The sequence below is a fragment of the Bacillus cereus group sp. MG1 genome, from assembly GCF_040460035.1.
GTDB classification, from domain to species: Bacteria; Bacillota; Bacilli; order Bacillales; family Bacillaceae_G; genus Bacillus_A; species Bacillus_A cereus.
In genome coordinates this window covers 1440432-1785000 of record NZ_JARVGY010000001.1, presented here as the reverse complement: position 1 = coordinate 1785000, position 344569 = coordinate 1440432, and the positions used below count along the sequence as shown (strand labels likewise).

The following is a 344569-nucleotide window of genomic DNA, read 5'->3' as shown; positions in this document are numbered from 1 at the left end:
TCCGCTTATCGCGTATGCTGAGCTGTGATGGGGAAGCTCCTTATGGAGCGAAGTCTTTGATTCCCCGCTGCCAAGAAAAGCTTCTAGCGAGATAAAAGGTGCCTGTACCGCAAACCGACACAGGTAGGCGAGGAGAGAATCCTAAGGTGTGCGAGAGAACTCTGGTTAAGGAACTCGGCAAAATGACCCCGTAACTTCGGGAGAAGGGGTGCTTTCTTAACGGAAAGCCGCAGTGAATAGGCCCAAGCGACTGTTTAGCAAAAACACAGCTCTCTGCGAAGCCGTAAGGCGAAGTATAGGGGGTGACACCTGCCCGGTGCTGGAAGGTTAAGGAGAGGGGTTAGCGTAAGCGAAGCTCTGAACTGAAGCCCCAGTAAACGGCGGCCGTAACTATAACGGTCCTAAGGTAGCGAAATTCCTTGTCGGGTAAGTTCCGACCCGCACGAAAGGTGTAACGATTTGGGCACTGTCTCAACCAGAGACTCGGTGAAATTATAGTACCTGTGAAGATGCAGGTTACCCGCGACAGGACGGAAAGACCCCGTGGAGCTTTACTGTAGCCTGATATTGAATTTTGGTACAGTTTGTACAGGATAGGCGGGAGCCATTGAAACCGGAGCGCTAGCTTCGGTGGAGGCGCTGGTGGGATACCGCCCTGACTGTATTGAAATTCTAACCTACGGGTCTTATCGACCCGGGAGACAGTGTCAGGTGGGCAGTTTGACTGGGGCGGTCGCCTCCTAAAGTGTAACGGAGGCGCCCAAAGGTTCCCTCAGAATGGTTGGAAATCATTCGTAGAGTGCAAAGGCATAAGGGAGCTTGACTGCGAGACCTACAAGTCGAGCAGGGACGAAAGTCGGGCTTAGTGATCCGGTGGTTCCGCATGGAAGGGCCATCGCTCAACGGATAAAAGCTACCCCGGGGATAACAGGCTTATCTCCCCCAAGAGTCCACATCGACGGGGAGGTTTGGCACCTCGATGTCGGCTCATCGCATCCTGGGGCTGTAGTCGGTCCCAAGGGTTGGGCTGTTCGCCCATTAAAGCGGTACGCGAGCTGGGTTCAGAACGTCGTGAGACAGTTCGGTCCCTATCCGTCGTGGGCGTAGGAAATTTGAGAGGAGCTGTCCTTAGTACGAGAGGACCGGGATGGACGCACCGCTGGTGTACCAGTTGTTCTGCCAAGGGCATAGCTGGGTAGCTATGTGCGGAAGGGATAAGTGCTGAAAGCATCTAAGCATGAAGCCCCCCTCAAGATGAGATTTCCCATAGCGTAAGCTAGTAAGATCCCTGAAAGATGATCAGGTTGATAGGTTCGAGGTGGAAGCATGGTGACATGTGGAGCTGACGAATACTAATAGATCGAGGACTTAACCATATAATATGTAGCAATGTTATCTAGTTTTGAGAGAATATAAAAAACTTGTTGACTTTAAAATTTAAATAAGTTAAAATGATTCTTGTCTTAAATGAATACAGTCTGGTAATGATGGCAGAGAGGTCACACCCGTTCCCATACCGAACACGGAAGTTAAGCTCTCTAGCGCCGATGGTAGTTGGGACCTTGTCCCTGTGAGAGTAGGACGTTGCCAGGCAAAATGGAGGATTAGCTCAGCTGGGAGAGCACCTGCCTTACAAGCAGGGGGTCGGCGGTTCGATCCCGTCATCCTCCACCATATATGTCGGAGGGGTAGCGAAGTGGCTAAACGCGGCGGACTGTAAATCCGCTCCTTCGGGTTCGGCAGTTCGAATCTGCCCCCCTCCACCATTCTTAATTAATGGGCTATAGCCAAGCGGTAAGGCAACGGACTTTGACTCCGTCATGCGCTGGTTCGAATCCAGCTAGCCCAGCCATTAAGAGCCATTAGCTCAGTTGGTAGAGCATCTGACTTTTAATCAGAGGGTCGAAGGTTCGAGTCCTTCATGGCTCACCATTTTAATGAAATATGCGGGTGTGGCGGAATTGGCAGACGCACTAGACTTAGGATCTAGCGCCTTTGGCGTGGGGGTTCGACTCCCTTCACCCGCACTTTTAATAAAATAACTCATACATGTCTTGCGGAAGTAGTTCAGTGGTAGAATACAACCTTGCCAAGGTTGGGGTCGCGGGTTCGAATCCCGTCTTCCGCTCCAATTTTCAATATGACATGCCGGGGTGGCGGAACAGGCAGACGCACAGGAATTAAAATCCTGCGGTGGGTGACCACCGTGCGGGTTCGACCCCCGCCCTCGGCACCATATGCGCCCGTAGCTCAATTGGATAGAGCGTTTGACTACGGATCAAGAGGTTAGGGGTTCGACTCCTCTCGGGCGCGCTTTTATTAACGGGAAGTGGCTCAGCTTGGTAGAGCACCTGGTTTGGGACCAGGGGGTCGCAGGTTCAAATCCTGTCTTCCCGATATTCCCAAAAAACATGGGGCCTTAGCTCAGCTGGGAGAGCGCCTGCCTTGCACGCAGGAGGTCAGCGGTTCGATCCCGCTAGGCTCCACTTTATTTAATATATGTCTCGGAGGTATACCCAAGTTCGGCTGAAGGGATCGGTCTTGAAAACCGACAGGCGGTGAGAATCGCGCGGGGGTTCGAATCCCTCTACCTCCTCCATTTTTTCTCTAATGGTTTAGACATATAATAATAAAATATTTATTTTTTCCTTCATGGAGGTATACCCAAGTTCGGCTGAAGGGATCGGTCTTGAAAACCGACAGGCGGCGAGAGTCGCGCGGGGGTTCGAATCCCTCTACCTCCTCCATTTTTTAAAACTTTATATTGTCGCGGGGTGGAGCAGCACGGTAGCTCGTCGGGCTCATAACCCGAAGGTCGCAGGTTCAAATCCTGTCCCCGCAACCAAATGGTCCCGTGGTGTAGTGGTTAACATGCCTGCCTGTCACGCAGGAGATCGCCGGTTCGACCCCGGTCGGGACCGCCATTTATGTTGGCTCGGTAGCTCAGTCGGTAGAGCAGAGGACTGAAAATCCTCGTGTCGGCGGTTCGATTCCGTCCCGAGCCACCATTTTTTTTATGCCGGCTTAGCTCAATTGGTAGAGCAACTGACTTGTAATCAGTAGGTTGGGGGTTCAAGTCCTCTAGCCGGCATCATTTAGGGGCATAGTTTAAAGGTAGAACTGAGGTCTCCAAAACCTCCAGTGTGGGTTCGATTCCTACTGCCCCTGTAAAGTATATGGGCCTATAGCTCAGCTGGTTAGAGCGCACGCCTGATAAGCGTGAGGTCGATGGTTCGAGTCCATTTAGGCCCACCATATATTATTCCGCAGTAGCTCAGTGGTAGAGCTATCGGCTGTTAACCGATCGGTCGTAGGTTCGAGTCCTACCTGCGGAGCCATGGCCCGTTGGTCAAGTGGTTAAGACACCGCCCTTTCACGGCGGTAACACGGGTTCGAATCCCGTACGGGTCATACAAAAAAGAGTCAGCATTATGCTGGCTCTTTTTTATTTTGTTAATCCTTTTTATTACGTTACTTTCCAGAAATAAATAAAGGAATTTTGGAAAAGCTATGGTATGTATAAAAAGGAGGAAATAAATAATGACACGAGTTAGAGACTTAATGAGTACCCATATTGTACATTGTACACCGCTAGACAATGTATATGAGGCAGCTGTTAAAATGAAGGAAGAATCAGTTGGATTAATTCCTGTTGTTGAAAATGAGCAAGTTGTTGGGCTTGTTACTGATCGTGATTTAGTCGTTCGAGGGATTGCTGAAAAACATCCTGGATCTAATAAAATTACAAATGTAATGACAACAAATATTATCTCAGTTTCTCCAAATGATTCTATTGAAAAAGCTACAGAGCTAATGGCACAGCATCAAATTAGACGATTACCAGTAGTTGATAGTGGTCAACTTATTGGCATGTTAGCACTAGGAGATTTAGCTATAAGGGAATCAGCAGATGATCAAGCTGGATTTGCCTTGAGTGAAATCTCAGAGCGTACAGAGTAAATTGAAACTTTAATTAACCGAGAGTTTAATGGTCACTCATAAAGAGCTAAATTATATATAAATTTCAGATACATTATTCTAGCATATATGGATTAAACTAATATGTTAGCGTGATGTATCTGAGACATTATATAATAAGGATACGGTTAATAATTTCGACATTTTTTTAAAATTTGTTATTCTTAATTTTTAATAAGAGAAAAGATGATATACTGATAGATATAAGTATTATGATAGATTTTGAATATAACAATATTAATTTTTAGTGGTGCGATAATAAATTAATATTTCCTACATAGATGAAAAGGGAAGGGGAATTATATGAAGGCTGTACAGGGCGATCCAAATTGGAATTTGGTTACAGATACATATATAGAACCAAATAATTTCGCTGAATTATTTTCTTTGCTTGTACCTTGTCACCCAAAAGGTGAGGGGAAAGAACGAACTATATTAGTATGGAAAGAGAAAGAATTTTATAAAGAAGAAAATTTAGCGGCATTTATCGTATATGGCATGAATAAAGCAAAGAAATTACCGCAGTTTCATAAAGATGAAATTCCAACTTTAGTGCGTATTCTTCGCTTATGCCAAGAGATTGGTTGGTATGAAGAGGCAAATGATTTTATGATAGCGCAAGGATTAGCTGAGTTTGTTCATACTTCATTGGAATATGAAACATGGGATCTTTTGACGCAATCAGTTGCTTTAAATTATTTAATTATTAAATATCGTATAGGTGAATTGACAGATAGGGATATTGAAATTTGGGATAGAGTTAAATTTAATGAGAAGTGTATAACCGATTGTAAACATTTATTATCTCATAAAGAAGTATTGGAATTTACATTCTTTTATATGTGCAAGAGAGCGAAATCATTATCAAAAGAGCAATTAAATAGTGATATGATGAGTTTAGCAATGTATTGTAATACTTTTGTATATGATTTGTATACACATGATTTATTACGGAAATATCGTAAGTGTACAGATTTCCTATCATATTATGGACCTAGTCAGGCAGTTTTAGCATGTCAAAGAGCTGTATTATCTCAAATTTCCGATCGTTTAGACCCATTAAAGACAACGCATGTAGATGATTATTTATATGTGATGAAAGAAATGATGGAGCATATGACGATAGGAGTAATGGATCGATACGGTCATTTTATTGGAAAGCTACTATCTTATGTGCCATTTTTCGAAATGATACAAGTTCCACAGCATGCATATTATTGTGAAGAATTACTGTATATTTGTAAGGGCATTGAATATAAAGAAGAAACACTACGCAATTATATATTTATACAATTACATGATTGTTTACCATCATTCTTTAGGCTATTTCTTAAAAATAAGCGTTACGCAACGATTCATGATATTCTTTTCTATTGGTGCGATGACGAACAACGAATGAGCTTAGAGAAAAAATATAATCTGAGCTTTATTTATGAAAAATATGCTTGTGGATAAACAATATTTTCGATATGAAAAATTAATATAAATTAAAAAGGATCTCCAGTTTATGTGAGATCCTTTTTTGTTAGTAAAACAAAGAGAAAGTGATTAAGACAAGAAAAAACATTCCATATAGGAGAAGTTGTTCAGTATAACTTCCTTGTATATCAAAAAAAGTATTGGCTTTCTTATACAAATTCAATATGTATTTTATTGGAGTATCTTTGAAAGATTGGTACACAGTGTCTCCTCTTTCTAAGCTTCTTGTTCTTGTTTTTGTTTTTGGTTATAAGGGACATTAATATATCTAGCTACAAATAATAAAACAGCCATAAAGAATACTGGAAATACAGTAGATAAATAAAAGCCATTACTAATTATATTTGTTATGAGAGCACTCAAAAGAAAAATAGCATTATAAATATGGGCAATTTTTTGTTTTAGTTGCACTTGAAATGATTCCATCATAATTTCTAATGCAACAAAAGCAATAATAATAGATAAAAATACAATGTTTGTATTGTAAATGATTAAACAACAGATTAAACCTAAAAAGGCTACGTATTCAATTATAAGAGGTATATTGCGTGGCATACAATTTACCTAACTAAATATGGCAGTGGATTTACTGCATTTGTTTTTTCAAAATTCCATTCTCCATTATGTAATTCAAAATGAAGATGCTGCCCGTATGAATGACCTGTGTTTCCCATATGACCTATTAATTGTCCAGTTTGTACTTGATCACCAGCTTGTACAGTGCGATCCTTCATATGAGCATAAACAGTTGTATATAATTTCCCATTGATTTGATGCGCAATGAAAACAACATTGCCATAGCTAGCTGAATAATAAGATTTCACAACTTTACCTGCAGCAGCAGCTTGGATAGAGACGTTTCCTGGAGCGGCAATATCTATACCATAATGCATTTGTTCCCAGCGTATATCAAAGGTTGAGCTAATTCTTCCTTGAGCAGGGAATTTGAAAGCAGCTGGAATTGATGAAGGTTGATCAGTTTTAGCTTGTGGTTGATTTTGTACTACATAGTGTTTTGCTACATATCCGTATCCTGTGCCAAAACGAATTTTATACCAAGTTCCTACAGTTTCTACTACTTGTACTTGTGTACCGTTTTGTAATGAACCGAGTAGAGCGCTACTTGTACTAGCGTTGCTACGTACATTTAGATTAGGTGTTGCAACAGTATATTTTGTATTATTTTGAACGGTGATTCCTTTTACTAAGGGTTGTGAACCATTAGAGATGAATGCTTTTTGTACGTAACCTGTTTGGCCATTATGCGATATTTTATACCATTCGCCTTGATCTTCTTGAACGGTAATAAACTTGCCATTTGGTAATACATCTAAAATGGAAGATTCTAAATTAGGTTCAGAGCGAACGTTTAATGCATTAGCATTAACGATGTATTGATCATTAGAATGAAGTTTGTTTTTTAGTAAAATAGCATCTTTTTGTACATAACCTACTTTATTATGAACAGATACTTTATACCACTCATTAGTTGTTTCAAGGATGTTCACTTTTGTATTAAAGCGAATTGTATCAATTGATGTGCTTTTTACGTTATCTTCTGTATGTAATGCTACTTGATCGACTTTGACATACCCAGTTTTAATATTAGATAATTGTTCAGCGTTTGCTTTTTGTACATTTGTTTCACCCATAGAAGGAAGTAAAGAAGCAATCGCTACAGTAGTTGCTGTTAAAGCAGTAGCTTTCATATTCATGGAATAGAGACCTCCTCTAGTTGTATAGTTGTAATTTTATTATAGTATAAAGATATAATATAGTGGGTGTATTCACATAAATGTAATATGAAATCAATATAAAAATAAATTTTTTGAGGATAATGATTCCTTCTTATGCAATTAATTGGGGTTTTATTTTCTAAAATAGAATGTATGTATTGTATAAATTTGATATTCTGTTAATAATTAAGAAAATTAAAAAAGTTGATGATGTCTTATTAGGGTGTTATACTGACAGTGATAATTTTATAGTTTGCTAGGAGAGCTGGTGTTGCCAGCTGAGAGTAGGCCGTAAGCCTTTGATCCTTTTTATTACCTGATCTAGATTATGCTAGCGTAGGGAAGCAATTCGGACACTAACAATGAGTCCCCGTTTCTTTGCGTATAGAAACGGGGCTTTTTTATTTGAAAATTTCATATTGAAACCACTAGGGGTGCTTGATTTGCTGAGAGAGGAATAATCCTTAACCCTTACAACACCTGATCTAGGTAATACTAGCGAAGGGAAGTGGAACATCGAATAAATGTATAACTTTATTTGCTGTAACCACTTCTTATATATAGAAGTGGTTTTTTATTTAGATACATATATTGAAAGGGGATAGAGAAATGAAATTTTGCGATAGATTATTAGAAACTGTGCAACCGGTTTGGGAGATGAGTCATAATCATCCGTTTGTAGTAGGTATGGGAGATGGCACGTTAGAAAAAGATAAATTCCAGTATTATATTATTCAAGATTATTTATATCTGCTAGATTATGCAAAGTTATATGCGATTGGTGTTGTAAAAGCAACGAATCCACAAGTAATGGGAAAGTTCGCTGAACAAATTGATGGAATATTAAATGGCGAAATGACAATCCATAAACAATATGCAAAAAGACTTGGAATTTCTATAGAGGAGATAGAGTCTGCGAAACCATCTGCTAAAAATTTAGCTTATACAAATTACATGATGTCTGTATCTCAAAATGGCACACTTGCGGAATTAATAGCAGCGCTTCTTCCATGTATGTGGAGCTATTGGGAAATTGGAAAGCGTTTAAATGATATTCCTGGAGCAAGAGATCATGAGTTTTTTGGTGAGTGGATTCAAGGATATAGTTCGGAAGAATACGGTAATCTGTGTATTTGGTTAATAGATTTATTAAATGAAATGGCAGTGGGAAAGTCTGAGACAGAACTAGAAAGATTAGAGGAGATTTTCTTATATTCCAGTCGATTTGAATATTTATTCTGGGATATGTCCTATCGTAAGGAGATGTGGGGATTTGAGGAGCAAGAACATACTACAGTTTCATAATGTTTCTTTTCATTACGATGAGAAACCAATCATCCATGAATTAAATGCTTCTATACATGAGAAAGAGTTTGTCAGTATTATCGGACCGAGTGGATGTGGGAAAAGTACTTTATTTCGCCTTATTACAGGTCTAGAAAAGGTAAGTACTGGACAGATAGAACTGACAGAAACAAAGCACCATCCTGTAGGATATATGCCGCAAAAAGATATGCTTTTGCCGTGGAGAACAATTATTGAGAATGCTGCCCTGCCGCTAGAGTGCCAAGGTGTACAGAAGAAAGAAGCACAAGTAAAGGCAAAGGAACTGTTACATAAATTTGGTTTGCAAGGGTATGAGAAAAAATATCCGAAAGATTTATCTGGTGGTATGAGACAACGTGTATCTTTTATTCGAACTTTATTAACAGGCGGGGAAATATTGCTGTTAGATGAACCATTTAGTGCGTTGGATGCTTTAACGAAGACCTCTTTGCAAGAATGGTTGTTTGAACAATGGCAAGAGTGGGAAAAAACAATTTTATTCATTACTCATGATGTTGAAGAAGCGTTATTTCTTTCAAACCGAGTTTTAGTAGTGGAACAGCAGCCGATAACGACTTTGACTGAGCGGACTGTACCGCTTGATCATAACAGAACACGAAAAGATTTATATAAACCGGAAGTATTAGCGCTGAAAGATGAGCTTCTTAGTATGTTACAAAGGCAGGTACTTGTGTGATGAACCGATTGAAAGAATTAGTTCCTGCTATTACACTTTCTAGTATTTTACTAGCTGTGTGGGAAATAGGAGCAAGAATTGTAGATGAGATGTACATTTTACCGTCACCTTCTGCGATTGTAATGAAGATATGGAAACTAAAAGACATATTATTTACAGTTCATTTACCTGCAACGTTATACGTCGTTTTAATAGGTGTTGTTATCTCTATCGTATTAGGTGTTGGGCTAGCGATGTTAATGAATGCGAGTACATGGATGGAGAGAGCATTTTATCCATTATTAGTTGCTTCACAAACGATTCCGATTACTGCGCTTGCTCCGCTATTTGTTTTATGGTTTGGATACACAATTTGGAGTAAGGTTGTTGTCACAGTTTTAATTACGTGTTTCCCAATTGCGGTCAATACGTATGATGGACTGCGTAGTACGAAAAAAGAATGGGAGGAGCTCTTAGTTACATATGGAGCAACAAAAAGAGATATTTTTCTTAAATTAAAGTTGCCGTCTGCTCTTCCTTATTTTTTCTCAGCTTTAAAAATTGCAGTTCCGCTTAGTGTTATCGGAGCAGCAATTGGAGAATGGCTCGGTGCACAAGCTGGGCTTGGATATTTCAGTAAGAGAATGATGACGCAGTTAGATGGAGCTGGCGTATTTGCACCTATTGTATTGTTATCATTATTAGCTATTTTCTTCGTCGTAATTATTTCCATATTAGAAAAGAAATTCATTAGTTGGAGGAAGTATTCATGAAATTTTTAAAGCGCATCTTTGTGTTTACATTATTAATTGCAATAATTGCAGGATGTTCGAGTAATTCAGCATCAGACAAAAGTAAAAAAGAGAAAGAAATAACAGTCATGTTAGATTGGTATCCAAATGCGGTACATAGCTTTATCTATGCAGCAATTGAAAAAGGATACTTTAAAGAAGAAGGTGTAAAGGTAAATATTAAATTCCCTTCTAATCCGACTGATCCATTAACGCTGGCAGCAGCAGGGAAGGTAACAGTTGGCTTGTATTATCAGCCAGATGTTGTTATGGCGAGAGCGAATGAGCAAATTCCAGTGAAATCAATTGGAGCTGTCGTACGTTCACCATTAAATCATGTTGTATCACTGAAATCAGCGGGCATTCAATCACCGAAAGATTTAGAAGGAAAAACAGTAGGATACTCTGGAATACCTTTAAGTGAGATGTATTTAAAAACGATGGTAAAAGAAGCTGGTGGTAATCCTGATACAGTGAAAGTAGTTGATGTTGGCTTTGATTTAGTACCAGCATTAATTACGAAGAAAGTAGATGCGGTAACAGGGGCATACATTAACCATGAAGTACCTGTTATGCGTCATGAAGGCCATGAACCAGCGTACTTTAATCCAGCTGATTACGGAGTACCAAACTATCATGAGCTTGTGTTTGTAACAGGTGATAAAACGTTGAAAAAAGATAAAGAAGCGTTGCAAGCTTTCTTACGCGGTACGAAAAAAGGCTATGATTTCATGAAGAAAAACCCAGATGAAGCATTGAATATTTTATTAAATCATCAAGAAAAAGAAAACTTCCCACTTGTGCCAGAAGTTGAAAAGGAAAGTATGAAAATTTTATTAGAGAAGATGGAAACGAAAGATGAGCCATTTTTATCAGATTCAAAAGAATCTTGGGAGAAACAAAATAAGTGGCTGAAGGACAAAGGAATGACGAAAGAAACCGTCCCAGCCGATGAACTATTCGAAAATATTTTAAAGTAGGCGAATGAATATGAAAAATGAGCTCCACGTAATCTCAAATGGCCATATGCCATTCGAAGAGTTAGTGAATGTAGCGATGCAAATTGAGAGTGAGATTGATTATTTGCATATTCGTGAGCGTGAGAAGAGTACGAAGGAATTATATGAAGGTGTGGAAAGTCTATTAATGGAGGGCTTTCCGGCTTCTAAAATTGTCATAAACGATCGAATTGATATTGCAATTTTATTAAATATTCCTCGTGTTCAACTAGGATATCGAAGTACAGATGTAAAGTCAGTGAAAGAAAAGTTTTCGTATTTGCATGTCGGTTATTCTGTGCATTCGCTAGATGAAGCAATAGTAGCTTTTAAAAATGGAGCGGATTCACTCGTTTATGGCCATGTATTTCCGACAGATTGTAAAAAAGGTGTGCCAGCGAGAGGGCTTGAAGAAATTTCAGACATTGCAAGGTGTTTATCTATACCGATTACAGCAATTGGAGGAATTACCCCACAAAACACAGTGGATGTTCTTACTAACGGTGTAAGTGGTATAGCAGTTATGTCTGGAATTGTAAGTAGTAGTAACCCGTATAGCAAAGCGAAATCTTATAAGGAATCAATAAGAAAGTGGGCGGAAAAACATGTGTGAGAAGTATGATGTAGCGATTATTGGTGGTGGTGTAATTGGCAGTTCAGTTGCACATTTTCTAGCAGAAAGAGGACATAAAGTAGCGATTGTGGAGAAGCAAAGTATTGCATCGGAAGCTTCCAAAGCAGCTGCTGGTTTACTTGGTGTTCAGGCAGAATGGGATGCGTATGATCCGCTATTTGAACTTGCTAGAGAAAGCCGAGCTATATTTCCACAACTTGCAGCAGTTTTACGTGAAAAGACGGGTATTGATATTGGATATGAAGAAAAAGGAATTTATCGTATTGCTCAAAATGAAGATGAGAAGGAAAGAATACTTCACATTATGGATTGGCAGCAGAAAACAGGTGAAGATTCTTATTTTCTAACGGGAGACCATGTGCGGGAAAAAGAGCCATATCTATCCGAATCTATTATAGGAGCAGTATATTATCCGAAAGACGGTCATGTTATTGCACCAGAGCTTACGAAAGCATTCGCACATTCTGCGGCAATTTCCGGTGCTGATATATATGAACAGACAGAAGTATTTGATATCCGTATTGAAAATAATAAAGTGACTGGAGTTATTACAAGTGAAGGTATTGTCACATGTGAGAAAGTCGTTATTGCAGGAGGTTCATGGAGCACGAAGTTACTAGGTTATTTTCACCGTGATTGGGGTACATATCCAGTTAAAGGAGAAGTGGTTGCGGTAAGAAGTAGAAAAAAACTTTTAAAAGCACCTATTTTTCAAGAAAGATTTTACATTACTCCAAAGCGCGGTGGACGTTACGTAATTGGGGCAACAATGAAGCCACATACGTTCAATAAAACTGTGCAGCCAGAAAGTATAACTTCTATATTAGAGCGTGCTTATACAATATTGCCAGCTTTAAAAGAAGCAGAATGGGAAAGCACGTGGGCAGGATTACGACCACAATCGAATCATGAAGCTCCTTATATGGGAGAGCATGAAGAAATAAAAGGTTTATATGCTTGCACGGGCCATTATCGAAACGGTATTTTATTAAGTCCTATTTCTGGTCAATATATGGCTGATTTAATAGAAGGAAAGCAAGAGAATCATTTGCTAGATTCATTGCTTTCTAGAAGCGTTTAGAAAGGGGATGGAAGTTTGAATTTAAAAATTAATGGTAACCAAATTGAAGTGCCAGCGAGTGTAAAAACAGTAGCTGAGCTACTTACACATTTAAAGTTAGATAACAGAATTGTTGTAGTAGAGCGTAATAAAGATATTTTACAAAAAGATGATCATACAGATACATCTGTTTTTGATGGAGACCAAATTGAGATTGTAACTTTCGTAGGAGGCGGTTGATTATGTTAAACATTGGACCATTTTCATTTCATTCTAGACTTTTATTAGGAACAGGTAAATTCCCTGATTTTGACGTACAGCAAAAGGCAATTGACGTTTCTGAAGCTGAAATTTTAACGTTTGCAGTACGTCGTATGGATATCTTTGATGCAAAGCAACCTAATTTATTAGAGAAACTTGATGTGAAAAAATATACGTTATTACCAAATACAGCAGGGGCAAAAAACGCTGAAGAGGCTGTTCGTATTGCAAAATTAGCAAAAGCCTCTGGGCTTTGTGACATGATAAAGGTAGAAGTTATTGGTGATGATAGAACGTTATTACCTGATCCGGTAGAAACGTTAAAGGCATCTGAAATGTTACTGGAAGAAGGATTTATCGTACTTCCGTATACATCTGATGATGTTGTATTAGCACGTAAATTACAAGAGCTTGGCGTGCATGCGATTATGCCAGGAGCATCTCCAATCGGATCAGGACTTGGTATTGTAAATCCATTAAATTTGAGCTTCATTATTGAACAAGCGACAGTACCAGTTATCGTTGATGCCGGTATTGGTAGCCCAGCTGATGCGGCATTTGCAATGGAATTAGGAGCAGATGGCGTGTTATTAAATACAGCTGTATCAGGTGCAAAAGATCCTATTAAAATGGCACAAGCAATGAAATTAAGTATTGAAGCAGGCCGTTTAGGATTTGAAGCAGGTCGTATTGCACGTAAGCGTTGTGCAACTGCAAGTAGTCCTTTAGAAGGAATGAGCGTAGTTGAATAATCGATATTCTCGCCAAGAACTATTTTCTCCAATTGGAGAAGAAGGACAGCAAAAGATAAGAGAAAAGCATGTGCTTATTATCGGTGCAGGTGCATTAGGTAGTGCAAATGCAGAGATGTTTGTAAGAGCAGGTGTTGGCAAGATAACAATTGTTGACCGTGATTATGTAGATTGGAGTAATTTACAAAGACAACAATTGTATGCAGAGAGCGACGTAAAGAATAATCTTCCAAAAGCTATAGCGGCTAAAAAACGTTTAGATGAGATTAATAGCGATGTAACAATAGAAGCTCTCGTTCAAGATGTAACAGCTGAAGAGCTAGAAGAACTTGTTATAAATGTTGATGTAATTATTGATGCGACTGATAATTTTGAAACACGCTTTATTGTAAATGATATAGCACAAAAATATTCTATTCCATGGATTTACGGTGCATGTGTAGGTAGTTACGGTCTTTCTTACACAATCCTTCCTAGTAAAACACCATGTTTATCATGTTTATTACAGTCGATTCCGCTTGGCGGGGCAACATGTGATACAGCGGGTATTATATCACCTGCTGTATCTCTTGTCGTTTCTCATCAAGTAACAGAAGCTCTTAAACTGTTAGTAGAAGATTACGAATCACTTCGAGATGGGCTTGTATCGTTTGATATGTGGAAGAATGAGTATTCATGTATGAATGTGCAAAAGCTTCGCCAGCATAATTGTCCTTCATGCGGAGAGAATGCATTATATCCGTATTTAAATAAAGAGAACACATCAAAAACAGCAGTTTTATGCGGGCGAAATACAGTTCAAATTAGACCACCTCATAAAGATGAAATAAATTTTGAACAATATAAAGAGTTGTTGGAAGGTCGTGTGAATGATTTAAATATAAATCCATATTTACTATCATTTTCTATTGAAGACAAGAGGTTAGTCGCCTTTAAAGATGGCCGTGTGCTCGTACATGGAACGAAAGATATAAGCGAAGCAAAAACGATTTATCATCGCTATTTTGGATAGAAAAGGATGAGTGGGATGAAAGTGAATAAAGCTTTAACAATTGCAGGGTCTGATAGCGGCGGCGGTGCTGGAATTCAGGCAGATTTAAAAACATTCCAAGAGCTTGGTGTATACGGAATGACGGCTATTACGGCGATTACTGCTCAAAACACGCTTGGCGTTCAAGGGGTATATCCTGTTCCGTTAGAAGGTATTACAGAACAGTTGAATTCAATTGGTACGGATTTAACACCAGATGCAGTGAAGCTAGGAATGTTATTTAGTAGTGAAATAATTCAAATTGTTGCAGAACAAATTAAAAAGTTTGGCTGGAATAATATTGTGCTAGATCCCGTTATGATTGCAAAAGGCGGTGCATCATTATTACAGCAAGAAGCAGTTCAAGCATTAAAAGAATATTTATTACCAGTAGCAACTGTTATAACACCGAATGTCCCAGAAGCAGAAGTGTTAACTGGGATGGAGATTCATAATGTTGAAGATAGTAAGGAAGCTGCAAAAGTATTGTATGAATTAGGTGCTAAATATGTGCTTATGAAGGGCGGACATGCAGAATATCAAGGGAATGAAGTAATTGATTTCCTCTTTGATGGAGAAAAATTTATTGAGTTTAGAAGCGAGCGAATTCCTTCAAAGCAAACGCATGGAAGTGGGTGTACATTTGCTTCAGCGGTTACAGCAGGACTTGCGAAAGGATACTCGATTGAAGATGCTGTTCAAGAAGCAAAACGATTTATTAGTATAGCAATTGAAGAGCCATTGAATATTGGTAGTGGCCATGGGCCGACGAATCATTTTGCATATAAAGTGAATAGAATGCGTGCATAGGTAAGTGAAAAGCCAGTTTTATAACTGGCTTTTTTTCTGTTTACTTTTTCAAAATACAGGAGTAATATATCAGCCAGAATACATTTTTTTGTAAACGCTGAGTCCAATTATATGGAGCGGAGGAACCAATTTGTGCGTAGGCACTAGGGGTGAATCTTTCAAGTTTGAAAGTAGGGCTACTCTCAAAGTCCGAATCCGACAGCTAACTTCGTAAGCGTCTTGAGAGAGGACGGTGCCATGATGGATACATCACTTCATCGATCTGATTAGTATAGGAGAATATCAATCTATGTTTGATTTCTTTTATACTAAGGAGGATGAGGTACATGGAACTAACACTTATTTGTGTTGGAGAAGAAAGTAAGGTAGATAGTTTAAGAGATCTAGTATCATTTCAACATGAGTTAATTATTTTTACAGCAAATGAAGAGATAGCGGCTGAAGTTAGGAATTGTGGGTTTGATTGGACTTATAGCTGCAGTAAGGAGCAGGACTTTACTAGTATTTGTGAGTGTATTAAGAAGGTGATTTTACTAGGGGATGAGCTTTCAATCGTTAGTTTTTTCACAGAACACATTCGCTTTTCTTTTCAAGCACCTATTACTATTGTTACAAGGAATAAACGATATCCAGCGAGGCTCTATGAAACAATTGGAGCTAAGTTTGTCGTGTTTACAAATTGTGATAATATTTCTTTTTTATTTTTTGAATAGGGCGGGGGAAGAAATGATGAAGGTACTATTACTTGGAGATATAGCAAATCGTTGGGCAGTATCGGTAGAGCGAGTTCAAGAATTGGTTCAGATCGATCCCCTTTTTCCAGGGCCGTATATTATATTACCATCAAAAGATGCTTTGTATTTAGAGGTGGATATTACCGAGTATGAGCAGCTACATGCAGAATTGACACAAGTTTATATTCGCGGGAGAAATTTACGTGCATTTTTACGAGGAGAATAAAGGTTGAATAAAAAGAGCGAATGCTGAGTGCAACAAGCTATGCACTTCATCTCATTCGCTCTTTTTATTTCATATTTAAAAGGTCATTTTTAAGAAAAGAGAAGAGAAATAAAGAAAATAGATGAAATAATAGTAATAACCTTTAATGTAAGCGTTTAAATGGATGTAAATATTATTATTTTCAGTAATTTACCCCTTTACAAGTGAAATATAGAGGAGTATATTTACTCTCATAAATCATTCATAAAATTTCCAAAAAAACCTAAAATCGCTGAGTTCCAGAAATGGAGCGGGGGAACCAATTTTGTGCATCGTCACTTGGGGTGAATCTTTCAGTTTTGAAAGTAGGGCTACTCTTTAGGCCCGAATCCGACAGCTAACCTCGTAAGCGTTTAGAGAGGAGGTTTACTTTTTGTTGTTCATTTTTTGAACACTGAGTAGAGCTCAGTGTTCTTTTTTAACATTTAAATGGTAAATTTTAACAAAAACAAAGCGAGGGATAGCTATGTTAGATGTTGTAATGGTCGGGATTTTTATTTTATTAGTTGCATCAATGGCAAGTCTTGCAAGTTGGTCAGATAAAGTTGTGAAAGAAGGAAAGCAATCATGATGATTGTCTTATCGGTTATTGTCGCAGCAATTACAGTGTATTTAGTGTATGCATTATTAAATCCAGAGAAGTTTTAATTAGGGGGAATCATTCATTATGATTTGGGTTGCAGTCATTATTACAATGCTCTTGTTTATTTTAGTAGCAAAGCCAACGGGGATTTATTTAGAAAAAGCTTTTCAAGGTAGCAAAAAGCTAGATAAAGTATTCGGGCCTTTTGAAAAAATTATTTTTAAAATTACGGGTGTAAAAGAATACAATCAAACGTGGAAACAGTACGCATTATCATTAGTTTTACTCAACGGATTTATGATTGTTATTGTATATTTCATTTTCAGATTACAAGGTGTATTGCCGCTAAATCCAGCGCATATTGAAGGAATGGAGCCTACGCTCGCTTTTAATACAGCAATTAGTTTTATGGCTGATACAAACTTACAGCATTATAGCGGTGAAAATGGCTTATCTTATTTATCACAATTAATCAGGATTACATTTTTAATGTTCGCAGCACCAGCAACAACATTAGCGCTCGTTATGGCATTTATAAGAGGGCTCGCTGGAAAAGAACTCGGTAACTTTTTCGTTGATTTTACGAGAGCGTTAACGAGAGTATTTCTTCCTATCGCTTTTATTACGGCGTTAATCTTTGTCGCTCTTGGTGTACCGCAAACGTTAGATGGGGCTGTTACAGCACATACGATTGAAGGTGCAAAGCAAAGTATATTACGCGGACCAGTTGCATCATTCGTGTCCATTAAGGAACTTGGAAATAACGGTGGTGGATTTTTCGGAGCAAACTCTACGCATCCTTTTGAAAATCCAGGGCAAATGAGTAATATTTTGCAAATGATGCTTATGATGTTATTACCAACTGCACTTCCGTTTACGTACGGACGAATGGTAGGAAATAAAAAGCAAGGTCGTATCCTTTTCGTATCACTATTCATGATGTTTTTACTAGGATTTATCACAATTACGACATCTGAATTACATGGAAATCCAGTATTAAATGAAATGGGTATCCAGCATGTACAAGGAAGTGCAGAAGGAAAAGAAGTGAGGTTCGGAACAGTATTTTCTTCCCTTTATGCGACAGTAACGACTGCTGCGGAAACAGGTGCTGTTAATACGATGCATGATACGTTAACACCAATTGGTGGTTTAGTACCACTCGTAAATATGATGTTAAATACAGTATATGGCGGCGTTGGAGCAGGCTTTGTGAACATTATTATGTATGCAATTATCGCGGTGTTTATATCTGGGTTAATGGTTGGACGGACACCAGAGTTTTTAGGTAAAAAGATTGAAGGTAAGGAAATGAAATTAATCGCGGTCACGATTTTATTTCATCCATTGCTCATTTTAGGCTTTTCGGCATTAGCTCTTTCAACAAATTTAGGGACGGATGCTATTTCTCATTCCGGTTTCCACGGTTTAACGCAAGTTGTATATGAGTATACATCGTCAGCTGCGAATAACGGATCTGGATTTGAAGGATTAGGAGATAATACACCGTTTTGGAATATTACGACTGGTTTAGTTATGTTTTTAGGACGTTACTTCAGTTTAATTACGATGCTAGCTGTGGCAGCTTCGTTGAAAGAAAAAACGGTAGTGCCAGAAACAGTCGGAACGTTCCGTACAGATAATAGTTTATTTGGTGGCATCTTCATCGGAACAATTGTAATTGTTGGTGCATTAACATTCTTCCCGATGTTAGTACTCGGACCAATTGCAGAATTTCTTACATTGAAGTAATGGAGGGTAAATGATGAGACCGGTAGTAGTAAAAGAAAAACAATTAAATGAGTCACAAATACATGCTGTAGAAGATGAAGTTAGACAAGCGAAAACGATGGATCGTGATATCGTAACACATGCGATGAAGCAATCCATTGCGAAATTGAATCCGAAAGTCATGATAAAGAATCCGATTATGTTCGTTGTGGAAATTGGATTTATCATTACGTTCATTTTATCTTTTCTTCCAAGTAGTTCTAGTAGTATACCAGGTTGGTTTAATATAACAGTTTCTCTCATTCTATTATTTACAGTTTTATTTGCGAATTTTGCAGAAGCATTAGCAGAAGGTCGTGGTAAAGCGCAAGCCGATTCTTTAAAGCAGTCGAAGAAAGATGTGTTTGCAAATGTTGTAAAAGAAAATGGAGACATTGTCCAAGTTTCAGCAACTGATCTTACAAAAGGTGACGTTGTTATCGTAAAACAAGGAGAAATGATTCCGAATGATGGCGAAGTAATCAAAGGATTAGCATCTGTAGATGAATCTGCAATTACAGGGGAATCAGCTCCTGTTATAAAAGAAGCAGGCGGTGATTTTTGTTCCGTAACAGGTGGAACGATGGTCGTAAGTGATGAAATTACAATTGTCATTACGAGTAATCCTGGTGAATCATTTATAGACAAAATGATTTCTTTAGTAGAAGGAGCTGCTCGTCAAAAAACGCCGAATGAGATTGCTTTAAATACAGTATTAACGAGCTTAACTCTTATTTTCTTGATCGTCGTTGTGACGTTGCCGATTTTTACAAATTATTTAGGGTTTCAAATTGATACTGCTGTGCTAGTTGCATTATTAGTTTGTTTAATTCCAACGACAATTGGTGGTTTGCTATCAGCGATTGGTATTGCTGGGATGGACCGGGTGACAAAATTTAACGTGTTAGCGATGTCAGGGAAAGCAGTAGAAGCTGCGGGCGATATTAATACAATTATTTTAGATAAAACAGGTACGATTACTTTTGGGAACCGAATGGCTCATACATTATTACCTGTAGGAAATGAAACGATTGAGCAAGTTGGAAAGTGGGCCGCTATTAGTTCTGTTTTAGATGAAACACCAGAAGGTCGATCTGTTATCGAGTATGTGCAGGGAAAATCTATATCATACAATAGAGAACTTGCAGAACAAGGTGAGTTTGTTCCGTTTAAAGCAGAAACGAGAATGAGTGGTGTTGATTTACAAGACGGAACGAAAGTGAGAAAAGGTGCTGTAGGTGCCGTTATTGAATGGGTTGAGTCACAAGGCGGAATAATTCCGAAAGATGTAAATCAAAAAGCAGGCTTAATTTCAAAAGAGGGTGGAACACCACTTGTAGTTGCAGTAGATAATCGTATTTATGGTTTAATTTATTTAAAGGATACAGTAAAACCGGGTATGCGTGAGCGTTTTGAACAGTTACGCCAAATGGGGATTAAAACGGTTATGTGTACAGGTGATAATCCGTTAACGGCAGCAACGATTGCAAAAGAAGCTGGAGTAGATGAATTCGTTGCCGAGTGTAAACCGGAAGATAAAATTGCTGTTATTAAAGCAGAGCAAGATAAAGGGAAACTTGTAGCAATGACAGGTGATGGTACAAATGATGCTCCAGCATTAGCACAGGCGGACGTTGGATTAGCGATGAACAGTGGTACGACAGCAGCGAAAGAAGCGGCGAACATGATTGATCTAGACTCGAATCCAACGAAAATTATTGAGGTTGTAGGAATCGGTAAGCAATTGTTAATGACGCGAGGTGCTTTAACGACGTTTAGTATTGCGAATGATATAGCGAAATATTTTGCAATCATTCCAGCAATGTTTACACTTGCGATTCCGCAAATGGAGGCATTGAACATTATGAAATTAACATCACCACTGTCAGCGATTTTATCAGCATTAATATTTAACGCTGTTATTATTCCATTACTCATTCCGTTAGCGATGAAAGGTATTGCATATAAACCGATGAGTTCTAATGCATTGCTTAGCCGAAACTTACTTATTTATGGGCTTGGCGGAGTTATCGTTCCGTTCATTGGAATTAAGGTAATTGATATGATTGTCGGCTTGTTTATATAAGGAAGAGGGGAAAAAGATGGAGAAGAAACAAAGTATACTATCACCAATTATCCGTATTACTTTTACATTTCTAGTGTTGTGTGGACTTGTATACCCACTTATTGTTACTGGTATTGCACAAGCAGTGATGAAGGATAATGCGGATGGAAGTCTAATATATAATGATAAAAATGAAGTGATTGGTTCTAAATTAATTGGTCAAAACTTCACGGATCCACGTTATTTTCAAGGGCGTGTTTCTAGTATTGAATATAAGGCTGAAGCATCTGGTTCAAATAACTATGCACCATCTAATCCAGATTTAGCAAAGCGAGTAGAGAAAAGTATTGCGGACTGGAAGGAAAAAAATCCAGCTGTTCCAGTTACAGAAGTACCGATAGATTTAGTGACAAATTCAGGTTCAGGGCTTGATCCTGATATTAGTCCAAAGGCGGCCTCGGTGCAGGTGGATCGCATCTCGAAATTAACGAATATTCCGAAAGAAAAACTTAATCAATTGATTAAGGATCAAACGGAAGGCGCTGCACTCGGCTTGTTTGGAGAAGATCGTGTGAACGTCTTAAAATTAAATTTAGAGTTACAGAAATTAATAAAATAGCAACAGTGCTACCTCAATCTAAAGGATTGAGGTAGCGTTGTTTCGAATGAAAGGTAGTGTTTATTTTGTATGCAGATGATTATGAACCGAAGTTTCAAAGGCGAACGCCAGAGGAATATTTAGAATATATTCGTCAGCAAAATCGCGGAAAGTTAAAGCTATATGTAGGAGCAGCTCCAGGCGTAGGAAAAAGTTATAAAATGCTCTTTGATGCAAGGGAAATGAAAAAAGATGGAATTGATATTGTAATTGGTTTAATTGAAACGCATGGAAGAAAAGAGACGGAAGAAGCAATTGCTAATTTAGAAAAAGTTCCTTTGAAAGAAATACAGTATAAAGGAAAGGTATTTTATGAGCTTGATGTGGAAGGAATAAAAAAACGCGCGCCGCAAGTAGTCGTAGTGGATGAACTTGCGCATAGTAATGTTCCTGGTTCTAAACATAAGAAACGTTATATGGATGTGCAGGAATTGTTAGAGGCTGGTATATCGGTATTATCAGCTTTTAATATTCAACATTTAGAAAGTGTTCATGATATTGTAGCTCAAATTACGAATGTAAAAGTAAGAGAACGAATTCCAGATTTTATTTTACAAAAAGCAAATGAAATTCAGCTCGTTGATGCAACGCCTGAGGTATTAAGGAAGAGACTAATAGACGGAAAGATATATAAAGAAGAAAAAATTCAGCAAAGCTTACAAAACTTCTTTACACTTAATAATTTAGGAGCACTTAGGGAATTATCACTTCGAGAAGTTGCCGATGATATGGACGAGAAAATTAGCCAAACAGTAATAGAACCAATTGGCGTAAAAGAAAAAATTCTCGTTTGTGTACAATACAGTTCAACAGCGGAGAAATTAATAAGACGGGGATGGCGCATGGCTGATCGGTTAAATGCTGAATTGTACGTATTAAACGTTGAGAGGGAAAATATAGATTCTATTTCAGCTGGAAAAAAGCAGACGATTGAAGAGTGGAAATCGTTAACCAATCAATTTGATGCGAGTTTTGTATTAGAAGAGGCGAAAGGGAGAAAACCAGCGGATGTTATTATTGAAGTCGCAAGAAGATTACAAGTGACGCAAATTTTACTTGGACAATCTGCAAGAACAAGGTGGGAAGAAATACGAAAAGGCTCTATTGTAAATGAAATTATGAGACAAACAAAGTATATTGATATTCATATTGTTGCGGATCAAAGAGGGTAAAATAGAGCCGACATTTTGGGGGCTCTATTTTAATTTTTGTACAGCATGAAAACTTAGCATTTTCATTGCATATAAGATTACAAGTAAAAACATAATTGCGCCTAGGAAGAAAATCCAAAAGTAATTTTGGTTAAATAAAAGAAATCCACCTATAAGTGGCCCTGTACCCATACCAAGATAGCGGATGAAGTTGTATATACCGATAGCTGTTGCACGTTCTTGTACGAATTCTTCTGTTAATAAAGTAGTGTGAGTTGGCATAGAAAGTCCCATACTAAAACCGTACAAAGATGTAACGATAATGATGAATGGGATATTGATGCTATATGTGAAAGAGAATAAAACGACACATATAATATTGAAGAAACTCGTAATAAATAAAGCTTGCTTTGTTGTGAGGCGTTTTTGCAAAAACTTGTAGCAAAAACTTCCTAGCATGATAGAAAGAGACATTGGTACAAACATAAGACCAATTTTATTTACAGTTAAATGAAATGAATTTGTTAAAATACTCGGTAAAAAAACGAGAAAGCAAAAGTAAATACAAAATTGAATGAAGCCAATAAGAGTAATAGAAAATCCAGTTTTATTTTTTAAGATAAGAGAGTAATTCTTTTGTGCTTTAGACTGCTTAATTACATTTGGCTTTGTTTCTGGAAGTAGTGAAATGTTTATCATTAATAAGATAATGCCAAGTGTAGATAAAAAGAGAAATACAGATAAGTGACCATTTATACCGCCAAGATAACCACCTATGAGAGGAGCCATTGCAGGTGCGAGGGCAAGTAACATTTGGTATAGGCTCATCGCTTCTCCGCGTTCTTTTCCTTCAAATAAATCGCCGATAATCGTTGCTGAAACTACAGGTATAGCCGCTATTCCTATAGCTTGAACAGCTCTAAAAAAGAGAAATAAATAAATGTTTGCCGAAAAAGCACATCCGATTGAAGCAATCGTACTAATAATTAAACTAGGAATAAGGACAGATTTTCTCCCTTTTGTATCAATTAAAGGGCCATATATGAGCTGCATAATCGCAAGAACGAATGTAAAAAGTGAAACTGTTACATTTACAAGATAAAGAGAAGTATGAAAAGAATTTTGAATCATCGGTAAGATAGGTGTGTAAATATTTTGAGCGAAGGAACCGAATAAGGCACTAATACAGACAACATATAAAATAAAAGTTAGTTTAGATTTTTTCATCATGTTAACCTCCTTATTATTTAGTTTCCTAGGAAACTAAATTTATTTTAACATGATTTTCTCACTTGTAAAGATGAAAAAATGGTTTTAAAATGGTATATAGTTAAATTGTTTCTTTGGAAACTTAGGAGGCGAACGGATTGAAGCATGCAACGAAGCAAATGGAAATACTTTCGGACATTCGTACACTTTTGCATAAAAAAGAAGAACATTTAAAACGACAAAATGAGAAGTTTCTTCGTGAGACAGGTGTAAGTAGTATGTCTTTATCTGAGTTACATGTAATCGAATGTATCGGAAAAAATGGTTTGATAAATGTAACGGCAATTACGACAGAAATGGGCATGACGAAGGGAGCAATCTCTAAAATTTGTACAAAGTTGTTTCAAAAGCAATTCGTTGAGAAGATGCAAATGTTAGATAATCAAAAAGAAATCTTCTTCCGCTTAACGGAAAGTGGGAATAAAATATATAAAGCTCATGAAAAATTGCATAAGCAAGCTGAAGAAAAGTGGTTGTTACTTTTAGATGGATATACGAAAGAAGAGCAAGACTTTATTCAAAGGTTTATAAAGGATGTCTCCGATCATTTGGAAATATAATTGGAAGAAAAAACTCCTTTTTCTCAAGTCTTTTAAATATAATTTCTGAAAGAACTCATATATAATAGAAAAAGATACTTAACATGGTGAATAATTAAAGAGTCAATATATATAGAGGAGAGAGTAACATGCTTGAAAATACGGGGTTAGTATTAGAAGGCGGCGGTATGCGTGGTGTGTACACGGGCGGGATATTAGAATACTTTATGGAACAAGATTTATATTTTCCATATGTAATCGGTGTATCAGCTGGTGCTTGTCATGCAGCGTCGTATCTTTCCAGACAAAGAAATAGAAATAAAACGGTCAATATTGATTATGCATCACATCCGAAATATTTATCGTATAAAAACTTATGGAGAAAACGTCAGCTATTTGATATGGATTTCATTTTTCATGAAATTCCAGAAAAGTATGTGCCGTTTGATTTTGAAACATACTTTAATAGCCCGGAACGTTTCCTTGTAGGAACGACGGATTGTGAAACAGGGCAATCTGTTTATTTTGAAAAAGAAGGAACGAATGATGATGCGCTAAATTTATTACAAGCGTCTAGTTCATTGCCTTTCATTGCACCGGTAGTAAATTACCGCGGTAAACAACTGTTAGATGGCGGGATTTCTGATCCAATTCCAGTTCGTAAAGCGCAAGAGGATGGATTTAAAAAATCAGTCGTTATTTTAACGAGAAATCATGGCTACGCGAAGAAAAAATCAAGGTTTGGATGGGTTGCTGCGAAAGCTTATAAAAAATATCCGAATCTTGTTAACACGATGCTCAATCGTTATGAAGTGTATAATGAAACACTTCACTATATTGAAAAAGAAGAGCAAGCTGGTAATTTATTTGTTATTCGCCCAGAAGTGCCGCTTCAAGTAGATCGTATGGAAAAAGATAAAGCAAAACTACAAAATTTATACGAGCAAGGCTATGAAGATGCAAAGAGACAGTTTGCAGATTTAAAGGCGTTCTTGCAAAAATAAGTATTAGGCTGCGGAGAAGAGTTTCTCCGCAGCTTTTTTATATTGCTACTTATACGTTACTTTTTAAAAATGTATGAATGTTTAAGTGTTTAAAGAGTTTGTAAAACATTGGGATTTTTTGTTGAGGAGAATTTATTTAAAGGATATTATGATGATGTAGCGCTACTAAACTATTAAATTTATGAGGTGATTGTTAATGAAAGGAAAAGTTTTTTCAATTACGACTTTAGTATTATTAGCAACATCAACCTCAACAAGTGCATTCTATCCAACTCTAAGCGGTCACAAAAGCGGTAACCTACTATCTTACAGAGCTCAAACTACTACGAATCAAAATGCATCTCGTTGTTCAGTAGCAATTTCTTTTATTAAATCAAATGGAAATAATTCATATATTGAAAGCGCTTCAGACAAATTAGGATCCCATGAATCTGGAAGAGCATTAAACGCAACTGTGAGTAATGGTGCATATAACGCCTTTGGTGCAAAAGGACTATACTCGGAGCATTATGCAAATGAGAATAATGACTATCAAGAAGATACACACAAAGGTACTTTTGATAGTAATGGTAACTTATGATTACAGTGGTAAAAAGCATTAAACCGCTGTCTTTATAAATATTTAGATAAGGAGAAGGGGATGTTCATCATCTCCTTCTTATTTAAAAGGAGCACAGACATGTACCTAGCTTTTAAAAATATAAAAAGCAATAAACTGTTTTTCTTAATTCTCCTTATGTCATTTTTTATTTCTTTTCTTTCTATATCAATAGCCGCACTTTTAACAGAGTCTAAACGAAACTTTATATCTGCTTTTCAAATTGGTTTTCCAGAGAAGAACCAAGTTTTAACTGTTCCGATAGCGAATGCAACTGAATTGGAAGAGATAATTCCTTTCATACAAGATACTTTTGTTAAAAGTGATATTTATGTAGAGCATTTAAAAGTATTAAATAGTTCAGGGGCAACAAAGATCATAGCTGTGAATTTAAAAGATGATTATTATTGGAAGCCATATATTTCTGAAGGACAATATTTTCATCGTGAAAATGTAAACGATATGGTTGTTGGCGATCAAACGAATGTAGAGGAGTTATATGAATTTGATGATACATATAAAAAAATAGGAACTATATCAAGAAAAGACAGTGACGTAGGTGTAGCAGGCATATACGTTCCACTTCAAAACTTACCTACTATATCTAAAAAAGGTATTATCGAGAGTAAACAATTACAATTAACAGTTGTTAATCCTACATCATCTATTCATAACGAAATAAAAAAGTTTATGGGTAGGAGTAAAGAAGTGCTTTCGGGAGATGTTCAAATGCTGAATGAACGAGATCTTCAAGAACTACATGTGACACATATAGATCCAGCAAATAAGTATTATTATAAATTTATTCTTGTTGCAATTGTTTCTGGCATTTCTGCGGTTTTATTTTGGATTTATAAAAAAGAAAGAGAGATTTCATTAAAAAAAGCAGTAGGTGCTTCTAATATATCTATCTACTGCGAACTATATATTCAAATTTTGTTTATTTCTCTAGCAGCGATGTTCTTAGTTTTTATTACGTTAGAAATATTTTCGGGAACAATTCATACTTATTTTCAGACATACTTAGTAAAACCGTTAACACTATATGTATTGATATGCAATGTTATTTTTATAATTTTTCTTACAATTTTTGTTACTGTAATTCCAATCAAGCACATTATAAATATATATCCCGGAAAACATTTAAGAACGTAGGAGGTCGTCATGTTTTTTATATTTGATTCTATACGGTCTGTGAAAAAACGGTTGTTACCAAGTTTGATTATAGTAATTTCTTTAATTATTGCATTTTCTTCAGCAATAGAATTTGTTAGTAATCTTTCGGGATATCGAAAAATGATGACGGTAGCAAATAATTTATCGACTCATAAAAATTTCTATGAACTTTATGCGACGCAAGATATAACCTTGTTTAGCGAAGAAAAAGCGAAAAATGATTATCAACATTTCATGCAAGGGTTATCTAATATGATACCAATAACAAATAAAACTAATTATCTGTTCCGTAACTATTCACTTAGTTTAAAAAAAGAAAATGGAACGATAAAGACTCTTATTGTTGATAAAGATATTAATAAGTACTTTCGTATACGAATTTCACAAGGAAGATATTTTGAGGAATCGGAATTTCATAAATCAGTATTTGATATTAGACCTGTTATATTAGGGGCTAATTATATAGAAAAGGTATCTATTGGTGATGTTATACCATCTTTAAAAATGAAGCTAAAAGTAATTGGTTTTTTAGAAAAAAATTCACCATTTACATATCCTCGAAGTGGTGAAATATCGGATAATCGTATTACATTATTAGATGACATGGCGATTTTACCAATTGGAACAGAAGAAATAGAGTTCTATAGTGTAGAACTTTTATACAATGGGTTAATTATAGAAACAAATGATAAGATAAATATAAATGAACTTCAAAAGAAAGTATTAAAGGTAACAGAAGGTAAGGGTTATTCGTATTATGTTACAAATCCGAATAAATTGTTAGAAAACGAAAAACAAGGTATTGATAATATGTCATACCCCTTATTATTAAGCGGTACAGTCTTATTTTTTTCATTTCTATCTATTGTATTAACATCAATGGCAGCACTTTATATGGAGCGTAAAAATATTTCTATTAGATCAGCGTTAGGTGCAAGCACTTTTCAAATATGTCTTCCATTTATTATTGAGTATATGTTGCTATTCGTTTTAGCGATATGTATAGGCATAATGTATTTTCAATGGGAGAATAGCGGAGTAATTGAAATTCAGAAAGGGCTAGAAAATAGTATAGTATCTTTCTTTGGAACGTTAAAAGTCTCTATAGAATCATTGGTTGTTATAGGTGCTTTATCAATTGTAATGATCCTCGTTATATATGCAATCATTTATTTCAATGTACTAAAAATAAAAAATACATATATGAAAGAGGTGTTATAGATGATTCAGCTCGCAAATGTGGCTAAGGGATACGGAAAGAGTAATTTTAGTGCTTTACAAGATATTAATCTTACAATAGAAAAAGGCGAAATGATAGCCATTATGGGACCATCTGGTTCTGGGAAATCAACCTTGCTTAACATTATTGGCTTAATTGATAGCCCCTCTACTGGAAAGTATTTTTTAGATGGAATGGATACGAGTACATTCAAGTCAAATTATCATAAGTATAGAAACACGGAAGTTGGATTTGTGTTTCAGAACTTTTCGCTATTAGATGATTATACAGTTGTTGAAAATGTAATGCTTCCGCTTATATATAGAAGAATTTCTCATAAGAAACGTATGCAAATATCAAAAGAAATGCTGAAAATGGTAGGGCTTGAGAGGCATATTAACAAATATCCTTACGAGTTATCAGGAGGAGAACAGCAAAGAACAGCAATAGCAAGGGCTTTAGCACAAGATACAAAAATTATACTTGCTGATGAACCGACTGGTGCTCTTGATCAAGAAAATGGGGAGAAAATTATGAGTATTTTACAAGAGATTAATAAAGAAGGAAAAACAGTGTTAGTTGTTACACATGATCAAAAGGTAGCTGCATATTGTCAGAGGACGATACGGTTACTTGATGGTTGTATGGTATAATATGGATAATGCTATGTGAAGAGGTGATACATATGGAAAATGTCTATAAAGGACTTAGGCATACTGGGTTTATTATGATGTTTATTTTTGGTAGCGTATTTTTACTTCGCTGGTTTATTCATGATGAAATGTTAATAGATCAACTTATTGGTTTTAGTGTGGGCATAGTAATGGTTATTTCATCAGTTTTCATTCAAAAGTATAGTAAAGAATTAAAGGTAGAAGAGAAGTATTAAAAGGTTATAACCTTCTTCATATTTTGGAGGTGCCTTTATAGTTTGAATGATTGTTGTAAAAGAAAAGTAGAGCATCGGATTTCGATGCTCTACTTTTTTAATGTGGTAAGAATATCAATTGATAAGCAAACAAAATTCCAAATACATATACAAGTGGGTGAACAGCACGGAATTTACCTTTTGCCACTTTCATAAGTGGATATGAAATAAATCCAAGTGCGATACCTGTTGCGATACTTGATGTAAGAGGCATGCTTAAGATTACTAAAAATGCTGGGAATGCTTCATCAAATGTGTCCCAATCGATGTGGCGAACTGAACCCATCATAAGACTACCAACGATAATTAATGATGGAGCAGTAATAGCTGATACACCAGAGACAGCACTTACTAATGGTCCGAAGAATGCTGCTAGTGCGAATAGAACAGCTACTGTAACAGTTGTTAAACCAGTACGACCACCAGCTGCAACACCAGCAGATGATTCAATGTAAGCTGTTGATGGTGTCGTTCCGAACATAGAACCAATAGTTGCTGAGAATGAGTCAGATAGAAGAGCTCGTCCAGCTTTTGGGAGTTTTCCGTCTTTCATAAATCCACCTTGTTGAGCTACCCCAAGTAATGTACCTGTTGTATCAAATAATGTAACAAGGAAGAATGAAAATACAACGCCGTATAATCCGTAGTTAATTACGTCAGATACAGCAGTAATTGGATTTGAAACGATAATTCCTTCTGGTAATCCAGGCATTGATGTAACACCGTTTGAGAATGTTAATTGTCCTGTGAAGAAAGCGATAATACCAGTTAATAGCATACCGATAAATAGTGCGCCATTTACATTTAAAGACATAAGGATAATAGTAATTCCAAGTCCAGCTAATGCTAGTAGAACTGGAGCAGAGTGAAGATCACCAAGTCCAACTAAGTTTGCATCATTTTTTGTAACGATACCAGTTAATCGTAAACCGATAAAGGCGATAAATAACCCGATACCAGCAGTAATTGCATGTTTTAAGTTTTCAGGAATTGCTTCCATTAATTTTGTACGGAAAGATGTAAATGATAGCAAAATTAAAATCATACCTGCTACGAATACAGCAGAGAATGCAATTGCGAAAGTCATGCCTTCATGCGCTTTTACAACAGAGTAAGAGAAGTAAGCATTTAATCCCATACCTGGCGCGATTGCGATTGGTAAGTTTGTAAAGATTGCCATAAATAATGTTCCGACAACAGCAGCAATAATTGTTGCTGTAAATGCTTGTTCAAATGGAACACCTGCATCTCCAAGGATAACAGGGTTTACGACAATGATATATGCCATTGTTAAGAAGGTAATAATACCTGCCATAATTTCAGTTTTAATAGAAGTTTTATGTTTTGAAAGGTTAAACATATAAACATCCTTTCTGTTTACGAATAATTTTCACAACAGTTATATATAATATTCGTTTTTTATCTATTTTGCAATAGTTTTGCATAAAAAGTTTATAACAATTCATATTTTGTGTCTTAAATTCGAATATTAATCGTAAACCGATGTGTGAATTTCAGCTTTTTATTGTGCACATGCTAAGGAAAAGGAGTTGAAAGCAGCTATGCCACAGCAAAAAAACTTTATAACAATGCCTGCGCAACATCAAAATAAGCAGCCTGGTATTGAATCATTAATGAATCCTCTACCACAGTTTGAAGATCCCAATTATAAAGGTAGCGAAAAGTTAAAAGGAAAGAATGTATTAATTACAGGGGGAGATAGCGGAATTGGACGAGCAGTTTCCATCGCTTTTGCAAAAGAAGGAGCAAATGTTGCGATTGCTTATTTAGATGAGGAAGAAGATGCTAATGAGACGAAGCAATATGTTGAGAAAGAAGGTGTAAAGTGTGTATTGTTGCCGGGTGATTTAAGTGATGAACAGCATTGTAAAGATGTTGTTCAAGAGACCGTCCAGCAGCTAGGTAGTTTACAGGTTTTGGTAAATAATGTCGCGCAGCAATATCCGCAGCAAGGACTAGAGTATATTACAGCAGAACAGCTAGAAAAGACTTTTCGTATTAATATTTTTTCTTATTTTCACGTTGCGAAAGCAGCCCTTTCTCATTTGAAGAAAGGGGATGTCATTATAAATACGGCATCTATCGTTGCATATGAAGGAAATGAAACGTTAATTGATTATTCCGCGACGAAAGGAGCAATCGTAGCTTTTACAAGATCACTTTCTCAATCGTTAGTGCAAAAAGGGATTCGGGTAAATGGTGTTGCACCAGGACCGATTTGGACACCGCTTATTCCATCGAGCTTTGATGAGAAGAAAGTCTCTCAGTTTGGGAGCAATGTCCCAATGCAAAGGCCTGGTCAACCATATGAGTTAGCGCCGGCATACGTATATTTAGCGTCTGGTGATTCTTCTTATGTTACTGGACAAATGATACATGTAAATGGGGGCGTTATTGTAAATGGATAGTTTTCATTTATAAGAGCAAAGTAATGTTAATTCCACTTATTATAGTGAGCGCTAGGGGGGATATAGCTGAAAAAGTTATGTTTCGTCATACTATTATTTTTCATCCTACCGGTTAGTGCTTTTGCTAATACAGATCATTTAATATTAGTGAATCTTACGACAAATCAGTTGTCTTTTTTTGAGAATGGAAATTATACAAAAACATTTCCAGTAACGACTGGAAGAGATCGTACACCTACGCCTGAAGGTAACTTTTGTATTATAACTAAATTTAAAAATAAAGAATACCATCGAAAAAAAATACCTGGGGGTGCACCGAATAATCCTCTCGGTACGAGGTGGCTTGGACTAGATAAGAATGAATATGCGATTCACGGGACAAATCGGGAATGGACGATTGGAAGTAGGGAATCAAATGGTTGTATTCGCATGCATGACAGGGATATACAATGGTTGTATGACAGAGTACAATTACAAACAAAAGTAATCATTTCTCGTTTTCATACGAGCCCCGAATATGAAGCGAATAAGCTTGGTTATCGCGTTGTGAGCTGGAATAGTCGGAAAATAGAAGAAGAACAAATTGGAGTACTTACGTTAGTAGACCGCGCGGATATATATTGGCAAGAACCAAATGGACAGTTAACGAAAGTGAAAACGGTATTGCCAAATGAAAGATATCCAGTGTACTCAAAACGAAAAGATGGAATATATTATATAGGAAACAATTCGTATATTATAGATGAAACAGGAGAGAAAATTCGTTACGAGCAAATTCCTTCTTCGATTTTAAGTAATATATATAAACGGAAATACAATGTTCCGTAATGGCTACCGTTTTATAGACGGTAGCTTATTTATACTTGGAGTTTAACTGCAACTATTATATTTTGCTGAATATAATACAGTACAGATAGGGGGCGGTTATATTATGAAAAGTGAATTTGCGTTTAAAGTTTTTTTAGTAACGACCTGTTTATTTATCGTGTATTTATATGCGTTTCTCGTCTTTTCTTTTTATGTTCCATATGTTGATTTAATATTGTTCTTCGGATTTATTTGGGCGTTTGTGAAAGCGAGGGAAGGAGAGAAGAGTATATATCGGCGCATTACCTTATGCGGGACGGCCGTTCTCGTTATTTTGTACTTTTTTATTATGCATGATTTTTGGAGGGGAATGTAAAAAGCATACGATTAATCGCATGCTTTTTTTGTTTAATATTTAGGCTTAAATGTATGACAACAAGTTTCTACACTCGTTGCTACAGAACTTTCTAGCGTCTCGTTTGTTAAAACAGCAGCTGTATATGAATCATTTTCAGTTTGACCAGTTTCATCTGCATCAGGCTGAACGATGATCGCACTTGCTTGACAAAAGTTACCTTGTCCCCAAAAAGAACAGTTGGAAACAGAACATCTTACTTCTGGCATAAAACCCCCTCCTTATACATTAGTGTGGGATTTTACACCCATTTCATGTGTAGAAGGAGTTTCCTTTTCTAGTTACTTTTTCGTTTGCTCAAGCCATTCTTTTAATTTATCTTTCGGCTGTTCACCGCTAATACGGCTCACTTCTTTGCCATCTTTAAAATGAATGATTGTTGGTGTTCCTTGAATTTTATATTCATCCCAAGGAGCATCTAATTTTTCAATATCCATAACTTTCATATCAACGTTTAAGTCTTTAGCCATTGGCACGAGGACAGGAGATAATTTTTGGCAATGAACGCAAGATGTTTGATAAAAGTATACTGTTTCTTCTTTTTTCTCTTTTAAGTTCTTTTGAAGATCTGAAAGAGAGATTTTATTTGTGTAGTAGTCAGGACCGTTTGTCTTACTTTCAGTAGGATTATCAATCTTTTGGCTAGTAGCATTTTTTTCTTCCATTTGTGTGACAGCGAAAATTGCTACGAACAAGGCGATAATAATACCACCAAATATAAGCATTTTTTTCATTCTTTCATCTCCTTATTTGTTTTTGATGACAATAAAGCTACAAACAGCGATTGTAATAAAGCCGATAAGTGCTAAAAACGGGATTGTAATAAAACCAAACCAGTTTATAAATTCTCCGGTGCAGGGTACACGACCGCAAGCTGCTCCAGCAGCTGAAAACGCTGGGACTTTTTGAATTGCATAGTGATATAAAGAAATACAAGCACCAATACTTGCAATTGGTAAAGAATAACTTGCGATGCGATAATCTTTTTTTGCTACAGCGATACCGAGCCATAAAACGAATGGATACATAAAAATACGTTGATACCAACAAAGTACACAAGGCTCAAATTTCATGATTTCGGAAAAATAAAGACTTCCCAGTGTAGCGATAAAAGAAGCTCCCCATGCGGTAAGTAAAGCATATTCTTGCTTTTTTTCTCGTCCCATATTTTATACCTCTCTTATAATAGTTACATACTAAATTATAGTATGAAGTGGTATGGAAAAGAAAGAAAAAATATGTTTATCAATAAAAGTTTTATGAGGAGAAACTTTTATTGATATAAAAATTTAAAAAAAGCGCCATTCTCCGGAAGAGAATAGCGCTATAGTTTACATTTGAATTTGTTCTACTTCTTCTACATGCGACTTTTGGGATGCGTGGTCAATATATTGAAATAGGAGCTGCAATTGTTTATCAACTTCTGGCAGTTCCTTGCTGTATTGATAAGCGTGTAAAAAATGCTCAATACGCTTAGAAAATAATTGATCGTTCGTTTGAACCATGAGAACGAGTAATTTATCCCAATTACAGCAATACGTGTAATAGAGAGCTTTATCATAGTCGTTATATGTTTGCACTGTGTACCCTCCTTACCGAGAGTTATATATAGTGTGTGATAACTAAGGAGAAATACACTTGAAAGAATTTGTTAAGAAAAAATGAGAATGAAAAGAAAAAACGAGGAATTCCCTCGTTTTTTAAGCTTTTGGCATTGGCGTAGGTGTTGGTTTGCCATAGCCTTCTTTGTATTTATTATCGATATAGTTACGAATTTCAAGCGTTGATTTTCCTTTTTGTTTCATGGAAGCAGATTCAACTGCAATTTCTAGGCAATTGACGCAAGTCGTTGCATGGGAGTCCCAAACAACTTCACCATTCTTTTTAATTTCACGAATAAAGCAGTTTTTATTATTTTTATGTCCTACACTTTCACCACAACCACAATAGCATGGAATCCAATCTAATAGCTCTGCATTTTGTCCAGCGACGGTGTAGATATCTTTCATTTGTGGATCAAGCTTATCTAGGAAGGTTGGAAGTGTGTCGACTCCTTTTGTTTTCTCTTGAATGTCAGCTTGCTGAGTGTGCGATGCGTGGTCATGTTCTTCTTGTTTTGATTCAGAAGATTTTTGGTCATTTGTACCAGTACTTCCGCATCCAGCAAGAATTAAGCTTAGTACTGCAAGTAAAGAAAATACATACTTTTTCATTCGCTTGTCCCCTTTACAAATGTATTAATCAAATTGTATCAGAGATTACGGTGTATCGGTTGAAGATTTTTTTGACTGATTTTTGAAGCGCCATCTTAGCGAATGGAATAGAAATAAAATTGGGATATAAGCGTATACAATATATAAACCCGCTTGAGATAGTACGGTATTTAATGTGTTGATACTTTCACGGTTTGTGAAAAGTAGAGAAGCTGAAAATATGATGAAAATAAAAAACGGTAATGTAAATTTAAATGAAATATGAAAGGAACGCTTCATCGTTTGACATGATGACCAAATGGTTAAGCAAAGGTTTGGTAAAATAATTAAAAACCAAACGAAAATAATAATATATTCAAAGCGCTGAATAAAAGGAACTTTAATTATTTTTAACATCGTTAAAGTAGGCCAAATAGTACGGTTTAATTGTCCCTCGCTGTAATACATAAAAGATACGATAGCTAAAACTACATAAATTAAGGTGCTAAAAGCAATTCCAGCATGGGCCCATCTTTTTAAAGATTTTCCTTTTTCAATAAAGGGATAAAAGATAAGAATTGTTTCAAACCCTAGAAATTCCAATGCAGAGTGTTTTGCAGATATAAGCATGTCAAAAGGTGAATGTGTAAAAATAGGTAAAATATTACGAAAATGTGCATACTTCATCGGATAGACTAAAAAGAATACAACGAACATAGGAAGAACAATACCCCAAAAACATATCCCTGTCACAGAACGGAAGCCACCTTTTATAATGTAGTAAGTGACTAATAAAAACATAAGCGTAAGTTTCCATAACTTAATGGTAGGGAAAATCCAAACTTGTATCACTTCCATATATGTACGAAGAACAGTAAGGCAAAATAATAAGCAATAAAGAGTGAAAATTACAGAAAATATAGAGCCAACCCATTTTCCAAAGGTTGTTGTATGAATACTAATTAAATCTCCGTCTTTTTCAAGCATTTTTAACATACAAAACAGTACAATATGAGTTGCAATACCTGCAATAATAAGAGAAATCCAAGCATCATAACCTGCATTTTTCAAAATTACACGTTGATATCCGAGAATTCCTATACCAATCTGGAGAGAATGCAATAAAATAAATGCAAAATATGGAGATACTGTCTTTGTTTTATTCATTGTATTCATTGCTTATTTCACCTCACTATTCTTCGATTCCAGATTGTACAATATTAAGATCTAAATTTATATCTACCGCTACATTTTTATACATATTTCGAATTTGTTTTATATTCCATTTTCTCGTATGGCTTCTAATTTCATCTCGTATTCCTAACGGATCAATTTCCTTTTCTTGAAATTGTTTTATTAAATCTTCACAGTCCTTTTCGACATTTCGTTCAATTTGTTTTTTTATATAGTTGATATTTGTTTCTTTTCTTAAATCAATCCAATTAGGAGAGTTTTTAATTAATCCATTTAATTTTAAATGGATTTTTACTTTTGGTATGTCGCCAGTTTGATCTATATCATATTTGTTTTTCCCAGCTAAGTTTTGTATCACAACCATACCTTTATGTTTATCCTTTTTTATTGCTGCTTCGTAACGTCCATTTTTCGTAGGATTAATAAGTAATTTTGCTAAAACAGAATGTCTTTTATCCGTATACATGACGACTTTATCGCCTTTTAAAAAGGCAAGTCCTTTGACAGCGACAGAATGATTATCGTCCATTTTAATATAAGGAACATAGGCATCACATACAGAAGAGTAATAATTATATAAAAAAATGTTTAATTCAGTTTGTGGAATGTTCTCATTTCTTATATTTTGCTCGAGTAAATCAGCAATATATAAAGACCCATTTTTTTTCCCGTAATTTAAAAGCTCTTCAGCCGATCCATCTACAATTGCTAGTTGTACATCACGCCCGATATTTGGGTCACGTTGTAAGTTAGTAATAATCTCTCCCATTCCGCGTTCCCCTAGAGCCTTTCCAAATAGGACGACACGCATTTGACCTACAACAACATTGTGAGGAGATTTCGCATTTAATCGTGAAGCAATTGTTTCAAGTGAACGGGCAGATGTTGTTTGCGTCTCTGGTTTAGACTTTACACCATGTGTGTACTCTGGGAATAGAATAGTTCCTTGGAATTTTTTGTTTTTTGTGATGTCAAATCCAGCAATATGAATAATACGCTGTGCATCCACTATATACGTTTGTGTACAGCCAGTTTGTAAAACGAAGAAGATAATGATAAGGTGCAATAAAATTTTTTTCATTCATTCTCACCATCACGTTTTTGCTTCGATTTGTTTGGATTGTAGCGCCATTTTGATTTTGGTCTAAGAAAAGAAGGTCTTTGTGCCGTTTGACTAAATGGTAATCGAAGAAAACCTTCTGCTGTACCTAAACCACGAAATGGATATAAAGGTAACAAATAAGGTGATCCAAGCGATTTTAATTTAATTAAATGAGCTAAAATAAATACAAATCCGACAGCGAGGCCTAATCCTCCGAATGCACCGGCTAAGAGAATAAGCGGAAAGCGTAACAACCGGATAGTAGAAGACATCTTTACAGTCGGTGTTGTGAAAGATGCAAGGGCGGATAAAGCAACTGCAATTAATAAAATTGTACTTGTTAAAGCTGCTTCAACAGATGCTTGGCCAATTACAATCCCCCCAACAATCCCGATCGTTTGTCCGACTTTTGTTGGTAAACGCGCCCCTGCTTCACGAAGCAATTCGATTGTAATTTCTAAAAAGAGTGCTTCTAGAATAGGAGGAAAAGGTACGTTAGCTCTCGAGAAAATAATAGGACCTAGTAGATCGGCAGGGATCATTTGATAATGATATGTTAAAGCCGCTGTATAAATAGCGGAGGAAAAAAGAGAAAATATAGCTCCGAAAAAACGAATAATACGAAAGAACGATCCAATCATCCACGGTAAATAATAATCTTCTGGTGAAATGAAAAAATCCAGTAACGTTGTTGGTCCTGATAAAGCATATGGAGAGCCATCTGTTAAAATTAAAACTTCCCCGTTAATTAATGCAAATACAGCTCGATCTAATCGTTCTGTAGGTAATAGAACAGGAAAAGGTGAATTGCTATTATCACTAATAAATTGCTCAATCATAGTTGAATCAAATGGGACATCAAAGTCAATGTCTTCTAGCCGTTGAATTGCGGTGTTGACAAATTGTTCATTTGTAATTCCTTCTATATAAGCAACTGCTACTTTTGTTTTTGATATAGATCCGACGGTAACTTCTTTAAAAATGAGTTGCTCCGTTACGATATTTCGGCGTAATAAGTGGATATTTGTATCAAGGTTTTCAACGAAACCGATTTTAGGCCCGATTACGCTATACTCATTTTCTGTATCGTTATATAATCGTTTTCCTAAAACAGTACTTTCGGCACGAATTAAAGCATATTGATCAGGATTCGAATCGTTTTTTAAGCGTATTAAAATATATCCACCTAATAATTTTTCACGAATATCATCAATAGAAGGGGAGGTAATAATGTCTTCAATAGAGATAATATTACATAAATCAGAGATGTTTTGGATTTGTTCCGATTCCTTTTTTATAGGAGTTAAAATGAATTGTTTAATAATAAGTGCTTCCACGACAGATTTATAATAAAACAAGCACAACGTTTCATCTTTAAGTATGTTATAAGAGACAAAATCGCTTGATTCTTTCATGGTTTGTATAAATTCTGGGATAGAACAAAGTGTTTTTGTATTAGTCTTTTTTGATTTCTTAGATGATAAACCGAACATTTTCTCACCCCTAACTTACATCATTTACTTGTGTTAGTTTTTGGGAAAGACGGGAATTTATACTTAAAAATTGAAAGTTCATAAAGAAAAGGAAGAGTAGTGAAAGCCTCTTCCTTTTTAGCATTTTAATTTGTTTTTTGTTCTTTAATAGACTTCACTAATTTCATCATTTCCGCTCGTATATCTTCTCTTTTTACATTTAATTTTTCGGCAATTTGTTTAATGTCCATTCCATCTTTTTTCATTTTTAATACATCATCAAGAGGGGTATTGCTTTTTTGAGAGATGATTGTTAACACAGTAAGATGACGCAATTTGATGTTATATTCTTTCATTTTTTGCTTTAGCTGATCAGGTGTGGATTTTTGCATAGTTGCTAACTGTTGTAGCAGTGCTTGCTTTGTTTCTTTATTCATATGATGCTTTTTCAGCTTACTTGGATCTACACCGAAATGCTCGGCTGTTTTCTCCCAAGATTTATTTTGCTTATAGTAAGCTAAAACATCTTTTATTTCTTTATTACTAATTCTTGCAATATGAGCAGCTTTCCAAATTTCATGTTTGTTATAGCCGAGTTTTTCTAGCGATTGCATTTCTTCTTCTGGAATTGGTTTATGGTGATGCATTGTTACTTCTTTTGGTGTGGCAGCGGATGTAGGGAAGGTGGATATCCCGCATAATAATGCTGCCATAGTCATACAAACAGCGATTTTTTTGTACATGTAAACTCCTCCTAGATGGATAATGTAGAAAACTGTACATATATCATTTCCATAAAATGTGAAATACTTGTGAACAAATCAAGTTTTTTTATTCACAGTATGAAATGACGTTTTTAGAAGTTTTCCAACATAAAACATTGATTAATAGTAAAAAACTAAGGTATAATCGAAATTGAAAATCAATATCAATGATGACGATAAACTTATACATATAGATAAAAATAAGGGAGAGATAAATATGACTACATATACTTCCATCGCTAATGTGATTAAAGAAAGACGCTCTGTTCGTACATTTACAGACAAAGCAGTAGAAAAAGATTTATTAATTGAACTATTAAACGATGCAACATGGGCACCAAATCATAAGCACCGTGAACCATGGAATTGTAAACTATACATCGGAGAAGGCCGCAAGAAATTAGTAGATGCAGTATTAAACTCTTTTACGGAAGAAGAAAGAGCGAAACGCGGTAAAATTTTATCAGATCGTTTTTTAAGCACGCCTGCACAAATCGTTGTATATATAAATGAAGATCCGCGTCAAATTCAACGTGATGAAGATTATGCTGCAACATGTGCATTCATGCAAAACTTCCAACTTCTTGCTTGGGAACGCGGATTAGGTTGCGTTTGGAAATCAGGCGGATTAAACTACAATCCATTATTTATAGAAGGAATCGGTTTAACAAGAGGCCAACGTATCGTTGGAATTCTTCATATCGGCTATTTCGATAAAGCGCCAGAAGGAAAAGCACGTACTCCGATTACGGAGAAGATGGAGATTATTGAAGGTTAATAGATGAGACATTCTCGTTTTTGCGGGGGTGTCTTTTTATTATGCAATCAATCCTCATGAAAGCTTGTTCTTCATCATACACTTTCTTAAGGGAAAGTGTAAGGAGGGAAAATAATGAGAGCAAGTGACGATAAAGCACTGCAATATGCGATTGCGGAAATTACGGAAATTGCGACTGGATTTGGGCTTGATTTTTATCCGATGCGTTATGAAATATGTCCAGCGGAAATTATTTATACATTTGGTGCATATGGGATGCCGACAAGGTTTTCACATTGGAGTTTTGGAAAACAATTTTTCAGAATGAAATTACAATACGATTTAGGACTTAGTAAAATATACGAACTCGTTATTAACTCTGATCCATGTTACGCCTTTTTATTAGATACGAACTCTTTAATTCAAAACAAATTAATTGTAGCGCACGTTTTAGCACACTGTGACTTCTTCAAAAATAATATTCGTTTTTCAAATACGAAGCGAGATATGGTAGAGAGTATGGCCGCAACAGCGGACCGTGTGAAAGCTTATGAGCATAAGTATGGAAAAGCAGAGGTAGAAACATTTTTAGATGCCGTACTTGCCATTCAAGAGCATATTGATCCGTCGCTTATGCGTCCGAAGCTCGCATGGAGTATTGATGATTTAGAAGAGGAAGAAGTAGAAAAGAAAAAGGTATCGCAATACGATGATTTATGGAATTTAGATAACCGAAATAAAAAACAAGAGCGCTCTAATATACGTAAAAAGAAGAAAATCCCACCGCAACCAGAGAAGGATTTACTTCTCTTTATTGAAGAATATAGCCGTGAGTTAGAAGATTGGCAGCGTGATATATTAACGATGATGCGCGAAGAAATGTTATATTTTTGGCCGCAGCTTGAAACGAAAATCATGAACGAAGGCTGGGCATCCTACTGGCATCAACGCATACTTCGTGAAATGGACTTAACCTCTGATGAAGCAATTGAATTTGCGAAACTAAATGCAGGTGTCGTTCAGCCATCAAAAACAAGTATTAATCCATACTACCTCGGTATTAAAATCTTTGAAGATATTGAAGAACGGTACAACAATCCGACTGAAGAAATGAAACGACGAGGCGTAAAACCAGGATCTGGCCGTGACAAAATCTTTGAAGTACGCGAAATCGAATGGGATGTATCGTTTTTAAGAAACTACTTAAACAAAGATCTCGTAATGAGAGAAGATATGTACTTATTCCAGCGCCAGGGAAAAGAATATAAAGTAATAGATAAAGAGTGGGAACATGTACGTGATCAGCTCGTAAATATGCGTACAAATGGTGGATTCCCGTATTTAGTAGTAGAAGATGGAGACTACTTAAAGAACGGAGAATTGTACATTAAACATAGTTACGAAGGAATTGAGCTCGATTTAAAATATTTAGAAAAAGTATTACCATATCTTCATCAGCTGTGGGGAAGAACGGTGCATATGGAGTCGATTGTGGAGAGTAAGGGTGTTGTGTTTTCTTATGATGGGAAGATGGTGCATCGGAAGTATGTGTGAGGGGAAGAACGGACATAGGATACTGTGTCCGTTCTTTTTATTTGGAACCAAGTTAAATATGCTATTCTTGAAAAAAGGGAGTTATATAGAGAAATGGAGTGATTTAAATGAGCAAAATAGGGGTATGTAAGGTTGATATTACGCCGCCTGTAGGTATTGATTTTGTCGGATATCATAGAGAGACAGGAATAAATAATATTGAAGAGCGTATTTATGGGACAGTTTTTGTATTTGAAAAAGATGAAATGAAAACTGTGTTTATAAGTATCGATAATATTGGGATGTTAGTAGAAGATACGAATATGATTCGTGAGCGAGTAGCAAGTAGCCTTCATGTGCCATTTGAGCGAATAACGGTTGTTTATACTCATACGCATTCCGGTCCAGAGACAGTCGGTGATGATCCGCTAGTGCAGTCGTATAAAATGATTTTAGTAAATAATGTAGTACATGGTGCTGTTACTGCAAATAACAATTTAAAGCGATGCGAAGTTGGATGGGGTGTTACGACAGGTGATATCGGTGTAAACCGACGAGAGAGAACATCTGATGGAAAAGCAAAGATGGGAACAAATATAGATGGTGTTGTCGATAAACGAATTGGCATGTTAGCAATAAGAGATGCTGAAACGAAGGAGTTATCTGGGGTTTTAGTGTTTTGTACTGCGCATCCGAATGTTTTAAAAGGTGATAGTGATGAATTATCAACGGATTATCCTGGAATGACGAGAGAGATTCTAGAGAAGTTAGTGAACTGTCCTATTATTATCGTTCAAGGTGCCGCTGGAAATGTGAATGCGAAATATCGCGGTTCAAGGGAAGCGTTAAAACAAATGGCTTACATACTTAGTGGACATGTATTAACGATGTTACCAACAGTTACATATAGTCCAATTGTAAAATTAAGGACAGTTTCAAGTATGATGCAAATGAAGTTGAAGGATATTCCTGAAATTGATGAGATACGAAGCATGGCTCGATTAGCCGAGAAGCAGTGGGGCGTGAATACGGATGAATGGCTTGCTATCGTATTAGAGAAATATAGGCAAGGTATTCGGAAGTTACGTATAGATTTAGAAGTTCAACTGTTTCAAGTTAATGATGGTATGTTTTCAGGTATACCGATGGAACCTTTTTCAGAAACTGCCTTAGCAATGAAAGAGAGCCTTCAAAATGAATTGGCTTTCTTTGGTGGATATATGAACGGATATCTTGGTTATTTACCGACAAAAGACGAATATGCATATGGCGGATATGAAGTAGAATTAAGTCCTATTGTGTATGGAACAGTTACAAATTTGTTAATGCCACCGGGAGAGAATACTGCGGAGTTGATTGTGAAAAAGGTTATGGATTTATGTAATAGGGTGAAACTTTAATGAGACAGATTTTTGAACGCAGAGTAAAGAATATGACTCATTGTTTGATTTTGTTAAGTCAATGTAATTAATAATGATAATCATTATTAATTACATTGACTTCTAAAAAAAGAAAAACTAGAATTTATAAAGGGATCTTCAATTGTTCGCTATCATTTGTATAGGAGGTAAGTTATGTTGGATAGCTTTATTTCTATAAGATGTAGGTTGGCTCTTTATAGTTTTGGTGTTCTTTTTATCTTTTTTTGTACAGTATTTTTGGTGAATCAGAAGGTGTATGCAGAAGATGTACCGTGGACATCAGTTTCAAATGAGGGAGAACGTGTACTTTTTCAAGAACAATCTTTGTATAGTAATGATCGAAGGGGAGAAGATCTTGTTTCACCTTCATTTGAAGGGCGTAAACATGGTGGGGAAGATTGGGGATACTTATTAAGAGACAGTAATTTTAATTATCCATCTAATATCCTTACACATTCTGTAATAGGAAGAGATGATCGAATTAGAGTTACTAATACAACTTTGTATCCTTATAGGGCTATAGTACACTTAGTAATTCAATTTAATGGACAAGAGGTTTATGGGTGTACAGGAGCGCTAATTAGTAAAGATACAGTATTTACAGCTGGGCACTGTGTTTACAATAAAAAGCTTGGTGGATGGGCAAAAAATGTTATTGTGACTCCTGGTAGAAATGGAGACCAAGCACCGTATTTGCCTTATAGTTGGACAAAGCTTTATTCAGTAAGTGGATGGACTGATGATGGAGATTCGGAATTTGATTATGGAGCCATTAAATTAAATGGATCTCCTGGAGATTATACAGGTTGGTTAGGATATAGAACTACTAATGTAGAGTCTCCAAAGGGATTACTCGCAGTAGTTCCAGGGTATCCATGTGATAAAGTAGGAAATGAAAAATATACTATGTGGACAGATTATGGACCAATTGAAGGCACTAGTCCTAGAATTTTAACATATAGGATGGACACTTATGGATGTCAAAGTGGAGCACCTGTATATCATGACTATTCTCGTACGGGTGTAACAATAATAGCTACCCATACAGTAGGAAGTAATTCTTGGAATTCTGGAAACCGGGTGACAGACGATGTTTTTAATAATCTTAAAAAATGGTCTGAATAAATATAATAAGCTTTTATGGATTTTATTTTGTGTATTGGTCATAATCGTAATGACTAGTTATATAGTAAATAATGAAAAGAAGTTTAGTAAGGTTGTTAATTCTGTAACTTTTCACGTGAAAAATAAAGAAAAACAGCCAATAAAAGATTTTGAAATTATACTTATGAAAGACGAATCACCTGAACCCAGTAAAGAAATTGGGATCTCAATAGGGAAAACAGACGAAGAAGGAAAAGTTATTTGGAGGAATGTGAGAAAGGGAAAATATATCGTATTTTTGCCAAATAACGAGACGCAGATGGTTATGATTAATGATAGAGATGCAACGAAAAAAATAAATATATCATTGTAGAAAAAGAGTCCATTGGGATTCGTTTTCTCAGGTTGTGGCATTAAAGAATTTTACGTGGAATGGATTTAACCTTATGTGAAGAAGCTATTGATTTTGAAAATTTAAATACAGGTGTATTTAAATTTTCAAAACACGTATTTATACATTGGTTTAATCGTGCAGAAAGTTATAGAACTATACGCAAAAGAACTTGGAGGTATCTAAGTTCTTTTTTATTTGTTTCAAATTTGTGAAAGAAAGACATACTGATTGAAATTAAATTTTTTATACTCTATCATATACCCATACAGGTATAGGTTTTTGTTTAATGCATGAGGAAATTAAATAATAAATAACATGGAGGTTTGAAATATGTCTAGAAAAATTGTTGTAGTAGGCGGAGTTGCTGGCGGGGCATCAGTAGCTGCAAGGCTTCGTCGTTTAAGTGAGGAAGATGAAATTATTATGGTTGAACGCGGTGAATACATTTCGTTCGCAAACTGTGGATTGCCATATTATATTGGCGGTGTCATTACAGAAAGACAAAAGTTATTAGTACAAACTGTTGAAAGGATGTCAAAACGTTTTAATTTAGAGATACGTGTATTGAGTGAAGTTGTAAAGATTAATAAAGAAGAGAAAACAATTACGATAAAGAATGTAACTACAGATGAAACATATAACGAGGAATATGATGTTTTGATTCTTTCACCAGGGGCGAAACCAATTGTTCCACCTATTCCGGGCATTGAAGAAGCGAAGGCGTTGTTTACGTTACGAAATGTACCTGATACAGATCGTATAAAAGCGTATATTGATGAGAAGAAACCACGTCATGCGACGGTTATTGGTGGAGGATTTATTGGAGTGGAAATGGTTGAGAATTTAAGAGAACGCGGGATTGATGTTACTCTTGTAGAGATGGCGAATCAAGTAATGCCACCAATCGATTATGAAATGGCAGCATACGTACATGAACATATGAGAAATCACAATGTTGAGCTTGTTTTAGAAGATGGTGTAGATGCGTTAGAAGAAGACGGGGCTATTGTACGTTTAAAAAGTGGCTCAGTTATAAAAACAGATATGATTATTTTAGCAATTGGTGTACAACCAGAGAGTAGTTTAGCGAAAGAGGCAGGATTAGCATTGGGAGTTAGAGGAACGATAAAGGTAAATGAGAAATTTCAAACATCTGACCCATATGTATATGCAATTGGTGATGCGATTGAAGTGAAAGATTTTGTTACAGAAATAGAAACGATGATTCCTTTAGCGTGGCCAGCTAATCGTCAAGGTCGCATGTTAGCAGATATTATTCATGGTCATACGGATTCTTTATATAAAGGTACGATGGGAACTTCTGTGGCTAAAGTTTTTGATTTAACAGTTGCTTCGACTGGAGTGAATGAGAAAATATTAAAACGACTAAATATACCCTATGAGGTAGTACATGTACAGGCAAATTCTCATGCGGGATATTATCCGAATGCTACGCCTGTGCTAATAAAATTAATTTTTAATAAAGAAAGCGGAAAAATTTATGGAGCGCAGGCGTTAGGGCGTGATGGTGTAGATAAGCGTATTGATGTTATTGCAACGGCAATGAAGGCAAACTTAACTGTAATCGATTTGCCGGATTTAGAATTATCATATGCCCCGCCCTATTCTTCTGCAAAAGACCCAGTAAACATGGTGGGGTATGCGGCAAGTAATATAGTAGATGGTTTTGTGGACACAGTGCAATGGCATGAAATAGATCACATTGTTAAAAATGGTGGATATCTTATTGATGTTCGAGAGCCTAATGAACTAAAACAGGGAATGATTAAAGACTCTATTAATATTCCGTTAGATGAATTACGTGATCGATTGGATGAAGTGCCAATGGACAAAGAAATATATATCACTTGCCAACTTGGTATGAGAGGGTATGTTGCAGCGCGCATGTTAATGGAAAAAGGATATAAGGTAAAGAACTTAGATGGTGGCTTTAAATTATACGGAACAGTAGTACCAGAACGTGTTGTATATTAATATTTTTTCATCTTCCACTTCAAAATTTGGTGGAAGATGAAAGCCTATATAGTAAGGTTTCACTTCTTGTTTTGTGAACATATAAGATAAATATTAAAAATAGGGGTTTACAAAATACCCTATAGGGTATAATATATTGTCATAGGTTATAAATAGTGACATAATGGTAATGAGGTGATTATAGAATGGAATATAATCAAGATATGAAAAATAGATTGAAACGTATTGAAGGTCAAGTTCGTGGTGTACTTCGTATGATGGAAGAAGGAAAAGATTGCCGAGAGGTTATTACACAGTTAACGGCATCTCGTTCTGCACTTGATCGTACAATTGGACTTGTTGTTGGGACAAATTTAGAGCAATGTTTGCGTGAGCAGTTTGAAAGCGGTAATGCTTCAAATGAAGAGTTAATTAAAGAAGCTGTTCAATTACTTGTAAAAAGCCGATAATCTGTCAGACATAATTGTTGACAGATTTTCAAAAACATTTTAATATACCCATACAGGTATATGTATATAAGTTGTGGAGGAATCAATTATGAGTATAAAAGTGGATATGAGTTTAGATTGTAAAGGGTTGGCTTGTCCGATGCCGATTGTGAAAACGAAGAAGGAGATAGAAGGATTAGCACCAGGGCAAGTAATTGAAGTTCAGGCAACAGATAAAGGATCTACGGTAGATATAAAAAGTTGGGCGGGTAAAGTAGGACATCAATATATCGGGACGAAACACGAGGATAATGTATTGGTGCATTATGTTAGGAAAGCAAACGAGCATGAAGTGAATGAAATTGTGAAATATCCACATACAATTACGAATGCAGAATTACAGTCTATATTGTCTCATGGAGAAGAGAGCATTGTATTAGATGTTCGCGAAGCAGCGGAATTTGCTTTTGGTCATATTCCATCCGCCATTTCAGTACCATTAGGTGAATTAGACAGCGCAGTATTAGATAAGACGAAGCAAATTTATGTTATTTGCCGAACTGGTAATCGCAGTGATATAGCTTGCCAAATGTTGAAAGAGAAAGGTTATTCAAATGTGAAAAATGTCATTCCAGGTATGTTAGAGTGGCAAGGGAATATAGAGAAATAAATTTTTTTGAATAAAAATATACCTATGGGGGTAATAGAGTGAGTGTTAAACCGTTACAAGCAAAAGATGTGGCAGAGAAAGTGTTATTCGGAGAGTTATTCATTTTAGATGTTCGTAATGAGGCGGATTATGAAGATTGGAAAATTGAAGGGAAACAAGTTTCTTCTATTAATAGACCTTACTTTGACTTGTTAGATGGTGTAGATCATATTGTAAGTGAATTACCTAAAGATAAAGATGTTTTAGTAGTATGTGCAAAAGAAGGGTCTTCTATATTTGTGGCAGAGCAATTAACAGAGGCTGGATTAGAAAATATTTATTATTTAGCTGGTGGCATGAAGGCTTGGAGTGAATATGTAAAGCCTATAAAAGTTGGAGATTTAAAAAATGGTGGAAGTATGTATCAGTTTAACCGCCTTGGAAAAGGCTGTTTATCTTATATGGTCGTTTCAAATGGTGAAGCAGCAGTTATTGATGCAGTAAGAACAGTTGAAGCATATGAAGAATTTGCGAAAGAGCATGGCGTTACGATTACGAATGTAATGGATACACATTTACATGCAGACCATATTTCCGGAGGACGTAAGTTAGCGGAAAAGGTAGGTGGTACGTATTGGTTACCACCAAAAGATGCAGAGGAAGTTGTTTTCTCATACGAACCGCTTGTTGAAGGATCTGTTATTACGGTGGGGGGTACTAAAATTGTAATTGACGCATTATACTCACCAGGGCATACGATTGGAAGTACGTCATTCATTGTAGATGATTCTTATTTATTATCAGGCGATATTTTATTTGTAGATTCAATTGGGCGTCCTGATCTTGCTGGTAAGGCTGAAGATTGGGTGAGTGATTTACGTAATACTTTGTATAGCCGATATAAAGAGCTATCTCAAAATTTAGTTGTGTTACCGGCTCATTATTCAAAAATAAGTGAAATGAACGAAAGTGGTATCGTTAGTGCAAAATTAAAAGATTTATTTGAGCATAATGCAGGATTAAATATTGAGGATGAGGGAGAGTTCCGTAAAGTTGTAACAGAAAACTTACCACCTCAGCCAAATGCATATGAAGAAATTCGTCAAACGAATATGGGGAAAATTCATCCGAGTGTGGAAGAAGAGCGTGAAATGGAGATTGGCCCAAATCGTTGTGCAGTGCATGAGTCATTATAAAAATAACAAATTGGAGGAATTGATGATGAATATAAAACAAGTATTAGATGCGAAAGGTTTAGCATGTCCAATGCCGATTGTAAGAACGAAGAAAGCGATGGATACTTTGCAAACTGGAGAAGTGTTAGAAGTGCATGTAACGGATAAAGGATCAGTTAAGGATATTCCAGCGTGGGCAAATAAAGGTGGTCATGAAATCGTAAAGCATGTAGAAGAAGCTGATGTGCTGAAATTTTGGATTAAGAAGGCGTAGTAAAGAAATAATTTTATAAATGTAGAGGGGGAGTTATATGAACACAATATTAAGTACGCTTTTCATGGTACTTGCTACATGGTTTGTTATTTCGCGCTTTTTACCAGTGAAAGGTGTGCAAAATATCAGCGGAAAAGAATTAAAGAATATAGTGGAAAAAAAGGGGAAACAACTTATCGATGTTCGTACAGTAGGTGAATATAGAGGAAATCATATGAAAGGATTTCAGAATATCCCGTTAAATGAGTTAGCTAGTAGAGCAGGTCAGTTAGATAAAAATATGGAAGTAATCGTTATTTGCCAAAGTGGAATGAGAAGTAAGCAAGCTGCAAAGATGTTGAAAAAACTAGGGTTTCAGCAAGTAATAAACGTTTCAGGTGGTATGAATGCTTTGTGAGGAGGGACTTTAAAATGAAAGAAATGACAGCAAAAGAATTAGAAGAAAAATTGTTACGTAAAGAAGCAGTAAATATCGTGGACGTACGTGAAGTAGAAGAAGTAGCCGAAGGGAAAATTCCAGAAGCGTGTAATATTCCACTAGGACTATTAGAGTTTCGTATGCATGAGTTGGATAAAAAGAAGGAATATATTATCGTTTGTCGTTCTGGCGGAAGAAGTGCACGAGCAGTTCAGTTTTTAGAGAGCTACGGTTTTCAAGCAATTAATATGGTAGGTGGTATGTTAGCATGGGAAGGTAAAGTCGTATAGTACAGGGATACATGATTTGAGCCTTTTTATAAATGATAAAATACCCCTATAGGTAATCGGAGGGAGAACAACATGGAACAACAGAAGAAAACAACAATCGTTTTATTTAGCGGAGATTATGATAAAGCAATGGCTGCTTATATTATTGCAAATGGTGCAGCGGCGTATGATCAAGAGGTAACTATTTTTCATACTTTTTGGGGATTAAATGCTTTAAGGAAAGATGAGCATGTGAAGGTAAAGAAAACTTTTATAGAAAAAGTGTTTGGAAAAATGATGCCACGCGGTGCGGATAAGATGGGATTATCAAAAATGAATTTTGCAGGTATGGGACCAAAGATGATTAAAGGTATTATGAAAAAACATAATGCGATGCCTTTACCAGATTTAATCGATTTGGCGAAAGAACAGGGGATTAAACTTGTCGCTTGTCAAATGACAGTAGATTTATTAGGGTTAAAAGAGGAAGAGATTATGGAAGGGGTAGAGTTTGCAGGAGTAGGAGCTTATTTAGCAGATGCTTCGGATGGGAATGTAAACTTATTCATTTAATTCATCTTCTTTCTAGAAGGGAGGGGATGTAAGATGAGCTTAGTCGTATTACTTTTTATAATTGGATTTATAGGATCGTTTATATCAGGAATGGTTGGAATTGGCGGTGCGATTATTAATTATCCGATGATCTTATACATTCCGGTATTGCTAGGATTTTCTGGCTATACATCACATGAAGTGAGCGGTATTACAGCGGTACAAGTATTCTTTGCAACTTTTGCAGGCGCTTGGGCATACCGGAAAAGTAATGACATGAATAAAACGTTAGTTATGTATATGGGAGCTAGTATATTAATAGGAAGCTTCATAGGGAGTTTCGGTGCTAACATATTAGAGGAACATACAGTCAATGTTGTTTATGCAGCATTAGCTACAATTGCAGCTATTATGATGTTTGTACCGAAACAAAATAATAGTGGAGATGTGAAGTATAATAAATGGTTAGCAAGCTTGTTAGCGTTCGTTGTAGGGGGAGCTTCAGGCATTATAGGAGCTGGAGGTTCGTTCCTTTTAGTTCCCATTATGCTAGTTATTTTAAAATTACCACTGCGCATGACGATCGCAACATCTATCGCTATTACGTTTATTTCCTCAATAGGGATTACTACAGGAAAAATGGTTACTGGGCAAGTAGTTATCATTCCAGCTCTAATTATTGCGGTTGCCAGTATATTTGCTGCGCCACTTGGAGCACGAGTCGGGAAGAGGCTAAATCAAAAAGTACTGCAATATGTATTGTCCACTTTAATTGTAGGCACTGCTGTTAAAATGTGGATCGATATGATATCAAAATAAAAGGATGGTGCTGCTTACAGCCCATCCTTTTATTTATTGCCCGTAAACCTAACGGATTATAGTTTTACTTTATGCCCAAATAACTTTCATTAAGTTTTTATATTCGTCATTTGCTAATTTATATAGCATTCTCGTATGTTCAAAGACAAGTGCTGGATTAAAGTTTGGTTCTGAGAATGCAAGAGATGTTGAAATATCAATTGCATTTTGCTTATTTAATGTGAATTTTGCAAAGCGATAAGATGTATTTAATTCATTGATGACATGTAAAATATCATTTGTTGATGTTGCATCAGGCACGTGAGCAACATTGAAGCAGTATATATCCACCGTAGGATGTTCGTTTTGGAAAGCAGCGATAAGTTGAATCTTTGCGCCAGCTTCAGTCTCTAATCCTACTGAAAAATGAACAGAGCCATCATTTTCATCTATATTTTCTTCCATGTATATATCGTTAGATTTTAAGTAGTCTTTAAAATCTGAGATGTTATGTTTTACTGCAGCTTTCATATGTATGAGCCCCCTGATAATTGGAATAGATTGCTACTATTTATTATAATTTAAAAATATTAAAAAAGATAGTTAGAAAGTTCTGATTTTTATATTTGGAAGAATAAAAAGAAGCGGTTCTCTACCTCCATAGAGAACCGCTTCTATATTATTCATTGTCATTAGACGATGTTTCTGTATCTTCACTGCTATTTTTGTTCTTATTTTTCACTTCATTGTTATTTGATTCGCGTTCACTTGAATTTTCAGACTTAGATTCTTTTGTCTTTTTCGAATCAGAGTTTGAGTCAGACTTTGTATATGCAGGTAGCCCAAGATGAGTACGAAGTTCATTTGTAACATTAGCTAATTCTTTTTTATCTGGATTGTAGTAGTAAGTTCGACCACCACCAGCAGATTTGCTACAAGTATCGTCACCTTTTGCCATATAGCAATCATCACCTTGGATTTGTAATTTCTCAATTTCCGAATCCGATCCATATTTATAGAATGAAAGCATATCATCAAATGTTAAGTTTGTAACGAATTGTCCGTTAATATCATCAATGATGTTGCCAACTTTTGTTACAGAACCAACACTTGTTAGTTTCTTTAAAATAGCTTCGATAACGAGTTGTTGACGTTGTCCACGCATTGCATCACTATCGATGTGTCTTGTTCTAGCAAGAGCAAGAGCTTCTTCGCCATTTAACTTTTGAACACCTTTTTCTAGGTGAATTGCCTCTGCATTATCATTGCTATCTTGCTCAGTAAATTCAACTGGTACATCAACTTCAACACCGCCCAAGTCATCGACGATTTTTATAAATGATTTAAAGTTGAATTTTACAAAATAATCGACAGGAACATTCATTAATTTTTCAACTGCATCAATGCTTGCTTGTGGTCCACCATTTTTTCCGTTTTTAGCAGAACCGAATGCATGAGCGTGTGTAATTTTATCTTTTTTCTTTTCTATTGGAATATAAGTATATGTGTCACGTGGGATACTTAATAGTTTAACAGTTTTGCTATCTTTATTAAAAGTTGCAAGTAAAAGCGCATCTGTTCTTATAGCGTCACCATATTCTTTTCCTCGGACATCGCTTTCATCAACACCCATTATTAAAACAGAGACATTGTTCGTAATAGGTTTAACAGCTTTATCACGTAAATCAGATTTATCACCGCGTGCTAAATCGTGTGCGGCATTTCGAACAGCAGAAGATGCTTTATTTACTAAAAACCAAGTATAACCGCCGCCTATTAATAAAACGAATAGTATAGCGCTTATAATAACTTTTATTTTTTTCTTATTTTTTTTCGGGTTACTGCGTGTATTTTCTTGCAAAGATGGGTTTTGCTCCATTTCCTGTACTCCTTCATTTGGATTGAAATACGACACTCATATCCACTTATTATAATGAAATTTAGCGAAAAAAAACATTACAAATCATTTACATTTCGTAAAAATTCAATTTATTTATAAAAAGTCAGATTTTCTATATATTATTTGTCAGATGTAGAATAAGTATAAGGGCTTTTAGTAGAAATGAAAATATATATTATGAGAAAGTGATAGGGAAGTAAGATTTGTTGAAATATAGCCAAGAAGAAATGAGTAAGCTTACTTATTTTTTCTATATAATAAGGAAGAATTTGACGGATAAAGGAGAGAGCATAATGAATCATACATTATTCCGAGCAATCGTTGTGAATGAAACGGAAAATCATCAGTTTGTAAGTAAAGTTGTTGAGAGAGAAGTAAGTAGTTTACCTGAGGGAGACGTAATCATACAAGTTCATTATTCTTCATTAAATTATAAAGATGCTCTTTCAGCTACTGGTAATAAAGGTGTTACGAGAACATATCCTCATACGCCGGGAATTGATGCTGCAGGAGAAGTTGTGAGTAGTGAAGATAACTCTTTTAAGGTAGGAGATCAAGTTATTGTAACGGGATATGACTTAGGTATGAATACCTCTGGTGGTTTCGGAGAATATATTCGCGTGCCATCATCTTGGGTCGTGCCTTTACCAGAAGGAATGTCATTAAAGGAAAGTATGATGTATGGGACAGCAGGTTTTACTGCGGCTTTGTCGGTATATAAGCTTATTGGAGCAGGAATCAAGCCTAATATGGGAGATGTTTTAGTAACGGGTGCTACAGGCGGCGTAGGGAGTGTAGCTGTTAGTATATTAAGTAAGTTAGGGTTTAACGTAGTAGGAGCGACAGGAAAAATGGAAGAGAAAGATATGCTACTACGTCTAGGAGCGAAAAAAGTGATTCATCGCGCGGAATTGAATGATGAATCAAGAAGACCGATGTTAAAAGGGATATACGCCGGAGTTATTGATACTGTAGGTGGACGTATGTTAGAAACAGCTTTAAAAACAGTAAAGTATGGTGGTTGTGTAACGACATGCGGTAATGTGGCAGGTCAGGAACTACAAACAACGGTATATCCGTTTATTTTACGGGGCATAAGCCTTTTAGGGGTAGATTCCGTGCAATGTCCAGTAGATGTGAGAAGAGATGTTTGGACGCTTTTAGCGAATGAATGGGGAAATAAAGAGTTACTGTCTTATATAGAAGAATGTACATTAGAAGAATTAGAGAAGAAGTTTACACTTATATTGCAAGGAAAGTTAAAAGGAAGAACAGTTGTTAAAATATAATGAAAAAAGAGACGCTTACGTTAGCGTCTCTTTCTTATTATAATGATTGTTTTAAATTGATTTTTCCTTGTTCACCTAAAACACCGTCAGCGATATTTACAGCGTGATCGCCAATGCGCTCTAAGTTACTTACCATATCGACGAAGATGATACTTGCATCACCTGAACAGCTGCGTTCGTTTAGACGTAATACGTGACGTTTACGAAGAACACGTTCCATTTGGTCGATTTTGCGTTCTTTTGCAATAACAGTTTGAGCTAGTTCAGTATCGAAGTTTGTTAAAGCTTCAACTGAGTCTTGCAGTGTTGAAATTGTTAACTCAAGCATTTCGTTTAATTCAGCTAATGCTTCATCTGATAGTGAAACACGGTTTGAAATTTGGAAATCTACAAGTTCTACAAGGTTTTCTACATGATCACCGACACGTTCAATATCTCCAACAACACCTGCTAAAACAGAATGTTTTTCAGAATCCGTAGGTGAAAGTGGCTTTTCTGATAGTAAAACTAAATACTCGGTAATTTTTTTATCTAAATTGTTAATAGCTCCTTCTAATTGAGTAGCCATGTTTGCGTGTTTTTTGTCTTGTGTATTTAAAAATTGATTTGCTTCTTTTAATCCATGTAATGAGAACTCAGCCATACGGATAATCTCTTTTTGAGCTTCAGTTAAAGCGATGGCTGGAGATTGTTCAATAAAGATTGGATTTAAATGTTGTGGTTTGAAGTCAATCGCTGCATCTTCACCACGAATAATTTTTGTTACGATCCATGCTAACACTGCAATGAACGGGAATTGAATGATTGTATTTGTTACGTTAAATGTTCCGTGTGCAAATGCAATAGTCATTTCTGGATTCAAGTTTAATGATGTTTGGAAATATTGAATTAAACTTGTAAATGGTACTAATAAAATTGTAAAGATAATTGTACCGATAATATTAAAGATAACGTGAACTAATGCTGCACGTCTTGCGGCAATAGAAGTACCGATTGCTGCTAATACAGCTGTAATTGTTGTACCGATGTTATCACCGAATAATACAGGAAGAGCTGCTTGTAAATCGATTGCCCCTTGACCGAATAGTTCTTGTAAAATACCAATAGTTGCACTTGAACTTTGTACAATTAAAGTAAAGACTGTACCAACAACAATTCCTAAAATTGGATTATCACTCATGCTAACTGTTAATTCTTGGAATGATTCTAAAGAACGAAGAGGTTTCATACCTGCGCTCATTAATTCTAAACCGAAGAATAACATACCAAAACCGAATACAACTTGACCTACAGAATGTACTTTTTTATTTTTAAAGAAGAATAGTAAGATTGCTCCAATTGCCATAACTGGGAGAGCATATTCTCCGATTTTAATTCCGATAATAAATGCAGTAACTGTCGTACCGATGTTTGCACCCATAATAACACCGATTGCTTGTCTTAATGTCATAAATCCGGCACTTACAAGTCCGACTGTTAAAGCAGTTGTTCCTGAACTGGATTGGATTAATACAGTAACTAACATACCTGCTAGTACACCCATAAGTGGATTTGTTGTAAAACGATCTAGAATATCGCGAAGACGATCTCCAGCTGCTTGTTGCAGTCCATCGCCCATGTATTTAATCCCGAATAAGAAAATACCTAATCCACCAATGAACTGGAAGATCATATCTTGAACATTATATTCCACGCATTCCACTCCTTAAATTTCATGTACGATGTAATTATTAACTGAACCTTGAGGCACTGTAAACGGTTTGCTAGTAAAATTTACACTAAATTTACAAAGAGAAGAAAAGTTTACAATCCCTTAAAGAAACAGCTGTGTTTTATTGGTTTTTATCTTGTATAAATCTTAATTTTGTAAAGAAATCACACTTTTTAGAATAATATTGTTCAGTCGAATATTAAGGAAAGCGTCTGCGAGTTCATCGTATATTTTTTGATGAATGTTAAAAAAATATGTAGGAAAATGCATGTAGTTTTATAACAGCAAAACGAGGGGAAATAATTCTTTTAACACGATAAAAAAGCCACTGAATTATCCAGCAGCTTTTTCCGTGTTTTTATCGCCATGCTTTTGTTTTCTTATGCTTGTAATGTAAATGAAGAGAAAAGCAATAAGTAATAGAGAGGAGTAACGATATACAGTTGCATAGTTTGTAAAATGAGCAATAAATCCAAATATAATCGCTCCAGCGCCGATTCCAAGGTCAAATGCGGAGAAGAATGTAGCCGTTGCTACGCCGCGTCGATGCGGTGCTACGCGGTCAATCATCCATGCTTGTAGTGCAGGTTGGATCGCTCCAAAACCACTTCCGTAACATGCTGCAGCAATAATTAAGCTCGGAATTGTCGTCGTATACGACAATAAAATAATGCCTGTAAAAGTTATAATAACTCCCGGAATGATGACGAATGTATGGCCTTTCGCATCATATAGCTTTCCAGAGAATGGACGAGTTACAGCGATTGCTAGTGCGTTACATAAAAAGAAGAGACTAATATCAGCTATGCCGACTTCTGTAGCAAATAGAGTGATAAAACTTCCGATTCCTCCGTACATTAATGTAATACATAATATTAATAATGAAGGAAGTAAAGCTTTACGCTCAATAAATCCATCGAGAAAAGTACTAGATGATTGTTGTGGAGGCTGTTTCGATTTTTGGATTTGAAGTAGTTTCGTTAATATTAATGAAACAATTGTGCACGATAATGCACATAAAAAAAGAATTGTGAAGTTATATGTTTGCATAAGCCATAGTCCGATAAGTGGACCGAGGGCCATTGCAATTGTTCCAGAAAGGCCAAAATATCCCATGCCTTCTCCGCGGCGAGCTGAGGGAATTAAATCAGAAACGACAGTTCCATATGTAGTCGTTGTAATACCGAAACCAGCTCCGTGTAAAATACGAACAGCAAGCAAGAGAAAGATAGTTGAGGCGAAAAGGTAACTGCCCATAGCGAGTAAACAGATAGCAGTGCCGATCATTAAAATGATTTTTTTATTGAATTTTTGCAAGGCGTTCCCAGTTAGCGGTCTAACAAAAAGTGCCGCAACGGTAAACATGCCGACAACAAATCCGATATTGGAACTTGTGCCACCAATTTCTTTCACATAAACAGGTAAGGTTGGAATTAACATTTGAAACCCTAAAAACATACATAAGTTTGCAAAAATTAAAGCAACAAACTCTTTCGTCCATAACGGTTCTCGTTTTACGAGTATTGCTTCTCCCATATATTCATCCCCTATATAAAGTTTTCTCTTTTCTTTCGAGTATATGTATTGGCCAATGCAACAGTCAAGGAAGGTGTCTTGAAAACGGATAACAATTTTTAAGATGAAAAACTGACAAATTTGTGTAAAAGCTACACAACTATGAAAAAAAGATGTAAAGTATAGATGTATAGACTTGTAGGTGTTAAGAATGATAGAAATTGTTTTTTCTTTAAAGAAAGCGGATTCAAAAGAGTAGTGAACAAGAAGGGGATATATACTTTTTCACTACATATATTTGAAAAGGTTTACAATATGATGAAGAAAGAGGCGTGTACATATGAGACGATTAGGTATTTCTATTTATCCAGAACATTCAACAGTAGAGAAAGATAAGGAGTATTTAACATTAGCAAGTAAATATGGATTTACACGTGTGTTCACATGTTTATTATCTGTGGATGGAGAAAAAGAGAAAATTATAGAAGAATTTAAAGAAACGATCTCTCATGCGAATGCATTAGGGTTCCAAGTATTAGTTGATATTAGTCCATCTGTTTTTGAACAATTAGGTATTTCGTATAATGATTTATCATTCTTCCATGAATTAGGTGCGTACGGTATTCGTTTAGATGTTGGTTTCTCAGGATTAGAAGAATCAATTATGACTTATAATCCGTATGGTTTGAAAATTGAGATTAATATGAGCAATGGTACGAAGTATGTAGATAACATTATGAGTCATAGACCAAATCGTGAAAATTTAATTGGTTGTCATAATTTTTATCCGCATCGTTATTCAGGATTATCATACGATCATTTCATTAAATGCTCGAAACAATTTAAAGATTACGGTATGAGAACGGCAGCTTTTATTTCATCATTTGATGCAACATACGGACCTTGGCCAGTAACAGAAGGGTTATGTACATTAGAGCAGCATCGTGAATTACCGATGACAACACAGGCGAAGCATTTATTCGCGACTGAATTAATTGATGATGTTATTATTGCAAACGCATATGCGTCAGAAGAAGAATTACAAGCACTAGGTGCATTAAATAAAGAGAAACAAACATTTGATATAGAAATATATGATACAACGACAGAACTAGAAAGAATTATCGTATTAGACGAACCACATTTTTATCGCGGAGATGTATCTGAATATATGATTCGTTCTACACAAAGTCGTGTGAAATATAAAAAAGAAGAATTTAAACCTCATAATACGCGCGAAATTAAGCGTGGAGATTTATTAATTGATAATGAACAATATGGCCAGTATAAAGGCGAATTACAAATTGCATTAAAAGATATGGTGAATACAGGAAAAACAAATGTAGTTGGTCGAATTGTAGAAGAAGAGATTTTCTTACTAGACTATTTACAAGCATGGGATAAATTCGGATTTACATTAAAGAAATAGAGAGAATATAAAGGGGAAAAACTACTGATTTCAGCAGCTTTTCCCCCTTTATATATAAAGAGCGAGAGGAAGAGCTATGACAAAGGTGCATCAGCGATTAATTTCTATTTTAGAGGAATTTTTAGAAGAGAAATCGATGTTAAATCGAGCTTTTTTAGCAGGCCGTTTACATGTATCAACGAAGACGATTCAAAAGGATATAAAATTATTAAATGATATATTGGAAGAAAATGGAGCGAAAATCGAATCGCAAAGAGGGAATGGGTACGAATTAGAAATTATACAAAAGAAGAAATTTGAAAACTTTTGTGTGAGTCTATTTCAAAAACAGACGGAAAAGATCCCAACTTCTTATGAAGAAAGAATAGCGTACATTCTGCAGCGTGTTTTAATGACAGAGGGATATGTGAAGCTTTCAGAATTAGCGGAAGAGATGTATGTGAGCAAATCAACGGTCAATTTAATTATGAAAGATGTTACAGATATATGTGGTTGCTATGAATTACAAATTGAGAAGAGACCGTATTATGGTATACGTATTGTTGGAGAGGAATTTAATATTCGTTCTTGTTTATCACAATATGGTTTACCGCGTTATGATCATACTCCGTTTCATGAGCAATTTGAGCAGACGGAGACATATTTATCGCTACCTCATATATCACTCATTCGTTCAATTATATTAAAGTATATTGAAGGCGGAACAATATATTTATCTGATATAGAAATTGATAATTTAGTCATTCATATTGCAATCGCATTAAAGCGTTGTCAAAGTCAACATTATATAAAAGGAATGCATGCGGAGCAATCAGAACTTATACTAAAGAAAGAATATACAATTGCGAAGCAGATTTTAGGAGATTTAGAGAAAGAGTTGAAATTTTCATTTCCAGAAGAAGAAGTATTATATGTGACGATGCATTTATTAAGTACTGCTGTTACAACGAGAGATCGCTATGAAAATGTAGAAGAGCTATTAGGGAAAGATATATATGCATTTATGCAACATATTCTTTTTAAAGTAGCGGAAGAACGGAATCTTATTTTTTATTATGATGAAGAATTATTATTTGGATTTGGTATTCATTTAAAAACGTTATTAAATCGTTTGAAGTATAAGCTAAATACGAGAAATCCTCTTTTGGCAGAAGTGAAAAAGAATTATCCGTATGCTTTTGAAATTGCGGTTCTCGTTGGAGATATCATTGGTGAATATACGGGTGAATCGATCCCTGAAAGTGAAATTGGTTATATTGCAATTCACTTCGGCGGAGCGATGAGCCGTTTGCAGGAGCAAAATCAAAAGAAAAGATGCTTATTAGTTTGTGCGACTGGTCAAGGAAGTGCACAACTATTAAAATATAAAATTTTATCACAGTTCCGAGATAAATTAGAGATTGTAGGTATTACAGGCTATTATCAATTGAAAGTAGAAGATCTTTATAAAGAAAAAATAGATTGTATTATTAGTACGATTCATATACCGAGTGGTTTGCCTGTTCCAGTTATAAAAGTGAATTCAATATTTGATGAAAAAGAGATTAAATCGATTGGTCAGCGGTTGTTTACGCATGTGAATACTAGTGTGCAGCCTTATATTAAGGAAGATTTAATCTTTTTAAATCATAATGCTTCTACGAAAGAGGATGTTATTCAGTTTTTATGTGAGAAAGCTGCTGAGAAACGCTATGTACCAGAAAACTTTTATGCTTCTGTTATGGAAAGAGAAAATACGTCTCCGACAGCGGTTGGGAATTCAGTTGCAATCCCGCATCCGATGCAGTTATTAAGTGAGGAAACTTTTCTGATGTTTTGCACACTTGAAAAGGCTGTTGATTGGGGAGATAAAAAAGTACAAGTAATTATTTTATTTAGTGTAAAGCGCAATAATAATGAAGATTTGCAAAGGCTTTATGATTTTTTATATGATATTATGTCTAGTCAAACTACGATAGAGAAACTTACTCAGACCGAGGTAATTGAAGATTTTCAAGAAATTTTATTATCATTTTGAAAAAGTATATAAAAACTTCCGTTACATAACGGAAGTTTTTTATGTTTAATTGTATGCGTTTTCATAATAAGATAAAAATATAGAAAACATATAGCTTGGGGGAATTTAAAATGGCTGATATGCAAACTCCATTTGCGTTAATTTTACATGGTGGCAATGCGAGAAGCGCGGCGCTTGAAGCAATTGCTTTTGCAAGACAAGGAGATTTCGGGAATGCCGGTGAAAAGATGAAACTTGCTAGTGAGGAAATTTCAGCAGCACACCGTATTCAAACGGATTTAATTCAAGAAGAGGCAAGAGGAAATCATGCAGAAATTAGTTTACTGTTAGTGCACGCACAAGATCATTTAATGAATGCAATTACAGTGAAAGAACTGGCTGAAGAATTTATTGCTCTTCATAAACGAGTAGAAGAGAAAGTGACCGTATAAGATGTACATTTTATTATGTTGTGCAGCAGGTATGTCAACGAGTATGGTCGTAAGAAAAATGCAAGAAGAGGCAAAGAAACAGGGGAAGAATTATAAAATTAAGGCGGTTGATTCAGAACTTGTGAAACTTGAAATAAAGGAAGCAGATGTCGTTTTAATCGGTCCACAAGTGAAATATTTATTTCCAGCTGTAGAGTTTCTTGCAAATTCATACAATATACCAGTTGCGATTATAGACCAACGAGATTATGGTATGTGTGATGGTTTGAAAGTGCTTAAGCAAGCAGAACAATTAGTTTTAGCATAATTATATCTTTTTAAATATAAACATTATAATGTTATAAAGTTTATTTCATTCTTTTATAGTAGAGAGAAAGAGGAGGGCTATTGATGAATGGGTTTATGAGTTTTATGGAACAAAAGATTATGCCAACAACGCAAAAGATTGCAGGACAACGACATTTATTAGCAATTCGAAACGGGGTTATTTCTACATTACCGTTAACGATCGTCGGATCATTTTTCGTTATCTTTTTAAATTTACCAATTGATGCATATATGGAATGGATTGCACCGTTTCGCCATATTTTAGATATTCCATTCCGATTTACAGTAGGACTAATGGCATTATACGCAGCGTTTGGTGTAGGGGCTTCGCTCGCGAACTTTTATCAGCTCAATCAGTTAAGTGCAGGGTTATTATCTGTACTCGCCTTTTTACTAGCATCAGTTGAACCAATTCAAATTACGAAAGCTGTACCAGGTGTTATTGATGCAGGGAGATATATTTCAGTAGGAACATTAAGTGCAACGTCTTTATTCGGCGCAATTGTTACAGCATTAATTGCAGTAGAAATTTATCATTTTATGATTAAGCATAATATCTCGATTAAATTACCAGATAGTGTACCACCAGCAGTTTCAAATTCGTTTGCAGCATTAATTCCAACGTTAGCAGTTATTCTTTTATTCTGGGGCATTCGCTACGGTTTGAAATTCGATGTAAATACAACAATTACATATTTAATCGCACCATTAAAATCAGTATTAGTAGGAAATAATTTATTCGGTGGTTTATTAACAGTATTCTTAATCGTGTTTTTCTGGTCATTCGGTATACATGGACCAGCGATTTTAGGACCAATTATTCGTCCGATGTGGGATTCAGCAATTCTTGAAAATATGGAAGTGTTCACGGCTACAGGAAATGCACATCAGTTACCAAACTTATTTACAGAGCAATTCATTCAATGGTTCGTATGGATTGGCGGATCAGGCTCAACGTTAGCTTTAGTAATTATGTTTATGTTCTCTAAATCTAAGTTCCTAAAAGAGTTAGGTAGATTATCATTCGTACCAGGTTTATTCAATATTAACGAACCAATTATTTTCGGTGCACCAATTGTAATGAACCCAATCTTAATTATTCCGTTCGTTATTACACCGTTAGTGACAACGACAGTATCATATTTCGCAGTTGTTTCAGGTATGATTCCACTCATGATGGCGAAACTGCCATTTACGATGTTAGCACCAATTGCAGCGGTGATTAGTACGGACTGGACAATTATGGCTGGTGTACTTGTACTTGTTAACTTTGTTATCTCGTTCGTTATTTACTATCCATTCTTCAAAATGTATGAGAAACAACAATTAGCAGGAGAGGAGAAAACAGAATGCTCGGAGCAATTATCATCTTAATTACATTCGTGGTCGGACAGTGTATTGCCCATTATTCGAAATGGGTACAAAGTAAATCTTTATTAGTGTTACTACTAGTATCAGTTTTATTTATCGGTTGTTCAATGGGTGCATATGTAATGTTAGGATTGCAATCACCGTACGTAATTATTGTACCGACAATTTTATGTGCAACGTGTTTATCTGCAAAATATAGATTTACGAGCATGGCATTAATACAACGTATGAAGGAGATGCAAAAGCATGGAGCGTAAATTAGGAATTTCACTTTACCCAGAACATTCAACGAAAGAAAAAGATATGGCTTATATTTCCGCAGCGGCACGACACGGTTTTTCAAGAATATTTACTTGTTTGTTATCTGTGAATCGTCCGAAAGAAGAAATTGTAGCTGAATTTAAAGAGATTATCAATCACGCAAAAGATAACAATATGGAAGTTATTTTAGATGTAGCTCCGGCTGTGTTTGATCAGCTTGGTATTAGTTATAGCGATTTATCATTCTTCGCGGAGTTAGGCGCAGACGGTATTCGTTTAGATGTAGGCTTCGACGGGTTAACTGAAGCGAAAATGACGAATAATCCGTACGGTTTAAAAATTGAGTTAAATGTAAGTAACGATATTGCGTACTTAGAAAATATTCTTTCGCATCAAGCGAATAAATCAGCTTTAATTGGTTGCCATAATTTTTATCCGCAAAAATTCACTGGTCTTCCGTATGATTATTTCATTCGCTGTAGTGAACGCTTTAAAAAACACGGTATTCGTACGGCAGCCTTTATTACATCACATGCTGCAAACATCGGTCCATGGGATATTAACGACGGATTATGTACGTTAGAAGAGCATCGTAATTTACCAATTGAAGTACAAGCGAAGCATTTATGGGCAACAGGGCTAATCGATGATGTCATTATCGGAAATGCTTATGCGAGTGAGGAAGAGTTAGAAAAACTAGGAAACTTAAATCGCTACATGTTACAGCTAAAAGTGCACTTTGTAGGCGAAGTGACTGAAGTAGAAAAGAGAGCCACGCTGCAAGAATTACACGTAAGACGCGGCGACATAACAGAGTATATGATACGTTCTACAGAAGTACGTAAAAAGTACAAAGATTATGACTTCCCAGTGCGTGAAAGTGTGCTGCAGGAAAGAGGGCAAGTTGTAATTGGAAACAATTCATTTGGTAAGTATAAAGGTGAACTGCAAATCATTCTGAAAGAAATGCCGATAGATGAACGGAAAAATATCGTCGGTACAATTGCGGAAGAGGAGTTATTCTTACTAGATTATGTAGGAGCTTGGACGCAGTTTACTTGTGTGGAATAGAGAAGAGAAGGAGAGGATGCTGTGGCATCCTCTTTTTTATGTTGAAATAGTAGTCTATCGTATATAGAATGCAAAGAGATAGATTTGATTTTGACGGGAGCGAAGGAGATGGAAGAGTATATAGATGGTTTATTAAGGGGGATGGCTCATGAAGATACAGAGGTTAGGCATCGTGCTTATGATGAAGCAAAAGAGCTAGATGACCTATTAACGTTTCCTTATTTACAGCAGAAGGTAACCAAAGCAAAAAAAATAGCAATGAAGAAAGATATGTATTATGTAATGACGAAACTTGCTATTAATACGAAAGAGATCAGTATTGCTGATTATCTTATAGATTGTTTGGAATGTGAACAAAACCCGACTTTGTTAAGTGAACTGCTTAGTAATATTTATACATTGCCAGAAGTAAGTGATACAAATAAAATTATTCCGTATATTTACCATAAAAACGATAGTGTTCGTTTTTGGGCAGTTTCTTCCTTAAAGTTATGTAAATCATTAGAAGCGGAGAGTGCTTTACTAAAGTTGCTGGATACTCAAGAAAATAAAGATGAGATTACAAATATTTGTTATACCTTGCTTGAGATTGGAACAAATCAATCGATTCTGCCGTTAACAAAGCTTTTATATAGTAATAGTGCCTATGTTCGTTCAACTGTTATTGAGGTGTTAGCAAAAATAGGGGGATCGGACTTACAAATAGTTTATATTGAAGCTTTACAGGATAGAAATGTGATGGTGAAATATGAAGCTGTTCGAGCTATTTATACGTATGGCGACGAAATGGCAATGAGACCAATTTGCGAACGTGTGAATAAAATTGTTGCTAGAAGACGTAAAAATGAAGTAGAGCCTACGGATGAAGCAGAGATTATCATTGCTCTTCGTTTCTTACATAAGTTTGCTAATCATGAAGAAGTTTTAAAGATATTTGATAAAGTGTACAAAAAACGTGGAAACTTGTTTATGTCGGAGAGGAAGTGGCTTCGAGATAACATTACTTACTTTCAAGAGAAAGAAAGAATGTAAGAATCATAAAAAAGAGCCAGCCTCAAGGATGAGACTGACTCTTTTTTACTAACTAGTTTAATACTTTAACTGTAACTGTTTTACGTCCCCAGCTACTTGATGTACCTTTATCTGGCATTAAAACGTCGATTTTATTACCTTTAATAGCTCCACCAGTATCACCAGCGATTGCTACTCCGTAACCTTCAACCCATACTTTTGAACCTAATGGAATTACACTTGGATCAACTGCAATAAGTTTCATGTTTGGATTAGCTGTTAAGTTATGACCTAAAGCTGATTTTACTTGGTCGCCTGCTTTATAACCATTTTCAAGTGGATCTGCTGTGTAAGCTGTTGCTACAACTTGGAACTCACGAGAAGAAGATTGTGTGTTTTTCTCAGTTTCTTTTGCAACAGGTTGTTGTGTAGCTGGTTTTTGAACTTTATTAGCCGCTTCACGATCAGCTGCCTCTTGAGCCTTAGCTGCTTTACGAGCTTCAGCTGCTGCCTCTTGAGCTTTAGCTGCTTCACGAGCTTCAGCATCTGCCTGAGCTTTAGCTTCTGCTTGAGCCTTAGCTGCTTCTTGAGCTTTAGCCGCTGCTTGAGCTTCAGCTGCTTCCTGAGCTTTAGCTGCTTCACGAGCTTTAGCCGCTTCTTGAGCTTTAGTTTCTGCTTGAGCTTCAGCGTCTGCCTGAGCTTTAGCTTCTGCTTGAGCCTTAGCTGCTTCACGAGCTTTAGCTGCTTCCTGAGCTTTAACTTCTGCTTGAGCTTCTGCCGCTTCACGAGCTTTAGTTGCTTCTTGAGCTTTAGCTTTTGCTTGAGTTTCAGCTACTTCCTGAGCTTTAACTGCTTCACGAACTTTAGCTGTATCTTGAACATTAGTCGTTTTTTCAACTTTAACTACTGGTTGAACTTTAACTGGTGCTTTACCTGTTAAGTAAGGAACATGAACATAAGCTGTTTTTCCGTTATATTCAAATTGAATCCAATCATTCTGTACTTGGTGTGTTGTTTCAATTACATCATCTTTTTTCAACTTACCAAGAATCTCTGAGTCTGTGTTTGCTCCAGCACGTACGTTTAATACGTTTGCTGTTACGTAGTAAGTGTCTTTTGTATAGTCAGCGCTTATGAAAGCTTCTTTACCGCTATTCAATTGAACTTTTGACCAACCATTTTCTGTATGTAAAACATTTACTTTATATCCATCTAATAATTTTCCTACAACTTTTGATTCAGTAGTTGGGTTTTCTCGTACGTTTAGTACGTCAGTCGTTACGATTGTTTCTGCTTTAGCAGATGTTGTGAAAATCCCAAGACCAAAAACCGCTGCTGTTGCTATACCCATAAATTTTTTCATAATAGCCTCCATTGCATTTGTTTTCGTTGACCTCATTATAGCAACCATTATTTTCTTATTTGCGAAAAACATAAAATTACAAAGCTTTCGTAACGGGGCATTAATATTCTGTAACAATTCCATAAATATCCTGATAGCGCTTCCTTGTTGTTTTTTGGCGTATCAGGGCATATGAAACACAAAATGAGTAGTATTTCAATTACTGTAACGTTAATAATATTACAGTAATATTTCTAGGTGATATCTATAGCGTTACGAAAGTAGCATATTTTACTGTTTGAATGGAAAATTAGTTATAAAACGATAATCTTTTTAGGCGTGAAAATATATAAATGAGGTGAAATTTAATAAAATATCGGTATAATTGTTACAAAATCAGTCGAAGTATGGAAAAAATTACGCCTTGATTTTCGTCTGTTACATAGTATTTTTGCAATAATAGAATTAGATAATAGCCTTAGTACCTATAAATAATGAAGAGTATTAGGATGATAGTTGTAACGTGAAACATATATAATAGAAGAAACTCAATTCAGTAGATAAATAAAAAACGTAGGAGTGTAAACTCCTACGTTTTTGTTTATTCATATCGTAAACATTCAATTGGATCCAGTTTGGCAGCTTTGTTAGCTGGTAGTAAACCGAATATAATACCGATTAACATGGAGATACCTACTGCAAGAAGTCCAAGTTCTTTTGAGACAACGAGTGGCCATCCAGCAAAGATTGAGACGATCCAAGCGAAGAAAATACCGAGCATGAATCCGATGAAACCACCAAGTCCTGTTAAAATACAAGATTCGATTAAGAATTGTGTTAATACTTTACCACGTGTTGCACCAAGTGCTTTACGAATACCAATCTCACGTGTACGTTCTGTTACAGATACGAGCATGATGTTCATTACACCGATACCACCAACAAGTAAGGAGATAGCAGCAATACCACCAAATACCATTTTCATCATACCGATTGATTCGTCTAGTTGTTTCGTAAATTCACCTAAGTCTTGTGCTTCGAATTTGTGCTCAAATTTAGGAGCTTTCATTTCGTTTAAGACAGAAACGGCTTGTTTTTCTACACTTTTACGTTCTGTCGGAGAGGTCATTGTTAATCTTACAGAGTCATACTCATTTACTCCTGAAATGACAGGCGCATTTTCAAGTGATGTATAACCTTCAGGCATAGGCATTCCAAAGTCGTTTTTCGTTTCGTATACACCAACTATTTTATACGGCTTTCCTTTTATATCTGTGTATTGATTTGATTCCCAACCACTACTAAATAATTTGTTGAAAGCTTCTTCATTTAATATAACAGCAGGGATTGCTTGGTTTAATTCACTGTCATTTAATTCACGACCGTGAACTAATTTTATTTTCGAATCTGTCATAAAGGCGCCTGTTCCACCTTTTAAATCAAGATTTACATCTTTTGAACCAGCAGATGCTTTTACTTTCATACTTACGTCTGGATACACATCTTTAACGCCTGGTACAGTTTGCAGACGGTTTAGCATATCAGGTGTGATTTTGGCACTATCTGTTCCGTAATCAGGATTGTTGTAGTAAATCGTTACTTCGTTATCTTTTCCTTGGCCTAATTCTTTTTTAAACTTTGCGTTTGTACCATCACCCATTGAAATGATAGTAATAATGGCACTAATACCGATAATAATACCTAACATCGTTAAAATAGAACGCATTTTATGAGCAAAGATAGAGGAAAGGGCCATGCGTATATTTTCACTCGTATTCAAAATTAACCTCTCCAATCTTGGACGATATTTCCGTCACGAATTACAATTTGACGTGCTGCAGCTTCCCCGATTTCACGGTCATGGGTAATCATAATGATTGTTGAGCCTTGTTTATTTAATTCGTAAAAGAGGTCCATAATTTGTGTGCTTGTTTTCGTATCAAGTGCTCCCGTCGGTTCATCGGCTAAAATGAATTTTGGGTTATTTACGATTGCACGTGCAACAGCGACACGCTGCTTTTGTCCACCTGATAATTCGTTCGGTAAGTGAGTAGCGCGATCAGCTAAACCGACTTTTGTTAAAGCAGCTAATGAGCGCTCGCGTCTTTCTTTTTTATCGACTCCAGCGTAAATAAGAGGTAGTTCTACATTTTGAAGCGCTGTAAGTCTCGGTAATAACATGAAGTTTTGGAATACGAATCCGATCTCTTTATTACGTACGTGTGCAAGTTCTGTTTCAGTCATGTTTGAAATATTTTGACCGGCTAGTTCGTACGTACCTGTCGTCGGTTTATCTAAGCAACCGATAATGTTCATTAATGTTGATTTACCAGAACCAGAAGGTCCCATAATAGAAGTGAATTCTCCTTGGTTCAGTGTTACGTCAATTCCGTGTAATATTTGAACGGACTCTGCACCATTTTGGAAGGATTTCGTGATGCCTTTTAAGTTAATCACTGGGCGACAACCTCCATACCATCTTTTAAGTCTTTTTCAGGTTTAGAGATAATTTCCTCTCCTTTTTTCACTCCAGAAACTTTTGCTTCGCTATCAGTCTCGAATTCAACAGTAACTGCTTGTTCTTTCGCCTTACCGTCTTTTACAACGAAGACAACATTTTTGTCACCTTTTTTCACGATACTGCTTTTCGGAACAATTGTACCAGTTGCTTCGCCAGATTTACTTGTTACGTAAACGTGGAAGCCGTTTTGTAATTCGTCACTATTATCTAATGTGACAGTGAATTGATAGTTAGAAACAGTTTTATTTTCATCCATGCTCTTTAATGGTGTAGAACCGATTTCTGTTACTTTTCCTGTCCAAGTCTTACCAGCGACAGTTTTTGATGAAACAGTTACTTCTTGCCCAACTTTCATACTAGCAAGCTCATATTCAGAAAGTTGACCTTTTACCTTAAATTGACCAGCGTGACGAAGAGTAACCCCGCTCATACCTGTTTTTTCGTCAGCAGTTTTCACAATATCATCAATTACGCCATCAGCAGGACTTGTTACAGAAAGAGTGTTTACTTTCTCTTTTGCTGCTTTAATCATTTCATCAGCTTTTTCAACTTCAAACTTTTTCATTTCAAGTTGTGATTCTAATTGCCCAACTTCAGCTTCTGATGCTTTTAATGCTTCAGCGGGAAGGCCTGCATTTTTATCTTTTTGTAATTTTTGTTTCGCCGCATCAATTTGTTTTTGGAACAACGTTACTTCTTTTTGTGCGATTTTCTTTTGCATTTCTGCTTCTGTTACACCTTGTTTCGCAGTCGGATCATTGTATTTAAATAGAAGCTGACCCTTTTTCACTTCATCGCCTTTTTTAACAGCTAATTCATATGTTCCTTTTGTTGGATCGAATGAAATAGTTTCAATTCCATTTGGAATAACTTCGCCACCAAATTTTTGCGCGTTTTGGATTTGTTTTTCAGTTACTTTATATCCGCTATATGCCATTGCTACTTCTGAACCGCCACCAGCAAATGCAAAGTATGATCCAGCTGCAATTCCGATTGCTACTACACTAGTAATTAACACCTTATTTTTCTTTTTCATCTATTTATCACCTTTTCGTTCGTTTTAGTATCTACATTAAGTATAGAAGAGGTGAAGAATCTGACAAATCGTTTTAGCTTACAATAACCTTACAGTTTTGTAAGGTATGAATATGTAAATGTAAGGTAGAGGTTGTCCTATTGTAAGCAAATGAATTGACTCGTTGTTTCTTTCTTACAATAATATTGTATGAAGGAGAGGAGGAAGGAAGATGGAAGCTTATTTTAGTACGCATCCATTAAAACCGTTTATTCCATACTCAAGGCAACATGCCATTATATTATTTATTATGTTGGTGGGGATATTTTTTCTGTATCAATACCAAGATTTATTACGTCAAAATGAGTGGAATATAACGGTTCGATATGCGATTGCATTTTTATTTATAGGTAGTGAAATTGGGCTTCATATGTGGGAGTGGAAAGCGGGGATTTTTGAGCTAGCTACTTCATTACCGTTTGAGTTATGTACAATTAGTTTGTTGTTAGCGTCGATTATGATTGTAACGAAAAGTTACCGTATATATGAGATTGTATTTTTTACGGGAATTATTGGTGCATCACAAGCCATTTTAACACCAAATTTGCAATATGCTTTTCCGCATTTTCGTTTCATTGAATATTTTATCGCGCATGTATTGCTTATTTGGGCACCACTCTTTATGACTTGGGTGGAAGGCTATAGACCGACCTTGCAATCTATTAAGCGTACGATGATATTTTTAAACATATTGATTCCGCTTGTTTCGTTTGTGAATTACAAAACAGGTGGTAATTATATGTTTTTAGCTCATAAGCCAGAAACAGCTTCATTACTCGATATGTTAGGACCGCATCCTTACTATATTATTTCATTAGAACTCGCAGCGCTTATTGGGTGTTTTATTTTATATATGCCGTTTGCGAAAAGAGAAAGGCATGCGCATAAAGAATCACTAGGATCATAGCTTAGTGATTTTTTGTCTTTAAAATATTTACAATTCAGAAAATTAAGAATAAAATTAGGGGGTAAATTATAGAGAGAGAAGGGTGAAAATGGTCAAAAAGGTATTTTTGAATGGGATGGAAGTGACGATTCAATTTCTTATTTCGATTTTGGGGATTATTATTTTAGGGGCTCTGCCGAAATTGTTTTATGGATTTAAGCTGGATGTATCAAAGTACATACAGAGTTTAAAAGAAGTGTTTGTGAACTTAATGGATATTTCCAATTTGCAATATGTGAGAGGTAAATTTTTATTTCCGCAGCTGTTCGTCCATTATAAAGAAACGATTATTATTTTTTTAGCTGCTTTTTTTATTTCATTATTTGTAGCATTTTGTATTGTTTATGTAATTATGAGTAGTTCACCGCGTATACAACATCGAATTAAATCATTTCTCATCTTCCTAGAATCCATTCCAGATATCCTTCTTATTTTAGTATCACAAATTTTAGTTGTATGGTTTTTTAAACAAACAGGTTTTTTACCTTTTCAAATTGCTTCAATTGGAGGCGAGTCGATTAGAGGGTTGCCAATATTGTGTTTGAGCATCCCGACTACGATTATGTTTGTAAAAATGGTCGTGCTTCGTTTTGAAAATGAACTAGAAAAAGATTATGTACTATTTGCTAAGGCGAAAGGGCTGGGGCGTTTTCATATTTTAAATCGTCATATTTTACGAAATGTGTTGCTTAGTACATTATTCTTTGCGAAAACGAATATCTTTTTTATGTTATCTAATTTATATATTATAGAATGGATTTTTAATACGGGTGGTATTTTTATGTTTTTGAAATCGTATTTCGGTATTAGAGTTGAGGTTTTCATCGTTAGTGTGCTTCTTATATATATTCCGATTTTTATTTTATTTAAATTGTTTCATTATCTCATTCCGGCTGCGATGAAGGAGAGATTATAATATGTGGACGTATATAAAACGTGATAAAAGATTTTGGATAAGCATTGGGTTTCTTCTCCTATTAGTTCTTTTGAGCATCGGAAATACGTTATGGAATGATGGACATATTAGACAAGTTACATTGCAATATGATGTGGATGAAAATCCACAAGTGCCACCGTTTCCACCTTCATTACAATTTTTACTCGGGACAGACCGGAAAGGGTATGACCTGTTACATTTAGTCATTGAAGGCGCGAAGTGGACGATTGGTATATCTATTTTAATTGCGGCACTTAGAATGGTAATAGGTGTGTTTTTCGGTGTCGTACTCGGAACGTATATAAAAAGAGGATTTTCAAAAATTGAGGCTTTCTTTGATAGTTTTACAGTTATTCCAACAGTTATGATTGCGTATTTTTTTCTTCAATCTGCAAATGCATTTGGAAGCGGAGAGGAGACCACAACCTTTTTTGAAAGGGCTTCGTTTCAAGTGGTATTACTTGTACTGCTTGTAATGCCAGTTATTGCACTGTATGTTGCGAAGGAAGTTCGTAAATTGCGAACGGAAGAATTTGTTGATGCCGCGCGCATATTAGGCGGATCGAGAAGACGTATTGTTATAAAACATCTTTTTCCGCATCTCTATATGACTTTTATACTCGTATTTCTTCAACAGTTTACGCAGAGTCTTACTATTTTACTGCACTTAGGATTACTTGAAGTGTTCTTTGGTGGGACTGTTACGTTTGGTGGACCTATAAAAGAGGTGGAATCTTATACGCATGAATGGTCAGGTTTAATTGGAGTATACTTTAGATCATTAACAGTGCATCCATGGATTCCTCTAGTCCCAATTACATTTTTCGGACTAACTATTTTTTCAGGAAATATGATTGTGAAAAGTATAGAAGAGGCAATGTTGAAAGTAAGGTTAGGAGGGGAGAGAAAGAGGAAAGATGTAGAAGAGGAACAATCTGCTTTGCAGTCAAAAGAAGAGTTATTTACTTTTAAACATACGATGTGAAGAGAAAGAAGAAGCAAGCATGGATTTCATGCTTGCTTCTTTTCTTTATTTTGTAGAAACTTCACCTGCAGCTTCTGTTTGCGGAATAAAGTATCCAATTATACCACCGATTATTGCTGGAATGATCCAGCCAATTCCTAAGTTATAAAAAGGAATGGTGTGTACGATATTAGCGATAAAATCTGGTATCATTTCCACATTATCAAGTGCATGAATACAGCTAATAATGAATGCTGCGATCATCGCTCCGATGTAGACAGAAGGTTTACGTTTCGTATATTTATCGATAAATGATACGAAAATTAAAATGATTGTAATTGGGTACAAAATAATTAATACAGGTAGTGTGATTTTAATTAATAAGCTTAATCCTAAGTTTGAAATAACGAAACTAAAGATACAAACGTATAGCACAAGCTTTTTGTATGAAATATTTGTTAGCACTGTTGTGAAGTAATTTGCAAATGCACTTACAACACCAATTGCCGTTGTTAAACAAGCGAAGATAATGGCGATACTTAATAAAACATTACCGCTTGTCCCAAAGAATTGATACATAACAGTAGCTAATAGTTGACCACCGTTTTCGAATTGCCCTAAGTTTCCGTTTGAAGCTCCGATATAACCGAGTAAGAAATAAACAATTGTTAAGAATAGAGCAGCGATACTTCCGCAAATGATTGTATATTTTGCGATAGATTTCTTCTCTTGTATACCGTTTTGACGAATTGCATTTACAACAATTGTTGATAGTACGAGAGCGCCAATTGCATCTAACGTTAAAAATCCTTCAAGAAATCCTTTGAAAAACGGGATGTCTTTATAGTCACCGATAGGTTCTGCAAACGTTCCTGGTGAAAGAATCGCTTTTGTTGCCATAATTGCAATAATTACAAGTAAAATTGGCGTTAATATTTTACCTATATGATCTACTAGCTTGGATGGATTTAATGATAAGAAGTAAACGACTGTAAAGAAAATCGCACTAAAAACTAACATAGAATACCATTGATCTGGGAAAAGTGGTGCAATCCCAATTTCATAAGATACAGATCCAGTTCGTGGAATAACAAATAGTGGGCCGATTGAAAGATAAATAATGATAGCGAATACTGCTGCGAATTTTGGATGAACACGGCTCGCTAAAGTGTTAAAACTACCACCAGCAAGGGCAACAGCAACGATAGCAAGTAAAGATAAACCGACGTCTGTAATAATAAACCCTGTAATGGAAACCCACATATTTTCTCCGGAAGAAAGACCGAGAAGGGGCGGGAAAATCATATTACCAGCACCGAAGAAAACTGCGAATAGTAATAAACTAATCGAAAGTATTTGCGCTGGTTTTAAAGTTGTATGCATATAAAGAAAATCCTCCTAATGAGTGTTTTTGTCGAAAATTCAAATAATTTGTCGAGTAACTGTTATTATTTTAAAGGTCTGATGACTAGAAAGCAATAGGGAATTTTGAAAATATTAAAAAATAATGCATTAAATCGAATAAATATACTATTTATATGTTTAATAGGAAGGATTTAACTTTTAACGTAAAAAAACACATATCGCTAGGATACGTGTATTAAAAATATATTTTTCTATCGCGTTCTTCTTTTAAAATTTCAACCGCTTCTCGGAAACGTTGTGAATGAACGATTTCACGTTCACGTAAGAAGCGTAGACTATCATTTATATCTGGATCATCGGATAAGTTAATGAGCCATTGATATGTTGCTCGTGCTTTTTCTTCAGCTGCAATATCCTCGTATAGATCGGCAATTGGATCACCTTTAGCCTGTATATAGGTTGCAGTAAATGGAACACCAGCAGCGTTATGGTAATGAAGAGCACTGTCATGATCAGCGTAATGAGGGTCAAGACCAGCAGCTTTCATTTGTTCAGGGGTCGCATCTTTCGTCAGCTTATAAACCATCGTAGCAATCATTTCAAGGTGAGCAAATTCTTCTGTACCAATATCAGTAAGTAGGCCAATGACTTTATCAGGAATTGTATAACGTTGATTTAAGTAACGTAGTGCAGCAGCTAATTCTCCATCTGCACCACCGTATTGCTCGATTAATAATTTTGCAAGTGCGGGATTGCAAGTTCCCACTTTAACTGGGTATTGTAATTTCTTTTCATAAATCCACATAGTTTCTCTCCTTTATATTTGCCATGGCCAAGGACCTTTGCTCCATTCCCAAGGGGCATTAGAATAGCTGTTTCCAAACTGTTGGAGTGGTCCGTATTTTTCTTCCATCTTTTGTTTTAATACTCTCCGTTTATAGGAAAAGTCATTAAATTGATTAATCGCAGCGGTGTCATCTGGATGTGTATCTAAATAAAGAGTGAGTTCAACTAGTACAAAGTCCAGTTCTTGAAGCTCCAGTAAAAGTTTATAGTATTCTTCTGGTAGCGATTGATTCACGACAGTAGTCACCGCCCTTTTTTATAAGGATTTTCATAATAGTCATAAAAAACAGGCCATAAAGTCCCTTTTTGTAGTGCTTCTTTTGGTGTGAATTGTGGTAAGTTTGGCGGTTGAAAGCCTAAAAATAAATTAGGAGGAGTAGAATAATATTTTTTTCCAATAGGAGGACAGGGATCGAGAGGACTATGATAGGGCACGAATGATCTCATATATTTATTCACGAATAAACCTCCTTAAGTGTTCATTACTACGTATTGTATTCAGACATAATAGGCATTTATGACACATATAAAAAAGTAATAGGTACGGGGGGAATGAATGTGGAGAATGTGAAACAATTCATTGTATTGGAAGTGAAAAACTTAAAGGAAACTTTGTATTTTTACGAAGGGATTTTAGGAATTAAACCTAGTTTAGAAAGACCTCAATTAGATGTAACAGGGGTTTGGTATGATGCTGACTCAACGAGAATTAGTTTTATTATGAAGCGCAGTTTGGGCGGGCGTGAGAAGAGTGTTACGGACTCAGTTGATGTTCTAACGTTTTCAATTTCTAACATAGAGAATGTAAAGAAGAGGTTAGTATTTTATAAAATCGCATACACAGAAAACAAAAGTGAGAAGAGTATTGTGGTACAAGACCCGGATGGATATAAACTTCAAGTGATAGAGAAGGATGAATAGACGGAGGGGATTTAGTGGAGAGAAATTATGAAGAAAGTGCGTTGTTTGAGCATCAATTTTGGTTAAAAGTACTTACTGATCATGCACAATTTTTACTGGATGCATTAGCTCCGAAGGAAAAAGAGGATATAAAAAAAGCTACTTACTTTGTTGAAACATTTACGAATTTGTTAAATAAAGTTCGGAATGTGAATCTGATGGCATTTTCAAAAGAGGCAGAACAAGCCGCTAAGGAGATTCGGGCGTTTAAATTAAATATTATACAGAAGCAGTTGGAAGGGAAAATTACGATTCATTTTACGCCAACTTTTATTAATCATATGGTAAACGAAGTGGAAGAGTATATAGCAGTTTTAGAGTTTTTGAAGAAAGGGGAAGTTCCGCCTGTTTTTCATGAATTACATTATCATCTCGTTTGGTTAACGGATGCGGCTGGTCACGCAGGCTCTATTTCTGGTGGATTAGATCTTGTTGAAAAAAGATTAAAAGAGAAAAGCGAAGAATTTACGAAGCATTTTGAACAATTTTACTTAAAGGCAGTTGAAATGACAGGGTATTTACGAACGGAGCTTCATCATTTTCCAGCATTAAAGAAGTTTACGAAAGATGTTTCACTTGAATTGAAATTATTTTCGCATTTTTTACATGAAGTGGAAGAGCTCGAGTTATCGAATGAAGTATTAAGTGTATTATCGGCTAGAATGGCAGATCATATGGCAAGAGAGGAATGTTACTACTTATTAAAACTAGCTCAATCGTCTGGACTTGAAATGCCGAAATGTAATCCGCTTTAAAGAAAAAGAGGTCAATTTTATTTGGCCTCTTTTTCTGTTTTATTGTCTCTTTTTATTTTTGCTTGTTCAATGCTTGCCTGTAATGTCTCCATAATATTAATGATGTTCGGAGTTGGAGAGATTGTTTCAGTTTTTTCCTGTTGTTCAATTTTATTCTCGATTAATTCGGTAAGGGCTTCTTTATATTCATCTGTATACATTTCTTGTTCAAAAGGATTTGTAAGGTGGTGGATTAAATTAATTGCTGCGGTGAGTTCTTGTTTTTGTATAGGATAATTTTCGTTACTTGGTAAGTTAGGTGTATTTGTTATAGCGCGAATTTCATTAGGGTAGTGGATGGTTTGTAACATTAGTCCATCTTCAAAGTTACGGATAATAGCTAAATGTTGTTTTTTTCTAATAGAAATATGAATAAGCCCAAGTTTATTTGTACGTTCAAGAGCTTCTTTTAATAATAAATAGGATTTTTCATGTCCTGGGGTAGGTCCTATAAAATAAGAGCGATCATAAAGAACAGAATCAATTTCGTTATTTTGGACAAAAGATATAATACGAATGGATCGTGGTTCATGAGCTTGTTGTAATTGAGCTAATTCTTTTTCATCCATAATAATATATTTATGAGGTGCGTATTCATAGGCTTTTACAATATCGTTATCATCAATTTCTTCATCCGTACAATCGGGAGCGAACTTTTTATATTTAATAGGTGTTAAGCATTCTTTATGGAGACTTAAAAATTTTATGTCGTTTTCTTCTACGGCACTGTATAGTTTAATTCCTATATTTAATAGTCCAAGTGAAAGTGCGCCTTTCCAGACGGTATGCAAATGAAACATCTCCCTTCGTTCAAAAATGGTTATGTATATTATGAGATAGTAAGAAATTTCCTATACGTTTTTTGTTTTTACGGAAGGGATTGGAATATAAAATATATTGACAAGCCCTCTGAAATATTTTAATGTGAGTGTATAAAATTGTGTATAAAGGGGAGTAACTTATTACAATAAAGTCGTCATTACAGGGAGAAACCCTCGGCTTTATTGGCAACGTTTCGTTGTTAGTGAGACCTTTACCAGCAATGGTAAAGGCCCCTTTCTGTCTTTTTGAGGACCCTTACCATATTTGGTAGGGTCCTTTTCGTATACAAAGAGAGGAGATATAAAAATGAAAAAACTTATTAGTAGATTAAGAGTTGTATTTCATGTTCGCCGATTTGTTCCATTCCTATTTGACTTTTTTACTTCAAAAGAGGTTTCAATAAAGAAGAAAATTTTATCTGTTGCTTTTTTAGTTGGGTATGTAGCGATGCCGCTCGATTTAATTCCAGACTTCCTACCGTTTATCGGTATTTTAGATGATATTGGAGTTGTGTTATTTATTTTGAACCGAATTGTAAAAATGGCGCCAGTTCAATTACAAGAAAAGCATAACGTAAACGTAGGATAGGAGTTAAAAATATGGAGCAAATTATTTTAGATATAATCGAGTTTTTAAAGCAGTTTTCTTATTTTGGAGTTGTGTTAGCATTAACGTTTGAATTTATTCCGGCAGAAGTAGTGTTGCCTATGGTTGGGTATTGGGTATACGAGGGAGATATGAATTTTTGGTTGGCTGTATTAGCAGGGACACTTGGTGGAACGACAGGACCTTTAACGTTATATGCACTCGGTTATTACGGTGGTCGTCCGCTATTAATAAAATACGGAAAATACTTCTTTATTAAAGAAGAACAAATTCAAAAAGCAGATGATTTCTTTGAGAAATATGGACCAGTTGTAGCATTTGTTGGACGCTTTGTACCTGGAGTGCGAACGCTTATTTCTGTTCCATGTGGTATGGCAAAAATGAACATATGGAAATTTAGTATTTATACATTTGTAGCAATGTTCCCGTTAACGACTTTGTATGTTTATTTTGGAATGAAATTAGGTCCACATTGGGAAAAAGCAGCGGATGTTGTTGGACAATATATGCTACCGATATTAGGAGGCGTTATTCTTATTGTTGCTAGTATCTTTGTCTATAAATATATGAAAAAAAGAAACAAAACGGAATCTATCTAGTCATTTGAATATTTTTTGAAAATAGATGAATAGTACAGGCAAAAGACTCTGGGGGACATACACATATAGGGAATATAAAAGAGAGAGGGGAAACAACTATGTCTTGTGAGTGCTCAGGGTCAGCATTAACTTGTTGTCCAGATAAAAATTATGTGCAAGATAAAGTGTGTAGTCCGTGGTCAGGAACTGTAGTGGCGACTGCTATTACGAATGTACTGTACAACAATAATATTAATCAAAATATGATTGGAACAGGGTTTGTTCGATATGACGTCGGACCGGCTCCGATCACACTTACAGTTTTAGATGCAGCAGGCGCTACAATTGATACACAAACATTAAACCCAGGAACAAGTATAGCTTTTACGTACCGTCGTTTCGTAACAATTGAAGTAACTTTACCTGCTGCAACAGCTGGAACATATCAAGGGGAGTTTTGTATAACTACACGTTATCCACTTTCATAATAGAAAAGGAGAGGGCTAAGATGTACAATTCTAACTTATCATGCTGTTCCAGTAAAACACTTGTTCAAGATCAGGTATGTATAGATTGGGCTGCTACTGGTGCGGTAACTGAAACAGTGTATACGAATAATATTACGCAAGATTTATATGCATCAGGTTATGTGAAATATGATGTAGGTACAGCTCCAATTACGGTGAATTTTTTAGTAGGAGCGACAGTGGTGAATACAATTACTGTACAACCACAAAGCAGTGGATCATTTACAGTAAGATACTTTACTACAATTCAAATTGTAACAACAGGAACGGGAGTAAGCCAAGGACAATTATGTCTGACAGTACGTTATCCAATTTCATAAGCAAAAGCATACCAAGTGGTATGCTTTTTTATATAGTTTGTAAGTTAAGGTGGTGAAGAAATTTATAAGCAAAATGAGAATTGACAACAATATTTTCCTTCCATATATCGGGTTGGGTTATTTGGAATATCAATGATAGCCACAGATTGTAAGGATTGACCTGTATATGACATTGTGTTGCCAGGATAGACTGTAAAAGTATTTGTCACCTTTCCGATAATTTGAACGGTAATTCCTGCAGTACTACTAGTACTATTATACACAGAAATGGTACCAGATATTTTAACTACACCATCTCCTTCCCATAAGATTAATGTAGGATTTTCAGAAGGTGGTGGAATTTCTTTTGTTATAAGAAAATTACCGGCAAATTCATTTGTAATTAATTCACAGCCTGGTGGTTCTGGTGGATTAGGTGGATCATAGGGAGGGCAGATGATAGATAAAGGGGCATAACAGCCGATATTTTTTTTACAAGCCATTAGTAGCTCCTCCCTTCATACTTTCTTTTTATTACTATTAAATGTTGGAAAACGATAGTTGTGTTAATAAAGGGGCGAAAAATTTCAGGAAAGTTTGTTTAATAGGCTTCCAAATCATAATAATGAATAAGAGTCTGTTAGACACAAGGTACTTGTATAAGATAATACAAGTAATGTTGGATGTTACAGAAAAATGACTGTATATTTACAAAAGTTAAATAAATTTCATTTTCACTTTAAACGAAGTTAATATGTGTTCGATACAATAACCATTGTAATTAATTCATTATATGAGGAGGATTTACGTGGACAGAACTGATTTACGAAAAGTAAAAGGCCTTATTGGATTATTGATGGTTTTTGTATTAGCATTCGTATCATTTCCATGGAGCACATCAGTTAAAGCAGAAGAGAAAAAGCAAGAAAAGGCATCAAGTGAGAAGAAGATAGTTTTTCCAGTTGTAAGTGATGTGCATATTAAAAATAGTGGAACGGATGATACGTTTCGCTGGAAAAGAGCGATTGAACAGTTTAATACATTAGCACCAAAGCAAGATGCGTTTGTTATTGTAGGTGATTTCACAGATACAGGATCAGTGCAGCAATATGATCGTTTCATGCAAGTGTATAATGAAAATGCAAATAAAGATGCAGTGCGAATGAATTCTCTCGGTAACCATGATTATTGGAACGGTTTATCCGTAGAGGGTGCACAGAAGCGTTTCTTAGAAAAAACAGGTATGGAATCAATTTATTATCATAAAGTGGTAAAAGGTTATCACTTCCTTGTTATGTCTCCAGAGAATGGAACAACACATGGTTATTATTCGGACAAGCAAATTAATTGGTTAAAAGAAGAAATGGCAAAAGCACAAAAAGATGATCCAGAAAAACCGATTTTTGTATTTTTACATCAATATATTAAAGATACAGTGTACGGTAGTCAGGAATGGGGAACACAAGATAGCGCAAAAATTAATGCAGTGTTAAAAGAATATCCACAAGTTATTACGTTTTCAGGTCATTCACATTATCCGTTAGATGATCCGAGATCGATACATCAAAAAGACTTTACATCAGTTGGTACATCTTCAGTAAGTTATATGGAAGTTGAAGGTGGTAAAGTACAAGGGAATATCCCGCCAGGAGCTAGTACGTTAAGCCAAGGTTTATTAGTAGAAGTAGATGAAGAAGAAGTGACGATTAATCGCCGTGATTTCCATACGAATTCTTGGACAGGCGAGCCTTGGAAAATTAAATTACCAGCAAAGAAAGAAACATTTACACATGTAGAAGATCGTGATAAAGAAAAGCCTTACTTTGCTAAAGATGCAAAGCTTGCTGTATCAAATGTAACAGAAAATGCGGCAACAGTAACATTCCCGCAAGCATTGGACAACCTTCTTGTTCACTCTTACCGTGTGCAGGCTAGAGATAAGCAAACGGGTGAAATAAAAAATAAATTGTTAGCATTCTCAGAGTTTTATCGTGATCCAGTGCCGAAAGATCTTACGTTTACGCTTGCAGGGTTAGATGGCGGGAAAGCATATACACTTGAAGTAGTTGCGATTGATTCATTTGGCAATGAAACCGCACAGCCGTTAACTGCGGAAATTACTACGAAAAAAGATAATATTGACCCGAATGTGAAAGTACCAAAAGCTGATGTTTTCGATGTAAACTTTGCAGATGGTACATTTAAAGACAATTCACCATTTGGTACAAAAGGTGATGTGAAGGGCAATGTGACTATTGAATATGATAAAGCATTGAAGAAGAATGTTATGAAGTTAAACGGAAAAGCAAATACATTTGGATACCTTCCATTTTCAGCAGCACAAAAAGAAAAAGTAGCAAATACGTTTACGTTAGAAACTGTATTTTCAATGAATGAAATTCGCGGACAAGGCATCTTGCAAAATACAGAGAGCGGCGGAATTGGATTTGAGTCTACAGGAAGTGGATATGTTGAATTATGGGCTCACATTGGAGGTAGCTATAAACGTGTTGGAGTTCAATTAGAAGCGAACAAAACGTATCATTTAACAGGAACGTATAACGGAAGCGAAGTGGCTATTTACGTAGATGGTAAAAAAGTAAATAGTCAGCCAGCTACTGGGAAAGTGTATCATCCGAACGTACCATTTGCATTTGGAGCGGATCCTGATAGTAACGGAAATGGTGGTATTCCGTTAAATGGACAAATCGCGCTTGCGAAATTATATAGTAAAGCTTTAAGTTCTTCAGAAGTATTAGCATCATACAATGAGTTTTCTAACCGTACGAAGTTAGAGCAAGTAAATGCGTTATTTGAAGAGCTTGGAAAAGTAAAAGAAGTGTTAGTTAGTACGTATGAATTTGGTGATAAGCCAGGTCAATATTCAAAGGAAGCATTTCAAGAATTAGAGAAAAGCTATAACATTGCAAAGCAAGCATTTGAAAATGTAGGAAGTACTGGGGAACAAATTATTCAAACATATAACGAATTAAAATCAGCTAATGTAACATTTGTACAATCAAAAGTGGCAGAAGAACAACCAAAAACAACGAAAGAAAAATTACAAATCAATATTGAATCTGCAAAAGCAGTAGTGAAGAAAGCGCAAGCTGTAAATGTAACAGATGGTTCAGTGAAATCATTGCAACAAAAAATTACAGTTGCAGAAGCTGTATTACAAGATGTGCAAGTAAAAGATGCACAGGTAGAAACGATGAATCGTACATTAGAGTATGCGATTTCACTTGTTGAAAAAAGTATGAACAAATAAGAGAGAAGAAAAGAAGCTTATCATGATAGGCTTCTTTTTTGTTATACTAAAAGTAGCATAGAAAGAGGGAGCGAATAAGTTGGAACAGAAAAAGCTAAAAAGAATTCTTGAATATGTATGGATCGCGGTTGTGCTCCTTGTAGGATATTATTTATTAAAAGATAAAAGTATTTGGGTTTTATTCTTAATGACGTTTTTATTAGCAGGATTAGGAACGTTATTTATTAACTTCTTCTTTGATAGTTTGAATGCCTGGAAGAAGAAAAAGAAGGGGACGAAGTAAAGGAGGGAATATATGCAAAAGTGGAAGCTCATATATCAGGTGATTATTTTCTTAGTGCTTGTGGGTATTGGAATGATCACATACTCGACACCAATAGGAAATTGGGCATGGTTTACAGCTTGCATCGGCATATTTTTCATTTTACAATCGTTAACGAAAAAATATGATAGTATAGAAAGATAGCTCGCCATTTTATCGGCGAGCTATTTTGTTATGCCTTTTTCTGTTCATCATTTGTTTTTTCAATAGCTAAATGACTATGCTTTCTAGAGTAGAAGAAATAGAAGCATAAGCCGACTATAAGCCAAACTGCAAAGCTAATCCATGTTGTTTTAGACAAATTAATCATTAAATATAAGCAGCAAAGAATCGCGACAACTGGTAGTACAGGTACGAAAGGTGTGCGGAATCCGCGTTTTAAGTCAGGGTGTGTTTTTCGTAAAATAAGTACTGCGCAGCAAACGAATGTAAAGGCTGTTAACGTGCCGATGTTTACTAAATTCGCTAGCAAATGTAAGTCTAAAAGGCCTGCTAATAAAGCAGCAACAACGCCAGTAATCCACGTATTTAATAAAGGGATTTTTACTTTTTTATTTACACGTGCTAACGCTTTTGGAAGTAGACCGTCACGGCTCATTGCATATGAAACGCGAACTTGTCCATACATAACGACTAAGAGGACGGTTGTCATTCCAGTCATCGCTCCAACAGCGAGTAGTCCTGCAATTGCATCTTCACCAACGAAGTGCAATGCAAATGCAACTGGATCAGAAACGTCTAATTGTGTATAAGGAACCATACCTGTTAAAACGAAAGATACAATCATATATAAAATAGTACAAATAAGAAGAGAACCGATAATACCAATTGGTAAATCACGCTGTGGTTTTTTCGTTTCTTCTGCAGCGGTTGCGATTGCATCAAAACCTAAAAAGGCGAAAAACACAGTGGCAGCCCCAGTAATAATACCGTCGTATCCGAATGGAATGAACGGTGTCCAATTTTCAGGTTTTACATATTTTGCACCTGCTACGATAAAGGCGATAATAACGGCTAACTTGATAAGAACCATAATATTATTAATGCGTGCGCTTTCGCGTATACCAAAACTTAAAAGGCCAGTAATAAGAAGTAAAATACAGACAGCAGGTAAATCGATGAGACCACCTTTTCCTACGCCGGGGGCCGAGGCGATTATGGCGGGCAGGTGTATATTGAAACCTTGTAGTAATGATTGTAAATAACCAGACCAACCGACAGCTACTGCTGCAACGGCAAGTAAATATTCGAGCATTAAACACCATCCGACGATGAAGGCGACGACTTCTCCGACTGTCATATATGCGTAAGTATACACACTTCCTGAGACAGGAATAGAAGAAGCAAATTCAGCATAACAAAAGGCTACACAAGCACAAGTAAATGCAGCAATAAGGAATGATAGCATAATACCAGGACCAGAATGTTTTGCTGCAACAATACCTGTTAATACAAAGATCCCTGTCCCAATTACGGCGCCGATTCCTAAAAACGTTAAATCGAGTGCAGTTAATGTTCTATCTAGTTGCTTTGGTGACTCAGTACTAAGCGCTTTTTTTCGTAATAATGACTTCACTTTGGACTCTCTCCCCCGTTTTTTCATTTCCATAACTGCGACTATAGTATGAGCCCATTAAAAAAGAGTAAGTAAGTGGAGGTGCAGTTATGGTATGTAGTTTTTTAAAATTGCTGGATTAATCTTAATATAATTCAGAATATTTTGTCAAATAAAAATATGACAAATAAAATGCGGATCAATAGGGGAAACTACTTGCAGAAATGGACGTGGGTTAACGACCCACTGATTAAAGTTAAAGTAGGAGCAGATGCTATGTTATTTTATTTTGAACTTGTCGTCATTTTACTTTGTACGAAATTAGCTGGTGACATTAGTGTGAGACTTGGTCAGCCTTCTGTACTTGGTAAGTTAATTGTCGGTATTATTATCGGTCCGGCTGTACTCGGTATTATTAATAGTTCTGAACTGATTGATGAATTGAGTGAGATTGGTGTTTTGTTACTTATGTTTATAGCGGGACTTGAAACGGATTTAGAAGAGTTAAATCGGAATTTGAAATCGTCATTTGCAGTAGCGGCTGGTGGAATTATTTTTCCTTTCATCGGTGGTTATGTAACAGGATTGCTGTTTGGATTAATACAATCCCATGCCATTTTTTTAGGTTTATTACTTTGCGCGACATCGGTTAGTATTACGGTGCAGACGCTACGTGATTTAGGAAAAATGAATACGAGAGAAAGTACAACAATTTTAGGTGCTGCCGTATTTGATGATGTCATTGTCGTTATTTTATTAGCATTTGTAATGAGTTTTTTAGGAACACAAGATGTGAATATAACACTTGTCATTGTAAAGAAAATTATTTTCTTTGTAAGTATTGTTTTTATTGCATGGAAAGTCGTTCCTTGGATTATGAAAATGCTTGTCCCGCTTCGTGTAACAGAAGCGTTAATTAGCGCGGCTCTTATTATTTGCTTCTCTTTTTCTTATTACAGTGAAATGATGGGAATTGCAGGTATTATTGGAGCGTTTGCAGCGGGAATTGCTATTTCTCAAACAGAGTATAAGCATGAAGTGGAACATAAAATTGAACCGATTGCTTATGCAATATTTGTTCCAGTATTCTTCGTAAGTATCGGAATGGAAATTACATTTCAAGGTATTGGAAGCCAGCTTTGGTTCATTATTATTATGACTCTCATTGCAATTTTCACAAAGTTAATCGGATCAGGTTTAGGAGCGAGACTGACAGGATTTAATCTCCAATCTTCTATTAGTATTGGCGCGGGGATGGTATCACGTGGTGAAGTAGCGCTTATCATCGCAGCAAATGGACTTACGGCGAATTTATTAGCGAAAGAAAATTTCACAGCGATTGTTATTGTTGTTATATTGACGACGATTATTACACCACCACTTTTGAAGAAATATTTTGCATAGAGAGGAAGGGCTTATCTGATGTAGGTAAGCTCTTTTTTTATTCCTAAAAGCAACGATCATATAGCATGAAGCGTTTGTAATTATGGTAAAATCTATGTATGTGATATGACAAGGAGAGGGAAGTGTGAAGATTACGAAGGAGAAGGTTATTGGTGTAATCGTACTTATTGCAGTATGTATACCATTTACTGCATGGAAAGAATCAAAAGTGAAAGATTTTCCGGTTTCTATTTTTTCGGAAGAAGCAGATGGTGAGTACGGTCAGAAGCTGAAATATACTGCTTTTTTACCTGATGTTGCGATTTGGATGAACGGTTGGGAAAAGAAGTGGACAGAAGGGGAAAGAACTGTTTATCAAAAAGGGAATCGCATTGTAAATGTGTTTCATCCTCCTGGCGATGATGGTTATTACCTTCTTGAAGCAAGAGAAAATAAGTGAACGCAACCGTAAGAAGTGGAGGTTAAATAGTGAAAGCTTCAACATTACTATTTAAAATTGAAAGTAATATGGATCAATTTTCACCAGCTGAGAAGAAGGTTGCCATGTACATAATGGAGAATGCAGAGATTGTACCGAATTTAACGACGAAAGAAGTGTCAACGAATGCAGGCGCAAGTGAAGCGAGTGTCGTTCGCTTTTGTAAATCGATTGGAATCGGAAGTTTTAAAGCATTTAAGATAGCACTCGTTCGTGAATTAACTATTGCTGATTATAATATTAACGATTTTTCAGTGATGAATACAGAAGATGGACCGTATGATTTATTTAATAAAGTTACTTATGTGAATAAAGCTGCAATTGAGGCGAGTGTTACTGCAATAGATAAGAGAGAACTTGAGAAAGCTGCAGATCGTATTGTAAATGCCGATAAAATTATCTTTTATGGAGTAGGCGGATCAGCTACGCCAGCAATGGACGGGGCTTATAAATTTACGCGGCTTGGATTTACAGCGATGATGCTATCTGATTTTCATATGATGTTGCCACTTGTGACGAATTTAAAAGAAGGCGATATATTTGTTGCGATTTCAACATCTGGTCGAACGAAAGATGTGCTTGAAATGGCGCAGTATGCAAAGAGACAAGGTGCAACTGTTATTGGAATTACGAAACTAGATCAATCATCCCCCCTATATAAAGAAGCGGATATTCGCCTTTGTATGCCAGATGTAGAACAAGATCATCGTATTGCGAGTATTGCTTCGAGAATGACGCAACTGAATATGATTGATGCTTTATATGTGATTACTTTCAATCGGATTGGTAATAAAGTATTGGATCAATTTATGGAGACGCGAGAAGAAGCGTTGCGGTTACGGAAGTTAAAGTAGAAGAAAAGATGAGGAGACTCATCTTTTTTTATCCCCCTATTTGCCGGGCAGTAAGACCCTCACTTCAAAATTCAGCGGAAGCAAAGAAAGTTAGGTGGGGATCAACTGCCCGTAAATGCCCGATTGGTGCGGGCTAATAATCAGTGGGGATGAACAAAACCCACACTGATTAAAGTTTCACTTTATGATCTTTGACAAAAATATGTCATGTCGTGAAATTTTATTTCATAAAATAAGAAAGAGTAATTGATTTTTAGTTTCTTAAAGTTATAATAAAAGTGTGAAATATAATTTCAAAGAGGGTGGCAATATGTTAGAAAATTTATCGACAGAACATCGTAATGAGAAAACAATGAATTTGGATGAGATGAGCATAAAAGGAGTGTTGCAAAGTATGAATGAAGAAGATCGAACTGTTGCGTTAGCAGTTGAAAAAGAGATAGAACAAATTGAAAAGGTTGTACAGACTGTTATTAAATCTTTTGAAGAAGAGGGACGTTTAATTTACATTGGTGCTGGTACGAGTGGTCGTTTAGGTATTCTAGATGCAGTGGAATGTCCGCCGACATTTGGCACGGATGATAAAATGGTGCAAGGATTTATAGCAGGTGGATTGAAAGCGTTTACTAAAGCGGTGGAAGGTGCCGAAGATCGCGAAGAGTTAGCAGAAGAAGATTTAAAAAGTATTGGATTAAATGAGAAAGATACAGTGATTGGAATTGCTGCAAGTGGCAGAACTCCTTACGTAATTGGCGGCTTGAAATACGCACAGAGTGTAGGAGCGAGTACAGCGAGTATTTCTTGTAATAAAAATGCTGAAATAAGTAAATATGCAAAGTTAAATGTGGAAGTAGAGACAGGTGCAGAAATATTAACAGGATCAACGCGTTTAAAAGCTGGTACAGCACAAAAATTAGTGTTGAATATGATTTCAACAGCTTCGATGATTGGTGTAGGAAAAGTATATAAAAACTTAATGGTAGATGTTCAATCCACAAATGAAAAGTTAGTAGAACGATCAAAACGAATTATTGTGGAAGCAACAGGCGCTAGTTATGAAGTAGCGGCAGAGTATTATGAAAAGGCAGAACGTAACGTAAAAGCTGCCATTGTTATGGTGTTGTTGCAGTGCGAATATGGGGAAGCACTGGAGAAACTAAAATGCGCAAAAGGGTTTGTGAAGAAAGCACTATAAAATAATAGGGAGGGGGATTCTATTATGAAGAAAGAAGAGAGAATGGCCAAGGAAATTTCGGAGCAACTTGGAGGAATAAAAAATATTCGTAGTATTGCTCATTGTATGACGAGACTACGATTAACGCTTCATGATGAAAGTAAAGTAAATATGGACCTTTTAAAAAAAGTTGAAGGCGTTATGGGTGTTATAGAAGATGAGACGCTTCAAGTTGTCGTTGGTCCAGGAACAGTAAATAAAGTAGCAGCTGAAATGGAAGGCTTGACAGGACTACGAATTGGTGAGATAGCAGATCATCACCTTGAAGATATTGGGCAAGAGATGAAATCAGAGATTAAGAAGAAAAATAATACACCGGTGAAAAACTTTTTACGAAAAATAGGAAGTATTTTCATTCCGTTAATTCCAGGACTTGTTGCGTCAGGAATTATAAACGGGGTTGCTAACTTTGCGAAAAACGCTGGTGCTGATCCAAATGCAACGTGGTTACAAATGTTACTACTCATTGGCGGCGGTATCTTTACATTCTTAGGAATTTTAGTTGGTTGGAATACAGCGAAAGAGTTCGGCGGGACACCGGTTCTTGGGGCAATTGCTGGCATTTTAATTTTCAACCCGGCGATGGCAAACGTAAAATTGTTTGGTGAAGCATTAGTGCCCGGACGGGGCGGATTATTCGCAGTTATTTTTGCAGCATGGCTTATGGTTGTAGTGGAAAGACAAGTTCGAAAAGCAGTGCCGAATGCAGTTGATATTATCGTGACACCACTCATTACTGTATTAGTTGTAAGTATTGTAACAATGTTAGCCATTCAGCCATTAGCAGGTTTCTTATCAGATGGTATTACGAGCGGAATTAATGCGATTTTAAATATTGGCGGAGCATTTGCTGGCGCAGTACTTGCGGGAACATTTTTACCTCTTGTTATGGTCGGATTGCATCACGGTTTAACACCAATTCATATGGAATTTATTAATCAAACACACGTAACACCTTTATTACCAGTACTAGCAATGGCTGGTGCTGGCCAAGTGGGCGCAGCAATTGCGATTTATGTGAAAACAAAAAACAAACGACTTCGAAATGTAATTAAAGGTGGATTGCCAGTTGGCTTTTTAGGAATTGGTGAGCCGCTATTATACGGGGTTACATTACCACTTGGGAAACCGTTTATTACTGCTTGTTTAGGAGCGGCTGTCGGTGGTGCATTCCAAGCAGTTATGCAAACAGCTTCTCTTGGAATTGGCGTATCAGGGCTATCTTTAATTCCGTTAATTGCTGACAATAAATATTTACTATATTTCTTAGGTTTAGTAATTGCATATGCTTTCGGATTTATCTTTACGTACTTCTTCGGATTTAAAGAAGAAATGGCAGAAAACATATAGAGAAAGGGATTCCTTTCTCTTTTTCTATTAATAGAGAGGGAGATTTATATGATCGGAGTTTCCATTTATCTTTCAAAAGAACGAGTAGAGAAACAAAAAGAGTGGCTAAAAGTAGCGAAGGAACATGGGTTTACATCTATTTTTACATCACTGCACATTCCAGAAGATGATCCAAATACGTATAAAGAGTTAATTCAAATATTAGGGAAACAAGCTTTTGCACATGAAATGGAGCTAATGGTTGATGTTTCTCCAAAATCGTTACACCATTTAGGGCTAACATATGAAAATGTGGAAGAGCTATTGGACTGGGGTATTACCGGTTTAAGAATGGATTACGGCATTGCGCCAAAAGAAATTGCAAGCGTATCTCATAAGATGAAAGTAGCTTTAAATGCGAGTACGATTACAAAGTCATTTTGGAAAGAATTACTTACAGAACATATAAGAGTAGAGAATGTAGAAGCATGGCATAATTTTTACCCGCGCCCAGAGACAGGACTAGCAAAGTCCTTCTTACAAAAACAAAATCAATATTTACAGAAGTGCGGAATAAAGACAATGGCATTTATTCCAGGAGATGCGGAAAAACGTGGTCCGTTATATGAAGGGTTACCAACGTTAGAAAAACATCGCAATATGCGCCCGCTTGAAGCGTACTTAGAACTTGTACAAGATTGTGGTGTTGATAAAGTATTGATTGGAGATATAAGCGCAAGTTTAGAAAGTATGCAAGAAGTAGCTAGTGCAAGTAGAGGGATTATTCCATTGCGTTACAAATCATTTATAACTGATAAAGAAGTATTAAAAGTGGTAGAGCAAGTGCATACAAATAGACTAGATCCGTCTCGTGATGTTATTCGATCTGTAGAATCAAGGGAAGGAAATAGAGTGGTGATAAAGCCGATGCATACAATTGTAAGAAAGAAAGGGAGCATTACAATTGATAATGAATTGTACGGTAGATATGCAGGGGAGATGCAAGTTGCCACATATGATTTACCTGTAGATGAGAAAGTGAATGTTGTTGGAATGGTTGTGGAAGAGGACGTTTCTTTGCTGCCTTATATTGGCGCTGGAAAAATGTTTCAAATTTTTCTATGCGATAGAATAAAAGCTTGAATTAGCGCTATTTTGTAAGAAAACATTATCCGTAAAACGGATAATGTTTTTTGTTTTATTTAAAAAAGTATTTGACGAATGAAATAAAATACCGTATTGTTTTGACTTGTAAATAAAAGTTCACCATAACAAAACAAAAAGGAGAGTTCAAAATGAATCAATATATTGGGAATTTAATTATTCGTATCGTGTTAGGAGTTACGTTCTTTGCACATGGTTTAGCAAAGTTTCAATCAGGTATCGATAATGTAGCAGGGTGGTTTACAAGCATCGGTTTACCAGGTGGCCTTGCATACGGCGTAGCAACAGTTGAATTAGTTGGTGGTATATTATTAATTATCGGTTTAGGTGTACGATATGTAGGATTGTTATTCGCTCTTATTTTAGCTGGAGCTATCGTAAAGGTAAATGGAGCAGCAGGTTTATTAGGAGATGGAAAGAATCCAGGATATGAATTAGATCTTGCATTATTATCAATGGGTGCGTATTTATTCGTAGTAAAAGCAGAAGGATATGTAGATCGTTTCTTAAAAGAGAAAGTAATGAAAACGAAGTAAATTTTATTTATAAATGTTGACTTGAAGAATCATTGTAACTATAATGATTACAGCTAATAGATTAAGAGTAAAACAATTTAAATGTTTTTTTACACAAGATGTAACTGTGATGGTTACGTCTCGTGTAAAAATAAATAAACGGGAGGAAGTAATATGCCTAAATCAAATTTAGAAATTATTAAAAGCACGTATGAAGGATCAGCTTCTTCGAATGCAAAGCATTTAGCAGAAGCCCTCTCTGAAAAAGTGGAATGGACAGAGGCAGAAGGTTTTCCGTACGGCGGAACATATAAAGGCGTAGAAGCTATAATGGAAAATGTATTTAGCCGTTTAGGATCAGAATGGGATGATTATAAAGCAAGTGTAAATACATATCATGAAGTAAACGGAAAAGATGTAATTATTGCTGAAGGTATGTATTCTGGAGTTTATAAAGAAACAGGAAAATCATTTGAAGCAGAATTTGTTCATGTATGGCAACTTGAGAACGGAAAAATCGTGAAGTTTAAGCAATATGTAGATAGTCATATTGTTAGGGAAGCGATGAAGAGATAATGCTTTTTAAATGGATCGTAGGTATATGCATTACAATTATAGTAATTTTCTCGTCTATAGTTGGCGGAAAGAAATTGCTTGCATATGTGGAAAAAGAAAATAAAAATATTCAAACCGAGCGAGCGGCAAACGAAAAAGAGAAAAAAGCTGCAGAAGAAGCTCCGCAAATTAGTGAAGGTGAAATTATTTCTACTATGCATAAAATGGTGCACCAAAAGGTAAAATCCTCTGAAAAATGGGGATTTGTAGAGATGACAAAAAAGGAAATTTCTAATGTAAAAAGAGATATTGAAAATAGTACAGGTTTTCAATATAAAATGAAGTTATTTTCTATTATAAATAGGTGGGAAAAAGGAGATTTTTCTCAAACTGTTGAGGAGCATAACTTTTTATGGAGCCTTCAAGGTGGAGATACTGGCAAGGCGACGGAACGTTTATCGCCAAAAGAGGAAAAGCAGTATATAAGAGAAATGAAGAGTAAATAAAAACATCGCCAACCTAGATGACGATGTTTTTTCATTAAGAATGTTTTCGTATTAAAGGTCTAGTTGGCTGAACGGCAACAGTTTTGAAATGAGAAAATAAATAACATCCTGTTACAACGACAATTGTCCCTAAAATTTGTATCCACGTTAATTCTTCTCCGAGAAATATGAATGCTAAAATGGCTGTGAAAATTGGATTGAAGTTTAGAAAAATACCTGATGTAGTTGCGCCTAATTTTTGTACGCCAATATTCCAAAATACCATACAAAGAACTGTCGAAATAAGCCCAGTATATAAAAGTGATGTGATGAAAGAAGTATTTATATTTGAAACAGTGAAGCTACCTATGTTAAACGGTAGTAATAAAATAACGCCGAAAATACCAGAGTACAACGTTGCCATAAGTGGTGTAGTTGTTTTTGTTGCCCATTTACTACAAACAGAATAGATTCCCCAAATACAAACCGCTGCAATCATCCATAAATCACCGCTATTAAAATGTAGTGAAAATAAAAGCGAGAAATCACCTTTTAATAGGACGAGGATGACCCCGAAGAATGAAAGAATCATGGATAGGATTTGAAGTGTATTTACTTTTTCTTTTAGAAATAATACTGAAAATAATGCGATTGAAATTGTATTCAATGTAGAAATAAGACCTACATTCGTAGCGGATGTTTTTTCTAATGCTAAAAATTGAAAGATGTTAAAAAGAGCGACTCCTGAAATTCCCATTAATATTAACGGAAGTATCGCGGTACGTGGTGGAAGGATTTTCTTTTCTTTAAACCATACCATTGGTAATAAACAAACAATCGCAATCAGCCACCTTAAACTTGTCAGTGTCATCGGTGATGCATGATCGACGAGTGATTTTCCAACGACGAAATTTCCTCCCCATAATAAGCTCGTTAGTAATAGTAAAAAGACGTAAAAATAAGGCATGATAAAATCCCCTTTTTTGTAATCAATACTTATTGTAAATAATTTTAGCATTTTTCTTTATTGTGTAATATATTCTTTTGTATAATGGTGAAAACTCGATAAAATATTTAGTTTAAAATGATATTTACAGAAAAATATTCAGTTTTATATAAATTATAAGTTGTTTTCTCGAATAATCATCGGTAAGAAAAAAGGAGGAATTGTAATGGAGTCGTCTGTTATTAAAGTGTTGGATGATTTGGATGTACGAATTTTAGATATATTGCAGAAGGATTCACAAGTAAGTAATGCAGAGCTGGCACGTCGCGTTAATTTATCACCGGCTGCGATGCATGCAAGAATAAAAAGGTTAGATGGGGAAGGTTTCATCGATAAGCAAGTTGCGATTTTAAATCAAGAAAAGCTTGGGTTTGATTTATTATGCTTTATTTTTATGAGTACGAATATTCATCAATTTGACAAGTTAGAAGTGTTGGAGAAAGAATTAGAATCGATGCCGGAAGTGTTAGAATGTCACTGTTTAACAGGAGAGTACGATTATTTATTAAAGGTTGCAAATCGTGATCGTAAAGAACTAGAGCAGTTTATTAGAAAGCTGAATAAGCTTGGTATTACACGTATACAGACGAGTTTGGCACTTCGTGAAATTAAATATTCAACAGTATTACCGATACGAGATGAGGAACCGAGCATCGATTAGATTGCTTGGTTTTTTGTTTGTATAAAGTGATTGACGAGGAGAAAAGAGAGCTGTATTATTATATAAAATTATGAATTAAAATTCATTTAAAGTTATAAATATTAATATTGAGGGGCAAGGGGATGTAATATGAAAATCTGTAATGCGGTGACCAGTGATGTGAAAGAAATTTATAGTCTTATTGAGGTTTATGCAAAAGAGGGAGTTGTTTTACCACGTTCTCTTTTGTCTCTTTATCAATATTTGCAATGTTTATATGTTATGAAAGAAGACGAGAGAATTGTTGGAGTTGCTGGATTGCATGTGTTAGGAGAAGATCTTGCAGAAATACGATCGTTAGTAGTTTCGCATACATATGCAGGGAAAGGGATAGGACGTATGCTCGTAAATCATGTAATGGAGGAAGCTACGAAAATAAATGTAAGAAGAGTAATTTCCTTAACATATGAAACAGTATTTTTTCAAAAGTGTGGATTTGATTTTATAAATAAAGAAGCGTTGCCAGAGAAAGTATGGATTGATTGTAGACATTGTCCAAAGATGGATTATTGTGATGAAGTGGCGATGGTTCGGTATGTTGGATAAAAAAATTTATAGAGAAAAAGTTCCCACTATTATTTACAGATATAGTGGGAACATGTATTTCCATAAGAAATGGACAGGTTATTAAGAATTTGAATTCGTTTGTCTTACGGCAAAATTATAAAGTGGATCTTTAAGTTCATAGTTATACGTTAAACCGTCGACAATTCCTACAACTTTATCATTATCATAAAGGTCGAGCATAAATTTTGCCATTTGTTTTGCAGTGTGGAATTTCGGTACAACATTATCGTATTCGAACTCATCAATACCAAATGAACGTTTTGCAAATTCTGTTTCAGTTGCCCCAGGTGCTAAAACCTTTGCTTGCAGTTTTGCGCCTTGTTCTTTCAGTTCGTGAGACAGCCCTTCTGTAAAGGCACTTACATAAAATTTTGTAGCGCAATACGTAACAGCATCAGCAACAATCGTGTATCCGCCGCCCGATGAAACGTTAATAAGCTGTGTTCCGTCAACCATTGAATAATCTCGAACGAAAAGAGAAGAGAGTATTGTTAGTGCTTCTATATTGACATGCAACATCGTCTCGATTTTATTTAAATTTTGTTCGGCAATTGAGGCGAAATTACCAAAACCTGCGTTATTAATCCACGTTTCAATTTGAAAAGCTTGTAGGCTTTCATAAAGTTTATAAACATCTTCAGTAACAGATAAATCAGTTCGTCGAATGACAACATCTAACTCTGGATGCATTTCGTTAATTTTCAATTTTAATCCATCTAATTCTTCTTGTCTTCGAGCTACAAGTACTAAATTTTTCCCGCGAGATGCAAATGCTAAAGCTGCTTCATAACCAATTCCGGAACTTGCACCAGTAATAACAGTGTATTTCATATAAAATCCCCCTAAATTCAAATTTATTTATGGTTAGATTGTATTTGTTAGAGTATACTCTAAGTCAAATGTTTTTTATAAATTTGATACGTTCATAAAATATATAAGGATAAGCATGTGGAGGGAGTTTAGTATGTATACAATTAGTGAGGTAGCAAAATTATTAGGATTGAGCACACATACACTACGTTATTATGAAAAGGAAAATATATTGATTGCAAATCGTGATACAAATGGAAATCGACTTTACGAAGAGTCACATATAAAGTGGTTGCAGTTTGTAATGAAATTAAAACAAACGCAAATGCCAATAGCAAAAATAAGAGAATACGCTAGATTATATACAGAAGGGGAGCATACAACAGAAGCTCGTTTACAGCTCCTAGAAGATCATAGGAAATCTATTCAGATTCAAAGAGAAAACTTAGAGGTTACAGAGAAGATGCTTGAGAATAAAATTCGTACATACAAAAGCTCATTGGAAAATAAATAGATGTTGTTATGTGATGAAAAATGGATTTGATCTATGAGTATTTCATCATAGTGTGCGGATAAATAAAAAAGAGCAGCTAGCAAAAGCTAACTGCTCCATTCAAGGGATCTCTCCAAGGGGGAGTGGAGAAAATATTATGTTACTAGCATTATTGACAGATTATTAGGAAATATACAAATCGGATGAAAGAAATTTTAAATAAAATTTCGGTATTGACAGTTTTTAAAATGTTCATGTACAATACATATGAATGACATTCAGTCATTTTTTATGGCAGGATGCAGTTAGCTTAGAAATGGAACAAATACAATGATAAATGAGGATGATAGTTATTTTTATATAGTATTGATGAAAGAGTATATTTTTTTAAAACAAAATGACTGATAGTCAGTCATAAGAGGTGAGAGGTATGAAAAATAGAGCTTGGTTATATGTCATATTAACATGTATCTTTGAAATTTTTTGGGTGTTTGGTTTTAATACGGCTAATACTTGGTGGCATTGGATTATTATTTTAGGAGTTATCGCTGTTGATTTTCACTTCCTTTCTAAAGCGTGTGAACATCTTGCAACAGGAACTGTATATGCTATTTTCGCTGGAGCTGGTACGGTAGGTACTTTCTTAATGGATGTATTTCTTTTCGGTGGAAGTTTCAGCGCAGGCAAACTATTCTTCATTCTTATGGTAGTAGCCGGCGTTATCGGTTTAAAGTTAGCTGACAATAAAGAAGAAACTGTGGAAGGAGCTGCTTAAAAAATGGGTTGGTTTTTCGTATGTTGTGCTGCAATTAGTGAAATAGTCGGTGTGATAGGACTTAAAATGTATAGTAAAGATAAGACATTAGCCAATGGTGCGATTTATATAGGTGGGTTTGCTACATCCTTCGCATTTTTGTATACTTCCTTCTTATTTTTACAAGTAAGTGTCGCCTATGCGGTTTGGATTGGTATCGGAACAGCAGGTGCAGTTTTGTTAAACATGTTCTTGTTTGGTGAGTCGAAAAGTAAAGCGCGTATCATTAGTGTGTTTCTTATTGTATGTGGAGTGACAGGATTAAAGGCACTTTCTTAAAGATATATTGTATTTTTATCTCCTAATTGTTTATTAGGAGATTTTATTATAAAAAAATGATTTCCTCTTAGAGTTCACTATCATTGACAGTACAATCGATTATCTTATAAAATGAGTGACAGTCATTCAATATGCGTGTGAAAGGGTTTAGATGATGAATAAAAAAGAGAAAATTGTCTATGCAGCTATTGAAGTGTTTCAGGAAAAGGGCGTCGAAAAAACGAAGATTTCTGATATCGTGAAATTAGCTGGCATTGCGCAAGGAACTTTCTATTTATATTTTCCTTCTAAGTTATCTGTTATGCCTGCAATAGCAGAAGTGATGGTTGAAAAGATGATACTTGCAGTGAAAGAAAAAGTGCAAAACGATGCGCCTTTCTCAAGTAAAGTAACGCAAGTAATAGATGCGGTGTTTCACTTTATAGCTGAATATCGTGAAATACAGGCTTTAATGTATGCTGGTCTTGCATCTACAGAACATATAAAAGAATGGGAAGCTGTGTATGAGCCCCTTTATATGTGGCTAAGTGAATTTTTAAATGAGGCAAAAGAAGCTGGTGAAATTCGTGATTCAGTTCACGCAGAGCGAACAGCGAAGTTATTTATCGCTCTAGTTGAATCAGCAGCGGAACAAGTGTATTTATATGATCATAAAGATGATGAGCAAGTCGATTTGCAAAAGGCAGAAGTACTAGATTTTTTAACACATGCACTACATATAAAGAAATAGTGAGATGAACCTGTCTGAAAAGGTAGGTTCATTTTTGAGGAAAACTGAATGATAGTCATTCATCTAATGCGTATGTATGTGTGGAAGGATAGTGTGAAATTCTAACGAGTAGGGGGGCATCTCTACTCATGAATAGCCCACAAATAGAAGGATAAAGAAAAAGCTTCTTGGGCATTATTTTTTGAGAGGAACTTACGGGAAGAGGTGTTAAAAAGTGAAGAAACCGATAAAAGAACAAAAGATGGTATTGGTCATTCTTTTGAGTAATATATTTATCGCTTTTTTAGGGATTGGATTAATCATTCCGGTTATGCCGTCCTTTATGAATGATATGCATTTAACAGGGAAGACGATGGGATATCTCGTTGCAGTGTTTGCAATGGCACAGCTCATTACTTCACCTATTACAGGCCGGTGGGTTGATCTTTACGGTAGAAAGAAAATGATAATCATTGGATTATTTATTTTTGGTGTTTCAGAGCTTCTTTTTGGATTAGGAAAAGATGTATGGATGCTTTATGTAGCAAGGGTATTAGGCGGAATTAGTGCTGCGTTTATTATGCCTGGTGTTACGGCATATGTTGCGGATATTACATCTATTCAGGAACGTCCAAAGGCGATGGGATACTTATCTGCGGCTATTAGTACTGGATTCATTATAGGGCCTGGAATCGGCGGATTTATTGCAGAATACGGTATACGTGTGCCGTTTTTCGTTGCAGCAGTAATTGCTTTTATAGCATGTGTGATTTCGATCTTTATTTTAAAAGAACCGTTAACGAAAGAAGAACTTGCAGAGATTTCTTCTAATACGAAGGAATCAAGTTTTATTGGTGATTTAAAGAAATCATTACATCCAATGTATGCAATTGCATTTATTATCGTATTTGTACTCGCATTCGGATTATCAGCGTATGAAACAGTGTTTAGCTTGTTCTCTGATCATAAATTTGGCTTCTCGCCGAAAGATATCGCAGCAATTATTACAATTAGTTCAATCTTTGGGGTAGTTGTGCAAGTATTTATGTTTGGCAAATTGGTAGAAATGTTCGGTGAGAAAGTGTTAATTCAAATATGTTTAATTGTAGGTGCAGTATTAGCATTCGTCTCAACTGTAGTCTTTAATTATTGGATTGTACTTCTCGTTACTTGCTTCATTTTCTTAGCATTTGATTTACTTCGTCCAGCTTTAACGACATTTTTATCAAAAGCAGCCGGAAAAGAGCAAGGATTCGTCGCTGGTATGAACTCGACTTATACGAGTTTAGGAAATATCGCAGGACCAGCGATGGGCGGAATATTATTTGATATGAATATTCATTATCCATATGCATTTTCAGGCGTTGTTTTAATAGTTGGTCTCGGCATTACATTTATGTGGAGAGAGAAACAGTTGGCTGAAAGTTTTGCGAAGTAATAAAACCCCTTACGACGGTAAGGGGTTTTTGTTTTATTCTGATTAAAGTTTCATTTTATAAACTTAACCCAAACCGTTTTAATTCAATAAAAATCCCCTCTAATTGCTTTCCTTTATCCGTTAATGTGTACTCTACACGAGGCGGAACTTCTGGATATACTTTTCTCGTTATAATGCCTTGAGACTCTAATTCTTTTAGTCGAAGCGATAATGTTTTTGGACTAATACCATCCATTGATTTTTGTAAATCACTAAAGCGTAATGTTCCTTCGATAAGAAGATCACGAATGATTAAAAACGTCCATTTTGTACTAATTACATCAAGCGTTTTAGCGATAGGACAAGGTATGCCCGGTAAACCTTTCGTTAATTCAACTGGATTTATATCGTTCATGGAACTAGCCTCCATAAAATTTTTTTGGATGAATTTGCTTTATAGTATCACAAAACTATACTTTTGGTAACTATATGAAAAAAATATCACTACTTCCATAAAGGAAGTTAGTGCATATACAATAGCAATACGAAACAAAAAGGATTTATATAAGGAGGTGGTGATTTCCATGGGGATAAAAAAGTTATTTGGATTTCTTAGTTTGTTTGTTATTTGTATTGTGCTTGTAGCATGTGGTGTGGAACAAAAAACTGAAGTTCAGTTATTAAAAGAAATGCCAAAGCCAAAAGCAATGACAATTGATCCCTCACTAAGTAAAAAAGAAGCGACAGAAATGGTTCATGCGGCGCAGCGTTTTTATGCATTTTGGGATACAGGTAAGGAGGAACTTATTCCGCAGACTGTTACTAAAGATTTCTTCGATAATACATTGCCGAAAGGGCGAACACAAGGCATTGAAGGATTAAAGTTTGCAGCGCAAAATTTTCGTAAAGTTGTGCCTGATATACATTGTGAGATTGAAGACTTATTAGTTGTTGGTGATAAAGTAACAGCCCGTCTTTCTTTTACAGGAACGCATAATGGTAAGAAAATTAATTTTTTTGCAATTGATATTTTACATGTGAAAGACGGAAAGATAACAGAAGATTGGCATTTAGAAGATAATCTTACACTACAGCAGCAACTCGGCTTAATAGCTGAAGAGTAGATCATATAGGGGAGAGAAAAACGATGAAAAATATATTTATTATAAATGGACATGAAAAATACGGTACAAAGGAAGGACGATTAAATAAAACGTTAGTAGATTATATGGTTACTGTATTAGACGAGAATCATCATGTGAAAACAACAACGATTCAAGATGGTTACAATATTAAAGAAGAACAAGATAAGTTTTTATGGGCTGATGTTGTGATTTATCAAACACCAATTTACTGGTTTAGTGTTCCAGGCTTATTTAAAACGTATATGGATGAAGTATATGAATACGGTTTGTTCTTTAAAGGTGCAGATGAATATGGAACAGGTGGTTTATTAAAAGAGAAAGAGTATATGTTCTCTACAACTTGGAATGCACCTGAAAAAGCATTTGGAGATAAGACAAAGTTCTTTGAAGGAGAAAGTTTAGAATCAGCGCTTAGTCATTTACATCGCGTGCAAAAGTTTCTCGGTATGAGTCCGTTAAAGAGTTTTGCTTGTTATGATGTGGTGAAGAATCCGGATATAGAGAAGTTTTTAGTGAACTTGAAAGATCACTTAGATGGAGTAATTAAATAATAGTATGTGAAGAAGGTACTGTTAAGGATGTAGTACCTTCTCCTTTTATAATGACTCACATTTTAAGACATGGATGGCTGTATCCATAACTTCGCAAAATTTGCCCAACCGAATGAATCAATTGTTACGTTTTTTAAAGAAGAGGGGTATGTTTTTCTTTTTAGAACGTGATAGTTAAATAAAATGATGTGTTCTGCTTGTAAAAACTCTTCAATCTCATACATGAGTTCATAGCGCTTTTCTTTATTTTCTTCTAGTAAAAATGTATCTAGTAAACAGTTAATTTGTTTTTCGTAGTGCGGGTCCATGAACCGATTTACGAAGCAACTTTTATTTTTAAATACATTTAAGAATGCAATTTCATGATTGGCAGCAAATACTTCTCCCATGAAAATAATATCAGCATGTTTATCAATAGAGCGATTCATATAATCTGAAACGGGAAATGGGTGAAGCTCTACTTGTATACCTAAACTTTCACATCGTTCTTTTAAGAAATATGCGTCATTTGCACTATCTTTAAATGCGAAGAAGTAAATATGTATCGTTTCTCCATTATATGTACTCTTTTTCAAATACTCTTTTGCCTTTTCTAAAGAGTAGGATCTTCTTGTTGCAAGGCGGCTTCTATCAGGGAAAAAGCTTGATGCAGCAATTGTCCGTCTACCCTCTATGTTACGAAGTATCATTTCAACATCATATAGTTCTCTCCAAGCTTTTCGAAAGTAAATGTCGTGATGAGGACCAGGTTTTTTAAAGTTGAAGCTAGCATAAATACAACCTATTTCTTCTATTTGTATATCATGCCTTTCATTTTCCTCTTCGTTTGGTAGTTCATAATCAGCATCTATTTGCACATGGTCAGGAATACCCCAAAATTCAATACGGTCTAATAACGCGCGCTCTTTAAAATAATGGGTGAACGCTTCGAGTATGATATTATCTTCAGAGTAATGAGCAAGTTTGAAAGGTCCAGTACCTATATAATGATGATTTTGAATACTCGTATCACGCGGTAAAATTGCGAGCTGCATTGAACTTACATAGTGTAAGAAAAATAAATTTGGTTTCGCTAAATGGAATCGAATTTGTAGTGGTGATGGCGTTTCAATTTGAACGATTTCTTCTGTTAACCATTCGAAAGGAGAGTAAACTTCTTTTAGTCTTTCAAATGAAAATTGTACATCTTTAGAAGTTAAAACTGTTTCGTTATGAAAATATACATCCTTTCGTAAATAAAAAGTCCACGTAAGCCCGTCTTCACTTAATTCCCACGTATGCGCAATGTGAGGCTCCATTTTTTCAGTAACATCGTTATAGACGACTAATGTATCAAAAATTTGACTCGTAAGATGGCTCTCTGTAGTTACAGCCACAAAAGCCGGATCTAATGGGAATATCTTTCTCGATATAGGAATCTTTAATACGTCGTACATATCATTTGAAGGTTCGTATCCAAAATGATGATGTAGTTTATTTTCTATCTTTTTTTGAAGTGCGAGGGGGAGGGGTTCTTTTAAAAGAAGAAAGATATCTTTTAATTTTTCTTGCGCTAACAGTTCATCTGTATAGGACTCAATCGCTTCTACGAAATTATGTATAAATAGAATTTCCGTTTTATTTCCGCGGCCTCGCCCTGGAGTCCAGCTAATTAATTGCTCCTCGCTCATTTTCTTTAATAAAATCTTTACGTTTTTCGTACTGCAATATAAAACATCCGCTAATTCTTGTAAGCTATTTCGCATATGTTGTTGATCTTGTGCATGTAGTCTTAGTCTAATGTAATAGTCCATAATTTTCATATATACACTTCCTTCTATCATAAAAGGGGAAACTCTTTAGAATATTCTAACCTTTTTCTTCCTTTTTTTCAAAGTAAAATAAGTAAGCATAAGGAGGGGAAACAATGGGATTTTGGAGTATGCATCGAAATATAAAAATTAGAATTATAACATCGTTTTTAACACGTACTGTGTCCACGATGATTTTTCCATTTATGGCGATTTATTTTTCCATAAAGTTAGGTAGTGCGATTGCTGGTGCGTTACTACTTATTAATGTCATAGCTTCATTAGTAATTGGTTTATACGGTGGATATGTTGGAGACCGGCTTGGGCGTAAAAAGGTTATGATTATCGGTCAAAGTATACAAGTCATTTCCATTGCTTGTATGGGAGTTGCGAATTCGGATTACGTTGACTCACCGTGGTTAACATTTATCTTTATGCTAGTGAATAGTTTAGGGTCTGGACTTATGAATCCTGCGACAGAGGCGATGTTAATTGATGTGAGTACACCTGAAAATCGAAAAGTGATGTACAGCATTAATTACTGGGCTATTAACTTATCCATTGCAATTGGAGCGATATTTGGTGGATTACTATTTGAAAACTATAGATTACAATTGTTTATCGTATTAACTCTTGTTGCGATTATTACTCTATATGTAATGGCAGTATATATGGAAGAGGTGTATGTGGCTAGAAAAACAGTAGAGAAGAAAAATGTATTAAAAGATATGGCGGATAGTTATAAAGTTGTAATGAAAGATAGAGCTTTTTTAATTTTTTGTGCAGCAAGTATATGTACATTGTCTTTAGAGTTTCAAATTAATAATTATTTAGGTGTTCGCTTGCAGAAGGAATTTGAAACGGTGCACTTTTTATTCGGGAATGGTTTTACGTTTGATTTAACAGGGATTCGCATGTTGAGCTGGATTTCTGCAGAGAATACAATTTTAGTTGTGTTATGTTCAGCACTTCTTATTAAAATGCTGAAAAGCTTCAACGATTTGAAAATCTTATATGTAGGCTTATTTATTTACACGATTGGATTTGCAATACTCGGAACGAGCAATAGCTTATGGATTTTATTAATTGCAGGGCTTTTCCAAACGGTAGGCGAGATGATGTATGTGCCAGTGCGTCAATCTATTATGGCAGATATGGTGCCAAATGAGGCGAGAGGTTCATATATGGCGATTAACGGAATGGTCTTTCAAGTTGCAAAAATGAACGGGGCATTAGGTGTTATGCTAGGTTCATTTATTGCATCTTGGGGCATGAGTGCTCTGTACTTTATCGTTGGTATGAGCAGTATTTTACTATTTATGAAGGCGATAGGGAGAGAGAAGTATGAGGGGGAGGTTTCTCAGATTGGATAAAACGATATGAAAAGCGATGCTAGAAATCGCTTTTCATATGGCTTTTAAAACGGATCAACTTCAGCTAAATCAGGATTGCTATTTGGGTTTGTTAATAAGACTTTCAGCTCACCTACTTCAGAGAGCGCAACGAGGATATAACCACTAATAAGGACGACGAGTCCGATGACCCTTAATGTTTGCAGTGTAATATCACGGCTATTGTTTTCGGAGTTGTCTTGGGGCGTTGAAGGTGGATTGTTATTCATAAATAGGGCTCCCATCTTTTGTATTTATATATGTGCGAAATCATTATTTAACTTATGGATAGGAATTATATAGTCATTTTCACTATATGAGAAATGCCTATGAAAAGTGATAAGGAATTTTTGGGCGAGAAAAGGGGGGAATCCAAAAGATTATTAAAACTGAACTTTTGGATTCCCCTCTTTTTATTTATCTTGCTATTTGTGGTGGTCGGATTTCCTGTAAACGACCAGTTGATGAGGGCTAATGAATCAGTGGGGGATGAATAAAACCCCACTGATTCATTATTTTCATGTAAATACAAGGTTAGTTAACCAAATTAGTTATCCTAATATACGCAACGATTCTTCAATAAACGCTGGGATGTCCTCTGGCTGTCTACTTGTTACTAGCTGATTTTGACATACGACAACCTCTTTGTCATGAAAGTTCCCGCCGGCATTTTTCAAATCGACTTCAATAGATTTATATCCAGTTACATCGCGTCCTTCAAGTGTTTGTGCAGTAATGAGTAGCTGAGGTCCGTGACAAATAGCAAAAACAGGTTTTTCCGCATCCATAAATGCTTTACTAAAGCGAACAAAACGTTCATCGGCACGAAGTATATCTGGAGAAAATCCACCCGGTATGAAGAGGGCATCAAAGTTCTCTGGAGAAACATCATCAATACTTTTATCAATCACGACTTCACTTTTTCCTTGCTTACCGTGTACCGTTTTCCCTTTTTCCATTTCAATAGTTGTGAATTCATATCCCTTTTGTTTAAAAGCTTCTACTGGCTCTGTGTATTCTGTATCCTCGAAATAATCCGTTATTAAAATAGCAATTTTTTTACTCATTCTAATCCGCTCCTTATATTATATTATCGGCTCCAGAATCTTCCTTGGGCAATGCCTTCTATAAATGATTCAATTGAAGTATTTGTTAAGTTGTAAACTCCTGCTCCATCCAGTTTAATCTTACTATGGTCCAAAGCATGAGGATTACTAAGGACATGAGCTATCGGTTTAAAATGTTTAAAAGTAGTTTCTGCAAATTCTAAAACAGGGGGTTGAATGACAGACTCACTACTAAACACTAATACTGCATCAAAAAGGGAGGAGTCTGTTGTTGTATAAGTGTCAGTTACTTTAATGGAATCATTGAACTGATAAATTTTATTATCTATGATACTATAGTTAATTTGGTGTTGTACAAAAGCTTGAATCCATTCGGACAGAAGTGAGACGCTTGGGTCACCATTTAATAGAATTGCAACATTTTTGGAATCAGATTTAAAAATAGTATTGGACATACTTAGTGCAGGTGATTTTGCATCTGAATTTACTTCGTGATTTTCCTTAGGTAAAGGAGCTCCAATAATGTTAGCGACTTCTTGTGCTAATTGACGATCGACGTGGTTTAAGAGAGCAATTACATTTGCCTTCACCATGTCTGATTTACACTTCCCAACTTCAAAGCAAAAAGCTTCTTTTATGTGCTGCTTTTCAATAGGGCTCATACTATTGTAGAAAAGTTTAGCCTGAGAATAAAAGTTAAGAAAGCTTTTACTGCGACCTCTAATTTTATGCCCATCAATCTTTTCTTGATAATGTTCATATCCTCCTTGTTCGGCTTGGACGGTTGCAGGTTGATTGTTATTTAATCCATTAGGATGATAGCTTGTTTGACCGCGATGAATCTGCATTTGATGCATACCATCACGTTGATTATTATGAAAAGGACATACAGGCTGATTAATAGGAATTTGATGGAAATTAGGGCCCCCTAAACGAGATAATTGTGTATCTGTATAGGAGAATAATCTTCCTTGCAGAAGAGGGTCATTTGAAAAATCAATACCTGGTACGACATGACCAGGGTGAAAAGCTACCTGCTCTGTTTCAGCAAAGAAGTTATCAACATTTTTGTTCAGTGTCATTTTACCAACTAATTTTACGGGAACTTCTTCTTCTGGCCATAATTTCGTTGGATCTAAAATATCAAAATCAAATTTATGTTCATCTTCTTCTGGAATTAGCTGTAATCCAAGCTCCCATTCAGGATAATCCCCTTTTTCAATTGCTTCGTATAAATCTTGACGATGAAAATCAGGATTTTTCCCGGCAATCTTTTGAGCTTCATCCCATACTAATGAATGAACCCCGAGGGTAGGTTTCCAGTGAAACTTTACGAAATGGGCTTTTCCTTCTGCGTTAATGAGTCGAAATGTGTGAACTCCAAAACCTTCCATCATTCGTAAACTACGCGGAATAGCTCGGTCGCTCATTTGCCACATGACCATATGAGTGGACTCAGGATTATGCGCAACAAAGTCCCAAAAGGTATCATGAGCGCTAGCTCCTTGAGGAATATCATTATGTGGTTCTGGTTTAACTGCATGGACAAAATCAGGAAATTTAATAGCATCTTGGATAAAGAATACTGGCATATTATTACCCACTAAATCATAGTTTCCTTCATCTGTATAAAATTTTGTGGCGAATCCGCGTACATCTCTTACTGTGTCGTTGGATCCTTTAGAACCTTGAACGGTTGAGAACCGTACAAATACAGGTGTTTTCTTTGAAGGATTAGTAAGAAAATCTGCTTTCGTATATGTTTCTAAAGATTCATAAAGCTGAAAATAACCATGAGCGCCAACCCCGCGTGCATGAACAATCCTTTCGGGAATTCGTTCGTGATCAAAATGGGTCATTTTCTCACGAAAGTGAAAATCCTCCATTAAGGTTGGGCCTCTTAAGCCCATCTTTAAAGAAAATTCATCTTCAGCTATTTTTACCCCTTGATTTGTTGTTAAAGCATGTTTGCATTGATTGTCAGTAACGTGATGCTTCAATTGTTCCGTTTTTTTATTCACAATATAGGACCCTCCTTTACTCTGTTAATTAATAGATACCCTTTTTATTAGGTCGTAAACATGTATTATCGTCTTTGTATGTAAAAATCATAAAATACCGGTTGTTTAAATGGTTCTTGTTTGAGGAGGAAAAATAAAAAGCCAAGGAGAAAATTTATTTTCTCCTTGGCTTTTAAGATAATTCTTTTCGTTAAAATGCGGAAATTCTTTGCTTCGTTTTTGGTACAATAATAAATTTGATCCAGAGTAACCCGACAATCATAATGATAAGGCTATGTAAAAATTGACCTGTAGCAATGAGTATAACACTCGAAAATACAATGAGTTGAATACTTAGCAATATAAAGATTAAGCTAAGAAATTGCTTCATTCTTTCTGCAGTACCAATCGGATATAATGCTACAATAATATTTCCCGAAAAATATTTCCATAGTGAACGAAGCTGCATAGAGATCATATATAAAACGATGTAAGCGATAGCGCCTTTTACGTATATATTTGGTATGAAATATAAGGCGAAAGCACCGATCAATCCTAAGCGAATATATATACCGAAATAATCATTTCCACGTAAAAATGCTAGTGTATGTAAGTAGAAGAAAGTTGCTCGTTTTTTATGTAATAAAGGTTCAATCCAATTTGTAAGCCATTTTCTTTTATTTACTTGTTTATTCAGTTGCGGAACATCGGTGAAAATGCTAGCAAATTGATAAAAACGAACGTTCATTTTTTCTTCTTGCTCGATTATGTAATCCCACGGTATTCGTTTTGTAGGCTGTTTTTTCGTATATAGAAGTAGGAAAGCAAGTAGTAAGAGTAGTCCGCCCAATATGAGAACATTTGCGGAATAAAACAGCATGTAAATGATTAGGGCGTTACAAGTAATACGAATGATCAGCCATATATTTTTTTCGTGACTATCACGCCACATCCAATGTATGTACATGTTCCAGGCTTTCATAATCATTAACACGATAAAGATTGTACATAAGAAAGGTACCGTTAATTGCAATGATTGCATAGCAAGTGGAACGAGAATAAGGAACGTAAATAACAATGGGAAAAGCTGAATGATGTAATTGTATAGAAGAGATTTTTTGAAATAAGATGTTAATTTCTCTTCTAGTGCTAGTAAATAGACAGCATCAGGTTTTTGAATAAATGTACGTATAGGGCATCTCGTTATAATGAATGTAAGTACAATCGTTATAATTATTAAAGATATTCCTTTAGAAGGAGATGCTTTTAGAAACTGAGCATAATAATATGCACCAACGCATGAAATAAAGATAAAGCTATATAGTAAACCGTTAATCATACGTGCAAAGTATGTAATGATATTTTGAATATGTTGTTGGAAGCGACTGCTCCATAGCGATTCGATTGACATGTTTTTCACCTCTTTGTTCTATTATATATGTTTTACAAAAGAAAAAACGAGCAAATTGCGTTATGCAACTTGCCCGTTTTTCTTTTCGTTATTTTTTTTCTGATCACGATTCATTAATGGATAGAAAGCAAATCCAATTACGAATAAACCAATTCCGAGAAGGAACGTTTTTATATCGGATGCGCCAGTTTTAATAACCCATAGTGCGTAGCAAAGTGCGATAACTGCGACTATGCCATCTGTAATTCTTGCCCGCATTTCATTTTTATATGTTTCACCAGTTGCGACTAGTTTTAACTGGAAGATTGGTGAAACGAGATATGGAATGAGGTAGGCCAGTGTTGATACGGTAATAACGAATGTATAAGCTTCCGCAATGGTTCCTGATAATGTTGAGAATAGGAATACTTGCGACATAATGTTTGTTAATCGTAATGAGTAAATTGGACTTCCTTTTTTATTTGTTTTCGTGAAGAAGGAAGGGAAGAAACCTTCTTTTGCTGCTTGATAAGGTACTTCTGAGCTTAATAAAATCCAGCCTAAGATAGAACCAAACAGGGAAGTAAGAGCAAGTAATGCCATCAATTTCCCGCCGCCGTGACCCATTGCAGCGTTTAGTGCATCTGCTAATGGACGTTCAGAAGCTTGTAATTTATCAACGTGAAGTACACCCATTGTTAAAATTGTAATTCCTAAGTAAATCGCAACTGTAATAAGTAATCCCGCAACTGTTGCACGTTTTACCGTTTTTGGAGAAACAGCACGGTTTGATAAAAGAACGGCTGATTCAATTCCGATAAACGCCCAAAGCGTTGTAAGAGCAGCTAAATTTACTTGTGAAAGAAGACCATGTGATGCACCTGATTTATCAATCATCGGTGTGTACCATTGTCCAAACTTAGAAGCTTCGAATGCAAATAACGTAACGACGATGAATAAAAGGAATCCAGTTACTTTCGTTGTTGTTGCTAAGAAGTTTAGTTTTCCAGCTCCGCTTACACCGTTTGTTAATATAATATGAGTTCCCCAAAGTAAGATGGAACAAATCGTAAATGTAATTAGTTTTCCGACTTCTACGTTAAACGAGCCGATTGAAAATAGTAGTCGCGTATCTTTCATAATTGGGAAGAAGAGTGATAAATATCCCGCAAATGATGTAATGATGGCAACGTTACTTGCCCAGTTTGCAACCCAATATCCCCATACCATACTGAAGCCAGCCATTTTTTTCTTTTTTGGTGTTGAGAATAAAGCATATGCATGACTTTGTGGCCCTGTCGTTAAATCAGGACGACGAATTGCTAAATTACCGAAAACAAGAGCTAGCATTAAAACACCAAACCCTGTAGTTAACCAAGCTAAAGTGACACCGAGTGGGCTTGCTGTTTGTGCCAACGTACTTGGTACCATGAAAATACCAGCGCCAACCATGTTACCGACAACGAAAGCTGTTAGTACCCAAAAGCCCCATTTTTTTTGTTGCATAGAAAAATACCTCCAAAGTTAGTATAACCAAGTCAAGCGAGGAGATATGTATGTCTTCCTGAGTCAGGAAGAGAAGTCCCAAACAAAACAAAAAAAGCACGTAATCTGCCGCTACATGCTTTCTATCTTATAAGAAACCCACGACATACCTCTCGATAGCTCTCCACAAACGAAACGTTTGTGACAGTTCTGCACTTATTAAATGCAGACCCAGCAAGCGTGCATGGTGGACACGACTTACTTCGGCAACCATTCCTTTCTCATTCCTTCATCAATGCCACTACATCTCCTGAAATGATACTCTTAATGATTGCAACCTCTACCTCACCGAGATACGAATGAGGATTTAAATATTAAATTAACGTCTTTAAGAGTAACAAATGAATTTTTATCCGTCAATGGATATAGTAATAATCAGATTATAGAGAAGAGTTTGTGATTAAAAGTGAGTTAGGAGAGGCTGTAACGATTATTAGTTCTGCAGAAGAAACAGCGATAGAGTTAAGTACTATTTTACAGCACAAAGGAATTTTGTCTGACAATCTGAATCCGAAGCATCGCTTTTTTACAACGGGATCTGTTTTATCATTTGAACATATCGCTGAGCGATGGCTAGGGTATCAAATTTCTGTAGAATGTGTACATTTGCCTATGAAAAATGCGTGTATACATAATTAAGATTTAGTAAATTACTTTTTTTAATAAATGAGGTTCGTTTCATAAGAAGGAAAGAATAAGCTTTTAATTGAAGTGTTTAAAGGCATTTCAATTAAAGGGGAGATTTGATTATGGAATTATCAAGGTCTCAATTATTTGCTTTAGAGTATATTTCAAAATATGCAGAGAACGAAAAACGTGGGGCTAAAGCAACAATTAATCATATACTTAAAATGTCAAATATTACAGATGAAATATTTGAAGAAGCTGTCGCTAATTTAAAATCTCATGCAAGGATTGCTTTACACTTTCATCCAGACAGACTAGATTCGAATATGAAAAGTGTTGCTGAAGCACTGTTTGAGCAAGGAGTATATAAAAGTCAGTTTGAAACATTGCTATCTAATGGAAGCGTATCTGCTTACCCTGGTGGTGAACGTGACCTTTGGGAAAAGAGAATATTTGGAGGGGCATATCAATTAGAAGGCGTAACGAATGATCAACGGCCAAAATACGGAGCGCTAAATTTAATGTTACATCCAGATGGGCCGGCTCCGCGTTTTGGTTCATGTTATTTTCTCTTATCTCCAAAAGTTTCTTCGCGCTCTACATATACATATTTAGATTCGCATCAAGATCCGAAAGAAAAGGGGACTTATGAGGAGTTTGATATGATTTTAGCTGCTCTTTTGGAAGAGACATTCGTAAGAGATTTTGCAATTGGTGAAGGGAATTTGACGCCAACAATATTAATTAATCATTTACTAGCTAACCTGAAAAGGCCGTTTATAGATTTAGTAAGCAAAGAGCCAGCCCGTAATCTTAATCATTATATTGAAGCGCAGATTCATGGAGAGATTTCTCTTAAAGAAGACGTGGAGGCGCTTGTTGCAGATCCTTCATTTAAGGGTACGGATGTAGGGAAAGTTTTAGAAGAAATTTGCCTGAAGTATGCGATTGATTTGTATTGGCACATCGGTTTTGTACTTATGGTAGACGAAGTTCCAATGGATTTTAGAGGTTCAAAAATGCCATCTTTAGCAAGACGCATTGCACGGAATCATTGTATCGATGCAAATATAATTGGCTCTGCTGTAGTAGATTTGAAATGCAATCCATTATCTTGGAGTGATCGTGGAACTTATGAAGAAGTGCTTCAGGAATTAAAATTATTATGGCATGTTTTAGTTCGATTTGGAAAACCAAATCGGAAGTAGAACGAAATACGCTGTTTTTTGGAAGTATTTATATAGAAAAGAAGCTGATCTATTTATAGATCAGCTTCTTTTTATAAGATTAAACTAAGTTTAATACAGTTACTTTTTCACGTGTCATAGACTCAAGGCTCTTACGAATACCTTGTGCGCCCATACCTGAACCTTTTACACCGATGAATGGGAAGTGGTCAGGGCCGCGCTCTGTGCGTCCGTTAATTTGTACAGAACCAGTTTCGATTTTGTTAGCAATTGCAAATGCTTTGTTAATGTCTTTTGTGAAGACACTTGCTTGTAAGCCGAACTCTGATTTGTTAGCAATTTCAATTGCCTGTTCATCTGAAGAAACACGGATGATTGGAAGGATTGGACCGAATGGCTCTTCCCAAGCAACTTTCATCTCTTCTGTTACGTGATCGATTAATGTTGGGTAAATTAAGTTACGCTCACGTTTGTTACCGATAACGATCGTAGCACCTTTTTCAACAGCGTCGTCAACTAAACCTTGAACGAAGTCAGCAGACTTGTCATCGATTAATGGAACGATTGTGCTATCTTGCTCTGGAGATCCAACTGATAGTTCCGCTACTTGCGCTTTTAATAAGTCAACAAGCTCGTCTGCTACGTTTTCGTGTACAAGTACACGTTTAATAGCTGTACAACGTTGACCAGAGTAAGAGAACGCACCGCTTACGATATGGTTTGCAGCATCTTGTAAGTCAGCATCTTCACGAACGATACCAGGGTCTTTCCCACCAAGTTCTAATACAAGTGGAATCATTGAAGCTTTTTTCGCTAAATGTTTACCTGTGTTTGTACCACCTGTGAACGATACCATATTGATGCCTTCGTGTTCTACTAAGTAGTCACCAATTACAGAACCGCGTCCTGTCGCTACGTTTACAAGACCTTTTGGAAGGCCAGCTTTATGTAGTGCTTCAACCATTTTGATACCGCTAATTGCACCTTGAGTTGCTGGTTTGAAAATAACAGCGTTACCCATAATTAATGCTGGTGCAAGTTTTGCAGCAGATAAGTTTACTGGGTAGTTAAACGGTGCGATTGCTAATACAACACCAAGTGGTGCGCGTTGGATAATCGCAAGTTTAGATTTTGTACCGCCCGGGAAGCTATCGCCCATCATGCTTTCTCCGTGCATATGTAAAGCTTCTTCGATCGTGTAACGAATGAAGTCAGCTGTACGAACAACTTCTTTCTTCGCATCTTTATATCCTTTACCGACTTCTTTCATAATGATATCGGCAATTTCATCCTGCATATTTACGAGCTCATCAGCCCATTTATATAAATATTTTGCGCGATCTTGTAGAGAAGCTTCTGCCCATGATTTTTGAGCTTCTTTTGCAGATGCAATTGCTTCATCTACTTCTCCGCGAGTAATTGCTTGTACTTGTCCAATTACTTCGTGTAAGTATGGAGATGGAATTTCGATTGTTTCTCCTGAAGAGCTTTCTCTCCATTCTCCATTTAAATAAAATTTGTACGTATTGCTAGTTGTCATGATTAGTCCTCCTAAAATAGCAACTTGTAAGAGTGAGTATAAGGTGATTGTAGGGGGTTTGATAACATTTTTCAAATGAAATGTTTGTGAAAACGATTTCTTATTCTTTTTTTATTTTGTATGCCCTTTCTTACAGAACATTCCCTTATTTCAAAATGGTGTATCATATATTTTTATTTGAAGTGTGAAAAAATAATTGACAGAATACTCAATAAAGTTGTAAGATTATAAATGGAAAATAAATGAAGGGGGTGTGCGTAATGATTGTAATCGTAAATGTAATGGGCTTAGCTCTGTTAAATGGCAGAAAACATTCATATCATTACGCAACCCGTACGGATATATAGGGCATCTTTGTCTTATAAAAAGCGTACGTTGCGTATATCGTAACGTACGCTTTTTATGCATTCCTGTGCATATCGTCAAGCGGCGGTATGCTTTTTTTTGTTTATTTTCCCTTGTTTGGTTCCGATAAAAAACTTTGGAAGGTGGAAAAATGTGATGAGATTGTATGGGTTACGAAATGTAAATGTGATGGGTCTGGATAGTGGATAAAGAAATGAGAGGTAAACGAGAACGAGAAGGGAGAGGTTACATTGTTATCAGTATTACTAAAGTTAAAATGGTTTTTTAGGGAGCACTGGAAGAGATATAGTATTGCCATTGGAGCTCTTTTAATTGTGAATATAGTTGAAGTTATTCCCCCGAAAGTGTTAGGGGTTACGATAGATAATATAAAAACAGGAACGTTATCGAACGAAGCAATTATGCAATCTATTCTTATTTTAATAGGGGTTACAATCGTTGGGTATGGTCTTACTTTCGTATGGCAACATCAATTGTTTGGAGGTGCATTTGTACTTGAGAAAACGATGCGCTCTAAATTTATGGGGCATTTACTTAAGATGACGCCGACTTTTTATCAAAAAAATCGTACTGGCGACTTAATGGCGAGGGCAACGAATGATTTAAAAGCAATCGCTATGACAGCTGGTTTTGGTATATTAACGCTTGTGGATTCTAGTTTATACATGCTTACAATCGTTTTTATGATGGGATTTACAATTAGTTGGGAGCTTACATTTGCGGCACTTATACCGCTTCCGATTATGGCGTATGCGATGAATATATATGGAAAGAAATTGCATGAAAGATTTACTGTTGCGCAAGATGCATTCGGTGATATGAACGATAAAGTACTTGAGTCAATCGCTGGTGTGCGCGTTATTCGTGCGTATGTACAAGAGAACGCAGATCAAGAAAGATTTCATCATTTAGGAGATGACGTCTACGAAAAAAATATGAAGGTAGCTAGAATTGATGCACTATTTCAGCCAACTGTGAAAATGCTTGTTGGCCTTAGTTATTTAATTGGTTTAGTGTACGGCGCATATCTTGTATTTCAATCAAAGGTGACACTTGGTGAACTCGTTTCATTTAACGTGTATTTAGGGATGATGATTTGGCCGATGTTTGCAATTGGCGAATTAATTAATGTTATGCAAAGAGGAAACGCTTCGTTAGACCGTGTAAATGAAACGTTAGCGTATGAACCAGATGTAAAGGATCCGAAACATCCAAAGCTTGTGCAAGAGCCGGATTATATTCAGTTTGATGATGTTACCTTTTCATATCCTTCATCAACTGAAACAAATTTAAAAAAGGTTTCGTTTACATTAAAACAAGGGGAAACGCTTGGGGTTGTCGGGAAAACAGGAAGCGGAAAGACGACGCTTGTCCGTCAGCTTCTTCGTCAATATCCGCTTGGAGATGGGGATATTGCAGTCTCTGATGTGACGCTGGATAAAATGACGAATGAAAATGTACTCGGCTGGATTGGTTATGTACCGCAGGAGCATATTTTGTTCTCAAAAACAGCGCGAGAAAATATTTTATTCGGAAATAGGGAAGCGACTGAAGAAGAACTAGAGAAAGCGATTGAAATTGCTGCGTTTAAAAAGGATTTAGAGTTTTTACCAGAAGGGTTAGAAACGCTAGTTGGAGAGAAAGGTGTTTCTTTATCAGGAGGGCAAAAACAAAGGATCTCGATTGCAAGAGCTGTTATTCAAAATCCAGAAATTTTAATTTTGGACGATTCTTTATCAGCTGTAGATGCTCGTACGGAAGCAGCGATCATTGAAAATATAAGAACGGAAAGAAGCGGAAAGACGACGATTATTACGACGCATCGTTTATCTGCAGTGCAACATGCGGATTGGATTCTCGTTATGGATGAAGGCGCAGTTATAGAAGAAGGTACGCATGCTCAGCTTATCCAAAAGGGAGGCTGGTATGCTGAACAGTTTGAAAGACAACAAGGTGAAAGTGAAAGTGCGGATAGTGGGGTGAAAATATGAGCGTTTCAAAACGATTGTTTCAATACGCGATGAAAGTGAAAGGGACGATTTTTGCTGCGATGTTAATGTTATTTATTTTCGTCATCGCAGAGCTTGCTGGTCCTTTCGTCGCTAAAACGATGATTGACGATCATATCGTCGGGATAGAGAAACCTTGGTATGAAACAGAACAGAGTGAAGATGCTGTTTCGTATAATGGGGCTTTTTATAAGCGAAGTGATCGCTTTGAACAAGGCGAGAAAAAAGGGAAAGAAGTACGCGTGATGCAAGTCGGTTTTCAATATTATTTTGTACCGAATAAAGTAAATGCGGAAGGATCACGTACTGTAAAAGGGGATATGATTACCGTTCAAAATGGTAAGGCGGTGCAAGTGTATAAAGCGAAAGTATTGACGAAAGAAGAAGTGTTTGCGTTTTATAAACCAGAAATAAACCGTTTACTCCTACTTGGTGGTGGCTATTTTGCTTTATTAGTAGTCGTATCATTATTTGCATACGGAAAGCAGTTCTTCTTGCAAAAGGCAGCGAACAAAATTATTCAAATTATGAGGGAAGATGTTTTTTCTCATATTCAAACGTTGCCAATTCGTTATTTCGATCATTTACCAGCAGGGAAAATTGTGTCGCGTGTGACGAATGATACGGAAGCCATTCGTGATCTATACGTAACGGTACTTGCGACATTCGTTTCAAGTATCATCTATATTATTGGGATATTCGCTGCGCTATTTTTACTTGATGTAAAATTGGCGACGTTATGTTTACTCATTATCCCGATTTTAATCGTTTGGGCAATTCTTTATAGAAAATACGCGTCTGTATACAATCATAAAATGCGCTCTCGTTTATCTGATATTAACGGAACAGTAAATGAATCCATTCAAGGGATGCCAATTATTCAAGCGTTCCGTCAAGAGCGTGAAACGAAAAAAGAGTTTGAAGAATTAAATGGCGATTATTTTAAGTATCAAAATAAAATTTTGAATTTAAATGCAGCAACTTCTCATAATTTAGTATCCGTATTAAGAAATATCGCTTTCACAGGTGTGATTTGGTATTTCGGTGGCGCTTCATTAAGTGCTACAGGCGTCATTTCTCTAGGGATACTGTATGCGTTCGTTGATTATTTAACACGATTGTTCTCACCGATTACGAATATGGTGAACCAGCTTGCTAACTTAGAACAATCGCGTGTTGCATCAGAGCGTGTTTTTGAATTGTTAGAGGAAAAAGGAGAAGCAGTAGAAGAAGAGCGTATGCCTCGCTTACAAGGAAATGTGAAGTTTGATAATGTATCGTTTTCTTATAATGGGAAAGATGAAGTGTTAAAAAATATTTCTTTTGAAGCGAAACAAGGGGAGACCGTGGCACTTGTCGGTCATACTGGATCAGGAAAAAGTTCTATTATGAACGTACTCTTTCAGTTTTACGAGTTTGAAAAAGGAAAGCTTACGATTGATGGTCATGATGTAAAAGAGATGCCGAAACAAGCAACTCGTGAACATATGGGAATTGTACTGCAAGATCCGTTTTTATTTAGCGGAACAGTAGCATCTAATGTAAGTTTAGAAAATGAAAAAATTTCAAAAGAGCGCATCGTAAAAGCATTGCGTGATGTTGGTGCTGAAAGATTTGCGAACAATATAAATGAAGAAATTACGGAGAAAGGAAGTACTCTTTCAACCGGAGAACGTCAGCTTATATCGTTTGCTAGGGCGCTCGCTTTTGACCCAGCCATTTTAATTTTAGATGAAGCGACATCTAGTATCGATACAGAAACAGAGGCGATGATTCAACAAGCGCTAGAAGTTGTGAAAAAAGGAAGAACGACATTTATTATCGCTCACCGACTTTCAACAATTAAAAGCGCAGATCAAATTATTGTGCTTGATAGAGGAACCATTTTAGAAAAAGGGTCTCATGATGAGCTAATGAAAAAGCGCGGGCGTTATTATGATATGTACAAAACGCAAATGGAAGGGAACCAGAGCGCTTAATAGGTATGGGAGAGAACTTGTGATTTTCACAAGTTCTTTTTTTAGTGAATCAGGGCAGTTAAATAAGAAGTATTATTTTACCTTTCGTACAATAAATGCTATATTAAAAAATGTTACTTATTTTTTGTATGTAGCATTATTTTTCCCTTTTGTTTGATTATGAAGAAAAAGGATAAACTAAATAAGAACATTTTCATTGAAAAATTGTTCAAGATTGCATACAATCAATATAGTTTTTAAATTCCTATCAGAATACTTGGAGGATTACTATCATGAAGAAATTATTTTCAGTGCTTGCAGTAACTACATTAGCGATCGGGATTGTAGCCGGCTGCGGTAAAGAAGAGAAAAAAGATACAGCTAGTCAAGACGCGTTACAAAAGATAAAACAAAGCGGTGAACTTGTAATTGGAACAGAAGGTACATACGCACCGTTCACATTCCATGATTCAAGCAATAAATTAACTGGATTTGACGTTGAACTATCAGAAGAAGTTGCAAAACGTTTAGGTGTAAAACCTGTATTTAAAGAAACACAATGGGATAGCTTACTTGCTGGTTTAGATGCAAAACGTTTCGATATGGTTGCAAACGAAGTTGGTATTCGTGAAGACCGTCAAAAGAAATATGATTTCTCTAAACCGTACGTTTCATCTTCAGCGGCATTAGTTATTGCAAAAGATAAAGATAAGCCTGCTACATTTGCTGATGTAAAAGGTTTAAAAGGAGCACAATCTTTAACGAGTAACTATGCAGATATTGCTAAGAAAAACGGTGCGGAAATTATTGGTGTAGAAGGATTTAGCCAAGCGGCAGAATTATTAGCTTCAGGACGCGTTGATTTTACAATTAATGATAAGTTATCAGTATTAAATTATTTAGAAACGAAAAAAGATGCAAAAATTAAAATTGTAGATACTGAAAAAGAAGCTTCAGAAAGTGGATTCTTATTCCGTAAAGGTAGCACTAAGCTTGTACAAGAAGTAGATAAAGCGTTAGAAGATATGAAAAAAGACGGTACGTATGACAAAATAACGAAAAAATGGTTCGGTGAAAATGTATCTAAGTAGTGCATTAGTTTCAGATCGATTGTCTACTTGGATAGATATTATGCAGACTTCCTTCATGCCTATGCTGAAGGAAGCTGTTTTTACAACAATTCCATTAACGCTTATTACATTTATTATCGGGATTATACTTGCAACGTTAACAGCGCTCGCACGTATTTCTGGTAGTCGTATTTTACAATGGATTGCTCGTATCTATGTATCTATCATTCGCGGAACGCCACTTCTTGTACAGCTATTTATTATTTTCTATGGTCTTCCAACTCTTAATATTGAAGTTGAGCCATATACAGCAGCAGTTGTTGGATTTTCATTAAATGTCGGTGCATATGCATCTGAAATTATTCGTGCTTCTATCCTTTCCATTCCGAAAGGGCAGTGGGAAGCTGCTTATACAATTGGGATGACATACCCACAAGCGTTAAAACGTGTTATTTTACCGCAAGCAACGCGCGTATCAATCCCGCCGCTTTCGAATACATTTATTAGCTTAGTGAAAGATACTTCATTAGCATCGTTAATTTTAGTAACAGAAATGTTCCGAAAAGCGCAGGAAATTGCGGCAATGAACTACGAATTTTTAATTGTTTATTTCGAAGCAGGTCTTATTTATTGGGTTATTTGTTTCTTATTATCAATCGTACAACAGATGTTAGAAAAGCGTTCAGAACGCTATACATTAAAATAATCCTTTTACAAAAGGAGTTTTTGTTTTTATGATTTCAATTCAGCATTTACAAAAAAGTTTCGGAGATAATACCGTACTAAAGCATATAGATTTATCAGTTGAGAAGGGGGAAGTGGTTGTTATTATCGGTCCATCTGGATCTGGTAAAACGACATTCTTACGTTGTCTCAATGTATTAGAAACACCAAACGCTGGTAATATTCGAATCGGTAATAAAGAACTCGACTTCTCTCAAAAAGTAACGAAGAAAGATATTGTCAATCTTCGTACGCAAACAGGTATGGTATTCCAGCACCATAATTTATTCCCGCATTTAACAGCACTTCAAAATGTAATGGAAGGGCTCGTTACAGTGAAAAAGATGGGGAAAGAAGAAGCGAAGAAAAAAGCAAACTATTTCCTTGAAAAGGTTGGTCTTGCGGATAAAGTAGACTTATATCCGTTCCAATTATCAGGCGGACAACAACAGCGCGTTGGAATTGCGCGCGCGCTTGCGATGGAGCCGGAAGTGTTACTATTTGATGAGCCGACGTCAGCGCTTGATCCTGAACTCGTTCAAGAAGTTCTGAAAGTAATGAAAGAACTTGCTAAAGAAGGCATGACGATGGTTATTGTAACGCACGAAATGCGTTTTGCACATCAAATTGCAAACCGCGTTATTTTCATGGATGGCGGTGTCGTTGTCGAACAAGGTACACCAGAAGAAGTATTTACAAATCCAAAAGAAGAACGTACGAAGAAGTTTTTACAAATGTTGCAATAAATTAAGGAAGGTCTCAAGGCATATGCCTTGAGACCTTTTTGCCATATATATTTATTTGTGGAATCCGCCAAGGCTTTGCTCAGCCATTGCAACTAGACGTTTTGTGATTTCTCCACCAACTGAACCGTTAGCGCGAGCCGTAGAATCTGCTCCTAATTGTACACCAAATTCTTGAGCGATTTCGTACTTCATTTGATCGATTGCAGCTGTTGCACCTGGTACTACTAATTGATTTGAAGAATTTTGGTTTGCCATAGGAATATATCCTCCTTAGAGTTATAAAAGTTTTTTTGGTTGGACTAGCTGGAGTTGAACCAGATTATCGCCCCGATTGGCGCTAATCCATCGGTAATTAAGTTTGTACTCATAGTATGGATGTTACCTAGAAAGATATACAAAATAATAATTTGTAAATTTTGTCAAAAAAACTTATTGATTTCGTAAATTATGAAATAAGAGTAATCGTTGTATTTTTAAGAAAACAGGCCAAACTAAGGAGGATATTAAATATAATTTTCTCATTGTAGCCTGCTACTTGTAGGCTAATTATTAGCTTCTTATTTATGATTTATTGAAATAAAAATGAAATCGGTAGCAACTTTATAGTTCTATTTTTAAGTAGGGATGGAGTGGGCGCTCCTATGTTTGGATAGGTTGCTCTCTTCACTCTAAAAAAGAGAGGCTTTAAACGATAACGTATGGAGGAATCATGATGGGGATTTGCCCGCTTTGCAATGCATTAGAATCACAAACATATTCTTGTCAAAATTGCCAAAGTATACTCCAAGATTATGGGAAGTCTGTAGATTATATAGACGATTATAGTGCCTATATGGATCAAGAATTATTAAGTGCAGTAGATGGTTTAACGCATAATAATTCAAATGAATATTGCAATCATATTTTTTATTGCGGAGTATGTAACGTGGAAACTGAGGTTGTAGTAAAACTTGTGTAAATAGAAAACTTCCACCTTATTATCTAGGTGGAAGTTTTTGTTTTTGTATTTGTGAGTGAATCATAGGAGAAGGGATATGTTCGGTGTTTGATGAAGTCCCGGATTTTATCTGGGACATTTTTTCCTTTGCATCACGTAAGGAATGTTCAGTTAAGTAGATGGCATATTCGTAAAATAATTGGCGTGTCAGTTCACTTTGTTCTTTTAATTTGGCATCTTGGAATACAGTTCGCCCAGGTTTAGAGTTGGCTTCAAATAACCACGGATTTTCCTTTGTGTCTAAACCGATATCGAAACCAATCTCACCGATGTTTCCAGTTACTTGCTCGTCGAGTGCATAACTTATTTGCAGAGCTGTTTGTTTTAATTTATTTTCAATTTGAACTTGCTTCGTTGAATCTGGAAAAAGCTCTTGTAGCAACTTTGTATCACCGCCGCTATTTACATGAGTTGTTAAACTGCCTTTGCCGGCGATTTTGGCGACGATTGCACTAACTATCCAATTACCGAAATGATTTTTATTTGTATGAATGCGGAAATCAACAGGTTGACCATCAAAGCGAAGTAACGAAATACCTTGCTGTACGATAAACTTTTTTAAATCATGTCCTTTTAATACGTGGTTTAGAAGAGTTTCTAATGATTGATACTTTCTTAGTTTATTTTCTTCATTTTCGCGATAACGACAGTAGTAGCAATTTTCTGTTTGAGAATAAAATATTTGATGAATATTTCTACCAAAGCTCCCGTGTATTGGTTTCATGTACACTGATTTATATGTGCCAAGAAACCGTTCTACTTGTTCGAAATGCTGAAATGCTTCTGTATTTGGTAATAAGGGTTTAATTGATTCGTCTTTCATAAGAAGTTGATGAACTTCCCATTTATTGAAAAACCCTGGGTTAAACCATGGAATGGAGTAGTCTTGTTCTAACTTTCTTTTTGCTCTGACAATTGGTTTGTAATTTTCCGCTTGTCGATTCGGTAGTCGATCGTAAATGACGTTTGGTAAAGGAACCTTTTTCTTTATCCATTGTTTCTCTCGAAAGAAATATCCGTTAATTGTTTCTTCTTCCCAGTTTATATGTTGAACGCCAAAGACGAATACGAACGGTCGTAATGAGAATGGTGGTGTTAACAACTCACTGAGAGCAATTGAACGATTTCCTAAAGGGGTAGAAGAATCATCGTTAAAGCCAGTTGTAAAAATGCCGATTAATGGTCCGAAAATAATTGTTTGGTTTTGTGTGAATGCATGAATAGTAGTTGATTGAGGCAGTAAAAGTTTTTCGGCAATATGCTTTCCGATAATAATTTCGCGAGTAAAGGAATAATGAATTTTTACTTCTTCACTTGCTATATGACGTATGCCGAAGGAGAGGGATGTAATAGGTGGTGTAATAGAAAAAACGTAAGGTAAAGTAATGCTATTTGGATGTTCATCTGAAATATTTAATGTATATATATGTTCTTTCAAAATAGGTTTACCTCCTTTCATTATGGTGTAAAGCGACTGAATTTAAGTGGTCCGTGAAATATCTTTTCAGCTAATGAATCACTATGACGAATGTATTGTTCGTAAGGAGGGATCGTGTTGACATACATAAGCCAGATTGCACCTTTTTGATCCATAATTGTGGAAAGTTCTAGTTCAAATAACGAAGAATAAGACTGATCTAGTGTTTGGAATACTTCATTTATAATGTCGTGTAAAGCGTCGTGCAATAGTTGCACACCTGTACTAGATAGTACGTATTTAATTTTTGAAAATGAATGCAATGAATCATCGTCCGTTGCTGAGGGTAAAAGCTGATTAGGAAATGAGCTTTTTTGTATAAATTGACCGATAACATTCCAAGTTTGTTCTTTGTTTTTTTGCAAAATGGTTCGAATGTGCAGTGGATATGTTAATTGATTTGGTGGTTGTAGCATAGTGTGCGCTATGTAACGTGATGAACGTATGTTAGATTTACACCAAGATATAAATTCGTCTGTGCGTTTGATTGAAATAGAAGTATGGTATTTTTCATTTACTGTATCGATCTGAAACGTTTTATTTTTGTAAGCGACTCGATATAAGTTATCTTTAGAATGTATATTAGTGGGGCGTATAATAATATCTTTAGTTTTTAACAACAGTTTGAAAATGTTTTGTATCGTCGCAATTTCAAATTTTGGTATATAAGGAGACAGTTTTTTATTAGTGAGAAATAAATCATGTAGTTCACTTGAATTAATAAGTGTGTTATTTAAAAAGGTAGTGGAAGGACGATTGTGCAAAGAGTGAATAATTGATTTTACTTTTTCAAAGTCTGTTTCCTCTTGAAAAGAATAACGATCATATATATAAGAAGGAATAGGGAATGTTTGCTTTTTCCATTTTCCTGTATCTGTATCGTAAATAAGACCAGAAACAAGGTCTGTTTTAGGATCAATACAAAATGGCGTAAACTGGGCAACGACATTATGATAAAGCCGAGCGCGTTTAGCGATTTCGGTGTAATACGTTTGCTCATAATGAAGTTTAGAAGTTAAAAGGCCGAGAACCAACGAAATCACTCCTTTACTACTATTTGCATAATAGGCGAAGCTATATATTGCAAATACGTTTTTATACCATTATACTTTTGTCCGTATGATGATATGCTATAGTTTTGGAGAAGTGAAAGGTTGATTGTAATGAATATATGGTTAAATATGTTAACGACGACAGGACTCGGAGCAATTATTGGAGGATATACGAATCATTTAGCGATAAAAATGTTATTTCGTCCTCATCGTCCTATTTATATCGGAAAGTTTCAAGTTCCATTTACACCAGGGTTAATTCCGAAGCGGCGTGATGAACTTGCTGTTCAATTAGGAAAAATGGTTGTAGAACATTTGTTAACACCAGAAGGAATCGGAAAAAAGCTAACAAATGAAGAGTTTCAAAAAGGTTTAATTCACTGGGCGCAAGTGGAAGTGGATAAAGTAATTACGAATGAACAATCACTGCGATATATGTTAGAAAAATGGAATGTAGCACATGTAGAAGAAGAAGCGACTCGAAAAATCGAACATGTGATTACAGAAAAAATTCATGCATTTTTAGCAGAGTATTATACATATACATGGGAACAGGCTTTACCTCATTCTGTACATGAAAAGATAGAGAATGCGATTCCGAATGCCTCGGCGTTTATTTTAGAGCGAGGAATTAGCTTTTTTGAAAGTGAAGAAGGGAAAGCGCGTCTTTCAAAAATGATTGATGATTTCTTTGCTTCTCGTGGAACGCTACTTAACTTAGTTGGGATGTTTTTAGGAAATGTAAGTGTTGTGGATCGTGTGCAGCCAGAAGTTATTAAGTTTTTAGGGCAAGATGCTACAAAGCAGCTTTTAACTGACGTACTGCAAAAAGAGTGGGAAAAGTTAAAAGGAAGAGATGTAAAAGAATTAGAAGCATTTGTAGAGAAAGAAATGATTGTAAGCTCCGTGCTGTCAGCAGTTAAAGTAGAGGAAACAGTGAGTAAGTTTTTAAATCAATCTGTTCAGCAAGTATGTGAACCAGTTCGAGAAACAATTATTGAAAAAGTGGTTCCAAGTGCAGTAACGAAAGGCTTAAAGTGGGGAACAGAAAACGTAGAGAGTATACTAAACAATCTACACCTTGCGGAAATTGTCCAGCAAGAAGTGTCTACATTCTCAACAGAAAGATTAGAAGACTTAGTTCTGTCTATTACGAAAAACGAATTGAAAATGATTACGTATTTAGGAGCGTTATTAGGCGGAATGATCGGGCTCGTACAAGGATTGTTACTATTGTTTCTTAGATAATAAGGTGAGTACATAGAAATAAAAGTGAAATTTCTTCACATCTCTTGCATAGTTTGATATGGTAAGAAGAGGTGCGTATGTAAATGCACTGAAAAGGCAGTGCGTATGAAAAGCGCTAGCCTTCTAAAGGAGGAAAAATAAAATGACAAAGAACATTCATGATGTTGCATATGAATTACAAAAAGCAATCGCTGAAAACGAGGACTTCAAAACTTTAAAAGAGAGCTACGCAGCAGTTCAAGCTGACACAGCTTCAAAGAACTTATTCGATGAGTTCCGTACAATGCAACTTAGCCTACAACAAAAAATGATGCAAGGCCAAGAAATCACTGAAGAAGACAACCAACAAGCACAAGAAGTTGTAGCTCGCATTCAACAAGATGCTAAAATTACAAAATTAATGGAAACTGAGCAACGCCTAAACGTTGTAATCGGTGACGTTAACAAAATTATCATGAAGCCACTTGAAGAATTATATAGCGCGCAACAACAAGCGTAATAGTGGAAGACGCTCCTAGTTTAGGAGCGTCTTTTTTGTTTAGGGAATTTAATAGTTATATCACAAAAACTCCCTTTCAAAATAGCCATTTCTTATTGATTATTTTGAAAGGGATATGTAACACATCGGTTAATTTTTTTTATTGCTGTTAATTGAAGTTTTAATATTTTTTTCGTTCAAAAACTTTTCAATCTCTTTTTGTTTCCTCCCATTTATTTTCTCAAGGCGTTTCGTAAAAGAAAAATTGGCCTTGAATAAGTTACCATCTTGGGCGAGTTTGTCTAATTCTTGATCTAGCTCTACGAAAATATCCGTAGATGATGACATAAATTCATAGATTTCTTTTGAAGGTTTTTTATAATCAGTAGGTAAATTATTATTACTAATAAACTCATGGAAATTCATATCGTTTTGTTTCGCTAAATCAATTAGTTTTTGTAATTTTTCTCGGTCAGATTCCGTGAAATTCTTATCAAAATTTGTTGAAGCGAGAGGGATAATATTTTCAGATAACTTCCAACTATAATCTATATAATTTTTTATATTTTGTTTCATTTCGTCTTCATTAATAGTTTCATTTTTCTTTGAGGAACTAAATATATTTTCTGGAACTTTAATAGCAACATCTTTAATAGATTGTACATCGTTTTCTTCCTTAGGTTGTGCACTGTTTGAACAAGCTGATAGAAATAAAATTGTAAGTAACATGAGTGGATATAAAATATAATTTTTCATCTTAATCTCCTTTTGCATTAGTGTCGTTGCAAAATAGCTACATTCCATTTCAAATATTTAACTAAAGCTACGTATAGATGTTTTATTATTTGATAACATATGACGGATATTAGTAAGCCGATGCAAAAGGCTATGAATACATTGTAAACATCGGAATAACTGATTTGATGAAACCCTTTAAAGAATCCTAATCCTATTAATAAGATAGGTGAAATAATTAATAACGGAGTGGCAATTATAAGTGTTAGAAGAAGCGGTAATAGAAAGAGTAATACGAAAAAGGCGATAATGATAAATATAAAGTTTAAAAGACTTAAGCTCATAACAGAAAACAGTGCTGTCATAACGTTTTTTAGGCTGCGTTTCTTGTCAGCTTTACTGATTACATATGAAATATTAAGTTCTTTAGCGATAGTTTTAGGGTTTCCTAGCTTTTTAGAAATTTCCTCTTCAGATATTCCATCTTGTTTACCACTAATAAAATGAGTTTCGTACTCCGAGATAATATCCTCCTTTTCTAAATTAGGCATATTCTGCAGAGAGGAACTAAGTTGTTCCAAAAATTCATTTTTGTTCATAACAATCACTTTCCTTTATAGAATGATGAATTACAGTTGAGAATCTTATCTTCTTTCTAAACAGCACAATCTATATCTACCTTTTGAAGGGTATATATAAATTATAAAAAAAGATTCCAAATAATGGTTATTCCATTATTTACAAATATATCATTTGCTATTGTTCTTTGCAAGGTACTATAAATTTGTTAATAATGTGAATAAGTGGAAGTATTTTTGTACATTTTTAGAAGAGATATAAAAATGTTATTTTAAGATAAACAAAAGGTTGTAAGCGCATTCTTTAAATCTTGTCAAAATAATATCGAATTCATATTGTTGGAAAAATAATGCATTTGTAATATAATGATAAATGATACTTCACCACATTAATTAACTAGGTGAAATTAAAAATCTTTATTACACAAATTATGAAACAAAGGAATGATTAGTTTGAGTACAGGTGTAAAAGTAAACGACGTGAAGACAAAAACAAAAGGAGCAGATCTTGTTGTTGATTGTTTAATTAAACAAGGTGTTACACATGTTTTCGGTATTCCAGGAGCAAAGATTGACTCTGTATTTGATGTATTGCAAGAAAGAGGACCAGAGTTAATCGTTTGTCGTCATGAACAAAATGCAGCATTTATGGCAGCTGCTATTGGTAGATTAACAGGGAAACCGGGCGTATGTCTTGTAACTTCAGGACCAGGGACATCAAATTTAGCGACAGGTCTTGTTACTGCGAATGCGGAGAGTGATCCCGTTGTTGCTTTAGCTGGTGCAGTACCGCGTACGGATCGATTAAAACGTACGCATCAATCTATGGATAATGCTGCACTATTCGAACCAATCACAAAATATAGCGTAGAAGTAGAGCATCCTGATAATGTGCCAGAAGCACTTAGTAATGCATTTCGAAGTGCGACTTCCACAAATCCGGGAGCTACTTTAGTAAGTCTTCCGCAAGACGTTATGACTGCGGAAACAACTGTAGAGTCTATCGGTGCGCTTTCTAAGCCACAGCTTGGAATCGCTCCCACAAATGATATTACATATGTAGTAGAAAAAATAAAATCAGCGAAATTACCAGTTATTTTACTCGGTATGAGAGCGAGCACAAATGAAGTGACGAAAGCTGTTCGTAAATTAATTGCGGATACAGAACTTCCTGTCGTTGAAACATATCAAGCAGCTGGTGCGATTTCACGTGAGTTAGAAGATCATTTCTTCGGCCGCGTTGGATTATTCCGTAACCAACCAGGTGATATTTTACTAGAAGAAGCAGACCTTGTTATTTCTATCGGTTATGATCCAATCGAGTATGATCCAAAGTTCTGGAATAAACTTGGCGACAGAACGATTATTCATCTTGACGACCATCAAGCAGATATCGATCATGATTACCAACCAGAGCGTGAATTAATTGGTGATATTGCCTTAACGGTAAATAGCATCGCAGAAAAGTTACCGAAACTTGTGTTAAGTACGAAATCAGAAGCGGTATTAGAACGATTACGCGCAAAATTATCAGAACAAGCAGAAGTTCCAAATCGTCCTGCAGAAGGTGTTACGCATCCACTTCAAGTGATTCGTACGCTTCGTTCTTTAATTAGTGACGATACAACCGTTACATGTGACATCGGTTCCCATTCTATTTGGATGGCGAGATGTTTCCGTTCTTATGAACCACGTAGATTATTATTTAGTAACGGTATGCAAACGTTAGGTGTTGCACTTCCTTGGGCAATCGCAGCTACTTTAGTAGAACCAGGTAAAAAAGTAGTTTCCGTATCAGGTGACGGTGGTTTCTTATTCTCAGCGATGGAGTTAGAAACGGCGGTACGTTTAAATTCTCCAATCGTCCATCTTGTTTGGAGAGACGGCACATATGATATGGTTGCATTCCAACAAATGATGAAATACGGCAGAACATCCGCTACAGAGTTTGGCGATGTTGATCTTGTGAAATATGCGGAAAGTTTCGGGGCGTTAGGTCTTCGTGTTAACACGCCTGATGAATTAGAAGGCGTATTAAAAGAAGGATTAGCAGCAGACGGCCCTGTCATTATTGATATTCCAATTGACTATCGTGACAACATTAAATTAAGCGAAAAATTATTACCAAACCAATTAAACTAATGGAGGCAGATTTGAGATGACTGTTGCGCAATTAATTGATATTGATGCAAAAAAAACGAAAATGAGTAATGAAGTATATCAAACATCTACAATGCTTGCGCTATTAGATGGTATATATGATGGTGTGATTAGCTTTGAAGATTTGAAAAAACATGGTGATTTTGGCATCGGCACATTTGATCAATTAGACGGTGAAATGATTGCATTTGATAATGAATTTTATCATTTACGTTCAGACGGTTCAGCGGAAAAAGTAGAGCCAGAAGAAACAACGCCATTTGCAACTGTAACGTTTTTTGAAAAAGAAATGAGTTATACGGTAGAGCGTCCGATGAATCGTGAAGAAGTTGAAGCGTTATTACATGAATTGATGCCAAGTAAAAACTTATTTTACGCTATTCGAATGGACGGTACGTTCCGTGAAGTAAGGACGAGAACTGTTCCAAGACAAGAAAAACCGTATACACCGCTCGTTGAAGTGACGAAATCACAGCCAATCTTTTCATTTGAAAATACAGAAGGTACGCTTGCTGGATTTTGGACACCAGATTACGCACAAGGTATTGGGGTAGCTGGATTCCACTTACATTACATTGATGATGAAAGAAGCGGGGGCGGACATGTTTTCGACTATGTTGTAGAAAACTGTACGATCCAAATTTGTCAAAAAGCTCATATGCATTTAGCACTTCCAGAAACAGCAGATTTTATGGCGGCTGAATTATCAAGAGAAAACTTAGAGGATAATATTGCAACTGCGGAAGGTGCAGAGTAAAAGGGAAGCCGATTCGGCTTCTCTTTTATTTTGAGTTACTCCCGATATGCGGAACAATGCTCATCAGAAATAGAATAGTTCTCTTTACCAGTTAAGGCTGATACTTCTACTAATTGATGTCCAAGCCCATCCCATCCCATCCCATACTGTAACAGTATATAAGGATGACCATTTAATATTCCCACGAGCGAGTCGGAAAGAATAATAGTCGTTATCTGTTGTTACTAAAACTTTGTTATAAATAATATTTTTCGTTTTTTTATTTTGTAAAATAAGGACAAAGTCTAGTTTATCTTCTTCTTTCGGAATTTGTAGTATTCTTGCTACAAACATTCCATTTGGGTTTTTCTTCCTTTTATGTACTTTTTCTGATTCTATTTTTAGTTCAGGTTTGCCTCTCATAATCTCTCCCTTTAACATATGCTTACTTCTTTGAAACAAACGGATGTCCCTCATAATAAAAACGCCACGGATAATGTACAGCTTCTTCTGCATAGTCGATATTAATACGAGGTCCTGCTGTTATTTTATATTGTGATGATATGTGTTCTTCTTTTGGAACTAATTCAATATGTAACGTATCACTTTGTAACGATACACCGCGTTCTTCTAAAGTAATTCCGAGGGCACGGCATAGTTTGCCAGGACCGTTCGTTAAATTTTTGTACTGCGCTTTTGTAATTTCGGTCTTATTGTAGCGCGCTAGTTTTATTTCTTCTATTCCATCTACCGGCTCAAGGGCTCGAATGAGAACACCTTGCGGGGTGCCCGCTGGTGCTGTAATAACGTTAAAGCAATGATACATACCGTAAATTAAATATACGTAAGCATGCCCTGGTGCACCAAACATAACTTCTGTGCGGTCCGTTCGTCTGCCTCCGTAACTATGTGCGGCCTTATCATCGGGGCCTTTATATGCTTCTACTTCTACAATGATTCCGCTTCGCTTTATTCCGTCTACAATATGAACAAGTTTTTGTCCGAGTAATTTTTTTGCGACTTCTAACGTATCGCCTTCATAAAAAGAAGGAGGTGCCTGCATTGTACTATCTCCTTTACTAAGTGTATATGTATATAGTAAACCAAATTTTCAGTAGTAATTCTAACTCGTTCTATTTATCGGGTTTATTTCATAAATTATGGATAGAGTACAACAGCGAAGAGGGGGAGTGCGACATGATTTATCGCTTACTAGCTCTTAATATAGATGGGACACTACTATACAACAATGGAAAAATTGCAAAAGGATTAAGAGAAACAATTGAATTTGTAAAAAGAAAAGATGTATATGTTACGTTATTTACGAGTCGTAATTTTCAATCCGCTCATAAAGTAGCAAAGGCGTTAAAATTAGATTCTATATTAGTGACACATGGTGGTGCTTTCGTTTCAGCAACGTTAGATAAGCCGTACGTTCAAAGAAGATTATCTGAAGAGAAGACTTTTAACATTGTGCAAGTGTTAGAGCACTTTGATTGTAACGTACGTATTTCTCATGAACGGTTTTCAATCGGAAATCGTGAGAGAAATACACCAAACTTAATTGCGCGCACTGTATTATCAAGTGCAGACCCGTTATTTTATCCAGTTCAATTTGTAGATTCGTTAGGTGATGCGCTTCGTGACCATCCGGTAGCGGCGCCAAAAATTGATGTTCTTTTCCAAACTAAAGGTGAAAAAGAACGCGGGCTAAATACATTAAGAAAAGCATTCCAAGATGTAGAGTATGTTGAATGTGATTCAAAACGAATAGAAATTTTACCGCAAAATGTATCAAAGTTACGTGGATTACAATTGCTTGGAGAGCATTTAAATATTTCGCTAAATGAAATGGTTGCGATTGGAGATAGTATGGAAGATTTAGAGGTTATTGAAAACGTGGGACTTGGGGTAGCGATGGGGAACGCGCCTGTAGAATTAAAGCAAGCAGCAGATTGGATCACACGTTCAAATAGTGAAAACGGTGTAGAGTATATGATTAAAGAGCATTTCCGTAAGCAATTCCCGCTTCCGTTTTTGAAGAATCATAAAAATACACCGAAACGATGACAGAAAAACGTAGCTTTTTGGCTACGTTTTTTTGTTTATCTTATTAAAAACAGTGAAAGCGTTTTAAAATATGAATTGTGTATGAAATCTATACAATTCACTTGAATCCTTTAGAAAACTAATGTAAAGTGGATGATGTTGCCAAAACAGTTACACCACATGAAATATTCTTCAGATTAATTTTATTGGGCTCCCATACGTAAAAGTATTTCCGCATGACAGTTTAGTTCACGTATTATTTCAAAAATGAATTGTAGCAATCTTATTAAGTAGTTGTAGTGTTTCTTTGTTTTATTTAAATGGATTATTTTAAGTTAATGTGAGTAAGGTTTGGTACATATGATATGTACTTCTTTTTGTGGTTTTAGGAAGTTTAAAAGGGGGAATGAATTTCTTGAGGAAATCATTTAATCAAAAAATTAAAAAGTTAAGTAGTAGTTTAATAGTTGTATTACTAATATGTATGAATTTTTTAATCCATTTACCATTTAAAGCAGAGGCAGCTACAACAGAATTAAAAGGTTTAGGTGATGTATCTTATTACAACGCCATCATTTTTGGAGATCATAGTGCAACGAGTGCGGATATTGAAGGTGCGATGGCTGTTCAGAAAAATATGAACGCATCAAGTTATACAGTCGTAGCGGCTGCAACTGGAGCAAATAACTTAGCTGGAGCAACTTGGGTAGATGAAGGATATCCATCATTATTACTAGGCGGTCAATTTACGAAAGCGGGAGCAGGACAAGTAATTATTCAAGATGGAACAGTGGCGATGACAAAAGACGGTGACCCAGATGGCGCAATGAAAACATCATATGACCGTATCTCTTATAAAGAGCAAGCGGAGATTGATGCTAAGTTTAAAGAATTTAGAAAAGACGTTGATAGCGTAATTGAGGATGCGGGCCAATTACATACTGATAAACCAAAATCGGGTATGACCTTTGGAATCGGTGAAGATGTAAAGAATCCTAATATTTATGTCTCTTCAGGATTAGAAGGGCAAGAACCATTCAATGTAAAGGATGTTTATCTTCCAAATGTAAGTAACAAAGATTTTATTGTTATTCATTCAGATGCAGAAGAAGTTAATTTTGGTGGCGGTGCAATCCTGTATGATACGACAGATAAGGGCGGGTTCACATTAGCTAATACCTCTCAAGCATATGACCCTAATTCCTTCTTCACTGAGTTAGCTAGTAAAGTCATTTGGGTGTTCCCTAATGCTAAAAAGATAACAACTAAAGGATATGGTGTAGTAGGTAGTGTGTTTGCACCTAATGCAGTTGTAGAAACAAAAGGTGGTTCTATTAATGGACAAGCCTATGTTGGAGGATTACACCAAAGAGATGGTTTTGAGGTTCATAACTTTAAATTTAACTGGCCAAAGTGGAATAAGCCAGCAGCTGAAAAAGGACATTTACAAATTAAAAAAGTTGATGAAAACGATGAAAATATTGTTTTAAAAGACGCAAAATTTGATGTTATAGACAAAGATAATAACGTTGTGGCTACTGTTACAACAAACGAAAAGGGGATTGCGGAAGTTAAAGATTTACCATTTGGTGACTATTTTGTAAAAGAAATAAATGCACCAGAAGGATATATAAAAGTTGATACACCAGTCAAAGTAACAATTGATAATACAAACGTAATTGAACTTGTTATGAAGAATACGAGAAAAGTAGAGAATGGCCAATTTAAATTATTGAAAAAAGATAGTGAATCTGGTCAACTTCTACCAGGTGCAAAATTTGATGTTATCGATAAAGATGGGAAAGTTGTGGAAACAATTGTTACAGATGATAAAGGTGAAGCCTTATCGAAACAACTTCCAGTTGGAAGCTATACATTAAAAGAAGTAGAAGCACCGAAAGGATATGAATTATCATCTAGTTCAGTTTCTGTTGATGTAGAGGCTAATAAAGTAGTGACTGTAGATGTGGTGAATAAAAAGATCCCCGAAAAAGTAACAGGTCAATTTGAAATCGTGAAAGTAGATGCGGAAGATAAAACGAAAGTATTATCAGATGCAGAATTCGAAGTGTATAAAGATGGTAAAAAAGTAGATACGTTACGAACAGATAAAACTGGTAAAGTAGTTTCACAGAAATTAGAACCAGGAAAGTATACATTAAAAGAAACGAAAGCACCACAAGGATATAAGTTGTTAAAAGAAGAAATTGAAGTCGTTGTGGAAGCAAACAAAGTAGTAGAAGTACAAGTAGAAAACGCAAAAGAACTAGGAAGCTTACAAGTAATCAAAAAGGATGCAGAGAGTGGAAAAGTTCTAGCAGGTGCAGAATTTAAATTAAAGAACGAAGCTGGTCAAGTAGTTGGAGAAGCGAAAACAACGAATAAAGACGGTGTTGTGAAATTCGAAAGCTTAGTGCCAGGAAAGTATACGTTAGAAGAAACGAAAGCACCAGAAGGTTATAAAGCGTTAGAAGTAACAGTAGAAGTAAATGTTGTAGCAAATGAAGTAGTAAAACAAGAAGTTATGAATGAAAAAGTGAAAGAAGAAATTACAGGTCAATTAGAAATTACAAAGGTAGACGCTAATAATACAAATAAAATATTAGCAGGCGCAGTGTTTGAAATTTGGAAAGACGGAACAAAAATCGACACATTAACAACAAACAAGAGCGGTAAAGCGACTTCTAAGAAGTTAGAACCAGGAGATTACACTTTAAAAGAAATCCAAGCGCCAGAAGGATATACTTTATCCGATAAGGAAATGAAATTTACGATTTCTAATGAAAAAATTGAAGTTGTAAAGCTTCAAATTACAAATGAAAAAGATACAGAAAAAGGTCCGGAAAAACCAGGTGAAGGAACAGAGAAGCCGGGTGAAGGAACAGAGAAGCCGGGTGAAGGAACAGAGAAGCCGGGTGAAGGAACAGAAAAGCCAGGTGAAGGAACAGAAAAACCAGGTGAAGGAACAGAAAAACCAGGTGAAGGAACAGAAAAACCAGGTGAAGGAACAGAAAAGCCAGGTGAAGGAACAGAAAAACCAGGTGAAGGAACAGAAAAGCCGGATGAAGGAACAGAGAAGCCAGGTGAAGGAACAGAGAAGCCAGGTGAAGGAACAGAAAAGCCGGGTGAAGGAACAGAAAAACCAGGTGAGGGAGTAGAAAAACCTAATTTACCAGAAAAAGGACAAGGTTCTTCTAATAATCAACAACTTCCAGCTACAGGACACAATACGAATTACGTTCCATTCATCGGTTTTATGCTTCTGCTATTAGGAATACGTTTAAGATTCATGGCTAAAAATAGCTAAAAGATGTATAAAAGGCATCAGAGATATATAATCTCTGATGCCTTTTAAGTGAATACAGATAAAATGAAAATATCTATATGGAATGATAAATATGTTAAGCTTCAATTACGCTAAGCATTCTGTTTATAAATGCAGCTGCGTGTGCACGTTGTGATGGTCCTTTTGGTACGAATTGATTAAATTCATTACCTTTTACAATTCCGTATCCATACACTCTTTGTACTTCTTCTTTAGCGTAAATTAAGTTTTGGTCTACGAATGGTAGTTCAACTTGTTTTGCAAAAATACCAGCGTGTTTTAGAGAACGATCGATCATAATAACAGCTTCTTCGCGTGTAATTGTAGTATTTGGATCAAATGTATTATCACCACGTCCGCGGATTATACCTGCGCTTGCTGCACGATTAATACCGTCTCTTAACGATGGGTGTACTTGTTCTAAGTCTGTGAAATTAGCATTTCCACTTGGTAATTGTAAAGCACGAGTAATTAGTGTAGCAAATTCAGCACGCGTTACAAGACGTTCTGGGAAGTACTTGCCGTTCCCTTCTCCTTGCATAATGCCTCTAGCTGCTAATTGACGAATGTCTTGTTCATACCATCCACCTGTAATGTCATCAGTTACGGGATTTTTTTGATTTTCCTTATAGTATGTTTCAGTTCCTTTTAAGAAAGCATCCCATTGTCCGCGTTGAATCATAAACGCAGGGCAGTTTTTTCCTGACCAAAATTGGTGTTTTTGGACCTTATCTAGAGAAATATTTAAGTCGTTCATTAAATAAGCTGCCAATTTACGGGCATTTTCTACCGCTTTTTCATAGTTTCCATCTTGATTAACGGCAATTTCAATTCCGATAGATTCATAGTTTCCAGTTTTATTTCCAGCATGCCATCCAACTTCATTTACTGGAAGATGTTGGTAAATCTCTTTATCATCTACTGTGAAATGCCAAGATGCGGCGCGATCAGCTGTTCCGCGTGCTTGATTATCTAAGAATTTTGCATGATTTAGAGCATTGGCACCCTTCGCTGTATTAGCTGTTTCGTGAATCGTAATATATTTAGGTACCATCGGGTAGCCAGGGCGAATATCGTCATTTCCTTTTGGGACAATCATTTCTTTAAATGTAACGCCATAAATATTGTTTGTTTGTAGAGCTTCTGGCGATCTCAATAAACTATTTTTAGCAGTACGACTGTTTTTTAATAATGAAGCTTTTGTACCTTCAAATGTAGCAGAAGGTGCATAAATCCATTTTGCTGTTTCATTTATTTGGACTTTAAACCAATTTCCAGCTTGTTCAGTAGGAGTTATGACTTGTGGCTGTAGTTTCCCTTCTTCTTTAAATGATTGGAACGGAAGGGCATGTATGGAAGCTTCTTCTTTTACGATTAATTTTTGATTAGATAGTTTATGAATCTCTTGAACTTCTAAGCTATTATCATTGTTATCTATCCATCCAGCGCCAGTTGGCGTCGTTATGTAATAAGCATTTCCTTTTTTCTTTGTCGCCGTTACGACTTGTTCTGTAATCTCGATATTCGATTTGTTTTTTAAATCATTCGCGGTATATAATGAATGTTTTTTTGAAGTGTATAGTAGGAATTGGCTAGTAACCTCGATATCTTCTTCATGAGTACTATGCTCATTAACATGCTCTTTAATACTTTTAAAAACTTGATCTTCCGTATATACTTCAGCGGATTTTTCAGCACTCTCTGCAAATGAATAAGTAGGTGCAAGAACAGTTTGTAATGCAAGAGAGAGAGTTAAAACACTATAAAATTTCTTTTTCATATTTTTTTTAACACATTAGATTATGGAATCTAGTGTTAACATTCCTCCTTTTTATATTGTATTTTCACTATGTGTCGATTTTAGTACTAATAAATTTTAACAAGAGAAAATCATGATGTCTATATACATGAGCGATATTCATAAAAAGAATTATTTGAAAAAATGTAAGAGAAACAGGTAAAACCTTCTGTATTGACCTGTAAACGCCCTTCAAGTAAACTAAAGAGAGTTTGCAAATGAAAAGGTGATAATGTTGTTAATTTCAATTAAAACGTTACAAGATGATCGTTTTTTACGTCCGCTACAAAATATTGGCGGCTTATTTTTTGAAGATAGTACGATTGGATTTGAACAAGAGGAAGCAAATCTTATCGTTGATATACACATTGAGGATAATGTGAAAGCATCCGCTCGATTAACGGATGTTAGCACAGGAAATGTGTATGAAGAAACATTCTCGAAAGATTTATCTGCTTTCACAGATGAAAAAGAGCGTATGAAGCAAGTGAAGCATGTTGTTTCTTATGTATATCTTTCTGTTCTTCAGCAGTTAACTGGTATTGAACAAAGCTGGGGTATTTTAACGGGAGTACGTCCGACGAAACTTCTTCATAAAATGCTTCAAAATGGTATGTCAAAAGAAGAAGCGCATCAAGAGCTTCGTGAAAGTTATTTAATTCATGAAGAGAAAATTGAACTTCTTCAGCGCATTGTTGATTGCCAATTAGCAGTTGTTCCGGATTTATACCGTTTGAAAGAAGAAGTAAGTATTTATATCGGTATTCCGTTCTGCCCAACGAAATGTGCATATTGTACATTCCCGGCTTATGCGATTAATGGACGCCAAGGCTCTGTTGATTCGTTCTTGGGTGGTTTACATTATGAAGTTCGTGAAATTGGTAAGTTTTTAAAAGAAAAAGGTGTAAAAGTTACGACGATTTATTACGGCGGCGGTACACCTACAAGTATTACAGCAGAAGAGATGGATATGCTGTATGAAGAAATGTATGAAGCGTTCCCAGATGTGAAAAATGTGCGTGAAGTAACAGTTGAGGCAGGTCGCCCAGATACGATTACGCCAGCAAAGCTAGAAGTTTTAAATAAATGGAATATTGACCGTATTAGTATTAATCCGCAGTCATACCATCAAGAGACACTAAAAGCAATTGGACGTCATCATACTGTAGAAGAAACAATTGAGAAATACCATTTAGCTCGTGAAATGGGAATGAACAATATTAATATGGACTTAATTATTGGTCTTCCTGGTGAAGGGTTAGATATCTTCAAACATACGTTAGATGAAACAGAAAAGTTAATGCCAGAATCATTAACAGTTCATACGTTATCATTCAAACGTGCTTCTGAAATGACGCAAAACAAACGTAAATATAAAGTAGCAGGTCGCGAAGAAATTACAGCGATGATGCACGAAGCAGAAGAGTGGACGCAAAAGCATAATTACGTACCATATTACCTATATCGTCAAAAGAATATTTTAGGTAACTTAGAGAACGTTGGTTATGCAATGCCGACGCAAGAAAGTATTTACAACATTGTCATTATGGAAGAAGTACAATCAATTATCGGACTTGGTTGTGGTGCATCAAGTAAATTTGTTCATCCGAAGACAGGAGCAATTACGCACTTCGCAAATCCGAAAGATCCAAAATCATATAACGATGGCTTTGTGAAATATACAGAAGATAAACTGAAAATTTTAGAAGAGCTATTTGCATAAGAAGAAAGAGGTTGTTCCGAGTCGGAACAACCTCTTTTTTATCCTGCAGTAACGGGCGGTCCGATTATATCTTGTCAGTTTTTGTCGGTAAGTCGATATATTCGAAAAATCGCTGATATAATTCGAGTTGCGCTGATATATTTTGAAAATCGCCGATATATTTCAAGTTACGGTCGATATATCTGGAAAATCGCTGATATAATTTCATTTACCGTCTAGTGGTACCGTATGTAAAACTATGTCGATAATAATCAGAAAAATTAGTCAAATCATTAAAGGACAATGTCTACTTATGGACGAAATGATAGATTTATGAAAGAGAAAAGGGGGAAATTGTTGGCATGTACATGACGATAGGGAGAATTTTTGATTTATCAGTTGGTAAGTATCCGAATAAAGAGGCGTTAGTGGAACCTGAAAAGAATATTCGCTGGACGTATAAACAGTGGGATGAACAAATAAATAAAACAGCGCACGCTCTATTAGAAGACGGAGTAAGAAAGGGAGATACGGTATCTGTTTACTTATATAATTGCCGTGAATTTGTAAACGTTTACTTAGCCTGTGCGAAAATCGGAGCGATCTTTAACCCGATTAATTTCCGCTTAAAGGCGAAAGAAGTATCTTATATTCTTCAGGACGCATCCTCGAAAGTCGTTGTCTTTGAAAAAGCAGTTGAGTCAACTGTTGCTATAATTGAAAGAGATTTTCCAAATACATCTTTTTGGTCTATAGAAAACGATAAACCTTCCTATGCAAGTTCCTACCATGAAAAAGTGAATGCAGCATCTTCTGAGAAAGTAAATATCGAAATTGATGAAATGGATTATTGTTCAATGCTTTATACGAGCGGTACGACAGGTCATCCGAAAGGCGTATTACATCGTCATCGCGAAATGACTGAGCATAGTATGATTTGTACGTATTTCCTTAAATATAATAGAGATAGTGTAGGGCTTGTCGTTGCGCCTTTATATCACTGTGGTGAATTAAACGCTGGAATCATACCACGCATTCAAGTTGGCGGAAAGAATGTTATTTTGCATCATTTTGATACAGAAACAGTATTACATACGATTCAAGAAGAAAAGATTACGACGTTCTTTGCAGCGCCGACAATGTGGAATATGTTGTTGCAAAAAGATTTAGCTCAGTATGATTTAACTTCGATGAAGATTGGTATATACGGCGGAGCAGCAATGGCACCGGCGTTAGTAAAAGAATGTAAAGAACGTCTTTATATTGATCTTGTTCAAATATACGGAATGACAGAAATGGGGCCAGTTGTTGCGTTTCTCGTAGAGGAGGATCAAATTACGAAAGCTGGTTCAGCAGGCACGCCATGCTTTAGCCATGAAGTTCGTATTGTGAAACCGAACGAGGATGCACCGGCAGAACCAGAGGATGTATTACCTCCTTATGAAGTGGGAGAAATTATTTTGCGCGGCCCAACTATGATGGCTGGCTATCATAATCGTGAAGAAGCGAATAAAAAATCGATGTATAAAGGATGGTATCATTCGGGTGATCTAGGCTATTTTGATAAAGACGGTTATTTATTCGTTGCTGATCGCGTTGATGATATGGTAATTAGCGGTGGCGTAAATATTTATCCTCGTGAAATTGAAGATTTCCTTCATAGTCATCCTGGTATATTAGATGTGGCGGTACTTGGTGAGCCAGACGAATTATGGGGAGAGCGTGTTGTGGCAGTTATTGTGAAGAAAGATGAAACAATAACAGAAGCTGATTTAGAAACGTATTGCAAAGAAAGTGATGAACTAGCAGATTATAAACGTCCGCGTCATTATTTATTTGTAGATGAACTCCCTCGTAATGCGAGCGGGAAGTTGCAGAAATTTGTGCTGAGGGAGTCATTGAAAGGTGCGAAAAAATAAAAAATGAAGGATACCCCATATCTATGGGGTACCCTTCATTTTTCTATATTAAACAGAAGAAACAATATCTTTGTTAATTCTCATTTCTTCTTGTTGAAGGTTAATTAGCGCATTTGAAATAAGGTGGAAAAACAAAATGGATGTAATGTCCAAAAAGAAAAGACACCTTAAGGTGCCTCTCTCCGACTTGAACCATTTCATTTCATACGAATCTATCCGTATTACCATTACCCCTTTGTTATGAGTGTAAACACATACTATAAAGCAGAATCGTCTATATACACTAGATTGTTAGTTCACAAAAGACAAGAGATTTGAGATCAATATTGAAGTGACGCCACATCCCCTATAATAATTGATATGTTACGCCTTTTAAAAGAATCTGCTTTATAGAACGTGCCCACAAGTTATATTTTACTACATGTAATATTCATTTAGTGTATTTTTTGATGAATATGTATAATTACATAAACTGTATGAAAAAAAGAGAGTATACTCTGATGTTGTGTAATAAAGATAAAGCCCGCCTACGGAATAGGGGGCTTTTCTTACTTTTTATAAATATTTATTCCAATTATATTATCAGATGAGTCTAAACGAATATAAACGTCATCTGATAAAAGGTGTGCATTATATATTCTTTGTTTATATGTTGATATCTCGAAGCGTTTTCCATTTAATTCACATTCTAGAATAATCATATCGCCATGTTCTTTCCAATTTATTAATTTAGCAGTCGTATTCATATAAACCTCCTCTGAATCATTTTATGAAAATTAGTAGAGATAGTGTGAGAAAGGAGTTTATATAACAAAAAAAGACACCTTAAGTGTCTTCTTTGATTACTATAAAAGTCGTTGAATGAAATAGGTTTCTATTTTTATTTGCGTGAAAAGCCTTCTTCATCAAGGTATTCCGCAGCTTCTGGATAAGAGTTGAATGTACCGTCTAAGTTTACACCAGCGTACACGTTCCACATGTCATCCTCTGAAATAAGAGTAAGAATATGACCATCTTCGTTCTGCCATTCTTCTTCTTTCGCAGGTTCTACAGGTGCTACTACCTCTTCTTGTGATAGAAGGTCAATTGATTTCTCAATTACTGAATGTAACTCCTCTGCTGAAAACTCACGGATGTTAACCATGCCTTTATCATCTGTTTTATAACCTTTAATACCACTTGCATATACAAATCCATTTCCATTTGGGTGTAAATGAAATACAACGTTCTTTTTATCTAAACGACTTTCTTCAAAGTGGAAGTTTACACGTTTTAATGATACGTTCTTTCTTTCTAGTTCTGGGAAAGATTCAATAATCGATAATTTTTCTTCAAAAGTTAGCATAGTGCCTCCAAGTATATAGTAAAAGATTTAATTTGTTCATTATAGCATAGTTGCAATTGTTTCCAAAGATAAGGGGAAAACTTTTCGTTGAATACGTTTACGTCACGAGAATGTAAAAAGTGAGCTAACGAATGTATCTTTTTAGGTGTACAATGGAACATGGACTTTATACAAAGGTGGTTTTTTTATGTTTCAAAAAATAGCAAAGGAATGTTTAGCAGGATTTACTGTTGCGATTGTTGCGTTACCACTTGCGATTGCATTTGGTATTGCCGCGACAGGAACGTCTGAGGGTGCGCTTGTTGGATTGTATGGTGCGATTTTTGCAGGTTTATTCGCAGCGTTATTTGGCGGGACACCTGGGCAAGTAACAGGGCCAACTGGACCAATTACCGTTATTGCAACAGGAGTTATTGCGACGCACGGGTTAGAGGCAAGTTTTATTGCCTTTATGATGGCAGGGTTATTTCAAATTTTATTCGGTGTATGTAAGCTCGGTTCTTACGTTCGATATATTCCGTATCCTGTCGTTTCAGGATTTATGAATGGTATTGCATTAATCATTATTTTAGGCGAAATAAAGCACGTACAAAATAGTTTTTTACTTGTTGTGTTAACGATTATTGTAATGATTGTTTCTGGCAAATGGATTAAGGCGATTCCGTCTAGTTTAGTAGCACTAGTCGGTGTGACAGCTTTGCTTCCTTTATTTTCTTCTCTACTCGAAGGACTTACAGTAAAGTTACCGATTATCGGAAATCTTTCACTAAATAAAGTAATTGAAAAGATTGGAACCATTCCAGAAGCGATACCTACGCTTCATATTCCATCTTTAAGTGGAACAGGAATAGCAGCACTTATTTTACCAGCGCTTAGTATTGCTTTATTAGGATCGATTGACTCGTTGTTAACATCGGTCGTAATGGATAATGTGACAGGTACACGTCATAAAAGTAATAAAGAGCTCGTTGGACAAGGTATCGGTAATATGATGAGCGGATTGTTTGGCGGATTAGCAGGTGCAGGTGCGACTGTAAGGTCTATCGTGAATATAAGAAGTGGCGGTAAAACGGCACTTTCGGCATGTATGCATAGTGTTATCTTATTTATTTTTATTATGGGTCTTGGTTCGGTCGTACAATATATTCCACTTGCTGTATTATCAGGTATTTTAATTTTAACTGGTATTGGAATGTTCGATTGGGGAAGCATGAAAAAGATGCATGTCGCTCCTAAAGGTGATGTCGTTGTTATGCTCGTAACGATGATTGTAACGGTGAAGTTCGATTTAATGATTGCTGTTGCCTTCGGTATTATTCTTTCGTTCATCATATATATGGTGAAATGTAAAGAACGTAAAACTTCTATCGTAAAAGAAAAAGAAGAAACGTACACAATTCAAGGGCCGCTCTCTTTCCTATCAGTAGATCGTATTTTCTCTACTTTACAAGATGTGAAGTCACCGGTTGTTTTACGTATGAAAGATGTGCGTTATATGGATGTATCAGGAGCTATGGCATTATTAAATTTTGTTGAGCAATCAAATAAAGTAGGAGCAAGTGTAAAGCTTGAGCAAGTACATCCGAGTATTGAAAAAACAATCGCAGTAATGGCAAGCGATGAACAGAAAGAGCAATTGAAAATCTTAAGTGTTTAGATAGTAATTAGAATATCTCACAATTTTACATAAATTATAATGTAGAGTTGTGGGATGTTTTTATAATGTTTTTAGTAATATGTATCGCAGTGACAGAGAGGAAGGGCTCTTTTGGCGTAACAGAAACGCTTATAGTGTGTACATATATAATGGAAGGAATTAGAAAAATATTGTGAAGAGACAGGCTTAAATGGGTTCGCTTTTCTATTTTGAAAAAAAACCAAGTATTCAACCTATAATAAATTTGTTATGATAACCAATGGGATAAAATGAATCCCTATCGCTTAAAACAATATGTTTGAGAGTATATGTATAAAAGAAAAGAGAAAAAATATGAATAAAACATTTGTAAAAGGAGCAGCAATTTTAACCATTACAACTTTTTTGTCAAAATTGCTTGGTAGTTTTTTTCAAATTCCATTACAAAATATTGCAGGAGATGAAGTGCTCGGTATTTTTCGCCTTGTTTTTCCTGTATATATGATTGCTCTTACATTATCGGTAGCCGGAGTTCCACTTGCAATTTCGAAACTAATTGCAGAGTTGAACGAAAAAAATAAGCAAAAGGAAATTGCGAAATTATTTAAATCAGCGTCAATTATTGGGATAGCATTTGGCGTTTTCGGCTGTTTAGTCATTGTATTATTTTCTATTGAAATTGCGAATATGCTCGGTGGACAAGAAACTAGAATGCCGTTGCTTATTACTTCATTAGCATTACTCATTGCGCCATACATGGCGGTGTATAGAGGGTATTTTCAAGGTTTCGGTGATATGAAACCAACAGGGGTATCACAGGTCATTGAGCAATTTGTACGTGTGTTTTTTATGTTAATAATTGCTTACATACTAGTATCATGGGATAAGAGTAATACTGTTATTACTAGTGGGGCGATGGTTGGCTCTTTTCTTGGAGTCATTAGTTCGCTTATATATTTGCGTATAAAATATAATAGAAGTCCATACTACAATAAAAGCAATTCCTATTCGCTCCGAGATTTAAGAGAAAACGGCAAAAAGATATTGCGGGTATCGATCCCAATCGCTATCGGAGCTTTATCAATGCCACTTTTAAATTTAGTAGACTCGCTTACAATACCGCATGTATTACAAGGATCATCAACAGAAATTCAAGAACAATTTGGAATATACAGTCGCGGTTTTGCATTCACACAAATAATTGTTATTTTTGCAAGTGCAATTGTATTTCCGTTAATACCACTCTTAACTTCCGCATTGGCCAAAAGAGATATAAATTTGGCGAAAATAACAATTCAAAATACAAATCGACTAGCGCATGTTTTGACAGCACCGTTAACAATATGGTTGATGGCATTAACCGTACCGTTAAATGTCGGATTGTTCACAGACGTAAAAGGCAGTAGTATGTTAACAGTTATGATTGGCAGTTCGTATTTTACTGCGGTTATGGTATTATCAATAGGTGTTTTACAGGGCATTAACCGTTCTGCACAAGCTGCATGGATTGTTATTGGTGCGAGTTGTGTGAAAGTCATGCTAAACATGATGTTCGTGCAGAAGTTTGGCATAGATGGAGCGGCGTATAGTACATTAATTACTTACGTATTGATTTGTATTGTAAATCATTTGTATATTCGAAGCTATATTGCCTATTCTATTCATTTAAAAAGCTTTTTCGGTGTGCTAGCAATAGCATGTATTTTGGGACTAGGATTGTATGAATTATGTAATGTGATAGATGTTACAACTTCAAGAATTATGACGTTATTATTCAGTGGTATAGCATTAAGTATTACAACCATTTTGTATGGTGTATGTGCTTTGAAATTAAAATGGATATCAATAAACAAAATACCATTTTTGAAAAGATAAATATAGAAATTTAATTTTTTATTATAATTCATATGAACTGATAAAGAGGAAACTATGTAGGGTATCAAGTGTTTAGGTAAGGAATGGGTACTAGTTTATGTTAGATGAAATAAACGGTTACCTAGTTTTGGAGGAGATTTAGGGTGCGTTTAGTCTTATCAGGATATTATGGTTTTTATAATGTTGGAGACGAGGCGATTCTACAATCAATTATTGAATCGTTAAGTAAAGAGAACCCGGATATAGAACTAGTAGTACTATCAAATGATTCTAAATATACAAAGGAAATGTATGGTGTAGAATCGGTAGATCGCTGGGATATAAAAGCTGTTTATCATGCGATAAAAAACAGTGATGGAGTTATTAGCGGTGGCGGGAGCCTTCTTCAAGATCAGACAAGTACGAAGAGTATTCTATATTATACGGGTATTATGGGACTCGCTCGATTATTAAAAAAGCCGTATTATATTTATTCACAAGGAATAGGTCCAATTACAAAAGGATATAATCGTCTATTAGTAAAATGGAACTTGTCAAAAGCTTCCTATGTATCAGTTCGAGATGAGGATTCGTTTTTATATTTAAAAGAACTTGGCATAAAAAACGATATTGAAATTGTTCCAGACCCTGTTTTAACATGGAAACGGACAAAACAATCGGATTGGTTGCAAAAGCATTCGATACATGGAAAAGTAATTGCGGTTAGTGTGCGTTATTGGAATGCAAAAGAAGATTATATAAAAAAATTAGCTGCGGCATTAAAAAAATTAAAGCAAGAAGGATACCAAATTCTATTTGTTCCAATGCATGAGCCATTTGATCAAAAAGCTTCACGTGAAGTAGTAGACTTAATGGGAGAAGAGACGTATATGCTTCCATATAAAATGGATATCGACGAGAAAATATTCATTTTATCACAATGTTCATTACTAATTGGTATGCGTCTTCATGCACTAGTTTTTTCTGCTGTAGCCAAAACTCCAATGGTCGGGATTTCATACGATCCGAAAATTGATTCGTTTTTAAGTCAAGTGAATCAGCCAGTTATAGGAAGTGTGGATGGCGAATGGAGTGCTGAGTATTTATATGAAATTGCGAAAAAGCAATTAATGCAACAAGGAACTGTGCAGCAAGAGTTACAATTGACAATAGATGAGCTTCGGTTGCAAGGCAAACAGGCAACAAAGAAACTCATTGATCATATGGAAAAAGGCACTTTATTAAAAAAGTAAAGTGTCTTTTGTTTTGTTTTGAATTTAATGAAAATTCTAATTAAAAAACGTTTTATTTTAATTCCTATTTATTATGCTAAAATGATTGTGATTATTATATAATCAAATTTGTGATAATAAATTCGTAGATTACGAGGAGGATAACCTTGAAGACTTTTTCAAAAGGTATAACAGCAGTGGCATTAACGGGATCATTACTTTTAACTCCTATTTCAAGTTATGCGGCAAATGATGATATTACAGGACATATGTTTGAGACGAATATGCGCTCACTTATTACTAAAGGAGTTTTAATGGGGTATGGAGACAATGTATATGCGCCTGATAAATTAGTAACAAGAGCAGAGTTTGCTACATTCATAGCAAGGGCTTTAAATTTACCGAAAGCTGATTCGAATTTCGAGGATGTGCCGAAGACTTACGGTTTATATGATGGTGTAAGTAGAGCATATGGAGCGAAAATTATTAATGGTCGTACGAACGAGACATTCTCACCAAATGATGTGATTACACGTGAAGAAATGTCGATAATGGTAAAGCGAGCGTTAGACTATAAAAATATTAAAGTAGCTGTAAGTCCGCTTACCTTTACTGATAAAGATAGTATTAACTATAAAGAGCATGTACAAGTTATGGTGGCTACTCAAATTATTAAAGGGTATCCAGAAGATAATACATTTAGACCACATTTATCAGCTACAAGAGGGATGGCTTCAGCTATGTTGGATCGCATGCTTCAGACGATTGAAAAAAACGGAAATAGCAATCCTGTAGAAACTAAGAAATATGTTGTGACAAATGTAAGAGAAAACGGAACAGAGCAAGAAGTAGAGCGCTATAATACGTATAAAGAAGCGGTTACGGCTGCTCAAAATAAAGGTATGAATGCGGTAAAATACGAGAACGAATTTTTATGGATTAAAGATGGTTTTGCAAGTGCGAAAAGAATAACTGGGCAAAACATCATTAATATTTATGATGAGAATTTATCAACAGTATATACGTATATTCAGTATGGAACAGAATTGAAAGTATTAGAAGTTGGCGAAGATCGTGTGAAAGTTCAACTTTCTGGTTTGACAGGTTATGTGAAGAAGAATGAAATCACTTTAATTCCTACAAATGAAATGAAACAGTCGTCTTATTATGTGAAATCAGATGGATATTTATACCATAAATATTATACATATAATACAAGTTCACCTGGATATACAGAATTTAGATATGGTGTGGCACCTTCTTTCATGAAGCAAGGACAGCAAATGTATAGTGTAGATGGAAAGACATTTGGAGACGAAACTTTCTATCAATATTTCAATTATTTATCATTACGTTCGAAAACAGATTATACAGCTGAACAACTAGATAGTTATGTGAAATCGATTAAACCAGACTCTCCATTAATTGGTTTAGGAAAGAAATTTAAAGAAGTAGAAAGCAAGTATAATGTAAATGCATTATTCTTATATTCATTAGCAATTCATGAAAGTTATTATGGAACAAGCGCTCTTGCAAAAGACAAAAATAATTTATTTGGTTTAAAAGCAACAGACGATAGTCCGTATGGTAACGGAGAAGCATTCAATTCAAAAGAAGATTGTATTGAACATGCAGCAAAATTATACATGAATGAAGGATATTTAAATCCAGGACATTGGCGTTATACAGCAACATATACAGGTGATAAAGCTGCTGGTTTAAATGCGAAATATGCATCTGATGCGAACTGGGGGAAAAAAGTAGCGGGGCATATGAACCGTTTTGATTCTTATTTAGGTAAAAAAGAATACAACAAGTACAAACTTGCACGTGTGATGAATAACGTGGAAGTGAAAAAGAATCCTAGTATATCAAATGAGCGACTGTATCGTTTAAATACAAATGTAGTTGTCACAGTTACTGGTGAAGAGATAATAAATGGAAAAGCGTGGGTTAAAGTTATTTCAGATAATCCTACTGTAACAGAAGCGTATATTGCAAAAGAAAGCTTAGAATACGTAAAACATTAATTAAATAAAAAAGAAGGTGCTACTAATATTTCGTAGCACCTTCTTTTTATTCAATTTCAAAATCAACAATGATATAAGCGAGTATAACAACGAAGAAAATACTAACGGCTGGTGCTGTTAATACGTGGCCAGACATAAAGCCAATGCCAAGTGATAGAACGAGTGTGCTCGCTAATAGCATATACTTTACTTTCATGATTTTCTTAAAGTTTGTGATCATGCGGATAAATAATTTAATACCAAAGTATAGAAGAGGTATTAAGTAAATAAGGAAACCGACAATTCCAAAGGCGAAAAATAGGTCATGGAAGTCCATTTCAATTAATTTAATTTTATCTGTGTAGTTACCAGCGTAACCCATTCCGAATAGTTTTTGTGAAAGCGGTGCGTCTTTATAGTATTGTTTGTATGTTTTTAAGAATTTGTCGCGATCACTGTAAATTAAACTTTTTACTTCAGAATCTGTAAGTTCACCTTTTGCATGTTTTTTTGCATCTTCTGGATCTGCTTTAATTACTTTTCCTTCTTTTCGATCTTTCTCTTCTTGTACTGATTTTTTGTATTCGTATATTTGCATGTGAATGCCCATATTTTTTGCGATAGGAGTATGCGGTGTAAGAGCAATTAAACCTCCTAGTATAACTGCGACAACAACGGTATTTACAATATGTGTGAATCCTTTTCCTTCTTTTTTACGATTTATCATATATTCAATGAATGAGAAGAAAAGTGCTACGCCTAATGTAATAACAATTGCGCCATATCCGACTTTCGTTCCGACCATAATACTTGCATACATCGCAAGTATTGTTGGAATCCAGTAATATATTTTCGAGAAAGAAGTTGTTTTATGAATCGAATATAAGACAATGATTGGGAACATAATGGCGAAAAGAGAACTTAAATCATTTCCAGCGAAGAACCAACCTCTTGAACCGATTTTTGAGTGAGGATAGCTTGGGAAATCCGTTCCAGTTTGCATTGCGACAATCATTGTAATGCTTAAAATTAAAGTTGCATATAAGAAATATGTAATGATTTTATGGAATACATACTCTTTATTTTTTAGCTCTTTAAAGGCGATAATATATCCAAACAGTAGCACAATTGGATATACGCTCTTTAAGATGAATTTAACTTCTTCTCCAAATGAAACTGGAGATTTAACCATCATATTATTTACAAGACCGATTGCGAGTGCGATCCCGAGTAAGCACAAATAGAGGATGTACTTTTTCGCATCTTGTTGTTTGTGATGAAGAAGTAGGTACCCTAATGCAAGAAGCATAAAGGCGAAACGGACTACAACTCCAACTGTTGCGCTCATGTGTAGTATATAGATTGAAAAAGATGTTAATAAATCTAAAATTGGTTGAAACACAATGAATAGCAATAGGAAATGTGGGAAGTAGTTATCCGTTTGTTTCAACTTATTAACCATATGTTCCTCCAGTTCTTCATTCCTTTATTACAACACCTAAAATAGGGGTATAAAGCCTTTTTTACATAGTAAGGCGAATGAATTTCAATATTTGTTTTTTTATCAAACTTAAGAATACACCATTTCATTGTAATGGTAAATAGATGAAAAGCATGGATAAACCGACTTTAATTTCTATATTTTTCAACGGAATTGTATGTTTTATACGGTAAATGTACAAATTGCGAGATTATTAGACAGAAAATTGAGAAAAAAGAAGGGTTTTTCAGTGGTTTTCTATAATTATATAAGTATAATCTTTATGGAGAAAAGAGGGGTATGTAATGGAAGTAACGAGTAAAACAGAATCTGTTATTGTGAAATATGAAGGTAACGTTGCAACGGTTATGGTCAATCGCCCAGAGGTGTTAAATGCGTTAGATGAGCCGACATTAAAAGAGTTATTACAAAAGTTGAAAGAAGTAGCGGAAAGTTCTGCGCATATCGTTGTGTTATGCGGGAACGGCCGTGGTTTTTCTGCGGGTGGGGATATTAAATCGATGCTTTCAAGTAATGATGAAAGTAAGTTTGATGGCATTATGAATACCATTTCTGAAGTTGTCGTGACATTATATACGATGCCAAAGCTTGTTATTAGTGCAATTCATGGACCGACTGCAGGTCTTGGGTTAAGTATTGCGTTAACAGCTGATTATGTAATGGCGGATATATCATCTGTTATTGCAATGAACTTTATTGGAATCGCTTTAATTCCAGATGGAGGCGGTCATTTCTTCCTTCAAAAGCGTGTCGGTGAAAATATGACGAAGCAAATTATTTGGGAAGGTAAGAAGTTATCAGCGACAGAAGCGCTTGATATCGGCTTAATTGATGAAGTAATCGGCGAAGATTTCCAAACGGCTGTGAAACAAAAAATTAATGAATGGTCACAAAAACCGATTAAAGCAATGATTCAAACGAAGCAAATTTTATGTGAAGTAAATCGCTCTAATTTAGAGCAAACATTGCAATTAGAAAAGCGTGGTCAATATGCAATGAGACAAACAGCGGATCATAAAGAAGGAATTGCTGCGTTTTTAGAGAAACGTTTACCAGTATTTAAAGGGGAATAAAGTGAAGTGAGGATTTTGTCCATTCCTCACTGATTATTAGCTCGTTAATTCGGGATAAAGGGGAGAAAGTGCTAACACATTTTAGTATAATTGTGTTAGCACTTTTTTTAAGGAGTAATACATGAAGAAAATGATCGGTGTTATTACTATTATTTTGCTTACATATTCTGCTTTGCATAGTACACCATCTTTGGCAGTTCGGACTGCGTTGTTTTTTGAGGGACATCCAAGTGTTGCATTTTCTGACGGGGTGACGAAAGAAAAAGATGTGAAAAAAGAAGCGATTCCAGATGAGTATCAAACTCTATATGGTAAGGACGAAGACTTAGAGCACTATTTCTTTCCACATGTAAGAGCACATGGATCAGGAATTGATATGTTAAGTGCGTGCGTGAAGAAAAAATGGTTTTTCTATAAAGCAGAGCTCGGATGTTATTAAATATAGGAGGATGAATGATGTCAGCATATAACAAGTTAGTAAGAGATCGTGTTCCAGAGAAGATTTTAATGTCTGGAAAAACATATACAGCACAAAAATTAACAGGGCAAGCATACATACAGGCTTTAGCGAAAATTGGAACGGAAGAAATTCGTGAATTTGCTTCTATGAAAGAACGCGAACATGCGCTAGATTCTCTTGCAGATGCACTAGAAGTTATCATCTCATTAGCACGTGCAGAAGGTGCATCGATTGAAGATGTAGAACGCCTTCGTAAGCAAAAAGAGATAGAGCGCGGTGGATTTGAAAAAGGGATTTATTTATTAGACGTTTCAGAAGAATAGTTTTATAGGAAAAGCATAGCGTTACTGAGTAACGCTATGCTTTTTTGTTGCAATGAAGCTAATAATGAAGAAGATAGCTGTTAATATCCAGCCGATTGTAATAGAAGTAGTAGTGTGAATGGCATAAGAGATTTGTAAACAAAATAATGATGCTAAAAACCAAATGAGTGCAATGTGTATATATTTTTTTGATATATTCATATTTTATAACTCCTTTTATATACTAAAAAGAATTTTACTACAATTTAGAAAATTAAGCTATATAAGTAGAGGTTTTCTGGTGAATTTTGTATACTGAATAGTAGAGAAAAAGAGGAGGAAACGACAATGGCACATCATGCGAAAGAAACGATGGAACTGATTAAGGAGCTTGTCTCTATTCCAAGTCCATCTGGAAATACAGCAAAAATTATTAATTTCATTGAAAACTATGTCAGTGAGTGGAACGTAGAAACGAAACGTAATAATAAGGGAGCTCTTATTTTAACGGTAAAAGGGAAAAATGATGCACAGCACCGCTTATTAACGGCACACGTTGATACGTTAGGTGCGATGGTAAAAGAAATTAAGCCTGACGGTCGCCTGAGTCTTTCTATGATTGGTGGATTTCGCTGGAACTCCGTAGAAGGGGAATATTGCGAAATTGAAACATCAAGTGGCAAGACGTATACAGGAACAATTTTAATGCATCAAACATCTGTACATGTATATAAAGATGCAGGTGAAGCAAAACGCGATGAGAAAAATATTGAAGTTCGTATTGATGAGCGCGTATTTTCAGCTGATGAAGTACGCGAATTAGGAATTGAAGTAGGAGACTTCGTTTCATTTGATCCGCGCGTTCAAATTACAGAGAGTGGATACATAAAATCACGTCATTTAGATGACAAAGTAAGTGTTGCAATTTTATTAAAATTAATTAAAAGATTACAAGATGAAAACATAACATTACCATATACGACGCATTTCTTAATTTCTAATAATGAAGAGATTGGATACGGTGGTAACTCTAACATTCCAGAAGAAACTGTTGAATACTTAGCAGTTGATATGGGAGCGTTAGGTGATGGACAAGCATCTGATGAATATACAGTATCTATTTGTGCAAAAGACTCTAGCGGCCCGTATCATTATGCACTGCGCAAACATTTAGTAGAGCTTGCGAAAACGAATCATATTGAATATAAAGTAGATATTTATCCGTACTACGCATCTGATGCATCAGCTGCGATTCGCGCGGGATTTGATGTGAAACATGCGTTAATTGGAGCGGGTATTGATTCTTCCCACGCATTTGAACGTACGCATGAAAGTTCTATTGCGCATACAGAAGCATTAGTGTATGCATATGTAATGTCTAATTTAATTGAAGAATAATTTCATAGATAATAGAGAGCTGATTAAAGATATTATTTTTAATCAGCTTTTTATTTGGCAAAGCGATTAGGAGACATGTCCTAATCGCTTTTTTATCCCGCTATTTGCCGGGCAGTAAGACTCCTACCTCAAAATTCAGCGAAAGCAAAAAAGTTAGATGGGGGCGGGCTGCCCGTAAAAGCCCGATTGGTGAGGGCTGATTAAAGTTTTTATATACATTCATTATAAGTTATATATATGCGATTTTTGTTATACGGCCGGAAACGTATTTACTATAGATATATAATGTTATACACTATGAAAGGGATTAATTAATAGTTAATATTTTTTAGTTAGCTTGATTAAAAAAATTGTATGAATATGAAGTTTTGAGAGGAGATTTATTTTTCATGAAGTACAAAGCAATAGCCGCAGGTTTATTAGCAGCAAATTTACTAGCACATCCAATTAGTAGTTTAGCAGAAACGAAGAAATTTCCTGATGTTTCAGATAGTGCGTGGTCAAAAGACGCAATTTATTATTTAGTAGAGAGAAATGTAATTAACGGTATGCCAGATGGTAACTTTATGCCATACGGAAATTTAACACGTGCTCAGGCAGCAAAGATTATCGCAACAGCAATTGGTGCTAAAATAGATCCAAATGCAAAGCCGTCTTATAATGATGCAAAAAATAGTTGGGCAGCTTCATTTATTGCAGCCATGGAAAAAGAGAATATTATTAAAGGGCGAGAACCAGGAGTATTTGATCCTGAAGGAAAAGTAACTCGTGCTGAAATGGCAGCTATGCTTGTAAGAGCATATAATCTGAAAAGCAAAGTAACAGGACCAGTTCCTACAAAATTTGCTGATTTAGAGAATCATTGGGGTAAAGAAGAAGTTAATATTTTAGTAGAATTAAAACTTTCATTAGGTACAGAGGATGGCTGGAAACCGAATGATTCTATTACGCGTGAACAAGCAGCTCAACTTACTGCGCAAACAGATAAATTTAGCAAGAATAGTGATCGTCCAGTAGAAACAAAGAAAATGTACATAGATAGAAAATTCATTACATATCACGCACCATCATTAAGTTCTGGGATTAGTGCAAATCAGCATAATCCACAAATGGTTGAAATTAAAGAAGAACGAGATGGATGGATCAAAATTGCAACAAGTAAAGGTGATAAATGGACACCTTTAGTAGAGAAAACAGAAGTTATTAATGAAGGATTCACTACTTATGCAGAAGCTTCTTCTTCTTCAAAAGTAATGGGAACACATAACGCACAACAAGTAACTGTTATTGAAGAGAACGGCAGCTGGATTCGTATCCGCATGGGCGCTGGTTTCCAATGGGTTAATAAAAATCAATTAAATCCAGTGAAGCAAGGTCACTTCTTAGAAGGAAAAGCGATTATCATTGATCCAGGTCATGGTGGAGCGGATTCAGGTAATCCAGGTTATTATGAGAAAGAAAGTGAAACTGTATTAGATGTATCACTACGATTACAGAAAATATTTGAGAAAAAGACACCATTTACTGTGTTATTCACTCGTACAGATGATACACGTCCAGGAACAAGTGCTTCTGATTCTTTAAAGAAACGTGTAGAATTTGCACAAAAAAATAATGGGGATATTTTTGTAAGTATTCATGGTAATGGCACGGAAGAGAAAAATGGACAAGGTACAGAAACGTTCTACTATGAATCAGCGACAGCAAGAGGAACAAATCCTAACGTATCAGAAAGTCGTTTACTAGCAGAAAAAATTCAAGAGCGTCTTGTAGATGCACTGGGAACAAAAGATCGTGGTGTGAAAAAAGGCGATTTATACGTAATTAGAGAAAATACAATGCCAGCTGTATTAGCAGAATTAGCATTTGTAGATAATAAAAGTGATGCAGATAAAATAGCTACACCAGCGCAGAGACAAAGTGCAGCGGAAGCTATTTATCAAGGTATTTTAGATTACTATGAAGAAATGGGTAACAACGTGTCTTCTTTCCGTTAATAAATAATAAGAGATTGCCATTGGCAGTCTCTTTTATTTATTAACGTTTCTCTTTATTTCCGGCATATGATATCATTTAATTTTATATACAAAAGAAAAGTATTTGAGTAATTGTAATCATAACAATTTTAAACGATAGAGGATGATAATAGATTGAATAATCACAGTAAAACACCTGCCTGTATATATACGTATGCATTTCGTGAGGAGGAGCGTGCTTTATGTTACTTGGAAATGCGCTCGTTCTTTGGAATGGAGTCCCACGTTAATATTTTAAAAAGTGATGTCAAAATTGACCCGAGTAGAAGTGCGTTTATTAAAGAGCGAATTGAAGTTATGTATGAAGGGGACGACTTAGAAAGCATTTTAAAACAAGTGGAACAAATTGATTTGGCGGGAGCGACGTTCAAAGTCATCTTCGTTAAAATTAATGACCTTGTTGGAGAGAATAAAATTGAATATGGAGAAAGACGTCTTATTGAAAGAGACCTCGGCATGCATATTGAAGGAGAAGCGGATGTTCGTAATCCAGAGCGTGTATTCGGGATTGTTCCTCTTGGAGGACGCTGGTACTTCGGGCACTATGTAGAAAGCGAACCAGTTTGGTATCATCACATAAAAAAACCGCATAGTTATTCGACATCTCTTAGCACACGTGTTGCGAGATCAGTTGCAAATATCGCTGTACCAAATCCAGAGGGAGTACGAGCAATTGACCCGTGCTGCGGTATTGGAACAGTAGTAGTAGAAGCACTTTCTATGGGGATTAACATCGTTGGTAGAGATATAAATCCACTTGTAGTTCTTGGAACGAGAAAAAACATCGCACATTTCGGATTTGAAGGAACAGTAACAAAAGGGCCGATCGAGGAAATTACTGAGAACTACGACGTTGCCATTATCGATATGCCATACGACTTATTTACGCATGCCACACCAGAAGATCAACTATCAATTCTCTCAAGTGCACGCCGCATCGCGAAAAAAGTAGTCGTTGTCACGATGGAAACAATGGACGACATGATCCATGAAGCAGGATTCGAAATTACAGATCGCTGTATTACAAGAAAAGGATCATTTACTAGACAGATTCTTGTTTGTGAATAAGAAAGAAAGGTCACCCGTTTGGGTGACCTTTTTTGTTTGTATTGATGTGTAATCGGTTGGTGGTTTAGGTAGATGAATTAGCGAAATTTGTCGGTAAGTCGATATTACATGTCGAATCGCCGATATATTGTGTTGAATCGCTGATATATTCCGAGAATCGCCGATATCGTTACATTAGAATGTTACTGTTCTTTTAATTTCTCTTGTTGTGCAAGTAGTAAATTGCGCAAGATGTGCCCGCGGTAACTTTCTAGTTTTCGTCCTTCATGATAGCGTACGCCTAATTTTTTTAGTTCAGCTACGTACCAGCCCTTTGTTCCGTAATACATTGGATCACTTCCTTTTTGCTTTTGAACAGTATATGTTGGGGGTGGAAGTAACTTTCCAGTGAAAATAATAAGACTGGTTGTATCAAGGGGCTCCATAACATAGCCTCTGGACAGTGTATAAAAAAATAGACAGTAATGTATGCTTTTTTAAACAATGTATACAAATTTATATCCTATGCGTTGGCATGATATTTGCAATAAAAAGAGTATCAACATATAGGGGAGAGATAGAAATGAAGGTTAGTAAAGTGTACACAACAATTGATGCTCACGTAGCTGGGGAACCGCTTCGAATTATTACGGGCGGCGTGCCGGAAATAAAAGGAGACACGCAGCTAGAAAGACGTGCGTACTGCATGGAACATTTGGATCATCTTCGCGAAGTTCTTATGTATGAACCGAGAGGACATCACGGCATGTACGGTTGTATCATTACTCCGCCTGCGAGTGCTCACGCTGATTTTGGCGTATTATTTATGCACAACGAAGGATGGAGTACGATGTGTGGTCATGGCATTATTGCTGTTATTACAGTCGGAATTGAAACAGGCATGTTTGAAGTGACAGGTGAGAAACAACAGTTCATTATTGATAGCCCTGCTGGGGAAGTCATTGCGTATGCAACATATAACGGGAGCGAAGTAGAGTCCGTATCATTTGAAAATGTTCCTTCCTTTGTATACAAAAAAGACGTTCCTATTAAAATAGATAACTATGAATTTCAAGTAGATATCGCGTTTGGCGGAGCTTTTTATGCGGTAGTAGACTGTAAAGAATTTGGCTTGAAAGTCGATTTCAAAGACTTATCTGCTATTCAAGCGTGGGGCGGTAAAATTAAGCACTACATCGAGAGCAAAATGGAAGTGAAGCATCCACTTGAAGAAGGATTAAAAGGGATATACGGCGTTATTTTCTCAGATGAACCGAAAGGAGAAGACGCAACTTTACGAAATGTAACAATCTTTGCTGATGGGCAAGTAGATCGTTCTCCTTGCGGTACAGGAACTTCCGCAAGAATCGCAACTCTTTTTGAAAAAGATGCTTTACAAAAGGGAGAAATTTTCGTCCATGAATGCATTACTGACGGGAAATTCGAGGGGGAAGTATTGTCGGTAACCGCAGTAGATACATATGAAGCTGTCGTTCCAAAAGTAACGGGGCATGCCTTTATTACAGGATTTCATCAGTTCGTTGTAGACCCGAGAGATGATTTGAACCGTGGATTTTTGTTAGGATAGAAGGAGGGGGTGGAAAGATATGTTAGTCATAAGCGCGAACGAACAAAGAAACTTAGTAAATATGAATGAAGTTATTGAATACGCGGCGCTTGCTTTAAAAGAATTTTCCGCAGAAAGAACGATTACACCAATAAGGGGCTCATTACCATTTGCGAACGAGCGAAATACGGCATTAATTATGCCTTCAGTAGCGGAAGGGCTTGAGGCACTTGGCTTAAAAGTAGTAACGGTAGTCCCGCAAAATAAACAGATAGGAAAGAAAACGATCAACGGGATTGTGATGCTATCAGACTTTCAAACGGGAGAACCGCTCGCACTTTTAGAAGGATCGTACTTAACGATGATTCGAACAGGCGCCTTATCAGGAGTAGCGACAAAATATTTAGCTCGTCATAACGCAAAAACTTTATGCATTATCGGCACGGGTGAACAAGCGAAAGGTATTGCTGAAGCAATATTTGCGGTTAGAGATATCGAAAAAGTCATCTTATACAATCGCACAGAAGAAAAGGCGTATGCATTTGCGGAATATATACAAGAGAGATTCAACAAACCTGCATATGTTCACACAAATGCAAATGAAGCAATAAGCGAAGCAGACATCATCGTCACAACTACGAACGCATCCACACCAGTCTTCTCAGAAAAACTACAAAAAGGCGTGCACATAAACGCCGTCGGCTCATTCAAACCGAACATGCAAGAACTACCATCCCATGCCATCGCGGGAGCAAACAAAGTAGTAGTCGAATCAAAAGAAGCAGCACTAGACGAAACAGGAGACCTTCAAGTTCCGATAAAAGAAGGTCTATTCAAAGCAAACGCCATTCACGCTGAACTTGGTCAAATTATAAGTGGAGAAAAAGCTGGACGCGAAAATAATGAAGAGATTACTATTTTCAAATCAGTTGGTTTGGCAGTAGTAGATATTATTGTTGCAAAGTATTTGTATGAGAAAGCGGTGGAGTGCGGGATTGGGAATAGGATTGAGTTTTGAGGGACTGCCTTTTGGTGGTCTTTTTTGTTGATGTGGATGTGCTAGTATTTATAATTGAATCCTTTTAATATTATGTTGCAATGTATGAATTCTGTGCGGACATCAAATCATTCATTCAATTGGTATATGAAAAAAGTTGCCCCTCTAATTATTAGAGGGGCAACTTTTTACCATTCTCGCCATTCTTCTGTTATATCTTCCTCGGATTCTAAGCCAGCTATTCGTGCTGCTGTATCGATAAATTCATAGAGATCTTCTCTTTCCATTGTTTCAATAAAATAGTCATGTTCGTCATTTAATTCATTTATGTTAAGAACAACCTCTTTAACAACATGCATTATTTCAATTTCAGTTGGATTTTTTCCCAATTTCTCTAAATTATTTATGTAAGTATCAAGAACTTTATTTGTTGCACTTATATTTTCTTCAGTGAAAAATTCCCCATCTTCATCATTCTCAATCCATTGGGTTGTTGGTTTGTTTTTTTTCAGTTCATCAAATGTCATGATAACCTCCTAAATGTGTTTTTTGTCTTTAATCCCATTCTACATTTTCGGTCATATATAACAATCATTTTAGAGTTTTTTTGTAAGCTACTAGTTTTTTAACTCATTTTACGAGGTAACCTATTCGTGGTCTTCTTTTTTAATCCTCCTTATAAATATATTTTATGGCAAGAATGTATTAGTAGATTTCAAACTTTCCACATTTACAAAAAAGTTTAACTTTACATACAGGTAGTGGTAATTTAAAACTTATAAGAAAACTCGGGATTGATTCCGAGTTTTCTTATGGGTATAACTAGTTTGAGGGGGCCGAAAGATGAAACGGAAATTATTTGCATTACCATTTGTTCTAATACTACTTATTGCATTAGCGGCTTGTTCTGGGGAAAAAGATTCTTCGAAGCAAGCGGGCACTAGTAAATCAGGGACTCCGAAAGATGGAGGAGGGTTAACGATTGGTGTTAGCGATAATCCAGATACGATGAATCCGCTTTATGCGAATGATCGTGTGTCATTAACTGTGCAGCAGGCTTTATATGCGCCGCTATATCATATGGAAGACGGTAAGAAAAAGTTTGTTCTTGCTGAGAGCTTTACGCCTTCAGAAGATCAATTAACGTGGACATTGAAATTAAAAGATAATTTGAAATGGCATGATGGTAAGAAAATTACATCAGACGATATAGCATTTACATTCCAATCTATTTTGGATGAGAAGCAAAATAGCTCAAGTCGTGAAAACTTTATTTTTAAAGGAAAGCCGCTTGAGGTGAAAAAGGTAGATGAGTTAACAACTCAATTCGTTTTACCACAAGTAAGCGCATCTTTCGAAGGTGTAATGAATGATTTCTTCCCAATTCCGAAACATGTATTTGAAGGGGAAGCAGATTTAGCGAAGAGTAAGAAAAACTTACAGCCTGTAGGATCAGGGCCGTTTAAGTTTAAAGAGTATAAATCAGATGAGTATGTTGCATTAGATCGATTTGATGATTATGTAGGTGGGAAAGCTAAATTAGACTCTATCGTATACCGCGTTGTAAAAGACCGTAATACAGCAAATGTTTCACTGCAAAATGGTCAAATCAACATGAAAATGATTGAGCCGCAAGACTTTAAAAAACTAGATAGTACTGGGAACTTCTCAATGGTGACATTCCCTGAAGGTAGATTATTCTACTTATCTTATAACATGAATACAGATTTGATGAAGAAAAAAGAAGTGCGCCAAGCAATTGCGCATGCGTTAGATAAAAAAGAAATGATTAACTCAGCATTCGTTTCGGGTGAATTTGCAGAACCAGCAAATTCAATCTTAACGCCAGACGCTATGTATTATGCGAAAGATATTAAAGGCTATAAGTATGATAAAAAAGAAGCGAAAGATTTATTAGCAAAAGCTGGTGTGAAAGATAAAGAAAAAGTACGTGTGATGTATGTAACGAATAATAAAATTATGGAAAGCTTAGCGCTTTATACACAACAAAAATTAAAAGAAGTTGGCTTAGAAGTTGAACTAAATGCATTAGATGCTAGTGCGGCAAGTGAAAAAGGCTTAGATAAAGAGAATAAAGAATATGACATTACATTTGGTGGTTACATAATGGGACCTGAGCCAGATTCATATAAAAGCCTATTCTTAAGTAATGCTGAATACAACTATGCACGATATAAAAACGCTGATTTCGATAAGTTATGGGAAGAAGCTGCAGTTGAAACGGATAAAACAAAACGTGCAGAGCTATACCATAAAATTCAAGAAACAGCTAGAGAAGATGTACCTTATCTACCAATTGCGTATCCGAAAGCAGTTATTGCAGTAGATAAAAAGTTTGATGGATTAAAAGAAGCGAAAGCAATTCCTGTCACAATGTTTGAAGATCTATCTAAGATTTATGAAGTGAAATAAGAAACAATAAAGAAGCTGGTGGAAATCAGCTTCTTTAGCTTGAGGGGGGAAGTTTGTGTATAAAGTAATTGCGAAGAGGCTTTTAAATGCAATTCCGCTTTTATTTGTTATTTCTATTATTTCTTTTCTATTAATAAAGCTAGCGCCGGGGGATCCTGTTCGAAACTTTGTAACGCCAAATATGAGTCCAATTGATGTGGAGCGTATTCGTAAAAGTTTAGGACTAGATCAACCAATTTACGTGCAGTATTTTTTATGGTTAAAAAACATTTTAACAGGGAACTTTGGTTATTCACTTCAAAATCATCGTCCTGTTTTAGATCTTATCGCAGAAAGATTACCCGCAACAATTGGGTTAATGGGATCATCTTTACTCGTCTCATTCGTAATCGCAATACCACTTGGACTATTTACAGGTGTGAAAAAGAATTCGTTCTTTGACCGCATTGTAAACTTTATTTCATATGTTGGTATTTCTATGCCGGTTTTCTGGTTTGCACTACTATTAGTCTACTTATTCTCTTTAAAATTGAACCTACTTCCGAGTATGGGTATGCGCACCGTAGGTAAAGATTCTGTTTGGGATATTGTGCAACACGGCATTTTACCTTGTATGGTGCTAGCGTTCCAAAACGTATCTGTTTATATGAGATATATTCGTTCAAGTACGATTCAGCAATTAGAAGAAGAATATGTACAAATTCAATATGCGTACGGTGCTTCAAAGAAAACGGTGTTATTTAATCACGTACTTCGAAATGTATTAATACCGATCATTACAATTTTCGGATTATCGATTCCAAGTTTAGTAGGCGGAGCATTTATTACGGAAACAGTATTTTCATGGCCGGGTCTTGGTTCACTTGGGGTAAATGCTATTTTTAGATTTGATTATCCGATTATCATGGCAATTACATTACTATCATCATTCATGTTAATTCTCGGTAACTTAATTGCTGATATTTTATATGGCGTAGTAGATCCGCGCATTCGAATGAGGGGGTGATTTGGAATGAATAATAGGAGATTTCAAACGATAAAACATAGCTTTACGAAAAATAAGTTTGTTGCAATGGGAGTTATTATACTTGCGATTTTAACGGTCGCATCAATTTTCGCATTCGTATCGCCGTACGATCCTAGCAAAATGTCGATTCCAGATCGCTTACAAGAACCGAGTATGAGTCATCCTTTCGGAACGGATGATTACGGAAGAGATTACTTAACGAGAGCGTTATATGGCGGACGAGTTTCACTTGCGGTCGGTTTTCTTGCGATGGTTGTTTCTATTACAATCGGTACCGCAGTTGGAACAATTAGCGGATATTTTGGCGGAAAGTTAGACAACTTCTTAATGAGGGTTGTTGAAGTACTTATGTCAATTCCATCATTCTTTTTAATGCTACTATTAAATGCGTATTTAAAACCAGGAATTACGACGTTAGTTCTTATTATCGGATTACTAACATGGATGGACACCGCCCGTATTGTAAGGGCAGAAACGTTATCTGTAAAAGAGCGTGAGTACGTTTTATACGCAAAAGTATCAGGACAAAAATCACTTATGATTATTGTAAGACATATCATTCCTAACATTTTATCAACCATTATTATCGCTGCGACATTAACAATTGCGACATCGATTTTAATGGAATCATCACTTAGTTTCTTAGGTTTAGGTATTAGAGAACCAGATTCTTCTTGGGGCAGCATGCTAAACAATGCGCAAGGATATATTGGTGAAGCTTGGTATTTAACACTCTTCCCAGGATTCCTTATCCTTTTAACGGTACTTAGTTTTAACGTAATTGGTGAAGCATTGAAGAAAGCTTTCGCACCAAAAGGAGCCGGACATGAAAACTAAAGTGTTAAGTGAAGGGAGTGAGAAGCGTGTCTGAAAAACTACTAGAAGTGAAAAATTTAAAGACTTCTTTTTTCATAGAAAGTGGCGAAGTTGAAGCGGTTCGCGGCGTTACATTTCGCTTAAATAAAGGAGAAGTAGTCGGTATCGTTGGGGAATCTGGAAGCGGAAAGAGTGTAATGGCGAAGTCCGTTATGTCTCTCGTTACGTCACCAGGAAAAGTGAAAGAAGGGGAAATCCTTTTTCATAATGAAAACATACTTTCTAAATCTGAAAAAGAATTGCGTTCTATTAGAGGAAATCAAATTTCACTTATCTCTCAAGACCCAATGTCAGCGTTAAATCCGGTCGTGAAAATTGGGAAACAAATGATGGAAGTAATTATACGTCATCAAAAAGTGAAAAAGAAAGAAGCAGAGCAAATCGCGGTCAACTTGTTAAAACAAGTCGGTCTTTCTTCACCAGAAGAAAGGGTGAAACAATATCCGCATGAACTAAGCGGAGGTATGAAGCAGCGAGTTATGATCGCAATGGCGATGTCTTGTAACCCTGACCTTCTCATTGCGGACGAACCGACGACAGCACTTGATGTAACGATACAAGCACAAATACTAGATTTAATGAAAAACTTAAAAAACGAAACGAACATGGCGTTACTTCTTATTACGCATGACTTAGGAATAGTCGCACAAAACTGTACACGCGTTATCGTTATGTATGGCGGACTTATTATGGAAGAAGGACCTGTACTTGATATTTTCCAATCGCCGAATCATCCATATACGAAAGGGTTATTAAACTCTCTGCCGAAAATATCGAACGGCGTAAAAGAGAGACTCGCGCCAATTCAAGGTGTAACGCCAAACTTATTAAACCCGCCACAAGGTTGCCCATTCGCAGAGCGTTGCCCGCATGCGATGGACATTTGTGAAAAAGAACGTCCACCATATTTTGAAATCGGAAACGAAAGACGTTCCATGTGCTGGCTAAACGATAGGGCGGTAGGTGATTTTCATGCATGAAGAAAACTTAATTGAAGTTCGGAACTTAAAAAAATACTTTCCTATTAAAAAAGGACTATTCGGCAGAAAAACGGAGCAATTAAAAGCAGTCGATGACTTAAGTTTCACAATTAAAAAGGGTGAAACATTCGGATTAGTAGGAGAATCTGGCTGCGGAAAATCAACGACAGGAAGAAGCATCATTCGTTTACAAGATGTCACTTCAGGTAACGTTTTATTCGACGGAAAAGACATCGCAAGTTTAAAGGAAAGTGAACTAAAAGAATATCGAAAACGAATGCAAATCATTTTCCAAGATCCATACGCATCATTAAACCCAGCAATGAACGTATTCCAAATTATTAGCGAGCCAATGAACATTCACGGCTCTTACGAAAAAGAAGAACAAAAAGAAATCATATTAGACCTGCTCAAAAAGGTAGGCTTAAAAGAAGAACATTTATATCGCTACCCGCACGAATTTAGCGGGGGCCAGCGCCAGCGCATTAGCATCGCGCGCGCACTATCTGTAAAACCAGACTTTATCCTATGTGACGAACCAATCTCAGCACTCGATGTCTCAGTCCAAGCACAAGTCGTAAACATGCTGCAAGACATCCAAGAAGAAACTGGAGTCACATACTTATTCATCGCACATGACCTATCGATGGTAAGGCACATATCAGACCGCATCGGAGTCATGTACTTAGGAAACATAGTAGAAATTGCCGACAGTGAAGACCTATACACAAAACCGGCACATCCATACACACAAGCACTACTCTCATCCATGCCAGAACCAGATCCAACAAACATTGGCAAAGAACGGATTATCCTAGAGGGAGAAGTACCGAGCCCACTAAACACACCATCCGGCTGCAAATTCAGAACGCGCTGCAAATTCGCCACTGAAAAATGCGCACAGGAAGTACCGAAGATGGTTGAGATTGCGAAGGGGCATGAGGTGGCTTGTCATTTGTTTTAGAGGGAGAGCACTAGGGGGGACCTGGTGCTTTTTTCTTTTGTGTTGGGGTGTGGGATTGGTTGTAGATTAATGGTCAGCGACTGTCTATATTTGTATCTCCTATCATATAATTCCCTTTATTCTTTAACTATAATGCTGGGAAAGCACGTAAAGTAAGACAAAGTATTAAAAATCATCGTGATGAAGTGTATCGTATTGATGTATGTATTGTAGAAGATCCGATGGAAAGAGAAATTTACGAAACATATATGATTAACGAATTTCAAGCAAAGTATAATGTGGATAAAGTATTTTATAAATAACATCAACGTAAAACATGATCTTGGTACTACATCAAGATCATGTTTTTTATATGTAATAAAAACAATTGATTATTCTTAATCATTCGACAAGATGCAACAATTTAAGATCATATTTTTTGCTATGATAAGTAAGGAATTTACATATCGTGTTATTGGGGGATAAAAAGAGATGTTGAAAAAATTTACTACATGTATTTTAGGTGGCGCTTTAGTATTCAATTTATCTGGTTGCGGCAATACATCCGACAAAACTTCTTCAGAATCTAAAGAAACCAATTCTAAACAAGAAGAAAAGAAAGTGCAAACAACCGATGAGGCGAAAACGAAAGAAAATACAAAGCAGAAAAATACAGAACAAGCAAAAGAGAAATCAAAAATAAAAGAAAAAGAGTATGCTGTAAACAAGGATTTTCATACACCTAAATTTGATGTAACTGTAAAAAGAGTTGTAGAAAGAGATAAGGTTGGTAAAGAGAGTATAGGATTCCAAAAACCTGAAGATGGACATGTCTTTATTGTTGTAGAAGCAGAAGGGAAAAATATCACAAACGAACCGATGAAATTAGCCGTTTTACCATCAGTGGATTTAGTGGATGAAAATGATAATGCTTACCAAAGTGATGTGTTGGCAGCTAGTAGTTATGCGGTTGAAAAAGGCGAGACCTCTAGTATTACTAAGGGATTAAAACCAGGGGAGGTAATGAGAGAAAGTAAAGTTTACGTGATTAATAAAGAAAAATTTGATACAGGAAAGTGGTATGTAGTTGTTAACCATGAGTATAAGGAACAAATTAAATAGTGTTTATTTATGAAGAGGAGATGGCTCCTCTTTTTTTTACAAGTTAACACAGAATTTCTTTATAATGTAGAAATTTAATGTTTTCGAAAAAAAGAATTGACTTCTACATTAGTTGTAACTAAAATGGTTGCATAAAGATGTAATTAATTTAGTTACAACTAATATCTGCTAAAAATATGATTTATATATTTAATTAAGGATGGTGGTCCATACGTTGCCACCCGGTGTAGAAAGTTACTAACACATTCAAATCAATGCATATTCCAAGCTTTAGTATTTTCTGTTACGGGGCAATAAGGTGCAATGTTATCTTTTGTTAAAAACCTTGGTGGATCTTTCTTTGGAAATATTAGTTTTGGGGAAATATAGTAAGGTATCTAAAAAAGAACAAGGTATAAAAATATGTACTTATATAAACCAAAAATTTAGTTGAGCTGGATAATAAAAAAGGTAGGAGATTTAAATGGAGACGAAACAAGATAATCTTATTTACGTATGGGATGCATATTGTGGATGGTGCTATGGTTTTTCAGAAAGTATTAAAGGATTTTACAAAAACCACACTGAATTACCATTAACGGTTTTATGTGGAGGGTTATTTTTAGATAATTTACCAATGAAAAACTTCTCATATATAGAAGAAGGAAATAAAAGAATTAATCAACTTACAGGTGCTGAATTTGGTCCTTCATATCAAAAATTGGTGGAGGAAGGGACTTTTAAAATGAATTCGAAAGATGCTGCAATTGGCTTTTCAGCTTTACGCTCATTAGCGCCAGACCGTTTATTAGAATTCACTTCGGCTATGCAAAAAGCGTTTTATTATGAGGGCCAAAGTCTGAGTGATCCTGAAACATATCGCAAGATTGCAATCGAGCATGGTTTGGACCCTGAACAAGTGTTAGAACGTTTAAACGCTCAAGAAACAATAATAGATGTCCAAAATGATTTCAATAAAGTTCGACAGCTTGGTGTTAATAGCTATCCTTCATTACTTTTACAAAAGGATAATCAAATTATTCCTATTGGTGGTGGCGTAATGACGCCGGATAAAATTGAAGCGCGTTTTAAAAATTTATATTAAGAAAATTTAGGATATAGTAGCAAACATGTTATCTTAGGCCACCTGACATTGATCTCCGGAATATTCGCTAGTACTATTACACTTTCAGATAAATGGGAGTGGGAGATTTTATCGGAACAAGATAAAAATATGATAATTAGTTAATAACTTTAACAAAAGGAGAATAACATACTATGTTTAAAACAATCGATACAAATCAAAAAGATGTGAAATTAACGGTGTTTAGTTCGGACGAAAAAAGCTTTATGGTCACAGCAACATTAGTTGAGAAAGCAGGACATGCATTTTTAATAAACTCAAAATTTACTCAATCTGATTCGAAAGAAATTGTTGAGTATCTGAAAAAAAACAACTTATCTTTAGATAAAATCTTTATTATTCATGGGGATCCAGACTACTACTTTGGATTAGAGAGCATTAAAGCCGTTTACCCAGAAGCTATAGCGTATGCAACAGAGTCTACTGTTGAACATATCGTTCATTCTGTCTTAGGGAAATTAAAAGTTTGGAAAGACGCCCTTGGAGAAAATGCACCAAGTAACGTGGTATTACCTCAAGTATTTAAAGAAAAAGCGATTGATTTTCAGGGGTTAACATTTGAACTAGTAGGCTTAGATCATTACAGAACTAGCCTATTTAATAAAGAACTAAAAGTATTAATTGGTGGTATCGATGTATTTAACGAAATACATGTATTCTTAGCGGATACTAGCTCAAAAGCGGCTATGGAGGCATGGATTGAGAACTTGAAAGTATTACAAGCATTACATGCTGACATAATTGTGCCTAGCCATGGATCAATCGAAAAATCCCTAAATAATCAAGCACTTACTGCGACAATGGATTATCTAAGAACGGCGGTTCAAGCTTCTGAGGAAAGTGGAACTTCAAAAGATTTTGTGGCAAAACTTGAAGCAGCATATCCAGGCTATGCAAATAAAGGTGTATTAGAATTAAGTGCAAAAGTTGTAACAAAAGAAATGCCTTGGGGTTAATGATATGAATAAATATCAAAAACTATTACATGAAACGTATGTGTTAACTGGCGAAGGGAAATTGGATGCGTTCAAAACGTATTTAAGTGAAAATGTATCTTGGACAGAAGCTGCTGGGTTTCCATATGCAGGTACTTATATAGGTCCAGATGAAGTAGTGAAAAACGTACATGAACGTCTTGGCACAGAATGGGATGACTATAGCGCTAAAGATGAAATTTATGCTTTTAATAACAATACTGTTATCGTTTATGGAAAATATAGTGGAACATATAAAACTACAGGGAAGTCATTTGTAGCAGATTTTTGTCACCTTTATAAGTTTGATGAGAACGATAAGGTTAAGAAGTTTATTCAAATTGTGGACAGTGCAACTGTTAATGAGGTATTAAGTTAGAGTTAATCGTTTCTAATATGCCTTGTATAGGGGGAGGTTAGGATAAATGAAATTCCTAACATTATCCCTGACATTACATTTTGGGGAAGGTTTCTCCTTCTTCAAGCTTTTTATAGAAGAAAACTTATTTAAGTAGAAGAGGTAGGTATATATGAAATTAGAGAAAAATTTAATCATAACAATTATTTCTGTATTTATTTTAGGAGTAGTTTCGACTTTGGTATATCAAGCTTCCACCGGTAATAACAAAGGGAACTCAATAAAGAGCGAAAATGTCGCTTCTGTATCAAAAGAAGTAAAAGAAAATGAAAAGAATAAAAAGATGGTAGTTGATTTCTATAATGAAGTTTTTAACAAACATAATATCGATATTATCCCTAAATATGTTAGCGAAGATTATAAGCAACATAATCCTTTTGTTGCTGATGGACGAAAAGCCTTCATGGATTTCTTTAAGGAGGATTTTGTTAAAAATCCTAATTCCTCTGCAGAGATTAAACGTGTAGTAGCTGAAGGGGATACAGTTGCTCTTCATGTACACTCTCGTACTAATTCTCAAGATAAGGGAGTTGCTATAGTGGATATATTTCGTATCAAGGATGGAAAGATTGTCGAACACTGGGATGTAATTCAAGAGATTCCAAGTGAAGCAGCTAATGATAATACGATGTTTTAGATAGAAGATATATTTAATAATTGTTTAATTGATAGTGCTGTATAGAGTTTAGAAATTTAGATAATTAGTCATCAAATTTGGAAATCATTTAAAAATAGCATATTAAATGATGGCACAAATTAATACGAAATAGCTCTTTAATAAAAAATCCTACTCATTAAAAAATGAGTAGGATTTTTTATTAAAGAATAGTGCTAATTTTGTGGTTCGGCACCATCTAAATTTGGAAACCATGAAAGTATAGGTACTCTATATCCACGTAAAGTAAAATCGTAATTTTTTCCTTCTTTTATGTTTGCTTGCAGATCCACTGAATGAAACTTCATCATAAGAAGGCTATCCTCATTAGAAATAACTTTTTCGGTTCCATTTTTTTGCTCAACCTAGTACAATCTTACCAATTTAAAAAAGACCACCATTACTGGCAGTCCTTTTTTGGTAGTTTTAGAAATTAAATTATAACATATTAATATATGAATTATAAATATACTTTTACAAAAGATACTATAAGTTTTTTATAATTCTTGATTTCTCAATTTCCATTGCATACTGAATTTTCCTGTAAGTATTAATAACTACCATTAAAATTATCAATCCACTAGATTATTAGAAAAAACTGGTTATCTACATAATTGTTTGGTAAAATATAGATATAATTTAAGAGGGTAAAGTTAATATAGATCAACTAAGTAATGCTAAGAAAATGTTTTATTGCATAAAAAAGGCTCCATTGCTGGAGCACTCAAAATAAACAAACGAATTAAAACAAGAAACAGACAATTTAACTATATAGATAAAACATAAATAAATCTATATATATGTAAAAATGCATATAAAAACTCTATTTATTGATGCTATAATAGGTTTACTCGATGATTGTTATATTTTTTTATGGTTTTTAAGCAATAAATACCTTCTTAACACCAAGTGTACAAGAAAAGAAGACATCTTAAGTGATGTCTTCTTTTCTCAGGCTGTGGAGAAAGTCTTCTCCACAGCCTGTTTTTGTGTCTGAACCTCTTTTTATGTGTCAACACTGATAAAAAGAGGTAAAGGAGAGATTTTTTATGATGGGTGCTTTAAAAAATCATCGTGATAAACGTGTATCTGTTTCTGTAGAAGAGTTGGTTCCACAAGATCATTTCCTTCGTGCGATCGAAGCGACAATTAGTTTTGATTTTATTGAAGAGAAGTTACGCCCTTATTACTGTGAAAACAATGGACGTCCGTCAATCCATCCTATCGTTTTATTTAAAATGATGTTTATTGGATATTTTTACGGTATTCGTTCGGAGCGTCAATTGGAAAAAGAGATTAAAACGAATATCGCCTACCGTTGGTTTTTAGGGTTTTCTCTATCAGATACTATTCCAGATCATTCTACAATCAGTTGGAATCGTCGTACTCGCTTTATTCATACAAATATTTTCGAAGAAATTTTTGATGAGATCGTGAGGCAAGCGACAGAGCACCGGATGGTGGGAGGACGTGCGCTGATGACAGATTCTACGCACATTAAGGCCAATGCTAATAAAAATAAGTTTGTACATAAATATAAAAAAGAAAAGGCAAAGTTTTATATAGATGAACTAGAAGCTGCGGTAATTGAAGATCGTGAGGTACACGAAAAAAAGAATTAAAACCCAGAAAGGAAAGTGATACTCCCACTAAAAAAACTCGTATAAGTACTACGGATCCAGATAGTGGATTTTTAATGAGAGATGGAAAACCGAACGGTTTTCATTTCTTAGACCATCGTACGACTGATGCGAAGTACAATATTATTACAGATACTTATGTAACGGCTGGAAATATGGCAGATTCCGAGCCATATTTAGCGCGTCTACAAGCTCAAATTGATAAATTCGGATTTAAAGTGGAAGCTGTAGCTCTTGATGCAGGCTATTTTACAGGGTATATCTGTAAGAAATTATCGGAGAGAAATATATTTATGGTGATGGGGTATCGCCGATTTGGAAAACGAAATAAAGAAGTACCAAAAAGCCAATTTAAATATGTAGAAGAAATGAATGCATTTGCTTGTCCGGTGGGGTGTATTTTAGAGTATGCGACAACGGATCGTGAAGGATATCGTCACTATAAATCCAACCCAGAAGACTGCGCTGTTTGTCCGCTACGTGAGGTATGTTTTTCAAAGAAACAAAAACAAAAAGTTATCACTCATCATATATGGGAGAAATATAAGGATATCGCTAGAAAAAACAAACTAACAGTTACAGGGAAAAAGTTGTACAAAGTACGCTGTTCAACTATAGAGCGAAGCTTTGCGGACGCCAAAGAACTACATGGCTATCGATATGCTCGATTTCGGGGGCTGAAGTCTGTCCAAATGCAGGCTTATCTCACCGCAACTTGTCAAAACATGAAAAAAATAGCCCTCCATCTGACCAAAAAAGGTCTGGTGGAGGGCTATTTTTTTGAAACTCTATTATTTTATGTTGTTTTTATTCGCTAAAATCAAAATGATTCCAGAGTGTGGGGAACCCTAAAGGGTTTCCCAACACTCTGAGAAAAGAAGACATCTTAAGTGATGTCTTCTTTTCTTATATAATAACAACACAATAAAATTAAGATGGTTCAAGTGGGAGGAAGGCACCTTTGGGTATCTTTTCTTTGTCGAATTTGCCTAATAGGTGCAGCACCACATTGCTATCAAGTTAAAAATTTTTTCACCCAAAACAAAAAAACGAGCTGAATTCACATAAATAACTATGGAAGAAAACAAAAACTTAGGATTAAAGAACTTGTGATGTATGGCTATATTGGCTGTTTTTATTCAGAAGGATATATTAATCCTGAGTATACATTTGTATTTAATCATGAGGATATCGAAGAAATTATATTTGTAGGTTTTATAGATGAGGAGAAGAGGCATTTGTAGGATTGCTTAATTGAATATGATCTAGAAACAGATGATCTTCAAATTCCGATAAAACTAGCAATCTCCACGCCAAACTTGGACAAATCCTAAGCGGGGGAAAAACGGACGCGAAAATGATGAAGAGATTACTATTTTCAAATCAGTTGGTTTGGCTGTAGTAGATATTATCGTTGCGAATTATTTGTATGAGAAAGTAGTGGAGCGCGGGATGGGATTGAGTTTTGAGGGACTGCCTTTTGGTGGTCTTTTTTGCATAAAATCTTGTAAAGTAAGAAAAAGTTGAATATTAATATTCTAATATTCAATAGAAAGATAAAATGTTTTAAAGTTCAAAATAATACATTATAATATATTTAGTAAAATTAACCAATTTATATTTTGCTCATTATGTATTAAAGGGGAAATGAAAATGGCTGGACAAATTCGTATGTCACCAGAGGAGCTTAAATCGAAAGCAGCTCAATATGGACAAGGTGCAAATCAAATTGAGGACATTTTAAGTCAACTACAAAATTTACAAAATGAATTAAGAGGAGAATGGGAAGGTCGTGCTTTCGAAGGTTTTGATCAACAGTTCAATCAATTAAAGCCAAAAGTACAAAACTTCGCACAGCTATTACAAGAAATTAATATGCAGCTTAATAAAACTGCAGAAGCTGTTGCTTCTCATGATGAAGAATTATCACGTAATTTCGGTTTGAAATAAAAATTGTTTTACTCTATATAACAAGTATTTCAAATGAGCCATACAGCTTATATTGTATGGCTCATTTGATTGCATGCCTAGCGAGTGATATTGATAGGGATATATATTTAATGAGATTTCTTTGGTGCGTCTGGAAAACTTATAGAAAGGGTTTGAAAGAATGGGACAATTTCAAAGTAATTTACAAACAGCAACGCAAATTGCTACGAAAATGGGATCAGCCTCTGATAGGATTCAAAGTGCAACAAGTCGTTCTATAACAAAAGCGACGCGTACAACATTATCTGTTAACTTCAAAGCACAAGAAGCGAATCAGCAAGTTTTAGACTTGACGAAACAATTTTCCGCTGCCTTTCAACAAGCGGTTGATAATATTCATTCGGTATCTAATGAATTTGAGAGAATGGATAACGCACTTCACAACACTTTTCGCTAATGTGACAACCTACGTAAAGTAAAATAGTAGGAGGAAAAAGATGAGCCAAGATATTGAAAAACAAATTAATCAAGTAAATCAAAAGTTACGAAATGTATTTGAAGAACAGGACCGAAATCAATTCGCGATTCACATTCAGGAGCAAGCGGAAGCAGATTTTTATGAATGGAGAGGTCGAAACCATCGTTTGTTTGATCGAATTTTAGGAACTTGGCATGGTGATAGAGAAATGTCTCAGTTTTTTATGAATACATATCAAGAGGCACAACATATTGAACGAAAAGTCACATTTGAATTAGAAAACCAAAAAGAAACGTTGCTTAAAGAAAGACGAAACCTTAGTGATTTAGAAAACGACCTTTCCTATCAACAACAACAATTAGCGAGGGAGGTCAATGCATGAGCTTAAATATGTATTTAGGAGAAGTACAAGGCCAAACTCAAAGTATGAATGCTGTATGTAACGCTACTATTCAAGGTATGGAACAAGTCATTCAGTCAATTGATGCCTTTGCAATTGATACTGTTCTACAAGGACAAACTTATAGCAGTGCAAAATCATTTTTTGTACAAACCTTTCGTCCTTTAGCGCAAGGAATCATTTATCTGTGTGAAGAGTTAATTCGCCAGAACGATGCTTTTCCAAGTCAATTTCAATCACAAGTCGCTTCCACAGATGTAATTGAACAAGAAATATTAGAACAAATTCGAGAAATTGACCGAATGAAAGCAAGTATGGAAGCCATCAGTCAAGCTATGCCAATCCCAGGTATGGAAGCTATGGTAAATCTTTTTACTGTGATGAGGCAAAAACTGCAAGAAAAACTAGAACATCTATATGAATTTAATTATACTTCTAGTAGTAATTATGATACTGCTCTCCAACTAGCTGTTAGCATTGCGACAGGTTTGGCGGAAGTTCAAAGTGGGAAAGGGTTTAGTCCTGCAAGTGGTACATTTAGTACGCAAGGGTTGAATATGGAATGGACAACTTCAATTCAAGGGATTACAGAAGAGAGGGCACGACAAGCTACCAATTCAATTGAAGAAGGTGAAATGTGTGGTAAGCTACCTGAAAAATCTACTGGTGAAAAAATTTGGGACGGTATTGTAGATGGTACGGGACAAGCAGTTAGCGATACAATAGACGGAATAAAAGCTTTAGGAGATTGGGAAACGTGGGAAAACATGGGGAACGCTGCTTTGCACCCTATTGATACCCTCAGTACGATGTATAATGTATTGTCAGATTCATTTATTAATGATGTAATAAATGGAGATGCTGAAAGTCGTGCTAAATGGGGAAGTTATGCTTTAACACAAGTTGGATTAGGATTTATTGGTGATAAAGGATTAAGTAAAGCAAGTAAATTAGGTCAAGCAGGTAAAGTGACCAAACTAGCAAAAAATAAGATTCCGCAAGCTGTTTCACATATTACAAGTAATTTACAAATGGGAGATCGCTTTGCTTTTGCTGGTGGAAATAGTTTGCGATTTAGATTTGATACGCCTGATTTTAAAAAAGCTGAAGAAAAGCTGTCGACCTATCAGTTTGCTAGAGGTGAAAGTAATTCTGGTGGGAGTAATTTTGTTAATGAAAATCATAGATCTTCACTTTCTAATAGGGAAATTATATCTAATTTACAACATACAGAAAAATTTAGACCAAATACACTCAAACATATCCTAGAGGGTGAAATAAATTGGCGTGGTGACGCAATGGGTTATCATACTGAAGTATTGGAGAATACACCTGGAAAAATAATTAGCGGAACAGAAGAGATATTAAATGATCAAGGCATTTATAAAGCTAGGGTAGAAGTGAATGGAACCCCTAAAACTGGAAATAGAGGATTTTCTACATTTTTCCCTAAAGATTGGAGCCCGCAAAAGATTGTAGATAATATAAATGAAGCATATAATAATAGAACGTATGAATTTGGTAACACATATTCTGGAATAGGTTCAGAGGGTATAAGGATTAGCATGTATATAGATGGGAATGGGAAAATTATCTCTGCTTTCCCAGCGGAATAAATTTTATCTTTAGTATAAAGGAGTACAATAGTAATGAAATATCCATATAGCTTTGAAGTACTTACCAATGGAAAACTAGTTATGAGGCTTCCTCAAGAAATTAAACTTATGGAGACTTTTTTAGGCGTTGAAGTTTCTGCGTTTGGAGATTGGATTTTAGAAGAAATACATAGTGTTTTAAATGGGAAAGAAAATTACGTAGTAGTAAATGGAAACATTTGTGGTTTAGAAATTCGGAAAGATACAACTACTGTCCTAGACAATTTGGCTGAAGATGGTAAGGGAGATTTTTGTGAGATAGAAACGATTGAATTAGTAGATTTAATTCATATTTGGCAAGATAAACAAAAAGAATTTAAAAAAGGAAAAAATAAAGAATTGAAATAATAGATAGAGCTGACTTCTTATAGAGGTCAGCTCTATCTATTATTTCATATTTCTCCATTATCTCAGGTTTTAAAGTCTTTTTTCCTAAATAATTATCAGCAATAGTCATTGCAAAAGAATCTAAAGGTATTTAGATATGATGATGGGTGGAGAGATAGTTCGCATGAATTTTGGTGTAATCCATTTAGTGGATTAAGAATTCGTTTACAGGAAGAGATTGCTATTGTATCTGATTTTATAGAAAATTTATATGAAGTGGATGAATATATAAAGATTTTAGACGATGCTGTAGAAGGGAAATATCTCGATTTTGAATTAGAATATAATGCTGCAGTAGTAAATTCTAATAGTCCGTGGAAATGGAGGTAGATTAGTGGTGGAGAAAAATTAACAGCTCCCCAAAAAGCTATTATTAGGCAGGTTGCTATTGAGAAAGGTTTAATACCTGATGTTCCTATGAAATTAGGTACACAATATCCTGATTTTAAGAAAGCTGGTTTAATTATTAAATCGGATGAGTTACCAGAGGAAATGTGGTTGGCAAGTGACAAACAACAATTTAAATGGTTAGATGCCAGGTAAAATGGAATTAGTACCATTTGGAATACATAATAGCATATTTCATAAAGGTGGGCGGAGTGAAGGACATTGGTCTTATAGATCTAAAGGTAGGTAAAGAAATGGAGGAATTAAAATGAAGATTAAAAATGGTAGTGAACTTCAATCACCAAATGATGAATTAATTGAATCATTTGAGGAATATTGTGAGATAAAATTACCAAATGATTTTATAGATTTTTTGAAAAAATATAATGGCTCTATTCCAATTACTAATGTTTTTTCACATGAAAAAAACGAACTTTTAATTGAACGTTTCTTATGTTTGTTGGAGGACCCAGAAGATGATGATGAAAATGGTTGGTATGATATAGAGGTTGTATTATCTGATATCGATACTCGTTTAACGGATGATGAAGATTTAACAGGGATAAATGTTATTCCATTTGCTGTTTTATTCGCAGGTGATTTTCTTTGTTTAGATTTTAGAGAAAAGGAAATACCATCTGTTGTGGTATGGTATCATGAAGAATCAGAAGAATTGAATCCGGTAACTAGTGAAGTTGCAGATAATTTTAGTGAGTTTTTAAGTATGTTAAAAGAATAATGTAAGAAAAATAATTAAATTTTATTTATGGGTTTGAATTTTTATTAAAGTTTTTTTGCTTTTAATATTTTAATTAAAAAAGAAGACTAATATTTGCTTTTTAATAGGTTGATATATATTTTAAAGAAATTAAAGGAGAAATGTATCAAGGATATTATCCTTTTCTTCTTTATTGATACCAATGTATTTAAGTGTAAATTGTGGGCGATATAGATTGTTATAAATCCTAGGAAACAGCAATTACAATACACTCTATTTCGTGGGGTATTTGGTATCGTATGTTCAGTAGGATTATTAGTTATAACCCAAAAGTTTGCATATGGAATGTTAGGATTACAAACTCCTATCTATTTTATTTTTTCGGTTGGTTTGTATATTTTTGCTTTGCATTATTATTATAAAAATCATATTAAAAAACTTCAGGAATCAATCAAAAAATCAAAATCATCGAAAAAAAACTCTAGTTTTGGAGTAGTGGCTTTTGTAGGATTGGGTCAACTCATTGCTAATATCAGTCTTGGTTTTGCAACACAAAAGATGGTAGCAATTGTATTAATGTGTGTATACTCCATGCTTTCGTTTATGTTGTTTCATTTCATTATGGAACTCCATAGGTACTATTATTTAAGGAAGCATATAGAAGATGGGGGTAGAACACATGAAACCATTTAAAGAGTCTGTATTGAATTTTAAGTATATAATCGTGGTTCTCCTATAGTCAGTAAAGAATGCGGAAAAGAAAAGGGAGAAGCAACATCATGAATATAGAATTACATTTAGATAAAGCAAGGATAGGGAATTATGCAATTTTTTAAAGAAAAGTTTTTACCAAATGGCTCTATTGTTCTCTTAAAAGGAGGGACAAAAAAGGTTGTAATTTACGGAAGAAAACAACTACTTATGGTTGAAGAACCTGTATAACTACATAGGCTGTTTTTATTCAGAAGGATTATAAAACTAATCCACTTAACGAGGGTAGAACAGCTCCTAAGATTGTTGACAAGGGTACTTTTGATAAAAATGAATTTGAAGGTATTGCATACGAATTACCTGACCCCACTAGTCGGTGGTTAGTAGAATATGGACGAAATGCTAAACTTATTAAGTAAGAGAGGAGAACGAGTTAAATGATTAAGCCTTTATACGCCGAAAATATTATAGTGGGTGTAAAATATAAAAATAAGCTCAATTGGTATATAACTGAATCAGATTTATGGTGTTTAGATTATAATCAAGCTGGTTATCCTCCTAGTGAATATCCAGAAGAAAGAAAAGGCATTAGTATTTTAAATGAGACTACAATAGCTAACTTTTTAGAAAGAATAGAAAAATATAAAAGATTTACAGAAGATATTAGGTTAGAATTTTTAAGAGAACTAAGAACTAATAGAGAAGAAGCCTATTATGATTATAATCCATGTTTCCTAATAGATTTTGAGCGTTTAACTTTTTATTCTAATTATCCGGAATCAATATCTTTTGAAGAATATATTCCGAATAACTGGAGAGGTTATTTACAGCGATTTGATGAACAAGTACCCTATGAATATAGATACTGGGAAGATAAGAATAAAAGCTATTTAGTTAGAGAGGATTAGGTCATTGAAGAAAATAAATTAATTATGATAAAAGAAACATTTAAGAATGAAGAAATTGGTGGTGTAAAAGTAGCAGCTATTGCAGCTGGATCGGGGCAGTTAATTGCTAATATAATTCTTAGCATTGCAACACAACAGATGGGTGCGATTGTATTTATGTGTGCATGCACAGTGTTTTCGTTTGGTTTGTTTTATATGATTATAGAACTCCATAAGTATTATTATTTACGGAAGCATATAGAAGATGGAGGGAAAATACGTATAGGCTTTTAAAGAGAATTTGTTGCATTTCAAGTATATAATCGCATTCTTCTTATGGAAGCCATTCACGAGGCTTATAGCAATAAAAGATGTATAAGTGGAAGATTATATTGTGGTAAAACATCTGAAGGAATGGAAATTAGGTTTGTTCTTATTAATGATAAGATTATAGCTGTTTATCCCGTGTATTAAAGAATGTGAGGTACTCAAAAATGAAAGTAACTAATCAGCCCATAGTTAAAAATGTAAGAAAATATAGAGGTAATTGCTAAGAAGCACTCCCCCTAAGTTTCAGATGAAATTAAATGATTGAATATTTACATTTAAATAATCGACTATTTATGCTTTAATATTTATATGTACATAATTGGGATAATTAGGGATTTAAATTTAATATGTTTTAAGAAAGGGGAATGTTTTTTATATGGAAACTCCAGAAAATCAATTTAAACGTGCGCTTAATCCTTGGTTCTCCATTTGGACAAAACCACGTGATACAATGAAAGAAATTTTTATATCCAAACCAAAGAATGTGTTTTTACTCATTTTACTAGGCTCATTCGTACAGACTTTAGATCGAGCATCTTCTAAAAATATGGCGGATTCAATAAGTAGTCCAGTTTCATTAATCTCAATGGTTATATTCGGTACCTTCGTTGCCTTCTTAATTTATTATTTTTTGTTACCAGCGTTATTTAATTGGGTGGCAAAAAAACTTGGTGGACAAGGTACCTTTGAGAAAACACGTTACTCAGTTGCCTATTCTTATATCCCTTACGTTTACTCTCTTATATTAGTTTGGGTGCCTTCATTTTTCTTGTTTGGGATAGAAAACTTTACGAGTGAGACACCGAAAATGGAGAGTAGCATAACTTTAACGATTTTGTTTCTTATTTTTGCCATAATTGATATAGTTATTGGAATTTGGACAATCATTATTTCCTTAAAATGTTTAGGAGAAGCACACCAATTTTCAGCATGGAAAGCATTATTAACAATAATAATATCCTTTATGATTATCATTCTTCCTTTGGTAATAATAGTATTTCTTATAGTAGGGGTTACAATCCTTTAATAATTTATTTGCTTCTTATGAACTTAGAGATTTAATTGAGGTTTGGGGACAAGCACAAAAAATGTATAAAAATAATAACTAAAAAATTAACTTTTATAAAAACATTTAAACTAAAATGCTTCTTAAGCGTGGGTCCAATAGCTCACGCTTTTTATTTTGGGTGACTATAATATTTATTTTTTAAATATATAATCATGCTATTTGTTACGGACAAACCTTCAAAGAATCTATTGGTGCTACAGCTAATTGAAGGCGTATTAACAATTTGAGAGTAGTTATTGATAAGAATGGAAATGTAATAGCTGTGTTCCTAAAGAATAAGAAAAGTTTAACATGAGTTTATTTTTTTTATTCGGGGAATATGGGCGTAATTGGTTATCGAGAAAAAATTCAGGAGAATAAAATTATGAAAAAAATAAACCATGAATTATTTGGTGAAATTGTTCACGATTTATATTGGAGCGGACAACAAAAGATAACTATTTTTGGGCAGGAAAAAATAGTTTCTTTAACTATTGATGGAGAAGAAGATGATTTAATTCCTAAAGTTCAAGAAGAAGCATATAGGAAGTTCATTACTGATATAAACAAACTTACAAAAGAAGCTGAACAAGCAATATTCGAGTATTATAAAGAAGAATATATGGAATATAGAGATATGGTAGGTGATGAATCTGCTGATAAAATAGCGCCGATTATAACAACCATTCAAGAACTAGGAAAATTGGTGGAACCTGTTGGGTTAATTATATTACCAGATTTTGAAGATGGAATTAGAAGAGTTGGATTAATATTCAATTGTACCTGGGAAGAGGACGGTGTCGGGGTGAAATTTGAAAATGAGCAAGTTGTAGAAGTTGGTTATCAAGACATCGTTATTTGAACTTCAAATTATGTGCTGTCACTATATCGAACAGAAGCTGGGTTTGTAAAATAACAATGGAACTACGTGTTTTTTCGTCATACAAAAACCTCTACATATAAGTAGAGGTTTTTAAATTATATCTTAATGAATTATGCTTTTTTAGATAAAGCAAATCGAGTTCAGATTAAAGAAAAACATAGAATACATCATTTTAACTAGATTTATTATTAACTAAATTGTCCCCACCACCAAGCTCTGCCTCAATCTGCGAAGTTTTCGATGACTCATCCATACGCCAATACGTAATAAAGCTTATCGCGATACATCCAGCTACGTAGAAGTAGAATAGTGATTCCATACCAATACTTTTTAGCCATAATGCGATGAACTCAGCTGTTCCGCCAAATATCGCAACTGTTAGTGCATATGGTAAACCTACGCCAAGTGCGCGAATTTCAGTTGGGAAGAGTTCTGCTTTTACAATTGCGTTAATCGAAGTGTAACCAGTAACGATAATGAGACCGACCATCATGAGTAAAAATGCTACGATTGGTTCTGTCGTTTTTTCCATGAAGAAGAAGATTGGTGCTGTTAGTAATGTTCCGAGAATACCGAATGCCATTAATAGTGGGCGACGTCCGATTTTATCGGATAGTAGCCCAGCAATTGGTTGAAGTACGACGAAAATAAGTAGTGCGGCAAAGTTAATCCAGCTTACAACTTCTTTAGGCAGACCGACTGTGTTTACCATGAACTTTTGTAAATATGTTGTGTACGTATAAAATGCGACAGTGCCTCCGAGTGTTAGGCCAACTACTGTTAATACTGCTTTCGGGTGTTTCATAAGAGCGCGAACGGTTCCTGCGCTTTCGCGTTTTTGCGATTTTATGTTTGAAAACTGCTCTGATTCATCCATCGTGCGGCGAAGCCATAATACAGCTACTGCGCCCATCGCTCCAATAATGAATGGAATACGCCAGCCCCAAGCTTTCATATCGGGTTCGCTTAGTAATTGCTGAAGAACAATTTGAACGCCTAACGCAACCATTTGTCCGGCAACGAGCGTGACATACTGGAAGCTTGAATAAAAGCCGCGGCGTCCACTACTAGCCATTTCAGATAAATATGTTGCGGAAGTTCCGTACTCTCCGCCGAGTGATAATCCTTGTAGTAAACGGGCAAGAACTAAAATAATTGGTGCCATAATACCGATGCTTTCGTCACTAGGTGTACAGGCGATAATGAAAGAACCACCGGCCATAACCGTAATCGAAAGCGTTAATGCTGCCCGGCGTCCGTGCCGATCTGCATAGCGTCCCATTAATAAACTTCCGATAGGGCGCATTAAAAACCCAACTGCGAAAATAGCTGCTGTGTTGAGTAACTGACTCGTTGGATCTCCTTTAGGAAAGAACTCTGCTGAGAAGTAAACAGCGAAAGCAGAGTAAACGTACCAATCGTACCATTCAATTAAATTGCCGACAGAACCTTTGAAAATATTGCCGGCGACTCGATTAGATTTTGCTTGAGCCATACTAATTCCTCCTCTTGCTTAGTAATAAAAGGTATATATGAAAGCGTGTTCATTGTATTTGAATTGTACTGTTCTTTATTAGAAATCTCAATATTATGACAATTTTATTCTTTTTGTACTTTATGTACATGGAGAGTTTTAATAGTTGCTTCATTTTCAGTTTTGTCATAATAATAGAAAAAGGAGATTGATAGTTTTGAATATTTTATCAAAGGATATGAAGCATGAAAAAATCACGCAAAGTGTCATTACAAACGAAAATAGTAAGCTTAATTATCGCGTTAATTGTATTTGTCGTTCTCCTACTAACAGGAATATTTGTTTACATTCAGTCCGTTGATACGAAGCACCAAGTGGAACAGTTAGCACTGCAAACGGCTAAATCTCTTTCTTTCATGCCAGCTATAAAAGATGCTTTTCAAAATAAAGAACATAAAAGTACGATCCAATCCATTGCGGAACAAGTTCGTGAGCAAGCTGATGCAGATTATATCATTATAGAAGATCGCTTTGGGGTGATGTATTCCCATTCAAATTCGGAATTAATTGGCACAAAGAGTAACAACCCGTATAACTATGAGGCACTTACTTTTGGTGGCTATTATACACTCGAAGGAAATGGTACAAGTGGTCCTGCTTTAATGGCGAAAGCACCCATTATTGTTCGTAATGGAGATTACGAACAAGTAGTAGGCGTTGTGACAGTAGAGTTTTTAATAAAAGGTATTGAATCTAACATACTGAGCAGAACGAAAGAAATTATACTCTTTTCCTTAGCTGTATTAGTAGTCGGAATTATTGGCGGCATTCTTTTAGCACGTAGCATTCGTAAAGACACACTCGGTTTAGAGCCAAATGAAATTGCAGCGTTATACCGTGAAAGAAGTGCGATATTACTATCTATAAAAGAAGGAATTATAGCTATTGATCAAAACGGTTTTATTACGATGATGAACACCTCGGCAGAAGAAATGCTACATGTAAATTGTGATTATATGCAGCAACACATTTCAAAAGTTTTACCAGAATTTAATATGGAAAGAGTGCTAGAAAACGATCAAGAAATCGCGTTTCAAGATAAAGTGTTTATTTTAAATATGACACCGATACTTGAAAATAACAGTACGGTAGGAATGGTATGTAGTTTTAGAGATAAAACAGAACTGCAAAACCTTGTGAACACAATATCTGAGGTAAGAAAGTATTCTGAGGACTTACGCGCTCAAACACATGAATTTACAAATAAGCTTTTCGTTTTATCAGGATTACTTCAGTTAGGACATTACAAAGAGGCGATTGAATTTATCCAGCAAGAATCTAATATTCATCAAAGCCAAAATCATATTTTATTCCATCAAATTCATGATGCAAAAGTACAAGCAATTTTATTAGGGAAAATCGGAACAGCATCTGAGAAGAAAATTGATTTTCATATTGAAGGAGATAGTGCGCTTCATCCGTTACCAGACCATATAAAGGTGTCGCACCTCATTACGATCCTTGGAAACATAATCGATAATGCGTTTGATGTGGTGAGTGGGCAAGAGGAGAAGAGAGTTTCCTTCTTCGTTACGGATATAGGACACGATATTGTATTTGAAGTGATAGATAGTGGGATAGGAATACCGGTAGAAAAAATTACGACCATTTTTCAAAAAGGATTTTCAACGAAAGGAAATGATCGTGGTTACGGATTAGCGAATGTGAAAGAAATGGTAGATCTACTAGAGGGAACAATTGAAATTCAAAACGAGAAAAATGGGGGAGCGATTTTTACAATTTACCTTCCGAAAACATTGAGAGAAAGTACATGACAAACAGGGGGATGGGCATATGTTGAAGGTTGCAATTGCAGAAGATGATTTCCGCGTCGCGCAAATTCAAGAGGAGTTTTTATTAAAAATAAAGGACGTAAAAGTAATCGGAAAAGCATTAAATGCAAAAGAAACGATAGAACTACTACAAAAGGAAGAAATCGATTTACTTCTATTAGATAATTACTTACCAGATGGAATTGGAACTGACTTATTACCACAAATTCATGCTGACTTTCCAAGCGTTGACGTCATTATGGTAACGGCGGCAAATGAAAACCATATGTTAGAAAAAGCAATTCGAAACGGCGTAAGTAACTACCTTATAAAACCGGTCACGTTAGAAAAATTCGTTCGTACAATTGAAGACTATAAAAGAAAGAAGCAACTATTACATAGTAACAATGAAGTAAATCAAGCACTCATCGATAACTTCTTCGGGACTTCGCAAACACAAGACATAAAAAACTTACCGACTGGTGTTGATCCGTTAACATTGCAAAAAGTGAAAGGAATTATAAAAGGATTCGACGAGGGCATTACAATAGAAGAAATGGGAGAACAAATGGGGGCCTCCAGAACAACCGCAAGAAGATATTTAGAATACTTAGTAGCGACAAACGAATGCACAGTAGAATACACATACGGCATTATCGGACGACCAGAACGAAAGTATCGAATAGGACGAGGACTATGAAAAAACGATTATTACTATGTATATGGATCATGACAGGAGTAATAGCGGGATGTTCCTCGGAGAGATCCCATACGAATAAAATGAGCATCGACAAAGTAGAAATCGTTGCGCCGAACGTTCAAGGAGCAGGCTGGGACTTAACAGCGCGGGCGATGCAAAAAACGCTCACAGAAGAAAAAATCTTCACAAAACCAATCACAGTTACAAACAAAGTAGGTGGCAGTGGTGATGTCGGATGGAAATATACGAAACAAAAAGGCGGTCACGTACTGGCGATTAACTCAAGCTTACTCATAACGAACAACCTACTAGGCCACAGTAAACTAACATATAAAGACTTCACGCCACTCGCAACATTAGCATCGGACTGGGAAGTTGTTGTCGTATCAAAAGACTCAAACATAGAAAACGCAAACGAACTAATGAAACAACTAAAACAAAACAAGAAAAACTTCAAAATCGGAGTTGCCCCCGGCCTAGGAAACGACGATCACCTATCATTCGTACAAGTAAGCAAAGCATTCGGCATAAACCCTGCCAAACTACAATTCTTCGTCTACGAAAACAAAGAAAAAATCATAAATGCCCTAACGAACAAACAAATCAGCGCCGCAACCATGACCCTATCCGAAGCCGAAAAACAATACAAAGCCGGAAAAATAAAAATACTAGCCGTATCCGCACCAAAACGACTAGACCGACTACCAGAAATCCCAACATGGAAAGAACAAGGAATCAACGTCATCTTCCAGCACTGGAAAGGAATTATGGGCCCAAAAGATATGACGGAGGAAGAGGTTGCTTATTGGGATGGTGTTATTAAGAGGATGGTTGAGAGTGATAGTTGGAAGGGGATTTTGAGGGAGCGGGGTTGGGAGAGTTTTTATAAGGGGAGTGGGGAGAGTAGGGGGTTTTTGGAGGAATGTGATTTTAGGTATGAGGAAATGTTGAAAAAAGAGGTTTAAGAGGGAAGGAGTCAATCGGGCTTTATTTTTGTAGTTACTTCTATATAATATAAAAGAGATGAGAGTCTTAGGCTAATTACATTAAAAGGGCTACATAGGGATAGATAAAATCTAGCTTACTGATTAAAAATATATTAGTCGTTAAAAGATATAAAAGGCATTTTTCAGTCTATAAAGTGTGGAAACATAAAGTATAGAGTTTCTGTGAGATTTAAGGAGGACATAATGAAGAAAAATATTTATGTTGTTGGAGCAGTAATTGTTCAAGATGAGAAAATTTTATGTGCACAAAGAGGACCATCTAAATCGCTACCTCTTATGTGGGAATTTCCAGGTGGGAAAATAGAAGAGGGAGAAACACCTCAAGAGGCGTTAAAGCGTGAAATTGATGAAGAAATGCATTGTAGCGTGCAGATTGGTGAGCAAATTGATTATACAGCCTATGAGTATGATTTTGGTATTGTTCATTTGAAAACTTTCTATTGTAAACTTGTTGAAGGAAGTCCGGTTCTAACTGAGCACGTAGCAATTAAATGGTTATATCCGAATGAACTAGCAGCTTTAGAGTGGGCACCTGCGGATATCCCGACTATTGAGAAATTATCAAAAGAATCGATTGTAAAGTAATTTGAAAAAAACTATTCGTTTTATGCGGATAGTTTTTTTATTGTAATAAATTTGCACTTTAAATCAGTGAGTAATACAATTAATATAAAAAATTGTCATAAATGGTGATCATATGGAGAATTTCATTCAAAAGTTAGAGGGGTCTTTATATAAAGGGTTTATTGATCAAAAACATAATCATCCTGGAATATATAAGCCTAAATTATTAGTAAACAATACGAAGAAAAATGAAAATGTTTTAAGCTCATTGCTGGAAGAGCTTGAAAATAGTACAGCCTTTATTTTCTCGGTGGCTTTTATTACGGAAAGTGGGCTAGCGACTTTAAAGTCACATTTCCTTGATCTTAAACAAAAAGGAGTTAAAGGACGTATATTAACATCTACATTCTTAAATTTTAATACACCAAAAGTGTTTAGAGAATTAATGAAACTTGAAAATGTAGAAGTAAGATTAACAAACTTATCTGGTTTTCATTCAAAGGGATACATATTTGATAACAAAACACATTGTTCATTAATAGTTGGTAGTTCAAATCTGACTGCACATGCTTTGAAGGTAAACTATGAATGGAACGTCAAGTTAACATCGCATGAAGATGGAGAGATTGTTCAACATTTTAAAAATCAATTTGAAGAAGTTTGGGAGCATTCTCAAGTATTAACTGAAGAGTTAATTGGAAATTACGAAACAATATATGAACAAGTTGCAGAAAATAAGTTACTAGATCGAGTTATAGAATTACCTGGTCAATATCATAATTCAATTGAAGAAGCTTTGAAAATTACCCCAAATAAAATGCAACAAGCTGCGTTAAAAGAAATACAAACTATTCGAGACGCTGGAAAAGAAAAAGGATTAGTTATCTCTGCAACAGGAACGGGGAAGACATATCTTTCAGCATTTGATGTCAGAAGTTTTGCACCTAAACGGATGCTATTTATTGTTCACCGAGAGCAAATATTAAATAAAGCAAAATCAGATTCTCAAAAGGTTCTTGGTGGAGTAGATGAGGATTTTGGAATTTTATCAGGATCAAATAGGCAAATAAATGCTAAATATTTATTTGCGACAATCCAGACTATTTCAAAGGAAGAAAATTTACATCAATTTGATCCTGGGTTATTTGATTATATTTTAATAGATGAAGTTCATAAAGCTGGTGCTAGTTCTTATCATAGAGTCATTGATTATTTTAAACCGAAATTTTTAATGGGAATGACCGCTACACCTGAACGTACAGACAATTTTAATATTTATGAGCTATTTGATTACAACATTGCTTATGAAATTCGATTGCAAGAAGCACTTGAAGAAGATATGCTTTGTCCTTTTCATTATTTTGGAGTTATTGATTTTGAATATAATGGTGAAAAGATAGATGACACTACTGTTTTATCTAAGCTTGTTACGGAAGAACGAGTGGATCATATAGTTGAAAAAGTAAAATATTACGGTTTTTCTGGTAAGAAAGTAACAGGACTAATGTTTTGCAGCCGAAAAGATGAGGCAGAACAATTATCACATGCCTTAAATAATAGAGGTTTTCGCACATTTGCATTAACCGGCGATCATTCCCAAGAGGAAAGAGAACTGCGGGTGAATCAATTAGAAAATGGCATACTGGATTATATTTTAACAGTAGATATTTTTAATGAAGGTATTGATATTCCGAGTGTGAACCAAGTTGTTATGTTGAGACAAACTCAATCAAGCATTATCTTTATACAGCAGTTAGGGCGTGGACTTCGAAAACACGATTCGAAAGATTTTGTTACGATTATTGATTTTATTGGAAACTATAAAAATAACTATTTAATTCCGATTGCCCTTTCAGGAGATAGATCACAAAATAAAGATAATATACGTAGATATACAAATGACACGAGTTATATTAAAGGTATTTCAACAGTTAACTTTGAAGAGATAGCGAAAAAGCAGATCTTTAAAGCGATTAACAATAGTAATTTAACAGCAATGAAAGTATTGAAGGAAGCTTTTGCTGAGTTGAAAAATAGAATAGGAAGAACTCCATATCTATATGACTTTATAGTAAACCATTCTATTGATCCAGTTGTACTTGCAGAAGGATATTCGAACTATTATCAGTTCTTATTGAAAATGAAAGAAGATGTCCCTGTATTAACAGAGTACGAAAATAAAGTTTTAACGATGTTTTCATTGGAAGTATTGAATGGAAAACGTAAAAACGAAATCGTTTTGTTAGACTTATTATTAAAGCAAGAAAAAGTTGATAAGGATGAGTATATAAAACAACTTGAAGAATCTAATTGCTTAACAGATGATGAAACGATTACTTCAGTACAACGAATTTTTGAATTAGAGTTTTTCTCACAAAACAGTCAAAAGAAATATGGAGAAAAGCCAATTCTCTCTTTACAGGACGATAAGATGTATATGTTTAATGATTCTATCCGAAAAAGCTTAGAACAAAATCAATACTTTAAGCGTATGGTTATGGACATTATTAAAAGTGCAAGGAAAAAGAGCAAAAACTATGAGTGTGATAGTAACCTTACTGTATATAAAAAATACTCAAGAAAAGATGTGTGTAAACTTTTAAATTGGCATAATGACGAGAGCTCAACTATGTATGGTTATAAGACAAAGTACTATACTTGTCCAATATTTATCACATACCATAAAAATGATGAGGTAGAATCCAGTGTGGACTACGGTGATGAATTCCTTAATCAAGATGTTCTTAAATGGTATACAAGAAGTAATAGAACATTAAAATCAAAGGAAGTTCAAACAATTATTGATGCTAAAGAAAATAATATTGACGTCCATATTTTTGTGAAAAAAGATGATGACGAGGGAAGCGACTTTTACTATTTAGGAAAAGCGACACCTGATAAAGCAAGTGTAGAACAAACTGAAATGAAAGATAAAAATGGAAAAGAACTACCTGTTGTTACGATGAATATGATTATGGAGAAATCAATTGATAATAAGATCTATGATTATATAAAGGACGGTAATGTTTTGTAGGTATATTAAATTTTTAATATCTTTATGTTTCTAAAATTATTAAGCGAATATAGATGGGGCTGTATCAAAATGACATCGGAGTATGCTTTTGATATGGTCTTTTTTATTGGAATTTAATATGTTTTTTATTAGATTTGTGGATTCATTTAATTGGTTTAAGCAGAATGTGGAGATGAGTCTTTCTAATCGAAGTAACCGATAACTAGCCCCTCCTAAGCCCCTTACAAGCCCCTTACAAGCCCCTTACAAGCCCCTACCAAGTAATAAATCACTAAGAAAAAACATAACAAAAACAACTACAACAACAAACACCGTAGTAGTAGTCAAAAAAAATTTGAAATAACACGCCAAAAACCCTGCCATCCTCCCATATATATTATGAAGGGGCTTTTACTTTTGAACGGAGACGGGAGGAACTTTGATGGCGGTGTATCGTACTGTGCAGGTGAATTTTTGGCAAGATGATTTTGTTTTGGATTTGACGCCGGAGGAGCGGTATTTTTATGTTTATTTGTTAACTTGTTCGAAGACGACGCAGTGTGGGATTTTTCCTTTTCCGAAGCGGTTAGCTGAGATGGAGACGGGTTATAACAGGGAGACTGTTGATAAGCTTGTGCAGCGTTTTGTTGATTATGGGAAGATTCTTTATGATGCGGATACGCGGGAGTTATTCGTTTTGAATTGGCTTCGTTATAATCCTGTGACGAATACGAATGTGGAGAAGTGTGTGCTTCGTGAGCTGAAGGGTGTGAAGAATAAGGAGTTTGTACATATGTTTCTTCAGAAGTGCATAGAGGAGGAGCTGAATGTTCCGATGCTTTTAGCGCATTTCGGCATGCCTGGTGATGTGGCTGTGGATGATGTTGAGCCGGTTTGTGAGGAGATAGAGGAAGAAACGGGAAGTCGCGTGTTTTCTTTTTATGAGCAACATTTCGGTAGTTTGTCTCCTTTTGCGGTGGAGGAACTGAGTGCGTGGATGGAAGATTTGTCAGAGGAGCTTGTGCTGAAGGCGCTTCAAATTGCGTTTGAGAATAATAAGCGGACGATTGCTTATGTGAAGGGCATTTTGAGAGGGTGGCACGGGAAAGGGTTTACGAAATTGTGTGAGGTTGAGGCAGATACGGCTAAGTTTCGGAAGAAGGAGTTGTCTGTTAGTACGGGGGAGACGGAGGAGTTTTTGGCGAGGTGTGAGGAGTGGGAGAAGAATGCGCCATCTGAGGAAGAGTTGCAGCGCTTTTTAGCGGAGCGCGGGTGGCGGCCATGAGTATTCAAAATGTGGAGGCGGAAAAGACGGTGTTAGGTTCTCTATTGCTTGCTGGAGAGCTTATTAAGGAGTGCCGTTTGACGGAGCAGTATTTTTCGATGCCGGTGCATAAGTCTATATTTCAGTTAATGCGAAAGATGGAAGGAGAGGGGCAACCGATTGATCTTGTGACGTTCATTTCTAGGGTAAATCCGAAGTTTTTAGAGGGGATCGGGGGAATGGAGTATTTTATAGGGTTAATGGATGGTGTGCCTACAACTGCCAACTTCTCTTATTATGAGGGGCTTGTTCGAGGTGCCTGGAAAATGTATCAGGCGGGTGTTCTTGGGCACAAGATGGGAGAGCGTCTTATTGCGGAGAAGAGTGAGAAAGTTATCGGTGAGACGATTACGGCACTTTGTGAATTAGAGGAGAAAGACTCTGTATGTGAGTTTGATTTGAAGGATGCGTTAGTTGATTTGTATGAGGAGCTTCATCAAGATGTGAAAGAGATTACTGGTATTGAGACTGGTTATACATCGTTAAATAAAATGACGTGCGGATTGCAGGAAGGTGATTTTGTCGTCCTTGGTGCGCGTCCTTCTATGGGGAAGACTGCGTTTGCGCTAAATGTTGGACTACATGCGGCGAAGTCTGGATCGGCGGTTGGATTGTTTTCATTAGAGATGAGTAGTAAGCAATTGTTAAAAAGGATGGCGTCTTGCGTAGGTGAAGTGTCAGGAGGTAGGCTGAAAAATCCGAAGCATCGTTTTGCAATGGAGGACTGGGAAAAGGTGAGTAAGGCGTTTGCGGAGATTGGTGAGTTACCGCTTGAAATTTACGATCATGCAGGTGTTACGGTGCAAGATATTTGGATGCAAACTCGTAAGTTAAAGAGGAAGCACGGTGATAAGAAGGTTTTAGTTATTGTAGATTACTTGCAGCTTATTACGGGTGATCCGAAGCATAAAGGTAATCGATTTCAAGAGATTAGTGAAATTTCTCGTAAGCTTAAGGTATTAGCACGTGAATTAAATGTTTGTGTAGTAGCGTTGTCGCAATTGTCTCGTTCCGTAGAAGCACGTCAAGATAAGCGTCCTCTTTTATCTGATTTAAGAGAGACAGGACAAATTGAGCAAGATGCGGATGTCATTATGCTTATGTATCGAGAGGATTATTATGATAAGGAAACGGTGCAGAAAGAGATGACGGAGATTCATGTGGCGAAGCATCGGAATGGGCCTGTGGGGAGTTTTAAGCTGAGGTTTATGAAGGAGTTTGGGCGGTTTGTGGAGGGGATGAATTCTTGAGCACTTTATATGATTGTTGGTGGTATGATATCCCTGATTACGGCCCGGATTGTTGAACAAGAATTACAAGGGTGATACATGCCAAAGATGTATCACCTTTTATTTTTTATGACGTTTTAGATATTGATAATTTGTAATAAAGTTTGAGCAAATGTCCTATATTGATAGGCAGGATTTTTATTTTTTCAGCAAGCGGGTTATTTGTTGAATAGTTCAATACCTATTATTTTGTTGCGGTGAATATACTGGAGGGTATGTTAAGACTTTCATTAGGATAGGAGTGAATAAGTAATTATGAAAAAAGCGATACGCGTCCTTATTTCTGGTGCGAGCATTACCGGTCCGGCACTCGCTTACTGGCTTCATCGTTATGGCTTCGACGTGACTGTAGTAGAACGCGCACCTGCATTGCGCTCTGGTGGATATGGGGTTGATATTCGTGGTGTAGCTGTTACGGTGCTTGGACAGATGGGTATACTCGATCAAGTCCGTGCAGCTGATACAAACATGACCGGTGTGTACTTCGTGAACAGCAAAGGTGATGTTGAAGGTCAATTAAGTGAAGCGAGTTTCGCGAACCAGCATGGTGTGGACATCGAAATCATGCGTGATGATTTGAGTAATATTTTGTACGATTTAACTAAGGATACAATTAAGTACATTTGGAGTGAGTCAATTACTGCTATACATGAAACTGAAGATGGTGTAGAAGTCCAATTTATTCATGAAAAGCCACAGACGTTTGATCTGGTCATCGGTGCGGACGGGCTGCATTCTAATGTGAGGTCCCTGACTTTTGGTGATGAAGCACAGTTTAAACGTACACTTGGTTGTTATATTTCGATTTTCACCCTCGAGAATTACCTCAATCTTGACCACCGCGTAATGCTGTATACAATGCCAGGTAAAACTGTGGGTATGTATAGCGCTCGTGGTAATACAGAGGCAAAAGGTATGCTCCTGTTCCAATCAGAGGCACTGGAGTACGACCGCTATGATGAAGAATCTCAAAGAAAACTTGTAGAAAATGCCTTTGTAGGCCATACAGAAGACTGGGAAACTTCACACATACTTAAAACTATGAAAGAGGCGGATGACTTTTACTTTGATGAGATTTGTCAAATTCACATGCCAACATGGTCAAAAGGTCGAATTACATTGGTAGGTGATGCGGCGTATGGTCCATCACCTCTATCAGGGCAAGGTACTAGTCTAGCGCTTGTCGGAGCTTATGTATTAGCAGGCGAACTTAAAAACGCGCATGGTGATCATTCCCGTGCCTATGTTGCTTATGAGCAAGAGATGAGGGGATTTGTTGAGAAGAATCAAAAAATAGGAAAACTAGCTGCTGGGAGCATGGTTGAAAAATCGAGCTTTAAAATCTTTCTGCGCAATTTCATGTTACGAGTACCAATCCTTATGGTCTTCCAGTTTAAGGTAATCTCGAAAATGGTAGCGAAAGCCGCTAACGGGATCGAGCTAAAAGACTATTAATATGAATATGTAAGAAAAGAGTATTGTCTCCATGATTTATATTACCGAACAAGATTGATTGTAATAACTGTTTCTGGTTAAAAGAATGAAAAATTAATAAATATAAATGAAAAAATTATTGGATAGGGGAAGTTTATGGGAAATCACTCGAATAAGTCAGATGAAGAACTGGAACGGTTATATTATGAAGGGAATACACGTGCAAGTCGAGATGCAGAAAATAAATTATACGACAGAGGATATACACTAGATTCTAATAGTGATACATGGGATTTAGCATCAAATCAAAATGATACTCATTCAGTAGGGATTCCAATACCTACTGGACAAGGAACATTCCTTCTGTTTTTAGCTATTTTAATAGGCGGTTTAATCGCTTTTTTCATCGGTGGATTTCTCGTTATTGCGTATGCGGTTGAATATGCTACATATATTTATGTGGGCTTTGTTATATCATTTGTACTCATGTATGTAACGAAAGGTAATTCTAGATTTATGAGTTTTTTATTTTATTTAGGGTGTTTAGCTCTAGCCACTAGGTTATTTACAAATGTTATTGAACTGTTTGAAAATGTAGATTACGTCACTTTTATAATGCGAGATACGGATGGATTAGGCGTTATTATTAAATATGGAATTATATATATTATATACGCAGCTGTTATTCCCTTATTGTTAATGAAGGTAATAACAGCAATTGTAAGAAAAACAAATTTAAAATCTAATAATAAAAATTCTACATTAAATATTTAAAAAAGAGGTGTCACATTGGTATTATCCCCTATAGGTAGACAGTAAAAAAAGAGTCCATCTGATATGATGGACTCAATACTGTTTTATCTGGAGGGGATTTTTTTATGGCAAGAAAAGGACAATCATTTCAAAAATATACAGAAGAACTAAAGCGAGAAGCAGTTCGTCTTCGATTAGAAGAGAGAAAATCATTGCGAGAAATTCGTGAACAACTCGGTGTGAAGAGCGATGCCCAGATTATTGAGTGGGTAAAACGTGCGCAACAAGGGGAGTCCTTTGATGATCAACGTGGTGTCTGGAATCGAAAGAATTTTAATAGTCTAGAAGAAGAAAATGCTTATTTGAAGGCACAGGTTGAGTATTTAAAAAAGCGCAATCCAAATCTACACGGGAAGGAATGGTCCTAAAGAAAGAACGATTTTCTCTTATCGATTCATTACGCCAAGCCTATCCACTCCGATGGTTGCTTCAAATCGCGGAAGTTTCTAAGGCTGGCTACTATAAATGGCGGAAATATCATAACGTGCAGCGTTTACGTCAGAAAAGGGATATGTGGCATAAAGAACATATTTTATCTATTCATCGTCAGCACCCTTACTATGGGTATAAACGTATGACTCGTGCTTTGGCTCGAGAAGGAATGGTAATGAATCATAAACGTGTTCGTCGTCTTATGAGAGAGCTGGGTATTCAATCTATCATTCGAAAAAAACGTCCGTTTTATGGAAGAAAAACATCTGTGGTATTTAAAAATCATTTGAATCGAGAGTTTCAAGCTGAAAAGCAAAATCAAAAATTCGTAACAGATATTACTTATGTACGAATCGGAGAACAATTTGCCTATTTGTCGGCTGTGTTAGATTTATACAACAATGAAATTGTTGCCTGGAAGCTATCTTCAAGAAATGATTTAGATTTGGTTTTAACTACATTACGTCAATTAGAAGGGAAGTCATTAACTACTAAGCCCCTTTTCCATTCAGATCAAGGGTTTCAATATACATCTAAATCCTACGCAAAACAGTTAGAGAAATTAGGATTTGTCGGTAGTCATTCTAGACGTGGAAACTGTTTTGATAATGCGTGTATCGAATCATTCTTCTCACATTTAAAAACAGAGAAGTTGTATTTAGTGTGCCCAAAAACATATGAAATGGCCTACCGAGCAATTCAAGAATATATTCAATTTTATAATACAGAAAGATTCCAAGAAAAACTTCACGGCCTTTCCCCGATAGAATATCGGGAAAAGGCCGTGGCATAATACTCTTTTTATTTCTGTCTACTTGACAGGGAGATGACCACATAGTTATAAGGTGACACCTCTTTTATTTGATCTAAGAGAGACGGGACAAATTGAGCAAGATGCGGATGTCATTATGCTTATGTATCGCGAGGATTATTACGATAAGGAAACGAAGCAGAAAGAGATGACGGAGATTCATGTGGCGAAGCATCGGAATGGGCCTGTGGGGAGTTTTAAGCTGAGGTTTATGAAGGAGTTTGGACGGTTTGTGGAGGGGAAATAGTGAAAAGACTGGAGTATCACTTTGCAAATAAAATAAAGCATAAGTGTTCTATTTCATTCGCTTATGCTTTATTTTTTGAATATGTTCCTCATTTCCCCATAAAGAAAGACTTTCTCTCTGCAGTAATCCATTGCTGCAAGTCATCTTGGCTACGTCGGACAAGTCGATTTACTAAAACATCATGCCATACATAATCCTCTAATAAGTATATATGAACGGGGTCATCTGTATAAAAAGCAATATTACGCTCTTCAAGTGATGGTCCATAAATCATCTCTTTAGAATCTATCGATACAATAAACCAATGTTCTGTAGACAAGGTTTCTGTATAAGGTGTTATGCGATGGGCTTCTAGATTTTTAATGGGATCTTCAACATGTAGGGTAATACCTTGTATTGTAACTTTATCAGCTACTTCAGATAGATCTTCTTTTAACGCTTCATACATCTCATCCCACATTGAAATGACAATACGTCGTTCTGCTTTTTTTATTAATGTCTGACAGTAGCTAATGATTGTTTGATTGTCTTTTAAAGTAATTACTCGATTATCCGTTTTTTCCTCGGAAGTTTCTAGTTTTTTTAATGAATCACTTATTCCTTCGTAAGTAGATTGCCATTCTGTTTGCGCCTTCTGTAAAAAGATTTCAACAGGTAGAGGTGAATAGCGGGTGGTGTCATTTATTTCTTCTTTCATGACAATTCCTTTTTCTACAAGGTTACCTAAAATCTCATAAATTCGCGCTCTTGGGACACCCGAATCTTTACTCACTTGATAGGCTGTGACAGGCCCCTGTTTAACAAGAGATACATAAGATTTAGCTTCATATTCATTGAAACCAATTTTTTTAAGCTGTTGCACTATGTAGTCCACTTTTTTCGTCCTCCGATGTTTGCTTTTATATTTTAACGTTACAATAACTATTTACATTTAGCAAATTATTAGTTACTATTCGAATAGTGACTAAAGGGGAGGTTAATAGTATGGATTTTTATTTAGACCCATCCGTATTAATGATTTTGATTGTTTTTGGGTTTGTGGCTGCATTTATTGATTCAGTTGTAGGCGGTGGTGGATTGATTGCCTTACCAGCTTTATTGTTTACAGGGCTGAATCCAGCAAGTGCAGTAGCTACGAATAAACTAGCATCGACAATGGGAAGTGCAACTAGTAATATTGTGTTTTATCGTTCTGGTAATCTTGATTTGAAATCGGCGTTTAAATTAGTTCCGCTCACTTTCATAGGTTCCATAATAGGGGCATGGACTGTTCATTTAATGAATCCAGAAGTATTGAAGCCATTAATGCTGATCATGCTTGGTGCGGTCGCTATTTATACGATATTCAAAAAGGATTGGGGTAGTATTTCCACTCATAAAAAATTGTCTGGTCGACACGTCATTATTTTTACTTTTTTTGTTTTTGCTATTGGTTTTTATGATGGATTTCTAGGTCCTGGAACAGGTTCATTTTTAATGTTTTCTCTTTTATTTATTGGGTATGATTTTTTAAAAGCAGCAGGTAATGCGAAGCTTCTTAATTTAGGAAGTAATGTTGGTGCATTGTTGATGTTTATGTATGTAGGGCAAGTCAACTATGCGTATGGTTTTATAATGGGAATTGCTCAAATTGCTGGAGGGATTGTTGGCTCCAAATTCGCTATAAAAAAAGGGAGCGGGTATGTTCGTGCCCTTTTCATTACAGTAACTTGTTTATTGTTAGCGAAAAATCTGTATGACTATATTCAATAAGTAATTAAAGAACGTAGAAAAGGTCAAGTATGCAAACTACATCGAGTATAAGAAGATACTAAGGAGAGATTCCTTTTAACATTTTTTAGATGCTACCTTGTTTGAAGATAGCATCTAAAAAGAAAATCTAAGTGAAGAGAATGAAAATAATATAAACTCATATTTTTCTGGGGTATGTTTATTGATTCTATTGAAATGTTTACTCTATATTCTTCTTATAATTAGGCCTCAACAAACTCTTAAAATCCAACTCAGCAATTAACACACTCAATAATATAAGCGTAGCCCCTAAGTATCCTTTTCCTGTCAGCGTTTCACCTGTGAAAACGAAAGCAAAGCCTGCGGAAAAGACAGGTTCTAATGAAAAAATAAGACCTGTATGGGTAGGTGTAGTGTATTGCTGGGCGATAACTTGCACGATGAATGCGACTGCGGTGCAAAATATACTTAAGGCTAGGATGATTAGCCATGAGTTGGTTGTGCTAGGCAGTTTTGGCGTTTCGATAATGAATGAAAAAATAAGACTAAATAGGCCGACGAAGCCGAGTTGTATGACTCCAAGTGCAATGGAGTTTACATGTTTTGTTACACTTCCAGTAATGATGACGTGGATCGCATAAAACAGTGCAGACAGTATGCAAAATATATCGCCGTTACCGATTTTGAATTCGCTCGTTAATGTTAATAAGCCGATTCCTATTATCGTTAAAATGATCCCTACTATCACTTTCTTTTCCGGAATGTGTTTTAAAAATATAGCTGATAATATTGGAATGAAAATGACTGTGAGACATAGTAGGAAACCAGCATTAGAAACACTCGTATACTTTGTACCGAAAGTCGCGAAAATGTAAACGATAAATAAGACAGAAGCGAGTATAAATGCATATTTTACAGTTTTAAAATCGATCTTAAATAAATGTTTGTAAAATATTAAACCTGATAAAAGAAAAGCGATAATAAATCGTAATGCGATTAAATTATATTCTTCTATGCCATCAAGTCCAAGTTTTGTAAGTAGGATGGATGCACCCCAAAAAAATGTAACTAGTAGTAACATTAAATCCGCTTTTAATTGTAGTTTCATTTCTATTCCCTCGTTATGTATAAATTTTATAGCCCATACCCCTATCCCCATTATTCATTTTAATATTAATTCTGAATATTTGTAACTTAAATTTATCGACGTTTTATTCCATAAAAAAAGAGGCTGTTTATAAAACAGCCTCTATGTATCTGAAAATCCGAACCTTGACTAAAGACTACGTACAATCTCCAACCCTTTTCTTGTTAAATGAATCCCTGCTCTACCTTTTTTTATTTCCACATAACCTTTCATCTTCAGGAAGTTCAATCGGTGTCTAACCTGTGCCTCAGTTAATTTCATTTCGACTTCTTGGCTCTTTTCAGAAATAATTCTTCTTCCGATTGCTTTTCCTTTTTCTTCATAATTCATGATAAGGGTAAGGATGAAAAGTGATTCTTGATCAAGAGCGTTTGAATTTGAAGAAAAGGGTTTAATATTTTCTGCCTGATCGCTATTTGTTTTCTTATGTGGAGGCTTTTGAAAATAATGTTGATTAGGCAAATCATTTTTTGTTATTTGGTTTCCGGTACGGACAGCAAGCATGTAATCTATCGTATTTTTAAGTTCTCTTACATTTCCGTACCATGGATATCCTTGCAGTTCTTCAATTAGTTCTTGTTCAATTTTGACTTTAGGGTCCGATAGTGTGACAAAATGTTTAGCTAATAATTCAATGTCATTTCGGCGTGTCCTTAATTCGGGGAGGTGTATAAAGAGTACTTTAAGCCTATGGTATAAATCTTCTCTAAACATATTTTCTTGAATCATTTTCAGTAGATCCTTATTGGTTGCTGCAATAATCCGGACGTCTATTGGGATAATTTGGCTTCCGCCAACGCGCATAATCTCTTTTTCCTGCAATACTCGAAGGAGTCGTGCTTGAAGTTTCAGGCTAATATCTCCAATCTCATCTAAAAAAATAGTGCCACCATTTGCTTGTTCAAATAGTCCCATTTTCCCGCCCTTTTTTGCTCCGGTAAACGCTCCGTCTTCATAACCAAATAATTCACTCTCGACTAAATCATCCGATAAAGCACTGAAGTTAACAGCAAGAAAAGGGCCGCTATTTCGCTGGGAAGCATTATGAATAGCACTTGCAAATAACTCTTTTCCGGTACCACTCTCACCCTCAATTAATACAGTTAAATCAGTCTTAGCTAACCTTTTGGCAATTTGTTTCGTGTCTTGGATCGTAGAGCTAATCCCAACGATGTTATGAAAATTGTATTTTGCTACATAACCTTTTTTGACAAATTCTTTTCTTAATTTACGTTCAAACCCGATGGTCTTAAGGGCATTTCTAAAAGTAACAATAATCGATTGATCATTTATATGTAGGCGTTCTACTATTACATCCGAGCCGTTTACAACAAATATTCCGCTTTCTTGTTGCTTATTCAAAAGGATGAAGTTTACTAAATCGATATTATCAATAATGGCATCAATCGGATGACCAATAGCATTTTTACTTTTTATTTTCAGCATGCTTTCCAGAAATTCATTAAAGACAACAATTCTTCCTTCATAATCAATAGCTAGTATGCCATCACCAACACCATCAATAACTTGATGAAGTTGTCGATGAGCTTTAGCTAAATTCTTTGTTAAATCTACTATTTTTCGATAGTATCTCTCAGAAACGTGGTTACCTGATTCCTCCATTAAATGAAATCGATCTAGAATGGACATGATTGTAGTAATATCTATTAATCTGTGACCAATATTAATTACTTTTTCTACAAAATCAGGGATAATTTCAAGTTCGCCAGGTGTGATTGCGAGCTTGATCATTTGTATATTCGTTTTTCCAGGATAGTATGGAAAATATTCAATGTGGTTTAGCCCCAATTGACGCATCGTTTCAATTGATTCGTATACTGTTTCATGATTATCATTCACATATAGGGCTTGTGTTCCTTCTGGTAAAAATAAAAGCTGGTCCACGTTTTCATAATTTAATGTTCGTTTTGCTATTATTACTTCGCAGTTTTCCCCAATAAAGTCTTTCACCGTTTCTATCGTAAATGTATTAGGTAACACAATTAATGTAGAATGAAATACTTTTGGAATACTTTCTTCTACAGAAAAACTTTCGATATCTATGAGATCATCTACCATCTCCGTTAGTTGTTGATGTAGGGCTTTTCGTGTTTCTTTTAAAACGGTGATCAATACAATGTGGTTGGTTTCAAATTTGTTCATAGAGCACCTCTTTAGTTGAATGGAATTGGTCTAAAGTTGGTTATTAATTGGTCATTATGTAACCAATTAATAACCAATTATAATACATTTCAGCATAGTAAACACCGATAAAACGACAAAATATTTAAAAATATGTAAATAATCACTTTAATTTCGATGTTGGCACGATATTTGCTTATATCAATGGTGTGTAAAGAAATAATGAAATGAGTAGAGTCATAATTTACATATTTAATTCTTTACCACTTGCTAGAAAAGGGAGGTTAAGAGTATACAATTTCAGCAGAGAAAGACAACGAAACCATTTAAATTATGAGGTGAGAGAAAATGAAACCACTAATTGGTGTTACGGGGTATTATGTTGATCATAGTGAAATAGGGAAGGAGGGCTTACGAGGGCTGCCAGGTCAAGATATGGCTATCTTTTCTTACGACTACATCCGTTCACTTCAACGAGCAGGTGCAACGGTTGTTCTACTTCCAATTGAGGAAGTTGATCAAATTGAGTCCACACTTAATCAATTAGATGGATTGTTATTGGCTGGTGGCGCGGACATCAATCCAGTTTATTACGGTGATATTCCAAAATCATATATAGGTACTGTAGAGGAAGAACGAGATAATTTTGAATTAAATTTGGCAAAGCAGGCTTTAGAAAAAGATATTCCTATTCTAGGAATTTGCCGAGGATTACAGGTATTAAATGTTGCAGCTGGTGGATCTCTTTATCAAGACTTAGAGCACGAGATGGGGCCAGAATATTTCCATGTCCGAGAACAGTTCCGTAAATGGCAAGGCTCTCATTCAGTAGATCTTCTGGAAGAGGGAAAAATTTATGAGGCTATTGGCCAAAAATCTTTAATGGTTAATTCTTTTCACCATCAAGCAGTGAAAACATTAGGGAAAGATTTTGAGGCGAGTGCATGGTCCTTTGATGGTGTAATAGAGGCTATTGAATCGAAGGCTCATCGTTATGTAGCAGCGGTTCAATGGCATCCAGAAATGATGTCGGAAAGGGATGTCTTGCAGCAACGTTTATTTAACCAATTTGTAAATGAAATTAGTAAAAAGGTAGTTAAATCATAGCGTGTTATAAATAAGAGAATTGGTGGATAGCTTGGTACGTCATGGTAGTGGGGAAACCAGACTGCTGGCTGTCTGTAAAAGTAATAATCAGTGGGGGATGAACGAACCCCCCACTGATTAAAGTTTCATTCTATCTCGCTTTAACGGGCAGTAAGACCCCCCTCAAAATTCAGCGAAAGCAAAGAGAAGTTAGATGGGGGATCAACTGCCCGTAAAAGCCCCATTGGTTCAACTAATAATCATTGGGGGAAGAACATCCCCTACTGATTAAAGTTTCATTCTATTGCAAAGGGGATTGGTATATGAGTCAAGTATCACAAAAGGCAGTTTCATTCGAGCCGGAAGAAAAAAAGGAAAAAAAAGAATGGAAAATAAACGTATTTGCAATGTTACTTGTCTTGTTAGGTATTGCGGCTGTGATTACACATATATTGCCGGCCGGAAAATATGAACAGATTGAAAAAAATGGGTATACAACAGTAGATCCAAATTCATTTAAATGGATTGAATCAACGCCACTTGGATTTTTTGATACGGTAAAATCTATTCCTACAGGGATGGTAGAAGCTGCTAATATTATCTTTTTTATTCTTATTATCGGAGGTTTTTTTGGTGTATTAAAGGCATCCGGTACAGTTGAGGCTCTTGTTTCAACGATGGCAAAAAAACTCGCTAACCGTGAAAAGTTAATGATTCCTATTATCATGCTGTTCTTTGCACTTGGCGGGTCATTAATGGGGATGGCTGAGGAAGCTTTGGTGTATGTACCTCTATTTATTCCGCTAGCTCTTGCGGTTGGATTTGATACGATAACAGGAACTGCGATGGTACTAGTAGGAGCGTCCGTCGGATTTACAACGGCAATTATGAATCCGTTTACAGTTGGGCTGGCTCAAGGGATAGCGGGTCTTCCTATGTATTCGGGGATGGGGTTCCGCCTCGTTTTATTCGTAGTCATATATGTAATTGCTGTTACATTCGTTTATCGTCATGCGATGAAAGTAAAGAGAGATCCTGCAAGCGGAATTTACGGAAAATTCGATACAAACAAGCAAGACAGCCTACTAACAGCGAAAGTAGAGTTAACAAAAAGACATAAATGGATATTAACGGCCTTTTTAATCAATTATATTATTCTTGTATTTGGTGTTATTAAGTACGAGTGGTATATAAAAGAAATTGCAGCCTTATTTATTATTTTAACTATAATCATTGCAATTCTTGGCAAGATATCTCTTGATGATACAGTAGAATCTTTTACACAAGGATCGGCATCTTTAATCGGGGGAGCTTTAATTATTGGTGTATCACGCGCTATTTTAGTTGTCTTGAATCAAGGGCATATTATAGACCCACTACTGTATCAAGTGTCGGAAGGAATGGAACATATTTCTCCTTTTTTAAGTGTTGTTGGAATGTACAACTTCCAAGTAGCGATTCATTTTATTTTAGCATCAGGTAGTGGTCATGCAATGTTGACAATGCCTATCATGGCGCCACTTGCAGATTTATTGGACATTACACGCCAAACAGCTGTATTATCCTTTTCATTCGCGGATGGTATTGGAAACATTATTTTTCCGACAGGTGGTACGCTAATGGCTGGATTAGCAATTGCAGGAATTTCATGGACAAGGTGGGCAAGGTGGATTCTTCCTTTAATTCTAATTGAATACTCGATCGGTTTAATAGCAGTTATAATTGCTCATCTTATTGGTTATGGTCCGTCTTAATAAAGACTATACATAAATATAAAACTGAAGAGACTCGGAAGCAGAATTACTTCAGCACGATTAGGAAGAGCGATGGTGCGAGTTGGGAAAGATGGATATTCGCATTCAATTATTGAGAGTTCGGATTTGAAGAAGATTGGGAAGTGATTTACGAAAGGGAATAGAAAGAATGAAAAAGAACCTAATTTCTCTATTTTATATGGAGAAGTTAGGTTTTTTCGTTTTGAAATCATTATGAGAAATTTCTTATATATTTCTCATATATTCATCATGCTTCCTTCATTTTCTTCTCACGTCTACGTTTTACAATCGTATGTATCAAAGGTAAAGGGAGGTCATACATTTTTTACTTATTTCAAAACGAAGGATAGATGGTGGTGAACAGATGAAAAAGAATAAACGTAAAAAATTGCGTTGGTTAAAATGGATTTTGATCCTTCCGTTACTTCTGGGATTACTATTGTTTGGATTACATAGTATGAAGTTTGAAAGGTGGGGTCATGAGAAACATAAGCAAGCAGCATATACAGTTTCTCACGATAAAGAAAGAGAAGCTTTCGTTACGCAAAAAGAAAAATTTAATAACTTTGAGCGAGATCAGCATCATGAAAAACACCACGAAAAAGAGTTTGAAGGTTTATTCTTTATACCATTCTTGTTAGCGTTTGGATTTGTTCTTTTCGGCTGGTACATGCTTCGTAAGTCTGAAGGAAATATGGTTAAAAAGTGGACAGGCATATTGCTCCTAGTTATTGGTGTATTACCAGTTCTTCCGGTGCTCGCATTTGTTGCGATAATTGTTTGGACATATAAAAAATTAAAGGAAAAAAGATTGGCAACTCATATAGATGTATACAGCGATTTTCAAGTGCACCAACAAGTGGATATTTTAGATCAATGGGAAAGAAGTATTCGTAAGGAGGAGAAGTAATAATGGGTATTTTAAAACGTATTAAAAATATTGTAGTGGCGGATGTGCATCAAACGCTAGATAAAATAGAAAATCCGATTAGTATGTTAAAGCAATATCTTCGCGAGACAGAACAGCAAATTACGAAGGCGGAAAAAGCACTTTCGCATCAATATTATTTAGAAAAGAAATATGAAGCATTAATTTCAGAAACGAATGCTCTTATTGCGAAGAGAACGCGCCAAGCGGAACTTGCCGTATCACGTGAAGAAGATCATATGGCGCAGTTAGCTTTGCAAGAAAAAATTGTGAATGAGAAAAAAGCGGAGTTATACCGCCAGCAGTACGAAATAACAAAAGAGCAAACAGCGACGCTTTATGAACAAATTGACAAACTGCAAAAGAAATATGGAGAATTGCAATATAAAGAACTTGTTCTTGTTTCAAGGTTAAATGCGGCGCAAGCGATAAAAGAAAGCAACAGAGCGATTGATTCGTTCCATACAGAAAGTACAGCGAAAGGTTTTGCACGTATTGAATCGTACGTACAGAAATTAGAAGCAGAAACAGCTGCTAGCAACTACTTTTACAATATGAAGTCTCCGAATCAACAAGAAGTGTTAGATAAAAATTTACAAGAAGAAGTGCAGCGGGAGTTAGAGAAGTTGAAAGAGAATAAATAGTATGCAAAAAGCCCATTTCATATGGGCTTTTTTTATCGATAAAATTATCTATTCTTTTCCAAACTGAAAAATATCCCGATTAATAAGTTGGTGGAGATACCTATCCATTTCAGCAGCAGAAACTTTTCTTTCATTTTTAAACCACCATGCGCTTAATGAGGTGATTGCCCCTGAATAAAATTCAATGATTAGATCATTTGGCATCGTATGATTTTTGCGCAGTTGATGTAACGCTTCTATTTCTTGTTTTCTCGTTTCGTGACTTAAATACTGTGTCCGGTTAATAAATTGTTCATCAGACATTTGTGTTTCTAATATTTTACCGATTTCTTCATGGTGTAGAAATTGTTCCATTACTTGAAATGGTTTACTTAATCGATCTGAAACCGGTATTCCCGCAATCATCTTGCTGTATCGTTTAAATCCAAATGCTAATAAAGCATCTTTATCTTCGAAGTGTTTATAAAAGGTTGTTCGGTGTACCATCGCACGGTCACATATTTGGTTAATCGTGATCGTACTATATTTCTGTTTTGATTGTGTCATTAATTCAAATAAGGAATCCCATAGTAATTTATGTGTACGTCTAATACGTAAATCAATTTGTTTTTCATTATCGTTCATCTACAATTCTCCTTTTTTGTAGATTAAATATACAGTGGCTGAAAATTGATTCTCCCTTTTTAATCTACATATGTATATTATATTACATGTGTTCTGGTGTATTTAAAGTTTTTTAGTAAGAAACAGGAGGAGAATTTGCAAATGAATATGACAACTAAGAGCCCAGCAAGTGGCAAAGTTGATACTTCTAATATGAAACATACCCCTATTTTAATTGCATTACTTTTAGGGGCAATGGTTGCATTATTAAATGAAACATTACTTGGTAATGCGTTAACAGTATTAATGAAAGAATTTGGCGTAACAGCTTCAACGATTCAATGGCTTTCTACAGCGTACATGTTAGTAGTTGGGGTTTTAGTTCCAATTACAGCGTTACTTCAGCAATGGCTCACAACGAGACAAATGTTTTTGATCGCTATGGTAACGTTTTTAGCTGGTACATTAATTGCGGGATCCGCACCGACATTTTCTGTTTTATTAGTCGGCCGTATCGTCCAAGCTGTAGCGACGGGATTAATTACACCGTTATTAATGAATACGATTTTAATCATTTGTCCACCTGAAAAACGTGGTGCCACAATGGGATTAATCGCACTTGTGATGATGGCAGCTCCGGCAATTGGTCCTACATTATCTGGAGTAATCGTAGACTCACTAAATTGGCGCTGGTTATTCTATATTGTTATTCCTGTCGTGATCATTTCCATTATGATTGGAATGAAGTACATTCAAAATGTTTCAGAGTTAACAAGGCCAAAAGTAGATTATCCATCTATCCTTTTATCGACACTCGGATTTGGCGGACTTGTGTATAGCTTTAGTGCATCGGGTGATTTAGGATGGTCCGATGCGAAAGTGTATGGCACTTTACTTGTTGGGCTTATCTCATTATGTATTTTTGTCGTCCGACAATTAAAAATTGAGAATCCAATTTTAGAATTACGCGCATTTAAAGTCCCGATGTTTACATTATCAATTGGATTAATCGTCATTGTGATGATGTCGTTATTTTCAACGATGACTTTATTACCGATGTTCCTGCAAACAGTTTTACTCGTTACAGCTTTTAAATCAGGAATCATCATGCTTCCGGGAAGTGTTATTAGCGCCATAATGGGACCAATCGCAGGTAAACTATTTGATAAATTTAGTCCGAAAGTTATTATCGTTCCCGGTATTGTGTTAGTGGGGATAGCAATGTTCTTATTTAAAGGCATTACTCCTGATACATCAATGGTACAAATTATTGTTATGCATAGCGTATTAATGGTTGGACTCATGTTTGTTATGACAGCACAAACATACGGTTTAAATCAATTAACACCAGATTTATATCCGCACGGAACAGCACTGTTTAGTACACTGCAACAAGTAGCTGGCGCAATTGGTACAGCTATATTCATATCGAAAATGTCTTCAGGAACAACTAGCTATATGGAAAGCTCCGCAAATCCACTGGATCCAGTAGAGAAGTTAAACGGTTTAACGTCTGGATTCCAAGGTGCATTTGCACTAGGGTTAGTCTTTATCATTGTTGCTTTTATCGTATCGTTGTTTTTAAAAGAGGAGAAAGAGGGAGTAAAGGCAGCGAGGGTTTTACAGAACGAACATTAAGGTTTATATAAAAAAGACATCTTTCCCTAAAAAAGATGTCTTTTTTATATTTTTTTCGTAACACTTGTTTTTGATGTCTTAATACATAAGAATTGGTATGTAAAATATTTGTATTTTTTGAACATGAATAATTATTGAGAATAACGATGCAAAGCTGTGCTAATAACTAAAAGTCCAATAATGAGAGAAAGAGTTCTTATAATAAGTTCTGCCACTAATAGTTCACCAAATGATTTAGTGACATCGTATATAGATCCTGTTATGAGAATAGGTGCAATCATAATTATAATTCCAATTATTATTTGAAGAAGTAGATTGATGTTTTTATTCAAGACAATCACCTCCAAAAAAATAGGGAATGAGAATATGGGTTTTTTTGTATTATAAAATGATTATATCGTATTACATTAAACGATGAGAATATTTTTAAATAGTAGAAATTAGAGACTCTTCAATAAAAAGGAATTAAATATGGTATTCTTTAGTTAAGATATGTAAACGAAGACGGGGGAATGAAGATGGATAAGAAGCTAAAGTATTGGCTAGCATCTATTATAGGGGGAGTAGTACTTGCAACTGGTATGACTTATGGAATATTACAGTTTGCTGAAGTCCCGCTTAAGGGTGAGGACCATGTTTTTGCAGAGGTTAATAAAGAAGACATACTATCGAATGAAGCAGAAGTGAAAGGTTCAAATGCACAACTTCACATTACAGTAACTTCTACTGAAGAAGAAGTTATTTCAGCTATGCATAGCATGACTCATCAAAAAGTAAAAGCGTGTGAAGGAAAGGGAGCAACCCCTATGTCCAAAAAGAATGCAGAGAAAGTAAGAAATATTCTAAACGGAAACAATTTCAAGAACAAAGAAGAGCTATTAGCAATTACTGAAAGATGGGCAAATAGAGATTTTAGTAAAATTGTAGAAGAACATAACTATTTTATTAAACTTCAAGGTGGCAAGATAGGTGAAGCTACAGTGATGGATAAGGTAGACGAGCAAGTATTCTGTCTCAATACTTTCGGTGATGATGTAACGGCCGCATTAATTAAATCAGGAGATCTTCAAGCGCTGTAAGGTGTTTTTTCTCTGATATAAAGAAAGCCTCAAGTATTCATATACTTGAGGCTTTTCCAATGGAAAGATAGGAATGGTCCGAATTCTTTACATTAAGAACAAAGTGGAATTACTCCTAAACCAATTAATAAAGCTGCAGCAACTGCTGGAATTGGTACAGGAATTTGAATACCTTCTACAAATAAGAAATATTGACCACTTACTATTTTAAAACAAACTAATTGCATGGCTATTCCTCCCTTCTTTTAGGATTAATACATTATATTAATTTATCTATCTATTGATATAGTTAAATTATTTATTTTTAAAAATATAGTTAATATGTGAATAGTCTTCGAAAGGACCTGCTCAATCAATGCGGAAAAACATAAGATGAAACGAATCCATTAAAATACATGAGTGAACCTTAGTTTTCCCCTCTTATCTAAAGGAGGAACTATTATGGGTTATGGTGGTAGTTGTGTTATTCATTTTATTAATCATCGTTGGAGCTTCTTGCTTCTGCTAAAAACTATTGGAAAAGACACTCATATAGAGTGTCTTTTCTTTCGTGCAAAATGATTCCTGACAATAGCCAACTGTATAAAGTATACGGTATACTTTTGCCTCATTAGACATATAAAAATGTTGGAGGGATGTTATGAAACTAGTAGGGAAGCACATTTATATTCGGCTTTATAAAACTGCTGATGCTAACGAGTTAGCTAACTTACATATTAGAAATCGCGAATTTTTTCAACGAGTTTGCCCGTTGCTCCCAGAAGTTTTTTATACAGAAGAACATCAAAAAATACGTCTTGAACAAGCTCTAAAAAAGACAGCTGAAGGACAAGTATACTCTTTTGGAATCTTTTTAAGAGAAAATGATAAACTTATCGGAGACATTTCATTAACTCAAATTGTTAGGGGAGACCTCCAAAGCTGTTATACGGGATTCACTTTAGATAAGGAGCATAATGCAAAGGGCTATGCAACAGAGGCTCTTCAACTTGTTGTAGATTTTGCTTTTAGGGAATTAAAGCTACATAGAATTGAAGCAGGAGCGATGCTTGATAATATAGCATCTATTCGTGTATTAGAAAAAGTGGGGTTTAAAAAAGAAGGTATAGCGAAAGAAAATATAAGGATTAATGGCAAATGGACAGATCATCAAATATTAGCTATTATCAATAGTTTGGATGTGTAAGCTTATTTTGATTCCAATAACGATAATTATGTAAATACGAAACCCCTTCAGCAAGTAAACTGAAGGGGTTTTTTCTAGATACATTGAATCCCGATAAGTGATGTTATGGTAACTAAGTCTTTGTAAGTATTGTCACTATGGTATAATATGGTTAATTATGTTTGTAAAAAGGAGAAATGTTTAATGGGAGTTTTTACAGCATTGTTAGCAACTAGCTCAATTTTATTAGTAGCTTGGGTTGTAGGTGAAAGAGAAAAACAAAATCAATAATAATATTTTATATTTATGGATGAATTAATTATAAAATTAAGAGGGGTTTGGGTATGGGAGACGCATATGGGGGACTAAAATATTTTGGTTTTTTACTTGTATTAGTATTTAGTGCGGGATTTATTATACGTTGGATTTTTCGTGATGTAATTTCGTTAGATCAATTACTTGGTTTAGGTATAGGAATTATTACGTTAATAATGGCGTTTTTTATAAAGAAATACAGTAAAGAGCTAAATACTAATAGTTAATTTATGTTTTCTTTGGATGAGTATCTCGATAGTGAGGAGATACTCATCTTTTCTTATGAGGGATTCAACTTCTTTGTTTATAATACTTCGAATGTATACTTTTATTTTATATTTTGAGAGTATCAGAAGATTTGGTGTGAACTCAATGTTTAAGGTAATTTAAAAGTTTACTTTCAGGAATAACAAAAAAAGAGTCCTATATTAAAATGTACCCTATAGAATAGACACTTGAAAAAAGTCTATTCTATAGGGTATTTCTTGTATAATAAAAGGAAAATTGGGATCGGAGAATGTTGAAAATGACAAAAAAACTATTTACAGAAAGAGAAATTCAAATTCTATCAAATAACCTATACGTAAAATCTGTAAGTCAGAAAGGTATCACTTATACAGAGGAATTTAAGCATATTTTTATTGAGGAAAATGAAAAAGGAAAGCTACCTCGAAATATTTTTGAAGAATGTGGTTTTGATATAGATATGATTGGAATGAAACGAGTTATGTCATCGGGAAGTAGATGGCGTGCTGCTTATAGAAAAAATGGTGTATTGGGTTTAAGGGATACACGTATCGAAAACGCTGGAAGAACTCTTGAGAGAGAGCTTACGTTAGAAGAAAAGTATGCCCGTTTAGAAGCCGAACGAAACTTACTAAAGGCGGAAAACGAATTGCTAAAAAAAATCAAACTTATGGAAGGGAGGATGAGAAGGAAATAACACTACCACCTAGTCAGAAATTCATCTTGATTCGTTCTGTCATCATGAAATACAACTTAAGGAATATGGTCAGTCATTTGTGTAAAGTAGCTGGTGTATCCCGTTCGGGATACTATAATTACTTTTCAGTTTCATCTCAAGAACAACGGAAACAAAAGAGTGATCGAGATGAAATCTTGAAGGAAACCATATTAAAAGCACTTCGATTTAGAAATAGAAACAAAGGGGCTCGTCAGATAAAGATGACATTGGCGGGTCAGTTTCAAGTTGTCTACAATTTAAAGCGTATCCGTAGAATTATGAAGAAATACGAGATTATCTGTCCGGTTCGCAAAGCGAATCCTTATAAAAGAATGCTTAAAGCTACAAAAGAACATCGAATAGTACCAAATCAATTAAATCGGGAATTTAAACAAAATACCCCAGGGAAAACACTTCTTACAGATATCACCTATTTAGTTTACGGTAAGAATCAAAGGGCCTATTTATCTACAATTTTAGACGGCTCAACTAATGAAATTTTAGCTTACCATGTTTCAGAACAGATGACATTAGAGCTCGTAACGACAACTCTCCATAAACTAAAAAGGAATCCGCGGATTCGATTGACTGAAGGTGCTTATATTCATTCAGATCAAGGATCCCACTACACAAGCCCTACCTATCAAAAGCTAGTTAAAAAGCTAAACCTAGGACAATCCATGTCAAGAAGAGGAAACTGTTGGGATAACGCCCCACAAGAATCATTTTTTGGTCATCTGAAAGATGAAGCTCATATAAAACCTTGCGTGTCCTTTAATGAATTGAAACAAGAGATTAAGAAATATATGACGTATTATAATCATTATAGATATCAATGGAATTTAAAAAAGATGACTCCTGTTGGATACAGAAACCATCTTCTTGATGTTGCCTAACTTTTTTCAAAATGTCCTTTACAAAGGGTACAGATTATATTAAGAGGACTTTTTTTCTATTTCCCTTATTTTTTTCCGCAACTGTTTGCCAAGTGAACATGCTCATTAAAAATGTTGTTGTTAATTTGTTTTTCATATTTCTTTAATTCTTCATTGATTTTACTGCCAGTTTTACTTTCAAAACTTTTCTCTAATTTAGCTGCTATATCTCTTAGACTTGTTTGTAATTCATGAAATGCCCCTATGTTTTTTTGAAGAGCATATGTATCTTCTTTTATAATATCTATTGATTTAAACCCTACTTCTGTTTTTAACATCATACGCTGCATTTCTCTTTCAATCTGTTTTTTAGCAGCTTGTAACTCCTCAACAACCTGACTCGCTAAATCTCCTGTCACATTTTCGATTTGCTTTTCTATCTTTTTAATTTCCCCCATAAAATCCATCATATAATTATCTCCTTATCTAAACTGAAAATTCCCCGCTAAATGATTATCTTTATCCCTAAGTGAATTTGCTGCATCACTAATTTCATCCCCAAATCTACTTAAACTTTTTTGTTCTTTTCTTAAAAGATGAATTAATTCTTCTGCTATGTGTACATCGTGAAAATAGTCATTTCCACCTTCTTTCGTTTTGGCAATTCGTGAGATGGCTTCATCTATTTCGTATGCTTCTAATAGATGATATTTCCCACCTGGTCCTGTTTCATATTTTAATTGACTTTTCAACTTTTGAACCGCTTCAGCTTCTCTTCTTTGAAACTCTTCTATATTTTTTGCTATATCTAATAATCGATTACTGAGCATTTGAATTTTTTGTGCTTGTCTTATAATATCCTCAGGTTCTAATTTTAATAGGGGGCTTCCATTTGAATGAAATGCTCCTCTAAATGTATCTCTGCCGTGTCCGTCCATAGTTAAACGTGTAAAAAAATCTTCTTTTGTATCATTCTGTCTCACTGTAAATTGCTTACCAATTAGAGGTGCACCGAATTGAGTATGGTTACCAATTGGGTCATTCTCATGTGTATAATCCGTAGCTTTGTTTTCCATTTCCCCTCTATCTACTCGTTTTTTCGCTTCAGGACTTAGCAAACGATAAGGATTTGGTGCAGCCCATGTAGTTGCATAACAATCTAATTCTGCAGCGATAAGGTCCGCTTCTGCACCACCTTTACTATGTCCAGTAGTATGAAGAGAAGAAGGGTTATATTTTGCTACGATGTCATTTTTTGCCCATTTTAATCCAGTATCAAATGATGTTTCAGAATTAGGTTTTATAGTTTGACTATTACTTGGAGTAATTACTTTAGAATGTGTTTTAATTCCAAACGAAATCTGATCGATATCTGTTTCGAAATCTGCTAATTGCGTAGGCTCTGTACCGCGAAATGCTAGGATTATCTCATCATAATGTGTTGCATTTTCTTTGTAATCTTTTTTCGGTACTACTGCAATAGCTTCTAATCCATTTTTTACTTTTTGACAATCTGCATCAATTGATTCTATAACTACCCATATCTTACCATCTACCCCTTTTATTTCTTTACCTTTTTTTAAAACTTCGTCATCATAAACATGATCTGCTAATTTGAAATAATCTTCATCCGTTGCAATAGGATTCTTTTTAAATTCACTCATATCTTTCAACTCATTTCATGGTATATTTTAACTATATTCAAATACAAGGGGATTTTTTATGAAGAAAAAATTAGTAATTATTTTATCCATTATTTGTATTATAGCAGGAGGATATTTTACTATGGAATACTTAAAACAAAAAGAAAAAGAAGAAAAGTTTTGGAAGGCACAAGAGGCACGAGTAGAAAAGTATATTCATTACAATATTCAAGATGTAAAATCGATTACATTTAAAGAACACAGTGTAAGTCCAATGGGTGTTCCCAGATTAAAAGGTTATATAAATAATAATGAAGAATTGGATTTTATAGCTTATATTAGTACTACAGAAAATTTCGAAGATGATTTTACACGTTCTGGAGAACTTGGAAAACTTATAAAAGACCCTGAAAAGTCGGTATCTGAAATTGAAAAAGAAGAGAAGGAAAAGAAACAAGAGTAGTCTTTGTGATTACTCTTGTTTTTTATTATAGAAAAATAAAATATTTGAAAGTTTTTAACAATGCATTATAATATATTTAGTAAAATTAACCAATTTATATTTTGCTCATTATGTATTAAAGGGGAAATGAAAATGGCTGGACAAATTCGTATGTCACCAGAGGAGCTTAAATCGAAAGCGACTCGATATGGACAAAGTGCAAATCAAATTGAGGACATTTTACGTCAACTACAAAACTTACAAAATGAATTAAGAGGAGAATGGGAAGGCCGTGCATTTGAAGGTTTTGACCAACAGTTCAATGAATTAAAGCCAAAAGTACAAAACTTTGCACAGCTATTACAAGAAATTAATATGCAGCTTAATAAAACTGCAGAGGCTGTTGCTTCTCATGATGAAGAATTATCACGTAATTTCGGTTTGAAATAAGAAATGTTGTAATTTCTACATGAAATTCTTGGAAAATGATAGAAAGTAGACTAGTATTCATAAGTTTACATTCGAAGATACATAATAAAAAACAGTAGTGATTTTATACACTACTGTTTTTTTATTGTTTCTTGCAAGTGAATTATTTATATTCCTGTCTATATAATTTAAACGAATAAATAGCTCCAATAAAAAATACAAAAGCTTCAAATAATATAAAGATTTGACGGAAATTCTCAATATCTTTACCAACTAAAGAAATAAATATAGCATTCATTAGAATTTGAGTAGTAAACATACGAGAAGTAATTTTTAAATAAATAGCATTTGTTCTTTCATCTGGTTTACCAATTTTTTTGTAAATAATAATAAGTGCAATTACTGAACCCAAATTAGAAGTGCTGTAAGTCCTACAACGATATTAAAATTAGCTGTACTTTCTAACATCCATTTATTTAATAGATCAATCATTATTATCTTCCTTTCCTACATAAGAGAATATTTCGTTCTTCTTTTTCACTATAATAAAAAAAGAAAAAGGAAAACATCGAACTTTCTTACAAACATTCGTGTATTCTTACAGTTTTGTCATTTTGTAAATGTATTCATCGCCTTGCCTTTCACTATTTTCTTTGGAAAACATAGTGAATTACGAGAAAGAGCGCTACAAGATCAACTTCCAAGAAGTAGTGCACTAAAACTCTTAATTAATGCAATTAGTTTGTTTTAAAGTAGTAAGTGGACAATACTTCTTAGTTGTAGAAAGTATCGAGATCCCTGTGCCAATTCCAGCGTTTGCTGCAGCTCTATTAATTGGTTTAGGAATAATCCCGCTTTGTTCTTAATTTAAGGAATTACAAACAGTTCTACCTTTCAATTGATAAGCCCTCAAGTGTATGAATGCTTGGAGGTTGCTTATAAAAAAAAAGACGCCATAAGGCGCCCCCACAATTGGGTAGATAAGACTTTAGTTTTCCAATCTAAAGAAGTTTTGTATCAGCTCTTTGAGAGTATATCATAATATTCGGTTCATTTATTATGCATTTTTACATACCTATTAAAATACCTCTATTTTCCATTTGATAAAGTATATTGCCAATATTACCAAAATTTAAATAAACATTTCTGAAAATTCAAAATATTTACAAAAATCACAAAAGTGATACATTTAAGGTGCAAGTTATAAAAAACTATTAAAGGGGGATTTATTATGTTCAAGAAATTAGTAGTTGGAGCATTAGCAGCTGGTATCGCATTAACAGGGGGGATCGGGGCTGCGTCGGCAAGTACAGAAGATACAACAAATTCAAAAAGCCTAACGATGGCGTATTCCTGTCCTGATTATATTGGTAATGGTAAATATGCACAAACTATTTATAACCCAGGTGGAACAAATGCTGTTTATGCAAACACATATACTGAAATGACTTGTCACGGAAAAATAAAGTGGTATTTTAAATGAAAAAAAGCAGACGGTGGCGGTTACTACGAAGGAGAGGTAATAAAATAAGTTTTTATGAAAAGCCTCAATATCTGAGGCTTTTTTCTTTGTATAGGATTATCCCTCATAAAAAAAGACACCCAAAGGTGCCTTCCGACTTGAACCGCTTTAATTTTAATAATATGTATTGGACTCTCATCCAAATATTATTTTACTATGTTAAGTATTATTGGTCATTGAGAAAAAATAAAATTACTCATAAGAGTGCTTATTCTTCAATCTAATGTTTTTTACTAGATTTTTTATGTCCTTTATTTCGTTCACAAGCCACGCCATCTCCATCACGATCTAAATGCGAAGCATAAGCTGGGCTATCTGGAGTTATATCATAGTAACCGGCATTATTTGCATCTGTACAGTTTGCAAAGTGTACTTTCTCTTGCTGAGGTGCTGTATTAGCTGCAGCTTTTTGTTGCTCCTGTTCTTTTGCTTCACCTGCTTCTTGTTGTTTCTTTTGTTCTTCCTGTTGTCTTTGAGCCTCTTCTTGTTTGCGTTGTTCATCTAATCGCTTTTGCTCTTCAGCCTGTTTTTGTTCCTCAGCTTGCTTTTGTTCTTCTAACTTCTTTTGTTCCTCAGCTTGTTTTTGTTCTTCGGCTTTTTTCTGTTCTTCTATTTTCTTTTGTTCCTCTTCCTGTTTTTGCTCATCTATCTTCTTTTGTTTATCTTCTTTTTTAGTTTCTTGTTTTGGTTCTTCTGATGTATTTGCTTTATCATTTGAACCACAAGCAGCCAATCCCATAAGTAACACGCTGCATGCTAAAGCCATTAATAATTTTTTGCGCATAATTTAATTCCTCCAAGATATATATAATGTAATATTTCTGGACAATCTTATCAAAATAAACATCTGTATATTGTCATATCGTGTCGAATGAGAATAAAAAAGATAGCCATAACTCTCAATGGAAAAATGATAAGAATTTACCGATGGATATTAGAGCAATATCCTCTATTTTTTACTAATATTAAATAATAGTTTTTATCAAATCTATCGGGAGATGTGGTTTTAATGTGGGGTAGGGGTGTGTATCAAAAGGTGTACCTTTTGGGAATGTTAAATTTTATATTTTTATAAACTTAATACCATATTAAGGTGATAGTAGATTGTAAGAGTGATAATAGGTGTAGATTTAAAATAAAATTCGATTATTTATAATAAAGATAGATAATTTGTAATAAAGATTGATAAAAGAACCTGTGTTGATATGATCTTAGGGTCATCCAAATTACGTGACCTCATTGATAAAAATAAATAGGTTAATCATTCGACACTTTTATTGAAAGGAGAGAGAATTATGTTTTTTATAGCATATTTGCCTATTTTTTTGTACTTATTATTAGAATTTTATAGAAGTTCACCTGTTAAAGAAGAAAAACAAAATAGTGGTTCTAGTTTTTTTATCGGAGCAGTTTTAGCCTTGATGATAACCATTCCAGAGATTATGTATTTCTTTACAATAAATAAGGTTAATTCATTTCTGTTTTTTGGTGTTATTGTTGGGCTAATTGGTGTATGGATTAGATTTTCTTCAATGAATACATTAGGGCGATTTTACAGTAGGAACGTCGGAATGCAGGGAGAACATAAGTTAATTCAAAGCGGTCTGTATAAATATATTCGCCATCCTGGTTATTTAGGTTCTTTTCTGACCTTTTTAGGGTTTGCTATATCTTCATCTTCGTTCATTGCCATTATCATAAATATCTTTTTATTTTTTCTTGCGTATTCGTATCGTATAAAAGTTGAAGAGAGAACCCTTGTTACACTATTTGGTGAACAATATAAACAATATCAGTCCAAGACTTGGCGAATTATTCCGTTTCTATACTAGAAATTATAGGAGAAAGTTCAAAATAAGTTACTAAAGTCATTTTTCCTTATTCAGCTAACGGGTGCGTTAGTTCCAAAAAATAAGATGATTCCCTTGTATTTTTACACTCCTTTAAATAATCTAAACCTATGTTATTTAACATCTATTATATTAGAAAATTGCAGTTTTATCTTGTTATAAAAAGCATCGGTACATAAAACAGCGCTATTTGGTGGATCAATATTAACAACAGTCATATAGCTAGAGAGTAAATAGCCATCTTCATAATATGTAATTAGTATTTCTTCTTCAGATAATAAGGAACATAACAACATGTTCTCAATCAGTTCTTTTTCTTCAGCGGTTGAGATTGGACGGGGTACCCTATACGTTTCTTAATTATTTTAATTGTACTAGAAATTGTGAATAAAAAAAGAGAGCCGAAGCCCTCTATAATAACTACTAATAACCATGGTCACTACTCTCATGGTAATATGAATTTGATTCACCACAACAAATACATGTTGTTTGTTGGATAAATAATGGACTAAGTTCAGCGTTAGCTGTAGTGGCATTTGAGAAAGTAATACTTTGAACATCCTCAAATAAGAAAGTTTTTCTATCTCCTGGTGTTAATGTAATTGTTTGTGGGGTTGTGGAATTAAATGTTCTAATAGTCAATGTAACAAACGAAGCAAATACAGGGCTAAAACTAAAACGAATTAGAGTTTTATTGTGATTAGTTGTAAAATTTTCAAATAGGGTAATTGTAGAACCGGGTGGGATTTCAAGACTTGTGGGGGTAGTTTCAGATCCAAAAATTGTAAATGTCTCTATGAAACAGTTACTGGAGTTTGAAGAGTTACATGATTTATCTTTTTTCTTGTAATATTTCTTTCCATCTTTACAGAAATAATCTGCCATATCTAATCATTCCTCTCAAAAAAGAGTTTAAGGTTGTCCCATATTATATTATGAAGGTTGTATAAAAAGGTTCTAGTTTAAAAAGAGTAAAAAAAAAGAGAGCCGAAGCCCTCATTGGATAAATTGGTAATTTTTTTGAAAAACGGCCTTGCTGCCGTCCGTCTAGCCCCTCATAAGCTCGTTGGATGTCGTTGCAAAATTTGAAACTTATTGCTAATCATAAAAAAGACACCCAAAGGTGCCTTCCTCCGACTTGAACCGCTTTAATTTTAATAATATGTATTGGAATCTCATCAAAATAGTATTTTACTACGTTAATTAATATTGATCATTGAGAAAAAATAAAAGCACTCTTTCGAGTGCCTATTTTATTTAGATACAGTAGCTTTATCTTTACGGAAGATACCCATTAATCTTCCGATATCAGTAACAGTCATTATTAATGAAGTTTTATTAATGAATTTAACCAGCATTTTTATGTGAATCAGCACATGTGAGTGGATTTGATTTTGGAAAGAAGAAAGGGACACTCTATATTCAGTTAGCTATGGAAGAACTCATGAATCAATTGTCCCCTGTTCAAACAATGGAGATTTCAGAGGCACACATTGGACAGTATCAAAAATTACCAGCTCGTGTTATTATTCATCGATTAACAAAAGAACAAACAGAGAAAAGGTTGAAGGAACAAGCAAAAAAAGAAAAGAAGAAAGGTATTGCCTACAAAGAACGAAGTAAACGGTTGAGTGGGATCAACGTGTATATTACGAGTCTTTCTACAGAAAATGTTCCAACGGAACATATCCATGACTTGTATTCATTACGCTGGCAAATTGAAATTTTGTTCAAAATATGGAAATCTTTTTTTAAAATTGACAGGTGCAAAGAAATTAAGAAAGAACGCTTAGAATGCCATTTATATGGGCAACTCATTAGTATTTTACTCTGTTTATCGACGATGTTCAAAATGCGTCAGTTACTCTTGGATAAGAAAAAGAAAGAGTTAAGTGAATACAAATCCATCTATATGATAAAGAATTATTATCAATTGTTTTATGAGGGACTACAAAAGAGCATCCATGAATTATTAAAAGTTTTGCTGCGTTTGTTTTACCTTTTAGAGAAAAACGGGAGAAAATCTCATCGGTATGAAAAGAAAACCGTTTTTGATATTTTAGGTGTTGTGTATGATTATATGTTGTCAAAAAGTTTCAAGGTTGCATAATATTTTTTAAAATGCCCAGTTAATAGGTTTATTTGTTATGCCTATCTTTAGAACAGTCGTAGAAATTTAAAGGAATAATCCTCACATATAACCTCTTAGCGCCCTAAGGTTGATGGCGATGTGGCGGCATCCCATTGCTATCAACCTAACAGAACAGGTTGATAGCAAAAGTTTTTTATACAAAATAACATCAAAAAATACGTCTTGAACAAGTGTTAAAAAAGAAAGCTGAAGGGCAAGTATATCCTTTTGGAGTCTTTTTAAGAGAAAATGATACAATGAAGATAATATTAGGAAATTATGGGGATGATTACGTTGCTTACTTTAATAAAATTTGTAGTTAGTTATGCTGCAAGTCTATTTGCTTTTATTTTTGGATGGTTCTTAATTTCATATATTTTTAATCCTAGCTTTATTCACCCGGACGTTTTACAGGGATTCATAAAAACTATCGTCACTTATGGTAGTATACCAGCTCTTATAGCTTGTTTACTTGGGGAAGTCTTATATAGGAAAATTAAACGATGTAGAGAGTTTCAATTTGGAATTCCTTTATTTATAGGACTAGCATTGATCTATACACTTATACTATATCTTTTTCTTTTTACTTTTACTTTTTCACATTTCTTTGACTTCGTTGCACCTGTTATTATGGGTTCCTTAGCATTTTATTTAGTACGTAGAAAAATATAATTTTCGTTTTGATGCATTATAATAGCTATCTCTGAATCACCAGTTTCAAAAAGCCTTCATGCAATGATGATTGCATGAAGGCTTTTGATGTTTTCTTATTTTTTTGTATCGTTAACCCATGTAATAATGTCCTGGATGACGTATTCGGGAACGTTAGCAGGGATTTCGTATTCACTAGGAAGACTTAATTCTCCGTCACCCTCCGTGAAGAAATGATTCAATTTCGGATATTTTTTGAACTGAACATTCCCGCGGTTTGAAAGTCCTTTCTGCCATTTTGTATATTCATCTTTTACTGTTACTTGATAATCACGTGCTCCTTGCAGAATGAGTAAAGGCTCTTTTCGTGATTTTGCCTCTTCAACTGGACGCAACCTAGAAACATCATACATAAAATGAGGTGACCCAAAATTGTAGCCAGCTGGAGGATGGTCAGGATTGAAAGTAGGATCCTGAATAAAAGCAGCCTGTCTTTTTAGTTCATCGATTTCTTCCTTTGGTTTCCTAAGGTATTGATACTGATCAATGGCAATGTCAGTCAAAGGGCGTGCAGGTGGTGCGAGTAAGATGCTTCCTCGGACAAGTGAGGAAGGTGCTTTGCTTAGTATACGTGGCATTGTGCCAGCTCCTAGGCTATGTCCAAGAATGAAAATATTATTTGGATCAATGCCTTCCTGCTGCACTGCTGACTTTGCTGCATATATGGCATCATCTGTAGTATCACGGTCTAACGTAACAGGTTCTGCACTCATCTTTAATGCATGTTCTAAGGTGCGTTTTTCATAGCGCAACACTGCAATTCCGTTGGATGAAAGGCCCACCGCAAGGTCTCGTAAGATTTTTGTTCCCATATATGTGCTATCGCGATCATGGATGCCAGCACCATGAACAAGAACAACTACGGGCAGCTTTTCACCACGCTTATGTTTCGGAACTGTTAATGTGGATGGTAACGGATAGGTAGAATTTCCAATGACGATTTCACGTTCTTGATAGAAATCAGGTTGATCATAGCTAGGATGGGGGATGGTAAAATATTCCTCGGGTGACCTTTCTCCAACTTCATCTACTTTCCCGCCAGGTGTGAATTTAAGGAGTAGCGGTATGGTAGTTCCTTCGGTAGCTGCTGGAATTTCTACCGTCTGATGGACCAAGTTTCGTTCTTTTATCACGGGGGTTCCCATGCTTTTTATCCTGCTCCAGCCACTTTGTGTCCACCAGTTTTGTAATGTGGTTGCTGTAAACTTGGATTGAAAAGCAGCAGACGTCAACTGTATTGCCTCTGCATACTTACCTTGCTGGAGATATTCAAAAAATAATGATGTACGCTCCATTAAAGAGACTAGTTTCTTTTCAGCAGATTGTTCCTCATGTGTATCTGCGTGAATAGTTGTTGTAAGCGGGAAAGATGAAACGCCTAAAGAAAAGAGTAGGGTAAAGGTAAGGACTGATTTTTGTATTTTCTTTTTTTTATTCATGTTTCAACCTCCAATATGTGATGGTACAAAACAGGTATGGTAATTAGAATTCTGGTGCGAAAACTTCAAAATATTTGCAAGCAATCTCCAAAACTTGGACATACTAATATTATTATTCTAAAAAAATGTAAATTTCTTCTCTTGTTACATGCATATTAATCCCAGAAATAATCTTTCTTCCTTCACTTTATATTTTGATTATACGAAGCAAAGCTCTCGTTTTTCTTACTTGATACTTACAAATTCCTTAAGTAGAGGATATTTTAAAATTTTGGCTGTATGAATATGTAGCGGTACTCCTATGTTAAGAGATAGCTTAAGGACCGAGGATTATATTGTTTTTATAAAGAGTTGATGTTATGTTTGTTTTGTAACATATGGTGTTTTATGCATGTAGGAGGATTTATTGAAGAAATTATTAATATTGTTTTTATTAGCTACATTTTGTCTACAGATTACAGGATGTTCTAATAATATGGGTACACTAAGGGAGAAGTCTAAAACTTTAACAACTGTGAAGTCTAAACGCATCAATAAAGGGTGGTACAAACATATGTAATAGTTTGTATCACCCTTTGTTGATGTTAGAAGTCATAAGGAAAAGGTTGATAGTTAGATATTTTTCATAAAGAAAAGACACCCATATATGATATGATCCCCTTATAGTAGACAGTAAAAAGAAAGCACATTAATCTGTTTACTATGGAGGGGATTTTTCTATGGGCAAAATTAGAGTAACTTATGATATAGAATTTAAGAAAAAAGCAGTAAATTTATACTTGAAAGAAGGAATGGGATACAAAACGGTTGCTAAAGAATTAGGAATTGATCACTCGGTAGTAAGACGTTGGGTGAAACACTTTGAAGCTGAAGGTATCAAAGGACTAGAAGAAAAACGTGGTAAAACGAAAGGTCCAGGTATAGGTAGACCAAAAAACAATCCAGAAGATCCAGAAGCTAAAATGAAACGATTAGAAGCGGAGAATGCAATGTTAAAAAAGCTCTTAGGGATGTAAAAGGAGGAGTGGAATCTGTACCAAAAACGAGGAAGTTTGAAGCCATCAAAGGGCTATCAGAAAAAGGTTATGCAGTTACCATTCTATGTGATATCGCTGGAGTAACTAGAGGTGGGTACTACAAATGGATTAAGCGACAGTTGACGCCTTCTGAAAAACAATTGGAAGATACCGAAATAAAAAAGAAGATATTGGAGTGTCATAAAAAACTTAAAGGGATTTATGGATACAGGAGAGTACAAGTTTGGCTGAAAGCCACTTATAACCTTCATTTTAATCACAAACGTATACAAAGGTTGATGGGTGAACTAGGTATCAAAGCTATTATTAGGAGAAAACGACCTTATTACGGGAAGAAAGAAGCTTATGTGATTTCAGATAACCATCTGAACAGGGATTTTCAAGCTTCCAAACCAAACGAAAAATGGGTAACAGATATTACCTATTTGATTTTCAATGGACAGAGATTGTACTTATCCGCTATTAAAGACCTATACAACAATGAAATTGTTGCCTATGAAATTAGCCGTAGAAATGACCTAAAACTAGTACTAGACACACTTAAAAAAGCAAGAAAAAAACGAAACGTGAAAGGGATTCTCCTGCATAGTGATCAGGGGTTCCAGTACACATCTCGTCAATATAATCAACTACTCAAAAAATATCAGATGAAGGCTAGTATGTCCAGAAAGGGAAACTGTTGGGACAATGCTTGTATAGAAAGCTTCTTCAGTCACTTTAAGTCAGAGTGTTTTCATTTATACTCTTTCCGCACAGCTGATGAGGTTAAGTTTGCTGTGCGCAAATATATACACTTTTATAATCACCAAAGGTTCCAAAAGAAACTAAATAACCTGAGTCCATATAAATATAGAACTCAGGTTGCTTAGTTGTGTTTTTTGAATACTGTCTACTTGACAGGGGTCACTTCATATAAGAGTGTCCTTTCTAATAGTTTTTTAGCAGAAGCAACTGCATCCGATAATGATTAATAGTATAAAGAGTACAACAAGCAAAGCAAATCCTCCAGCAAAACCACAGCCTTCTCCGCAACTACCACCATAGCCCATAATAGTTCCTCCTTTAGGTAAGAGGATTAAAACTAAGGTTCATTCATGTATTTTAACGGGTTCAATTTACTTTATGTTTTTAAGAATGAATGGAGCAGGTCCTTTTAAAAATAAAGAAAAGACCCCCCTAAAGTGCCTTCCTTCAACTTGAACCATCTTAATTTTAATAATATATTGGACTCCTATCCGAATACTATTTTACTATGCTAATTTTTTTGTTCATTGAGGGGTAGCACCACATCGCTATCAAGTTAAGCTTATGCAAAGTCAATTTTAGGCGAGATTGTTTCTTTTTTCTAAGGAGCAAGTATAGGTGATTGAAAGATTTGCATACGAAATAAACCCTACCGGGTTTCACTTTTTTGAATTAAGCGGCTTGATTATCAGACATAGAATTGTAAACGACACCTAATATATCAAAGACCGTTTTTTTCTCATATCGATGAGATTTCCGCCCGTTTTGCTGTAGAAGATTGAACAGACGAAGTAACACCTTTGATAGCTCTTGGGTGTTTTTCTGTATAGTTTGGAATAGAAGAAGAAAATAGTCTTTAATCATATATATGGCTTTATACTCACTAAGCTCTCGTTTTTTCTTCATGAGGAGCAATTGGCGCATTTGAAACATGATAGAAGAACAGAGTAGAATGGCAATCAATTGACCATATAAATGGCACTCTAATCGTTCTGCTTTTATCTTTTTACAATGATGAATTTGAAAGAATGACTTCCACGTTTTAAATAAAATTTCGATTTGCCAACGCAAAGAATACCAGTCATGTACCTGTCCCATAGGGACAATATCTGTAGGGGTGTTTGTCATATATACATTGATACCGCTGAGTCGTTTACTACGAGGAGAATACTTCATTCCTTTCTTTTTTTCTCTTACAGCTTGATCTTGTAATCGTTTTTGTTGCTGTTGTTTTGTTAATCGATGAACAATTACACGAGCTGGCACTTTATCATTCATTCCTACATAAGCATCAGCTACTTCACACGTTTGTCCTGGTTGAAGGGAGTTCATTAACGTCTCTATATCTATCTGTATATACTCTGTACCTTTCTTAATTCTTCCATCTTGAAAATAATCAGGGTTAGGATTTTTTTGATACATACGTGTGTTCGACTTGATACGAGAGATATAGTAGGCCTCTTTATCTTGTATATATTGAAGGTCTTTTAAATGAAAATAACCTAAATCTCGGATACATAAATCATTTGCTGTCACAGTTGGGGCACACAAAGAGCCGTAAGTGCGATCATGTTGTTTACCTGGACCTGTATGAATATGAAGGAACTGTCCACTTAACAAATCATACTCAAGTTGAATTTTTATCCCAGCTGTATGGCTACATCCTCCTGCACCTGGATAAACCGATGAAAATACATCAGGGAGTTGAAATGCAGTTGAATCTAAAATACGAATACGCTTAAAAACAGAAGTATATGGAGAAGAAATCGGTATAGATGAGGTCAATTTTCGGCTTAGTAGTTCAGCTAGTATGTGTTGTAGAAATTGGACGGCTGCTTTATTAAATCGTTGGTTCAGTCCCTCGGGACTGATGAGCACTTCTGTCGAGGCTTCTAAACAGCTAGATAACTGAGTTAAAGACGTCGTAGCGATATTTTGGTTCATCCATACACATAAAGCGACTAAATCTTTTGCTTGGTACTTACTGGTTCGTTGTACGAAACCAACATCTCGAGCAAGATTCCGTAAGGTATTTGGAGATAAAAAACGTTGAATCTCTTGAGCAAATAGTTGTAATTCATCAGAAACAGACATAAAAAACGCCATCCTTTCCTATGATTCTACAGAAAGAATAGCGTTTTTTTCTCTTTATGGATACATTTTTTTAGCTCGATAGCGATGTGGTGTTACCTCAAATATAATTATTTTATTTGAAGGTCCCTTTTAAATTTTTATTAAATCTTTTCATAGGTTGATATACAAGGACGTGTAATGATAAACCTATCACTGCAGTAATGTTCAAAATAATACTTATAATCATTAAAGACCATTCTATAACTGGAGAAAAGTATCCGTTCGTGCTTAATGTAGAAGAACTGATACCTAGTAGTAAAATCACTATTAGTAAAGGTAAGTTTTTAACCAATTTGAATCCCCCTTTTAAATATAATATCTTTATATTATTATATCACACTGGATTATGTAATTAATATAAGATAGTTATCTATGAGAATTTAACATATTTTCTCTTTTTGGGGGTGACCTACTTCTTTAGCTTGATAGCGATGGGGTAGCACCACACATCCATCAACTTAAGGTATATTTTTAAACAAAATGCGGCCTTTCCATATAGTTTTTTATTATCTTTTGTAGATTTTATAAAAGCGGGCATATCAAATAAACCCTGACGGGTTTCAATTTTTTACTATGCTACCTGATGAGTAGAAGTGGTATACTCATAGATAACACCCAAAATATCAAAGACTGTCTTTTTCTCGTATCGATGAGATTTTCGTCCGTTGTGCTGTAGGAGGTTAAACAGACGAAGGAGAACCTTTGATAATTCTTGGGTGTTTTTGTGTAATGCTTGGTAAAAAAGTGAAAAATAATCCTTAATTATGTACATCGCTTTATATTCACTTAGCTCTTTCTGTTTCTTACGTAATAGGAGTTCTCGCATTTTAAACATAGTAGAAGAACATAATAGAATACTAATGAGTTGCCCATAAAGATGACATTCTAATCGCTCTTGTTTAATAGATTTACAACGATGAATTTGAAACCAAGATTTCCATATTTTAAATAACAGCTCAATTTGCCAACGTAATGAATATAAATCATAGATTTTCTCTTTTGGTACCCATTCCGTAGGAATGTTTGTCATATATACCGTAATACCTTGTAAAAGCTTTGTACGCTCTGTATATGTAATTCCTTTTTTCTTTTCACGAATAGCTCGGTCACGTAGGCGTTTCTGTTTTTGCTCCTCGGTACACCTATAAACTACAATACGAGTAGGCAATTTGTCCTTACTCCCTACATATACATCGTGTAATTCATACACTTGGCCAGGTTGTAGTTGTTTCATAATGTCTTCCAAATGAATTTGTATATATACTGGTTTCAATTGAGAGGGTTTTGTTTTAAATACCACTGTTTCGAACTCTTTTCTATATATTTTAGTTGGTAACTTAAGACGAGATAAATAATACCCCTGCTTGTCTTGAATAGACTTAAAGTCTTGTAGACGAAAATATCCTAAGTCACGAATATACAGCTCATTCTTTTGTATCATGCCTGTTCGAGTCGCACCATACACCTGATCACTTCGTTTTCCTGGTTCAATTTTCACATCAGAAAATTCCCCACTCAACAAGTCATACTCTAGTTGAATTTTCACACCAGCTTTATGACTACATCCTCCGGCACCAGGATAGGTAGATGCGAATCGATCTGGAACCTGAAAGGTTGTAGAATCAAGGATGCGAATGCGCTCAAAGTAGGAAGAAAGAGAATGAGAAATCTTAGATACGCCTCCAATTTTAGCTTGTAGAAGTGTAGTAAATACAGTTCGAAAGAAGGCTACAGAAGCAGAGTTAAATCGCCGATTAAGTCCTTCCGGACTTAATAAAACTCCTGTTGAAGTTTCTAATTGACTACATAGTTGAGTAAGAGAGGTAGTAGCGACTTGTTGATTTAGCCATACACACAAAGATAAGAAATGGTGCCCGTGGCACTTACGTTTTCGTTTCATTCCGCCTGCTTCTATGGCTAATTGATTAAGTGTAGCGGGAGACATATATCGATATAACTCTTCAGCGAATAAAGATAATTCTTGTTTTTGATTCATATTCATAAAAAACACGTCACCCTTTCTTATTAACATAAGAAAATAGTAACGTGCTTTTAACTTCAAAAATAGTCTAAATCCTTAAGTTGATGGATGTGGGGTACAGACACATGCCCATCAACCTAAAGTTTTATTACACCCCCAGAACGAAATTTTTAGGATTTCTTGTAACGAAAAAGCTTATTTATCGTTTTGGGGGTGAACTGTTTTCTTAGGTTGGTAGCGATGTGGCGAGACCCCTACCAATAAATAGATAGCTAATCAGTAATGTGGAAACTGAATAAGCAAAAACTCTCATACATGTTGCAACTCCAATTAAAATAAGACAAGCTAGAATTGCCTTTTTTGCTCCATACTTCTTATTCACCTTAACTGTAAATAATGCAAACACGCCCATACATAATACGGGAATAGATGTTTGGTGGTGTAATTATTTATTTAATCGTTTCAGTAATAACTCTCGTAAGCTGTCCGATAGTGCATCCACCTCAATTATCTGTTCTATTGCTTCTATATTGTATTTGTCGTGGAACTTAACATGATTGACTTGTGAAATTGATACTTTTTTAGGATGCGATGCAACGAGTTGTAAAAAAAAACGACCTTTAATCAATCCTTTTTTTTACATTTCCTTTTTCTAAAACCACAGAAAAGATAAGTACTATAGTTAACACCATAATAAACCTTACTTCACTTCCATCACTTAGAAAAAATGAATACAAAGTATAAATTAAAATTAATATTCCATAAATAATTTTGTACAATGAACTTCCACCTTCTCCTATATATATTTTAGTATAAAAGTTTAATTCAAGTCCTAGATCAAAATAAAAATAAAAAGGACCTGTGATGTACACAAAGTGCTTTTCTCTTGTCAATTTATCTATTTTCACTATACTTATCTATTTTCTTTTTATAACTCAAACTTCTTAGAACCGTACTTTTAGCTTTTTGCAATTCATTTTATTTATATGGAATATGTTTTTATCTGTCTGTACATCTTCAACATTTTCTCCATCTACTAATGGCGTGCCCTGTTAATACTGTTGTAACCCCCTCCTTTTGTTTGATTACTTGTATCATAAAACAAGTATCTGAAGTTTATATGTAGTCTATCTAGAATCTATGTAAATTAAAAAAATTTCTAACAAACTGTTTGTATTGTAACGTTACCACCAAAACTATTGCTCTAAACACCATAATTTGAAGAAACAGTACCCCATGTTCTAACCCTCAATTCCTCCTACACCTCTATGTTGAGTAAAACTAGTTAATCTCTATAATATAAAAAGAGCACCCCTTTTGGGATGCTCTTCGTTATAACTATATATTATTTAATTTTCTTCATTTGTTGGTACCATTTTTCCTTGTTGAGAATCCGTACCTGTACCTTCTGATTTTTCAACAGTTTTTGCATGTTTTCCAGGTTGTGATTCTGTACCTCCATTTGTTTCTACCATTTTTCCTTGTTGAGAATCTGTACCTGTACCTTCTGTTCTTTCAACAGTTTTTGCATGTTTTCCAGGTTGTGATTCTGTACCTTCTTTTGTTTCTACCATTTTTCCTTGTTGAGAATCTGTACCTGTACCTTCTGATTTTTCAACAGTTTTTACATCTCCTTTAGATGCTGGCACTGCATCTTTAGGTAAATCAAAGTTTTGTGAGGAAGACGTTGTTCCATCTGCACTCTGTGTAATTACTTGATTTGAATTTTCATTTGACTTTAAATTGTCCGTTTTCGCATCATCTGCACCAATTGCACCACCCGCTAATAATCCTGTACTTAAAAATGCTCCTGCTAATAATGTTTTAATCATTTTTCATTACCTCCTGTTTATTTGTAATATTCATCAAAAAAGTATCTAGAGTTAATGTTTTAGTCATTATCTTTATCTACTTGCTTTTTGATTACATTTAGCATAAGGCAAGAATCTATAGTTGATATGGACTGTATCTGGAGATTATGTAAAGAAAAATAGATGATCAATTGTATATCCTAATGAATGCTTAGACAAGATTAACATTTTATATGAGTTTGATAGTTGAATTATCCTTTGTTTTTGATTGTAAGGTTTATGGCTGGGGTAAAGCAAATTAAGGACCTAATCTTTTCTAATTTGGAAGTAAACTTTTGGCTAAAAGTTTACTTTGGAGATGCCTTGTTATTATGATTAGAATTTTACATCTGGAATGAATTTCCGAATACAAAAGTGAAAAATATGGAATAATAATTTCCTAAATTCGGAATAAATATTATATTCTAAATATAAGGGGTGCGGCAACCATTCCTCCTTTTTGGATCCACTGACAAATGATTAAGTCAACAGTGGCAAGAGAATTTGGAACAAACACAGATTAGTCTTGGTATATTTTTCAACATACTGAAGGTGCAGACTCAATCATATTTAGTGACTGAGTCTGCACCTTCAATTTTTAGATTATCTTTTTTATAAATATATTTTTGTACATATGCGTTTTATATAGTGACTTCTAATAATAAGGAAGTAAATAATTTGCATACAAGTAAAGCTTACTAATACAACAATTGAACTTTGAATAACGGACATTTCCTTACTTACTCTTTGTCCTAATTGGTGAAAAGTTAGAAATGCAAAACTGCTGTGAACCATAGCCACTACAATCGGTAAGAAAAATAGTATCATCATTTGTCTTGTCACAATTTGCTTTAACTCTTTTTGGTTTAAACCTAATTTTGAAATCATTTGATATTGCTCTTTATCACGTTCTAAATCAGTAAATAGACGGAAATATAAAAAACTTAGCGTAAATACGAAAAATAAAATTCCCACCAATACACTTGTAATAGAAAGTAATCCGTTTTGTTGTTTCAGTTCAAGCCATTTTAAATTTAAAGATGAAAAGGCATAATAATCATCTTGACTCGTACCAATGAACTTCATAAGTTTTGTAGAAACTTCAGTTGTTTCAGGCCAATTTTTTATGATAAAACCGTATATAGTGTAATCTCGGAGTATACTTTCTTGTTGAATATTTAGGACTTTACTGTAAATAGCATCAGAGACAATAACAGGTGTATAAAACGTGGAGAATTCTGGGATATAAACTGTTTTTTGAACAGAAAGTGGTACTTCTAGTTCACCATGTTTTAATTCAAATGTTTTTTGATCCTCTGCACTTTTGTGGTTTTTCTTTGGTAGTATAGCGATACTTTCATTTTCATTTGTTAATTTCTCTATTTCATACCCTAATTTTTTAGCGTATTCATTATACGTAGAAAGATTAATTAATACCAATCCGTTTTGTGTCACTTTAAATTTTGTTGCTACAAGTTTATAAGAAAATCCAGATTCTTTTAATTGCTTTTTTATCTCTTCAATATGGGATTTTTCTAGTGTATTCCCCTTATCCGATTGATAGGTAAATGCATATGGGGTCTCATGTTTTGCCAATTCAGGATTTGCGATAGCCGTACAAACTCCAATTGCTGTAAATGATACTGCGGATATAATTGTAACTATAAAGAACGTTCTCGCATTATCTTTCATTCGATACATTAATTCTGAGATAACAAGAAGATTGGTTCTTTTAAAGAATGTAGTTTCTCTATTTTTTAAAGTGTATATCACATATACACACAATTGATTGAAGAAAAAATAGGTTCCAAATACGATACATATGACACCTACTCCTACGAGTAGTAATAATTGTTTCAAACTCATGTAATCCACTGCGACGATACTGTGGTGAACGGAGGAGTAACCTACTCCAATTAAAATAATTGCCAACAACGATATCCAAACAGATACTTTAGGCTCAGGTTTTGGTTTCTCCTCTGATTTTATGAGTTCTACAAGCTCATTCATTTTCACCATTTTTGATGTAAACAATGAAATGAGTAGAAATAAAACAAAAAAGGAAATACATGTTACTCCCATAGACTTTAATGGAAAATAAAATGCTAACGCATGCTCTATTGCCAATAAAGACCCACTAATTAGTAAAACTAATTTAGAAAAAACCATCCCAAGCGCAATGCCTGCTAGTATAGAAGGGATTCCAATCAACATGTTTTCGAAAAAAATTAATCGATGAAGCTGTTGATGAGACATTCCATGTAACATTAATAATCCAAACTCTTTTGTTCTATTTTTTAAAAGTGCGCTAACAGAATAGAAAATAAATAAGAAAGAGAAAACAAAAATTAAGTAATACGATAGTTGAAATCCTATTTTCCCAAATGTGCTCATTATAGTACTTACATGAGTCAGTTCGCCTTGTAGGTTCGGATGAAAGACAAGTAGCCCATAAGTAAAAAAAATCATTACCGCAAATGTGCTACTAAAAAAATGGCCAAGATATATTCGTTTATTCCGTGTAACATTATTAAATGCGAGTTGTCGAAAAGTCATTTTTATTCTCTCCTAGCATAGAAAGACTGTCCATAATATTTTGATAAAATAATGGACGATTGTCATTGTAGCAAATTTCATGATATAACTGTCCATCTTTAATAAAAATAACGCGGTCACAGTAACTTGCAGCAACTGGATCGTACGTTACTAACATCATTGCTGTCTTTTCTTCTTTATTTAATTGTATTAATATCTCCATTACATCTTGAGAAGCTTTAGAATCTAAGTTTCCTGTTGGTTCATCAGCAAGAACCAGTTTAGGAGAATGAATGAGTGCATGGGCAATCCCTGTTCACTGTGCTTGTCCTCCTGATATTTCATATGTTCGTTTATTCAAAATTTTACTGATTCCTAATTTCTTCGAAATAGATTCTACTCGTTTATTTATTCTTTTCACATTTATGCCATCTAATACGAGCGGAAGAACCATATTCTCTTTTGCTGTTAATGTATGCAACAAGTTAAAGGATTGAAAGACGAATCCTAATTCCTGTCTGCGAAATAAGGCTAAATCATTGGGTAAAAGTTGATACGGATTTTTACTATTAATGAATACACTACCTGATATTGGTGAGTCAATAGTAGAAATCATATTCAATAACGTTGTTTTACCACTACCCGAAAGACCCATAATTCCAATAAATTCTCCTTCTGTAATTGTTAAATTTTATATTTGAAAGTGCTGTATGTGAAACCTTTCTTGTGTATTCTTTACTAAGATCTTTTACTATTTTCATATGAGAAATCCCCTCCAAATTTATACAATAAGAATGAGAGTTAATTGATGATGGCCCTTATCCCCTGAATCGTTTCCGTACCCTTGCATGCACTATACAAACAAAGGCGAAGTCTTCAAACGGACTCCGCCTTTTCGATGTATCATGAATTACAGCCAGTACTAGTAGCCTCCTCATAATATTTCCTCATACATTCATATCTCTGTTTATTTCTTAAAAAACTTTGCAACAGAACCAAATTTACGTTATTTCTTTGCGGAAATAGGTTGAGACCAAATATTTTTATCATTTAATTGTACTTCAAAAACATATATAGGCTGAGAGAAACCTTTTGTATCAGTATAGTAATCTATATTATATTTTGTAATGAATAATGTATCACCTGCTTTGAAAGATCCTATAGGATCGAAGTCTCCTTGTTTCAGTTTTTGAAATGCTTCCTTCGGAGAAAGAATTTCAACATCTCGAACATGTGATTTTTTTGTAACGAAATCTTTGTAAACAGGCATTTTTTTCCCTTCGTCTTTTAACTCTATTGATGTTTTTATAGTAACATGAGACATATCAGTTTTTGTAATGGGATCAATAGGCATATTCCCAAATTCTTTCATTTGATACGAAATCATTATTCCGAGTGCAACGAAATTTACTGTAATGGGAAGGTATAAATATTTGATTATTTTTGTATCTGTTTCTTTTTTTTTCAAAAATATAAGAACTATGTTTAACACAGAATACCCTAGCATCATGCCTAAAGTATTATGAAGTAAATCGGCTAGTTCCATACTTCCGCGTTGCAGTATAAATTCAAGAATTTCAATCAATAAACTTGCTATAATTGAGATGATTAACATCCATTTTGTTTTTTGAAAAACCTTACTAAATAGAGGGAATAAAATTCCTAACGGAAAAAGCATAACTATATTTAAAATAATATGGAAAAAAGAAGAAAATGAAAAGGTATTCCATGCTTTTTTATAAACACTAAGTACATCGAAGTCAATTGTTCTTGCAAAAACCATATCATCTGAACGACCAAATGAAGTAGCTGATAATGCAAAGGAATAGTATCCTATTATTAATATAAACAATATAATTTGTTGTACAGTAAGTTTTTTTTCTCCTTTATATATCTTTTTGTATACTACAAAATAGCTAAAAACAAATATAAGTAGTAACAAGAATGCGAGTAGTATCGTAGGAATCGCATAACTAGCAATTAGATTGAAAATAAAGTTCATTTTACACCTCTGTTTTTATGAATTAAATATTTAATAGTTTTTATATACTATTCTAGATAGATTGCTACTCCTAATAATAATTAACATAGGATTATATACTGGTATCCATGTTCTATTGACTGCGTATGCACTTTTCTGTTTAGAGTTATCTTTTTTATGAATTTAATTTTGTACATATGCGTTTTATATAGTGATTTCTAATAATAAGGAAGTAAATAATTTGCATGTAAATATAGCTTACTAATACAACAATTGAGCTTTGAATAACGGACATTTCCCTATTTGCTCTTTGTCCTAATTGGTGCAAAGTTAGAAATGCAAAACTGCTGTGAATCATAGCCACTACAATCGGTAAAAAAATAGGATCCTCATTTGTCTTGTCACAATTGATGGTCTAGTTTCGTATTTCCTTATTTAAACTGTAATACTTGGTCGAATGTTTTAAGCACTAAAATAACTTGATATCGCACCACAGATTTTTCATGAATGTATCTGTTATTCATTGTAGTAGTGAGATTATTTTTCTCATATTGAATTGCCTTACATTTTGCTTACATACTTGTAATGTTTCTGAAAATACAGTTTATAAGTCTCTCAGCAATAATTTTTTTGGGGGATATAGCAAAGAGGGATTTTTTATATGCACATTACTATACCGAACTAGATTTTGGTATAGTATTTTTTTGCAACTGATTGTGTTTTTTTACCAAACACGTATAAAAATCAATAGTATGAAAGTAAACTACTGGATAAAAGTTTACATTGGAGTTTTGAATCATTTATAGTTAATTTTGTAATAAATTTCTCAATATTGATATACTTGTTAATTATGGTTTTAATATTCAAAATTAATAAAAAGTATTGTAGTTCTTGTGCGAAAAGATTCAGTTCATTTGAGATGATTGGGTTCATCAAAAACGCCATCCTTTCTGTATATTTCTACAAAAAGAATAGCGCTTTTTTGTTTTATGGATACAGATTTATCTTAGCTTAATAGCAATTAGTGTAACATCCATGTGTATACATGGTCTTTTTCATACTGTCTACCTAAAGGGGATAATATCAATCAAAAGCGGGCTTTTGATATTCTGGTTTAGGTTAACTGCACCACTTTAAAACGAATAGGACTCCCCATCAGATGGCACTAAAATAGTGTTAGATAATCCTTTCTTATCAATAAAGTCATTCAATTCCTTTCTGGTTAATAGGCAATGGTTAAGTGATTCCATATGAGAAACGATAATTTTGGCCTGTGGTGCTGCCTGTTTTGTGTCATAAATATCCTCTTTTGTCATTGTAATAGGGCCACCTTCTAGAAACTGAGCAGCACCTCCATTGATCACAATAACTTCAGGGTCGTGCGTGTCAATTGCTTGTTGAACATCGTTACACCATATTGTATCACCTGCCACATACAATCTCGGCTCGTCTGGATGATTAAATACGATACCTGATACTTCACCGGTAAACTTTGTGATTTCGCCAGTTCCATGTTGTCCATTTGTTTTAAATAGCTTAATTTCTTCTATGTTGGTAACATGCTGTAAAGATTCTATATTGTGAAAGCCTTCTTTATTAATAGCCTCAATATCATGTTCATTTTGTGCATAGATTTTTATATCCTTAGGTAAAACTTTTTTAGCAACTTCGTCAAAGTGATCAGGATGTAAATGCGTGATGATAACCGCATCAACCTGAATAATTTCTTCTATAGAAATTGGTAAACTAACTAACGGATTTCTCATATCTTGATTTGGTGTATTTGGAAACGGTGGAATGGATCCTTTGTCAGCTAAAAAAGGATCGATCAAAAACTTCTTGTCTGCATAATGTACAACAAGTGTTGCATTACGTATAAGTCTAATATCCATGCGGTATTCCTCCCTTTTATATGATTCAACAATAGTATAAAATATGAGAGAAATCATGTTACATAGATAAAATCAAAAATTTATAAGGTTTGACTTGAAATGTGAAAGGATGTGTCACGGTGTTAGATGATACAGATAAAAAAATACTAGAAGCGTTATTGAAAAATGGCCGTACGTCAATGAAGGAATTAGGAGAAAAAGTCCATCTGACAGGGCAAGCAACCTCATCTAGAGTAATAAGGCTGGAAGAGAAAGGCATCATAGAAGGTTATACGATTAAACTGAATGAAAGAAAACTAGGTTACTATGTTCACGCATTTATAAATATTTATACAAGGAGCATTCAACACAGTTCCTATTTATCATTTGTAAAAACACAACACGAATATATCATAAAGAACTTCAAAATTAGCGGTGAAGGTTGTTATCTTCTAGAGTGTAAGTTTCCATCTAATGAAGCCCTTGATCAATTCTTAACTCAACTAAACGAACATGCTAATTACAAATTATCTATCGTAATTAAATAGAAGAACCATCGATATAAAAAAACGCTATTCTTGCTGGAGAAATATATATAAAGAATAGCATTTTTTTCATTTTAGGGAAATGTTGTTTTATAATATCCCAAAACAAGATTTTATGCTAATTTGTAATAAAAAAGCTCATTTTTTCGTTTTGGGGCTGGTTTGTATTCTTAAGTTGATGGGCATGGGGTACCGTCTGCATTTTGGAAAAACCCCATGCTAAGCAAAAAATACGATGAGCCGTCCATACGGACGGCTCATTTACATAATTTTCGTTAGCGGAAGTTATTTTAAAAGTTCTATTAAACAACAAAAACAGTCTTGATTAATCAAGACTGTTTTTGTTTGTGAAAAATTTATCTATCAGTTTAGAATCTTTGTTGTTTAGTAAAATACCTTGTGTATGTTTTTTGTCTGTATCTTTAGCAATTGTAATTTCGTTTTTATCATTGATCAAAACGAAATATTGTTCTTTGGAATCATCTTTTAATGTAACTGTCATGTTAGTGTGGATTGAATCTTTTGTTTGTTTATCTAGTGAGATTTCTTTAGGTGTTCCTGTTTCGATAGCTGTTTTGATAGCTTTTGTTATTTCTTCATTGTCTGTTGTTGATTTAGAGTGGCTATCTTTTCCAGCGGAATCTAATCTGATTTCCTGTATATCTTTCTCTTTTAATTGGATAGTTGCACTTTCTTTTGTATCAGTAGGTTTTGATGAAGAAAGATTAGAACATCCCATAGGAATTAAGAATAATATGCTAAGAGAACATAACTGTAGAATCTTTTTCGTTTTTTTTCATTGTTTTCACCCCTTCCTTTTAATTGTAATAACATTCTGACAAATTCGATAGACTTTTTATTTGAATACCTTTATGTATGATTAAAAATTGGATGTATACCATATGCATATGAAGTTAACATAACGTCTCATTATCAGTAGCAAAGAGAAAGACGTTCCCTTACTCTCACAAGGGATTTTTCTTTTTCTATGACTCTATGCATCTTTATATACATTCTTATTCTGGGGCGCCTTTTGGCTTCCTTATAGTTCCCGATGTCTCCCTATTTTTTGCATAAGTTCTTGCATACTCTTAGCGTGTTTTTTTTCCGAAATGCTGGCAGGACACCTAATAACAACACTATAAAAAGACTTAAATTCCTCATAAGGATTAAGTCTTTTTTCATCTCACCTTTATATAAATATAAAACAAAATATAAAAACACTTAGCTTATTTTTTGTTTTTGGAATACCTAATTTCTTAAGTTGATGGATGTGGTGCTACCTCTCATATATCATTACCCAATATTTTTCTTCTAGCTCACCTTCTTCAATAACTTTTTTCCAGCCCATATTCTCATAAAACTTTAATGCTTTTTGATTTTTAGAAACACACTTTAATCTTAATGGTATATTCATCTTTTCTATGGAAGCATGAAGTAACTGTCTTCCAACCCCCTTACCAAAGAACTCAGGATGTACAAATAAATTGTGTATAAAGTTTTCAGGTAAATATAAAGAAGCAAATCCGAGGATATGATTATCTTCCTCTGCTAGTAGTATATGTTCTCCTTCAGTATGTTTATCAAAATCTTCTACAGTCATTTCATTTCTATCTAGCTAATGAAAACTTTCACGCCGTGATTCTAAATATATCCTTCTTAAATTAGGGTAGTCTAATGCAGTTGCTACTCTAATATTCATTTTCTCACTCTCTCTTCCTTTTTTTAATTAAATAAATCTAACCGTTTCTAGAGTAAACGGTTAAATTTACGAGAGAAATTTATTCACTCGTATCTCTTTAAAACAATGGCTGCATTATGACCTCCGAAACCAAATGAGTTAGATAGACCTATATTTATTTTCACTTGGCGAGCAACAGATGGTACATAATCCAGATCACATAATGGATCAAGATTTTCTAAGTTAATTGTTGGAGGAACTGTCCCTTCCTTTAAGCTCATTGCTAGAGCAATTGCTTCAACTCCACCAGCTGCCCCTAACATATGACCAAGCATAGATTTATTAGCTGTTACCGGAATCTGATAAGCTTGTTTTCCAAACAGTTGCTTAATAGCCATCGTTTCAGAGATGTCCCCCACTTTTGTACTTGTTGCATGGGCACTAATAACATCAACTTCTTCAGGCGATATATTGGCATTTTTTAAAGCTGATCTCATTGCAAGATAAGCACCTTTACCTTCCGGATGTGTAGCTACGATATGGTATGCGTCTGAACTTGCACCATATCCAATGACTTCTGCATAAATCTTTGCCTCTCTATGTAAAGCATGAGATAAAGATTCTAAGATTAGAATTCCAGCTCCTTCTGACATGACAAATCCATCTCGATTTTCATCAAATGGACGACTAGCTTTAGTGGGATTATCGTTTCTTGTTGATAATGCTGTAGCGTTACCAAAACTGGCTATTGATAAGTCTGTTATAGCTGACTCTGTTCCACCCGCAAATATAACGTCAGCTTCCCCAGAACGAATTAGTCTAAAGGCTTCCCCGATAGATGTATTTCCAATTGCACAGGCAGAAACAGGTGACATAGAAGGTCCCATCGCATTCCACTTGATACTAATTTGTGCTGCAGCAGCATTAGACATTATGGCAGGTACTAGAGTTGGGCTGACTCTTCTTGGTCCCTTCTGCCTAAGTGCATCAACATTTTCAATCAAGGTTTCAATCCCTCCGATACCTGAACCTACGTATACGCCTAACCTTTCTACATCTATACGATCGAGGTCTAACTTAGAATCTGACCAAGCTTGTTCAGCTGCAGCCAAAGCAAATTGAGAAAAACGATCTAAACGTCTTGCTTCTTTCTTTCCTAAAACTTCATCTGCATCAAAATCTTGGACGATACCTGCAATTTTTGTTTTATGATTGGTAACATCAAAAGTATCGATATTGACTATACCAGATTCCCCTTTAATTAGATTGTTCCAAAATGTTTTGATGTCGTTTCCTATAGGAGAAACTACGCCCATACCAGTAATCACAACTCTTTCCACTTTGCAATCCCTCCAATCAATAATATACTTGTATTTTACAGTCAATTTATCCTATTACAAGGGGGGATTTATCCTAGTATAACTACTACTAGGATAAATTGATAAGATAAGGAGTTTTAAAAATGAATAATAAAACAAGGCTTAAAGCTCTGTCGGCATTCTTAAAAGCTAAGCGCGCCCAAATTAGTCCAGAGTCTATTGGTTTGTCTGCCGGAAACCGGAGAAGAACACCTGGGTTACGAAGAGAAGAGGTTGCGCAGTTAGCAGGTGTAAGCACCACTTGGTATACATGGCTAGAGCAAGGAAGAGATATAAAGGTTTCTACAATCGTACTTGATTGTATTTCTAAAGCTTTGCAATTAAATAATGATGAAACAGACTACTTATATGACCTGGCATTCGAAACAAATTCAGAAAGTACAAGTCCAAAAAAGGATCAATCAAAGCTTAGCCCTTCTTTAATACGAATACTAGATGAATTAACATATTGTCCAACTATCATTACGGATCGACATTGCCATATTATGGGCTGGAATCCTGCAGCTGCTCATGTTTTTTTAGATTTTGAACAAATACCAAATAATCAAAGAAATTTGATTCGTTTAGTATTCACTAGAAAAGAGTTAAAAGCATTGGCCGTCAATTGGGAACATTTCGTGAAAGGTTTTCTTGCTATTTTCCGTACCTATTATGGACGCTATTTAGACGATGAATGGTACAGCCAGTTTATTGAAGAAATGAGTCGTTCTCATCCAGAATTCCAGAATTTATGGCAAGAAAGTCAAGTGAGTAAGGCTCCAGACATGATAATTGAATTCAGACATGCTAAAGCAGGCAAAATGTTGTTTAATTTAACTTCTTTTCAAGTTCAAGGTGATATGGATTTACGGTGTAGTATCTATACGCCAGTAGGGGAAACGGATACAGAAAATAAATTAAAGCGATTAATGAAGAGGGTATCCGTTGAAAATTAATAAAGTAAGTTCATTACATTAGCAAAATGATAATGATTACTGAACAAAGTCATTATTCCTTATGGGAAAAAGAGTTAACTTTACTTTTTCCTTTTTGTTCAATGGGTGGATGGCGTTAGTTGAAGGATCATAGAAATGAACAGACTTTTTTATAAAAGAATGAATCAATTAAATAAAGTAAGAGCGTGTTTCGAACAATTTCAGAACACATAGGTCATTTATCTCTTTGTTCTGTACCCATTAAAGATTTCCACAGTACTAGGTCAATCTATCTTGTTTCTCGTACAGAAAAGATAGGACGAGCTCTTTTTTAAACATTTATGACTTAGCCCCCATATCTATCACCCTAACAAAAAAGGTTACCCAAAAACTATAAAAATGAACTTCGGTGCTGTAAAAAACACAAAATTATCGTTTAGGGGCTTCTTTAAAGTCTTAGCTTGATAGCGATGGTGTACCGCCACATTGCTATCAAGCTAAGGCTAAGAAAGGGCAGTTTCAGAAGGGATTTTTTCTTATTCTAAAAACCAGTGCAAATCATTGGGGATTCTGCATATCAAATAAATCCTAACGGGTTTCATTTTTAAAATTAAGCGGCTTAATTATCAGACATGGTCCAATTGTAAACGACACCTAATATATTAAAGACTGTTTTCTCCCTGTATCGATGGGGATTTTCGTCCGTTTCGCTGTAAGAGTTTCAGCAGGCGAAGAAGAATGTTTGAAAATCTAATATTTTTTAGAATCGTAACCTTTATAGGTGGAGTTGTATTAGTAAATTCATGATAGCTATAATAAAAATTTTTAAACAATACCAATTAATTTTGTATTTTAAAATTAATACTTGCAAATCCAATACAATCTGTATACAGATTGTATACAAAATGTAACGAGAGGTGAAAATGATGGCAGAAACATATCGTAAAGCTAAGGTATTAAAATTTCTAGACAAATTACGTGAAATGAAAGAGATGAATATAAAATATTCACAGATGTATTTGATAAACTTAAAAGAATTAATTCCTCATATGGAGAATGATATATTTTTTCTGGAAAATGTAGAAGAAATAGAAGATATTTTAGAAAATCTACAGTTTAAGAAAGAGGAAGAAAATATTGTTTTATCAAGAGAGCAACTCATGTTTTTTAAGGAAGCAACTAATGCTATAACAACAATCAAAGATATCAATATTATTTTGGAAGAAGCTGGAGAGTTTTTTGACTTAGATATTCCTGAAAGAAAAGTGAAATCTGGAATGGTAAATTACAAAATTCAATCCATTGATCCAATGGATATGACTGGTATTAAAAAGCAATATTATATTATGTTAGGGGAAATTGGTGTATCATACCCTGATGGAACAGGCGATGAAGAATTTGTAGCGGCTGCAAATAAAGTATTTCTGGAGTATGTTACACATAATGATATTACAAAAGTAGATGATGGTTTTATTGTTTCGCTACCGGTATTTGCTTCTCATCAAGTGATAAAAGATTTAACGAATGCAGATTTAACAGTTCTTGCAATGATTCCTATAAAAGAAAAAGAATAAGAAGTCATAGAAAATAAGTAAATGGCTGAATTGAAAAATCAAGTATTAGAGATTTTAGAGGAAATATGTGAAACCGATATAATAAAAGAAAGTCCATAAAAAGCTTTGAATTTCTTGAGCAAATAGTTATAATTCATCAAATACAGAAATAGACATACAAAAATACCACCCTTTCCTATGATTCTACAGAAAGAATAGCGTATTTTTTATTTTAGGGGGATTTTTGAAGAAGGAATTAATACAATATGTAAAAATACTCTGCTATCTAGTGAACAGTTTTATACTTTCCGAATAATAGTCAAATAAATGGATGATACTATACTTATATAATCATTATCAGGAGAATCTGCAGATTTGCAGGTCCTTTTTTATTTTATCGAAAGTAAACTTTTAGCCAGCAGTTTATTTTCCTACTATTGATTTTTATACGTATTTGGTGAAAAATCAAGGAGCTGCAAAAAAATACTATACCGAAAGTTCGGTATAGTAACGTGCATATAAAAGATTCCATCTTGGTATATCTCCGAAAGAGTCATAAAAATCTATGTTTTTTTAATTCAGTTGTAAACTACAAAACTTCTTTTTAAAGAAATGTATGTACATACAAATTATATTTTATTCCATAACTCTCTAACTTTTGTTCACGATAGTCTGATATTGAAAAAATATAATATTTGGTACGACATCACTTTGTTTTTTTATAAAGTTTTGTAATTAAACTATAATATTGTATTTTTTTTGTATTATTGAAATTAGTAATAATAAAATGTATTATTGAAAAGCACAATTTATAATTCAAGTAATCAGGACTATGCGCCCATTATAATTTGAACATTCAGAAATTATAATATTGTCTAAAAATGAGGTGAGATTCATAGAAACAGTACATATTAAATGGTATGGAATGTATAGTATAAATGATTTTTATAATAGGGAAGAAGCTTCTAAGAAGGGGATATTTGCAATCTCTAGAGTATGTGCTAAGAGTGTAACATTGCTATATATAGGACAAACCAAAAGAAGCTTTATACAAAAGATAAGGGAACTTAATAAGGAGTGGCCTTTCGATGAGAGCGAATTAAAGATTACATTAGGAATAATAGAATTTCCTAGTGGTGAAATTTACTCTGAAAAGAAGGTAAAAGAGATAAAATCCCTTTTGATTTTACGACATACCCCATTAGAAAACGAAACATCTTTATTATACTATAGAGGGAAATTTAATTTAAAAATTATAAATAAGGGAAGAAGAGGTTTAATTGTTAAAAAGCTTTCTACAGGAGATCTAATATGGACATAATTGGAATCACCTTTGAATAAAATTGAAAGTTTCTTAAGTGCAGAAGCTTATCTATTTTTAATGTATTAAACTATTTTGAATAACATATGTCAGATACTTGAAAAAACACAAATTTTATTATGATATGAAATCCTGTATGGAAAGTGTAGTTTATTTCTATTGTTTAATAAAAATATTAAGAATTTTAGGGATAATACATAAAGAGTAGAGGAGAAAGTAAACACGGAGGTTTGAAGAATGGGACAAGTAAGCAGATTTCAAGAAAAACAACAGAATCGTCGTCAAAAGGCAATTTTTAATATTGCATTTACTTTGGTATTAGTGACAGTTGGTATAGTGACATACCAATTGTTTACCCCTTCTAATACATCAACGAAAGCAATTGCTCAAGAAAAGAAAGTAACAAAGATAGAAGAGAAGAAAACTGAAGATAAAGAAACAGCAAAGATAGAAGAGAAGAAAACTGAAGATAAAGAAACAGCAAAGATAGAAGAGAAGAAAACTGAAGATAAAGAAACAGCAAAGATAGAAGAGAAGAAAACTGAAGATAAAGAAACAGCAAAGATAGAAGAGAAGAAAACTGAAGATAAAGAGGCAGCACAGCTAGAAGAGAAATCAAAAACAGAAAAATCGGTAAAAACGAACGGAACTGAAAATAATGAGGAAGAAAAAACGGCATCTCAAGAAAAGGGTTCTCAAACTAATCCTTCTTGGAAGCCAATTGGTACCGAGCAAGGAGCAAAACCTGAAATGAAATTTAAAGAAGGAACAGTAGATTGGAGTGAGATGAAAAAAGCAATTTCTTATGCTGTTGATGTTCCAGAGAGCCAATTGATTTTCGATTTTATTGGGAATAATGGTAATAATAAAGCCTACGGTAATGTACGAGATAAGCAAAATAATAAAAAATATAAGGTTAATATTGATTGGGTAGAAAATCAGGGGTGGAAACCAGTATCTGTACAAGTGGTAAGATAAATAATAGAAATGTAATGATGTAAATCAGCTGTCCATATGGACAGCTGATTATTTTTTTTGCTTAGCGTATTTTTTTGAAAATGCTGGTGGTACCTCGTTGAGAAACATGAATTAAATCTATATTTTGTTTTATTTACCTCACTACTTTATCCATAACTTCTTTATATTTATAATAGTAATTAGTTTCAAATAAATAGTTGTAGGGAAGAAAATGTTCCTTGTAAGTAGTAAGCATCCTTTGCAATTTTACTTTATAATTATTTATAAAAAAGAAAAGACACCCTAAGGTGCCTTCCTTCGACTTGAACCATCTTAATTTTAATAATATATTGGACTCCCATCCAAATATTATTTTACCATGTTAAATTGTTTTATTCATTGAGAAATATAGTTTCATTTTATATTTAAAAGAATTCTATAGGCTAGAACCACCTATTAATTAGGGGGAACTGACATGTTAAGCTAATATTATAGTACTTCTAGAACGGAAATTTTTTTAAATATGTATACGAGCCACATACCAAAAAAAAGACACTCTCAAGAGTGCCTCTCCTTAGCAGCCGAATCCGCCGCCCCAACAGCTAGCGCCAACGATGATTAATAAGATGAAGAGCACAACAAGTAAGGCAAATCCGCCGCCGAAACCACAGCCTCCACCACAACTACCGCCATAGCCCATATTAACTCCTCCTTCCATAAAGACCATTTATTAATGGATTTAATTTAATTTATGTTTTTAAGGATGAATGGAGCAGGTCCTTAAAAAAATAAAAGGATTTTAGAAGTTAAAAAGAGTTGACGACCTTATTTTTGTCACCGGTATCCCCCCTTCTACATATTGTATTTTATTCTGTGTATTGGGGGAAGGAGGATCTTATGGCTAATTCTGAGATGATTTTACGTTTACTTACGGATTTAAAGATTGAACAACAATTGTTGAAAGAACAGTTAGAGAAAATGCAAACAGCTGTGACTATTCTTGAAGAAAAATCAGTGACGCTTAAAGAAAAACCAGCGACGCTTAAAGAAAAAACAATGACTCCTGAAGAAAAACCATCTGTTACAAAGCAAAGAGCTTTTTCTGGACGCCCAACATCCTTTCGTGATTGGAGAGCATCTAGTCAAAAAAATTAGGGAATGTTATGTGAAATGATAAATGAAAAAGTACAGTCTGCTGTAGAAAAGACTGTACTTTTTTATGTTAGTAGAGAATGTTAAGGGAGACGTATTTATTTTGCCTATTCCAATTCCACTTTTAATTGGAGCTCTTTATCTAACTTATCATTATTAAATTTTAAAGTTAATCCTCGCGTGTTTTTCGGTACATCGAATACAATGTTTCCGTCCGAATGTTCATCAGGGTTAACAATACCAAATTTAAATGTAGACGTATTTGCAGCTTTAAGTACGGATTGATATTCATTAGAAATGTGATATTCTCTTCCAAATCCATCAATTAATTTAAAGTTGTTAATATCTAGTGTAATGGGTTCTTCTTTACGATTATAAACTGCGATGTCTAATACTTTAAAGACACCTTGTGCTTTAACTTCTCCAGTCCCTATAACATCTAATGACTCGGCAGATCCCATTGACATGTATACATCAGAGGAATCTACATTGGTAGGAAGTTCTTTTTGCGAATCCTTGCTGCTAAGTTTGTCATTCTCTGTTTTTTTAGAAGTCGCCTGCTCATTTTTCGCAGGCGTATCATGTGAACCGCAAGCTGATACTCCAAACAAGAATGTGCTACATAATAATGAGGCTAATAACTTTTTGTTCATCGTTTCTTCCTTCCAAAATAGAAGCACTTTAATGAGTGCTATATATTTGTCTTTATATGTATTACATTTTATATCTTATTATATTAATTTTGGAAGGAAAAGGGGAAATATTGTGCATTTCTCTGATTCGAGTTATTTATCCGTCTAAAAGTTGAAATTAAAATGAGCCCCATAAATGATAAACCATTCCACTAACAAAAAACACTAATCCTAAAAATAAAACAATTAAAGCAAGTATTCCATTTTTATTATGTTCCATAAAATTAGCTCCTTTTTCATTTACTTACATACAAAAAGCCTTTAGTCGTAATTATGGCTAAAGGCTTTGGTCATTATACTTTTGTGGTCAATATTACTTTATTTAGCTGTATCTGAGTAATATTCCTCAGCACGAAACTCTTTAATAAGTGATATTTCATTTGTATCTGGATTAAACTTAAATATTTTAATTTGATTTGATTCGTCTTTGTATGCAAATGTATTCTCACCAACTTGGGTCATATTGCTGGTGTTTAAGATAGGATCGCTACCGTGATCAGTAATTTCTACAGTTTTCTCCCGGTCCCAAAACGCAATGACAATAATCAAAATGATAAGACATACCCGTATAAAACGTAATTCTCTTGCAACAGGATGTTCCATCTGTTAGTCTCCTTTACTGTTTGATAGAGTCTGTTTATAAAAGAGATAATTCCTAGGAATATAAATAAAAAAGACACCGTAAAGTGTCTTTTTTATTTTAGTTATGCGCATTACTTAATAAGACGCTAGTTCCTCAGTCTGGCTATGAGTAACTATGTAGGGTAATTCCATTATAACATTTTAACCAGTAATGGGTCTATATGGAATTTTGTTGATTTTCTTTTTGATTATTCAGAATGACTTGCCAAGTATTTGGATGAGGAAAGCAGTGAGACAGAAGCGACTAAACATGTTTTAGAAGAGTGTCTTCTTTTTTGTATCATTGTGAGTAAAGTGTAGAGTTATATTTCCCTTTACACAAACATAACGGTATAATATAGTTAAGTAAACTTAACTATTAAGCAAAACGAAATAAAAGCATGGAGGATGCTATGACTAGAACGTATAAAGAAGTAATTAATGAAATGAATCGAGCCTATACGGAACTCTATATTTTACTATTTCAAGATTTAAAGGATGAGTTCGGTCTTACTGGGCAGCAAGAGAGCATGTTATTTCATATTCATTTAAATGAAAACACGACAGCAAATAACATTGCGAGTACGTTTAATATAACGAAAAGTGCTGTGAGCCAAGTTTTATCGAAATTGGAAAAGCAACAGATGATTTCGAAACAAGTGAATCCTAACAATAAAAGGGAGTATTTCCTTACGATCGGTCCAAACGGTAGTAAATATATCGAAAGATTGTCTGAGTTAGATGATGTATTGATCGAGAAATATTTCTCGAAAATTGATATTGGAGCGTTGCAGCAAATGACTGATACGTTAACGAAAATAAATAAAGTGATATTGGAAGAAAAGCAGAAGGATCTTGAGTCTAATGAGTAAGAATGAAGATGAAGCAATTAGTAGAAAGGAGGAGAAGCGTGTGATGAGTTACATACCAAATATGATTACGATAGCAAATTTTGTGTGTGGGCTTTTGGCTATTCACGCTGTTTTCGTTCACGATATGCATGGTGCAGTTATGTTCATTATTACAGGTATGGTATTTGATCTGTTTGATGGTATGGTCGCTCGGAAACTAGATGCTGCTTCGGAAATAGGCGGAGAGTTAGACTCATTTGCGGATTTAGTGACCTTCGGTGTGGCACCATCTATTCTTGCCTATAGTGTCGCTTTAAAAGATTTGCAGTTTATCGGGATGATATGTGCGCTCGCTTATAGTATTTGCGGAATGCTGCGGCTTGCTAGATTTAACACGCAACAAAGCAAACTCCCAACATTCATCGGAATGCCCATTCCATTTGCGGCAATGTGTCTCCTCATTTTATGCCTCCTAAATAACCCAGTTTCCGTGGCATTTGGCACATGCGTACTCGCTTATTTAATGGTGAGTAAAATCAAATTCCCTCATTTTAAAAAAGATATATCGGAAAGCTTGAAGTCCGAAAGATGGGATTAATAGGAAAGATAAGGAGCATAATATGATTCGTATGGCATTAAGATCATTCAACATACAAATATATTGTTTATTAGGCGTGATGTTATTGGGATGGTTGCTGACACCTTTTCCAGCCCAGTTTGTAGGGATAAGCATCGGCCTTTTAGTGAGTATGTACTGCGCCTGGATTTTAGGAAGGCGTATCGAAAAGTTCGGAAATAGCATCGTAAAAAAAGAAAAAGCACCAATGCTCGGCATGATGAATCGGTTTGCAGCCGCCATACTCGGTGCGATTATTATGTATGAAATTGAACACCGTGAGTACATGTGGACATTTGCAGCTGGAATTATGGGTGGGTATTTCCTGATTATTATTAATTTGGGCTATTACAGTATGAGGGATGAGAAGAAATAAAGTGCTGTGTAAATAACTAATTTGGATGATTTGAATGTAAAAGCCTCAAAACTTTCTTTTCTAGAGAGCTTTTTATTACAAAGAAAAGACACCCATATAAGAGTGTCTTTTCCAATAGTTTTTTAGCAGAAGCAAGAAGCTCCAACAATGATTAATAAAATAAACAATACAACTAGTAAAGCAAAGCCGCCGCCACAACCACTACTACAACTACCACCAAATCCCATAATAGTTCCTCCTTTAATAAGAGGGGAAAACAAGGGGTCACTCATGTATTTTAATGGATTCAACTTACTTTATGTTTTTTACACAATAATTGAGCAGGTCCATTTGCAAATAAAGAAAAGACACCCTAAGGTGCCTTCCTCCGACTTGAACCATCTTAATTTTAATAATATTGGACTCCTGTCCGAATATTATTTTACCATGTTAAGTTGTTTTGTAAAATGTTCCATATCGATAATTGCAATAAACGTTTTAGTTTTGGAGTTATGTATCTGTCTAAACGTTGAAATTAATAAAAGTCCGATTGGTGAGGGCTGATTAAAGTTTCACTTTATCGAATTTGGAACTGAAAATGTACTAGCTTGATAATGAAGCCTGGCTATTAGAATTGAAAAATTTTAGTTTTATTATAATTAATAGAAATGAGAGTAGTGTGAATATAAAGCCGCTCCAAATAAGCTGGTGAATACCTAAGTTTGAAATGAACCAGCCTCCAATAGTGGTTCCTAAAGTAATTCCGAGATTTGAGAACGAAACGAATAGACTGTTACCAAATTCAGGTGCTTCTTTAGCTTCACTTATTAACCATGTTTGACCAACAATTAATCCACCAGCATGTACGATTCCCCAAATGAATACTATAAAAATCATTGGAACAGGGTAGGAACCTAAATAATAAACCAATATGTAAACAATAGAATATAGAATAGGGAATGATATTACAGTGTTTATTATGCTTTTTTGCAGGAGACCACCAAATAAATGATTACCTAAAATCATAACTATACCAAATATGAATAGCATGATACTGATGAGAGATCCATTCATGGAAGTTACTTTTGCAAGGTACTCGGCGAAGTAGCTGTATACGGAAAACATGGCTGCAAAAAGGAATGTGACGGTTAAAATATTTAACCATAATCCTGGTTTGCCGAGTATACGAATTTGTTTGCCGAAAGACATTTTTTCTTTAACAGGCATAGAAGGAAGTAGGAGTAGTATTCCAATGAATGCAAGAGTGTTAACGAATGCTCCGAATAAGAAAGCCATTTCGAGTGAAAATTGGTCTGCAAGGTAAGAGGTTAGTGGTATACCTAAAGCGAAACCAACAGTAATTCCCATGAAAACTTTTGTAACTGCTTGACCGCTCTTTTCTGGAGGGACAAGTTTAGCAGCTGTTACAAGAGCGATTGAAAAGAAGAGTGGATGAAGCGCTGCCGGTAAAATACGAAAAACAAGCATGACTTCAAATTGTGTTGTATAAGCGTAGATTAAATTTGAAATAACAAATGTGAAAATTGCTGTTAATAAAATTATTTTGCGATTAATACTAGAGACGAGCAGAATTAAAAACGGACCAGAAATAGCAACAACTAGTGCAAATATACTTACTAAAAATCCAGCTTGTGTAGTTGAAATTCCGAACTTTTCAGTGATTTGTGGTAATACGCCGACAATACCCATCTCGGTAGTAATAATTCCGAACACACCTATTGCGAGTGTCAGAATAAGTAAAGGATTTACTTTTTTCATTTATAAAACTCTCCATTCGTATCAGTATTTTGAAAGTAAATTCATTAACAAAGAAGCATTATTATAAGCATGATTGGATGCCAATATTATCAGGAGTATGTAATCTGAAATACAATAACAGATATCTAAATAACTAGATATGATATATTAAAAAAAATTCTCCTTTCGATGTTTCTTGCTTTTACAGGCAGTGCAATTTATAAGAAGTCATTGGATACCTGTAAAAAAGCAGAATGTGTGAAAGCTAATAATCAATTAGTATGCTGATTGATTATTAGCTTTCATTTTATAATTCGTTTTGGACGTATTCAGAAAACTCTCGTATTGTTTTTTCATTTCGACGATAGTAGGTCCATTTTCCAATTCGGTCAGACTCTAGTAAGCCTGCTTTTTTCATAGTTAATAAATAACTAGAAATAACCGATTGAGCTAAGCCAGTTTTAAGCTGGATATCTCCTACACATACTCCAACTTGAAAGTTAAGGTCTTGTTCTAGGTAAGGTTTTTCGTCGAAATGGTTTTCTGGATTTTTTAACCATGATAAAATTTGACATCTTGTTTCATTTGACAATGCTTTATAAATTAATAAAGGTTCCATAAGGATATTATATCTACTTTTATAGATTTGTAAATGGGTTTTAGTGATTTTAAGGGAGGAAGGTATAGTTGATCCCCTTGAATAGGAATAAGATGCTCTTGATTTGTACCCTTTGTAAAGGACATTATAAAAAAAATCGGTAACCTAAAAAAGATGATTTCTGTATGCAAACAGGAGTCATCTTCTGTACATTCTATTGATAGCAAGAGTGATTATAGTACGTCATATATTTCTTAATTTCATGTTTTAACTGAACAAACGATTCACATGATTTTATATATGCTTCATCGGTTAAAGTATTACGAGGATTACGTGCAAAAATGATAATATTGTTAAGTGTAAGCATACTGTTGCCTAGCTATCAATGGTGGATTCCTAAGAAGAGTAATAATAAAACCCAACTGAAGATTTAAGAAAAATTTTATGTTTACCCCACTTTTTATTTTAAAAGTTTCTCCTATCCTATAAACAACAAAGTCATAGATGAAATTGTAAAGTTAGGGGATTCTACATGGATACAGGAGTTTTGATGAGTTATTTGTATACTTATTTTTTTACTATTATGTTTTGTATTGTGTTTCAAATTGGATTTTATTTTAAAGCGAAAAGAACTATATCTATTCTGCATTTTTTGTGGGTATATGTTTTTCTATTCTACCTTTCGCTAGTGTATAGGGTGACGCAGATCGCGACTGTATGGGATATAAGTAGATATGAAACGTGGATTCGTGTAAGTCAAATCAACTTGACTCTATTTGATACGGCAGGTAGTACGACGTATCTTTTGAACATTGTACTGTTTATGCCATTAGGTTTTTTATTACCGACTATTTGGTCGCAGTTTAGAAAAATGAAAAACACCGTATGTGCGGGATTCTTTTTTTCATTGGCAATTGAGTTAAACCAATTATTAAATAATAGAATTACAGATATTGATGATGTATTTACGAATACCCTTGGGGCAATTGTGGGGTATGTAATATATAGAGTTTTATTTAAAATGTTTAAAATGATATGTAAAAGAGAGGAAAAAAGGCTTGATACGAACTCTTCTTTAGTTATAAAATACGAGGCTGTTTTTTGTTTAGTTTTTTCATTTGTAGGTGCGATGTTCATTTATTATCCTGGAGACATGTAAGCCGGCGATCTATTCTAGTTCTTCTCGCTTATACACGGTAAAATATGAATTGTTCATCCTTTTTTCTAACTTAATAGATACAGTTTATGTATGACATGATAGGCAGGTGTAAATGTGTTAAATGTTCAATTATCTCAATACTTACTAAAAGAGTCTAAACCAGCTCTTCATACAGATGAAAAACGAGTGTATATGTTAAAAGATGAAGGGCAATCACCGTATCCTATTTATTTAAATCACCCTATTATGATAGGAATGGGAACGAATTTGAATCTGCATACAGGATTTGAAGAAATCATTAAAGGATTTATAGGCGCACATAACAAATTTCCTATGTATATGTTATTTGAAACTTATTTATGTAGAGACTTTATTGAAGGGTTTTTAGAAGAGAATAAACTTCATTTTGAGCTAGTTTTTACTAATAAGAAAAAGGATACGAACTTTTTTAAAGTGTGCATTACCAATAGTGATGATATAACCACACTTATGAAGTATTTCTTCCAATCAGCACAAGATTCTCTCTATACGCTATTAAGCTATTCAGCAGACTGTAAGATTATCAGTAATCGTACTGGTGGGATTGAAATAAAAGCGGACAGTTTCTATCCAAGCTTTTCATTTATGTATGATGCGCAAGAATTATTTATTATTGGTGGAGAAGAAAAATGGTCTGATATCCATTATATAAAAAGATTTTTCCATCTTGAGCAGATTACAGATGAGCTAATTATTGATTTAAGAAAATGAGAGACGAGAGAGAATAAATGAAAAAACCCTCAAGTATAGAACGACATACTTGAGGGTTTTTATGTATGAAGAAGGGCCTTGTATCATATATTTTATTCGTCGTTGCATGTAAGTCATTCGGTTTATAAAAACAATGTGCTAAAGAGAGTAAAGAAGGCTTTTCTATTTTTCCCGAGAATGAAAAGAAATATATAATCTAATTTTCGTGAATGTAATAAGGAGGCAGTAAAATTTGAACAGGAAAATTTGGTTTGTAGTTACTTGTTTTGCATTTTTAGTAGCTAGTTATATTGTTGTCCAATATTTTATTATGGATGGATTTCAAACAGGGCTTGTAAAAGTGAAGCTTATGTTTGGATCTAAATTAAGTGCGTTCTGGTATATGATGCTATTTATACATATTACAACTAGTATAGTAGCATTAGTAATTGGTCCTTTTACATTATCCACTAGATTTAGAGAAAGGAATATCAACCGTCATCGAATAATTGGGAGAATCTATATGGTTGGTATATTATTAGGAGGCGTTTCTGGACTATACCTATCTTTTTATGCTACGGGAGGATTGGTAGCGAAGCTAGGTTTCGGTTTGTTATCTGTATTTTGGCTAACATCAGCATATCAAGCGTTACATGGAGTTAAGAATAAAAAAATTAAAGAGCATCGGAATTGGATGATTAGAAATTATTCTTTAACCTTTGGAGCAGTTACATTAAGAATTTGGCTACCGTTGTTTATCGTTCTATTTGGAATAGAGCGTTTTGAACTTAGTTACGCTATTATTGCTTGGTTAGCGTGGGTACCCAATTTAATTGTTGCAGAATTATTCATAAGAAAAAGACTTAATAAAGGAAAATACAAAGGAAATGAGGATTTACATTTTTAATGTAAATTTGCTGTAATATTGAGGGCAGAATTCTTCAGTAATTGAATTTTTAAATAGCTGGATTTCGTTTGTAGATTCAAAAATCCGCTAATTTTATTGAATAAATAGAAAATACTTTCTTTTTTCGTTTATTTAATTTAATATCAATAAGGGCACCAAAAAAATAGATAGAGGTGCTAAAATGTACGGTATTATTAATTATGAAGTGTTTTTACTAACAGGAATTTTATTGAATTTAATTCCTGGTGCAGACACCATGTACATTGTGGGGAGAAGTATTTCACAAGGTAGAAAAGCAGGTATGTATTCTGTGTTTGGTATTATTACTGGTTCTTTAGTTCATACGTTGTTGGTTGCTTTTGGTTTATCTATTATACTTACAAAATCCATTGTGCTATTTAACACTATTAAGGTTATAGGTGTTATCTATCTTGTATATTTAGGGATTAAAATGATACTTGATAAGACGAATGTAGCTTTCCAGGCCTCGTCCAATAAATTGAACATTAGAAAAATATATATACAAGGGCTTTTAACAAGTCTTACGAATCCAAAAGTCTCTTTATTCTTTATTGCGTTTCTTCCGCAATTTATAGATACAAAGGCTTCAGGTCCTATGCCTTTTATCATTTTAGGACTTACTTTTACAGTAACTGGACTATTATGGTGTTTATTTGTTGCTTATTTCTCTTCATATGTTACAAAAAAATTAAGAGGAAACCAAAAGGTAGGAATGATTCTAAATAAGATAACAGGACTGATTTTTATTGGTATGGGGTTAAAGTTGCTTCAAACAAAAGCTCCTCAATAAACCTGAATAACATAAAAATGCCCCCTTTCAAGAGATGTAATCTTAGGTTTAGGCTAATTTCTACATACTAAAAAGTCCCTTTAACTTTGAAGGGACTTTTTGCTTGTTATTTTGAGTTATCTAAAAGTTTATTTCAAGGTGAGGATCGGTCTGCCCGTAAAAGCCCGATTGGTGAGGGCTGATTAAAGTTTCACTTTATTTGTATTACCAACTAGCAGTTTCCGTACTTTCCTTCAACCACTTCACCCAATCCAAATCTTCTACCTTAAGCAAACTGAGCGAAACACCTTTCATATCTAAAGAAGTTAGCAATGTACCAACTTTTACGAATGTAATCTGTAATCCTTCCAGCTCACATAAACGGCGAATGTCATTTGCGAAAATGTATTGCTCCATTAATGGCGTTGCGCCGAGTCCGTTAATAAGGATGGCAAAGTTGTCTCCTTTTCTCCAGCGATAAATGCTTTTAAGTTTGTTCATTAGTTCGATTGCTAATATTTCAGAAGAGGATAGTGCTTCTTTACGATATCCTTTTTCTCCGTGAATGCCGACGCCGTAAAACACTTCATCGTCATTTAATGTGAATGAAGCTTTTCCTTGCACTGGATCGTTTGCAGGTGAAAGAGCAACTCCTAATGTGTGTAAGTTTTCTGTAACAGAACGGCCAATTGTTGTTAGCTCTTCTAAAGAATGACCTTCAAGAGCAGACGCACCAAGTATTTTTTGAATGAAAACAGTACCAGCAACGCCGCGTCTTCTTTTATTAAAAGAAGCATCATCTTCAATTGAAACGTCGTCATTTACGATGATATGGTCAATTTTTCTTCCTTCTTCTTTAGCGATCTGCTCAGCCGCTAGAAAGTTCTCAACGTCATCTTTAAAGTTTTTAATGATGAATAAAATACTTTTATCTTTTGGCATGAGGCGAGTAGCCGCTACAATTTGTTCCACTGTAGGCGGAGTGAAAATGCTGCCGTTTACTGCCGCTGTAAGCATACCTTTTCCTACATAGCCAATATCAGCGGGTTCATGTCCGCTACCACCGCCGCTTATAATCGCGACGTTTTGCTTTAGTTTTTCGATATCCTTTACATAAATGATGTTATTTGTTTCGTCGTAATTTACTTTGTCGTTATGTTCAAAATAAAAGCCATGCAGCATATCTTGAACGATATGTTGTACATCATTCATAATCTTTTTCATTGCTTTTGCCACCCTTTAATTACTTTGCTGATTGCTCAAGTAATAGTAGTAATTGATTGTTTATCATATTTTTCATAAGAGAAGACATAATGGAAGGATCTACTTCGCACTTGCTTTCAATCCAATCTTTTATTGTTCCAACGAAGCCGTGACTATAAAAGGAGGCAATCGTATTTTTTGTCTCATCAGAAAGGCTGAATCCACAGCTTACAGATAGTTCATCAATAATCTTCATATATAAGTTTTTCGTATGCTCAAATAAATAGTGATTAAACGAGTTTTGCTCAATAACTTTAAAAGCATTTCGGTAAAATTTTTGATTTTCATAAAAGTAATCAAATAATAAATCAAAAATGTTTTCCCATTTTTCATAATCGAGAAAGTCTATAATATTTTCTTTCGTTTCTTCTCTATAAATCCAGCTTAATAGTTCAAATTTATCTTTAAAATGATAATAAAAAGTTTGCCTACGCATTTGACAGTGTAACATAATATCGCTCACTGATATTTTATGAAACGACTCTGTTTCCATTAAATATTTCAATGAGTTCGCGATTATCTTTTTAGAAATTATAGAAGAGGTCATCTGAATCATCCCTAGAATGTTAGTAATATAAAAATCCTATCTATAAATGAGAGCGGTGTCTTTAGACAGATTGTCCATTTTGTCCGTTTACTATAAAACGCTTTCATTTTAACATGAGTAGTAAGAAGAAGATTTCAAATATATCACAATATATTAAAGGAATTGAGGGATAATCACAATGAAAAAGATTATAAACAAACCAGAAACATTAGTAATGGAAATGTGTAACGGAATGGTTATGGCTCACCCAGAGCTTGAACTTTTGAAAAAATATAAAGTGATTAAGAAGAAAGAAATGAACGAAAACAAAGTAACGTTAATTAGTGGCGGCGGTAGTGGCCATGAGCCGGCACATGCAGGATTAGTCGGAAAAGGAATGTTAGATGCGGCGGTGTGCGGAGATGTTTTTGCTTCTCCTTCACAAATTCAGGTATATCAAGCAATTAAAGAAACAGCTAGTAAAAAAGGTACGTTATTAATTATTAAAAATTATAGCGGCGATATTATGAATTTCAAAAACGGTGCGCATTTAGCGACGGAAGATGGAATTGAAGTCGACTACGTCAAAGTGGACGATGATATTGCGGTAGAAGATAGTCTGTATACAGTAGGACGCCGCGGCGTTGCAGGAGTTATTTTAGTTCATAAAATTGCCGGTGCAGCAGCGGAAGCAGGTATGGATTTAGGAGCGGTGAAAACTGTCGCAGAAAAAGCAGCGGTTAACGTGCGCACAATTGGTTTAGCGTTAACGTCTTGTACAGTTCCAGCGAGCGGATCACCTACTTTCACACTTGCGGAAGATGAAATGGAATACGGCGTAGGTATTCACGGCGAGCCAGGAATTAAGCGTGAAAAAATGTTGTCAGCAGATGAACTAGCGAACCGTATGACAAATGACCTTATAAAAGATTTAGGAGTAAAAGATGGCGAGGAAATCGCACTTCTAGTTAACGGTTTTGGCGGAACACCACTGCAGGAACTTTACTTATTTAACAATGCAGTGACGCGAGAATTAGCTGCTAGAAACATTAAAATTAATAGAGTATTCGTCGGCAACTATATGACGAGTATCGATATGGCTGGTATGTCTTTAACTGTAATGAAATTAGATGATGAGTTAAAAACATTACTATCAAAAGAATGTAATACACCAGCGTTTAAAGTAGATGGACCAGTTGAAAGTTTAGAGTATGTAAATGTACTTGAAGAAACAGAAGAGAAGGAAGTTTCATTTGAACTAGAAACAGCAGAAGAACACGCTGTTATTAAAGATAATGTCATTACATTAAACAACATGATTTATCTCGTTGATAAAATGAGCGATATTATCATTAAAAATGAAGTACCATTCTGTGAGTTAGACACGCACGCTGGTGACGGCGATTTCGGAATGAGTGTAGCAAAAGGATTTAAGCAATTAAAACGTGAGTGGCATTCTATTGTAGATCAAGAGAACGTAACAATCGGATCATTCCTTGATGGTTGCTCCATGATTATTATGGAACATTGCGGCGGCGCTTCTGGTCCAATTTGGGGCGGTGCATTCCGCGCAGCTAGTAAAGCAGCAGGCGAGAAGCGTGAGTTAACAGTGAAAGAATTCGCTGAAATACTGCAAGCAGCACTGCAAGGCATCCAATCGATCGGTGAGAGATCATTCGGCAGAGGAGCAGTAGTTGGTGACAAAACGCTTGTTGACGCACTTGCTCCATGTGTAGACTCTTGGTTAGATAGCGCCTCAAACGAAGTAGACGTAAAAACTGCCTTTGAAAAAGGTGCAGAAGCAGCGGTTAAAGGAGCAGAGTACACGAAAGAAATCGTAGCTCGCATGGGCCGCGCTGGTACAGTTGGCGAAAGAAGTTTAGGATACCCTGATGCAGGTGCACATGCGCTTGGAGTTATCTTTACGGAGATTGCAGGTAGTTTGAAATAGGAATGAGAAAGTCCCTCTGTCTTAAGACGGAGGGATTTTTCTGTAGTTTTCGAGAATAATAGTATGTGTCTTTTTGTATCACCAAAAACGACCGATTTTGGTGATACAGAAGGACATAAATCTTGTTTTTTGTTATGTCTTCATTTACAACGGTTTTCAAAGGAGATATTCTTAGTAAGAAATTATATTGAAAAGAGGTTTTGATTGTATATGATGAAGCTTATTAATCGCTAATTAAAATTCAAACGAATTTTATACTGTAAAAGGTCAAATTAAGGACAATTCCTTGATTTTATTTGTTATACCCTTTTACTAGTAGCGGTTAGAAGACATTATATCTTATCAAAAAATTTCATGTTATTTCACGATATCTATTCTTTCGGGATAGGTGTATTTATAATAGACAGAAATTTGACCATGAGAAGATGTTTCTTCTTGTGGTCTTTTTTTTGTCGTTTTTTGATTCCGGAAGCATGTTTTTATGCCGTTACACCTATTATAAGGCGGTGATTAACGAAAACTTAGTAGTAGATTGTTGTAAGAAATATACACTCTTTTTAGGAAAATATAATAAAAAATGGAGGATTTATCATGAATGAATATCAATTAATTAGCGACTAAATTAATGAATCATATCATTAAAAAATACGAGAAGAATTATAATTTTATATACTTATTCGCGAATGATACGGTGTTAGAATTTTATCCTAAATTTGGTTTTGAAAAGGTGCAAGAAAGTAGCTTCAGCTTGAAGGTTTCAAATATGATACGTCAAATAGATAAAAAGTAAGATTTACGAAAGTTAGATGTTAATAATCAGGCTGATTTTGAGCTGATGAAGGAATATGAAGCCGAAAGAATTCCGGTGTCTTCTAGATTAGGTTTGAAAAATAGTAACATTATTCACTTTAATATATTAATTATTTTTTGTTGTCTTGTTAGTTAAAGGGGTACTTAGTACAAAAAATAACCGTAGATAGTAGCACGAACACTGTTCTTGTTATAATTAATTTTTTTCAGAACGTCTATAATCCTCTTTTAAAAAATATATGTAAATATAATAAAAAACGAATGATTAATAGAAATATTCTACACCACTCGTTTTTTATCGGACTTCTTTTTATTGTACTTTTATTTTCTTTATGAGTTATTGGAAAAATAATTATCTATATAAGTCTTTATTTTTTCAAAATTCTTTTCCATAAATAAGATTGCTGGTACTTCAATTATTGGAAGATTATTTTCATTATCAAAAGCTGGACACGGTTTGGGAACTACCAAATAGTCAACTGAGTTTTTATCCCTAATATAATTAATTGAGACATCATAATACTTAGAGAAATATTCCTTCAAATCATCCTGATTCCTTAAAAATGGTAGAGAAAATATTGAACCATAATTTATACCAGCGTCGACAATTAATACAAAGCATATTTTTTTCATGATACACCCTCCTCATATAATAAGTTTTAAGTTAATAACTGTTCCTTGAAAATTAAATAGTTTTTATCTTCAAGAGCTACATCAAAAAATGATGTATGGGTAAAATTTAGTCTTGGATACTGGGGGATTTCCCTAGATAATGGAGGTATAGAAATGGATCCATCGGGAATATGCTTACTCCCCCTGTAGTTCGACCACGTTAAAAGACTGTGACCCAGACCAAAATGCACTGCATACGCACAAGCTGTATCGGTTTCCTTCATTTACCTCTCATAGTGGTGGGAGGGCAGCTAAAAAGAAGTCCTGGTGGAAGTTTTGGAAATTAGTATCATTTTTTAATTAATACAAGTAAAAGAGACCTTATAGGGTATTTTACTGTTTTCGCTCACATGGATTGTCTTATACATCTAAGTTGTTTCTACATAAATATCTGTAATCTCACCTATTACTATATCTTTAAAAAATTTCCAACAGAACCAATAAACCGTTATAAAAAGTATTTAAAATAATAACAAATAGGTATAATAATTCCCACTATAGAAAATACAATACTTCCTAAATTAAATGCAGAAAGTTTCGCACGATGAACTTGAATTTCACCTAAATCTACCCCTCCACTAAAATGCTTATCCATAACTTTAGCGACGTTTTGTTGTTGATTAACAAAATAAGGTATTAGCCATATACAGCAGAATAAAATAATACTACCAAAAAAGAGTGTGTCAATAATTGAAGCTCTCCAATTTAATGAAGTAATGACTATGAGAACAAATTCTCCTACCATAACAATTACCATAGTTACTACATATCTGGATTTTTCAGAAACGTTTTTAAATACAGTCTCGTCCAGAATTTTTTCTATTTTAGTCCATATTAAACTGATTAACACGATTAGGCTAATTAAGAAAATAGTAAATAAAGCTTTAACTAAAAGATACTCAAACACTACCGACACCACCTAATAATTTCTAAATTAGAATGTAAAGTTGATTTTTTTAACTCTATTAAAAGATTAAATTCAATAATCTATTAACTAGCTTATCGAAAAATTTATTGATTTAAAGATACAACGCTATATGTATTAGTTATATAGGATAAGCTCTCCCAAAATTCCTTTTCTAATATATATATCTTCTAATCGTTGTTGGACTTCAATTGTCTAAATATTTTATTTAGCACTTTATATTACTTAAGGGTTCGAATTTTCTGAATTAAAATTCCGTGATATTGTTAAGAAAATAATTATTATTATGATATCTGGATGTAATTGCTGCTAATGCTTTATCTTCAAGGGAAAATATAAGGTTTTCGTTACCATAATACTAATAACAACCTAACAAACTGAATATTTACCAGAAAATACTAAAATGTATCCCTCAGCAATTTACAGTATAATACACTTTTAGAAAAAAATCGAATATTTAAGTATTTCCTTATTAATAATATGAATTAATAGAATGTTTATATTATTATACGGATTAAAGATAGCTCAGCTGTGGTGATCTTTATTCATTTTTTCTAGAGTTTATATTAACTTAGCAAACTTTGTAACAGAACCATATATAAGAGCAAATATGATAAAAGCAATATCACAAGTTTTTTATTTTTATACAGTAACCATTTGTTAGCCAATCCCTTCTCTTGATTCGGAATATTCTGTTGTTTTTTATCGATTTACAATTAGAGGTTGAACTATTATATAATTTACAGAATTATGATAATTTTTAGGTAAATAGAAGTAGTTGAGGAGGACGTAGTGATATGAGCACAAATATTTTAATGTATGAAGCAGTTATGCAACAACTTAATGATTTTTATCAAATGATGTTGTCGCAGCAAATTGAATAAGCATGAAAAAGTTAGTGATTATTTCGATGTATGTTACGAAGCGAAACAAAAACTACTAAGCAAAGGGGCGTTAAAATAATGAAGAAGCTTATATTAGCGACGTTAGGATTAGTGATAGTATTATCATTTAGTAACAATACAGGTGATACACAACATGCTCTAAAAAAGGAAGAAATTATACAATATTCACATGCTGATCATTTTTAATATCTCATTAACAAAGGGACTCCAATTATGGAGTCCCTTTGTTAATGAGATATTGCTTTAGTTTATCTAATTGTAATAATGTTTGTAAAAAGTGTAGATATTTTCTAAATTTGCAGAGGTAATTATTTGTTAATCTTTTAAAACATTGGCTTAGTAATACCGAGGGTTATTATAGATATATTAATCATATAATTTGTCCATATCAAAATGAACGTTTTTTGCATCTAATATATTGTAAATATATTTTATTTTGGAAGGATCTGATTATATGGCTCATAAATCTACTGGAGTGTTTCGAGTTCCAGTTTCTGAAAATGGGATTATTCCAACTGCTCTCAACATTATGTTAAACAATGATTCACGCTGCCATACTAGTAATGTAACGGTAACTGTTAAGAGAAGTCGAAACACCTTTTTCCCAACTCAAAATGAATTAGTTGAAATCTCTCGTACTTTTGTTTCTTTAGAACCAAACAGAACAACTAAGATTGTGTTGTTTACTCCAGAATTTCAAGTAGAAGATTTCCTTGATGTCATCATTAGTGGAAATAAAGAGGATGTTAAGGATGTTCTTGTATATTCTTTCTTAGCAGATTCAGTAGGTCACAATCTGCCATCTACTGTTTTCAGAAATGCAGAATACACTTTTGCTTGCTGACACTGTGATGATGTATTCTTTCCTGTCGTATATCTGAATTGAAATGTTACAAGTAGCACTTCACGGCATACAATCTATCGGTGAAAGATCATTCGGCAGAGGAGCGGTAGTTGGTGAAAAAAGTTTAGGATATCCAGATGCAGGTGCACATACGCTTTGGGTTATCTTTACGGAAATTTTAGGTAGTTTGAAATAGAAATTAGAAGATCCCTTCTACCTTAAGGTGGAGGGGTTTTCTTAATATTGTTTTTTGATATATATTGCTAAGTATGTTCCCATAATTCATTCTATTGTATTGAGAATAATGTCATCTACATCAAAAAAACGGCTTATAAAAGGAACTAGTATTTGAAGGAGTTCCACCTCAAACATACTCCAATGCATATAAATATGTTTGAGGTGGATTTATTAACGAATTTTATATAGCATGAATGAAAATGGGATAAATAAAACAATGTTTCTTAGTATGTTTTTAAGAATTAATTGAGCAGGTCCTTTTGAAAATAAAAAAAGACACCCTAAGGTGCCTTCCTCTGAATTAAAACAATAATATGGTTCTAAGTTTAAAAACTATTGGGATTTTTCCTGTGAGTTTTATAAGTAGTTTTTAAGAAATTATGAGTGGTTATTTTTGTTTTCGAAATATTCTTCTTTAATTATTTGTAATTTTTTTTCGTTTTTTGTTAATTCAAATATAAATAATGATTTTCTCATGTTATTAGCAACATCTTCTTCATTATATTGTTTAAGCTTTAATAAATTTGAACCTTTTCCATAGTATAGTTCACCCAATAAGTAAAAAGTATTTAGATTAATAGCTAATTGGATACCCTTATCAATGTATTTTATTGCTTCTTCGTATTGATATGTGTAACTTAAATTTTTTGCTAAATTATAAATGATTTTCAATTTAATTTCTTTATCTCTAGGAAAATCTAATTTGTTAAAATTATTTAAACATCTTTTAAGGATAGTAATACTTTTTTTGTATTCTTTATTTTCTGCATGAAGTATAGCCATTGTATGTAGAATATCTATTTCTCTCTCTGATAAAAAATCAATATTGGTTACAGTTAGTTTTAGTGCATTATTTAAAAGAGTTAAAGCCACTTTTGTTGAGTTATTCACACAATATATAGCAATTGCTTCATGCCATATTAGAAATTGTTTATCTTCTTTTGTTTGAAAATTATTTGTGTATTTTTCTCTTGTTACTATTTCATAAAGCTCTTTATATTGATGTTGCCTTATGCAATCCCTCATTACGTATTTTACGTTTTCTGTATATTTTAATTTCTTGTTTTGAGTTAGTGCAAATATACTATTTGGATCAACACCGAGTCTTTCTGATAATTGATATAACAATATGCTAGATGGATAAATCACACCTTTTTCGATCTTACTAATTTGACTTTGTGAACATATTCCGTGACATAAGTCGGATTGTGATATATTTTTTTTAATTCTAAGTTCTTTAATGGTAATACCCAAATCGTTAAATTCCATTTTTTCACCTACTATTTAGCACTTTATTAATATAAGAACATTCTCTAACCTTAATGTAATGTAAAGTTAATATAGTTGCAATTATTGTTTTAAAGGGCTTATCGTTTCTATAAGATGGTAAGATTTTTTTATGTACAAAAAAGACACTCTAAGGTGCCTTCTTGCGATTTGCTCCATTGTAATATGGTATTGGATGCCAGTCCAATTATTATTTTACCATGTTAAATAGTTTCGGTTATTGAGAAAAAAGACAACTCATTATTTGAATGCAAAAAGTCCTAGGGGGACTAGGACTTTTTACTAGAATGAATATGATTAAAAAAAGGACTTATATAACGTAACATATGAATGTTTCGTAAATGTATCAAAAAAGTGAACAAAAGCGTTAATTTAAATAAAAAAAGCTCCGCGATAAAAGCTGCGGAGCTTCATAAGGTCGAGTTATGTCGTACTCACAAGGGATTTTAACATGAATGTTGTGGTGAAAATACTGGTAAATTTATCCCGTAAAACCCCCACTGATTAGAGTTTCACTTCATTCGAAGGAATTCATGTTTTATAAATTAGATTATGAGAGTTGATATTCTCCATATTGACCAGAAAAGAACTAAAAATTCTAGTGAAATTCCAAGTGTTCGTTTCCTAGTTTTTTGAAATTCTTTTATTAAATAGCCAACAGCACTAATTGCTATAAGAATGAAAAGAATAAGTTCGAGTGTAACTGGCATTTTATCTACTCCTAATACTGTAGTTTATTATATAAAGATTATAAGATGTTTTTGTGGCTAGTGGTGAAAAATTCAATAGAATTATTTCTAAATGGAGTAAATCTTTCAACGGACCAATCAAAGGTCAATACAAAAAGTGTTATACAATATACGCATGGAGAGTCGTGGGGCTAAAGAAATATTGGAGTATAAAGAGTTGTTAGATCAAAGGATTATTACCGAAGAAGAGTTCGAAGTGTAGAAAAAAGTAATTATTAGGTATATAGATGAAACGCTCAGATGAGCGTTTTTTTATTTATATATTCGCAAGTAAAATAACATAATATCACCATGAATCCTTATAACAATATGAATTTTTGCATATTTTAAAATTTAATATATCCCTTAAAAAGTTTTAATTGTATAATATATTTTGTCATATTTTTAGATTTTTCGACATAAACCAACAAAAATAGAGAGCGTATTGGGAGAAGACATTATGTATACAAAACTATTAAAATCAATTACATCATTATCACTTATTGGTGGTGCGTTGTTATATACAAATGGCAGCGATGTAAAAGCTGCTGAAGTGGGTGTTTTTTCTGATGTGCCGACATCACATTGGTCATATCCTGCGATTAAAGATTTAGCGAGTAAAAATATTATTTCCGGTTATGGAAATGGGATATTTGGTTTTGGAGATGTTGCGACAAGGGAGCAAGTTGCGGCTTTAATTTATCGAGTGTTAGTACCAAATAAACAAGGCGGCTCGTTTAGTAATGATGGAACTCGTTACGTATTAAAGGATGGGTCTACGTTTAAAAATCCTTACGGTGATATTAATCAAAGTTCTACAATGTTCCCAGAAGAGGTATTAACTTTAACAAATTTAGGAGTTTTTAAAGGTGATGAAAATGGCCAATTTAGACCGAAAGCTTCTGTGAATCGTGCAGAAATGGCACAAATTCTTACGAATGCTTTCCATCTTGCGGCAAAACAAAAACATACCTTTAAGGATGTTCCAAATCCATTTTGGGCAGAAAATGCAATTAGTGCGGTGCAGTCAAATGGAATCGCAGATGGCACAGGGAACGGGAATTTTGAACCGTATGGCACAGTAACACGTGAACAGTATGCGCAGTTTTTATATAAAACTTTGAAGTATAAAAATGCTGATGTGAAAGATACAGGAGATGCGGCATTATTAACAGCGTTTAAAGAGGAAGTACAAAAGCGTATTAATACATACGAGACAAATATTACACTGCCATATAAAACGAAAAATAATAATACAGACGAAGTGATGAATACACTTTTTAACGCATATAAAGAAGTGGCAAGTAAGAATGAGTATACAAATAATAATAGATCGAATGTTTCATATGGACTTTCTGGATCACCTGGAAATTATACGTTTACGCTTAAGATTACATATCGTGAAACGAAAGAACAGACGGAATATGTCATGAAACAAGCGAAAGCAATCGTTTCTTCTATCACTCAAGTTGGAATGGATGATCACGAAAAAGTGAAGGCGATTCATGATTACGTAGTAAAGCATGTTTCTTATGATACGTCTTATAAAGCTTACACAGCATATGAAGCACTTGTAAATCGTTCTGCGGTTTGCCAAGGTTACGCACTATTAACTTATCAATTATTAAAAGAAGCAGGAATTGAAAATCATTTCGTGACAGGAACTGGGGACGGACAACCTCATGCTTGGAATTTAGTGAAAATCGAAAACAATTGGTATCACCTTGATACAACATTCGATGATCCGGTGCCAGATGAGCAGGGCCGCGTAACGTATTCGTATTTCAATTTATCAGATGAACAAATCGCAAGAAATCATGAGTGGAACCGTGGAGACTATCCGCAAGCTACAACAAATTATTATAGTACACTGACAAATAAAATTGCGGCAGGTAGTACGAAAACGTCTGCATATCAGCAAATATTAAAAGATACAAAGTTAAACTATTTAGGAAATGAATATATTGCAAATAACTATACTGAATTAAAAAATAAAATGCAGCAGCGTTATAGTGCAAAGCCAGAAAAGATAGAAGTACTTTATAAGCAATCAATGAACGGTGCGCTGCAAGATGTGAAAAATGCAATTGGGGAAATCGGTTATCCGCAAGGGTTCAACCGTGTTTCTTATAAAGCGGAGCCTTACAATGCGAAAGAAGGGTATTCTTTAGTGACGATTACGTTTACGTATTAAGAATGAGAAAAAGCATCTGTTTCAGATGCTTTTTTTTATTATATTGATTCGACAAAATGTGACAGGTGAAAGCGAATTGGTCTGTTATGATAATTTTTGAAATTTTACATTTTGGAGGATTAATCATGAATAAAAAGAAGATTTTCGTTGCGTTAATAGGAATTGTAGCCTTATTTGTAATTATTAATGTAGTTGTTACGAAAGAAAAAACGACATCAACCAGTGAAAAAATGTACTCTGAGAAAGAATATAATAAATTAGTAGATGAACATTTTGAAGAAACGCAAAAGTTGAAAAGTGATATGAGTGTGTTAGAAACTGAAAAAAAATCTCTTGAAGAGCAAATGAAGGCGAAGAATAAGCAAGGGTAAAACAAAAACGCTATCTTTTAAAAAGGTAGCGTTTTTGTTTTGGGTTATAAAGTTATTCCTACATTTGACATATACAGTCTGACTGTATAAAATTAAACTATACAGTTTAACTATATAGTTTAGCTATATAGTTATCGTTACATTGGAGGTCTTTATGAATAGAGATAAAAATTTACCATTAACGGAAACAACGTATTACGTTCTTTTAGCTTTATTAGAGCCAGCTCATGGATATTTAATTATGCAAAAGGTGGAGGAACTGAGTAATCATCAAGTGAAAATCGCAGCGGGTACATTGTATGGTGCGGTGGAAAATTTATTAAAACAAGGGTTAATAGAATCGGTAAAAAGTGAAGATAAAAGAAGAAAAGTGTATGTCATTACGGAACGCGGGAAAGAAGTATTGCATTTAGATTTTATGAGAATGCAGCACATTATTGCGGTTACAAAAAGTTTATTACACGTATAGTTAGGAGGAAACGATGATGTGGAGATTAAAGTGCGCCCATAAGGGCCTTGTAAACTCTGATTTAGTAAATCAGCGGGTGAAGTGAAACAAGATAACAACCCGACACCGGTAGCCTTATCCGTAATCGAAAGTGAGCGGGGAGTGTAGCATGGCTGCAACGGGATAAGTCACTCTAATGTCATGAGTGCGACTGAATTTCTAGGTGTACCGTGGTAAACAAGGTTGAATGCTAAACTGCGTGAAGGATAAATCAAGGGGTCTTATCGACGACCATATCGAAATAGACATTGAAACGATATGTCTCTAGTTCAGCTCATCTATTTTTTGTGGAGAGAGGTGTGTTTCACACTAGAGAACCAACTAAAGTACATTAGTAAAGATTGAAAGTCCCAACCGACATTACTACAAACTATTTACAAGGTACTAAATGGGGATTACCTAAGTGGAAGCGCCATTTATGGCTATAGAGGATGATTTCAAGGTAAAAACCAAGAAATGTGGCTCTTGAATATTCCATATGGTAACGGAGCCTTCGTAGTAGTCAGAGATAGGGAAAGCCTATCACACTAACGTATGACAAATTACGTTAGGTCATGGTTGTGAAATCAGGATGGCGAAGGAAGGTAGTCAATTAGTTCATGATGATAATAAACAGGAAGGAAGCGAGATGCTGATGAGAAATCCAGTTTATGTATTGAACACCTTGTCGAAGAATACTATTAAAGAAAACTATAAGTTCAAAAGATTATATAGAAATCTTTATAATCCAGAATTCTACTATAAAGGTTATCAAGAAATATATGCCAATCCAGGTAATATGACCAGAGGAACCATAAGTAAAACTGTTGATGGCTTCTCAAAAAATAGAGTATCTAAAATCATCAACAACATTAAAAATGGTAACTATAAACCTACTCCTGTTAAGCGAGTATATATTGATAAAAAAGGGAGTAAGAAAAAACGTCCTCTTGGGGTACCGACATTTGACGATAAACTTGTCCAATTAGTAATAAAGTATATCTTAGAAGCAATTTATGAACCAAACTTCTCTGAGAACTCACATGGATTCAGGAAAAATAGGGGTTGTCATACAGCTTTGAAACAAATTAAAAAGAGTGGTAATGGAACTAAATGGTTTATTGAAGGTGATATTCAAGGTTTCTTTGACAATATCGACCACCATATCCTAATTAACCTACTAAGAAAACGTATCAATGACGAAACACTCATCGGATTAATATGGAAGTTCCTAAGAGCTGGGTACATGGAGGATTGGCAATTCCACAAAACATTCAGTGGAACACCACAAGGAGGGATTCTCAGTCCTCTTCTTGCCAACATATATCTAAACGAACTAGATATATACATGGAAAAATACGCTGAAAAGTTCGGAAAAGGTCAACCAAAAGACAGAGAAGTTGATAAAAGATATCAATACTTACACCTCAAAATAAAAAGAGGGCGTAAGAAAGCAGACTTACTAAGAGAACAAGGTAAACACAATGAAGCTCAGGAATTAATCGAGCAAGTCAACGAATGGGTTAAGGAAAGGGGACAACGTCCCTACTACAATCCAATGTCGGATAAATTTAAGTCACTAAAATATGTTAGATATGCTGATGACTTTATTGTAATGATAATCGGCAGTAAAGATGATGCCAAAGCCATTAAATCTGATATAGCTCAATTTCTCAATGAAGAATTAAAATTAACTTTATCAGAAGAAAAAACACTTATCACCCACTCTAGCAAGAAAGCAACATTTCTTGGGTACAACGTCAATATCACTAGAAACGAGTTATTTACCAAATACTCGGTGAAAGGTGCAAAAAGAAGACATCACAATCTAAAAGTAAGACTTGAAATCCCCCATGAAACATGGCGAAATAAATTACTTGCCCTGAATGTTTTAGAAATGAAGTATGTGAATGGGAAAGAAACTTGGAAACCAAAGCATAGACCGGAAATGGCACACCTAGATGATTTGGAAATACTACATAATTATGTATTACAGATCAGAGGGATGTACAACTACTACAAATATGCAGTTAATTCAACGGTACTCCAAAAATTCAGTTACGTTCTAGAATACAGCATGTATAAAACATTCGCCAATAAATATAAAAGCTCAATCGGAAAAATTAAGGGGAAATATTGCAAAAACGGTGTATTCATAGTCAATTACAAAGATAAAAAAGGCAAACAACACTCTCATTCTTTCTACAGGGAAGGATTTAGAACGGTTGATATAACTAAGATGAAAACACAAGAAAATAACATCGACAACTTGTTAGCCTCAAGAGTTCATATGTCAACAACTAGTCTTATGGATAGGTTGTCAGCCAACAAATGTGAACATTGTGGTAAAACCGATTCTAACTTAGTAATGCACCATGTCCGAAAAATGAAAGATGTTGAGAAAGGCAAAGCCAAATGGCAAAAATTAATGATTGCCCGTAGACGCAAAACATTAGCCGTATGTGAGGATTGCCATAATGAAATTCACTATGATATGAGAGTAGAACTTATAGCGAAAAACAGAAAAAAATAACTTTGACAAGCAATTGATGGAGAGCCGTATACTCTGAGAGGAGTACGTACGGTTCGGTGAGGGGTTTTGAGAAACCTATCATAGCAATATGACAAGGCGCTCGCTTCCTACTCTACATTCTTTTTAGACTTTGAGAAAGAGGAAAAATGGTTAGAAGAGATGGCTTGGAAAGGCTATCAACTAGAAAGCAATACATTTGGTTATACATTTAGATATACAGAACCGGAAGATGCGACGATTAAAATAGACCATAGAGTATTTAGTAGAAAAAGTGATTTTATTAATTACTGCACATTATTTGAAGATAGTGGTTGGGAGCATATAGCTGGTAATCGGTGGTCAGGTACGCAATATTTTAAAAAGGTAGATGAAGAAAGTGAAGATGACATTTTTTCAGATCCAATGTCACGAGCAGGGAAGTATAAGCGTCTATCTAAAACATTTTTAGAATTAGCGATCTGTTATTTGCCGATATTATTTTTATTTATGTATAGTAATACAATGAATTTAGGAGCCTTTGTAAATCCGAAAGAACTATACTTGACGCCAGGATTATGGGATAAGCAAGGTGTATCATTTCTATGGTCATTCTTATTTGAAACGCCATTTGCATTAATGAGAGGACTTTTTTTGACATTTATCCCCGTTGCGACATGTATGTTTTTCGTTTGCTCGTATAAAGCAAATAGATTGTATGAAGAGAGAAGATGATAGGAGAAATCCCCTTAAAGTAGATGCTTTGAGGGTTTTTTTGAATTTGTAAATGACTCTTCTTAAAATAGATATGAGCTTAGAGAAGGACAATGATGTATTGGAGGTCACCATATCAAAAAAAGAAAATTGTACGTTTAGACGCATTTTAAATACAAAATAACCGATTCCTTATACGTTAAGAAACCGGTTATTTATTCCCCCACTTTTTTAGAGGGCTTTTTCTTATAATGGTCTTAAATGATTGATTTAAGGTTATAAACTTAAATCATAAATAAAATATAGAGTAAAAACTATATACGAAATAAATGTAACGAAAACAAGGAAACATATAAACTGAGAATTAGATACATATTGTTCTATTCTTTTTTTCATGTTAATTCGTATTATTTTTCAAATGTGAAGTATCAATTGGAATTTGAGCTTTCCAAGAACCAATTACTTTTCCAATTCTAGTTATATTTACGTCTAAAGTAAGAGGCTGTTTAAAAACGTCTTTTTCTTCAGTAGTTATAACAAATGTAGCAACACCTTCAGGTCTATCATTATCACGAATGCCTATTTTATCTAACTTTTTACCTGCTGCCATAAGTTCAAAAGGAAGATAATCATCTGAATCATGGATAAATGATAGTCTCCCGTCATTTTTAATCTCAGGGTTTTCCTCTTGTTGCCCATCAATTTTACCATCACTCTCAAGATTTAATCCTGATGTATCAAATTCAAATGGTACTAAACTTCCGTCCGCTTTTTCCATTCTATAATGAACTGATATACGTGAATCTGCGATAAATACTTCTTTGAGATGTACAGTAATACCTTGATCTGTAATTTTTTCATCAATAGGAATATATTTACCATTCTTCATCATATCTTGTGTGATACCATTTTCATCTTTTATTCCTTCATTTACAACTTTATCATTTGTAATTGCATTAGAAAAATAGGAAGCAACATTTGTAGCCGCCACTTGTACTTGTGGAATCATTGCTGTTGTGAAAAGTGCTGCTGCAGCTACTGCTGTATAAATAAAACGTTTTGATTTTTTACTCATGTTTGTAAAGAGTCCCTTCTTTTGTTGTTTTTTGTGATTTATATTAGAAACATTGTCTAACTTGGAACGACTTTCAAATGTTTTCCATGCTTGTTCTATATCAATTTTGATTTCTTGTGGTGAATTTGCAGATTCTTCATCTAGCATTACGTTTTCCCATTGATTTAATTTACTAATTTCTATTAATAAATCTTGGCATGCTTCACATGTATCTAGGTGTTTTGTGAATTCCTTTCTTATATCATGAGAAAGTTCTCCATCAATATATGTTTGAATAAACCCGATATCATAACATTTCATCTGTTATGCCTCCTCCATTTGTTTATAAATCTTGCGAAATTTCATTTTGGCTCGGACCAATAATGTTCCAATAGAAGATATTTCAATTTGAAGTACTTCTGCAATTTCTTTATATTGAAAACCAGAGAATTTCATTAGTAAAAGGGTTCGTTCTCGATCATTCATTTTATTTAGTATCGTTTGGACCTTTGTAATTTCTTCTTTTCTTATCCAATCATCGTCTAATGATGAAACATTTTGTACTTCATGGTATTGTATTTCTTTATCAATCTTCGCTTGCTGCCTTTTTTCAGATCGAAAATGGTTATAGGCTACATAAGTAGAAGATTTAATCAACCATCCAGGTATGTTTTCAATCTCTTTCCAATCACTACGATATAATTGTAAAAATACTTCTTGTGCTAACTCTTCAGCGATAGATTGATCTTTAACAATCCAGATGATTTGTTTCACAGCGTAAGCATAGTACTGCTTAAATAAATCTTCAAAGGTCATATCAGAAGCATGACTTTCTTCATTTTCTATGGTTAACATGTTCGTTTAAACCTCACTTTCAATTTGATACCTGTATTATAGAGAAACCAGAAAAACGGATTTTGTGACAGTTTTTCTGGATATTTTTTATTATGTACTAAAAAAAGCATTCGTCTAATTAAAAGAGAAATGCAAAAAGGAAATGAAAACATAAAAACTATAACTCTTGCAGTAGTTGTCTATTAATGCACAAGAAAACAGTTAGTTTGTTGCCAAACTGTATCTAAACGTACAATTTCACTTCTTCTATTTTCATGAATATGTATAATTACATAAAATTTCAAAGAAAAAGAGAGTATACTTTCATATTGTGTAATAAAGATAAAGCCCGCCTACGGAAATAGGCGGGCTTTTTTTACTTATAAAGAAAAGACAACCTTTAAGGTGTCTTCCTTTTGAAATCTAGGTTGTCCAGTTTGTTTTACTTTGGTGCAATAGCAATATTGTTTGGAATAAAGTTTCACCATATTGCTATTAAACTAAAATATTAAGATTGCACTTAAACGAAATTTATAGCATCGAAGTTCATTTTGGAGGGGGAATGTAATACTACATTTTTAAAGTATTCGTTACACTTGAACCTCTGCACATTGCGTAGAGCTTTTTTCATGAAGAAAGGACACTCACGTGAGTGTCCTTTCGATAGTTTTTAGCAGAAGCAAGCAGCTCCAACGATGATTAATAAAATAAACAATACAACTAATAAAGCAAATCCTCCAGCGAAGCCACAGCCGCCACAACTACCACCAAAGCCCATAACAGTTCCTCCTTTAAATAGGAGGAGAAAAACAAAGGTTCACTCATGTGTTTTAACGGATTCCATTTACTTTATGCTTTTTACGAATAAATGGAGCAGGTCCTTTTCAAAATAGATTTATTCTTAGCAGGAGTTCAAAGGAAAAACAGGAGAATCCATATTATTCTTTAAGAGCGAATAGATAGAAATCCGCTTTTATACCTTTCATTAAAATAATACTAGCATTATATATTATAAGGAATACTTGTCCTTAATTGTAAATGAAAGGGGGGAATTGATATGAGCTATGGCTATGGTCATCCTCCTGGAAGATGTCATAAACATCACAATGAAACTTTGTCAACGGGTGTATTACGTAGACATTCCGCTACGTTATTTCTTACTGTTGAAGCTATGAATGTTGATCCAGATGATACTCGTAGAGTAACAGTTGAAATGTTTGATTGGTCATCTGGTTCTCCGGTATTGTTACCATTAATAGACCCTTCAACACAAACATTGCCACCTAATCGATATGTTACTTTTCGTTCAGCAGCTCTTCCTCCAGCACTTTTTGCTTATGAAGTAAGAATCATTCGTCCGAAAGATAGAGATGTTGTTACGAATGTTTTTGGTCTTAGTGCAATCGTATTTAACCCACAAGAAGGAAACAATGTTTTACAACATGATTTAGAAAAATTAGACCTTAAATAGATTTTATAAAGGTCTATTTATTGAGCATGATTAAAAAAAGAGTAGGATGTAATCCTACTTTTTTTAACGTTAATTAGAATTTTAAAAGAAATCCTTCATTATTTTAGCATCTTTAATATTCACTATCACACCTTCTACCTTATCTTTCTTCTCATCTTTAGCAATCGTAATTTGCTCCTTATTATCAGCCCACACAAGAAATTCTTCTTTTGAGTCATCTTTATATGTAACAGTAATAGTAGAATGTGCAGATTCTCTCTTTTTTTGATCTAGTGTGATTTGTTTAGGAGTGCCTTTTTGGACTGCTGAAACGATAGATTGTATCATTTTTTCGTTGTCTGTTTGAGATTTGGAAGTAGTATGATTTGTTGTTTTCAGTATTTCAATGTCTGTAATATTAGCAGAATTTAATTGAAAGGTATTTTGTTTATGTTCTTGCTTAACTTGTGAAGCTTTATCTGTAGCCGAGGTACTTGTACAACCTATTAAAGTGAAAGATAAAGCGGTTAGAGCGCATATAGATATGATTTTTTTCATAGTATCCCTCCTCAAGCTTAATTATAACAATTTTCTGTTAATTTAGGTGGTTATTGTAAGGAGAAGATGTTTTAAAGTGGTAAATGATGATGTTCATTCTCTATTAAAATTAAAATTCACATAACTTTTTTCATATTTTATGTTTAACATTTCGAAAATGGGTGTACTACATATAATATAACAAATAATTCATTTTAAAGGAGGAAGTTAAAGATGGAAACGAAGTATAGTAAACCTTTTGTATATGAATTTATTACGGAGAAAGAGGTCATGAATGCGGCGAATGATCTCGTGAAAAAAGGAATAGACCAAAAAGATATTTACGTATTAACGCATGAGAAAGATAGGACAGATAGAATTGCGGACAATGCAGACGTGAATACAATTGGGATAAAAGAGGAGGGACTTGGGACAAGCATTATTAACGTCTTTCAAAAAACAGGAGATCAGTTAAGAAATAAAATGCAAGAGTTAGGGCTTAATGAGGAAGAAGCGAACTTTTATGAAGAAAAACTGGATGAAGGGAAAATCTTGTTATTCGTTAAGGATTTAGAAAGAGTCGGTGAATGGTTACAAGAAAGAAGATGCATGTATTCTATTTAAATTTGTATCCTTTAAATCTATAAATCTATTACGAAAAGGAGATTGTAAATATGAGTGAGAACGGACTAAAAGAACAAGTTAAAGGTAAAGTTGAAAAGAAAAAAGGACAAGTAAAAGAAGGAATTGGTGAAGTTACAGAAGATAGAGAGTTGAAAAATGAAGGTAAGTGGGAAAAAACGAAGGGAACGATAAAAGAAAAAGTCGGAAAAGTGAAACAAAAGATAAGTGATGAATTGGATAATAAAGAATAATATATGTTCATCAAGCTTTAGTTACATACTAAAGCTTGATGAATTCAATATAAAACGAATATAGGAGGTTTAATTGTGGGACTTATTATTACGTGTATTGTAGGTGGACTTATTGGTGCGTTAGCTGGAATGATTACAGGAAAAGACTTTCCGTTAGGTATAGTTGGTAACGTGATTGCCGGATTAATCGGATCTTGGGTAGGTAGTGCGTTATTTGGTCATTGGGGTCCTGAATGGGGAGGCATTTTTGTTCTTCCAGCGTTATTAGGTGCAATCGTCTTTATTTTAATCGTTACATTCTTCTCTAGAATGCTGCGGAAAGCGTAAGTATGATAATAAATAGTAATCTTAAGTTTATTATATATAGTTATAAAGTTAATGAACTGATAAAAATACATAAAAAAGCATCCAATTAAACTAATTTGGATGCTTTTTTATGTATTTTACATAGGAATGAGTGGAGGATGAAGAACCCCCCACTCATTAACATTACACTTTCTATTATGTATTAAGCCATCGTTACCTTTTTACAATTATTTATTCTTACGACTTGCCTTGGTTCTATATGAGATAAGTCCTCGCTATTACTTATATCAACTACAATTGTATTCGTTAGTATGTTAATAATGGAACCAACTAATTTTGTAGCATGATCGTGTCGATAAGAAAATTGAACGAAATCTCCCTTTTTAAAGTTGTGCTCTTCCATAGATAGATCCCCCTAAAAATAATGTTTATACATTATACATACACAAAATTATAAGTTTTAAACATTTATTAGTACGATTTAAGTGTTAAGCCGAGAAAGGTGTAGAAAATTTATTTATAATGAAAATAAAAAAATATGTTTAAAACTAATTTTTATGGGTAATTAAATAGTAAAAGTTCGAGATAAGGGGGCGGAAATGATGAATTTGGCAATAAATATTTTGCAAAATGATGTAGGTTATACGGTACAACTTAATGGTGAGATTGATGCGTATACGGCATCAGATTTAAAAAATAAGGTAATGCCTATTACAAGCGAAAAAGAGGTTCATATTGTAGTAGATTTTCATAACGTAGATTATATGGATAGTACAGGCTTAGGAGTTTTTATAGCTTTATTAAAAGCAGTTAAGAAAAATGATGGGAAGCTAGAGTTTACTGGTGTGTCTAAAAGGCTAAAAAGATTATTTGATATTACAGGGCTAACAGAAATATTAAATTTGAATTCCGATTTTGAAAAAGTAGAAAGAAGGTGACTAGGGATGATGGAGAGATTTGAAAAGATAGAAATGAAAATTCCTGCAAAAGCAGAATATGTGGCTATTATTCGTTTAACAATGGCTGGTGTTGCGAATCGAATGGGCTTTGCTTATGACGATATAGAAGATATGAAAATTGCTATTAGTGAAGCTTGTACAAACATTGTACAACATGCATACAAAGAAGACGTTGGAGAAATTACAATTGTCTTCGGGCTATATGAAGATCGATTAGAAATTATGGCTGCGGATAATGGGGTTAGCTTTGATTTTAATAGCTTAAAAAGGAAAGTTGGTCCGTATGATATTAGTAAACCAGTAGAACATTTGCCGGAAAATGGTTTAGGTTTATATTTAATCAATACGTTAATGGATGATATACAAATTATGCATGATGAGGGCATGACAGTTTTAATGACAAAATATATACAAAGAGAGCAGGTGGAGAATGATGGAAATCCAATCTCAACCTACAAATCTTACTAAAGAAGACGTTATTAAACTAATTGCAGACTTCCAACAAAACCAATGTGATGAAGCACAGGAAAGATTGGTTAATCACTATAAAAATCTTGTATACTCCATTGCATATCGCTATTCAAAAGGCGGGCCTATGCATGAGGATATTATACAAGTAGGGATGTTAGGGCTCTTAGGCGCAATAAGAAGGTATGATTATTCGATAGGGAATGCTTTTGAGCCGTTTGCAATACCTACAATAGTAGGCGAAATAAAGAAATATTTACGTGATAAAACTTGGGGTATTCACGTTCCAAGGCGAATTAAAGATTTAGGCGGGAAGATTAAACTTGCTATAGAGGAGCTAACAGATCGTTTCCAGCGTTCACCGAAGATTAAAGAGATTGCAGATCATTTAGGACTATCCGAAGAGGAAGTGCTAGAAATTATGGATGCGAAAAATAATTATCGCGTATCTTCCTTAGATGATGTAGTTGAAAATTCATCTGATGGCAGTTCGGTAGCGAGGATTGAATCTGTAGGTGAAGTAGAGCAAGGATATGAAGAGGCAGAAAGGCGTCTCGTTTTAAAGGATATTTTCAACGTATTAAATGACACAGAAAAGAGTGTTATTCATTATATATTTGGAGAAAATTTAAATCAAAAAGATACAGGGGAACGGTTAGGTATTTCACAAATGCACGTTTCTCGTATTAAAAGACAAGCGATAAGTAAATTGAAGCAAGCAGCATTTTTAGATACATAAAAATTTAAAATCATTATGTTTAAAACATGAGAAAAGGGGTACTTATTAAATATAGGAGGAGATATAAAAATGTCACACGATGTGAAAGAACTAATCGAAGGATTGAATGAAGATTTAGCAGGAGAATACTCAGCAATTATTATGTATAACCATAATGCAGCTACAGTTTCTGGTATATATAGACAAGTGTTAAAACCTTTCTTTGAATCTGAAATTAGTGATGAACAAGGACATGCCCTATATTTAGCGGAGAAAATTAAGACGTTAGGTGGTACACCTACTACAATCCCTTTACGAGTGAAACAAGCAGAAGATGTTAGAGAAATGTTAGAATACGCTAGACAATCAGAATATGAGACAATTAAGCGTTATGAAACGAGAAAAGAACAGGCAGCGAAATTAAATATGACAGAGTTAGTTGTAAAGTTAGAAGATATGATTGCAGATGAAACAAATCATATGGAAGAATTAGATCGTCTTTTAAATGACAAAGCAATGGTATTAAATTAATAGTGGAAATTTATAGAATGAAAGAACAAACTCTCATTTCTGGGGGTTTGTTCTTTTGCTGTATAAAAATTATGTTAGAGTAGGAAATTTTCATTTTGTAACTGAGTATGCAATACTAGAAAATGATAATAGATTTACATTTTAAATAAGAAAAGGGGAAATAACTTGTGTCCATTTTAATTGTCGATGATAATCCGGTTAACATCTTTGTAATTGAAAAAATTTTAAAGCAAGCCGGATATCAGGATCTTGTATCGCTGAATTCTGCACAAGAGCTTTTCGAATACATTCAATTTGGAGAAGATTCTTCCAGGTATAATGAAATTGATTTAATACTGTTAGATATTATGATGCCTGAAATTGATGGACTTGAAGTTTGTAGGCGATTACAAAAAGAGGAGAAGTTTAAAGATATTCCTATTATTTTTGTTACAGCTTTAGAGGATGCCAATAAGTTGGCCGAAGCTCTTGATATGGGGGCAATGGATTATATTACGAAACCTATAAATAAAGTTGAACTATTAGCACGTATGCGTGTAGCGTTACGCTTGAAATCGGAATTAAATTGGCATAAAGAACAAGAAGAAAATCTTCGGAATGAACTAGATTTAGCTACGCAAGTACAAAGAAACTTATTAAGTAGCCCATTAAGAGAAGATTATATAAAAATTGAAGCAAGTTACTTACCTTCATTTAAATTAGCTGGAGATATGTATTATTGGTATAAAATCGATGAAAACCGCTACGGTATTATATTATTAGACGTGATGGGACATGGTATATCTGCTTCATTAGTTTGTATGTTTATTTCGTCTGTATTACGTGAAACGATTAAATCTTTAATCGATCCAGAACTTGTCATTAAAGATTTAAATAAATATATGACTCTTTTACATAATGAGAATGACGATATTCCATATTATTTTACAGCGATATATTTAGTAGTAGATACAGAAAAGAGAACGATTGAATATGTAAATGCAGGGCATCCTTCTGGATACGTTTTAGTCGATGAAACAAATATGTTTGAACTAAATCACGGGAGTTGTGCGGTAGGATTTTTTGATGAAATAAAAGTTAAAAAGACAGTTATACCTTTTGAGAAGAACGCTCAAATCGTATTGTTTACAGATGGTGTTCTTGAAGCAATTGCAAATGATGAATTTGAGGCTGAAGAGAAATTACGTACTTTTACAGAAAGAAAATGGGGAGATTTAGAAGGCGAGATAGAAGGGTTTTACAAGGAAGAACAAAAGAAAGCGCAATCAGATGATATGTGTCTAATTATGATACAAACGAATGCGAAATAAAAAGCGTATGAAATCCAAACAGAGGATTTCATACGCTTTTTATTGTATTTTTTGATAAATTTGTTCGCTAGGATTAAATTGGGTATAATGCGGCATTATATTTGAAAAACGAAGAGTTTCTTTATTTCCTAAACATAGAAAACCATTGTGACCTAAGCTTTCATAAAATAGTTGCTGCACTTGATTTTGAAGTTTACTTGTAAAGTAAATTAAAACGTTACGACAAAGTATAATATGAAACTCGTTAAAAGATTGATCGGTTACTAAATTATGCTGTGCAAAAATAATGTTTTGTAAAAGTGATGGATTAAAATAAGCAAAACGATTATCTGTTGAATAATAGTTAGAAAATGCTTGTGTACCGCCAGCTTGTAAATAATTTTTCGTATAAGTTTGCATTTTATTTAACGGGAGGATAGCTTGTTTTGCTTTTTCTAACACATTTGTATTCATATCTGTTGCGTAAATAACCGACTTTTCACTTAATCCTTCTTCGTGAAGTAAGATGGACATTGATAATACTTCTTCACCAGTTGCGCATCCAGCATGCCAAATTCTAATTTCAGGTTGCTTTTTTAATTCAGGAATAACATGCTCTCTAAGCGCTTTAAAAAAGGCAGGGTTACGGAACATCTCAGTTACATTAATCGAGAAATCATTTAATAACTGTTCTAAAACCCCTTCCTCGTGAATTACTTTTTCAATTAATTTTGAAATGGTAGGGATATTAGAGAGCTGCATTCTATTACAAATTCTTCTATAAATAGATGTGCGAGCATATTGGCGAAAATCAAATCCTGATAGTTTAAATACCGCTTCCAATAGTAATTCAATTTCTAAGTTCGTGCGCTCATCCGTATCTACTGATGGATCAAAATTATAATACTTATTTTCCACTCCAACTAAACCTCACTTATTTTATTAACCATACACTCATTACCGAATAGAGTTGATGTAGATTTAATGGTTTACTTATATAATCTGAAGCGCCAGCAGATAAACATTTTTCCTTATCATTTGGCATTGCTTTAGCAGTTAATGCGATAATAGGTATTTCATTTAACCCTAAGTTCATTCGGATATTTTCCATCGTTTCATAACCGTCCATATTAGGCATCATAATATCCATTAAAATAAGGTCAATATTTGTATTACTTTTTAGTATTTCTAAACACTCTAAGCCGTTTTGGGCAGTAATAATGTTGGCATTTTGTTTTTTTAATGCGTTTTGTAACGCAAATATATTTCGATGATCATCATCGACAATTAAAATGGTTTTCTCTTGGAAGACGTTATTTGTTTCGGGAGTAACGATAGTTTCTTCAACAACTTCAGCAGGAATAACATCTTCTATCGTTGCTGCGACTTCTAAATTGGATAACTGTATATCTGGTAATCCATTTGGAAGGTTAGGAATATATACCGTGAAAGTACTACCTTCTCCTACATTACTCTCTAACGTAATCCAACCACCTAACAATCTAGCAAACTCTTTACAAATAGATAAACCTAATCCTGTACCACCATACTTCCGAATCGTTGCGCCATCTGCCTGTTGAAAGGCTTCGAAAATAAGTTGATGCTGTTCTTTAGCGATACCAATACCAGTATCTTTTACTGAAATTGTAATCCAATCTTTACTTATAGACTGCATATCATGACTTAAATTACTTGTTTCTATCGAATCGAAATGTAAAGAAACGGATCCTTTTTCTGTAAATTTAAATGCATTGGATAATAAGTTTTTAATAATTTGCTCAATCCGTTTTGCATCTGTATAAAACAGATCAGGAATCGTATCACTGTCTTCAATAGTAAATTCGACATTTTTTTGTGCAGCTATATGTAAAAAGTTTTGATGCATATTGGCTGCCATGTCACTTATGTTCGTTGCTTCAAAAATGATGTCTAGTTTGCCTGCTTCTACTTTAGATAAATCGAGTATGTCATTAATTAAAGTAAGTAAGTCTTTCCCTGATGAATGAATGACAGTTGCTAATTCAATCTCATCGTCGGATAAATTGTTATTATGATTTTCTCTTAACATTTCAGATAATAGTAAAATACTATTTAACGGTGTGCGTAATTCATGTGACATATTTGCTAGGAACTCAGATTTGTATTTTGAGCTGCGTAACAACTCGCTTGCTTTTTCTTCTAATTCTGATTTAGTAATTTGTAAGTCAGCTGTTTTCTGCTCAGCCTCTTCAGTTCTAGACTCTAATTGTTCATTCGTTGTTCGTAATTCTTCTGCTTGCATTTGTAGTTCTTCCGCTTGCGTTTGCAATTCTTCTGATTGAACTTGTAACTCTTCTGTCATTGCTTGTGATTCATGTAAAAGAGTTTGAATTCGCATACGTCCCATAATGCTATGGATTGTTAAACCTAGATTATCAACGGTTTGTTGAATTAAATCTTGATGTAAATCTGAAATCTCAGTTACACTTACTAACTCCATTACTGCGATCACTTTATCCTCAAATAAGATAGGGATGATTAATAGATTTTTAGGACGTATTTCTAATACTCCGCTAGTGACATAACGAAACTCTTCGGGTATATCCCTGAGAATAAAACTTTTCTTTTCTAAGGCAGACTGTCCAATAAAACCTTCACCCATTTGAATGGATTGTTTCCCAATATCAGCACCTTGATCGGCGAAAGAAGCTTTCTTCACATAGTAGACAGTGTCTTCAATTTCTTCACGTACATAAAATGCTCCGCAAGAAGTTTGCGTTTTTTGTATAATTCCACTAAGAATTTTTTTACCTAACATCTCAATAGAAGATACACCTTGATACATTAAAATTAATTCTGCAAGCTCAGTTTGTAACCATTCTCTTTTCGATATTTCGTCTAGTAAGTGATTCGTTGTATGAGCAAGATCTTTTATTTCATCACGTGTGTTTACATGAATTCTTTCCGTGATTTTTTCTTTAGAAGAAATGGATTTAATAGCTTGAATTACATTTTTAATCGTTTTTGTAATGGAATTCGAAATATAGAGTGAAATGATAATAGAAATACAAGAAAGTAAGAACAATAAACTGTATAACCAAATTTCTAATTTATTATTTTCAGTATCTAATTGTGCTGCTCTTTTTTTCGTTAATTGCTCCTCAGTGCTACGGAAGTTAGTTACCTGTGACTGTAATGACTGAATTTGAGTCGTGTCGATTGTTTGTACATTATTACTATTATGATTTGCAATTAACGGGTGAATCTCTTTATTTATCCAACTAATAATATTTTCGTTAATCTGTTTTAATTTTTCTTGCTGAGATGGGTTATCCTCTAATAATGAGAAAAGATCTTGATAATGCTTTTCGTAATCCTTTTCCGCAGAATTAAGAGATTGTACGTAATTTGGATTATTAGAAATGATAAACCCTTTCGCTTTATTTTCAATTGTTAGTAAATCTTTCTCCACTTGATTTGTTAAATTGAGAACTTTAAAATCGTGATCAATAATAAAATTACGAGATTTTTGTAAATTAGAAATCTCATTGTTCAACATAATGAAAGAAACAAGTAAGAACAAAATGATAACTAAATAACCAGCCATAATTTTGTAGCGAATACTAAATTTTGCTTTCGAGTTCATTAAAAATTCCTACCTTCAAGGTTATTAAAACTTTTCTATTTTAAAGAATGAAAAACGTAATATATATTATATCAGTTTTCATAAGGCTAAACTAGAAATCCCCCTATTGTATTAGGGGGTTCTTTTTTAATAGGGGAAATCATTTTGAAATATAAAAACATATATGAAAGGTAGTAAACGAGGGAATAGAGGATAACAAATATTCTAAGAAGGGAAGAGTGTTCTTAAAGCTCTTTTTGCATCTATTCCTTCAAAAATAAATAATACAAGATCTCTCTTTTTTACAGTAAGGAAAAAGGATACTAGAGTGCTTAAGTTTTTAATAGAAGTAAGTGCTCCGTGTTTACCTATAAATACATTCGTTTGAAATGTTGTCATTAAAGCATAAAAATGATGAATCTGCGTTATTGTAGGTATTTCATTATAAGAAATAGTAGTAGAGTGAATGGCGTTCATCGTAATATTCCTTTCCATATAGTAAGCATAACAATATAAACATACCCGTTTTAAAAAATGTTAAACACATAAATAAGAAAAAATATAATTATAGTTTTTACGTTTAGAAAAGGTTAGGAAGGGTATACATATACTACAAAGAGATTGACTGAAGATGAATTGTAAGATGTCTATGTTTAGTAGATTAGTCTATCAAAATATACTTTTACTTTAAATAAAAAGGAGCCTGGTATACATGAATGAAATGATGATTAATATTACATTTGATTTAATTTACTTGTTAAGTAGTTCACTTGTAGTGCTTTTACTATTCGCTTTTTTCATAAATGGTTATGTTAATAGGAAAATTAGTGTATACAGAAATGAAGAAAAATAAAAATACATTATATAAAACTTTAGGAGGTTAATAGTTATGAATGTAGATAGAAAAATAGTAGGTGTTTTTAGAACAATTGATGATGCAGCACTCGTTATTAATGAATTAAATGATAAAGGATATTCAGCAGATAACATTTCAGCTATTGCGAAAGATCAAAAGGAAATTGAACATCTAGAAGAAAAATCGGGTGAAAAAGTGAATAGCGAAACTGCACATAAAGCAGATATCTTTTCAGCGACAGGGCTTGTAGCTGGAGGAGTAGCAGGCGGGCTCGGTGGTTTATTAACAGGTCTTGGTATACTTGCCGTATCTGGAATGGGTCCAATTGTAGCAGCAGGACCAATCGCAGCAGCTATTGGAGGAGCCGGTATTGGCGGAGGAGCTGGAAGTTTAATAGGAGCATTTATCGGCTTAGGAATCCCTGAAGACCATGCTAAAAAGTATGAAGAATATATTTACGATGGAAATATATTAATTTTAGTAGATGCAAAATTAGATGATAAGTTAGAAATCTATAAAATATTTGATAAGCATAATGCCTATAACTCTGATTTCTTTAAATAAAATGTAAACAAAGTGAATATCGTTTTTGATCTTACAACTTTGGCGCGGCCGAGGAGTCGTATGACTATAAGAGAGGAAGGGCTTATAGTAAAAGATCAAGTCCTATTATGATATTGAGAAGGGAAGAGGTGTCTATTCGTGATTGTAAAAATATTAAAGGATAGTAGTAATAGTTTCCTTTGCACAGTTCAAAATAAAAATGGAGATCAGTATGTGAAAAAATGGTTTAGTAAACATGAAAATAATAAAGAATTAGGGCGACCAACTTTTAAAGAAGTAGAAAAGGATTGGAAAGAAAATAGAGACTCGTTTATGTATCCAAATATTAAAGCGCTTTATTAAAATGAAACATAAAGCGCATTTTATTATTACAAAATTGTCACACTCCTGTAAGGTAATTCAATAGATTAGTTACTTTTTCCATGTCATAATAAAGACATAAGAAAGCTAATTAAAACTACAACTTATTAGGAGAGTGTCAGTCATGATTGTAACAACAACTTCTGGAATTCAAGGTAAAGAAATTATTGAGTATATTGATATTGTAAATGGTGAAGCGATTATGGGTGCAAACATTGTCCGAGATTTATTCGCTTCCGTTCGTGATGTTGTCGGTGGTCGTGCTGGTGCTTACGAAAGTAAATTAAAAGACGCACGTGATATTGCAATGGATGAAATGAAAGAACTTGCACGACAAAAAGGTGCGAACGCTATCGTTGGTATTGACGTAGATTATGAAGTTGTTCGTGATGGAATGTTAATGGTTGCTGTAAGTGGTACAGCTGTACGTATATAAGTAAATAAAAAACAGGCTCACCCCTTGAAGTTTATGCTTTGAGGGTTTTTTTTGTTTTTAAGTTGTAGAAGTAAACTCCAGTTGCAAGGGTAAAATGAAAAAGAGACAGTGATGCTACATATATGTAGTGTGAGTGCAAACTTTATAATAAATAATAAAGTTGTTATTTGAGATAATGGAAGAATTAGTGGTATAAATAACTTTATAGATAATAATCACAATAGAGAAGACAGAATGTTCATGGATGGAATGGTTAAGGGGATTTTCCAATCTGTAATAAAAAACGGAGGTACCGAGAACGTTTTACAGATGTCTACTACATAAAATTTATAATGGATTGGGGGCAATTTTTATGTTTTGGTTAGGATGTTTTTTAGGATACATTGTAGGTTCTGTTATTACATGTGCGCTACTTTACTTTGGATATAGATCCAATGAAAATAAAAAAGCGGATATGCAAAAAGGGGAGGAGAGAAAAATCAATAAAAGAGGTGTATAGTAGGCGAAAGGTAAGGTGATAACATTGATGCAAAAATAAAGGACAGTTACATATTTCATATGATTACTATGTACTGTCCCGCTTATTCCTTTTGGATTAGGAAAAATTGTTTCCTGTCTTGCTATAAAATTCATAGGCAAAAAAACCAAATAAATAGCCTATTCCGGATCCTAAACTAATTGAAAGTAGTAAAGAATCAGGAGAAAATATGCCGACAATAATACCGATCAAACACCCTAAAAGCATTGCCATTGGTATTAAACTGTCTAATAAAATTTGAGTGTTTTTTGATTTTTTCTTACCTAATTTGCCGTGCTTATATTTATGTTCCAATCTTTTTATTACAAATACTACAATTCCCCCGACTAGTATAATAGGCCAAATTGCCGAAATGAACCACATGTTAGAAGCTCCATTCGTTTTTTAATTAAATTATACCATATATTAACATTTTAAATTTAAGCGGAGAAAAGGTCTTCTGCATTTCTTCTCCTTTTATTCATGACTAAAGTTAATAGGAGTAAAATTAAGCTTAAAAGTGCCATTATAATAAAAACTTGCGTATAACTATCAAAATAGTCACGAGCTATCCCAGCTAGGACAGGAATGAATCCGCCCATAATATATCCTCCTGATTGCATCATAGCAGTCCATGCACTTGCATCTTCTGAGGTTTTTGTTTCATATAGCGGCAGCATAAGAGCGAGTGGAAATACGCCGCCGAGCCCGATACCTAGTAAAATAGAAGGGATCCATGGTGTAGTTAGTGGGTAAATCATAAGCGATAAACCTACGATTACAAAGCATATACTCCCTAATAACCAAAGTGCTCTGTTTTTATAAATATCCGCTAATGTCGGAATTAAAAAGCTACATATCATTTGGATCACGGTAAAAACAGTTATAAGAGTACCTGCTTGCTTACTACTCACACCCATACTTTGATTTGCCGGCGCAAGCCAAGTCGTAATGGAATAAAAGATTCCTGATTGTAGCCCGAAAAGGATTGTAAATAACCATGCTTTTTTATTTCTTAAAGGCAATTTATTATTCTTTTTATTTTGTGTGTTCGTCTTCTTTTTTCGTTTCATAACAGGATACCAAAACATAATAGCGATAATAGTTAGTGCACCCCAAAAAGCGAGTGCCATATTCCAAGATCTTTTTAATACATGTTGTAAAGGGATTGTTAAACCTGCACTTAAAGAAGCGCCAGTTCCCATACCTACTGAATATATGCCAATCATTAAGCCAATTTTTGTAGGGAATTTTTCTTTAATAAAACCTGATAGTAAAGGACCTGCAAGTGCAATTCCAATACCGATAAATAAAGAACTCGCGAATAATGTGGAAATGGAAAAGGTAAAAGCTCTCATACATGTTGCCAAGCCGATTAAAATAAGACAAGTCATAATTGATTTTTCTGCCCCGTATTTTTTAATTACCTTCCCAGTCAGTAAGGCGAATGTCCCCATACAAAAAACAGGAATAGCTGTTAAAAAACTAACGGAAAAATTGCTTATATTTAAGTCTTGTCGGATTGTTTCTAATAAAGGTGAAACAGATGTAATTCCGATACGTAAATTAATGGAAACAAAAAATAGTGCTAGTATATACAAATAAGTTCGTTCTTGCTGTTTCAATTTCATTTTCTCCTTTCTTAAACATCAGATGTTATTGAGTATATCATCTGACGTTTTTGTGTAATAGATAAGGAGCTTATTTCAGCTCCAAATTTTGAACAGCGTATGTTCGCGCCTCTTCGGTATTTTGCTTTAAAATAGCTTGGAATAACTTTTCATGAATGCCAGAGTTGTCTTCATAGTTCGCTGTATGTAATATTAATTGACTTAAAATATGGCGAAGGGCAGGTACGAAAGATTGATACAAATCAAATAGAACTTCGTTTTTGCTCGCCTTTGCAATGGCTAGATGAAACTGAATGTCTGCATCTATGTATGCTACATAATTTCCTTCTTGAAGGGCATTTTTTCTTTTATTCAAATGTCCTTTTAAATATAAAAGATCCTCTTCGCTTCGGCGTTGTGCCGCTAACATTGCTACTTCTTTATCTAACATATTTCGTGCTTCATACACATGATTTATATTAGCTGCTTGCAGTCTTTTTTCAAATGAATCTTGCGTTGTATTTAATGAGACAATACGAGTGCCTTGTCCTTGTCGAACTTCTAATACGCCAGCATGTACTAATATCTTTATACTCTCTCGCAGCGTTGAACGTCCTACCCCTAGCTCTTCCATTAATTGCGGCTCTGTAGGGAGGCGATCACCAACTTCATACTCGCCAGAAAAGATTTTCTCTTGTAGACGTTCCAATACTTCATCGACTAATTTTCGCCGAGATACTAAAAGAGATTCTTTTATGGCATTCAATAACTCGTCAAAAACACTTTCCCTTTCGTTTTCTCAGCAGACTGTACAACATCAACTGCCGCTTTCACATCCGCTAATTCATACGTAGAATGGACTTTCATAAAACGTAATTGCTCATTTTCTACTAAACGAATTAAGTGACGAAACGTTTCTTGCCATTTATATGGTGACACTTCATCATTCCAATGTCGTAAATGAAATATGTTTGCGTGCACTTTTGCTTTTGTGACAATCTCGGCCCAGTTCACTTGTATTCCTGATAGAAGACCGATCGTTAAAAAATGCCCGTTTGGACGTAAGGAAAAAGCTAATTCATTTCCATCCGGTCCTCCGATAGAATCAATCGCAGCATCCGCACCAATCCCGTTTGTTAATTCCATAACAGTTTCATAAAGCGGGGCAGTGGAAGTATCAATTACATATGCAGCACCAAGGCGCAGTAATTCTTCTGTATGCTTATTATTTCTTGTAACGGCAATTAATCGGAAATTTAAAATTTGGGATAACTGCGCAAATAGATGTCCAATAGCGGACCCACAAGCATTCACTAATAAAACGTCATTACGCTGTAAGTTTAACGTTTCTGTACAAGTAACCCACGCCGTAAGGGGATTAATATACATTTGTGCCGCTGTGAAATCATCAATGGAATCAGGAATAGGGACTACAAAATCAGCTGATGTCTTCACATATTCTTGCCAAGTACCTTCCCCGCGTAAAGGTAACACTCGTTTACCGATAAGCTCTCGAGAAACAAAAGCGCCAACATTTTCTACAATACCAACACCTTCATAGCCAGGTATGTTAGGTAAAGGAATTCTATGAGCGTACGCTCCTGTGATGGGAATTAAGTCAGATGGATTAATCGGTCTAACTAGCATACGGACGAAAACTTCATTATCTTTCAGTGGTTCTATATTTTTATATTCAACTTGTAATACGTCTTTTGGATTGCCAAACTTATGAAATTGAATGCATGTTCCAAGCAAAGTAATTTGCCCCCTTAGTTTGATTGGGTTTATTATAGCATTTTTAGTTTGGATGGTTACTTTGTTAGTGATAAATAGGGTTTTTAATTTACGTATTTATCAGAATTTTATAAAATGTGTATATAACTATAAAATGGGGGGATTTCTTCATGTGTACTAGTTTGACGTTACAAACTAAAAATTTCCAACATCTTTTTGCGAGAACAATGGATTTCACATTAGATATGAATCAGGAAGTAATAATCATTCCTCGGCGTTATCAGTGGAACAATATAACTGGTGAAACTATCCGAGCGAAAAAGGCTGTTGTCGGAATGGGAATTAATCATGAAGGAAGGGTCATTATGGCGGACGGAGTAAATGAAGCTGGTATGACGTGTGCCACTCTCTATTTCCCGGGATTCGCTACTTATAGTAACAGTATAGATAACCATAAAACGAATTTAGCGCCATTTGATTTTGTAGCTTGGAGCCTCACGCAATTTAATTCTGTTGAAGAGTTAAAAAAATCTGTTGATAACATTTCCCTTATAGATATACCATTACCAGTTTTAGGAATTACTCCGCCGCTACATTGGATTTTAGCAGATAAATGGGGAGAGTGTATTGTACTTGAGCCGACAACTGATGGACTAAAAATGTATGACAATCCATTAGGAGTGATGACTAATAGTCCGGAGTTTAATTGGCATTTACAAAATTTAAGACAATATATTGGACTTAAATCGCAGCCATTTGCGCCAACGGAGTGGGGAGATGTACCATTAAGTGCTTTTGGCCAAGGTTCAGGAACGATGGGACTTCCTGGAGATTTTACCCCGCCATCAAGATTTGTGCGGGCAGCATATGGAAAACAAAACATTCAAGGTATAGAGAACGAAGAAGAGGGGATATCTGCTATTTTTCATATCTTATCAAATTGTGAGGTTCCTAAAGGGTCAGTAATAACAGAAGACGGAACATTAGATAATACCATCTATACGAGTGCAATGTGTATGGAATCTGGAACATATTATTACCATACTTACGATTGTAGACAAATTATAGCTATTCATTTATTCCATGAAAATTTAGATACAGCTGAGATTAAAACTTATCCGTTTCAGCGGAAACAAAAAATATTTTATGAAAACTGAAGCGCCCCTGAAAAAGTGAAACTAATAAAAACACCTCCATTTAATTTGCATACTTAGTATGCGAATTTAGGAGGTGTTTTTTATCATTTACCAATATTCAGGTTTACTTCTTGCTATTCTATTAAGCCGAAGCCTTCTTCATTCTCTCAAGTAAACTAGACAACACATGCGTACGATAAGATTCTAGTTTTTTACCTTCATAAGTACGGATACCTAATTTTTTAAGTTCTTTTACATACCAACCTTTGCTTCCGAAATACATGTGATCGCTCCCCTTCAACTTTGTTTTTATTTATCCTGATTGAATATGGAGGTACAGGAATTATAATGAAGGAAATGAATTTCGCGCGAAAATGGTTAACTTTGTTGCAAAAGACATATATACTAAAGATAGTATACAACGAGGTGGACAAGACGTGATTATAGAGAAGCACGAAATTCAAATTGACCAAATTACGAGCGGTAAAGTGAATATCTTTACTTTCTATCGAAATAGAAAGCAAATTGATGATCATTTTTTACGATTGCAAGAACCATCGCTTACAGCAAACTACTTCTTCCATTTTCATTTTGATGCAGAGAGCTTGCATTTACTGCAGGAAGAGTTTCCAGGCGTATATCCGTACGACGGTAGTGAAACGATTCACGACTGGACGGAAAAGATGAAAGCAGAATTGCAACATCAGATCCAAACAGGTAAATGGGATAAACGCGTACGTATCGGTAATCGCATTCTAGATGTGGTGTTTACGTGGTGTGACGAAGATATAGTAGAGTGAAAAAGAAGCGGATGACGCTTCTTTTTTTAGCGCTGGAATAAAACGAGCTTACCTGCAGTAGATGTACAGCGATGTGTTTTTTCATACAATCCTTTTTCTTGTAAGATAGATTCACCTTTTGCTTTCGCTTCTTTTTCAGTTGCCGCCTCGAATGATTCGTCTAATGCTTTTGAACCATCTTTTTCAAAGACTGTTAGAACGTATACTCCCATGAAAATTCCCTCCAATATTTAAAATCAGAATCTTATAATTATTTTGACATAAAACGCTACAATATGCAAAGAAATATATGACATTGCGTGGTAAAATAGAATGAAACTTTAATCATCGAGAATATTTTTATTCTCGGTGATTATTAGTTTTCAGCGATTTTAATTTTGATAAGATGAAACTTTTGAAAGATAGAAAGGATCGTTATTTGTGAAACAAGTAAAGTTTATACATGCGGCTGATTTGCATTTGGATAGTCCGTTTAAAGGGATGGAGATGAATGTTGCCCAGTCTGTTTGGGAGAGAATGAAGCAAAGTACGTTTGAATCATTTGAGCGTATTGTTGATAAAGCGATTCAAGAGCGCGTTGATTTCGTATTACTAGCTGGGGATTTGTATGATGCGGAGACGAGAAGTTTGAGGGCGCAAGTGTTTGTGCGTGAGCAAATGAAGAGACTTTCGCAATACGATATCCCTGTTTTTATTATTCACGGTAACCATGATCATTTAGGGGGAAGCTGGGCAGCAATTGAGTTTCCAGAAAATGTTCATGTATTTACGGAGCCTTATGTAGAAGAGAAATCATTTTATAAAAATGGTGAATTGTTAGCTTCTATTTACGGGTTTAGTTATTTGCAGCAAGCGGTAACGGATAATATGACAGCGCAGTATACGAAAATGAGTGATGCGCCTTTTCATATTGGTATGCTTCACGGTAGTGTGGAAGGAGATGCAGAGCATAATCGCTATGCACCGTTTCAAATTCGTGAGTTGAAAGAAAAACAGTTTGATTATTGGGCTCTTGGCCATATACATAAACGTGAAATTTTATCAGAAGAACCATACATTATTTATCCAGGGAACATACAAGGTCGTCATCGTAAGGAAACAGGCGAGAAGGGTGCATACCTTATTGAACTTACGAAAAAAGGATCGCAGTGTTCATTTTTCCATACGGCAGATGTTGTATGGGACGAAATCGAGGTTGGTATTGATGGACTTGACACTGTTGATGAACTTATGACAAGCATATCTACTGCGATGAATGAATGCCGAAGAGAAGAGGAAGGTACGCTATTAACTGTCGTATTTACAGGACAAGGCCCACTTTCACCTTATTTGCGCGACGAAAAGCGTGTGGAAGAGATTTTTCACATTTTAGCATCTGGAGAAGAGCGAAAAGATTTCGTATATGCAATGAAGTGGAAAAATGAGACGGTTTCTTTTGCGGAAATCGAACGTTTGAAAGCGGAAAATCATTTCGTCGGTAGTGTGCTAAAGGAGTTAGAAGCTTTCACTAATATGGACGGAGTATTGCGCACTATTTGGACATCTCCTGTAGCGCGTAATAGTATTGAATCTTTTACAGAAGAAGAGAAGAAAGAGATTCAAAAGGAAGCAGAAAATATTATTTTAGAACAATTATTCCAGCAAGAGAGGGATAAAAAATGAGAATTGAAAAACTCCATATTTATGGGTACGGAAAATTAGAAAATGTGGAAATGGATCTTTCCTTGCTGACAGTGTTATACGGTGAAAATGAAGCGGGGAAATCGACAATTCGCTCATTTATGAAAAGTATTTTATTCGGTTTTCCGACGAGAGGACAGCGCCGTTATGAGCCGAAAGAAGGCGGGAAGTATGGCGGTGCGATCACTGTGCAAACAGAGCAGTACGGTCGTTTGAAAATTGAGCGATTGCCAAAGACGGCAGCTGGCGAGGTGACCGTTTATTTTGAAGACGGGAAAACGGGCGGAGAAGAAATTTTAAACGATATATTAAGCGGGATGAATGAAAATTTATTTGAATCTGTCTTTTCATTTGATATGCATGGCCTTCAAAACATTCATCAGCTTGGCGAAGCAGATATTGGCAATTATTTATTTTCGGCAAGTGCAGTCGGAAGTGATGCGCTATTGCAGTTAGATAAAAAGCTAGAAAAAGAAATGGACCAGCGCTTCAAGCCGAGTGGTCGTAAACCAGAAATTAACGTGTCATTGCAAGAGATGAAGAAACTTGAAGAGAAGATGAAAGAGTGGCAAGGGAAAATTGGCACGTATGAAAAGCAAGTGGAGCAGTTAAAAGAAAGTGAAGAGAAACTTGCTTCTGTTCGCGTGGAAAAAGAGAATGCAGAAAAGCGGAAGCAAGATTATGAAATATTAGCAGCGCTTGAGCCTCTCGTTATTGAAAAGCGTGCGCACGAGAAAGTGTTAGAGAACGAGAGCGGGCAGTTTCCTGTAAACGGAATGGCGCGTTATGAAGCAATTAAGGCGAAGATGGAGCCGCTTCAATTACAAGTTGATTCGCTCCACAAGAAAATTGAGACAGTGCAATCGGAAATTGCCTCGATTCAAATAGATGAAGAGTTTTTACAAAAAGAAAGTTATGTAGAAGAACTTCGTATGCAGCATATGTCTTACGAAAATGCACGCCAAGAAATGCGTGATATGACAGGAAGTATTACGAATATAAAAGAAGAAATCGCAGAACTAGAACAACAAATTGGTGCTACTTTTGAAAAGGAAACAGTTCTTTCATTTGATATGAGTTTGGCAACGAAAGAGTTAATTACGCAAACAGTGCAAAAGGCGCGCGAATTAGAAACGCAAAAAGCACAGCTCGATGATCGTTTTAAAGTAGCGCAAGAGCAATTAGAAGAACAAGAAGAAAATATAAGGCAGATTAAGAAACAAATGTTAGCGGATGAAGAGAGAAATGTGTTAGTTGAGAAAGAGAAATCGTTCCAAGATGCGGCGTTTATCGGTATGGGCGCAGAGAGAATGAAGCGCAAGTATGAAGAGAAAGCAGGAGCAGCTAAGCAAAAGAAAAAGCAGTGGCAAAGAGTTTGTCTTCTTTTACTTCTTATTAACACAGGCGTTTTATTCACAAGCTTATTTATAGATAACCGAGCGCTCTTATTTATTAGTGTCATTGTTTTTGTAGGGATTGTTCTCGCCCTTGTTTTATATAAAGATCCATCAAGTGGATTACAAGAAGAGCTCCTTACACTTCAGCAAAGTGCTGGCGGGAGACAAAGTGAAGAAGCGATGTCTGTTCGCTATCAGTTAGAAAAAGATGAAGAGATTCGGAAGTTATTTGAGCGCGAGTCTTATAAGTTACAGCAATTGGAACGAGCGTATGATAAAGTCGTTTCATCGTATGAGGAATGGGAGAGAGAAACGTTCCAGGCGGGAGAACAAGTCGATGCATATAAAACGCGCTATATGTTTCCTGAATTTTATACGTATGCACACATCTTGCCGGCGTTTGAGCGTATTGAAAAAATGCAGCAATTATATCGGGAGTTAGAGAAGCAAGGTACGCGAAAATCTTCATTATATGAAATGATTTCGCAATTTGAACATAAACTAGAAACTGTTATCGGTAGTGCGGAGTATAGTAAGCTACACGAGGCACAAAGCCGTATGCAAAATGAGAAAGAGAAGCGCCAAACTTGTAAGCAGTTAAAAGAAAAACTGGCGGAATGGCAAGAAGAATATGAGTTTATGCAAGAACAATTAAAGCAATTACTAATAGAACGAGATGGTTTATGGCATATTGCAGAGTCTATAGATGAAGAGGTGTTTTTAGAAGCAGGTAAATTAGCGGAAAAACGTGAGGATGCAGAGAAGCAAGTGGGGCGTTTATTGCCGCAAATTGATCTGTTAGAACAACGTTTAACGAGTTTATCATTAGCTGAACATTATGAAGCTGACGGTTATGAAGGAAAATTAAAGCAAGAAATTACAACTGTCCAAAACTGTCTTACGAAAGAGAAAGAACTGACAGAGCGTATTGCGAAACATCGTATGGAAATTGCGAATTTAGAAGAAGGTAGTACGTACGGCGATTTAATGCATGAATGGGAAATGAAAAAAGCGCAAGTGCGTGAACAAGTGAAGAAGTGGGCTGCTTATGCGGCCGCAAAGACAGTGTTAACGAAAACGAAGCACTATTATCATGAAGTTCATCTTCCTCGTATTTTACAAAAATCAGAAGAGTATTTCGTCTATTTAACAGGCGGACGCTATAGTAAAATCTTTTCACCGTCAGAGGCAGAACCGTTTATCGTTGAACGTAACGATGGTATGCGTTTTTACAGTCATGAACTAAGCCAAGCGACAGCGGAGCAGTTATATTTATCGCTGAGATTTGCGCTCGCGAAAACATTCGAACATGATTATCCATTTATTATTGATGATAGTTTCGTGCATTTTGATGCGGTAAGGACGAATCGAACGATTGAACTTATAAAGGAAATTGCAAAGGATAGACAAGTCATATTCTTTACATGTCATGCGCATTTACTTGCGTATTTTCCAGAAAAACAGATTATAAAATTAACACATATGCGTAAAGAAAATGAGTTGTAGTGTGCTATACTAAAAGTAACTGATTTGGTGGAGGAATTCGAATGAAAAAGAAAATTGCAGAGTATGAAGTTGGTGAACAAGTCGATATTTTCTTGTTAATTAAAACAGCGACAAAAGGTATCGCAAGCAATGGAAAGCCATTTTTAACAGTAATCTTACAAGATCCAAGTGGAGACATTGAAGCGAAGCTATGGGACGTATCACCAGAAGTTGAGAAACAATATGTAGCGGAAACAATCGTGAAAGTAGCTGGTGATATTTTAAACTACAAAGGACGTATTCAATTACGTGTGAAACAAATTCGTGTTGCGAATGAAAATGAAGTAACAGATATCTCAGACTTCGTAGAAAAAGCACCAGTGAAAAAAGAAGATATGGTTGAGAAAATTACGCAATACATATTTGAAATGAGAAACCCGAACATTCAGCGTCTAACAAGACATTTATTAAATAAGCATCAAAACGAATTTTTAGACTATCCAGCAGCGACAAAGAACCATCACGAGTTCGTATCTGGACTAGCTTATCACGTCGTATCAATGCTTGATTTAGCGAAAGCTATCTCAAATCTATACCCATCGTTAGATAAAGACTTACTATATGCAGGCGTTATTTTACATGACCTTGGTAAAGTAATCGAACTATCTGGCCCAATTTCTACAACGTATACGTTAGAAGGAAATTTACTAGGCCACATTTCTATTATGGTGAACGAAATTGGTAAAGCAGCAGACGAATTGCAAATCGATGCAGAAGAAGTATTAATTCTTCAACACATCGTCCTTTCTCACCACGGAAAAGCGGAATGGGGTAGCCCAAAACCACCATTAGTAAAAGAAGCAGAAATTCTGCATTACATCGATAACTTAGATGCAAAAATGAACATGATGGACCGCGCATTAGGACGCACAAAACCAGGCGAATACACAGAGCGTGTCTTTGCACTTGATAATCGTTCGTTCTATAAACCGACGTTCCATAATTAATAGTGTGAATAAAGTGGCCTCATTAAGTGTTAATACGCTTAGTGGGGCTGTTGTATAATGATAATAAAGTTATTGAATTTTGATTATTAAAAAGCTAAGAGCCTTACTACATTCTACGTAGCAAGGCTCTTTAAAGTTGTTTCAAATTACATCCATCTGTTCGTTCAAGTGTAACTATTCGCAATTATTTGATATTATATAGGTGAATAGAAAGATACATTAAAAATTAGTTTCGTAGTTGTAAAAGGAGGTTATTTATATTATTCTCTTATAATTTTCCAAAAGGGAGAGTTTATGAAAAAGATTATTGTTTTTGTATTAACGATATTTATATTATTCTCAGGATTCGCAACACAAAGTTATGCGTTGTCAGATTCGCAATCTGCGGCAATACAAGCGTTGCTAGATGATGCCTGTCGTATATCAGGTGTGCCGGGAATGTCAATCTCAATACTTGCTGATGATGAAGTGTTCTACTTTTCTTCAGGGTATGCAGACCGTGAAAAGGGGGTGTCTGCAAGTGAAAATACACTCTATGAGTTAGCCTCGGTCAGTAAAGCTTTTACCGGTATGGGTATTATGCTATTGGAAGAGCAAGGGCTGCTCTCAATGACTGACCCTGTCCAAAAATATTTACCTTGGTTTACATTAAAGTATCAAGGGAAACCTGTTGATATGCAAAGTCTTACACTAAATAACTTTCTTCACCATACCAGTGGTCTAACAAATATTAGGCATCTTCAAAATATTCCACAAGGCAATACACCGGATATGTTGCAAAAGACTGTGGAAATGCTCGTTGATGCTGAATTGGCGTTCCCTCCCGGTGAACAGTATAACTATGGAACCGTTAATTATGACGTATTGGGTTTGGTTATTGAGATTGTGTCGCGACAAAGCTATGAAGACTTTATGAAGGAACAGGTATTTCAGCCGCTAGGTCTTCACCAGACGTATGTTTATAAAGAAGATGCTCAAGCTACTGGACAGTTGGCACAGGGCTACCGTTCTTCCTTTTTTATGACAACTCCATTTAAAGCTCCGGATTATGCTGGGAATAAACCCGCAGGCTACATCATTTCTAATACAAAAGATATGGCTCGTTGGATGGGCATACAGATGGGTATCGTGCAGGACATACCCGAAATATTTCACACGGTTATCGAAAAATCACATAGGGGTGATATGTCTGTTTCGGCTGTCAACGGTATGTATTATGCGGCAGGTTGGTCCGTAAATGCCGAACAAACGATTATAGAACACACTGGGGGCAATCCAAATTTCAGAACCGAAGTAGTCATACTGCCAAATGAACGAACAGCCGTCTCCTTGCTGAGCAACGGCACAAATACCAATACAAACATGGTACTAAAAGTTAAAGATATATTAGAAGGCAATCTAACTCAGTCATATGAAATAAGCGGCACACAGCTTTTGGATATCATTTTGTCGTCTATCACAATTATTTTTTGCCTATTGGCCGTTTTGCTATTTCTCTTAGGATTACGCAGAAGGAGAACGAATGAGCGACAGCCAATGACAAAAAAGAGAATAACCGTAACAGTTATTTTCCTGATCGCTACGATTGCTCTGGGTATACTGTGCTGCGCTTTCGATTGGTCAACAATACTTATGTGGCAAACATATAGTGTTCTTACAGCTTTGATTTCGTCAGCATTATTAACAGCAAGCATTACATGGTTTGTATACACTCACCGATAAAATACCTTGCTCCTAAGATAAGCATAATGTTAAGTCATTAAAGTCCGATTGGTGAGGGCTGATAATCAGTGGGGGGTGAAGAAAACCCCCACTGATTAAAGTTTCACTTTATTAAAAATGAAATAAAATAGTTAAGAAGTACGCATGGGTGTAACGAAGAACTAATAAAACATATCTTGCCACTAGAATGGGGGCATATCAACTTTTAAATTGAGTACCGCCAGCATTTCAGAAAAAATATGTTAAGCAAAAAATACAATAAGCTGTCCATATGGGCAGCTTATTTACATAATTCTCGATATTGGAAGTTGATTAATATCAGTTCATTTGTTTTTCGAAAGGAGTTATTTTGTTCGTTCAAAGATAATATCAAAGTAATTCGCGTACCCCATAGTTGGTGGCGCAAATAGTTGATTTTATAGGGGGAAAACCTCTAACTAAAGCCTAACATAGGTGTTTTTGTTTAAATTTTGCTTAATTCTCACTAGTAATTAACTAAAAATTTAGAAATCGTTATATAATGAATTTAATTTAAAATTAGGAGTGATTAAATTGCCAGATATGATAAACCTCGTTCTTTTCATCATTATAGCGAGGTGTTAAAACTTCTAATAGAAAGCATATTCGATTAAGAAAGAAGGGGTAGTTATGAAAACTAGTGAAGAAACGCATTGGCAAAGGTTTAAACGTAAGAGTAAATCCCCGAAAGAGTGGTTAAAGAAAGTATACGAATTTTTTATTAATGAACACGTATGGGATGCTATCTTTAAAGTGTTCCTTAAACTAGTATGGGCAGTAAAAGGTATGGGGAAAAGCTTGAAACGGGTAATAGAAAACATATTCAATTAAATTCTATTCTTTCATAATTTCCTCATACGATCGATAATTTCCAATAAATTTGTTTTATATAATGGAGTGTGAATACGACAGTTGATACAGCAATGGCTATAATACCTATATGTGCGTAAAAATTGAAGTAATCATATTTCTGGAAGAAAAATTCAAGGACAGGAAATAAAAGAGTAAGACTAGCAATTAATATTAATTGTTCTTTTTTCATTATCATGCCTCCTTCTTTGTATAATTCAGCATTGATAGAAACAATTCCTATATGAATATCCTATACATGATCAGTTAACATAACGTCCTATTATCGGTAGCAAGGAAAAAGGAGGAACCCTACTCTCACAAGGGAACCTCCTTTTTTTGTTCTATCAATCTATGCAATTTTTTATACATTCCTATTCTGGTGCGGTTTTAGGGTTCTTGTCTGTTATTGGATTAACGAAAAAACTGTATAAAATCTCGCATACTCTTAGCGTGTTTTTTTCAAAAATGCTGGCGATATCTCACATCCATCAACTTATGAATTTTATAATGTCCTCAAACCAAGAATTTCTCGTGTTTTTAGTCCAAAATGTTATTTAATAAAAAAATATCTCGAATTTGAGATAAATTACTTGCTTTTTAATCACTTGAGTTGTAAAGTGATAGTAACGAAAGCGATTGAGTCATATGAAAAACATACACTCAGTTGTTTTCGAGTTAAAAACGAAAGTAACTTATGCAGTAAAAACCAAGATGAATTTACAAAAACATAATGAGAATAAATTGAACAGCTAAAAAACATATTATTTTTTTATCATCACTTGACTAGTAAAACGAAGTGGAGGAATTACAAATGTATAAAATTAAAGGGCATCATCACATTTCAATGGTTACGAAAAATGCAAATGAAAATAATCACTTTTATAAAAATGTGCTTGGCTTACGTCGTGTGAAAATGACAGTAAATCAAGATGATCCGTCAATGTACCACTTATTTTATGGAGATAAAACAGGAAGTCCAGGTACGGAATTATCATTTTTTGAAATTCCTTTAGTAGGAAGAACATATCGCGGTACAAATGCAATTACTCGAATTGGATTGCTCGTTCCTTCAGAGGATAGCTTACATTACTGGAAAGAACGATTTGAGAAATTTGATGTGAAACATAGTGAAATAACAACATATGCAAATCGTCCTGCTTTGCAATTTGAGGATGCTGAAGGTCTTCGCTTAGTATTACTCGTTTCAAACGGAGAAAAAGTAGAGCACTGGGAAACTTGGGAGAAATCAGAAGTTCCTACAAAGCATCAAATTCAAGGAATGGGTTCTGTAGAAATGACAGTTCGTAGACTTGATAAAATGGCGAGTACACTTACAGAGATGTTCGGTTATACAGAGGTTAGCCGAAATGATCAAGAAGCAATTTTCCAGTCCATTAAAGGAGAGGCTTTTGGAGAAATCGTTGTGAAATATTTAGATGGTCCTACTGAAAAACCGGGCCGCGGTAGCATTCACCATTTAGCAATTCGCGTGAAAAACGATGCAGAGCTTGCTTATTGGGAAGAACAGGTGAAACAAAGAGGCTTCCATTCTTCAGGAATCATCGACCGTTTCTACTTTAAAAGCTTATATTTCCGTGAATCAAACGGAATCCTTTTTGAAATTGCGACAGATGGACCAGGATTTACAGTTGATGGAGATGTGGAACATTTAGGAGAAAAACTTGATTTACCACCGTTCTTAGAAGATCAGCGTGCAGAGATTGAAGCGAATTTAGCACCTATTGAAGAGAAGTAATAGGAGAGAAAATATAAATTAAAAAACATTGGAGGAATATAAAATGAACCAATTAAAAGGAATTCACCACGTTACAGCGATTACAAGTAGTGCAGAAAAGAACTATGAGTTTTTCACTCACGTTTTAGGAATGCGTTTAGTTAAGAAAACAGTAAACCAAGATGATATTCAAACGTATCATTTATTCTTTGCAGATGATAAAGGTAGTGCAGGAACAGATATGACATTCTTTGATTTCCCAGGTGTTCCGAAAGGTGTACACGGTACGAATGAAATTTCAAAAACTTCATTCCGTGTTCCGACTGATGCAGCACTAGCGTATTGGGTGAAACGCTTTGACCGTTTGGAAGTAGAACATACAGGAATTAAAGAGCAATTTGGTAAGAAAACTCTTTCTTTCGTTGACTTTGATGACCAACAATATCAATTAATTTCAGATGAGCTTGATAACGGTATAGAATCAGGTACACCATGGCAAAACGGACCAGTTCCATTAGAATATGCAATTACTGGTTTAGGCCCTGTATTCATCCGTATTGCAAACTTTAGTTTCTTCAAAGAAGTGCTAGAAAAAGTTTTATTATTTAAAGAGGTTGCGCAAGAAGGAGAATTCTATTTATTTGAAGTGAATAAAGGTGGAAACGGTGCTTCTGTCATTGTAGAACATAATACAGTTCTTCCTGAAGCACAACAAGGTTTTGGTACAGTGCACCATGCGGCATTCCGCGTAGAAGATCGCGCTGTATTAGAAGAATGGATTGAGAGAATCAGTAGCGTTGGACTTCCTTCATCTGGCTATGTAAACCGTCACTTCTTCGAATCATTATACACAAGAGTTGCACCACAAATCTTATTTGAATTTGCAACAGACGGCCCAGGATTTATGGGAGATGAGCCATACGAAACACTTGGCGAAAAATTATCTTTACCTCCATTCCTAGAGCCAAAACGTGAAGAAATTGAAAAATTAGTTCGTCCAATTGATACAGTGAGAAGTACGAAGGAATTTATTAAAGAGTAAAAATAGAGATAGTAAGTAGGAGAGCAAGTAGTTTTAGCGGAGTGCTGGAACTACTTGCTTTTTTATTTATCCTAGTAAGTTTTCTGACAATTATTTCTCAAGTTATTAAAAAGGAAAACTTTGGTATAATTAATTAAAATATTAAATTTTCTGATAATTATTTTTCAATGCATAGAAAAGGAGTGGTAATATACAATTTTAATAATTGTATAAAAATCCTAATTTTGTAATTTTGGAGAAAAGGGGATGCGAGTGTATGGGAGCAGATGTAGTAACGCGGGAGCAAATGAAACATTCTTTAGATGATTGGTATCGTGTAATGTTGCAGCAAAATATAGAGAAGGCCACGGAAATGAAAGAGGAGATTGAAAGTAAGATTAGTGGGTTGGACGTGGATCAGGATGTATTGCTTTATCATGCGTTGTTGAATTTTAGATATGGTGCATTAGTTGATTGGATTGGGGTTAGAGAAGATAGTTTTGATAAAGTAGAATCTTTTGAAATCCCGGCAGAAGGTGTTCTAGCTTATTACTATCACTTTTTTAAAGGGTTTCATTGCACATTAATTTCAAATTATAATGAAGCGAAAGAACAGTATGAGCAAGCTGAGAAGTTATTGAAATATATTGCCGATCCGATAGAACATGCGGAGTTTCATTATCGTTATGGATATCTTTATAACCAATCATATCAACAAATGTTAGCGATTGATCAAATAAAAACAGCAAAAGAGTTTTTTTTAAAACAACCAGGTTATGAGATTAATCTTGCGTTGTGCGAGAATATGTTAGGGTTGTGTTATATTGATTTACAACAATTCGAGTTCGCTGAAGAAACATTTAATACAGCATTGAATGTTTTCCAACAAGTTAATCATGAAAAATATATATTAATGGTTAGAAATAATTTAGGTTTATTGTACGCGAATCAAAATTTATCTGAGTTAGCTATCCGTCACTTATCAGAAGTAACAAAGAAATCTCCTAATCATTTTCGAGCACTATACTTGGAATCAGACGAATACCTAAAACTAAATGAATTAGAAAAAGCAGAGTCGTTAATGAATAAAGGGTTACGTATTTGTAATCAGTTAAAAAATCAAGAGTATCAATACCGATTCATGATTTTAAATAAAATGAATGCGACTACTGGTGAATTTGAAAATGTTATTTTAGATGCGATTTCTTATTTTGAAAAAGAAGAATTATTTGATTGTATTCAAGAGTATACGGAACGCTTAGCAGATAAATTTTATTATGAAAACAATCATGAAAAATCTAGCGAATATTATCATATGAGTAAAGAAGCAAGAAAAAAACAAATGATAAAAGGAGCGTTAAAATAATGAGAAAAATTGTATTAACGGTAATAGGGTTCGCATTTACTTTATCTCTAGGATTTCATGATTTTAATTCAGTTGCACTTAATAAAGGAGATGGTGGCGGAGCACCAGCAAGACCAGACTACGTTAACATTGGTGACACAGGCGGAGCACCAGCAGATAATAAAGGCGACGGCGGAGTAAGCCAACTATAATAACAAAGAAAGGGACTTCAACATGAAGTCCCTTTTTCTATTTTCAGGCCATGTAGAGAAAAGAATTGACTTACTTTAAATATGTAACTATAATAGTTACAGAATAACCATTAGTAATAGAAGTGAGTTATATTTTTTTAGTATAATTGTAACTGTTTTAGTTACAATTAAAAAGAGAACATAAAATAACCAAAAAATGTAAAAACTTTAAATAGCAACTCAAGAAAGGAGACGGGAACTTTGAAACGGTTTAAGTTTTATTTGATTAGCGGTATTGTGCTTGTTTTGCTTATCGTATGTAACTTCGTTGATAAGCCGATTGCGAAGGTTGAAGAAGTGAAAGATACTGTTATGATGAAGCTGAATACGAAAGAGAGTATGGCGCAAATTGATGGGCAGACGATTTATTTTAAGCAAATTGGTGAGGGGAAACCTCCGTTACTCATGTTGCATGGGTTTGGTGGTTCTTCTGATGGGTTTAGTGATATTTATCCGGAACTTGTACGAGATCACACGATTATAGCGGTTGATATTTTAGGGTTTGGACGTTCTTCTAAGCCAGTTGATTTTCAGTATTCGTTTCCTGCGCAAGTTAATTTATATTATAAGTTAATGAAGAAGCTCGGGTATGATCAATTCGCAGTACTTGGTCATTCGATGGGCGGAGAGATGTCTCTCAATTTAGCGTATTTATATCCAGATGCAGTGACGCATCTCATCTTGGCGGATGCTACAGGGATAGAGTCTTTCCAGCAAAAAGAAAGTTATGAAGTACCACCGCTATCGACGGACTTACAAACTGTAACTGAGATTACGAAGTATAATAAAAATGAAGTAAAAAATAGTCGTGATGATAAAGAGCATTATGATCAGCTTACGAAAATGCGAGAGCGCCGCATTGCGATGGAAGCTGATAAAATTAAGGCACCGACTTTAATTATATGGGGACGACATGATAAGAGTGTTTCGTGGAAAAATGGTGAACTGTATCATGGGCTATTTGCAAATAGTACGTTTCATATTATTGAAAAAGGATACCACGCACCGTTTCGTCAGGAACCAATTGAGTTTATGGAATATGTACAAGCATTTTTCGCGAAGCATCCACAATAAAAATTTTAAGCATAAATCCACTTCTTTCCTCATAGAGTGAAACTAATAAGGCTTGTCTAAGGAAAGGAATGAAGTAGAGTGGAAACTTTACCATGGTGGGTTTATCTTGTAATTGTTGGGATTGTATTAAGTGGCTACATGGTTTTATATACTTCGAAAAAAGAGCAAGATATGGATAATGAGTTTATCGAAAAAGAAGGCGAAGTATATATGAAGCGTTTAGAAGAAGAGCGTGAGAAACGTAATCAGGATAGTGATAAAGATTCGGTATTGCTTTAATAGAAATTTTGAAAGGTTACCACTTAGTAGAAATTATTGCCTAGGTGGTAGCTTTTTTCTTTTGAGGGAGCGGTATATGGTTCATCCACAATCTAGATAGTAGAAGATAAGGAAAGATACTATTTTTTCCTTAAGCTGAGAAGTTAACAATTTATTGTTAGCTTCTTTTCTTTGTGATTAAAATTTTCTTTTCGTTTAGTAAATTTCCTTTTAAAAACTACATAAATCCCTTTGACCAAATATGTAATTCTTTGTAAAATCTTATATATGGAAAGATTATGAATATACAGGAAATCTATGGATAGTAGATTTTAATAAATTATTCGGGGGGAATTTATTAGTTAAGTATATTAACTTGTTTGCACTACATTTTACAAATAAAGGGGTATTAGTAATCATGAAAGCAAAGAAATTAGTAAGTTTAGCGTTACCAGTTATGTTATTGAGTGGTTGTATTACAATTGAAACTGATGGTAAGAAAGCTGAACCAAAGAAAGAAGAAACGCAAAAGGTAGAGAAAGAGAATAAGACTTCTGAAAAAGAGAGTAAGTCAACTGATGGCAAGAAAGAGGATAGCTTATCTGTAGCGAAAGGTGAAGGTACAAACAGTAGTTCATCAAGTAGTCAACCAAGTTCTTCTTCAAATAATTCAACTTCTTCTAGTTCTTCAACTGGTAAGGTAACTGGTTCAGATGTTGAAAGGTACAAGGCAGATATCATAAATAGTGCTACTCAAATTGAAAATACAATGAAATTAATTGAAGGAATAGCAGATTCAGACGTAAAATCATACAAACAAAAGAAAAGTGAAGTACAACTGAGTTTAGGTGGAGCAAAGGCAACTGCTACAAAGCTGAAGAATCTACAAGCGCCTCCAGAGTTACAGGGAGAACAGGCGAAGATAAAGCAGTCGATGGAACTATATGCGGATTGTTTTCAACTTCTCTTTGATGCATTAGATCAGGAAGACGAAAGTAAAATGCATCAATCAGTAAGTAAAGCACAAGAAGGTTCGAAACTGTTTGAAGAGGCAGCGAAGAGTATCGGTAGTAAAACCAACTAAAAATAAAGTATTTAAAGGGGTATTTGTAAGTGCAGTTGGTGTAAGTGAAGAGTTAGGAATTAGTTATGGAAACACATTACAAATTTATCAAATGGACGATAATGTTCGTATTCGATATGTAAAACAATAAATAATTGGTGAAAAACTCTGTAATAAATTTTACAGGGTTTTTTGTTAGTTCTAGTTTATTTTTTTGTCTTCCTAAGCGCTAAGCATACTAGTATAAGTTGAGAAATGAACAAAACGATAATGATAGGCAGATGATGTAACTCCATAGTAACTGTAACCATCCAAAGCCCAATTCATACACTATGATGGAGGCTTTTTACTTACTAATTGGATGAAAAAGGAGTGTAATCATGAAGAAACGTACTGTTAATGAAGCGGGAGGGAATGTGCCACAACCAATCCGCAGCGACGGAGCAGGTACGATTGATTCTGGACCTCGTAATGTTATGCGGGATATTCAAAATCCGAATATGCTTGTTCCGCCTATAACGGATGCAGGATTAGTTCCTAACTTGAAGTTTTCATTCTCGGACACTTCTATGATTTTGAAACAAGGCGGGTGGTCTCGGGAGATTACTGTTCGAGAACTACCGGTTTCGACGACGATTGCGGGAGTAAATATGAGTTTAACGGCCGGTGGAGTACGAGAACTACATTGGCATAAAGAAGCGGAATGGGCGTATATGCTTTTAGGACGGGCACGCATAACGGCTGTTGATCAAAATGGACGGAATTTTATTGCTGATGTTGGACCAGGTGATCTTTGGTATTTTCCGCCTGGTATTCCACATTCCATTCAAGGATTGGAACATTGTGAATTTCTACTCGTTTTCGATGATGGGCATTTTTCTGATTTATCTACTTTAGCTATTTCTGATTGGTTTGCGCATACGCCAAAAGAAGTGTTGTCGGCTAATTTCGGAGTACCTGAGAGTGCTTTTCGTTCTATCCCTTCAGATCAAGTTTATATTTATCAAGGAGAGGTGCCAGGTTCGCTTGAAAGTCAGGAAATTCAATCACCGAAAGGAGAAGTTCCTTTAACATTTAAACATGAATTGTTAAAACAAAAGCCGATTAAGACGCCTGGTGGTAGCGTTCGAATTGTAGATTCTACAAATTTCCCTATTTCCAAAACAATCGCAGCAGCGCTCGTTGAGGTTGAGCCTGGCGGAATGAGAGAACTTCATTGGCACCCGAATAATGATGAATGGCAATATTATTTGACAGGGGAAGCGAGAATGACTGTGTTTCTTGGAAATGGTACCGCTCGTACATTTGATTATAGAGCTGGCGATGTCGGATATGTACCGTTTGCGACGGGGCATTATATTCAAAATACAGGTACCGAAACATTATGGTTTTTAGAGATGTTCAGAAGTAATCGTTTTGAAGATGTATCGTTAAATCAATGGATGGCACTGACTCCTAAAGAAATAGTGGAGAGTAATATACATGTTGGCCCGCAAGTAATGGATTCCCTGCGTAAGGAGAAGAGGCCTGTTGTGAAATATCCGGGGTTTTCATATAGTCCGAAAAATGATGAGTAAAAATGAAAATTTGCGTTATTCTTTCTGGAGACTGATAAGAAGGGATGGCGTATTTTTTATGCCTAATCTAGTCTTTATCCCGCTATTTGCCGGGCAGTAAGACCCCACCTCAAAATTCAGCGGAAGCAAAGAAGTTAGGTGGGGGGGCGGGCTGTCCGTAAAAGCCCGATTGGTGAGGGTTGATTAAAGTTTCACTTTATTAGTATCCGTTCCTTGTATTATTGTTCGGGAAATTATTATTGGAGCATAGTATAGGGAAGATACATATAAAAGAGCGCCATTATAAGCTGTAACGCATAAGTTGCGCAGGAAATGCAACGATAACTAGCTTTACTCTTCATCATTTATTTGAACATAATGGGCATAGAGAGGTGATAAACACAGTATGATTTTTAGTGAGCGTTTAAAAGAAGAAAGGGAAAAAAGAAATTGGTCGCAAAATGATTTGGCTGAAAAAATTCATGTGAGCAGGCAATCTGTTTCGAAATGGGAGACGGGAAAGAACTATCTGAGCATTGAAATTATTATTCATTTAAGTGATCTGTTCGGTATTACAATTGATGAACTGCTAAGGGGTGATGAAGAATTGACGCAGAAAGTAATTGAAGATAGTAAGCAATTGGCGTATCCAAAATGGAAGGTGTTTTTTGATAGTCTATTTATGATAGGAGTATTTTTGTTTATTGCAAAAATCGTTGTATGGATGCTAAATAAGTTTGCTGGAGCAAGTATTACAATTGTAGCAGATGCACCATATGTAATGAATCTTTTACCCCTTGCATTCATGATTATAGGTGGTATGGGATCGGATAAGTTGAAGAAAATATATAGATAGAGGAAAGATTTGAAAGAAATCCCCTACACTAGCTGTTCTTTTCACTTAAATTGTGTACTATAAAGGATAGGATGACATAAAGAAGGGGATATAGAGAATGGAATTTCATGAACAGAAGATTTTGCCGGCAGTGAGGCAAATTAAAGATTTGGAAAAGCTATTACATAGTTCGTATGAATATATTGTTATTTTAGATATTCATGTCGGCCAATTGAAGAGTGTTATATCGCTTGCGAAGCAATATTGTAAAAAGGTGTTTTTACATGTGGATTTAATTCATGGTTTGCAGAGTGATGGGCATGCGACGGAATATTTATGTCAGGAGTTTAGACCGTACGGGTTACTTTCAACAAAGGCGAGCGTTATTATGAAGGCGAAGCAAAAAGGTGTTGTGGCAATACAACGCATCTTTTTAATCGATTCGAGTGCGATGGAGAAGAGCTGCAATCTTTTAGATAAGACGAAACCGGATTATATTGAGGTACTTCCTGGAGCATTAACGGACGTTATCGCTGAAGTGAAAGAGCGTACTGGTGTACCGATTTTAGCAGGTGGTTTTATTCGTACTGTAGAAGATGTGGAAAGAGCTTTAAACGCTGGTGCGACAGCAATTACGACATCAAAACGCGAACTATGGAAACATTACCAAAAAAAGTGACGAAAATGTGAATTTTTTCGTTGACACCGCTTTCATTTACGGTTAACATTATAGACAAGTTAATAAACGTGACGGAGAAAAGTAGAGATCCACATTTCATTGTTTCTATATAAATTTATATAGAAGCGTGCAAGCTGTGGGTCTTTTTCTTTTGACAAAAACGAATGGCCATTCATTTTACCTCTATCACATTTGGAAGCGTTTAAATTGATTGTGGAGGGATACTATGTCAGCATTTTTAGGAGAGTTAATAGGGACTGCGTTGTTAATCGTACTTGGTGGCGGCGTTTGTGCTGGTGTAAGTTTAAAGAAGTCGTTTGCGAAAGATTCTGGTTGGATTGTAATTACAATGGGCTGGGGCTTAGCGGTAGCGGTTGCAGCATATGCGGTTGGATCAATTAGTGGGGCACATTTGAATCCAGCTTTAACAATAGGATTAGCATTTAAGGGAGCGTTCCCATGGAGTGACGTACCTGGTTATATCGCAGCACAAATGATTGGGGCAATTATCGGGGCAGTTATCGTATATTTACATTACTTACCACACTGGAAAGAAACAGAAGATCCAGGAACAAAGTTAGGTGTATTTGCAACAGGTCCAGCAATTCCGAACACATTTGCAAACCTTTTAAGTGAAATGATTGGATCATTCGTTTTAGTATTTGGTATATTAGCAATTGGTGCAAATAAATTTGCAGATGGATTAAATCCATTTATCGTAGGTTTCTTAATTGTAAGTATTGGTTTATCATTAGGCGGGACAACAGGATACGCAATTAACCCAGCGCGTGATTTGGGTCCGCGTATCGCACACTTCTTCCTTCCGATTGCAGGAAAAGGCGGTTCAAACTGGAAGTATGCATGGATTCCAGTAGTTGGTCCAATTTTAGGTGGATCACTTGCAGGTTTATTCCATCAAGTTGTATTTGAAGGAAAACAAAATTCAGCACTTATTTATGTGATTATCGCAACTGTGATTGTACTAGCAATCTCTTATATGACAAGTAAAAAAAGCGGAAGCAATACAAATAGTAGAAAAGTAGCATAAGGGGGAAACCGATATGAAAAAATATATTCTTTCATTAGACCAAGGAACAACAAGCTCACGCGCAATTTTATTCAATAAAAAAGGTGAAATTGTTCATTCAGCTCAAAAAGAGTTTACACAACATTTTCCAAAGCCGGGCTGGGTAGAGCATAATGCGCAAGAAATTTGGGGATCTATTTTAGCAGTTATCGCAACTTGCTTAAGCGAAGCAGATGTAAAACCAGAACAAATCGCTGGTATCGGTATTACGAACCAACGTGAAACAACGGTTGTCTGGGATAAAACAACTAGTAAACCAATTTACAACGCAATTGTATGGCAATCTCGCCAAACAGCTGAAATTTGTGATGAGTTAAAAGAAAAAGGTTATAGCGAAATGGTTCGCGAAAAAACAGGTCTTTTAATTGATGCATACTTCTCTGGTACGAAAGTAAAATGGATTTTAGATAACGTTGAAGGTGCAAGAGAGAAAGCAGAAAACGGCGATCTATTATTCGGAACAATTGATTCGTGGCTTGTATGGAAACTATCTGGTGGTAAAGCACACGTAACAGATTATTCAAACGCATCACGTACGTTAATGTTTAATATTCACGACTTACAGTGGGATGATGAGCTTCTAGAAATGTTAACAGTACCAAAGAGCATGCTTCCAGAAGTACGTCCATCATCTGAAATTTACGGAGAAACAATTGATTACCACTTCTTCGGTCAAAATGTACCGATTGCAGGTGTAGCTGGTGACCAACAAGCAGCATTATTTGGACAAGCTTGTTTCGGTGAAGGTATGGCGAAAAATACTTACGGAACTGGTTGCTTCATGTTAATGAACACAGGTGAAAAAGCAGTAGCTTCTGAGCACGGTCTATTAACAACAATTGCATGGGGAATAGATGGTAAAGTAAACTACGCATTAGAAGGAAGTATTTTCGTAGCGGGTTCTGCAATTCAGTGGTTACGTGACGGAATGCGCATGTTTAAAGATGCAAGTGAGAGTGAAGTGTATGCGAGTCGCGTTGAATCAACTGATGGTGTATACGTTGTACCAGCATTCGTTGGACTAGGAACACCTTATTGGGATAGTGAAGTACGCGGCGCTATGTTTGGTGTAACACGCGGTACGACGAAAGAGCACTTCATTCGCGCAACGCTAGAATCTTTAGCTTACCAAACGAAAGATGTATTATGCGCAATGGAAGCAGATTCAGGTATTGAACTGAAAACATTACGCGTTGATGGCGGAGCAGTTAAAAATAACTTCTTAATGAAGTTCCAAAGTGATATTTTAGATGTTCCTGTAGAGCGTCCAGTGATCAACGAAACAACGGCTCTAGGTGCAGCATACTTAGCTGGTCTTGCGGTTGGATATTGGAAAAACCAAGATGAAATTAAAGAACAGTGGCATATGGACAAACGCTTTGAACCAACGATGGAAGCGAAAACAAGCGAAGAGCTATATGCTGGATGGAAAAAAGCAATTGAAGCAACAAAAGCTTTCAAATAATCATAAACAGTGTTATAATGGTGACAAGTTAATAATTCGGTAGGAGATTTGGAGAGACCACAACGCGCTATAGAGGCGAAATCTATAGCGGAGTTTGTGGTCTCTTTTTTCGTTATCAAAGGGAGGAATTACCATGAAATTTTCAAGTAAACAACGTAAAGACGTATTAAACGGAGTAAATAAACAAGAGTTAGATGTGATCGTAATTGGTGGAGGTATTACTGGTTCTGGTATTGCATTAGATGGAGCAACACGCGGGTTATCAACAATTGTGTTTGAAATGCAGGACTTTGCAGCAGGTACATCAAGTCGTTCAACGAAACTTGTACACGGTGGTCTACGTTATTTAAAACAACTTGAAGTGAAAATGGTAGCAGAAGTAGGTAAAGAGCGTGCGATCGTATATGAGAACGGTCCCCATGTAACAACACCAGAGTGGATGTTACTTCCATTCCATACAGGCGGTACGTTTGGATCATTTAGTACATCAATTGGTCTTCGTGTATACGACTTCTTAGCAGGTGTAAAACGAAGCGAGCGCAGAAAAATGTTTAACCGTGAAGAAACGCTGAAGAAAGAGCCTCTTGTAAAAAAAGAAGGATTAAAAGGCGGCGGTTACTACGTAGAATATCGTACAGACGATGCGCGTCTTACAATTGAAGTAATGAAAGAAGCAATTGAACGCGGTGCAAAAGCTGTTAACTACGCAAAAGTAGATGGTTTCTTATATAAAGATGGAAAAGTATGTGGTGTACGTGTAATCGATTTACTAGACGGTGAAGTATATGAAGTTTACGGTAAGAAAATTGTAAACGCAGCAGGTCCTTGGGTAGATACACTTCGTGAAAAAGATAACTCGAAAAAAGGAAAAGTACTTCAGTTATCAAAAGGTGTTCACTTAGTAATTGATCAAAAACGTTTCCCATTAGGCCAAGCGATTTACTTCGATACGCCAGATAAACGTATGGTATTCGCGATTCCTCGCGGCGGAAAAACTTATGTAGGTACAACAGATACGTTCTACGATAAAGACGCAGCTGTACCACAAATGACAACAGAAGATCGCACATACATCATTAATGCGATTAACTACATGTTCCCAAGCGTAAAAATTACGGAAAAAGACATCGAGTCAAGCTGGGCTGGTGTACGTCCGTTAATTTACGAAGAAGGTAAGAGTGCATCTGAAATTTCTCGTAAAGACGAAATTTGGACTTCTGAATCTGGTTTAATTACAATCGCAGGTGGTAAATTAACAGGATACCGCAAAATGGCTGAAATGGTAGTAGACTACGTAACGAACTTACTACAAAAAGAAGGTCATAGCGCATATCCGAAGAGCGACACGAAACATATGCCAATCTCTGGTGGACATGTAGATGGTTCACACGGATTCCCAGCATTTGTTGCGAAAAAAGCTGGCGAAGGTACGAAATATGGTTTAACAACAGCACAAGCAGAAGAATTCGCGAAATTCTACGGCTCTAACGTTGACGTACTATTTGACTTAGCGAAAAAACATAAAGACGAAGCGAAAGAATACAACATGCCGCTTGACGTTCTAATCCCTCTTGTATACGCAATGGATTACGAAATGACAGCAAAACCAGTTGACTTCTTCGTACGCCGCAGAGGCGCTGTATTCTTCAATATCCACTGGGTATACGAGTGGAAAGAAGCAGTAATCAACTACATGGCTGCGAAACTAGGCTGGAGCAAAGAAGAGCAAATGAAATACACAGCAGAATTAGAAAAAGCATTAACAGATGCTGTAATTCCTGTAGATCAACAAGAGCAAGCAGCTGCGTTAGCGTAAAATAGAGAACTACCTGAAGGGGAGCCTTGAGGTGGTTCTTTTTTTATGGAATATTCTTCTAACTATAAGAAAGCTCGTAAGTGGTATGTTATGACCTTTCTTGTTTGGGAGATATTACATTTACTAACTTTGTCTGATGTTTTTGATGTGTGGCGGATTGCTATAAATATGCTCGGTGCGTCGGTAGGATATCTTTTATTTATAAGCATGATACAAATAGATAATAAATTTAGGATAATGCGCAAGAAGATATTTGAAAATTAGCTTGCTATTCTGTAGTTTAAATTATACAAATTTAGTTTGATGGTAATAGAGTATTGCTGAAAACATAGGTGCTATATAGTGAGAGGATTTTTTATATTCGTAATAGGTGTTGTTCCTTGTTTACTCATACTGTTATGAAGCGGGTACATAATCCGTCTTTATTGGTGCTATAAATGATGAGAGCGGCACAGCTGAACTTGAAAAAGTCTAGCTGCGTTAGCGTAAAATAGAGAACCACCTGAAGGGGAGCCCTTTAGGTGGTTTTTCTCTTGACTAAAAATAAATAAAATGTGTTACAATGATGATAGAGTATGTAGTGTGAATTTTGCATAAAATAAAAAAGACAGAAGCCTGAGAAACTTCTGCCTTGTGTAACCTAACTTGCTATTGTGGTGGTAGTAGGTGCGGTTATAAGACAATTACATTAACGTTTTAGCCGAGAACCGCCCTTACCTTTTCCACGAAGCAGGGTGGTTCTCGCTTTTTTGTATACAGAAATTAGCCACGGACCGACGTATCTTCTACCGATGACAACGCCAGCTCCGGTTAGGATACCATACACTAATTTAATTATAAACATCGCGATTATATTATCACCTCCCCCCTTTTTCAAAATGGAAGAGATGATTGCCACACCTACTAGTTATAGCTTGTTAAGTTACATTTTAATTGTATTATGTTTTAAAATAGGGAACAAGATATATGGATGAAAATTCCTGTTTTTAAGCAGAGCATTAGTGTCAGGGGAAAAGAAGTAAATAAATATTCATAAAAAAACGGTATGGACATTACCATCCGTATTTTTTTATGTATTTATAAAACTTTTTCATACAGTGCGTCGTCTAATATATGGGAAGGAGGAAATGATGTGGATGAATTAACGGTAGAAGCGTTTGAAATAGAAGGTAAGGAACTCCTTATCGATGAAATTATGAACAAGTATGGACAAGAAGTCCTGCAGCTTGTGTATTCATATGTAAACAATAAAGAGATTGCTGAGGATGTAACGCAAGATATATTTGTGAAATGCTATAAATTTCTGCATACATATAAAGGGAAGTCGAATGTGAAAACGTGGTTATGGAGAATTGCGATTAATCAATGTAAGGACTATATAAAAAGTTGGTATAACAACAAGGTGATCGTGACAGAGGATGAAGCTGCTTATATGGGGGGTCAAAATGGTAGTGTCGAACAAACTGTCATTCAAAATGCGGAGGACCGTGAACTGGCTTCTGCAGTAATGAATTTACCGATAAAATATCGAGAAGTCATTTATCTATTTTATTATGAAGAGTTATCAATTAAAGAGATTGCTATAGTAATAGACGTAAAGGAAAATACGATAAAAACGAGACTGAAAAAAGCGAAGGAGCTTTTGAAGAAAGGATTGGAGGAATAATCAAATGGAAGATCAATTAAAAGGCCTGCGAAAATCAATGGAGAATACAACGTTTAAACATTTGAGTTTTTCTGATCAACATCGAAAGCAGGTGCGCGAAAAAATCAATGCTTCAAACGAGAAGGAAGAGGACATCTCTTTAGCGATTTTACAACTCCTCAGTAATGAAAAAACAGGGTACGAATTGTCACAGCTACTACGAGGGAGAGGGATTCGGAAATTCGAAGGAAATGAAGGGTTTTTATATACCGTATTACATCGTCTGGAACAGAACCGTTTGATCCAATCTAGCTGGGATCATGCAGGAGCGAAATATTATCAATTAAACGATAAAGGGAGAAAGATGCTGCGAAAGGCAGAAAAAAATGCTACGAAGGTACAATTTATATTAAAAGGCTTAGTACAGGAGTGAGGAGAAATTGAATAAAAAAGGGGAGCGTTTTGTAAGCGAAGTTACGAATTATATTAAATCAAAAGAAGCGAAAGATTTTGTAGCAACGGAACTAGATTTTCACCTAAAACAGGCGAAGAACACATGGATAGAAAAAGGTTTGAGCGAGGAAGTCGCTGAAAATAAAGCGGTGGAACAAATGGGAAGTCCGATTAAACTAGGGCAAGAACTTAATAAACTTCATAAGCCAAAGGTGGATTGGTTTTTACTTATTTTATTAGTAGCTGCTATGGGATTAGGTTTTTTACCAATAATCGCTTTTGGGCATACGGATGATTTACTAATGAACAAAGTAATTTTTGTAATTCTTGGGATTGCAACAGCCATTGGGATGATGTTGCTTGATTACCGGAAGCTAGAGAGGTTTGGATGGCTGTTTTATACAATTGGAATACTTATCTTGTTAGCTATAAAATGTTTTCCGACTATTTCTATAAATGGGGAAGCGTTAATGAAAATTGGTCCCATCAAAATTGACTGTTTAATGACGATACCATTCTTTTTTCTAGCCTGGGCTTCTTTTTTTAATAACAGTAGATTAAAGTTTATACATCTTTTCATGTTGTATTTATTTTCTTTATATCTATTTTTAACGACATCGATTATGGTGCCAATTTTCATCTATATGACGATGGTATTCGTTATGCTTTGGTGGAGTAAGATAGGAAAGAAAACAGCATGGCTCATTACAATGTTACCAATTTTTCTTCTTATTATTAGAGATCTATTTTCCTGGTCTGCTGTAAAAGAATACCGGATAGCTAGAATTTTAGGGTTTTTAAACCCAGAGCATGATCAATGGTATTTACGTTTAAAAGAGGCAATGGCATCGGCAGGTTGGTTTGGTACATATGGAAATATAAAGTCTATCCCTGCTACTCATACTGATTTTGTATTTGCAAGTTTGACTTACTATTATGGATATGTGCTTGCGCTAGTTCTTGTCTTGATTTTGTCTCTTTTTGCAGTAAGAATAATGAATATAGCTTATAAAATAAATGATGGTTATGGTAAATTACTCCTCGTTGGTGGAGTAACTCTTTTTGTATTCCATTTCGTTTATAACGTTGGCATGATTCTTGGGATATTACCACGTGTTTCTATATCATTACCCTTTATTAGTTACGGCTTGATACCAACTCTGTTTCATGCATTTATAATGGGGATTGTGCTGAGTGTATATCGACGTAAAGATATTCCTTTTAGAATGAGAAAAACACCTTGATGATTATCAAGGTGTTTTCATTATAAGCTCAAAACTCTCCGAATCAGCTCCAAGTATAAAAGGACTAACCTCGCCAACGCTATAAAGTTGCAATTCATGCATTGCGCGTGTGCAAGCAGTGTAGAACAATCTACGAACGCTCTCATCGCTGTACACATCTTTAGAAGCATTGTAAATAATAACAGCATCAAATTCAATACCTTTCGCTAAGTAAGCAGGGATTACGACAATCCCTTGCTCATACTCGGCTGAGTTACTCTTCACGAGTTTAATATTATCGATATGATTAAGTGCTTCGTATGCAGCTGCGCTTTCAGCTGCAGATTTACATATAATTGCGATCGTATTGTGCTGCTCTTTTTGTAGTTCAGCAACTTTGGCAGTAATACGTTCGTGCAGTTCGTTGACATTCGATACTTTCGTCACTGTAGGTTTCTCGCCGTCACGTTCAAAGGCGTGAATGTTCTTGCCTTCCGGTACGAGAGCACGTGTAAATTCAATAATCGGTTTTGTTGAGCGGTAGCTACGAGTTAAGTTAATGCCGTTTGTTTCGTCTGGACCGTATAAATTTGTAAGTGTATCGAAATTAACCGTTTCACTCGCATGAGCAAATATCGCTTGGTTAAAGTCTCCGAGTACAGTCATTCTTGCAGCAGGGAAGAGACGTTTTAAAAACTCGAACTGAAACGGCGAATAATCTTGCGCTTCGTCTACGAGTACGTGTTTAATCGATCTGTTCGTTTGGAAGCCTTCAATTAATTCTTTTAAAAGTAAGAATGGAGTCGCATCCTCGTAATATAGTTTTCCTTCATCAAGCATGTTTACTGTTAAGGAGCAAATGTCATCCCACTCTTTCGGTTTTTTCTCAGTAACCCATGATGCATCTGTGAAAAGTTGTTTATATATGCCTGTGAAATTGATAAAGCGTAATGTTTGAACGCCTTTACGCAGTGGCTTCAATTTTTTACGGACAATCATACGTCCAAGTACTCTCGTTTCTTTTTCAAAATCATTAAAGGAGTTGTCGTCAAACTCGCCTTTTTTCTGTAAATATTTATAAGCTTTTTGGTATTCATCTTTACTAAGTAATTCAATTTCTTCTTCTACCCAAGGCTTTTTCAGTTCTGCTTTTTCAAGTGCATCTATTTGCTTGTTTAGCCAATCCGTTAACTTCTCAATTCGACTATGGAAGCGGAGGGAGGAGTCGGTATTGTAAAATTGTTCTGTAATTTCTTTCGCAGAAACAATCAGTTTCCCTCTAAATTTCATTCCTCTAAATAGCATGCCTGAAGATTCAAGAGATTGTCTGTACGCTCTAATCATCTCGAAAAATTGAGTAGATGCCTTAAATCGAATGCTCGCATTTCTCGTTTTATAGGTAGGATTATTCGTTTCAGTTAACATATATTCTAATTGTTCATAAGGATCTTCAACGTCAAATGACTTACTTAGTCTATGGTTTAAATATTCTTGGAAAGTCACTTGCTGCATATTTTCTTCGCCGAGTTCAGGTAGTACGTTAGAAACATAGCTGTTGAACATAGAGTTAGGGGAGAAGAGAATAATTTGATCTGCTTTTAACCATTCGCGATATTTATATAGTAAGTAGGCGATTCGTTGCAGGGCAGCTGACGTTTTACCACTACCAGCAGCTCCTTGCACGATAAGGAGTCGGCCTTCATCGTGACGAATAATTTCATTTTGCTCGCGCTGAATTGTAGCAACGATGCTCTGCATATGTTTATTCGTCCCTTTTCCGAGCGCTTGCTGCAAGATTTCATCACCAATTGTAAGGCTCGTATCGAACATAGAATCAATCTCGCCATTTTGAATAATGTATTGTAATTTTTTCTCCACATTACCGTGGATTACGCCGCCTGGTGTACTGTATTCAGCCGGTCCTGGTGGATAATCGTAGTACACACTCGAAATAGGTGCGCGCCAGTCATATATAAGGAAGTTTTCTCCGCTTGCATCAGTAAGTGTAGCGACGCCGATATAAATTTGATCCGCGGCAGATTCTCCTTCTTCTTTGAAATCAATTCGTCCGAAATAAGGTGCTTTATGCATGCGTCTTAATGCGGCAAGTCGATTAAAGGTGTGCTTATGGGTAATTTGTGTGACAGCTAGTGACTGAGCTTGTTGTCTTAAGTTGATAACTGTTTCAAGATAATCATCGAAAGTATCAGTATTCACTTTCACATCATCCCAAAAGTGTTTACGAATATTGATTACTTCTGCTCGGCGTCTGCCAGTTTCGTTTTCCAGTTTATCAATTTGCTCCGTAATTGTTTCAATTACGGTATCCAATCTTTTTTGCTCTAGATCAAGTTTTTTGTTCATACGGTAAGCACTCCTTTAAAAGTGAAAAATAGAGGTTGACTGAAGATGTGTTTTGGTGTACAATTAAGATACGGATAAATTCGTTCCTTTTGTTTTGTAAAACGTGTTTCTGTTCTAATTTAACATAGTTTTTTCATTTAATCAATGATAATAAGATAAACCTTGGTTCTACGTGGCGTGGATCAAGGTTTTTTTGTGTTTGAAGAGGGAGTCACGCTTGTTGTCGTTTTTTGTCGGTAAGTCGATATATTTCGAAAATCGCTGATATAATTGGAGTTGCGCTGATATATTTTGAAAATCGCCGATATAATTGGAGTTGCGGTCGATATATTTGAAAAATCGCCGATATAATTTCATTTACCGAATCTAGATTAACTACTGAGAGAAGAGGAGATAAAAAAAGCTCGGGCCTAAGCCCAAGCTTTTTACTTCATTATTTCTTTTCGTCTTTTTTATCGTCAGCTTTTTGCTCTTTGAAAAGATCTTTTAAATCTTTATCGTCAACTTTTACGTCAGCTTTTTTGATTTCTTTCATCATAAGATCGTTCATAAATTGAGCATCTTGTGTTTTTTCTTGAACTAGTGCTTTTTTAATATCAGCTTTTGCTTTATCGAAAGTTGCATCTGCGTGATTATCAGTTACTTTAATAATATGGTAACCAAATTGTGTTTTTACAGGTTCGCTTACTTCACCTTTTTTCAACTTTTGAGCTGCTTCTTCAAATTCTTTTACCATTTTTCCTGGTCCGAAGAATCCTAAGTCGCCACCTTTTTCTTTTGAGCCTGTATCTTCAGAGTATTGTTTTGCTAATTCTTCGAAAGATTTACCTTGAGCAAGTTCATCTTTCACCTTTTTAGCAGTTTCTTCATCTTTTACAAGGATATGACTTGCTTTAATTTCTTTTTTATAATCCTCGAATTTTGCTTTTAAATCTTTATCAGTAATCGATTGTTCAACCGCTTTTTCTTGAGCTAATTGAGCGCGCACACTATTTTTAATAGTTTCTTCTTTAATACCTTGTTGTTTCATTAGTGTATCGAATTGATCACCGTATTGTTTTTTCATTTCATCGAACTTTTTGTCTACATCTTTGTCTTCAACTTTGTAGTTTTTAATAAGTACTTTTTCCATAACCATGTTATTTAGTGTTTGTTTACCAGTTTGTGAATTTTTCATTTGTTCGTAGAATTCTTCTTTTGTAATGTCACCAGCTTTAGATGTAACAATTTTGTCTGATGATGATGTTCCACATGCTGATAATGCGATTACACTTGTTGCGGCTAAGGCAAGCATAGCTTTCTTCATTCGATAAACACTCCTACTATTATGTATTTTTAATTTATCCTACACCGATGAATTTTCATTCATAAGAGCCCGATTAAGTCTCACTGATACTTTTGCTTTTTTATATTGGTAAAGCGCGCTTAACAGGGCTTACCGTGGCTGAGGATAAAGTTTTGATGAATGTTTTGTTCTATAGTATAAGCAATATGTACAAAATTTAATATATCATATTTCGACGCATTTTCATATTGATAAAGAAAAATTAACCAGTACGTGTCAGATTTTGAAAGTGTGCCATATTGGGCGTATGCCGCATATACAGAATAGAGGAGGGGATGGGGATGAATTCTCAACTTATTTTATTACTTGTACTGTTTATTTTATTGGTTATTGTAGGTATAATTTGCTTATAGAGGAAAAAAGTGAGGAAGGGGCTTTCCTTCCTCACTTTCCATGAAATATAATTTCTATATAACTAGAAATTAATAAAATTGTTATACATACATTAATAACCCGAAAGACACCGGGCTGGCGGCTCGCAGCTATTTGTTTTCGTTCACACAGTGTATGTGTCATGAAATTCGTGTAAAATATAACAAGAAGTGCGAATGCGACAAAAACAACTGTTATAAGTGTCATGAGGCGAGACCTCCTTTTGGCTAAAATACATATACATATATTGTATCACACGATATTTTGTTCGTGTTACAAAATTCAGAAATAGAAGACTTTGTGTTAGAAAGTGAGGGAGAAAATGGACGTTGTTAGAAGATTAGAACAAGCTGAATACTATGTAGACTTATTATTTAAAATGATTGATGAAGAGAAGTGTCCATTTTATTCTTTGATCATAAAGAAAAAAGCTCGTAAAAAAGATATTGAACGTATACTAAATCTTTGTGAAAAACTGAACGATCAATATGTAGTGGAGAAAGCAGAAGGGCTTCTTTTGTTCGATGCGCTGTTAGATCAATTTGAAAAAGCGCTTCCACATCAGCTCGAAGTACACGAAACTGCGGAAGCGCTAGCAAAACAAGGTTTATTTAAGCCGCTTATGAATGAATTCTTAAGCATGATTGCGAAAAAATAAATAGATTATTTCTTAACTAACTTTTGATCGGATTCTGTAAAGTTCTCTTCAATATCTTCTAATGATTTCTCAAAAATATCGATAAAGTCTTGTCCGTAAATGTTACGCAGGATTGCAATCAGTTCGATATTTTCTGGGAACTTCCCATAAAAATTACGAAGTGCAAGAGCCCCATTAAACACTGAATTATTTTCAGGATCATACTCTTCCATTAAGCGAAGTAGTAATTCTTCCCCTTTGTCTGTAATTTCAATGTACGTATTTCGTTTATCATCTTCCTTTTTCGAGAATACAAGATAGCCGCGTTCTTCCAGCTTTTTCGAGAAGTTAAACGCTGTTGATACGTGCATAACTCCAAACTTAGCAATCTCAGAAATAGAAGCCCCTTTTAAATGATAAGCGATTGTTAAAATATGATGTTCATTAATATTTAAATCGTAAGGTTTAATCCACTGCTGCCAATCTTTCTCTACACATTTCCATAACGCTTTCGATAATTGAGCAATGCGTTGGCTGAAAATCATCGCTTCTTTTACCGAGTAATCTTTTTCTCCACTTTTCATTTACTCACCCACTTTAACATTCTTTTTTCATTACTATCTATTATGCCAGTAAAATAAAAATTAATAAAGTCTTTTTGTGAGAATTGTGAAAATTTTTCGGAAAAATGACATTCTATACAAATCATGCATAACTATGGAAGCGTTTTATGAGTCGTGAATACATACGTTGTCCTTACATGTTAAGTGATAACATATATTGTAAATGCATAAAAACACGGCATATCTATATGATATGCCGTGTCAAGGTCAATTTATATAAAAAATATTTGTTATATGCAAAAAACTAAGCAGGAATTTGTTTACGCTTTTTCTGGAACAGCTTCTTGTAGTTTCTCAATTGACTTTTGGATGTCCAAAATTTCTTTCTCAATATGGCGCTTGTTTTGAGAAATATCTTGCTTCCAGTTAGAAAGCGTGTCTTGCATGTCATCTTTTAATTCTTGAAACACTTCTTTACCTTCTGAAGCAGTTTCAATAATTTGACGCTTTAATAATTTCGTATCAGCTGTAATATCAGCTAAAGTCTTTTTAATATCATTTCCTTTTTCTTTTAACTTGCCGCGCATGTCTTTACCAGAAGAAGGAGTTGAGAAAAGAACAGCTAGTCCAGCAACTGCTCCGCCGCAAATAACACCTGTAATAAAGGATTTAGCTTTTGACATAAAAGGAGACCTCCTTATTTTTTGTTCGTATTCATGATGGGAAAAATATGCATATCTTTCTTATATGTGCTATGCACAAACAATCATCCCTGAGCATTTTAAGTAAAGAAACAAGCCATGCGGAATTTGATGACTTCAGGGAACTGGCTTGTTATGTATTACGCCTTCTTATAGTGTCATTATTTCACACTATTTGCAATTGTACTTGCGATGTTTTGTAAATTTTCCATAGTGTATTCATTTTGGTGTGATTTCCAAACAGCACCGAAACCATCTTTTTCACCGTAGCGTGGAATTAAATGAAGGTGGAAGTGGAACACAGTTTGTCCAGCTTTTTCACCGTTATTGTTAAGTAGGTTAAAGCCAATTGGATTAAACTCTGCTTTAATCGCATTTGCGATTTTTGGAACGACAGAAAAAATGTGTGATGCGATTTCTGGCGTTAACGCAAAAATGTCTTGTTTGTGAACTTTTGGAATAACAAGAGTATGTCCTTTTGTTACTTGACTAATATCTAAAAATGCAAGCACATGTTCATCTTCGTATACTTTTGAGCAAGGGATTTGCCCGTCAATGATTTTACAAAAAATACAATTGTCTGCTGTATGATTCATTGATCTCATCCTTTCAAATATCCTTAGCCGTATTTTACCATAATTATATAAGAGAACAAACACGAAAAACAGGAAGCTGACTCAGCTTCCTGTTTTCTGAAGAGGGATTGAAAAAGCATTATCGTAATTTACGTTTCGCAGACACCTCATTTATTTAAGAAATGCACGGTAAATCGGCTAAAGTTTCTGCCGTAGACACCCCATTTTCAAGTGAAATGAATTGCAATCTTTTTTAAAATGAAATTGTTTATTTTTTAAAACAGTATATGCTCTTTCAGAGACACCCCGTTTCGAAAATGAAACAAATGATCTGGTTATGTGTAAATTTCATTGTCCAACTTGGACACCCCATTTCATGATGACTTCACTATGTTGTTGTACTCATCAATTGGTGGTTGCTTTTTCAATGTGTTCCTTCTTCAATAATTATGATGTCCGCTTTCGGAAAAATATATGCTAATAAATTTAAAAAATTTTTTTGAGTACATGGATACTATGTAGTACAGCATAATTTTTGGTAAGATGAATATAGAATGAATACTAATGAAGAAAGTGGTGTCGTATGAGCGAGTTATTGCGTGTAGAAAATGTTACAGGAGGATATACGAAACGACCTGTATTAAAAGACGTTTCGTTCTCTGTTAATAAAGGCGAACTTGTCGGCTTAATCGGTTTAAATGGAGCTGGTAAAAGTACGACGATTAAACATATTATCGGTTTAATGGAACCGAAAAAAGGAACTGTCACAATTAATGGGAAAACAATTCGTGATGATATGACAGCGTACCGTTCTAGCTTTTCATTCATTCCGGAAACGCCAGTATTATATGATGAATTAACGTTAGAAGAGCATTTGAAATTAACAGCTATGGCGTATGGCATTGATGAAAAACAATATGAAGAACGTGTAGGACAACTACTACAAGAGTTTCGTATGAAAAATCGTTTAAAATGGTTTCCATCTCATTTCTCAAAAGGAATGAAACAAAAAGTAATGATTATGAGCGCATTTTTAGTGGAGCCATCTCTTTACATAGTAGATGAACCTTTCGTTGGATTAGATCCGTTAGCGATTCAATCCCTTCTTCAAATGATGGACCAAATGAAAAAGAGTGGTGCCGGTATTTTAATGAGCACACATATTTTAGCGACGGCAGAGCGTTATTGTGATTCGTTCATTATTTTGCATCAAGGTGAAGTAAGAGCGAAGGGAACGCTATCTGAACTGCAATCACAGTTTAATATGCCAGGTGCAACGTTAGATGATATTTACATCGCGCTAACAAAGGAAGAAGATTATGAATAGCACAGCGTTATGGAAAGAACGATTTCGTCACTTTCTAAAAGAAGTTCGTACATATAGTAAATACGTATTTAATGATCATTTGAAATTTATTTTCGTGTTCATCATTGGTGCGGGAGCGTATTATTACCAGCAATGGTTACAAACGTTAACACCTTCGTTTCCGGCGGCGCTCGTAATGGCAGTATTAATTGGACTCGTGTTAACGGCTGGATCCATTCAAACGTTATTAAAAGAAGCGGATCTCGTTTACTTGCTGCCAGTTGAACAAAAATTAAAACCATACTTTACAAAGGCGTTTCTTTTTACGTTTATGATTCAGTTGTACATAATCGCAATTGTAGCGGCAGCGCTTGCTCCGTTATACTTCCAGCAAATGAAACAAACAGGAGCGGCTTACATATGGATTGTACTCGCGTTTGTCATCGTAAAAGCGTGGAACTTATTCGTAGCATGGGAAAAGTCATTTTTAACAGATCAAAATATACAAAGAGCTGATTGGTTCATTCGTTTTATTTTAAACGGCTTATTTGTTTATTTCCTTTTAGAGCGTACTTCCGTTATGTTTATTGGTGGAATCGTCCTTCTCATGGTGTTATACCTCGTAGTACTGCATCAAATGGTGAAGGGAAAGCCGCTAAACTGGGAGTATTTAATTTCTGAAGAAGGTAAGAAGATGATGCTGCTGTACCGCATCGCGAACATGTTCGTTGATGTACCAGCATTAAAAGAAAGAGTAGCACGCAGAAAATGGCTCGATTTCATTCTTTCGATGATTGGTGAAAAGCGTACATATTTATACTTATATACGAGAACGTTTTTAAGATCAGGTAACTATTTTGGATTATATGTGCGTTTGCTCGCTCTTGGAGGAGTTATTTTGTACTTCATTCCGTTTTTATATGGACGATTTATCGTAAGCCTTATTTTCCTATACTTAATCGGTTATCAGCTCTTAACTTTATGGAAACATCACCGCATGAAGATTTGGCTTGATTTGTATCCGGTAGGGGGAGAAGAGAAGAAGAAAGATTTTCTTACTTTATTAAACGCGATTCTAATCATCGGGAGCGTAATCTTTACAGTTATATTTGCACTAGCAACGAAAGATTTCATGATGACAGGAATTTTACTTATCGTAAGCATATTATTTAGTATCGGTTTCGTTTACCAATACGGGGCGAAGCGCATTGAGCGTTTAAATTGAAGGGAATGAACCTATGATTACATATGAAGAAAAGGTTATAAAAGAACTGGAGCAGTGGAAAGCTACATTTATGAAAGATTCTTTTATGATGACACGGTTCTCAAAGAAAGTGCAGACGAAGGTGCAACAGCTCATTCCGGCGAAAGTACAAAAGGTATTAACAGAGACGATTCGTATGATGGTGCAAACAATCAGCGCCGGGTCAAACTTTATAAAGCCGAAGCTAAAAGAGACGACATGGTCACTGCAAAGACGTGACGATGAAGTTCGTAAAAAAATGGATGAGTATAAAAAAATAGCAGCGGCAGAAGGGGCAGGGACGGGGGCTGGCGGTATTCTCCTCGGTCTTGCTGACTTTCCGCTTTTACTCGGCATTAAAATTAAATTTTTATTCGATGCAGCGACATTGTACGGATTTGATACGAGCAACAAAGAAGAGCGCCTTTTTATCCTTCATGTTTTTCAGCTTGCCTTTTCAAGTGACGATCACCGAAAAGAAATATGGAAAGCAATCGAAACGTGGGATACAGAAGAAGAAAATCATATGGACTGGGAAAAGTTCCAAACAGAGTACCGAGACTATATCGATTTAGCCAAAATGCTGCAGCTCGTACCAATAATCGGTGCCCCGGTAGGCGCATATGCGAACTATCAACTACTGCAAAGACTCGGAGAAGTGACGATGAATTGTTATCGTATGCGATTGCTGAATAGGGATTAAAAAGAAGGCGTCCTACATGTGTAACGTAGGACGCCTTTTCTTAGAAGCCAAGTCCGATATAGCTAACTCCAACTATAATCAATACGATAAAAAGTACAATGATTAATGAAAATCCGCTCTTACCAGTTTGTCCTGCTTCACCGCCGCCATTACCACCACTACCGCCATTACCACCAAGCCCCATATGATATCCTCCTTATTGTTATATGTTGCTTTTACTTTATAACTTTCTGTATTTTCTGATAAACACCTTCTGTAGTGCTAACTAAATTGAAAATCATTTCGTTTTGTTTTATAATTTACTTACCGACCGGTAAGTAAAAATAAGTGAGGTACAGTATGACGAAGAATTTACAAACATCGCAAAACATTGTAGAGGCTTCATTTAAACTTATGGCAGAACACGGCATTGAGAAGATGAGTCTTTCCATGATTGCGAAAGAGGTAGGTATTTCAAAACCGGCTATTTATTATCATTTTTCTTCTAAAGAAGCGTTAATCGATTTTTTATTTGAAGAAATTTTCTCTGGATATCATTTCGTGAGTTATTTCGATAAAGAGCAATATACGAAAGAAAACTTTGCAGAAAAGTTAATTGCTGATGGTTTACATATGCTCTCTGAATATGAAGGGCAAGAAGGGATATTACGCGTTATCAATGAATTTCTCGTAACTGCATCGCGAAATGAAAAGTATCAGAAACGCTTATTTGAAATACAAGAAGATTTCTTAAATGGTTTCCACGATTTATTGAAGAAAGGCGTAGAACTTGACGTAGTGTCACAACATGAAACGGAAGAAAATGCTCATACGCTAGCACTCGTGATTGATAATATGAGCAACTATATGCTCATGGGATTCCAGTTAAAGTATAAAGAAATTTGGATTCGAAATGTGAAAAACGTAATGAAGGAGGAGTAAAGATGAAAATGCAAAAAAACTGGTGGCTCGGTTTTCTTGGATTTATTGGGGTTTATAAAATACCAGGTATGATTGAAGCTTTTCAAGCGGATGGAAATTGGATGAAGTTAATCGGTTTCATTTGGCTACTTTGGTTCGGATATTTTATTCCTGAGAAGAAAGAAGATTGAATTTCAATTTTCTGTAAAGTTACGTAAAATATAGATTGAGAGTATTCATATATTAGATTACTAGATTTGGAGTGGTTACATGGATCCATTGAAAAATGAAATTCACCCTGACATGGTCAAGGTGTGGAAAGCGCGTTCTTTAATTGAGCTAGGAATCAGTATTATAGTCATTTTGGCATATCTTTTCTTTATGATTAAGTTTAATTGGTGGGCTTGGATTTTCTATGTGCTCATCGGATTAACAATTGTATATACACCGTTTGATTACTTTACGTTTCCGAAACTACGTCAACGTTATTACAGCTACCAACTAAATGAAGAAGAACTTGAAATTCAGCATGGTCTTTTCGTCGTAAAGCGCGTATTAGTACCGATGATTCGTGTGCAGCACGTTACGATTGAACAAGGGCCAATTATGAGAAAATACGGATTAGCAGAATTACACATTTCAACAGCAGCAACTTCTCATAGCATCCCAGGTTTAACGATGTATGAAGCTGAAATGTTGAAAACGAAAATCGCAGAATTAGCGAAAGTGAGTGATGAGGATGTATAAGAGGCAGCATCCAATCACGATGTTATTAGAATTAAAAATAACAGATTTTATACCACTCATTATTTTTCTTTTTAGCTTAAGGGGAAAGTTTCCATTTTGGTATTTAGTTCCTATTGGTTTTGCGTTGATCACAATTATTTCAGCTATCGTAGGCTGGTATTACAAAGTATACTGGGTCGAAAATAACGTATTACATGTGAAACAAGGTCTCTTTGTGAAAAAGGAGAGCTACTTAAATAAAGAACGTGTTCAAACAATTAATACAAGTTCTAACGTACTATACCAAATGCTCGGTTTGAAAAAAATTCAGATTGAAACAGCTGGCGGGGGCGATGAAGCAGAAGTTAGCTTAGCTGGAATTACGGTAGAAGAGGCGACGGAGCTTATTACTTTGCTAAATGAGCCAACTCCAGAAGTGAAAGCAGAAAAAACGTTAGACGAAGCAGCAGAAAATACAGTAGAAAAAGCAATTGTTACAGAGGAAAAACAAACGACAGAGTACAAGTTAACGTGGAAAGAGATTTTAATAGCGTCTGTTACATCTGGTCAATTTGGAGTATTGTTCTCTTTAATCTTTTTCGTTTATCACCAAGTAGATGAGTATATTCCGAAATGGATAAAAAATAGTGTGACGTCATATGTAATGGACCACGATATATATGGCTGGATTTACATGGTAGCTATTTTACTTGTCGTTTCTTGGATGATATCTACAATTGGCTACGCGTTAAAACACGGTAACTTCACAGTGAATCGAAAAAATGATGAAGTCCGTATTTCGCAAGGGTTACTGGAGAGAAAAGAACTCGTACTAAAATTGCACCGCATTCAAGGGATTACGATAAAAGAAGGCATTTTACGCCAACCGTTCGGTTATTGTGCTGTGCAAGTAGAAGTCATTCAAAGTGAAGGGAAAGAAGAAAAAGTTACACTGCATCCTATCATTCGAAAAGATCGAGTGCAACAATTACTCGCGCATTTACAATTACCATACGAACTGAATGCAAGTATTACTTCGTTACCAAAAGCAGCATTGCGCCGCTATCTCATTGATAGTTTTATCTTTTTCGCTATGCTCGCAATCCCGCTTACTGGAATAAGCATATACTTTGAAAAGTATTACATCATGTGGGCATTACTACCGCTCGCAATCCTTATCTTTACACTTGGATACGCAACATTTAAAACAAATGGCTACAGTGTTAACGGAGAACAAATTACACTTGTCTATCGTAGCGTCGGAAAATATACAGGACTTATTAGAAGAAGACACGTCCAATCAATGGAGAAGACACAATCATATTTCCAGCGCCGTGCGGATTTATGTACGTATAAGTTTTCGAGTGCATCATCTAGTTATAAAATAGAGCATACGAGAGTAGAAGATGCGGAGAGAATGCAGGATTGGTATAAGAAGAAAATAAATGAGATGTAACTTGAGAAAGCTTGCCTATTATGAAAGGCAGGCTTTTTTGTTATAGGGAAAAGAGTCGTTTAATCCATATATTAGTACAACTACAGCACACATGTATCAATACGTATGAAAAAAGGTAATATGCTTCTGTTTTAGGAAAATATGTGGGATTTTTGATATAAATGGTATAATAAAATGGAAATAGTATTAGGAGGTTATATATGATAAGTCAGTTGAAAAGAGAAGCACTTGATGCATTAAAAGGAAGATGGGGACTAGCGGTAGGGGCAACCTTATTAATTGGAATCCTTATTGGAGCTGTTGAAATGCTAACAACAGGTATTTTCTCGATATTTTGGGGTTGGGAAGAAGCAAGTGATTCACTTACAGTAAGTATTATAGTAATGCTTGTTATTGGTCCATTAACAATAGGTGCCTATTATCTTGTTTTAAATGCAATTCGTGGGACTGATGCTCGCATTGGTCATATATTTAGATGGTTTAGCGATGGAAGTAAGTTGATGAAGTCGTTTTTAACATATTTACTAATGTATGTATACTTGACTCTATGGACATTACTTCTTATTATTCCAGGTATTATTAAATCATTTTCTTATTCTATGACATATTTTATTTTGAATGATCATCCAGAATATACAGCGAATCAAGCGATTACTGAGAGTCGTCATATGATGAATGGACATAAAATGGATTACTTTTTACTATGCTTAAGTTTCTTAGGTTGGTTCATTTTAAGTATTCTTACTGTAGGAATCGGTTTCTTATGGTTAGCACCTTATTTCTACGCGACATCAGCCGCATTTTATGAAGAGATTTCAAAAGAATATTATAAAAAAGAAGGCACTACTTTCTAATAAAACATATAAACTATCTACCCTAAAGAATGTAGGGAGCAGATAGCAGATGGTTTAGGTGTTTTGATATTTGTCCTATTTTCGGGATTCACTTCAGGATAAGGTATAGATTTTTATATAGAAATGCTACCCTCTATGTTTTATCATAGAGGGTTATTTTTTTATGTAAAAATGATAGGAAATAATGAATAATATATGTAAAGAAAAAAGCGAGGTGAATGAGAGTGAGCAAATTTTTAATACCGTATTCATTTTCTATATTAAGTTTCTTTATTTCAGCAACAGCACTTGATTTATATGATAGGATGGGAAACGATAGTGAGCTGGTTTCGCCGAACATAATTGGAAAGATAATTCAATCTACTGCGCAAATGGGAGTCCTTACATTGTATTTCGGAGTACCTATTATTTTAGGTGGCTGTCTACTTGGTGAGCTATTGTTTAGAGGTATCATTTTACGATTTAAACTAAGCTATATTATATCTTTATTATTATATCTATTTTTAGCTTTTAGTATTGTTTTCGTAACGGTAGGCATTCCAACTACATATGAAGATTCTAATACATTTTTCATGGGGATAACTATGATTTGTGCTGTTACATTCTTTGTGAGTCGGAATATATGGGAAAACAAGTTAATAATGGAGTGACAAAATGAAATACACCTGTCCATGTTGCGGATATAAAGTTTCACTTTATTGGATCAGTTAGAAAACCGACTAGTGAAGATGTGAAGGATGCTAGTTGGCAGCGAATTTGTTAAGTAGAATGTTATTACTCAATTTAATGGGAGTAATAACATTTTTTATTTAGTACTGAAAGAATTACTGCTGTCTTAAAGTAATAAGAAGGACTAAATCGGTAAATTTTATTAATGGATATATTTTCAATAAATACAAAAGTATAGATGTATAGTCAGCTTTGTGTATTTAATGTTATCATATTGAATGATATGGAAATTTTTAATAGAATAAGTAACTAAAAATTCAAAGGTAATGAAGCTTTTGTTGTATAAAGAAAATACTTAGTAGTAATCAACAATATTAAAAATAAGATTCGTATTTATATAAATTTAGTAGAAATGGGGTTTTAAAAAGGAATGAGTATAAGCATAACGCGGCAAAAGATTTTGGCGGCCGCTTCTCAAATTGTACAATGTAAAGGGGTTGCTAAATTAACTTTAGAAGCAGTGGCAAAAGAGGCGGGTTTAAGCAAAGGTGGATTATTGTATCACTTTTCAAATAAAGAAGCTTTAATAGAAGGTATGATAGTCCGAGGGGTAGAGGATTATGAAGGGGCCATTTACAATAAAGTAGCGGAAGACTCAGAGAGGAAAGGGAGATGGGTTCGCTCTTTTGTAGAGGAAAGATTAAGTAATGAGAGAAGAACAGAAGAGTTGTCTAGCAGTATGATGGCAGCACTCATGTTAAAACCTGAATTACTTGAGCCATTACAACAATCATTTCAGCAACTGCAAAAAAATATAGAAAATGATGAGATAGATTCAGTTTGTGCAACAATTATTAGATTAGCAGCAGATGGATTATGGTATTCGGAATATTTAGGGGTTGGAAGGCTAAGCCCCGAGTTAAGAGAAAAAGTGATTCAAGCTCTTATTAGTAATTCATATAAATAGAATATACGAACTATATAATGAGAAAATAATTCACCATTGCTTCTTTAATGTAGTGGTGAATTATTTTTTTTATTAGAAAAATAGAACAATTTTATAGAGTATTGAATTATAACCGTCCAGACGGTATAGTAATATTTGGTTTAAGAGGAAAATGAAACAAAAAAAGAATAAAAGATATTTTTAGCACACTATTCGAAAGGATAGGCCGCAAAGCTTAGAGTCTACGGTAATACATATTGGTTACTAAGATCGTCTGGTTGCACATTTTTGATGCAACCGGACGATCTTTTTTTGTTATATAAATATAAAAATTTAGGAGGGAACTATGCAAATGAAAAGTACTAAAAGACATATTTCAATGGTTTCATTAGTTTTTCTAGTATTATTTTCAGTGCTGAATGTGTGGGCTCCAGTTATTCAAGCTGCTGTGATGAAAAGTCCAGTGGACGAAATTAATATTTCCCGTACTGATGGCACGACATCTGAACCATATCAAGCCTCAGATGGTATGAAAGTAGAAGTGAAGTGGTCAGCTAAAGAAAAAATAAAAAGTGGAGATCAATTCACAATTGATATGCCAAAAGAGTTTCGAAAAGACCTTATGAATATGAGTTTTCCTTTAAAAGATGCTGAAGGAAAAACAGTTGGTACATGTGAGATGAAAAAGGGTCTATTAACGTGTACTATGGGTGATTACGTAGAAGGAAAGAACAACATTAAAGGTTCTTTATTCGTAGAATTCTACTTTGGTCTAGAAGCATATGATGGTGTTAAAGAAATTCCATTAGAATTTAACGTTGATGGTCAAATCGTAAATAAAGAAGTAAATGTAAGTAATACGACAGAGAGACCGAAGCCACAACCCAATACGGAAAATCTATTGAAATGGGGTTCTTATAATCAAGAAGATCCGTCTATTGCTGATTGGCTTGTATATGTAAATGCAACTGGAACAGAAATGCAAGATCTTAAATTAACAGATACATTAGGACCTGGGCATGAGTTAATTACAGACAGCGTAGTATTAGAAGAGGCTGTATTTGAAGATGGTTATGCACCAACAAATATTAAGCCAGCAAATTTATCTAACATTAAAATAAATGCAACAAAGACTGGATTTACAATTGAATTTCCAGACAGTTCAAAAGGCTATATTTTAAGATATAAAACAAAGGTTACAAATCCTGCTGCAAAACCTCATAAAAATACTGTGAAATTAGAAGGTAAAAATATTAAAACTGAAGAAAAAGTAGGACAAGTATTTGTGAGTGGTGGGGGAGGATCCGGTTCAGGTGACAATAATCCACCTAGCATTGAAAAAAATATAGTTGATGAGAATGACAAGCTTGTAGAGAATGAGCAGCTAACACAAATGGATCAAGTTATTCAATACCAAGTTGGTACACATATACCGAACGATCCTCCTAAATACACATCTATGGTAATTAGTGATGATTTAGAAGATGTTTTAGAAGTATTAGAGGCAAAAGTGTATGATAAAAATGGCCAAGATATTACTTCTAAAGGGACGTTAAATATAGATAAACAAAGAAGTGAAGTAACATTTACGTTTGGTGAGAATTTTGATTATAAGTCATATGAAGACCAGATAATTAATCTTAGTATCAAGGCGAAAATTAAAAATAATGCAGACTTATCTTCTTACGTAGATAAGAAGATTCCTAATAAAGCGGAATTACATTTTGATGATAAAACATTAACATCAAAAGAAGTAACTATTACACCGCCTGAAGCTCCAAAAGATGGTACAGTATCGCTTCATAAAATAGATTCTGAGAATCCGAACAAAGGGTTGAAAGGTGCCGAATTTGAAGTTCGAAATAGTGCAAATGAAGTTGTTGCAAAACTGACAACGGACGAAAAAGGTTTTTCAGTACCTCAAACTTTAGCTCCTGGGACGTATAAAGTTTATGAAACAGTAGCACCAGAAGGATATCAAAAATTAACAAGCCCAGTAGAGGTTACACTTCAAGCTGGAGAAACAAAAACAATTGAAATTAAAAATACTGTGCAAAAGGGTCAAATTGAAATAAAGAAAATTGATTCGGAAAATGGTGAAAAACCATTAGCAAATGCAGAGTTTGATATAGTAAAAGACGGTGTAGTAGTCGAACATATTGTTACAGATAAAGATGGTAAGGCAATCTCTAAACCGTTAGCACTAGGAAAATATATTTTAAAAGAAACGAAAGCGCCTGAAGGCTACCAATTAAAAGAAACAGAGTTCGAAGTAAGTGTAACAGGGGACGGCATATTCCCAATACAAGTGGAAAATGCAATGGTAGACAAAGGTAATATAGAAATTACAAAAGTGGACAAAGAAAACGGAGCAGTATTAGCGGGTGTCGAATTTGAAGTCCAAGATGAGAAAGATGAAGTAGTAAGAAAAGTAGTAACAGATAAAGATGGAAAAGCAAATGTTTCAGATCTATCAGTAGGAAAGTACAAATTAGTAGAGACGAAAAGCTTACCAGGTTATAAAAAGCTAACAGAACCAGTACCATTTGAAATAAAAAAAGGTATGACAAAAGCTTTAGCAATAAAAGTAGAAAACGAGCAGTTAGACAAAGGCTCAGTAGAAATTACAAAAATAGATAAAGATAGTCAAAAAGTATTAGAAGGCGTAGTCTTCGAAGTGCAAGATGAGCAAGAAAAAGTAGTAACAGAAGTAAAAACAGATAAAGATGGTAAAGCAAAAATCTCTGATTTATCAGTAGGGAAGTACAAATTAGTAGAGACGAAAAGTTTACCAGGCTACAAAAAGCTAACAGATTCAGTATCATTCGAAATTAAAAAAGGTATGACAACAGTCCTATCGTTGAAAGTAGAAAATGAACAGTTAGATAAAGGTTCAGTAGAAATTACAAAAATAGATAAAGACAGCAAAAAAGCATTAAAAGGCGTAGTTTTTGAAGTGCAAGATGAAGCTGGAACAGTAGTAAAGGAAGTAAAAACAGATAAAGATGGTAAAGCAAAAATCTCAGATCTATTAGTAGGAAAGTACAAATTAGTAGAGAAAGAAAGTTTACCAGGCTATAAGAAACTAACAGATCCAGTATCATTTGAAATCAAAAAAGGCATGACCGAAGTTCTATCATTAAAAATAGAAAATGAAATGGTAGATACGGGAAATATAGAGATAACAAAGATAGATAAAGATAATAAAGCACCGTTAGCGGGAGTAACATTCATCGTCCAAGATGAAAAGGGTAATGAAGTTACAAAAGTAACGACAGATAAAGATGGAAAAGCAAATGTTTCAGATTTACTTGTAGGAAAGTATGAATTAGTAGAGGTAGAAAGTTTACCTGGTTATAAAAAATTAGAAAAACCAATATCATTTGAAATCAAAAAAGGCATGACCGAGGTTCTATCATTGAAAGTAGAAAATGAAATGGTGGATACAGGGAATGTAGAGATAACAAAAATAGATAAAGATAGTAAAGCTCCATTAGAAAATGTTGTATTTGAAGTACGTGATTTAAAAGGAAAAGTAGTTGCAAAAGTAACGACGGATAAAGAAGGAAAAGCAAACGTTTCAGATTTATCTATTGGAAAGTATGAGTTAGTAGAAGTAGAAACACCGGCAGGATACAAACCACTAGAAAAGCCAATTTCATTCGAAATTGAAAAGGGTAGAGTAACAGCATTACAATTGACTGTAGAAAATGAATTAGTGGATACAGGAAATGTAGAAATTACAAAAGTAGATAAAGAAAATAAAGATGCTTTAGCTGATGCAGTCTTTGAAATTCAAGATGAAGCAGGACAAGTAGTCGCTAAAATAACGACAGATAAAAAAGGACAAGCACAAGTTACTAATTTATCAGTCGGCACATACAAGTTAGTAGAAGTAAAAGCACCAAAAGGATATAAACAATTAGTAGATCCGATTACTTTCCAAATTGAAAAAGGCATGACAAAATCTCTTGCTTTAACAGTAGAAAACGAAATGTTAGACAAGGGAAATGTGGAAGTAACAAAAGTAGATAAAGATAGTCAAAAAGCATTAGCAAGTGTAGTCTTCGAAGTACAAGACGAACAAGGCAAAGTAGTAACAGAAGTAACGACAGATAAAGAAGGGAAAGCAAAAATCTCAGACTTATCTGTAGGAAAGTACAAATTAGTAGAGAAAAAAAGCTTACCAGGTTACAAAAAACTAACAGAGCCAGTATCATTCGAAATTAAAAAGGGTATGACAGAAGTCTTATCATTAAAAGTAGAGAATGAACAGTTAGACAAAGGTTTAGTAGAAATCACAAAAGTAGATAAAGATAGTCAAAAAGTATTAGAAGGCGTAGTCTTCGAAGTACAAGATGAAAAAGGCAAAGTAGTAACAAAAGTAACGACAGATAAAGAAGGAAAAGCAAAGATTGCTGATTTATCAGTAGGAAAATATAAGCTAGTAGAGGTAGAGAGCTTACCAGGATATAAAAAACTAGCGAAACCAGTATCATTTGAAATCAAAAAAGGTATGACAGAAGTCTTATCACTAAAAGTAGAGAATGAACTAGTAGACAAAGGCTCAGTAGAAATCACAAAAGTGGATAAAGATAGTCAAAAAGTATTAGAAGACGTAGTCTTCGAAGTGCAAGACGAACAAGGAAAAGTAGTAACGGAAGTAAAAACAGATAAAAATGGTAAAGCAAAAATCTCAGACTTATCTGTAGGAAAGTACAAATTAGTAGAGAAAGAGAGCTTACCAGGCTACAAAAAACTAACAGAGCCAGTATCATTCGAAATTAAAAAGGGTATGACAGAAGTCTTATCATTAAAAGTAGAGAATGAACAGTTAGACAAAGGTTCAGTAGAAATCACAAAAGTAGATAAAGATAGTCAAAAAGTATTAGAAGGCGTAGTCTTCGAAGTACAAGACGACAAAGGCAAAGTAGTAACAGAAGTAAAAACAGATAAAAATGGTAAAGTAAAAATCTCAGACTTATCTGTAGGAAAGTACAAATTAGTAGAGAAAGAAAGTTTACCAGGTTACAAACAATTAACAGAACCAGTATCGTTTGAAATTACAAAAGGTATGACAGAAGTTCTATCATTAAACATAGAAAATGAAATGGTAGATACGGGAAATGTAGAAATTACAAAAATAGATAAAGATAATAAGGCACCGTTAGCAGGTGTAGTCTTTGAAGTACAAGACGACAAAGGCAAGGTAGTAACGAAAGTAACGACAGATAAAGCTGGAAAAGCAACAGTTTCAGATTTATCAGTAGGAAAGTACAAGCTAGTAGAAGTAGAGAGTTTACCAGGCTACAAAAAATTAGAAAAGCCTGTACCATTTGAAATTACAAAAGGTATGACAAAATCTTTAGCGTTCACTGTAGAAAATGAAATGGTAGATACGGGGAATGTAGAAATCACAAAAATAGATAAAGACAGTAAAGCACCATTAGAAAATGTTGTATTTGAAGTACGTGACTCAAAAGGAAAAGTAGTTGCGAAAGTAACGACGGATAAAGAAGGAAAAGCAAACGTTTCAGATCTATCAGTAGGAAAATACAAATTAGTAGAGACGAAGAGCTTACCAGGTTACAAAAAGTTAACGGAACCAGTATCATTCGAAATTACAAAAGGTATGACAAAAGTCTTATCATTGAAAGTAGAGAATGAACAGTTAGACAAAGGTTCAGTGGAGATTATAAAAATGGCCGCTGAAAGCAAGGAAGTCTTATCAGGAGCTGTGTTTGAGGTTCATGATGAAAAGGGAAAAGTAGTAGTGAAAGTAACAACAGATAAAGATGGAAAGGCAAAAATCACAGATCTATCTGTAGGTAACTACACACTAGTAGAAGTAGAAGCACCAAAAGGATATGAAAAATTAACTAATCCAATTCCATTTGAAATTACAAATGGAATGATAAATGCAGTTCAATTAGAAGTATTAAACAAATTGAATCATTTAGCGCCACCAGGCCCAGAAACACCAGATCCAGAAAAACCTGGAACACCAGATCCAGAAAAACCTGGAACACCAGATCCAGAAAAACCTGGAACACCAGATCCAGAAAAACCTGGAACACCAGATCCAGAAAAACCTGGAACACCGAATCCGGAGAAACCTGGAACACCGAATCCGGAGAAACCTGGAACACCGAATCCGGAGAAACCTGGAACACCGAATCCGGAGAAACCTGGAACACCGAATCCAGAAAAGCCTGGAACACCGAATCCAGAAAAACCTGGGACACCAGATCCAGAAAAGCCTGGGACACCGAATCCAGAGAAACCTGAAAAAGAATTACCGAAGACAGGGCAGAAAATGCCTGTGGAACCATATATGGGAGCACTTCTTGTAATGATGAGTTTTGGATTACTCATATTAGGTAGAAAACAGCAGAGATAATAAAGGTGAAAAGGTATCCTCAAAGTATTTGAGGATACCTTTTTTAGCATAAAAAAAGCATCTAGCAAAAGTACTAGATGCAAATAAAAACACAAGGGAAGACAAAGTTCTTCCCTTTTCCCGTATGTAATTATATCAAAAAATTTATAAAAAACTAGCTATATTTAAAATATAATTTTAAAAAAAGTTATATACATAAATAATTGCAATACGCGCAGTTTTATCTTTCTGAAAAATCTATTTCTTTATTTTTGAATATTAAGACTAATGTTGATAAATCTTCAGATAATTAGAAAAAATACCCGAAAGGATATATAATATTGCTTAATAAATAATTTTAATGAATTACGTATATTTCATTTGGTGTATTAATTGAATATCATAATTTTTAATTTTATTAAGCAAGAATCTCGGTTACTTATTGCATTTCTAACATAGGGTGAGATAGAAAAATACAATAGTGTGGAGGTTTTTATAATGACGTTTGTTCTTAGTAAAATGAGTGGCTTTAGCATAGAAGAAAAGGTACATGAATTTGAATCTAAAGGATTCCTTGAAATTTCAAATGAAATCTTTTTACAAGAGGAAGAGAATCATCGTCTATTAACACAAGCACAGTTAGATTATTATAATTTGGAAGATGATGCATACGGTGAATGTCGTGCTAGATCTTATTCAAGGTATATAAAGTATGTTGATTCACCAGATTATATTTTAGATAATAGTAATGATTACTTCCAATCTAAAGAATATAACTATGACGATGGCGGGAAAGTTAGACAGTTCAATAGCATAAATGATAGCTTTTTATGTAATCCTTTAATTCAAAATATCGTGCGCTTCGATACTGAATTTGCATTTAAAACAAATATAATAGATACAAGTAAAGACTTAATTATAGGTTTACATCAAGTAAGATATAAAGCTACTAAAGAAAGACCATCTTTTAGTTCACCTATTTGGTTACATAAAGATGATGAACCAGTAGTGTTTTTACACCTTATGAATTTAAGTAATACAGCTATTGGTGGAGATAATTTAATAGCTAATTCTCCTCGGGAAATTAATCAGTTTATAAGTTTGAAGGAGCCTTTAGAAACTTTAGTATTTGGACAAAAGGTCTTCCATGCCGTAACGCCACTTGGAACAGAATGTAGTACGGAGGCTTTTCGTGATATTTTATTAGTAACATTTTCTTATAAGGAGACAAAATGAGAGAGAATAAAATAATTATGATTTCTGGAGCCAATAGCGGTATAGGTCATGCTTGTATAAAATACTTTTTAGAAAAATCATTTCATGTAATAGCGCTTGATATTAATAATAATAACTTAATAGATTATATGAAAACAGATATGCCTTTGAAAGTAGTGCAAATTGATTTAAGTAATAGCGAAGCGATTCATAATCTGTTTACTCAATTAGATTTAGAAAAGCTTTCTCCTGATATATTAATAAATGCAGCTGGTATTCGAGAGATAACACCTGTTTTACATTTATCCGATGATATGTTTAAAAAAGTAATTGATGTAAATTTAGTAGCCCCATTTATCCTTTCTAGGGAAGTAGCTAAGCGATGGTGTGAATCGAAAATAAAAGGTTGTATTGTGAATATAGCATCGGTTTCTGGATTAATGGCTGAACCAGAGCGAGCTGCTTATGTTGCATCAAAGCATGCTTTAATCGGATTGACTAAACAGATGGCTATGGAATTTGGAAAGCAAAATATAAGGGTGAATAGCATTTCTCCCGGTGTTATTAGAACTGAACTTACAGAAGAATACTTTAGTAATACAGCCTTGATGTCTATGATAAAAAGTAATCAATCTTTAGATACTTGGGGGTTGCCGCAGGATATTGTTTCATGTATTGAGTACTTGATTTCTGATCAGGCCCGCTTTATTACTGGTTCTAATTTTGTAATTGATGGTGGTTGGACTGCTGGGAAAAATTTATAATTGAGTGTTTTTGAGGAAAAGCACCTGTCCTTTTTTAGGCTGGTGTTTTTCTCACTATAAACCGAGTTTTTATTGGAGGGGGATTAATTTGCTTCAAAAAAGTTTTAAGCAAGAGAAAACGGTACCGGCTTTAAAGATGATAGCATCAATGGTTATCTTTGGATCAGTTGGATTTTTTTCAGTTCAAACAAACTTACCTTCGTTTGAATTAGTGTTTGTAAGGTGTATTTTTGCGACAATATTTTTAAGTGTATGCTGGTTGCTTACAGGGCAATATAAACAAGATAAATGGGAACGAAAAGAAGTTATTCAAGTTTTAATATGTGGCTTTTTCTTAGTATTTAATTGGGTTTTCTTATTTAAAGCCTTTGAAAATATGTCAGTTACAATTGCTATCTCGGTTTATCATCTTGCACCAGTAATTGTACTGTTAATTGGAAGTATCGTCTTTAAAGAAAAATTAACATTAATATCTATCATTTCAATAGTTGTGTGTTTTGCAGGAGCTTTATTAATTGCTGGTATCGATGGAAGTTTCTCTGTCGGTTCATTAATGTCTTCAGGTATGATATGGGGATTTCTTGCAGCTCTCTTTTATGCATTTACAACTTTATTTGGTAAAGGGATTAACAAAATGAGTGCGTATGCAATGACATTTTTACAAACATTCTTGGGGATATTTCTTTTAATACCATTTATAGATTTAGATGCTTTTAGTGGCCTCACTCAAAGTAATTGGACATATATTATAGCTACTGGTTTTATTCACACAGGGATAGTATATTATCTGTTTTTTGATAGTTTACGCTATTTATCTACAAAAACAATCTCAATATTAGTTTTTTTGGATCCGGCAGTGGCAATATTATTAGATACTGTACTTACTGGATTCCGTCCAACTTTAATGCAAATAACAGGAATTCTTTTTATTTTTATTGGTATGACTTTAACATTAAAAAAATCTAAAGATAAAAAACTGAGCCAAAAAGAAAAGCGAATTGAAAGCGATGCTAGTATATCTCAACAATAATGAAATATATTGTGTATAAAACGATAAACCTTACATGAATCATGTAAGGTTTATTTTAGTTCAATATAATTCATATTTATAATATATAATTTTCAAAACTGAGGTATGTTTTTCTTTAATCTGCTTTTGATTCATATATTTTTATTTGACTATAAATTTACAAAAATGTATATGAAATCTTATTTTTTGATAATATATAAGTAATAAATTCATAGAATTGGAGTGATGAGATGCAGCCGTTAGAAAGGGAGATTCATTCTAATATGCTGAAAGTGTGGCGAATTCACGCTTTAATTGGGACGGCAGTTATACTAACAGTCGTAATTGCGTATTTCTTTTTTATGATTAACTTTAACTGGTGGGGCTGGTTGTTTGGACTATTAGTAACAGGAGCTATTACATTTATTCCACTTGATTATTTTGTGTTTCCAAATTTACGTCAGCGCTATTATAGTTACAGATTAAATGAAGAAGAGATTGAGATTCAAAAGGGAATGTTCGTTGTAAAACGCGTACTTATTCCGATGATCCGTGTGCAGCACGTAACGATTGAGCAAGGGCCGATCATGAGAAAGTATAATTTAGCAGAATTACACATTTCAACAGCCGCAACTTCTCATAGTATTCCAGGTTTAACGAAAGAAGAAGCAGAACAGCTAAAAAGACAAATTGGAGAACTTGCGAAAGTGAGTGATAAGGATGTATAAGAGGCAACATCCGATTACGATATTGTTAGGTATTAGAGTTGCGAGTTTGTTGCCACTTATTATTCTTGTTTTATTTAAACCTGATGAACAAGTGGAACCTTGGTATTTATTTTATCTTTTCCTTCTGGTTGTTTTATTCATCATGGCTA

Annotated in this window: 347 protein-coding genes, 20 tRNA genes, 2 rRNA genes, 24 pseudogenes and 6 riboswitches (2 of these 399 only partly in view); of the genes and pseudogenes, 274 read left to right on the top strand and 119 right to left on the bottom strand. The window is 35.0% G+C overall.

Annotation, left to right across the window (positions count from 1 at the left end; all coding sequences use genetic code 11):
- The 24 genes from QCI79_RS09385 to QCI79_RS09270 all read left to right on the top strand — a co-directional run.
- Nucleotides 1-1376 (top strand): 23S ribosomal RNA (locus QCI79_RS09385) (it extends 1546 nt beyond the left edge of the window).
- Between the two features lie 101 nt (nt 1377-1477).
- Nucleotides 1478-1593, top strand: a 5S ribosomal RNA gene (gene rrf / locus QCI79_RS09380).
- 5 nt (nt 1594-1598) lie between these two features.
- A tRNA-Val gene (locus QCI79_RS09375) sits at nt 1599-1674 on the top strand.
- An 8-nt stretch (nt 1675-1682) separates the two neighbouring features.
- Nucleotides 1683-1766 (top strand) — tRNA-Tyr (locus QCI79_RS09370).
- 11 nt (nt 1767-1777) lie between these two features.
- Nucleotides 1778-1852 (top strand) — tRNA-Gln (locus QCI79_RS09365).
- Nucleotides 1853-1856: 4 nt separating this feature from the next.
- Nucleotides 1857-1932: transfer RNA gene (locus QCI79_RS09360), tRNA-Lys, on the top strand.
- Between the two features lie 14 nt (nt 1933-1946).
- A tRNA-Leu gene (locus QCI79_RS09355) sits at nt 1947-2027 on the top strand.
- A gap of 29 nt (nt 2028-2056) precedes the next feature.
- Nucleotides 2057-2131: transfer RNA gene (locus QCI79_RS09350), tRNA-Gly, on the top strand.
- A gap of 16 nt (nt 2132-2147) precedes the next feature.
- Nucleotides 2148-2236, top strand: a tRNA-Leu gene (locus QCI79_RS09345).
- Between the two features lie 3 nt (nt 2237-2239).
- Nucleotides 2240-2313, top strand: a tRNA-Arg gene (locus tag QCI79_RS09340).
- Nucleotides 2314-2323: 10 nt separating this feature from the next.
- Nucleotides 2324-2397 (top strand) — tRNA-Pro (locus QCI79_RS09335).
- A gap of 16 nt (nt 2398-2413) precedes the next feature.
- Nucleotides 2414-2486 (top strand) — tRNA-Ala (locus QCI79_RS09330).
- A gap of 20 nt (nt 2487-2506) precedes the next feature.
- A tRNA-Ser gene (locus QCI79_RS09325) sits at nt 2507-2599 on the top strand.
- Between the two features lie 55 nt (nt 2600-2654).
- Nucleotides 2655-2747, top strand: a tRNA-Ser gene (locus QCI79_RS09320).
- A 21-nt stretch (nt 2748-2768) separates the two neighbouring features.
- A tRNA-Met gene (locus tag QCI79_RS09315) sits at nt 2769-2845 on the top strand.
- 3 nt (nt 2846-2848) lie between these two features.
- A tRNA-Asp gene (locus tag QCI79_RS09310) sits at nt 2849-2924 on the top strand.
- A gap of 8 nt (nt 2925-2932) precedes the next feature.
- Nucleotides 2933-3008, top strand: a tRNA-Phe gene (locus QCI79_RS09305).
- 10 nt (nt 3009-3018) lie between these two features.
- A tRNA-Thr gene (locus tag QCI79_RS09300) sits at nt 3019-3091 on the top strand.
- Nucleotides 3092-3097: 6 nt separating this feature from the next.
- Nucleotides 3098-3168: transfer RNA gene (locus QCI79_RS09295), tRNA-Trp, on the top strand.
- A 10-nt stretch (nt 3169-3178) separates the two neighbouring features.
- Nucleotides 3179-3255: transfer RNA gene (locus QCI79_RS09290), tRNA-Ile, on the top strand.
- Between the two features lie 8 nt (nt 3256-3263).
- Nucleotides 3264-3338, top strand: a tRNA-Asn gene (locus tag QCI79_RS09285).
- A gap of 1 nt (nt 3339) precedes the next feature.
- Nucleotides 3340-3411 (top strand) — tRNA-Glu (locus tag QCI79_RS09280).
- A gap of 129 nt (nt 3412-3540) precedes the next feature.
- Entirely contained in the window at nt 3541-3960 is a 420-nt protein-coding gene (locus QCI79_RS09275) for a CBS domain-containing protein (protein ID WP_000199011.1), read from the top strand.
- Between the two features lie 321 nt (nt 3961-4281).
- Complete coding sequence (locus QCI79_RS09270; RefSeq protein WP_000648912.1) at nt 4282-5433, top strand: DUF3965 domain-containing protein; 1152 nt, start codon at nt 4282-4284, stop codon at nt 5431-5433.
- A 240-nt stretch (nt 5434-5673) separates the two neighbouring features.
- Here the strand turns inward: QCI79_RS09270 and QCI79_RS09265 are convergent, their stop codons facing one another.
- Together QCI79_RS09265 and QCI79_RS09260 are read right to left on the bottom strand one after the other, a co-directional pair.
- Entirely contained in the window at nt 5674-6012 is a 339-nt protein-coding gene (locus QCI79_RS09265) for a hypothetical protein (protein ID WP_001137824.1), read from the bottom strand.
- Between the two features lie 5 nt (nt 6013-6017).
- On the bottom strand, nt 6018-7172 hold the full coding sequence (locus tag QCI79_RS09260) for an SH3 domain-containing protein (RefSeq protein ID WP_001056031.1): 1155 nt from the start codon (nt 7170-7172) through the stop codon (nt 6018-6020).
- Between the two features lie 269 nt (nt 7173-7441).
- A riboswitch (TPP riboswitch) is annotated at nt 7442-7553 on the top strand.
- 60 nt (nt 7554-7613) lie between these two features.
- Nucleotides 7614-7717: riboswitch (TPP riboswitch) on the top strand.
- A gap of 85 nt (nt 7718-7802) precedes the next feature.
- Between QCI79_RS09260 and tenA the strand changes: the two genes are divergently transcribed.
- The 18 genes from tenA to kdpDN all read left to right on the top strand — a co-directional run bounded on the left by tenA (nt 7803) and on the right by kdpDN (nt 22778).
- The gene (gene tenA, locus QCI79_RS09255) at nt 7803-8498 is read left to right on the top strand and encodes a thiaminase II (protein ID WP_000666828.1); all 696 of its coding nucleotides are present in this window, start codon (nt 7803-7805) and stop codon (nt 8496-8498) included.
- Nucleotides 8467-9216, top strand: coding sequence for an ABC transporter ATP-binding protein (locus QCI79_RS09250; protein WP_001256793.1), 750 nt, complete (start codon nt 8467-8469; stop codon nt 9214-9216). The genes tenA and QCI79_RS09250 overlap by 32 nt, the downstream gene beginning before the upstream one ends.
- Nucleotides 9216-9968, top strand: coding sequence for an ABC transporter permease (locus QCI79_RS09245; RefSeq protein ID WP_001080854.1), 753 nt, complete (start codon nt 9216-9218; stop codon nt 9966-9968). Before QCI79_RS09250 ends, QCI79_RS09245 begins: the two co-directional genes overlap by 1 nt.
- Complete coding sequence (locus QCI79_RS09240) at nt 9965-10966, top strand: ABC transporter substrate-binding protein (RefSeq protein WP_021727561.1); 1002 nt, start codon at nt 9965-9967, stop codon at nt 10964-10966. Before QCI79_RS09245 ends, QCI79_RS09240 begins: the two co-directional genes overlap by 4 nt.
- A 10-nt stretch (nt 10967-10976) precedes the next feature.
- A complete protein-coding gene (gene tenI / locus QCI79_RS09235; protein WP_000787171.1) occupies nt 10977-11597 on the top strand; it encodes a thiazole tautomerase TenI in 621 nt (206 codons plus the stop codon).
- Entirely contained in the window at nt 11590-12699 is a 1110-nt protein-coding gene (gene thiO / locus QCI79_RS09230; protein ID WP_000333308.1) for a glycine oxidase ThiO, read from the top strand. Before tenI ends, thiO begins: the two co-directional genes overlap by 8 nt.
- 15 nt (nt 12700-12714) lie before the next feature.
- A complete protein-coding gene (gene thiS, locus QCI79_RS09225) occupies nt 12715-12918 on the top strand; it encodes a sulfur carrier protein ThiS (protein ID WP_021727560.1) in 204 nt (67 codons plus the stop codon).
- 2 nt (nt 12919-12920) lie between these two features.
- Nucleotides 12921-13691, top strand: coding sequence for a thiazole synthase (gene thiG, locus QCI79_RS09220; protein ID WP_000931981.1), 771 nt, complete (start codon nt 12921-12923; stop codon nt 13689-13691).
- Complete coding sequence (gene thiF, locus QCI79_RS09215; protein ID WP_001065413.1) at nt 13684-14703, top strand: thiazole biosynthesis adenylyltransferase ThiF; 1020 nt, start codon at nt 13684-13686, stop codon at nt 14701-14703. Before thiG ends, thiF begins: the two co-directional genes overlap by 8 nt.
- A 15-nt stretch (nt 14704-14718) precedes the next feature.
- Nucleotides 14719-15531 carry a bifunctional hydroxymethylpyrimidine kinase/phosphomethylpyrimidine kinase gene (gene thiD / locus QCI79_RS09210; RefSeq protein WP_000867381.1) on the top strand — a complete coding sequence of 271 codons (813 nt, stop codon included), beginning with the start codon at nt 14719-14721 and terminating at the stop codon, nt 15529-15531.
- 85 nt (nt 15532-15616) lie between these two features.
- Nucleotides 15617-15764: riboswitch (cyclic di-AMP (ydaO/yuaA leader) on the top strand.
- 93 nt (nt 15765-15857) lie between these two features.
- A complete protein-coding gene (locus QCI79_RS09205) occupies nt 15858-16244 on the top strand; it encodes a hypothetical protein (RefSeq protein WP_000424069.1) in 387 nt (128 codons plus the stop codon).
- 13 nt (nt 16245-16257) lie between these two features.
- Complete coding sequence (locus QCI79_RS09200; RefSeq protein ID WP_001985933.1) at nt 16258-16491, top strand: hypothetical protein; 234 nt, start codon at nt 16258-16260, stop codon at nt 16489-16491.
- A 259-nt stretch (nt 16492-16750) separates the two neighbouring features.
- Nucleotides 16751-16896, top strand: a riboswitch (cyclic di-AMP (ydaO/yuaA leader).
- A gap of 100 nt (nt 16897-16996) precedes the next feature.
- On the top strand, nt 16997-17101 hold the full coding sequence (locus QCI79_RS09195) for a SipW-dependent-type signal peptide-containing protein (protein ID WP_000887894.1): 105 nt from the start codon (nt 16997-16999) through the stop codon (nt 17099-17101).
- A complete protein-coding gene (kdpF, locus tag QCI79_RS09190; RefSeq protein WP_000973728.1) occupies nt 17098-17178 on the top strand; it encodes a K(+)-transporting ATPase subunit F in 81 nt (26 codons plus the stop codon). The genes QCI79_RS09195 and kdpF overlap by 4 nt, the downstream gene beginning before the upstream one ends.
- A 19-nt stretch (nt 17179-17197) precedes the next feature.
- On the top strand, nt 17198-18865 hold the full coding sequence (gene kdpA, locus QCI79_RS09185) for a potassium-transporting ATPase subunit KdpA (RefSeq protein ID WP_021727559.1): 1668 nt from the start codon (nt 17198-17200) through the stop codon (nt 18863-18865).
- A 13-nt stretch (nt 18866-18878) separates the two neighbouring features.
- The gene (kdpB, locus tag QCI79_RS09180) at nt 18879-20969 is read left to right on the top strand and encodes a potassium-transporting ATPase subunit KdpB (RefSeq protein ID WP_001247993.1); all 2091 of its coding nucleotides are present in this window, start codon (nt 18879-18881) and stop codon (nt 20967-20969) included.
- Nucleotides 20970-20985: 16 nt separating this feature from the next.
- Nucleotides 20986-21567: a K(+)-transporting ATPase subunit C gene (gene kdpC / locus QCI79_RS09175; protein ID WP_000412595.1), complete on the top strand. Its 582-nt coding sequence runs from the start codon at nt 20986-20988 to the stop codon at nt 21565-21567.
- A 56-nt stretch (nt 21568-21623) separates the two neighbouring features.
- Nucleotides 21624-22778 (top strand): KdpD-like non-kinase potassium sensor, encoded by a 1155-nt coding sequence (gene kdpDN / locus QCI79_RS09170; protein WP_003283246.1) that lies wholly within the window; start codon nt 21624-21626, stop codon nt 22776-22778.
- A gap of 24 nt (nt 22779-22802) precedes the next feature.
- Here the strand turns inward: kdpDN and QCI79_RS09165 are convergent, their stop codons facing one another.
- Nucleotides 22803-23984 carry an MFS transporter gene (locus tag QCI79_RS09165; protein ID WP_000748716.1) on the bottom strand — a complete coding sequence of 394 codons (1182 nt, stop codon included), beginning with the start codon at nt 23982-23984 and terminating at the stop codon, nt 22803-22805.
- Between the two features lie 140 nt (nt 23985-24124).
- Between QCI79_RS09165 and QCI79_RS09160 the strand changes: the two genes are divergently transcribed.
- From QCI79_RS09160 to QCI79_RS09130, 7 genes are all read left to right on the top strand, one after another.
- Entirely contained in the window at nt 24125-24586 is a 462-nt protein-coding gene (locus QCI79_RS09160; protein WP_000679675.1) for a MarR family transcriptional regulator, read from the top strand.
- Between the two features lie 128 nt (nt 24587-24714).
- A complete protein-coding gene (locus tag QCI79_RS09155; protein WP_000892690.1) occupies nt 24715-25569 on the top strand; it encodes a patatin-like phospholipase family protein in 855 nt (284 codons plus the stop codon).
- 196 nt (nt 25570-25765) lie between these two features.
- Complete coding sequence (locus QCI79_RS09150) at nt 25766-26149, top strand: hypothetical protein (RefSeq protein ID WP_000676991.1); 384 nt, start codon at nt 25766-25768, stop codon at nt 26147-26149.
- A 99-nt stretch (nt 26150-26248) separates the two neighbouring features.
- Nucleotides 26249-27322, top strand: a complete 1074-nt coding sequence (locus QCI79_RS09145) for an ABC transporter permease (protein ID WP_000280230.1) — start codon at nt 26249-26251, stop codon at nt 27320-27322.
- Between the two features lie 9 nt (nt 27323-27331).
- Nucleotides 27332-28564, top strand: coding sequence for an ABC transporter permease (locus tag QCI79_RS09140; protein ID WP_000465075.1), 1233 nt, complete (start codon nt 27332-27334; stop codon nt 28562-28564).
- Entirely contained in the window at nt 28565-29215 is a 651-nt protein-coding gene (locus QCI79_RS09135) for an ABC transporter ATP-binding protein (RefSeq protein ID WP_000615295.1), read from the top strand. It begins immediately after the preceding gene.
- A gap of 32 nt (nt 29216-29247) precedes the next feature.
- On the top strand, nt 29248-29451 hold the full coding sequence (locus QCI79_RS09130) for a hypothetical protein (RefSeq protein ID WP_000432806.1): 204 nt from the start codon (nt 29248-29250) through the stop codon (nt 29449-29451).
- A gap of 97 nt (nt 29452-29548) precedes the next feature.
- Here QCI79_RS09130 and QCI79_RS09125 read toward each other — a convergent pair whose 3' ends face one another.
- Nucleotides 29549-30850 carry an NCS2 family permease gene (locus tag QCI79_RS09125; protein WP_000482711.1) on the bottom strand — a complete coding sequence of 434 codons (1302 nt, stop codon included), beginning with the start codon at nt 30848-30850 and terminating at the stop codon, nt 29549-29551.
- A gap of 202 nt (nt 30851-31052) precedes the next feature.
- Here QCI79_RS09125 and QCI79_RS09120 point away from each other — a divergent pair, with 202 nt between their 5' ends.
- From QCI79_RS09120 to QCI79_RS09110, 3 genes are all read left to right on the top strand, one after another.
- A complete protein-coding gene (locus QCI79_RS09120; RefSeq protein WP_001136259.1) occupies nt 31053-31919 on the top strand; it encodes an SDR family oxidoreductase in 867 nt (288 codons plus the stop codon).
- A 66-nt stretch (nt 31920-31985) separates the two neighbouring features.
- A complete protein-coding gene (locus tag QCI79_RS09115; protein WP_023901200.1) occupies nt 31986-32747 on the top strand; it encodes a L,D-transpeptidase in 762 nt (253 codons plus the stop codon).
- 103 nt (nt 32748-32850) lie between these two features.
- Nucleotides 32851-33102, top strand: a complete 252-nt coding sequence (locus QCI79_RS09110) for a hypothetical protein (protein WP_000834195.1) — start codon at nt 32851-32853, stop codon at nt 33100-33102.
- Between the two features lie 32 nt (nt 33103-33134).
- Here the strand turns inward: QCI79_RS09110 and QCI79_RS09105 are convergent, their stop codons facing one another.
- The 9 genes from QCI79_RS09105 to QCI79_RS09065 all read right to left on the bottom strand — a co-directional run bounded on the left by QCI79_RS09105 (nt 33135) and on the right by QCI79_RS09065 (nt 39844).
- The gene (locus QCI79_RS09105) at nt 33135-33350 is read right to left on the bottom strand and encodes a DUF1540 domain-containing protein (protein WP_001115481.1); all 216 of its coding nucleotides are present in this window, start codon (nt 33348-33350) and stop codon (nt 33135-33137) included.
- Nucleotides 33351-33422: 72 nt separating this feature from the next.
- Nucleotides 33423-33875, bottom strand: coding sequence for a thioredoxin family protein (locus QCI79_RS09100; protein ID WP_000738450.1), 453 nt, complete (start codon nt 33873-33875; stop codon nt 33423-33425).
- Between the two features lie 12 nt (nt 33876-33887).
- Nucleotides 33888-34307: a disulfide formation protein C gene (locus QCI79_RS09095; protein ID WP_000532264.1), complete on the bottom strand. Its 420-nt coding sequence runs from the start codon at nt 34305-34307 to the stop codon at nt 33888-33890.
- Between the two features lie 165 nt (nt 34308-34472).
- Nucleotides 34473-34721, bottom strand: a complete 249-nt coding sequence (locus tag QCI79_RS09090; RefSeq protein ID WP_001195459.1) for a YhdB family protein — start codon at nt 34719-34721, stop codon at nt 34473-34475.
- A 120-nt stretch (nt 34722-34841) separates the two neighbouring features.
- Nucleotides 34842-35354 carry a PCYCGC domain-containing protein gene (locus QCI79_RS09085; RefSeq protein WP_000761029.1) on the bottom strand — a complete coding sequence of 171 codons (513 nt, stop codon included), beginning with the start codon at nt 35352-35354 and terminating at the stop codon, nt 34842-34844.
- Nucleotides 35355-35399: 45 nt separating this feature from the next.
- Entirely contained in the window at nt 35400-36509 is a 1110-nt protein-coding gene (locus QCI79_RS09080) for a GerAB/ArcD/ProY family transporter (RefSeq protein WP_001095041.1), read from the bottom strand.
- 16 nt (nt 36510-36525) lie between these two features.
- A complete protein-coding gene (locus QCI79_RS09075) occupies nt 36526-37608 on the bottom strand; it encodes a Ger(x)C family spore germination protein (protein WP_021727558.1) in 1083 nt (360 codons plus the stop codon).
- Nucleotides 37605-39122, bottom strand: coding sequence for a spore germination protein (locus QCI79_RS09070; protein ID WP_000467486.1), 1518 nt, complete (start codon nt 39120-39122; stop codon nt 37605-37607). The genes QCI79_RS09075 and QCI79_RS09070 overlap by 4 nt, the downstream gene beginning before the upstream one ends.
- Nucleotides 39123-39247: 125 nt before the next feature.
- Entirely contained in the window at nt 39248-39844 is a 597-nt protein-coding gene (locus QCI79_RS09065; protein ID WP_000276967.1) for a hypothetical protein, read from the bottom strand.
- Nucleotides 39845-40082: 238 nt separating this feature from the next.
- Between QCI79_RS09065 and QCI79_RS09060 the strand changes: the two genes are divergently transcribed.
- The 14 genes from QCI79_RS09060 (at nt 40083) to QCI79_RS08995 (ending at nt 51653) form a co-directional block, all read left to right on the top strand.
- Nucleotides 40083-40643: a nitroreductase family protein gene (locus QCI79_RS09060; RefSeq protein WP_000214819.1), complete on the top strand. Its 561-nt coding sequence runs from the start codon at nt 40083-40085 to the stop codon at nt 40641-40643.
- Nucleotides 40644-40757: 114 nt separating this feature from the next.
- Nucleotides 40758-42176, top strand: coding sequence for a stage V sporulation protein SpoVR (spoVR, locus tag QCI79_RS09055; protein WP_001202700.1), 1419 nt, complete (start codon nt 40758-40760; stop codon nt 42174-42176).
- A 107-nt stretch (nt 42177-42283) separates the two neighbouring features.
- The gene (locus QCI79_RS09050) at nt 42284-43555 is read left to right on the top strand and encodes a neutral/alkaline non-lysosomal ceramidase N-terminal domain-containing protein (RefSeq protein WP_000034549.1); all 1272 of its coding nucleotides are present in this window, start codon (nt 42284-42286) and stop codon (nt 43553-43555) included.
- A gap of 174 nt (nt 43556-43729) precedes the next feature.
- The gene (locus QCI79_RS09045; protein WP_000887282.1) at nt 43730-44701 is read left to right on the top strand and encodes a trypsin-like serine peptidase; all 972 of its coding nucleotides are present in this window, start codon (nt 43730-43732) and stop codon (nt 44699-44701) included.
- The gene (locus QCI79_RS09040) at nt 44667-45053 is read left to right on the top strand and encodes a DUF2606 family protein (protein ID WP_000478587.1); all 387 of its coding nucleotides are present in this window, start codon (nt 44667-44669) and stop codon (nt 45051-45053) included. Before QCI79_RS09045 ends, QCI79_RS09040 begins: the two co-directional genes overlap by 35 nt.
- A gap of 351 nt (nt 45054-45404) precedes the next feature.
- Nucleotides 45405-47069 (top strand): CoA-disulfide reductase, encoded by a 1665-nt coding sequence (cdr, locus tag QCI79_RS09035; protein WP_000087605.1) that lies wholly within the window; start codon nt 45405-45407, stop codon nt 47067-47069.
- 185 nt (nt 47070-47254) lie between these two features.
- Nucleotides 47255-47518, top strand: a complete 264-nt coding sequence (locus tag QCI79_RS09030) for a metal-sensitive transcriptional regulator (RefSeq protein ID WP_000456205.1) — start codon at nt 47255-47257, stop codon at nt 47516-47518.
- An 88-nt stretch (nt 47519-47606) separates the two neighbouring features.
- Nucleotides 47607-48167 (top strand): sulfurtransferase TusA family protein, encoded by a 561-nt coding sequence (locus tag QCI79_RS09025; RefSeq protein ID WP_000023994.1) that lies wholly within the window; start codon nt 47607-47609, stop codon nt 48165-48167.
- Nucleotides 48168-48205: 38 nt separating this feature from the next.
- The gene (locus tag QCI79_RS09020; protein ID WP_000114057.1) at nt 48206-49342 is read left to right on the top strand and encodes an MBL fold metallo-hydrolase; all 1137 of its coding nucleotides are present in this window, start codon (nt 48206-48208) and stop codon (nt 49340-49342) included.
- A gap of 22 nt (nt 49343-49364) precedes the next feature.
- The gene (locus QCI79_RS09015) at nt 49365-49595 is read left to right on the top strand and encodes a sulfurtransferase TusA family protein (protein ID WP_002100774.1); all 231 of its coding nucleotides are present in this window, start codon (nt 49365-49367) and stop codon (nt 49593-49595) included.
- A gap of 37 nt (nt 49596-49632) precedes the next feature.
- Nucleotides 49633-49992, top strand: coding sequence for a rhodanese-like domain-containing protein (locus QCI79_RS09010; RefSeq protein ID WP_001092326.1), 360 nt, complete (start codon nt 49633-49635; stop codon nt 49990-49992).
- Between the two features lie 14 nt (nt 49993-50006).
- The gene (locus tag QCI79_RS09005) at nt 50007-50303 is read left to right on the top strand and encodes a rhodanese-like domain-containing protein (RefSeq protein ID WP_000661796.1); all 297 of its coding nucleotides are present in this window, start codon (nt 50007-50009) and stop codon (nt 50301-50303) included.
- Between the two features lie 72 nt (nt 50304-50375).
- Nucleotides 50376-50855 carry a DsrE/DsrF/DrsH-like family protein gene (locus QCI79_RS09000; RefSeq protein WP_000437728.1) on the top strand — a complete coding sequence of 160 codons (480 nt, stop codon included), beginning with the start codon at nt 50376-50378 and terminating at the stop codon, nt 50853-50855.
- A 33-nt stretch (nt 50856-50888) separates the two neighbouring features.
- Nucleotides 50889-51653 carry a sulfite exporter TauE/SafE family protein gene (locus QCI79_RS08995; RefSeq protein WP_000060715.1) on the top strand — a complete coding sequence of 255 codons (765 nt, stop codon included), beginning with the start codon at nt 50889-50891 and terminating at the stop codon, nt 51651-51653.
- Nucleotides 51654-51722: 69 nt separating this feature from the next.
- Here QCI79_RS08995 and QCI79_RS08990 read toward each other — a convergent pair whose 3' ends face one another.
- On the bottom strand, nt 51723-52163 hold the full coding sequence (locus QCI79_RS08990; RefSeq protein WP_000642362.1) for a hypothetical protein: 441 nt from the start codon (nt 52161-52163) through the stop codon (nt 51723-51725).
- 148 nt (nt 52164-52311) lie between these two features.
- On the bottom strand, nt 52312-53511 hold the full coding sequence (locus QCI79_RS08985; protein ID WP_000437430.1) for an LCP family protein: 1200 nt from the start codon (nt 53509-53511) through the stop codon (nt 52312-52314).
- 314 nt (nt 53512-53825) lie between these two features.
- Between QCI79_RS08985 and QCI79_RS08980 the strand changes: the two genes are divergently transcribed.
- On the top strand, nt 53826-54821 hold the full coding sequence (locus tag QCI79_RS08980; protein ID WP_001016931.1) for a YhdH/YhfP family quinone oxidoreductase: 996 nt from the start codon (nt 53826-53828) through the stop codon (nt 54819-54821).
- A 37-nt stretch (nt 54822-54858) separates the two neighbouring features.
- Here QCI79_RS08980 and QCI79_RS08975 read toward each other — a convergent pair whose 3' ends face one another.
- A complete protein-coding gene (locus QCI79_RS08975; RefSeq protein ID WP_000456270.1) occupies nt 54859-56514 on the bottom strand; it encodes a Na/Pi cotransporter family protein in 1656 nt (551 codons plus the stop codon).
- A gap of 351 nt (nt 56515-56865) precedes the next feature.
- A complete protein-coding gene (locus QCI79_RS08970; RefSeq protein WP_000503237.1) occupies nt 56866-58068 on the bottom strand; it encodes an MFS transporter in 1203 nt (400 codons plus the stop codon).
- 319 nt (nt 58069-58387) lie between these two features.
- Here QCI79_RS08970 and QCI79_RS08965 point away from each other — a divergent pair, with 319 nt between their 5' ends.
- The 8 genes from QCI79_RS08965 to QCI79_RS08930 all read left to right on the top strand — a co-directional run bounded on the left by QCI79_RS08965 (nt 58388) and on the right by QCI79_RS08930 (nt 65986).
- Nucleotides 58388-59476, top strand: a complete 1089-nt coding sequence (locus tag QCI79_RS08965) for a DUF871 domain-containing protein (protein WP_001253348.1) — start codon at nt 58388-58390, stop codon at nt 59474-59476.
- A gap of 76 nt (nt 59477-59552) precedes the next feature.
- A complete protein-coding gene (locus tag QCI79_RS08960; RefSeq protein ID WP_000169792.1) occupies nt 59553-61493 on the top strand; it encodes a BglG family transcription antiterminator in 1941 nt (646 codons plus the stop codon).
- 110 nt (nt 61494-61603) lie between these two features.
- Nucleotides 61604-61924 (top strand): PTS lactose/cellobiose transporter subunit IIA, encoded by a 321-nt coding sequence (locus tag QCI79_RS08955; RefSeq protein WP_000774631.1) that lies wholly within the window; start codon nt 61604-61606, stop codon nt 61922-61924.
- Between the two features lies 1 nt (nt 61925).
- A complete protein-coding gene (locus QCI79_RS08950) occupies nt 61926-62231 on the top strand; it encodes a PTS sugar transporter subunit IIB (RefSeq protein WP_000275642.1) in 306 nt (101 codons plus the stop codon).
- Nucleotides 62232-62314: 83 nt separating this feature from the next.
- The gene (locus tag QCI79_RS08945) at nt 62315-63625 is read left to right on the top strand and encodes a PTS sugar transporter subunit IIC (protein WP_001013053.1); all 1311 of its coding nucleotides are present in this window, start codon (nt 62315-62317) and stop codon (nt 63623-63625) included.
- Nucleotides 63601-63879, top strand: a complete 279-nt coding sequence (locus QCI79_RS08940) for a hypothetical protein (RefSeq protein WP_000900047.1) — start codon at nt 63601-63603, stop codon at nt 63877-63879. Before QCI79_RS08945 ends, QCI79_RS08940 begins: the two co-directional genes overlap by 25 nt.
- Complete coding sequence (locus tag QCI79_RS08935; RefSeq protein WP_000440057.1) at nt 63869-64954, top strand: DUF871 domain-containing protein; 1086 nt, start codon at nt 63869-63871, stop codon at nt 64952-64954. The genes QCI79_RS08940 and QCI79_RS08935 overlap by 11 nt, the downstream gene beginning before the upstream one ends.
- Before the next feature lie 108 nt (nt 64955-65062).
- The gene (locus tag QCI79_RS08930) at nt 65063-65986 is read left to right on the top strand and encodes a HEAT repeat domain-containing protein (RefSeq protein ID WP_000393384.1); all 924 of its coding nucleotides are present in this window, start codon (nt 65063-65065) and stop codon (nt 65984-65986) included.
- Between the two features lie 52 nt (nt 65987-66038).
- Here QCI79_RS08930 and entC read toward each other — a convergent pair whose 3' ends face one another.
- The 4 genes from entC to QCI79_RS08910 form a co-directional block, all read right to left on the bottom strand.
- The gene (entC, locus tag QCI79_RS08925) at nt 66039-67451 is read right to left on the bottom strand and encodes a cell wall-binding protein EntC (RefSeq protein ID WP_000421970.1); all 1413 of its coding nucleotides are present in this window, start codon (nt 67449-67451) and stop codon (nt 66039-66041) included.
- 457 nt (nt 67452-67908) lie between these two features.
- Nucleotides 67909-69063 carry an ABC transporter permease gene (locus tag QCI79_RS08920; protein ID WP_001986269.1) on the bottom strand — a complete coding sequence of 385 codons (1155 nt, stop codon included), beginning with the start codon at nt 69061-69063 and terminating at the stop codon, nt 67909-67911.
- A 26-nt stretch (nt 69064-69089) separates the two neighbouring features.
- Complete coding sequence (locus tag QCI79_RS08915) at nt 69090-69764, bottom strand: ABC transporter ATP-binding protein (protein WP_000609104.1); 675 nt, start codon at nt 69762-69764, stop codon at nt 69090-69092.
- Nucleotides 69761-70864: an efflux RND transporter periplasmic adaptor subunit gene (locus QCI79_RS08910; RefSeq protein ID WP_000728830.1), complete on the bottom strand. Its 1104-nt coding sequence runs from the start codon at nt 70862-70864 to the stop codon at nt 69761-69763. Before QCI79_RS08910 ends, QCI79_RS08915 begins: the two co-directional genes overlap by 4 nt.
- 211 nt (nt 70865-71075) lie before the next feature.
- Between QCI79_RS08910 and QCI79_RS08905 the strand changes: the two genes are divergently transcribed.
- The 3 genes from QCI79_RS08905 (at nt 71076) to QCI79_RS08895 (ending at nt 73771) form a co-directional block, all read left to right on the top strand.
- Complete coding sequence (locus tag QCI79_RS08905; protein ID WP_000388720.1) at nt 71076-71810, top strand: YwaF family protein; 735 nt, start codon at nt 71076-71078, stop codon at nt 71808-71810.
- Between the two features lie 88 nt (nt 71811-71898).
- Complete coding sequence (locus QCI79_RS08900; RefSeq protein ID WP_000239682.1) at nt 71899-72765, top strand: ABC transporter permease subunit; 867 nt, start codon at nt 71899-71901, stop codon at nt 72763-72765.
- Between the two features lies 1 nt (nt 72766).
- Entirely contained in the window at nt 72767-73771 is a 1005-nt protein-coding gene (locus tag QCI79_RS08895; RefSeq protein ID WP_000269984.1) for an ABC transporter permease, read from the top strand.
- A gap of 45 nt (nt 73772-73816) precedes the next feature.
- Here QCI79_RS08895 and brnQ2 read toward each other — a convergent pair whose 3' ends face one another.
- The 4 genes from brnQ2 to QCI79_RS08875 form a co-directional block, all read right to left on the bottom strand.
- Nucleotides 73817-75133 (bottom strand): branched-chain amino acid transport system II carrier protein BrnQ2, encoded by a 1317-nt coding sequence (brnQ2, locus tag QCI79_RS08890; protein WP_000557556.1) that lies wholly within the window; start codon nt 75131-75133, stop codon nt 73817-73819.
- 217 nt (nt 75134-75350) lie between these two features.
- The gene (gene cotJC / locus QCI79_RS08885; RefSeq protein WP_000265274.1) at nt 75351-75920 is read right to left on the bottom strand and encodes a spore coat protein CotJC; all 570 of its coding nucleotides are present in this window, start codon (nt 75918-75920) and stop codon (nt 75351-75353) included.
- Between the two features lie 12 nt (nt 75921-75932).
- The gene (locus QCI79_RS08880; RefSeq protein WP_001076509.1) at nt 75933-76196 is read right to left on the bottom strand and encodes a spore coat protein CotJB; all 264 of its coding nucleotides are present in this window, start codon (nt 76194-76196) and stop codon (nt 75933-75935) included.
- An 8-nt stretch (nt 76197-76204) separates the two neighbouring features.
- Nucleotides 76205-76420, bottom strand: coding sequence for a spore coat associated protein CotJA (locus tag QCI79_RS08875; RefSeq protein ID WP_001046257.1), 216 nt, complete (start codon nt 76418-76420; stop codon nt 76205-76207).
- 93 nt (nt 76421-76513) lie between these two features.
- On the opposite strand from QCI79_RS08875, the gene QCI79_RS08870 reads away from it, so the two are divergent.
- Together QCI79_RS08870 and QCI79_RS08865 are read left to right on the top strand one after the other, a co-directional pair.
- Nucleotides 76514-76882: a VOC family protein gene (locus QCI79_RS08870; RefSeq protein WP_044129442.1), complete on the top strand. Its 369-nt coding sequence runs from the start codon at nt 76514-76516 to the stop codon at nt 76880-76882.
- A gap of 14 nt (nt 76883-76896) precedes the next feature.
- Complete coding sequence (locus tag QCI79_RS08865; protein WP_000440974.1) at nt 76897-77676, top strand: DUF2935 domain-containing protein; 780 nt, start codon at nt 76897-76899, stop codon at nt 77674-77676.
- A gap of 17 nt (nt 77677-77693) precedes the next feature.
- On the opposite strand, the gene ku is transcribed toward QCI79_RS08865, so the two are convergent.
- A complete protein-coding gene (gene ku, locus QCI79_RS08860; protein ID WP_000557748.1) occupies nt 77694-78506 on the bottom strand; it encodes a non-homologous end joining protein Ku in 813 nt (270 codons plus the stop codon).
- Nucleotides 78507-78843: 337 nt separating this feature from the next.
- Here ku and QCI79_RS08855 point away from each other — a divergent pair, with 337 nt between their 5' ends.
- The 4 genes from QCI79_RS08855 to QCI79_RS08840 all read left to right on the top strand — a co-directional run bounded on the left by QCI79_RS08855 (nt 78844) and on the right by QCI79_RS08840 (nt 80568).
- Entirely contained in the window at nt 78844-79125 is a 282-nt protein-coding gene (locus QCI79_RS08855) for a YkvA family protein (protein WP_000733854.1), read from the top strand.
- Nucleotides 79126-79136: 11 nt separating this feature from the next.
- Nucleotides 79137-79742 (top strand): DedA family protein, encoded by a 606-nt coding sequence (locus QCI79_RS08850; protein WP_000435017.1) that lies wholly within the window; start codon nt 79137-79139, stop codon nt 79740-79742.
- 98 nt (nt 79743-79840) lie between these two features.
- The gene (locus QCI79_RS08845) at nt 79841-80209 is read left to right on the top strand and encodes a DUF3992 domain-containing protein (protein ID WP_001277547.1); all 369 of its coding nucleotides are present in this window, start codon (nt 79841-79843) and stop codon (nt 80207-80209) included.
- Between the two features lie 20 nt (nt 80210-80229).
- Nucleotides 80230-80568, top strand: coding sequence for a DUF3992 domain-containing protein (locus QCI79_RS08840; protein ID WP_000282809.1), 339 nt, complete (start codon nt 80230-80232; stop codon nt 80566-80568).
- Nucleotides 80569-80630: 62 nt separating this feature from the next.
- Here QCI79_RS08840 and QCI79_RS08835 read toward each other — a convergent pair whose 3' ends face one another.
- A complete protein-coding gene (locus QCI79_RS08835; RefSeq protein WP_000752308.1) occupies nt 80631-81050 on the bottom strand; it encodes an S-Ena type endospore appendage in 420 nt (139 codons plus the stop codon).
- A 305-nt stretch (nt 81051-81355) separates the two neighbouring features.
- On the opposite strand from QCI79_RS08835, the gene QCI79_RS08830 reads away from it, so the two are divergent.
- The 3 genes from QCI79_RS08830 (at nt 81356) to QCI79_RS08820 (ending at nt 84284) form a co-directional block, all read left to right on the top strand.
- On the top strand, nt 81356-83818 hold the full coding sequence (locus QCI79_RS08830) for a LamG-like jellyroll fold domain-containing protein (protein WP_021727557.1): 2463 nt from the start codon (nt 81356-81358) through the stop codon (nt 83816-83818).
- A gap of 79 nt (nt 83819-83897) precedes the next feature.
- A complete protein-coding gene (locus QCI79_RS08825) occupies nt 83898-84101 on the top strand; it encodes a hypothetical protein (RefSeq protein ID WP_000435800.1) in 204 nt (67 codons plus the stop codon).
- A gap of 12 nt (nt 84102-84113) precedes the next feature.
- On the top strand, nt 84114-84284 hold the full coding sequence (locus QCI79_RS08820) for a hypothetical protein (protein WP_001174852.1): 171 nt from the start codon (nt 84114-84116) through the stop codon (nt 84282-84284).
- 28 nt (nt 84285-84312) lie between these two features.
- Here the strand turns inward: QCI79_RS08820 and bcaP are convergent, their stop codons facing one another.
- Entirely contained in the window at nt 84313-85716 is a 1404-nt protein-coding gene (bcaP, locus tag QCI79_RS08815) for a branched-chain amino acid transporter BcaP (RefSeq protein ID WP_000838712.1), read from the bottom strand.
- Nucleotides 85717-85875: 159 nt separating this feature from the next.
- Here bcaP and QCI79_RS08810 point away from each other — a divergent pair, with 159 nt between their 5' ends.
- From QCI79_RS08810 to QCI79_RS08770, 9 genes are all read left to right on the top strand, one after another.
- Nucleotides 85876-87099: a cation:proton antiporter gene (locus tag QCI79_RS08810; RefSeq protein WP_003283315.1), complete on the top strand. Its 1224-nt coding sequence runs from the start codon at nt 85876-85878 to the stop codon at nt 87097-87099.
- Between the two features lie 124 nt (nt 87100-87223).
- Nucleotides 87224-87538 carry a hypothetical protein gene (locus QCI79_RS08805; RefSeq protein WP_000704958.1) on the top strand — a complete coding sequence of 105 codons (315 nt, stop codon included), beginning with the start codon at nt 87224-87226 and terminating at the stop codon, nt 87536-87538.
- Nucleotides 87539-87567: 29 nt separating this feature from the next.
- Nucleotides 87568-88431 (top strand): MurR/RpiR family transcriptional regulator, encoded by an 864-nt coding sequence (locus QCI79_RS08800; RefSeq protein WP_000648172.1) that lies wholly within the window; start codon nt 87568-87570, stop codon nt 88429-88431.
- 310 nt (nt 88432-88741) lie between these two features.
- On the top strand, nt 88742-89626 hold the full coding sequence (murQ, locus tag QCI79_RS08795) for an N-acetylmuramic acid 6-phosphate etherase (protein WP_000892371.1): 885 nt from the start codon (nt 88742-88744) through the stop codon (nt 89624-89626).
- Between the two features lie 24 nt (nt 89627-89650).
- Nucleotides 89651-91015, top strand: coding sequence for a PTS transporter subunit EIIC (locus QCI79_RS08790; RefSeq protein WP_000711291.1), 1365 nt, complete (start codon nt 89651-89653; stop codon nt 91013-91015).
- Nucleotides 91016-91063: 48 nt separating this feature from the next.
- On the top strand, nt 91064-92137 hold the full coding sequence (locus QCI79_RS08785) for a DUF871 domain-containing protein (RefSeq protein WP_021727556.1): 1074 nt from the start codon (nt 91064-91066) through the stop codon (nt 92135-92137).
- A 152-nt stretch (nt 92138-92289) separates the two neighbouring features.
- Nucleotides 92290-92694: a DoxX family protein gene (locus tag QCI79_RS08780; RefSeq protein WP_001077751.1), complete on the top strand. Its 405-nt coding sequence runs from the start codon at nt 92290-92292 to the stop codon at nt 92692-92694.
- Nucleotides 92695-92847: 153 nt separating this feature from the next.
- Nucleotides 92848-93249: a nuclear transport factor 2 family protein gene (locus tag QCI79_RS08775; RefSeq protein WP_001126689.1), complete on the top strand. Its 402-nt coding sequence runs from the start codon at nt 92848-92850 to the stop codon at nt 93247-93249.
- The gene (locus QCI79_RS08770; RefSeq protein ID WP_000897981.1) at nt 93249-93734 is read left to right on the top strand and encodes a PRK06770 family protein; all 486 of its coding nucleotides are present in this window, start codon (nt 93249-93251) and stop codon (nt 93732-93734) included. Before QCI79_RS08775 ends, QCI79_RS08770 begins: the two co-directional genes overlap by 1 nt.
- A 34-nt stretch (nt 93735-93768) precedes the next feature.
- On the opposite strand, the gene QCI79_RS08765 is transcribed toward QCI79_RS08770, so the two are convergent.
- Nucleotides 93769-94680, bottom strand: coding sequence for a DMT family transporter (locus tag QCI79_RS08765; protein WP_021727555.1), 912 nt, complete (start codon nt 94678-94680; stop codon nt 93769-93771).
- A gap of 205 nt (nt 94681-94885) precedes the next feature.
- Between QCI79_RS08765 and QCI79_RS08760 the strand changes: the two genes are divergently transcribed.
- The gene (locus QCI79_RS08760) at nt 94886-95380 is read left to right on the top strand and encodes an Lrp/AsnC family transcriptional regulator (protein ID WP_000446114.1); all 495 of its coding nucleotides are present in this window, start codon (nt 94886-94888) and stop codon (nt 95378-95380) included.
- 129 nt (nt 95381-95509) lie between these two features.
- Entirely contained in the window at nt 95510-95965 is a 456-nt protein-coding gene (locus tag QCI79_RS08755; RefSeq protein WP_000686662.1) for an N-acetyltransferase, read from the top strand.
- Between the two features lie 81 nt (nt 95966-96046).
- On the opposite strand, the gene QCI79_RS08750 is transcribed toward QCI79_RS08755, so the two are convergent.
- The gene (locus QCI79_RS08750; RefSeq protein ID WP_000878072.1) at nt 96047-96817 is read right to left on the bottom strand and encodes an SDR family NAD(P)-dependent oxidoreductase; all 771 of its coding nucleotides are present in this window, start codon (nt 96815-96817) and stop codon (nt 96047-96049) included.
- A 133-nt stretch (nt 96818-96950) separates the two neighbouring features.
- On the opposite strand from QCI79_RS08750, the gene QCI79_RS08745 reads away from it, so the two are divergent.
- From QCI79_RS08745 to QCI79_RS08725, 5 genes are all read left to right on the top strand, one after another.
- Complete coding sequence (locus QCI79_RS08745; RefSeq protein ID WP_000288060.1) at nt 96951-97310, top strand: MerR family transcriptional regulator; 360 nt, start codon at nt 96951-96953, stop codon at nt 97308-97310.
- 409 nt (nt 97311-97719) lie between these two features.
- Complete coding sequence (locus QCI79_RS08740) at nt 97720-98064, top strand: DMT family transporter (RefSeq protein WP_000796018.1); 345 nt, start codon at nt 97720-97722, stop codon at nt 98062-98064.
- Nucleotides 98065-98067: 3 nt separating this feature from the next.
- A complete protein-coding gene (locus QCI79_RS08735) occupies nt 98068-98382 on the top strand; it encodes a DMT family transporter (protein WP_000539667.1) in 315 nt (104 codons plus the stop codon).
- A gap of 151 nt (nt 98383-98533) precedes the next feature.
- Nucleotides 98534-99112, top strand: a complete 579-nt coding sequence (locus QCI79_RS08730; RefSeq protein WP_001999151.1) for a TetR/AcrR family transcriptional regulator — start codon at nt 98534-98536, stop codon at nt 99110-99112.
- A 214-nt stretch (nt 99113-99326) separates the two neighbouring features.
- On the top strand, nt 99327-100529 hold the full coding sequence (locus tag QCI79_RS08725; protein WP_000742959.1) for an MFS transporter: 1203 nt from the start codon (nt 99327-99329) through the stop codon (nt 100527-100529).
- Nucleotides 100530-100584: 55 nt separating this feature from the next.
- Here the strand turns inward: QCI79_RS08725 and QCI79_RS08720 are convergent, their stop codons facing one another.
- Complete coding sequence (locus tag QCI79_RS08720) at nt 100585-100923, bottom strand: winged helix-turn-helix transcriptional regulator (RefSeq protein ID WP_000997917.1); 339 nt, start codon at nt 100921-100923, stop codon at nt 100585-100587.
- Nucleotides 100924-101092: 169 nt separating this feature from the next.
- Between QCI79_RS08720 and QCI79_RS08715 the strand changes: the two genes are divergently transcribed.
- Entirely contained in the window at nt 101093-101632 is a 540-nt protein-coding gene (locus tag QCI79_RS08715) for an ester cyclase (RefSeq protein ID WP_000511561.1), read from the top strand.
- Between the two features lie 23 nt (nt 101633-101655).
- Nucleotides 101656-102204 carry an NAD(P)H-dependent oxidoreductase gene (locus QCI79_RS08710; protein ID WP_000789176.1) on the top strand — a complete coding sequence of 183 codons (549 nt, stop codon included), beginning with the start codon at nt 101656-101658 and terminating at the stop codon, nt 102202-102204.
- A 62-nt stretch (nt 102205-102266) separates the two neighbouring features.
- Here QCI79_RS08710 and QCI79_RS08705 read toward each other — a convergent pair whose 3' ends face one another.
- A complete protein-coding gene (locus QCI79_RS08705) occupies nt 102267-104027 on the bottom strand; it encodes an SgrR family transcriptional regulator (RefSeq protein ID WP_000569522.1) in 1761 nt (586 codons plus the stop codon).
- Between the two features lie 83 nt (nt 104028-104110).
- Here QCI79_RS08705 and QCI79_RS08700 point away from each other — a divergent pair, with 83 nt between their 5' ends.
- Entirely contained in the window at nt 104111-105367 is a 1257-nt protein-coding gene (locus tag QCI79_RS08700; protein ID WP_000508205.1) for an MDR family MFS transporter, read from the top strand.
- A 44-nt stretch (nt 105368-105411) separates the two neighbouring features.
- Here QCI79_RS08700 and QCI79_RS08695 read toward each other — a convergent pair whose 3' ends face one another.
- Nucleotides 105412-105615 (bottom strand): hypothetical protein, encoded by a 204-nt coding sequence (locus QCI79_RS08695; RefSeq protein ID WP_001063872.1) that lies wholly within the window; start codon nt 105613-105615, stop codon nt 105412-105414.
- 99 nt (nt 105616-105714) lie between these two features.
- Between QCI79_RS08695 and QCI79_RS08690 the strand changes: the two genes are divergently transcribed.
- The gene (locus tag QCI79_RS08690; RefSeq protein WP_015382203.1) at nt 105715-105882 is read left to right on the top strand and encodes a hypothetical protein; all 168 of its coding nucleotides are present in this window, start codon (nt 105715-105717) and stop codon (nt 105880-105882) included.
- A gap of 54 nt (nt 105883-105936) precedes the next feature.
- On the opposite strand, the gene QCI79_RS08685 is transcribed toward QCI79_RS08690, so the two are convergent.
- The 4 genes from QCI79_RS08685 to QCI79_RS08670 all read right to left on the bottom strand — a co-directional run bounded on the left by QCI79_RS08685 (nt 105937) and on the right by QCI79_RS08670 (nt 111348).
- Complete coding sequence (locus QCI79_RS08685; RefSeq protein ID WP_000037532.1) at nt 105937-106452, bottom strand: type 1 glutamine amidotransferase domain-containing protein; 516 nt, start codon at nt 106450-106452, stop codon at nt 105937-105939.
- Nucleotides 106453-106475: 23 nt separating this feature from the next.
- Complete coding sequence (locus QCI79_RS08680; protein WP_001036535.1) at nt 106476-108473, bottom strand: catalase; 1998 nt, start codon at nt 108471-108473, stop codon at nt 106476-106478.
- 190 nt (nt 108474-108663) lie between these two features.
- Entirely contained in the window at nt 108664-109863 is a 1200-nt protein-coding gene (locus QCI79_RS08675; protein WP_000021358.1) for an ABC transporter permease, read from the bottom strand.
- A 60-nt stretch (nt 109864-109923) separates the two neighbouring features.
- Complete coding sequence (locus tag QCI79_RS08670) at nt 109924-111348, bottom strand: amino acid permease (protein ID WP_001186301.1); 1425 nt, start codon at nt 111346-111348, stop codon at nt 109924-109926.
- A gap of 148 nt (nt 111349-111496) precedes the next feature.
- A riboswitch (Lysine riboswitch) is annotated at nt 111497-111678 on the bottom strand.
- A gap of 99 nt (nt 111679-111777) precedes the next feature.
- On the opposite strand from QCI79_RS08670, the pseudogene QCI79_RS08665 reads away from it, so the two are divergent.
- Nucleotides 111778-112026: pseudogene (locus QCI79_RS08665) on the top strand (glutamate racemase); the annotation flags it as partial.
- 110 nt (nt 112027-112136) lie between these two features.
- A complete protein-coding gene (locus tag QCI79_RS08660; protein ID WP_000423704.1) occupies nt 112137-113222 on the top strand; it encodes a DUF3626 domain-containing protein in 1086 nt (361 codons plus the stop codon).
- 79 nt (nt 113223-113301) lie between these two features.
- Here the strand turns inward: QCI79_RS08660 and gapN are convergent, their stop codons facing one another.
- Complete coding sequence (gene gapN / locus QCI79_RS08655; RefSeq protein ID WP_000213627.1) at nt 113302-114741, bottom strand: NADP-dependent glyceraldehyde-3-phosphate dehydrogenase; 1440 nt, start codon at nt 114739-114741, stop codon at nt 113302-113304.
- A 596-nt stretch (nt 114742-115337) separates the two neighbouring features.
- On the opposite strand from gapN, the gene QCI79_RS08650 reads away from it, so the two are divergent.
- The 5 genes from QCI79_RS08650 to QCI79_RS08630 all read left to right on the top strand — a co-directional run bounded on the left by QCI79_RS08650 (nt 115338) and on the right by QCI79_RS08630 (nt 121613).
- Entirely contained in the window at nt 115338-117098 is a 1761-nt protein-coding gene (locus QCI79_RS08650) for an ABC transporter ATP-binding protein (protein ID WP_000953787.1), read from the top strand.
- Nucleotides 117095-119095, top strand: coding sequence for an ABC transporter ATP-binding protein (locus tag QCI79_RS08645; protein WP_021727554.1), 2001 nt, complete (start codon nt 117095-117097; stop codon nt 119093-119095). Before QCI79_RS08650 ends, QCI79_RS08645 begins: the two co-directional genes overlap by 4 nt.
- A gap of 272 nt (nt 119096-119367) precedes the next feature.
- Nucleotides 119368-120165 carry an amino acid ABC transporter substrate-binding protein gene (locus QCI79_RS08640; protein WP_000732836.1) on the top strand — a complete coding sequence of 266 codons (798 nt, stop codon included), beginning with the start codon at nt 119368-119370 and terminating at the stop codon, nt 120163-120165.
- Nucleotides 120152-120850, top strand: a complete 699-nt coding sequence (locus QCI79_RS08635; RefSeq protein ID WP_000281499.1) for an amino acid ABC transporter permease — start codon at nt 120152-120154, stop codon at nt 120848-120850. Before QCI79_RS08640 ends, QCI79_RS08635 begins: the two co-directional genes overlap by 14 nt.
- A gap of 28 nt (nt 120851-120878) precedes the next feature.
- Nucleotides 120879-121613 (top strand): amino acid ABC transporter ATP-binding protein, encoded by a 735-nt coding sequence (locus QCI79_RS08630; RefSeq protein ID WP_000623594.1) that lies wholly within the window; start codon nt 120879-120881, stop codon nt 121611-121613.
- A 51-nt stretch (nt 121614-121664) separates the two neighbouring features.
- Here the strand turns inward: QCI79_RS08630 and sasP are convergent, their stop codons facing one another.
- A complete protein-coding gene (sasP, locus tag QCI79_RS08625; protein ID WP_000013338.1) occupies nt 121665-121868 on the bottom strand; it encodes a small acid-soluble spore protein, SasP family in 204 nt (67 codons plus the stop codon).
- A 457-nt stretch (nt 121869-122325) separates the two neighbouring features.
- Between sasP and QCI79_RS08620 the strand changes: the two genes are divergently transcribed.
- Complete coding sequence (locus QCI79_RS08620; RefSeq protein WP_000510474.1) at nt 122326-122571, top strand: hypothetical protein; 246 nt, start codon at nt 122326-122328, stop codon at nt 122569-122571.
- Nucleotides 122572-122590: 19 nt separating this feature from the next.
- Here QCI79_RS08620 and QCI79_RS08615 read toward each other — a convergent pair whose 3' ends face one another.
- Together QCI79_RS08615 and QCI79_RS08610 are read right to left on the bottom strand one after the other, a co-directional pair.
- Nucleotides 122591-124048 (bottom strand): YheC/YheD family endospore coat-associated protein, encoded by a 1458-nt coding sequence (locus QCI79_RS08615; protein WP_000658106.1) that lies wholly within the window; start codon nt 124046-124048, stop codon nt 122591-122593.
- Between the two features lie 20 nt (nt 124049-124068).
- Entirely contained in the window at nt 124069-125121 is a 1053-nt protein-coding gene (locus QCI79_RS08610) for a YheC/YheD family endospore coat-associated protein (protein WP_000242815.1), read from the bottom strand.
- 129 nt (nt 125122-125250) lie between these two features.
- Here QCI79_RS08610 and QCI79_RS08605 point away from each other — a divergent pair, with 129 nt between their 5' ends.
- Together QCI79_RS08605 and QCI79_RS08600 are read left to right on the top strand one after the other, a co-directional pair.
- Nucleotides 125251-126387 (top strand): DUF445 domain-containing protein, encoded by a 1137-nt coding sequence (locus QCI79_RS08605; RefSeq protein WP_001985918.1) that lies wholly within the window; start codon nt 125251-125253, stop codon nt 126385-126387.
- A gap of 142 nt (nt 126388-126529) precedes the next feature.
- The gene (locus QCI79_RS08600) at nt 126530-126886 is read left to right on the top strand and encodes a YlbF/YmcA family competence regulator (RefSeq protein WP_000164614.1); all 357 of its coding nucleotides are present in this window, start codon (nt 126530-126532) and stop codon (nt 126884-126886) included.
- Nucleotides 126887-127015: 129 nt separating this feature from the next.
- Here the strand turns inward: QCI79_RS08600 and QCI79_RS08595 are convergent, their stop codons facing one another.
- Nucleotides 127016-127621 (bottom strand): NDxxF motif lipoprotein, encoded by a 606-nt coding sequence (locus tag QCI79_RS08595; RefSeq protein WP_000800758.1) that lies wholly within the window; start codon nt 127619-127621, stop codon nt 127016-127018.
- A 17-nt stretch (nt 127622-127638) separates the two neighbouring features.
- A complete protein-coding gene (locus QCI79_RS08590) occupies nt 127639-128199 on the bottom strand; it encodes an HAAS signaling domain-containing protein (protein ID WP_021727553.1) in 561 nt (186 codons plus the stop codon).
- Nucleotides 128200-128631: 432 nt separating this feature from the next.
- Between QCI79_RS08590 and alsS the strand changes: the two genes are divergently transcribed.
- Complete coding sequence (gene alsS, locus QCI79_RS08585) at nt 128632-130320, top strand: acetolactate synthase AlsS (RefSeq protein WP_000103547.1); 1689 nt, start codon at nt 128632-128634, stop codon at nt 130318-130320.
- Nucleotides 130321-130336: 16 nt separating this feature from the next.
- Nucleotides 130337-131095: an alpha-acetolactate decarboxylase gene (gene alsD, locus QCI79_RS08580; RefSeq protein ID WP_000215005.1), complete on the top strand. Its 759-nt coding sequence runs from the start codon at nt 130337-130339 to the stop codon at nt 131093-131095.
- Nucleotides 131096-131130: 35 nt separating this feature from the next.
- Here the strand turns inward: alsD and QCI79_RS08575 are convergent.
- A pseudogene (locus QCI79_RS08575) lies at nt 131131-131497 on the bottom strand (hypothetical protein).
- Nucleotides 131498-131519: 22 nt separating this feature from the next.
- Nucleotides 131520-132137, bottom strand: coding sequence for a DNA-3-methyladenine glycosylase (locus QCI79_RS08570; RefSeq protein WP_001148778.1), 618 nt, complete (start codon nt 132135-132137; stop codon nt 131520-131522).
- Nucleotides 132138-132271: 134 nt separating this feature from the next.
- Between QCI79_RS08570 and QCI79_RS08565 the strand changes: the two genes are divergently transcribed.
- Nucleotides 132272-133144, top strand: a complete 873-nt coding sequence (locus tag QCI79_RS08565; protein ID WP_000640430.1) for a Cof-type HAD-IIB family hydrolase — start codon at nt 132272-132274, stop codon at nt 133142-133144.
- A gap of 394 nt (nt 133145-133538) precedes the next feature.
- The gene (locus QCI79_RS08560) at nt 133539-136430 is read left to right on the top strand and encodes a SpaA isopeptide-forming pilin-related protein (RefSeq protein ID WP_001232052.1); all 2892 of its coding nucleotides are present in this window, start codon (nt 133539-133541) and stop codon (nt 136428-136430) included.
- Between the two features lie 94 nt (nt 136431-136524).
- Here QCI79_RS08560 and QCI79_RS08555 read toward each other — a convergent pair whose 3' ends face one another.
- Nucleotides 136525-138228 (bottom strand): S-layer homology domain-containing protein, encoded by a 1704-nt coding sequence (locus tag QCI79_RS08555; protein ID WP_000726535.1) that lies wholly within the window; start codon nt 138226-138228, stop codon nt 136525-136527.
- 250 nt (nt 138229-138478) lie between these two features.
- Here QCI79_RS08555 and QCI79_RS08550 point away from each other — a divergent pair, with 250 nt between their 5' ends.
- Together QCI79_RS08550 and QCI79_RS08545 are read left to right on the top strand one after the other, a co-directional pair.
- Nucleotides 138479-139969 (top strand): coproporphyrinogen III oxidase, encoded by a 1491-nt coding sequence (locus QCI79_RS08550; protein WP_001999181.1) that lies wholly within the window; start codon nt 138479-138481, stop codon nt 139967-139969.
- Between the two features lie 341 nt (nt 139970-140310).
- A complete protein-coding gene (locus QCI79_RS08545; protein WP_000281980.1) occupies nt 140311-141867 on the top strand; it encodes a fatty acid--CoA ligase in 1557 nt (518 codons plus the stop codon).
- 548 nt (nt 141868-142415) lie between these two features.
- Here QCI79_RS08545 and QCI79_RS08540 read toward each other — a convergent pair.
- Together QCI79_RS08540 and QCI79_RS08535 are read right to left on the bottom strand one after the other, a co-directional pair.
- Nucleotides 142416-142613 carry a hypothetical protein gene (locus QCI79_RS08540; RefSeq protein ID WP_001098260.1) on the bottom strand — a complete coding sequence of 66 codons (198 nt, stop codon included), beginning with the start codon at nt 142611-142613 and terminating at the stop codon, nt 142416-142418.
- A 134-nt stretch (nt 142614-142747) separates the two neighbouring features.
- On the bottom strand, nt 142748-143212 hold the full coding sequence (locus tag QCI79_RS08535) for a Rossmann-fold NAD(P)-binding domain-containing protein (RefSeq protein WP_021727552.1): 465 nt from the start codon (nt 143210-143212) through the stop codon (nt 142748-142750).
- 187 nt (nt 143213-143399) lie between these two features.
- On the opposite strand from QCI79_RS08535, the gene QCI79_RS08530 reads away from it, so the two are divergent.
- The 4 genes from QCI79_RS08530 to QCI79_RS08515 all read left to right on the top strand — a co-directional run bounded on the left by QCI79_RS08530 (nt 143400) and on the right by QCI79_RS08515 (nt 149964).
- Nucleotides 143400-144869, top strand: a complete 1470-nt coding sequence (locus tag QCI79_RS08530; protein WP_000486650.1) for a SulP family inorganic anion transporter — start codon at nt 143400-143402, stop codon at nt 144867-144869.
- A gap of 333 nt (nt 144870-145202) precedes the next feature.
- On the top strand, nt 145203-146723 hold the full coding sequence (locus QCI79_RS08525; RefSeq protein ID WP_001043998.1) for a putative polysaccharide biosynthesis protein: 1521 nt from the start codon (nt 145203-145205) through the stop codon (nt 146721-146723).
- A 143-nt stretch (nt 146724-146866) separates the two neighbouring features.
- Entirely contained in the window at nt 146867-147955 is a 1089-nt protein-coding gene (csaB, locus tag QCI79_RS08520; RefSeq protein WP_001241591.1) for a polysaccharide pyruvyl transferase CsaB, read from the top strand.
- 146 nt (nt 147956-148101) lie between these two features.
- Nucleotides 148102-149964: an S-layer homology domain-containing protein gene (locus tag QCI79_RS08515; protein WP_000847506.1), complete on the top strand. Its 1863-nt coding sequence runs from the start codon at nt 148102-148104 to the stop codon at nt 149962-149964.
- Between the two features lie 46 nt (nt 149965-150010).
- Here the strand turns inward: QCI79_RS08515 and QCI79_RS08510 are convergent, their stop codons facing one another.
- Nucleotides 150011-151405, bottom strand: a complete 1395-nt coding sequence (locus tag QCI79_RS08510) for an O-antigen ligase family protein (protein WP_000247535.1) — start codon at nt 151403-151405, stop codon at nt 150011-150013.
- Nucleotides 151406-151728: 323 nt separating this feature from the next.
- Between QCI79_RS08510 and QCI79_RS08505 the strand changes: the two genes are divergently transcribed.
- From QCI79_RS08505 to QCI79_RS08495, 3 genes are all read left to right on the top strand, one after another.
- A complete protein-coding gene (locus tag QCI79_RS08505; RefSeq protein WP_000454180.1) occupies nt 151729-152517 on the top strand; it encodes an enoyl-CoA hydratase in 789 nt (262 codons plus the stop codon).
- 121 nt (nt 152518-152638) lie between these two features.
- Complete coding sequence (locus QCI79_RS08500) at nt 152639-152956, top strand: hypothetical protein (RefSeq protein ID WP_000738198.1); 318 nt, start codon at nt 152639-152641, stop codon at nt 152954-152956.
- A 17-nt stretch (nt 152957-152973) separates the two neighbouring features.
- Nucleotides 152974-153300: a nucleoside triphosphate pyrophosphohydrolase gene (locus QCI79_RS08495; protein WP_001277349.1), complete on the top strand. Its 327-nt coding sequence runs from the start codon at nt 152974-152976 to the stop codon at nt 153298-153300.
- A 21-nt stretch (nt 153301-153321) separates the two neighbouring features.
- Here QCI79_RS08495 and QCI79_RS08490 read toward each other — a convergent pair whose 3' ends face one another.
- Nucleotides 153322-153501 carry a hypothetical protein gene (locus QCI79_RS08490; protein ID WP_001027084.1) on the bottom strand — a complete coding sequence of 60 codons (180 nt, stop codon included), beginning with the start codon at nt 153499-153501 and terminating at the stop codon, nt 153322-153324.
- Nucleotides 153502-153627: 126 nt separating this feature from the next.
- On the opposite strand from QCI79_RS08490, the gene QCI79_RS08485 reads away from it, so the two are divergent.
- The 3 genes from QCI79_RS08485 to QCI79_RS08475 all read left to right on the top strand — a co-directional run bounded on the left by QCI79_RS08485 (nt 153628) and on the right by QCI79_RS08475 (nt 157781).
- Nucleotides 153628-154677: a M42 family metallopeptidase gene (locus QCI79_RS08485; RefSeq protein ID WP_000930026.1), complete on the top strand. Its 1050-nt coding sequence runs from the start codon at nt 153628-153630 to the stop codon at nt 154675-154677.
- A 389-nt stretch (nt 154678-155066) separates the two neighbouring features.
- Entirely contained in the window at nt 155067-156674 is a 1608-nt protein-coding gene (locus QCI79_RS08480; RefSeq protein WP_021727551.1) for an N-acetylmuramoyl-L-alanine amidase, read from the top strand.
- Nucleotides 156675-156827: 153 nt separating this feature from the next.
- The gene (locus QCI79_RS08475; protein ID WP_001059308.1) at nt 156828-157781 is read left to right on the top strand and encodes a TRM11 family SAM-dependent methyltransferase; all 954 of its coding nucleotides are present in this window, start codon (nt 156828-156830) and stop codon (nt 157779-157781) included.
- Nucleotides 157782-157963: 182 nt separating this feature from the next.
- Here the strand turns inward: QCI79_RS08475 and QCI79_RS08470 are convergent, their stop codons facing one another.
- Entirely contained in the window at nt 157964-158206 is a 243-nt protein-coding gene (locus QCI79_RS08470; protein WP_000433499.1) for a YflJ family protein, read from the bottom strand.
- A gap of 89 nt (nt 158207-158295) precedes the next feature.
- Here QCI79_RS08470 and QCI79_RS08465 point away from each other — a divergent pair, with 89 nt between their 5' ends.
- Nucleotides 158296-159348, top strand: a complete 1053-nt coding sequence (locus QCI79_RS08465) for a proline racemase family protein (RefSeq protein WP_003283354.1) — start codon at nt 158296-158298, stop codon at nt 159346-159348.
- Nucleotides 159349-159367: 19 nt separating this feature from the next.
- Nucleotides 159368-160345, top strand: a complete 978-nt coding sequence (locus tag QCI79_RS08460) for an ornithine cyclodeaminase family protein (RefSeq protein WP_000960330.1) — start codon at nt 159368-159370, stop codon at nt 160343-160345.
- Nucleotides 160346-160512: 167 nt separating this feature from the next.
- On the opposite strand, the gene QCI79_RS08455 is transcribed toward QCI79_RS08460, so the two are convergent.
- Nucleotides 160513-160851 carry a hypothetical protein gene (locus tag QCI79_RS08455; RefSeq protein ID WP_000141765.1) on the bottom strand — a complete coding sequence of 113 codons (339 nt, stop codon included), beginning with the start codon at nt 160849-160851 and terminating at the stop codon, nt 160513-160515.
- Between the two features lie 316 nt (nt 160852-161167).
- Here QCI79_RS08455 and QCI79_RS08450 point away from each other — a divergent pair, with 316 nt between their 5' ends.
- The 11 genes and pseudogenes from QCI79_RS08450 to QCI79_RS08400 all read left to right on the top strand — a co-directional run bounded on the left by QCI79_RS08450 (nt 161168) and on the right by QCI79_RS08400 (nt 170857).
- On the top strand, nt 161168-162757 hold the full coding sequence (locus QCI79_RS08450; RefSeq protein ID WP_000823578.1) for an ABC transporter substrate-binding protein: 1590 nt from the start codon (nt 161168-161170) through the stop codon (nt 162755-162757).
- A 55-nt stretch (nt 162758-162812) separates the two neighbouring features.
- Nucleotides 162813-163763, top strand: coding sequence for an ABC transporter permease (locus tag QCI79_RS08445; protein ID WP_000278771.1), 951 nt, complete (start codon nt 162813-162815; stop codon nt 163761-163763).
- A gap of 6 nt (nt 163764-163769) precedes the next feature.
- On the top strand, nt 163770-164621 hold the full coding sequence (locus QCI79_RS08440; RefSeq protein WP_001065278.1) for an ABC transporter permease: 852 nt from the start codon (nt 163770-163772) through the stop codon (nt 164619-164621).
- 26 nt (nt 164622-164647) lie between these two features.
- The gene (locus QCI79_RS08435; RefSeq protein WP_001291152.1) at nt 164648-165640 is read left to right on the top strand and encodes an ABC transporter ATP-binding protein; all 993 of its coding nucleotides are present in this window, start codon (nt 164648-164650) and stop codon (nt 165638-165640) included.
- On the top strand, nt 165633-166604 hold the full coding sequence (locus tag QCI79_RS08430; protein WP_000544155.1) for an ABC transporter ATP-binding protein: 972 nt from the start codon (nt 165633-165635) through the stop codon (nt 166602-166604). Before QCI79_RS08435 ends, QCI79_RS08430 begins: the two co-directional genes overlap by 8 nt.
- A 116-nt stretch (nt 166605-166720) precedes the next feature.
- A pseudogene (locus QCI79_RS08425) lies at nt 166721-166906 on the top strand (GIY-YIG nuclease family protein); the annotation flags it as partial.
- Between the two features lie 169 nt (nt 166907-167075).
- Nucleotides 167076-167705 carry a hypothetical protein gene (locus QCI79_RS08420; RefSeq protein ID WP_000913401.1) on the top strand — a complete coding sequence of 210 codons (630 nt, stop codon included), beginning with the start codon at nt 167076-167078 and terminating at the stop codon, nt 167703-167705.
- Nucleotides 167706-168168: 463 nt separating this feature from the next.
- Entirely contained in the window at nt 168169-168789 is a 621-nt protein-coding gene (locus QCI79_RS08415) for a DsbA family protein (protein WP_000448607.1), read from the top strand.
- 173 nt (nt 168790-168962) lie between these two features.
- Nucleotides 168963-169784: an MBL fold metallo-hydrolase gene (locus QCI79_RS08410; protein WP_000477273.1), complete on the top strand. Its 822-nt coding sequence runs from the start codon at nt 168963-168965 to the stop codon at nt 169782-169784.
- Between the two features lie 4 nt (nt 169785-169788).
- Nucleotides 169789-170181: a nuclear transport factor 2 family protein gene (locus tag QCI79_RS08405; RefSeq protein ID WP_001046363.1), complete on the top strand. Its 393-nt coding sequence runs from the start codon at nt 169789-169791 to the stop codon at nt 170179-170181.
- A 151-nt stretch (nt 170182-170332) separates the two neighbouring features.
- On the top strand, nt 170333-170857 hold the full coding sequence (locus QCI79_RS08400; RefSeq protein WP_000764192.1) for a nuclear transport factor 2 family protein: 525 nt from the start codon (nt 170333-170335) through the stop codon (nt 170855-170857).
- A 194-nt stretch (nt 170858-171051) separates the two neighbouring features.
- Here QCI79_RS08400 and QCI79_RS08395 read toward each other — a convergent pair whose 3' ends face one another.
- The gene (locus QCI79_RS08395; RefSeq protein ID WP_000975273.1) at nt 171052-171186 is read right to left on the bottom strand and encodes a hypothetical protein; all 135 of its coding nucleotides are present in this window, start codon (nt 171184-171186) and stop codon (nt 171052-171054) included.
- A gap of 738 nt (nt 171187-171924) precedes the next feature.
- Here QCI79_RS08395 and QCI79_RS08390 point away from each other — a divergent pair.
- From QCI79_RS08390 to QCI79_RS08340, 11 genes and pseudogenes are all read left to right on the top strand, one after another.
- Nucleotides 171925-173333 (top strand): IS1182 family transposase gene (locus QCI79_RS08390; protein WP_209291804.1). Its coding sequence is split into 2 segments (ribosomal slippage): nt 171925-172483 and nt 172483-173333, totalling 1410 coding nucleotides; the frame shifts between segments, so codons are not numbered across the junction.
- Between the two features lie 255 nt (nt 173334-173588).
- A pseudogene (locus QCI79_RS08385) lies at nt 173589-173773 on the top strand (DUF4176 domain-containing protein); the annotation flags it as partial.
- 116 nt (nt 173774-173889) lie between these two features.
- Complete coding sequence (locus QCI79_RS08380; protein WP_229163620.1) at nt 173890-174042, top strand: ornithine cyclodeaminase; 153 nt, start codon at nt 173890-173892, stop codon at nt 174040-174042.
- A gap of 126 nt (nt 174043-174168) precedes the next feature.
- Nucleotides 174169-174465, top strand: a complete 297-nt coding sequence (locus QCI79_RS08375) for a WXG100 family type VII secretion target (protein ID WP_000918587.1) — start codon at nt 174169-174171, stop codon at nt 174463-174465.
- 160 nt (nt 174466-174625) lie between these two features.
- Nucleotides 174626-174901 (top strand): TIGR04197 family type VII secretion effector, encoded by a 276-nt coding sequence (locus QCI79_RS08370; RefSeq protein ID WP_000529666.1) that lies wholly within the window; start codon nt 174626-174628, stop codon nt 174899-174901.
- A gap of 40 nt (nt 174902-174941) precedes the next feature.
- Nucleotides 174942-175304, top strand: coding sequence for a DUF3958 family protein (locus QCI79_RS08365; protein ID WP_000076114.1), 363 nt, complete (start codon nt 174942-174944; stop codon nt 175302-175304).
- Nucleotides 175301-176938, top strand: a complete 1638-nt coding sequence (locus QCI79_RS08360; RefSeq protein ID WP_000056056.1) for a ribonuclease — start codon at nt 175301-175303, stop codon at nt 176936-176938. The genes QCI79_RS08365 and QCI79_RS08360 overlap by 4 nt, the downstream gene beginning before the upstream one ends.
- Nucleotides 176939-176971: 33 nt before the next feature.
- The gene (locus QCI79_RS08355) at nt 176972-177325 is read left to right on the top strand and encodes a type II toxin-antitoxin system toxin (RefSeq protein WP_000877046.1); all 354 of its coding nucleotides are present in this window, start codon (nt 176972-176974) and stop codon (nt 177323-177325) included.
- A 108-nt stretch (nt 177326-177433) separates the two neighbouring features.
- Nucleotides 177434-177664, top strand: a pseudogene (locus tag QCI79_RS08350) (hypothetical protein); the annotation flags it as partial.
- A gap of 232 nt (nt 177665-177896) precedes the next feature.
- Nucleotides 177897-178001: an HNH endonuclease gene (locus QCI79_RS08345; protein ID WP_098343272.1), complete on the top strand. Its 105-nt coding sequence runs from the start codon at nt 177897-177899 to the stop codon at nt 177999-178001.
- A gap of 18 nt (nt 178002-178019) precedes the next feature.
- Nucleotides 178020-178490: an SMI1/KNR4 family protein gene (locus QCI79_RS08340; protein WP_000694781.1), complete on the top strand. Its 471-nt coding sequence runs from the start codon at nt 178020-178022 to the stop codon at nt 178488-178490.
- Between the two features lie 129 nt (nt 178491-178619).
- Here the strand turns inward: QCI79_RS08340 and QCI79_RS08335 are convergent.
- A pseudogene (locus tag QCI79_RS08335) lies at nt 178620-178694 on the bottom strand (integrase); the annotation flags it as partial.
- Here QCI79_RS08335 and QCI79_RS08330 point away from each other — a divergent pair.
- From QCI79_RS08330 to QCI79_RS08305, 6 genes and pseudogenes are all read left to right on the top strand, one after another.
- Nucleotides 178686-179162 (top strand): annotated as a pseudogene (locus tag QCI79_RS08330) (hypothetical protein); the annotation flags it as partial. The pseudogenes QCI79_RS08335 and QCI79_RS08330 sit on opposite strands and share 9 nt — an antisense overlap.
- A 129-nt stretch (nt 179163-179291) precedes the next feature.
- Nucleotides 179292-179439: pseudogene (locus QCI79_RS08325) on the top strand (DUF4176 domain-containing protein); the annotation flags it as partial.
- Between the two features lie 178 nt (nt 179440-179617).
- Entirely contained in the window at nt 179618-180088 is a 471-nt protein-coding gene (locus QCI79_RS08320; RefSeq protein WP_000595043.1) for a hypothetical protein, read from the top strand.
- 54 nt (nt 180089-180142) lie between these two features.
- Nucleotides 180143-180361 (top strand): annotated as a pseudogene (locus QCI79_RS08315) (hypothetical protein); the annotation flags it as partial.
- A gap of 412 nt (nt 180362-180773) precedes the next feature.
- The gene (locus QCI79_RS08310; RefSeq protein ID WP_000449721.1) at nt 180774-181424 is read left to right on the top strand and encodes a Yip1 family protein; all 651 of its coding nucleotides are present in this window, start codon (nt 180774-180776) and stop codon (nt 181422-181424) included.
- Nucleotides 181425-181830: 406 nt separating this feature from the next.
- Complete coding sequence (locus QCI79_RS08305; protein ID WP_000723511.1) at nt 181831-182307, top strand: DUF6985 domain-containing protein; 477 nt, start codon at nt 181831-181833, stop codon at nt 182305-182307.
- Nucleotides 182308-182500: 193 nt separating this feature from the next.
- Here QCI79_RS08305 and QCI79_RS08300 read toward each other — a convergent pair whose 3' ends face one another.
- The gene (locus tag QCI79_RS08300) at nt 182501-183823 is read right to left on the bottom strand and encodes an MFS transporter (protein WP_021727882.1); all 1323 of its coding nucleotides are present in this window, start codon (nt 183821-183823) and stop codon (nt 182501-182503) included.
- Nucleotides 183824-184047: 224 nt separating this feature from the next.
- Here QCI79_RS08300 and QCI79_RS08295 point away from each other — a divergent pair, with 224 nt between their 5' ends.
- The 11 genes and pseudogenes from QCI79_RS08295 to QCI79_RS08245 all read left to right on the top strand — a co-directional run.
- Entirely contained in the window at nt 184048-185637 is a 1590-nt protein-coding gene (locus QCI79_RS08295; protein WP_000749651.1) for an ATP-binding protein, read from the top strand.
- 19 nt (nt 185638-185656) lie between these two features.
- Nucleotides 185657-186334 (top strand): response regulator, encoded by a 678-nt coding sequence (locus tag QCI79_RS08290; RefSeq protein WP_000921509.1) that lies wholly within the window; start codon nt 185657-185659, stop codon nt 186332-186334.
- Nucleotides 186331-187299: a tripartite tricarboxylate transporter substrate binding protein gene (locus QCI79_RS08285; protein ID WP_000746656.1), complete on the top strand. Its 969-nt coding sequence runs from the start codon at nt 186331-186333 to the stop codon at nt 187297-187299. The genes QCI79_RS08290 and QCI79_RS08285 overlap by 4 nt, the downstream gene beginning before the upstream one ends.
- Nucleotides 187300-187524: 225 nt before the next feature.
- On the top strand, nt 187525-187926 hold the full coding sequence (locus QCI79_RS08280) for a (deoxy)nucleoside triphosphate pyrophosphohydrolase (protein ID WP_000739608.1): 402 nt from the start codon (nt 187525-187527) through the stop codon (nt 187924-187926).
- 112 nt (nt 187927-188038) lie between these two features.
- Entirely contained in the window at nt 188039-190939 is a 2901-nt protein-coding gene (locus tag QCI79_RS08275; protein WP_000427022.1) for a DEAD/DEAH box helicase, read from the top strand.
- Nucleotides 190940-191360: 421 nt separating this feature from the next.
- The gene (locus QCI79_RS08270; protein WP_000312198.1) at nt 191361-192203 is read left to right on the top strand and encodes a DnaD domain-containing protein; all 843 of its coding nucleotides are present in this window, start codon (nt 191361-191363) and stop codon (nt 192201-192203) included.
- Nucleotides 192200-193492 carry a replicative DNA helicase gene (dnaB, locus tag QCI79_RS08265; protein WP_000027313.1) on the top strand — a complete coding sequence of 431 codons (1293 nt, stop codon included), beginning with the start codon at nt 192200-192202 and terminating at the stop codon, nt 193490-193492. Before QCI79_RS08270 ends, dnaB begins: the two co-directional genes overlap by 4 nt.
- A 294-nt stretch (nt 193493-193786) precedes the next feature.
- Nucleotides 193787-194986 (top strand): FAD-dependent monooxygenase, encoded by a 1200-nt coding sequence (locus QCI79_RS08260; protein WP_000709303.1) that lies wholly within the window; start codon nt 193787-193789, stop codon nt 194984-194986.
- Nucleotides 194987-195121: 135 nt separating this feature from the next.
- Nucleotides 195122-195739, top strand: coding sequence for a hypothetical protein (locus QCI79_RS08255; protein ID WP_000526717.1), 618 nt, complete (start codon nt 195122-195124; stop codon nt 195737-195739).
- A 104-nt stretch (nt 195740-195843) separates the two neighbouring features.
- A protein-coding gene (locus QCI79_RS08250) for an IS3-like element ISBth8 family transposase (RefSeq protein WP_087874946.1) occupies nt 195844-197003 on the top strand; the annotation gives its coding sequence in 2 pieces (ribosomal slippage) (nt 195844-196102 and nt 196102-197003; 1161 coding nt in all).
- A 58-nt stretch (nt 197004-197061) separates the two neighbouring features.
- Nucleotides 197062-197268 (top strand): annotated as a pseudogene (locus QCI79_RS08245) (DnaB-like helicase C-terminal domain-containing protein); the annotation flags it as partial.
- An 88-nt stretch (nt 197269-197356) separates the two neighbouring features.
- Here QCI79_RS08245 and QCI79_RS08240 read toward each other — a convergent pair.
- Nucleotides 197357-198142, bottom strand: coding sequence for a TrmB family transcriptional regulator (locus tag QCI79_RS08240; protein ID WP_000384621.1), 786 nt, complete (start codon nt 198140-198142; stop codon nt 197357-197359).
- 110 nt (nt 198143-198252) lie between these two features.
- Between QCI79_RS08240 and QCI79_RS08235 the strand changes: the two genes are divergently transcribed.
- The gene (locus QCI79_RS08235) at nt 198253-199020 is read left to right on the top strand and encodes a TSUP family transporter (RefSeq protein WP_000348458.1); all 768 of its coding nucleotides are present in this window, start codon (nt 198253-198255) and stop codon (nt 199018-199020) included.
- 199 nt (nt 199021-199219) lie between these two features.
- Here the strand turns inward: QCI79_RS08235 and QCI79_RS08230 are convergent, their stop codons facing one another.
- Together QCI79_RS08230 and QCI79_RS08225 are read right to left on the bottom strand one after the other, a co-directional pair.
- The gene (locus QCI79_RS08230; protein WP_000776057.1) at nt 199220-200107 is read right to left on the bottom strand and encodes a DMT family transporter; all 888 of its coding nucleotides are present in this window, start codon (nt 200105-200107) and stop codon (nt 199220-199222) included.
- A 168-nt stretch (nt 200108-200275) separates the two neighbouring features.
- A complete protein-coding gene (locus tag QCI79_RS08225) occupies nt 200276-202309 on the bottom strand; it encodes a sigma 54-interacting transcriptional regulator (protein WP_001031767.1) in 2034 nt (677 codons plus the stop codon).
- 327 nt (nt 202310-202636) lie between these two features.
- Here QCI79_RS08225 and QCI79_RS08220 point away from each other — a divergent pair, with 327 nt between their 5' ends.
- From QCI79_RS08220 to QCI79_RS08205, 4 genes are all read left to right on the top strand, one after another.
- Nucleotides 202637-203395, top strand: a complete 759-nt coding sequence (locus tag QCI79_RS08220) for a gamma-glutamyl-gamma-aminobutyrate hydrolase family protein (protein ID WP_000803241.1) — start codon at nt 202637-202639, stop codon at nt 203393-203395.
- 302 nt (nt 203396-203697) lie between these two features.
- Nucleotides 203698-205128 (top strand): YfcC family protein, encoded by a 1431-nt coding sequence (locus tag QCI79_RS08215; RefSeq protein ID WP_000084624.1) that lies wholly within the window; start codon nt 203698-203700, stop codon nt 205126-205128.
- A 385-nt stretch (nt 205129-205513) separates the two neighbouring features.
- A complete protein-coding gene (locus QCI79_RS08210) occupies nt 205514-206059 on the top strand; it encodes a hypothetical protein (RefSeq protein ID WP_000739725.1) in 546 nt (181 codons plus the stop codon).
- A 2-nt stretch (nt 206060-206061) separates the two neighbouring features.
- The gene (locus QCI79_RS08205; protein ID WP_000511932.1) at nt 206062-206721 is read left to right on the top strand and encodes a PspA/IM30 family protein; all 660 of its coding nucleotides are present in this window, start codon (nt 206062-206064) and stop codon (nt 206719-206721) included.
- 48 nt (nt 206722-206769) lie between these two features.
- Here the strand turns inward: QCI79_RS08205 and QCI79_RS08200 are convergent, their stop codons facing one another.
- Complete coding sequence (locus tag QCI79_RS08200) at nt 206770-207345, bottom strand: TetR/AcrR family transcriptional regulator (RefSeq protein WP_000999283.1); 576 nt, start codon at nt 207343-207345, stop codon at nt 206770-206772.
- A 141-nt stretch (nt 207346-207486) separates the two neighbouring features.
- Between QCI79_RS08200 and QCI79_RS08195 the strand changes: the two genes are divergently transcribed.
- Nucleotides 207487-208962 (top strand): MDR family MFS transporter, encoded by a 1476-nt coding sequence (locus QCI79_RS08195; protein WP_001057545.1) that lies wholly within the window; start codon nt 207487-207489, stop codon nt 208960-208962.
- A 131-nt stretch (nt 208963-209093) separates the two neighbouring features.
- Here the strand turns inward: QCI79_RS08195 and QCI79_RS08190 are convergent, their stop codons facing one another.
- On the bottom strand, nt 209094-209294 hold the full coding sequence (locus tag QCI79_RS08190; protein WP_001038824.1) for a hypothetical protein: 201 nt from the start codon (nt 209292-209294) through the stop codon (nt 209094-209096).
- 186 nt (nt 209295-209480) lie between these two features.
- On the opposite strand from QCI79_RS08190, the gene QCI79_RS08185 reads away from it, so the two are divergent.
- The gene (locus tag QCI79_RS08185; RefSeq protein ID WP_000358637.1) at nt 209481-210041 is read left to right on the top strand and encodes a PRK06770 family protein; all 561 of its coding nucleotides are present in this window, start codon (nt 209481-209483) and stop codon (nt 210039-210041) included.
- A gap of 92 nt (nt 210042-210133) precedes the next feature.
- On the opposite strand, the gene QCI79_RS08180 is transcribed toward QCI79_RS08185, so the two are convergent.
- Entirely contained in the window at nt 210134-210268 is a 135-nt protein-coding gene (locus QCI79_RS08180; protein ID WP_001177693.1) for a hypothetical protein, read from the bottom strand.
- A gap of 221 nt (nt 210269-210489) precedes the next feature.
- Here QCI79_RS08180 and QCI79_RS08175 point away from each other — a divergent pair, with 221 nt between their 5' ends.
- The 4 genes from QCI79_RS08175 to QCI79_RS08160 all read left to right on the top strand — a co-directional run bounded on the left by QCI79_RS08175 (nt 210490) and on the right by QCI79_RS08160 (nt 213381).
- Complete coding sequence (locus QCI79_RS08175) at nt 210490-210549, top strand: YjcZ family sporulation protein (protein ID WP_074628568.1); 60 nt, start codon at nt 210490-210492, stop codon at nt 210547-210549.
- 132 nt (nt 210550-210681) lie between these two features.
- A complete protein-coding gene (locus QCI79_RS08170; RefSeq protein WP_021728256.1) occupies nt 210682-211227 on the top strand; it encodes a GNAT family N-acetyltransferase in 546 nt (181 codons plus the stop codon).
- A gap of 323 nt (nt 211228-211550) precedes the next feature.
- On the top strand, nt 211551-211748 hold the full coding sequence (locus QCI79_RS08165; RefSeq protein WP_000502022.1) for a hypothetical protein: 198 nt from the start codon (nt 211551-211553) through the stop codon (nt 211746-211748).
- A gap of 290 nt (nt 211749-212038) precedes the next feature.
- Nucleotides 212039-213381 (top strand): IS3 family transposase gene (locus tag QCI79_RS08160; RefSeq protein ID WP_087942833.1). Its coding sequence is split into 2 segments (ribosomal slippage): nt 212039-212420 and nt 212420-213381, totalling 1344 coding nucleotides; the frame shifts between segments, so codons are not numbered across the junction.
- Between the two features lie 65 nt (nt 213382-213446).
- Here the strand turns inward: QCI79_RS08160 and QCI79_RS08155 are convergent.
- The gene (locus QCI79_RS08155) at nt 213447-213830 is read right to left on the bottom strand and encodes a hypothetical protein (RefSeq protein WP_000968636.1); all 384 of its coding nucleotides are present in this window, start codon (nt 213828-213830) and stop codon (nt 213447-213449) included.
- Nucleotides 213831-213842: 12 nt separating this feature from the next.
- A complete protein-coding gene (locus QCI79_RS08150; protein WP_001288647.1) occupies nt 213843-215024 on the bottom strand; it encodes an alpha/beta hydrolase family protein in 1182 nt (393 codons plus the stop codon).
- A 58-nt stretch (nt 215025-215082) separates the two neighbouring features.
- On the opposite strand from QCI79_RS08150, the gene QCI79_RS08145 reads away from it, so the two are divergent.
- A complete protein-coding gene (locus tag QCI79_RS08145; protein ID WP_000728334.1) occupies nt 215083-215466 on the top strand; it encodes a DUF1433 domain-containing protein in 384 nt (127 codons plus the stop codon).
- A 132-nt stretch (nt 215467-215598) separates the two neighbouring features.
- Nucleotides 215599-215895 carry a WXG100 family type VII secretion target gene (locus tag QCI79_RS08140; protein ID WP_000918604.1) on the top strand — a complete coding sequence of 99 codons (297 nt, stop codon included), beginning with the start codon at nt 215599-215601 and terminating at the stop codon, nt 215893-215895.
- A gap of 142 nt (nt 215896-216037) precedes the next feature.
- On the opposite strand, the pseudogene QCI79_RS08135 reads toward QCI79_RS08140, so the two are convergent.
- Nucleotides 216038-216366 (bottom strand): annotated as a pseudogene (locus tag QCI79_RS08135) (6-aminohexanoate hydrolase).
- A 139-nt stretch (nt 216367-216505) separates the two neighbouring features.
- Between QCI79_RS08135 and QCI79_RS34975 the strand changes: the two are divergent.
- Both QCI79_RS34975 and QCI79_RS08130 read left to right on the top strand, forming a co-directional pair.
- Nucleotides 216506-216622: pseudogene (locus QCI79_RS34975) on the top strand (transposase); the annotation flags it as partial.
- Nucleotides 216623-217105: 483 nt separating this feature from the next.
- Nucleotides 217106-217357 (top strand): hypothetical protein, encoded by a 252-nt coding sequence (locus QCI79_RS08130; RefSeq protein ID WP_021727880.1) that lies wholly within the window; start codon nt 217106-217108, stop codon nt 217355-217357.
- A gap of 259 nt (nt 217358-217616) precedes the next feature.
- Here the strand turns inward: QCI79_RS08130 and QCI79_RS08125 are convergent, their stop codons facing one another.
- Nucleotides 217617-218180: an excalibur calcium-binding domain-containing protein gene (locus tag QCI79_RS08125; protein ID WP_021727881.1), complete on the bottom strand. Its 564-nt coding sequence runs from the start codon at nt 218178-218180 to the stop codon at nt 217617-217619.
- Between the two features lie 511 nt (nt 218181-218691).
- Here QCI79_RS08125 and QCI79_RS08120 point away from each other — a divergent pair.
- Nucleotides 218692-219228, top strand: a complete 537-nt coding sequence (locus QCI79_RS08120; protein WP_000465023.1) for a methyltransferase family protein — start codon at nt 218692-218694, stop codon at nt 219226-219228.
- A gap of 131 nt (nt 219229-219359) precedes the next feature.
- On the opposite strand, the pseudogene QCI79_RS08115 reads toward QCI79_RS08120, so the two are convergent.
- Nucleotides 219360-219602, bottom strand: a pseudogene (locus QCI79_RS08115) (YolD-like family protein); the annotation flags it as partial.
- A gap of 67 nt (nt 219603-219669) precedes the next feature.
- On the bottom strand, nt 219670-220131 hold the full coding sequence (locus tag QCI79_RS08110; RefSeq protein WP_000796354.1) for a hypothetical protein: 462 nt from the start codon (nt 220129-220131) through the stop codon (nt 219670-219672).
- 517 nt (nt 220132-220648) lie between these two features.
- Here QCI79_RS08110 and QCI79_RS08105 point away from each other — a divergent pair.
- From QCI79_RS08105 to QCI79_RS08095, 3 genes and pseudogenes are all read left to right on the top strand, one after another.
- Nucleotides 220649-221356 (top strand): annotated as a pseudogene (locus QCI79_RS08105) (transposase); the annotation flags it as partial.
- A gap of 158 nt (nt 221357-221514) precedes the next feature.
- Nucleotides 221515-221637, top strand: a pseudogene (locus tag QCI79_RS08100) (GNAT family N-acetyltransferase); the annotation flags it as partial.
- A gap of 25 nt (nt 221638-221662) precedes the next feature.
- On the top strand, nt 221663-222049 hold the full coding sequence (locus tag QCI79_RS08095; RefSeq protein WP_000631593.1) for a hypothetical protein: 387 nt from the start codon (nt 221663-221665) through the stop codon (nt 222047-222049).
- A 95-nt stretch (nt 222050-222144) separates the two neighbouring features.
- Here QCI79_RS08095 and QCI79_RS08090 read toward each other — a convergent pair whose 3' ends face one another.
- Nucleotides 222145-223527 carry an alpha/beta hydrolase gene (locus QCI79_RS08090; protein ID WP_001035256.1) on the bottom strand — a complete coding sequence of 461 codons (1383 nt, stop codon included), beginning with the start codon at nt 223525-223527 and terminating at the stop codon, nt 222145-222147.
- 719 nt (nt 223528-224246) lie between these two features.
- On the opposite strand from QCI79_RS08090, the gene QCI79_RS08085 reads away from it, so the two are divergent.
- Nucleotides 224247-224543 (top strand): transposase, encoded by a 297-nt coding sequence (locus QCI79_RS08085; protein ID WP_000516529.1) that lies wholly within the window; start codon nt 224247-224249, stop codon nt 224541-224543.
- 8 nt (nt 224544-224551) lie between these two features.
- The gene (locus QCI79_RS08080) at nt 224552-225433 is read left to right on the top strand and encodes an IS3 family transposase (RefSeq protein ID WP_000446736.1); all 882 of its coding nucleotides are present in this window, start codon (nt 224552-224554) and stop codon (nt 225431-225433) included.
- 69 nt (nt 225434-225502) lie between these two features.
- Here QCI79_RS08080 and QCI79_RS08075 read toward each other — a convergent pair whose 3' ends face one another.
- The 10 genes and pseudogenes from QCI79_RS08075 to QCI79_RS08030 form a co-directional block, all read right to left on the bottom strand.
- Entirely contained in the window at nt 225503-225613 is a 111-nt protein-coding gene (locus QCI79_RS08075; RefSeq protein WP_000540371.1) for a YjcZ family sporulation protein, read from the bottom strand.
- A gap of 367 nt (nt 225614-225980) precedes the next feature.
- On the bottom strand, nt 225981-227402 hold the full coding sequence (locus QCI79_RS08070) for an IS4-like element ISBth4 family transposase (protein ID WP_000116413.1): 1422 nt from the start codon (nt 227400-227402) through the stop codon (nt 225981-225983).
- Nucleotides 227403-227514: 112 nt separating this feature from the next.
- Complete coding sequence (locus QCI79_RS08065) at nt 227515-227733, bottom strand: hypothetical protein (protein ID WP_000240401.1); 219 nt, start codon at nt 227731-227733, stop codon at nt 227515-227517.
- 279 nt (nt 227734-228012) lie between these two features.
- The gene (locus QCI79_RS08060; protein WP_021729018.1) at nt 228013-229443 is read right to left on the bottom strand and encodes an IS4 family transposase; all 1431 of its coding nucleotides are present in this window, start codon (nt 229441-229443) and stop codon (nt 228013-228015) included.
- A gap of 211 nt (nt 229444-229654) precedes the next feature.
- Nucleotides 229655-229855, bottom strand: a pseudogene (locus QCI79_RS08055) (MFS transporter); the annotation flags it as partial.
- 12 nt (nt 229856-229867) lie between these two features.
- A complete protein-coding gene (locus QCI79_RS08050; RefSeq protein WP_000589741.1) occupies nt 229868-230050 on the bottom strand; it encodes a 3-alpha domain-containing protein in 183 nt (60 codons plus the stop codon).
- The gene (locus tag QCI79_RS08045) at nt 230043-230330 is read right to left on the bottom strand and encodes a hypothetical protein (RefSeq protein ID WP_124728865.1); all 288 of its coding nucleotides are present in this window, start codon (nt 230328-230330) and stop codon (nt 230043-230045) included. Before QCI79_RS08045 ends, QCI79_RS08050 begins: the two co-directional genes overlap by 8 nt.
- A 441-nt stretch (nt 230331-230771) precedes the next feature.
- Nucleotides 230772-231254, bottom strand: a complete 483-nt coding sequence (locus QCI79_RS08040) for a hypothetical protein (RefSeq protein ID WP_000598086.1) — start codon at nt 231252-231254, stop codon at nt 230772-230774.
- A 630-nt stretch (nt 231255-231884) separates the two neighbouring features.
- Complete coding sequence (locus QCI79_RS08035; RefSeq protein ID WP_000144210.1) at nt 231885-233828, bottom strand: FtsX-like permease family protein; 1944 nt, start codon at nt 233826-233828, stop codon at nt 231885-231887.
- Nucleotides 233803-234568, bottom strand: a pseudogene (locus QCI79_RS08030) (ABC transporter ATP-binding protein). Before QCI79_RS08030 ends, QCI79_RS08035 begins: the two are co-directional and overlap by 26 nt.
- 83 nt (nt 234569-234651) lie before the next feature.
- Between QCI79_RS08030 and QCI79_RS08025 the strand changes: the two are divergent.
- Nucleotides 234652-234747: pseudogene (locus QCI79_RS08025) on the top strand (IS6 family transposase); the annotation flags it as partial.
- 66 nt (nt 234748-234813) lie between these two features.
- On the opposite strand, the gene QCI79_RS08020 reads toward QCI79_RS08025, so the two are convergent.
- The 3 genes and pseudogenes from QCI79_RS08020 to QCI79_RS08010 form a co-directional block, all read right to left on the bottom strand.
- Nucleotides 234814-235809: a VanZ family protein gene (locus QCI79_RS08020; RefSeq protein WP_016109363.1), complete on the bottom strand. Its 996-nt coding sequence runs from the start codon at nt 235807-235809 to the stop codon at nt 234814-234816.
- Nucleotides 235810-235963: 154 nt separating this feature from the next.
- Nucleotides 235964-236196: pseudogene (locus QCI79_RS08015) on the bottom strand (ABC transporter permease); the annotation flags it as partial.
- A gap of 725 nt (nt 236197-236921) precedes the next feature.
- Entirely contained in the window at nt 236922-237680 is a 759-nt protein-coding gene (locus QCI79_RS08010; protein ID WP_000354667.1) for an MBL fold metallo-hydrolase, read from the bottom strand.
- Nucleotides 237681-237799: 119 nt separating this feature from the next.
- Here QCI79_RS08010 and QCI79_RS08005 point away from each other — a divergent pair, with 119 nt between their 5' ends.
- Nucleotides 237800-238207, top strand: coding sequence for an Lrp/AsnC family transcriptional regulator (locus QCI79_RS08005; protein ID WP_000883327.1), 408 nt, complete (start codon nt 237800-237802; stop codon nt 238205-238207).
- A 322-nt stretch (nt 238208-238529) separates the two neighbouring features.
- Here QCI79_RS08005 and QCI79_RS08000 read toward each other — a convergent pair whose 3' ends face one another.
- From QCI79_RS08000 to fabF, 3 genes and pseudogenes are all read right to left on the bottom strand, one after another.
- Nucleotides 238530-238943, bottom strand: a complete 414-nt coding sequence (locus tag QCI79_RS08000) for a hypothetical protein (RefSeq protein ID WP_000501912.1) — start codon at nt 238941-238943, stop codon at nt 238530-238532.
- Between the two features lie 540 nt (nt 238944-239483).
- Nucleotides 239484-239906: pseudogene (locus QCI79_RS07995) on the bottom strand (GNAT family N-acetyltransferase).
- An 83-nt stretch (nt 239907-239989) separates the two neighbouring features.
- Nucleotides 239990-241225, bottom strand: coding sequence for a beta-ketoacyl-ACP synthase II (fabF, locus tag QCI79_RS07990; protein ID WP_000442906.1), 1236 nt, complete (start codon nt 241223-241225; stop codon nt 239990-239992).
- Between the two features lie 122 nt (nt 241226-241347).
- Between fabF and QCI79_RS07985 the strand changes: the two genes are divergently transcribed.
- The 4 genes from QCI79_RS07985 (at nt 241348) to QCI79_RS07970 (ending at nt 246030) form a co-directional block, all read left to right on the top strand.
- Nucleotides 241348-242199: a helix-turn-helix transcriptional regulator gene (locus tag QCI79_RS07985; protein ID WP_001060884.1), complete on the top strand. Its 852-nt coding sequence runs from the start codon at nt 241348-241350 to the stop codon at nt 242197-242199.
- A 902-nt stretch (nt 242200-243101) separates the two neighbouring features.
- Entirely contained in the window at nt 243102-243752 is a 651-nt protein-coding gene (locus tag QCI79_RS07980) for a glycoside hydrolase family 18 protein (RefSeq protein ID WP_002100801.1), read from the top strand.
- 865 nt (nt 243753-244617) lie between these two features.
- On the top strand, nt 244618-245052 hold the full coding sequence (locus QCI79_RS07975) for a hypothetical protein (RefSeq protein WP_002100802.1): 435 nt from the start codon (nt 244618-244620) through the stop codon (nt 245050-245052).
- Between the two features lie 237 nt (nt 245053-245289).
- Nucleotides 245290-246030 (top strand): YrrS family protein, encoded by a 741-nt coding sequence (locus QCI79_RS07970; RefSeq protein WP_000532036.1) that lies wholly within the window; start codon nt 245290-245292, stop codon nt 246028-246030.
- A 553-nt stretch (nt 246031-246583) separates the two neighbouring features.
- On the opposite strand, the gene QCI79_RS07965 is transcribed toward QCI79_RS07970, so the two are convergent.
- Nucleotides 246584-246709: a YjcZ family sporulation protein gene (locus tag QCI79_RS07965; RefSeq protein ID WP_000540377.1), complete on the bottom strand. Its 126-nt coding sequence runs from the start codon at nt 246707-246709 to the stop codon at nt 246584-246586.
- A 197-nt stretch (nt 246710-246906) separates the two neighbouring features.
- Here QCI79_RS07965 and QCI79_RS07960 point away from each other — a divergent pair, with 197 nt between their 5' ends.
- Entirely contained in the window at nt 246907-247164 is a 258-nt protein-coding gene (locus QCI79_RS07960; RefSeq protein WP_000013694.1) for a hypothetical protein, read from the top strand.
- A 104-nt stretch (nt 247165-247268) separates the two neighbouring features.
- On the opposite strand, the gene QCI79_RS07955 is transcribed toward QCI79_RS07960, so the two are convergent.
- A complete protein-coding gene (locus QCI79_RS07955) occupies nt 247269-247814 on the bottom strand; it encodes a DUF4352 domain-containing protein (protein WP_021728576.1) in 546 nt (181 codons plus the stop codon).
- Nucleotides 247815-248171: 357 nt separating this feature from the next.
- Complete coding sequence (locus tag QCI79_RS07950) at nt 248172-248456, bottom strand: YmzC family protein (RefSeq protein ID WP_000400966.1); 285 nt, start codon at nt 248454-248456, stop codon at nt 248172-248174.
- A 431-nt stretch (nt 248457-248887) separates the two neighbouring features.
- Here QCI79_RS07950 and QCI79_RS07945 point away from each other — a divergent pair, with 431 nt between their 5' ends.
- From QCI79_RS07945 to QCI79_RS07935, 3 genes are read left to right on the top strand one after another with little or no spacing between them, the layout of a single operon-like run.
- Nucleotides 248888-249346, top strand: a complete 459-nt coding sequence (locus QCI79_RS07945) for a MarR family winged helix-turn-helix transcriptional regulator (RefSeq protein ID WP_000198950.1) — start codon at nt 248888-248890, stop codon at nt 249344-249346.
- Nucleotides 249339-249923 (top strand): CDP-diacylglycerol--serine O-phosphatidyltransferase, encoded by a 585-nt coding sequence (gene pssA / locus QCI79_RS07940; RefSeq protein ID WP_000041621.1) that lies wholly within the window; start codon nt 249339-249341, stop codon nt 249921-249923. The genes QCI79_RS07945 and pssA overlap by 8 nt, the downstream gene beginning before the upstream one ends.
- Before the next feature lie 22 nt (nt 249924-249945).
- Nucleotides 249946-250317, top strand: coding sequence for an ATP synthase subunit I (locus tag QCI79_RS07935; RefSeq protein WP_000620582.1), 372 nt, complete (start codon nt 249946-249948; stop codon nt 250315-250317).
- A gap of 122 nt (nt 250318-250439) precedes the next feature.
- Here the strand turns inward: QCI79_RS07935 and QCI79_RS07930 are convergent, their stop codons facing one another.
- The 4 genes and pseudogenes from QCI79_RS07930 to QCI79_RS34970 all read right to left on the bottom strand — a co-directional run.
- Nucleotides 250440-250544, bottom strand: a complete 105-nt coding sequence (locus QCI79_RS07930) for a YjcZ family sporulation protein (RefSeq protein ID WP_000505689.1) — start codon at nt 250542-250544, stop codon at nt 250440-250442.
- Between the two features lie 355 nt (nt 250545-250899).
- Nucleotides 250900-252075, bottom strand: a complete 1176-nt coding sequence (locus QCI79_RS07925; RefSeq protein ID WP_000757551.1) for an MFS transporter — start codon at nt 252073-252075, stop codon at nt 250900-250902.
- Nucleotides 252076-252361: 286 nt separating this feature from the next.
- Nucleotides 252362-252673 (bottom strand): ArsR/SmtB family transcription factor, encoded by a 312-nt coding sequence (locus tag QCI79_RS07920; RefSeq protein ID WP_000433539.1) that lies wholly within the window; start codon nt 252671-252673, stop codon nt 252362-252364.
- 193 nt (nt 252674-252866) lie between these two features.
- Nucleotides 252867-252968: pseudogene (locus QCI79_RS34970) on the bottom strand (TetR family transcriptional regulator); the annotation flags it as partial.
- 216 nt (nt 252969-253184) lie between these two features.
- Here QCI79_RS34970 and QCI79_RS07915 point away from each other — a divergent pair.
- From QCI79_RS07915 to QCI79_RS07900, 4 genes are all read left to right on the top strand, one after another.
- Nucleotides 253185-253811 carry a VanZ family protein gene (locus QCI79_RS07915; protein WP_000379423.1) on the top strand — a complete coding sequence of 209 codons (627 nt, stop codon included), beginning with the start codon at nt 253185-253187 and terminating at the stop codon, nt 253809-253811.
- A 114-nt stretch (nt 253812-253925) separates the two neighbouring features.
- Nucleotides 253926-254561 (top strand): hypothetical protein, encoded by a 636-nt coding sequence (locus QCI79_RS07910; RefSeq protein WP_021728753.1) that lies wholly within the window; start codon nt 253926-253928, stop codon nt 254559-254561.
- 232 nt (nt 254562-254793) lie between these two features.
- The gene (locus QCI79_RS07905; RefSeq protein ID WP_001080302.1) at nt 254794-255447 is read left to right on the top strand and encodes a DUF2306 domain-containing protein; all 654 of its coding nucleotides are present in this window, start codon (nt 254794-254796) and stop codon (nt 255445-255447) included.
- Nucleotides 255448-255628: 181 nt separating this feature from the next.
- Nucleotides 255629-256258 (top strand): LysE family translocator, encoded by a 630-nt coding sequence (locus tag QCI79_RS07900; protein ID WP_000274242.1) that lies wholly within the window; start codon nt 255629-255631, stop codon nt 256256-256258.
- 204 nt (nt 256259-256462) lie between these two features.
- Here QCI79_RS07900 and dhaQ read toward each other — a convergent pair whose 3' ends face one another.
- Both dhaQ and dhaS read right to left on the bottom strand, forming a co-directional pair.
- Nucleotides 256463-257461 (bottom strand): DhaKLM operon coactivator DhaQ, encoded by a 999-nt coding sequence (gene dhaQ / locus QCI79_RS07895; protein ID WP_000723344.1) that lies wholly within the window; start codon nt 257459-257461, stop codon nt 256463-256465.
- Between the two features lie 19 nt (nt 257462-257480).
- Nucleotides 257481-258047 (bottom strand): dihydroxyacetone kinase transcriptional activator DhaS, encoded by a 567-nt coding sequence (gene dhaS, locus QCI79_RS07890; RefSeq protein ID WP_000204212.1) that lies wholly within the window; start codon nt 258045-258047, stop codon nt 257481-257483.
- A 178-nt stretch (nt 258048-258225) separates the two neighbouring features.
- Between dhaS and dhaK the strand changes: the two genes are divergently transcribed.
- A complete protein-coding gene (dhaK, locus tag QCI79_RS07885; RefSeq protein WP_000720756.1) occupies nt 258226-259977 on the top strand; it encodes a dihydroxyacetone kinase subunit DhaK in 1752 nt (583 codons plus the stop codon).
- A 1140-nt stretch (nt 259978-261117) separates the two neighbouring features.
- Here the strand turns inward: dhaK and QCI79_RS07880 are convergent.
- Together QCI79_RS07880 and QCI79_RS07875 are read right to left on the bottom strand one after the other, a co-directional pair.
- Nucleotides 261118-261420, bottom strand: a complete 303-nt coding sequence (locus tag QCI79_RS07880; RefSeq protein ID WP_000717611.1) for a hypothetical protein — start codon at nt 261418-261420, stop codon at nt 261118-261120.
- A gap of 487 nt (nt 261421-261907) precedes the next feature.
- Nucleotides 261908-262366 carry a hypothetical protein gene (locus tag QCI79_RS07875; RefSeq protein ID WP_000464469.1) on the bottom strand — a complete coding sequence of 153 codons (459 nt, stop codon included), beginning with the start codon at nt 262364-262366 and terminating at the stop codon, nt 261908-261910.
- Nucleotides 262367-263346: 980 nt separating this feature from the next.
- Between QCI79_RS07875 and QCI79_RS07870 the strand changes: the two genes are divergently transcribed.
- The 3 genes from QCI79_RS07870 to QCI79_RS07860 all read left to right on the top strand — a co-directional run bounded on the left by QCI79_RS07870 (nt 263347) and on the right by QCI79_RS07860 (nt 264329).
- Complete coding sequence (locus QCI79_RS07870; RefSeq protein WP_000733538.1) at nt 263347-263475, top strand: hypothetical protein; 129 nt, start codon at nt 263347-263349, stop codon at nt 263473-263475.
- Between the two features lie 268 nt (nt 263476-263743).
- Nucleotides 263744-264133, top strand: coding sequence for a hypothetical protein (locus tag QCI79_RS07865; RefSeq protein WP_000940662.1), 390 nt, complete (start codon nt 263744-263746; stop codon nt 264131-264133).
- 43 nt (nt 264134-264176) lie between these two features.
- Nucleotides 264177-264329, top strand: a complete 153-nt coding sequence (locus tag QCI79_RS07860; protein ID WP_000942238.1) for a DAK2 domain-containing protein — start codon at nt 264177-264179, stop codon at nt 264327-264329.
- A 419-nt stretch (nt 264330-264748) separates the two neighbouring features.
- Here QCI79_RS07860 and QCI79_RS07855 read toward each other — a convergent pair whose 3' ends face one another.
- Entirely contained in the window at nt 264749-265639 is an 891-nt protein-coding gene (locus QCI79_RS07855; RefSeq protein WP_000395461.1) for a helix-turn-helix domain-containing protein, read from the bottom strand.
- Nucleotides 265640-266845: 1206 nt separating this feature from the next.
- Here QCI79_RS07855 and QCI79_RS07850 point away from each other — a divergent pair.
- The 5 genes and pseudogenes from QCI79_RS07850 to QCI79_RS07830 all read left to right on the top strand — a co-directional run.
- Nucleotides 266846-268579 (top strand): S-layer homology domain-containing protein, encoded by a 1734-nt coding sequence (locus tag QCI79_RS07850; protein ID WP_000288181.1) that lies wholly within the window; start codon nt 266846-266848, stop codon nt 268577-268579.
- A gap of 125 nt (nt 268580-268704) precedes the next feature.
- Nucleotides 268705-268929, top strand: a pseudogene (locus QCI79_RS07845) (hypothetical protein); the annotation flags it as partial.
- A 175-nt stretch (nt 268930-269104) separates the two neighbouring features.
- The gene (locus QCI79_RS07840) at nt 269105-269419 is read left to right on the top strand and encodes a PadR family transcriptional regulator (protein WP_001078063.1); all 315 of its coding nucleotides are present in this window, start codon (nt 269105-269107) and stop codon (nt 269417-269419) included.
- A 673-nt stretch (nt 269420-270092) separates the two neighbouring features.
- Entirely contained in the window at nt 270093-271970 is a 1878-nt protein-coding gene (locus QCI79_RS07835; protein WP_309009745.1) for a reverse transcriptase domain-containing protein, read from the top strand.
- Between the two features lie 117 nt (nt 271971-272087).
- Nucleotides 272088-272681: pseudogene (locus QCI79_RS07830) on the top strand (DUF2812 domain-containing protein); the annotation flags it as partial.
- A 376-nt stretch (nt 272682-273057) separates the two neighbouring features.
- Here QCI79_RS07830 and QCI79_RS07825 read toward each other — a convergent pair.
- The 3 genes from QCI79_RS07825 to QCI79_RS07815 form a co-directional block, all read right to left on the bottom strand.
- The gene (locus QCI79_RS07825; RefSeq protein ID WP_000650408.1) at nt 273058-274035 is read right to left on the bottom strand and encodes a DUF4179 domain-containing protein; all 978 of its coding nucleotides are present in this window, start codon (nt 274033-274035) and stop codon (nt 273058-273060) included.
- A 3-nt stretch (nt 274036-274038) separates the two neighbouring features.
- Nucleotides 274039-274569 (bottom strand): RNA polymerase sigma factor SigX, encoded by a 531-nt coding sequence (locus tag QCI79_RS07820; RefSeq protein WP_000955501.1) that lies wholly within the window; start codon nt 274567-274569, stop codon nt 274039-274041.
- A gap of 649 nt (nt 274570-275218) precedes the next feature.
- Nucleotides 275219-275326 (bottom strand): YjcZ family sporulation protein, encoded by a 108-nt coding sequence (locus QCI79_RS07815; RefSeq protein WP_000505670.1) that lies wholly within the window; start codon nt 275324-275326, stop codon nt 275219-275221.
- A gap of 279 nt (nt 275327-275605) precedes the next feature.
- On the opposite strand from QCI79_RS07815, the gene QCI79_RS07810 reads away from it, so the two are divergent.
- Nucleotides 275606-276019, top strand: a complete 414-nt coding sequence (locus QCI79_RS07810) for a hypothetical protein (protein WP_000120205.1) — start codon at nt 275606-275608, stop codon at nt 276017-276019.
- Between the two features lie 81 nt (nt 276020-276100).
- Here QCI79_RS07810 and QCI79_RS07805 read toward each other — a convergent pair whose 3' ends face one another.
- Nucleotides 276101-276556 carry a hypothetical protein gene (locus QCI79_RS07805; protein WP_000720859.1) on the bottom strand — a complete coding sequence of 152 codons (456 nt, stop codon included), beginning with the start codon at nt 276554-276556 and terminating at the stop codon, nt 276101-276103.
- A gap of 213 nt (nt 276557-276769) precedes the next feature.
- On the opposite strand from QCI79_RS07805, the gene QCI79_RS07800 reads away from it, so the two are divergent.
- From QCI79_RS07800 to QCI79_RS07790, 3 genes are all read left to right on the top strand, one after another.
- Nucleotides 276770-277159, top strand: a complete 390-nt coding sequence (locus QCI79_RS07800) for a YflT domain-containing protein (RefSeq protein WP_000448802.1) — start codon at nt 276770-276772, stop codon at nt 277157-277159.
- A 50-nt stretch (nt 277160-277209) separates the two neighbouring features.
- The gene (locus tag QCI79_RS07795) at nt 277210-277410 is read left to right on the top strand and encodes a CsbD family protein (RefSeq protein WP_001293468.1); all 201 of its coding nucleotides are present in this window, start codon (nt 277210-277212) and stop codon (nt 277408-277410) included.
- A gap of 75 nt (nt 277411-277485) precedes the next feature.
- Nucleotides 277486-277737, top strand: coding sequence for a GlsB/YeaQ/YmgE family stress response membrane protein (locus QCI79_RS07790; protein WP_000522903.1), 252 nt, complete (start codon nt 277486-277488; stop codon nt 277735-277737).
- Nucleotides 277738-277918: 181 nt separating this feature from the next.
- Here QCI79_RS07790 and QCI79_RS07785 read toward each other — a convergent pair whose 3' ends face one another.
- Nucleotides 277919-278119 carry a hypothetical protein gene (locus QCI79_RS07785; protein ID WP_000391011.1) on the bottom strand — a complete coding sequence of 67 codons (201 nt, stop codon included), beginning with the start codon at nt 278117-278119 and terminating at the stop codon, nt 277919-277921.
- 196 nt (nt 278120-278315) lie between these two features.
- Between QCI79_RS07785 and QCI79_RS07780 the strand changes: the two genes are divergently transcribed.
- From QCI79_RS07780 to QCI79_RS07760, 5 genes are all read left to right on the top strand, one after another.
- A complete protein-coding gene (locus QCI79_RS07780; protein ID WP_002060869.1) occupies nt 278316-278654 on the top strand; it encodes an STAS domain-containing protein in 339 nt (112 codons plus the stop codon).
- A 6-nt stretch (nt 278655-278660) separates the two neighbouring features.
- On the top strand, nt 278661-279143 hold the full coding sequence (gene rsbW, locus QCI79_RS07775; protein ID WP_000970579.1) for an anti-sigma B factor RsbW: 483 nt from the start codon (nt 278661-278663) through the stop codon (nt 279141-279143).
- The gene (sigB, locus tag QCI79_RS07770) at nt 279106-279882 is read left to right on the top strand and encodes an RNA polymerase sigma factor SigB (protein ID WP_002100806.1); all 777 of its coding nucleotides are present in this window, start codon (nt 279106-279108) and stop codon (nt 279880-279882) included. Before rsbW ends, sigB begins: the two co-directional genes overlap by 38 nt.
- Before the next feature lie 69 nt (nt 279883-279951).
- A complete protein-coding gene (locus tag QCI79_RS07765; RefSeq protein WP_000017765.1) occupies nt 279952-280392 on the top strand; it encodes a ferritin-like domain-containing protein in 441 nt (146 codons plus the stop codon).
- Between the two features lie 167 nt (nt 280393-280559).
- A complete protein-coding gene (locus QCI79_RS07760) occupies nt 280560-281702 on the top strand; it encodes a fused response regulator/phosphatase (protein WP_000025534.1) in 1143 nt (380 codons plus the stop codon).
- Nucleotides 281703-281741: 39 nt separating this feature from the next.
- Here QCI79_RS07760 and QCI79_RS07755 read toward each other — a convergent pair whose 3' ends face one another.
- The 3 genes from QCI79_RS07755 to QCI79_RS07745 all read right to left on the bottom strand — a co-directional run bounded on the left by QCI79_RS07755 (nt 281742) and on the right by QCI79_RS07745 (nt 285762).
- Entirely contained in the window at nt 281742-282599 is an 858-nt protein-coding gene (locus tag QCI79_RS07755) for a CheR family methyltransferase (protein ID WP_000429042.1), read from the bottom strand.
- A 16-nt stretch (nt 282600-282615) separates the two neighbouring features.
- Complete coding sequence (locus QCI79_RS07750; RefSeq protein ID WP_001084954.1) at nt 282616-285306, bottom strand: ATP-binding protein; 2691 nt, start codon at nt 285304-285306, stop codon at nt 282616-282618.
- A 204-nt stretch (nt 285307-285510) separates the two neighbouring features.
- Complete coding sequence (locus QCI79_RS07745; RefSeq protein ID WP_000991345.1) at nt 285511-285762, bottom strand: hypothetical protein; 252 nt, start codon at nt 285760-285762, stop codon at nt 285511-285513.
- A gap of 235 nt (nt 285763-285997) precedes the next feature.
- On the opposite strand from QCI79_RS07745, the gene QCI79_RS07740 reads away from it, so the two are divergent.
- From QCI79_RS07740 to QCI79_RS07720, 5 genes are all read left to right on the top strand, one after another.
- Nucleotides 285998-286138, top strand: coding sequence for a hypothetical protein (locus QCI79_RS07740; RefSeq protein ID WP_021728431.1), 141 nt, complete (start codon nt 285998-286000; stop codon nt 286136-286138).
- Nucleotides 286139-286174: 36 nt separating this feature from the next.
- Entirely contained in the window at nt 286175-286705 is a 531-nt protein-coding gene (locus tag QCI79_RS07735; protein ID WP_001100090.1) for a general stress protein, read from the top strand.
- 138 nt (nt 286706-286843) lie between these two features.
- Nucleotides 286844-287047, top strand: a complete 204-nt coding sequence (locus QCI79_RS07730) for a DUF4028 family protein (RefSeq protein WP_000635852.1) — start codon at nt 286844-286846, stop codon at nt 287045-287047.
- Nucleotides 287048-287189: 142 nt separating this feature from the next.
- Nucleotides 287190-287501, top strand: a complete 312-nt coding sequence (locus tag QCI79_RS07725; protein WP_000637506.1) for a heavy metal-binding domain-containing protein — start codon at nt 287190-287192, stop codon at nt 287499-287501.
- A 352-nt stretch (nt 287502-287853) separates the two neighbouring features.
- Nucleotides 287854-288000 carry a hypothetical protein gene (locus tag QCI79_RS07720; RefSeq protein WP_000498632.1) on the top strand — a complete coding sequence of 49 codons (147 nt, stop codon included), beginning with the start codon at nt 287854-287856 and terminating at the stop codon, nt 287998-288000.
- Between the two features lie 96 nt (nt 288001-288096).
- Here the strand turns inward: QCI79_RS07720 and QCI79_RS07715 are convergent, their stop codons facing one another.
- The 4 genes from QCI79_RS07715 to QCI79_RS07700 all read right to left on the bottom strand — a co-directional run bounded on the left by QCI79_RS07715 (nt 288097) and on the right by QCI79_RS07700 (nt 291383).
- Complete coding sequence (locus tag QCI79_RS07715; RefSeq protein WP_000264240.1) at nt 288097-288402, bottom strand: hypothetical protein; 306 nt, start codon at nt 288400-288402, stop codon at nt 288097-288099.
- Nucleotides 288403-288458: 56 nt separating this feature from the next.
- Nucleotides 288459-289649: an MFS transporter gene (locus QCI79_RS07710; protein ID WP_021729350.1), complete on the bottom strand. Its 1191-nt coding sequence runs from the start codon at nt 289647-289649 to the stop codon at nt 288459-288461.
- 70 nt (nt 289650-289719) lie between these two features.
- On the bottom strand, nt 289720-290394 hold the full coding sequence (locus QCI79_RS07705) for a FadR/GntR family transcriptional regulator (RefSeq protein WP_021728432.1): 675 nt from the start codon (nt 290392-290394) through the stop codon (nt 289720-289722).
- Complete coding sequence (locus QCI79_RS07700; protein ID WP_000901744.1) at nt 290391-291383, bottom strand: zinc-dependent alcohol dehydrogenase family protein; 993 nt, start codon at nt 291381-291383, stop codon at nt 290391-290393. The genes QCI79_RS07705 and QCI79_RS07700 overlap by 4 nt, the downstream gene beginning before the upstream one ends.
- 149 nt (nt 291384-291532) lie before the next feature.
- Between QCI79_RS07700 and bsh the strand changes: the two genes are divergently transcribed.
- A complete protein-coding gene (gene bsh / locus QCI79_RS07695) occupies nt 291533-292519 on the top strand; it encodes a choloylglycine hydrolase (RefSeq protein ID WP_000337594.1) in 987 nt (328 codons plus the stop codon).
- 121 nt (nt 292520-292640) lie between these two features.
- Here the strand turns inward: bsh and QCI79_RS07690 are convergent, their stop codons facing one another.
- Nucleotides 292641-292781, bottom strand: a complete 141-nt coding sequence (locus QCI79_RS07690; protein ID WP_000273536.1) for a YflJ family protein — start codon at nt 292779-292781, stop codon at nt 292641-292643.
- A gap of 154 nt (nt 292782-292935) precedes the next feature.
- On the opposite strand from QCI79_RS07690, the gene QCI79_RS07685 reads away from it, so the two are divergent.
- Nucleotides 292936-293298: a hypothetical protein gene (locus tag QCI79_RS07685; protein ID WP_000582775.1), complete on the top strand. Its 363-nt coding sequence runs from the start codon at nt 292936-292938 to the stop codon at nt 293296-293298.
- A gap of 26 nt (nt 293299-293324) precedes the next feature.
- On the opposite strand, the gene QCI79_RS07680 is transcribed toward QCI79_RS07685, so the two are convergent.
- Nucleotides 293325-293510, bottom strand: coding sequence for a YhzD family protein (locus QCI79_RS07680; RefSeq protein WP_000539552.1), 186 nt, complete (start codon nt 293508-293510; stop codon nt 293325-293327).
- A gap of 208 nt (nt 293511-293718) precedes the next feature.
- Between QCI79_RS07680 and QCI79_RS07675 the strand changes: the two genes are divergently transcribed.
- The 5 genes from QCI79_RS07675 to QCI79_RS07655 all read left to right on the top strand — a co-directional run bounded on the left by QCI79_RS07675 (nt 293719) and on the right by QCI79_RS07655 (nt 301438).
- Nucleotides 293719-294960: a metallophosphoesterase family protein gene (locus QCI79_RS07675; RefSeq protein ID WP_000815698.1), complete on the top strand. Its 1242-nt coding sequence runs from the start codon at nt 293719-293721 to the stop codon at nt 294958-294960.
- Complete coding sequence (locus QCI79_RS07670; protein WP_001217601.1) at nt 294957-297881, top strand: ATP-binding protein; 2925 nt, start codon at nt 294957-294959, stop codon at nt 297879-297881. Before QCI79_RS07675 ends, QCI79_RS07670 begins: the two co-directional genes overlap by 4 nt.
- Nucleotides 297882-297922: 41 nt before the next feature.
- Nucleotides 297923-298867, top strand: coding sequence for a 3'-5' exoribonuclease YhaM (yhaM, locus tag QCI79_RS07665; RefSeq protein ID WP_000726639.1), 945 nt, complete (start codon nt 297923-297925; stop codon nt 298865-298867).
- Nucleotides 298868-299161: 294 nt separating this feature from the next.
- Nucleotides 299162-300589: a serine hydrolase domain-containing protein gene (locus QCI79_RS07660; RefSeq protein WP_000720977.1), complete on the top strand. Its 1428-nt coding sequence runs from the start codon at nt 299162-299164 to the stop codon at nt 300587-300589.
- Between the two features lie 648 nt (nt 300590-301237).
- Nucleotides 301238-301438, top strand: coding sequence for a hypothetical protein (locus QCI79_RS07655; protein WP_000858032.1), 201 nt, complete (start codon nt 301238-301240; stop codon nt 301436-301438).
- 22 nt (nt 301439-301460) lie between these two features.
- On the opposite strand, the gene QCI79_RS07650 is transcribed toward QCI79_RS07655, so the two are convergent.
- Nucleotides 301461-301649 (bottom strand): hypothetical protein, encoded by a 189-nt coding sequence (locus QCI79_RS07650; protein ID WP_000712159.1) that lies wholly within the window; start codon nt 301647-301649, stop codon nt 301461-301463.
- A 621-nt stretch (nt 301650-302270) separates the two neighbouring features.
- On the opposite strand from QCI79_RS07650, the gene QCI79_RS07645 reads away from it, so the two are divergent.
- The 15 genes and pseudogenes from QCI79_RS07645 to QCI79_RS07575 form a co-directional block, all read left to right on the top strand.
- Nucleotides 302271-303215 (top strand): ring-cleaving dioxygenase, encoded by a 945-nt coding sequence (locus QCI79_RS07645; protein ID WP_000276675.1) that lies wholly within the window; start codon nt 302271-302273, stop codon nt 303213-303215.
- Between the two features lie 43 nt (nt 303216-303258).
- Nucleotides 303259-304236 carry a ring-cleaving dioxygenase gene (locus tag QCI79_RS07640; RefSeq protein ID WP_001072572.1) on the top strand — a complete coding sequence of 326 codons (978 nt, stop codon included), beginning with the start codon at nt 303259-303261 and terminating at the stop codon, nt 304234-304236.
- A gap of 256 nt (nt 304237-304492) precedes the next feature.
- The gene (locus QCI79_RS07635) at nt 304493-305581 is read left to right on the top strand and encodes a response regulator aspartate phosphatase (RefSeq protein WP_021728433.1); all 1089 of its coding nucleotides are present in this window, start codon (nt 304493-304495) and stop codon (nt 305579-305581) included.
- Nucleotides 305581-305772 (top strand): hypothetical protein, encoded by a 192-nt coding sequence (locus tag QCI79_RS07630; protein WP_001227132.1) that lies wholly within the window; start codon nt 305581-305583, stop codon nt 305770-305772. The genes QCI79_RS07635 and QCI79_RS07630 overlap by 1 nt, the downstream gene beginning before the upstream one ends.
- Nucleotides 305773-306012: 240 nt before the next feature.
- Complete coding sequence (locus QCI79_RS07625) at nt 306013-306885, top strand: alpha/beta fold hydrolase (protein WP_000819466.1); 873 nt, start codon at nt 306013-306015, stop codon at nt 306883-306885.
- A gap of 78 nt (nt 306886-306963) precedes the next feature.
- Nucleotides 306964-307164, top strand: coding sequence for a sporulation YhaL family protein (locus QCI79_RS07620; protein WP_000449223.1), 201 nt, complete (start codon nt 306964-306966; stop codon nt 307162-307164).
- 397 nt (nt 307165-307561) lie between these two features.
- Nucleotides 307562-308227 (top strand): DUF7018 domain-containing (lipo)protein, encoded by a 666-nt coding sequence (locus QCI79_RS07615; protein WP_000644831.1) that lies wholly within the window; start codon nt 307562-307564, stop codon nt 308225-308227.
- Nucleotides 308187-308357, top strand: coding sequence for a hypothetical protein (locus QCI79_RS07610; protein ID WP_002100810.1), 171 nt, complete (start codon nt 308187-308189; stop codon nt 308355-308357). Before QCI79_RS07615 ends, QCI79_RS07610 begins: the two co-directional genes overlap by 41 nt.
- A gap of 229 nt (nt 308358-308586) precedes the next feature.
- Nucleotides 308587-309783: an oxalate decarboxylase family bicupin gene (locus QCI79_RS07605; protein ID WP_000747521.1), complete on the top strand. Its 1197-nt coding sequence runs from the start codon at nt 308587-308589 to the stop codon at nt 309781-309783.
- Between the two features lie 385 nt (nt 309784-310168).
- Nucleotides 310169-310618 (top strand): helix-turn-helix domain-containing protein, encoded by a 450-nt coding sequence (locus tag QCI79_RS07600; protein WP_000577638.1) that lies wholly within the window; start codon nt 310169-310171, stop codon nt 310616-310618.
- A gap of 97 nt (nt 310619-310715) precedes the next feature.
- Nucleotides 310716-311276 (top strand): glycerol uptake operon antiterminator GlpP, encoded by a 561-nt coding sequence (gene glpP, locus QCI79_RS07595; RefSeq protein ID WP_000394285.1) that lies wholly within the window; start codon nt 310716-310718, stop codon nt 311274-311276.
- A gap of 226 nt (nt 311277-311502) precedes the next feature.
- Complete coding sequence (gene glpF / locus QCI79_RS07590) at nt 311503-312324, top strand: glycerol uptake facilitator protein GlpF (RefSeq protein ID WP_021728434.1); 822 nt, start codon at nt 311503-311505, stop codon at nt 312322-312324.
- A gap of 13 nt (nt 312325-312337) precedes the next feature.
- Complete coding sequence (gene glpK / locus QCI79_RS07585; protein ID WP_000760011.1) at nt 312338-313828, top strand: glycerol kinase GlpK; 1491 nt, start codon at nt 312338-312340, stop codon at nt 313826-313828.
- 133 nt (nt 313829-313961) lie between these two features.
- Nucleotides 313962-315644: an aerobic glycerol-3-phosphate dehydrogenase gene (gene glpD / locus QCI79_RS07580; protein ID WP_000672798.1), complete on the top strand. Its 1683-nt coding sequence runs from the start codon at nt 313962-313964 to the stop codon at nt 315642-315644.
- A gap of 57 nt (nt 315645-315701) precedes the next feature.
- Nucleotides 315702-315908, top strand: a pseudogene (locus QCI79_RS07575) (hypothetical protein); the annotation flags it as partial.
- Between the two features lie 424 nt (nt 315909-316332).
- Here QCI79_RS07575 and QCI79_RS07570 read toward each other — a convergent pair.
- Nucleotides 316333-316488, bottom strand: coding sequence for a hypothetical protein (locus QCI79_RS07570; protein ID WP_000469930.1), 156 nt, complete (start codon nt 316486-316488; stop codon nt 316333-316335).
- A gap of 288 nt (nt 316489-316776) precedes the next feature.
- Here QCI79_RS07570 and QCI79_RS07565 point away from each other — a divergent pair, with 288 nt between their 5' ends.
- From QCI79_RS07565 to QCI79_RS07555, 3 genes are read left to right on the top strand one after another with little or no spacing between them, the layout of a single operon-like run.
- On the top strand, nt 316777-317310 hold the full coding sequence (locus QCI79_RS07565; protein WP_021728436.1) for a sigma-70 family RNA polymerase sigma factor: 534 nt from the start codon (nt 316777-316779) through the stop codon (nt 317308-317310).
- A gap of 4 nt (nt 317311-317314) precedes the next feature.
- Complete coding sequence (locus QCI79_RS07560) at nt 317315-317722, top strand: PadR family transcriptional regulator (RefSeq protein ID WP_000390089.1); 408 nt, start codon at nt 317315-317317, stop codon at nt 317720-317722.
- Between the two features lie 7 nt (nt 317723-317729).
- Entirely contained in the window at nt 317730-318986 is a 1257-nt protein-coding gene (locus tag QCI79_RS07555; protein ID WP_001034651.1) for an FtsW/RodA/SpoVE family cell cycle protein, read from the top strand.
- A 6-nt stretch (nt 318987-318992) separates the two neighbouring features.
- Here QCI79_RS07555 and helD read toward each other — a convergent pair whose 3' ends face one another.
- The 3 genes from helD to QCI79_RS07535 form a co-directional block, all read right to left on the bottom strand.
- Nucleotides 318993-321329, bottom strand: coding sequence for an RNA polymerase recycling motor HelD (gene helD / locus QCI79_RS07550; protein WP_001035432.1), 2337 nt, complete (start codon nt 321327-321329; stop codon nt 318993-318995).
- Nucleotides 321330-321762: 433 nt separating this feature from the next.
- The gene (prsA, locus tag QCI79_RS07545; protein WP_000710068.1) at nt 321763-322635 is read right to left on the bottom strand and encodes a peptidylprolyl isomerase PrsA; all 873 of its coding nucleotides are present in this window, start codon (nt 322633-322635) and stop codon (nt 321763-321765) included.
- Between the two features lie 423 nt (nt 322636-323058).
- Nucleotides 323059-323253 (bottom strand): hypothetical protein, encoded by a 195-nt coding sequence (locus tag QCI79_RS07535; RefSeq protein ID WP_000172690.1) that lies wholly within the window; start codon nt 323251-323253, stop codon nt 323059-323061.
- Between the two features lie 115 nt (nt 323254-323368).
- Between QCI79_RS07535 and QCI79_RS07530 the strand changes: the two genes are divergently transcribed.
- Nucleotides 323369-323704, top strand: coding sequence for a YhaI family protein (locus tag QCI79_RS07530; RefSeq protein ID WP_000383653.1), 336 nt, complete (start codon nt 323369-323371; stop codon nt 323702-323704).
- A 5-nt stretch (nt 323705-323709) separates the two neighbouring features.
- Here QCI79_RS07530 and QCI79_RS07525 read toward each other — a convergent pair whose 3' ends face one another.
- The 3 genes from QCI79_RS07525 to QCI79_RS07515 all read right to left on the bottom strand — a co-directional run bounded on the left by QCI79_RS07525 (nt 323710) and on the right by QCI79_RS07515 (nt 325543).
- Nucleotides 323710-324267, bottom strand: a complete 558-nt coding sequence (locus QCI79_RS07525; RefSeq protein ID WP_000834924.1) for an HTH-type transcriptional regulator Hpr — start codon at nt 324265-324267, stop codon at nt 323710-323712.
- A 299-nt stretch (nt 324268-324566) separates the two neighbouring features.
- Nucleotides 324567-324929, bottom strand: a complete 363-nt coding sequence (locus QCI79_RS07520; RefSeq protein ID WP_000030299.1) for a YtxH domain-containing protein — start codon at nt 324927-324929, stop codon at nt 324567-324569.
- Nucleotides 324930-325108: 179 nt separating this feature from the next.
- Nucleotides 325109-325543 carry an HIT family protein gene (locus QCI79_RS07515; protein ID WP_001016834.1) on the bottom strand — a complete coding sequence of 145 codons (435 nt, stop codon included), beginning with the start codon at nt 325541-325543 and terminating at the stop codon, nt 325109-325111.
- 562 nt (nt 325544-326105) lie between these two features.
- Between QCI79_RS07515 and ecsA the strand changes: the two genes are divergently transcribed.
- From ecsA to ecsC, 3 genes are read left to right on the top strand one after another with little or no spacing between them, the layout of a single operon-like run.
- Nucleotides 326106-326849, top strand: a complete 744-nt coding sequence (gene ecsA, locus QCI79_RS07510; RefSeq protein ID WP_001292595.1) for an ABC transporter ATP-binding protein EcsA — start codon at nt 326106-326108, stop codon at nt 326847-326849.
- Nucleotides 326842-328053, top strand: a complete 1212-nt coding sequence (ecsB, locus tag QCI79_RS07505) for an ABC transporter permease EcsB (RefSeq protein ID WP_001089103.1) — start codon at nt 326842-326844, stop codon at nt 328051-328053. The genes ecsA and ecsB overlap by 8 nt, the downstream gene beginning before the upstream one ends.
- Nucleotides 328054-328066: 13 nt before the next feature.
- The gene (gene ecsC / locus QCI79_RS07500) at nt 328067-328774 is read left to right on the top strand and encodes an ecs operon protein EcsC (protein ID WP_021728437.1); all 708 of its coding nucleotides are present in this window, start codon (nt 328067-328069) and stop codon (nt 328772-328774) included.
- 40 nt (nt 328775-328814) lie between these two features.
- Here ecsC and QCI79_RS07495 read toward each other — a convergent pair whose 3' ends face one another.
- Nucleotides 328815-328958, bottom strand: coding sequence for a YjcZ family sporulation protein (locus QCI79_RS07495; protein WP_000522761.1), 144 nt, complete (start codon nt 328956-328958; stop codon nt 328815-328817).
- A gap of 155 nt (nt 328959-329113) precedes the next feature.
- Between QCI79_RS07495 and QCI79_RS07490 the strand changes: the two genes are divergently transcribed.
- The 13 genes from QCI79_RS07490 to QCI79_RS07430 form a co-directional block, all read left to right on the top strand.
- On the top strand, nt 329114-329695 hold the full coding sequence (locus tag QCI79_RS07490; protein ID WP_000164832.1) for a TetR/AcrR family transcriptional regulator: 582 nt from the start codon (nt 329114-329116) through the stop codon (nt 329693-329695).
- A 2-nt stretch (nt 329696-329697) separates the two neighbouring features.
- Nucleotides 329698-329865 carry a hypothetical protein gene (locus tag QCI79_RS07485; RefSeq protein WP_000783813.1) on the top strand — a complete coding sequence of 56 codons (168 nt, stop codon included), beginning with the start codon at nt 329698-329700 and terminating at the stop codon, nt 329863-329865.
- 79 nt (nt 329866-329944) lie between these two features.
- On the top strand, nt 329945-330421 hold the full coding sequence (locus QCI79_RS07480; protein ID WP_000371346.1) for a PH domain-containing protein: 477 nt from the start codon (nt 329945-329947) through the stop codon (nt 330419-330421).
- The gene (locus QCI79_RS07475) at nt 330414-331856 is read left to right on the top strand and encodes a PH domain-containing protein (protein ID WP_000278202.1); all 1443 of its coding nucleotides are present in this window, start codon (nt 330414-330416) and stop codon (nt 331854-331856) included. The genes QCI79_RS07480 and QCI79_RS07475 overlap by 8 nt, the downstream gene beginning before the upstream one ends.
- 200 nt (nt 331857-332056) lie before the next feature.
- Nucleotides 332057-332710, top strand: coding sequence for a DUF975 family protein (locus QCI79_RS07470; RefSeq protein ID WP_000625400.1), 654 nt, complete (start codon nt 332057-332059; stop codon nt 332708-332710).
- Between the two features lie 224 nt (nt 332711-332934).
- Complete coding sequence (locus QCI79_RS07465) at nt 332935-333360, top strand: hypothetical protein (protein ID WP_002098741.1); 426 nt, start codon at nt 332935-332937, stop codon at nt 333358-333360.
- 449 nt (nt 333361-333809) lie between these two features.
- Nucleotides 333810-334346: a TetR/AcrR family transcriptional regulator gene (locus QCI79_RS07460; protein ID WP_000028010.1), complete on the top strand. Its 537-nt coding sequence runs from the start codon at nt 333810-333812 to the stop codon at nt 334344-334346.
- Between the two features lie 172 nt (nt 334347-334518).
- A riboswitch (cyclic di-GMP riboswitch) is annotated at nt 334519-334611 on the top strand.
- Between the two features lie 60 nt (nt 334612-334671).
- A complete protein-coding gene (locus QCI79_RS07455) occupies nt 334672-340725 on the top strand; it encodes a SpaA isopeptide-forming pilin-related protein (protein WP_048549358.1) in 6054 nt (2017 codons plus the stop codon).
- A gap of 477 nt (nt 340726-341202) precedes the next feature.
- Nucleotides 341203-341940 carry a 2OG-Fe dioxygenase family protein gene (locus QCI79_RS07450; RefSeq protein WP_000144819.1) on the top strand — a complete coding sequence of 246 codons (738 nt, stop codon included), beginning with the start codon at nt 341203-341205 and terminating at the stop codon, nt 341938-341940.
- Nucleotides 341937-342683, top strand: coding sequence for an SDR family NAD(P)-dependent oxidoreductase (locus tag QCI79_RS07445; RefSeq protein ID WP_001208941.1), 747 nt, complete (start codon nt 341937-341939; stop codon nt 342681-342683). The genes QCI79_RS07450 and QCI79_RS07445 overlap by 4 nt, the downstream gene beginning before the upstream one ends.
- A gap of 88 nt (nt 342684-342771) precedes the next feature.
- The gene (locus QCI79_RS07440; RefSeq protein ID WP_000939630.1) at nt 342772-343713 is read left to right on the top strand and encodes a DMT family transporter; all 942 of its coding nucleotides are present in this window, start codon (nt 342772-342774) and stop codon (nt 343711-343713) included.
- Nucleotides 343714-343943: 230 nt separating this feature from the next.
- Nucleotides 343944-344420: a PH domain-containing protein gene (locus tag QCI79_RS07435; RefSeq protein WP_001182725.1), complete on the top strand. Its 477-nt coding sequence runs from the start codon at nt 343944-343946 to the stop codon at nt 344418-344420.
- On the top strand, nt 344413-344569 hold the 5' portion of the coding sequence (locus QCI79_RS07430) for a PH domain-containing protein (RefSeq protein WP_071699947.1). Its footprint extends 1259 nt past the window's final position; only the first 157 of its 1416 coding nucleotides appear in the window; its start codon is at nt 344413-344415; the stop codon falls past the right edge of the window. Before QCI79_RS07435 ends, QCI79_RS07430 begins: the two co-directional genes overlap by 8 nt.

What these genes read in the sequence shown, in the direction of transcription:
- QCI79_RS09275 (WP_000199011.1), top strand. Translation starts at nt 3,541, where the DNA reads ATGACACGAGTTAGAGACTTAATGAGTACCCATATTGTACATTGTACA.
- QCI79_RS09270 (WP_000648912.1), top strand. Translation starts at nt 4,282, where the DNA reads ATGAAGGCTGTACAGGGCGATCCAAATTGGAATTTGGTTACAGATACA.
- QCI79_RS09265 (WP_001137824.1), bottom strand. Translation starts at nt 6,012, where the DNA reads ATGCCACGCAATATACCTCTTATAATTGAATACGTAGCCTTTTTAGGT.
- QCI79_RS09260 (WP_001056031.1), bottom strand. Translation starts at nt 7,172, where the DNA reads ATGAATATGAAAGCTACTGCTTTAACAGCAACTACTGTAGCGATTGCT.
- tenA (WP_000666828.1), top strand. Translation starts at nt 7,803, where the DNA reads ATGAAATTTTGCGATAGATTATTAGAAACTGTGCAACCGGTTTGGGAG.
- QCI79_RS09245 (WP_001080854.1), top strand. Translation starts at nt 9,216, where the DNA reads ATGAACCGATTGAAAGAATTAGTTCCTGCTATTACACTTTCTAGTATT.
- QCI79_RS09240 (WP_021727561.1), top strand. Translation starts at nt 9,965, where the DNA reads ATGAAATTTTTAAAGCGCATCTTTGTGTTTACATTATTAATTGCAATA.
- tenI (WP_000787171.1), top strand. Translation starts at nt 10,977, where the DNA reads ATGAAAAATGAGCTCCACGTAATCTCAAATGGCCATATGCCATTCGAA.
- thiO (WP_000333308.1), top strand. Translation starts at nt 11,590, where the DNA reads ATGTGTGAGAAGTATGATGTAGCGATTATTGGTGGTGGTGTAATTGGC.
- thiG (WP_000931981.1), top strand. Translation starts at nt 12,921, where the DNA reads ATGTTAAACATTGGACCATTTTCATTTCATTCTAGACTTTTATTAGGA.
- thiD (WP_000867381.1), top strand. Translation starts at nt 14,719, where the DNA reads ATGAAAGTGAATAAAGCTTTAACAATTGCAGGGTCTGATAGCGGCGGC.
- QCI79_RS09205 (WP_000424069.1), top strand. Translation starts at nt 15,858, where the DNA reads ATGGAACTAACACTTATTTGTGTTGGAGAAGAAAGTAAGGTAGATAGT.
- QCI79_RS09200 (WP_001985933.1), top strand. Translation starts at nt 16,258, where the DNA reads ATGATGAAGGTACTATTACTTGGAGATATAGCAAATCGTTGGGCAGTA.
- QCI79_RS09195 (WP_000887894.1), top strand. Translation starts at nt 16,997, where the DNA reads ATGTTAGATGTTGTAATGGTCGGGATTTTTATTTTATTAGTTGCATCA.
- kdpF (WP_000973728.1), top strand. Translation starts at nt 17,098, where the DNA reads ATGATGATTGTCTTATCGGTTATTGTCGCAGCAATTACAGTGTATTTA.
- kdpA (WP_021727559.1), top strand. Translation starts at nt 17,198, where the DNA reads ATGATTTGGGTTGCAGTCATTATTACAATGCTCTTGTTTATTTTAGTA.
- kdpB (WP_001247993.1), top strand. Translation starts at nt 18,879, where the DNA reads ATGAGACCGGTAGTAGTAAAAGAAAAACAATTAAATGAGTCACAAATA.
- kdpC (WP_000412595.1), top strand. Translation starts at nt 20,986, where the DNA reads ATGGAGAAGAAACAAAGTATACTATCACCAATTATCCGTATTACTTTT.
- QCI79_RS09165 (WP_000748716.1), bottom strand. Translation starts at nt 23,984, where the DNA reads ATGAAAAAATCTAAACTAACTTTTATTTTATATGTTGTCTGTATTAGT.
- QCI79_RS09155 (WP_000892690.1), top strand. Translation starts at nt 24,715, where the DNA reads ATGCTTGAAAATACGGGGTTAGTATTAGAAGGCGGCGGTATGCGTGGT.
- QCI79_RS09150 (WP_000676991.1), top strand. Translation starts at nt 25,766, where the DNA reads ATGAAAGGAAAAGTTTTTTCAATTACGACTTTAGTATTATTAGCAACA.
- QCI79_RS09145 (WP_000280230.1), top strand. Translation starts at nt 26,249, where the DNA reads ATGTACCTAGCTTTTAAAAATATAAAAAGCAATAAACTGTTTTTCTTA.
- QCI79_RS09140 (WP_000465075.1), top strand. Translation starts at nt 27,332, where the DNA reads ATGTTTTTTATATTTGATTCTATACGGTCTGTGAAAAAACGGTTGTTA.
- QCI79_RS09135 (WP_000615295.1), top strand. Translation starts at nt 28,565, where the DNA reads ATGATTCAGCTCGCAAATGTGGCTAAGGGATACGGAAAGAGTAATTTT.
- QCI79_RS09130 (WP_000432806.1), top strand. Translation starts at nt 29,248, where the DNA reads ATGGAAAATGTCTATAAAGGACTTAGGCATACTGGGTTTATTATGATG.
- QCI79_RS09125 (WP_000482711.1), bottom strand. Translation starts at nt 30,850, where the DNA reads ATGTTTAACCTTTCAAAACATAAAACTTCTATTAAAACTGAAATTATG.
- QCI79_RS09120 (WP_001136259.1), top strand. Translation starts at nt 31,053, where the DNA reads ATGCCACAGCAAAAAAACTTTATAACAATGCCTGCGCAACATCAAAAT.
- QCI79_RS09110 (WP_000834195.1), top strand. Translation starts at nt 32,851, where the DNA reads ATGAAAAGTGAATTTGCGTTTAAAGTTTTTTTAGTAACGACCTGTTTA.
- QCI79_RS09105 (WP_001115481.1), bottom strand. Translation starts at nt 33,350, where the DNA reads ATGCCAGAAGTAAGATGTTCTGTTTCCAACTGTTCTTTTTGGGGACAA.
- QCI79_RS09100 (WP_000738450.1), bottom strand. Translation starts at nt 33,875, where the DNA reads ATGAAAAAAATGCTTATATTTGGTGGTATTATTATCGCCTTGTTCGTA.
- QCI79_RS09095 (WP_000532264.1), bottom strand. Translation starts at nt 34,307, where the DNA reads ATGGGACGAGAAAAAAAGCAAGAATATGCTTTACTTACCGCATGGGGA.
- QCI79_RS09085 (WP_000761029.1), bottom strand. Translation starts at nt 35,354, where the DNA reads ATGAAAAAGTATGTATTTTCTTTACTTGCAGTACTAAGCTTAATTCTT.
- QCI79_RS09080 (WP_001095041.1), bottom strand. Translation starts at nt 36,509, where the DNA reads ATGAATACAATGAATAAAACAAAGACAGTATCTCCATATTTTGCATTT.
- QCI79_RS09075 (WP_021727558.1), bottom strand. Translation starts at nt 37,608, where the DNA reads ATGAAAAAAATTTTATTGCACCTTATCATTATCTTCTTCGTTTTACAA.
- QCI79_RS09070 (WP_000467486.1), bottom strand. Translation starts at nt 39,122, where the DNA reads ATGTTCGGTTTATCATCTAAGAAATCAAAAAAGACTAATACAAAAACA.
- QCI79_RS09065 (WP_000276967.1), bottom strand. Translation starts at nt 39,844, where the DNA reads ATGTACAAAAAAATCGCTGTTTGTATGACTATGGCAGCATTATTATGC.
- QCI79_RS09060 (WP_000214819.1), top strand. Translation starts at nt 40,083, where the DNA reads ATGACTACATATACTTCCATCGCTAATGTGATTAAAGAAAGACGCTCT.
- spoVR (WP_001202700.1), top strand. Translation starts at nt 40,758, where the DNA reads ATGAGAGCAAGTGACGATAAAGCACTGCAATATGCGATTGCGGAAATT.
- QCI79_RS09050 (WP_000034549.1), top strand. Translation starts at nt 42,284, where the DNA reads ATGAGCAAAATAGGGGTATGTAAGGTTGATATTACGCCGCCTGTAGGT.
- QCI79_RS09045 (WP_000887282.1), top strand. Translation starts at nt 43,730, where the DNA reads ATGTTGGATAGCTTTATTTCTATAAGATGTAGGTTGGCTCTTTATAGT.
- QCI79_RS09040 (WP_000478587.1), top strand. Translation starts at nt 44,667, where the DNA reads ATGTTTTTAATAATCTTAAAAAATGGTCTGAATAAATATAATAAGCTT.
- cdr (WP_000087605.1), top strand. Translation starts at nt 45,405, where the DNA reads ATGTCTAGAAAAATTGTTGTAGTAGGCGGAGTTGCTGGCGGGGCATCA.
- QCI79_RS09030 (WP_000456205.1), top strand. Translation starts at nt 47,255, where the DNA reads ATGGAATATAATCAAGATATGAAAAATAGATTGAAACGTATTGAAGGT.
- QCI79_RS09025 (WP_000023994.1), top strand. Translation starts at nt 47,607, where the DNA reads ATGAGTATAAAAGTGGATATGAGTTTAGATTGTAAAGGGTTGGCTTGT.
- QCI79_RS09015 (WP_002100774.1), top strand. Translation starts at nt 49,365, where the DNA reads ATGATGAATATAAAACAAGTATTAGATGCGAAAGGTTTAGCATGTCCA.
- QCI79_RS09010 (WP_001092326.1), top strand. Translation starts at nt 49,633, where the DNA reads ATGAACACAATATTAAGTACGCTTTTCATGGTACTTGCTACATGGTTT.
- QCI79_RS09005 (WP_000661796.1), top strand. Translation starts at nt 50,007, where the DNA reads ATGAAAGAAATGACAGCAAAAGAATTAGAAGAAAAATTGTTACGTAAA.
- QCI79_RS09000 (WP_000437728.1), top strand. Translation starts at nt 50,376, where the DNA reads ATGGAACAACAGAAGAAAACAACAATCGTTTTATTTAGCGGAGATTAT.
- QCI79_RS08995 (WP_000060715.1), top strand. Translation starts at nt 50,889, where the DNA reads ATGAGCTTAGTCGTATTACTTTTTATAATTGGATTTATAGGATCGTTT.
- QCI79_RS08990 (WP_000642362.1), bottom strand. Translation starts at nt 52,163, where the DNA reads ATGAAAGCTGCAGTAAAACATAACATCTCAGATTTTAAAGACTACTTA.
- QCI79_RS08985 (WP_000437430.1), bottom strand. Translation starts at nt 53,511, where the DNA reads ATGGAGCAAAACCCATCTTTGCAAGAAAATACACGCAGTAACCCGAAA.
- QCI79_RS08980 (WP_001016931.1), top strand. Translation starts at nt 53,826, where the DNA reads ATGAATCATACATTATTCCGAGCAATCGTTGTGAATGAAACGGAAAAT.
- QCI79_RS08970 (WP_000503237.1), bottom strand. Translation starts at nt 58,068, where the DNA reads ATGGGAGAAGCAATACTCGTAAAACGAGAACCGTTATGGACGAAAGAG.
- QCI79_RS08965 (WP_001253348.1), top strand. Translation starts at nt 58,388, where the DNA reads ATGAGACGATTAGGTATTTCTATTTATCCAGAACATTCAACAGTAGAG.
- QCI79_RS08960 (WP_000169792.1), top strand. Translation starts at nt 59,553, where the DNA reads ATGACAAAGGTGCATCAGCGATTAATTTCTATTTTAGAGGAATTTTTA.
- QCI79_RS08955 (WP_000774631.1), top strand. Translation starts at nt 61,604, where the DNA reads ATGGCTGATATGCAAACTCCATTTGCGTTAATTTTACATGGTGGCAAT.
- QCI79_RS08950 (WP_000275642.1), top strand. Translation starts at nt 61,926, where the DNA reads ATGTACATTTTATTATGTTGTGCAGCAGGTATGTCAACGAGTATGGTC.
- QCI79_RS08945 (WP_001013053.1), top strand. Translation starts at nt 62,315, where the DNA reads ATGAATGGGTTTATGAGTTTTATGGAACAAAAGATTATGCCAACAACG.
- QCI79_RS08940 (WP_000900047.1), top strand. Translation starts at nt 63,601, where the DNA reads ATGCTCGGAGCAATTATCATCTTAATTACATTCGTGGTCGGACAGTGT.
- QCI79_RS08935 (WP_000440057.1), top strand. Translation starts at nt 63,869, where the DNA reads ATGGAGCGTAAATTAGGAATTTCACTTTACCCAGAACATTCAACGAAA.
- QCI79_RS08930 (WP_000393384.1), top strand. Translation starts at nt 65,063, where the DNA reads ATGGAAGAGTATATAGATGGTTTATTAAGGGGGATGGCTCATGAAGAT.
- entC (WP_000421970.1), bottom strand. Translation starts at nt 67,451, where the DNA reads ATGGAATTGTTACAGAATATTAATGCCCCGTTACGAAAGCTTTGTAAT.
- QCI79_RS08920 (WP_001986269.1), bottom strand. Translation starts at nt 69,063, where the DNA reads ATGGCCCTTTCCTCTATCTTTGCTCATAAAATGCGTTCTATTTTAACG.
- QCI79_RS08910 (WP_000728830.1), bottom strand. Translation starts at nt 70,864, where the DNA reads ATGAAAAAGAAAAATAAGGTGTTAATTACTAGTGTAGTAGCAATCGGA.
- QCI79_RS08905 (WP_000388720.1), top strand. Translation starts at nt 71,076, where the DNA reads ATGGAAGCTTATTTTAGTACGCATCCATTAAAACCGTTTATTCCATAC.
- QCI79_RS08900 (WP_000239682.1), top strand. Translation starts at nt 71,899, where the DNA reads ATGGTCAAAAAGGTATTTTTGAATGGGATGGAAGTGACGATTCAATTT.
- QCI79_RS08895 (WP_000269984.1), top strand. Translation starts at nt 72,767, where the DNA reads ATGTGGACGTATATAAAACGTGATAAAAGATTTTGGATAAGCATTGGG.
- brnQ2 (WP_000557556.1), bottom strand. Translation starts at nt 75,133, where the DNA reads ATGCATACAACTTTAAAACCAGCGCAAATACTTTCGATTAGTTTATTA.
- cotJC (WP_000265274.1), bottom strand. Translation starts at nt 75,920, where the DNA reads ATGTGGATTTATGAAAAGAAATTACAATACCCAGTTAAAGTGGGAACT.
- QCI79_RS08870 (WP_044129442.1), top strand. Translation starts at nt 76,514, where the DNA reads ATGAATGTGGAGAATGTGAAACAATTCATTGTATTGGAAGTGAAAAAC.
- QCI79_RS08855 (WP_000733854.1), top strand. Translation starts at nt 78,844, where the DNA reads ATGAAAAAACTTATTAGTAGATTAAGAGTTGTATTTCATGTTCGCCGA.
- QCI79_RS08850 (WP_000435017.1), top strand. Translation starts at nt 79,137, where the DNA reads ATGGAGCAAATTATTTTAGATATAATCGAGTTTTTAAAGCAGTTTTCT.
- QCI79_RS08845 (WP_001277547.1), top strand. Translation starts at nt 79,841, where the DNA reads ATGTCTTGTGAGTGCTCAGGGTCAGCATTAACTTGTTGTCCAGATAAA.
- QCI79_RS08840 (WP_000282809.1), top strand. Translation starts at nt 80,230, where the DNA reads ATGTACAATTCTAACTTATCATGCTGTTCCAGTAAAACACTTGTTCAA.
- QCI79_RS08835 (WP_000752308.1), bottom strand. Translation starts at nt 81,050, where the DNA reads ATGGCTTGTAAAAAAAATATCGGCTGTTATGCCCCTTTATCTATCATC.
- QCI79_RS08820 (WP_001174852.1), top strand. Translation starts at nt 84,114, where the DNA reads ATGCAAAAGTGGAAGCTCATATATCAGGTGATTATTTTCTTAGTGCTT.
- QCI79_RS08810 (WP_003283315.1), top strand. Translation starts at nt 85,876, where the DNA reads ATGACAAATAAAATGCGGATCAATAGGGGAAACTACTTGCAGAAATGG.
- murQ (WP_000892371.1), top strand. Translation starts at nt 88,742, where the DNA reads ATGTTAGAAAATTTATCGACAGAACATCGTAATGAGAAAACAATGAAT.
- QCI79_RS08790 (WP_000711291.1), top strand. Translation starts at nt 89,651, where the DNA reads ATGAAGAAAGAAGAGAGAATGGCCAAGGAAATTTCGGAGCAACTTGGA.
- QCI79_RS08785 (WP_021727556.1), top strand. Translation starts at nt 91,064, where the DNA reads ATGATCGGAGTTTCCATTTATCTTTCAAAAGAACGAGTAGAGAAACAA.
- QCI79_RS08780 (WP_001077751.1), top strand. Translation starts at nt 92,290, where the DNA reads ATGAATCAATATATTGGGAATTTAATTATTCGTATCGTGTTAGGAGTT.
- QCI79_RS08775 (WP_001126689.1), top strand. Translation starts at nt 92,848, where the DNA reads ATGCCTAAATCAAATTTAGAAATTATTAAAAGCACGTATGAAGGATCA.
- QCI79_RS08770 (WP_000897981.1), top strand. Translation starts at nt 93,249, where the DNA reads ATGCTTTTTAAATGGATCGTAGGTATATGCATTACAATTATAGTAATT.
- QCI79_RS08765 (WP_021727555.1), bottom strand. Translation starts at nt 94,680, where the DNA reads ATGCCTTATTTTTACGTCTTTTTACTATTACTAACGAGCTTATTATGG.
- QCI79_RS08760 (WP_000446114.1), top strand. Translation starts at nt 94,886, where the DNA reads ATGGAGTCGTCTGTTATTAAAGTGTTGGATGATTTGGATGTACGAATT.
- QCI79_RS08755 (WP_000686662.1), top strand. Translation starts at nt 95,510, where the DNA reads ATGAAAATCTGTAATGCGGTGACCAGTGATGTGAAAGAAATTTATAGT.
- QCI79_RS08750 (WP_000878072.1), bottom strand. Translation starts at nt 96,817, where the DNA reads ATGAAATACACTGTTATTACTGGTGCAAGTTCCGGAATTGGTTATGAA.
- QCI79_RS08745 (WP_000288060.1), top strand. Translation starts at nt 96,951, where the DNA reads ATGTATACAATTAGTGAGGTAGCAAAATTATTAGGATTGAGCACACAT.
- QCI79_RS08740 (WP_000796018.1), top strand. Translation starts at nt 97,720, where the DNA reads ATGAAAAATAGAGCTTGGTTATATGTCATATTAACATGTATCTTTGAA.
- QCI79_RS08735 (WP_000539667.1), top strand. Translation starts at nt 98,068, where the DNA reads ATGGGTTGGTTTTTCGTATGTTGTGCTGCAATTAGTGAAATAGTCGGT.
- QCI79_RS08730 (WP_001999151.1), top strand. Translation starts at nt 98,534, where the DNA reads ATGATGAATAAAAAAGAGAAAATTGTCTATGCAGCTATTGAAGTGTTT.
- QCI79_RS08720 (WP_000997917.1), bottom strand. Translation starts at nt 100,923, where the DNA reads ATGAACGATATAAATCCAGTTGAATTAACGAAAGGTTTACCGGGCATA.
- QCI79_RS08715 (WP_000511561.1), top strand. Translation starts at nt 101,093, where the DNA reads ATGGGGATAAAAAAGTTATTTGGATTTCTTAGTTTGTTTGTTATTTGT.
- QCI79_RS08710 (WP_000789176.1), top strand. Translation starts at nt 101,656, where the DNA reads ATGAAAAATATATTTATTATAAATGGACATGAAAAATACGGTACAAAG.
- QCI79_RS08705 (WP_000569522.1), bottom strand. Translation starts at nt 104,027, where the DNA reads ATGATAGAAGGAAGTGTATATATGAAAATTATGGACTATTACATTAGA.
- QCI79_RS08700 (WP_000508205.1), top strand. Translation starts at nt 104,111, where the DNA reads ATGGGATTTTGGAGTATGCATCGAAATATAAAAATTAGAATTATAACA.
- QCI79_RS08695 (WP_001063872.1), bottom strand. Translation starts at nt 105,615, where the DNA reads ATGAATAACAATCCACCTTCAACGCCCCAAGACAACTCCGAAAACAAT.
- QCI79_RS08690 (WP_015382203.1), top strand. Translation starts at nt 105,715, where the DNA reads ATGAAAAGTGATAAGGAATTTTTGGGCGAGAAAAGGGGGGAATCCAAA.
- QCI79_RS08685 (WP_000037532.1), bottom strand. Translation starts at nt 106,452, where the DNA reads ATGAGTAAAAAAATTGCTATTTTAATAACGGATTATTTCGAGGATACA.
- QCI79_RS08675 (WP_000021358.1), bottom strand. Translation starts at nt 109,863, where the DNA reads ATGTCAATCGAATCGCTATGGAGCAGTCGCTTCCAACAACATATTCAA.
- QCI79_RS08670 (WP_001186301.1), bottom strand. Translation starts at nt 111,348, where the DNA reads ATGCAACAAAAAAAATGGGGCTTTTGGGTACTAACAGCTTTCGTTGTC.
- QCI79_RS08660 (WP_000423704.1), top strand. Translation starts at nt 112,137, where the DNA reads ATGGAATTATCAAGGTCTCAATTATTTGCTTTAGAGTATATTTCAAAA.
- gapN (WP_000213627.1), bottom strand. Translation starts at nt 114,741, where the DNA reads ATGACAACTAGCAATACGTACAAATTTTATTTAAATGGAGAATGGAGA.
- QCI79_RS08645 (WP_021727554.1), top strand. Translation starts at nt 117,095, where the DNA reads ATGAGCGTTTCAAAACGATTGTTTCAATACGCGATGAAAGTGAAAGGG.
- QCI79_RS08640 (WP_000732836.1), top strand. Translation starts at nt 119,368, where the DNA reads ATGAAGAAATTATTTTCAGTGCTTGCAGTAACTACATTAGCGATCGGG.
- QCI79_RS08635 (WP_000281499.1), top strand. Translation starts at nt 120,152, where the DNA reads ATGTATCTAAGTAGTGCATTAGTTTCAGATCGATTGTCTACTTGGATA.
- QCI79_RS08630 (WP_000623594.1), top strand. Translation starts at nt 120,879, where the DNA reads ATGATTTCAATTCAGCATTTACAAAAAAGTTTCGGAGATAATACCGTA.
- sasP (WP_000013338.1), bottom strand. Translation starts at nt 121,868, where the DNA reads ATGGCAAACCAAAATTCTTCAAATCAATTAGTAGTACCAGGTGCAACA.
- QCI79_RS08620 (WP_000510474.1), top strand. Translation starts at nt 122,326, where the DNA reads ATGGGGATTTGCCCGCTTTGCAATGCATTAGAATCACAAACATATTCT.
- QCI79_RS08605 (WP_001985918.1), top strand. Translation starts at nt 125,251, where the DNA reads ATGAATATATGGTTAAATATGTTAACGACGACAGGACTCGGAGCAATT.
- QCI79_RS08600 (WP_000164614.1), top strand. Translation starts at nt 126,530, where the DNA reads ATGACAAAGAACATTCATGATGTTGCATATGAATTACAAAAAGCAATC.
- QCI79_RS08595 (WP_000800758.1), bottom strand. Translation starts at nt 127,621, where the DNA reads ATGAAAAATTATATTTTATATCCACTCATGTTACTTACAATTTTATTT.
- QCI79_RS08590 (WP_021727553.1), bottom strand. Translation starts at nt 128,199, where the DNA reads ATGAACAAAAATGAATTTTTGGAACAACTTAGTTCCTCTCTGCAGAAT.
- alsD (WP_000215005.1), top strand. Translation starts at nt 130,337, where the DNA reads ATGACTGTTGCGCAATTAATTGATATTGATGCAAAAAAAACGAAAATG.
- QCI79_RS08570 (WP_001148778.1), bottom strand. Translation starts at nt 132,137, where the DNA reads ATGCAGGCACCTCCTTCTTTTTATGAAGGCGATACGTTAGAAGTCGCA.
- QCI79_RS08565 (WP_000640430.1), top strand. Translation starts at nt 132,272, where the DNA reads ATGATTTATCGCTTACTAGCTCTTAATATAGATGGGACACTACTATAC.
- QCI79_RS08555 (WP_000726535.1), bottom strand. Translation starts at nt 138,228, where the DNA reads ATGAAAAAGAAATTTTATAGTGTTTTAACTCTCTCTCTTGCATTACAA.
- QCI79_RS08550 (WP_001999181.1), top strand. Translation starts at nt 138,479, where the DNA reads ATGTTGTTAATTTCAATTAAAACGTTACAAGATGATCGTTTTTTACGT.
- QCI79_RS08545 (WP_000281980.1), top strand. Translation starts at nt 140,311, where the DNA reads ATGTACATGACGATAGGGAGAATTTTTGATTTATCAGTTGGTAAGTAT.
- QCI79_RS08540 (WP_001098260.1), bottom strand. Translation starts at nt 142,613, where the DNA reads ATGAATACGACTGCTAAATTAATAAATTGGAAAGAACATGGCGATATG.
- QCI79_RS08535 (WP_021727552.1), bottom strand. Translation starts at nt 143,212, where the DNA reads ATGCTAACTTTTGAAGAAAAATTATCGATTATTGAATCTTTCCCAGAA.
- QCI79_RS08530 (WP_000486650.1), top strand. Translation starts at nt 143,400, where the DNA reads ATGTTTCAAAAAATAGCAAAGGAATGTTTAGCAGGATTTACTGTTGCG.
- QCI79_RS08525 (WP_001043998.1), top strand. Translation starts at nt 145,203, where the DNA reads ATGAATAAAACATTTGTAAAAGGAGCAGCAATTTTAACCATTACAACT.
- QCI79_RS08510 (WP_000247535.1), bottom strand. Translation starts at nt 151,405, where the DNA reads ATGGTTAATAAGTTGAAACAAACGGATAACTACTTCCCACATTTCCTA.
- QCI79_RS08505 (WP_000454180.1), top strand. Translation starts at nt 151,729, where the DNA reads ATGGAAGTAACGAGTAAAACAGAATCTGTTATTGTGAAATATGAAGGT.
- QCI79_RS08500 (WP_000738198.1), top strand. Translation starts at nt 152,639, where the DNA reads ATGAAGAAAATGATCGGTGTTATTACTATTATTTTGCTTACATATTCT.
- QCI79_RS08495 (WP_001277349.1), top strand. Translation starts at nt 152,974, where the DNA reads ATGTCAGCATATAACAAGTTAGTAAGAGATCGTGTTCCAGAGAAGATT.
- QCI79_RS08490 (WP_001027084.1), bottom strand. Translation starts at nt 153,501, where the DNA reads ATGAATATATCAAAAAAATATATACACATTGCACTCATTTGGTTTTTA.
- QCI79_RS08485 (WP_000930026.1), top strand. Translation starts at nt 153,628, where the DNA reads ATGGCACATCATGCGAAAGAAACGATGGAACTGATTAAGGAGCTTGTC.
- QCI79_RS08480 (WP_021727551.1), top strand. Translation starts at nt 155,067, where the DNA reads ATGAAGTACAAAGCAATAGCCGCAGGTTTATTAGCAGCAAATTTACTA.
- QCI79_RS08470 (WP_000433499.1), bottom strand. Translation starts at nt 158,206, where the DNA reads ATGGAGCCCCTTGATACAACCAGTCTTATTATTTTCACTGGAAAGTTA.
- QCI79_RS08465 (WP_003283354.1), top strand. Translation starts at nt 158,296, where the DNA reads ATGATATTTGCAATAAAAAGAGTATCAACATATAGGGGAGAGATAGAA.
- QCI79_RS08460 (WP_000960330.1), top strand. Translation starts at nt 159,368, where the DNA reads ATGTTAGTCATAAGCGCGAACGAACAAAGAAACTTAGTAAATATGAAT.
- QCI79_RS08455 (WP_000141765.1), bottom strand. Translation starts at nt 160,851, where the DNA reads ATGACATTTGATGAACTGAAAAAAAACAAACCAACAACCCAATGGATT.
- QCI79_RS08450 (WP_000823578.1), top strand. Translation starts at nt 161,168, where the DNA reads ATGAAACGGAAATTATTTGCATTACCATTTGTTCTAATACTACTTATT.
- QCI79_RS08440 (WP_001065278.1), top strand. Translation starts at nt 163,770, where the DNA reads ATGAATAATAGGAGATTTCAAACGATAAAACATAGCTTTACGAAAAAT.
- QCI79_RS08430 (WP_000544155.1), top strand. Translation starts at nt 165,633, where the DNA reads ATGCATGAAGAAAACTTAATTGAAGTTCGGAACTTAAAAAAATACTTT.
- QCI79_RS08420 (WP_000913401.1), top strand. Translation starts at nt 167,076, where the DNA reads ATGTTGAAAAAATTTACTACATGTATTTTAGGTGGCGCTTTAGTATTC.
- QCI79_RS08415 (WP_000448607.1), top strand. Translation starts at nt 168,169, where the DNA reads ATGGAGACGAAACAAGATAATCTTATTTACGTATGGGATGCATATTGT.
- QCI79_RS08410 (WP_000477273.1), top strand. Translation starts at nt 168,963, where the DNA reads ATGTTTAAAACAATCGATACAAATCAAAAAGATGTGAAATTAACGGTG.
- QCI79_RS08405 (WP_001046363.1), top strand. Translation starts at nt 169,789, where the DNA reads ATGAATAAATATCAAAAACTATTACATGAAACGTATGTGTTAACTGGC.
- QCI79_RS08400 (WP_000764192.1), top strand. Translation starts at nt 170,333, where the DNA reads ATGAAATTAGAGAAAAATTTAATCATAACAATTATTTCTGTATTTATT.
- QCI79_RS08395 (WP_000975273.1), bottom strand. Translation starts at nt 171,186, where the DNA reads ATGATGAAGTTTCATTCAGTGGATCTGCAAGCAAACATAAAAGAAGGA.
- QCI79_RS08375 (WP_000918587.1), top strand. Translation starts at nt 174,169, where the DNA reads ATGGCTGGACAAATTCGTATGTCACCAGAGGAGCTTAAATCGAAAGCA.
- QCI79_RS08370 (WP_000529666.1), top strand. Translation starts at nt 174,626, where the DNA reads ATGGGACAATTTCAAAGTAATTTACAAACAGCAACGCAAATTGCTACG.
- QCI79_RS08365 (WP_000076114.1), top strand. Translation starts at nt 174,942, where the DNA reads ATGAGCCAAGATATTGAAAAACAAATTAATCAAGTAAATCAAAAGTTA.
- QCI79_RS08360 (WP_000056056.1), top strand. Translation starts at nt 175,301, where the DNA reads ATGAGCTTAAATATGTATTTAGGAGAAGTACAAGGCCAAACTCAAAGT.
- QCI79_RS08355 (WP_000877046.1), top strand. Translation starts at nt 176,972, where the DNA reads ATGAAATATCCATATAGCTTTGAAGTACTTACCAATGGAAAACTAGTT.
- QCI79_RS08345 (WP_098343272.1), top strand. Translation starts at nt 177,897, where the DNA reads ATGCCAGGTAAAATGGAATTAGTACCATTTGGAATACATAATAGCATA.
- QCI79_RS08340 (WP_000694781.1), top strand. Translation starts at nt 178,020, where the DNA reads ATGAAGATTAAAAATGGTAGTGAACTTCAATCACCAAATGATGAATTA.
- QCI79_RS08320 (WP_000595043.1), top strand. Translation starts at nt 179,618, where the DNA reads ATGATTAAGCCTTTATACGCCGAAAATATTATAGTGGGTGTAAAATAT.
- QCI79_RS08310 (WP_000449721.1), top strand. Translation starts at nt 180,774, where the DNA reads ATGGAAACTCCAGAAAATCAATTTAAACGTGCGCTTAATCCTTGGTTC.
- QCI79_RS08305 (WP_000723511.1), top strand. Translation starts at nt 181,831, where the DNA reads ATGAAAAAAATAAACCATGAATTATTTGGTGAAATTGTTCACGATTTA.
- QCI79_RS08300 (WP_021727882.1), bottom strand. Translation starts at nt 183,823, where the DNA reads ATGGCTCAAGCAAAATCTAATCGAGTCGCCGGCAATATTTTCAAAGGT.
- QCI79_RS08295 (WP_000749651.1), top strand. Translation starts at nt 184,048, where the DNA reads ATGAAAAAATCACGCAAAGTGTCATTACAAACGAAAATAGTAAGCTTA.
- QCI79_RS08290 (WP_000921509.1), top strand. Translation starts at nt 185,657, where the DNA reads ATGTTGAAGGTTGCAATTGCAGAAGATGATTTCCGCGTCGCGCAAATT.
- QCI79_RS08285 (WP_000746656.1), top strand. Translation starts at nt 186,331, where the DNA reads ATGAAAAAACGATTATTACTATGTATATGGATCATGACAGGAGTAATA.
- QCI79_RS08280 (WP_000739608.1), top strand. Translation starts at nt 187,525, where the DNA reads ATGAAGAAAAATATTTATGTTGTTGGAGCAGTAATTGTTCAAGATGAG.
- QCI79_RS08275 (WP_000427022.1), top strand. Translation starts at nt 188,039, where the DNA reads ATGGAGAATTTCATTCAAAAGTTAGAGGGGTCTTTATATAAAGGGTTT.
- QCI79_RS08270 (WP_000312198.1), top strand. Translation starts at nt 191,361, where the DNA reads ATGGCGGTGTATCGTACTGTGCAGGTGAATTTTTGGCAAGATGATTTT.
- dnaB (WP_000027313.1), top strand. Translation starts at nt 192,200, where the DNA reads ATGAGTATTCAAAATGTGGAGGCGGAAAAGACGGTGTTAGGTTCTCTA.
- QCI79_RS08260 (WP_000709303.1), top strand. Translation starts at nt 193,787, where the DNA reads ATGAAAAAAGCGATACGCGTCCTTATTTCTGGTGCGAGCATTACCGGT.
- QCI79_RS08255 (WP_000526717.1), top strand. Translation starts at nt 195,122, where the DNA reads ATGGGAAATCACTCGAATAAGTCAGATGAAGAACTGGAACGGTTATAT.
- QCI79_RS08235 (WP_000348458.1), top strand. Translation starts at nt 198,253, where the DNA reads ATGGATTTTTATTTAGACCCATCCGTATTAATGATTTTGATTGTTTTT.
- QCI79_RS08230 (WP_000776057.1), bottom strand. Translation starts at nt 200,107, where the DNA reads ATGAAACTACAATTAAAAGCGGATTTAATGTTACTACTAGTTACATTT.
- QCI79_RS08225 (WP_001031767.1), bottom strand. Translation starts at nt 202,309, where the DNA reads ATGAACAAATTTGAAACCAACCACATTGTATTGATCACCGTTTTAAAA.
- QCI79_RS08220 (WP_000803241.1), top strand. Translation starts at nt 202,637, where the DNA reads ATGAAACCACTAATTGGTGTTACGGGGTATTATGTTGATCATAGTGAA.
- QCI79_RS08215 (WP_000084624.1), top strand. Translation starts at nt 203,698, where the DNA reads ATGAGTCAAGTATCACAAAAGGCAGTTTCATTCGAGCCGGAAGAAAAA.
- QCI79_RS08210 (WP_000739725.1), top strand. Translation starts at nt 205,514, where the DNA reads ATGAAAAAGAATAAACGTAAAAAATTGCGTTGGTTAAAATGGATTTTG.
- QCI79_RS08205 (WP_000511932.1), top strand. Translation starts at nt 206,062, where the DNA reads ATGGGTATTTTAAAACGTATTAAAAATATTGTAGTGGCGGATGTGCAT.
- QCI79_RS08200 (WP_000999283.1), bottom strand. Translation starts at nt 207,345, where the DNA reads ATGAACGATAATGAAAAACAAATTGATTTACGTATTAGACGTACACAT.
- QCI79_RS08195 (WP_001057545.1), top strand. Translation starts at nt 207,487, where the DNA reads ATGAATATGACAACTAAGAGCCCAGCAAGTGGCAAAGTTGATACTTCT.
- QCI79_RS08185 (WP_000358637.1), top strand. Translation starts at nt 209,481, where the DNA reads ATGGATAAGAAGCTAAAGTATTGGCTAGCATCTATTATAGGGGGAGTA.
- QCI79_RS08180 (WP_001177693.1), bottom strand. Translation starts at nt 210,268, where the DNA reads ATGCAATTAGTTTGTTTTAAAATAGTAAGTGGTCAATATTTCTTATTT.
- QCI79_RS08170 (WP_021728256.1), top strand. Translation starts at nt 210,682, where the DNA reads ATGAAACTAGTAGGGAAGCACATTTATATTCGGCTTTATAAAACTGCT.
- QCI79_RS08165 (WP_000502022.1), top strand. Translation starts at nt 211,551, where the DNA reads ATGGGAGACGCATATGGGGGACTAAAATATTTTGGTTTTTTACTTGTA.
- QCI79_RS08155 (WP_000968636.1), bottom strand. Translation starts at nt 213,830, where the DNA reads ATGATGGATTTTATGGGGGAAATTAAAAAGATAGAAAAGCAAATCGAA.
- QCI79_RS08150 (WP_001288647.1), bottom strand. Translation starts at nt 215,024, where the DNA reads ATGAGTGAATTTAAAAAGAATCCTATTGCAACGGATGAAGATTATTTC.
- QCI79_RS08145 (WP_000728334.1), top strand. Translation starts at nt 215,083, where the DNA reads ATGAAGAAAAAATTAGTAATTATTTTATCCATTATTTGTATTATAGCA.
- QCI79_RS08140 (WP_000918604.1), top strand. Translation starts at nt 215,599, where the DNA reads ATGGCTGGACAAATTCGTATGTCACCAGAGGAGCTTAAATCGAAAGCG.
- QCI79_RS08130 (WP_021727880.1), top strand. Translation starts at nt 217,106, where the DNA reads ATGTTCAAGAAATTAGTAGTTGGAGCATTAGCAGCTGGTATCGCATTA.
- QCI79_RS08125 (WP_021727881.1), bottom strand. Translation starts at nt 218,180, where the DNA reads ATGCGCAAAAAATTATTAATGGCTTTAGCATGCAGCGTGTTACTTATG.
- QCI79_RS08120 (WP_000465023.1), top strand. Translation starts at nt 218,692, where the DNA reads ATGTTTTTTATAGCATATTTGCCTATTTTTTTGTACTTATTATTAGAA.
- QCI79_RS08110 (WP_000796354.1), bottom strand. Translation starts at nt 220,131, where the DNA reads ATGGCAGATTATTTCTGTAAAGATGGAAAGAAATATTACAAGAAAAAA.
- QCI79_RS08095 (WP_000631593.1), top strand. Translation starts at nt 221,663, where the DNA reads ATGATTACGTTGCTTACTTTAATAAAATTTGTAGTTAGTTATGCTGCA.
- QCI79_RS08090 (WP_001035256.1), bottom strand. Translation starts at nt 223,527, where the DNA reads ATGAATAAAAAAAAGAAAATACAAAAATCAGTCCTTACCTTTACCCTA.
- QCI79_RS08085 (WP_000516529.1), top strand. Translation starts at nt 224,247, where the DNA reads ATGGGCAAAATTAGAGTAACTTATGATATAGAATTTAAGAAAAAAGCA.
- QCI79_RS08075 (WP_000540371.1), bottom strand. Translation starts at nt 225,613, where the DNA reads ATGGGCTATGGTGGTAGTTGCGGAGAAGGCTGTGGTTTTGCTGGAGGA.
- QCI79_RS08070 (WP_000116413.1), bottom strand. Translation starts at nt 227,402, where the DNA reads ATGTCTGTTTCTGATGAATTACAACTATTTGCTCAAGAGATTCAACGT.
- QCI79_RS08060 (WP_021729018.1), bottom strand. Translation starts at nt 229,443, where the DNA reads ATGAATATGAATCAAAAACAAGAATTATCTTTATTCGCTGAAGAGTTA.
- QCI79_RS08040 (WP_000598086.1), bottom strand. Translation starts at nt 231,254, where the DNA reads ATGATTAAAACATTATTAGCAGGAGCATTTTTAAGTACAGGATTATTA.
- QCI79_RS08035 (WP_000144210.1), bottom strand. Translation starts at nt 233,828, where the DNA reads ATGACTTTTCGACAACTCGCATTTAATAATGTTACACGGAATAAACGA.
- QCI79_RS08020 (WP_016109363.1), bottom strand. Translation starts at nt 235,809, where the DNA reads ATGAACTTTATTTTCAATCTAATTGCTAGTTATGCGATTCCTACGATA.
- QCI79_RS08010 (WP_000354667.1), bottom strand. Translation starts at nt 237,680, where the DNA reads ATGGATATTAGACTTATACGTAATGCAACACTTGTTGTACATTATGCA.
- QCI79_RS08000 (WP_000501912.1), bottom strand. Translation starts at nt 238,943, where the DNA reads ATGGGATGTTCTAATCTTTCTTCATCAAAACCTACTGATACAAAAGAA.
- QCI79_RS07985 (WP_001060884.1), top strand. Translation starts at nt 241,348, where the DNA reads ATGAATAATAAAACAAGGCTTAAAGCTCTGTCGGCATTCTTAAAAGCT.
- QCI79_RS07980 (WP_002100801.1), top strand. Translation starts at nt 243,102, where the DNA reads ATGATGGCAGAAACATATCGTAAAGCTAAGGTATTAAAATTTCTAGAC.
- QCI79_RS07970 (WP_000532036.1), top strand. Translation starts at nt 245,290, where the DNA reads ATGGGACAAGTAAGCAGATTTCAAGAAAAACAACAGAATCGTCGTCAA.
- QCI79_RS07965 (WP_000540377.1), bottom strand. Translation starts at nt 246,709, where the DNA reads ATGGGCTATGGCGGTAGTTGTGGTGGAGGCTGTGGTTTCGGCGGCGGA.
- QCI79_RS07960 (WP_000013694.1), top strand. Translation starts at nt 246,907, where the DNA reads ATGGCTAATTCTGAGATGATTTTACGTTTACTTACGGATTTAAAGATT.
- QCI79_RS07955 (WP_021728576.1), bottom strand. Translation starts at nt 247,814, where the DNA reads ATGAACAAAAAGTTATTAGCCTCATTATTATGTAGCACATTCTTGTTT.
- QCI79_RS07950 (WP_000400966.1), bottom strand. Translation starts at nt 248,456, where the DNA reads ATGGAACATCCTGTTGCAAGAGAATTACGTTTTATACGGGTATGTCTT.
- QCI79_RS07945 (WP_000198950.1), top strand. Translation starts at nt 248,888, where the DNA reads ATGACTAGAACGTATAAAGAAGTAATTAATGAAATGAATCGAGCCTAT.
- pssA (WP_000041621.1), top strand. Translation starts at nt 249,339, where the DNA reads ATGAGTAAGAATGAAGATGAAGCAATTAGTAGAAAGGAGGAGAAGCGT.
- QCI79_RS07935 (WP_000620582.1), top strand. Translation starts at nt 249,946, where the DNA reads ATGATTCGTATGGCATTAAGATCATTCAACATACAAATATATTGTTTA.
- QCI79_RS07930 (WP_000505689.1), bottom strand. Translation starts at nt 250,544, where the DNA reads ATGGGATTTGGTGGTAGTTGTAGTAGTGGTTGTGGCGGCGGCTTTGCT.
- QCI79_RS07925 (WP_000757551.1), bottom strand. Translation starts at nt 252,075, where the DNA reads ATGAAAAAAGTAAATCCTTTACTTATTCTGACACTCGCAATAGGTGTG.
- QCI79_RS07920 (WP_000433539.1), bottom strand. Translation starts at nt 252,673, where the DNA reads ATGGAACCTTTATTAATTTATAAAGCATTGTCAAATGAAACAAGATGT.
- QCI79_RS07915 (WP_000379423.1), top strand. Translation starts at nt 253,185, where the DNA reads ATGGATACAGGAGTTTTGATGAGTTATTTGTATACTTATTTTTTTACT.
- QCI79_RS07900 (WP_000274242.1), top strand. Translation starts at nt 255,629, where the DNA reads ATGTACGGTATTATTAATTATGAAGTGTTTTTACTAACAGGAATTTTA.
- dhaQ (WP_000723344.1), bottom strand. Translation starts at nt 257,461, where the DNA reads ATGAAAAAGATTATGAATGATGTACAACATATCGTTCAAGATATGCTG.
- dhaS (WP_000204212.1), bottom strand. Translation starts at nt 258,047, where the DNA reads ATGACCTCTTCTATAATTTCTAAAAAGATAATCGCGAACTCATTGAAA.
- dhaK (WP_000720756.1), top strand. Translation starts at nt 258,226, where the DNA reads ATGAAAAAGATTATAAACAAACCAGAAACATTAGTAATGGAAATGTGT.
- QCI79_RS07880 (WP_000717611.1), bottom strand. Translation starts at nt 261,420, where the DNA reads ATGAAAAAAATATGCTTTGTATTAATTGTCGACGCTGGTATAAATTAT.
- QCI79_RS07870 (WP_000733538.1), top strand. Translation starts at nt 263,347, where the DNA reads ATGAAGAAGCTTATATTAGCGACGTTAGGATTAGTGATAGTATTATCA.
- QCI79_RS07865 (WP_000940662.1), top strand. Translation starts at nt 263,744, where the DNA reads ATGGCTCATAAATCTACTGGAGTGTTTCGAGTTCCAGTTTCTGAAAAT.
- QCI79_RS07860 (WP_000942238.1), top strand. Translation starts at nt 264,177, where the DNA reads ATGTTACAAGTAGCACTTCACGGCATACAATCTATCGGTGAAAGATCA.
- QCI79_RS07855 (WP_000395461.1), bottom strand. Translation starts at nt 265,639, where the DNA reads ATGGAATTTAACGATTTGGGTATTACCATTAAAGAACTTAGAATTAAA.
- QCI79_RS07850 (WP_000288181.1), top strand. Translation starts at nt 266,846, where the DNA reads ATGTATACAAAACTATTAAAATCAATTACATCATTATCACTTATTGGT.
- QCI79_RS07840 (WP_001078063.1), top strand. Translation starts at nt 269,105, where the DNA reads ATGAATAGAGATAAAAATTTACCATTAACGGAAACAACGTATTACGTT.
- QCI79_RS07835 (WP_309009745.1), top strand. Translation starts at nt 270,093, where the DNA reads ATGAGAAATCCAGTTTATGTATTGAACACCTTGTCGAAGAATACTATT.
- QCI79_RS07825 (WP_000650408.1), bottom strand. Translation starts at nt 274,035, where the DNA reads ATGAAATGTTATGATATCGGGTTTATTCAAACATATATTGATGGAGAA.
- QCI79_RS07820 (WP_000955501.1), bottom strand. Translation starts at nt 274,569, where the DNA reads ATGTTAACCATAGAAAATGAAGAAAGTCATGCTTCTGATATGACCTTT.
- QCI79_RS07815 (WP_000505670.1), bottom strand. Translation starts at nt 275,326, where the DNA reads ATGGGCTTTGGTGGTAGTTGTGGCGGCTGTGGCTTCGCTGGAGGATTT.
- QCI79_RS07810 (WP_000120205.1), top strand. Translation starts at nt 275,606, where the DNA reads ATGAGCTATGGCTATGGTCATCCTCCTGGAAGATGTCATAAACATCAC.
- QCI79_RS07805 (WP_000720859.1), bottom strand. Translation starts at nt 276,556, where the DNA reads ATGAAAAAAATCATATCTATATGCGCTCTAACCGCTTTATCTTTCACT.
- QCI79_RS07800 (WP_000448802.1), top strand. Translation starts at nt 276,770, where the DNA reads ATGGAAACGAAGTATAGTAAACCTTTTGTATATGAATTTATTACGGAG.
- QCI79_RS07795 (WP_001293468.1), top strand. Translation starts at nt 277,210, where the DNA reads ATGAGTGAGAACGGACTAAAAGAACAAGTTAAAGGTAAAGTTGAAAAG.
- QCI79_RS07785 (WP_000391011.1), bottom strand. Translation starts at nt 278,119, where the DNA reads ATGGAAGAGCACAACTTTAAAAAGGGAGATTTCGTTCAATTTTCTTAT.
- QCI79_RS07780 (WP_002060869.1), top strand. Translation starts at nt 278,316, where the DNA reads ATGATGAATTTGGCAATAAATATTTTGCAAAATGATGTAGGTTATACG.
- rsbW (WP_000970579.1), top strand. Translation starts at nt 278,661, where the DNA reads ATGATGGAGAGATTTGAAAAGATAGAAATGAAAATTCCTGCAAAAGCA.
- sigB (WP_002100806.1), top strand. Translation starts at nt 279,106, where the DNA reads ATGATGGAAATCCAATCTCAACCTACAAATCTTACTAAAGAAGACGTT.
- QCI79_RS07765 (WP_000017765.1), top strand. Translation starts at nt 279,952, where the DNA reads ATGTCACACGATGTGAAAGAACTAATCGAAGGATTGAATGAAGATTTA.
- QCI79_RS07750 (WP_001084954.1), bottom strand. Translation starts at nt 285,306, where the DNA reads ATGAACTCGAAAGCAAAATTTAGTATTCGCTACAAAATTATGGCTGGT.
- QCI79_RS07745 (WP_000991345.1), bottom strand. Translation starts at nt 285,762, where the DNA reads ATGAACGCCATTCACTCTACTACTATTTCTTATAATGAAATACCTACA.
- QCI79_RS07740 (WP_021728431.1), top strand. Translation starts at nt 285,998, where the DNA reads ATGAATGAAATGATGATTAATATTACATTTGATTTAATTTACTTGTTA.
- QCI79_RS07735 (WP_001100090.1), top strand. Translation starts at nt 286,175, where the DNA reads ATGAATGTAGATAGAAAAATAGTAGGTGTTTTTAGAACAATTGATGAT.
- QCI79_RS07725 (WP_000637506.1), top strand. Translation starts at nt 287,190, where the DNA reads ATGATTGTAACAACAACTTCTGGAATTCAAGGTAAAGAAATTATTGAG.
- QCI79_RS07720 (WP_000498632.1), top strand. Translation starts at nt 287,854, where the DNA reads ATGTTTTGGTTAGGATGTTTTTTAGGATACATTGTAGGTTCTGTTATT.
- QCI79_RS07715 (WP_000264240.1), bottom strand. Translation starts at nt 288,402, where the DNA reads ATGTGGTTCATTTCGGCAATTTGGCCTATTATACTAGTCGGGGGAATT.
- QCI79_RS07710 (WP_021729350.1), bottom strand. Translation starts at nt 289,649, where the DNA reads ATGAAATTGAAACAGCAAGAACGAACTTATTTGTATATACTAGCACTA.
- bsh (WP_000337594.1), top strand. Translation starts at nt 291,533, where the DNA reads ATGTGTACTAGTTTGACGTTACAAACTAAAAATTTCCAACATCTTTTT.
- QCI79_RS07690 (WP_000273536.1), bottom strand. Translation starts at nt 292,781, where the DNA reads ATGTATTTCGGAAGCAAAGGTTGGTATGTAAAAGAACTTAAAAAATTA.
- QCI79_RS07680 (WP_000539552.1), bottom strand. Translation starts at nt 293,510, where the DNA reads ATGGGAGTATACGTTCTAACAGTCTTTGAAAAAGATGGTTCAAAAGCA.
- QCI79_RS07670 (WP_001217601.1), top strand. Translation starts at nt 294,957, where the DNA reads ATGAGAATTGAAAAACTCCATATTTATGGGTACGGAAAATTAGAAAAT.
- yhaM (WP_000726639.1), top strand. Translation starts at nt 297,923, where the DNA reads ATGAAAAAGAAAATTGCAGAGTATGAAGTTGGTGAACAAGTCGATATT.
- QCI79_RS07660 (WP_000720977.1), top strand. Translation starts at nt 299,162, where the DNA reads ATGAAAAAGATTATTGTTTTTGTATTAACGATATTTATATTATTCTCA.
- QCI79_RS07655 (WP_000858032.1), top strand. Translation starts at nt 301,238, where the DNA reads ATGAAAACTAGTGAAGAAACGCATTGGCAAAGGTTTAAACGTAAGAGT.
- QCI79_RS07650 (WP_000712159.1), bottom strand. Translation starts at nt 301,649, where the DNA reads ATGAAAAAAGAACAATTAATATTAATTGCTAGTCTTACTCTTTTATTT.
- QCI79_RS07645 (WP_000276675.1), top strand. Translation starts at nt 302,271, where the DNA reads ATGTATAAAATTAAAGGGCATCATCACATTTCAATGGTTACGAAAAAT.
- QCI79_RS07640 (WP_001072572.1), top strand. Translation starts at nt 303,259, where the DNA reads ATGAACCAATTAAAAGGAATTCACCACGTTACAGCGATTACAAGTAGT.
- QCI79_RS07635 (WP_021728433.1), top strand. Translation starts at nt 304,493, where the DNA reads ATGGGAGCAGATGTAGTAACGCGGGAGCAAATGAAACATTCTTTAGAT.
- QCI79_RS07630 (WP_001227132.1), top strand. Translation starts at nt 305,581, where the DNA reads ATGAGAAAAATTGTATTAACGGTAATAGGGTTCGCATTTACTTTATCT.
- QCI79_RS07615 (WP_000644831.1), top strand. Translation starts at nt 307,562, where the DNA reads ATGAAAGCAAAGAAATTAGTAAGTTTAGCGTTACCAGTTATGTTATTG.
- QCI79_RS07605 (WP_000747521.1), top strand. Translation starts at nt 308,587, where the DNA reads ATGAAGAAACGTACTGTTAATGAAGCGGGAGGGAATGTGCCACAACCA.
- QCI79_RS07600 (WP_000577638.1), top strand. Translation starts at nt 310,169, where the DNA reads ATGATTTTTAGTGAGCGTTTAAAAGAAGAAAGGGAAAAAAGAAATTGG.
- glpP (WP_000394285.1), top strand. Translation starts at nt 310,716, where the DNA reads ATGGAATTTCATGAACAGAAGATTTTGCCGGCAGTGAGGCAAATTAAA.
- glpF (WP_021728434.1), top strand. Translation starts at nt 311,503, where the DNA reads ATGTCAGCATTTTTAGGAGAGTTAATAGGGACTGCGTTGTTAATCGTA.
- glpK (WP_000760011.1), top strand. Translation starts at nt 312,338, where the DNA reads ATGAAAAAATATATTCTTTCATTAGACCAAGGAACAACAAGCTCACGC.
- glpD (WP_000672798.1), top strand. Translation starts at nt 313,962, where the DNA reads ATGAAATTTTCAAGTAAACAACGTAAAGACGTATTAAACGGAGTAAAT.
- QCI79_RS07570 (WP_000469930.1), bottom strand. Translation starts at nt 316,488, where the DNA reads ATGTTTATAATTAAATTAGTGTATGGTATCCTAACCGGAGCTGGCGTT.
- QCI79_RS07560 (WP_000390089.1), top strand. Translation starts at nt 317,315, where the DNA reads ATGGAAGATCAATTAAAAGGCCTGCGAAAATCAATGGAGAATACAACG.
- helD (WP_001035432.1), bottom strand. Translation starts at nt 321,329, where the DNA reads ATGAACAAAAAACTTGATCTAGAGCAAAAAAGATTGGATACCGTAATT.
- prsA (WP_000710068.1), bottom strand. Translation starts at nt 322,635, where the DNA reads ATGAAGAAAGCTATGCTTGCCTTAGCCGCAACAAGTGTAATCGCATTA.
- QCI79_RS07535 (WP_000172690.1), bottom strand. Translation starts at nt 323,253, where the DNA reads ATGACACTTATAACAGTTGTTTTTGTCGCATTCGCACTTCTTGTTATA.
- QCI79_RS07530 (WP_000383653.1), top strand. Translation starts at nt 323,369, where the DNA reads ATGGACGTTGTTAGAAGATTAGAACAAGCTGAATACTATGTAGACTTA.
- QCI79_RS07525 (WP_000834924.1), bottom strand. Translation starts at nt 324,267, where the DNA reads ATGAAAAGTGGAGAAAAAGATTACTCGGTAAAAGAAGCGATGATTTTC.
- QCI79_RS07520 (WP_000030299.1), bottom strand. Translation starts at nt 324,929, where the DNA reads ATGTCAAAAGCTAAATCCTTTATTACAGGTGTTATTTGCGGCGGAGCA.
- QCI79_RS07515 (WP_001016834.1), bottom strand. Translation starts at nt 325,543, where the DNA reads ATGAATCATACAGCAGACAATTGTATTTTTTGTAAAATCATTGACGGG.
- ecsA (WP_001292595.1), top strand. Translation starts at nt 326,106, where the DNA reads ATGAGCGAGTTATTGCGTGTAGAAAATGTTACAGGAGGATATACGAAA.
- ecsB (WP_001089103.1), top strand. Translation starts at nt 326,842, where the DNA reads ATGAATAGCACAGCGTTATGGAAAGAACGATTTCGTCACTTTCTAAAA.
- ecsC (WP_021728437.1), top strand. Translation starts at nt 328,067, where the DNA reads ATGATTACATATGAAGAAAAGGTTATAAAAGAACTGGAGCAGTGGAAA.
- QCI79_RS07495 (WP_000522761.1), bottom strand. Translation starts at nt 328,958, where the DNA reads ATGGGGCTTGGTGGTAATGGCGGTAGTGGTGGTAATGGCGGCGGTGAA.
- QCI79_RS07490 (WP_000164832.1), top strand. Translation starts at nt 329,114, where the DNA reads ATGACGAAGAATTTACAAACATCGCAAAACATTGTAGAGGCTTCATTT.
- QCI79_RS07485 (WP_000783813.1), top strand. Translation starts at nt 329,698, where the DNA reads ATGAAAATGCAAAAAAACTGGTGGCTCGGTTTTCTTGGATTTATTGGG.
- QCI79_RS07480 (WP_000371346.1), top strand. Translation starts at nt 329,945, where the DNA reads ATGGATCCATTGAAAAATGAAATTCACCCTGACATGGTCAAGGTGTGG.
- QCI79_RS07475 (WP_000278202.1), top strand. Translation starts at nt 330,414, where the DNA reads ATGTATAAGAGGCAGCATCCAATCACGATGTTATTAGAATTAAAAATA.
- QCI79_RS07470 (WP_000625400.1), top strand. Translation starts at nt 332,057, where the DNA reads ATGATAAGTCAGTTGAAAAGAGAAGCACTTGATGCATTAAAAGGAAGA.
- QCI79_RS07460 (WP_000028010.1), top strand. Translation starts at nt 333,810, where the DNA reads ATGAGTATAAGCATAACGCGGCAAAAGATTTTGGCGGCCGCTTCTCAA.
- QCI79_RS07455 (WP_048549358.1), top strand. Translation starts at nt 334,672, where the DNA reads ATGCAAATGAAAAGTACTAAAAGACATATTTCAATGGTTTCATTAGTT.
- QCI79_RS07450 (WP_000144819.1), top strand. Translation starts at nt 341,203, where the DNA reads ATGACGTTTGTTCTTAGTAAAATGAGTGGCTTTAGCATAGAAGAAAAG.
- QCI79_RS07445 (WP_001208941.1), top strand. Translation starts at nt 341,937, where the DNA reads ATGAGAGAGAATAAAATAATTATGATTTCTGGAGCCAATAGCGGTATA.
- QCI79_RS07435 (WP_001182725.1), top strand. Translation starts at nt 343,944, where the DNA reads ATGCAGCCGTTAGAAAGGGAGATTCATTCTAATATGCTGAAAGTGTGG.